The sequence below is a fragment of the Rhodospirillales bacterium genome, assembly GCA_016699855.1.
GTDB lineage: Bacteria > Pseudomonadota > Alphaproteobacteria > Reyranellales > Reyranellaceae.
The window spans coordinates 3,325,021-3,780,648 of sequence record CP064988.1; the positions used below are offsets into that span (position 1 = coordinate 3,325,021).

At 71.4% G+C, this 455,628-nt stretch carries 413 protein-coding genes, 2 tRNA genes, 1 other RNA gene, 21 pseudogenes and 2 riboswitches (2 of these 439 cut by a window edge); of the genes and pseudogenes, 227 read left to right on the forward strand and 210 right to left on the reverse strand.

Translation table 11 applies throughout. The features are described from left to right. Positions 1–1,615 carry the 5' portion of a thiamine pyrophosphate-binding protein gene (locus tag IPK81_15630; GenBank protein QQS11031.1) on the reverse strand. The gene continues 65 nt to the left of window position 1, outside the view, so the window shows 1,615 of its 1,680 coding nt (coding positions 1–1,615); the start codon lies at positions 1,613–1,615; the stop codon falls past the left edge of the window. A gap of 26 nt (positions 1,616–1,641) precedes the next feature. Beyond that, entirely contained in the window at positions 1,642–2,805 is a 1,164-nt protein-coding gene (locus IPK81_15635; GenBank protein ID QQS11032.1) for an acyl-CoA dehydrogenase family protein, read from the reverse strand. A 168-nt stretch (positions 2,806–2,973) separates the two neighbouring features. Here IPK81_15635 and IPK81_15640 point away from each other — a divergent pair. Then, positions 2,974–4,669: pseudogene (locus IPK81_15640) on the forward strand (amidohydrolase family protein). A 255-nt stretch (positions 4,670–4,924) separates the two neighbouring features. Here the strand turns inward: IPK81_15640 and IPK81_15645 are convergent. Further along, positions 4,925–6,019, reverse strand: coding sequence for an alpha-hydroxy-acid oxidizing protein (locus IPK81_15645; protein ID QQS11033.1), 1,095 nt, complete (start codon positions 6,017–6,019; stop codon positions 4,925–4,927). 152 nt (positions 6,020–6,171) lie between these two features. On the opposite strand from IPK81_15645, the gene IPK81_15650 reads away from it, so the two are divergent. The 3 genes from IPK81_15650 to IPK81_15660 all read left to right on the forward strand — a co-directional run bounded on the left by IPK81_15650 (position 6,172) and on the right by IPK81_15660 (position 9,060). Further along, positions 6,172–7,200 carry an NADP-dependent oxidoreductase gene (locus IPK81_15650; protein ID QQS11034.1) on the forward strand — a complete coding sequence of 343 codons (1,029 nt, stop codon included), beginning with the start codon at positions 6,172–6,174 and terminating at the stop codon, positions 7,198–7,200. Between the two features lie 175 nt (positions 7,201–7,375). Next, on the forward strand, positions 7,376–8,224 hold the full coding sequence (locus IPK81_15655) for an SMP-30/gluconolactonase/LRE family protein (protein QQS11035.1): 849 nt from the start codon (positions 7,376–7,378) through the stop codon (positions 8,222–8,224). 26 nt (positions 8,225–8,250) lie between these two features. After that, the gene (locus IPK81_15660) at positions 8,251–9,060 is read left to right on the forward strand and encodes an SDR family oxidoreductase (protein ID QQS15140.1); all 810 of its coding nucleotides are present in this window, start codon (positions 8,251–8,253) and stop codon (positions 9,058–9,060) included. Positions 9,061–9,077: 17 nt separating this feature from the next. Here IPK81_15660 and IPK81_15665 read toward each other — a convergent pair whose 3' ends face one another. Together IPK81_15665 and IPK81_15670 are read right to left on the reverse strand one after the other, a co-directional pair. Beyond that, a complete protein-coding gene (locus IPK81_15665; GenBank protein ID QQS15141.1) occupies positions 9,078–10,436 on the reverse strand; it encodes a CoA transferase in 1,359 nt (452 codons plus the stop codon). Between the two features lie 46 nt (positions 10,437–10,482). Further along, positions 10,483–11,979, reverse strand: coding sequence for an ABC transporter substrate-binding protein (locus IPK81_15670; protein QQS15142.1), 1,497 nt, complete (start codon positions 11,977–11,979; stop codon positions 10,483–10,485). Between the two features lie 337 nt (positions 11,980–12,316). On the opposite strand from IPK81_15670, the gene IPK81_15675 reads away from it, so the two are divergent. After that, on the forward strand, positions 12,317–12,955 hold the full coding sequence (locus IPK81_15675; protein ID QQS11036.1) for a YihA family ribosome biogenesis GTP-binding protein: 639 nt from the start codon (positions 12,317–12,319) through the stop codon (positions 12,953–12,955). Positions 12,956–13,151: 196 nt separating this feature from the next. Here the strand turns inward: IPK81_15675 and IPK81_15680 are convergent, their stop codons facing one another. Together IPK81_15680 and IPK81_15685 are read right to left on the reverse strand one after the other, a co-directional pair. After that, entirely contained in the window at positions 13,152–14,228 is a 1,077-nt protein-coding gene (locus IPK81_15680; protein QQS11037.1) for an ABC transporter ATP-binding protein, read from the reverse strand. A 31-nt stretch (positions 14,229–14,259) separates the two neighbouring features. Beyond that, entirely contained in the window at positions 14,260–15,663 is a 1,404-nt protein-coding gene (locus IPK81_15685) for a hydrolase (GenBank protein ID QQS11038.1), read from the reverse strand. Positions 15,664–15,720: 57 nt separating this feature from the next. Between IPK81_15685 and IPK81_15690 the strand changes: the two genes are divergently transcribed. Beyond that, the gene (locus IPK81_15690) at positions 15,721–16,251 is read left to right on the forward strand and encodes a methylated-DNA--[protein]-cysteine S-methyltransferase (GenBank protein ID QQS11039.1); all 531 of its coding nucleotides are present in this window, start codon (positions 15,721–15,723) and stop codon (positions 16,249–16,251) included. Between the two features lie 49 nt (positions 16,252–16,300). Next, positions 16,301–17,159, forward strand: a pseudogene (locus IPK81_15695) (N-acyl homoserine lactonase family protein). Between the two features lie 52 nt (positions 17,160–17,211). Here the strand turns inward: IPK81_15695 and pcp are convergent. Both pcp and IPK81_15705 read right to left on the reverse strand, forming a co-directional pair. Continuing rightward, positions 17,212–17,862: a pyroglutamyl-peptidase I gene (pcp, locus tag IPK81_15700; protein ID QQS11040.1), complete on the reverse strand. Its 651-nt coding sequence runs from the start codon at positions 17,860–17,862 to the stop codon at positions 17,212–17,214. After that, complete coding sequence (locus tag IPK81_15705; protein ID QQS11041.1) at positions 17,859–19,151, reverse strand: FAD-dependent oxidoreductase; 1,293 nt, start codon at positions 19,149–19,151, stop codon at positions 17,859–17,861. The genes pcp and IPK81_15705 overlap by 4 nt, the downstream gene beginning before the upstream one ends. A gap of 92 nt (positions 19,152–19,243) precedes the next feature. On the opposite strand from IPK81_15705, the gene IPK81_15710 reads away from it, so the two are divergent. Further along, positions 19,244–19,981 (forward strand): SDR family oxidoreductase, encoded by a 738-nt coding sequence (locus IPK81_15710; GenBank protein ID QQS11042.1) that lies wholly within the window; start codon positions 19,244–19,246, stop codon positions 19,979–19,981. Between the two features lie 22 nt (positions 19,982–20,003). Here the strand turns inward: IPK81_15710 and IPK81_15715 are convergent, their stop codons facing one another. Then, positions 20,004–21,614: an MBL fold metallo-hydrolase gene (locus tag IPK81_15715; GenBank protein ID QQS15143.1), complete on the reverse strand. Its 1,611-nt coding sequence runs from the start codon at positions 21,612–21,614 to the stop codon at positions 20,004–20,006. 82 nt (positions 21,615–21,696) lie between these two features. On the opposite strand from IPK81_15715, the gene IPK81_15720 reads away from it, so the two are divergent. The 3 genes from IPK81_15720 (at position 21,697) to IPK81_15730 (ending at position 24,116) form a co-directional block, all read left to right on the forward strand. Then, positions 21,697–22,764 carry an ATP-dependent 6-phosphofructokinase gene (locus IPK81_15720; GenBank protein QQS11043.1) on the forward strand — a complete coding sequence of 356 codons (1,068 nt, stop codon included), beginning with the start codon at positions 21,697–21,699 and terminating at the stop codon, positions 22,762–22,764. 96 nt (positions 22,765–22,860) lie between these two features. Continuing rightward, complete coding sequence (locus IPK81_15725) at positions 22,861–23,316, forward strand: hypothetical protein (protein QQS11044.1); 456 nt, start codon at positions 22,861–22,863, stop codon at positions 23,314–23,316. Continuing rightward, a complete protein-coding gene (locus tag IPK81_15730; protein ID QQS11045.1) occupies positions 23,313–24,116 on the forward strand; it encodes a DUF2145 domain-containing protein in 804 nt (267 codons plus the stop codon). The genes IPK81_15725 and IPK81_15730 overlap by 4 nt, the downstream gene beginning before the upstream one ends. Positions 24,117–24,126: 10 nt before the next feature. Here IPK81_15730 and IPK81_15735 read toward each other — a convergent pair whose 3' ends face one another. Next, positions 24,127–25,164 (reverse strand): asparaginase, encoded by a 1,038-nt coding sequence (locus tag IPK81_15735; protein ID QQS11046.1) that lies wholly within the window; start codon positions 25,162–25,164, stop codon positions 24,127–24,129. A gap of 84 nt (positions 25,165–25,248) precedes the next feature. Beyond that, complete coding sequence (locus IPK81_15740) at positions 25,249–25,728, reverse strand: MmcB family DNA repair protein (protein QQS11047.1); 480 nt, start codon at positions 25,726–25,728, stop codon at positions 25,249–25,251. 577 nt (positions 25,729–26,305) lie between these two features. On the opposite strand from IPK81_15740, the gene IPK81_15745 reads away from it, so the two are divergent. Beyond that, positions 26,306–26,527, forward strand: a complete 222-nt coding sequence (locus IPK81_15745) for a hypothetical protein (GenBank protein QQS11048.1) — start codon at positions 26,306–26,308, stop codon at positions 26,525–26,527. A gap of 67 nt (positions 26,528–26,594) precedes the next feature. Here the strand turns inward: IPK81_15745 and IPK81_15750 are convergent, their stop codons facing one another. After that, a complete protein-coding gene (locus tag IPK81_15750; protein QQS11049.1) occupies positions 26,595–27,215 on the reverse strand; it encodes a helix-turn-helix transcriptional regulator in 621 nt (206 codons plus the stop codon). A gap of 299 nt (positions 27,216–27,514) precedes the next feature. On the opposite strand from IPK81_15750, the gene IPK81_15755 reads away from it, so the two are divergent. Together IPK81_15755 and IPK81_15760 are read left to right on the forward strand one after the other, a co-directional pair. Then, positions 27,515–27,880: a hypothetical protein gene (locus IPK81_15755; GenBank protein ID QQS11050.1), complete on the forward strand. Its 366-nt coding sequence runs from the start codon at positions 27,515–27,517 to the stop codon at positions 27,878–27,880. Beyond that, positions 27,877–28,449, forward strand: a complete 573-nt coding sequence (locus IPK81_15760) for a hypothetical protein (protein QQS11051.1) — start codon at positions 27,877–27,879, stop codon at positions 28,447–28,449. The genes IPK81_15755 and IPK81_15760 overlap by 4 nt, the downstream gene beginning before the upstream one ends. Positions 28,450–28,462: 13 nt before the next feature. Here IPK81_15760 and IPK81_15765 read toward each other — a convergent pair whose 3' ends face one another. Both IPK81_15765 and IPK81_15770 read right to left on the reverse strand, forming a co-directional pair. Next, on the reverse strand, positions 28,463–29,695 hold the full coding sequence (locus IPK81_15765; GenBank protein ID QQS11052.1) for a sel1 repeat family protein: 1,233 nt from the start codon (positions 29,693–29,695) through the stop codon (positions 28,463–28,465). Then, positions 29,692–30,255 (reverse strand): sel1 repeat family protein, encoded by a 564-nt coding sequence (locus IPK81_15770; protein QQS11053.1) that lies wholly within the window; start codon positions 30,253–30,255, stop codon positions 29,692–29,694. The genes IPK81_15765 and IPK81_15770 overlap by 4 nt, the downstream gene beginning before the upstream one ends. Positions 30,256–30,559: 304 nt before the next feature. Here IPK81_15770 and IPK81_15775 point away from each other — a divergent pair, with 304 nt between their 5' ends. The 3 genes from IPK81_15775 to IPK81_15785 all read left to right on the forward strand — a co-directional run bounded on the left by IPK81_15775 (position 30,560) and on the right by IPK81_15785 (position 33,376). After that, the gene (locus IPK81_15775; GenBank protein ID QQS11054.1) at positions 30,560–31,156 is read left to right on the forward strand and encodes a hypothetical protein; all 597 of its coding nucleotides are present in this window, start codon (positions 30,560–30,562) and stop codon (positions 31,154–31,156) included. Between the two features lie 64 nt (positions 31,157–31,220). Next, positions 31,221–32,624, forward strand: a complete 1,404-nt coding sequence (locus tag IPK81_15780) for a terminase (GenBank protein ID QQS11055.1) — start codon at positions 31,221–31,223, stop codon at positions 32,622–32,624. Positions 32,625–32,695: 71 nt separating this feature from the next. Further along, on the forward strand, positions 32,696–33,376 hold the full coding sequence (locus tag IPK81_15785; protein QQS11056.1) for a cytochrome b/b6 domain-containing protein: 681 nt from the start codon (positions 32,696–32,698) through the stop codon (positions 33,374–33,376). A 78-nt stretch (positions 33,377–33,454) separates the two neighbouring features. On the opposite strand, the gene IPK81_15790 is transcribed toward IPK81_15785, so the two are convergent. Further along, the gene (locus IPK81_15790; protein ID QQS11057.1) at positions 33,455–33,901 is read right to left on the reverse strand and encodes a cytochrome c; all 447 of its coding nucleotides are present in this window, start codon (positions 33,899–33,901) and stop codon (positions 33,455–33,457) included. Between the two features lie 449 nt (positions 33,902–34,350). On the opposite strand from IPK81_15790, the gene IPK81_15795 reads away from it, so the two are divergent. From IPK81_15795 to IPK81_15870, 16 genes are all read left to right on the forward strand, one after another. After that, entirely contained in the window at positions 34,351–36,246 is a 1,896-nt protein-coding gene (locus IPK81_15795; GenBank protein ID QQS11058.1) for a hypothetical protein, read from the forward strand. 33 nt (positions 36,247–36,279) lie between these two features. Then, positions 36,280–36,468 (forward strand): hypothetical protein, encoded by a 189-nt coding sequence (locus IPK81_15800; GenBank protein ID QQS11059.1) that lies wholly within the window; start codon positions 36,280–36,282, stop codon positions 36,466–36,468. Beyond that, the gene (locus IPK81_15805) at positions 36,465–38,243 is read left to right on the forward strand and encodes a head-tail connector protein (protein QQS11060.1); all 1,779 of its coding nucleotides are present in this window, start codon (positions 36,465–36,467) and stop codon (positions 38,241–38,243) included. Before IPK81_15800 ends, IPK81_15805 begins: the two co-directional genes overlap by 4 nt. Beyond that, a complete protein-coding gene (locus IPK81_15810; GenBank protein ID QQS11061.1) occupies positions 38,240–38,521 on the forward strand; it encodes a hypothetical protein in 282 nt (93 codons plus the stop codon). Before IPK81_15805 ends, IPK81_15810 begins: the two co-directional genes overlap by 4 nt. A gap of 90 nt (positions 38,522–38,611) precedes the next feature. Continuing rightward, positions 38,612–39,466, forward strand: a complete 855-nt coding sequence (locus tag IPK81_15815; protein QQS11062.1) for a hypothetical protein — start codon at positions 38,612–38,614, stop codon at positions 39,464–39,466. Between the two features lie 27 nt (positions 39,467–39,493). Further along, entirely contained in the window at positions 39,494–40,075 is a 582-nt protein-coding gene (locus IPK81_15820) for a hypothetical protein (GenBank protein QQS11063.1), read from the forward strand. 9 nt (positions 40,076–40,084) lie between these two features. Then, positions 40,085–40,483: a hypothetical protein gene (locus IPK81_15825; protein QQS11064.1), complete on the forward strand. Its 399-nt coding sequence runs from the start codon at positions 40,085–40,087 to the stop codon at positions 40,481–40,483. A gap of 204 nt (positions 40,484–40,687) precedes the next feature. Then, a complete protein-coding gene (locus IPK81_15830) occupies positions 40,688–41,554 on the forward strand; it encodes a hypothetical protein (protein ID QQS11065.1) in 867 nt (288 codons plus the stop codon). Between the two features lie 16 nt (positions 41,555–41,570). Beyond that, positions 41,571–42,002, forward strand: a complete 432-nt coding sequence (locus IPK81_15835; protein ID QQS11066.1) for a hypothetical protein — start codon at positions 41,571–41,573, stop codon at positions 42,000–42,002. 126 nt (positions 42,003–42,128) lie between these two features. Then, positions 42,129–42,683 (forward strand): hypothetical protein, encoded by a 555-nt coding sequence (locus tag IPK81_15840; GenBank protein ID QQS11067.1) that lies wholly within the window; start codon positions 42,129–42,131, stop codon positions 42,681–42,683. A gap of 34 nt (positions 42,684–42,717) precedes the next feature. Beyond that, a complete protein-coding gene (locus IPK81_15845) occupies positions 42,718–45,108 on the forward strand; it encodes a hypothetical protein (GenBank protein QQS11068.1) in 2,391 nt (796 codons plus the stop codon). A gap of 49 nt (positions 45,109–45,157) precedes the next feature. Next, a complete protein-coding gene (locus IPK81_15850; protein QQS11069.1) occupies positions 45,158–45,448 on the forward strand; it encodes a hypothetical protein in 291 nt (96 codons plus the stop codon). 10 nt (positions 45,449–45,458) lie between these two features. Further along, on the forward strand, positions 45,459–46,316 hold the full coding sequence (locus IPK81_15855) for a hypothetical protein (protein QQS11070.1): 858 nt from the start codon (positions 45,459–45,461) through the stop codon (positions 46,314–46,316). A gap of 22 nt (positions 46,317–46,338) precedes the next feature. After that, positions 46,339–46,611, forward strand: a complete 273-nt coding sequence (locus IPK81_15860; protein ID QQS11071.1) for a hypothetical protein — start codon at positions 46,339–46,341, stop codon at positions 46,609–46,611. 33 nt (positions 46,612–46,644) lie between these two features. Continuing rightward, positions 46,645–47,100: a hypothetical protein gene (locus IPK81_15865; protein ID QQS11072.1), complete on the forward strand. Its 456-nt coding sequence runs from the start codon at positions 46,645–46,647 to the stop codon at positions 47,098–47,100. A gap of 1 nt (position 47,101) precedes the next feature. Continuing rightward, positions 47,102–47,566 (forward strand): lysozyme, encoded by a 465-nt coding sequence (locus IPK81_15870; GenBank protein QQS11073.1) that lies wholly within the window; start codon positions 47,102–47,104, stop codon positions 47,564–47,566. A gap of 10 nt (positions 47,567–47,576) precedes the next feature. On the opposite strand, the gene IPK81_15875 is transcribed toward IPK81_15870, so the two are convergent. Next, the gene (locus IPK81_15875) at positions 47,577–48,689 is read right to left on the reverse strand and encodes a GNAT family N-acetyltransferase (protein QQS11074.1); all 1,113 of its coding nucleotides are present in this window, start codon (positions 48,687–48,689) and stop codon (positions 47,577–47,579) included. A gap of 242 nt (positions 48,690–48,931) precedes the next feature. Here IPK81_15875 and IPK81_15880 point away from each other — a divergent pair. From IPK81_15880 to IPK81_15895, 4 genes and pseudogenes are all read left to right on the forward strand, one after another. Continuing rightward, a pseudogene (locus IPK81_15880) lies at positions 48,932–49,774 on the forward strand (MoxR family ATPase). A 75-nt stretch (positions 49,775–49,849) separates the two neighbouring features. Further along, a pseudogene (locus IPK81_15885) lies at positions 49,850–51,033 on the forward strand (VWA domain-containing protein). Between the two features lie 111 nt (positions 51,034–51,144). Continuing rightward, complete coding sequence (locus tag IPK81_15890) at positions 51,145–51,606, forward strand: DUF559 domain-containing protein (GenBank protein ID QQS11075.1); 462 nt, start codon at positions 51,145–51,147, stop codon at positions 51,604–51,606. Positions 51,607–51,792: 186 nt separating this feature from the next. Further along, positions 51,793–52,744: pseudogene (locus IPK81_15895) on the forward strand (transposase). A 168-nt stretch (positions 52,745–52,912) separates the two neighbouring features. Here IPK81_15895 and IPK81_15900 read toward each other — a convergent pair. The 7 genes from IPK81_15900 to IPK81_15930 form a co-directional block, all read right to left on the reverse strand. Beyond that, positions 52,913–53,716 carry an aspartate dehydrogenase gene (locus IPK81_15900; GenBank protein ID QQS15144.1) on the reverse strand — a complete coding sequence of 268 codons (804 nt, stop codon included), beginning with the start codon at positions 53,714–53,716 and terminating at the stop codon, positions 52,913–52,915. Between the two features lie 25 nt (positions 53,717–53,741). Then, positions 53,742–54,905, reverse strand: a complete 1,164-nt coding sequence (locus IPK81_15905) for an acyl-CoA/acyl-ACP dehydrogenase (protein ID QQS11076.1) — start codon at positions 54,903–54,905, stop codon at positions 53,742–53,744. A gap of 122 nt (positions 54,906–55,027) precedes the next feature. Next, positions 55,028–55,954, reverse strand: a complete 927-nt coding sequence (locus IPK81_15910; GenBank protein QQS11077.1) for an NAD(P)-dependent oxidoreductase — start codon at positions 55,952–55,954, stop codon at positions 55,028–55,030. Positions 55,955–55,982: 28 nt separating this feature from the next. Then, positions 55,983–56,309, reverse strand: a complete 327-nt coding sequence (locus tag IPK81_15915; protein ID QQS11078.1) for a carboxymuconolactone decarboxylase family protein — start codon at positions 56,307–56,309, stop codon at positions 55,983–55,985. An 83-nt stretch (positions 56,310–56,392) separates the two neighbouring features. Continuing rightward, positions 56,393–57,259 carry an isocitrate lyase/PEP mutase family protein gene (locus tag IPK81_15920; protein ID QQS11079.1) on the reverse strand — a complete coding sequence of 289 codons (867 nt, stop codon included), beginning with the start codon at positions 57,257–57,259 and terminating at the stop codon, positions 56,393–56,395. Between the two features lie 40 nt (positions 57,260–57,299). Then, the gene (locus tag IPK81_15925) at positions 57,300–59,414 is read right to left on the reverse strand and encodes an enoyl-CoA hydratase/isomerase family protein (GenBank protein QQS11080.1); all 2,115 of its coding nucleotides are present in this window, start codon (positions 59,412–59,414) and stop codon (positions 57,300–57,302) included. A gap of 27 nt (positions 59,415–59,441) precedes the next feature. Continuing rightward, positions 59,442–60,461 (reverse strand): D-2-hydroxyacid dehydrogenase, encoded by a 1,020-nt coding sequence (locus tag IPK81_15930; protein ID QQS11081.1) that lies wholly within the window; start codon positions 60,459–60,461, stop codon positions 59,442–59,444. Between the two features lie 501 nt (positions 60,462–60,962). Between IPK81_15930 and IPK81_15935 the strand changes: the two genes are divergently transcribed. Further along, positions 60,963–62,327 carry a GMC family oxidoreductase N-terminal domain-containing protein gene (locus IPK81_15935; protein QQS11082.1) on the forward strand — a complete coding sequence of 455 codons (1,365 nt, stop codon included), beginning with the start codon at positions 60,963–60,965 and terminating at the stop codon, positions 62,325–62,327. 77 nt (positions 62,328–62,404) lie between these two features. Further along, positions 62,405–64,168 (forward strand): NAD(P)/FAD-dependent oxidoreductase, encoded by a 1,764-nt coding sequence (locus IPK81_15940; GenBank protein QQS11083.1) that lies wholly within the window; start codon positions 62,405–62,407, stop codon positions 64,166–64,168. Between the two features lie 18 nt (positions 64,169–64,186). On the opposite strand, the gene IPK81_15945 is transcribed toward IPK81_15940, so the two are convergent. The 3 genes from IPK81_15945 to IPK81_15955 form a co-directional block, all read right to left on the reverse strand. Continuing rightward, positions 64,187–65,296, reverse strand: a complete 1,110-nt coding sequence (locus tag IPK81_15945; GenBank protein ID QQS15145.1) for a phospholipase — start codon at positions 65,294–65,296, stop codon at positions 64,187–64,189. A gap of 127 nt (positions 65,297–65,423) precedes the next feature. Next, the gene (locus IPK81_15950; protein ID QQS15146.1) at positions 65,424–65,873 is read right to left on the reverse strand and encodes a nuclear transport factor 2 family protein; all 450 of its coding nucleotides are present in this window, start codon (positions 65,871–65,873) and stop codon (positions 65,424–65,426) included. A gap of 106 nt (positions 65,874–65,979) precedes the next feature. Further along, a complete protein-coding gene (locus IPK81_15955; protein QQS11084.1) occupies positions 65,980–67,131 on the reverse strand; it encodes an MFS transporter in 1,152 nt (383 codons plus the stop codon). Between the two features lie 225 nt (positions 67,132–67,356). Between IPK81_15955 and IPK81_15960 the strand changes: the two genes are divergently transcribed. Next, a complete protein-coding gene (locus IPK81_15960; GenBank protein ID QQS11085.1) occupies positions 67,357–68,424 on the forward strand; it encodes an amidohydrolase in 1,068 nt (355 codons plus the stop codon). Between the two features lie 13 nt (positions 68,425–68,437). On the opposite strand, the gene IPK81_15965 is transcribed toward IPK81_15960, so the two are convergent. Next, positions 68,438–69,076, reverse strand: a complete 639-nt coding sequence (locus tag IPK81_15965) for a nitroreductase family protein (GenBank protein ID QQS11086.1) — start codon at positions 69,074–69,076, stop codon at positions 68,438–68,440. 104 nt (positions 69,077–69,180) lie between these two features. Here IPK81_15965 and IPK81_15970 point away from each other — a divergent pair, with 104 nt between their 5' ends. Continuing rightward, on the forward strand, positions 69,181–71,661 hold the full coding sequence (locus IPK81_15970) for an amidohydrolase family protein (GenBank protein ID QQS11087.1): 2,481 nt from the start codon (positions 69,181–69,183) through the stop codon (positions 71,659–71,661). A gap of 10 nt (positions 71,662–71,671) precedes the next feature. On the opposite strand, the gene IPK81_15975 is transcribed toward IPK81_15970, so the two are convergent. The 4 genes from IPK81_15975 to IPK81_15990 all read right to left on the reverse strand — a co-directional run bounded on the left by IPK81_15975 (position 71,672) and on the right by IPK81_15990 (position 75,911). Then, positions 71,672–72,742 (reverse strand): LLM class flavin-dependent oxidoreductase, encoded by a 1,071-nt coding sequence (locus tag IPK81_15975; protein ID QQS11088.1) that lies wholly within the window; start codon positions 72,740–72,742, stop codon positions 71,672–71,674. 89 nt (positions 72,743–72,831) lie between these two features. Further along, complete coding sequence (locus IPK81_15980) at positions 72,832–73,974, reverse strand: acyl-CoA dehydrogenase family protein (protein ID QQS11089.1); 1,143 nt, start codon at positions 73,972–73,974, stop codon at positions 72,832–72,834. Between the two features lie 38 nt (positions 73,975–74,012). Further along, positions 74,013–74,432 carry a cupin domain-containing protein gene (locus tag IPK81_15985; protein QQS11090.1) on the reverse strand — a complete coding sequence of 140 codons (420 nt, stop codon included), beginning with the start codon at positions 74,430–74,432 and terminating at the stop codon, positions 74,013–74,015. 141 nt (positions 74,433–74,573) lie between these two features. Then, entirely contained in the window at positions 74,574–75,911 is a 1,338-nt protein-coding gene (locus IPK81_15990) for an extracellular solute-binding protein (protein ID QQS11091.1), read from the reverse strand. Between the two features lie 247 nt (positions 75,912–76,158). Between IPK81_15990 and IPK81_15995 the strand changes: the two are divergent. Next, positions 76,159–77,830: pseudogene (locus IPK81_15995) on the forward strand (amidohydrolase family protein). A gap of 51 nt (positions 77,831–77,881) precedes the next feature. Beyond that, entirely contained in the window at positions 77,882–79,594 is a 1,713-nt protein-coding gene (locus IPK81_16000) for a thiamine pyrophosphate-binding protein (GenBank protein ID QQS11092.1), read from the forward strand. 75 nt (positions 79,595–79,669) lie between these two features. Here the strand turns inward: IPK81_16000 and IPK81_16005 are convergent, their stop codons facing one another. From IPK81_16005 to IPK81_16020, 4 genes are all read right to left on the reverse strand, one after another. After that, positions 79,670–80,002, reverse strand: coding sequence for an H-NS histone family protein (locus IPK81_16005; GenBank protein QQS11093.1), 333 nt, complete (start codon positions 80,000–80,002; stop codon positions 79,670–79,672). 127 nt (positions 80,003–80,129) lie between these two features. Further along, on the reverse strand, positions 80,130–80,729 hold the full coding sequence (locus tag IPK81_16010) for an alkylhydroperoxidase domain protein (protein ID QQS11094.1): 600 nt from the start codon (positions 80,727–80,729) through the stop codon (positions 80,130–80,132). A 7-nt stretch (positions 80,730–80,736) separates the two neighbouring features. Further along, positions 80,737–81,342, reverse strand: coding sequence for a CMD domain protein (locus IPK81_16015; GenBank protein QQS11095.1), 606 nt, complete (start codon positions 81,340–81,342; stop codon positions 80,737–80,739). A gap of 19 nt (positions 81,343–81,361) precedes the next feature. After that, positions 81,362–82,396 (reverse strand): putative FMN-dependent luciferase-like monooxygenase, encoded by a 1,035-nt coding sequence (locus IPK81_16020; protein ID QQS11096.1) that lies wholly within the window; start codon positions 82,394–82,396, stop codon positions 81,362–81,364. Between the two features lie 349 nt (positions 82,397–82,745). On the opposite strand from IPK81_16020, the gene IPK81_16025 reads away from it, so the two are divergent. The 3 genes from IPK81_16025 (at position 82,746) to IPK81_16035 (ending at position 84,480) form a co-directional block, all read left to right on the forward strand. Continuing rightward, a complete protein-coding gene (locus IPK81_16025; GenBank protein QQS11097.1) occupies positions 82,746–83,195 on the forward strand; it encodes an SgcJ/EcaC family oxidoreductase in 450 nt (149 codons plus the stop codon). Between the two features lie 225 nt (positions 83,196–83,420). Then, positions 83,421–84,056, forward strand: coding sequence for a heme-binding protein (locus IPK81_16030; GenBank protein ID QQS11098.1), 636 nt, complete (start codon positions 83,421–83,423; stop codon positions 84,054–84,056). Positions 84,057–84,189: 133 nt separating this feature from the next. After that, positions 84,190–84,480 carry a cytochrome c gene (locus IPK81_16035; GenBank protein ID QQS11099.1) on the forward strand — a complete coding sequence of 97 codons (291 nt, stop codon included), beginning with the start codon at positions 84,190–84,192 and terminating at the stop codon, positions 84,478–84,480. A gap of 649 nt (positions 84,481–85,129) precedes the next feature. On the opposite strand, the gene IPK81_16040 is transcribed toward IPK81_16035, so the two are convergent. The 5 genes from IPK81_16040 to IPK81_16060 all read right to left on the reverse strand — a co-directional run bounded on the left by IPK81_16040 (position 85,130) and on the right by IPK81_16060 (position 89,973). Beyond that, a complete protein-coding gene (locus tag IPK81_16040) occupies positions 85,130–85,612 on the reverse strand; it encodes a transposase (GenBank protein QQS11100.1) in 483 nt (160 codons plus the stop codon). A gap of 105 nt (positions 85,613–85,717) precedes the next feature. Next, the gene (locus IPK81_16045; protein QQS11101.1) at positions 85,718–86,596 is read right to left on the reverse strand and encodes a hypothetical protein; all 879 of its coding nucleotides are present in this window, start codon (positions 86,594–86,596) and stop codon (positions 85,718–85,720) included. Positions 86,597–87,059: 463 nt separating this feature from the next. After that, positions 87,060–88,013, reverse strand: coding sequence for a nitronate monooxygenase (locus tag IPK81_16050; protein ID QQS11102.1), 954 nt, complete (start codon positions 88,011–88,013; stop codon positions 87,060–87,062). 20 nt (positions 88,014–88,033) lie between these two features. Further along, the gene (locus IPK81_16055) at positions 88,034–89,062 is read right to left on the reverse strand and encodes a methyltransferase domain-containing protein (protein QQS11103.1); all 1,029 of its coding nucleotides are present in this window, start codon (positions 89,060–89,062) and stop codon (positions 88,034–88,036) included. A 131-nt stretch (positions 89,063–89,193) separates the two neighbouring features. After that, positions 89,194–89,973 (reverse strand): DUF169 domain-containing protein, encoded by a 780-nt coding sequence (locus IPK81_16060; GenBank protein ID QQS11104.1) that lies wholly within the window; start codon positions 89,971–89,973, stop codon positions 89,194–89,196. A gap of 220 nt (positions 89,974–90,193) precedes the next feature. Between IPK81_16060 and IPK81_16065 the strand changes: the two genes are divergently transcribed. The 3 genes from IPK81_16065 (at position 90,194) to IPK81_16075 (ending at position 92,780) form a co-directional block, all read left to right on the forward strand. Beyond that, positions 90,194–90,697, forward strand: a complete 504-nt coding sequence (locus tag IPK81_16065; protein ID QQS11105.1) for a hypothetical protein — start codon at positions 90,194–90,196, stop codon at positions 90,695–90,697. A 14-nt stretch (positions 90,698–90,711) separates the two neighbouring features. Continuing rightward, complete coding sequence (locus tag IPK81_16070; protein ID QQS11106.1) at positions 90,712–91,479, forward strand: enoyl-CoA hydratase/isomerase family protein; 768 nt, start codon at positions 90,712–90,714, stop codon at positions 91,477–91,479. Between the two features lie 290 nt (positions 91,480–91,769). After that, on the forward strand, positions 91,770–92,780 hold the full coding sequence (locus tag IPK81_16075) for a hypothetical protein (protein QQS11107.1): 1,011 nt from the start codon (positions 91,770–91,772) through the stop codon (positions 92,778–92,780). Between the two features lie 57 nt (positions 92,781–92,837). On the opposite strand, the gene IPK81_16080 is transcribed toward IPK81_16075, so the two are convergent. The 8 genes and pseudogenes from IPK81_16080 to IPK81_16115 all read right to left on the reverse strand — a co-directional run bounded on the left by IPK81_16080 (position 92,838) and on the right by IPK81_16115 (position 100,870). Beyond that, a complete protein-coding gene (locus IPK81_16080) occupies positions 92,838–93,212 on the reverse strand; it encodes an H-NS histone family protein (GenBank protein ID QQS11108.1) in 375 nt (124 codons plus the stop codon). A 143-nt stretch (positions 93,213–93,355) separates the two neighbouring features. Then, complete coding sequence (locus IPK81_16085) at positions 93,356–94,441, reverse strand: NADH:flavin oxidoreductase/NADH oxidase (protein QQS11109.1); 1,086 nt, start codon at positions 94,439–94,441, stop codon at positions 93,356–93,358. Beyond that, positions 94,438–95,184, reverse strand: a complete 747-nt coding sequence (locus tag IPK81_16090; GenBank protein ID QQS11110.1) for a TetR/AcrR family transcriptional regulator — start codon at positions 95,182–95,184, stop codon at positions 94,438–94,440. Before IPK81_16090 ends, IPK81_16085 begins: the two co-directional genes overlap by 4 nt. Continuing rightward, positions 95,184–96,823 (reverse strand): annotated as a pseudogene (locus IPK81_16095) (acyl--CoA ligase). The gene IPK81_16090 and the pseudogene IPK81_16095 overlap by 1 nt, the downstream one beginning before the upstream one ends. A gap of 399 nt (positions 96,824–97,222) precedes the next feature. Beyond that, positions 97,223–97,900 (reverse strand): EthD domain-containing protein, encoded by a 678-nt coding sequence (locus tag IPK81_16100; GenBank protein QQS11111.1) that lies wholly within the window; start codon positions 97,898–97,900, stop codon positions 97,223–97,225. 72 nt (positions 97,901–97,972) lie between these two features. After that, entirely contained in the window at positions 97,973–98,971 is a 999-nt protein-coding gene (gene dctP, locus IPK81_16105; protein QQS11112.1) for a TRAP transporter substrate-binding protein DctP, read from the reverse strand. A gap of 25 nt (positions 98,972–98,996) precedes the next feature. After that, the gene (locus IPK81_16110; protein QQS15147.1) at positions 98,997–100,250 is read right to left on the reverse strand and encodes a TRAP transporter large permease; all 1,254 of its coding nucleotides are present in this window, start codon (positions 100,248–100,250) and stop codon (positions 98,997–98,999) included. A gap of 101 nt (positions 100,251–100,351) precedes the next feature. Then, on the reverse strand, positions 100,352–100,870 hold the full coding sequence (locus IPK81_16115) for a TRAP transporter small permease subunit (GenBank protein ID QQS11113.1): 519 nt from the start codon (positions 100,868–100,870) through the stop codon (positions 100,352–100,354). A 92-nt stretch (positions 100,871–100,962) separates the two neighbouring features. Here IPK81_16115 and IPK81_16120 point away from each other — a divergent pair. From IPK81_16120 to IPK81_16160, 9 genes and pseudogenes are all read left to right on the forward strand, one after another. Then, positions 100,963–101,359 (forward strand): annotated as a pseudogene (locus IPK81_16120) (ADP-ribosylglycohydrolase family protein). A gap of 445 nt (positions 101,360–101,804) precedes the next feature. After that, entirely contained in the window at positions 101,805–102,662 is an 858-nt protein-coding gene (locus IPK81_16125) for an enoyl-CoA hydratase/isomerase family protein (protein QQS11114.1), read from the forward strand. Between the two features lie 232 nt (positions 102,663–102,894). Further along, positions 102,895–103,197: a cytochrome c gene (locus tag IPK81_16130; protein QQS11115.1), complete on the forward strand. Its 303-nt coding sequence runs from the start codon at positions 102,895–102,897 to the stop codon at positions 103,195–103,197. 212 nt (positions 103,198–103,409) lie between these two features. Further along, a complete protein-coding gene (locus tag IPK81_16135) occupies positions 103,410–105,080 on the forward strand; it encodes an amidohydrolase family protein (protein ID QQS11116.1) in 1,671 nt (556 codons plus the stop codon). A 213-nt stretch (positions 105,081–105,293) separates the two neighbouring features. Continuing rightward, entirely contained in the window at positions 105,294–106,319 is a 1,026-nt protein-coding gene (locus tag IPK81_16140; protein ID QQS11117.1) for a TRAP transporter substrate-binding protein, read from the forward strand. Between the two features lie 16 nt (positions 106,320–106,335). Continuing rightward, entirely contained in the window at positions 106,336–106,845 is a 510-nt protein-coding gene (locus IPK81_16145) for a TRAP transporter small permease (protein ID QQS11118.1), read from the forward strand. 2 nt (positions 106,846–106,847) lie between these two features. Next, a complete protein-coding gene (locus IPK81_16150; protein QQS11119.1) occupies positions 106,848–108,140 on the forward strand; it encodes a TRAP transporter large permease in 1,293 nt (430 codons plus the stop codon). A gap of 50 nt (positions 108,141–108,190) precedes the next feature. Beyond that, positions 108,191–109,771: an AMP-binding protein gene (locus IPK81_16155; protein ID QQS15148.1), complete on the forward strand. Its 1,581-nt coding sequence runs from the start codon at positions 108,191–108,193 to the stop codon at positions 109,769–109,771. 150 nt (positions 109,772–109,921) lie between these two features. Continuing rightward, positions 109,922–110,713: an enoyl-CoA hydratase/isomerase family protein gene (locus IPK81_16160; protein ID QQS11120.1), complete on the forward strand. Its 792-nt coding sequence runs from the start codon at positions 109,922–109,924 to the stop codon at positions 110,711–110,713. A gap of 491 nt (positions 110,714–111,204) precedes the next feature. On the opposite strand, the gene IPK81_16165 is transcribed toward IPK81_16160, so the two are convergent. Next, positions 111,205–111,294, reverse strand: a tRNA-Ser gene (locus IPK81_16165). Positions 111,295–111,419: 125 nt separating this feature from the next. Here IPK81_16165 and IPK81_16170 point away from each other — a divergent pair. Next, a complete protein-coding gene (locus IPK81_16170) occupies positions 111,420–111,752 on the forward strand; it encodes a hypothetical protein (GenBank protein ID QQS11121.1) in 333 nt (110 codons plus the stop codon). Between the two features lie 7 nt (positions 111,753–111,759). Here the strand turns inward: IPK81_16170 and lepA are convergent, their stop codons facing one another. The 5 genes from lepA to rpmI all read right to left on the reverse strand — a co-directional run bounded on the left by lepA (position 111,760) and on the right by rpmI (position 117,937). Further along, positions 111,760–113,559 (reverse strand): elongation factor 4, encoded by a 1,800-nt coding sequence (lepA, locus tag IPK81_16175; GenBank protein ID QQS11122.1) that lies wholly within the window; start codon positions 113,557–113,559, stop codon positions 111,760–111,762. Positions 113,560–113,745: 186 nt separating this feature from the next. Further along, complete coding sequence (locus IPK81_16180) at positions 113,746–116,148, reverse strand: phenylalanine--tRNA ligase subunit beta (GenBank protein ID QQS11123.1); 2,403 nt, start codon at positions 116,146–116,148, stop codon at positions 113,746–113,748. Beyond that, entirely contained in the window at positions 116,145–117,245 is a 1,101-nt protein-coding gene (gene pheS, locus IPK81_16185; GenBank protein ID QQS11124.1) for a phenylalanine--tRNA ligase subunit alpha, read from the reverse strand. Before pheS ends, IPK81_16180 begins: the two co-directional genes overlap by 4 nt. A 116-nt stretch (positions 117,246–117,361) precedes the next feature. Beyond that, positions 117,362–117,718 (reverse strand): 50S ribosomal protein L20, encoded by a 357-nt coding sequence (rplT, locus tag IPK81_16190; protein QQS11125.1) that lies wholly within the window; start codon positions 117,716–117,718, stop codon positions 117,362–117,364. Between the two features lie 15 nt (positions 117,719–117,733). After that, on the reverse strand, positions 117,734–117,937 hold the full coding sequence (gene rpmI / locus IPK81_16195; protein QQS11126.1) for a 50S ribosomal protein L35: 204 nt from the start codon (positions 117,935–117,937) through the stop codon (positions 117,734–117,736). Positions 117,938–118,201: 264 nt separating this feature from the next. Here rpmI and IPK81_16200 point away from each other — a divergent pair, with 264 nt between their 5' ends. After that, the gene (locus tag IPK81_16200) at positions 118,202–118,972 is read left to right on the forward strand and encodes a glucose 1-dehydrogenase (GenBank protein QQS11127.1); all 771 of its coding nucleotides are present in this window, start codon (positions 118,202–118,204) and stop codon (positions 118,970–118,972) included. Positions 118,973–118,988: 16 nt separating this feature from the next. Here IPK81_16200 and IPK81_16205 read toward each other — a convergent pair whose 3' ends face one another. Continuing rightward, positions 118,989–119,981, reverse strand: coding sequence for a proline racemase family protein (locus tag IPK81_16205; protein ID QQS15149.1), 993 nt, complete (start codon positions 119,979–119,981; stop codon positions 118,989–118,991). Between the two features lie 32 nt (positions 119,982–120,013). After that, the gene (locus IPK81_16210; GenBank protein ID QQS11128.1) at positions 120,014–121,180 is read right to left on the reverse strand and encodes an acyl-CoA dehydrogenase family protein; all 1,167 of its coding nucleotides are present in this window, start codon (positions 121,178–121,180) and stop codon (positions 120,014–120,016) included. Positions 121,181–121,289: 109 nt separating this feature from the next. On the opposite strand from IPK81_16210, the gene IPK81_16215 reads away from it, so the two are divergent. From IPK81_16215 to IPK81_16230, 4 genes are read left to right on the forward strand one after another with little or no spacing between them, the layout of a single operon-like run. Then, positions 121,290–122,123 carry a prolyl oligopeptidase family serine peptidase gene (locus IPK81_16215; protein ID QQS11129.1) on the forward strand — a complete coding sequence of 278 codons (834 nt, stop codon included), beginning with the start codon at positions 121,290–121,292 and terminating at the stop codon, positions 122,121–122,123. 51 nt (positions 122,124–122,174) lie between these two features. After that, a complete protein-coding gene (locus IPK81_16220) occupies positions 122,175–122,888 on the forward strand; it encodes an acylneuraminate cytidylyltransferase family protein (protein QQS11130.1) in 714 nt (237 codons plus the stop codon). 58 nt (positions 122,889–122,946) lie between these two features. Beyond that, positions 122,947–124,515, forward strand: coding sequence for a Gfo/Idh/MocA family oxidoreductase (locus IPK81_16225; GenBank protein ID QQS11131.1), 1,569 nt, complete (start codon positions 122,947–122,949; stop codon positions 124,513–124,515). Positions 124,516–124,543: 28 nt separating this feature from the next. Next, positions 124,544–125,674, forward strand: coding sequence for a DegT/DnrJ/EryC1/StrS family aminotransferase (locus IPK81_16230; GenBank protein ID QQS11132.1), 1,131 nt, complete (start codon positions 124,544–124,546; stop codon positions 125,672–125,674). A gap of 10 nt (positions 125,675–125,684) precedes the next feature. Here IPK81_16230 and IPK81_16235 read toward each other — a convergent pair whose 3' ends face one another. Then, complete coding sequence (locus IPK81_16235; protein ID QQS11133.1) at positions 125,685–128,042, reverse strand: hypothetical protein; 2,358 nt, start codon at positions 128,040–128,042, stop codon at positions 125,685–125,687. Positions 128,043–128,247: 205 nt separating this feature from the next. After that, positions 128,248–128,970: a hypothetical protein gene (locus tag IPK81_16240; protein QQS11134.1), complete on the reverse strand. Its 723-nt coding sequence runs from the start codon at positions 128,968–128,970 to the stop codon at positions 128,248–128,250. A 146-nt stretch (positions 128,971–129,116) separates the two neighbouring features. On the opposite strand from IPK81_16240, the gene IPK81_16245 reads away from it, so the two are divergent. The 8 genes from IPK81_16245 (at position 129,117) to IPK81_16280 (ending at position 136,856) form a co-directional block, all read left to right on the forward strand. Continuing rightward, positions 129,117–130,247: a glycosyltransferase family 4 protein gene (locus tag IPK81_16245; protein QQS11135.1), complete on the forward strand. Its 1,131-nt coding sequence runs from the start codon at positions 129,117–129,119 to the stop codon at positions 130,245–130,247. 103 nt (positions 130,248–130,350) lie between these two features. Beyond that, positions 130,351–131,322 (forward strand): hypothetical protein, encoded by a 972-nt coding sequence (locus IPK81_16250; protein QQS11136.1) that lies wholly within the window; start codon positions 130,351–130,353, stop codon positions 131,320–131,322. 25 nt (positions 131,323–131,347) lie between these two features. Next, positions 131,348–132,826, forward strand: coding sequence for an oligosaccharide flippase family protein (locus IPK81_16255; protein ID QQS11137.1), 1,479 nt, complete (start codon positions 131,348–131,350; stop codon positions 132,824–132,826). Further along, on the forward strand, positions 132,823–133,443 hold the full coding sequence (hisH, locus tag IPK81_16260) for an imidazole glycerol phosphate synthase subunit HisH (GenBank protein ID QQS11138.1): 621 nt from the start codon (positions 132,823–132,825) through the stop codon (positions 133,441–133,443). Before IPK81_16255 ends, hisH begins: the two co-directional genes overlap by 4 nt. Position 133,444: 1 nt before the next feature. Continuing rightward, entirely contained in the window at positions 133,445–134,209 is a 765-nt protein-coding gene (gene hisF, locus IPK81_16265) for an imidazole glycerol phosphate synthase subunit HisF (GenBank protein ID QQS11139.1), read from the forward strand. Positions 134,210–134,372: 163 nt separating this feature from the next. Continuing rightward, entirely contained in the window at positions 134,373–135,464 is a 1,092-nt protein-coding gene (locus IPK81_16270) for an N-acetyl sugar amidotransferase (protein QQS11140.1), read from the forward strand. Positions 135,465–135,474: 10 nt separating this feature from the next. Beyond that, the gene (locus IPK81_16275; GenBank protein QQS11141.1) at positions 135,475–136,185 is read left to right on the forward strand and encodes a hypothetical protein; all 711 of its coding nucleotides are present in this window, start codon (positions 135,475–135,477) and stop codon (positions 136,183–136,185) included. Continuing rightward, a complete protein-coding gene (locus tag IPK81_16280; protein QQS11142.1) occupies positions 136,182–136,856 on the forward strand; it encodes an O-antigen ligase family protein in 675 nt (224 codons plus the stop codon). Before IPK81_16275 ends, IPK81_16280 begins: the two co-directional genes overlap by 4 nt. Positions 136,857–136,882: 26 nt before the next feature. Here IPK81_16280 and IPK81_16285 read toward each other — a convergent pair whose 3' ends face one another. The 8 genes from IPK81_16285 to IPK81_16320 form a co-directional block, all read right to left on the reverse strand. After that, a complete protein-coding gene (locus IPK81_16285; protein ID QQS11143.1) occupies positions 136,883–137,851 on the reverse strand; it encodes a glycosyltransferase family 2 protein in 969 nt (322 codons plus the stop codon). A gap of 3 nt (positions 137,852–137,854) precedes the next feature. Then, entirely contained in the window at positions 137,855–138,826 is a 972-nt protein-coding gene (locus IPK81_16290; GenBank protein ID QQS11144.1) for a glyoxylate/hydroxypyruvate reductase A, read from the reverse strand. Further along, positions 138,826–140,484: an ABC transporter ATP-binding protein gene (locus IPK81_16295; GenBank protein QQS11145.1), complete on the reverse strand. Its 1,659-nt coding sequence runs from the start codon at positions 140,482–140,484 to the stop codon at positions 138,826–138,828. Before IPK81_16295 ends, IPK81_16290 begins: the two co-directional genes overlap by 1 nt. Next, on the reverse strand, positions 140,484–141,509 hold the full coding sequence (locus tag IPK81_16300) for an ABC transporter permease (GenBank protein ID QQS11146.1): 1,026 nt from the start codon (positions 141,507–141,509) through the stop codon (positions 140,484–140,486). Before IPK81_16300 ends, IPK81_16295 begins: the two co-directional genes overlap by 1 nt. Further along, complete coding sequence (yejB, locus tag IPK81_16305) at positions 141,509–142,618, reverse strand: microcin C ABC transporter permease YejB (GenBank protein ID QQS11147.1); 1,110 nt, start codon at positions 142,616–142,618, stop codon at positions 141,509–141,511. Before yejB ends, IPK81_16300 begins: the two co-directional genes overlap by 1 nt. 16 nt (positions 142,619–142,634) lie before the next feature. After that, complete coding sequence (locus tag IPK81_16310) at positions 142,635–144,494, reverse strand: ABC transporter substrate-binding protein (GenBank protein ID QQS11148.1); 1,860 nt, start codon at positions 144,492–144,494, stop codon at positions 142,635–142,637. 91 nt (positions 144,495–144,585) lie between these two features. After that, the gene (gene hisN / locus IPK81_16315) at positions 144,586–145,407 is read right to left on the reverse strand and encodes a histidinol-phosphatase (protein ID QQS11149.1); all 822 of its coding nucleotides are present in this window, start codon (positions 145,405–145,407) and stop codon (positions 144,586–144,588) included. An 87-nt stretch (positions 145,408–145,494) separates the two neighbouring features. Next, positions 145,495–146,013 (reverse strand): c-type cytochrome, encoded by a 519-nt coding sequence (locus tag IPK81_16320; GenBank protein ID QQS11150.1) that lies wholly within the window; start codon positions 146,011–146,013, stop codon positions 145,495–145,497. Between the two features lie 177 nt (positions 146,014–146,190). Between IPK81_16320 and IPK81_16325 the strand changes: the two genes are divergently transcribed. The 5 genes from IPK81_16325 to IPK81_16345 all read left to right on the forward strand — a co-directional run bounded on the left by IPK81_16325 (position 146,191) and on the right by IPK81_16345 (position 152,955). Then, positions 146,191–146,949, forward strand: a complete 759-nt coding sequence (locus IPK81_16325; protein ID QQS11151.1) for a 3-deoxy-manno-octulosonate cytidylyltransferase — start codon at positions 146,191–146,193, stop codon at positions 146,947–146,949. An 80-nt stretch (positions 146,950–147,029) separates the two neighbouring features. After that, positions 147,030–147,932 (forward strand): prephenate dehydratase, encoded by a 903-nt coding sequence (locus IPK81_16330; protein QQS11152.1) that lies wholly within the window; start codon positions 147,030–147,032, stop codon positions 147,930–147,932. 279 nt (positions 147,933–148,211) lie between these two features. Continuing rightward, positions 148,212–149,393: an efflux RND transporter periplasmic adaptor subunit gene (locus tag IPK81_16335; protein QQS15150.1), complete on the forward strand. Its 1,182-nt coding sequence runs from the start codon at positions 148,212–148,214 to the stop codon at positions 149,391–149,393. A gap of 20 nt (positions 149,394–149,413) precedes the next feature. Continuing rightward, a complete protein-coding gene (locus IPK81_16340) occupies positions 149,414–152,593 on the forward strand; it encodes a multidrug efflux RND transporter permease subunit (GenBank protein ID QQS11153.1) in 3,180 nt (1,059 codons plus the stop codon). Positions 152,594–152,694: 101 nt separating this feature from the next. Beyond that, on the forward strand, positions 152,695–152,955 hold the full coding sequence (locus tag IPK81_16345) for a hypothetical protein (protein QQS11154.1): 261 nt from the start codon (positions 152,695–152,697) through the stop codon (positions 152,953–152,955). Positions 152,956–152,972: 17 nt separating this feature from the next. On the opposite strand, the gene IPK81_16350 is transcribed toward IPK81_16345, so the two are convergent. Next, positions 152,973–154,157, reverse strand: a complete 1,185-nt coding sequence (locus tag IPK81_16350) for an NADH:flavin oxidoreductase/NADH oxidase (protein ID QQS11155.1) — start codon at positions 154,155–154,157, stop codon at positions 152,973–152,975. A gap of 24 nt (positions 154,158–154,181) precedes the next feature. Further along, complete coding sequence (gene nudC, locus IPK81_16355; GenBank protein QQS11156.1) at positions 154,182–155,105, reverse strand: NAD(+) diphosphatase; 924 nt, start codon at positions 155,103–155,105, stop codon at positions 154,182–154,184. Positions 155,106–155,268: 163 nt separating this feature from the next. On the opposite strand from nudC, the gene IPK81_16360 reads away from it, so the two are divergent. Then, on the forward strand, positions 155,269–157,251 hold the full coding sequence (locus IPK81_16360; GenBank protein ID QQS11157.1) for a S9 family peptidase: 1,983 nt from the start codon (positions 155,269–155,271) through the stop codon (positions 157,249–157,251). A 33-nt stretch (positions 157,252–157,284) separates the two neighbouring features. On the opposite strand, the gene recR is transcribed toward IPK81_16360, so the two are convergent. The 5 genes and pseudogenes from recR to cobA all read right to left on the reverse strand — a co-directional run bounded on the left by recR (position 157,285) and on the right by cobA (position 161,771). Further along, a complete protein-coding gene (gene recR / locus IPK81_16365; protein QQS11158.1) occupies positions 157,285–157,881 on the reverse strand; it encodes a recombination protein RecR in 597 nt (198 codons plus the stop codon). 25 nt (positions 157,882–157,906) lie between these two features. After that, positions 157,907–158,234, reverse strand: a pseudogene (locus tag IPK81_16370) (YbaB/EbfC family nucleoid-associated protein). Positions 158,235–158,245: 11 nt separating this feature from the next. Then, positions 158,246–160,138, reverse strand: coding sequence for a DNA polymerase III subunit gamma/tau (locus tag IPK81_16375; GenBank protein QQS11159.1), 1,893 nt, complete (start codon positions 160,136–160,138; stop codon positions 158,246–158,248). An 87-nt stretch (positions 160,139–160,225) separates the two neighbouring features. After that, positions 160,226–160,323, reverse strand: an RNA gene (ffs, locus tag IPK81_16380) — signal recognition particle sRNA small type. Between the two features lie 64 nt (positions 160,324–160,387). Continuing rightward, positions 160,388–161,771, reverse strand: a pseudogene (cobA, locus tag IPK81_16385) (uroporphyrinogen-III C-methyltransferase). Between the two features lie 356 nt (positions 161,772–162,127). Between cobA and ntrB the strand changes: the two are divergent. The 6 genes and pseudogenes from ntrB to IPK81_16415 all read left to right on the forward strand — a co-directional run bounded on the left by ntrB (position 162,128) and on the right by IPK81_16415 (position 170,761). After that, the gene (gene ntrB, locus IPK81_16390; GenBank protein ID QQS11160.1) at positions 162,128–163,039 is read left to right on the forward strand and encodes a nitrate ABC transporter permease; all 912 of its coding nucleotides are present in this window, start codon (positions 162,128–162,130) and stop codon (positions 163,037–163,039) included. Between the two features lie 16 nt (positions 163,040–163,055). Next, positions 163,056–163,859 (forward strand): ABC transporter ATP-binding protein, encoded by an 804-nt coding sequence (locus IPK81_16395; GenBank protein ID QQS11161.1) that lies wholly within the window; start codon positions 163,056–163,058, stop codon positions 163,857–163,859. A 16-nt stretch (positions 163,860–163,875) separates the two neighbouring features. Next, a pseudogene (locus tag IPK81_16400) lies at positions 163,876–166,313 on the forward strand (NAD(P)/FAD-dependent oxidoreductase). Between the two features lie 25 nt (positions 166,314–166,338). Beyond that, positions 166,339–166,662, forward strand: a complete 324-nt coding sequence (gene nirD, locus IPK81_16405) for a nitrite reductase small subunit NirD (GenBank protein ID QQS11162.1) — start codon at positions 166,339–166,341, stop codon at positions 166,660–166,662. Positions 166,663–166,673: 11 nt separating this feature from the next. After that, positions 166,674–169,349, forward strand: coding sequence for a nitrate reductase (locus tag IPK81_16410; protein QQS11163.1), 2,676 nt, complete (start codon positions 166,674–166,676; stop codon positions 169,347–169,349). Between the two features lie 98 nt (positions 169,350–169,447). Then, positions 169,448–170,761, forward strand: coding sequence for an ABC transporter substrate-binding protein (locus IPK81_16415; GenBank protein ID QQS11164.1), 1,314 nt, complete (start codon positions 169,448–169,450; stop codon positions 170,759–170,761). Positions 170,762–170,798: 37 nt separating this feature from the next. On the opposite strand, the gene IPK81_16420 is transcribed toward IPK81_16415, so the two are convergent. The 4 genes from IPK81_16420 to IPK81_16435 all read right to left on the reverse strand — a co-directional run bounded on the left by IPK81_16420 (position 170,799) and on the right by IPK81_16435 (position 173,954). Continuing rightward, entirely contained in the window at positions 170,799–171,575 is a 777-nt protein-coding gene (locus tag IPK81_16420) for a hypothetical protein (protein QQS11165.1), read from the reverse strand. Between the two features lie 415 nt (positions 171,576–171,990). Then, entirely contained in the window at positions 171,991–172,209 is a 219-nt protein-coding gene (locus IPK81_16425) for a hypothetical protein (protein QQS15151.1), read from the reverse strand. Positions 172,210–172,230: 21 nt separating this feature from the next. Beyond that, complete coding sequence (locus tag IPK81_16430; protein QQS11166.1) at positions 172,231–172,512, reverse strand: hypothetical protein; 282 nt, start codon at positions 172,510–172,512, stop codon at positions 172,231–172,233. A gap of 2 nt (positions 172,513–172,514) precedes the next feature. Beyond that, positions 172,515–173,954 carry a thioredoxin gene (locus IPK81_16435; protein ID QQS11167.1) on the reverse strand — a complete coding sequence of 480 codons (1,440 nt, stop codon included), beginning with the start codon at positions 173,952–173,954 and terminating at the stop codon, positions 172,515–172,517. 130 nt (positions 173,955–174,084) lie between these two features. On the opposite strand from IPK81_16435, the gene IPK81_16440 reads away from it, so the two are divergent. The 5 genes from IPK81_16440 (at position 174,085) to IPK81_16460 (ending at position 178,719) form a co-directional block, all read left to right on the forward strand. After that, positions 174,085–175,317: an MFS transporter gene (locus IPK81_16440; protein QQS11168.1), complete on the forward strand. Its 1,233-nt coding sequence runs from the start codon at positions 174,085–174,087 to the stop codon at positions 175,315–175,317. A gap of 78 nt (positions 175,318–175,395) precedes the next feature. Then, positions 175,396–175,992 (forward strand): DUF4126 domain-containing protein, encoded by a 597-nt coding sequence (locus tag IPK81_16445; GenBank protein ID QQS11169.1) that lies wholly within the window; start codon positions 175,396–175,398, stop codon positions 175,990–175,992. Between the two features lie 278 nt (positions 175,993–176,270). Continuing rightward, positions 176,271–176,948 (forward strand): pyrimidine 5'-nucleotidase, encoded by a 678-nt coding sequence (locus IPK81_16450; protein QQS11170.1) that lies wholly within the window; start codon positions 176,271–176,273, stop codon positions 176,946–176,948. A 264-nt stretch (positions 176,949–177,212) separates the two neighbouring features. After that, the gene (panE, locus tag IPK81_16455) at positions 177,213–178,148 is read left to right on the forward strand and encodes a 2-dehydropantoate 2-reductase (protein QQS11171.1); all 936 of its coding nucleotides are present in this window, start codon (positions 177,213–177,215) and stop codon (positions 178,146–178,148) included. A 109-nt stretch (positions 178,149–178,257) separates the two neighbouring features. Next, on the forward strand, positions 178,258–178,719 hold the full coding sequence (locus tag IPK81_16460; protein ID QQS11172.1) for a hypothetical protein: 462 nt from the start codon (positions 178,258–178,260) through the stop codon (positions 178,717–178,719). A gap of 390 nt (positions 178,720–179,109) precedes the next feature. On the opposite strand, the gene IPK81_16465 is transcribed toward IPK81_16460, so the two are convergent. Beyond that, positions 179,110–179,781 (reverse strand): dienelactone hydrolase family protein, encoded by a 672-nt coding sequence (locus IPK81_16465; protein QQS11173.1) that lies wholly within the window; start codon positions 179,779–179,781, stop codon positions 179,110–179,112. 155 nt (positions 179,782–179,936) lie between these two features. Here IPK81_16465 and IPK81_16470 point away from each other — a divergent pair, with 155 nt between their 5' ends. Beyond that, positions 179,937–180,569 (forward strand): FMN-binding negative transcriptional regulator, encoded by a 633-nt coding sequence (locus tag IPK81_16470; protein ID QQS11174.1) that lies wholly within the window; start codon positions 179,937–179,939, stop codon positions 180,567–180,569. A 218-nt stretch (positions 180,570–180,787) separates the two neighbouring features. Here the strand turns inward: IPK81_16470 and IPK81_16475 are convergent, their stop codons facing one another. After that, complete coding sequence (locus IPK81_16475) at positions 180,788–181,246, reverse strand: GNAT family N-acetyltransferase (protein ID QQS11175.1); 459 nt, start codon at positions 181,244–181,246, stop codon at positions 180,788–180,790. 175 nt (positions 181,247–181,421) lie between these two features. Beyond that, positions 181,422–182,378: a hydrogen peroxide-inducible genes activator gene (locus tag IPK81_16480; protein QQS11176.1), complete on the reverse strand. Its 957-nt coding sequence runs from the start codon at positions 182,376–182,378 to the stop codon at positions 181,422–181,424. A 305-nt stretch (positions 182,379–182,683) separates the two neighbouring features. Here IPK81_16480 and katG point away from each other — a divergent pair. After that, positions 182,684–184,893: pseudogene (gene katG / locus IPK81_16485) on the forward strand (catalase/peroxidase HPI). 332 nt (positions 184,894–185,225) lie between these two features. On the opposite strand, the gene ychF reads toward katG, so the two are convergent. The 11 genes and pseudogenes from ychF to IPK81_16540 all read right to left on the reverse strand — a co-directional run bounded on the left by ychF (position 185,226) and on the right by IPK81_16540 (position 195,573). Beyond that, positions 185,226–186,323, reverse strand: coding sequence for a redox-regulated ATPase YchF (ychF, locus tag IPK81_16490; GenBank protein ID QQS11177.1), 1,098 nt, complete (start codon positions 186,321–186,323; stop codon positions 185,226–185,228). Between the two features lie 2 nt (positions 186,324–186,325). Then, complete coding sequence (locus IPK81_16495) at positions 186,326–186,994, reverse strand: aminoacyl-tRNA hydrolase (protein QQS11178.1); 669 nt, start codon at positions 186,992–186,994, stop codon at positions 186,326–186,328. Between the two features lie 68 nt (positions 186,995–187,062). Further along, positions 187,063–187,719, reverse strand: a pseudogene (locus IPK81_16500) (50S ribosomal protein L25/general stress protein Ctc). 218 nt (positions 187,720–187,937) lie between these two features. Then, a complete protein-coding gene (locus tag IPK81_16505) occupies positions 187,938–188,870 on the reverse strand; it encodes a ribose-phosphate pyrophosphokinase (protein ID QQS11179.1) in 933 nt (310 codons plus the stop codon). 189 nt (positions 188,871–189,059) lie between these two features. Continuing rightward, positions 189,060–190,094 carry a hypothetical protein gene (locus tag IPK81_16510; protein ID QQS11180.1) on the reverse strand — a complete coding sequence of 345 codons (1,035 nt, stop codon included), beginning with the start codon at positions 190,092–190,094 and terminating at the stop codon, positions 189,060–189,062. A 66-nt stretch (positions 190,095–190,160) separates the two neighbouring features. Beyond that, complete coding sequence (pgeF, locus tag IPK81_16515) at positions 190,161–190,934, reverse strand: peptidoglycan editing factor PgeF (GenBank protein QQS11181.1); 774 nt, start codon at positions 190,932–190,934, stop codon at positions 190,161–190,163. After that, on the reverse strand, positions 190,931–192,064 hold the full coding sequence (locus IPK81_16520) for an SAM-dependent methyltransferase (GenBank protein ID QQS11182.1): 1,134 nt from the start codon (positions 192,062–192,064) through the stop codon (positions 190,931–190,933). Before IPK81_16520 ends, pgeF begins: the two co-directional genes overlap by 4 nt. Beyond that, positions 192,061–192,882 (reverse strand): prolipoprotein diacylglyceryl transferase, encoded by an 822-nt coding sequence (locus tag IPK81_16525; protein QQS11183.1) that lies wholly within the window; start codon positions 192,880–192,882, stop codon positions 192,061–192,063. Before IPK81_16525 ends, IPK81_16520 begins: the two co-directional genes overlap by 4 nt. A 43-nt stretch (positions 192,883–192,925) precedes the next feature. After that, a pseudogene (gene rfaD / locus IPK81_16530) lies at positions 192,926–193,917 on the reverse strand (ADP-glyceromanno-heptose 6-epimerase). A gap of 46 nt (positions 193,918–193,963) precedes the next feature. Further along, on the reverse strand, positions 193,964–195,070 hold the full coding sequence (locus IPK81_16535; GenBank protein QQS11184.1) for a hypothetical protein: 1,107 nt from the start codon (positions 195,068–195,070) through the stop codon (positions 193,964–193,966). Positions 195,071–195,153: 83 nt separating this feature from the next. Then, positions 195,154–195,573: a hypothetical protein gene (locus IPK81_16540; GenBank protein QQS11185.1), complete on the reverse strand. Its 420-nt coding sequence runs from the start codon at positions 195,571–195,573 to the stop codon at positions 195,154–195,156. A gap of 28 nt (positions 195,574–195,601) precedes the next feature. On the opposite strand from IPK81_16540, the gene IPK81_16545 reads away from it, so the two are divergent. Beyond that, positions 195,602–195,859, forward strand: a complete 258-nt coding sequence (locus IPK81_16545; GenBank protein QQS11186.1) for an accessory factor UbiK family protein — start codon at positions 195,602–195,604, stop codon at positions 195,857–195,859. A gap of 285 nt (positions 195,860–196,144) precedes the next feature. Next, positions 196,145–196,651 (forward strand): YbjN domain-containing protein, encoded by a 507-nt coding sequence (locus IPK81_16550; protein QQS11187.1) that lies wholly within the window; start codon positions 196,145–196,147, stop codon positions 196,649–196,651. A gap of 14 nt (positions 196,652–196,665) precedes the next feature. Here IPK81_16550 and IPK81_16555 read toward each other — a convergent pair whose 3' ends face one another. The 3 genes from IPK81_16555 to IPK81_16565 all read right to left on the reverse strand — a co-directional run bounded on the left by IPK81_16555 (position 196,666) and on the right by IPK81_16565 (position 200,538). Further along, positions 196,666–199,113: a GcvT family protein gene (locus IPK81_16555; protein QQS11188.1), complete on the reverse strand. Its 2,448-nt coding sequence runs from the start codon at positions 199,111–199,113 to the stop codon at positions 196,666–196,668. A gap of 13 nt (positions 199,114–199,126) precedes the next feature. Continuing rightward, the gene (locus IPK81_16560; GenBank protein QQS11189.1) at positions 199,127–200,275 is read right to left on the reverse strand and encodes a beta-lactamase family protein; all 1,149 of its coding nucleotides are present in this window, start codon (positions 200,273–200,275) and stop codon (positions 199,127–199,129) included. A 74-nt stretch (positions 200,276–200,349) separates the two neighbouring features. Continuing rightward, positions 200,350–200,538, reverse strand: a complete 189-nt coding sequence (locus IPK81_16565; protein QQS11190.1) for a hypothetical protein — start codon at positions 200,536–200,538, stop codon at positions 200,350–200,352. A gap of 321 nt (positions 200,539–200,859) precedes the next feature. Between IPK81_16565 and IPK81_16570 the strand changes: the two are divergent. The 4 genes and pseudogenes from IPK81_16570 to IPK81_16585 all read left to right on the forward strand — a co-directional run bounded on the left by IPK81_16570 (position 200,860) and on the right by IPK81_16585 (position 206,090). Continuing rightward, positions 200,860–202,965: pseudogene (locus IPK81_16570) on the forward strand (hydantoinase/oxoprolinase family protein). Between the two features lies 1 nt (position 202,966). Next, the gene (locus IPK81_16575; protein QQS11191.1) at positions 202,967–204,631 is read left to right on the forward strand and encodes a hydantoinase B/oxoprolinase family protein; all 1,665 of its coding nucleotides are present in this window, start codon (positions 202,967–202,969) and stop codon (positions 204,629–204,631) included. 123 nt (positions 204,632–204,754) lie between these two features. After that, positions 204,755–205,624 carry a hypothetical protein gene (locus IPK81_16580; protein QQS11192.1) on the forward strand — a complete coding sequence of 290 codons (870 nt, stop codon included), beginning with the start codon at positions 204,755–204,757 and terminating at the stop codon, positions 205,622–205,624. 73 nt (positions 205,625–205,697) lie between these two features. Beyond that, entirely contained in the window at positions 205,698–206,090 is a 393-nt protein-coding gene (locus tag IPK81_16585; GenBank protein QQS11193.1) for a hypothetical protein, read from the forward strand. A gap of 13 nt (positions 206,091–206,103) precedes the next feature. On the opposite strand, the gene IPK81_16590 is transcribed toward IPK81_16585, so the two are convergent. From IPK81_16590 to IPK81_16605, 4 genes are all read right to left on the reverse strand, one after another. Continuing rightward, positions 206,104–207,549 carry a 4-hydroxyphenylacetate 3-hydroxylase gene (locus IPK81_16590; GenBank protein QQS11194.1) on the reverse strand — a complete coding sequence of 482 codons (1,446 nt, stop codon included), beginning with the start codon at positions 207,547–207,549 and terminating at the stop codon, positions 206,104–206,106. A 6-nt stretch (positions 207,550–207,555) separates the two neighbouring features. After that, positions 207,556–209,274 carry an amidohydrolase family protein gene (locus tag IPK81_16595; GenBank protein ID QQS11195.1) on the reverse strand — a complete coding sequence of 573 codons (1,719 nt, stop codon included), beginning with the start codon at positions 209,272–209,274 and terminating at the stop codon, positions 207,556–207,558. Between the two features lie 191 nt (positions 209,275–209,465). After that, complete coding sequence (infA, locus tag IPK81_16600) at positions 209,466–209,741, reverse strand: translation initiation factor IF-1 (protein QQS11196.1); 276 nt, start codon at positions 209,739–209,741, stop codon at positions 209,466–209,468. 84 nt (positions 209,742–209,825) lie between these two features. After that, a complete protein-coding gene (locus IPK81_16605; protein QQS11197.1) occupies positions 209,826–210,029 on the reverse strand; it encodes a cold-shock protein in 204 nt (67 codons plus the stop codon). A gap of 292 nt (positions 210,030–210,321) precedes the next feature. Here IPK81_16605 and IPK81_16610 point away from each other — a divergent pair, with 292 nt between their 5' ends. From IPK81_16610 to IPK81_16630, 5 genes are all read left to right on the forward strand, one after another. After that, positions 210,322–211,413: an LLM class flavin-dependent oxidoreductase gene (locus IPK81_16610; protein QQS11198.1), complete on the forward strand. Its 1,092-nt coding sequence runs from the start codon at positions 210,322–210,324 to the stop codon at positions 211,411–211,413. 7 nt (positions 211,414–211,420) lie between these two features. Beyond that, positions 211,421–212,026, forward strand: a complete 606-nt coding sequence (locus IPK81_16615) for a glutathione S-transferase family protein (GenBank protein QQS11199.1) — start codon at positions 211,421–211,423, stop codon at positions 212,024–212,026. Positions 212,027–212,375: 349 nt separating this feature from the next. Next, on the forward strand, positions 212,376–213,710 hold the full coding sequence (locus IPK81_16620; protein QQS11200.1) for an LLM class flavin-dependent oxidoreductase: 1,335 nt from the start codon (positions 212,376–212,378) through the stop codon (positions 213,708–213,710). A gap of 200 nt (positions 213,711–213,910) precedes the next feature. Continuing rightward, positions 213,911–214,654, forward strand: a complete 744-nt coding sequence (locus IPK81_16625) for a transposase (GenBank protein QQS11201.1) — start codon at positions 213,911–213,913, stop codon at positions 214,652–214,654. Continuing rightward, positions 214,567–215,046: a transposase gene (locus IPK81_16630; GenBank protein QQS11202.1), complete on the forward strand. Its 480-nt coding sequence runs from the start codon at positions 214,567–214,569 to the stop codon at positions 215,044–215,046. Before IPK81_16625 ends, IPK81_16630 begins: the two co-directional genes overlap by 88 nt. A gap of 161 nt (positions 215,047–215,207) precedes the next feature. On the opposite strand, the gene IPK81_16635 is transcribed toward IPK81_16630, so the two are convergent. Beyond that, a complete protein-coding gene (locus tag IPK81_16635) occupies positions 215,208–216,806 on the reverse strand; it encodes a peptide ABC transporter substrate-binding protein (GenBank protein ID QQS11203.1) in 1,599 nt (532 codons plus the stop codon). A 620-nt stretch (positions 216,807–217,426) separates the two neighbouring features. Between IPK81_16635 and IPK81_16640 the strand changes: the two genes are divergently transcribed. Next, positions 217,427–218,047: a glutathione S-transferase C-terminal domain-containing protein gene (locus IPK81_16640; protein QQS11204.1), complete on the forward strand. Its 621-nt coding sequence runs from the start codon at positions 217,427–217,429 to the stop codon at positions 218,045–218,047. A gap of 356 nt (positions 218,048–218,403) precedes the next feature. On the opposite strand, the gene IPK81_16645 is transcribed toward IPK81_16640, so the two are convergent. Next, positions 218,404–219,213 carry an enoyl-CoA hydratase/isomerase family protein gene (locus IPK81_16645; GenBank protein ID QQS11205.1) on the reverse strand — a complete coding sequence of 270 codons (810 nt, stop codon included), beginning with the start codon at positions 219,211–219,213 and terminating at the stop codon, positions 218,404–218,406. Between the two features lie 133 nt (positions 219,214–219,346). Between IPK81_16645 and IPK81_16650 the strand changes: the two genes are divergently transcribed. The 4 genes from IPK81_16650 to IPK81_16665 all read left to right on the forward strand — a co-directional run bounded on the left by IPK81_16650 (position 219,347) and on the right by IPK81_16665 (position 222,198). Beyond that, complete coding sequence (locus IPK81_16650) at positions 219,347–220,159, forward strand: pyrroline-5-carboxylate reductase (protein QQS11206.1); 813 nt, start codon at positions 219,347–219,349, stop codon at positions 220,157–220,159. A 142-nt stretch (positions 220,160–220,301) separates the two neighbouring features. Next, entirely contained in the window at positions 220,302–221,015 is a 714-nt protein-coding gene (locus IPK81_16655; GenBank protein QQS11207.1) for a TetR/AcrR family transcriptional regulator, read from the forward strand. Between the two features lie 200 nt (positions 221,016–221,215). Next, a complete protein-coding gene (locus IPK81_16660) occupies positions 221,216–221,650 on the forward strand; it encodes a phasin family protein (GenBank protein ID QQS11208.1) in 435 nt (144 codons plus the stop codon). Positions 221,651–221,835: 185 nt separating this feature from the next. Next, positions 221,836–222,198, forward strand: coding sequence for a tRNA-binding protein (locus IPK81_16665; protein QQS11209.1), 363 nt, complete (start codon positions 221,836–221,838; stop codon positions 222,196–222,198). Between the two features lie 72 nt (positions 222,199–222,270). Here the strand turns inward: IPK81_16665 and IPK81_16670 are convergent, their stop codons facing one another. The 4 genes and pseudogenes from IPK81_16670 to IPK81_16685 all read right to left on the reverse strand — a co-directional run bounded on the left by IPK81_16670 (position 222,271) and on the right by IPK81_16685 (position 226,177). Further along, positions 222,271–222,750 carry a peroxiredoxin gene (locus tag IPK81_16670; GenBank protein ID QQS11210.1) on the reverse strand — a complete coding sequence of 160 codons (480 nt, stop codon included), beginning with the start codon at positions 222,748–222,750 and terminating at the stop codon, positions 222,271–222,273. 140 nt (positions 222,751–222,890) lie between these two features. Further along, positions 222,891–223,373: pseudogene (locus IPK81_16675) on the reverse strand (peroxiredoxin). Between the two features lie 112 nt (positions 223,374–223,485). Then, positions 223,486–223,983, reverse strand: a complete 498-nt coding sequence (locus IPK81_16680) for a peptide deformylase (GenBank protein ID QQS15152.1) — start codon at positions 223,981–223,983, stop codon at positions 223,486–223,488. A gap of 28 nt (positions 223,984–224,011) precedes the next feature. Beyond that, positions 224,012–226,177: a thioredoxin family protein gene (locus IPK81_16685; protein ID QQS11211.1), complete on the reverse strand. Its 2,166-nt coding sequence runs from the start codon at positions 226,175–226,177 to the stop codon at positions 224,012–224,014. Between the two features lie 162 nt (positions 226,178–226,339). On the opposite strand from IPK81_16685, the gene IPK81_16690 reads away from it, so the two are divergent. The 3 genes from IPK81_16690 to IPK81_16700 all read left to right on the forward strand — a co-directional run bounded on the left by IPK81_16690 (position 226,340) and on the right by IPK81_16700 (position 228,979). Beyond that, positions 226,340–226,936 carry a YqgE/AlgH family protein gene (locus IPK81_16690; protein QQS11212.1) on the forward strand — a complete coding sequence of 199 codons (597 nt, stop codon included), beginning with the start codon at positions 226,340–226,342 and terminating at the stop codon, positions 226,934–226,936. 317 nt (positions 226,937–227,253) lie between these two features. Continuing rightward, positions 227,254–227,988 carry a PhoH family protein gene (locus IPK81_16695; protein ID QQS11213.1) on the forward strand — a complete coding sequence of 245 codons (735 nt, stop codon included), beginning with the start codon at positions 227,254–227,256 and terminating at the stop codon, positions 227,986–227,988. A 58-nt stretch (positions 227,989–228,046) separates the two neighbouring features. After that, the gene (locus IPK81_16700; protein QQS11214.1) at positions 228,047–228,979 is read left to right on the forward strand and encodes an amidohydrolase family protein; all 933 of its coding nucleotides are present in this window, start codon (positions 228,047–228,049) and stop codon (positions 228,977–228,979) included. A gap of 7 nt (positions 228,980–228,986) precedes the next feature. Here IPK81_16700 and IPK81_16705 read toward each other — a convergent pair whose 3' ends face one another. Further along, complete coding sequence (locus IPK81_16705) at positions 228,987–229,988, reverse strand: DUF3500 domain-containing protein (protein ID QQS11215.1); 1,002 nt, start codon at positions 229,986–229,988, stop codon at positions 228,987–228,989. A gap of 27 nt (positions 229,989–230,015) precedes the next feature. Here IPK81_16705 and IPK81_16710 point away from each other — a divergent pair, with 27 nt between their 5' ends. Further along, positions 230,016–230,159, forward strand: coding sequence for a hypothetical protein (locus IPK81_16710; protein ID QQS11216.1), 144 nt, complete (start codon positions 230,016–230,018; stop codon positions 230,157–230,159). Here IPK81_16710 and IPK81_16715 read toward each other — a convergent pair. Next, positions 230,140–230,781: a redoxin domain-containing protein gene (locus IPK81_16715; GenBank protein QQS11217.1), complete on the reverse strand. Its 642-nt coding sequence runs from the start codon at positions 230,779–230,781 to the stop codon at positions 230,140–230,142. The two genes, IPK81_16710 and IPK81_16715, sit on opposite strands and share 20 nt — an antisense overlap. 28 nt (positions 230,782–230,809) lie before the next feature. Next, complete coding sequence (locus tag IPK81_16720; GenBank protein QQS11218.1) at positions 230,810–231,637, reverse strand: hypothetical protein; 828 nt, start codon at positions 231,635–231,637, stop codon at positions 230,810–230,812. A gap of 543 nt (positions 231,638–232,180) precedes the next feature. Here IPK81_16720 and uvrC point away from each other — a divergent pair. The 4 genes from uvrC to IPK81_16740 are packed head-to-tail and all read left to right on the forward strand — an operon-like array spanning position 232,181 to position 235,558. After that, positions 232,181–234,127, forward strand: a complete 1,947-nt coding sequence (gene uvrC / locus IPK81_16725; protein ID QQS15153.1) for an excinuclease ABC subunit UvrC — start codon at positions 232,181–232,183, stop codon at positions 234,125–234,127. A 45-nt stretch (positions 234,128–234,172) separates the two neighbouring features. Further along, positions 234,173–234,787: a CDP-diacylglycerol--glycerol-3-phosphate 3-phosphatidyltransferase gene (gene pgsA, locus IPK81_16730; GenBank protein QQS11219.1), complete on the forward strand. Its 615-nt coding sequence runs from the start codon at positions 234,173–234,175 to the stop codon at positions 234,785–234,787. A 26-nt stretch (positions 234,788–234,813) separates the two neighbouring features. After that, a complete protein-coding gene (gene moaD / locus IPK81_16735; GenBank protein QQS11220.1) occupies positions 234,814–235,065 on the forward strand; it encodes a molybdopterin converting factor subunit 1 in 252 nt (83 codons plus the stop codon). 22 nt (positions 235,066–235,087) lie between these two features. After that, the gene (locus IPK81_16740; protein QQS11221.1) at positions 235,088–235,558 is read left to right on the forward strand and encodes a molybdenum cofactor biosynthesis protein MoaE; all 471 of its coding nucleotides are present in this window, start codon (positions 235,088–235,090) and stop codon (positions 235,556–235,558) included. Positions 235,559–235,587: 29 nt separating this feature from the next. On the opposite strand, the gene IPK81_16745 is transcribed toward IPK81_16740, so the two are convergent. The 17 genes from IPK81_16745 to IPK81_16825 all read right to left on the reverse strand — a co-directional run bounded on the left by IPK81_16745 (position 235,588) and on the right by IPK81_16825 (position 254,995). Then, positions 235,588–235,962 (reverse strand): nuclear transport factor 2 family protein, encoded by a 375-nt coding sequence (locus IPK81_16745; protein QQS11222.1) that lies wholly within the window; start codon positions 235,960–235,962, stop codon positions 235,588–235,590. Further along, a complete protein-coding gene (locus tag IPK81_16750; protein QQS11223.1) occupies positions 235,959–236,891 on the reverse strand; it encodes a branched-chain amino acid aminotransferase in 933 nt (310 codons plus the stop codon). Before IPK81_16750 ends, IPK81_16745 begins: the two co-directional genes overlap by 4 nt. Before the next feature lie 108 nt (positions 236,892–236,999). Beyond that, positions 237,000–239,228 (reverse strand): N,N-dimethylformamidase large subunit, encoded by a 2,229-nt coding sequence (locus IPK81_16755; GenBank protein ID QQS11224.1) that lies wholly within the window; start codon positions 239,226–239,228, stop codon positions 237,000–237,002. 89 nt (positions 239,229–239,317) lie between these two features. Beyond that, a complete protein-coding gene (gene trxA, locus IPK81_16760; GenBank protein ID QQS11225.1) occupies positions 239,318–239,638 on the reverse strand; it encodes a thioredoxin TrxA in 321 nt (106 codons plus the stop codon). Between the two features lie 73 nt (positions 239,639–239,711). After that, complete coding sequence (addA, locus tag IPK81_16765) at positions 239,712–243,245, reverse strand: double-strand break repair helicase AddA (protein QQS11226.1); 3,534 nt, start codon at positions 243,243–243,245, stop codon at positions 239,712–239,714. After that, on the reverse strand, positions 243,242–246,259 hold the full coding sequence (addB, locus tag IPK81_16770) for a double-strand break repair protein AddB (GenBank protein QQS11227.1): 3,018 nt from the start codon (positions 246,257–246,259) through the stop codon (positions 243,242–243,244). The genes addA and addB overlap by 4 nt, the downstream gene beginning before the upstream one ends. A 5-nt stretch (positions 246,260–246,264) precedes the next feature. Further along, positions 246,265–247,011: a nucleotidyltransferase family protein gene (locus IPK81_16775; GenBank protein ID QQS11228.1), complete on the reverse strand. Its 747-nt coding sequence runs from the start codon at positions 247,009–247,011 to the stop codon at positions 246,265–246,267. Beyond that, the gene (locus IPK81_16780; GenBank protein QQS11229.1) at positions 247,008–248,024 is read right to left on the reverse strand and encodes a phosphotransferase; all 1,017 of its coding nucleotides are present in this window, start codon (positions 248,022–248,024) and stop codon (positions 247,008–247,010) included. Before IPK81_16780 ends, IPK81_16775 begins: the two co-directional genes overlap by 4 nt. Beyond that, the gene (gene tsaE, locus IPK81_16785) at positions 248,017–248,514 is read right to left on the reverse strand and encodes a tRNA (adenosine(37)-N6)-threonylcarbamoyltransferase complex ATPase subunit type 1 TsaE (protein ID QQS11230.1); all 498 of its coding nucleotides are present in this window, start codon (positions 248,512–248,514) and stop codon (positions 248,017–248,019) included. Before tsaE ends, IPK81_16780 begins: the two co-directional genes overlap by 8 nt. A gap of 105 nt (positions 248,515–248,619) precedes the next feature. Further along, positions 248,620–250,023, reverse strand: coding sequence for an adenosylhomocysteinase (locus tag IPK81_16790; protein QQS11231.1), 1,404 nt, complete (start codon positions 250,021–250,023; stop codon positions 248,620–248,622). A 212-nt stretch (positions 250,024–250,235) separates the two neighbouring features. Next, positions 250,236–250,799 carry a RidA family protein gene (locus IPK81_16795; GenBank protein QQS15154.1) on the reverse strand — a complete coding sequence of 188 codons (564 nt, stop codon included), beginning with the start codon at positions 250,797–250,799 and terminating at the stop codon, positions 250,236–250,238. Positions 250,800–250,906: 107 nt separating this feature from the next. Then, a complete protein-coding gene (locus IPK81_16800) occupies positions 250,907–251,557 on the reverse strand; it encodes a phosphoribosylanthranilate isomerase (protein QQS11232.1) in 651 nt (216 codons plus the stop codon). A gap of 7 nt (positions 251,558–251,564) precedes the next feature. Further along, complete coding sequence (gene pyrF, locus IPK81_16805; GenBank protein ID QQS11233.1) at positions 251,565–252,332, reverse strand: orotidine-5'-phosphate decarboxylase; 768 nt, start codon at positions 252,330–252,332, stop codon at positions 251,565–251,567. 62 nt (positions 252,333–252,394) lie between these two features. Beyond that, entirely contained in the window at positions 252,395–252,808 is a 414-nt protein-coding gene (locus IPK81_16810; GenBank protein QQS11234.1) for a hypothetical protein, read from the reverse strand. Next, positions 252,805–254,034: a CCA tRNA nucleotidyltransferase gene (locus IPK81_16815; protein ID QQS11235.1), complete on the reverse strand. Its 1,230-nt coding sequence runs from the start codon at positions 254,032–254,034 to the stop codon at positions 252,805–252,807. The genes IPK81_16810 and IPK81_16815 overlap by 4 nt, the downstream gene beginning before the upstream one ends. A gap of 96 nt (positions 254,035–254,130) precedes the next feature. Beyond that, positions 254,131–254,358, reverse strand: a complete 228-nt coding sequence (locus IPK81_16820) for a hypothetical protein (protein ID QQS11236.1) — start codon at positions 254,356–254,358, stop codon at positions 254,131–254,133. A 10-nt stretch (positions 254,359–254,368) separates the two neighbouring features. Then, complete coding sequence (locus IPK81_16825; GenBank protein QQS15155.1) at positions 254,369–254,995, reverse strand: CoA pyrophosphatase; 627 nt, start codon at positions 254,993–254,995, stop codon at positions 254,369–254,371. A gap of 83 nt (positions 254,996–255,078) precedes the next feature. Here IPK81_16825 and IPK81_16830 point away from each other — a divergent pair, with 83 nt between their 5' ends. The 5 genes from IPK81_16830 (at position 255,079) to IPK81_16850 (ending at position 262,769) form a co-directional block, all read left to right on the forward strand. Continuing rightward, complete coding sequence (locus tag IPK81_16830; GenBank protein QQS11237.1) at positions 255,079–256,167, forward strand: MoxR family ATPase; 1,089 nt, start codon at positions 255,079–255,081, stop codon at positions 256,165–256,167. Between the two features lie 69 nt (positions 256,168–256,236). Then, complete coding sequence (locus IPK81_16835) at positions 256,237–257,130, forward strand: DUF58 domain-containing protein (GenBank protein QQS11238.1); 894 nt, start codon at positions 256,237–256,239, stop codon at positions 257,128–257,130. A 151-nt stretch (positions 257,131–257,281) separates the two neighbouring features. Further along, complete coding sequence (locus IPK81_16840) at positions 257,282–260,098, forward strand: DUF4159 domain-containing protein (GenBank protein ID QQS11239.1); 2,817 nt, start codon at positions 257,282–257,284, stop codon at positions 260,096–260,098. Next, positions 260,095–262,212, forward strand: a complete 2,118-nt coding sequence (locus IPK81_16845; protein QQS11240.1) for a hypothetical protein — start codon at positions 260,095–260,097, stop codon at positions 262,210–262,212. Before IPK81_16840 ends, IPK81_16845 begins: the two co-directional genes overlap by 4 nt. A gap of 68 nt (positions 262,213–262,280) precedes the next feature. Beyond that, the gene (locus IPK81_16850; GenBank protein ID QQS11241.1) at positions 262,281–262,769 is read left to right on the forward strand and encodes a nuclear transport factor 2 family protein; all 489 of its coding nucleotides are present in this window, start codon (positions 262,281–262,283) and stop codon (positions 262,767–262,769) included. Positions 262,770–262,787: 18 nt separating this feature from the next. Here IPK81_16850 and IPK81_16855 read toward each other — a convergent pair whose 3' ends face one another. Beyond that, positions 262,788–263,159: a helix-turn-helix transcriptional regulator gene (locus tag IPK81_16855; protein QQS11242.1), complete on the reverse strand. Its 372-nt coding sequence runs from the start codon at positions 263,157–263,159 to the stop codon at positions 262,788–262,790. 131 nt (positions 263,160–263,290) lie between these two features. On the opposite strand from IPK81_16855, the gene IPK81_16860 reads away from it, so the two are divergent. Continuing rightward, on the forward strand, positions 263,291–263,842 hold the full coding sequence (locus IPK81_16860) for a carboxymuconolactone decarboxylase family protein (protein ID QQS11243.1): 552 nt from the start codon (positions 263,291–263,293) through the stop codon (positions 263,840–263,842). A gap of 65 nt (positions 263,843–263,907) precedes the next feature. Then, a complete protein-coding gene (locus IPK81_16865) occupies positions 263,908–264,549 on the forward strand; it encodes an alpha/beta hydrolase (protein QQS11244.1) in 642 nt (213 codons plus the stop codon). A gap of 109 nt (positions 264,550–264,658) precedes the next feature. Here IPK81_16865 and IPK81_16870 read toward each other — a convergent pair whose 3' ends face one another. Next, positions 264,659–265,549, reverse strand: coding sequence for a branched-chain amino acid aminotransferase (locus IPK81_16870; protein ID QQS11245.1), 891 nt, complete (start codon positions 265,547–265,549; stop codon positions 264,659–264,661). A gap of 184 nt (positions 265,550–265,733) precedes the next feature. Here IPK81_16870 and IPK81_16875 point away from each other — a divergent pair, with 184 nt between their 5' ends. From IPK81_16875 to IPK81_16885, 3 genes are all read left to right on the forward strand, one after another. After that, positions 265,734–266,234 (forward strand): MarR family transcriptional regulator, encoded by a 501-nt coding sequence (locus IPK81_16875; GenBank protein QQS11246.1) that lies wholly within the window; start codon positions 265,734–265,736, stop codon positions 266,232–266,234. Positions 266,235–266,244: 10 nt separating this feature from the next. Next, positions 266,245–266,940, forward strand: coding sequence for a response regulator (locus tag IPK81_16880; protein QQS11247.1), 696 nt, complete (start codon positions 266,245–266,247; stop codon positions 266,938–266,940). 74 nt (positions 266,941–267,014) lie between these two features. Then, positions 267,015–268,343 carry a HAMP domain-containing protein gene (locus IPK81_16885; GenBank protein QQS15156.1) on the forward strand — a complete coding sequence of 443 codons (1,329 nt, stop codon included), beginning with the start codon at positions 267,015–267,017 and terminating at the stop codon, positions 268,341–268,343. A gap of 9 nt (positions 268,344–268,352) precedes the next feature. Here IPK81_16885 and rnhA read toward each other — a convergent pair whose 3' ends face one another. The 3 genes from rnhA to ispH are packed head-to-tail and all read right to left on the reverse strand — an operon-like array spanning position 268,353 to position 270,743. Continuing rightward, positions 268,353–268,823 carry a ribonuclease HI gene (gene rnhA / locus IPK81_16890; GenBank protein QQS11248.1) on the reverse strand — a complete coding sequence of 157 codons (471 nt, stop codon included), beginning with the start codon at positions 268,821–268,823 and terminating at the stop codon, positions 268,353–268,355. Beyond that, entirely contained in the window at positions 268,820–269,779 is a 960-nt protein-coding gene (locus IPK81_16895; protein ID QQS11249.1) for a homoserine kinase, read from the reverse strand. Before IPK81_16895 ends, rnhA begins: the two co-directional genes overlap by 4 nt. A gap of 7 nt (positions 269,780–269,786) precedes the next feature. Beyond that, the gene (gene ispH / locus IPK81_16900) at positions 269,787–270,743 is read right to left on the reverse strand and encodes a 4-hydroxy-3-methylbut-2-enyl diphosphate reductase (GenBank protein QQS11250.1); all 957 of its coding nucleotides are present in this window, start codon (positions 270,741–270,743) and stop codon (positions 269,787–269,789) included. Between the two features lie 100 nt (positions 270,744–270,843). Here ispH and IPK81_16905 point away from each other — a divergent pair, with 100 nt between their 5' ends. Both IPK81_16905 and IPK81_16910 read left to right on the forward strand, forming a co-directional pair. Next, entirely contained in the window at positions 270,844–271,083 is a 240-nt protein-coding gene (locus IPK81_16905; GenBank protein ID QQS11251.1) for a CDGSH iron-sulfur domain-containing protein, read from the forward strand. Between the two features lie 61 nt (positions 271,084–271,144). Further along, positions 271,145–271,798, forward strand: a complete 654-nt coding sequence (locus IPK81_16910) for a hypothetical protein (GenBank protein QQS11252.1) — start codon at positions 271,145–271,147, stop codon at positions 271,796–271,798. Here IPK81_16910 and IPK81_16915 read toward each other — a convergent pair. The 3 genes from IPK81_16915 to IPK81_16925 form a co-directional block, all read right to left on the reverse strand. Next, positions 271,708–272,286, reverse strand: coding sequence for a TetR/AcrR family transcriptional regulator (locus tag IPK81_16915; GenBank protein QQS11253.1), 579 nt, complete (start codon positions 272,284–272,286; stop codon positions 271,708–271,710). The two genes, IPK81_16910 and IPK81_16915, sit on opposite strands and share 91 nt — an antisense overlap. Positions 272,287–272,507: 221 nt before the next feature. Next, positions 272,508–272,780 (reverse strand): hypothetical protein, encoded by a 273-nt coding sequence (locus IPK81_16920; GenBank protein ID QQS11254.1) that lies wholly within the window; start codon positions 272,778–272,780, stop codon positions 272,508–272,510. A 33-nt stretch (positions 272,781–272,813) separates the two neighbouring features. Then, positions 272,814–273,557, reverse strand: coding sequence for a PspA/IM30 family protein (locus IPK81_16925; protein ID QQS11255.1), 744 nt, complete (start codon positions 273,555–273,557; stop codon positions 272,814–272,816). A 182-nt stretch (positions 273,558–273,739) separates the two neighbouring features. Continuing rightward, positions 273,740–273,836: riboswitch (glycine riboswitch) on the forward strand. Position 273,837: 1 nt separating this feature from the next. Further along, positions 273,838–273,941, forward strand: a riboswitch (glycine riboswitch). A gap of 54 nt (positions 273,942–273,995) precedes the next feature. On the opposite strand from IPK81_16925, the gene gcvT reads away from it, so the two are divergent. The 5 genes from gcvT to IPK81_16950 all read left to right on the forward strand — a co-directional run bounded on the left by gcvT (position 273,996) and on the right by IPK81_16950 (position 279,745). Continuing rightward, positions 273,996–275,129, forward strand: coding sequence for a glycine cleavage system aminomethyltransferase GcvT (gcvT, locus tag IPK81_16930; protein ID QQS11256.1), 1,134 nt, complete (start codon positions 273,996–273,998; stop codon positions 275,127–275,129). Positions 275,130–275,165: 36 nt separating this feature from the next. Then, on the forward strand, positions 275,166–275,543 hold the full coding sequence (gcvH, locus tag IPK81_16935; GenBank protein ID QQS11257.1) for a glycine cleavage system protein GcvH: 378 nt from the start codon (positions 275,166–275,168) through the stop codon (positions 275,541–275,543). A 28-nt stretch (positions 275,544–275,571) separates the two neighbouring features. Then, positions 275,572–276,918 (forward strand): aminomethyl-transferring glycine dehydrogenase subunit GcvPA, encoded by a 1,347-nt coding sequence (gene gcvPA, locus IPK81_16940; GenBank protein ID QQS11258.1) that lies wholly within the window; start codon positions 275,572–275,574, stop codon positions 276,916–276,918. Beyond that, complete coding sequence (gcvPB, locus tag IPK81_16945) at positions 276,918–278,507, forward strand: aminomethyl-transferring glycine dehydrogenase subunit GcvPB (GenBank protein QQS11259.1); 1,590 nt, start codon at positions 276,918–276,920, stop codon at positions 278,505–278,507. Before gcvPA ends, gcvPB begins: the two co-directional genes overlap by 1 nt. A 77-nt stretch (positions 278,508–278,584) precedes the next feature. Beyond that, complete coding sequence (locus tag IPK81_16950; GenBank protein QQS11260.1) at positions 278,585–279,745, forward strand: 2OG-Fe(II) oxygenase; 1,161 nt, start codon at positions 278,585–278,587, stop codon at positions 279,743–279,745. A 143-nt stretch (positions 279,746–279,888) separates the two neighbouring features. Here IPK81_16950 and IPK81_16955 read toward each other — a convergent pair whose 3' ends face one another. From IPK81_16955 to IPK81_16985, 7 genes are all read right to left on the reverse strand, one after another. Beyond that, a complete protein-coding gene (locus IPK81_16955; protein QQS11261.1) occupies positions 279,889–280,434 on the reverse strand; it encodes a paraquat-inducible protein A in 546 nt (181 codons plus the stop codon). A gap of 57 nt (positions 280,435–280,491) precedes the next feature. Continuing rightward, the gene (locus IPK81_16960) at positions 280,492–281,031 is read right to left on the reverse strand and encodes a F0F1 ATP synthase subunit B (GenBank protein ID QQS11262.1); all 540 of its coding nucleotides are present in this window, start codon (positions 281,029–281,031) and stop codon (positions 280,492–280,494) included. A gap of 1 nt (position 281,032) precedes the next feature. Then, the gene (locus IPK81_16965) at positions 281,033–281,524 is read right to left on the reverse strand and encodes a F0F1 ATP synthase subunit B' (GenBank protein QQS11263.1); all 492 of its coding nucleotides are present in this window, start codon (positions 281,522–281,524) and stop codon (positions 281,033–281,035) included. 69 nt (positions 281,525–281,593) lie between these two features. After that, positions 281,594–281,818 carry a F0F1 ATP synthase subunit C gene (locus IPK81_16970; protein QQS11264.1) on the reverse strand — a complete coding sequence of 75 codons (225 nt, stop codon included), beginning with the start codon at positions 281,816–281,818 and terminating at the stop codon, positions 281,594–281,596. 84 nt (positions 281,819–281,902) lie between these two features. Continuing rightward, positions 281,903–282,634, reverse strand: a complete 732-nt coding sequence (locus tag IPK81_16975) for a F0F1 ATP synthase subunit A (GenBank protein ID QQS11265.1) — start codon at positions 282,632–282,634, stop codon at positions 281,903–281,905. A 31-nt stretch (positions 282,635–282,665) separates the two neighbouring features. After that, complete coding sequence (locus IPK81_16980; protein QQS11266.1) at positions 282,666–282,998, reverse strand: AtpZ/AtpI family protein; 333 nt, start codon at positions 282,996–282,998, stop codon at positions 282,666–282,668. 264 nt (positions 282,999–283,262) lie between these two features. Further along, complete coding sequence (locus IPK81_16985) at positions 283,263–284,525, reverse strand: aspartate aminotransferase family protein (GenBank protein QQS11267.1); 1,263 nt, start codon at positions 284,523–284,525, stop codon at positions 283,263–283,265. Positions 284,526–284,662: 137 nt separating this feature from the next. On the opposite strand from IPK81_16985, the gene IPK81_16990 reads away from it, so the two are divergent. The 3 genes from IPK81_16990 to IPK81_17000 all read left to right on the forward strand — a co-directional run bounded on the left by IPK81_16990 (position 284,663) and on the right by IPK81_17000 (position 287,705). Further along, a complete protein-coding gene (locus IPK81_16990) occupies positions 284,663–285,709 on the forward strand; it encodes a TRAP transporter substrate-binding protein (GenBank protein ID QQS11268.1) in 1,047 nt (348 codons plus the stop codon). Between the two features lie 97 nt (positions 285,710–285,806). After that, positions 285,807–286,412: a TRAP transporter small permease gene (locus IPK81_16995; GenBank protein QQS11269.1), complete on the forward strand. Its 606-nt coding sequence runs from the start codon at positions 285,807–285,809 to the stop codon at positions 286,410–286,412. A 3-nt stretch (positions 286,413–286,415) separates the two neighbouring features. Further along, entirely contained in the window at positions 286,416–287,705 is a 1,290-nt protein-coding gene (locus IPK81_17000; GenBank protein ID QQS11270.1) for a TRAP transporter large permease, read from the forward strand. Here IPK81_17000 and IPK81_17005 read toward each other — a convergent pair. Next, on the reverse strand, positions 287,692–291,645 hold the full coding sequence (locus IPK81_17005) for an AAA family ATPase (protein ID QQS15157.1): 3,954 nt from the start codon (positions 291,643–291,645) through the stop codon (positions 287,692–287,694). The genes IPK81_17000 and IPK81_17005 overlap by 14 nt on opposite strands. A 52-nt stretch (positions 291,646–291,697) precedes the next feature. Further along, on the reverse strand, positions 291,698–292,381 hold the full coding sequence (locus tag IPK81_17010) for a DsbA family protein (GenBank protein ID QQS11271.1): 684 nt from the start codon (positions 292,379–292,381) through the stop codon (positions 291,698–291,700). 363 nt (positions 292,382–292,744) lie between these two features. Between IPK81_17010 and IPK81_17015 the strand changes: the two genes are divergently transcribed. Both IPK81_17015 and IPK81_17020 read left to right on the forward strand, forming a co-directional pair. Continuing rightward, a complete protein-coding gene (locus IPK81_17015) occupies positions 292,745–293,512 on the forward strand; it encodes an ATP-binding cassette domain-containing protein (GenBank protein QQS11272.1) in 768 nt (255 codons plus the stop codon). 1,678 nt (positions 293,513–295,190) lie between these two features. Continuing rightward, the gene (locus IPK81_17020; GenBank protein ID QQS11273.1) at positions 295,191–295,658 is read left to right on the forward strand and encodes a hypothetical protein; all 468 of its coding nucleotides are present in this window, start codon (positions 295,191–295,193) and stop codon (positions 295,656–295,658) included. A 143-nt stretch (positions 295,659–295,801) separates the two neighbouring features. Here the strand turns inward: IPK81_17020 and IPK81_17025 are convergent, their stop codons facing one another. The 3 genes and pseudogenes from IPK81_17025 to IPK81_17035 all read right to left on the reverse strand — a co-directional run bounded on the left by IPK81_17025 (position 295,802) and on the right by IPK81_17035 (position 298,776). Next, the gene (locus IPK81_17025; GenBank protein QQS11274.1) at positions 295,802–296,155 is read right to left on the reverse strand and encodes a hypothetical protein; all 354 of its coding nucleotides are present in this window, start codon (positions 296,153–296,155) and stop codon (positions 295,802–295,804) included. A gap of 377 nt (positions 296,156–296,532) precedes the next feature. After that, positions 296,533–297,624, reverse strand: a complete 1,092-nt coding sequence (gene mutY / locus IPK81_17030) for an A/G-specific adenine glycosylase (protein QQS11275.1) — start codon at positions 297,622–297,624, stop codon at positions 296,533–296,535. Positions 297,625–297,826: 202 nt separating this feature from the next. Further along, positions 297,827–298,776 (reverse strand): annotated as a pseudogene (locus IPK81_17035) (IS110 family transposase). Positions 298,777–299,284: 508 nt separating this feature from the next. On the opposite strand from IPK81_17035, the gene IPK81_17040 reads away from it, so the two are divergent. Both IPK81_17040 and IPK81_17045 read left to right on the forward strand, forming a co-directional pair. Next, on the forward strand, positions 299,285–299,893 hold the full coding sequence (locus IPK81_17040; protein QQS11276.1) for a DUF721 domain-containing protein: 609 nt from the start codon (positions 299,285–299,287) through the stop codon (positions 299,891–299,893). Positions 299,894–300,043: 150 nt separating this feature from the next. Continuing rightward, positions 300,044–300,475, forward strand: a complete 432-nt coding sequence (locus tag IPK81_17045; protein QQS11277.1) for a hypothetical protein — start codon at positions 300,044–300,046, stop codon at positions 300,473–300,475. A gap of 233 nt (positions 300,476–300,708) precedes the next feature. Here IPK81_17045 and IPK81_17050 read toward each other — a convergent pair whose 3' ends face one another. The 4 genes from IPK81_17050 to IPK81_17065 all read right to left on the reverse strand — a co-directional run bounded on the left by IPK81_17050 (position 300,709) and on the right by IPK81_17065 (position 303,356). Beyond that, positions 300,709–301,332 carry a GNAT family N-acetyltransferase gene (locus IPK81_17050; GenBank protein ID QQS11278.1) on the reverse strand — a complete coding sequence of 208 codons (624 nt, stop codon included), beginning with the start codon at positions 301,330–301,332 and terminating at the stop codon, positions 300,709–300,711. A 5-nt stretch (positions 301,333–301,337) separates the two neighbouring features. After that, entirely contained in the window at positions 301,338–301,469 is a 132-nt protein-coding gene (locus IPK81_17055; protein QQS11279.1) for an entericidin, EcnA/B family, read from the reverse strand. A 26-nt stretch (positions 301,470–301,495) separates the two neighbouring features. Continuing rightward, positions 301,496–302,593 carry a site-specific DNA-methyltransferase gene (locus IPK81_17060; protein QQS11280.1) on the reverse strand — a complete coding sequence of 366 codons (1,098 nt, stop codon included), beginning with the start codon at positions 302,591–302,593 and terminating at the stop codon, positions 301,496–301,498. Positions 302,594–302,738: 145 nt separating this feature from the next. After that, positions 302,739–303,356, reverse strand: coding sequence for a ribonuclease HII (locus IPK81_17065; protein QQS11281.1), 618 nt, complete (start codon positions 303,354–303,356; stop codon positions 302,739–302,741). 33 nt (positions 303,357–303,389) lie between these two features. Here IPK81_17065 and IPK81_17070 point away from each other — a divergent pair, with 33 nt between their 5' ends. Together IPK81_17070 and IPK81_17075 are read left to right on the forward strand one after the other, a co-directional pair. After that, positions 303,390–303,974 (forward strand): nucleotidyltransferase family protein, encoded by a 585-nt coding sequence (locus IPK81_17070; protein QQS11282.1) that lies wholly within the window; start codon positions 303,390–303,392, stop codon positions 303,972–303,974. A 145-nt stretch (positions 303,975–304,119) separates the two neighbouring features. Continuing rightward, positions 304,120–305,307 (forward strand): multidrug effflux MFS transporter, encoded by a 1,188-nt coding sequence (locus IPK81_17075; GenBank protein ID QQS11283.1) that lies wholly within the window; start codon positions 304,120–304,122, stop codon positions 305,305–305,307. 4 nt (positions 305,308–305,311) lie between these two features. Here IPK81_17075 and IPK81_17080 read toward each other — a convergent pair whose 3' ends face one another. Further along, positions 305,312–306,142: an LLM class flavin-dependent oxidoreductase gene (locus tag IPK81_17080; GenBank protein QQS11284.1), complete on the reverse strand. Its 831-nt coding sequence runs from the start codon at positions 306,140–306,142 to the stop codon at positions 305,312–305,314. A gap of 165 nt (positions 306,143–306,307) precedes the next feature. Between IPK81_17080 and IPK81_17085 the strand changes: the two genes are divergently transcribed. From IPK81_17085 to IPK81_17095, 3 genes and pseudogenes are all read left to right on the forward strand, one after another. After that, positions 306,308–307,375, forward strand: coding sequence for an LLM class flavin-dependent oxidoreductase (locus IPK81_17085; protein QQS11285.1), 1,068 nt, complete (start codon positions 306,308–306,310; stop codon positions 307,373–307,375). 50 nt (positions 307,376–307,425) lie between these two features. Further along, positions 307,426–308,312 (forward strand): annotated as a pseudogene (locus IPK81_17090) (LLM class F420-dependent oxidoreductase). A 34-nt stretch (positions 308,313–308,346) separates the two neighbouring features. Beyond that, the gene (locus tag IPK81_17095) at positions 308,347–309,390 is read left to right on the forward strand and encodes a TIGR03617 family F420-dependent LLM class oxidoreductase (protein ID QQS11286.1); all 1,044 of its coding nucleotides are present in this window, start codon (positions 308,347–308,349) and stop codon (positions 309,388–309,390) included. A 234-nt stretch (positions 309,391–309,624) separates the two neighbouring features. Here IPK81_17095 and IPK81_17100 read toward each other — a convergent pair whose 3' ends face one another. Beyond that, entirely contained in the window at positions 309,625–310,827 is a 1,203-nt protein-coding gene (locus IPK81_17100; GenBank protein QQS11287.1) for a PA0069 family radical SAM protein, read from the reverse strand. Between the two features lie 45 nt (positions 310,828–310,872). Next, complete coding sequence (locus tag IPK81_17105; protein ID QQS11288.1) at positions 310,873–311,937, reverse strand: aminoglycoside phosphotransferase family protein; 1,065 nt, start codon at positions 311,935–311,937, stop codon at positions 310,873–310,875. Between the two features lie 257 nt (positions 311,938–312,194). Here IPK81_17105 and IPK81_17110 point away from each other — a divergent pair, with 257 nt between their 5' ends. Next, positions 312,195–313,334 carry a transposase gene (locus tag IPK81_17110; protein QQS11289.1) on the forward strand — a complete coding sequence of 380 codons (1,140 nt, stop codon included), beginning with the start codon at positions 312,195–312,197 and terminating at the stop codon, positions 313,332–313,334. Between the two features lie 170 nt (positions 313,335–313,504). On the opposite strand, the gene moaB is transcribed toward IPK81_17110, so the two are convergent. The 4 genes from moaB to IPK81_17130 are packed head-to-tail and all read right to left on the reverse strand — an operon-like array spanning position 313,505 to position 316,851. Further along, positions 313,505–314,062: a molybdenum cofactor biosynthesis protein B gene (gene moaB, locus IPK81_17115; GenBank protein ID QQS11290.1), complete on the reverse strand. Its 558-nt coding sequence runs from the start codon at positions 314,060–314,062 to the stop codon at positions 313,505–313,507. Positions 314,063–314,111: 49 nt separating this feature from the next. After that, positions 314,112–315,470, reverse strand: a complete 1,359-nt coding sequence (locus IPK81_17120; GenBank protein ID QQS11291.1) for an adenylosuccinate lyase family protein — start codon at positions 315,468–315,470, stop codon at positions 314,112–314,114. A 29-nt stretch (positions 315,471–315,499) separates the two neighbouring features. Next, on the reverse strand, positions 315,500–316,237 hold the full coding sequence (locus IPK81_17125) for an enoyl-CoA hydratase/isomerase family protein (GenBank protein QQS11292.1): 738 nt from the start codon (positions 316,235–316,237) through the stop codon (positions 315,500–315,502). After that, positions 316,234–316,851, reverse strand: coding sequence for a cysteine dioxygenase (locus IPK81_17130; GenBank protein QQS11293.1), 618 nt, complete (start codon positions 316,849–316,851; stop codon positions 316,234–316,236). The genes IPK81_17125 and IPK81_17130 overlap by 4 nt, the downstream gene beginning before the upstream one ends. 175 nt (positions 316,852–317,026) lie before the next feature. Here IPK81_17130 and IPK81_17135 point away from each other — a divergent pair, with 175 nt between their 5' ends. Next, positions 317,027–318,325 carry a UbiH/UbiF/VisC/COQ6 family ubiquinone biosynthesis hydroxylase gene (locus tag IPK81_17135; protein ID QQS11294.1) on the forward strand — a complete coding sequence of 433 codons (1,299 nt, stop codon included), beginning with the start codon at positions 317,027–317,029 and terminating at the stop codon, positions 318,323–318,325. 222 nt (positions 318,326–318,547) lie between these two features. Here the strand turns inward: IPK81_17135 and IPK81_17140 are convergent, their stop codons facing one another. Beyond that, positions 318,548–319,054 (reverse strand): OsmC family protein, encoded by a 507-nt coding sequence (locus tag IPK81_17140; GenBank protein QQS11295.1) that lies wholly within the window; start codon positions 319,052–319,054, stop codon positions 318,548–318,550. A 31-nt stretch (positions 319,055–319,085) separates the two neighbouring features. Continuing rightward, a complete protein-coding gene (locus tag IPK81_17145) occupies positions 319,086–319,862 on the reverse strand; it encodes an ABC transporter ATP-binding protein (protein QQS11296.1) in 777 nt (258 codons plus the stop codon). Between the two features lie 399 nt (positions 319,863–320,261). Here IPK81_17145 and IPK81_17150 point away from each other — a divergent pair, with 399 nt between their 5' ends. The 4 genes from IPK81_17150 (at position 320,262) to IPK81_17165 (ending at position 323,053) form a co-directional block, all read left to right on the forward strand. Beyond that, positions 320,262–321,377, forward strand: a complete 1,116-nt coding sequence (locus tag IPK81_17150; protein QQS11297.1) for a YeeE/YedE family protein — start codon at positions 320,262–320,264, stop codon at positions 321,375–321,377. 89 nt (positions 321,378–321,466) lie between these two features. Beyond that, positions 321,467–322,465: an alpha/beta hydrolase gene (locus tag IPK81_17155; protein QQS11298.1), complete on the forward strand. Its 999-nt coding sequence runs from the start codon at positions 321,467–321,469 to the stop codon at positions 322,463–322,465. 89 nt (positions 322,466–322,554) lie between these two features. Continuing rightward, positions 322,555–322,719, forward strand: a complete 165-nt coding sequence (locus tag IPK81_17160) for a hypothetical protein (protein ID QQS11299.1) — start codon at positions 322,555–322,557, stop codon at positions 322,717–322,719. Between the two features lie 16 nt (positions 322,720–322,735). Next, a complete protein-coding gene (locus IPK81_17165) occupies positions 322,736–323,053 on the forward strand; it encodes a hypothetical protein (protein QQS11300.1) in 318 nt (105 codons plus the stop codon). A gap of 30 nt (positions 323,054–323,083) precedes the next feature. Here IPK81_17165 and msrB read toward each other — a convergent pair whose 3' ends face one another. Beyond that, the gene (msrB, locus tag IPK81_17170) at positions 323,084–323,497 is read right to left on the reverse strand and encodes a peptide-methionine (R)-S-oxide reductase MsrB (GenBank protein QQS11301.1); all 414 of its coding nucleotides are present in this window, start codon (positions 323,495–323,497) and stop codon (positions 323,084–323,086) included. Positions 323,498–323,612: 115 nt separating this feature from the next. Between msrB and IPK81_17175 the strand changes: the two genes are divergently transcribed. Both IPK81_17175 and IPK81_17180 read left to right on the forward strand, forming a co-directional pair. After that, entirely contained in the window at positions 323,613–324,704 is a 1,092-nt protein-coding gene (locus IPK81_17175; protein ID QQS11302.1) for a lysine-2,3-aminomutase-like protein, read from the forward strand. Further along, positions 324,701–325,846 carry a porin gene (locus IPK81_17180; GenBank protein ID QQS11303.1) on the forward strand — a complete coding sequence of 382 codons (1,146 nt, stop codon included), beginning with the start codon at positions 324,701–324,703 and terminating at the stop codon, positions 325,844–325,846. The genes IPK81_17175 and IPK81_17180 overlap by 4 nt, the downstream gene beginning before the upstream one ends. A 7-nt stretch (positions 325,847–325,853) precedes the next feature. Here IPK81_17180 and IPK81_17185 read toward each other — a convergent pair whose 3' ends face one another. From IPK81_17185 to IPK81_17200, 4 genes are all read right to left on the reverse strand, one after another. Continuing rightward, on the reverse strand, positions 325,854–326,003 hold the full coding sequence (locus tag IPK81_17185; GenBank protein ID QQS15158.1) for an Rdx family protein: 150 nt from the start codon (positions 326,001–326,003) through the stop codon (positions 325,854–325,856). A gap of 120 nt (positions 326,004–326,123) precedes the next feature. Beyond that, the gene (locus IPK81_17190) at positions 326,124–327,650 is read right to left on the reverse strand and encodes a tripartite tricarboxylate transporter permease (GenBank protein QQS11304.1); all 1,527 of its coding nucleotides are present in this window, start codon (positions 327,648–327,650) and stop codon (positions 326,124–326,126) included. Between the two features lie 12 nt (positions 327,651–327,662). Further along, positions 327,663–328,211: a tripartite tricarboxylate transporter TctB family protein gene (locus IPK81_17195; protein ID QQS11305.1), complete on the reverse strand. Its 549-nt coding sequence runs from the start codon at positions 328,209–328,211 to the stop codon at positions 327,663–327,665. A 74-nt stretch (positions 328,212–328,285) separates the two neighbouring features. Beyond that, positions 328,286–329,293, reverse strand: coding sequence for a tripartite tricarboxylate transporter substrate binding protein (locus IPK81_17200; protein ID QQS11306.1), 1,008 nt, complete (start codon positions 329,291–329,293; stop codon positions 328,286–328,288). 66 nt (positions 329,294–329,359) lie between these two features. Between IPK81_17200 and IPK81_17205 the strand changes: the two genes are divergently transcribed. Genes IPK81_17205 through IPK81_17240 form a run of 8 tightly spaced genes read left to right on the forward strand, consistent with a single transcriptional unit; the run spans position 329,360 to position 337,163 of the window. Next, a complete protein-coding gene (locus tag IPK81_17205; protein QQS11307.1) occupies positions 329,360–330,433 on the forward strand; it encodes a Gfo/Idh/MocA family oxidoreductase in 1,074 nt (357 codons plus the stop codon). Next, positions 330,430–331,260 carry a sugar phosphate isomerase/epimerase gene (locus tag IPK81_17210; GenBank protein QQS11308.1) on the forward strand — a complete coding sequence of 277 codons (831 nt, stop codon included), beginning with the start codon at positions 330,430–330,432 and terminating at the stop codon, positions 331,258–331,260. The genes IPK81_17205 and IPK81_17210 overlap by 4 nt, the downstream gene beginning before the upstream one ends. Positions 331,261–331,285: 25 nt before the next feature. Beyond that, positions 331,286–332,755, forward strand: a complete 1,470-nt coding sequence (locus IPK81_17215; protein ID QQS11309.1) for a mandelate racemase — start codon at positions 331,286–331,288, stop codon at positions 332,753–332,755. A 56-nt stretch (positions 332,756–332,811) separates the two neighbouring features. Continuing rightward, entirely contained in the window at positions 332,812–333,789 is a 978-nt protein-coding gene (locus IPK81_17220; protein ID QQS15159.1) for an NAD(P)-dependent oxidoreductase, read from the forward strand. Next, a complete protein-coding gene (locus tag IPK81_17225) occupies positions 333,776–334,642 on the forward strand; it encodes a GNAT family N-acetyltransferase (protein QQS11310.1) in 867 nt (288 codons plus the stop codon). Before IPK81_17220 ends, IPK81_17225 begins: the two co-directional genes overlap by 14 nt. Positions 334,643–334,682: 40 nt before the next feature. Next, complete coding sequence (locus IPK81_17230) at positions 334,683–335,660, forward strand: aldo/keto reductase (GenBank protein ID QQS11311.1); 978 nt, start codon at positions 334,683–334,685, stop codon at positions 335,658–335,660. A gap of 34 nt (positions 335,661–335,694) precedes the next feature. Further along, the gene (locus tag IPK81_17235) at positions 335,695–336,669 is read left to right on the forward strand and encodes an aldo/keto reductase (protein ID QQS11312.1); all 975 of its coding nucleotides are present in this window, start codon (positions 335,695–335,697) and stop codon (positions 336,667–336,669) included. 2 nt (positions 336,670–336,671) lie between these two features. Then, positions 336,672–337,163 carry a gamma-glutamylcyclotransferase gene (locus IPK81_17240; protein ID QQS11313.1) on the forward strand — a complete coding sequence of 164 codons (492 nt, stop codon included), beginning with the start codon at positions 336,672–336,674 and terminating at the stop codon, positions 337,161–337,163. Between the two features lie 10 nt (positions 337,164–337,173). Here the strand turns inward: IPK81_17240 and IPK81_17245 are convergent, their stop codons facing one another. From IPK81_17245 to IPK81_17275, 7 genes are all read right to left on the reverse strand, one after another. Beyond that, a complete protein-coding gene (locus IPK81_17245; protein QQS11314.1) occupies positions 337,174–338,013 on the reverse strand; it encodes a sugar phosphate isomerase/epimerase in 840 nt (279 codons plus the stop codon). A 121-nt stretch (positions 338,014–338,134) separates the two neighbouring features. Continuing rightward, on the reverse strand, positions 338,135–339,295 hold the full coding sequence (locus tag IPK81_17250; GenBank protein QQS11315.1) for a dihydrodipicolinate synthase family protein: 1,161 nt from the start codon (positions 339,293–339,295) through the stop codon (positions 338,135–338,137). After that, positions 339,193–340,188: an NAD(P)-dependent oxidoreductase gene (locus IPK81_17255; protein QQS11316.1), complete on the reverse strand. Its 996-nt coding sequence runs from the start codon at positions 340,186–340,188 to the stop codon at positions 339,193–339,195. Before IPK81_17255 ends, IPK81_17250 begins: the two co-directional genes overlap by 103 nt. 31 nt (positions 340,189–340,219) lie before the next feature. After that, positions 340,220–341,182 carry a tripartite tricarboxylate transporter substrate binding protein gene (locus tag IPK81_17260; protein QQS11317.1) on the reverse strand — a complete coding sequence of 321 codons (963 nt, stop codon included), beginning with the start codon at positions 341,180–341,182 and terminating at the stop codon, positions 340,220–340,222. Between the two features lie 21 nt (positions 341,183–341,203). After that, entirely contained in the window at positions 341,204–342,355 is a 1,152-nt protein-coding gene (locus IPK81_17265) for a Gfo/Idh/MocA family oxidoreductase (GenBank protein QQS11318.1), read from the reverse strand. A 39-nt stretch (positions 342,356–342,394) separates the two neighbouring features. After that, positions 342,395–343,468 (reverse strand): dihydrodipicolinate synthase family protein, encoded by a 1,074-nt coding sequence (locus tag IPK81_17270; GenBank protein ID QQS11319.1) that lies wholly within the window; start codon positions 343,466–343,468, stop codon positions 342,395–342,397. Between the two features lie 189 nt (positions 343,469–343,657). Continuing rightward, the gene (locus IPK81_17275) at positions 343,658–344,335 is read right to left on the reverse strand and encodes a hypothetical protein (protein ID QQS11320.1); all 678 of its coding nucleotides are present in this window, start codon (positions 344,333–344,335) and stop codon (positions 343,658–343,660) included. Positions 344,336–344,625: 290 nt separating this feature from the next. Between IPK81_17275 and IPK81_17280 the strand changes: the two genes are divergently transcribed. From IPK81_17280 to IPK81_17325, 10 genes and pseudogenes are all read left to right on the forward strand, one after another. Next, positions 344,626–344,702: transfer RNA gene (locus tag IPK81_17280), tRNA-Arg, on the forward strand. 728 nt (positions 344,703–345,430) lie between these two features. After that, complete coding sequence (locus IPK81_17285; protein QQS11321.1) at positions 345,431–345,994, forward strand: pentapeptide repeat-containing protein; 564 nt, start codon at positions 345,431–345,433, stop codon at positions 345,992–345,994. Between the two features lie 486 nt (positions 345,995–346,480). Next, positions 346,481–347,440 (forward strand): hypothetical protein, encoded by a 960-nt coding sequence (locus IPK81_17290; protein ID QQS11322.1) that lies wholly within the window; start codon positions 346,481–346,483, stop codon positions 347,438–347,440. Positions 347,441–347,496: 56 nt separating this feature from the next. Further along, entirely contained in the window at positions 347,497–348,828 is a 1,332-nt protein-coding gene (locus tag IPK81_17295; protein ID QQS11323.1) for a hypothetical protein, read from the forward strand. A 4-nt stretch (positions 348,829–348,832) separates the two neighbouring features. Beyond that, the gene (locus IPK81_17300; protein ID QQS11324.1) at positions 348,833–349,111 is read left to right on the forward strand and encodes a hypothetical protein; all 279 of its coding nucleotides are present in this window, start codon (positions 348,833–348,835) and stop codon (positions 349,109–349,111) included. A 48-nt stretch (positions 349,112–349,159) separates the two neighbouring features. Further along, the gene (locus IPK81_17305; protein ID QQS11325.1) at positions 349,160–349,351 is read left to right on the forward strand and encodes a hypothetical protein; all 192 of its coding nucleotides are present in this window, start codon (positions 349,160–349,162) and stop codon (positions 349,349–349,351) included. A gap of 3 nt (positions 349,352–349,354) precedes the next feature. After that, positions 349,355–349,642, forward strand: a complete 288-nt coding sequence (locus IPK81_17310) for a hypothetical protein (protein ID QQS11326.1) — start codon at positions 349,355–349,357, stop codon at positions 349,640–349,642. Between the two features lie 250 nt (positions 349,643–349,892). Further along, positions 349,893–350,375 carry a hypothetical protein gene (locus IPK81_17315; protein ID QQS11327.1) on the forward strand — a complete coding sequence of 161 codons (483 nt, stop codon included), beginning with the start codon at positions 349,893–349,895 and terminating at the stop codon, positions 350,373–350,375. 59 nt (positions 350,376–350,434) lie between these two features. Beyond that, positions 350,435–351,199: an SDR family oxidoreductase gene (locus tag IPK81_17320; protein ID QQS11328.1), complete on the forward strand. Its 765-nt coding sequence runs from the start codon at positions 350,435–350,437 to the stop codon at positions 351,197–351,199. Between the two features lie 250 nt (positions 351,200–351,449). Continuing rightward, positions 351,450–352,394, forward strand: a pseudogene (locus IPK81_17325) (IS630 family transposase). Between the two features lie 32 nt (positions 352,395–352,426). Here IPK81_17325 and IPK81_17330 read toward each other — a convergent pair. The 3 genes from IPK81_17330 to IPK81_17340 form a co-directional block, all read right to left on the reverse strand. After that, on the reverse strand, positions 352,427–352,909 hold the full coding sequence (locus tag IPK81_17330) for a hypothetical protein (protein QQS11329.1): 483 nt from the start codon (positions 352,907–352,909) through the stop codon (positions 352,427–352,429). Between the two features lie 227 nt (positions 352,910–353,136). Then, positions 353,137–353,661 (reverse strand): TetR/AcrR family transcriptional regulator, encoded by a 525-nt coding sequence (locus tag IPK81_17335; GenBank protein ID QQS11330.1) that lies wholly within the window; start codon positions 353,659–353,661, stop codon positions 353,137–353,139. A 233-nt stretch (positions 353,662–353,894) separates the two neighbouring features. Continuing rightward, entirely contained in the window at positions 353,895–354,536 is a 642-nt protein-coding gene (locus IPK81_17340; GenBank protein ID QQS11331.1) for a TetR/AcrR family transcriptional regulator, read from the reverse strand. Positions 354,537–354,822: 286 nt separating this feature from the next. On the opposite strand from IPK81_17340, the gene IPK81_17345 reads away from it, so the two are divergent. From IPK81_17345 to IPK81_17365, 5 genes are all read left to right on the forward strand, one after another. Beyond that, entirely contained in the window at positions 354,823–355,470 is a 648-nt protein-coding gene (locus IPK81_17345; protein QQS11332.1) for an HAD-IA family hydrolase, read from the forward strand. Between the two features lie 23 nt (positions 355,471–355,493). After that, positions 355,494–357,041: a methylmalonyl-CoA carboxyltransferase gene (locus tag IPK81_17350; protein QQS11333.1), complete on the forward strand. Its 1,548-nt coding sequence runs from the start codon at positions 355,494–355,496 to the stop codon at positions 357,039–357,041. A 7-nt stretch (positions 357,042–357,048) separates the two neighbouring features. After that, the gene (locus IPK81_17355; protein ID QQS11334.1) at positions 357,049–357,639 is read left to right on the forward strand and encodes a RecX family transcriptional regulator; all 591 of its coding nucleotides are present in this window, start codon (positions 357,049–357,051) and stop codon (positions 357,637–357,639) included. A 1,566-nt stretch (positions 357,640–359,205) separates the two neighbouring features. Further along, on the forward strand, positions 359,206–359,703 hold the full coding sequence (locus IPK81_17360) for a hypothetical protein (protein ID QQS11335.1): 498 nt from the start codon (positions 359,206–359,208) through the stop codon (positions 359,701–359,703). Positions 359,704–359,713: 10 nt separating this feature from the next. Continuing rightward, complete coding sequence (locus IPK81_17365; GenBank protein ID QQS11336.1) at positions 359,714–361,366, forward strand: adenylate/guanylate cyclase domain-containing protein; 1,653 nt, start codon at positions 359,714–359,716, stop codon at positions 361,364–361,366. A gap of 135 nt (positions 361,367–361,501) precedes the next feature. Here IPK81_17365 and IPK81_17370 read toward each other — a convergent pair whose 3' ends face one another. Beyond that, entirely contained in the window at positions 361,502–361,828 is a 327-nt protein-coding gene (locus IPK81_17370; protein ID QQS11337.1) for a hypothetical protein, read from the reverse strand. Between the two features lie 22 nt (positions 361,829–361,850). Beyond that, positions 361,851–362,144 (reverse strand): hypothetical protein, encoded by a 294-nt coding sequence (locus tag IPK81_17375; GenBank protein ID QQS11338.1) that lies wholly within the window; start codon positions 362,142–362,144, stop codon positions 361,851–361,853. Positions 362,145–362,384: 240 nt separating this feature from the next. Between IPK81_17375 and arsC the strand changes: the two genes are divergently transcribed. The 5 genes from arsC (at position 362,385) to IPK81_17400 (ending at position 367,343) form a co-directional block, all read left to right on the forward strand. Then, on the forward strand, positions 362,385–362,756 hold the full coding sequence (gene arsC, locus IPK81_17380; protein QQS11339.1) for an arsenate reductase (glutaredoxin): 372 nt from the start codon (positions 362,385–362,387) through the stop codon (positions 362,754–362,756). Between the two features lie 99 nt (positions 362,757–362,855). After that, positions 362,856–364,520, forward strand: coding sequence for an adenylate/guanylate cyclase domain-containing protein (locus IPK81_17385; GenBank protein ID QQS11340.1), 1,665 nt, complete (start codon positions 362,856–362,858; stop codon positions 364,518–364,520). A 364-nt stretch (positions 364,521–364,884) separates the two neighbouring features. Further along, positions 364,885–365,316, forward strand: a complete 432-nt coding sequence (locus IPK81_17390; protein ID QQS11341.1) for a hypothetical protein — start codon at positions 364,885–364,887, stop codon at positions 365,314–365,316. 22 nt (positions 365,317–365,338) lie between these two features. Next, complete coding sequence (locus IPK81_17395; protein ID QQS11342.1) at positions 365,339–365,485, forward strand: hypothetical protein; 147 nt, start codon at positions 365,339–365,341, stop codon at positions 365,483–365,485. A 22-nt stretch (positions 365,486–365,507) separates the two neighbouring features. Next, the gene (locus IPK81_17400; GenBank protein QQS11343.1) at positions 365,508–367,343 is read left to right on the forward strand and encodes a carbamoyltransferase; all 1,836 of its coding nucleotides are present in this window, start codon (positions 365,508–365,510) and stop codon (positions 367,341–367,343) included. Between the two features lie 10 nt (positions 367,344–367,353). Here IPK81_17400 and IPK81_17405 read toward each other — a convergent pair whose 3' ends face one another. Next, positions 367,354–367,731, reverse strand: a complete 378-nt coding sequence (locus IPK81_17405; protein QQS11344.1) for a hypothetical protein — start codon at positions 367,729–367,731, stop codon at positions 367,354–367,356. 81 nt (positions 367,732–367,812) lie between these two features. Between IPK81_17405 and IPK81_17410 the strand changes: the two genes are divergently transcribed. The 4 genes from IPK81_17410 (at position 367,813) to chrA (ending at position 372,460) form a co-directional block, all read left to right on the forward strand. Beyond that, entirely contained in the window at positions 367,813–368,799 is a 987-nt protein-coding gene (locus tag IPK81_17410) for an NADPH:quinone oxidoreductase family protein (GenBank protein ID QQS11345.1), read from the forward strand. After that, entirely contained in the window at positions 368,796–369,758 is a 963-nt protein-coding gene (locus IPK81_17415; protein QQS11346.1) for a nitronate monooxygenase, read from the forward strand. The genes IPK81_17410 and IPK81_17415 overlap by 4 nt, the downstream gene beginning before the upstream one ends. A 402-nt stretch (positions 369,759–370,160) precedes the next feature. Next, a complete protein-coding gene (locus tag IPK81_17420; protein ID QQS11347.1) occupies positions 370,161–371,021 on the forward strand; it encodes a chromate resistance protein in 861 nt (286 codons plus the stop codon). Continuing rightward, a complete protein-coding gene (gene chrA / locus IPK81_17425; protein QQS11348.1) occupies positions 371,018–372,460 on the forward strand; it encodes a chromate efflux transporter in 1,443 nt (480 codons plus the stop codon). The genes IPK81_17420 and chrA overlap by 4 nt, the downstream gene beginning before the upstream one ends. A gap of 174 nt (positions 372,461–372,634) precedes the next feature. Here the strand turns inward: chrA and IPK81_17430 are convergent, their stop codons facing one another. Beyond that, positions 372,635–373,090, reverse strand: coding sequence for a hypothetical protein (locus tag IPK81_17430; GenBank protein QQS11349.1), 456 nt, complete (start codon positions 373,088–373,090; stop codon positions 372,635–372,637). A gap of 453 nt (positions 373,091–373,543) precedes the next feature. On the opposite strand from IPK81_17430, the gene IPK81_17435 reads away from it, so the two are divergent. Next, a complete protein-coding gene (locus tag IPK81_17435; GenBank protein ID QQS11350.1) occupies positions 373,544–374,116 on the forward strand; it encodes a damage-inducible protein DinB in 573 nt (190 codons plus the stop codon). A 92-nt stretch (positions 374,117–374,208) separates the two neighbouring features. On the opposite strand, the gene IPK81_17440 is transcribed toward IPK81_17435, so the two are convergent. Beyond that, on the reverse strand, positions 374,209–374,535 hold the full coding sequence (locus IPK81_17440) for a hypothetical protein (GenBank protein QQS11351.1): 327 nt from the start codon (positions 374,533–374,535) through the stop codon (positions 374,209–374,211). 413 nt (positions 374,536–374,948) lie between these two features. On the opposite strand from IPK81_17440, the gene IPK81_17445 reads away from it, so the two are divergent. Continuing rightward, the gene (locus tag IPK81_17445; GenBank protein ID QQS11352.1) at positions 374,949–375,707 is read left to right on the forward strand and encodes a glucose 1-dehydrogenase; all 759 of its coding nucleotides are present in this window, start codon (positions 374,949–374,951) and stop codon (positions 375,705–375,707) included. Positions 375,708–375,777: 70 nt separating this feature from the next. On the opposite strand, the gene IPK81_17450 is transcribed toward IPK81_17445, so the two are convergent. Further along, positions 375,778–378,081 (reverse strand): molybdopterin guanine dinucleotide-containing S/N-oxide reductase, encoded by a 2,304-nt coding sequence (locus IPK81_17450; GenBank protein ID QQS11353.1) that lies wholly within the window; start codon positions 378,079–378,081, stop codon positions 375,778–375,780. 120 nt (positions 378,082–378,201) lie between these two features. Here IPK81_17450 and IPK81_17455 point away from each other — a divergent pair, with 120 nt between their 5' ends. Continuing rightward, the gene (locus IPK81_17455) at positions 378,202–378,702 is read left to right on the forward strand and encodes a YaiI/YqxD family protein (protein QQS11354.1); all 501 of its coding nucleotides are present in this window, start codon (positions 378,202–378,204) and stop codon (positions 378,700–378,702) included. Continuing rightward, complete coding sequence (gene arfB, locus IPK81_17460) at positions 378,699–379,127, forward strand: aminoacyl-tRNA hydrolase (protein ID QQS11355.1); 429 nt, start codon at positions 378,699–378,701, stop codon at positions 379,125–379,127. Before IPK81_17455 ends, arfB begins: the two co-directional genes overlap by 4 nt. 162 nt (positions 379,128–379,289) lie before the next feature. Here the strand turns inward: arfB and IPK81_17465 are convergent, their stop codons facing one another. The 5 genes from IPK81_17465 to IPK81_17485 all read right to left on the reverse strand — a co-directional run bounded on the left by IPK81_17465 (position 379,290) and on the right by IPK81_17485 (position 383,820). Beyond that, positions 379,290–380,096, reverse strand: a complete 807-nt coding sequence (locus IPK81_17465; GenBank protein QQS11356.1) for an SDR family oxidoreductase — start codon at positions 380,094–380,096, stop codon at positions 379,290–379,292. A 27-nt stretch (positions 380,097–380,123) separates the two neighbouring features. After that, entirely contained in the window at positions 380,124–380,675 is a 552-nt protein-coding gene (locus IPK81_17470) for a carboxymuconolactone decarboxylase family protein (protein ID QQS11357.1), read from the reverse strand. A 17-nt stretch (positions 380,676–380,692) separates the two neighbouring features. Beyond that, positions 380,693–381,577, reverse strand: a complete 885-nt coding sequence (locus IPK81_17475; protein ID QQS15160.1) for a DMT family transporter — start codon at positions 381,575–381,577, stop codon at positions 380,693–380,695. A gap of 130 nt (positions 381,578–381,707) precedes the next feature. After that, entirely contained in the window at positions 381,708–382,817 is a 1,110-nt protein-coding gene (locus IPK81_17480; GenBank protein ID QQS11358.1) for a mandelate racemase, read from the reverse strand. A gap of 22 nt (positions 382,818–382,839) precedes the next feature. Next, a complete protein-coding gene (locus IPK81_17485) occupies positions 382,840–383,820 on the reverse strand; it encodes a tripartite tricarboxylate transporter substrate binding protein (protein ID QQS11359.1) in 981 nt (326 codons plus the stop codon). A gap of 174 nt (positions 383,821–383,994) precedes the next feature. On the opposite strand from IPK81_17485, the gene IPK81_17490 reads away from it, so the two are divergent. From IPK81_17490 to IPK81_17510, 5 genes are all read left to right on the forward strand, one after another. Continuing rightward, entirely contained in the window at positions 383,995–385,134 is a 1,140-nt protein-coding gene (locus IPK81_17490; protein QQS11360.1) for a mandelate racemase/muconate lactonizing enzyme family protein, read from the forward strand. Positions 385,135–385,155: 21 nt separating this feature from the next. Continuing rightward, entirely contained in the window at positions 385,156–386,325 is a 1,170-nt protein-coding gene (locus IPK81_17495) for a mandelate racemase/muconate lactonizing enzyme family protein (protein ID QQS11361.1), read from the forward strand. Between the two features lie 22 nt (positions 386,326–386,347). After that, positions 386,348–386,743 (forward strand): VOC family protein, encoded by a 396-nt coding sequence (locus tag IPK81_17500; protein QQS11362.1) that lies wholly within the window; start codon positions 386,348–386,350, stop codon positions 386,741–386,743. Between the two features lie 103 nt (positions 386,744–386,846). After that, on the forward strand, positions 386,847–387,812 hold the full coding sequence (locus IPK81_17505) for a tripartite tricarboxylate transporter substrate binding protein (GenBank protein ID QQS11363.1): 966 nt from the start codon (positions 386,847–386,849) through the stop codon (positions 387,810–387,812). A gap of 28 nt (positions 387,813–387,840) precedes the next feature. Then, on the forward strand, positions 387,841–388,656 hold the full coding sequence (locus IPK81_17510; GenBank protein QQS11364.1) for an enoyl-CoA hydratase: 816 nt from the start codon (positions 387,841–387,843) through the stop codon (positions 388,654–388,656). Between the two features lie 183 nt (positions 388,657–388,839). On the opposite strand, the gene IPK81_17515 is transcribed toward IPK81_17510, so the two are convergent. Further along, on the reverse strand, positions 388,840–390,036 hold the full coding sequence (locus IPK81_17515; protein ID QQS11365.1) for an acyl-CoA dehydrogenase family protein: 1,197 nt from the start codon (positions 390,034–390,036) through the stop codon (positions 388,840–388,842). A gap of 244 nt (positions 390,037–390,280) precedes the next feature. On the opposite strand from IPK81_17515, the gene IPK81_17520 reads away from it, so the two are divergent. From IPK81_17520 to IPK81_17535, 4 genes are all read left to right on the forward strand, one after another. Beyond that, positions 390,281–391,477, forward strand: coding sequence for an LLM class flavin-dependent oxidoreductase (locus IPK81_17520; GenBank protein QQS11366.1), 1,197 nt, complete (start codon positions 390,281–390,283; stop codon positions 391,475–391,477). Positions 391,478–391,515: 38 nt separating this feature from the next. After that, positions 391,516–392,691: a thiolase domain-containing protein gene (locus IPK81_17525; GenBank protein ID QQS11367.1), complete on the forward strand. Its 1,176-nt coding sequence runs from the start codon at positions 391,516–391,518 to the stop codon at positions 392,689–392,691. 5 nt (positions 392,692–392,696) lie between these two features. Continuing rightward, on the forward strand, positions 392,697–393,089 hold the full coding sequence (locus IPK81_17530) for a Zn-ribbon domain-containing OB-fold protein (GenBank protein ID QQS11368.1): 393 nt from the start codon (positions 392,697–392,699) through the stop codon (positions 393,087–393,089). 135 nt (positions 393,090–393,224) lie between these two features. Then, the gene (locus IPK81_17535) at positions 393,225–394,823 is read left to right on the forward strand and encodes a hypothetical protein (protein ID QQS11369.1); all 1,599 of its coding nucleotides are present in this window, start codon (positions 393,225–393,227) and stop codon (positions 394,821–394,823) included. 19 nt (positions 394,824–394,842) lie between these two features. Here IPK81_17535 and IPK81_17540 read toward each other — a convergent pair whose 3' ends face one another. From IPK81_17540 to IPK81_17550, 3 genes are read right to left on the reverse strand one after another with little or no spacing between them, the layout of a single operon-like run. Then, positions 394,843–395,973, reverse strand: a complete 1,131-nt coding sequence (locus IPK81_17540) for an LLM class flavin-dependent oxidoreductase (protein ID QQS11370.1) — start codon at positions 395,971–395,973, stop codon at positions 394,843–394,845. Between the two features lie 34 nt (positions 395,974–396,007). Then, positions 396,008–397,162 carry an NADH:flavin oxidoreductase/NADH oxidase gene (locus tag IPK81_17545; GenBank protein QQS11371.1) on the reverse strand — a complete coding sequence of 385 codons (1,155 nt, stop codon included), beginning with the start codon at positions 397,160–397,162 and terminating at the stop codon, positions 396,008–396,010. 25 nt (positions 397,163–397,187) lie between these two features. Then, complete coding sequence (locus IPK81_17550) at positions 397,188–397,973, reverse strand: enoyl-CoA hydratase/isomerase family protein (protein ID QQS11372.1); 786 nt, start codon at positions 397,971–397,973, stop codon at positions 397,188–397,190. A 123-nt stretch (positions 397,974–398,096) separates the two neighbouring features. Between IPK81_17550 and gndA the strand changes: the two genes are divergently transcribed. Together gndA and IPK81_17560 are read left to right on the forward strand one after the other, a co-directional pair. Further along, a complete protein-coding gene (gene gndA, locus IPK81_17555; GenBank protein QQS11373.1) occupies positions 398,097–399,521 on the forward strand; it encodes an NADP-dependent phosphogluconate dehydrogenase in 1,425 nt (474 codons plus the stop codon). Further along, positions 399,518–400,024 carry a gluconokinase gene (locus tag IPK81_17560; protein QQS15161.1) on the forward strand — a complete coding sequence of 169 codons (507 nt, stop codon included), beginning with the start codon at positions 399,518–399,520 and terminating at the stop codon, positions 400,022–400,024. The genes gndA and IPK81_17560 overlap by 4 nt, the downstream gene beginning before the upstream one ends. A gap of 176 nt (positions 400,025–400,200) precedes the next feature. Here IPK81_17560 and IPK81_17565 read toward each other — a convergent pair whose 3' ends face one another. The 5 genes from IPK81_17565 to IPK81_17585 all read right to left on the reverse strand — a co-directional run bounded on the left by IPK81_17565 (position 400,201) and on the right by IPK81_17585 (position 404,924). Continuing rightward, positions 400,201–400,770: an NUDIX hydrolase gene (locus IPK81_17565; GenBank protein ID QQS11374.1), complete on the reverse strand. Its 570-nt coding sequence runs from the start codon at positions 400,768–400,770 to the stop codon at positions 400,201–400,203. A 67-nt stretch (positions 400,771–400,837) separates the two neighbouring features. Next, entirely contained in the window at positions 400,838–402,037 is a 1,200-nt protein-coding gene (locus IPK81_17570; protein QQS11375.1) for a phosphoglycerate kinase, read from the reverse strand. A gap of 79 nt (positions 402,038–402,116) precedes the next feature. Then, entirely contained in the window at positions 402,117–402,404 is a 288-nt protein-coding gene (locus IPK81_17575) for a sulfurtransferase TusA family protein (GenBank protein ID QQS11376.1), read from the reverse strand. Continuing rightward, positions 402,401–403,681 carry an ArgE/DapE family deacylase gene (locus IPK81_17580; GenBank protein ID QQS11377.1) on the reverse strand — a complete coding sequence of 427 codons (1,281 nt, stop codon included), beginning with the start codon at positions 403,679–403,681 and terminating at the stop codon, positions 402,401–402,403. The genes IPK81_17575 and IPK81_17580 overlap by 4 nt, the downstream gene beginning before the upstream one ends. Positions 403,682–403,793: 112 nt before the next feature. Beyond that, positions 403,794–404,924: a TAXI family TRAP transporter solute-binding subunit gene (locus IPK81_17585; GenBank protein QQS11378.1), complete on the reverse strand. Its 1,131-nt coding sequence runs from the start codon at positions 404,922–404,924 to the stop codon at positions 403,794–403,796. 134 nt (positions 404,925–405,058) lie between these two features. Between IPK81_17585 and IPK81_17590 the strand changes: the two are divergent. From IPK81_17590 to IPK81_17600, 3 genes and pseudogenes are all read left to right on the forward strand, one after another. Next, positions 405,059–406,989, forward strand: a pseudogene (locus IPK81_17590) (TRAP transporter fused permease subunit). Between the two features lie 341 nt (positions 406,990–407,330). Continuing rightward, positions 407,331–408,971 carry an amidohydrolase gene (locus tag IPK81_17595; GenBank protein ID QQS11379.1) on the forward strand — a complete coding sequence of 547 codons (1,641 nt, stop codon included), beginning with the start codon at positions 407,331–407,333 and terminating at the stop codon, positions 408,969–408,971. A 30-nt stretch (positions 408,972–409,001) separates the two neighbouring features. Further along, positions 409,002–409,928 carry a GTP-binding protein gene (locus IPK81_17600; protein ID QQS11380.1) on the forward strand — a complete coding sequence of 309 codons (927 nt, stop codon included), beginning with the start codon at positions 409,002–409,004 and terminating at the stop codon, positions 409,926–409,928. A 195-nt stretch (positions 409,929–410,123) separates the two neighbouring features. Here the strand turns inward: IPK81_17600 and IPK81_17605 are convergent, their stop codons facing one another. From IPK81_17605 to IPK81_17615, 3 genes are all read right to left on the reverse strand, one after another. Then, a complete protein-coding gene (locus IPK81_17605; GenBank protein ID QQS11381.1) occupies positions 410,124–411,209 on the reverse strand; it encodes a M14 family metallopeptidase in 1,086 nt (361 codons plus the stop codon). A gap of 121 nt (positions 411,210–411,330) precedes the next feature. Next, positions 411,331–411,966, reverse strand: coding sequence for a hypothetical protein (locus tag IPK81_17610; protein QQS11382.1), 636 nt, complete (start codon positions 411,964–411,966; stop codon positions 411,331–411,333). Positions 411,967–412,043: 77 nt separating this feature from the next. After that, positions 412,044–413,630 carry an ABC transporter substrate-binding protein gene (locus IPK81_17615; protein ID QQS11383.1) on the reverse strand — a complete coding sequence of 529 codons (1,587 nt, stop codon included), beginning with the start codon at positions 413,628–413,630 and terminating at the stop codon, positions 412,044–412,046. 219 nt (positions 413,631–413,849) lie between these two features. Here IPK81_17615 and IPK81_17620 point away from each other — a divergent pair, with 219 nt between their 5' ends. After that, entirely contained in the window at positions 413,850–416,723 is a 2,874-nt protein-coding gene (locus IPK81_17620) for a hypothetical protein (protein ID QQS11384.1), read from the forward strand. An 11-nt stretch (positions 416,724–416,734) separates the two neighbouring features. Here IPK81_17620 and IPK81_17625 read toward each other — a convergent pair whose 3' ends face one another. After that, positions 416,735–418,276, reverse strand: coding sequence for an AMP-binding protein (locus tag IPK81_17625; protein ID QQS11385.1), 1,542 nt, complete (start codon positions 418,274–418,276; stop codon positions 416,735–416,737). 119 nt (positions 418,277–418,395) lie between these two features. Here IPK81_17625 and IPK81_17630 point away from each other — a divergent pair, with 119 nt between their 5' ends. The 3 genes from IPK81_17630 (at position 418,396) to IPK81_17640 (ending at position 421,744) form a co-directional block, all read left to right on the forward strand. Next, entirely contained in the window at positions 418,396–419,286 is an 891-nt protein-coding gene (locus tag IPK81_17630) for an AEC family transporter (protein ID QQS11386.1), read from the forward strand. A 119-nt stretch (positions 419,287–419,405) separates the two neighbouring features. Further along, entirely contained in the window at positions 419,406–421,259 is a 1,854-nt protein-coding gene (locus IPK81_17635; GenBank protein QQS11387.1) for a CoA transferase, read from the forward strand. A gap of 134 nt (positions 421,260–421,393) precedes the next feature. Beyond that, positions 421,394–421,744 (forward strand): hypothetical protein, encoded by a 351-nt coding sequence (locus IPK81_17640; GenBank protein QQS11388.1) that lies wholly within the window; start codon positions 421,394–421,396, stop codon positions 421,742–421,744. Positions 421,745–421,849: 105 nt separating this feature from the next. On the opposite strand, the gene IPK81_17645 is transcribed toward IPK81_17640, so the two are convergent. Together IPK81_17645 and IPK81_17650 are read right to left on the reverse strand one after the other, a co-directional pair. After that, positions 421,850–423,634, reverse strand: coding sequence for a stimulus-sensing domain-containing protein (locus IPK81_17645; GenBank protein QQS11389.1), 1,785 nt, complete (start codon positions 423,632–423,634; stop codon positions 421,850–421,852). After that, a complete protein-coding gene (locus IPK81_17650) occupies positions 423,600–424,358 on the reverse strand; it encodes a response regulator transcription factor (protein QQS11390.1) in 759 nt (252 codons plus the stop codon). Before IPK81_17650 ends, IPK81_17645 begins: the two co-directional genes overlap by 35 nt. Before the next feature lie 64 nt (positions 424,359–424,422). Between IPK81_17650 and IPK81_17655 the strand changes: the two genes are divergently transcribed. After that, positions 424,423–425,169: a HugZ family protein gene (locus tag IPK81_17655; GenBank protein ID QQS11391.1), complete on the forward strand. Its 747-nt coding sequence runs from the start codon at positions 424,423–424,425 to the stop codon at positions 425,167–425,169. A gap of 245 nt (positions 425,170–425,414) precedes the next feature. Beyond that, entirely contained in the window at positions 425,415–427,052 is a 1,638-nt protein-coding gene (locus tag IPK81_17660; protein ID QQS11392.1) for a phosphoenolpyruvate carboxykinase, read from the forward strand. Between the two features lie 69 nt (positions 427,053–427,121). Here IPK81_17660 and IPK81_17665 read toward each other — a convergent pair whose 3' ends face one another. Next, positions 427,122–428,291, reverse strand: coding sequence for an MFS transporter (locus IPK81_17665; GenBank protein ID QQS11393.1), 1,170 nt, complete (start codon positions 428,289–428,291; stop codon positions 427,122–427,124). Positions 428,292–428,510: 219 nt separating this feature from the next. On the opposite strand from IPK81_17665, the pseudogene IPK81_17670 reads away from it, so the two are divergent. Together IPK81_17670 and IPK81_17675 are read left to right on the forward strand one after the other, a co-directional pair. Next, a pseudogene (locus IPK81_17670) lies at positions 428,511–429,748 on the forward strand (PLP-dependent aminotransferase family protein). Positions 429,749–429,781: 33 nt separating this feature from the next. Further along, the gene (locus IPK81_17675) at positions 429,782–430,750 is read left to right on the forward strand and encodes a hypothetical protein (GenBank protein ID QQS11394.1); all 969 of its coding nucleotides are present in this window, start codon (positions 429,782–429,784) and stop codon (positions 430,748–430,750) included. Here the strand turns inward: IPK81_17675 and IPK81_17680 are convergent. Beyond that, complete coding sequence (locus IPK81_17680; GenBank protein QQS11395.1) at positions 430,713–431,996, reverse strand: class I SAM-dependent methyltransferase; 1,284 nt, start codon at positions 431,994–431,996, stop codon at positions 430,713–430,715. The genes IPK81_17675 and IPK81_17680 overlap by 38 nt on opposite strands. A 108-nt stretch (positions 431,997–432,104) precedes the next feature. Between IPK81_17680 and IPK81_17685 the strand changes: the two genes are divergently transcribed. From IPK81_17685 to rlmN, 3 genes are read left to right on the forward strand one after another with little or no spacing between them, the layout of a single operon-like run. Beyond that, positions 432,105–432,692, forward strand: coding sequence for an RNA methyltransferase (locus IPK81_17685; protein QQS11396.1), 588 nt, complete (start codon positions 432,105–432,107; stop codon positions 432,690–432,692). A gap of 59 nt (positions 432,693–432,751) precedes the next feature. After that, a complete protein-coding gene (locus tag IPK81_17690) occupies positions 432,752–433,363 on the forward strand; it encodes a hypothetical protein (protein QQS11397.1) in 612 nt (203 codons plus the stop codon). A gap of 50 nt (positions 433,364–433,413) precedes the next feature. Beyond that, positions 433,414–434,592: a 23S rRNA (adenine(2503)-C(2))-methyltransferase RlmN gene (rlmN, locus tag IPK81_17695; GenBank protein ID QQS11398.1), complete on the forward strand. Its 1,179-nt coding sequence runs from the start codon at positions 433,414–433,416 to the stop codon at positions 434,590–434,592. Between the two features lie 182 nt (positions 434,593–434,774). Here rlmN and IPK81_17700 read toward each other — a convergent pair whose 3' ends face one another. From IPK81_17700 to IPK81_17715, 4 genes are all read right to left on the reverse strand, one after another. Then, positions 434,775–436,208 carry an NAD-dependent succinate-semialdehyde dehydrogenase gene (locus IPK81_17700; protein ID QQS11399.1) on the reverse strand — a complete coding sequence of 478 codons (1,434 nt, stop codon included), beginning with the start codon at positions 436,206–436,208 and terminating at the stop codon, positions 434,775–434,777. A gap of 146 nt (positions 436,209–436,354) precedes the next feature. After that, on the reverse strand, positions 436,355–436,705 hold the full coding sequence (locus IPK81_17705) for a hypothetical protein (GenBank protein ID QQS11400.1): 351 nt from the start codon (positions 436,703–436,705) through the stop codon (positions 436,355–436,357). Between the two features lie 44 nt (positions 436,706–436,749). Beyond that, on the reverse strand, positions 436,750–437,190 hold the full coding sequence (locus tag IPK81_17710) for a DedA family protein (GenBank protein ID QQS11401.1): 441 nt from the start codon (positions 437,188–437,190) through the stop codon (positions 436,750–436,752). Beyond that, complete coding sequence (locus tag IPK81_17715; GenBank protein ID QQS11402.1) at positions 437,187–438,227, reverse strand: class I SAM-dependent methyltransferase; 1,041 nt, start codon at positions 438,225–438,227, stop codon at positions 437,187–437,189. The genes IPK81_17710 and IPK81_17715 overlap by 4 nt, the downstream gene beginning before the upstream one ends. A 233-nt stretch (positions 438,228–438,460) precedes the next feature. Here IPK81_17715 and IPK81_17720 point away from each other — a divergent pair, with 233 nt between their 5' ends. Continuing rightward, the gene (locus tag IPK81_17720; protein ID QQS11403.1) at positions 438,461–439,723 is read left to right on the forward strand and encodes an argininosuccinate synthase; all 1,263 of its coding nucleotides are present in this window, start codon (positions 438,461–438,463) and stop codon (positions 439,721–439,723) included. Between the two features lie 31 nt (positions 439,724–439,754). After that, the gene (locus IPK81_17725) at positions 439,755–440,396 is read left to right on the forward strand and encodes a rhomboid family intramembrane serine protease (GenBank protein QQS11404.1); all 642 of its coding nucleotides are present in this window, start codon (positions 439,755–439,757) and stop codon (positions 440,394–440,396) included. Between the two features lie 10 nt (positions 440,397–440,406). On the opposite strand, the gene IPK81_17730 is transcribed toward IPK81_17725, so the two are convergent. Both IPK81_17730 and IPK81_17735 read right to left on the reverse strand, forming a co-directional pair. Then, positions 440,407–441,102 carry a hypothetical protein gene (locus IPK81_17730; protein ID QQS11405.1) on the reverse strand — a complete coding sequence of 232 codons (696 nt, stop codon included), beginning with the start codon at positions 441,100–441,102 and terminating at the stop codon, positions 440,407–440,409. A 28-nt stretch (positions 441,103–441,130) separates the two neighbouring features. Beyond that, positions 441,131–442,009: a hypothetical protein gene (locus IPK81_17735; GenBank protein ID QQS11406.1), complete on the reverse strand. Its 879-nt coding sequence runs from the start codon at positions 442,007–442,009 to the stop codon at positions 441,131–441,133. Between the two features lie 129 nt (positions 442,010–442,138). Here IPK81_17735 and IPK81_17740 point away from each other — a divergent pair, with 129 nt between their 5' ends. From IPK81_17740 to IPK81_17760, 5 genes are all read left to right on the forward strand, one after another. After that, on the forward strand, positions 442,139–443,002 hold the full coding sequence (locus IPK81_17740; protein ID QQS11407.1) for a TauD/TfdA family dioxygenase: 864 nt from the start codon (positions 442,139–442,141) through the stop codon (positions 443,000–443,002). A 50-nt stretch (positions 443,003–443,052) separates the two neighbouring features. Further along, positions 443,053–444,147, forward strand: coding sequence for an FAD-dependent oxidoreductase (locus IPK81_17745; protein ID QQS15162.1), 1,095 nt, complete (start codon positions 443,053–443,055; stop codon positions 444,145–444,147). A gap of 40 nt (positions 444,148–444,187) precedes the next feature. Then, the gene (locus IPK81_17750; GenBank protein QQS11408.1) at positions 444,188–444,649 is read left to right on the forward strand and encodes a hypothetical protein; all 462 of its coding nucleotides are present in this window, start codon (positions 444,188–444,190) and stop codon (positions 444,647–444,649) included. An 88-nt stretch (positions 444,650–444,737) separates the two neighbouring features. Next, a complete protein-coding gene (gene grxC, locus IPK81_17755) occupies positions 444,738–444,998 on the forward strand; it encodes a glutaredoxin 3 (protein ID QQS11409.1) in 261 nt (86 codons plus the stop codon). Between the two features lie 44 nt (positions 444,999–445,042). Further along, positions 445,043–445,900: a carbon-nitrogen hydrolase family protein gene (locus IPK81_17760; GenBank protein ID QQS11410.1), complete on the forward strand. Its 858-nt coding sequence runs from the start codon at positions 445,043–445,045 to the stop codon at positions 445,898–445,900. An 8-nt stretch (positions 445,901–445,908) separates the two neighbouring features. On the opposite strand, the gene IPK81_17765 is transcribed toward IPK81_17760, so the two are convergent. After that, a complete protein-coding gene (locus IPK81_17765) occupies positions 445,909–446,691 on the reverse strand; it encodes a dienelactone hydrolase family protein (GenBank protein ID QQS11411.1) in 783 nt (260 codons plus the stop codon). 34 nt (positions 446,692–446,725) lie between these two features. On the opposite strand from IPK81_17765, the gene IPK81_17770 reads away from it, so the two are divergent. From IPK81_17770 to IPK81_17785, 4 genes are all read left to right on the forward strand, one after another. Then, positions 446,726–447,829: an esterase-like activity of phytase family protein gene (locus IPK81_17770; protein QQS11412.1), complete on the forward strand. Its 1,104-nt coding sequence runs from the start codon at positions 446,726–446,728 to the stop codon at positions 447,827–447,829. A gap of 78 nt (positions 447,830–447,907) precedes the next feature. Beyond that, complete coding sequence (locus tag IPK81_17775) at positions 447,908–449,926, forward strand: fused MFS/spermidine synthase (protein QQS11413.1); 2,019 nt, start codon at positions 447,908–447,910, stop codon at positions 449,924–449,926. A gap of 53 nt (positions 449,927–449,979) precedes the next feature. Continuing rightward, positions 449,980–450,426, forward strand: a complete 447-nt coding sequence (locus IPK81_17780; protein ID QQS11414.1) for a hypothetical protein — start codon at positions 449,980–449,982, stop codon at positions 450,424–450,426. Beyond that, positions 450,426–450,779 carry a hypothetical protein gene (locus IPK81_17785; protein QQS11415.1) on the forward strand — a complete coding sequence of 118 codons (354 nt, stop codon included), beginning with the start codon at positions 450,426–450,428 and terminating at the stop codon, positions 450,777–450,779. The genes IPK81_17780 and IPK81_17785 overlap by 1 nt, the downstream gene beginning before the upstream one ends. Before the next feature lie 9 nt (positions 450,780–450,788). On the opposite strand, the gene IPK81_17790 is transcribed toward IPK81_17785, so the two are convergent. Both IPK81_17790 and IPK81_17795 read right to left on the reverse strand, forming a co-directional pair. Beyond that, complete coding sequence (locus IPK81_17790; GenBank protein ID QQS11416.1) at positions 450,789–452,486, reverse strand: thiamine pyrophosphate-binding protein; 1,698 nt, start codon at positions 452,484–452,486, stop codon at positions 450,789–450,791. 74 nt (positions 452,487–452,560) lie between these two features. Continuing rightward, the gene (locus tag IPK81_17795) at positions 452,561–452,875 is read right to left on the reverse strand and encodes an NIPSNAP family protein (GenBank protein QQS11417.1); all 315 of its coding nucleotides are present in this window, start codon (positions 452,873–452,875) and stop codon (positions 452,561–452,563) included. 336 nt (positions 452,876–453,211) lie between these two features. Here IPK81_17795 and IPK81_17800 point away from each other — a divergent pair, with 336 nt between their 5' ends. The 3 genes from IPK81_17800 to IPK81_17810 all read left to right on the forward strand — a co-directional run. Continuing rightward, positions 453,212–453,955 carry an RNA-binding protein gene (locus IPK81_17800; protein ID QQS11418.1) on the forward strand — a complete coding sequence of 248 codons (744 nt, stop codon included), beginning with the start codon at positions 453,212–453,214 and terminating at the stop codon, positions 453,953–453,955. A 170-nt stretch (positions 453,956–454,125) separates the two neighbouring features. Further along, a complete protein-coding gene (locus tag IPK81_17805; protein QQS11419.1) occupies positions 454,126–455,346 on the forward strand; it encodes a threonine synthase in 1,221 nt (406 codons plus the stop codon). Positions 455,347–455,456: 110 nt separating this feature from the next. Continuing rightward, on the forward strand, positions 455,457–455,628 hold the beginning of the coding sequence (locus IPK81_17810; GenBank protein QQS11420.1) for a DUF1194 domain-containing protein. Its footprint extends 554 nt past the window's final position; 172 of the gene's 726 nt are visible here — the first part of the coding sequence; the start codon lies at positions 455,457–455,459; its stop codon lies off the right edge, out of view.

Sequence of the window (455,628 nt, forward strand, 5' to 3'; positions counted from 1 at the left end):
CGAACGCGGCGTCGAACTCCTTGGCGTTCGTCGCGCGCACCGCCGACACGCCCAGCGCGCCGGCCAGCGCCGTGAAGTCGATGGCGGGGTCGCGGAAATCCATGCCGATCGGCTTGTCGTTGCCGTGGAACGCCTTCAGCCGGTCCTTGAGGATCTGGTAGCCGCCGTTGTTGCAGATCAGGAACACGACCGGCAGCTTGTAGTGCGCCGCGCTCCAGATGGCCTGCACGCTGTACATCGAGCTGCCGTCGCCGATCACCGCCACGACGCGCCGCTCCGGCCGCGCCATCTGCACGCCGACGGCCGCCGCGATGCCCCAGCCGATGCCGCCGCTGACGTTGCCGAAATACGCGTAGCGGTCGCGCAGCGGATAGTGCGCCAGCAGCGAATTGGCGCTGGTCAGGCCCTCGTCGACCACGATGCCGTCGGCCGGCAGACGCTCGGACAGGCGCATCATCACCCATTCCGGCGCCATCGGGCTCTCGCCGGCGCGGGCGGCCACGGCGGCGCGGCGCGCCGCGCGCTTGGCCGACCAGTTGCTCGACGCCAGCGCCGCCACGGCCGCCTTCGCCGCCTCGGCGCGCGCCGCGCCGCCGATCCGCGTCAACGCCGGGATCAACGCCTTCAACGTCTCCTTCACGTCGGCGCGGACGGCGATCTCGGCGGGGTAGTTCTTGCCCATCTCCCAGTCGCGCTGGCCGATCTGCACGATCTTCATGCCGGCCGGCACCGGCTCGACCGTGCTCCACACCGACATCTGCAGCACGTCCGAGCCGACGCAGACCAGCAGGTCGTAGGGCGCCAGAGTGTCGCGCACCTGCGTCTGGTTGCGGTTCAGCGCGCCCATGAAGCAGGGATGCTCCGACGGGAAATGCGCGCCGTGCGCCACGGTCTGCTGGTAGACCGCCGCGCCCAGCGTCTCGGCCAGTTCGGCCGCCTCGGCGAAGGCGTCGCTGCTCACGATCTCCGGTCCGGCGAGGATAACCGGCCGCTTCGCCGCCAGCAGGCGCCGCGCCAGCCGCTCGACCGCGTCGTCCGACGGCCGCGTCGCGGTGTCGACGCGCGTCGACTCGCCGAGGTCGATGGCGGCCTCGGCGTTGAGGATGTCGCCGGGCAGCGAGATGAACACCGGCCCGGTGGGATGCGTGGTCGCGATCTTGGCGGCGCGGCGGAGCGTGCGCGGCAGGTCCTCGATGCGCGCGATCTCCGTCGCCCATTTCACGACGGGCTGCGCGATCGGGACCAGCGGCGCGTAGAGCAGCGGCTCGGTCAGGCCGTGGCCCTGCTCCTGCTGTCCGGCGGTCACGATCATCGGCGTGCCGCTCATCTGCGCGGTGTAGATCGCGCCGATGGCGTTGCCGAGGCCCGGCGCGACGTGGACGTTGCACGACACCAGCTTGCCCGAGGCGCGCGAGAAGCCGTCGGCCATGCCGATGACGACCGATTCCTGGAGGCCCAGCACGTAGCCGAGGTCGGGATGCTCGCTGAGCGCGTGCATCACCGGCAGCTCCGTCGTGCCGGGATTGCCGAACAGCTTCGTCACGCCCTCGTCCTTGAGGATCGAGAGGAAGGCGCTGCGCCCGGTGATCGAGTTCTTGCCGCCGCCGTCGGCCATGATGTCGTCCTCCCGTTGGATCGCCGCTACGCCGCCGGCTTGCCGAGCAGGTTGTCGGAGATGATGCGTTTCTGGATCTCCGAGGTGCCCTCGAAGATCTTGGTCAGCCGCGCGTCGCGCCAGTAGCGCTCGACGGCGTGCAGCTTGGTGTAGCCGGCGCCGCCGAAGATCTGCAGCGCGTCGCTGGTGACGCGCTCCGCCATCTCGCTGGCGAACAGCTTCACCATCGACGCCTCCTTGTCGCAGCGCCGCTTGCTGTCGATCTCGTCGCACACGAAGTACATCAGCTGGCGCGCCGCCTCGATGTCGGTCGCCATCTTCGCCAGCCGGAAACGGGTGTACTGGAACTCGCCGATCGGCTGGCCGAACTGCACGCGCTCCTTGGCGTAGCGGGTGGCGTCCTCGAGCCCGCCGCGCGCCAGCCCGATGGCGCGCGCCGCGGTGTGGGCGCGGGCGCGCTCCAGGCCGGCGGAGAGGTAGTAGAATCCGCGGCCCTCCTCGCCGACCAGGCAGTCCGCCGGTATGCGGCAGTCGTCGAACGCCAGCTCCCAGGTCTTCCAGCCGAAATAGCCGATCTTCGGGATCGGGCCGCCCTTCACGCCGGCGGGAAGCTGGCCCCGGGGCTTCTCGATCATGAAGCAGCTGATGCCCTGGTGCCGCTTCTTCGGATCCGTGGGCTGCGAGGTGCGGGCCGCCAGCGCGATGTAGTCGGCGCCGTCGGCGAAGGTGCACCAGTATTTGTTGCCGTTGATGACCCAGGAATCGCCGTCCCGGGTAGCGCGGCAGGCGATGCCGCCGAGGTCGGAGCCGACACCGGGCTCCGACAGCGAACCGGCGCCGAGGAACTCGCCGCGGGCGGCCCGCGGCAGATACTTGCGCTTCTGCGCCTCGTCCATGCCGCGCGCCGCCGACAGCCCGTTGCCGCGCGCGATCAGCGACGCCACGCTCATCCAGGCGCGCGACAGCTCCTCGGTGATCAGGCAGTACTCGAACACGCCCAGCCCCATGCCGCCGTACTCCTCGGGGATGAGGATGCCGAAATAGCCCATCTCCGCGAGCTTATCGCGCAGCGACATGGGGATGTCGCCCTCGACCGGATCGAGCTTGTTGGCGAGCGGCAGCACCTCGTTCAGCGCGAACTCGCGCGCCGTCTCCTGGATCATCCGCCGTTCTTCCGTCATGTACGACATCTCGCCGCCGTCCCTCCGCGTCCCCGGTCCGGCGGCGACGTTAGCCGATTCCGGCGCGTCGTGGGCGCTCCGCGCCGGCCTGAACGGCTGCCATGCGAAAATTCGGCCGGGTCAGCGCGGGCCGGCCGGGCTATGGATGCGTCGACCCACCCGTCTGGAGGCCACGCCATGCACGATCTCGTCATCCGCGGAGGGGACCGTCGTCGACGGCTCGGGCGCCGCGCCGCGCGGGGCCGACGTGGCGGTCGATGGCGGCCGGATCGCGGCGGTCGGCGCGATAGCCGGCCGCGGCACGCGCGAGATCGACGCCAAGGGCCTGCTGGTGACGCCCGGCGTCGTCGACATCCACACGCACTACGACGGCCAGGCGACCTGGGATCCCTACCTGACGCCGTCCTCGTGGCACGGCGTCACCACCGCGGTGTTCGGCAATTGCGGCGTCGGCTTCGCGCCGGTGCGCCCCGGCGCGGCGCCCTACCTCATCAATCTGATGGAGGGCGTCGAGGACATCCCCGGCACGGTGCTGGCCGAGGGCGTGCCGTTCAACTGGGAGAGCTTCCCGCAATACATGGACGCGCTGGCCGCGATGCCGCGCGCCGTCGACGTCGGCGCGCAGGTGCCGCACGCGGCGCTGCGCTTCTACGTGATGGGCGAGCGCGGCGCCGACCATGCGTCGGTGCCGACGGAGGCCGAGCTCGAGCGCATGGGCGCGCTGCTCGAGGAGTCGCTGACGGCGGGCGCGCTGGGCTTCACCACCTCGCGCACCACCAAGCACCGCGCGCGCGACGGGCGGCTGATCCCGAGCCTGACGGCGCGCGAGCCCGAGCTGTTCGCGATGGCGCGCGCGATGAAGCGCGCCGGCCGCGGCGTGCTCGAGGTCAATTCCGACTTCGGGCCGGGCGAGTTCGAGGTGCTGCGCGCCGCGGCGGAGATCGCCGGCCGGCCGCTGTCGTGCCTGCTGGTGCAGGTCTCCAACGCGCCGGGTCTGTGGCGCGAGACGCTCGACCAGATCCGCGCCGCGCGCGCCGCCGGCCTCGACGCCAACGCCCAGGTCGGCTGCCGGCCGATCGGCGTGCTGCTGGGCCTCGACACCACGGTCAATCCGTTCTCGGCCCATCCCGTGTGGGCGTCGCTGCGCAAGCTGTCGGCGGCGGAGCGCCACCGCGCGCTGGCGACCGACGCCGACCTGCGGGCGCGGCTGCTGGCGCCGGCGCCGGAGGGCACGGCGTCGATCTTCGCCGCCGATCTGACCAACGCCTTCCCGTTGACGGCCGGCGGCATGGACTACGAGCCCGATCCGGCCGGCAACATCGCCGCGCTCGCCGCGAAACGCGGCATGGAGCCGCGCGCGCTGGCGCTGGAGCTGATGATGGCGGGCGAGGGCAGCGGCCTGTTGCTGCACCCGTTCGAAAACTACTGCGGCGGCGATCTCGAGGTCGTGCGCACGATGCTGACGGACGACGCCACCGTGCTGGGCGTGGCCGATGGCGGCGCCCATGTCGGCGTCATCTCCGACGCCAGCGCGCCGACCTTCCTGCTGACGCACTGGGCGCGCGACCGCAAGCGCGGGCCGAAGCTGCCGCTGGAGTTCCTGGTGCGCAAGCAGACCCGCGACACGGCGCTGGCCTACGGCATGAAGTACCGCGGCCTGCTGGCGCCCGGTCTGAAGGCCGACATCAACGTGATCGACTTCGACCGCCTGCGCATGCTGGCGCCGACCATCGCCTACGACCTGCCGACCGGCGGCAAGCGGCTGGTGCAGAAGGCCGAGGGCTACCGCCACGTGTTCGTCTCCGGCGTCGAGACGCTGCGCGACGACGCCCACACCGGCGCGCTGCCGGGCCGGCTGGTGCGGTCGGCGTAGATATGATCCCTCTCCCGCTTCGCGGGAGAGGGCGGGGCCCATCGTGAAGCGATGGGAGGGTGAGGGGCCAAGGACGTGGTCGGCTGTGGCGAAGACGCGCCACCGGCGTCGGGCGCGCCATCAATCGGGGACCGCGCGCTTAGCCCCTCACCCCGGCCCTCTCCCGCAAGCGGGAGAGGGAGAAAAAAGCCGAAATCGGTAGCGTGACTCCGTCAGCCCGCGAGCGGGAGAGGGAGATCACGCAAGTCGCTCCCCTCAATACCCCTGGTCGTCGAGGTTCAGCAGCGGGAAGGCGCTGTGGACGCGGGGGTCGGCGACGTCGGGCGCGCCCTTGTGCAGGAAGGAGTGGTCGAGGTCGGAGAGCTTCGGCGCGCCGAGCAGGCCGAGCGCGCTCTTGATCTCGTCCTCGAGGATCTCCAGCAGGCGCACGACGCCGTCCTCGCCCGCGGCCGCCAGCGCGTAGCAGAACAGCCGGCCGATCGCGACCGCGTCGGCGCCCATGGCGATGGCCTTGACCACGTCGGTGCCGCGGCTGATGCCGCCGTCGACCACCACCTTGGCGTGGCCGCCGACCGCCTCGAGGACCTCCGGCAGGACGTCCATCGAACCGCGGCCGTGGTCGAGCTGGCGGCCGCCGTGGTTGGAGACGTAGACCACGTCGACGCCGTGTTCGATCGCGATCCTGGCGTCCTCGGCGGTGGCGATGCCCTTGAGGATCAGCGGCACTTTGTGCGTCTTCTTGAAATGCGCGACGTTCTTCCAGCTCAGCCCCGCCTGGAACTCGGTGCCGGTGAGGTTCGACCGCCACGATTTGTTGAAGCGCTTCGCGATGTCGCGCTCGCGCCGGCTGTAGACCGCCGTGTCGACGGTGATGCAGAACGCGTCGTAGCCGGAATCGACGGCGCGCTTCACGCGGTCGTCGATCCAGGAATCGTCGCCGCGCACGTAGAGCTGGAAGATCTTGAAGCCGCCGGCGGCCTTGCCGACGGTCTCGATGCCCAGCGTCGACACCGAGCTGACCAGCATCGGCACGCCGAAGCGTTCGGCGGCGCGCGCCACCGTCGAGCCGCCGCCGGGCTCGAACGACTCCAGCGAGCCGATCGGCGCCAGCATCACCGGCAGGCGCAGCCGCTTGCCGAGGAACGTCGACGAGGCGTCGATGTCGGAGACGTCGCGCAGCACGCGGGGCCGCAGCGCGATGGCGTCGAGCGCGCGGCGGTTGCGCCGCATCGTCGTCTCGGTCTCGGTGGCGCCGACGAGGTAGTCCCAGATGTAGGCGTTGAGCTTGAGCTTCGCCTCCTTCACGAACTCGTGCAGCGTCTGGTATTCCTGTTCCAATCCGGTCGACATCGGGATCTCCTCGCGGGGCGCCGCAACCTAGCAATCCCCGGCCGGCGGCACAAAGCGCCGGACGCCCGGCGGCCATGCGATGGCCGCGCCGCCGGACCGCTGGCGGCGCGGCGGCGACGCGCTATGGTGCCGGCGAAACCGGAGGTCGCGCCATGATTCCCAAGACACACCGCCGCGTCACGCTGCTGCGCCGCCCGCCGGGCGAGCCGGCCGAATCGGATTTCCGCGTCGAGGAGGTCCAGACGCCGGAGCCCGGCCCGCGCGAGGTGCTGGTGCGCGTGGTCTACCTGTCGCTCGATCCCTACCAGCGCGGCCGCATGCGCGACGCGGCGTCCTACGCCGCCGCCGTCGGCATCGGCGAGGTGATGACCGGCGGCACGGTCGGCGAGGTGGTGGCGTCGAAGCATCCCGACTTCAAGGTCGGCGACATCGTCGAGGACCGGCTGGGGTGGCAGGAATACGCCATCGGCGGCGGCCCGGCGCTGCGCAAGGTCGATCCCTCCATCGCGCCGATCTCGACCGCCAACGGCGTCCTGGGGATGCCGGGGATGACGGCGTATTTCGGCCTGCTCGACGTCGGCCGGCCGAAGCCGGGCGAGACCGTGGTGGTGTCGGCGGCGTCGGGCGCCGTGGGACAGGCGGTCGGCCAGATCGCGAAGATCATGGGCTGCCGCGCGGTCGGCATCGCCGGCGGCAAGGCGAAGTGCGACTTCGTCGTGAACGAGCTCGGCTTCGATTCCTGCGTCGACTACAAGGCCGGCGGCGATCTCGACGCCGCCGTGAAGGCGGCCTGCCCGGACGGCGTCGACGTGTATTTCGACAACGTCGGCGGCGTGGTGTCGGACGCGGTCCTGCGGCAGCTCAATTTCTTCGCCCGCGTGTCCCTGTGCGGCTCGATCTCGCAGTACAACGCCGTGACGCCGGAGCTGGGGCCGCGGCTGATGGGCACGTTCGTCGGCAAGCGCGTGTCGATGCGCGGCTTCATCGTCACCGATTTCGCCGGCCAGTACGCGCCGGCCATGCGCCAGATGGGCGAATGGGTGCGCTCGGGCCGGCTGAAATACCGCGAGGACATCGTCGACGGCATCGACAAGGCGCCGCGCGCCTTCATCGGCCTGCTGCGCGGCGAGAATTTCGGCAAGATGCTGGTGCGGCTGGGGCCGGAGCCCGCGAAGCGGTAGGGCGCCCGAAGAGAAGACCCCTCATCCGGCGCTCCGCGCCACCTTCTCCCCCGAAGACGGGGGAGAAGGGATGATTTGGGTCGTCCCTCTCCCCCGTCTTCGGGGGAGAAGGTGCCCGACGGGCGGACGAGGGGCCTGCGGTTACAGGCGCGATGAATGCGATGGAGGGACGGCGATGGCGGCGAAACTCGAGACGGTCATGGACGGGCTCACCTTCGCGGAAGGGCCGCGCTGGCATGACGGCCGGCTGTGGTTCTCCGATTTCTATTCGCACCGCGTGATCGCGGTCGAGGCGGGCGGCAAGTCCGAGACCATCGTCGAGGTGCCGCAGCGGCCGTCGGGGCTGGGATGGACTCCCGCCGGCGACCTGCTGATCGTCTCCATGCTCGACCGCGCGCTGTTGCGCTTCGCAGGCGGCAGGCTCTCGCCCTACGCCGACCTGTCGGCGCTGGCGACCGGGCCGTGCAACGACATGGTGGTCGACGCCAAGGGCCGCTGTTATGTCGGCAATTTCGGCTTCGACCGCCACAAGGGCGAGGCGCAGCGCACGACATGTCTGGCGCGGGTCGATCCCGACGGCACGGTGAGCCGCGCCGCCGACGACCTGATGTTCCCCAACGGCACGGTGATCACGCCGGACGGCCGCACCATGGTGGTCGCCGAGACCTTCGGCAGCAAGCTCACCGCGTTCGACGTCGCGGCCGACGGCACGCTGTCGAACCGCCGGCTGTTCGCCGATCTGCCGGGGATCTTCCCCGACGGCATCTGCCTCGACGCCGAGGGCGGCGTGTGGGTGACCGACGCGCGCGGGCCGGACACGGTGCGGGTGTTCGACGGCGGGCGCATCGCCGAGCGCATCCCGGCCGGCGAAGGGCGGCACGCTTTCGCCTGCATGCTGGGCGGCGCCGATCGGCGCACGCTCTATCTCTGCACCAACGTCGCCAGCGGCCCGGCCGTGGCCGAGAAGCGCGCCGGGCGGATCGACGCGGTGCGCGTCGACGTGCCCGGCGCCGGCCTGCCATAGGAGGCGCCGCGATGGCCGCCGACACGATGAAGGAAGGCGACTCCGGCCTGGCCGGCAAGGTCGCGATCGTCACCGGCGGCGGCGCCGCCGGCGACGGCATCGGCAACGGCCGCGCCGCCGCGATCCTGCTGGCGCGCGCCGGCGTGAAGGTGATGGTGGTCGACCGCGACGTGGCGCTGGCGCAGCGCACCGTCGACATGATCGCGGCCGAAGGCGGCACCGCCACGGCGTCGGCGGTCGACGTCACCGACGAGGCGCAGTGCGCCGCGATGGTCGAGGAGGCGGTGCACCGCCACGGCCGGCTGGACTTCCTCGACAACAACGTCGGAATCGGCAGCCGCGGCACGGTGGTCGAGGAGAAGCCGGAGATCTGGCGCCGCGTCATGCAGGTCAACGTCGAGACCATGTACCTCGTCGCCAAATACGCGATCCCGGCGATGGTCGGCACGGCCGGCGGCGGCGCCATCGTCAACGTATCGTCGATCTCGGCGCTGCGGCCGCGCGGACTGACGGCCTACACCACGTCGAAGGCCGCCGTGATCGGCCTGACGAAGGCGATGGCGGTCGACCACGGCCCGCAGGGGATCCGCGTCAACTGCGTCGCGCCGGGGCCGGTCTACACGCCGATGGTCTACGCGCCGGGCATGACCGAGGAGGCGCGCGCCCAGCGCCGCCGCGCCTCGGTGCTGGCGCGCGAGGGCACCGGCTGGGACATCGGCCACGCCGTGCGCTTCCTGATGAGCGACCACGCCCGCTACATCACCGGCCAGACGCTGGTGGTCGACGGCGGCGCGACGCTGGTCGGCCCGTCGCGCTCGCCCAACGACGAGCACTGACGGACTCTCCGCGCGCCTCAGCTCCACGCCGCCGGCGAGGAGCCCAGCGGCTCGGCCGGGCGGGCGTGGAACGGCGGCGTCTCGGACAGGCCGATCACCGGCTTGAGGTGGCGCAGCCGGCCGAACGGGCCGACGCTCTCCATGCACAGGCGGTCGATCTCGTCGGCCGGCAGATCGGCCGGCGCGCCCGCCGCGTCGATCCGTTCCATGCCCGCCAGCCACTGCGCGACCTGCACCAGCGACACTCGCACCAGCCACGAGCCGCCCTCGGTGGCGCGCCGCGCCAGCGCCAGCGCGATGCCCAGCGCGGCGAGATAGCCCGCGATGTAGTCGTTGGCCTGCACCGGCAGATTGCGCGGCGTCGCCAGCGAACTGCCGCCGACCGCCAGGCCGGTGACGTTCTGCACGATCGAGTCGAAGCCGCGGCGGTCCGACCACGGCCCGGCATGCGAATAGGCGCACAGGCTGAGGCAGACGATGCCCGGCCGCAGCGCCGCCAGCGCCTCGGGCGAGAAGCCGCGCCGCGCCAGCGCGCCGGGCCGGTAGCCCTGGCTGAACACGTCGGCGTCGGCGGCCAGCGCCTTGAGCCGGTCGACGTCGGAGGCGTCGCGCAGGTCGAGCCAGGCGCAGCGCTTGCCGTGGCCGGTGTCCATCAGGATCTCGGTCTGGTAGGGCAGATGCGGCGCGGCGATGTGCAGCACGTCGGCGCCGTTCTCGGCCAGTACGCGGCCCGCCGTCGGACCCGCCAGCACGCGCGTCAGGTCGAGCACGCGGATTCCCGACAGCGGACGCGCGCCCGCCGGCAGCGGCCGGGGCGGCGCGTCGCCGATCCTCACGATGTCGAACAGCGGCAGGCCGGCCACGGCGCGGCTGTGGGGATGCGCCCGCCATTCCTCCGGCGTGCGCGTCATGCCGCCGACCATGCCGGCCGCCGCGATCGCGTCCTCGATGTCCTGGACGTCCCATTTCGCCACGGCGGCGGCCAGCGCGGCGCGGTCGTCGGCCGCCGCGCCCGCGACCCGCAGCGCGCCGGCACGGTGGTGCGGATGGTTGGTGTGCAGGAACATGTGGCGGCCGTCGCGCGTCGGATAGTGGCCGCTGAGCGGATCCCAGCTCACCGGCTTCTCGCCGTCGCGCGTCACGTAGACGTTGCTGCGCAGCGACGCCGCCGCCGCGCGGACGTCGATGGCGACCGCCTGGCCGCGGCCGGCGCGCAGGCGCCAGAGATCGGACATCGCCAGCCCGATCGCGCCCAGCGCGGCGGCGCCGGCGGCACCGACGCGGTAGGGCGTGGGGAACACCGGATCGGCGCCGGCGAAGGCCACGGAATCGTCGGCCCGCGGCGGCCGGCCGCCGGCCGCGAGCACGGCGTTCATGAGGTGTCGCGTCATGGCGTCCCGGACTCCGAGCGACCCGTCCACCCTAGAGCTTCCAGGACACGCCGCTCATGTCGATCGAGGGCGTGGGCGAGTTCTCCCACATGCCGACCAGGTTCTTGTTCCACACGCCGACCTTGCCGAGCTGGTAGAGGAAGCCGTTGACGGCGTCGTCGGCGATGATCTTCTGCGCCTTCTTGACCAGCTCGGCGCGTTTGGCCGGATCGGCCTCCTTGATGACCGCCGCCCAGTTGTCCTTGAACGCCTTGGAATCGTAGCCCCAGTAGTATCCGTCGCGCGCGTAGCGGTCGAGGTCGTTGGCCTCGGTGTGCGCGACGATGGTGAGGTCGTAGTTGCGCTCCTTGAACACCTCCGCCAGCCATTGCGGCCACTGGAGCTGGGTGATCTTCAGCTTGATGCCGATCTTGCCGAGCTGGCTGACGACGATCTCGCCGGAGCGCTGCGCGTAGCCGACCGGCGGCAGCTTCAAGGTCGCCTCGAAGCCGTTGGGATGGCCGGCGTCGGCCAGCAATTTCTTTCCCTTCGCGATGTCGAACGGATAGGTCTTCGTCAGGTCGACATAGGCCCGGTCGTGCGGCGGGAAGTGGCTGCCGATCGGCAGGGCGAAGCCGTTCTCGCCGGCGATCAGGTCATCGCGGTTGAGGGCGTGGGCGATCGCCTGGCGCACGCGCAGATCGTCGAACGGCTTGCGCCCGTTGTTGGTGGCGAGGATCGTCTCGCCCTGGGTCGAGCCGATCACCACGGCGAAGCGCGGATCGGCCTTGATCTGGCCGACCTGCTCGGGCGACTGGAAGCCGGGGAAGGTGTCGACGTCGCCGGCCTTGAGCGCGTTGAGCTGCGCGGCGGCGTCCTTGATGAACTTGAACACCAGCTTGATGAGCTTGATCGACGCCGGGTCGCGGTAGGTCGGCGATTTGAAGAGGGTGACGGAGTCGCCCTCCTTGCGCTCCTTGAACATGAACGGGCCGGTGCCGACCGGCTTGACGCCGTTGGTCGCGGCGCTCTTGCGGCCCATGATCGAGGCGTCGCCGATACCGACATTATAGAGCAGGAACGCGTCCGGCCCCTTGAGCGTCAGCTTCACGGTCGTGGGATCGACCACGTCGACCGATTTGATCGTCGTGTAGAGCGATTTTCCGGGCGCCGTCGCGTCGGGCGCCGAAAGGCGGTCGAGCGTGAACTTCACGTCGTCGGCGGTGCACGGCTCGCCGTCGTGGTACTTCACCTCCGCGCGCAGCTTGAACACGTACTCGGTGCCGTCGGCCGACACCGTCCAGCTCTCCGCCAGACCCGGCACGATGCTGCCGTCGCGCGCGATGCGGGTGAGGCTCTCGTAGATGTTCTGGTAGGTGATCTCGCGCACCGCGGCGGCGGCGTTGAGATTGGGATCGAGCACCGGCGGCTCGAGCGACATGCCGATCACGACCATGCCGTCCTTCGCGCGGGCCGGCACCTGCGCCAGCGCCGGGATCGAGGCGGCCAGCAACGAGGCGGCGCCGGCGCCGCCGAGAAGGCCGGTCATCTGGCGGCGGGTGAAATCGGTCATGCGATCCTCCTGTCGGATCCGGGCCGTATGGGGGCCGGGCGGGTCGCGCGGACCTTATCAAGCCGGCCGCGGCGGGCCAATGGACGGCGAATCGCCATGTCGCCCGTGTGGTCGGCATGCTACAGCGCGGCTCGTCCATCCGGCGCGGCGAGCGCGACGGAAGGGCCCCCATCCGGCGCTCCGCGCCACCTTGCTCCCCGGAAGGCGATGTCGCTTTCTTCCCTTCTCCTCCGTCTTCGGGGGAGTAGGTGCCCGAAGGGCGGATGAGGGGCCTTCCGCCGACCGCGCCACCATCTTGAAGCGGCCCACCGCCATGACCGACGACACTCAATTCACCGACGAGGCCATCGAGGCCGGGCGGCGGCTGTTCGCGGGGCGCTGCGATTTCATCGCCGGCGCGGCCTCGATAGAATCGCTGCCGCCGATCGGCGCGCCGGAGGTGGCGTTCGCCGGCCGCTCCAACGTCGGCAAGTCGAGCCTGGTCAACGCGCTCACCGGGCGCACGACGCTGGCGCGGGTGTCGTCCAAGCCCGGCCACACGCGGCAGCTCAACTTCTTCGATCTCGACGGCCGGCTCGCGCTGGTCGATCTACCGGGCTACGGCTTCGCGCAGGTGTCGAAGAGCCTGAAGGCCGGCTGGCAGGATCTCGCCGCCGCCTATCTGCGCGGCCGCCCGACCCTGGCGCGCGTCTGCCTGCTGATCGATTCGCGCCACGGCGTGAAGGAGAGCGACCGCGAGACCATGCGCAACCTCGACAAGGCGGCGGTGGTCTACCAGCTGATCCTGACCAAGATCGACGAGGTGCCGCCGTCGAAGGTCGGCGCCGCGCTCGACGCCGCGCGCGCCGTCGCCGCCAAGCACACCGCCGCCCATCCCGAGCCGCTGGCCACCAGCAGCGAGACCAAGGCCGGCATCCCCGAGCTGCGCGCCACGCTGGCGGCGCTGGTGTGAGGGAGCGGGAAGCACTTCGCTCCGCGCCCTATGCCCGTCGCGTCGCCCATTTCGTCATCCCGAGCGCAGCGAGGGATCTTTCAGCGGCGGAAAGATCCCTCGCTGCGTTCGCGACGACGGGATCCGACGACATGCGTGCGACCCCTCACCCCAACCCTCTCCCGCACGGCGGGAGAGGGGGCATGAAGGTCGCGGCTCAATCGGCGACGACGGCGATCTGCTTCGGGTCGATCACCAGCGTCACGGCGGCGTCGATATCGACGGCCTCGTGCGGCGGCGCGCTGACACGCAGCATCGCGGCGTCGGAGGCGCCGGCGGGCGCGACCTGGTAGTCCCACGAATCGCCGAGATAGGCGCGCTTGCGGACCACGCCGGCGATGCCGATTCCGATGAGATCGCCGCCGTCGACGCGGGCGCGCAACCCGATGGCGTGCGGCCGGATCGAGACCGCCACCTTGCCGGCGGCCGGCGCGCCGGGCACGGCGGCGGCGGGGATCGAGAAGCCGTCGAAGCGCAGCACGCCGCCGTCGGCGACGCCCTCCAGCAGATTGGTGCGGCCGATGAAGCCGGCGGTGAAACGTGTGCGCGGCCGCAGGTAGAGCGATTGCGGCGTGTCGATCTGCTCGATGCGGCCGTGGTTCATGACCACGATGCGGTCCGACGTCACCATCGCCTCGGCCTGGTCGTGGGTGACGTAGACCGAGGTTACCTTGAACTCGTCGTGCAGGCGGCGGATCTCGAACCGCATCTCCTCGCGCAGCGTGGCGTCGAGGTTGCTGAGCGGCTCGTCGAGCAGCAGCACCTGCGGCTCGACCACGATGGCGCGCGCCAGCGCCACGCGCTGCTGCTGGCCGCCGGAGAGCTCGGCGGGGTAGCGGTCCTTCAGCGCCCCCAGCCGCACGACGTCGAGGATGCGCGCGACCCTGTCCTCGATCTCGGCGCGGCCGAGCTTGCGCAGCTTCAGCCCGAACGCGACGTTCTCCGCCACCGTCATGTTCGGCCAGATGGCGTAGCTTTGGAAGATCATCGACATGCCGCGCTTCTCCGGCGGCACGACGCTGGCGGGCGACGACACGACGAGGCCGCCCATCTCGATGCGGCCCTCGGTCGGCGGCACGAAGCCGGCGAGCATGCGCAGGGTCGTGGTCTTGCCGCAGCCCGACGGGCCCAGCAGCGAGACGAACTCGCCGTCGCCGAGATCGAGGTCGACGGCGTCGACCGCGGCGACGGCGCCGAAGCGCTTGGTCAGGCCGCGCAGGGAGAGCTTCGCCATGGTGACTGTTTCCGCGCGGGTCGGACCGCGCTCAGTTGTGGAACTCGGCGACGACGATGCGGTTGTCCTTCACCGGCCAGGTCCGCGTCGCGATCGTCTCGATGTTGAACACCGCCACCACCGTGCGCGGCGGCGCCGGCTCGAACGTCAGCCGGCCGGTCGAGGTGCCGGGCACGCCCTCGTTGATCCCCGGCGGCACCTTGCCGTCGAGCGAGAACTTGTCGCGGCCGTGCCCGAAATAGCCGCGCGGCCGGCTCATCACGACGACGGCGCCGGCCTTCTCCTCGTCCTTGGCGTAGAGCGCCGGGCGCAGGTGGATGACGTCGCTCGAGCGCAGGAATGGCGAGCGGTAGATGTGCGTGACCGGGCTGCCCGACACGGCGACCACGAACTCCAGGCACCAGTCCTTGCGCGCCCGGAACGGCCCCCACAGCCCGTCGGCGCCGGTGGCCTTGCGATGCGCCGGCGCCGCCGTGCGCCGCGCGCCGGTGCGCGGGTCGACCTCCCAGATCTCGACGGTCGCGTCCCGCACCGGCAGGTTGGTGTAGACGCCGCCCTCGGCGACGCCGGTGACCTTGCCGTTCAGCACCGGCTCGGGCTCCGGCGCGATGAAGGTCGCCGCCGCCGGACGGCCGACGATGAACTCGTACATCCTCTGGAAGGCGAGCTTGTCGAAAGCCACCTCGCGGTGGTCGAGGCCGGGCAGCACGACGTTGGTGGCGCCCTTCAATTCCGGCGCGTCGTACGAGATCCCCGTCGGCTTGCCCGGCATGCCGAGGAACTGGCCGTCCGGCTGGGCCCATTTGTCGAGCTTGTCGCTGCGCAACGTCAGGAAGGCGACGCCGGGGACGGTCTCGACCGGGCCGGCGTTGAGCTGGCGCAGGAACGGCGCCGCGCCGTTGAACTCGCTGCCCTTGAGCACGGTGTCGGAGACGACCACGCCGTGGTTCGTCGCGCCGCACAGCACCGCGTGCGAGACGGAGTCGGCGCCGCCGTTCCTGAGGAAGGCGCGGATCGGGTTGCCGCCGCGCGAGCTGCCGACCAGCGCCGCCTTGCGCCGCCGCGTGTCGGCGAGGACCCGCTTGACGAAGGCCGCCAGCTCGTCGCGCTGGTCCGTGGTCGAGGAGCGGAACGGCTGCGGCCGGGAATCGTCGGTGCGCGCGGTGGGGTAGGGGAAGTCGATGGCGTGCAGCAGGTTGCGCGGATAGCCGTTCGACTCGAAGCGCCACATCGTGGTGTGCCACAGCGCGGCCGTGTCCATGTTGCCGTGGACGAACACGATCGGCGGCAGTCCGGCGGTGCCCGGCGCCGCGCGCGGCCGCTGCTGGCCCTGGCCGCTCTGGGCGCCCGCGTCCGCCGCGGCCGCGACGCCGCCCAGGCCGCCGATCAACGCCGCGCGCCGGCCGATTCGCGAAGGACCGTCCTGCCGAGCCATGAATCTCCCCTTCGCGGCATGTTGGCAAATCGCGGCCGTCGGGGCTAGCCTCGCGGCATGGAACAAATCGCGGCATCCCCGCGCTTCCGGCCGCCGCCGGCGCCCGACGCCATCGGCGCGCGGGCGCCGGGCTGGATCGACACGCCGGTCGGCCGCCTCCAGGTCGACGTGGCCGGCGAGGTCGTGACGTCGATCCGCTGGGTCGAGGCGGGGATCGGTGGAAACGCCGCGCCGGGGGAATCGCCGGTGCTGCGCGCCGCGCTGGCGCAGCTCGACGCGTATTTCGTCGGCCGCCTGCGGGATTTCGACCTGCCGCTGGCGCCCGCCGGCTCGCCGTTCGAGCACGCCGTGTGGGATCTGATGTGCGCGATCCCGTGGGGCCGGACGATGACCTACGGCGAGATGGCCGACGCGCTGGGCGGCACGGCGCGCGCCGTCGGCGGCGCCTGCGGCTCCAATCCGATCCCCGTCGTCATCCCCTGCCACCGCGTGCTCGGCGCCGGCGACCGCATGACGGGGTACTCCGGCCGCGGCGGCGTCGAGACCAAGCGGCGGCTGCTGATGCTCGAGGGCGCGCTGCTGATCTGACCCCGGCGCGGTCCGCGGCATGTTGGCAAGCGCCGCCGCATCGCGCAGCATGGCCGCGCTCCATCGCCAACGACAACACTGGAAACGCCCGATGCCGAACCTTCCGACCTACGAAGTCCACGCCTGCAAGTACGGCCATCTGCCGCGCAAGGGCCACGAGGTGCAGATCATGGCCGATCCGCACGACGCCGATCATCCCATGGACTATTTCGTCTGGGTGGCGATCCCGCTGGGCGAGGACGGCAGGCGGCTGGTCGGCGGCAAGCCGATCGTGATCGACACCGGCTTCAGCGAGGAGGTCGGCGGCAAGCGCGGCCGCAAGATGATGCGCAGCCCGGCGGTCACGCTGCGCGACCTCGGGGTCGACGCCGCCACCGTCGAGGACGTGATCATCACCCATCTGCACTACGACCATGTCGGCGGCTGGGCGCTGTTCCCGAAGGCGCGCTACCATCTGCAGGACATGGAGATGCGGTTCGCCACCGGCCGGCACATGACCAAGAAGCCGTTCCGCCACGCCTACGAGGTCGAGGAAGTCGTGGCGATGGTGCGCGCGCTGTACGGCGACCGCGTCGTGTTCCACGACGGCGACGACGAGATCGCGCCCGGCCTCAGCGTCCACCACATCGGCGGCCACACCGCCGGCATCCAGTCCGTGCGCATCTGGACGCGCGGCGGCTGGCTCGTGCTGGCGTCGGACGCGGCGCACTACTACTGGGGGGCTGGAGGAGGACAAGCTGTTCGCGATCGTGTTCAACGTCGCCGACATGCTGGCGGGCTACGACCGGCTGAAGAAGCTGGCCGACGGCCGCCTCGAGATGGTCGTGCCCGGCCACGACGCCCGCGTCATGGACCGCTACCCGCCGTCGTCGGAGGCGCTCAAGGGCTGGTCGGTGCGGCTGGACTAGGAGGGCGGCGCATTTTTCACCCTCCCCCGCCGCGCGGTGGAGAGGGACCCGCTCAATGCGTCGCGCCGGCCTGCAGGGCGATGTCGCCCTCGACGTCGAGCGCGGTCTCGATCGCGACGCGGATGCCGGCCAGCAGCGTCTCCACCGACATGCTGGCGGCGCCGGGATGGCGCGCGGCCTGCTCCGGCAGGTAGGGGATGTGGATGAAGCCGGTCCGCCGCAGCCCGGGCCGCGTCGTCGCCGCGAGATGGCGCGCGACGTAGAAGGCGTGGTTGCACACGAAGGTGCCGGCGGTGTTGGAGACGCCGGCGGGGATGCCGGCGGCGCGCAGCCGCGCCACCGTGGCCTTGATCGGCAGGGTCGAGAAATACGCCGGCGGCCCGCCGGCGACGACCGGGACGTCGACCGGCTGGCGCGCGTGGTTGTCGGGGATGCGCGCGTCGACGACGTTGATGGCGACGCGCTCGACCGACATCTCGACGCGGCCGCCGGCCTGGCCGACGCAGATCGCGATCTCAGGCGCCAGCTCGCCGATGTGGCGGTCCAGCGCCGGCAGCACGGCGTCGAAGGCGCAGGGCAGCAGCCGCGCCGCCACGACATGGCCGTCGCAGCGCCAGCCGTCGAGGCGGCGCGCCACCTCCCACGACGGATTGACCGTCTCGCGGTCGAACGGCTCGAAGCCGGTGACCAGGATCGTCGTCATCGCGCCGCCTCCCTGAGCGCTTCCCATGTCGCGCGCTTCACCCGCGGCCGGCCCTCGGCGGCGCCGGCCGCGGTCTCGGCTGCGTCGATGCGGCGCCATCCCGCGGCGTCGACCACGGCGACCGCGCGCGAGGCGAGCAGCGCGTCGAGGCCGTCCGGTCCGGCTTTCGCCGCCGCCGGCGCGGCGGAGAGATCGGCCGCGATCCGTTCCGCCACGGCCAGCGAATCGGCGCGGTTGGTCGGGATCACGCCCGACGGTCCGCGCTTGGCCCAGCCGACCGTGTAGACGCCGTCCAGGCCGCGCACGCGGCCGTCGTCCTGCGCCAGCCGGCCGCGCTCCAGCGGCAGGCCGGCCGGCGCGGCGATATCGTAGCCGATGCAGGTGACGACGAGATCGGCCGGCGCGCGGCGCCGGCGCGCGGGATCGCGCGCGTCGGCGAACTCGACCGCGCGCACGCGGCCGTCGACGCCGTGCAGCGCGACGGGCATGTCGTGGAAATGGAACGTCAGCCGCCGCGGCCGGTCGTCGGTCGCGAAGCCGCGCAGGATCTCGAGGTTCTTGCGCTTGCGCATCCGCTCCGGCGCCGGGTCGGACTCCGGCGCGTCGATTCCACCGAGCGCGTCGGCGGCGACCACGGGCGTCCAATCGCGCAACCGCCCCAGCTCCGCCAGCTCGTTGTTCGTGAAACTGGACTCGGCGGGACCGCGGCGGCCGTGGATGCCGATATCGCGTAGCGCGGCCGCGGCGATGGCGGCGGCGGCGGTCGGCGCGATGTCGGATTTCGCCATCTCGTCGGCGGTCTTCGCCAGCACGCGGGCGACGTCGATGGCGACGTTGCCGTTGCCGATCACGGCCACCGACCGCGCGTCCGCCAGCGGCGGCGCGAGCGCGGCGAAGTCGGGATGGCCGTTGAACCACGCGGTGAACGCGGCCGAGCCGAACACGCCCGCGAGGTCCTCGCCGGGGATCCCGAGCCGGCGGTCGCGGTGGCAGCCGATGGCGATGACCACGGCGTCGTAGAGGTCGCGCAGCTCGTCGAGCGACACGTCGCGCCCCAGCTCGACGCCGCCGAGGAAGCGGATCGAGGGCTTCGTCAGCAGCCGGTCGAACTGCCGGGCCACGCCCTTGGTGCCCTGGTGGTCGGGCGCGACCCCGAAGCGCACCAGACCGAACGGTGTCGGCAGCCGGTCGACGACGTCGACGCGGCATTCCGGCAGGGCGCGCGTCAGGCCGTCGACCGCGTAGAATCCGGAAGGGCCGGCGCCGACCACGACGATGGAGGGGCTCATGCCCCGACCATAGCGGGCGGCCCGGACGCGCGGAAGCGGCGCGACCGGCCGGTGGCGTGCTAGGGTCGTGTGGACCCATACGGAGGCCTGACATGCCGTTGCGCGGGAAGATCGTCCTCGTCACCAACGTCACGCGCTTCGCCGGCCGCGCCGCCACGCGGATGGCGCAGGCGCAAGGCGCCTCGGTCGTCGTCACCGACGAGTCCTTCGCCGAGGCCAAGGCGCGCAAGGCGTGGCAGGCGGAGTTCGCCGGCTCGACGGCGCTGGCCGAGAGCGAGCCCGGCCCGGTCGCCGCCGCCGTCATGGCGCGCCACGGCCGGATCGACGCGCTGGTGAACAACGACGCTTGGCCGGCGCAGCGCGCGCCGCTGGTCGAGGCCCGGCTCGACGACTACCGCGCCGCGTTCGAGACCATGGCGGTGCGGCCGTTCGCGCTGACGCAGTCGGTCGTGCCGCACATGCGCGCCGGCGGCCGCGGCGGCAAGGTGCTGTTCGTGTCGTCGGCCGCGCCTTTGCGCGGCATCGCCAACTATTCGATGTACGTCTCGGCGCGCGCCGCCACCAACGGGCTGGTGTCGTCGCTGGCCAAGGAGCTGGGACGCGACGGCATCACCGTCAACGCTCTGGGCTCGAACTACGTCGAGAATCCCGACTACTTCCCGCCGGCGCTGCTGGCCGACAAGGCGGCGATGTCGAAGATGACGGCCCAGATCCCGCTCGGCCGGCTCGGCCGGCCGGAGGAGATCGCGGCCACGATCTGCTTCCTGATCTCCGACGGGGCCGGGTTCATCACGGGCCACGTGCTGCCGCACGCCGGCGGCTGGGCTTAGAGCGTTCGCCGCTGGCGCGGCGTCACCGCGGCTCGACGGAGTCCAGCGCGCGGCGCACGTCGCGCAGGATCTTGCGGCGGGAGCGGTCGTCGGCGGCGCGGTCGAGCCGGTGCTCGAGGTCGAGCAGGATCTCGGCGAAATCGCTCTGCCAGTCCCGGCCGCGCGTCGCGGCCTCGACCTGCGGCGCGTCGAGCCGGCAGCCGCCGTCGATCATCGCCGCGCGCCAGACGCCGTCGCGCTTCTCCAAGGCGTAGCAGGAGTCGAGCCGCGGCTGGACCACGCGGTCGGCCGCGAACCCGGCGGCCTGGAGGGCCGACGACAGCCCGTCGCGCGCCGCCGGCTCGCCATGCGTCAGGAACAGCGCACCTAAGGTCGGCAAGGTCGGGCGGATCCAGTTCACGAGATCGTCGCGGTCGCCGTGGCCCGAATAGTCGCCGATGGCGCGCACGCGGGCGCGGACCTCGACCGTCTCGCCGTGGATGCGCACCGTCGGCGCGCCGTCGCGGATCAGGCGGCCGAGCGTGCCGGCGGCCTGGTAGCCGATGAACAGCACGGTCGATTGCGGCCGCCAGAGGTGGTCCTTGAGGTGGTACTTGATGCGCCCGGCCTCGCACATGCCGGAGCCGGCGACGATGATCGCGCCCGACTTGACCCGTCCGATCGCCTTGCTCTCGTCGGGGGTGCGCGTGACAGAGACGTTGGCGGCGCCGAACGGGTCGCCGGCGCTGTCGAGATCGAGCTCGCGCTGGTGTTTGCGGAACACCTCCGTGGCGCGGTGCGCCAGCGGCGAGTCGAGGAACACCGGCGCGTGCGGCAGGCGTCCGCGGCGCATCAGCGTCAGCAGGTCGTGAAGCAGCTCCTGCGTGCGCTCGACCGCGAAGGCGGGGATCAACACGTTGCCGCCGGCGGCCAGCGCGTCGGTGATCTCGCCGCGCAGCCGGTCGCGGCGCTGCTCCTCGTCGCGCCGTTCGCGGACGCGGTCGCCATAGGTCGACTCCAGCACGGCGAAGTCGGCCGGCGCCGGCGGGACGGGATCGCGCTGCAGGGTCTGGCCGGGCGGCCCGATGTCGCCGGAGAACGTCAGGCGCAGCGGCCCGTCCGGCGTGTCGATGGTCGTCTCGACGAAGGCGGCGCCGAGGATGTGGCCGGCGCGCCGGAACACCGCCGTCACGCCGGGCAGGGGCGAGAAGGCCTCGTCGAACGGCGTCGGCGCGAAGCGCTCGACCGCCGCCTCGGCGTCGGCCCGCGTGTAGATCGGCTCGACACGGCCGCTGCCACGGCGGTCGCGACGGCGGTTCAGACGTTCGACCTCGGCCTCCTGGATGGCGCCGGAATCGGGCAGCATCCAGCGCGACAGGTCGCAGGTGCCGGGCGTCGCGTAGGCGCGGCGGCGGAAGCCCGCGACCACCAGCTTGGGGAACAGGCCGGTGTGGTCGAGATGGGCATGCGTCAGCAGCACCGCCGCGACGCGCGACGGCGACACCGGCGGCTCGCGGTAGTTCAGCTCCTGCAGCGTCTTGGACCCCTGGAACAGGCCGCAATCGACCACGATCTCGCCTTCGGGCGTCGTCAAGCGCATGCACGAGCCCGTGACCGTGCCGGCGGCGCCGAAGAACTGCAACGTGATGGCCATGGCGTGTTTCGCTCCCTCGTCGCCGCCATGGTAGGTGTGGGGACGCGCGCGCTCCAGCGCCGCGTCGAAGGAGTACCGCGGCATGGGCAAGCGCATCGGCCTTCTGACCAGCGGCGGCGACTGCGCCGGGCTCAACGCCGTGATCCGCGCCGTCGTGCGGCGCGCGCACCACGGCTACGACTGGAACGTCGTCGGCATCCACAAGGGCACGCACGGGCTGCTGGCGCGCCCGGTGGAGGTCGAGGAGCTGCGGCCGGAGGACGACGACGCGGCGTTGCTGCGGCTCGGCGGCACGATCCTCGGCACCACCAACCGCGGCGATCCGTTCGCGTTCCCGATGCCGGACGGTTCCGTCAAGGACCGGTCGGCCGAGATCATCGAGGGTTTCCGCGCGCTCGACCTCGACGCGCTGATCGGCGTCGGCGGCGACGGCAGCCTCGCGATCCTCTCGAGGCTGGCGGCCCAGGGCGGCATCCCGTTCGTCGGCATCCCGAAGACCATCGACAACGACGTCGCGCGCACGGAGCGCGCGGTGGGGTTCACGACGGCGGTGGCGACGGCGACCGAGGCGCTGGACCGGCTGCAGCCGACGGCGGCGAGCCACGACCGGGTGATGGTGCTCGAGTTGATGGGCCGCGACGCGGGCCATATCGCGATCGCGGCCGGCATCGCCGGCGGCGCCGACGTGGTGCTGATCCCCGAGATCGCCTGGACGCTGGAGACCGTCGGCCGGCACGTGAAGGACATGCGCGTCGCGGGGCGCAATTTCGCGCTGGTGGTCGTCGCCGAGGCGGCGCGGCCGGCCGGAGTCGACGCCGCCGCGGTCAAGGCGGCCGGCGGCATCGGCCATTGGCTGGCGGACCGGCTCGACGACCTGACCGGCGCCGAGACGCGCGTCACCGTGCTGGGCCACGTCCAGCGCGGCGGCACGCCGACGGCCGAGGACCGGCTGCTCGGCTCGGCGCTCGGCGTCCACGCGGTCGACCTCGTGGCGCAGGGCCGGACCGGCCGCATGGTGGCGTGGTGGAACCGCGACGTGATCGACGTACCGCTCGAGGAGGTCGTGGCGGTACCACATGTCGTCGACCCGCTCGGCCCACTGGTGCGCACCGCGCGCGGTCTGGACATCTGCCTCGGGGATGCCGGCTAGGTCCGCGGCGTATCTTCGGCAACGGCGGAATCGGCCTCTTGACTCTGAGTGTTCGCTCATCTAAAAATGAGTGGACATTCACGAAAGGAGGGGCCGATGGTGTTACCGCATTTCCGCGTCGCGGCGTTCGGCTCCGTGATCTGCGGCATGATCGCCGGCCCCGACTCGATGCGCGCCCAGAGCGTCGCGGCCCTGTCGGCCATCGGCTTCCCCATCGTGTTCGGCTCGGCCATCGACGTCTCCGACCTGCGCTCGCGACGGGGCGGCGCGGTGCGCGGCGCTGGCCGCGACGCCGCCGCCACGCTCAGCATGGTCGGCGCCTGGTCGGTCTCGGCGGTGTCGGCGGACGGCGCGGCGGCGGTGATCTCGTTGGTGGACGGCGGCGGCACGCTGCGGGCCGACGTCCGCCTGCCGGCGCGGGTCGTGCGCACCGCCAAGCTGCGCATCGGCGACAGCCTGCGCACCGTGGCGGCGGAATCCGGAATCGTGCTGCACAAGAACGGCGACGTCGTGGCCTTCGTGGCGCGCGACGAGTTCGGCCGCGCCGCGTGACGACGCGCGGGCTCCGCATCGGCCTGATCCTGGCGGCGCTCGCGGCGCCGTGGATGGCGCCGCCGGCGGCTCGGGCCGGGGAACCGGCCTGCGACCCGTCGGCCGGCCAGCGCGTCGATAAAGTCGTCGCCGCGTCGGCGGCCGCGCGGCGCCTCGAGCGCGCGTTGGAGGCCTCCGGCGCCGAGATCGCGATCATCGCCCGGGTCGGCTCCGACCTGCGCCGGCACGGCATCGTGTGGACGCACGCGGGCATCGCGTGGCGCGACGATCCGGCGGCGCGCTGGCAGGTGACGCATCTGCTGAACGACTGCGCCGGACGGTACTCGCGCCTGTACCGCCAGGGTCTGGTGAACTTCTTCCTCGACGATCCGCTGGTCTACGACGCGCTGGTGCTGGTGCCGGGGCCGGCGACGCGGACGGCGCTGGCGGCGCGGCTGCGATCGGGCGTGGCGCTCACGCTGCATCAGCCGCTCTACAGCGCCATGTCGTACCCGTTCGCGACGAGCTACCAGAACTCCAACCAGTTCGTGCTGGAGAACCTCGCGCTGGCCCAGATCGGCGACATCGGCGGCGGACGCGAGGCGGCGATCGCGCGGCTGCGCGCCACCGGATACGCGCCGCACGTCGTGCGCTTGACCGGTTTCGAGCGCATCGGCGCCGGCATGAAGGCCAACGTCCGTTTCGACGACCATCCGCGCGACGCCGACCAGGCCAACCGCTATTCCGTCGTCACCGTCGCGTCGGTCGAGGCGTGGCTGGCGGCGACCGGCGATCTGGCGCGCCGCGCCGAGGTGCGCTAGCGCCGCCGCGTCATTCGCAGGCGTCCAGCGCCGCCGCCATCGCGGCGCGGTCGCAGCCGGCGCGCAGCAGTAGATCGAGCAGCAGGCGCGTCTTCAACGGATGCAGGCGGCCGGCGTACATCAGCCCGCCGGCGCGCAACGCCATCTCGGAGCCCGGCCCCTCGTAGGTGCGGCGCAGCAGCGGGCCGCCGCCGGCGCGCGGCGCCACGGCGACCGGCAGGCGCGCGGCCAGCGCGAACAGGCGGTCCAGCAACGGATCGGGCACGTGGCCGCCGCCCATGGCGCCGAGCACGAGCCCGCCATGGCCCAGCGCGTCGTCGGCGCGCGCCATGGCGTCGAGCAGGCCGCCGGCCTCGCCGAGCCCGAGCCATAGCAGCGCGACCGGCGGCGTGCCGGCCTCGGCCAGGCGCGCCGGCGGGATCGACCCGATGACGGCGCGGACGGCGTCCTTCCAGGCGCGCACCGGGCGCGTCAGCGGCACGACGCGGTCCTCGACGATGGTCGCCACCGGGCCGGTCGCGGCGCTGCGGAAGGCGTCGATCCGGCTGGTCTCGGTCTTGGCGACGTCGAAGGCGGCGTGGGCGTGGTCGAGCATCACCGCCAGCACGCCGACCTCGCGCTGCCGCGCCCACGGGGCCGCCGCGACGCGCGCCGCCGCCACGAGGTTGCCCGGCCCGTCGGCCGAGGCCAGCGACGGATTGCGCATCGCCGCCGTGACGATCACCGGTATGTCGATGTCGAGCAGCGCGTCGAGCAGGAACGCCGTCTCCTCCAGGGTGTCGGTCCCCTGGGTGACCACGACGCCGTCGGCGCCGGTCGCGGCGGCGTCGCGGATGCGCGCGGCCAGCGCGTGCACCATGTCGATCGTGATGCTGTAGCTGCCGACGCGGGCGACGGTCTCCGCCCGGATAGTGGCGATGCCGCCCAGCGCCGGCGCCATGGCGACGAGGTCGTCGGCGCCGAGGCCATGGGTCATGCCGCCGGACGCGCCGGGGCGCGTGGCGATCGTGCCGCCGAGGGCGAGCAGCTGGAGGACGGGCTTGGGCATCGGCGCGGGTTCTCCGGATCGGGCTCGCAGCGCCGTCGCATGATCTCCGGGCGCCGGCAAGGGCCGCGCCCTGACCGGCCGCTTTCAGAGCGCCGCGAGTCCCTGCGGGTCGACCAGCCGTTGCAGGCGCTCGGCGCCGAGCCGGGCGCAGCGGATCAGCAGCGCCTTGCGGCGCGCCGCGCCCAGCCGCGTCGTCGCGGGATCGCGCGGATCGTGCCGGACGATCTCGCCGCCGAACGCGTCGGCGACGATCACGCCGACGTCGGTCGGCAGGATGTCGAGCGGAAAGTCGGCCGCGACCGCGAAGTAGAACCGGTCGCACCACGCCAGGTAGTCGCGCCATTTCTGGTCGACGCGGAAATCCTCGATCGAGGATTTCACCTCGACGATGGCGACGTCGCCGTCCACCGCCGTCGCCAGGATGTCGGCGCGGCGGCCGTCGGCCAGCGGAACCTCAACCAAGGGTGCGGCGTTACGTGCGCGCCAGAGACGGCAGGCGCCGCGGCTCACCGCCGTCGTGACATCCGGACGCGTGGGCGCGGAAGCCTGAGGGACGTCTGTCATCGCGTTCCAGGGTGTGCGGCAGTCGCGCGCTCGCCAGTGGCGGCAGTGCGTGCTATCCACGGAAGTATTGTTGAAAGTAGTAACGCTACAAGTAATTCGATGCGGGGGGCGATTCAATGCGTGGCACTTCCAACAGTCGCGACACAACGGCTTGTGCGCCTCGGTCCGACGCGACCTCGGGCCGGCGTCGCGCCTTGGCGAGGCTTGGCCTCGCGGCCGCCGCCGCTTATTCGGCGCCGACATTGATAAAGCTCGATCGTCGGGCGTACGCCGCGGCGACGCCGTGCCCGCCGCCAGGCACGAACGTTGTGCGTCCCGCGAGCTGCCCGAAGATGTAGGGCGGCTGGATCGATCCAACTCGGCGGACGTCAGCGAGAAGGACGGGCGTTCCGGATCGCGCGGAATCTTCGATGGCCTCACCAGCGCTGCGTAAGCGCGGCTTCCGTGCGCACGCCCACGGCATGTCCAACAGCGATGCCGATCCACCAGCATCGACCGGGCTCCGCTAGCCAATAATGAGGTCATGTGGTAGTGTTAGGATAATTGGCGCAAGTGATTTCGCATGGAGTTTGGTGTGATGCGTAACCCTTCCGACGCCGGTGACAAAGCCCTGACGCCGGCATCGCGCGACGCCGCCGTCGGCCGCCGTCGCGCGCTCGCGAAGCTCGGCCTCGCGGCCGGCGCCGCCTACGCCGCGCCGACGCTGATCAAGCTCGACCGCCGCGCCTACGCCGCGGCGACGCCGTGCCCGCCGCCGGGCTGGCCGGGGCCGCGTCCGCCGAGCTGTCCGCACAAATAGGCGCCCCGGCGCCTCCCGCGATCCGCCGGATCGCGCCTGCACGGCCCGCCATGGCGGGCCGTTTTCGTCAGCGCCGTTTGATCCAACGCACCGGACTGGCCCAGTCGAGCCGCACGTTCACGAGCGGCGCGGCGTTGTACGACACCAGCGTGTACTGTCCGCGGCCGCCGCCCATCTCGACCCGCTTCACCAGCGTCGGACCGTTGGCGACCTTCACGACGCAGTCGCGGCCGAGACAGGTGCCGAGCTCGACGCCATGCGCCTGCGGATCGCGGCCGTAGAACAGCGTGTCGCCGTCGCCATAGACCGGCAGCATGCTCTCGCCACGGACATAGACGGCGACGGTGCCCAGCGAATCGCCCGGCGGCGCGTCGACCATGTCGAGGCCGGAACCGACGGGATGGTCGTCGATCGGGAAGATCTCGGCGCCGGCGCCGACGTAGCCCACTACCGGCACCAGGCTGCGGGAGGCGCTGCCGGGGCTGTAGCGGAACTCCGCGACCGACATGCCGGCGAGCTCCGACAGCGCCTCGAGCGTCTGCGGATCGGGCTCGAACGCGCCTTTCTCCCAGCGATGCACGGTCGGCTGGGTGACGCCGAGCCGGGTCGCGAATTCCTGTTGGGTCAAGCCGTGCTGCTTGCGCAGTGTCTTGACCCGTTGACCGAGATCCCAATACGGCTCCCGCATCGCCATTCCTATCGGGTTGTCTTATAGAGAATATATACTGAATATTAATGTTAACGAGTCAAGCGGTTATTGGCATCCGTGTTTGTTATTACGTGATTTCAGCGGCAAGGATCGGCTGTCGTCAGGGGCGGCTGTTCTTGATATGCCTTATATGCATTGACAATAAAACCTCCATGCGTATATTTTCTTTGGTCAGCGGATACTTCAAGGAGGCGGCAGTGGGGTTCATCGATCAAGCTGCGGTGGCGCATGGCGTCCCGGGAGCCAATCCGGGCGGCCCAGCCGGATTTTCCGCCGAGATGCCGTTGGCGCTGGCCGGCGCCGACGTGCCGACCACCCGCGAGATCGCCGCTTGGCTGGACCGCCTCGCGCCCGGCCAATCCCTGTGCTGGTACCGCGGCTACCTGCCGACCGACCGCATCGGACGCGACGAGGCGGTCGAGGCGGGCCACGGCGCGCCGGCCCGCTGGCGCGCCGACCGCGGCCGCGCGGTGTCGCGACTGGCGAATTTCATGTGGCGGCAGGCCAATCCGCCGGCGCCGGAGGCCGACGAGCGCCGCCGCCGCCGTCCGGCCCCGCCCGCTGGATTGGGGTTTCTCTGGCAACGGCGGCTCGCCGACATGCACTACGAGTACTGGTTCACCCGCGCGGGGACCGGCCGATGACGCGGCCGGGACGCGCGGCGCGCGTGGCGGCGCGGTCGCCGGCCGGCGACACGGGAACGGCGGAGCGCCGCCGCCACGACGCGGTGGTCGACGAGCGCGTGCCGGAGGAAGGCCGGGGCGTGGTGCGCGCCCGGGTGCAGCGCGCCCATCCGCTCGACCGCTACCTCGGGCGCGGCGAGATCGACCAGAGGCAGCACGACGCCGGCATGGCGCTGGCGTATCTCGCGGAGCGCGCCTGCTTCGGCGCCCGGGTGACGCAGCGCTACGCGCCCCGGATCGCGTCGACGTCCGGCGCGGGCTGGCGCGAGACCACGCCGGGCGGCGCGGCGTTGTCGGCGCGCGCGGAGCTGCGCCGCCGCCTCGCCTTGGTCGGTCCGATCGGCGCCGACATCCTGTGGCATGTGTGCGTCGTCGGCGACGCCGCCGGCTCGTGGGGCGGACAAACCGTGCGGCGCGCGGGCGACGGCATGGTGCTGCTGCGGGCGGCGCTCGAGACGATCGCGGAGATCGACCGTCCGCCCGACCGCGCGGCGCGACCGCGCGCCTGGCAGGCGGCGCTCGCGGCCTGACCGCGGCGCGGCGTCACGGCGTCGTGGTCGCGGGCGGCTTGAGCGGTGGCGGCGGATCGTCGGGTCGCGCCGGCGCGCGCTCGGGTTTGGCGCGGAACGCGCCGGCCTGGGCCTCGGCCTTGCGCGCGTCGGCCGCCGCGAGCGACGACGTGGTGCGCACGCGGACCTTCATCGCGTTGCTGTGGCCCTGCTTCTCGGCCAGCAGCAGCCACTTGTAGCCGTCGACCGGGTCCTTCTTGCCGCCGATCCCGCCGCTGCGCCAGATGCCGAGCGTGTACTGCGCGTCGGCGTCGCCCTGGTCGGCGGCGCGGATGTACCAGCGTTCGGCGACCGCGAAATCGCGCTCCGGACCGGCGCCGGCGAAGTACGCGTTGGCGAGCTTGAACTGCGCCGATGCCAGACCGGCCTCGGCCGCGATGGTGTACCAGCCGACCGCGGCCTGGGCCGCGGCGCGCGCGCCACGTCCGGTCGCCTCGGCCGCGGCGAGATCGCCCAGCGCCAATGCGCCCTCGGGAAAGCCGTTGTCGGCGGCGTGCTTCAGCCACATCCGCGCCGCGCCGAGATCGCGCTTCGCGCCGCGCCCGGCCGCCAGCAGCGCGCCCAGCCGCAGCGCCGCCGGCAGATGGCCACGCTCGGCCGCCGCGCGGTAGGCTTTGACGATCTCGGCGGCGCGGGCGTCGGCGCGCGGCCCCGTCTCGATCGACCGGCCGAACGCGTAGGCGCCGTAGGGATCGCCGTCCTTGGCGGCGCGCTCGTACCACTTCGCCGCCTCGGCCGGATCCTTGGGCACGCCGCGGCCGGTGGCGTGGAGGAAGCCGAGGTTGTACGCGGCGCGCGCGATGCCGCCCTCGGCCGCCTCCTCGAACAGCTTCGCCGCCCGCGCCTCGTCGCGCGGCACGCCCTTTCCGGCGGCGTATTGCAGCGCCAGCAGGTGGCGTGCGCGCGGATTGCCGGACTCCGCGCCCCGCTTGAGCAGGCCGATCGCCTCCCGCAGGCCTGACGCGTCGCCGCGGTCGAGCAGCGCCGCCGCGAGCCACGCCGCCGCCTCCGCGTCGCCCGCCGCCAGCGGCCGCAGCGACGCCTCCGCCGCGGCGGTGTCGCCACGCTCGACCGACGCGATGCCCGAGCGCAGCGCCACGGCGTCGTCGCTCTCGGCGCGGCCCGGCGTCGGCGTGAACGTCGACGATATCGACGCGAAGGCCAGCGCCGCGGCGACGCCGGCGATACGGCGCGCGCGCCGGCTCATGACCGCGGCTTGAACTCGTCGGCCGCGCGCTTGGCGCGCGCGAGCTGGTCGTCGGTCATGCTCTCGGACATCCGCGACATCGGCGCGACCACGGTCTTCAGGCCCTCGCGCGACGCCAGCACCATCCACTTGTAGGCCTCGACCAGATCGGTCGCGCCTCCCATGCCGGATCCCAGCGCCACGCCGTAGATCTCCATCGCCGGCGGGAAGCAGCGCTCGGCGGCGTCCTTGAGCAGCGCCAGCGCCTTGGCGGGGTCGTGCTTCTTGGATTTCTCGTTGCCGTAGACGAAACCACCGAGCAGGGTCTGGGCGCGGCGGTCCTTGCGCGCGACCAGCGGCGCGAGCAGCGTCTCGGCGCGGTCCCAGTCCTGCTTCCCGATCGCCCCCAGCGCGTCCTTCAGTTCCGGCGTCGAGTCCATGCGGGGTTCGGTCGCCTTGCAATGGACAGTGTAGGCTGGCGCAGCCTGCGCCCAGGCCGCGGGATGCGCCGCGACGGCGCCGACGAGGACGGCCGCGGCGGCGATCGCGCGGAGTCCGGAATTCGCGGTGCTGGCGGTCATCGTCCCATCTCTTCGCATCGGCGCGGCGCGGCGCGGATGCGCGCGGGCGGGGCCGGTCGGTGGTCGTGGTATTTCCGCAACATGGCGGAAGAGCGGCGTCGTTTCAATCGCTTGCGCCAGGTCGGCGCGACGGCGCGCGATCTCGCGGCGTGGGTCCGGCTGTAGTAGCTTCCGTGCGTCAGGCTGGCGTGGCGCGCCCGGCGTTCCGTCATCCAATTTCCCCCCTTTCTCGAGCGGCCCGGCGTGTTCGGACGGCGCGTGGCGCCGCCCGCGCGCCCGACGCCGCGACCGGAGCCGTCCGCCGATGAGGAAACCGCCGTCCGCGGCCACCAAGGGGCCCGGCAAGCCGCCGCGTCGGTCGGCCATCCAGCTGCGGCGCTTACGTTACACGACGACGCTGGGGCGGGAGATCTGCCGCCGCGTCGCGGAGGGCGTCGACGTGCGCGCGCTCGCCGGCGCGCCCGGCATGCCGCCATGGCCGACGATCCTGAAGTGGATCGAGACGGTGGACGAGTTCAGGACCGCGTGGCTGAACGCCCGCGCCGGTCACGCCGAGCTGTTGATCGACGAGGCGCTGGCGCTGGCGCGTGGCGTCAAGAGCGCGACCCTGCCGGAGACGAAGGTAAAGCTCGCCGAGCTGCACTGGCAGGTCGCGACGCGGCGCGCCGCGGCGGCGGCCTTCGCCGGCCGCGGCGCAGAGGACGGCGATCCGGCCACGGCGGCCGAGAAGGCGGCGCGCGTGCGCCGCGCGCTGACGCGCCTCGACGCCCCGGCCTTGGCGCGCATCACGGAGGATCGACATGGCCACACGTCCGCATCGCGCCTCGCCGGCGGCTCCGGTGCGCGGGGCGGCGCCGTCGAAGCGGTCGACCGGGACGACGAAGGCGACGACGCCGTCTGATGCCGCGGAGCCCGCGCGGACCGCGCCGCCGCGCGCCGCGATCGCGGAGTCTTTGTCCGAGCGCATGGCGGCGTTCCGCGACGATCCGTCGGGCTTCGTGAGGTTCGCGTTCGACTGGGGCGTCGGCGATCTCGCCGACATGGCGGGACCGGACCGCTGGCAGGCGGCGGTGCTGGACGCCATCGGCGCGTCGCTGGCGCGCGGCGAGGCGCCGCGGATCGCGGTGTCGTCGGGCCACGGCGTCGGCAAGACGGCGCTGGTCGCCTGGATCGTCCTGTGGTTCCTGGCGACGCGCGCCGATCCGCAGGTCGTCGTCACCGCCAACACCACGCGCCAGCTCGCGACCAAGACGTGGCGCGAGCTGGCGAAGTGGCGCCGCCTGTGCCTGGTCGGCGCCGATTTCGCGATGACCGCCGACCGGCTGGCGCGGCGCGGCGCCGAGCGCACGTGGTTCGCCGCGGCGGTGCCGTGGAGCCGGGAGCGGCCGGAGGCGTTCGCCGGCACCCACGAGCGCCATGTGCTGGTGGTCTACGACGAGGCCAGCGCGATCGACGACGCGGTGTGGGAGGTCACCGAGGGCGCGATGACGACGCCGGGCGCGATGTGGATGGTGTTCGGCAACCCGACGCGCGTCGAGGGACGCTTCGCCGACTGCTTCGGCCGCCAGGCGCATCGCTGGCGCACCTTCAGGGTCGACGCGCGCGACGCCGTGCGCGCCGATTCCGACCAGATCGGCCGGTGGATCGCCGATTACGGCGAGGACAGCGACTTCGTCAGGGTGCGCGTGCGCGGCGAGTTCCCGCGCGTGTCGGCCGAGCGCTTCGTCGGCGCCGATCTGCTGGCGCTGGCGCGGACGCGCGCGGTGCGCGACGGCCGTCCCGGCGCCGCCGTGCTCGGCGTCGACGTGGCGCGCTTCGGCGACGACGACTCCGTGGCCCTGCTGCGGATCGGGGGCGTGGTGGCGCGCGTCCAGCGCTGGCGTCGCCTCGACACGATGCAGCTCGCCGCGAGCGTCGCCGAGCTGATCCTGGCGTGGCGGCCGCGCCAGGTGTTCGTCGACGGCGTCGGCGTGGGTGGTGGCGTGGTCGACCGGTTGCGCCAGCTCGGCCACCGCGTGGTCGATGTCGGCGCCGGCGGACGCGCCGCCGACGAGCGCCGCTTCGCCAATCTGCGGGCCGAGATGTGGAGCCGGATGCGCGACTGGTTGCAGGAGGGTGGCGTGCTGCCGGCCGCCGACGAGGCGCTGGCGCGCGAGATCGGCGCGCCGGGCTACGCCTTCGACGCCCGCGGCCGGCTGCGCATCGAGTCGAAGGACGACCTGCGCGCCCGCGGCGAGGGCTCGCCCGACGCCGCCGACGCGCTGGCGCTGACCTTCGCCTATCCGGTCCGCGACCACGGCGTCGGCGACGATCCCTACCTGTTCCCGCGCCAGACCCGCACCGACAGCGCCTACCGCATCCTGCCGTGAGCGCCGCGAAGCCGGTTGCCCGCGGACGGCGGCGGCCGCAAACTGGCGTCGAGCGCCAACAGGAGCCGTGAATGCCCGACGACAAGACGCCGCGCACGATCCGCGTGTGGGATCTGCCGACGCGGCTGTTCCACTGGACGCTCGTCCTGCTGCTGATCTTCCAGGTCGTGACCGGCAAGATGGCGGGCGAATGGCTGCGTTGGCACTTCTGGGCCGGCTACGCGATCCTCACGCTGCTGATCTTCCGGATCGTCTGGGGGATCATCGGCAGCACGACGGCGCGGTTCTCGGATTTCGTGCGCGGACCGATGGCGGGCGTCGCGCACCTCAAGGAGCTGCTCGGGCCGCACGCGCCCAAGGACGTCGGCCACAATCCCGTCGGCGGCTGGATGGTGGTGGCGCTGATCCTGGCGCTGTTCGTGCAGGCCGGCAGCGGGCTTTTCACCACCGACGACATCCTGGTCGACGGTCCGCTGGTGGCCAAGGCGAGCGAGGGCTGGGTCAAGGCCATGACCTCGCTGCACAAGCTCTGGATCAACCTGCTGTTCCTGATGGTGGCGCTGCACGTGGCCGCGGCGCTGGTCTACCTCGTCGTCAAGAAGCAGAACCTGATCGCGGCGATGATCACCGGCCGCAAGCCGTGGCCGTTCGCCGACACGCCGAAGCTGCGCTTCGTCGGATCGGGCGTCGCGCTGTCGTGCCTGGTCGCGGCGGCGGCGCTAGTCTATCTCGCGCTTCGCGTGGCCGGATAGCGGCCAAAGAAAACGGCCGGTCGAACGCCGACCGGCCGTGATCCGGAGGTCGCGCCCGCCGCGCGGCGGGCGTCGCGCCTATTTCGCGCGGAACTTCTCGTGGCAGCCGCCGCAGCTCTTGCCGACCGCGCCGAAGGCCGCGCCGACCTTCTCCATGTCGCCGGTGCCGGCCGCGGCCTGCAGCGCGTCGATGGCGTCGGACTCCGCCTTGACCGCCGCCGTGAAGCCGGCCTTGTCGGTCCAGATGTTCGGCAGCGCCTTGGTCTCGCCCTTGTCCGACCCGGCCGGGTAGAGGCCGGCGTGGGCGGCGCTCAGCTCCTTGAGCTTCGCCGCCGCCGGGACGACCGCGGAGGCGGGTCCCTTGGCGTCGATCGCGCCCTTGATCGCCTTCATCTGGCCGCCCGCCTGCTTGCGGTTGTCCTTGCGCGCCGCGATCGGGTCGGTCGCCTGGGCGATGGCGACACCGCCCACGAGCGCGCCGGCGAGCGCCAATCCGATGGCGCCGACGATCAGCCCCTTGCGCATGTTCTCGTTCCTCTCAGAAAATGTGGACGGACTGCTGATCCGCTTCGCGCCGTCGTCCGCCTGATCCGACGCCTAGGCGACATACAACACCGATTCGAGGTCGATGTGGCTATCACGAAGTCGTGAACACAGTCAAAAAATCCAATGTTTCCAAGTCGTAACTGGGTTTCATATGGCCGCGTACGGAATGCCCCTATGGACGGAGCGGTCAGGCTCCGCTGTCGGCGAAAGGCGGTTGGTTTTCCGGCGGGTTGCTGGATAGCGTAGTGATTACCGATAGTTGACGAATATATATAAGATTCTCCCGAATATAGCTGATCGAGTCGAACTGGAGTAGGCTGTTTTCATTAAGCTGGCGATCCGTGGATGGACGCCGCTTCCGATCCGACACCAACGACATTCCGCATCAACCAGCACCGCGCCGGACCCCGGGGCGGCGGAGTCCACGCATGCCCGTGTCGTCCGCGCCGCAAGGATTCGACATCGATCTCTGGCCGGCGCCGGACGCGGGGGGCGACCCCGACGGCGCGTCGCTGATCGATCCGCCGCGCATGCCCGCGCGGCCGGGCGGCGCCGACGCGTTGCCGGCCGAGGCCCGCGCCGTGTTCGACCGCGTCCGGGCGCGCGAGGACGACCACTTCGTGTCGTCGCAGACGCACGACGCCCGGCTGGCGTGGCGCGAGGCGTTCGAGGCGGGCATCGAACCGCGGGACGCCGCCGAGGCGCGGCGCGACGACGGCCTCGCACGCGGGCTGACGACGCGGATCGACGCCGACATCGCGCGGCGTCTGGAGGAGGCGCCGTCGCCGGAGGCGCGCCGCCGTCTCGACGAGGCGCTGCGGACGGCGCGGCGCGCGACCTTGGCCGAGGCGGTGCGCGTCGAGCACGGCGCGCGGGTCGCCGACCTGCGGGGATCGCTCGACGCCCGGCTCGCGGCCATCGCCGCGCGCGCCGTCGAGGCGCCCGACGGGATCGATGGTGGAATCGCGGAGGCGCGCGCGCTGCTCGAGGCCAACCCGCTGCTGGTGCCGGCGCGCGAGCGCGACCGGGCGATCGCGCGGTTCGAGCGCGAGACGACCGAGGGCGCGGTCGCGCGGCTGGTCGATGTCGATCCGGCGGGCGCCGCGCGTCTGCTCGAACAGCCGGCGTGGCGCCGGCGCGTCGGCGACGCGCACGGCGATCTCGTCGAGCGCGCGCGCGCCGCCAGCGCCACCCGCGCCGCGATCGAGGCGGCCGGCGTGGAGGGCGCGATCGAAGCGGACGCCGCCGCCGCGCGTGAGGGGCGGGATTCGGCGCGCTTCGACGTCGATGGCTGGATCGCGGAGGCGCGGCGTGCCGGCGACGCCGACGAACTCGGACGACGCATCCGCGCCGGTGAGCGCCACCGGCGCGTCGTCGCCGCCGCGGATGGCGCGCGCCGGCGCTTCGAGGTCGAGCGCTGGTCGTCGACGGCGAACGTCGCGATGGACGAAGTCGATGACCGCGCCGCCGACGCGTCCGTCGACCCGATGTCGGCGGAGGACGCCGACCACCATCTCGCGATCCTGCGCCGCGGGCGCGCGCGGCGCCTGCGCGACGATCCGGCCGGCGAGGCCTTCGGCCATCCCGCGCTGCGCGCGTCGCTGGCGCGGCTGGGCACGCCGGGGCACGACGGCGCCGCCGCCGGGCTGATCGCGCGGGGCCTGGCGCTCCAGGCGGAGATGGGCGTCGCCGAGGATCGCCGGCGCCTGCTGCCTGTGGCGACACGCGGCGGAATCGTCGCGGCGATCGAGGAACGTGGAGACGACGCGTTGGCGCGCCTGGTCGAGCTCTGTCCGTCGCCGCACCGCGCGCGTCTGACGGCCGAGCTGGTCGAGACGGGGCTGCGGCCGCGCTTCGCGCTGATGGCGGCGCTGCGCGCCTCGCCGGTGACGGCGGCGGCCGCGGCGCGGCTCGCGGCGGCGCACCGTCTCGCGCTCGACGACACCGCGCCGGGCGTGGAGGCGCGCGGCGCGGCGGCGGAGTCGGCGGCCGAGGCGCTGTTCGCGCGCTCGACGCTCGGCGTCGTCCTGCACGAGGGCGCCGCGCGGCGCGGCCGGGCGACGCCGCCTTTCGACCGCGCCTACGAGGACCTCGAGGCGGCGGCGACGCGGATCGCCCGCGCGCTGACGCCGCGCCACGGGCGCGCCGCCGCGCGCATCGCCGTCGACGCCTTGTGCGCCGCCTACGAGGCGGGCGCCGCGAATCCGGGCGCGCGCGACCGGCTCGACGCGTTCCTGCGCCATCTCGGCGTCGTCGAACGCACGGCGCGGCGGGACGCGTTGCGCGCCCTGTCGCGCGACGAAGGCGCGTCCGCTTCCAACTGACACTGGCTTCCCTCGGTCGCGGAGGATGACCCGATGGCTTTCGTGATGCCCAAACCGCCGAAGGTCCGGCAGGCGCCGTCGCGCGACGATCCGCGTGTCGAGGAGGAGCGGCGCCGGCGCCGGCTCCAGGCGGCGGCGGTCGGCCGCGACGCGCTGATCCTGTCCGGATCCGGCGCCTCGGCGCCGCCGCCGGTGGCCGCCAAGCGGCTGCTCGGCGAATGAGCGCGCGGGCCATGATGGCGCGATCCGACGGCCCCGGCGCGGCGCCGGCATCGCGCCCGGTCGCCGGTGGCGACGACGGCGTGTCGACGCCGGCCGAGGGCGCGGTCCTGGCGGCGGCGATCCTGCGTCGCTGCGACCAGTTGTTCGCGGCGCGCCAGCCCTGGGAGACGCACTGGGCGCAGGTCGCGGACCACGTGCTGCCGCGGCGGGCCGAGATCGGCGGCCCGCCAGTCGTCGGGGACATGCGCGGGCGCCAGCTGCTGGACTCCACGGGCATCCACGCCAACGAGCTGCTGGCGGCGGCGCTGCACGGCATGTTGACGAATCCGGCGACGCGCTGGTTCCAGCTCGACATCGCCGGGATCGACGACGACGCGCTGGCCGACGCGGCGCGCGGGTGGCTGGCGGCCGCCGGCGACTCGCTGGCCGAGGCGCTGGAGGAGAGCAACTTCGCGACCCAGGCGCACGAGCTCTATCTGGATCTCGGTTGCTTCGGCACGGGCTGCCTCTACCTCGACGAGACCGGGGGACGGCTGCGCTTCGCCACCAGGTCCCTGGCGGAGATCGCCGTCGCCGAGGACGCGTTCGGCGCGATCGACACCGTGATGCGCCGCTTCCCGTTCACCGCGCGCCAGGCGGTCCAGGCCTTCGGCGCCGCCGCTCTGGGCGCGAAGCTGCGCGAGGCGGCCGCGCGCGAGCCCGACCGTCCGTTCTCGTTCATCCACGCGGTGTTCCCCTCGGCCGACGACGTCGACGGCGCGCCGGGCGGCGAGGGCGCCGCGGCGTCCCGCGCGCGCTACGTCTCGGTCTACGTCTGCGCCGAGGATCGCCGCGTGGTGTCCCGCGGCGCGTACCATGAGTTTCCGTACATGGTGCCGCGCTGGAGCAAGGGGACCGGCGAGGTCTACGGCCGCTCGCCCGCGATGTCGGCGCTGGCCGACATGAAGGCGCTCAACGAGATGTGCCGCACGTCGCTGCTGTCGGCGCAGAAGGCGGTCGATCCGCCGATCATGCTGCCCGACGACGGTTTCGTCGGAAAGATCGCGACGTCGCCGGGGAGCATCAATTTCTACCGCGCCGGCGCGCAGGACCGCATCCAGCCGCTGCCCTTCGCCGGCGACGTGCGCCTCGGCCTCGAGATGGAGGAGCGGCGGCGGCAGTTCATCCGCGCCGCGTTCTTCGTCGACCAGCTGCGGCTGGCCGAGGGACCGCAGATGACGGCGACGGAGGTGCTCCAGAGGACGGAGGAGAAGCTGCGGCTAATGGGGCCGGTGCTCGGACGCCTGCAGAGCGAGCTGTTGCGCCCGCTGATCGCGCGCGCCTTCGCGATCCTGGCGCGGCTCGGCCGGATCGCGCCGCCACCGGCGGCGCTGCGTAAGGCGGTCGGCGGACGGCTGCGCGTCGACTACACCTCGCCGATCGCGCGCGCCCAGCGCGCCGACGAGACCCAGGCGATCGGGCGGGTGACGCAGATGGCGCAGCCCTTCATGGCCGCCGACCCGTCGCTGCTCGACCTGATCGACGCGGAGAAGCTGATCCGCCACGTCGCCGCGCGCGAGGGATTGCCGCGCGGCCTGCTGCGCGACGAGCGGCAGCTCGCCGGCCTGCGACGCCGCCGCGCCGAGGAGATGACGGAGGCCGGCGCCGCCCTGTCCGGGGCCACGCGGCCCGGCGGCGCCCCTGTGGAGGCGCCGGTAGGCGATCCGTTGCTCGCGATGCTGCGTGGCGGCGCAAGCGCGGCGCCGGTCGGCCCGGCGCGTGGCGGTGCGTCGTGACGACACCGGAGGTTTCCGGCGACGCCGGACGGGGTCCCGGGATCGGCGACGAACGCGAACGCCGCCGCCTCTACGCCGCCGTGTTCGACTCGCCGGATGGCGTGCGGGTGCTCGACGATCTCGGGCGCGCCTGCTTCGCCGCCGCGCCGACCTACGTGCGCGGTGACGCCGTCGAGAGCGCGCGCCGCGAGGGCATGCGCGCGGTGTGGCTGCGGATCGGCGGGATTCTCGATCCGCGTCCACGCGGTTCCGACGCGCCGTCCGACGCCGGACGCTAGCCCGCGACCACGAAATTCCCGAGTGAACACGAGTGCGGCCCGCCGCGACCGCGCGAGCCCATCCGATCGCGTCCGACCAAGGAGTGCCCGATGGAATCCGGATATCCGTACCCGCGCGACCCGTCGCCTGAGGACACGCTCGTGCGTGGCGTCGACGACATCGACCGCCCGGTCGAGACGGCCGCGCCCGCGCCGGCGGTGGACTGGCGCGACGCGCTGCCGCTGGAACTGCGCGACGATCCCACCCTGCGCGACGTGCGCGACGTCGCCGGCCTCGCGAAAGGCTACATCCACGCGCAGCGACTCGTCGGCGCCGACCGGATCCCGGTGCCCGGTCGCAACGCCGATCCCGAGGCGTGGGCGATGGTGTTCGACCGGCTGGGCCGGCCGCGCTCGCCCGACGGCTACAGCCTGGAGCGCCCGGCCGAAATGGAGCTGCCGTACGACGAGGGACTGGAGTCCGCGTTCCGCGAACGGGCGCACGCGCTCGGATTGCTGCCGGAGCAGGCCGCCGGGCTCTACGCGTGGTGGCTCGACCTGAACCGCGACGACGTGGCGCAGCAGCGGCGGATGGTCGAGTCGCGGCGCGACGGCGCGCGGGAGGCGCTGCGCGCGGAATGGGCGCACCGCTTCGACGACCGCCTGCGGCGCGCCAACGACGCGCTGCGCCGCTTCGCCGACGACGAACTGCGCGAGCGTGTCGCCGAGGGGCTGGGCGACGATCCCGCCTTCATCCGGTTCTGCGCGCGGATCGGCGACCTGGTCGGCGAGCACCGTCTCGAGGGGCCCGGCGCCGGCGCCGGATTCTCGTCGGCGGTCGACGCCAAGCGGCGCATCGCCGAGGTCTTCGCGGACCGCGGCCATCCCTATTTCCAGCGCGACGATCCGCGCCACGCGCACGCCGTGGAGGAGGTCCGCCGGCTGTTCGAATCGGCCTACGGCTGAAGCGTCGCGAAAGGGAGGGACGATCAGATGATCCTGTCGACGACCGCGGCGGCGAGCCGCCTCCGGATCCGGCCGTTCGATGCCGGCGACGTCGAGCGCATCGAGCCGCGCGCGGCGGCGCGGCGCGAGCTGCTGGCGCTGGGCGACACCGCGGCGCGGGCCGCGATGTGCGCGGAGGCCGGCCCGGCCTTCACCGGCTTCTGCGGCGACCGGCTGGTGTTCTGCGCCGGCGCCATCGAGCTGTGGCCGGGCGTGGCCGAGGGCTGGGCGCTGGTGTCGCCGTTGGTCGAGCGCCGGCGCGTGGCGTTCCACCGCGCGATCCTCGGGTTGCTGGCGCGGCACCAGCCGGCGTGGCGCTGCCACCGGCTGCAGGCGACCGTGCGGCAGGGCGAAGCCGCCGCGGCGCGCTGGCTGTCGCGGCTGGGCTTCGTCTACGAGGGCCGCATGGCGGGCTATGGGCCCGACGGCGCCGACCATCTGCGGTTCGCGCGCATCCTGCCGATGGCGCCGTCGGCCTCGGATGCGCCGCTCCGCGCGCCCGACGCCGGTCCGTGGACCTACGACGCCACGACGCGGCGCGCGGTCGAAGCCGAACTGCTCGCGGCGTAGGGGCTGGAAATGTCCTGGGCGCTTCCCGTCGCCGCTGCCATCAGCGCCGTCGGCTCGTTCACGCAATCCATGTCGCAGGCCTCGGCCGCGTCGGCCGCCGCCCGCCAGGCGCGGCAGGACGCGGCGCTGGCCGAGGCGGCGCAGCGCCGTAAATCGGCCAAGCTGCTCGGCACCGCGCGCACGCGCTTCCTCGCGTCGGGCGTGACGCTCGACGGCTCGCCGCAGGACGCGCTCGACGACATCGCGCAGGACGCCGAGCTCGACGCGCTGACCCTGCGCTACCGCGGCGAGGTCCAGGCCGAGCGCCTCGAGGCCGAGGCGCGGATGCGCCGCTTCGGCGGTGGCACCGCGCTGGCCGCCGACACGCTGCGCGTGGGCCACAGCCTGTGGGGGCCGCGACCCCGATAGGCCGCGCCATCGTTCCGGCCGGGCAGCCGCGACGCGCTCGCGGTCCGGCGGTCCTCCGGACGCGCGGGCGTCCGGTTCCACCCACGGGCCCGCCACCGCGGCGGCCGGACCAGCCGCCCCGCCGCCCGCGGGAGAACGGCCCGGCGTCGCGCGCGGACAACCCGCATCCATCGCGCGGCGCGACCGGCGCCGCGAGGAGGTCCCATGTCCATCCAGATCAGCGAAGCGTTCATCCAGCAGTACAGCCACAACGTCACGCTCGTGGCGCAGCAGAAGGGCTCGCGCCTGCGCGAGGCGGTGCGCGAGGAGCGCCACGTCGGCAAGGCGGTGTTCTACGACCGCATCGGCCGCACCGCCGCGATCCGCCGCACCTCGCGCCACGGCGACACGCCGCGCATCGACGTGCCGCACTCGCGCCGCCGCGTCACCCTGGTCGACTACGACTGGGCCGACCTGATCGACAACGTCGACCGCGTGCGGCTGTCGATCGACCCGGCGTCGCACTACGTCACCGCCGCGGCGTGGGCGATGGGCCGCGCCATGGACGACGAGATCGTCGCGGCGGCCACCGGCGTGGCGCAGGCCGGCGAGAACGGCCAGACCGACGTGCCGTTCCCGGCGTCGCAGGTCGTGCCGGCCAGCGCGACGGGCCTCACGGTCGCCAAGCTGTTGGCGGCCAAGGAGCTGTTCGACGCCGCCGACATCGACCCCGACGAGCCGCGCTTCATCGCCTGCACCGCCAAGCAGATCGCCAACCTGCTGTCGGAGGACGAGGTCGCGAGCGCCGACTACAACTCGGTCAAGGCGCTGGTCCAGGGCGAGGTCGACACGTTCCTCGGCTTCCGCTTCATCCGCACGCAGCGTCTGCCGCTGAGCGGCGGCGGCGCGCGGCGCTGCATGGCGTGGACGCGCGACGGGCTGCTGCTGTCGGTCGGCGCCGAGCCGGTCGCCAAGATGACCGAGCGGCCGGACAAGAACTACGCGACGCAGGTCTACTTCTCCATGTCCGTCGGCGCCGCCCGGATGGAGGAGGAGCGCGTCGTCGAGATCCAGTGCGTCGAAGCGGCCTGAGCGCGGAGGAGAGACCATGACCACGACCAATTCCCTCGAGCACGCCAACACCCTGGCCAAGCCGCCGGTCTTCAACCCGCCGGGCGTCTGGTACAGCCGCGTGCGCTGCTTCCAGGCGACGGTGACGCTGGCGTCGCAGGCGGTCGGCGACGACATCGTGCTGTTCCTGCTGCCGGCCGGCTTCCGCCCGGCCTACGGCGTCGTCGCCTCGGGCGTCTCGGTCGCCGGCAGCAAGCTGTCGATCGGCACGTCGGACGAGGCCGGCAAGTACCGCGCGCTGGCCGACGGTCCGGCGGCCGACGTGCCGCAGCTGTTCGGCATCGTGGCCGCCACGCGCGATCCGCTGGCCGCGTCGGAGACCGTGCGGCTGAAGGTCGAGACCGGCGGCGCGGCGCTGCCGGCGTCCGGTTCGCTCGTCGTGCGCCTGTTCGGAACGGGCGCCGACTGAGCCGGCGTCCGGCCGTCCCACCCTCGCGGCCGGGCGCCCGCGGCGCGTCGTCGATCCCGCTCCCCGGCGGGCGGCGGCGCGCCGCCCTTTTTTCTTGTCCATCGATTCCGTGCGCGCGAGGCGTCCATGACGACGACCGTCGATCTGTGCAACGCGGCGCTGGCCAAGATCGGCGCGCCGCCGATCGCGACGCTCGACGACGAGTCCGAGCCGGCGCGGCTGTGCAAGCGGCGGATCGACGCCGTGCGCGACGCCGTCCTGCGCGCGCACCCGTGGAACTGCGCCACGGCGCGGGCGCGGCTGACGGCCGATCTCGCGGCGCCGCCGTTCGGCTTCGCGCACAAGTTCCTGCCGCCGGCGGACTGCCTGCGCGTCGCCGCCGTCGAGGGCGGCGTGGCGTTCCGCGTCGAAGGCGGACGGATCCTGGCCGACGCGGAGTCGCTCGACGTCGTCTACGTGCGCCGCCCCGCCGATCCGGCGGTGTTCGACGCGCTGCTGCGCGAGACGATCGCGGCGCGGTTGGCGGCCGAGCTGGCGTATCCGCTGGTGAACTCCTCGGCGCTCGCGGAGTCGCTGTGGCGGCTCTACGAGCTGCGGCTGCGCGAGGCGCGCGGCATCGACGCGCAGGAGGACGGCGAGCCCGTCGCGCCGGCCAGCTCGTGGATCGCGGCGCGCGCGTGATGGCCCGACGGATCGATCGACGGAGGGACGCGCCATGACCCGCGCCGCCTTGCTGCAACCCTCGTTCACGGCCGGCGAGCTGAGCCCGCGGCTGGCAGGCCGGGTGGATCTCGCCCAGTACAAGAGCGGCCTGGCGGTGTGCGAGAACATGATCGTGCTGCCGCACGGCGCCGTCACGCGGCGGCCGGGCACGCGCTTCGTGGCCTTGGCCAAGGACCAGACGGCGCCGGCGCGGCTGGTGCCGTTCGTGCATTCGGTCGACCAGTCCTACGTGCTGGAGATCGCCGCCGGCGCCGTCCGCTTCCTGTCGGACGGCGTCGACGGTCCCGGCGCGCTGCGCGTGCCAGCGCTGCCGGCGGGCGTCGCGGCCGGCCCGTTGACCGGCTGGACCGACGCCTCGGACGCCGGCGCGACGGCGGTGGCGGGCGCCGCGCCGTCGAGCCTCGACCTGACGGCCGGCGCCACGGCGCGCGCCCGCGCCCGCCGGCTGATCACGGGGTTGTCCGGCCCCGACCGCGCGCTGCGCGTCGAGGTGGCCGGCGGGCCGGTGTCGATCCGCGTCGGCACGGCGGCCGGCGGCGCCGAGCTGGTCGCGGAGCGCGCGCTGGACACCGGCTGGCACAGCGTGGCCTTCGCGGTGGCGGCCGGCGGCTCCGACGTGTGGCTCGAGATCGCGGTACCCGAGGCCGGCGGCGCGCGCCATGTCGGCTCGATCGCGCTGCTGTCGGACGTCGATCTGGAGCTGCCGCTGCCCTACGGGTCGGCGGCCGCGCGCGAACTCGACCACGCGCAGTCCGGCGACGTGCTGATCCTGACGCACGCCGACCACGCGCCGCGGCGGCTGGCGCGCTACGGCCATCTGTCGTGGTCGTCGACCGCGCTGGCGGTCTCCGACGGGCCGTTCACGACCGAGAACCTCGATCCCGCCAACCAGCTCTACGTCTGGAACCTGACCGGCGACGATGTGCAGCTCACGTCGTCCAAGGACGTCTTCGCGGCCGCGGACGTGGGCCGCCAGGTGCGGCTCAAGCAGGGCGCGCGCTGGGGCTGGGCGCGGATCGTCACCTATGTGGGCCCGCGCGAGGTCCGCATCGCGATCCCCGCGCCGCTGCACACCTATGGCGGCACGGCGGCGTGGCGGCTGGGCGCGTGGGGCGGTTCGCGCGGCTGGCCGCGCTGCGTCGCGTTCCACCAGCAGCGCCTGTTCTTCGCCGCGACGCGGGCCCAGCCGCAGACGGTGTGGGCGTCGAAGGCGGGCGAGTACGACGTGTTCTCGCCCACGGTCGCGATCGACGGCGCGTCGGGCGACCACGAGACCACCGACGAGTGCGGGCTGTCCTACACGCTGGCGGCCGACCAGGTGAACGGCATCCTGTGGCTGGCGCCGCTGCGCGACCTGATGATCGGCACCGCCGGCGGCGAGTTCCGGCTGGCGGCGGGCGAGGACCGCGGGCTGACGCCGCTCAACGCGCTGGTGCGCGCCGAGACGGTGCACGGCTCGGCGGCGCCGCGGCCGGTGCGCTGCGGCTCGGCCGTGCTGTTCGTGCAGCGCGCCGGACGCAAGCTGCGCGAGCTTGGCTTCGACGCCGCCGCCGACGGCTTCCGCGCGCCCGACGCGACGCTGCTGGCCGAGCATGTCGGCGCCGGCGGCATCGTCGATCTGGCGTGGCAGCAGGAGCCCGACGGGCTGATGTGGGCGTGCACGGGCGCCGGCGGACTGATCGCCATGACCTACGACCGCTCGCAGCAGATCGTCGCCTGGCACCGCCATCCCACCGATGGCGCGGTCGAGTCGCTGGCCTGCGTGCCGGGAGCGCGCGAACTGGGCGCCGACCGGCTGTGGTTGATCGTGAACCGGCCGGTCGGCGCCACGGCGCACCGCTTCATCGAGGTGATGGAGCGCTGCGACATCGACGCGCCGATGACGGCGCTGCGGGTCGATTGCGGCCTGTCGCGCCACGGCGCGCCGGTGACGACCGTCTCGGGCCTCGACCATCTCGCCGGGCGCGTCGTGACCGGCGTCGCCGACGGCGTCCCGGTGCCGCCGCGCGCGGTGTCCGGCGGCGGCGCGGTGACGCTCGACGCGCCGGCGGTCGACGTGTCGCTCGGCCTGCCGTTCGTCTCGGCCATCGAGACCTTGCGGCCGGAGGCCGGCGCCGAGGATGGCACCGCGCAGGGCAAGGCCAAGCGCGCCCACAAGGCGCTGCTGCGGCTGCGCGCCAGCGCCGGCGGCCATGCCGGCGTGCCCGGCGGTCCGCTCGATCCGCTGGTCTACCGCGCGGCGACGCCGTGGAGCGGCGACCTCGCCATCGATCTACCGGCGGGCCTCGGCCACGACGGCCGGGTGCGGATCGAGCAGCGCCAGCCGCTGCCGTTCACGCTGCTGGCGCTGTCGACCCGCCTGGTCGTCCACGACGGCGGCTGACGCGCCGCCCCGATCTTCCGACCCATCCGACGAAGCCAAGGAGACATCGATGCCGATCGCCTACGCGCGCGCGGAGATCGCCGCCGCCGACCAGTTCACCGCGCCGGTGCGCCTGCACGGGCTGTTCAACCTCTCCATCGAGCGGCCCGGCGCGGCGTGGACCGCCACCGTGACGGTGCAGCGCAGCTTCGACGGCGGCGCCACCTGGAACGACGTCGAGGCGTTCGGCGCGCCGGCCCAGCGGCTGGGCTACGAGCCGGAGGACGGCGTGCTGTACCGCGCCGGCTGCAAGGCCGGCGAGTTCACGTCGGGCGTGGTGCCGGTGCGGCTGAGCCGGTGAGGGCGGGGCGATGACCAACCTGTATCCCGTCTTCCTCCGGTTCGGCGCCGCGCCGGCCGGCCACCGGCCCGAGGCCGAGGCGTTGTTCGCGCGCCGCCAGTCGCTGGGCGTCGCGACCGACTCGGCGCGCCGCGCGCTCGACGCCGCCCTGATCGACACGCTGGCGTCGGCCGGCGTGTGGGCGAAGCTGCGCTTCTTCCTGATGTTCGCGGCGCCCGGCGTCGCGTCGGCGCTGATCGACTGGACCGTCAACCACCACGATCCCGAGTCGCAGGGCGCGCCGGCCTTCGAGGCCGACCGCGGACTGTCGTTCATGGCGGTCGGCGACCGGCTGCTGTCGCCCTACAACCCGGCGCTCGACGCGGCGGTGTCGGTCGGCGACATCGCGGCCGGGGTGTACGCGCGGACGGATGGGGAGGCGACCGGCTACTGGGATCTGTCAGCGTACGACGATCGCGTACCGTCGGCTCTTACCATCTCCGTGAAGTACAATTCCGACGCAACGGGCCGAGGAATCGTCGCGTCGAACTCGGAGCAGAATTGGGCGTTCGGGGCGGCCGGCGACGGAAGCGTTCGCGGCTCAAGCATCGTAAGCGCGCTTGGTGGAACGAGAGCGGCCTATCGGAATGGTGCAGCGGCTTACGCCGCTGCGGTTGTCAGTGCGGCGGCCAAGCCCGATTGCGGTGTGGGAATCGGCGACGGCAGGTTGGTGAATAGCGCCGGCACGCTAGGCTGGAACGGCGCGCCATGCCGCCGTCAGCTCGCCTACGCCTTCGTGTCGCGCGGCTTGTCGGGCGTGGAAGCCGCGTCGCTGCACGCCGCCTGCGAGACCTATCTCGACGCGCTGGGCGCCGGCGTCGCGGCCTGACCGGCGCCCCATGGAGGTTCCGATGAACACGTCCCCCGAGAGGCCGGGCGACGGCGGCGTCGACGCGCGCCTGCTCGAGGACGCCGCCGAGATCGGCGCGCGTCGCGCGCTGGCGGCGGTCGGTCTGCACGACGCCGACGCGTCGAAGGACGTCCACGAGCTGCGCGCGCTGCTGGCGGATTGGCGCAGCGTGAAGACCGGCGTGCTGGCGGCGCTGGGCAAGGCCTTCGCCATGGCGATCCTCGGCGCGCTGGCCGTGGCCGTCGGCTGGAAGTGGATCCCGCGGGCCGATTGAGGCCTCCCGTCACCGTGGAAGGAGCGTCGCGATATGATCACGCTGTTCGGTGCGCTGCTGGGCTTCCTGGCGCCGTTGCTGCCGGAGGTCTTCAAGCTGCTGACCGCGCGCGCCGACCGGGCGCACGAGGTCGCGATGGCCCGGATGCAGATGGACCTGGTGATGGCGGGGCACCACACCCGCATGGCCGAGATCGGCGCGATGGCCGACATGGCCGGCGACCAGACGGCGTTCGCGGCCTCGCTGCGGCGTAGCGGCGTGCGCTGGATCGACGGCGCCAACGGGCTGGTGCGGCCGGCGCTGACCTTCTGCTTCTTCGTGCTCTACGCCGCCGTGAAGGCGGCGCAGTTCGCCACGATCGCCGAGACCGCCGGGATGGCGGCGACGGTGATGGAGCTGTGGGGCGACGAGGACCGCGCCATCTGGGCGGCCATCGTCTGCTTCTGGTTCGGCCAGCGCTCGTTCAACCGCTCGATGGGGCGGGCGTGAGATGCGGCCGGCCGGCGTCGCCTATCCGCTCGGCGCGCGCGGACTGGCCCTGGTCAAGGCGTTCGAGGGGCTGCGCCTGACCGCCTACCGCTGCCCGGCCGGCGTCTGGACGGTCGGCTACGGCTCGACCGGCCCGCATGTCGCGCCGGGAACGACGGTGACCGCGCCCGAGGCCGAGGCGCTGCTGCTGCTCGACCTCCAGCGCTTCCAATCCGCCGTGGCGCGGCTCGTCCGCGTGCCGCTGACCGAGGGCCAGTACGACGCGTTGGTGTCGTTCACGTTCAACCTCGGCGAGGGCGCGCTCCAGGCGAGCACGCTGCGCGCGATGTTGAACAGGGGCGAGTACGTTGCGGCCGCCGACCAGTTCGGGCGCTGGGTGCTTGCTGGGGGCGTCAAGCTACCCGGTCTCGTCCGCCGGCGGGCGGCAGAGCGCGCCTTGTTTTGTACGGACGACGCTCATCGGTAGTTCAGAGTGTCTAGCCGCCAGAACCTTCGGTAAACGCCCGCGAGATGTACCAGTCGCGTACTGGCGGCACTTGCCTGCGGCCGCCTACCGACGAAAGAAGCATTGCAATCATCGGATTGCCCTGGCGCACCGTAATCCATCCCAAGCGCCTAGCGGCAGATTTCAGCGCTCGGTCAAAGGCGTGATCAGTGACGCCCGCCCAGCCACGGATCGCTGACGAACCGTTGGCCCTCGCCCTGGTCATGACTTCCTTCAATAGCGAAGTGATAATCTGGGATGCCGTGATCGGTGAATCCTCAGCGTCAGCGACAAACGCATCAAGAAGGGCCGTGACGCCCTCGGCAGTTGGGCCAACGCACACGTATCCCACAGGAACATCGCCGGCGTACGCGGCAACGAACTCCGATTGAACGAACGGATTTCGGAAGAAACGCCACTCCAAGTATTCTCTTGATCGGTGAATGGTTGTGCCGCCCCAGCGTGCAATAAATCGATGGCTCAAGGCGTCCGCCCAATCCGGCGCGCGCTCCTCCGTTCGCAGGCTGATCCGGGTTGGCGGCCGATAGCTTGATTCAGCAATGCGCGAGGCTGTGGCCATTCCAAGTGACGCAATACGCTCCGCGACTGATCGGACGCGCCCGGCGGCCGGTTGCGGCCGAAGCCTCATTGCAGCCGCGGCATCAAGTGCGCAAATGACCTGTGCCGTGGTTGTCGGGACTTGAAACCCGAGTCTCTCGAATGCAGTGCGCGCTGGCGTGAAGCCCCATATGGCGCCGATATCGTGGTCGCGTGCGTACGCTAGCAATGGCTCATAGAGGCGACCGAATAGATCCTTCCCACGCATCGACGGCGCTACAAGCGTTTCCTCGGACTTTGCAGTGGGCCGGACGCCCAGGGCGTCGAGGAAGTCGATCACAATGAGAGCCTGCGTCCCGACGACCTCGCCGTCCAGCTCGGCGATCGCGAACGGCAAGTTGCCCGTTGGACCCTGCGCACGACCAAATTCCCAAGTCCATTGGTCCAATGTGCGGCGCGTCCCGTACGCTGCGTTGTAGAAGGCGTTGCAGCGAGGACCGTCTGCGATGGTTGCTAGGCGAATCGCAATGTTGTCGCTTGGCTGCATGCCAACGCGCTCCGATATGACGGCGTTCGCTGTTTGATCGATAGCCTGTTGGCGCATCATGCCCGAATTTGATCGCCGTAGGCCAATCTGAACCCTCACGGGGTTCGTGTCCGCTTGCAGGATCCCTCCGTCGTCTTCCATTGTTCCGCATGGCGGCTATGTCTTCCGGGGGCGCGCTTGATCGGGCCCGGTCCGGCCCGTAGTTTCGGGCGTTGCACTGGATTCGAGGGCCCGAGGAAGAGATGAAGTTCACCGGAACGGAAAACTACGTCGCCAGCGACGATCTGCGCGTGGCCGTCAACGCCGCGATCGCCCTGCAGCGGCCGCTGCTCATCAAGGGCGAGCCGGGCACCGGCAAGACCGTCCTCGCGCACGAGGTCGCCAAGGCGCTGGGCGCGCCGCTGATCGAGTGGCACATCAAGTCGACCACCAAGGCGCAGCAGGGCCTCTACGAGTACGACGCCGTCACCCGCCTGCGCGACAGCCAGCTCGGCGACGAGCGGGTCAACGACATCGCCAACTACATCAAGCGCGGCAAGCTCTGGGACGCCTTCACCGCCGGCCGCCCCGGTGCTGCTGATCGACGAGATCGACAAGGCCGACATCGAGTTCCCCAACGACCTGCTGCAGGAACTCGACCGCATGGAGTTCTTCGTCTACGAGACCGGCGAGACCATCAAGGCGCACCAGCGCCCGATCGTGATGATCACCTCGAACAACGAGAAGGAGCTGCCGGACGCCTTCCTGCGCCGCTGCTTCTTCCACTACATCCGCTTCCCCGACCGGGAGACGATGCGGAGATCATCGACGTCCACTACCCCGACATCCAGCGCAACCTCGTGCGCGAGGCGATGACCGTCTTCTACGACATCCGCGAGGTGCCCGGCCTCAAGAAGAAGCCGTCGACCTCCGAGCTGCTCGACTGGCTGAAGCTGCTGATGGTCGAGGACATCCCGCCGGACGCGCTGCGCAGCAAGGACTCCTCGAAGCTGATCCCGCCGCTGCACGGCGCCCTGCTCAAGAACGAGCAGGACGTCCACCTGTTCGAGCGCCTCGCCTTCATGGCGCGCCGCGAGAAGAACTGAGTATCCCTCCCCCTCAGGCGCCCGGTAAGCCGAGTGGGGAGGGGGCGAAGCGACGCGCGGGCCGAGGAGCCAGCCATGTTCGTGAACTTCTTCCTCGAGCTGAAGCAGGCCAAGGTGCCGGTCTCCATCAAGGAGTACCTGTTCCTGATGGAGGCGATGGACAAGCGCATCGCCGACTACAGCGTCGACGACTTCTACTACCTGAGCCGCTCGATCCTGGTGAAGGACGAGCGCAACATCGACAAGTTCGACAAGGTGTTCGGCCACGTCTTCAAGGGCCTCGAGCCGGCGCCCGGCGAGGCCGCGCCGGCCGAGATCCCCGAGGAGTGGCTGCGCAAGCTGGCCGAGAAGCTGCTGACCGACGAGGAGAAGGCGCAGATCGAGGCGCTGGGCGGCTGGGAGAAGCTGATGGAGACGCTGAAGAAGCGTCTCGAGGAGCAGAAGAAGCGCCACCAGGGCGGCAGCAAGTGGATCGGCACCGCCGGCACCTCGCCGTTCGGCGCCTACGGCTTCAACCCCGAGGGCGTGCGCATCGGCCAGGACAAGAACCGCGAGGGCCGCGCCGTCAAGGTGTGGGACAAGCGCGAGTACAAGAACCTCGACGACTCCGTCGAGCTGGGCACGCGCAACATCAAGATCGCGCTGCGCCGGCTGCGCAAGTTCACCCGCGAGGGCGCCGAGACCGAGTTCGACCTCGCCGACACGATCCGCCGCACCGCGCGCAACGCCGGCTTCCTCGACATCGTCATGGTCCCGGAGCGGCGCAACAAGATCAAGCTGCTGGTGCTGTTCGACATCGGCGGCTCGATGGACTGGCACATCAAGCTGGCTGCGAGGAGCTGTTCTCGGCGGCGCGGACCGAGTTCAAGCACCTCGAGTTCTTCTACTTCCACAACTGCCTGTACGAGAAGGTGTGGAAGGACAACCGGCGCCGGCACACGGACTTCATCCCGACCCAGCAGCTGATGCACACCTACGCCTCGGACTACAAGGTGGTCTTCGTCGGCGACGGCTCGATGAGCCCGTACGAGATCGCCTACCCCGGCGGCAGCGTCGAGCACTGGAACGAGGAGGCCGGCCAGGTCTGGATGCAGCGCATGACCGACCTGTACGGCGCCGCGGTGTGGCTCAACCCGGTGCCCGAGCGGCACTGGCAGTACACGCCCTCGATCCAGCTGCTGAAGCAGCTCATGAGCGACCGCATGTACCCGCTGACGCTCGACGGCATCGACAAGGCCATGCGCGAGCTGAACCGGTAGCGCCTTCCTTCCCCCGCGCGCGGCCGCCCCGCGCACGATCCGTTCCTTCTCCCGCTCGCGGGAGAAGGCGCCCCGAAGGGGCGGATGAGGGGCCAAGGACGGGATCCCTCCATGGACGACCAGCGCCGCCCCGCCGCTCCGGTGCCCGCCCGCGCGCTGCGGCGATCTCGCGAGCTCCGCCGCGACACGACCGACGCCGAGCGCGCGATGTGGCGCGCGCTGCGCGGCCGGCGCTTCGAAGGCGCCAGGTTCACGCGGCGATACGCGGTCGGCCCGTACATCGTCGATTTCACCTGCCGGCGCGCGTCGCTGGTCGTCGAGATCGACGGCGTTCAGCACGCGGAGGACGGCGCCGCCACGGCCGACGCGGCGCGCACGGCGTATCTCGAACGGAACGGCCACCGCGTGCCGCGGTTCTGGAACGCCGACGTGCTGGCGAATCTGGACGGGGTGCCGACTGTGCTCGGCTCGGCGCGGCGCTACGCGATGCTGGCGAGACGCCGCGTCCTTAGCCCCTCACCCTCCCATCGCTACGCGATGGGCCCCTTGCGTAAGCGCGAGCGGTTAGGATGAGGGCGTTCCGCGAGGAATGCCCAGGGCCGGGTGGCCACCCGGCCCTGGGCGGTTCGACCGTCGGATCGTTGGTCCCGGGAATCGTGACGGATCGCGAGGGAGCCGGATCGCGGACGAACCACTTCATCGAGGCCCGGATGGTTGCCCGAACAACCTCGGTTCGCACGCAAGGCAGGGACGACGAAGATGGCCGAACATAGCACGCCTGTCGCCGGCATCGACACCGGCAAGACTGGCTCGACATCGCGCTGTGGCCGGACGGCGCCACATGGCGGGGTGCCCAACACCGCCGAGGGCCACCGCGCGCTGCGCGAACGGCTGGCCGGCCTCGGCGTCCGGCGCGCCGGCATCGAGGCGTCGGGCGGCTACGAGAGGGCGGTGGCGGCGGCGCTGCGCGGAGCCGGCGTCGAGGTCGCCGTCCTGCAGCCCGGCCAGGTCCGCGCCTTCGCCGCCTACAAGCTGCGCCGGGCCAAGAACGACCGGATCGACGCCGCCCTGATCGCCGGGTGCGCCGCCGGTCTCGCCGGCGTGCGCGCCGCGCCCGATCCGAGGATGGCGCCCCTCGCCGGAGCATCTTCTCTTCATCGAGCAGATCGAGGACGACCTGCGCCAGACCCGCTGCCGCCTCGAGCGCTTCGCCGCCCGGCGCCTGCGCGCCGGCCTCGAGCGCGACGTCCAGCGCCTCGAGCGCCGCCGCGACGCCGAGCTGGCGCTGCTGCTCAAGACCGTCCGCGCCGAGGCCGACCTCGCCCGCCGCCTCGACCTCGTCGCCAGCGTCGACGGCGTCGGCATCCGCACCGCGCTGACCCTGGTCGTGCTCATGCCCGAGCTCGGCGCGCTGTCGCGCGAGCAGGCCGCCGCGCTCGCCGGCCTCGCCCCGTTCGACCGCGACTCCGGCACCCTGCGCGGCGAGCGACACATCGCCGGCGGACGCGGCCGCGTGCGCAAGGCCCTGTTCAACGCCGCCCTGCCGGCCGCCTTCAGGTGGAACGACAACCTCGTGCCGGTCTACAAGACGCTCGTCGCCAAGGGCAAACCTCACAAGAAGGCCCTCGTCGCCTGCGCCCGCAAGCTCGTCATCTTCGTCAACGCCGTCCTCGCCAGAGGCACCCCGTGGACCAAGCAGATCCCGGTTTGATTAATGGTTGCTCCCTCCCCCGCGTGGCGGGAGAGGGGTATGTCGCATCTCATGCTCCCTCTCACGCCACACGGGCGACGGGGCATGAAACGCGGGACGCCTTCATGCTCCCTCTCCCGCCGGGCGGGAGAGGGCTGGAGTGAGGGGCTTCGCGGGAGCGGCGGGAATTCAGGTGCCGACGCGGAGCGGGGAGGTCATGCCGCGCAGGCAGGCGATGACGCTGAGCGCGGTGATGCGGCCGGTCTTGGGGTTCTCGGCGCTGGGCACATTCTCGATGCGCAGGGTGAGGCGGGCGCTGTCGGCCTCGACCTCGATGACGTGGATGTTGCGGTCGACGGCGGGGTCGGCCCAGATCTCCAGCGACGTGCGGTCGGGACCGATGCCGGCCAGACCCAGCGCGGCGGCGACGTTGACGTTGGCGGGGAAGCCCCTGGCGCCCTCGCTCGCCGTGCCGGTGAAGACGCGCGTCGCCTGCTTCAGACCAACCAGCGAAATGCCGCGCTCGACCAGGTAGGGGGCGCCCTCGAGTCCGTCCGGCGGCTTCCGCGTGATCATCGTGACACGGTCGATGCGGCCCTCGGCGGCGGCGCGCACGGCGTCGAGCCCCAGCAGCGCGCCGGTCGGCACGATGATCCGCCCGCCGGTCGCCTTGGCGCGCTCGACCAGATCGAGGTTGCGCAGCAGGGCGCCGGCGTTGACGCTCATCAGGATCCTGCCGGCGTCGACGGTGGCACGCGCCAGCGCCGCGAACGCCGCCGAGGGCGCGCAGTCGACGACGATGTCGGCACGCGCCGGCAGGTCGGCGGCCGACGCGACGACTTCCGGGCGCGTCGCGAGGCGGGCGGCCTGCGCCGCCGTCTTCGCCGCGTCGCGGCCGGCGACGGCGGCCAGCGCCAGCCCGTCGATCCCGGCGTCGAGCGCCGTGGCGACCTTCCAGCCGATGGCGCCGAGGCCGGCGACTGCGACGCGCAGGGGCGGCCGCGCGGTCACGGCCGGCTCAACGCGCCGCGCCGAGGACGCGGCGCGCGATGACCATGCGGTGCACCTCCGACGGGCCCTCGTAGACGCGCATCGTGCGCAGCTTCTGCGCCATGAGGTGCAGCGGCAGCTCCTTGGTCACGCCCATGGCGCCGAACGACTGCATGGCGTGGTCGACGACCTCCGTCGCCATCTCGGTGGCGAAGACCTTGATCATCGACGCCTCGGTGCGCACGTCGCGGCCGTCGTCCTGCTTGGCGGCGGCGTCCATCACCATCAGGCGGCAGGCGTGGATCTTCATGGCGGCGTCGGCGATCCACCACTGGATCGCCTGCCGGTCGGCCAGCTTGGCGCCGAAGGTCGTGCGCTGCTTGACGTGGGAGCACATCATGTCGAGCGCGCGCCGCGCCATGCCGACGCACCACGCGCCCATCTGCAGGCGCCGCACGGTGAGGCGCAGCTGCATCGGCGCGAAGCCGTCGCCGACGCGGCCCAGCACCTGGCCGGCGTCGACCTTGCAGTCCTCGAACACCACCTCGTAGGTGCGCTGGCCGCCCAGCATCGGGATCTCGCGGGCGACGATGAAGCCGGGCGTGTCCTTCTCGACGATGAAGGCGGTGATGCCGCCGTGGCGGTTCTCCGTGCCCGTGCGCGCCATGACGATGGTGAAGTCGGCCGACGGCACGCGGCTGATCCAGATCTTGCGGCCGTTGATGACCCAGGTCGAGCCCTCCTGGACCGCGCGCGTGGTCATCCCGGCGGGATCGCCGCCGGCGCCCGGCTCGGAGATCGCGATGGCGGATTTCGCCACCCCCGCGGCGTAGGGCTCGAGGTACTTCTTGCGCTGCACCGGGTCGGCCACCGCCAGCAGCATGTGCATGTTGGGCGAGTCCGGCGGGAAGGTGAACGGCACCACGGTGCGGCCGATCTCCTCGTTGACCGCCATCAGCGCCACGGCCGGCAGGTTGGCGCCGCCCAGCTCCTCCGGCGCGTCCAGCGCCCACAGGCCGAGCGCGCGGCACTTCGCCAGCAGCGGCGCCTCCTCGGCGTCGGTCAGCGAGATCTTCTGGCCGGCGATGTCGCGGGCCAGCACGGCGGCCTCCAGCGGCATCAGCTCGTTGTCGACGAATTTGGCGACGGTGTCCCGCAGCATGCGGAACTCCTCGGACAGCTCGACGGTCATCGTCCCTCCCGCGCGCCCGGCCGGCGGGCGGGTTCCCCCGCGGCGCGTTCGACATCGTCACTACCGCGCGGCCGGCGGGGTGAACAGGGCGCCTCCGCGCAACGCCGGGCCGCGGCGCCGTCCTAGCCGCGCTCGACGGCGGCCTTGAGCTTCGCGGCGTCGACCTTGATGCGCACGCCGGCGCGCTCCTGCTGCAGCACCATGGCGCAGCGCGAATCGCGGTCGGCCCAGCCGCGGTTCATCGCCTCCGTCATCTCCTCCAGCGCCAGGTTCGACAGCCGCATCGGCACGCCGAGTTCGCGGCCGAGCTGGGTCGCCAGCGAGACGTCCTTGTGCGCCAGCCGCAATGCGAAGGCCGGCGGCTCGTAGACGTCGGGCAGGAACTGGTCGATCAGCCCGTCGAAGGTGCGGCGGCGGCCCAGCGCGCCCTGGCGCACCGCCTCGAACAGCGCCAGCGGCTCGACGCCACCCTTGACGCCCATGGTGAAGACCTCGGCCAGCGCCGTCTGCAGCGCGTAGCCGGCGCAGTTGTGCGCCAGCTTCGCCACCGAGCCGGCGCCGATCGGCCCGACGTAGCGCGCCTGGTCGCCGATCGCGTCGAGCAACGCCTTGTGGCGGTCGTAGACCGCCTCGTCGCCGCCGACCCAGAGCGATAGCTTGCCGCTGGCCGCGCCCCTGGGCCCGCCGCTGACGGGCGCGTCGAGCAGATGCGCGCCGCGCTCGAGGAACAGCGCGTGCAGCTTGCGCACGGTGGCCGGCGCGTTGGTGGTGAGGTCGAAGAGCGCGTTGCCGGCGCGCACGCCCGCCAGCAACCCGTCGTCGCCCGTCGACACCGCCTCGACCTCCTTCGGCCCCGGCAGGGAGGCGAATACCACGTCGGCCGCCTCGGCGACCGCCCGTGGCGTCGCCGCCCAGACCGCGCCCTTGGCGATCAGCGCGCCGGCCGCCTGGCGCGTCAGGTCGTGGACCACCAGCTCGTGGCCGGCCTTCTGGAGGTTGGCGGCCATGCCCGCGCCCATGGTCCCGAGGCCGATGAATCCCACCCGCATGTCGCTCTCCTTCGCGCGGCGCCGCCGCCTACGGATTCTGCTCGAAGACTTCCTTGGCGACGCGCGCGGCCGTCATCGCCGTCGGCCATCCGGAGTAGAACGCGAGGTGCGTGATCAGCTCGACCAGCTCCTCCTTCTTCACGCCGTTGGCCAGCGCGCGCTGGAGGTGGCCGCGCAGCTGGTCGGTGCGGCACAGCGCCACCAGGGTCGCCACGACGATCAGGCTGCGGTCGCGCTTGCTGAGGCCGGGGCGCTCCCAGATGTCGCCGAACACGACCTTCTCTGTGAGGTCGATCAGCTTCGGGAACGTGTCGCGGACGGCCTCGCGGGCGGCGTTGGACGGTTGCTGGGCCACTGTCTTCCTCCTCGCGCGGCGGATCCGGGTGCCGCCGTCGTGTCGATGCTATCCCGATTCTCGCCGTGCCGCGCGCGCCGCCCCTAGGCCGGCTTCTCCGTCGTGCGGCGCTCGATCTCGATCAGCTTCGCCAGATCGATGCTCTCGTGCTGCTCCTTCTGAAGCCGGCCCCAGTCCTCCACCGGCCGCGACCGGATCGCGAATCCATCGGCCAGCTCGGCGTAGGTCCGTTTCATGGCCTCGTAGGCGGCCAGCAGCGGCGTCGCCGGGTCGATCAGCAGCCGGAAGCCGTGCTGGTGGAGCTCCGCCGGCGTCATGTCGAGCGAGGCCAGGCCGCCCGGCCGCAGGATGTTGACCAGCGGCGGCTCCAGCCGCTCGCCGACGTAGCGCACGACCTCCTGCGTGTAGGGGATCAGCAGAAGCGAATCGGCGCCGGCGGCGCGGTAGGCCTCGCAGCGCCGGATCGCGTCGTCGACGTTGGACGAGCGGATGGCGATGGTCCGGGCGATGATGTGCGTGTCGGGATTGCGCCGCGCGCGTACCGCCTCCTTGATCTTCTCGACCATGAACTCCATCGGCACCATGTGGTCGATGCCGATGTGGTGGTGCGCCCGCTTCGGCAGGATCTGGTCCTCGATCTCGATCGCGGCGAAGCCGGCGGCCTCGGTCATGCCCATGGTGCGGTGCATGTGCATGGGATCGCCCCAGCCGGCGGCGGCGTCGAAGATCAGCGGCAGGCTCGACACCGTGCGGATCTCGAGCGCCGTCTGCGCCATCTCCGTGAGCGTGAGGTTGGCCTCGAGGTGGACCTTGAGGTAGCCGGTGGCGCCGCCGCCGAGGTAGAGCGCCTTGAATCCGGCTTTCTCCGCCATCCGGGCCATCATCGGATCGAGCACCAGCGGCGCCAGCACTGGCGCCGGGCCGCGCATCATCTCCGTCAGGTTCGCCATCGTTCCGGTCCCTCGTCGGTGTGAGCGTCGCCGTCCGCGGTCAGCGCATCGACGGCGCCTTGGCGTCGCGCAACGCGCCACCGCTCTCGGCGATCTCGCGAAGCAGCGCCGAGGGACGCCAGCGGCCGCCGTAGCGCTGGTGCCACGCCGCCACCTGGTTGTAGATCTCGCGCGCGCCGACGCCGTCCGCCCAGAACATCAGGCCACCGCGGTAGCGCGGGAAGCCGAAGCCGTTGAGCCACATCACGTCGATGTCGCTGGCGCGCAACGCCTTGCCCTCCTCGATGATCTTGCACGCCTCGTTGACCGACGAGAACAGCAGGCGGTGCAGGATCTCCTCGTCCGTGAAGGCGCGGCGCTGGACGCCCAGCGCCCCGGTGACCTCCTTGATGATCCGGTGGGTCTCCGGATCGACGCGCGGCGTGCGGTCGCCTTTCTCGTAGCGGTACCAGCCGGCGCCGGTCTTCTGTCCCTTGCGGCCCAGTTCGACCAGACGGTCGGCGATTGGAAGGCCGCGGTAGGCCGGATCGGCGGCGGCGCGGCGCTTGCGCGTCTGGTAGCTGACGTCGAGGCCGGACATGTCGTTGACCGCGAACGGGCCGACAGGATAGCCGAAATCGACCATCACCTTGTCGACCTGCTCCGGCAGGGCGCCTTCCTCGACCATCCAGCCCTGTTCCTGGTTGAAGGTGACGCGGCTGCGATTGGCGGCGAAGCCGTCGCAGTTCCCCGCCCAGGCGCTGACCTTGCCGATGGCGCGGCCGAGCTTCATCGCCGCGGCCATGGTCGCGGGCGCGGTCCTCGAACCTTCGACCACCTCCAGCAGCCGCATCACGTTGGCGGGCACGAAGAAATGCGCGCCCGCTACGGCCTCCGGCCGCGAGGTGACGGAGGCGATCTCGTCGATGTCCAGCGCCGAGGTGTTGGTCAGCATCAGCGCGCCGGGCTTCATCACCGCGTCGAGCTTCGCGAACACCTCCTTTTTGACCGGCATCTGCTCGAACACCGCCTCGATCACGACGTCGCATCCCGCGATGTCGGCGTAGCCGGTGACCGGCTCGATCAGCGCCAGCCGCCGGTCCATCTCCGCCTGGGCGAGGCTGCCGCGCGCGACGCTGGTGGCGTAGTTGGCGCGGATGCGGTCCATGCCGCGTTCCAGCACCTCCGCCGACGCGTCCAGCAGCTTAACCGGCAGACCATGGTCGGCGAAGCTCATGGCGATGCCGCCGCCCATCGTGCCGGCGCCGACCACCGCCGCCGCGCGCAGGTCGGGTGCGCGGGCGGCGTCCGAAAGACCGGGGATGCGGGCGACCTCGCGCTCGGCGAAGAAGGCGTAACGCAACGCCTTCGCCTCGTCGGCGTTCTCCAGCTCGTCGAACAGCCGTCGTTCGGTGCGGATGCCCTCTTCGAACGGCTGGGCGCACGCGGCCTCGACGGCGGCGATGCAGTTGAACGGCGCCTTCTGGTTGCTGGCCTTGCGCGCGATCGACTTGCGCATCGCCTCGAACATCCCTGGATCGGCCTTGGCCTCCGCCAGCCTGTCGTCGAGGTCGCGGACTCGGCGCAGCGGGCGCTTGTCGGCCACTGAACGCGCGAAAGCGATGGCCTCGGCGCGCAGATCCTCGCCGTCGACCACGGCGTCGATTATCCCCAGCTTCAACGCCTCCGGCGCCGGCACGTGGCGGCCGGACACGATCAGCTCCATCGCCGCCTTCGGGCCGACCAGCCGCGGCAACCGTTGCGTGCCGCCGCCACCGGGCAGGATGCCGATCAGCACCTCCGGTAGACCGACCTTCGCCGTCGGCGTGGCGATCCGGTAGTGGCACGCCAGCGCGTTCTCCAAGCCGCCGCCCAGCGCGAAGCCGTGGATCGCGGCGACCACCGGCTTGGCGCTGCCGTCGAGGGCGTCGTAGGTGCGGCGCGCCATCGGCGGCCGCGGCTTGCCGAAGCGGCGGATATCGGCGCCGGCGATGAAGCTGCGCCCGGCGCCGATCAGCACGAGCGCCTTCACCGCGGGATCGTTCTGCGCGGCGTCGACGGCGGCGACGATTCCCTCGGCCACGCCCGGCCCCAGCGCGTTGACCGGCGGGTAGTCGACGGTGACGACGCCGACGCCGTTCTCGACGTCGAATCTCACGACCTGCGCTTCCGTCATCCTTTTCCTCCCGAGCCGCGGCGTCCGTCACGCCAGATCGTCGATGTCGTTCCGCAACGCCTGGCCCGCGCGCCATCGCGCGAGATTGTCGAGGAAGATATCGAAGATCGCCTCGTTCTGTCCCAGCGAGTGGCTGGCGGTGTGCGGCGAGACGATCACGTTGGGCATGTCCCAGAGCGGTGACGCGGGGTCCAGCGGCTCGCGCTCGAAGACGTCGAGATAGGCACCGGCGAGCTTTCCGGACGCCAGCGCGGCGACGATGTCCCGTTCCACCGCCACTTCGCCGCGCGCGACGTTCACCAGGCAGGCGCCGTCGCGCATCGCCGCGAACGTGCGGGCGTCGGCGATTCCGCGGGTGAGCGGCGACAGGGGGCAGCTCAGGATCAGCCAGTCGGCGCCCGGCAGGGACTCGCGCAAACGCTCGTAGGTGATCGTCGCGTCGCAAGGCGGCACCGGAGCCGCGACGCGGCGGACGCCGACAACCGTCATGCCGAGGACCTTCAGCAGCGTCGCGACGTTGCGGCCGATCGGACCCAGCCCGACGACCACGGCGCGCTGTCCCGCGAGATCACGCGGCGCGTTGGCGCCGAGGCGCTGCTCCCAGGCGTGCCGGCGCTGGGCGTCGGCCAGCGCCGGGAAGCGGCGGTTGAGCGCGATCACCGCGCCGAGGACACTGTGCGCGACCGTCACCGCCGTGGCGCCCGACCCCGTTGTGATCTTGACGCCACGCGCGCGCATGTCGCCGTAGATCGCCCGGTCTGCGCCGGCGGCGTGGATCTGGAACCATCTCAATCGAGGTGAACGGCGTACGACGTCGATGAAGGCGGCGAGCTCGGGCGTATGCGCGTCCTTGGTCGACCGGCCCGTGACCTCGCGGGTGATGAAGGCGATGTCGGCGTCGCAGGGACCGGCATCGGCCGCCGCGGCCTCGGCGGTCACGAACGCAAGTTCGGGCGCGGCCTCGGCGATGCGCGCGCCCCATGTCCGCAGCGCGTGCGCGGACAGCAGCAGCTGCAGCTTGTGTGGCGGCGGAGTCGGATCGCTCATGGGCGTGTGGCGGACGCGGGATGCTCGATGCCGGTGGCGCGTGCCTGCGATGCGTCGTCCACCGCGGTCGACCCGCAGCCTTCCATGCGTCCGGCGCGAATGCTAGCGTTTTTGGACGGTGGCCGCGCGGCGCGGGACGCCGTGGAGGGATGCGGTTTTGTCATACGACTACATCATCGTCGGCGGCGGCTCGGCCGGCTCCGTGATGGCCAACCGGCTGTCGGCGCGCGGCGCGAACAAAGTGCTGGTGTGCGAGGCCGGGCAGGACACGCCGCCGGGCGCGGAGCCGCCGGAGATTCTCGACAGCTACTCCGGGACCGCCTACATCGACCCGCGCTTCCACTGGACCGACCTGAAGGTCACCACGCAGGTGGTCTCGCACAACAATCCGCACGAGGTCCGTCCGCCGCTGCGCAAATACGTGCAGGCGCGCGTCCTGGGCGGCGGTTCGTCGATCAACGGCCAGATGGCGAACCGCGGCGCGCCCACCGACTACGCCGAATGGGAGGCGCGCGGCGCCGCGGCTGGAACTGGGACGGCGTGCTGCCGTACTTCAAGAAGATCGAACGCGACGAGGATTTCGACGGGCCGTACCACGGCAAGGACGGCCACATCCCGGTGCGCCGCATCTTCCAGGACAAGTGGACCGGCCACGCGCGCGCCGTCGCCAAGGCGTGCGAGGAGGCGGGCTATCCCTACCTCCCGGACCAGAACGGCGAGTTCGTGGACGGCCATTTCCCGATCACGATCTCGAACAGCGGGGAGCGGCGCGTGTCGGCGGCGATGGGCTACCTCAACGCCGACGTGCGCAAGCGGCCCAACCTGACGATCTCGACCGACACGCAGGTGGCGGCGCTGCTGTTCGAGGGCACGGCGTGCGTCGGCGTGCGCGCCATCGTCGCCGGCAAGGAGGTCGAGTTCCGCGGGCGCGAGATCATCCTCTCGTGCGGCGCGATCCATAGTCCGGCGCATCTCATGCGCGCGGGCATCGGCCCGGTCGGCCAACTGCACGACCTCGGTATTCCCGTCGTGGCGGCGCTGCCCGGCGTCGGCCAGCGGCTGATGGACCATCCGTCGATCGCCCTTGCGTCCTTCCTGCGGCCCGACGCGCGCGTCGAGAACGCGGTGACGCGGCGCCACCTGCTTGTCGGGCTGCGGTATTCCTCGGGCATGGAGGGGATTCCGAAGGGCGACATGTTCGTCGCCATGGTCGGCAAATCGGCGTGGCACGCCATCGGCGAGCAGATCGCCTCGTTCCTGATCTTCATCAACAAGACCTATTCCGAGACCGGCCAGGTGAAGCTGGCCTCGCGCGATTGGCGCGCCGAGCCGGTGGTCGAGTTCAACCTCCTGTCGGACAAGCGCGACCTCGATCGGCTGATGTCGGGCTTCCGCAAGATGGCGGCGCTACAGGAGAGCGCGCCGATGCGCGCGGTGGCCAGCGATCCGTTCCCCGCCAGCTACGGCGACCGTGTGAAGCAGGTCGGCGCCATCACGTTGAAGAACAAGGTGCTCACCGCCGTCGGCGCGAAGCTGCTCGACGGTCCGGCGGCGCTGCGCCGTCACATCATCGAGAAGTACGTGCTCGACGGCTTCTCCTACGAGCAGGTGATGAACGACGACGACGCGCTGGAGTCGTTCGTGAAGAAGGCCGCCGTGGGCGTCTGGCACGCCTCCTGCACCTGCCGGATGGGACGCGCCGACGATCCGATGGCGGTCACGGACAATTCCGGGCGCGTGCGCGGCGTGCAGGGGTTGCGGGTGGTCGACGCCTCGCTGTTCCCCGTCGTGCCCTGCGCCAACACCAACTTCCCGACGTTCATGACGGCGGAGAAGATCGCCGACGCGGTCCTCGCCGGTCATTGATGCGCCGCGGACTTCCGCAGGCGCCTGAAGGCCTCTAACCTCCGCTGCGTTTCGCCAGACAATCGGGAAATCCGACGATGAACGCTCCCGCCGATCTCGCCGTCGCCGCGCGCCAGACCGCCGTCGACTGGCTCGCCACCTTCGAGCGTGCGCTCGCCGCCGGCGACGCGGCTGCGCTCGCTGCGATGTTCGCGGGCGAGGCGCACTGGCGCGACGTGCTCGCGTTCACGTGGCGGCTCCAGACGACGAGCGGCGGCGGCGCGATCGCGGCCGCGTTGCTTCCGACACTCGGGAGCGTCAAGCCGGCGGGGTTCCACCTTCCCGAGGGTCGTTCGTCACCGCGCCGCGTGCGTCGTGCGGGCATCGATTGCGTCGAGGTGGTGTTCGCCTTCACGACCGCCAGCGGGCAGGCCAACGGCGCGTTGCGGCTGGTGCGCGACGCCGGCGCCGGCCCGTGGCGCGCCTGGGTGCTGCTCACGACGCTGGAGACGCTGCACGGCCATCCCGATCCGAGATGGCACGCGATGGGCGACGCCGACGCGCTGCCGCGCGATTTCGGTGGCGAGACATGGCTCGACCGGCGCCGCCGCGCGCGCGCCTACGACGACCGCGATCCAACGGTGCTGGTGGTGGGTGGCGGACAGGCCGGCCTCGCGATCGCCGCGCGGCTCGGGCATCTCGGTGTCGACACGCTGATCGTCGAGCGCAATCAGCGCATCGGCGACAACTGGCGCCGGCGCTACCGCTCGTTGACGTTGCACAACGAGACGCATGTCAACCACATGCCGTACATGCCGTTCCCGCCGACCTGGCCGGTGTTCATTCCCAAGGACAAGCTGGCGAACTGGCTCGAATCGTACGCCGAGAACCTCGAGCTGAACTGCTGGACCGGGACGGAGCTGGTGCGCGGGTCCTACGACGCGACCGCCGGACGATGGGGTATCACGCTGCGCCGCGACGGGGTGGAGCGCGCGATGCGGCCCCGGCATATCGTGTTCGCCACAGGCGTCAGCGCGACGCCGGTGTGGCCGCATGTGCCGGGCCTCGATGCTTTCGCGGGCAGGGTGGTCCATTCCGGCGACTACACCGACGGCGCGGAATGGAAGGGCCGCAAGACGATCGTGCTGGGCACCGGCACCAGCGGCCACGACGTCGCGCAGGACCTCCAAGCCGCCGGCGCCGACGTGACAATCGTGCAGCGCAGCCCGACCTACGTCGTGAGCCTGCGCGAGGCGCAGAAGGTCTACTCGATGTATTCGGAGGGCCTGCCGTTCGAGGATTGCGATCTGCTGGCGGCGGCGACGCCCTACGACGTGCTGAAGCGTTCCTACCAGTTGTCGACCGCCGAGATGCGCGCCAACGACGCGCCGCTGCTGGCCGGGCTGGAACGGCGTGGGTTCAAACTGACATACGGCGAGGACGATACCGGCTTCCAGATGATGTATCTGCGCCGCGGCGGCGGGTACTACTTCAACGTCGGCTGCTCCGGGTTGATCGCCGACGGCAAGGTACGTCTGTTGCAGTACGACTCCATCGACCGCTTCGAACGCGGCGGCGCGCGGTTGAAGGATGGCACGGAGCTGCCGGCCGAACTGCTCGTGGTCGCCACCGGCTACGAGAACCAGCAGGAGATGGCGCGGCGCCATCTCGGCGAGGATGTCGCCGAGCGCATCGGTCCGGTGTGGGGCTTCGACGACGGCGGCGAGCTGCGCAACATGTGGCGGCGCACGGCGCAGCCGGGACTGTGGTTCACCGCCGGCAGCCTGGCGCAGTGCCGCATCTACTCGCGCTACCTCGCGCTGCAGATCAAGGCGGTCGAGGATGGACTCCTGCCGGCCTGACCGGCGCGTCGCGTGTTCCTACGCGCCTGCGGTCGCGAGGAACCAGTCCAAAATCCCGGCGTTGGCGTCGCGCGGGTAGGTGTGGGCGAGATCCTCGATCTCGCGGTGGACGACGAGGGCGCCCTCCCCCTCCAAGGCATCACGCGCGTCGCGGGCCATCTCCGCTGGGAACATCCAGTCGCGCGCGCCGTGGACGATGTGGATCGGCAGGCCGCGCACGCGGCCGGCGTCGGCGAACGCCGTCAGCATCGGATGGAAGCTGGCCGCCACCGGCGCCAGATGCGTGAAGCGGCATCCCGCGCGCAGGCCGAGGACGTAGGTGAACGTGCCGCCGTCGCTCATGCCCGTCAGAAGCGCCCGCTTCGAGTCGATGTTCCAGTGGCCGGCGACGTGGTCGACCATGCGGTCGATGTTGGGGCCGTCTACTTCCGGCTCCATCAGGGACCAGGTCGAACCGATCGCGGTCGGGGCGAGGACGACGAGGCCGCGCGAGCGCGCCTCGCGCACCCAGCTCCAGAGGAACGCTCCGCCGTTGCCGCTGCCGCCATGCATCGCGACGACCAGCGGCCAGGCGCGCGCGGCGTCGTAGTATTCCGGCACGTAGAGCGAGAACACGCCGCGCGCGCCGGCGGGGCCACCGAGATGCACCACGCCGACCTCGTCGCGCGTCGCGTCGGCGGCGGCGAGCCGGTCCGCCAGCGCGGAGTCGCTACGCGCTGCGGGCTCGAGGAAGAAATGGCTGACGGGTTTCAGATGCGCCGACATCGGATAGAGCGCCTCGGCGGCGCGGGCGTAGGCCCGCAACGCCCGGTACGCGGCCGGAAGCGGCTGCGGCGAGTCGCCGGCCGCGCGGAGGCCCGCGACCCCGTCTGCCACGGCCTCGGCGGCGTTCTCGAGACATTCGCGCACCGGACCGAGGCGTTCCGGCCACGCCAACGATCGCGACGTCGCGAGGGCTGCGGCGAGGCCGTCGTCGCGGCCGGCTAACGCATCGACCAGCCGCGACAGCGTGTCTGGCGCGAGATGGCGTGCCGCGAATTCCAGCGCGTGCAGCGCGCGCAACGTCGCCGGCACCAGCCGGGCGATCGCGTCCACAGCCGATTTGTTGTCCGTGCTCAAAGCGGCCATCCCCTCGAAGGCGGCGGACGCCATGAGAACGCCGCACGGGCGGCGGCGCAACCCCGGTGCCGCGTCCGCACGACGGAGTCACGCGCCACGGCCACCGACGGCGCGGCGCCTCGTGTCGCGTGGTGCGCTAGATACGGTAGGCCTGCCGCGCGAGAAGCTTCCAGTCCGCGCCCTGCTTCTGCCAGACCATCAGGATGCCGATCTTGATCGCGGTGGTCTTGCCGTCGCTCAGCGTCTCGCCCGTGAGCACGTGGCGCGCGATGGCGTTGTTGCCCACGACCTTGACGGTGGCGTCCGATAGCGTGATGAAATTCCACGTCGTCTTGCCGCTGGTCGAGGCGGCGATGAACTCGGCTTTGGTCTCGAGCCGCCCGGCGGAATGGCCGTAGCTCATCTGATCGGCGCACAGCGCTTCGAACTTCGCCTTGTCGGCCTTCAGCATCGCGTTCCGGAACGCCTCGACGGCGGCGGCGACCGCGGCGTCGTCACCGGCCTGCGCCAGCGCCGCGCGTCCGGAGCCCGTGGCGATCACGGCCAGCGCGCCCGCGCCGGCGAGTGTCAGATGACGTCGGATCATGTTCATCGGCGTTTTCCTTCCCTGCGTCGATCTGCGTCGACGCCGGAGCCTAAACCCGTTCGATAGGAACGGAAAACCGTCGTTTCGGCGTTCCGTCCGTCCGCGCTCACGCGGCCCGACGCCGGACGAGGCCATGGACGCCGACCGCGAGGACCGGCAGCGCGCCGATCAGGAAGCCGACGCGGTAGCCGCCGGTCAACGCCAGCGCCGCGCTGAAGATCAGCGGCAGGAGGAGCGAGCCGGCGTCGCCGAAGGCCAGAACGACGCCGGTTGTGGCGCCGATGCGTCCGCTGGGCGACAGGCGGGCGACCTCGGCCAGCAGCACTCCGTGCCAACTCACCGCGGTGGCGCTGAACACGGCGGCGACCACGATGATCAGCCAGGTCGGCCATCCCTGGTCGAGCGCCGCCGTGAGCGCCGCCGCGCCGGACATCGTCAATCCCAGCGCCGAGAGCAGCGTATGCGGCCGCACGAAGCGCGAGGCCACCCAGCCCCAGCCGATGCGGGCCGGCACGGCGACGGCGATGGCGATCGCGAAGGCGAGGCCGGCCGTCGCGAGGTCGCGGCTGAGACCCTGGACGAGGTAGAGGACGAAGAAGCCGGTGAAGAGCGCCTGGAGCCCGACGAACGCGAACATGGTGAAGCACAACAGGCGGAGCGCCGGCACCTGGATCACCGAGCGGATGTTGCTGCGCATGTCGGCCGGCGACAGCGACTGCGCTGGGTTCCGGTCGGTATCGAAGCCGGCGCGCAGCGGCTGCAGCGCCAGCGCGGTCGCCACGCAGATCGCGGCGATGCACAGCATCGCGGCCTGCCAGCCGACCGCGTCGACCAGCGCCGGCGCCGTGACGCCGGCCAGCATCAGGCCGGCGGGCACCCCGGTCTGCTTCAGCGAGAAGATCAGCGGCGCAAGCCGCGGCGGCGAGAAGCGACCGAGGAGATGGGAACTGGACGGCGTCGACACCGCCTGGCCGAGACCGGCCGCGAACGCGCCCGGCACGAACGCCACCAGCGCGCCGGTGGCGCTCACCGCCAGGCCACCGCCGAGGAACAGCATGCCGATCTGGGTCATCCGCAGCGCGCCGTAGCGCAGGATGAATCCGCCGCAGCCGAGCGTCGACAGGAAGGCCGACGCCGACGACAGGCTCAGGAACACGCCGACCAGCGCGGGGCTGATACCCAGGTCGGCGACGATGGCGGGCGCGATGAGGGGGACGACCGACCGTCCAAGGGTCGCGAATGTCTGTTGGGCGAGCATCGCGGCGAGCGCGATCTGAAGCTGCGAAATCGGTCCGCTCCCTGGGGCGCCATCGGATTCCGGCCCGCGGTCGACGACCGCCGGCGCATGACGCGCGCCACGCGACGGTACGGCGGAAGGGACGGTCGCCGCAACGCCGGCGCGGGTGGGGTCTGCCTTGCCGGATGTCCGTGGCGGGTGTTCAGTGGCGCGCGTTACGCGACCATGACCCGATAGAGGATCGACATGCACGCCACGGGCGACCATTTCCACGGCCATCCTGCCGGCGTCGCGTTCATCGGTTGCGGACCCGCCGCTGAGCCGGGCGCGCCCGCGCCTTCACCGAGGCATCGCCGCCGCGAGGTCGTCGTCGGCGGCCGGCGCGTGAGGACGGTGGACATCCACGCCCACTGCGCCGTGCCGGAGGCGATGGCGCTGATGGGCCTGCGGGTGGCGCCGCACGCGCTGCTGATGTCCGACACGGCGGACCGCCTGCGGTCGATGGACGAGCAGGGCATCGACGTCGAGGCGCTCAGCATCAACCCCTACTGGTACGGCGCGGACCGCGATGTCGGCGCGGCGTTGATCGCGCTGCAGAACGACAAACTCGCGGAGATCTGCTCCCTCGAGCCGGAACGGTTCACGGCCTTCGCGAGCGTGGCGCTGCAGCATCCCGACCTCGCGGTCGAGCAACTTGAGCACGCCGTCCGGAAGCTCGGCCTACGCGGCGTGGCGGTCGGCGGCAGCGTCGAGGGCGAGGAACTGGCGTCGCCGCGGTTCCATCCGTTCTGGGCGAAGGCGGAGGCGCTCGGCGCGCTGGTGTTCATCCATCCGCAGGGCACAAGGGAGCTCGAGCCGAGCGGCCGGCTCGGCGGCAACGGCCTGCTGACCAACACGATCGGCAATCCACTGGAGACCACGATCGCGCTGTCGCATCTGATTTTCGAGGGCACGCTCGACCGATATCCGGCGTTGAAGATCTGTGCCGCCCACGGCGGCGGGTATCTCCCGTCCTACGCGGCGCGCTCCGACGCCGTGTGTTCGACTTTTCCCGATCGCGTCGGGCCGACGCCGATGAAGAAGCCGACGGAGTACCTCAAGCAGCTCTACTTCGATTCCATCGTCTTCACGCCGGAGGCGCTGCGCCATCTCATCGCCGAGACCGGGGCGGGCCAGATCGTGATGGGCACGGACTATCCGTTCCCGTGGACGAGCACGTCGGTCGACCACATCCTCGCCACGCCGGGATTGAGCGACGCCGAGCGCGCCGCCATTCTCGGCGGCACGGCGGCGAGGTTGCTCGGGATCGAGTAGGCGACCGGTCCCGCTATCCGGCCCGGTACGGCTGTCCCCAACGCTCCGAGAACACGACCTCCGACAGTTCGCCGCGGCCCACGGGCCCGAACTTCCCCATGGGATAGCCGATCGGCAGGATGGCGTAGGAGTGCACGCCTTCCGGCAGGCCGAGCGCCGCCTCGGCCTCCTTCTCGAAGAGCAGATGGCGCGTGGTCAGGGTCGAGCCGAGGCCGAGCGCTCTGGCCGCCAGCAGCATGTTCTGCACCGCCGGATAGATCGAGGCGCCCGCCATCCGGTTCGGCGTCGGGCCGTCCTCGAGGCAGGCGACGATCCACACCGGCGCCTCGTGGAAGTGCTCGGTCAGATATTCGACCGCGTGGTGCTGGCGCTGGAACCGCTCCTTGGTCACGCCCGGCGGCGTCGGGCTGCTGGCGTAGCGCGGTCCGATCACCTCGTCGAAGGCGCGCTTGTAGAACACTTGCACCGCCTTCTTGACCGCCGGATCCTTGATCACAAGAAAGCGCCATTTCTGCGCGTTGCCGCCGTTGGCGGCGGAGATGCCGGCCTCGAGGATCTTGACGATCAACTCCTCCGGCACCGGGTCCGGACGCAGCCGGCGCATGGCGCGCGTCGTGCGCATGATCTCGAACACATCGTTGTCGTCCGGCATGGCGTTCCCTTCCTTTGGCCCGTCCGCTGCGGGCGCGGGCCGTAGTCTGGGGCCGGGCGCGGAAACGCGCTAGCCTGCGCCGCCGGGTGAGGGAGGAAGCCGCTATGAAGATCGTCGACGCGCAGGTCCACATGTGGGCCGCGGGTCCGCCCAGCGGCCATCACCGGCAGGTCCCTCGTTTCACCGCCGACGAGCTTCTGGCGGAGATGGCCGCGGCCGGCGTCGACGCGGCGCTGATCCATCCGCACCTGCCGTGGGACCCCGGCGCCAACGAGCTGGCCTGCGCGGCCGCGCTGGAGCGGCCGCACCGCTTCGCGGTGCTCGGTCAGCTCGCGCTGGAACGGCCGGAGAGCCGCGCGTTGATCGACACATGGCGTGATCGGCCGGGCATGCTGGGCCTGCGGTTCTCGCTAACCCGCCCGGAGGAGGAGCGCTGGCATGTCGACGGCACGATGGATTGGCTGTGGCCGGCGGCGGAGCGCGCCGGGCTGCCGGTCGCGACGATGGCATGGCGGTTCCTGCCGACGCTCGCCTCGATCGCCGAGCGCCATCCGGCGCTGCGGCTGATCATCGACCATTGCGGGCTGGTGCGCGCCGCCAAGGGGGAGGCGGCTTTCGCAAAACCTCGACCAGCTTCTCGCCGTGGCGCGGCTGCCCAACGTCGCGCTGAAGGCCACCGGCGCGCCCGGCTATTCGACCGCGGCCTACCCGTTCCGCGACATCCACGACGGGCTGCGCCGGATCTACGACGCGTTCGGCCCCGACCGGTTCTTCTGGGGCACGGACCTGACGCGGATGCCGTGCACCTACCGGGAGTGCGTGACGATGTTCACCGAGGAGTTGTCGTGGCTGCGCGGCGCCGAACTCGCGAAGGTGATGGGCGCGGGCCTGTGCGATTGGATCGGCTGGCGCGGTCCGTTCGAGGCTACCGCGGACGACGCCCGATGATGGCGGCGCGTCTGGCCGTGGTATGGCGTTGGTTCGACGCCACGGTCCTCGATCTCGGCCGCCAGTTCCGGTTGTCGTACCTGCCGCCGCTGATGGTCTACCTCGCGGCCGGCGTGTCGGGCCTCACGGCCATCGTCGGGACGTTCTTCGTCAAGGAGCGCCTCGACCTCTCGGCGGCGACGCTGGCCAGCCTCGCGTTCTGGGCCGGCATCCCGTGGGCGCTCAAGATGCCGCTGGGCCACCTCGTCGATCTGATCTGGCGGTGGAAGGCGGCTCTGGTGTACCTCGGCGCCGCGCTGATCGCGCTCAGCCTCGGGATCATGTACGGGCTCGTCGTCGATCCCGACCGCATGGCGGCGATGGCGCGGCTGGAGGCGTGGTACGTCGCGAGCGTGCTGCTGGCGCCGGTGGGCTACGCGCTGCAGGACGTCGTCGCCGACGCGATGACCGTCGAGGCGGTGCCGTCGGTCGACGGGGCGGGCGAGCCGCTGCCCGACGCCGACGTCAAGGCGATGCACACGACGATGCAGACGCTGGGCCGCGTGGCGATCATCTCGGGGCTGGCGCTGGTCGCGGTGTTGAACATCGGCATGTTCGCCGGCGTCGAGCGGATGACCCCGGACGAGAAGCTGGCGACATACGCGCGCATCTACCTGATGGCGCTGGCGATCCCGGCGATCTCGGTGCTCGGCGTCGTCCTCGCTTCCGCGATGCGCGCACGGCGCGCCGCGGGGCTGCGCGCGGCCGGGACGCCGGCGGCGCGGATCGCGGAGCTCCTCGACGCGGGCGGTGGGGAGACGCGGCCGAACTGGTGGATTCTCGGCGGCGGCGCGGGATTCGCCATCTTCACGCTGACGGTGGGGCTGGCGTCGGTGCCGTTCGACCAGGAGATCATCTTCGCCGGCTCCATGGCCATCGTGCTGTTTCTGATGGCCCGTCTGGTGCGCGAGCTGCCGGAGGAGGCGCGTGGGCCGCTGGTCGGCACCGCCATCATCGTGTTCGTGTTCCGCGCCACGCCGCTGCCGGGGCCGGGCGTGGAATGGTGGCAGATCGACGTGCTCGGCTTCGACCAGCGTTTCCTCTCGGTCCTGAGTCTCATCACCTCGGGACTGGCGCTCGCCGGCATGGTGGCGCTGCGGCCGCTGATGGCGCGCGAATCGATCGCGCGCGTCGTCGTCATGCTGACCGTGGCGTCGGCGGTCCTGATGCTGCCGTTGATCGGCCTCTACCACGGACTGCACCACTGGACGTCTCGCCTCACCGGCGGCGTGGTCGACGCGCATTTCATCGCCGTGCTGAACACCGCGCTGGGATCGCCGCTCGCCCAGGTCGCGATGATCCCGATGCTGGCGTGGATCGCGCGCAACGCGCCGGCGCACCTCAAGGCGACGTTCTTCGCGGTGATGGCCTCGTTCACGAACCTCGCGCTGTCGGCGTCCGGACTGGGCACGCGCTACCTCAACGAGATCTTCACGGTCACGCGCGAGATCCGCGACCGCGCCAGCGGCGCGGTGACGGTCGCGGCCGACTACGCTCAGCTCGGCCACCTGCTCGTCGCCGTGCTGGCGCTGACCGTCGCGCTGCCGCTGCTCGCCGTCGCCGTCGTGCAGGCTTCCCGGCTGCGCACCACGCAGTGAGAGGGCGCCCCTACGCCGCGCGGGCGTGGGGCAGCACCTCCTTCTCGAACAGCGCGCGGCCGAACGCGGCGTCCTCGGCGTCGGCGCCGCGCGTGGAGCCGCTTGTCGCGATCTTGTCGAGCCCGAGCGCCGCCAGCTCGCGCAATCTCGCCACGCAATGGTCGGGCGGCCCGGCGATGGCGAACCGGTCGACGAAGGCGTCGGTCAAGGTGCCGGCCTGCCGCGAGTCGCCCCGCGTATGGGCGCGCATGTCGTAGGATTCGCGCAGCGTCTTGAGGACCTCGCGGTCCTTGTCGGCCAGCGGGCCGCTGGCGCGGCCGTGCATGACCGAGAACCGCGCGAAGGTCGTCAGCCCGCCGCGGACGAGGCCGCGCGCCCGGGCGACGTCGGTGTGGCAGCCGCAATTGACATAGGCGCCGAAGGCGATGGCGTCGGGATCGAGACCGGCCTCCCTGCGCGTCCGGCGCGCCAGATCGATGCCCCACGCGACGCGCTCGACGTCGGCGCCGAGGGTGAACATGATCCGGTCGGCGTGCAGCGCCGACAACGCGATCACCTTCGGGCCGCTGGCGGCGACCTCGACGGGGACCTTCGGGCCTTCCGCGATCCAGCCGATGCGGCTGGCGGGCGGCGCGGCGGCCAGCTCCAGCTCCGACATCGGCGGCGCGAACTCCAGCGGGATATCGATCTCGTCGAACGGCACGGAGCCGCCGGCGAGGTAGATCTGCAGGTGGCGGAGATAGCGTTCGAACTGCGCCAGCCGCGCCGGCGCGCGGCCGAGATGCGCCAGCGCCGAGTCGCCGCGGCCGATGCCCATCACGGCGCGGCCGTTCGACACGCGGTTCACCGAGGTTATGGAGTTCGCCGTGACGGCCGCGTGGCGGGTTACGGAGTTGGTGACGCCGGTGCCCAGTCCGAGCGTCGTCGTGACCGTCGCGGCCAGCGCCAGCGAGATGTACGGATCGCCCGAGAGGTTCTGGGAGTCGACGACCAGCAGGCCGTCCCAGCCCGCCTCCTCGGCCTGCCGCGCGATGCGCGTCGCGCCGCGTCCCGACGCCACGTTCGTCGTCCACAACTGCATCGGACCGTTCCTCCCGCTGGCGCGCCCCGCCGTTCCGGGAGGTTGTGTGGCACCGGCCGCCGCCGGAATCAATCGCGGGCCCGGCGGTCCTAGAGGTCGAGGTCGTCGAGATGGCGCGAGATGACGATGCGCTGCACCTCCGAGGTGCCCTCGTAGATCTGGTAGACGCGGACGTCGCGGTAGATCTTCTCGACCGGATAGTCGTTGAGGAAGCCGTAGCCGCCGTGGATCTGGATCGCCTTCGAGGCGACGCGCTCCGCCATCTCCGAGGCGAACAGCTTGGCCATCGACGCCTCGCGCGCGCAGGGCTGGCCGCGATCCTTGAGCCCGGCGGCGTGCAGGTAGAGCTGGCGCGCCGCCTCGATCTGCGTCGCCATGTCGGCCAGCATGAAGGCGACGGCCTGGTGCTCGACGATGGGCTTGCCGAAGGTCACCCGCCCGCTGGCGTAGGCACGGGCCGCTCTCAACGCCGCGCGCGCCCCGCCCGTGGCCTGCGCCGCCACGCCGATGCGGCCCGCCGACAGATTGGCCAGCGCGATGCCGAGACCGCGGCCGGGCTCGCCGAGCACGTCGCTGGCCGGCACGCGCATGTCGTCGAACGCGATCTGGCAGGTGTCGTTGGTGCGATGGCCGAGCTTGCGCTCCTTGCGCAGCACGCGGTAGCCGGGATTGGCGGTCGGCGTGATGAATGTCGTGATGCCGCGCTTGCCGGCGTCCGGATCGGTGACGGCCACGATCATCGCCAGATCGGCGGTGGACCCGGCGGTGATGAATGATTTGTGTCCGGCCAGCACGTAGTCGCTACCGTCGCGCCGCGCCCTCGTGCGGATGGCCGCCGCGTCCGAACCGGTGTGCGGCTCGGTCAGATGGATGCAGCCGACCCATTCGCCCGACGTCAGCCGCGTCAGGTACTCCGATTTCTGCCGTTCGGTGCCGTATTCCTGCAGCGCCGCGGCGACCGGCGAGTTGTTGGCGGCCATCATGTTGGAAAGACCGCCGTCGGCGGCGGAAATCTCCTCGATCGCCAGCGCGTAGGCGGTGAAATCGGCTCCGGCGCCACCCCATTTCGGATCGATAGTCACGCCCATCAGGCCGGCCTCGGCCATCTTGCGCAGCACCGACCGCGGCGCGCCGTCGCCGCGGTCCCATTCCGCGGCGAAAGGCGCGATCTCGCGGGCCGCGAAGGCGCGCGCCGCGTCGCGTATCTGCCGTTGCTCGTCGGTCAGACGCATGCGCGGACGGCGGCTGCGGCCCGCCTACACGATATGCGCTACGACGCTTTGCCCGGCGGTTCGCAGGGGATCGTGCCCATCTGCGCCGGGACGGAGACCTCGAGGATCTCCAGATCGTCCGACGTGGCCGTCTCGTTGTGCCGCATGCCGCCGGGGATCAGCAGCGACTCGCCGGCGTTCATGCGGATCTTGCGGCCATCCTCGAACTCGAGGTCGACCCAGCCCTTCAGCGCGTAGACGAACTGCGCGTCGCACACGTGGTAGTGCCAGCCCGTGGGCCGGGTCATGCCGACCGAGGCCGACATGATCTGCGCCCGCATCAGGCCCTGGGTGGCGTCCGCGACGAGGAGGTCGCGATACTGGAAGAACTCGCGGCGGCCCGGCACCAGCGGCGCGGTGTCCGCCGTCGCATGCGCGAGCTTCGTCGCGGTCTTGTCGGGGGCGATCGGGCTGTCCATGGCGTGTTCCTCCGTTCGACGGCGGCAGCGACGGCTCCGCACCGCGCATCCAACTGGGACATTCAGCCCCATCCCGCGCGTTTGCAAGACCAGACCGCGCCGCCGCCGGGCCTCCACCGGCGGCGGCGGATCGCCGCGAGCCTAGCGCGAGAAGCCCTCGATCTCCTTGGCCGCCCAGTCGAGGGTGGCTTCCATCGCCTCGCCCTTGAAGTGACGCACGACCATCTGCGTCTGGATCGCCTGGACGTAGATTCCCTCGCCGATCTTGTGCGGCGCCGGCGCGCCGGCGATCGACAGGATCTGGTGGTCGTAGGGATTGGGATAGTGGTAGAGCGTGCCCTTCGGCGGGCCCTCGTCGGCCCAGGTCTCGAGCGTCGTGAGTTTGGAAAACGACGGGATGTCGTAGCCACCGCTGGCGGTGACCAGCTTCTCGACGGACGCTGGCCGCGAGAGGTAGGTGATCGCGCTCTTGGCGGCCGCCTGGTTCTTGCTGAAATTCCACACGCCCCAGAAATAAGGCACGAACGGCGCGTAGCGGCCCCTGGGTCCCGCGGCGAAGCCGTGGCTCCAGAGCTGCTCCGCGATCTTCGGCGCGTCGCGCTTCGCCACCGCCCAGGCGCTCGGCGGGTTCATGATCAGCGCGCCCTTGCCGGACACCAGCCACTTGTTGTTCGAGGCGTCGTCCCACGACGGCGCGTCGGGCGGCAGGAACGCCATCAACCGCTTGTAGTAGTCGAGCGCCTGGCGGACCGCGTCGCTCTTGACCGTGATGTCGCCCTTGGCGTTCACGAGCTGCGCGCCGAAGCCGTGGAAGATGGCGCCGGCGGTGTCGACGTTGTCGGCCGTCGTGCCGACGCCGATGCCGAAGGCGTGGCCTCCCTTGCTGCAGGCCTCCGCGGCCTTCAGGAACGTGTCGAACGTCCACGCGTCGGCCTTCGGAGGCGCGCCGGCGGGGTACATCGCCTTCACGTCGATGCCCGCGAGATCCTTCATCAGGTCTATGCGCGAGCACGGCCCCTTGATCTGGCTGCCGATGGTCGCCGGCACCGCGAGCCACTTGCCGCCGACTTTTCCGAGATACTCGACGGTGGCGTTGACGGCGCCGTTCTCCTTGATCAACGGCTCCATCACGTCGTTCATCGGCACGAGCTGGTTGGCGTACCGTCCCGGCAGCCATGTCGAGAACGCGAAGACGTCGTGTCCGGACTTCGCCTGCGACTCCGCGGCGCCGGTCAACAGCAGCTTGTTGCCCTGCGACGTGATGTAGTCGATCGAGACCTCGACCTTCTCCTTTTCTCCCCATTCCCTGATCAGCGCCTCGCTGGCCTTGTTCGCGCCGGGGACCCAGTGGTCCCACATCGCGAAGGACAGCTTGCCGGCGGCGTGCGCGCCGCGCGTGAACGGCGCGGCGAGCACGGCGCCCGACAACGCGGCCGAGCCGCTGGCGAAACGACGTCGTCCAATCGACTTCCTGGTCATTGATGCCTCCCTGTGGCCGCCCGGCGTCCGGGTGGATCGCGGGGCTATCGCCCGCGTCGAGGCGGGACGGCGGTCCTCGACGGGACCTTGCCGTCGACGCTAGGCCGATGGTCGCGGCCGGGCAACGCGGATTCCGTGAGCGAGCGAACGCACGGAATCCGCCGGCTGGTGGCTGTCCGGCGAGATTCGCATTCGTCCGTTCGGGGCCGAAGGGAGTACGGTCGGCCGTGTCCCGCGGGAGGAAACGATGAGCTACGACCTCGTGATCAAGAACGGCACCATCGTCGACGGCACCGGCGCGGCGCGCTACCGGGCCGATGTCGCGATCGCCGGCGGCAGGGTCGCCGAGATCGGCAAGGTGACGGACGGCGCCAAACGCGTCGTCGACGCCGACGGTCTGGTGGTGGCGCCGGGCTTCGTCGACCCGCACACCCACTACGACGCGCAGATCTGCTGGGACGGCGCGGTCACGCCCTCGTCCTGGCACGGCGTGACCAGTGTCGTGATGGGAAATTGCGGCGTCGGCATCGCGCCCTGCAAGCCGGAGACGCGCGAGATCGCGATGAAGGACCTCGTCAACGTCGAAGGCATCCCGTTCGACGTGCTGAACAAGGGCATCACCTGGGACTGGGAGACGTTTCCGCAGTTCATGGACGCGGCCGGCCCGGCGGCCGTCGTTGAACCTCGCCTTCATCGCGCCGCTCACGCCGTTCCGCCACTACGTCATGGGCGAGGCGTCGATGGAGCGGGCGGCGACGCCCGAGGAGACGGCGGGGATCGCGACGCTGATCGGCGAGGCGGTCGACGCCGGCGCGCTGGGTTTCTCCAGCACGACGCTGAACCAGCACATGGGCTTCGAAGGCAAGCCGCTGGCCTGCCGCAACGCCAGCCGCGAGGAGTTGAAGGCCTACGCCAACCAGCTCAAGTCGCGCGGCAAGGGCGCGATCGAGATCGCGCTCACCCGTCAGGTCGGCGTTCTCGAGGAGGACCAGTGCGAGATGCTGGACTTCCTGCTGACGGAGAGCGGGCGGCCGGTGACGTTCATCGCCCTGTTCGACCGCGACGACATCCCCGAGGCGGTGCGCGACACGCTGCGCCGGGCGGCGCCGATGATCGCCAAAGGCGCGCGGCCGCAGACCTCGCCGCTGCCGCTGACGCGCGAGGTCGACATGAAGAACCCCTTCGCCTTCGCCGCGTTCCCGGCGTGGAAGCGGGTTTTCGCCGACATGTCCGCGGAGGCGCACAGGCGCGTCTACGCCGATCCGGCGTTCCGCGCGGAGTTCCGCGACAACTTGCGGAATCCGACCGGCTTCAGCAACTGGGGCCGGATCGGAGTCCACGCCGTCAAGAACCCGGCGCTGCGATCGATGGAGGGTAGATCGGTCGCCGCGATCGCGCTGGAGCAGGGCAAGGACGGTGTCGACGCGTTCCTCGACCTCGTGCTCGCCGACGATCTCGAATGCGAGCTCACCATGGCGTCGTGGAACACGCGCGAGGACCGCATGCGCGAGCTGCTCAACGACAAGTCGATCCTTATGGCGCTGGGCGACGGCGGCGCGCATGTCGACATGCTGTGCGACGCCGGCTACCCGACCTACCTTCTGGGCACGTGGGTGCGCGAGAAGGAGGCGATCACGCTGGAGGAGGGCGTGCGAAAGCTGACCTCCGATCCGGCCGATCTGTTCGGACTGAAGGACCGCGGTCGACTCGTCGAGGGCGCGCCGGCCGACGTGGCGATCTTCGATCCGGCGAGCATCGGTTCGAGCAACCACGGCGAGCGGCGCTACGACCTTCCCGGCGGCGCCAAGCGCATCGTGATGCCGTCGCGCGGCGTCGAGTACACGGTCGTGAATGGCGCCGTCACGTGGGAGCGGGGCCGCCTCACGGAAGCGAAGGCCGGTAAGGTGCTGCGGGGATAGACGCGCGCGCCGGCGCTGGCGCGCGCCGGCCGCGATACGGGAGGATTGATCATGACCGGCGAAACCATGCGCGAAGGCGGCATACGGCGCATACCGACGCACCAGGCTCTTGCCGAGGACATCAAGGCGCTCGGCGTCGAGCAGGTGTTCGGCCTGATGAGCGACGACACCGCCGTGTTCGTCACCGGGCTCGACAGCTCGGGCGTGCGCTTCTACGGCGCCCGGCACGAGAACAACGCCATCGCCATGGCGGAGGGATACGCCTTCGCCACCGGCAAGCTCGGCATCGCGGTGATCGGCCGCGGCCCCGCCACCGCCAACGGCATGCACGCCGCCACCTACGCCAACCGCACCGGGTCGCGCGTGCTGATCATCTACGGCGAGGCCGCCGCGCCGGGCGCCGCCGCCAACGCGCCGGGCCCGGACTACAAGGCGTTCAACGCCCTGGGCGTGCTCGGCGCCGCCGGCATCCGCACGTTCACCGCCAGCGGCCCCGCCGCCGCGCGCGGCGCGCTCGCTGACGCGGCCGCGACGGCGATGCGGGGAGAACTCGCCGCGCTGCTGCTACCGGTCAACGTGCAGCTCGCCGACATCGAGATCGCCGCGGGCGTGCCGCCATCGACGCCGCGCTCGGCGCCCGCGCGACCGGTGGCGCCGCGACCGCAGGCGGTCGAGGCCGCCGCCGACCTGCTGCGCCGTAGCCGCAAGCCGCTGATCATCGCCGGCCAGGGCGCGCATTGGGCCGGCGCGAAGCCGGCCATCGAGGCGCTGGCCGAGCGGACCGGCGCGCTGCTCGTCACCACGGCGCGCGCCAAGGACATGTTCCGCGGCAATCCCGCCGATCTCGGCGTCATCGGCTCGTTCTCGCATTCCGCCGCCCGGGGCCTGATCGACCAGGCCGACTGCGTGCTGGCGTTCGGCGCCAGCCTCAACATCCTCACCATGAGCTTCGGCAACGCGCTGCCGGACGCGCCGCTGATCCAGGTCGACGCGCGGCGCGGCAACATCGGCCGCTGGCAGCCCGCCGACGTGGCCGTGGTCGGCGACGCGCGCCTCGCCGCGGAAGCGCTGCTGGTGGCGCTGCCGGAAGGGTCGAACGCGGAGCGGCCGTTCCGCTCGGAGGAGACGCGCCGGTTCCTCGCCGGCTTCGATCTCGCCAAGGACTTCCAGCCAGCGAACACCGCCCGCACGGTCGATCCGCGCGCGCTGGGCGCGGCGCTCGACCGGCTGCTGCCGCCGCGGCGCAACCTGGTCTACGACGCCGGAAACTTCCTCGGGATCGTGCCCTATCTCTCGGTGCCGGGACCGCAGCATTTCAAGTTCACCAGCGATTTCGCCTCGATCGGCATGGGCTTCGGCACCGCGCTCGGCGTCGCCTGCGGCCGTCCCGACGAGACGACCATCCTGGTGATCGGCGATGGCGGCTTCCTGATGACGATGGGCGAGCTGGAGACGGTGGTGCGCGAGGACCTGCCGCTCGTCATCGTGCTGATGAACGATTGCGCCTATGGCGCCGAATTGCATTTCCTCAAGATGCGCGGTCTGCCGGTGGCGAAGTCGGTGTTCCCCGACGTCGACTACGCGCCGGTCGCCGAAGCGTTCGGCTTCCGGGCCGCGACCGTGCGCACGCTCGAGGAACTGGAGAAACTGGCGCCGCTGCTGGCCAAGCCGGACGGGCCGATGTTCCTCGACTGCAAACTGAACGCCGCGATCGCCGCGCCGTTCATGAGCGAGGTCCATGAGCACGAGACGCGGCGGCGCTAGGCCGCCGGCGGCGCGTCCGGGCGGCGGCGCGGCGGCGGATGCCGCTGCCGCGCCGCTATCTGGTGCGGACCGCCCCTAGATCGCCAGGTCTTCGAGCTTCTTGCCGCTCTTGAGGGCGGCAACGACCCACCTCGGCTTGCTGCCGCGTCCCGCCCAGGTCTCGCTCTTGTCGGCGGGGTTACGGTACTTTGGCTTCACCGTCCGCGTTTTCGCGCCCTTAGCGCCCTTCGACGCCGCCGGACGGCCTTTCATCGCCGCCGTCACATCGGCCATCGTCAGCTTGTATTTGCGCACGACGGCTTTCAGTTGCTTGACGCCGGGCTTTTCGGCCTTCTTGAGCTTGTCCGCCCGGGCCTGGAGGGCGCGGATCTTGGCTTCGATGGTTTTGAGCGAGGCGGCGCGGGGCATATCTTCTCTTCCGGAAAGGTGGTCGACCGCCCGGTAAAGTCGCCGGGCGCCCTTTGGTCCTAAGTCGAATCGGCTCCCGAGACAAGGTGCGAAATGGTGCGGTCCGGCGCGAACGCCTGATCCGGCGTCAGGGCGCGGCCGGCTCGCCCAGCGACAGCATCAGCCGGTTGGCCCAGTTGAAGAACGAGGCGGCGTTGATCACGTCGACGATCGCGGCGTCGTCGAGGCCTGCCTGCCGCAGCGCGTCGACATGCGACGGCGCGAACGCGACAGGTGTCGAGGTGAGGGCCACCGAGGCCGCGACGATGGCGTTCCAGCGCGCGTCGAGATCGGCGCCGACACCCTCGGCCAGCAGCCTCTCGACCTCCGGCACGCGCTTGGAGTAGGTCGCGGCGAAACGCGCGTGCACCGAGGCGCAGTAGATGCAGCCGTTGTGGCGCGAGGCCGCGGTGGCGGCGAGCTCCCGCTCGGCGCGCGGCAGGCCGGCCTCCGGGTTGTAGAAGATGTCCTTATCGGCGCGCGTGCGGGCCTCGAGCGCGTCGGGGTCGCGGGCCAGCAGACGGAAATACGGCGACTTGGCGCGCGCGGCGTCCACCAGGCTGGCGTGGTGGCGCGGCGTCAATTCGGCCTCGGTCAACGGCTCGATCCACGGCAGCCAGTCGAGCTGGTCGCGGGTGAAGACGACGGGCTCCGTGTGCGGCGGCGGCGTCAGCGTCCTGTCGGTCATGTCGGCCTCACGCGGAAAGCATGGGAGCGAGCGTCCTCAGGCCGGCGACGACGCGGATCTGGAACGCCAGGAAGGAGACGAGCTGCGACAGCGTCACGATATCCGTCGTCGACCACCCGGCGTCGAGCAGCGACTGCAGCGACGCCGCCGCGGCGTCGCGCGGATGGAATACCAGCATGTGGACGTGCTCGAACGCGGCGGTGAGGCGCGCGCCGAGCGCGTCGGCCGTGTCGCCGGCGACCTTGTAGACGGGGCCGGCCGCGTCCTCGACGCTGAGCGGACCCTCTGGATAGTGGCCGTAGGGCCCGGTGGCCGATCCGGCGGCGACGGCCGCGGCGACGGCTGATCGCAACGTCGGCGGCGCGCCGGAGGCCGCGAGCCTCGTCCCGTAGAAATCGCTGGTCTCCGGGCGGCCATGGAGGCCGGCGACGAAGGCGGCCACCGCGAAGCGCTCCTGCGCCGTGACGCCGCCGGACGACGCGGGTTCCATCAGCGCGAGATAGCTCAGCTGCGCGTTCCTGCGCGCCTCGGCTCGCAGGGCGCGGATCGTGTCGAGGCGCGAACCCGGCGCGATGCCGGCCAGCGCGTCGATCACGTCGGAAGTCGTCGCCATCGTGCCGTCCCTCCTTGGATCATGCGACCTTGCGGACGCCGGCCGCGTCGTCGCGCGTCCAGCCCAGCGCCGGAGCCACCTTGTCCGCCATCAGCTCGATCGAACGCAGGATATGGGGATGGGGCGGGTCGATGGAATGGACCTGCATGGTGAGATCCGTGGCGCGTTCGAGCGTGCTGTCGGCGAGCAATGATCCGACCACCTCCGAGGGCGTCCCCATATGGACGTCGAAGGACTTGACCAGGTCCTCGAGCGAACCTCTGGCTACCGGCATGCCTGCCTCGGCGTGCTTGTCGACGAGGCTCATGAGGCCGGCCTTGGCGAACCGGACGGCGTCCTCGCGGTCGTCGGTGGCGAACACCGTGCGCGACGCGAGGATGCGCGGCGTTACGCCTCCGGGCAGCGCCGCGAGATACGCGTCGATCATCGGGTTCTGGATGTCGGCCAGCGTGGCGTCGGGCCGGTCCAGCGGCCGCGGCTGGGTGCGCGAGAGCATCAGGCCGTCGCCCGCCAGGCCGGCGCGCCGCGCGCCCTCGACCGTGAAGGTCGCCTGCCAGATGCGGCCGACGAGAGTCGGGGCCGGGGGATACAGCCGGTCGCCGCCCGGCAGCGCGCCACCCGACCAGGCTGTGCGCAGGACGTCGAGGTGCTCGGAGAAGAGGCGGTGGCGTTCGCCGCTGGCCAGACCGAACGCGGCGAACGCCGTCATGTTGCCGCCCGGCCCGACGCCGACCTCAAGGCGGTGGCCGCACATCAGGTCGAGGACGGCGGCGTCCTCGGCGACGCGGATCGGCAGTTCGAGCGGCAGCGTCACGATGCCCGTGCCGAGGCGGATGCGCGAGGTGTGCGCCGCGAGGTGGGCCAGGAAGACGAACGGCGCCGGCAGGCCGCCCTCGGCCTCATGGAAGTGATGCTGGGCGATCCACGCCGAGTCGAAGCCGCTGCGCTCGGCCTGCGCGACCTGCTCGGTCACGAGGCGGTAGCGTCCGGCGGCGTCGGTCTTGTCGAGCAGACGGGAGAAGAACCCCAGGCGCTTCGGCGTGGTCTTTGTCATGTCGGACCCACCCTCGCGCGGAGACCGGCGCCACGCAAGGGCTGGTGCGGTCCGGCACGATCGCCACCCGGCTGCTGGTGGAGCTGTGCATGGAGCCGCCAGCGGCGGTCGAGGCGGTCCGCGCCGCGCGCCCCGGCGCGATCGACCGGCACGTGAACGACGAGCGGCGGGTCGCGGACGCTCGGCTCGATTGTCTGCTCATTGGCGTCGAACGGGGCGGACGCCTCCTGATCCTCCGACCGAGTTGTCGAGAGCTTGCCGGTCCAGATGATCTCGTCCCACTCTTCCCTCCTCCCGGATACACCTCGTGTCCGGTGCGGCAGGAGTTTCGTGACAGGAGGACCTGATCTTGCGGAGATCGGATTGGACTATCTCGATCGCTCTTCTTGTTCTCGCGCCTGCCATCGCGGCGGCGGGGCCGGCGGAGGACGCGGGCGCCGTCATCGACCGTTGGGCGGCGGCGTACAGCGCCAACGACCGCGAGGCGTTGGTCGCCCTCTACACGCCGGACGCGATCCTGCTGGGCACGACCAGTCCGGTGGTGTCGAAGGGCACCGAGGACATCCGGAAGTACTTCGAGGCACTTCCCGGCAGCGGCCGCAAGAACGCGATCGGCGAGCGCGATCTCGTCGTCCTCGGACCGGACGTCGTGCTCGGCACGGGGTTCTACACGTTCGCGCGGCGCGAGCAGAACGACGAGCCGCGGCCCTCGCGCTTCACCATGGTCGTGGTGAAGCGCGACGGCCAGTGGCGGATCGCGCACCACCATTCCTCGCCGCGCGCCGCCAAGCGGCAGTGAGCGCCGCTGGCGCCAACCCACTCCTGCCGCCGCCATCGCGGCCGCGGACGATCGCCAGCGCCTTGGGGTCGAAGTCGATCGGCGCGCTCGCCGGCGGCCGATCGACGTTCTGGACAGTGGCGACGGCCGTGGGGCGGACGCCTCCTGATTTTCTGCCCGCGACAGGGAACGGGGAGGTGGCCACCGCGTTCACTAGGATCGGGGCGCACCAACGGACGCGAGAGAATGTGGCAGGCGATTTCGTACTACGGCGTGCTCGCGCTCGAGTCGGTGTTCGGCGTCTTCGGCGTCCGGCTCAACGAGGAGCCGCGCTACGAGGTGATCGATCGTCTCGGGGATCAGGTCGAGATACGGCGCTACGGGCCGCGCCTCGCGGCCGAGGTCGAGTCGCCCTCCACCGGCGAGGCGGGACGCGGCGAAGCGTTCCGGCTGTTGTTCGCATACATCGCGGGCGCCAACCGCGCGGCAGGGTCGGGAAGCGACCGGATCGCCATGACCGTGCCGGTCGAGGTGCGCGACCGGGAACGGGTGGCGACGGCCGTACCGGTCCAGACCTCGCGGGCGGACGGGCGCGTGCGGATGAGGTTCTTCCTGCCGGCGAAGCTCAGCCGCGAGAACGCGCCGACGCCCGTCGACGGCCGGGTGCGACTCGTCACGATGCCCGCCGCGACGATCGCGATCCTGAGATACTCCGGATCGGGGATCGACCGGGCGCGGCGCGAGGCCGAGCTGACGGCGGCGCTCGCCCCATCGCCGTGGCGGCCGTCGGACGAGCCCTCCACGCTCAACTACGACGCCCCCTTCACGCTGCCTTTCCTGCGGCGCAACGAGGCCGCGGTCGCGGTCGAGAAGGCGCCCTGACCGCGACGGCGACAGGCGTGGTCCCTCCGGCGCCGCGCGCCCGGAAGACCCGCGCTCTCCCGCTCCCCCGGGCGACGACCGGTGATCGACAACCTACGCTTGGCAATGGATGGTGAGACAGATGCGAAGATCAATGGCGGTGGTGGTGGCCTTGGCGCCGCTGGCGTTACCGGCGGCCGCGCAGGATTCCCCGGTCGGAAGCCGTCTGGCCGCGCGCTGGTGCGTGGCATGCCACGTCGTCGAACCCAACCAGCGCAAGGCTACCGACAACGCGCCCACCTTCTGGGAAATCGCCGCCCGGTCGGGCACGACCGCGGAATCGCTCGATCGATACCTTTCCAGAGGGCACACGCTGATGCCCGACTTCTCGCTCAGCTCCCAGGAGCGCGACGCGCTGGTCGCCTACATCCTCAGCTTGCGCTGATATCGGCGAGCCACCGCGGAACGTCACCCGCGCAAGGCTGGTGTCGGCGCGACGCCGACGTGAACGCAGACGTCGAGGCTCCCCGCGCTGTTCGACGACGCCACGGCCGATCTCTCGGCGATGACCATCGGAATGCGCGCGGCTCGCGGCGATCGCGCGCCCTCGCGGGCACGCCAGACACGCGATTCCGCCATGTTCGGTCGATCCCGGCGCGGCACGACGGTTCCGGTTCCGCAGGCCGTGCGTCGCGTACCGACACTGCCCATTCGGGGCCCGGATAGAAGGCCGGAAACAGCGCGCGATACGGCCCGTCACGGAGGCCATTCCGTGGCGCCCGGTGTCGCGTCCACGCGCGGAAAAGCGCGCCATGGCGGGCATTTGCCACTGCGCGGATAGGTAGATAAAATATATCGCAATGCAATGGCGGTGGGTGCAGTCCACGGCGAACCATTCTCCACGGTCAATTCCCTGCTATCAGGGTAATTAACAGGGAATCGGCCCGGATCGGACCACCGCCGGCCTCCACGGGCGTTCGAACGCGCCGGAATATCAGCGCGTTACCGGGCAATTCCCTACGTCAGCGAACAGGGAATTTCCGGTGGCGGAACAGGGAAGCGCCCAAGCGGAGCAGGGAGTCCGCGAAGCGGCCTCAGCCGTCGACCAGCACGTCGATCTCCGCGAGCGCCGCCGCGAGCCGGTCCCGCGCCGCGAGCAGCCTCAGCCCGGCGACGATCCGGCCGCGTCCGGCCATCGCGAGGACGGTGTCCAGCACCTCGTCCGAGCGCGCGACCAGGGCGATCAGATGTTCGCCGCTCGGACCGTTGGTCCCGGCCAGCCAGTTCTTGACGGTGCGCTCGCTCGTGGGCCTGTCGCGGAACACAGGCGCTGGTTGCGTCGTGGACGCACGGTGCGAGATTGGCGGACGCGCCGTGCGGTCTGCCGTGGTGTAGTCCCCGCGCCAGGCGGCCAGCGCCGCCCGGGCATGCGCCAGCGAGGTGAGCGGCGTCTCGTCGAGCGGTTCGTCGCGCGGGCGCCCGCTGAACGATTCGATGAAGGCGTTCCGCCGCGGTTTGCCGGGCGCGGTGTGGCGCCAGTCGACGCCGCGCTCCTGCGACCAACGCAGGATCGCCATGCTGGTCGGCTCGGTGCCGTTGTCCGACACGCAGCCCAATGGCCTGCCAAGCCGGCCGCCGAGCCCGTCCGCGATGGTCCGATCGCGGGGGCGAAGCCGGCCTGGTCAGCGATCCGGTCTGGTCAGCGATAGTGTCCCGATCGCCGACCCTTGGCCGCGGGCCGGGGTTTCGTCGTCGACCGGGCCGTTCGCGCCGGCTCCTCCATGAGCGCCCGCATCTCGCCGCCCCGGGTCCGCCACCATTCGTGCAGGATCGACACGTCCCATCCGATGCAGAAGTGGCGGACGCCCATATCGATATAGGCCGCCGCGCGGGCAGGATCCGACAGCTCTACGCGCGGGTGCAGACCCTTGCGGAGCGCGGTCTCGATCGTCAGGCGCTCCGCCGCGACCACATCGGGATGCGCGAACTGGCCGGCGCGGCCGATGCTCATCGCGTAGTCGGCCGGCCCGAACTGGACCATGTCGAGGCCCTTCGACCGACAGGATGGCGTCGATATCCTCGACGCACTCGCGCTTCTCGACCATGATCGCGACGACCACGTCGTCCAACGCTTTCACGTACGCCGGCGATCCGGCTTCGCGGATCGTTCCGACGTCGCGGCGCATGCCGACCCCCAGCCTTCCCAGTCCGGTCGGCGTCTCCGCCCGGGTCGCGCGCACGCACGCGACGGCGTCGTCGACCGTGCGCACGTCGGCGAACAGCAGGCTCTGGAACCCGGAGCCGATCGCGCGCATGGCCTGGTGTGTCCATTGCGTCTGCTCGAGCTTCATCATGCCGCAGAGACCGGCGACCTCCAGCGCGCGGCCGAGATTGTCGAGGTCGTGGAGGTCGAAGGGGGCGTACTCGGCGGTGAATTCGACGTAGTCGTAGCCGCCGGCCTGGCCGATCAGTTCGATGAGCGTCGGCCAGGCGGACAGGATGTGGGTTCCGAGCGTCCCAAGGCCTGCGTCGAGGCGTTCGCGCAAGAGGTTGTGGCGCATTCTGGATACTCCATCGCGCGTCGGGCCCCGCGCGCGACGTCTGCGCATTGTGGCGTCGCTCCGCGCCGGGCGGCAAGAGGAGCGCCCACATGTCGGCCTTGGGCCGCGGTACCCGCCGGGCCTGGGTGGCCCCGCCGGCCCGTCGGGGTCCGCACGCTAGGGCATCGAGGGCCTGGACGACGCCAGCCACAGCCGCTCGCGATCGGCGCAAGCCATGGTCGTCCCGAGTCCGTTGGCTCCAACTAGTGGCATCACCGTTCCGGGAGCCGCCGACGCCACGACCGACCCGAGGGACGCGGCCCGCGCCAGGCACTCCCCTGAAGCCAGTGTCCGCTCCGGGTCGTTGGCGTCGTTTCGATCTTCCGGTCGTCACCCCGGGTCCACTTCGAGGACCGGATTTCGGCTCGTGCTCCGCTCGATCGCTTCGTGCCGCTTCGAACACCCATGCCGATGGTCGTGGAGATCAGGCTCTCGCCACCGCCGGCATCCGCTCCGCGAGCCGCGCGGCGTCGGCAAGCATGCCGTCGATGAGCTCCCGGACCGGCACGACGTCGGATATCATCCCGGCGATCTGGCCGGCGGCGGATTGGCGACGGTCCCCATTGGCCTCCACGTAGCGTGACCCGCGCACGCGGCGCTTGAGCTCCGTCAGCTCGACACCGTCCGCATGTCGAGAGAGCGCTTCCTCGTAGGCGGCGATCTCGGGCGTCTTGATGCAGCGCACCGTGGCGCCGGTCATCGCGCGGGTGACGATGGTGTCGGTCTCCCGCATCGAGAGGAGCCGCGCGCGGCCCCATTCGTTCAGGCCCGATTCGGTCGTCGCCATGAAGCGGGTGCCCATCTGGACGCCCACGGCGCCGAGCGCGAACGCGCCGAGGAACCCGCGCGCGTCGCCGATGCCGCCGGCGGCCACAACCGGGATCCTCACCGCGTCGACGACCTGCGGCACGAGCGGAAGCGTGGAGATCGTGCCGACGTGGCCGCCGGCCTCCGATCCGGAGGCCACGACGGCGTCGACGCCCTCGCCCTCCATGCGCCGCGCATGCTCCACGGTCGGGATCACGGAGACGACCCTGATCCCCGCCGTCTTGAGCCGGCGCACGATGTCCTCGCCGGGATCGGCGCGTCCCGTGGTGACCACGGGAACGCCGAGCTCGATGCACGTCGCCGCGCACCGTTCGGTGATGCCGCGGCCCATGGGCATGATGTTGACCCCGAACGGCCTCGTCGTTCGCGCGCGCACGCCGGCGATATCCGCCCTGAGCTTCTGGTCGGTGCCGCCGAACGTGGGCAGCACGCCGAGGCCGCCGGCCTCGCTCACGGCCGCCACGAGGTCGACGCCGCCGCCGCCCTGCATGGCGCCCTGCAGGATCGGATACCGGATGCCCAGCAGATCGCAGATGACGGTGTGGAACATGGGAGGCGCTCCGTCGTTCGTCATTTCGCCTTGGTGCCGGTGACGCGGCCGAGCGAACCGGGGATGAAGTCGTGCAAGCCCACGTCCGCGAAGCCGGCCGCGCGGAAGTAGCCGATCACATCCGCCTCGGAATGCGCGAGGCCGAGCGAATCGCCTACGGCCTGACCCAGGCCCCAGTAGGCCGGCCCCCAAGGCCCGGTGCGCTCGTCGTTGGTCATCTCGCCGACGAGGTGCATCTGCCCGCCGGGCAAAAGGGCGTCGTGGGCCTTCTTGACGACGCTCGCTATCATCTCCCGGCTGTACATGGGCAGATTGGAAGCCATGATCGCCACGTCGCAGTCGGTCGGGAACGGATCGCGCGTGAAGTCGCACGGCTGGGCCTCGACGCGGTCGGCGACGCCGTTCTCGGCTATGAACCCGCGCGCCACCTCGCAGACCACGGGCAGGTCGAGCACGACGGCGCGGATGGCGGCGTGCTCCTTCGCGGCGGCGATGCAATAGGCCCCGGAGCCGCCGCCGATGTCCATGACGCGCCGGCGGCCGCGGAGGTCGACCTGGTGGACGAAGCGGCGGCCCGCGCCCATGCCGATCGAGTAGGTCGCGTCGTGGTAGCGGCGGGCGTCGGCGACGGTGAAGGTCTCGATCGAGCCCATCACCTTCAGATCCTTGACGCGGATGTGCTCGCCCAGCCGTCCCCATTCGTTCCACTGCGGCTTGGTGAACGTTATCCAGGGGCCCATGTAGCCGCGCTTGCCTTCCACGAGGAAGCGCTCGACATCCGGGGCGTTCTTGTGACGGCCCTTCGCGTTCTCGAGGAGTCCGGCCGCGCACAGCATCACCATCAGCCGCTCGGCGTTGGTCGGGTGGATGTCGACGGCCTGCGCGACCTCCTGATAGGTCCGGGCTCCCTCGCTGATCGCCGTGAAAACGCCGACCTCGACCGCCGCCATGAGAGCGGCGGACTGGCCGTAGGACTGGGCGACGTTCTGCAGCCGCACGGTGGTGACGTTCATGCCGTCCGCCTGTGGTCTCTCGTCCCGCTTCGTCATGGCGTTCTCCTGGATCATCGTATCGAGCGGCGCGAAGTCGTTCCACGAGGAGGAACGTCGCGTCGACGTGGGAGCGGAAACGCCTCGGCCCGGTGGACCGTCCCGTAACGACGGCCTCCCGACCTTCGACGTCAGGCGTTGGCGCCGCGTTCCGGATAGCTGACGCCCATGCCGGCCCGCACGTCCTGCTGGATGCCGTATTGGGGGAACGGGTAGCGGAAGCCATTCTTGGCCAGCGCTTCCATGCCGGCGATCGCCTGGGCGAGCTGATCCGGCGGCAGGGCCATCAGCATCTCGTCGTCGAGCACCCCGCCGTAGCGGCGCTCGGCGAAGCAGGGGATCGACAAACTGGCCTCGCGCGTCTTGAGCGCCCGGCCCCAGGAATCGGCGCAGGCCGATTCGCCGACGACGCCCCAGTCGAACTTCCTGTAGCCCGACCACTGCATGCCGTTGATGAAGTACATCATCGCGCCGGGGGTGGCGTAGAACAGCGCGATGTCCGGCGGATCGAGCCGACCGCTGGCCAGCGGCGAGACGACCATGGCCTGATAGGTGCCGTCGGCGACGCAGTTCATCGCCGATTGGTGCGCGTTGGCGTCCTGCGGCGTCTTGTACCAGACGCCAACCATCTGTTGGCCGGACCTCCACTTGTCGTCCTTGGCGTTGCCGAGGCCGATCACCGCCCGGCACTGGGCGCCCACCAGGTTGTCCGCGGTGACGCCGACGGTCCAGCCAAGCCGAGCGGCCTGCGCCACGACCTGGTCGAACGCGTGGACGGCCTTGGGCCGGCGGATGCGCGGAATCGCCTCCATGTCCTCGGCTCGTTCGAACAGTTTCATGGCGAAAGGCGGCGTGCGCAGTTTCAATAGGCGCTCAAGATCGGCGGCGGTCCTCGTCCAGTCGGCGCTCATCTCGTTGTCCCTCCGGTGGGTGCTTTCCGACGCTGCGCGTCGCGGCATCATGCCAGCGCAGCCAAGCCACCCGCGCCCGGGCGGCGCAGGGCAGATCTGCGCGTCGATCATCCACCTCGGCGAGATTCGGCGCGAATCAGGAATTGAATTCCCGCTTCGCCTGCCATTGTATGGGCGGACAAGCCCGCAGGAGGCGCGGCGACCCGGGTGGAGGATGCGAATGGCCTATACTCTGGAGCGGCTGAGCGCCGATATCCGCGAGGCGCTGGAGGCCGATTCGGGCCCGGATGGCAAGCGGGCGGTCTGCGCCTTGGTTTCGAAGGCGCTGCGCGACGAGGAATTCATCGCCAAGCATCTGACCACCGAGCAGTGCCGCCCGCGCAAGGTGCTGTACGAGGATCCGACGCTCGGCTTCTGCGTCTGCGGCCACGTGTACGAGAGTCCGGCGCATGGCGCGCCGCACGATCATGGCTCCAGCTGGGCGATCTACGGACTTGCCGTCGGCGATACGGAGATGACCGACTGGCGCATCGTCAAGCGAGGCGAGGGTGACGCCCCGACGCTCGTCGAGCCCGTCAGAACCTATGTCATGAAGCCGGGCGACAGCCATTTCTACGACGTGGGGGCCGTCCACTCGCCGAAGCGCGACGGCCTCACCAGATTGGTGCGCATCGAAGGCGCCAACCTCGACCGCGTCCAGCGCTCGAACATCAAGGCGGCTTGAGGGAGGGATACGCCATGAAGCTCGACTATGTGACCATCGAGAAGCGCGGCGGCATCGCCATCGTGCGCTTCGACCGCAAGGCCAATCTCAACGCCTTCGACGAGAAGCTGGTGGTCGAGCTGACACAGGCGGCGCGCGGCTTCCACGACGACCTGGAGACCCATGCCGTGGTGCTCGCCGGGGCGCCCAACGCCTTCTCCGCCGGCTTCGACCTCAAGGCGACCGACGGCTGGACGAGCGAGACCGACGACCTGAAGCGGCGGCAGCGCGCCTATGGCGGCGTGCGCCTATGCAAGGCGTGGGAAGCCATGCCTCAGATCACCATCGCCGCCATGGAACGTTTGGCGGTCGGCGCCGGCGTCGCCATCGCGCTTGCCTGCGACTGGCGCGTGCTCGGCAAAAGCGCCTACCTCTACGTGCCGGAGGTGAAGATCGGCCTCAATCTGCAATGGGGCGCGCTACCGCGGCTGATCAGTCTGGTCGGACCGGCACGCGCCAAGCGCATCTGCATCCTTTGCGAGAGGATGCCGGCGGCCAAGGCGCTCGAATGGGGACTGGTCGAGGAACTGGCCGAGGACGGGGGGACCATCGACCGGGCGTTGGAACTGGCCGAGGTGGTGCTCTCGATGCCGGCGCCGACGGTGCGCATGGTCAAGGAGGCGGTCAACGCCACCGCCGGCGCGCTGCACGCCGCGACAGCCTTCGCCGACGCCGACCAGAGCCAGCTCACCGCGACGTTTCGCCAGGCCCGATCGGCGCGGGACACGTTCCGCAAATCCTAGGGCCATGACCCATTGGTCAGAGCCGGAAATCGCGACCGCTTCCGGGATCTCGTCGCCTATCCCGTCCTCCCGTCGCCAAGGGGGTTCGTCCCGCGTGGATAGTCGTGGTCGTGGATGGAGTCGGGAGGCGCCGCGCACCGCCTCTCCGGACCGGCCTTTGCGGCCGCCGTGACCGTGGCCGTGGCGCTGGGACCGGTGCCGACCTAGTCTCGGGGTCGAGAGTTTTCCCGTTCCGGGACGATGTGCCGCGCCGGCGCTCGAAAGGATTTGGCGAGATGAGGCGATCCAGATTGCCGCGCGACCGTGGTCACCGGGATGCCCGGATCCGGGGTCTGGTCAGCGTCAACGGCTTCGACCTCGATCTCGCCGTCGACGGAAAATCCGTGGAGGCCGCCTGCTGCAACGCGTCCGGCTGGGTCGCGGGAACGATGAACGACGCCGACGGCTCCGCCCGCGGCTTCCTCTGGCGGAATGGCGTCTGGCATCCATTCGACGCCACGCTGCCCGGGCAGCCGCCGGAGCGCGCGTCCACATCCGTGTACTGGATCAATGCCGCCGGTCAGCTTGTCGGCCGGTTGACGGACGTCGAAGGAAGCGGCCCGGGCTTCCTGTGCACGCCCGGTTCGCCCGAGCGCCCGGGGGAGGGGACCTCCGTCGAACTCGCCGTGGATGGCGCGGCGGACGCCATCCCTCAATGCGTGAACGCGGCGGGAGTGGTGGTCGGCTACGCGGAGGTCGCGACGAAGGATGGCGAAGCGGTCCGGGCGTTCGCGTGGCATGGAACCACGCCGGTTCCGATCACGCCCGCGCCGGGATCGTCGGCGACCCTGGCGATCGCCATCAACAACGCGGGCGTGGTCATCGGATACTACAACGACGACGCGTCGGGCCGTGTCGTGGGGTTCCTCTGGCGGGCGGGCGAGACCGTGATATTGGATGTCGCGGGCGCCACGCATACCTACCCATCCGGCATCAACGACGCCGGACAGGTCGTCGGCCATAGCTGCGGCGCGGACGGAGCGCGGGCCTTCCTCTACGACGGATCGTTCCGATCGATCCATCCTTCCCTCGTCGGAGTGGAATGCCACGCGACCGCCATCAACGACGCGGGCGATGTCGTGGGCGACTATAGGGATGGCGACCGGTGGATCGGCTTCGTATGCCGCGCCGGAGGCTTGACGCCCATCGCGCGGCCGGGCTCCGCCATGACCATTCCCTACATGATCGGCGCCGGCGGCATGGTCGTGGGCTACTCGACCGTCCCCGGTGGGCGGGCCGCGCTTCCACGGTCCGCGCGATAGGGGATCAATGCGCGGTCCGCGGCGGCTCCCGCGCTCCTTGGCGCGGTCGCGCGCCGGCTAGATCGCCAGATCCTCCAGCTTCCGGCCGCCCTTGAGCGCGGCCACGACCCATCTCGGCCTGCTGCCGCGCCCCGCCCAGGTCTGGCTCTTGTCGGCGGGGTTGCGGTACTTCGGCTTCACTTTCCGACCCTTGACCTTACTTGCGCCCCTGATCGCGGCGGGACGCCCCGCCATCGCCGCCGTCACGTCGGCCATCGTCAGCTTGTATTTGCGCACGACGGCTTTCAGTTGCTTGACGCCGGGCTTTTCCGCCTTCTTGAGCTTGTCCGCCCTGACCTGAAGGGCGCGGATCTTGGCTTCGATGGTTTTGAGCGAGGCGGGCCGGGGCATGCTGCTGATACCTTTGTCGTGGTCGGGCGTGCGCAAAAGCAATCTGGCGCGCCGTGGTCCTATGTGAAATAGCCCCTGAGGACAAGGTGCGAAGTAAACATTCCCTTCCGAGAAGCCCGCCAGTGCCATGAGAAAGCCAATGGCGGCGTGCCCGGTCACGGAAAGACTCGGGGCTTCCCGTGTTGTCACCATGCTGTCCTGCCGCGGCTCCGGGCTACCGCGCGGGCGTACTGGATAGGCCACTCCGGGTCCCCATCGAGTTCCTCCTTTGCCTTCGCCGCCCAGTTCGGGTCGCGCAGAAGCGCGCGACCCAGGAACACCAAGTCGGCCGAACCGGAGGCGATGATGGCCTCCGCCTGCGATGGCTCCGTGATCAAGCCTACAGCCCCTGTCGAGATGTCCGCCTTGCGTCGAATCTCCATCGCGAAGGGCACTTGGTAGCCTGGGGCGACGTCCGCAGCCTCGCGCGGAACGACCGCGCCACTGGAGCAATCGACGAGGTCGATCCCGACCTCCTTGAGCCATAGCGCGATCTGGACGGACTGCCCGAGATCGAGGCCGCCTTCGACCCAGTCGATGACGGACAACCGGATGAACACGGGCAGATGCTCCGGCCATTCTTCCCGCAGCGCGCGCGCGACCATGAGCGGGAACCGCGCCCGGTTCTCGAGTGTACCGCCGTATTGGTCGCGGCGGTTGTTGCTCAGCGGCGACAGGAACGAGTGCAGGAGGTAGCCATGGGCGAAATGGCCTTCGACGATCTGAAAGCCCGCTCGTAGCGCCCGCCGCGTGGCGGCGCGAAACGCGTCGACGGTGCGCAGAATGGCGGACTCATCCATCTCCCGGGGCGCTTGCCAGCCTTCGTCGAACGCCATCGCGCTGGGGCCGAGAAGCGGCCATTCGCGATCTCGATCGAGCGGTCCGTTGCCCTCCCATGGCCTGAAGCGCGCACCCTTGCGCCCGCCGTGAGCCAACTGGATGCCGGCGACCGCGCCGTGCCCGCGTATGAAGTCGACCACCTCCCGCAGACCCGCGACGTGGTCGTCCGACCATATCCCGAGATCCTGCGGCGATAGCCGACCCTCCGGCGTCACGGCGGTCGCTTCGGTCATCACCGCCGCCACTCCACCTAGGGCGCGGGCGCCGAGATGGACGAGATGCCACGGCTGAGCGGCGCCATCGACCGCCGAGTACTGGCACATCGGCGACATCACGACGCGATTGCGCAGCGTCAGGGAACGAAGCGCGAGGGGCGAAAAGAGCGCGCTCATTGCGCGGCCTTCCGCGTGCGACGAGGACCAGGACACTCGCGGGCCGCGACGACGGTGGCGACCGATTCGCCACGACCGAGCGTCCGCAACCGCCGCCAGCCGGCCTTGGTCAGCAGCGCATGCAGGAAAAGGTCGAGACCCTCCTTGATGTACCCCTCGAGCGTGGTGATACGCTTGAAATGCCAGGCTTTCAGGGCCCAGCCATGGGCGAGGAGGACGATACGGTAGGTGACCAGGTCGAGGTTCACGGCGCGGAAATAGCCGGCCCGGATGCACCCGTCCAGACAGTCGGAGATCATCTTGTTGGTACTGAGCTCCAGCTGCATTAGCACCTTCTGGCGACCGCGCGACAGGGATTTGGTCTCGCGGTAGGCGAGCGCGGTGGCGCCGACGTTCCTTCCGACAGCCCTGCAATACGTCTCCACGGCCGCGCAGAACCGGTCCAGCGGATCGGTCTTGCCGGCGATCGCTTCGGGGATCTCGCGCGCGTAGTTCTCAAGCAGCGAGACGATCACCAGGAAGAGAACGTCCTCCTTCTCTCTGACATATGTGTAGACCAAGCCGGGGCTGAAGCCCGCCACCTCGGCGATGTCCTTGATCGTCGTACGATGAAACCCGTTGGCGCCGAAGCATTGCGCCGCCGCCGCCACGAGCTGCGAACGTCGGCGCTCTATCAGTCCGGCGTCGTCGGTCTGGCTTTCGATCTTGACCCGGCTCGACGCGCGGATCGCCGATGTGCGCATCAGGTTCCGGCCCCCCTGAGTTCGTCTCGCAGCTCCCGCTTCAGAATCTTGCCCGAACCGTTGCGGGGAAGCGGCTGATCCAGGATCGTGAACGACTCCGGCGTCTTGTAGTCCGCCAGGCTGGCGGCGCAGAACGACCGGAGATCCTCGGCCGTGACCTCCCGCGTCGCGCGGCTGACGTACGCGTGCACGCGCTCCCCCAGCACGGGACAGGGGACGGCCACGACCGCGCACTCAAGCACGCCCGGGTGCCCGGCCAGGACGTTCTCCACCTCGGCGCTGTATACCTTGTAGCCGCCTCGATTGATCATGTCCTTTTTCCGATCCACCAGGTGAAGATAGCCGTCGGCGTCGACGTAGCCGAGGTCGCCGGAATGCCAGTAGCCGGCGGTGAACGAGATCGCCGTCGCGGCCGGATCGCGCCAATAGCCCGGCACCACCATCGGGCCCCCGATCCAGAACTCGCCGATCTCCCCCGATGGAACCTCGCGGCCCAACTCGTCGACCACGATCACGTCGGCGCATTGGACGGGACGACCGACCGTCTCGCGCCGTGCCAGCCCCTGATCGAACGGCGTGAGGCTGGTCGGGGAACTCGTCTCGGTGGCGCCGTAGCCGTTCATGAGGGTCAGACCCGGCAATCGTTCGCCCAGCGCCAGGATCGCCGATTCGGGCATCGGCGCGCCGCCATAGCTGCCGAGCCGCCACGACGACAGGTCGCCGCGGCCAAAGTCTGGGGCGAGCAGGAGCAAATTGTACATCGCCGGCACCAGGACCGTGTGCGTCATGCGCTCCCGGACCGCGAGGTCGAGGAATCCCCGGGAGCTGAACGACGACAACATGAGCGTCGTTCCACCCACATTGATCATCGACAGGATGATGGCGACGAGCCCGGTGACGTGGGTCGCAGGGACGGCAAGCAGCGACCGCTCGCCGCGTCCCAACCTGTGCGCCAGCTCGAAGTGCCGCACGGAGTGCCAGACGTTGAGATGCGTCAACATCGCCCCCTTCGGCCGGCCCGTGGTACCCGAAGTGTAGAGAAGGAAGGCTGTGTCCTCTTCGCCGGCGCACAGGCGCGCCATGTCCAACGGCTCGCCCAGCGGCAGGTTCTCGAACCGCAGATCGCCGCCGGCGGTGCCGCAATCGATCACGTGCCGCAGACTGGACACGCCCTCGACGGCCGCCGTCGCGCCGTGGGCCTCGGCGTCCCGCACCAGTAGGAGGCCTGGGAATGCTCGAGCACGTAACGCAGCTCCTCGGCGGCCAGGCGAGTGCCGACCGGCACCGCGATGGCGCCGATGCGCAGTGCCGCCAACATCGCCACTACGAACTCGGCCCGATTGCCAAGCGTGAGCGCTATGCGGTCACCACGCCCGACGCCGAGGCGGACGAATCCCGACGCGGCGCGCTCGACCCACGCGCCGAGCTCGCGGTAGGTCAGTCGAATGGCGCCCGCCACCACAGCCTCACCGTCGGCGTGCGACGAGACGCCGCGTTCCAAAAGCGCGAACAGATCGGGCGTTCGATCGGCGAAGCAGCGGACGACGCGGTCACCGAAATGCGCCTCATGGCGAATCGCCGGCCCGGTGCCATCTCCCAGGCCGCGACGACCCGCTTGGTCTCGATGGTCGGCGTTCATTGGATGCTCGATCCGTCGTCAAATTGGACAATCGCGCCGATGACAAACCGCGCGCCGGGAGCGACGAGGAAGGTCAAGGCGGCCTCAAGGTCCCCGACCCGCCATCGGGCCACCGGGGCGGTGACGGCTCGATCATCCGGGGCGGCGCCTCGCTCGACGGATCCCGGGCAGCTGTTGGGGTCCAGAAGTGGCCAGGACGGAGCGCGGACACGTCGATGCGATGGTGAGCCCGCTGGCGCCGCCGACGGGCCATAGCCTTGGTGGTGTAGATGACGGTGCCCTTGCGCGGCGATCGCCATTTCGGTCATCGACGCATTCCCTTCGCCCGTCGCGAAGCGATGATACTCCGGCGTAAAGCTCGATTGCTGGTCATCCAACGTCCCATCTGGTCGATGAACTTCACGGGAACCCGCGCTGGAAGATCGTGACCTCTCGCACGGCGAGCGCCACGAGCACCTCATTAGGATCGCCACGACAAACAAGGCTCATGAGCGGCTCCTCGGAGAGACAGCGGGCGCGCGCTTCCGGCGAGTCGAACCAGACCTCCCATATCCGGCCGTACTCGACCGCGGCGCGACCCAGGCCGAGCGCGCTCGCGGACGCCGTGTCGAGGTCGTTGCGGACGAGCTTGCGAATGCATCCCGGGAGGGGGCCAACCATGGCGTGATCTTCCGGCGCGCGGGGCGTTCCCGAACGACAGGCGATGATCGCTTTCGCGGCTCCTTCGCCCGCCACGACGACGGTCTCCTCCGCGAGCACGGAAACAGTGCGCGACATGTCGAACAAACGCTCCTCGTCGGGGCGCACGTTCGCGTAGTCGGGGTGCTGGAAGAAGCCTTGACGATAGTCGGTCCGCGGCACCTGGAATGTCACCGTGACGCCGGTGAACGGCGGGTCGTCGTCGCCCAGAAGATCCCCCTCGACATGGTTCTGATCGTAGCGATACGCGAACCTCTGGAATCCCGTCTGCGCGGCGGCGAGCGGACCGTGCACCTCTAGATAGTGGCGCGAGAATATCTCGCGCGTCAGCGCTGGATGGCGTCGCAGCATGGAGAAGCGTTTGATGACGGAAGCCATAGCCTTCCCCCCGGCGGGGATTCGCGCCGGGCGTCCTCGAGGGGCCGCCTGGCGATCCATGACAAGCGGCGCTCAGCGCTTCCTGTCGGCGAACTCCTTCTTACCCTTCTGGATCTCCTGGAACAGTTCCTGCGCCTTGGGGCCCAGCGTCTTCACATGCTCGAGCAAGTTGGGTTCGACCAGCGCCTGCCACTTGGCCCGCTCGGCGTCGCTCAGACGGGCGACCTTGCCGCCCTTGGCCACGAACGCGTCCAGCTTCTGCTTCTCGTCGGCGAACCAGCGATCGCGCACGCCGTCCGCGGCCGGGAGGCCGGCGACGATGGATTTCCGGTCGGCCTCCGGCAACGCATCCCAAGCGGCCTTGTTCACGAAGTAGAGCCAGGGATGGTGGAGATGCTGTGTCATGACGAAGTTGGGCGCGGACTGGGCGCCGGGCGTCGTCGCGTAGAAGGGGCAGGGGAGGTCGGCGGCCACCACCAGGTTCTGCTCGAGTCCAGGCCAGAGTTCGCTGATGGGCAAGGACACGCCGTTGACGCCCAATGACTGCCAGAAGACCTTGGAAGCCACGGCTGGAGAGACCCTGACCTTGGCGCCCTTCAGGCTTCCCGGCTCCGCGCACGCCATCTTGCAGAAGACGCCGTTGTATCCGGCCTCGTGGATGGCGAGCAGCTCAAGCCCCTTCTCCGCGAAGAACTTGCGCATGACCGGCAGCGCGAACTTGTCGAGCACGTAGCGCCGCTCGGCGTCCGAGGACCACACGTACGGCAGGCTCACGACCGTCGCGTCGGGCACCGCCACACCGGCGCCGAACGCCGACGTCGCTCCCATTTGCAGCCGGCCGCGCGCGACCTGCTGGACCATCTCCTGTTCGTTGCCCACGAACTGGCGCTCGACGGTGACCCTCCCGCCGGTCGACTTGCCGATCGTCGCCAGCAGTTCGTCGTCGAGCGTGGCCCCGAAGGTCGGTGGCTGCATCAGGGTGCCGAGCTTCCATTGCTGTTGGCCATGGACCGGTCCGGCGAGGCCGAGGGCCAGAAGGGCTAGAGACCAGGCCTTGAGATGGTTTCGCATGTTTGTTTCCTCCTCTACGCGTTGGTTACTTTCCGACCAGGTAAAGTGTGAGCGGCGGCCACGCGCAGACGATCGCGAGCCAGCCGAGCATGATGAGCACGAAGGGCACCACTGCCTTGCAGATGAAAGCGAAGCTCTCGCGAAAGGCCGCCATGGCCACGATCAAGTTGAGCCCAACCGGCGGGGTGAGGTAGCCGATCTCGAGATTGGCGGTCATGATCACGCCGAGATGCACTGGATCGAATCCAGCCCCCTTGCCGATGGGCGCGATCAAGGGCCCGAAGATCAGGATCGCCGACCCGACATCCATCAGGCATCCGACGACCAGCAGCAGCAGGTTGATGCCGACCATCACCGCCACCGGGCTGCTGACGTTGCTCTGCACGAGTTGCACCCAGCTCTTGGCGATGCCCTCGTAGTCGAGGATCGTGTTCAGGCTGTTCGCGATCGCGATCAAGGGTAGCAGCGTGCCGAGCATCTTGACGGTCTCGACGAGCACGGCCCGGTAGTCGGGGAGTTTGAGCTCACGGTGGACGAAGACCTCGACGAGCAGGGCGTAGGCGAGCGATACCGCGGCAGACTCGGTCGGCGAGAAGTACCCAGAGTAGATGCCTCCCAGGAGGATGACCGGCAGCAGCATGGCGAATATGCCGGCTCTCATCGAGACCGCGACAAGGCGCAACCGCAGCGGCTCGGTCGCCTGTTGGCGGTTGACGGCCCAGGAATAGACCGCGAACAGCGCGGTCAGCAGCAGACCCGGCCCGATCCCGCCGATGAAGAGGTGCGTGACGGAGGTCTCGGTCGCAAGTCCGTACAGGATCATCGGAATGGATGGCGGGATCATGATGCCCAGCGTGCCGGCGGAGCAGATCAGGCCGATCGCGAACGATCTGTCGTATCCCGCCTTCAGCAGTCCCGGATACATGATCGTGCCGATCGCCAGCATGGTCACGATCGACGAACCCGAGATCGCGGCGAAGATCGCGCAGGCGAGGACGGCGGAGATCGCCAGTCCGCCGGGAATGGGCGAGGTCAGAGCGACCATCACGTCGATCAGCCGTTGCGCGATCGAACCGCGCGTCATCAACGCACCGGCAAGCACGAACATGGGGACAGCCAGCAGGACTTCCCGATCCACCGTGAACCACATGTCCTGCACGAGGTACTCGACGGAGCTGCTCTTCGCGAAATACTGGTGCGTGAAGGCGGTGGCGGCGGCGAGGATCAGCACGACCGGCTGGCGGAGGAACAACAGACCCAGCACCAGGACGCCGAAGATCGCGACCCGTGGCGAGAGGACCCCGAAAACGCCGCACGCCGCGACGCCCAGCAGCAGCGCGGCCGGGACCGCCGTCCGACCGGCGTTCGCGCTCGCGGGCGTCATTGCGGCTCCGCCTCGCGCGGACGCAGCGCTGGATAGGCCGCGAAGCAGAGATATCTTAGCGACGAGGCGTAGAAGATGTAGGGCAGAACGAGCTGGACCGGCCAGAGCTCGGCGTAGAAAAGAAGATCCACCTCGCCCAACCGCATGCTGCTCTGCACATACTTCACGGCGAACCAGCCGAGCATCGCGCACAACGCCGCCGAGACGACATCGCCGAGGCGGCTCATCGCGGGATGCCAGGTGGTCGGGAATAGATTGTCGACGGCGGAGACTCGTAGATGGCCACCGGCGTGGACGACCACGGCGAACCCCAGCAGCCCGGCGATGGCGTTGCAGTAGACCGCCAGTTTCTGAGCGCCGAAGATGCCCTGGCCGAAGGCCTCCCGGGCGACCACATCGATGAATAACGCACTGGCGACTAGGAGAAGCGCCATGCACGTTACGAACAGTTCGACCCGGACGAGCCATGTCAACGCGGCCGCGACGCCCCGCTGTCCCGTGCGATCGGATTGCATGCGCGCAACCCCTCCCCGTAGCCCCGCCAACGGTCTTCTGCGCCGTTCGACCGCACGCTACACGATTTCATCGTTGATTGAATGGCCATTCAATGCGCCACTCGTCGGACCGCCGTCAGGCGAGAGTGGCGGTCCGCGCCGTACGGCCCGGCGCGATCAAGTCGAAGGCGCAGGAAAGCCATGTACTGGCTGCGAAGCCGGTCGGGAGGCCGAAGCCGGTGCCGCACCGGGCGAAAGCCACGCCTCCTCCGTCCGCGCCACCGGCCGCCACGTCGGAGGACCGGGCGCTGGGCTGCCTGCTGGGCCTGGCGGTGGGCGCCGCGCTCGGCACGACGCTGGAGTTCAAACCCCCGCGATACCTACGAGCACGTCACCGACATGGTCGGCGGCGGCCCGTTCCGGCTGAAGGCGGGGGAGTGGACCGACGACACCAGCATAGCGCTGTGCCTGACCGACAGCCTGCTGAAGCGGTTCCGGCGCCTCGTCTGATGCCCACGAAAGGAGATCAAGGATGCCGCAAGCGAGTCCTGGAATGGCAGGCCGCGCATCCGACGTTCACCTGGATCGCTTGGAGTATCGTCTGGGCGGTCGTTTTGGCGTGGCTGCTTTATCCGCGGACGGCCGGCGGGGTTTGATCGCCGGAAGTGAAGCGCCCGTGTCGCATCGGCGACTCCGGCCCCGCCGCACAGGGCCGATAGCCCGATCCGTATCTTGTCCCTGGCTGAACGCCGCTCGCTCGTGCGGCGCCCGGCGTCCCGGGGCCGGCGCGGCTTCGATCCGCATCGGCTGCGATGGCCTGGTCCCAGAGCGGACTGGTCGTCGCGACGGCTGCCCAGCTCCCGGGGCCGTGGCGTTCGCGGCGGCAGGCATCCCTGCTAAAGAGGATCGCCAAGTGTCTCGGACATGCCGCCAGCGGGAGCGGAGGGGAAGCGCCATGGCCTACGAATACGAACTCCTGGATGTCGCGGTATCCGGCAGGATCGCGACCATCACGATCAGCAACCCGCCGGTCAACGTCATCACGCTCGCCCTGCTGGCGGAGCTGGAGGCGCTCTCGCACGAGTTGAAGGCGGACCCCGACCTCACGGTCGTCGTCTTCCGCAGCGCCGATCCGGATTTCTTCCTGGCGCATTTCGACGTGGCCGCGATCTTGAAGCGCCCGACCGACACGCCGGCCCGCCGCGATACCCAGATCAAGCCCTATCACGCCATGTGCGAGCGCTATCGCACGATGGACAAGGTGGTGATCGCCCAGATCGAAGGCCGGGTCGGCGGCGGCGGCAGCGAGCTGGTGGCCTCGTTCGACATGCGCTTCGGGGTGCGCGGCAGGACCAAGATCAACCAGATGGAGGTCCCGCTCGGCATTCTGCCCGGCGGCACCGGCACGCAGCGGCTGCCTCGGCTGATTGGACGCGGGCGGGCGATGGAATTGATCCTGGCGGGCGACGACCTGGACGCGGAAACCGCGGAGCGGTGGGGTTATCTGAACCGCGTCTACGAGGAGAAGGAGATCGGCCCGGCGGTCGAGAGGCTTGCTCGCCGGATCGCGTCTTTCCCTCCGGAGGCCGTGCGCTTCGCGAAGCAAAGCGTCAATCAGTCGGAGCGCCCTCTGCTCGATGGGCTGTTCGAGGAGGCCTACCTGTTCGACCAGACCCTGCGCACCGCGGGCGCCAAGGCCAATATGCGACGGTTCCTGGAGATCGGGGGACAGACGCGCGAGGGCGAGCTGCGTATGGGCGAGCTCTGCGCCGAGCTCGGCGCAAGTGACGAAGGGGCGACGGGGCGGGGATAAGGCCGTCCAGCTAGCCGGTCGCCGCCGCGGGTATATCCACGTCGCGCGCCTCGGCGCGCGGTGCTGGAGCGGGTGGCTAGGCGGTGATGCCGACGGCGCGACGATTGACGCCGCATTCCCGGCCTTCGGATGCGGATCCGGTGGCGGCATTGGCTGGCGACCGTCCTCGTTCATGTCCGCCGGCGACGACCGGCGATCGAAGGGCTACGATTGGCGACGGATGGTGAGGCGGATGCGAAGAACGATGGCGGTGGTGGTGGCCGTGGCGCTGCTGGCATTACCGGCGGCCGCGCAGGATGCGCCGGCCGGACGCCGTCTGGCGGCGCGCTGGTGCGCGGCGTGCCATGTCGTCGAACCCAGCCAGGGCAAGGCCACCGACAACGCGCCGACCTTCTGGGAGATCGCCGCCCGGCCGGGCACGACGGCGGAGTCGCTCGATCGTCACCTTTCGAGAGGACATACGCTCATGCCCGACTTCTCGCTGGACTCCCAGGAGCGCGGCGCGCTGGTTGCCTACATCCTCAGTCTGCGCTGATATCGGCGAACCACGGAAGAGCGTCGCCTGGGCGCAGCGCGAGCGGCTCGACGCCGATCGTGACCTGCGGGGAACCCGGCAAGGTCGCGCCGTGCGGTCTCACTCGATATCGGGATACTGATACTCCGCCATCGGACATCCGACGCCATTGCTTGAGTTTCGCTGTCGTTCCTACACTGCGCCAGAGCTGGAGGGCGACGGCGATGCATGACGTGATTTTCCGCGACGCGCTGATCATGGATGGCGTCGGCGCCGAGCCGTACCACGCGGATCTCGCCGTGGACGGCGACCGGATCGCAGCCATCGGCACCGATCTGGGATGGGCGCGCCAGACCGTCGACGCGGACGGCCTCGCGCTGATGCCCGGCATCATCGACGGCCATACGCACTACGACGCCCAGGTGACGTGGGACCCGTTCGTCGACCCCTCTCCGGCGCTCGGTGTGACGAGCGTGGTGATGGGCAACTGCGGATTCACCATCGCCCCGTGCCGGCCGGAAGACCGCGATCTCACCATGCGGAATCTCACGCATGTCGAGGGGATGTCGCTCGACGCGCTGCGGGCGGGCATCGATTGGGGGTTCGAGACGTTTCCGGAATACCTCGCCATGCTCGAAGCGAGAGGCGTCGGACCCAACGTGGCGGCGTTCGTCGGCCACTCGTCCGTGCGGACCTACGTCCTACGGGACGAAGCTTCGCGCCGCGCGGCGACGGACGCCGAGATAGAGGAGATGGCGGCGATCGTCCGGGCGGCGATGCGGGCCGGCGCGGTCGGATTCTCATCGACCACGAACGAACCGCACAACGGCGAGAACGGTGTCCCCATGCCGTCGCGGCTGGCGGACAGACGCGAAATGGAGGCCCTCACCGGCGCGATGGGCGAGGGTGGACGTGGCGTGTTCATGACGACCAAGGGCGCGTGCACCTCGATCTCCGAACTGGAGGCGCTGGCGGCGCGCTGCGGGCGTCCCGCGCTCGTCTCCGGCTTCCTGCACAACCCTGCCAACCCAAACCGGGCGCAGGGCTTCCTCGACGAGATCGCGGCGGCGCGCGCGCGCGGCGTCCGCATGTGGGGCGAGGTCTCCTGCTGCCCGCTCACCATGGATTTCACCATGAGGAGCGCCTACATCTTCGAGGGCCTGCCGGCCTGGAAGCCGGCGATGGAAGCGAAGGGCGCCGCCCTCAGCCGCGTCTATGCCGATGCGGCCTTCCGCGAGTCGGTCAAGCGCGACCTGGTCAAGTTCCGCGGTCTACGGGCCTTCAACAGCGAATGGCACAAGCTGCACATCGTAGAGACGGCGCTGCGGGAGAATGCGACCCTTGAGGGCCGCTCGATCGAGGAACTGGCGGCGATGAAGGACGCCCCCCATCCTCTCGACGCGCTTCTGGACCTGGCGCTGCAGGAGAACCTCGACACGCTTTTCACGGCCGTGCTCCTGAACTCCGACGAGCGGTCGGTGGCGCCGCTCGTCAACGATCCCGACAACTACGTCACGCTGTCGGATGCCGGCGCGCACCTGACCTTCCTTTGCGACGCGGGATTCGGCCTGCACCTCCTGGGTCGCTGGAGCCGCGAACTCAAGGTGATGAGCATGGCGGAGGCCGTCCGCAAACTGACCACCCAGCCGGCCGCGATCTTCGGCATTCATGATCGTGGCCGCCTGGCGCCCGGGCTCGCCGCCGACCTGTTCCTGTTCGACCCCGCCACCGTCGGACGCGGTCCCAAGAGCCGCCGCCGCGATCTGCCCGGCGGCGGGGCGCGTCTGGTGACCCCGGGCATCGGCGTGCACGGGGTCTGGGTCAACGGGCGCCGGCTCGTCGACGCGCACGGCGGCGTCTCGACGGCGGAGCGGCCCGGCCGCGTATTGCGAGATTTCGCCTGAATGAGGCGGCCGCGCGCGCCTGCGGCACGTTCGACGGCCCGGGATCATCGTGGCGACCGACACATGGGTAGTATCGCCATATCACATGGCCGGGCGAATTGCCCCGCGCCGCTATCCAGACTATCGGTGAACGACGGTTCATCCGGCGTTCGCCAGGCGATCGGTGTCCGAGCCCGGCCGGCCGAAATAAGAACGCGTGGAGGAGGAAACACAATGTTTCGTGCGATCGCTCTCGCCTTGGTCGGTCTGACCCTCTTCGCGATGACGCCTGCGCGCGCGCAGACGACCATCCTGACCGTGAGCACGTGGGTGCCTCCGGGACATCCGATCAACACGATCATGCTGCCGGCGTGGTTCAAACAGGTCGAGGAAGCCACCCAGGGCCGCGTGAAGTTCCGCGTGCTGCCCAAGGTCGCGGGCGCCGTCGGCGGGCAGATCGACGCGATCCGCGACGGCCTCGCGGACATCGGCTATACGCCGCACGGCTACAATCCCGGCCGTTTCGTTCTGCAGGAGCTCGCCGAGCTGCCGCTGCTCGGCGAGACGTCGCTCGAGAGCAGCATCGCCTACTGGCGCATCTTTCAGAAGCATCTGGCGAAGTTCAACGAGCACGAGGGCGTCACGGTCCTGAGCGTGATGGTGAGCGAGGGCCGCCTGCACAACGCCCGGCGCGAGATCACCTCGGTCCGCGACCTCAACGGCCTCAAGATCCGGGTCGCCGGCGGCAACACGGTCGAGACCGCCAAGCTTCTCGGGATCGTGCCCGTGCAGAAGCCGATCAACGAGATCTTCGAGATGCTGACGTCCGGGATCGTCGACGGCGCGATGATGCCGATGGTGACCGTTCAGAGCTTCGGCCTGCTCGACAAGCTCACGCATACGCTCGTGGTGCCGGGCGCGCTCTACAACTCCAGCTACTCGCTCTTCGCCAATCCCGCGAAATTCTCGAAGCTTTCGCCCGAGGATCAGGAGGCCATCCGGAAGGTGTCTGGCGAGAACTTCGCGCGCATCTGGGGCGCGACGGCCCGCGACGGCGACGCCAAGGCCGAGGCCGAGGCCAGGCGGCTCGGCAACAAGGTGACCAACATAAGCCCGGCGTTCGAGGCGGAGCTGCGCAAGGCGCTGGAGCCGATCGACCGGTTGTGGATAGATCGCGCGAAGGCCAAGGGGATGGCCGACGCGGAGGAGATCCTGAAGGAGTTCCGCGCCGAGGCCAGGCAGGCCTCCGCCGTCCGCTGACGTCGGCGCCGCCGCGGTGTCCGAGCTACCCACCGACGCCGAGGTCGAACGACGCGTCGGGATGACCCGGGTCGAGCGGGTGGTATCCCGCGCCTCCCTTACGGTGGCTGGCGCCTCTCTGGTCTTGATGTCGTTGCTGACGGTCGCCGATGTCGTCGGGCGCGCATTCGGCCGGCCGGTCGCCGCCGCCACGGAATTGACCGAGATCCTGATGGTCGTCACCATCTTCTGCGCGTTGCCCGTGGTCACGCGGCGCCACGAGCATATCTCGATCGAGATACTCGACGCCGTGATGCCGGGAACGGCGCGGCGCCTGGCCGCCATCGGAGCGGGGATCCTTGGCGCCGTCTGCCTCGTCGCGGCGGCGTGGCGCGTCTGGGAGCTGGCGAAGCGCGCCCAGAAGGGCGGCGACTTCACGGCCTACCTGCAGATCCCGCTCGCGCCGATCATCGCTTTCATCGCGTTGCTCTGCCTGGTGCTCGCGGGCGCGTTCCTGATGACCGCTTTGCGCCCCCCGAGGCATTGACGATGACCGCCACGCTCATCGCCTTCGCCGCCCTCTTCACTCTGATATTCCTGCGCGTGCCGATCGGGCTGGCGCTCGGCCTGGTCGGTTTCCTCGGCTACGCGACCATCGTCGACCTGGGACCGGCGTCGTCGCTGGTCGCCCAGACGATCCGCGACGCCGGCCATTCCTACACCCTGTCCGTCATCCCGATGTTCGTGTTGATGGGCAACCTGGTCGCCCGCTCCGGCCTCGCCGACGACCTCTACGCCGCGGCGAACGCGTTCATCGGCCACCGCAAGGGCGGTTTGGCGATGGCGACAGTTCTCGCCTGCGGCGGCTTCGCGTCGGTATCGGGGTCGTCGGTCGCCACGGCCGCGACGATGTCCAAGGTGTCGTACCCGGCGATGCGGCGGTTCGGCTACAGCGACCGCCTCGCCACCGGCGCGATCGCCGCCGGCGGGACGCTCGGAATCCTCATTCCGCCCAGCGTCATCATGGTGATCTACGGCGTGATGACGGAAACCCATATCGGCAAACTGTTCGCCGCCGGTCTGCTCCCCGGTCTGGTCGGCATCGCCGGCTACATCGCGGCGGTCCGTTGGACGGTATGGCGCGACCCCGCTTCCGGTCCGGCCGGGCCGCGCACGCCGTGGGGCCAGCGCTGGGGCGTGCTCCGCGGCGTCGTCGGCGTGCTGGCGCTGTTCCTCATCGTCATGGGCGGCATCTATGGTGGCATCTTCACGCCGACCGAGGCGTCGGGGATCGGCGCGTTCGGCGCCGCGGTGTTCGCCGCGTTCCGCGGGCGGCTCTGGGGCGTCGCCTACGAAGTCCTGTCGGAGACCGCGCGCACGACCGCCATGATCTTCTTCGTCCTGATGGGCGCGCTGATCTTCGCGGAATTCGTCAGCTTCGCCGGGATGCCGGAGGCCCTGGTCGAGATCATCCGTTTCGCGGATCTGCCGCCGCTGGCCGTCATCTTCGTGATGATGGCGATCTACCTCGTCCTGGGCTGCGTGCTCGACTCGCTCGCCATGATCCTGCTGACGGTTCCGCTCTTCTTTCCGATCGTCATAGCCCTGGGATACGATCCGGTCTGGTTCGGCATCCTGATCGTGGTCGTGGTCGAGATCGGTCTGATAACGCCGCCGATCGGCATGAACGTCTTCGTGCTCAACTCCATGCTCCCCGACGTGCCGGTGACGTCAATCTTCCGCGGTATCGTGCCGTTCCTGGGCGCCGACATCGTGCGGTTGGCGATCCTGGTCGCGCTGCCCGGCATCAGCCTGTTCCTGCCGAAGCTCTTCTTCGGATAGGAGAACGGGTGCCCTCCACACCGTGCGAGACCAGAATGACCGACCCCCGGATGCCGCCGCGCGAGGCCGTCGTCACGCGCGATCTGATCGACGAGAACGCCCGGCGCATCCCGGACAAGGTCTTTGTCCGGTTCGAGGACGGCTCGAGCTGGACATACGCCGGTCTGAGGGAGCGCGTCGTCCAGGTGGCGACCGGTTTCCAGGCGCTCGGCGTCGAGCAGGGCGACTTCGTCCTCTCGTGGCTCGCCAACGGGCCGCACGCGTTGGCCGTCTGGTTCGGACTCAACTACATCGGCGCCATCTACGTGCCCGTGAACACCGCCTACCGCGGCTCCCTGCTGCGGCACGTCATCGCCGATTCACGCGCCCGGCTGATGGTCGCCGACGCCCGCCTGGCCCCGCGCCTCGCCGAGATCGACGTCGCCGGCGTGCGACAGGTGATCTGTATCGGCGCGGAAGCGCCCGCCATCGACGGAATCGAGGTGTTGGGGGAGAGCGTGCTCGCGCCCATGCGCGGCGAGCTCGCCGCCCCCGAGCGGCCGATCCAGCCATGGGACACCCAGGCCGTCATCTACACCTCGGGAACCACAGGACCATCCAAGGGCGTGCTGTCGTCATACCTGCACATCCACAGCACGGGACGCGCCTATCCGATCGGTCCGGAGGACCGAACCCTGGTGAACATCCCGCTGTTCCACGCCAGCGGCACGGGCGCCGTCTATCGGATGCTCATGCACGGCGGGTCGATCGCGATGGTCGAGGCCTTCAACACGTACACGTTCTGGGACACGGTCCGCGCCACGGGCGCGACCACGCTGACGCTTCTCGGCGCCATGACGCCGTTTTTGATGAAGGAGCCGCCCGGCGACCGCGACCGGGACCACACCCTGCGCAAGGTGACGATGGTCCCCCTTGGCGACGATTCAGCCGCGTTCACCGAACGTTTCGGCGTCGACGTCTACACGGCCTTCAACATGACGGAGACGTCGTGCCCGATCTTCTCGGACCGGAACCCGCGGAAGCGGGGGACGTGCGGCAGGCCGCGGGCCGGCGTCGAGGTCCGGATCGTCGACGGGAACGACTGCGAGGTGCCGGTCGGCGCGATCGGCGAGCTGATGATCCGGACCGAAATGCCCTGGGCGATGAACCACGGCTACCACAACAATCCCGAAGCCACCGCGCGCGCGTGGCGTAACGGCTGGTTTCACAGCGGCGACGCGTTCCGCCGCGACGCCGATGGCGACTACTTCTTCGTCGATAGGATGAAGGACGCCATCCGGCGCCGTGGCGAGAACATCTCCTCGTTCGAGGTCGAGGCCGAGATCTGCGCCCATCCCGACGTGCGCGAGGCGGCGGTCGTCGCGGCCGCCAGCGAGTTCAACGAGGACGAGGTGCTCGCGATCGTGGCGCCGGTCGAGGGGCGTACGCTCGACCCGGTTGCCCTGATCGACTTCCTGGCGGGACGCCTGCCGCACTTCATGGTCCCGCGCTATCTGCGCATCGTCCCCGAGCTGCCGAAGACGCCGACGCACAAGGTGCAGAAGCACCTCCTGCGCGGCGACGGCGTGACGGAGGACACCTGGGATCGCGAGAAGGCGGGCATCGTCTTCAAGCGGCAGGCTCTGCGGTAGGCGGCCCCTGGCGGACTACCGGACCAAGGATGCGGAAATGGCCGATGACACGGGACTAGCCGCTGGGCCCACCCCGGCAGCCCGGTCGTTGTCCGCTCGGGTACGCACGCCTGGTCAACCCACGCGACTGGTCCACTATTGGAGAACTCCATGACCTACGAGACCATCAAGCTCTCCCTCGACGCCCGCGGTGTCGCGACTCTCACCTTGGCGCGTCCCGAGCTGCACAACGCCATGAACGGCGTGATGTGGCGCGAGATGCTCGACGCTGCGCGCGCGCTGGAAGCGAACGCCGACGCGCGGGTCGTCGTCCTGACGGGCGAAGGTCAGAGTTTCTGCGCCGGCGGCGATCTGGGCTACCAGCAGGCGCAGGGCGACGCGGGCCTCGACCAACGGCTCGACGAGGCCAGGCGATTCTCCGCGTTGCTGCACGCCCTCGATTCGCTATCCAAACCCCTTGTCGGCCGCATCAACGGCGCCGCGTACGCCGGCGGCTTCTCGCTCATCTCCGTGACCGACGTCGCCATCGGCGTCGATACCGCGAACTTCGCCATCACCGAGGCGCGGCTTGGCCTGGTGCCCGCCATCATGCTGCCTTTCGTGGTGCGCCGCCTCGGCGTCGTGAACGCCCGGCGGCTGTTCCTGACCGCGCGCCGCTTCACCGCCAAGGAGGCGGTGTCCTACGGCCTCCTGCACGACGCCGTCGCGCCGGGCGCCTTGGACGCCGCCGTGGAGGACGAAGTCGCGCATGTGCTCCGATGCGGACCCGCCGCCGTGCGAACGATCAAGCAGCTGATCGCCCAGGCCGACCGGCACGGTGTCGCCGTGCCGGACGAGTTCACCATCGGCAAGGTCGCGGAGATGTGGAGCTCGCCCGAGGGCGCGGAGGGAATCCTCAGCTTCTTCGAGAAGCGCAGACCCGCGTGGAGCGCGCGCGTCTGATCGGCGGGCCGTCTCGCGGGGAGCTTTCGATGCCGCTACACCTTCGTACCCAGAACACGGCCCCATTCATCCCTTCGGCGTGCATCCTCGGGTTTCAGTCGGGCCCGCAGAGCGGCGGCGACCCTCTTGAGGAAATCCGGATGGGCCGAAAGCGGGTGGAGGCGCGGCCACGGGTACCGGTCGAGCTCCCTCAGCGCGCCGCTCCAAGTCGTGGGCGATTTCCGGTCGATGGGATCGATCCGGGACTCGGCTCACGCCGGTTTGGTCGGACCGGCGGCGGCGCGACTCGTCGGCCTCCGGGTCGCCAGGCGGAGCCGCATACCGACACTGCCCACTCAGGGGCCGGATAAAAGGCCGGAAACAGCGCCGGATAGGGCCCGTCACGGAGGCCGTTCCGCGGCGCCCGGTGTCGCTTCCGCGCGCGCAAAAGCCCGTCGTGGCGGGCATTTAGCCACTGCTCGGATAGGTAGATAAAACCTATCGCAATGCAATGGCGGAGAGGGCGGGATTCGAACCCGCGGTGGCTGTTACACCACGCACGCTTTCCAAGCGTGTGCCTTAAACCACTCGGCCACCTCTCCCGGAGGCGGCGCAAACTATACCGGCGGCGATGGTTTGCCAACGCCGCGGTTGGCGCCGCCGGCCGGCCGCTTCCCCTCGCCGCGGGTGGTCGTTACGATGCGCGCAGGGGAAGAGGACGGACCGAATGGCGATCCTGCGCGCGCTGGGCTGGCTGCTGGTCGTGCTGACGGCCGCCGCCGGCGTCGCCGACCTCACGGACAACGTAGAGACCGGCGAGCGCTCGCTGAGCGTCGTCGGCCAGCTCTGGGCCCGGATGCACGCGCCGAGCCTCAACCTCGTCCAGGCGGTCACCGAGCGCTACATCCATCCGTCGGTCTGGCAGTATCTGGCGCGGCCCGTCCTGCTGACGCCCGCGGTGCCGCTGTTCGGCGGCCTCGCGGCGGTCTGTCTGGCGGTCGGCTACTTCTTCCGCCGCGATCCGGAGGGCGGACGCCGCCGGCGCCGGCGCCGGCGCTGAGCGCCGGTCAGCTTCCCGTCTTGAGCGCGGCGAGGAAGGCCGACTGCGGGATCTCGACGTTGCCGATCTGCCGCATCCGCTTCTTTCCCTTCTTCTGCTTCTCGAGAAGCTTCTTCTTGCGCGAGATGTCGCCGCCGTAGCACTTGGCGAGCACGTCCTTGCGCATGGCGCTGATCGTCTCGCGCGCGATCACGCGGCCGCCGATCGCGGCCTGGATCGCGATCTTGAAGAGCTGCTTGGGGATCAGGTCCTTGAGCCGCTCGCACAGCGCGCGGCCGCGCGCCTCGGCGTGGGTGCGGTGGACGATGATCGACAGCGCGTCGACCACCTCGCCGTTGACCAGGATCGCGACTTTGACCAGCTCGCCCTCCTCGTAGCCGGCGATGTCGTAGTCGAAGCTGGCGTAGCCGCGGGTCACCGATTTCAGCCGGTCGTAGAAGTCGAACACGACCTCGTTGAGCGGCAGGCGGTAGACCACCATGGCGCGGGTGCCGGCGTAGGTCAGGTCGACCTGCGTGCCGCGGCGCTCCTGGCACAGCGACAGCACGGGGCCGAGATACTCGTCGGGCACGATGATCGTCGCCTTGATCCACGGCTCCTGGATCGAGGCGATCTTGACCGGATCGGGGTAGTCCGTCGGGTTGTGCAGCTCGATCGCCGACCCGTCGTTCATCTTGATGCGGTAGACGACCGACGGCGCCGTGGTGATCAGGTCGAGGTCGAACTCGCGCTCCAGCCGCTCCTGCACGATCTCCAGGTGCAGCAGGCCGAGGAAACCGCAGCGGAAGCCGAAGCCCAGCGCGGCGCTGCTCTCGGGCTCGAAGTGGAAGCTGGAATCGTTGAGGCGCAGCTTGGCCAGCGAGTCGCGCAGGTTCTCGTACTCGCCGGCGTCGGTCGGGAACAGGCCGCAGAACACCACCGGCACCGACGGTTTGAACCCGGCCAGCGGCTCGGCGGCGGGACGCCTGTCCTCGGTGATCGTGTCGCCGACCTTGCAGTCGGAGATCGTCTTGATGCCGGCGATGATGAAACCGACGTCGCCCGGCCCGAGCTCGCCTGCGTCGAACGGCTTCGGCGTGAAGTAGCCGACCTTGTCGATGTCGTGGGCGGCGCCGTTCGACATCATGCGGATCTTCATGCCCTTGCGCAGCACGCCGTCCTTGACGCGCACGAGCGTGACGACGCCAAGGTAGGAATCGTACCAGCTGTCGACCAGCAGCGCCTTGAGCGGCGCGTCGCGCTCGCCGGTCGGCGGCGGCAGGCGCGCGACCAGCGCCTCCAGGACGTCGTCGATGCCGAGGCCGGTCTTGGCCGAGATCAGTACCGCGTCCGAGGCGTCGATGCCGATGACGTCCTCGATCTCCTGGCGCACACGCTCGGGCTCGGCCGCCGGCAGGTCGATCTTGTTGAGGACGGGGATCAGCTCGTGCCCGGCGTCGATCGCCTGGTAGGCGTTGGCCAAGGTCTGCGCCTCGACGCCCTGGCTGGCGTCGACCACCAGCAGCGAGCCCTCGCAGGCCGCCAGCGAGCGGCTCACCTCGTAGGCGAAGTCGACATGGCCGGGCGTGTCCATCAGGTTCAGGACGTAGGTCTGGCCGTCCTTCGCCTTGTAGTTCAGCCGCACGGTCTGCGCCTTGATGGTGATGCCGCGCTCGCGCTCGATGTCCATGCTGTCGAGCAGCTGGTCGTGGAATTCGCGCGCCTCGATGCCGCCGCAGCGCTGGATCAGCCGGTCCGCGAGCGTCGACTTGCCGTGGTCGATATGCGCCACGATCGAGAAATTGCGGATCTTCGAGAGGTCGGTCATTCGACAGTTGGCGTCCGGGTTGGCGCGGGGCGGTGCCGGTAGATAGAGGCACGGACCGCGTCGCGCAATGCGCGCCGCGGCGAGCCGCCCGAATTTATCCTAAGTCATTGGAACATAACGCGAAAGTCGGTTGGCGCGACGGCGGTCCCGGTGCCGGCCAAAGGCGACGACCGGGCGCCGACATGGTCAGCCGCGTAGCGTTCCACCCGTCTGCTTCGCGATCTGCGCCACGACCTTGGCGCAGATCGCCTCGATCTCGGCGTCGGTCAGGGTCTTCTCGACCGGCTGGATGACGACCGACAGGGCCACCGACTTGCGGCCGTCGGCGACGCCTTTGCCGGCGTAGACGTCGAACACCTGCGCCGCCGTGATCATCGCCCGGTCGGCGGCGCGCGCGGCGCGCGCAAGGTTCTCCGACGCGACGCCGGCGTCGACGACGAAGGCGAAATCGCGTTCGACCGGCTGGAACGGCGATAGCTTCAAGGCCGGTCGCGTCTTCGTCGCCTTGGCCCGCACCGGAGGCGCCGCGTCGAGGAACACCTCGAACGCCGCCGCCGGGCCGCGCAGGTCGAGCCGCGCGAGGACGTCGGGGTGGACCTCGCCGAAGTACGCGAGCGGCCGGTCGCCCAGCACCAGCGCGCCGGAGCGGCCGGGATGGTACCAGCCCGGCGCCTTGGTCTGGGTGACGAGGTTGTCGACCGGCGCGCCGATCGCCGCGAGCGCCGCCAGCGCGTCGGCCTTGACGTCGAAGGCGTCGACGCCACGCTCGGCGCCGGACCAGTGGCGCGGCGCGCCCCGGCCGTAGCGCACGCCGGCCGCGACCCATCGCTGGCCGGTCGGCGTGGCGTCCTTGTACTGGGGGCCGACCTCGAACAACGCCGGATCGCGCAGGCCGCGCGCGTCGTTGCGGCCGCAGGCCTGCAGCAGGTTGGGCAGGATCGACGGACGCATGACGGCGAGGTCGGAGGCGATCGGGTTCAACAGCTTCAGGTCGGGCCCGACGCCACCGAACGCGCCGGCCAGCGCCTCGTCCATGAACGACCAGCTCATCGCCTCCGTCAGTCCGCGCGCCGCCAGCGCGCGCCGCGCGAAGGGCACGCGCCGCTGCTCGGTCGTGCGCACCGGCCGCGACACCGAGGAGTCGCGCGGCATCGAGACGGCATCGAGGCCGTCATAGCCGTGGACGCGTACGATTTCCTCGACCAGATCGGCCTCGCCGACGATGTCCGGCCGCCATGACGGCACCGCCACCGTCCACGGTCCGCCGCCGCCGCCCACGGTGAACCCCAGCTTCGCGAGGATGTCCTTCTGCGCCGCCGCGGGCACATCGATGCCGGCGAGCGTGCGGACGCGGTCGGGGCGAAGCGTGTACTCGCGCTGCCACGCGGGCATCGCGCCGCTCGACACCAGCTCGCTGGCTTCGCCGCCGCAGAGCTGGAGGATCAGGCGCGCGGCCACCTCGGCGCCCCACCACACCGAGTCGGGATCGATGCCGCGCTCGAAGCGGTAGCGGGCGTCGGAGTTGATGCCGAGCCGGCGGCCGGTGGCGGCCACGGAGATCGGATCGAAATAGGCGACCTCGAGGAACACCTCCGTGGTCGCCTCGGAGACGCCGGTCTCCTCGCCGCCCATGACGCCGCCGATGCCGTGCACGGCCTTCGCATCGGCGATCACGGCGATGGACCCGTCGAGTTCGTAGGTCCGCCCGTCGAGCGCCACGATCGATTCGCCCGCCCGCGCGCGGCGCATGACGAGATCGCCCGCCAGCTTGCCGGCGTCGAACACGTGCAGCGGCCGCCCGAGGTCGAACGTGGCGAGGTTGGTGATGTCGACCAGCGCCGAGATCGGCCGCAGGCCGATGTCGCGCAGCCGCTTCTGCAGCCAGGCCGGGCTGGGGCCGTTGCGCACGCCGCGGAAATGGCGGCCGACCACGATCGGGCAGCTCTTGAGCGCCGCTTCGCCGCCGTCGTGCGTCCATCGGATCGGGCTGGCGTAGGTGCCGGGCACCTTCGCGAAATCCGGCGCCTTGCGGCGGCCGACGCCGGCCGCCTCGAGATCGCGCGCCACGCCGAGCACGCCCAGCGCGTCGCCACGGTTTGGCGTCACCTTGATCTCGAACACGGGGTCGTCGAGCCCGAGGACCGACGCCGCGGGCAAACCGATCGGGGTGTCGGCCGGTAGGTCGATGATGCCGTCGTGCGAGTCGCTGAGCTGGAGTTCGCGCTCCGAGCACAGCATGCCGTCGCTGGCCTCGCCCCGGATCTTGCCCGGCTTGAGATCGAGCCCGGTGCCGGGGATATGCGTGCCCGGCGGCGCGAACACGCCCTTCATGCCCGTGCGCGCGTTGGGCGCGCCGCACACGACCTGGACGATCCCCTTGCCGGTGTCGACCTTGCAGACGCGCAGCTTGTCGGCGTTGGGATGCTGGATCGCCTCGACCACGTGGGCGGTGATGAAGCCGTCGAGCTTCGCCGCGCGGTCGTCGACGCCTTCGACCTCGAGGCCGAGCATGGTCAGGCGCTGGCGCAGCTCGTCGACCGTCGCGCCGGTCTCGAGGTGCTCGCGCAACCAGGACAGCGTGAACTTCATCGGCTGAGCCCTCCCGTCAGACTCGGGACGTCGAGCGCCGAGAAGCCGTAGTGGCGCAGCCAGCGCAGATCCGAATCGTAGAAGGTTCGCAGATCCGGGATCCCGTACTTCAGCATCGCCACGCGCTCGATGCCCATGCCGAAGGCGAAGCCCTGGTAGATATCGGGGTCGATGCCGCAGTTGCGCAGCACGTTGGGGTGCACCATGCCGCTGCCGAGGATCTCGAGCCACGAATCGCCCGCGCCGATGCGCAGCTCGCCGCCTTTCCAGGAGCATCCGATGTCGACCTCGGCCGACGGCTCTGTGAACGGGAAGTAGGACGGCCGGAAGCGGATCGGCACGTCGTCGACCTCGAAGAACGCGCGGCAGAAATCGCGCAGGCAGCCCTTGAGATGGCCCATGTGCGTGGCGCGGTCGATCACCAGCCCCTCGACCTGGTGGAACATCGGCGTGTGGGTCTGGTCGCTGTCGACGCGGAAGGTGCGGCCCGGCACGATGACGCGCAGCGATTTGCCCTCGGCCAGCGATTTCTGCACGCCCTTGTCGAGCATGGTGCGGGCCTGGACGGGCGAGGTGTGCGTGCGGAGCACGGTCGGCGTGCCGTCGGCGCGCGGCGGCAGGTAGAACGTGTCCTGCATCTGGCGCGCGGGATGGTCCGGCGGGATGTTGAGCGCCGTGAAATTGTGCCAGTCGTCCTCGATGTCCGGGCCCTCGGCCCACACGAAGCCCATCTCGCCGAAGATCGCGCAGATCTCGTCGATGGTCTGGCCGATCGGGTGCAGCGAGCCCGCGCGTTCCGGTCGGGCCGGCAGGCTGACGTCGATGCGTTCGGCCTCTAGGCGGGCGGTCAAGGCCGCGCCGTCGAGCGTGGTCTTGCGCGCTGCCAGCGCCGACTCGATCTCGTCGCGCAGCGCGTTGATGGTGGCGCCGAACGATTTGCGCTGGTCCGGCGGCAGGGCGCCCAGGGTCTTCATCTGGCCGGTGACGCGCCCGCTCTTGCCCAGCGCGGCGACGCGCACCGCGTCGAGCGCGCGTGGGTCCGCGGCGGCCGCGATCGCCGCCAGCGTCTCGTCCCGGATGACCGACAACTCGTCCATCACCGTCCCTCCCGGCGCCGCAAGTGGCGTCGTCGCATGCGAAAAAGGGAGCGCGGTGGCCCGCGCTCCCCTCGATCGATATGCACGTCCGCCGGCGTCTCCGCCGGACGGCCGGACTACTTCAGAGCGGCGCGGGCCTGGTCGACCAACGCCTTGAACGACGCCGTGTCCTGCGCGGCGATGTCGGCCATGACCTTGCGGTCGACCTCGATGCCGGCCTTGGCGACGCCGTTCATGAACTGCGAATAGGTCAGGCCGTGCTCGCGCACGGCGGCGTTGATGCGCTGGATCCAGAGCGCGCGGAAATTCCGCTTTTTGACGCGCCGGTCGCGGTACGCGTATTGAAGGCCCTTCTCGACCTTCTCGATGGCGGTCCGGAACGTGTTCTTGGCGCGGCCCCGGTAGCCCTTGGCGAGCTTGAGGACCTTCTTGTGACGGGCGTGCGCGGTGACGCCCCGTTTGACGCGGGCCATGGCTTTCGCTCTCCGTCAGCGGGCGTTGGGCAGAAAGAAACGCTTGATCTTCACCTCGTCACCGTGGGAGGCGATCACCGTGCCGGTGGCCTGCCGCAGGAAGCGGTTGCCGCGTTTGCTCATGCCGTGACGTTTGCCGGCGACGGGAAGCTTCACCTTACCCGTGGCCGTGAGCCGGAAGCGCTTCTTGGCGCCGCTCTTGGTCTTCAGTTTGGGCATTTTCATCCTCGTATCAAAGTCTTGGCGCCTGTGAAGGCGCCGCCGACGAACCGTCGGCGGGATGTCTCGGGACCGCCATGGCATGCCCTGTACGCCAGGCCGCCCGAAAGGACGCGGGGTTATACAGAGCGGTTCCGGCGGAGGCAAGCGAGCGACGCCGTCCGGCGCTGGATTCGCCGCCGTCACGAGGATACGACGGAAGCGTATTGCGGCGCTGCCGGCCTGCGGCCGCGTGCGCGGTGGAATGTGTCAACGGAGGGCGTGATGACGCAAGGATATGTCGCGTTGGTGACCGGCGCGGGTTCCGGCATCGGGCGTGCGACGGCGCTGCGCTTCCTCGCCGCCGGCGCCTCCGTCGTGGCGACCGATCTCAACGCCGTCGGGCTGGCCGAGACCGCGCGTCAGGTCGATTCGCCCGCCCGGATGCGGACGCTGGTACAGGACGTCACCGCCGACGACGCGCCGCGCCAGGCGGTCGATCTCGCGGTGGCCGAGTTCGGGGGGCTCGATTGGGTCGTGACGAACGCCGGGATCGGCGGCGCCAAGCCGATGCATGAGACCGAGGACGCCGATTTCGACCGGTTCATGAACGTCAATGTGCGCAGCGTGTTCCGCTACGCCCGCGAATCGCTGCGGATCCTGAAGCCCGGCCGCGGCAGCATCGTCCATGTCGCCTCGATCTACGGCATCCTCGGGTATCCGGGATCGTCGTCCTACTCGGCGAGCAAAGCCGCCGTGATCGGCATCACGCACCAGATGGCGGCCGACTACGGGCCGCTGGGCATCCGCGTCAACGCCGTCGCGCCGGGGGTGATCGAGACGGGGATGACGCGGGACCGGGTGCGCGACAGTCCGCGCTTCAAGGCCCTGATGATCGACACCACGCCCTATACCCGGACCGGCCAGCCGGAGGACATCGCCAACGCGATCAACTTCCTATGCTCGGACCAGGCCGAGTTCATCAACGGCCACGTGCTGACGGTGGACGGCGGCTGGAGCGTCACCAACCACATCGCCGGCGCGCCACCCGCATGAGCGCTCGCGGGCGGCGCTATTCCAGCGAGAAGCCCCATTTGAGCGGATCGTCGGCCTCGAAGCGGAACACGCTCTCGCCCGTGTAGTAGGCCTCGCCGGCCACCTCCACGACGACGGCGCGATGGCGTCCCGCCTTGGTGTCGCGCAGCACGCGGCCCTCGAAGCGGGCGCCGGTGACGCTCTCGTAGACGCAGACGTCGCCGACCGCGCTCTGGCGGCGCGCCACCTGCACCGCGAGACGGGCCGTGACGCCGCTGCCGGTGGGGCTGCGGTCGACCTGCCGTCCCGCGAACACGCAGACGTTGCGGCTGGGACCGGGCCAGCCGCCCGGTCCCAGCGCGCCGACGCCGCCATCGGTCAGGATGGCGCCATAGATGAACGCGAGCGCGGCGTCGTCGGGGTGTTCCAGGCGGATGTTGGCGCGCGCCGCCTCGGCGATCTCCTCGCCGGCGTCGACGAGATGGCGCAGCGGCGACGTGCGCACGTCCAGCCCGATCGTCCCGACGTCGGCGATGGCGTAGAACGCTCCGCCGTAGCCGATGTCGACGGTCAGGGGACCCCAGGTGCGGGTCGGCACGATGGCGTCGAGCGCGAAGGCGAAGGCCGGCACGCTCTCGAACCGGGCGCGCCCGGCGCGGCCGTCGCGGACCTCGACATGCGCGGTGACCAGCCCGCAGGGGCATTGCAGGCGCACGACCGTCACCGGCTCGACGGGCGCCACGCGGCCGGTGTCGACGGCCCAGCGCGCGAGCGCGAGCGTGGCGTGGCCGCACATCGTGCTGTAGCCGTCGTTGTGCGTGAACAGCACGGCGAGATCCGCTTCCGGATCGTCGGGCTCGACGAGGATGGCGCCGTACATGCCGGCGTGGCCGCGCGGCTCCAGCATCAGCGCCTTGCGAAGGTGGTCGTGGCTCTCCCGTACCTCGCGCCGCTTGCCCATCAGGGTGGGGCTCGCGAGGGTCGGCCAGCCTTCGACGACGATGCGCGTAGGCTCGCCGCCGGTGTGCATGTCGATCGTGCGCAGGACGGTGGCGGCGCCCATCAGACGCCGAACCGCGCCATCAGCACCTGGCCGAGGCGTTCGTTCTGGATCTCGGTCGAGCCGTCGGTGTAGCAGGCGATCTTGGCGCAGGAGAGGTGGCGCATCAGCGGATAGTCGGCGCGCAGGCCGTTGGCGCCCATCGCCTGCACGCAGGCAGCGATGTGGGCGACCGTCCTGTCGCCGGCGAACTTCTTGGCGTGCGCCGCCGCCTCCTGGGCGTCGGCGCCGGCATCGATCAGCCGCGCCGCCCGGTAGGTCAGCAGCCGCATCGCCTCCAAGTCGTTGAGCGCGTCGACCATCGACCAGCGCTGGCCCTGGAAATCCATCACCTTGCCGCCGAACAGCGGCCGCCCGGCGCCATACTTCACGGCGGTCGCGATCGAGGCCTCGAGCATGCCGCAGCACATCGCCGCGACATAGGTGCGCGCGCCGTTGATCCCCGCGAGCGCCATCTTGAACGCCTGGCCGGGTGGGGCGATCAACGCGTCTTCCGGCGCGACGTAGCCCTCTAGGCGGAAGCCGCCGGCGCCGATGGCGTGTCCGCCATGCAGCTCGAAAGCCGGTTCGCGGACGAAACCCGGCCGGTCGGCCTCGACAACGAAGCAGGCGATGCCGCGGTGGCCGAGCGACGGGTCCGTCTGCGCGTAGATCTGGCTCATGCCGCAATTGGCGGCGTTGGTGATCCACGCCTTGGCGCCGTCGATCCGCCAGCCGCCGTCGACGCGGCGCGCCGAGGTCCGGATCGACGCGAAATCGCTGCCGACCCAGGGTTCGGTGAGGCCGGCGCAGCCGATGACCTCGCCGGTCAGCATGCGCGGCAGCAGGCGCGCGACGATCGACGGCTGCCCGTCGCGCGCGAACCGGGTCAGCGCGTTGTGGTGGTTGATCAACGAGAACGCGAAACCCATGTCGTGGCGCGAGATCTCCTCGACCGCGCGCATCTTGCAGGAGAACGGCAGCCCCTGGCCGCCATGGCGCGGATCGAGCTCAAGCGTGTGCAGGCCCGCGGCGCAGGCGGCGCGCAGCGTCTCGACCGGCTGTCTGCGCTCGTACTCCCAGCTCTTGGCGTTGGGCGCCACGTGCGCCGCGGCGAACGTCGCCGCGCGGGCGATGGCGTCGCGCGCGGAGGCGGACAGCGTGGAGTCGAACTCGGCGGTGAGGGTCATGCCGCAACGCTAGCAACCTGCACCGCCATGGCGCAACATCGGCGCGGGCTGTTTGGAGCGTCGTATAGTCGTGGTCTCACTTGGACGTCGCAGAACGCTGATCGGCGCGATGGCGTGGCCGGCGGTGGCGGCCTATGCGCGGGGTGACGGACCTCAGGACGCCGAGCGCGGGGAGCTGCGCGAACAGCGCTGGCATATTCCGACCACCGACGGCTCGGGACGCTCGATGCGGGCGACCGTGTTCAGACCGCCCGGCGGGGCGCCCGCTCCGCTGGTCGTCGTCAACCACGGCTCGCGGGTCTCGGGCAACGCGACGATGCCCGTGCCGCGCTTCTCGGCGGCCGCGGGCTGGTTCGTGCGCCGCGGCTGCGTCGTGGTGGTTCCGTTGCGGCGCGGCTACGGCGAGACCGGCGGGCGCTGGAACGAGTCGTACGGGCATTGCGAAAACGCCGATTTCCACCGCGCCGGGCTCGAAGCCGCGCGCGACATCGAGGCGGCGGTCGCCTACATGCGCGCCCAGCCTTTCGTGCGGACGCCGGGGACCATCGTCGTGGGCCAGTCCGCCGGCGGCTGGGGGTCGCTGGCGGTCGCCAGCCGCAATCCAGCGGACATCCCGGCGATCGTCAATTTCGCCGGTGGACGTGGCGGACGCCGAGGCGACGTCGCAAATGTGAACTGCTCGCCCGACAAGCTGGTCGCCGGCGCGGCCGCGTACGGACGGACCGCCCGCGTGCCGACCCTGTGGATATACACCGTCAACGACACGTACTTCGATCCGGGGCTGAGCCGGCGTATGGCCGATGCGTACCGCGCCGCCGGCGGGAACGTCGACTACCGGCTTTTGCCGGCGTTCGGCAGGGACGGGCACTCGTTGTTCGGGGCCGCGGATGGCGTGCCGGTCTGGTCTGCCCACCTCGGACCGTTTCTGGATCGTTTCCGTTGAGCGGTTTTTCAGGCAGAAGGTGCCTGCGGTGGGGCGGATCCGGAGCGGCTGATGGCGTGGGAGGGCTTGACGGTGCTGGCGGTCGTCCCCGCGCGGGGCGGCAGCAAGGGCGTGCCACGCAAGAACATCGCGGAGGTCGGCGGCCAGTCGCTGATCGCCCGCGCCGCGCGCGTCGTGAAGGCGCTGCCGTGGATCGACCACGCCGTGATCTCGACCGACGATCCGGATTTCGTGGAGGAGGCGCGCCGCCACGGCCTCGACGCGCCGTTCCTCCGTCCGGCGGCGCTCGCGACGGACGAATCGACGGCGCAGGACGCATGGGCGCACGCTTGGCTCGAGGCCGAGCGCCACTACGGCATGCGGTTCGGGGCGTCGGTGTATCTGCAGCCGACCAGTCCGTTCCGGACGCCCGCCGACGTCGAGGCGACGATGCGGGCCATGGTCGAGGGCGGCCGGGCGGCGGCGTGCACCGTGGCGCGGGTGCCCGGCCACTTCACGCCCCAGAAGATCCTGCGGCGCGACGATGCCGGCGTCTTGTCGTTCAACGCGCCGGACGGCGCCGCCCACAAGAACCGCCAGACGATACCGGCGTACTGGTACCGCACGGGCTACTGCTACGCCGCGCGGCGGCGCACGCTGGTCGACAATCGGCACATCGTCGAGGAGGACTGCGTCGGCGTGCCGACCGAGGGGGCGATCGTCAATATCGACGATCCGTTCGAGCTCGACGTCGCGCGCTGGTTGGCCGGACGCGACGGGCTGTGACGGCGATGTCTCGACCGATCTCGGTGGACGACGGCCGCGGCCGCGCCGACCACGGCCGATGCGGGGGGCGCGCATGCTGGCGTTGATCGGCTGCGGCTACTGGGGCAGGAACCTCGCCCGCGTCGCCCATGGAATGGGCGCGCTGAGCGTGATCTGCGACAAGGGCAATCCCCAGGCCGAGGCGCTGGCGCGCGGCTTCGGAGTCGATTTCACCGACGACATCGCGGCGTTGTGGCGCGACGACCGCGTCAAGGCCGTGTTGATCGCGTCGCCGGCCGAGACCCACGCCGAGATCGCGACGGCCGCGTTGCGCGCAGGTCGCGACGCCTTCGTGGAGAAGCCGCTGGCGCTGTCCGTCGCCGACGCGACGGCGGTCGCCGAGCTCGCGGAGGCAGGCGGTCGCGTCCTGATGGTCGGACATCTGCTGCGCTACCACCCCGTGTTCCAGCGCCTGCTCCAGGTGGTGCGCGCGGGCGATCTCGGCCGGCTGCGCTACGTCTATTCCAACCGTCTGAACATCGGGAAGGTGCGGGTCGAGGAGAACGTGCTGTGGAGCTTCGCGCCGCACGACCTCTCGATGATCCTGGCGCTGGCCGGCGAACGGCCGGACTCGGTGAGCTGCGTCGGCAAGCGCGACCTGCATCCGAACGTCGCCGACCACACAATGACCCAGCTCGCCTTTCCCGACGGCCTGCGGGCGCACGTGTTCGTCTCGTGGCTGCATCCGTTCAAGGAGCAGAAGCTGGTCGTGGTCGGCGAGACCGGGATGCTGGTGTTCGACGACACCGAGGCTTGGGAGCGCAAGCTGATGCGCTATCGCCACGGCGTCGACTGGAAGGACGGCCGGCCGGAGGCGCGCAAGGCCGAGGGCGAGCCCGTGCCGGTCGACCACGCCGAGCCGCTCGCGGCGGAGATCGCGCATTTCCTCGGCCGCGTCGCGGACCGCGGCCGGCCGCTGACCGACGGGCGCGAGGGCATCGCGGTGCTCGAGACGCTGGACGCGGCCCAGCGCTCGATGGATTCGGGAGGCGTCGCTGTGAACTTGTCGCCTGAACGGACGGCCGCGGCCGCCACCTACTACGCGCATCCGACCGCGGTGGTCGACGCAGGCGCCGAGATCGGGCCGGGGACGAAGATCTGGCACTACAGCCACGTGCTTTCCGGAAGCCGCATCGGCGCGCGCGTGGTCGTCGGGCAGAACGGCATGATCGGCCCCGACGTGACGATCGGCGACGGCTGCAAGCTCCAGAACAACGTCTCCGTCTACAAGGGCGTGACCCTCGAGGCCGACGTGTTCTGCGGGCCGAGCATGGTGTTCACCAACGTGCTGACGCCGCGCGCCCATATCGAGCGCAAGGACGAGTTTGCGCCGACCCTGGTGCGCCGCGGCGCCACGCTGGGCGCCAACTGCGTCGTGGTCTGCGGCGTCACGATCGGGGAGTATGCCATGGTCGGCGCCGGCGCCGTGGTCACGCGCGACGTGCCGGCCTACGCGCTGGTGGTCGGCAATCCGGCGCGGTTCATCGGCTGGGTCGGCGCCGCCGGCGAGCGGCTGGGCGACGATCTGGTTTGCCCGCGCACCGGCGCGCGCTACAAGCTCGTCGACGGCGCGCTGGCGCCGGCCTGATCGCGCCGCATCCGCCGGGACGGAGCCCATGGACGCCATTCCCTTCGTCGACCTGAAGACGCAGTACGCGCGGCTGAAGGCCGACATCGACGCGCGCATCCACAAGGTGCTCGACCACGGCCAGTACATCAACGGGCCGGAGGTCGCGGAGTTCGAGCGGAAATGCGCCGACCACGTCGGCGCGCGCCACTGCGTCGGCGTGTCGAGCGGCACCGACGCGCTGTTGATCGCCTTGATGGCCCGCGGCGTCGGCCCGGGGGACGCGGTGTTCCTGCCGGGATTCACCTACACCGCGACCGCCGAGGTCGTCCTGCTGATCGGCGCGACGCCGGTGTTCGTCGACGTCGATCCCGATACGTTCAATCTCGATCCGGCCGATCTCGACCGGCAAATTGCGGCGACGGCGCGTGCGGGCGCGCTGAAGCCGCGCATGGTCGTGGTGGTGGATCTGTTCGGTCTGCCCGGTGCCTACGCCGCGATCGAGGCGGTGGCGGGCGGGCACGGCGTCGAGGTGCTGGCGGACGCCGCCCAGAGCATGGGCGGCGCGGTCGGCGGGAGGCGTGTCGGCACCCTCGCGCCGATGACGGCGACCAGCTTCTTTCCGGCCAAGCCGCTGGGCTGCTATGGCGACGGCGGCGCGATCTTCACCGACGACGACGCCACGGCGGAGATCCTGCGGTCGATCCGCGCGCACGGGCAGGGGAGATCGAAGTACGATGTCGCGCGGGTCGGCGTGAACGGCCGCCTCGACACGATCCAGGCGGCGGTCCTCATCCCGAAGCTCGCGCTGCTCGACGAGGAGCGCGCGGCGCGCGAGCGGCTTTCGCGGCGCTACGACCGGCGGCTCGGCAACCATGTGAAGGTGCCGGCGCGTCCCGACGGGTGCGTCTACGCGTGGGCGCAGTACACCATCCAGATCGACGACCGCGACCGGGTGCAGGCGGCGCTGAAGGAAGCCGGCATCCCGACGATGGTCTACTACCCCCGCCCGATGCATCTGCAGAGCGCCTATCTGCGCCACGGCGGCGGCGAAGGCTCCCTGCCAACCAGCGAGGCGCTGTGCGGCCGTGTGCTGAGTCTGCCGATGCATCCCTACATGGACGACGAGACCGCCGACCGGATCTGCGACACGTTGATCGCCGCGCTCGGCGCCGCGTAGCCGTCACCGGTCACTCGGCGATAGCGATCCCGCGCGTCGCCGTCGTGCCGGCGACGAGGTCGGTGACCTTCACGGTCCAGCGTCCAGCCGGCTCGTTGAACGCAGGCGTGAATCGGAAGCGGGCGCGGCCCGCGTCCGCCGACCGCGTCGTCGAGAAGCGGCTCCATGCGTTGCGGCGGCCCGAGGGATCGGTCACCTCGATCTCGATCGGCAGGTCGGCCTCGATCGTGGCGCCATCGGCGTCGCGGACCACGATCACCACGTCCACGGCCGTTCCGCGACGCCCGGCGCCCGGCGTGTCGAGGCCGACGCCGCCGATCGGCCGCGGCAGAGCGAACAGCAACGCGCCCTGCGCCGCGGCGAGTTCGAGACCGACCGCGCCCCAGCCGGCCGACTCCGGAGCGACCACGAGACGCCGCCGCGCCAGGGCATCGTAGACCGCCGTCCGGTCATCGAGACGAAGCGATACGCGCGTCCGCAGCGGCAGGCCGCGCTCCAGATGCAGGCGGTGGGCGCCGAAACGCGGCCCGAAATCGCGATGGTCGTTGACGACGACGTGGATCATGGCGCGGCCGGCGGCGAGGCTCTCCACCAGCGCTCGGGGCGTGTCGGCCTCGGCCTGCTTCACGGATCGGTCGAACAGCGGCGCGAGCCGCGTCGCCTGCGCGGCGTCGATCCGCCGGGCCGCGTCGGCGCCAAGGCGCTCGGACACGGGAAGCGCGCCGTCGACCTGGACCTCGTGGTCGAACGTCATCGCCGTGACGATGGTACCCGGCGCCGGCGCGGGGAACGGGGCGTTCGCGATCAACCGCGCGCCGCGGGCCACCGCCGCCGCCAGCGCCTCACGGGACACGGCCGGCAGGGCCGCCGCCCGCGGCAACACGATGACGTCGTATCGGGCCAGGCGGCCCTCGGCGACGTCCTCGTCCAGCAGCACGTCGAACGGCACGTGGTTCATCGCCAGCAGAGCGGCGTAGGGCAGGGTCTGCTCGGCGTCGTAACCGACGACGCGTCCCATCGATGCCGCGCCGAACCACTCCGCCGTCGCCGAGGCGTAGACCGCCACGCGTGCCGGCGCCGGTCGCGCGGCGCGAATCGCCGGCCCGTATGGCCGCACCAGGCGCGTCAGCACCTCGCCAAGCGCCGCGAACGTCTCCGGCGCGTACTTCGGGCTCGCCTGCGCCGGATCGGACACCGGGCGCGAATCGGTCGCGTAGAAGCCCATCGCGTCCGGCCGCTGCGCGAACACCAGCCACGCGGCCTGCGTCGCGTAGTCCGGTCCGGCGATGAAGAACGGGTCGCCGCCGTCCTTGTCCCGCGAAAGGTCGGCGCGGCTGCCGGTCGTCGGCGCGACCATGCGCGCGTACTTGAGCAAGGTGATGGTCTGCTGGACCTCGAGACCCGTGCCCCGGGCCAACGCCTGGAGATATCGGACGTAGTACAGCCGCTTGATGTCGGGATAGCCGTAGGTCCAGGTCGCGATCCGGTCGAGTCCGACGCCCGTCCGGACGGCGGCGAGGCGCCACGGCTCCGACCAGACGGCGACGTCCGGCCGCGCCGCGCGCAGGACGCCGGCCATCCCGGCGTTCACGCCCGCGACGCCGCCGTTGCCGCCGTACCAGAAGCGCGCGAACCGGGCGCGCGGCGCGTCGTCCGGAACGGCGCCGTCGACGACCTCGCGCGGACCGACCGGACGCCATACGAAATCGCCGATGATCAGCCGCCGGACGATGGCGCTGGAGATGTCGATCCTCGCGGCCTCGGCGGCGGCGCGCAGGGCCGGCCCGTCGTGGAAGCGTGGCTCGATCTCCTCGTTGACGAGCACGTGGCGCAAGCCGGGGTGGTCGCCGGCGATCGATAGCGCCGCGCGCGCGACGTCCAGAGCGTGCGCCCGCACAGCCGGATCGTAGACGTCCAGCGACGCGCCGCCTCGCCATCGCGGCGCGAGTGTCGGGCTCAGATACAGGCCGAGTTCGTGATCCCGTCGGACGGCGGCGTCGAGGCGCGACCGGATCCCGGTCCGTCGTTCCGTCGCTGGCGCGTCGGTGATCGCATCGAGGAAGCTGCCGGTGACGCCCATCGCGTCCCATGCGTCGTCGTCGCGGGCGTCGAGCTGGCCCCACCACCGGACGGGAAACCGGTCGGCATCCCGGGGCGCGCCGATCTCTACGTCGAGCATGGCCGTCGGCGACATTTCGCCGCCCCGCAGCGCGGTCAGCGCGAGGACGTAGCTGCCGCCGGCGATGGCCTCGGCGTCGACCACGACCGACGCGCGGCCGTCGACGACCTCCGCCTCGCCGCGCACGACGCCGCCCCAGTCGTAGGTGACCCGCCCGGCGCCCGTGGCCTCGACGTCGATGCGGACCACGCCGTGCCGCGGGAAGACGGTGGCCTGGGAAATCGGGCGCGGCGGATCGAGCGCGATGGCGGATCCGCAGGACGACGCGACGGCAAGGAACGCCGCTATCGCCCCCGCCGTCGCCATCCGGGCTACGCGACCGGCGGAAGTGCCGTGAGAGAGCCGTCCGATCGCGCCCATCCATCGCCTCGATCGACGCCGCCCGCGCCGGCGGTCAGACGCGGAACCGCGCCTCGTCGTCTCGCCTCAAGCGTCCGAAAAGGGACGGGAAGTTGCGCGCCATGTAGTTCGACAGCTCGCTGGCGCGCCGCGCCTCGAGCTCGGACCACACGGCGTCGGCGTCGGCCACGCCGCACCACCATTCGGGATGCGTGAGAAGCTGGATCGGCGTCCGGCGCTCGGCGAACAAGGCCTCCAGCCTGGGCCAGAAGCCGGGATCGCGCCGCGAGTCCGAAGCGTAGCCCGACGGGTCGAACAGACCGGGCTGGTAGCCGCTGACGAACGAATCGAAACGCCGCCCCAGCACGTCCGGCGACGGCCGGTGGAAGCTGACAACGCGGTCGATCGGCGTCACGCAGCGGCCGAACCAGTCCAGAGTCGCGGCGATGTCGCCCTCGCCGGCGCCGTGGGTCGTCTGATCGATGTGCAGGCCGACGCAGTGGCCCTGCGCCCGCAGCGCCCGGATGGCGTCGCGCGTGGACGCCGCCAGACCGTTGTAGGTGTCGGCGTCGAGCTGGAAGAAGTAGCTGGCGCGCGCGCCGGCGGCGGCCTCGATCCCGCCGAGGACCACGGCCATGCGCGGCGACATGTCGACGTCGTGCCGCAGGAACAGCGTCGGCGCGTCCGCCGCCGGCCCTTCGTCGAGTCGCGCGAACGCGTATCCGGCGCGCAGCGCCGCCGCGATGACGCGACGGTAGCCTTCGGGGCTGAATTCCATGGGCGTCGCCATTTCCCGGTGCCGTGTCGCTTTCAATAGCGACGCGGGAATCGCAAGTAAAGGCGCGCCCCCGGCCGCGCGATGGCGGGCGCGCCTACGTTCCTGTATCGTGCGCCCGGGCGCGGCGATCGTGGTGGCTTCGGACAATGGCGCGTGTGATCCACGTCTCCTCGGCGCACCACCTGCTCGATACGCGGATATTCTACCGGATGGCGCGCTCGCTGGCGGCCGACGGCCACGAGGTGACCGTCGCCGCCGCGGCGCCTCCGGACTCCACGGTGCCGCCGTCGTTGGACGGCGTCCGCCTGATCGCCCTGCCGCCGCGTGCCGGCCGCATGGCGCGGTTTCTGCGCCGCCCCTTCGACATCCTCCGCGCGATCCGCGCGGACCGCTACGATCTGGTCCATTTCCACGACCCGGACCTGCTGCCGTGGATGCTGGCGTTGCGCCTGTCCGGGCGGCGGATCGTCTACGACGCGCACGAGGCCTACCGCGACAATATCGCCGGCAAGACGTGGATTCCGGCGCCCCTCCGCTGGCTGGCGCGGGCCGGCGTCGTGGCGCTGGAAGGGCTGGCGGCGCGATGGCTGGACGGCGTCGTCGCGGCCAGCCAGCCGATCCTCGACAAGATCGCGCCGCGCCGCGGCGCCGTCGTGCGCAACTTCATGTCGAAGGACCTGGCGTTGGAGATCGGCGCGCCGCCGATCGCGGAACGGGCGCCCGCCATCTGCTATTTCGGCAGCGTCACGGCGGACCGCGCCGCCGTCGAGATGGTGGAGGCGTTCGTCCTGGTCCGCGCCGCCCGCCCGGATTGCCGCGTCGTCGTAGGCGGCCGGATCGCCGAGGATGTCGACGCCGCCCGCCTGCGGGAACGCATGGCCGCCGCCGGGGTCGAGTACGTCAGCTTCCTGCAGCAGCGCGAGATGCTCGATGCGATCTCGGCCTGCCGCCTCGGCCTGTGCCTCTACAAGCCGACACCGGCCTATCTCGAGGGCGAGTATCCGACCAAGCTGCTGGACTACATCTGCGTCGGCACGCCGACGGTGACCGGCGCGGGGCTGCCGAACGCGGTGGCGCTGGTCGAGCGCCTGCGCTGCGGCGCCGTCGCCGACCAGGAGTCGCCGGCCGATATCGCGAGGGTCGTCCTCGACCTGCTCGACGACACCGCGCGCCTGCAGACGATGAGCGACGCCGGCCGGCGCGCCTTCCTCGACGAGCTCAACTGGGACCACGCGCGGGCGAATCTACGGCGCCTCTACGACGCGATATTGCGCTGACGCCGCCGCATTGCGCTGACGCGGGCGCGCCGGGTCGCCGGCCGGGCGTGGATGGGATAGGATCGCCGCGACCCGGACGCGCGGTCGAGGAGGCGGTCTCCAGATGCGGGACAAGGATGGTCGGATCTCGGTGGCGGTGACGGCCGGTGGGGTCGTCGATCTGCTCGGCGCCGACGTGCGCTGGACGCGCGGCGACCTGGCGAGGCCGCTGAGCACCGTCGAGTCGCTGAGGTCCGCCGGACCGGGTGCCCTGACGTTCTGCCGCCGCGCGGGCGAGGGCTTGGCTGCGGATCTGCACGCCTCGCGGGCCGCGGCGATCATCGTGCCGGACGATCCGTCGGCGCGGATCGACGTGGCGGCGGTGGTGATCGCCGTCGACAACCCCCGCCTCTCGTTCATCCGGATTCTGACCCGGCTCTTCCCGCGGACGGCGCCGCGCGGTGTGCATCCGACGGCGATCGTCGATCCGTCGGCGCGGGTCGACGCCACGGCTTTCGTCGGCGCGCACAGTGTCATCGGGCCGAACTGCGCTGTCGGCGCGCGCACGACCATCCATCCCAACGTCACGCTCTACGAGGGCGTCCGTATCGGCGCCGACGTGGTCGTCGATTCGGGCACCGTGATCGGCGCCGACGGCTTCGGCTTCGAGCGCAACGCCGACGGCGCGCTCGAGAATTTCCCGCATTTCGGCGGCGTGGTCGTCGAGGACGGCGCCAATATCGGCGCCAACGTCTGCATCGACCGCGGCACGCTCGACGACACCGTCGTCGGACGCGGCGCGCGGATCGACAATCTGGCGCATATCAGCCACAACGTCCGCCTCGGCGCCCATAGCGTCGTGCTGGCGATGTGCATCATCTGTGGCGGCGTGCGGATCGGCGACTACGCGTGGGTGAGCCCGGCGGCGTCGGTCCGCAACCAGCTCTCGGTCGGCGAATGGGCGACGGTCGGCATGGGCGCGGCGGTCGTGAAGCCGGTCGCGGCGCGCGAGACCGTGGTCGGCAATCCGGCGCGGCCGCAGGCCGAGTTCCAGCGGATGCAGGACGCGCTGGTCCGCCTGACGACGACCGGCTGATCGCCGGACCGCGCATGGAACCGCGATGAGCACCGATTCCGGCGACCCGCGCGGCGCCGTGGACCTCCGGCGCGTCGCCGGCGGCGCCGCGACGCTCGCCGTCTCGAGCGCCGTCGCCCAGGGCATCGGACTCCTGTCCATGCTGGCGCTGGCGCGGCTGTACGATCCGGCGGCGTTCGGCGCCTGGGCGGCGTTCATGGCGGCGGCGTCGCTGGTCGGCGTGCTCGGCGGCCTGCGCTACGACATCGCCGTGGTCGTCGAACGCGACGACGACGACAGCGCGCGCCTGGTCGCGGTCACCCTGTTGGTCGCACTCGCCGGGGCGCTGGTGACCGCTGCGGCGGCCGGCGCGCTGATCCTCTGGGGCGGCGGCGCGATGTCGGCGCTGCCGCGCGGCGCCGTCTACGGATTGCCCGCCGTCGTTTTGGCGTCGGCCGCGATCCAGACCGCCGCCGCGTGGCGGTTGCGCCAGCGCCGCTTCGCCTACGTGGCGGCCAGCCGGCTCGGTCTGGCGGCGCTGCTCGGCGCGTTCCAGATCGGCCTCGCCGGTACGGGCGCGGGCGGCGACGGCCTGATCATCGGCACCGTGTTCGCGCATGTCGTCGCCGCGGTCGCTTTCGGCTACCCCTTGCTCGCGCCGTTGCGCCGCGCCGCGTCCACCTCGGGCGTCCGCGATCTGCGCGCCGTCGCGGCGCGCCACGCCGCCATGCCCGGCCTGTCGGCGCCGAACTCGTTTATCGGCCAGATCTTCGCGCAGGGTTCGACCGTGCTCCTGGTCGCGTCGACCCCGGCGGCCTTCGTCGGCGGGCTCAATCTGGCCTGGCGGCTGACCTACGCGCCGCTGGTCACCGTGGCGCAATCGGTCGGGCAGGCGCTGTTTCCGGAACTGGCCGCCGCCGGCTCGGACCTGCGGCCGCTGCGCGCCACCGTGCTCGCGATACTGCGCGGCGTCGCGCTCGTTCTCGCGCCGGGCGTCGGCGTTCTCGTCGCCTTCGGCCCGGCGATCTTCGCCGCCCCGCTGGGCGAGCCGTGGCGGGAGGCCGGCCGCTACGCCGGCCCGGTCTCGGTCGCCGCGCTGCTGATGGCACTGACGACCGTGGTGGAGCGCGCCTTCGACGTCGCGGGCCGCCAGCGGACCCAGCTGCGCTTGAACCTGGCGTGCAACGTCGCGGCCCTCCTCGCGCTGGTGGCCGGGCTTGGCCTTGCCGGGGACGGCGCCGGGGTCGCGCTGGCGTGGTCGGTGGCGATGGCGCTGCAGGCGGTGACCTGGCTGCTGGCGACCGGGATCGTCGTCGGGTTCGGCGCCTGGGCGGCGTCACGCGTGGCCGTCGAGGCCACGCTCGCTGCGTTGCTCGTGCCCGCCGTCGCCTGGGCCGCGCGCGGGATCGTCGACCCGCTCGCCGCGGTGGCGATGGCGCTCGCGGTCTACGGCGCCGGCCTCCTGTGGTACGCGCGCGCGTCCGGGCTGCTGGGCCGGGCCGCGCGCCGGGAGGCGCCGGGATGACCGTCGGCATCGTCGACTACGGGATCGGTAACGTCGGTTCGATCCGCAACATGCTGCGCAAGGCCGGAATCGCCGCCGCGTTGGTCGCCTCGCCGGAGGAGATTGCGGCCGCCGACCGGCTGATCCTGCCGGGGATCGGCGCGTTCGACGACGTGATGCGCGCGTTCGACGCGTCGGGGCTGCGTCCGGCGGTGGAGGCGCGCGCGCGGGGAGACGGCCGGCCGCTGCTTGGCGTCTGCGTCGGCATGCAGATGCTGATGGAGGGCAGCGACGAGGGCGACGCGCCGGGGCTGGGCTGGCTCAAGGGTCGCGCGCGCTCGTTGCGGACGCGCCTGGAGGGCACCGGCCTGCGCGTGCCGCATATGGGATGGAACACGATCGATCCTTCGGGCGCGTCGCCGCTGCTCGCGCGCCACGAGCCGCGTTGGAAGTTCTATTTCGCCCACGCTTACGCCGTGGAGTGCGACGACCCCGCCGACATCGTGGCGACGACGACCCATGGCGTCGCCTTCGCCTCGATCGTCGGCCGCGGCAATATCCACGGCGTGCAGTTCCATCCCGAGAAGAGCCGCGAATTCGGCCTCGCGCTGCTGCGCGGCTTCGCGGAGGCGGCCTGACATGCTGCGCGCGCGCGTGCTGCCATGCCTGCTGCTGCGCCGCGGCCAGCTCGTGAAGGGCGTCAAGTTCGCCGACCACCGCTACATCGGCGACCCGATCAACGCCGTGCGCATCTTCAACGACCGGCCGATCGACGAGCTGGCGCTGTTCGACATCGAGGCGACGCGCTCGGGGGCCGGGCCCGATTTCGACCGGTTGACCGACATCGTCTCCGAATGCTTCGTGCCGATCTGCTACGGCGGCGGCGTCTCGACGGTGGAACAGGCGCGCCGCCTGCTGCGGATCGGCGTCGAGAAGGTCTGCCTCAACAGCGCGGCGCTCGACGATCCATCGACCGTCGGCCGCATCGCCGACGCCATCGGCTCGCAGTCCGTCGTGGTCTCGATCGACGTCCGGCGCGATTTCCTGCGGCGCGGCCGGGTCTGGTCGCACGCCGGCCGCAAGCCCCGGACCATCGACCCAGCGACGTTCGCGCGCGAGATGCAAGCCGCCGGCGCGGGAGAACTCGTGGTCGGCGCCGTCGACCGCGACGGCACCATGTCAGGCGTCGACCTTGAGCTGACGGCGGCCGTGGCCGGCGCGGTCGACATCCCCGTCATCGCGATGGGCGGCGCGGGCGGTCCCGCGGATCTGCGCGCGGCGATCCGCGAGGGCGGCGCCTCGGCTGTCGCCGCCGGCGCGATGTTCGTGTTCCAGGGGCGCCACCGCGCGGTGCTGATCAACTTTCCGACCCAGGACGAGCTCGACGCCATCGTCGCGCCGTGACCGCCGGCGGCGCCGGCTTGACGCCCTCCTGCGCCGTCGCTAGTCCAAAGGCCGCGCCGCGTCCCGTCCGGCGCGCCACGGAGCCTTCCAAGGACCATGCCGGCGACCAGCGCCTTCCGATCCGAGTTGAGCCGTCCCGGCTACCGGATGCGCGCGCTGCGTGATGGACACGTCGGACCCGGACATCACGTTCGACTCCGACGGCGTCTGCAACCATTGCCGCGCGATGGAGGCGGCGATGGCCGCGCGGGCGGCCGGCGCGGCGACCCGCGAGGCGGACCGCGCGCGGCTCGTGGAGCTGATGAAGGCCGAGGGCCGCGGCCGCGACTACGACTGCGTGATCGGCGTCAGCGGCGGCGTCGACAGCACGCACGTCGCGTGGCTGGCGCGGCGGGAGTTCGGCCTGCGGCCGCTGGCTGTGCATTTCGACAACGGCTGGAACGACGAGCTCGCGGTCCACAACATCGAACGGATCGTCAAGGCGCTCGACATCGACCTCCACACGCACGTGGTCGACTGGGAGGAGTTCCGGGACCTCCAGCTGTCGTTCTTCAAGTCGCACACGTCGAACCTCGAGATGCCGACGGACCACGCCATCCTGGCGCTGCTGATGGACGTGGCGGCGGCGCGCGGCGTGCGGTTCATCCTCACCGGCAGCAACACCGCCACCGAGGGAATCATGCCGGCGGCGTGGCTGCACAGCAACAAGGACCTCCGGTTCCTCGAGGCCGTGCACGCCCGGTTCGGCTCGGTGCCGCTGCGCACCTATCCGCGGCTGGGCGCCGCGAAGTTCGCGCGGCGCGCGCTGCTGCGCCGGATCAAGGCGATACCGATCCTCGACTACGTCGAGTACGACAAGCCCGCCGCGATGGCGCTGGCGGAGCGCGAGCTGGGCTGGCGGCCCTACCGCTTCAAGCACGGGGAGTCCGTGTTCACGCGCTTCTTCCAGTGCCATATCCTGCCGCACAAGTTCGGCTTCGATAAGCGCAAGCCGCATTTCTCCTCGCTGATCGCGTCTGGCCAGATGACGCGGGACGCCGCGTTGGCGGCACTGAACGAACCGCTCTACCGGCCGGAGGCGCTGGAGGAGGAGACCGAGTACGTGCGCAAGAAGCTGGGCATGACGCGGGCCGAGTTCGACGCGTACATGGCCGCCCCGCCGCGGTCGTCGCTGGAGTATCCCAACGGTCTGGCCCTGCACGCCGCGGCGCGCCGGGTGATGGGGTCTCTCGGCGGCGTCGCGCGGCGTTTCTGAGGCGCGCGCGATGGTCGCCGCGGAGGAGCCGGCCACCAACGGCGGACGCATCCTCGCGTGGTCGTTCGTCGCGCTGGCCCTGATCCTCGAGCTCAACGCCGTCCTGAAGGGCACCCTGCAGGCGGCCGGCCTGAACTTCGACTTCGTGCTCGTCGCCGCGGCCGGACTCGGCGCGCTCGGCGTGGTGGCGGCGCTTGCGCGCCCCTCGACGCTCGGCGGGCTGCGCGTCGTCGCGCCGCCGCTCGCCGCCTTCGTCGCCTACATGGCGCTGAGCGCGACATGGAGCGACGGCTATTTCGTCGAGCTGCCGGACGCGTTCGTGCGGGTGTTCGGGCCGCAGATCGGCTTTCCGGTGTTCAAGATCCTCGACTTCACCGCCGGGTGCGTCGTGCCGCTTGTCGGGGCCGCGGTGGTCACGGCGGCCGCGCCGCGCGCCGGCGCCTACCTGTTCCTCGCCTACGGCGCGATCGTGGTGGCGCTGCTGCCCTACCTCGTCGGCCACGTGGTCGCGACGGAGGAGGTCATCACCGAGACCGGCGTCGCGATCGGCGTCGTGCAGGGCGTGTCGTACATCCAGTTCGGGCTCTACGTCGGCAAGATGATCGTCGCCGCGATGGTCGCGGTGCTGACGCTGCGCCTCGGCCCGGTGCTCGCGGCGCCAGCCCGCTGCTCGCGGCGGGCGGGTACTATCTCATCCTCGTCACGGGATCGACCCAGGTGACCGTCGGAGTCGCCATCGTGGCCGTCGCGATCGTGGCGGTGTGGACGCTGCGGCTGCGCGCCTCGGGCCGGCACTTCGCGTTCCTGACGATGGCGACGGCGTTCGCGCTGGCCGGCGTCGCGCTGGTCACCGTGTCCCTCCTGGAGGCCGCGCTCGGCTTCGACGATCTGCGCGCCATCGAGCGGCTGCTCGGCAAGCTCGAGGAGGGCGTGTATTTCGCCGGCACCAGCGGCCGGCAGGAGCTGCACGCCGCGGCGATCGACGGCTGGTCGCGCTCGCCGGTCTTCGGCATCGGCATCGGCGGATACCCCTCCCTGCTCACGAACCTGCCCCGCGACTATCCGCACAACATCGTCCTCGAGATCCTGTGCGAGCTCGGCGTCGTCGGCTTGGCGCTGTTCCTGTGGGGTGTCCGCGCCGTCTGGGGCCACTTCCGGACGGCGCTGCGGTTGCGGACCTTCGCGGCCGACATCGCCGTGTTCACAAGCGTGCTCTACGCGTTGAGCGCGCTCGCCTCCGGTTCGCTCAACGACCACCGGATCCTGTTCCTGCATGTGGGCGTCGTCATCGGGCTGTCCTACGCGGCGGGTCGCGCCGCCGAGCAAGCCGAGACGGCGGCGCCCGCGGCGCCTTCACCGGCGCCGCCGCCGGTCGCCGCCGGCGGCGCCTGATTCCCGCGGAAGCCGGCGTCGGCCCGTCAGAGGCGCGGCCGCGCGCGCCTCGGCGCCGTGTCTTGGCCGCGCGTACGCCAGTAGGCGGCGATGCCGGCGAAAGTGCCGGCGACGACCTCGCGGAAGCCATAGAGCGCCCAGGGATCGCGGCGCAGGGCGTACACGATCGCCGCGGCGAGCCCCGGCGCCATCCGGCTGCCCCAGAGAAGCTGGTAGGCGATGATGGCCCAGGATCGGCGGCGCGGAAGATACTCGACGTAGCCCAGCGTGGCGTTGTGCACGAGGTCGCGCAGCGCGCCCTTGTCGATCTGGTCGCGCTGGTCCGAGTCCGGCCGGATCGATGGATAGTGGTCGACGAGAATCGCGGGATCGTAGACCAGTTTCCAGCCCGCGGCGCGGATCGCGCCACCGAACAGGTATTCGTTGGCTACCTGCGCTCCGGATCCGCGCAGGCGCCGGTCGAATCGCAGCGCGCCGATCGCCGACCGGCGGAACGCCATGCACACGCCCTTCAGCGCCTCGACCTCGCGCGCCGGGCCCGTGCCGCAGTTGTGGTTCCCGTATGTCCGGCCGTACCACGTGCTCACTCCGACGCGCGTCTGCGGCGGCCAGTCGTCGGCGCGCGCGCCCTGGAAGATGCGGTCGCGCCCGCCGACGCCACCGGTGCGAGCGTCGTCCGCGAACGCCGCGGCCAGACGCTCCAGCCAGTCCGGGTGTGGAGCCGCGTCGTCGTCGGTCATGGCGACGATGTCGCCGACCGCGTTCTCCAGTCCGACGTTCAGCGCCGCGACGACGCCCGGCTCGCCCACGACATGGACCCTCAACGCGAGCCCCGCGGGATCGTAGCCGGCGAGCAGGTCGGCCGTCGCGGCGTCGGTGTCGCGCCGGACCACGTTGACGCGTGCCGCGGGCAGGGTCTGCGCCTTCAGAGCCGCCAGGCAACGCCGCAGATCGTCGGGCCGCTTGTAGGTCGGGACGACGACCGTGATGTCCATGTCTCAGTAGCCGGCGGCGCGGTCGACGACGTTGACCAGCGGCAGACCGGCGCGCAGCCGGCGCACGTTGTCGGCGACGCTGGCCGCCGCCGTCCGGGGATTGGTCGGGCCCGCGATATGCGGCGTGATCTCGATCCTCGGATGCGACCAGAACGGATGCGCCTGCGGCAGCGGTTCGACATGGAACACGTCGAGCGCCGCGCCGGCGAGATGGCCGGAATCGAGCGCCGCGACCAGGTCGGCGTCGACGACGTGGCCGCCCCGCGCCATGTTGATCAGGAACGCGCCCCGCGGCAGCGCGGCGAAGGCGCGCGCGTCGAGCAGGCCGGCGGTCGCCGGCGTCATGGGCAGGACGTCCACGAGGATGTCCGAGCGGCGCAGGAACGCGTCGAATCCGTCTTGGCCGTGGAAGGTCTCGACGCCGGAGATCGACTTCGCCGTCCGGCTCCACCCCGCCGTCGGGAAGCCGAGGGCGGCGAATTTCCGCGCCGTGTCCGCGCCGATCTCGCCGAGCCCCATGACGCCGACCCGGCGGGTCGCGGTGTCGGTGAAGGGGATCTCGGTCCACTCGCCGCGGCGGCGCTGGGCGGCGTAGGCCTCCATGCCGCGATGGTGCCGCAGCGCCCAGTAGATCGCGTACTCCGCCATCTGTCCGACCAGGCCGGGATCGATGATGCGCACGATCGGGATCCCGGGCGGGAGGTCGGGGTCGATCAGCAGGTGGTCGACCCCCATCCCCGTCGACACGATCAGGCGCAGGTTCGGGAACGTCGCCAGCGCCCCGAGGGGCGGCTTCCAGGCCAGAGCGATCCCGACCTCGGCCGGATCGCCGACATCGCCCCAGCCGCGCATGTCGACGTCCTCGCCGAGCGCCTCCGACAGGCGCGTCCGCCAGCCCTCGCGGTCGCCGCCGCCCTGCGCGGCGGTGAGGTGGCAGAACGCGCCCGGCGTCCCGGTGTCGGCGCGCGGCGGCATCACATCGCCACGGCGCCGTCGTCGGCGCCGATCGGTTCGAGGTCGAATGCGGCCGCCATCAGGGCCTTCGTGTAGGGCGTCTCGGGCGCGTCGAACACGCGCGCCGAAGGTCCGCGTTCGACCACGACACCGTCCTTCATGACGAGGATCTCGTTGGCCAGCGCCCGCACGACCTTGAGGTCGTGGCTGATGAAGAGATAGGCGAGGCCGTGCCGCGACTGGAGATCGCGCAGCAGGTCGACGATCTGCGCCTGGACGCTCATGTCGAGCGCCGAGGTCGGCTCGTCGAGCACCACGAAGCGCGGCTTCAGGACCATGGCGCGGGCGATGGCGATGCGCTGGCGCTGGCCGCCGGAGAACTCGTGCGGATAGCGGTCGCGCATCGAGGGATCGAGCCCGACCTCGCCGAGCACGTCGTCGACGATCCGCCGCCGTTCGACCGGATCCCTGGCGATGCCGTGCACGTCGAGGCCCTCGCCGACGATCTGGTCGACCGACATGCGCGGACTGAGCGAGCCGTAGGGATCCTGGAAGACGATCTGCATCTCCTTGCGCAGCGGCCGCAGTTCGCGCGCCGACAGCGCGCGCAGATCGCGGTCCTGGAAGCGGATGCCGCCCTCGCTGCGTTCCAGCCGCAGCAACGCCAGTCCCAGCGTCGTCTTGCCGGAGCCGCTCTCGCCGACGACGCCGACGGTGTGGCCGCGGCGCAGCTCGATCGACACGCCGTCGACCGCCTTGATGTGCCCGACCGTGCGGCGGAGCACCCCGCGCTTGATCGGAAAATGCACCTTCACGTCGGACGCCGACAGCACGACCGGCGCGGCGGCGTCGCGCGCCGCCGGGCGGCCCCTCGGCTCGGCCGACAGAAGGTGCTTTGTGTAGGTGTGCGACGGGGAGTCGAAGACCTCGTCGACCGGCCCCTGCTCGACGATGGCGCCCTTGCTCATGACGCAGACCCGGTCGGCCATCTTGCGCACGATGCCGAGGTCGTGGGTGATGAACAGCAGCCCCATGCCGAACCGCTTCTGCAGCGTCTTCAGCAGGGTCAGGATCTGCGCCTGGATGGTGACGTCGAGCGCCGTGGTGGGCTCGTCGGCGATCAGCAGGTCGGGCTCGTTCGCCAGCGCCATGGCGATCATCACGCGCTGGCGCTGGCCGCCGGAGAGCTGGTGCGGAAAGGCGTCGAGGCGCTTCTCGGCGCCCGGGATGCCGACCTGGCGCAGCAGCTCCAGCGTCCGGCGGCGCGCGGCGTCGCGGGTCAGGCCCTTGTGCAGCAGCAAGGCCTCGCTGACCTGCCGCTCGATCGAGTGCAGCGGGTTCAGCGACGTCATCGGCTCCTGGAAGATCATCGCGATGCGGTTGCCGCGCACCGTCCGCAGCGTCGCCTCGCCGGCGCCGAGCAGTTCCTCGCCCCTGAACCGGACGCTGCCGGAGGGATGCCGCGCCATCGGGTAGGGCAGAAGCTGGAGCACCGACAGCGCCGTGACCGACTTGCCGGATCCCGACTCGCCCACCAGAGCCACCGTCTCGCCGCGGTCGACAGTGAACGACGCGCCGCGCACGGCGTGGACGGCGTCGGCGCCGGCGCCGAAATCGACCGACAGATTCTCGACCGCGAGCAGCGGTCCGTCGGCGGCGGGCGGGGCGGCTGATGTCATCAGGCGACGATCTTGCGGGGGTCGAAGGCGTCACGCACGGCTTCGCCGATGAATACCAGCAAACTCAGCGTGATGGCGATGACGAAAAACCCCGTGAACGCCAGCCACGGCGCGGTCAGGTTGTTCTTGCCCTGCAGCAGCAGCTCGCCGAGCGACGCCGAGCCCGGCGGCAGGCCGAAACCCAGGAAGTCGAGCGACGTCAGGGTCGTCACCGAGCCGGCGAGCATGAACGGCAGGAAGGTCACCGAGGAGACCATGGCGTTGGGCAGGATGTGGCGGAACATGAGCTTCGTGTCGGACACGCCCAAGGCCCGGGCCGCCCTGACGTAGTCGAAGTTCCGCCCCCGGAGGAACTCCGCCCGCACGACGCCCACCAGGCCCATCCAGCCGAACAGCAGCATGATCCCCAGAAGGCTCCAGAACCCCGGCTCGATGAAGCTGGCGAGGATGATCAGCAGGTAGAGCGTCGGCATGCTCGACCAGATCTCCATGAAGCGCTGGAACAGCAGGTCGGTCCAACCGCCGAAGAACCCCTGGACGGCGCCGGCGGCGATCCCGACGATCGAGCCGAGGACGGTCAGCAGCAGGCCGAACAGGACGGAGACGCGGAAGCCGTAGACCAGCCGCGCCACGACGTCGCGCGCCTGGTCGTCGGTGCCGAGCCAGTTGCGCGCCGACGGCGGCGCCAGCACCGCCCGGCCCTCGCCCTTGATGACCGTGTCGAAGCGGTATGGGACGGGCGCCCACAGGATCCAGCCCTTCGCCTCGATGAGCCTCGCGACCTCCGGATCCTTGTAGTCCGCCTCGGTCGCGAACTCGCCGCCGAACGCGGTCTCGGGATACGCCTTGAGCACCGGCGCGTAGAACGCGCCGTCGAACCGCATCAGCAGCGGCTTGTCGTTGGCGATCAGCTCGGCGAACAGCGTCAGCGCGAAGACCGCGCCGAACAGGACCAGCGACACGAACCCCCGCCGGTTGGCGCGGAAGTTGCGGAGGCGGCGCCGGGTGAGGGGCGACAGCGCCATCAACCGCCCCGCGACTCGAAGTCGATGCGCGGGTCGACGGCCACGTACATCAGGTCGCCGACGATCCCCATCAGCAGCCCCATCAGGCCGAACACCCACAGCGTGCCGAACATGATGGGATAGTCGCGGTTGATCGCCGCCTCGAAGCCGAGCAGGCCGAGACCGTCGAGCGAGAAGATCACCTCGATCAGCAGCGAGCTGGTGAAGAAGATCGAGGTGAAGGCGGCCGGGAAGCCGGCGATCACCAGCATCATGGCGTTGCGGAAGACGTGCCCGTAGAGCACGCGGCGCTCGCCCAGGCCCTTGGCGCGGGCCGTCTGGACGTACTGCTTGCCGATCTCGTCGATGAACGAGTTCTTGGTCAGCAGCGTCAGCGACGCGAAGCCCCCGATCACCATCGCCAGGATCGGCAGGGTCATGTGCCAGAAGTAGTCGGCCACCTTGCCCAGCGCCGAGAGCTGGTCCCAGTCGTCCGATGTCAGGCCGCGCAGGGGGAATATCTTCCAGTAGCTGCCGCCCGCGAACAGCACGACCAGCAGCAGCGCGAACAGGAATCCCGGTATGGCGTCGCCGATGATGATCACCGCCGAGGTGCCGACGTCGAAGCGCGAGCCGTCGCGCACCGCCTTGGCGATCCCCAGCGGGATCGACACCATGTAGACGAGCAGCGTCGTCCACAGGCCGAGCGAGATCGAGATCGGGATCTTCTGCAGCACGAGGTCGACGACCCGGGCGTTGCGGAAGAAGCTCTCGCCCATGTCGAAGACGAGGTAGTTCCCCATCATCAGCAGGAACCGCTCGTGCACCGGCTTGTCGAAGCCGTACTGCCGCTTCACACGCTCGACCAGCTCAGGCGGCAGCCCGCGGGAGCCGCGCGTCTGCGCGGCGCCCTCGCCCGGCGTGGCGGGTCCGGCGCCGCCGGAGGGTCCGGTCTCGGAGCCGCCGCCGGACAGCCGCGACGTGGCCTCGCCGGCCTTGCCCTGGATGCGCGCCAGCGCCTGGTCCAGCGGTCCGCCGGGCACCGCCTGGATGATGAAGAAGTTGAGCGTCATGATGCCGAGCAGCGTCGGCACGATCAGCAGCAGGCGGCGTAGCAGGTACGCGGTCAAAGGCGTGGGTTCCGCGTCAGTTCTTGCGTTCGCCGGTCCGGCCGCGCAGCGCCCGGTCGCGCTCGGCGTCGAACCACCACGCGTCGAACGCGACCGGCAGGTATTTGGCCGTCTTCTCCGGCCGGCCGAAGCGGTCCCAGTAGGCGATCCAGCTGCGTCCGAGGTGCCAGGCCGGCACGACGTAGTGGCCCCACAGCAGCACCCGGTCGAGCGCGCGGCAGCGCGTGATCAGCGTGGCGCGGTCGGGGGCGGCGATGATCAGCTCGACCAGCTTGTCGACCGCGGCGCTCCTGATGCCGATCGAGTTGCCGCTGCCGTTGCGGTCGGCGGCGGCGGTCGTCCACATGTCGCGCTGCTCGTTGCCGGGCGACGACGACTGGCCGAACCCGGTCGAGCTCATGTCGAAATCGAAATCGTCGTCGCGGCGCTTGTACTGCGCGGTGTCGACGGTGCGCACGCGCATCTCGACGCCGATGCGCTCGAGGTTCTGCTTGTAGGGCAGCACGATGCGCTCGAACACCGCGTCGTTGAGCAGCATCTCGAACGACAACGCCTTGCCGCTGGCGGCGTTCACCATCCTGCCGTCCTTGACCTCGTATCCCGCCTCCTTCAGCAGCGCGGTCGCGCGCCGGGCGAGGTCGCGGACGTTGCCGGAGCCGTCCGTGACGGGCAGCTTGAACTCCCGCGTCAACGCCTCCTCGGGGATCTGGCCGCGCAGCGGCTCGAGGATCTCCAGCTCCTCCTTCGACGGCAGACCCTTCGCGCCCAGCTCCGAGTTGCTGAAGTAGCTGGTGTTGCGGGTGTAGAGCCCGTGGAACAGGTTCTTGTTCGACCATTCGAAGTCGAACATCGTGGCGATCGCCTCGCGGACGCGCCGGTCCTTGAACATGTCGCGCCGGGTGTTGAACGCGAAGCACTGCATGCCGGCGGGCAGCTCGTGCTTGATGTCGTCGCGCTTCACCGCCCCGGAGCGGACCGCGGGGAAGTCGTACGCCGTCGCCCAGTTGCGCGCGGTGTTCTCCGCCCGGAAGTCGATGTCGCCCGCCTTGAACGCCTCGAAGATCACGCTGCCGTCGCGGTAGTAGTCGTAGCGCAGGACGTCGAAGTTGTGGCGGCCGCGGTTGATCCAGAGGTCGCGGGCCCACCAGTCGGCGACGCGCCGGTAGGCGATGTGGCGGCCCGGCTCGAACGAGTCGACGCGGTAGGGACCGCTGCCGAGCGGGATCTCGAGGGTCGTCTTGTCGAACTCCCGCGTCGCCCACCAGTGCCTGGGCAGCACCGCCAGCTGGCCGACGATGACGGGCAGCTCGCGGTTGTTGGCGTCGCGGAAGGTGAACTTCACCTTCCGTTCGCCGACGATCTCGGCCTTGAGGACGTCCTGGTAGTAGAACGCGTAGGAGGGCGACCCTTTGGTCTTCAGGATGTCGAGGGAGAACACCACGTCCTCGGGCGTGATCGGCTTGCCGTCGTGCCAGCGCGCCTCTGGCCGCAGCGTGAACGTCGCCCACGACCGGTCCGCCGGCGTCTCGATCGACTCCGCCAGCGAGCCGTACTCGGTGGACGCCTCGTCGCCGACCCCCTGCAGCAGAGTCTGGTAGATCTGGGACAGGCCGGCGGCGGGGACGCCCTTCACGATGAACGGGTTGAGCGAATCGAACGTGCCCCTGACGCCCAGCCGCGCCGTGCCGCCCTTGGGCGCGTCGGGGTTGACGTAGGCCAGATGCTTGACGTCGGGCGGCAGCGCCGGGTCGCCGTGGATCGCGATGCCGTGCGACGTCGTCGCGCCGCCGGCCTGCGCGCGCGCCGCGCCCGGGGCGGCGGCGGCGCCGGCGAGCCCGGCGAGGACGGTGCGGCGGCGGACTCGCGTGGCGTTCATGCGGACTCTCCAGAATTGCCGGTCGAAGCTAGGGCTTCGGACGCGCCAATCCAAGGGGCGTGGCGATCACCTCCGCGGGATCGGCGCGGCGTCAACCCAGACCCCGGCCGCGCGTCTTCGCGCCGCCGCCACGCGCGTTCAGGATGGCCATCGCCTCGGCGTGGGCGCGCCGGTCGCCGGCCGCCAGGACGGTGCCGTCGGAATGGCGGTCGAGCGGCCGGCCGCGCCAGTCCGTGATCAGTCCGCCGGCGCCCTCGACGACGGGCACCAGGGCGCAGAAATCATGGAGCTTCAGCGTGGCCTCGACGACCAGGTCGCAGAAGCCGGACGCGAGCAGGCCGTAGCCGTAGCAGTCGCCGCCCCAGCGGAACAGTTTCACGCCATCCGCCAGCGCGCGGTGAGGCCCTTCCAGGTCGCCGGGAAACATGATCGGCGCCGTCGAGTACATGTAGGCCTTGGCCAGCGCGTCGCACGTCCGCGTCGAGATCGGCGCGCCGTTGAACGTGGTGCGTTCGCCGGAGACGCCGGTCCACCGCTCGCCGAGGATCGGCTGGTCGATGACGCCGACGACCGGGACGCCGCCGCGCAACAGGCTGATCAGCGTGCCGAACACCGGCATGCCGGTGATGAACGCCTTGGTGCCGTCGATCGGATCGAGCACCCACGCCCATTCCGCATCCATGCGCTCGCTTCCGTGCTCCTCGCCCCAGACGCCGTGGTCGGGAACCTCGGCGGCGAGGATGGCGCGCATCGCCGTCTCCGCCTCGCGGTCGGCGATGGTCACCGGCGAGGCGTCGCCTTTGTCGTCGACACCGACCGGCGTGCGGAAATAGCGCCGCACGATCGGCCGCGCGGCGTCGGCCAGCCGGTGCGCGAGGTCGACATAGGAGGCCGGGACGGTGGCGTCGGGCATGCGGTTCCCGTCTGGGGCGCTCGGTTGAAACAAAAACGGGATGGCCTGGGCCATCCCGTCGAATCCACCGCCGCGGGGCGTAGGCGCCTACTTGAGCGACTGGAGGTACTTGATGATGTCGGCGCGCTCCTCGGCCTTGCCGACGCCCGCGAACGCCATCTTCGTGCCCTTGATGTAACCGGCCGGCTTGATCAGGAACTCGTTGATGTCCTCGACGCCCCACTCGCCGCCCTTGGCGACGAGGGTCGAGGAGTAGTCGAAACCTGGCTTGCCACCCTTCTTGCCGCCGACCACGCCGAACAGGTTGGGGCCGACCTTCTTCGGTCCGCCGTTCTCGACGGTGTGGCAGGTCTCGCACTTGGTCTTGAACGCCTTCTGTCCGGCTTCGACCTTGGCGCTGGCCAGCAGCGGTTCGATCGGGTCGGGTTTAGCGGGCGCCGCCTCGGGCTTGCCGCCGGCCGCCGGCTTGTCCTCCGGCACGGCGATGTGCGGCTTGTCCGGCATGTGCGGATGCACCAGCGCGTTCGACACCTTGCCGATGATCATCGCGCCGAGGCAGGCGGCGAGCACGCCGCCGGCGATCTTGTTGAACTCGAACGAATCCATGGACTCCATCCGCTCGCGGCGAGGTCTCGGGCCGGCCCCGCGGACACGCGGCACCGACGACGGCAAGGCGTCTACCATAATCCCGACGCCGGAAGTAGTATCGATTCGCCGACCGGGAAAGCGGCGCGGCATGTCGTCGCAACGAGCCCCTAACTCCCTATAATATCAAGCGAATCCATGACCTTCGACAAGGGCGCGGGGCCGCGCCATCCGATCGTTTTGATCCCCGCCCGGATGGCCTCGATCCGCCTGCCGGAAAAGCCGCTCGCCGACATCCACGGCGCGCCGATGATCGTCCATGTCTGGCGCCGCGCGATGGAGGCCGACATCGGCCCCGTGGTCGTCGCCGCCGCCGAGCCGGAGATCGTCGCGGCGGTCGAGTCCGCCGGCGGCCGGGCGGTGCTGACCGACCCCGGCCACCCGTCGGGGTCCGACCGCATCCACGAGGCGTTGATGCGCCTCGATCCCGACGGCCGCCACGACGCCGTCGTCAACGTGCAGGGCGACCTGCCGACCATCGACCCCGCGGTCGTGCGCGCGGCGCTGGAACCGCTGGCCGATGGTGGCGTCGACATCGCCACGCTGGTCTGCGAGATCCGCACCGAGCAGGAGCGGTCCGCGCCGCAGGTGGTCAAGGCGGTGGTCGGGTTCCGGGACGGCGACGTCATCGGCCGGGCGCTGTATTTCAGCCGCACGCAGGTGCCGACCGGCGACGGGCCGCTCTACCATCACATCGGCCTCTACGCCTACCGCCGGGCGGCGCTGGAGCGGTTCGTCACGCTTCCGCCGGGAGTCCTCGAGCGGCGGGAGAAGCTCGAGCAGCTGCGCGCCCTCGAGGCGGGCATGCGGATCGACGCGCGCCTCGTCGACACCGCGCCGCTGGGCGTCGACACGCCGGACGATCTCGCGGAGGCGCGCCGCCGGCTGGCGCCCTGAGGGCGCGCCCGGCGTCTGGCATCGGCGGCGAATACAAGCTACAGCCCTGCCTCCGACAGCCCATCGCAGGAACATCCGTCATGGCCGCGCGCCGCATCTCGACCCCGCCGACCAAGCCGAGCGCCGTCATCGCCTTCCAGGGTGAGTTCGGCGCCAACTCCGACATGGCGTGCCGGGCGGCGTTTCCGTACATGACGACGCTGCCGTGCCCGACCTTCGAGGCGGCGATGGACGCCGTGCGCAAGGGCAAGGCCGAGCTGGCGATGATCCCGGTCGAGAACTCGATCGCCGGCCGCGTCGCGGATCTGCACAGCCTGCTGCCGCACACCAGGCTGCATATCGTCGCGGAGCACTTCCAGCGCGTCGAGCATTGCCTGGTCGCGACCGACGGGGCGTCTCTGAAGACGATCCGCAGCGCGCGCAGCCACGTTCAGGCGCTGGCGCAGTGCCGAAGCTTCCTCAAGAAGCACCGGATCGCGCCGGTGGCGCACGCCGACACCGCCGGCGCCGCCAAGGAGATCGCCGGCCTCGGCGACCCGTCGGTCGCCGCCATCGCCTCGTCGCTGGCGGCGCGCATCTACGGACTGCGAATCCTCGCGCGCAACATCGAGGACGCCGACCACAACACCACGCGCATGCTGGTGTTCGCGCGCGAGGCGGCGACCACCGACTGGGCGGCGGTGCCTTGCCTCACGGCCTTCCTGTTCCGGGTCAAGAGCCGGCCGGCCGCGCTCTACAAGGCGCTGGGCGGCTTCGCCACCAACGGCGTGAACATCACGAAGCTGGAGAGCTACTTGTCGGGCGCCGCGTTCGAGCAGGCGCTGTTCTATGCCGAGGTCGAAGGCCACGCCCAACGGCGCGGACTGCAACTCGCGTTCGAGGAATTGTCGTTCTTCTCCGACGAGTTCAAGCTTCTCGGCACCTTCCCGGCGCATCCCTTCCGACGCAAGGGCTGGAGCGCGCCCACGCGCGCCGGGACCTGACCGCGCGGGCCCGACGCGGAGTGGTCGCTCGTTCATGCGGGGCCGCGCGCCTCTCTGGATTCCATCGGCGCCGATCACCATCTTCCGATGTCGGCTGGACCGGCCGCCAGAGCCCGGCCGCCGGCGTCGCCCGCGATGGCGATGAGAAATCCTCGCGCGCCGGGGGCGCCGGAGGGACTGGATAGGGGTGTCGGCGCGGCCACCACGCTGTTGGGGGACGACATGGACGACGTTCGCCTGTTGGGTCGGCGCGTGGCGCGGACGGGGATGGCGGGGCTCATGCTTGCCGCCGCCATCGCGACGGCGGGCTGCGAACGCAAGCGGCAGGGGCCGCCCGCCGGGCAGCCGCCATCGGTCACGGTGGCGAAGGCCGTCGTCAAAGAGATCGTCGAGATGGACGAGTACACCGGCCGCTTCGAGCCGGTAGGCGCCGTCGAGATCCGCGCCCGCGTCGGCGGCTTCCTGGAGTCCGTGAGCTTCCGCGACGGCGCGCTGGTCAAGGAAGGCGACCCGCTCTTCGTGATCGACCGGCGCCCCTACAAGGCGGCGCTCGACCAGGCCGAAGCGGCCCTGACCGCCGCCCAGACGCGGTTCGACCTCTCCAAGCTCGAGCAGGAGCGGGCCGAGCGCCTGGTCCGCAGCGGCGCCGGCACCGAGCAGGCGATGGATCAGCGGCGCCAGCAATTCCTCGCCGCCCAGGCCGATCTCAACGGCGCCAAGGCGGCGCTCGAGCAGTCGCGCCTCAACTACGAGTTCACCGAGATCCGCGCGCCGATCTCGGGCCGCATCTCGCGCAAGCTCGTCACCGAGGGCAACCTGGTCGCCGCCAACGCGACGGTGCTGACGACGATCGTCACGGCCGATCCGATCCATTTCTACTTCGACATCGACGAACGGTCGTTCCTCGCCTACCAGCGGCTGGCGCGCGGCGGTGCCGCGAGCGGCTCCGGCGCCGGTCTGCCCGTCATGGTGATGCTGACGGACGAGCGCGAGTTCACCCACCGCGGCGCGCTCGACTTCACCGACAACCGGCTCGACACCGCGACCGGCACGATGCGCCTGCGCGCCTCGCTTCCGAACCCTGAGCTGCTCCTGACCCCCGGGCTCTTCGGCCGCGTCGCCGTGCCGGGAAGTCCACGGTACCGGGGCGTCCTGGTGCCCGACGAGGCGATCCTCGCCGACCTCGACCGCCGCTTCGTCTACGTGGTCGCGGACGATGGCGCCACGCGGCGGCAGCCCGTCCGCCTCGGGTCGCGCACCGACGGCTACCGCGTCGTGCGGGAGGGGCTGACCGGCGACGAGACGATCGTGATCAACGGCCTGCAGCGCGTGCAGCTCGGCGGCGGGCGGGTCACGCCGCAGCCGGTCGATCTGCCGTCGGTCTGGAAAGGCCTCATGGCGCTGCCGCAGCCGGCGGCCGCGCAACCCGCCGGCGCCGCGCCGGCGGGCGCGAAGAAGTAGGCGGGACGCGGGAACCGGCCATGAGATTCGGCCATTTCTTCGTCGACCGCCCGATCTTCGCGACGGTGGTCTCGATCCTGATCGTGATCGCCGGCGTCCTCGCCTACGGGCGCCTGCCGGTGACCGAGTATCCGGAGATCGCGCCGCCGACCATCTCGGTGACGACGACGTATCCCGGCGCCAACGCCGAGACCGTCGCGCGCACCGTGGCGACGCCGATCGAGCAGGAGATCAACGGCGTCGAGGGCATGCTGTACATGTCGTCGTACGCGACCAACGACGGCGTGATGTCGCTCAGCGTCGTGTTCCGGCCGGGCACCAACCTCGACATCGCGCAGGTCCAGGTGCAGAACCGGGTCGCGGTCGCCGAGCCGCGCCTGCCCGAGGAGGTGCGCCGACAGGGCGTCACGACGCGCAAGCGCGCCACCGATTTCCTGCTCGTGGTGCATCTGCTGTCGCCGGACAAGACCTACGACGAGCTCTACATCGCCAACTACATGCAGCTGCGCATCCGCGAGCAGCTCCTGAGGCTCGACGGCGTCGGCGACATCATCGTCTTCGGCGGCAGCGAGTACGCGATCCGCGTCTGGCTCGATCCGGCGCGGATGGCGGCCTATTCGCTCACCTCCGGCGACATCGTCGCGGCGCTGCGGGCGCAGAACGTCCAGGTCTCGGGCGGCCGCCTCGGGCAGCAGCCGGCGCCCAGCGACACCGCCCTGCAGGCGATCGTCACCACGCAGGGACGGTTCCAGGACGTCCGCCAGTTCCGGAGCGTGATCGTCAAATCGGGCCAGGACGGCCGGCTGGTGCGGCTCGACGACGTCGCGCGCGTCGAGCTCGGCGCCCGCGACTACTCCAGCCGCAGCTACCTCAACGGCCAGGTGGCGGTGGCGCTGGGCGTGTTCCAGCGGCCCGGCACCAACGCTCTGGCGACCGCCGACCAGGTGAAGGCGCGCATGGCGCAGCTCAGCCGCGAGTTCCCGCCCGGCCTGAAGTTCGACATCATCTACAATCCCACCGAGTTCATCGCCCAGTCGGTCGACGCGGTCTACACCACGCTGGTCGAGGCGATCCTGCTGGTCGCGCTGGTCGTGCTGGTGTTCCTGCAGAACTGGCGCGCCGCGCTGATCCCCATCCTCGCCATCCCGGTGTCGCTGATCGGCACGGCGGCGGTGATGCTGGCGTTCGGCTTCACGCTCAACGTGCTGACGCTGTTCGGGCTGGTGCTGGCGATCGGAATCGTCGTCGACGACGCCATCGTCGTGGTCGAGAACATCGAGCGCAAGATCGCCGAGGGCATGACGCCGCGCGACGCGGCGCACGTCACCATGGACGAGGTCGGCACGGCGGTGATCGCCATCGCGGTCGTGCTGTCGGCCGTGTTCATTCCGACCGCGTTCATCCCGGGCATCACCGGCCAGTTCTTCCGCCAGTTCGCGCTCACCATCGCCACCGCGACGCTGATCTCGGCGTTCAATTCGCTGACGCTGTCGCCGGCGCTGGGCGCGATCCTGCTGCGGGCGCACGGCGCGCACGCGCCGGCCGGCGGCGGATTCGCGCCGCTACGCTACGCGCGCCGGGCTGCGGCGGCGTTCAACACCGGCTTCGACCGCGGCAGCGCCGCCTACGCGCGCGGCGTCGGCCAGATCCTGCGCCGGCGCCTGCTGGCGCTCGGGGGCTACGCCCTGCTCGTGGCGGCGACCGTCTGGGTCGTCGGAAAGGTGCCGCCGGGGTTCATCCCGCCGCTCGACCGCGGCTACGCCCTCGTGATCGTGCAGCTTCCGGACGGCGCCACGCTCGACCGCACCGACGCGGTGGTGAAGAAGGCGGAGCGGCTGGTGAAGGACGTCCCCGGCGTCGGCAACGTGGTGGCGATCCCCGGCTTCAGCGGCGCGACGTTCACCAACGCGGCCAACGCCGCCGTCATCTTCACGCCGTTCAAGCCGTTCGAGGAGCGCCTGCCGAAGGGGCAGACCGCCTCCCGCATCATCGCCGAGATGATCCAGCGCCTGCAGGGCATCGAGGAGGCGTTCGTGCTCGCCGTGCCGCCGCCGGCGGTGCCGGGAATCGGCACCAGCGGCGGCTTCACGATGCAGCTCCAGAACCGCGCCGGCGACGATCTCGACGCGCTGCTGGCGTCGGCCTACCAGATGATGGGCCGCGCACGTCGGGATCCGGCCCTGACCAGCGTCTTCACGACGTTCTCCACGTCGTCGCCGCAGGTCTATCTCAACATCGACCGCGTCAAGGCGCAGATGCTGAACGTGCCGCTATCGAGCGTGTTCGAGGCGCTGCAGGTCAATCTCGGATCGGCCTACATCAACGACTTCAACGCCTTCGGCCGCATCTTCCAGGTGCGCGCCCAGGCCGACGCGCGCTTCCGCCTCGAGCGTGGCGACATCCTGCGGCTGAAGGTGCGCTCGGCCACCGGCGAGCTGGTGCCGCTGGGCACGCTGGTCGACGTCGTCGACGCCGCCGGTCCGGACCTGATCCAGCGCTACAACATGTACGTCTCGATACCCTTGCAGGGCGCGACGCCGCCGGGCGTCTCGACGGGGCAGTCGCTCGACGCGATGGAGAGGCTGGCGGCCGCCACGCTGCAGCCCGGCCAGAGCTTCGAGTGGACCGGGCTCGCGCTGCAGGAGCGCGCCACCGGCAACACCGCCGTCTACGTGTTCCTGATCGCGGTGCTATTCGTGTTCCTCGCCCTGGCGGCGCAGTACGAGAGCTGGACGCTGCCGCTGGCGATCATGCTGATCGTGCCCATGAGCGTGCTCTTCGCGCTGCTCGGCGTGTGGGCCGCGGGCATCGACAACAACGTGCTGGTGCAGATCGGCCTGGTGGTGTTGATCGGTCTGGCGGCCAAGAACGCGATCCTCATCGTCGAGTTCGCGCGCCAGCTCGAGATCCAGGGCAAGGATCCGGCCGCCGCCGTGATCGAGGCCTGCCAACTGCGCCTGCGTCCCATCCTGATGACGGCGCTCGCCTTCATCCTCGGCGTGCTGCCGCTGGTCACCGCCTCGGGCGCCGGCGCCGAGATGCGCCGTGCGCTGGGCACGGCGGTGTTCGCCGGCATGATCGGCGTCACGTTGATCGGCCTGTTCCTGACGCCCGTCTTCTACGTCGCGATCAGGCTGCTGACCGACCGTCTGCGCGGCCGCGCGCCGGCGAACCCCGCGGCGCCCGCGACGACCGACTAACCGCCGCCACCGCGGGCGGATTTCCCGCGGGCCCGTTGCGCCCTCCAGTCCCGTGCGACGCGGGCGGCGAGCGGAACGCCGGCCGGGAACGGGGTCTCACGATGCGGATGTTCGCGCGCTTCGCGCCGGCCGTGGCCATGTCGCTGGCCGCCGGCGCGCGGCCGCAGAACGGCCGCGGCGCCGTCGTCCGGGCCAACGGCGACCGTTACCAGGGCCAGTGGTTCGACGATCGCGCGCACGGCCAGGGCGTGAACTGGTCGGCGAGCGGCCAGGTGCATACCGGCCACTGGGAGAACGGCTGTTTCCGCGACGGCGACCGCTGGTCGACCGCCGGTTCCAGCCGGTGGGAATGCGGCTTCTGAGCGCGCCTCGCCGGGGATCACTCCGCGGCTTTGGCCAGCTCCTGCGGCTTGAACGGCAGGATCGACGCGGCGCGGTGGTACGGCGTCGGCAGCGGCGGCGTCTGGACGCCCAGCGCGCGGGCGGCGTTCCAGCCCCAGCGTGGATCGACCATGAACGAGCGCGCGTGCGCGGTGCAGTCGGCCTGGCCCGACGCCACGATGCGCTCGGCCTGGTCCGGCTCCGTGATGATGCCGACCGCCCAGGTCTTGATACCGGCCTCCTTGCGGACGCGCGCCGAGAACTCGACGTGGTAGCCGGGGCCGACCGCGATCTTGGCGTTCGGCACCGTGCCGCCCGACGAGACGTCGACGAAGTCGCAGCCCAGCGCCTTGAGCTGGCGCGCCGTCTCGATCGTGTCCTCGATGGCGAGACCGCCCTCCATCCAGTCGATCGCCGACAGCCGGATGCCCATCGCGCGCTCGCGCGGCCACACGCGGCGGCAGGCCTCGAACACCTCCAGCGGGAACCGGCGGCGCCTTTCCATCGTGCCGCCGTAGGAATCGCCGCGCGTGTTGGTCAGCGGCGATAGGAACTGGTGCAGCAGGTAGCCGTGCGCGCCATGCAGCTCGAGCACGTCGAAGCCGAGCCGCGCCGCGCGCTCGGTCGCGGCCACGAACTCGGCCTTCACGCGCCGCAGTCCGGTCTCGTCGAGCGCGACCGGCGTGTGCCATTTCGCGGTCGGCGCCTGGGTCGGCGCGCCGCCCTGGAAGCCGACGCCGGGGCCGGTCGCGTCGAACGGGATCGCCGACGCCGACACGGTGGTCCACGGCAGGTCCGGCGCGTCGGCCGCCGTCAGCGGGCCGCCGCCGCGCCACGGGCGCTGGGCCGAGGCCTTGCGGCCGGCGTGCGCGATCTGGATGCCGAGCCGGGTCGTCGGCATCCAGCCACGGCACCAGTCGACCACGCGCTTCAGCGCCGTCTCGTTCGCGTCGTCGTATAGACCCAGGCAGCCGGCGGTGATGCGCCCCTCGGCCGAGACGTGCGTGGCCTCGACGCACAACAGCCCGGCGCCGCTCGCCGCGAGCTGGGCGTAGTGCGCGAGGTGCCAGTCGATCGCCGACCCGTCGACCGCGGAGTACTGGCACATCGGCGACACGACGATGCGGTTGGGCAGCGTGACGCCGCCGCCGAGATCGAGCGGGCTGAACAGGACGGAGGCCATGCGGGGTTCCTCGGACGGGAGGGTTCAGACGACCGGCGGCGGGCCGGCCTCGTGGCCGAGCCATTCCTCGATCAGCCGGCGGGCGATCGAATCCTTGCGCGGCATGAAGAACGAGCCGTCCTTCGGCAGGTTCTCCGGCCGCAGCTCCTCGCGGCTCAGCCAGCGCGCGCTCTCAAGCTCGGATTCGTTGACGTCGAACTCCAGCGACTCGGCCTCGGCGTGGAAGCCGATCATCACGGAGGCGGGGAACGGCCACGGCTGCGACGACCGGTAGCGCACGTCGCGCACCTTGACCTTGACCTCCTCGTAGACCTCGCGCGCGACGGCGTCCTCGAAGCTCTCGCCCGGCTCGACGAAGCCCGCGAGCGTCGAGTGCATGCCGCGCGGGAAGTGCTTGCCGCGCCCCAGCAGGCATTTGTCGCCATGGTGCACCAGCATGATGACGGCGGGATCGGTGCGCGGGAAATGCTGCGCCTTGCACGCCTCGTTGACGCAGGTGCGCTCGTGGCCGGCCTTGCCGACTTTCGTCTCGCCGCCGCAGACGCCGCAGAACTTGTGCCGGCGGTGCCAGTACGTCATGGCCCGGGCGTAGGCGAGGATCGAGCCCTCGCGCGCGAACAGCAGCGGACCGACCTGGCGCAGGTCGACGAACTCGCCGAGCCCCTCCTGCGGCATGTCGAAGCCGGTGACGTCGAGCGCGAAATAGGTCTCGTCCTCGACATGGCCGAGGAACACCGTCTGCGCGCCGCCGCGGATCAGCGCCCGCGCCATCATGCCCTGCAGGAACACGGGCCGCGGCTGGCCCTGCTTGTCGACCAGGTTGCGCTCGTTGTCGACCGGCACGAACCGGGTCCTCGAACCGACCAGCAGGTCCTCGATGTGGTCGTCGTCCTCGCGCCTCAGCGAGGCGCGGTCGATCTCGGCGCTTGAATAGGGATTGCGGCGCATGGCCCGTCCGTTCGTCGGTGTTCGGCGTCGGGGCGGGACAATGGCATCGCGACCGGCGGGCGGCAACCGGCGGCGGGCGGCGGCGGAGGCGCGCGCGGCGCATGGCGGGCGGCGGCGATCCGCGCTACGAAACCGCCTCGGTCAGCTCCGGAGACACGCCCCGATGCGTTGGAGTCGCGCGTTCATCGCCACCGTCGCCGGTGCCTGCGCGATCGTCGCGGCCGCCGCCGACCTCGCCGCCCAGACCCATCCCGCGCTGCGCGACGCCAAGCTGCCGCCGCTGGTGCCGTTGTCGCTGTTCGCCGGCGCCGACGAGGATTCGCGCTCCGGCTTCCGCCTCTCGCCCGACGGCAGGTACCTGGCGTGGTCCGAGCGGGTCGGCGGACGCCGGCAGATCCACGTCCGGCCGACGGCCGGCGGCGACGCGCTGGTCGTGCGCACGTCCGTGCCGGTGTCGCAGTTCGCGTGGCTGCCGGACAGCCGGCGCCTCGCCTACGCGCTCGATTCCGGCGGCAACGAGAACACCCAGATCTGGACCGTCGACGCGCAGAGTCCGTCGGCGCCGCCGCGCAATCTGACGCCGTGGCCGGGCACGCGCAGCGGGCTGCTGTCCTTCCCGCGCGACGGCGACGACTTCTTCATCTACAGCAATACGCGCGACCGGCGCGTGTTCGACGTCTACCGCGTCCCGCCGGGCCCCGACGCGACGCCGGTGATGCACGAGCTGAACACGGGAACGGTCGACCGCTGGTTCTTCGACCGCGCCGGGCGGCTGGCGGCGCGCACGACGCGGGCCGGGACCGACGGCCGCCGCGTGTTCGAGCGCTGTCCCGGCGGGTCCGCGACCTGCGCGCGCGCCTTCGACCTCGACTGGGACGAGCAGTTGACCGTGCTCGACATCGCGGCGGGCGAGAACGAGGTCTGGGCCCTGTCGAACCGCGGCCGCGACAAGACCGCGCTCGTCCGCCTCGGCCTGGCCGACGGCGCCGAGAAGGTGGTGCTGGCCGATCCGGCGGTCGATGTCGGCGGCGTGGTCTACGACCAGATCCGCCGCGCGCCGCTGCTGGCGTTCAGCTGGCCCGGCCATCAGACCGTGCACGCGCCCGGTGGCGAGGCGGCCGCCGATCTCGCGGCGCTGCGCGGCGGTCCCCAGGACGTGCTCGCGGTCCTGAGCCACGACCGCGCGATGCGGTGGTTCGTGGTCTCGCTGCAGTCGGCGGGCTCGGCGACGCGCACGCTGCTGTTCGACCGCGAGGCGCGCCAGCGCACGCTCCTGCACGCCGGCGCCTTCGACGCCTACCGCGAGTCGATCTCGCCGGTGCGGCCGGTCGAGTACCGGGCGCGTGACGGGCTGCCGATCCGCGGCTACCTGACGCTGCCGGCCGGCGCGCCGGCGCGCGGTCTGCCGGCCGTCATGCTGGTGCACGGCGGCCCGTGGGCGCGCGACACCGGCACGCTGGGCGCGTGGCCGCAGATGCTCGCGAACCGCGGCTACGCCGTGCTGCAGGTCAACTACCGTGGATCGTCGGGCTACGGCCGCGCCTTCATGGCCTCCGGCATCGGCGAGCTCGGCGCCAAGACGCAGGACGACATCGACGACGGCGCGCGGTGGCTGGTCGAGCAGGGGATCGCCGACCGCGGCAAGATCGCGATCATCGGCGCCAGCTACGGCGGCTTCTCGACCTTCGTCGGCATGACGCGCACGCCGACGCTCTACGCCGCCGGCGTCGCCTCTGTCGGGATCACCGATCTGCCGGCCTTCATCGATCTGGTGCCGCCGTACTGGGACCGCAGCCGCTGGAACCGGTTCCTCGGCCCGTCCAACACGCCGGAGGGCCGCGCCGCGCTGTGGGCGCGCTCGCCTCTGGCGCACGTCGACAAGCTCGAACGGCCGCTGCTGATCATGCACGGCGCCAACGATCCGCGCGTGCGGCGCGACCAGAGCGAGCGGTTCTTCGGCGCCGCCCGGGCGCTGGGCAAGCCGGTCGAGTTCCATCTGTTCGAGAACGAGGGCCACGGACTGTCGCGCCCGGAGAACCGCATGGTCGCGTTCGGCCGCACCGAGTTGTTCCTCGCCCGCCATCTCGGCGGCCGGGCCACCCCCGCGCCGCGCCCGGCGACCGAAGCCGCCGGCGCGACGAAGTGAGCGGCCGGAGACGCCGACGGCGGCCCGCGGCTTTCAGACCGCGCGCCGCGCTTTGAGCGCCGCCGCCAGCGTGCCCTCGTCGAGATAGTCGATCTCGCCGCCCACCGGCAGTCCGTGCGCCAGCCGCGACACCTTCATGCCGGCGACGCCCGACAGCCGGTCGGCGATGTAGTGGCCGGTGGTCTGGCCGTCGACGGTGGCGTTGGTGGCGAGGATGACCTCTCGGATCGCGCCGTCGCGGGCGCGCGCCACGAGGGCGGAGATGCTGAGGTCCTCGGGTCCGATGCCGTCGAGCGCCGACAAGGTGCCGCCCAGCACGTGGTAGCGGCCGTTGAACACGCGTCCGCGCTCCATCGCCCAGAGATCGGCGACGTCCTCGACGACGCACAGGGTCGCGCCGTCGCGCCGCGGATCGGCGCAGATGGCGCAGGGGTCGACCGTGTCGAGGTTGCCGCAGGTCGAGCAGGCGCGGATCGCGTCGGCCGCCTGCGTCAGCGCCTGCGCCAGCGGTCGCATCAATTGCTCGCGCCGCTTCAGCAGGTGCAGCACCGCGCGCCGCGCCGAGCGTGGTCCCAGCCCCGGCAGCTTGGCGAGGAGCTGGATGGCGCGCTCGATCTCGGGGCCGTTCACGGCCGCTACCCGGCGTCGCCGGGCTTCAAAGCTTCATGCCGGGCGGCAGCTGCATGCCGCCGGTGAGCGCGCGCATGCGCTCCTGCGTCAGGGCGTCGACCTTGCCCCGGGCGTCGTTGATCGCCGCGACCAGCAGATCCTCGAGCACCCTTGTCGGCCGGCGTCATCAGCGAGCCGTCGATCTCGACGCGGCGCGCCTCGCCCTTGCCGTTGAGCGTCGCCTTGACCAGCCCGGCGCCGGACTGGCCGACGACCTCGGCGGCCGCGAGCTGCTCCTGCAGCTCGCCGATCTGGCGCTGCATGTCCTGGGCCTGCTTCATCAGGGCCCCGAAATCCTTCAATCCGCCGAACATGGTCATGCGCCTCAGAAATCGCTCTCGGGGACGTCGTCGAAAGCGTCGGTGGGATAGTCGTCCTCGGCCGCGGGCGCATCGCCCGGGCCGTCGACCGCCGCCGGGCCGCCCGACGCGACCGGCGCGTCGGGGTCGATCCGGCCGCGCACGGTCACGGTCGCGCCGGGGAACGCCGCCAGCGCGGCGCGGACCAGCGGATGCTCGAGCGCCTCCTGGTGGAGCGCCTTGCTGGCGACATCGGCGCGGTCGGCCAGTGTCGCCTCGCCGGCCTCGCGCGACACGGTGACCATCCAGCGCCGGCCGGTCCAATCCGAAAGCGCCGCGGCGACCTTCGCGGCGAGATCGGGCGGCGCGTCGCCGGTCGGCCGGAACTCGAGGCGGCCGGGTTCGCACGCCACGGGATGCGCGTCGTGGCGCAGGTGGCGCGCGAGGCGGGCCTCGCGCCGGACGTCGAACAGCGCCACGACCTCGGCGAAGGTCCGCGGGTCGGGTCTTGCCGGGACGGCCGGCGCCGGTTCCACCAGCGGCGCGGCGGGCGCGACGCGCGGCGCGGCGGTCGCGATGGCGGGATTGGACACGGCGAGACGCGCCACCGGCGCGGGCGGGGCGGATTGCGGCTGCCGCGCGGCGGGTTGCGCGGCCGCCATGACCGCCGGCGCGCCGGCCGCCGCGGTGGCGCCGCCGCCGCCGCCGCCGGGCGGACGCGGCGCCGCCGCGCCCGCCGGAACCGCGCCACCGTCGGCCAGCGCCCTCAGAGCCTCGCCCGGCGTCGGCTGGTCGGCGGCGTAGCACAGGCGGATCAGCGCCATCTCGGCGGCGCGGATCGGCGACGGCGCGGCCTGCGTCTCCTGCAGGCCCTTGAGCAGCATCTGCCAGGCGCGCGTCAGATGCGACATCGCGAGCCGCTTGGCCATGTCGGCGCCGCGCGTGCGCTCGAGCTCGGGCGCCGCCGCGGCGGCGTCGGGCACGATCTTCGCGCGCGTCAGCCAGTGGGTCAGCTCGAGCAGATCCTCCAGCACGATCGCCGGATCGGCGCCCGAATCGTAGAGGTCGCCGAGCAGCGCGAGCGCGCCGGGCGTGTCGCCCTTCATGGTCCGGTCGAGCAGGTCGAAGACGTGCCCGCGGTCGGCCAGCCCCAGCATGTCGCGGACCTGGGCCACGTCGACGACGCCGCCGCCATGGGCGATCGCCTGGTCGAGCAGGCTGAGCCCGTCGCGCACCGAGCCGTCGGCGGCGCGCGCGATCATTCGCAGCGCCTCGGGCGCGATCTCGACCTTCTCGGCCTCGCACACGCGCGCGAAATGCGCCGTCAGCGGCTCGACCGGCACGCGCCGCAGGTCGAAGCGCTGGCAGCGCGACAGCACCGTGACCGGCACCTTGCGGATCTCGGTGGTCGCGAACAGGAATTTCACGTGCGGCGGCGGTTCCTCGAGCGTCTTCAGCAGGCCGTTGAAGGCCTGCTTCGACAGCATGTGGACCTCGTCGATGATGTAGACCTTGTAGCGCGCCGACACCGGCCGGTAGCGCGTGCCGTCGATGATCTCGCGGATGTCGTCGATGCCGGTTCGGCTGGCGGCGTCCATCTCCTGGACGTCGACGTGGCGGTCCTCGGCGATCGCGACGCAGCTCTCGCACACGCCGCAGGGGTCCATCGTCAGCCCGCCCTTGCCGTCGGGCCCGACGCAGTTCAGCGCCTTGGCGATGATGCGGGCGGTGGTCGTCTTGCCGACCCCGCGCACGCCCGTCAGCATGAAGGCGTGCGCCAGGCGGCCGGCCTCCAGCGCGTTGCGCAGCGTGCGCACCATCGCCTCCTGGCCGATCAGCGTCGAGAAATCGGTCGGTCGGTATTTGCGCGCCAGAACGCGGTACGGCGAGCCGTCGGCGGAGTCGGACGCGTTGACCATGGCGACAGGCGCCTCGTGCGAGCGTCGGCGCCGGGCGCCGGGCGGGCGCTCCGCCTCGTCGGCCGGAGCGGTGAGTACCGGAGAACCGGGTGGGAGACCGGACACGACCCGCAGCGAATTCGTTACGGCTGCTTCCTTCCGGATCTGACCGGGTTGGCGAAGACTACGTCCGCGCCGGCCTCCCGAGGGCCTTATATCAGGACTCGCCCCCGATTCGGCAAGGCGGAAGAATCGGCCCGGAAACGGCGCTCACGCGGCGGCGTGGGCGGGGTAGGGCGCGCGTTCGCGCGGCCGGCGGTCGGGCGCGCGGGCGGCCGGCTGGTCCACGATGTCGACCGCGATCGACACGACCGAGCCGATCAGGATCATCGCCGGACGCGACGGGTCGAGGCTGGCGATCCGGCCGGCGATGTCGCCCAGCGTGCCGAACAGGGTCTTCTGGGTCGACCGCGTGCCGTCGACCACCACCGCGACGGGGGTGCCCGGATCGAGCCCGCGGCCGATCAGCCGCGCCGTCAGCTGGCGCACGGTCGCCAGGCCCATGTAGACGCACAGCGTCTGCTCGCGCGCCGCCAGCGGCGCCCAGTCGAGATCGAGCGTGCCGTCCTTCAGGTGGCCGGCGACGAAGGTGCAGGTGCGGGCGTGGTCGCGGTGCGTCAGCGGCACGCCGATCGCCGCGGCGCAGCCGGCGGCGGCGGTGATGCCGGGCGTCACGTCGTAGGACACGCGCGCGGCGCGCAGGCCCTCGACCTCCTCGCCGCCGCGGCCGAACACGAACGGATCGCCGCCCTTCAGGCGCACAACGCGCCGGCCGCGGCGCGCCTGCTCGACCAGCGTGGCGATGATCTCCTGCTGCGGCACGCAATGGTCGGCGCGGCGCTTGCCGACGTAGACGCGCTCGGCGTCGGCGCGGGCGAGCGCGAGGATCTCGGCGCTCACCAGGCGGTCGTAGACGATCACGTCGGCGGCGCGGATCAGGCGTTGCGCGCGCAGCGTCAGAAGTTCCGGATCGCCCGGCCCGGCGCCGACCAGATGGACATGGCCGGCGGGCGGTCCCGCCGACGCCGCGCCGTCCAGCAGGTCGCGGGCGTGGCGCTCGGCCGCCGGGCCGTCGCCGGCCAGCGCCGCCTCGCCCACCGGGCCTTCGAAGAAGCGCTCCCAGAAGCGCGCCCGGGCGGCGGGATGGGTCAGCCGCGCCTTGACGCGGGCGCGCCACGACTCGCCCAGCGACGCCAGCGCGGCGACCGCCGGCGGCACGACCGACTCGATGCGCGCCCGCAGCAGGCGCGCCAGGGTCGGCGCCGCGCCCGACGTGCCGATGGCGATCGTCACGGGATCGCGGTCGACGATGGCCGGCCACGTCACCGAACAGAAAAGCCGGACGGTCGACGGCGTTGACCGGCACGCCGGCCGCGACGCAGGCGTCGAAGACCATGGCGGCGATCCGCTCCGGGACCTCCGCGACCACGACCAGCGCGACGCCGACGATATCGAGCGGATCGAACGCCGCGCGGCGCGCCACCGTGGCGCCGACCGATTCGAGCACCGCGGCCTTCCGCCGCGCCGCGTCGCCCTCGCCGATGACGAGGCAGCGCCGATCGCGCAGATCGTGGAACAACGGCAGGGTACGCATGGTCATCGGCCTCTCGGACCGTCGCGGCGCGGGACACGGCGTCGCCGACGGATCGCGTTTCGCGGTGCAAGCGCTATGCCATGGGGTCGCCGCGGCTCGATGCGCGCGGTCGGCGCGCTCCTGTCCGTGCCTGCCTGCGGATTGACCGTCCGGCGGTCGATTTGCGCGCAGTTGCGGAATCGCCGCCGCCGATGGCCTCGGGGCGCGGCGTGAATTGCGGCGGGAACGCCGCCAATGCGGGCAGGACGCTGAATCGACAGGCGGAATCGCGGCCCTCCGGCGTTGGCATGTGCGTTGCAGCATCGCCGGGTGAACGCGGCGCGCGTCGACGCGCGCCGCGAATGAAAGGTAGATGAATGCGTTCCGCCGCCCGCCTCCAGGTCGCTCGCCCCGCCGCGCCCCAGGCGGCCGCCGTCGCCGCGCCCGCCAGCGTGATCCCGATCGCCGCGCGTTCGCGCGAGCCGCTCGCCCGCCGCGCGCTCGGCGTGCTGCGCGACGCCGCCACGTCGGTCGTTCCACCGGCGATCATGCTCGCGCTGCTGCTGTTGATCTGGCAGCTCGCGTTCGACCGCCCCGGCGCGACGCTGCCGGCGCCGTCGGTGGTGTGGACGCAGGCGCGCGACCTGATCCTCGATCCCTTCTTCGTCGCCGGGCCCCAGGACATCGGCCTCGGCCTGCGCGTGCTGACGTCCCTGCAGCGCGTCGCCGTGGGCTTCGGCCTGGCGGCGGTCGCGGGCGTGATCCTCGGCGGCATCGTCGGCCAGTCGATGTGGGCGACGCGGGCGCTCGATCCGATCTTCCAGGTTCTGCGCACCGTGCCGCCGCTGGCGTGGCTGCCGATCTCGCTGGCGGCGTTCCGCGACAGCAACCCGTCGGCGATCTTCGTGATCTTCATCACCGCGATCTGGCCGGTGATCATCAACACCGCGGTGGGCGTGCGCAACATCCCGCAGGACTACCGCAACGTGGCCCGCGTGCTGCGGCTCAACACCTTCGAGTTCTTCTTCAAGATCATGATGCCGGCGGCGGCGCCCTACATCTTCACCGGCCTGCGCATCGGCATCGGCCTGTCGTGGCTGGCGATCGTCGCGGCGGAGATGCTGACCGGCGGCGTCGGCATCGGCTTCTTCATCTGGGACGCGTGGAACAGCTCGCGGCTGCCCGACATCGTCGTGGCCCTGGTCTACATCGGCGTCGTCGGCTTCGCGCTCGACCGCCTGATCGCCGTGGTCGCCGGCTTCGTGTCGCGCGGCACCAGCGCCAGCTGAGCGGGAGCGCCACGCCATGAACCCGAAGCCCTACCTCAAGTTCGAGCAGATCGGCATCTCGTTCCCGCGCGGGGCCGCCCGCAACGAGGTCCTGCGCGACGTCAACCTGACCATCGCCGCGGGCGAGTACGTCTCGATCATCGGCCACTCCGGCTGCGGCAAGTCGACCCTGCTCAACATCGTGGGCGGCCTGCTGACCTCGACGGTCGGCGAGGTCTTCCTCGAGGGCGAGGTGGTCGACAAGCCCGGTCCGGACCGCGCCATCGTGTTCCAGAACCACTCGCTGCTGCCGTGGCTGACGGTCTACGGCAACGTGCGGATGGCCGTCGACAAGGTGTTCGGGCGCGAGCGCACCGCCGCCCAGCGGCACGACTGGGTCATGCACAACCTCGAGCTGGTCCAGATGGCGGCGCACCGCGACAAGCGCCCGCACGAGATCTCCGGCGGCATGAAGCAGCGCGTCGGCATCGCCCGCGCGCTCGCCATGGAGCCCAAGGTGCTGCTGATGGACGAGCCGTTCGGCGCGCTCGACGCGCTGACCCGCGCCCACCTCCAGGACTCGGTGATGGAGATCCACGCCAAGCTCGGCAACACCGCGCTGATGATCACGCACGACGTCGACGAGGCGGTGCTGCTGTCCGACCGGATCGTGATGATGACCAACGGCCCGTCGGCGACGATCGGCGAGATCCTGTCGGTCGACCTGCCGCGGCCGAGGCGGCGGCTGGAGCTGGCGACCGATCCGGAATACGCCCGCTGCCGGGCGTCGGTGATGGAGTTCCTCTACGCGCGGCACAAGCTGCCGTCGCGCGCGGCCTGAGCGGGAGCGCCGCGCCATGCGCGAACGTCTCGTCGTCGTCGGCAACGGCATGGCCGGCATGCGCGCGGTCGAGGAGCTGCTGGCGCGCGCGCCGGACCGCTACGCCATCACGGTCTTCGGCGCCGAGCCGCACGTCAACTACAACCGGATCATGCTGTCGCCGCTGCTGGCCGGCGAGAAGACGTTCGACGAGATCGTCATCAACGACCGCGCCTGGTACGACGACAACGGCATCGAGCTGGTCGCCGGCGACCGCGTCGTCGAGATCCGGCGCTACGCGCGCGAGGTGGTGTCCGCCTCGGGACGCGTCACGCCCTACGACCAGCTGATCCTGGCCACGGGCTCCGATCCGTTCATCATCCCCGTCCCGGGCCGCGATCTGCCGGGCGTCGTGACCTTCCGCGACGTCGCCGACGTCGAGGCCATGCTGGCGGCCGCGAAGTCGAAGCGTCGCGCCGTCGTCATCGGCGGCGGCCTGCTCGGCCTCGAGGCGGCCAACGGCCTGCTCGCCAACGGCATGGAGGTGACCGTCGTCCACCTCATGCCGACGTTGATGGAGCGCCAGCTCGACGAGACCGCCGGTCTGCTGCTGCAGCGCGAGCTGGAGCGCCGCGGCCTGCGCGTGGTCACGCGCGCCAACACCGAGGCGATCACCGGCAACGGCGCGGTCGAGGCGGTGCGTCTGGCCGACGGCGAGGAGATTCCGGCCGACCTGGTCGTGATGGCCGTCGGCATCCGGCCCGGCGACGGCGCTGGCGCGCGACGGCGGCGTCGAGACCAAGCGCGGCGTGGTGGTCGACGACGGCATGCGCACCTCCGACCCGCACATCCTCGCGGTCGGCGAGTGCGTCGAGCACCGCGGACAGATCTACGGCCTGGTGGCGCCGCTGTTCGACATGGCCAAGGTCTGCGCCGCGCGCCTCGCGGGCGACGAGGCGGCGGCCTACGAGGGCTCGGTGACGTCGACCAAGCTCAAGGTCACGGGCATCGACGTGTTCTCCGCCGGCGACTTCCAGGGCGGCGACGGCAAGGAGGACATCGTCTTCCGCGACGCCGCGCGCGGCGTCTACAAGCGCGTCGTCCTCAAGGACGACCGCATCCTCGGCGCCGTCCTCTACGGCGACACCCAGGACGGCGCCTGGTACTTCCAGATGCTGAAGGACCTCGCCGACGTCTCGGAGATGCGCGACGGGCTGATCTTCGGACCCGGCTTCACCGGCGGGAGGGCGCGCTGGACCCTACTGGCCGCCGTCGCGGCGCTGCCGGACAAGGCCGAGATCTGCGGCTGCAACGGCGTCTGCAAGGGGAAGATCGTCGCGGCGATCCGGGACAAGGGCCACGCCACGGTCGAGGCGGTGCGCGCCCACACCAAGGCCTCGTCGTCCTGCGGCTCGTGCACCGGCCTGGTCGAGCAACTGCTGTCGATCGAGCTCGGCGATTCGTTCGAGACGGTGAAGCGCAAGCCGATGTGCGGCTGCGTCGAGCACACCCACGACGACGTGCGCCGCCTGATCCTCGCCAAGGGCCTGAAGACCATCCCGCAGTCGATGCAGGCGCTGGAGTGGCGCACGGCCGACGGCTGCGCCGAGCTGCCGGCCGGCGTTGAACTACTACCTGCTGTGCGCGTGGCCGGCCGAGTACGTCGACGATTCGCAGGCGCGCTTCGTCAACGAGCGCATGCACGCCAACATCCAGAAGGACGGCACCTACTCGGTCATCCCGCGCATGTGGGGCGGGATGACCACCGCCGCCGAGCTCCGCGCCATCGCCGACGTGGTCGACAAGTACGCGATCCCGGCCGTGAAGGTGACCGGCGGCCAGCGTCTCGATCTGCTCGGCGTCAAGCGCGAGCAGCTGCCCGAGGTGTGGCGCGATCTCAACGCCGCCGGCATGGTCTCCGGCCACGCCTACGGCAAGGCGCTGCGCACGGTGAAGACCTGCGTCGGCTCGGAGTGGTGCCGGTTCGGCACGCAGGATTCGACCGGCATGGGCATCGCGCTGGAGCGCATGAGCTGGGGCTCGTGGACGCCGCACAAGTTCAAGATGGCGGTGTCGGGCTGCCCGCGGAACTGCGCCGAGGCGACGATCAAGGATTTCGGCGTCGTCGCCACCGACCAGGGCTGGGACCTGCACGTCGGCGGCAACGGCGGCATCAAGGTCCGCGTCACCGATCTGCTGTGCAAGGTCACGACCGACGCCGAGGTGATGGAGTATTGCGGCGCCTTCATGCAGCTCTACCGCGAGGAGGCGCGCTACCTCGAGCGCACCGCGCCGTGGATCGAGCGGGTCGGCCTGGCGCACGTGCGCGAGCGCGTGGTCGACGACGCGGAGAACCGGGCCGCCCTCCACAAGCGCTTCCTCGCGGCGCAGGAGCCGGCGCAGGACGACCCGTGGGCGGCGCGCGCCGCCGGCGCCGAGGCCGGCCAGTTCGCCACGATGGCCACCGTCGACTGACCGGCGGCGACGAGGAGGAGTTCCCATGGACCAGACCGTACGCTGGCAGATCGTCGGCAAGCTCGAGGACATCCCGCGCCAGGGCGCGCGGGTCGTGCGCACGCGGCGCGGCGACGTCGCGGTGTTCCGCACGCTGGGCGACGAGGTGTTCGCGCTCGACGACCGCTGCCCCCACAAGGGCGGCCCCCTGTCGCAGGGCATCGTGCACGGCACCAAGGTCGCCTGCCCGCTGCACAACTGGGTGATCGACCTCGCCTCGGGCCAGGCCACCGGCCCCGACGAGGGTTGCGCCCGCAGTATCCCGGTGTCGGTCGGCGCCGACGGCATCGTCGTGCTCGGCATCGGCTGACGGCGGCGGCGATGCCCGACGGCGCCCCGGCCGCGATCCGCACGACCTGTCCGTATTGCGGCGTGGGTTGCGGCGTGATCGCGACGCCGGACGGCGCCGGCGGATTGAGCGCGGCGGGCGATCCCGATCATCCCGCCAACCGCGGCCGTCTGTGCTCCAAAGGCTCGGCGCTGGCCGAGACGTTCGGCCTGGAAGGCCGCCTGCTCGCGCCGGAGATCGACGACCGCCCGGTCGGCTGGGACGCCGCCCTCGACCACGTCGCGGACCGGTTCTCGGAGATCGTCCGCGGGCACGGTCCCGACGCCGTCGGCTTCTACGTGTCGGGCCAGCTGCTGACCGAGGACTACTATGTCGCCAACAAGCTGCTGAAGGGTTTCATCGGCTCGCGCCATCTCGACACCAACTCGCGGCTGTGCATGGCCTCGTCGGTCGCCGGCCACCGTCGCGCCTTCGGCGCCGACGTGGTGCCGGGCAACTACGAGGACCTCGAGCTCGCCGACCTGGTCGTGCTCGTCGGATCGAATCTCGCATGGTGCCATCCCGTGCTGTTCCAGCGGCTGGTGGCGGCTAAGGCGGCGCGGCCGGAGATGCGCGTGGTCGTGGTCGACCCGCGGCGGACGGCGACCTGCGACATCGCCGATCTGCATCTGGCGATCGACGCCGGCGGCGACGTGCCGTTGTTCGCGGGCCTGCTGGTAGATATTGAGCGCGAGGGACTCGCGGCGCGGAGTTGGCTCGACGCGCACGCCACCGGCGCCGCCGAGACGCTGGCCGCCGCGCGCGCCGCGACGCCGGACGCCGCCGCCGTGGCGGCCGCGACCGGGCTGCCGCGCCACGCCGTCGAGCGCTTCTACGCCTGGTTCGTCGCGACGGAGCGCGTGGTCACCGTCTACTCGCAGGGTGTCAACCAGTCGACCAGCGGCGTCGACAAGGTCAACGCGATCGTCAACGCGCATCTGCTGACGGGCCGGATCGGCCGCCCGGGCATGGGGCCGTTCTCGGTCACCGGCCAGCCCAACGCCATGGGCGGCCGCGAGGTCGGCGCGCTGGCCAACATGCTGGCCGCGCACATGACCTACGACGATCCGGCCGACGTCGACCGGGTACGCCGCTTCTGGGACGCGCCGCGCATCGCGTCGTTGGCCGGCCACAAGGCGGTCGATTTCTTCCGCGCCGTCGAGCGCGGCGAGATCCGCGCGGTGTGGGTCATGGCGACCAATCCGGCCGTCAGCCTGCCCGACGCGTCGCGGGTGGTGCGTGCGCTACGGGCCTGCGAGTTCGTGGTCGTCAGCGACTTCGTGCGCGACACCGACACCGCGCGGCTGGCGCATGTCCGCCTGCCGGCGGCGGCGTGGGGCGAGAAGAGCGGCACCGTGACCAACTCGGAGCGCCGGATTTCGCGCCAGCGCGCCGCGGTCGCGGCGCCGGGCGAGGCGCGGCCGGACTGGTGGATCGTGTCTCAGGTGGCGCGGCGCATGGGCTTCGAGGCGGCCTTCGCCTACCGGCGGCCGGCCGACATCTTCCGCGAGCACGCCGCCTTGTCGGCGTTCGAGAACGACGGCGCGCGGGCCTTCGACCTCGGCGCGCTGGCCGCGCTCGACGACGAGGGCTACGACGCGCTGTCGCCGACCCAGTGGCCGTTCCCGGCCGGCGCGGCGGCGCCGACGGAGCGGCTGTTCGGCGCCGGCGGATTCCTCGGCCCCGGTGGCCGCGCCCGCCTCGTGCCGACGCCGCCCCGGCCGCGCGCCAACGCCACGGACCGCGACTATCCGCTGACCCTCAACACCGGCCGCTACCGCGACCAGTGGCACACCATGACGCGCACCGGGCGCGCGCCGCGTCTGGCCACGCATCTGCCGGAACCGCTGCTTGAGGTGCATCCGCGCGACGCCGAGGCCGACGGTCTTGTCGATGGCGGCTTCGCGCGCGTCGAGAGCCGGTGGGGCGAGGCCACGCTGCGGGTGCGCGTCACCGACGCGCAGCGCCGCGGCGCGTGCTTCGCGCCGATGCACTGGACGGCGGCGCTGGCCGCGACCGGCCGCGTCAACGAGATCGTCAATCCCGACGTCGATCCGCTCTCGGGCCAGCCGGAGCTGAAGGCGACGCCGGTGCGCCTGTCGCCGGTGGCGATGGGTTGGCACGGCGTCGTCGTGGCGCGCGAGCGCCTGTCGCTCGACGGCTTCGCGTACTGGGTCGAAGTGCGCGGCGATGGCCATTGGCGCTACGAGCTCGCCGGTCCGGAACCCGCCGTCGAGGTCTGGCCGCGGGTCGCGGCCCTGGCCGGCGACGCCGCGCGGTTCGACTGGCTGGAATACCTCGACAACGCCGCCGGCCGGTTCCGCGCCGCCGCCATCGCCGCCGAGCGCGTCGCTTTCGCGGCCTACGCCGCCGGGGACGCGCGCGCCCTGCCGACCCGGGAGTGGGTCTCGGACCTGTGCGCGCGCGACGCGCTCACGCCGCGGGAGCGCCATGCGCTGCTGGCGGGACGAGATCCCGGCCGGTCGATCGATCCCGGACCGATCGTCTGCAGCTGCTTCTCGGTCGGGCGCACGGCGATCGCCGGCGCCATCGCGGGCGGCTGCCGCTCGGCCGCCGCCGTCGGCGAGCGGGTCAAGGCGGGCAGGAACTGCGGCTCGTGCCTGCCGGAGATCCGGGCGCTGATCGCGGCGGCGACACGCGCGGCCTGAACCGGCTCGATGTCTGGATCGACCTCGATGGCACGCGCATTGCTGAGTGCGTAGGCGGAAGTCCCAAAGGGCGTGGCGCGACCGGAACAGGAGAGATCATGTCAGGCGGCAACAAGAATTCGACGATCGGCCCGTTCACCCGTCGTGGCGCGTTGCGCGCGGCGTCGGCGGTCGCGACCGTCGCGGCGGCCCGCATGGCGTTTCCCGGCGGCGCGTTCGCGCAGGCGGCCGGCCCGGAGGTCGACAAGGTCACGCTGGGCTTCATCGCGCTGACCGACGCCGCGCCGCTGATCGTGGCCCAGGAGAAGGGGATTTTCGCCAAGCACGGCATCAAGAACGCCAACATCGCCAAGCAGGCGTCGTGGGGCGCGACCCGCGACAATCTGGTGCTGGGCGGCGAGAAGGGCGGCATCGACGGCGCCCATATCCTGACACCGATGCCGTACCTGATCTCGCTGGGCACGGTCACGTCGAGCAACGTGCCGGTGCCGATGCACATCCTGGCGCGGTTGAACACCGACTCGCAGGCGATCTCGGTCGCCAAGGACCTCATGCCGGCGGGCGCAAAGGTCGATTCGGCGCCGCTGAAGGAAGTGTTCGCCAAACGCCGCGCCGAGGGCAAGGAGGTCAAGTGCGCCATGACCTTCCGCGGCGGCACCCACGACGTGTGGATCCGCTACTGGCTGGCGGCCGGCGGCATCGATCCCGACAAGGACGTCTCGACCATCGTCGTGCCGCCGCCGCAGATGGTGGCCAACATGAAGGTCGGCAACATGGACGCCTTCTGCGTCGGCGAGCCGTGGAACGAGCAGCTCGTCAACCAGGGCATCGGCTACACGGCGTGCACGACCGGCGAGATCTGGAAGCACCATCCCGAGAAGAGCCTCGGCGTGCGCGCCGACTGGGTGGCGAAGAACCCCAAGGCCGCGCTCGCCGTGACCACGGCCACGATCGAGGCCCAGATCTGGTGCGACAAGATGGAGAACAAGGAGGAGATGTGCCAGATCCTCTCCAAGCGCCAGTGGTTCAACGTGCCCGTGCCGGACATCTACGGCCGCATCAATGGCGATGTTAACTACGGCGACGGCCGCAAGGTCGTCGGCTCGCAGCTCCTGATGAAATTCTTCCGCGACCACTCGTCGTACCCGTTCCAGAGCCACGAGCTGTGGTTCCTGACCGAGAACCAGCGCTGGGGGAATTTGCCGTCGACGCTCGACACCAAGGACATCATCGCCAAGGTCAACCGCGAGGACATCTGGCGCGCCGCCGCCAAGATCGCCGGCGTGGCTCCCGAGGCTATGCCCGCCGGCGTGTCGCGCGGCAAGGAGACGTTCTTCGACGGCAAGGTGTTCGACCCCGAGGATCCCAAGGCCTATCTCGCCAGCCTCGCCATCAAGAAGGCGGCGGCTTAACCGCGGGGCGCGGCGCCGGCCTCCGGCGCCGCCACGCTCAGAACAACACCGTGCCCCGGCCGTAGGCTATGGTTTTGTACGACTTCGCGTCGCCGCCGATGCGGGTCGCGAAGCCGGCGGCGATCTGGAAGTTCTCGCCGATCCCCTTCACGACCATGACGTCGAACGGCACGAACCAGCTGTTGGTGCGTTCGTTGTAGGTGATCGCGTTCTCGTCCCAGAAGGTGACGCTCCACTTGTCCGGCAGGCGCAGCGTGACGGTCGGGAACAGGTCCCACGACCGGGCGGTGACGACGCCCGCGCGCGTCGGCGAAAAGCCGTGGAAATGGCGCGCCATCGGCGCGATGGTCAGGCCCTCGGCGATCCCCGGAATGGTCAGCGCCATGCCGACCTGGGGAGCCACCTGCCATTGCGCCGAGCCGAACGGCGGCTTGCCGCCCGTGGGGTAGACCAGCCGCACGCCGGCGGAGAACGTCAGGCCTGGCAGCACCTGCGGCGTGGTCACCGAGGCCTGGGTAAGCACGTCGCCGACATGCGCCGAGAAATCGCCGCCGGGATTGCCGACGCCGCGTTTGTCGGTGTCCAGCAACGGTAGATCGCCGCGCAGCGCCGCCTTCCAGCCGCCCGGCAGCTGGAAGCTCCGCTGCGCCCGGATCGTCAGCTTGTTCAGATGCGAGTCGGTGGCGTCGTCGTTGCGTTGCCCGAACATCCAGACGTCGATGCGGGTGTCCGGTGGGCGCGGCGTCTGCGCCGACGCGGCGGCGGGCGCGACCGCCAACGCTGCCAGGATCCCCGGTACGGCGCCCAACGACATCCGGCCCCGTCGCCTTCGTCCCCGAACGCCCATCATCCATCCTCCACGCCACGCCGGGCGCGACCGGCGCCCACGACCTTCGTCGCCCAAGCAGTATAGCGCATCCGCGCCCGTCTGTCGGCGCGGGGGGGGGGGAAGGGCGCCGGCGCGGCCGCGTCGACGGCGCGACGGCCGCGCATGGCGGCTCCGGTTTTTCCGGAGGATGACGGGCACCCCGTCTCCCCCGCACGACGACATCGTGCGGGGAAGCGGGTCACGCCGTCCTATAGGACGGCCTGCCGCGCCTCGCGGCGACTCATACGGCGCCACGTGTTGCGGGCCGGGTAGGGCCGCTTACAGGAAGGGTATCAGGGCGTCCGATCCGCCCCTCGCCGCCGTGGCGGACGGAGGGGCGGGCGCCCGCGACGCGACGACGCTAGTTCGTCGTCATCCGCTTGACGATCTCCTCGAAGGCGTCGTCGGCGATCTTGCGGATCTCGTCGTCGGTGCGGTCCTGGATGGGATGCGGCACCCAGACGAGGGTCGGTTCGTAGCCGAGCGTGGCGCTCTGCGCGGCGGCGGCTTCGACGAAGGCTTCCGTGGCGACGCCTAGGGCGGGGATGCCGCGGCTCTCAAGATCGGAAATGTCGTGCAGACTGCACGTTGTGCAAGAGCCTCAATCGGCCAGGCCCTCGACGACGATCTTCACCTCCTCGGCGATCTTCTGGCGCAGCTCCAGCGGCGCCAGACGGCTCGGCGTCGCCTTGGCGTAGCGCTTCACGGTGAAGCCGCGCTCCGTCAGGCGGTGGTCGAGGCGGTCGAGGAAGATGTTGCCGCGGGCCTTGGCGATGTCGAGCAGCCCGATCGTGACGCCGTCGAGCGACGGCGGCCGCGCCGGCTTCTGCCGGCCCACGACCTGGAGCTCGCCCGTGGGGTCGAGCAGGGTTCTGGTGTCCATGGTCAGTCTCGCACCTCCTTGGTGACGGGGACGCTGTTGATCTCGGCGCCGGGCGCCCACCCGGCGAGGATACCGGAGAACAGGCCGGCCGTCCCGCCGGCGTGCACGACGTTCAATCCGTCGGGGCGGAACTTGCGCACGATCTTGCCGGCGAGCTTCTCCGGCACGCCGACGGCGCAGCCGTCGACGCCACGCATGACCGTCTCGGCCGGCACCTGCGTCAGGCGGTGCACCTCGTCCTTGAATCGCTTCTTGGTCCAGCCGGCCTGGCGGAACAGGCGCTGGTGCTCCGGCGACATCACGATGAACGCGTCCGGGCCGGGGAACGATTTGGGATGGGCGACGGCGCGCAGGCAGGCGGCGAAGCTGGCGGACAGCGATTCCGGCGTGCGCGAATTCTGGTCGACCACGCCCTGCACGCCGTAGCCGGCGAACAGCGTCACCGCCGACTTCCCGGGCGCGACGCCGCGCTCGACCGACAGCGGCTCCCACGACATGCCTTCCTCGTCCTCGGCGAAGCACATCCCGACCTTGCCGGGATTGCCCAGCGTGGCGCGGTCGACGCCGCCGGGCCGGCCGCCGCCGATGTTGCGGATCGCGAGCTGCAAGGCGCGGCCGATGGTGTTGTTGGCGCGGTTGCCCTGGCCGAGCGCGTTGACGCCGGAGTTCATGCCGAGCGCGCGCCGCGCCGGGCCGTTCACGATCGCGATCGGTCCGATGAACATGGTCGTGGCGATGACGCCGTGGAGGCAGAAGGCGTCGTCGAGCGCGGCTTCCACCGCCGCCAGCAGCACCGGCATGTACTCCGGCTTGCAACCGGCCATCACCGCGTTGACGGCGACCTTCTCCACCGTGCAGGCGGCGTAGTCCGGCGGCATCGCGCCCAGCACCTCGCCGGGATCGCGCTTCGTGCCCTGCAGCATGCGGTAGACGCGCACCGGGGTCGGCGGCACGACCGGCAGCCCGTCGCTCCAGCCGCGCTCGAAGCAGGCCTCGCTGTCGTCCTCGTAGCCGCCGATCTCGACCGGCCGGGATTTGAACGACACCGCGCCGAAGCGGATCGCCAGTTCGTCGGCCATGCCGGGATCGACCGTCTTGGAGCCGCAGCCCGGCCGCTCCGCCGGCAGCCCGGCGCCCAGCCCGTCGATCCCCGTCAGCGCCGCCCATTCGCCGCGGTGCCAGCCCACCGCCCGCGCCGTCTCGCGGCCGCCCGCCAGCCGGATCAGGGTCGGCACGGTCTCGATGTCGAGGCGCCACGAGCGCTCGAGCGAGGTGTCGTCGAGGACGCCGGGCACGCCCTCCGGGAAGGTGGGGTCGTCCTGTGTGAGCACGGTCAGCCGCTCGGAGCCGCCGACCAGCGCTCGCAGGACGGGCGTGATCAGCTCGCAGGTCGGGCAGTCGCGTTTGACGACGACGGCGAGGCCGTCGGGCAGGCTGGTCATCTCGGCGTTCCCCGGTTGGTTGACACGACGCTACGCCAGCGCGGGGCCGCCGCCAATCCTCCGGATCGGGACGCCGCCATGACGCTGGCCGCCCCTGCCGTCCCATGTTACCCGGGCACCTGAACCCGACATGGCCGCCCCCGACACCCCGCCGTCAGCCGCGTCGCCCGCGCCCGCGACGCCGGCGGCGGGCCGGCGCACCCTGACGGTGTGCGGCGCCGCGCACGCCCTGCACGACGGCTACACCGACCTGCTCAACGTCCTGTTCCCGCTGCTGCAGGCGCAGTTCGGCCTCGGCTACGCCGCCATCGGCGGTCTGCGCGCCACCTATTCGACGGCCATGGCGGCCGGGCAGATCCCGTCGGGCCTCGCCGCCGAGCGGTTCGGTGGCCACCTCGTGCTGGCGCTGGGCACGGCGCTGGCGGCCATCGGCTACCTCGTCGCCGGCCACGGTGGCGGTCTGGCCGGGGTGGCGCTGGGCATCCTGCTGTCCGGCCTCGGCTCGAGCGCCCAGCATCCCGTCGGCTCCAGCCTCGTGGCCGGCGCTTACGCCGGAACGCGCTCCCGGGCCGCGCTGGGCGCCTACAATTTCACCGGCGATCTCGGGAAGATGCTGATCCCCGCCGGTTTCGCGGCGATGGCCACGCTGCTGCCGTGGCGCACCTCGCTGATGATCGTCGGCGGTCTCGGCCTCGCGCTGGCGGTGCTCCTGCCGCTGGCCTTGGCGCATGAACGCCGCGCCATGGCCGTGTCGCGCGTGGCGCCGGCCACGTCGGAGCCCGACGCGCCCGCCGGCCGGCTGTTCACCGGCCCGTTCAATCTGCTGCTGACCATGCAGATCGTCGATTCGCTGACCCGTGCCGGGTTCCTGACCTTCCTGCCGTTCCTGCTGCAATCCAAGGGCGCCAACCTGCCGACCATCGGCCTGGCGCTGAGCCTGCTGTTCGCCGGCGGCGCGGCGGGCAAGCTGGCCTGCGGCTGGCTGGGGGACCGCTGGGGCGTGCTGCCGACGGTGTTCGCCACCGAGTTCCTGACCGCCGCCGGCATCGTGGCGCTGATCCCGCTGCCGCTCGACGCGGCCCTGGTCCTGCTGCCGTTGGTCGGCGTCGCGCTCAACGGCACGTCCTCGGTGCTCTACGGCACGGTGCCGGAGTTCGTGGCCCCGGAGCGCCGCACGCGGGCGTTCAGCGTGTTCTACACCGGCGGCTCGGTCGCCGGCGCCACCGGCCCGATCCTCTACGGCGCGCTGGGCGACGGCATCGGCCTGACGCCGATGCTGATGGCCGTCGCCGCCGTCGCCCTGCTGTCGCTGCCGTTGGCCTCGGCGCTGCGCCCGGCGTTGCGGGCGGTGCCGGCGCGCTGACGCCGCCCTCGTTTCGCCCGGTCTCCATCCCTATATTGCGCCACGTCGCGGCCCCGTGGCCGCCGGGAGGTCCCCTCGATGGAGTCGCTCTCCACCCTCGCGTTGACGCTCGGCGCCGGCTGGGCCAGCGGGCTGAACCTCTACGCCGCCGTCCTGACGCTGGGGGTCGCCGGGCTGACCGGCGCCGTCGCGCTGCCGCCGGATCTACACGCCCTGCAATCGCCGTGGGTGATCGGCGTCGCGGCGCTGATGTACGCGATCAACTTCTTCGCCGACAAGATTCCGGCCGTCGATTCGCTCAACGACTTCGTGCACACCTTCCTGCGCATCCCCGCCGGCGCGGTGCTGGCGGCGGGCGCGGTCGGCCACGCCGATCCCGTGATGATGGTGGTCGCCGGCCTGGTCGGGGGCACGCTGGCGGCCGGCACGCACGCCACCAAGACCGGCACGCGCATCGTCGCCAACGCCTCGCCCGAGCCGTTCAGCAACATCGCGCTGTCCTTCGCCGAGGACATCGCGGTGTTCGGCGGGTTGTGGCTGGCGCTCAAGCACGCCGCGATCTTCCTCGGCCTGCTCGCGGTCGTGATCGTGATCATGCTCTGGTTGCTGCCGAAGATGGTCCGCCTTGTGTTCGGCCTGTTCCGCCGCGTGACGGGACGCGCGAAGGCGGCGTGAATTTCCCTCTCCGCCGCGCAGCGGGGGAGAGGGAAGGGGCCCGCGCGAAGCGCGGGAAGGGTGAGGTGGTGGTTGTATCGACGGTGATGTCGATTGCACGATCACCGAGCGTTGATATCGAACGCCGCAAACGGCGCAATGACCACCTCACCCTCCCCCATGCTTCGCATGGGTCCCTTCCCTCTCCCCCGCTGCGCGGCGGAGAGGGCTTCTGACGAGCGATGCACCCGCCCCGCCATCGCCTCGACAACTCTGCTTGCGGCGGCTACACGGGCGGCATGGCGACGACCCCTCCGGAGCGGCCCGAGACGTGGCTGTTCGACCTCGACAACACGCTGTATCCAGCGCGCTGCGATCTCTTCGCGCAGACCGACCGGCGGATCGGCGAGTTCATCTCGCGGCTGCTCGACGTGCATGTCGACGAGGCCAAGAAGGTCCAGAAGGAATACTGGAAGACCTACGGCACCTCGCTGCGCGGGCTGATGACGAAGCACAAGGTCGACGCGCCGGCGTATCTCGACTACGTCCACGACATCGACTACGCGCCGGTGCCCGAGAGCCCCGAGCTCGACGACGCGCTGACGCGGCTCGAGGGCCGTAAGATCGTGTTCACCAACGGCACCGTGAAGCACGCCGAGCGCGTGCTGGAGCGGCTCGGCGTCGGCCATCATTTCGAGGGTATCTACGACATCGTCGCCGCCGACTACGTGCCCAAGCCGGAGATGGTGGTCTACAAGGACGTCTGCGCCCGCTACGGCGTCGATCCGGCGCGCGCCGCCATGCTCGACGACATCGCGGTCAATCTGCGGCCGGCCGCCGAACTGGGCATGCGCACGGTGTGGATCCGCACGCCGGAGAGCACGCAGCGCGCCGCCGGCGTCCCGCTCGACCACATCCACCACCAGACCGACGACCTCGTCGACTGGCTGCGCGGCTGGTTGGACGGGCGGGGGTAGAAATTGCCCTCTCCGCCGCGCAGCGGGGGAGAGGGAGGGGACCCATCGCGTCGGCGATGGGGAGGGTGAGGTGGTGTTCGTGCGAGAGTTGATATCGGCTCTGGAAACGTCTTGAGACACCCTGAGCCGACACCGCCTGGTCCGACGACCCACCTCACCCTCCCCATGCTTCGCATGGGTCCCCTCTCTCTCCCCCCGCTCGCGCGGGCGGAGAGGGCCTAATTCCGCGATCGATCCATCCACCAATCAATCCATCGAGCACCCATGAAACTCCTCATCCTCGGCGCCGGCGCGGTCGGCGGGTATTTCGGCGGCAGGCTCCAGCAGGGGGGCGCCGACGTGACGTTCCTGGTGCGCGAGGCGCGCGCGGCGGCGCTGGCGCGCGACGGGCTCAGGATCAAGAGCACGAAGGGCGACGCCACGCTCAAGGTCGAGGCGGTGACCGATGGCGGGCGGGGCGGGCCCTACGACCTCGTGCTGCTGACCTGCAAGGCCTACGACCTCGACGCCGCGATCGAGGCCATCGCGCCGGCGGTCGGCGCCCACACCGCGATCCTGCCGACCCTCAACGGCATGCGCCATCTCGACGTGCTCGACGCCCGCTTCGGCGCGCCCAGGGTGCTGGGCGGCGTCGCCCGCATCGGCACGACCATGGCGGCCGACGGCACCATCGTGCACACCAGCCCGTTCGCGGCGCTGAGCTACGGCGAGCGCGCCGCCACCGGCGCGCCCCGCGCCGCGCTGGTGGCGCTGGAGGCGGCGCGGAAGGCGGCCGGCTTCGACGGCGGCCTCAACGCCGACATCGTCCAGGACATGTGGGACAAGTGGCTGATGCTCGGCACCCTGGCGTCGATGACCTGCGCCATGCGCGGGCCGGTCGGCGACATCCTCGCCGCCACCGACGGCGAGGCGCTGATCCGCGAGACCATCGAGGAGTGCCGCCGCGTCGCATCGGCCGCCGGCCACGAGCCGTCGGCCAAGGCGCTCAAGATCGTCGAGGGCATCCTGCTGGTGAAGGGATCGCTGTTCGCCGCCTCGCTGCTGCACGACCTCGAGAAGGGCGGCCGCGTCGAGGCCGACCACATCGTCGGCGACCTGCTGGCCCGCGCCCGCGCCGCCGGCATCGCCACGCCGAACCTGCGCTTCGCCTACGCCCATCTCCAGACCTACGAGCACCGCCGCGCCCGGCTGGCCAACTGAGCGCCAGCGCTGGCCATGAAATAAATAAGCGAAGGCTCGCCCAGTTCGGGAATTTTCCGCCGCCCCGGCGGTTGATGCTGCGTGGACAGCGTCGACGGGGAGACGGGAAATGGCGTTCAAACGGACATTCGGGGGACCGACCGAGGGGATGGTCGGCCTGTACGATCTCCACAACCAGGTCGGACAGGTGCCCGGCAAGGGCGCGGCGGCGAACAACGGCCGGTCCGATCTGATCGTGGTCCAGTACCTCCTGATCGGCGCCTACCGCGGCGGGGTCGCGCCGCTTGGAGCGCCGATGACCGCCGATGGCGCGTTCGGCCGCCAGACGCATTACTGGCTGCTGTACTTCCGCGGCGACTGCGAGCAGGCGCTGGGCGCCAAGCTCGTCGATCCGCCGGGGGTGGTCCTCCCGTTCGGCAACGCCGTCAGCCGGAGCAGCATGATCTTCCAGCTGAACAAGCGGTTCCGGGCCGCCAACCCCGGCGTCGGCTCGGGCCTCGGCTTCGACGGCACGGATCCGAAGATGCCGCTGAACATCAAGAAGGTGTTCGCCGACATCGGCGAGTTCTGACGGGCGCCGCGCGCGTCGTCGGGGCGCGTTCGAGCCATAGCGCTACAGGACGCGGTGCCCCGCTTACAAGCGCCGGTGCGCGTCCATTCCGCGACCACCGATAGCTGGCGCGGTATGCGGTCCAAGTGTCGCGGTACGCGGTCTCGCCCGGAAAGGCACGGCGTCCTACGGGACACCCACCGCGTCCTGGCCACGAAAAGCAAACGAGTAGAGAGCGACCATGGCACGACGATTGCCCGCCTAGGGGTCCCATCATCGGAGCGCCCGCTCCATTCGACGAGTCTATGGTTCGGACACGGTTATGGTATTTCCGCGGAACTACCATAACCGGCTCGGCCCACACTCGCTCGATCCCTGCCCGTCGTCAGCGGCGACGGCGCGCGATTCGCGCTACCCCAGATGCTTCGCGAAGAACTCCAGCGTCCGGCCGTACGCCGTCTTGGCGGCCGCCGCGTCGAAGCTGCCGCGCTCGTCGCAGTGGAAGCCGTGGTCGGCGGCGTAGTCGTAGATCGTCACCCCGGGATGCAGCGACCGCAGCTCGTTGACGTGCGTCATCGGGATGTGCGCGTCCTTGTCGCCGAAATGCAGCATGGTCGGGCATTTCGGCGTTTCGGCGCGGGCGCCGTGGATGCCGCCGCCGTAGTAGCCGACGGCGCAGTAGACGCCGAGCTTGCAGGCCGACAGCCAGGTCACCGTGCCGCCCCAGCAGAAGCCGGTGATCCCGACCTTCTTCGCGCCCTTGGCCTTGAGGGCCGCGATCGCCGCCTCGACGTCGGCCAGCGGTTTCTCCATGCCCAGCCCCATCACGTGGCCGCGGCCCTCGGCGATGGTCTCCGCCGTGTAGCCCAGCTCGATGCCGGGCTTGATGCGGTCGAAGAAGGCCGGCGCCAGCGCCACGTAGCCGTCGGCGGCCAGCCGGTCGGTCACGGCGCGGATGTGGTGGTTGACGCCGAAGATCTCCATCACGACGACGACGTATCCCTTCGGCGCGCCGGTCGGCGTCGCCAGATAGGCGCCGATCTCGACGCCGTCCTTGCTCTTGAGCTTGATCATCTCGCCCATGGTTTCCTCCGGTGAATTGGACGCGGCAGAATAGGGCGGATCGCGACGGCCGGACAATTATCTTGTCCCGGTGGGCCGCGTTGCCGTTGCGGCGGCGGCGCGGCGGTCCCAGATAGCCGCCCCGCGCGGGGACGCGCGGAACGAGGGAGTCGACGATGTACGTGCCGGCGATGTTCAGCCTGACCGACGCCGAGGCGATCCGGGCGCTGATGCGCGCGCGTCCCTTCGCCACCGTGATCTCGACCGGCGCCGATGGCGCGGCGATGATCTCGCATGTGCCGCTGATCCACGAGGAGGACGGCAGCGCCGACGGGATCCTGATCGGCCATCTGGCGCGCGCCAATCCGCACCAGCGTCTTTTCGACGGCAAGCCGGTCGTGGCGGTGTTCCACGGCGCCAACGCCTACATCTCGCCGACCTGGTACGAGTCCGCCGACATGGTGCCGACCTGGAACTACCAGGCGGTCCACGCCCACGGCGTGCCGGTGCCGGTGGCCGACGACCATGCGGCGTTGGAGATCGTCGCGAAGCTGTCGGCGTACTTCGAGGCCGGGCTGCCGAAGCCGTGGACCATCGACAAGATGGCGCCGGGCAAGGCGCTGGCGATGATGAAGGGCATCACCGCCTTCACGATGAAGGTGACGCGCTTTGAGGGGAAGTCGAAGCTCGGCCAGAACCGCACGCCCGCCGACCAGCGCGGCGCGGGCGAGGCGCTGCTGGCGCGGCCCGGCGCCGACGACCGCGCCATCGGCGCCCTGATGCGCGACGCCGCCGCCGCGCGCTCGTAGGGCGCGCCGCTCCGGCGCGCCGTCGGCCGCCCGACGGGCGGGGCGCGAGCTGTCGCGCGCTTTCAGCGCGCGGCCGGCCACCCATCCACTTGTCATCCCGAGCGCCGCGAGGGATCCAGGCGCGGTTCCCTGGATCCCTCGCGGCGCTCGGGATGACAGTGGGGTCGTTCGCGCGGCGCTGAAACCAAGCGAGCGCCGCCAAGCGGGGCCGGGTATGGCTACGCCAGGCGCTTGCGCATGAAGACGGTGGTGCCGATCGCGGCCGTCGTCCGCCGGTGCTCCGCGTAGCCGCGCTTGGCGTAGAACGCCACGTTCGCGGCGAAGGCGGCGTTGGTGTAGAGCCGCAACTCGTCGAAGCCGAGCGTCCGGGCGAGTTCGTCGGCGTGCGCCAGCAGGCGTTCACCGAGACCCTTGCCCTGCTGGTCGGGCCGCACCGCGACGTTCTCGATCAGTAGGTGGTCGGCCTCGGGGATCGTCTCGATCAGCGCCAGCAATTCGCCGCCGGACTCCAGCAGGTCGACGAGGTGCGCCGCGACGGCGTGGTCGTAGTCCGCCGCCATCGGCAGCGGCTCGCGGCCGATCAGCGGCACCCATTTGGCGTAGGCCGCGCGGGTCAGCGCCCGCACCGCGGCGGCGTCGGCGGGCGTCGCCCGTCTGATGGTCGTGTCTCCGGTCATGGTGGAGTCCAATCGCTGCGATGGTTCCGAAAATGAAAAGGCCGCGCACCCGGCGCGGCCCGACGAACGACGCTGGGCGCGCGTCATCGTCCTCGCGCCATCCGGCGGGGAAGGCGGCGTCGGCGTCGGTTCGCGGTCGGGACATTGACGGGCATCGGGCCCCCGGTGGCGGCGTTCATCGCGCCGTCCGACGATGGGATTTTTCCGCCGCGCGCGCAACGGTATCCTGCTGGACGCCGGCGACGTCGCGCACCGCCTCGCCGAGCAGGCGGAAATGCGGCGCCCGTGGCGACGTGGCGCGCCACGCCAGCCCGATGCGGCGCGACGCCTCGCGGTCCTCCAGCGGCCGCGTCTCGACCCGCATGCCGCGCAACGCGCCGGCCGCCACCGCCATCGCCGGCAGCAAGGTCACGCCCAGCCCGGAATCGACCATCTGGATGAGGGTCGAGAGGCTGGTGGCCTCGACCGCGCGCGCCGTCTCGCGGGCGTCGAGCCGGCACACCGACAGCGCGTGGTCGCGCAGGCAGTGGCCCTCCGTCAGCAGCAGCACCGTCTCGGCGCGCAGCGCCGCCAACCCCACCGCCGCGCGCGCCAGCAGCGGATGCCCGCGCGGCGCGGCGAACACGAAGCGGTCCTCGAAGCAGTCGAACGCGGCCAGACGCGGCAGGTCGTAGGGCAGGGCGATCAGCGCCACGTCGATCGCGGCGGCGTCGAGCTGCGCCACCAGGGTCGCGGTGCGCTCCTCGACCAGGAACGGCCGCAGCTTCGGGAAGCGCCGCCGCAGGCGCGGCAGCAGGCGCGGCAGCAGGTAGGGCGCCACCGTCGGGATCACGCCGACGCGCAACGCGCCGGCCAGCGGCTCGGCCTCGTCGCGCGCCAGCTCGACCAGCTCCTCCGAGTCGGCCAGCAGGCGCCGGGCGCGCTCCAGCACGCGCTCCCCGGCCGGCGTGAAGGCGGGGCCGCCGCGGCGGCGCTCGATCAGGGTCGCGCCGAGGGTCGCCTCGAGCTCCTTGATGCCGGCGCTGAGCGTCGACTGGGTCACGGCGCAGCGCGCCGCGGCGCGGCCGAAGCCGCCGGTGTCGGCGATGGCGACGAGGTAGCGGAGCTGGCGCGGGCTTGGCAGGTCGATCATCGAATTAATCGATCATAAACATGATATCAATCAATTAGTACGCTGATGTCCGGACGTCTACATCGTCGGGGGCGCTTGAGGCGCATCGACCACCTGGAAAGGATCTCCCATGCCGACCGTCGGCGGCGCCTCCCGGCCTTCGACCGCGCGGCGGCGCTCGACGCGGCGGCCTGACATCCGCCCGCGCGCTCCCCATATCGTCAATGGGCGGCGCGCGGGTATCGAGGCCGGAGGGCCCTTCGGGGAATCCTCGGCCATCGACCGCGGACCCTGTTCAACCACCCCAACTGCGATCGGAGAGAGCTATGAGCGGAAGTGACGCCGGCAACGCCGGCAAATGTCCAGTGGTCCACGGCGCCCGTCCCGGCGCGATGTCCGGGCGGCGGTCGAACCGCGACTGGTGGCCGGACCAGCTGAACCTCGCGGTCCTGCACCAGCACTCCGCGAAGTCCGATCCGATGGGCGCGGCGTTCGACTACGCCGAGGCGTTCAAGAAGCTCGACCTCGAGGCCCTGCGCAAGGACCTCCACGCGCTGATGACGGACTCGCAGGAATGGTGGCCGGCCGACTACGGCCACTACGGCCCGCTCTTCATCCGCATGGCGTGGCACAGCGCCGGCACCTACCGCACGAGCGACGGCCGCGGCGGCGCGGCGCGGGCCAGCAGCGTTTCGCGCCGCTCAACAGCTGGCCGGACAACGCGAACCTCGACAAGGCGCGCCGCCTGCTGTGGCCGATCAAGCAGAAGTACGGCGACGCGATCTCGTGGGCCGACCTGATGATCCTGGCCGGCAACGTCGCGCTGGAGTCGATGGGCTTCAAGACCTTCGGCTTCGGCGGCGGGCGCGTCGACGTGTGGGAGCCGGAAGAGGACATCTACTGGGGCGCCGAGCGCACCTGGCTCGGCGACAAGCGCTACAGCGGCGACCGCCAGCTCGACGATCCGCTGGCCGCCGTCCAGATGGGCCTGATCTACGTGAACCCGCAGGGGCCGAACGGCGTGCCGAGCGCGGTCGCGGCGGGACGCGACATCCGCGAGACCTTCGCGCGGATGGCGATGAACGACGAGGAGACCGTCGCGCTGGTCGCCGGCGGCCACACCTTCGGCAAATGCCACGGCGCCGGCCCCGAGTCGCATGTCGGCCGCGAGCCCGAGGGCGCGCCGCTCGAGGCGCAGGGCCTCGGCTGGCTCAGCTCCTTCGGCACGGGCAAGGGCGCGCACACGATCACCAGCGGCATCGAGGGCGCGTGGACCCCGACGCCGATCAAATGGGACAACAGCTACTTCGACACGCTGTTCGGCTACGACTGGGATCTCGTGAAGAGCCCGGCCGGCGCCTGGCAGTGGGTGCCGACCAATCCGGCGGCGGCGACCACGGTGCCGGACGCGCACGACCCGTCGAAGCGGCACGCGCCGATCATGACGACGGCCGACCTCGCGCTGCGGATGGATCCGATCTACGAGCCGATCTCGCGCCGCTTCCACAAGAACCCCGACCAGTTCGCGGACGCCTTCGCGCGCGCCTGGTACAAGCTGACGCACCGCGACATGGGCCCGCGTTCGCGCTATCTCGGCCCGCTCGTGCCGGCCGAGGAGCTGCTGTGGCAGGACCCTCTGCCGGAGGCCACGCATCTGCCGATCGACGCGCGCGACGTCGCGGCGCTGAAGGAGGCGATCCTCGCCTCCGGGCTCTCCATCTCAGACCTGGTCTCGACCGCGTGGGCGTCGGCGTCGACGTTCCGCGGCTCCGACAAGCGCGGCGGAGCGAACGGCGCGCGCCTGCGCCTGGCGCCGCAGAAGGACTGGGAGGTCAACCAGCCCGCCCGTCTATCGTCCGTGATCGAGAAGCTCGAGGCGGTCCAGAAGGCGTTCAACGACGCGCAGGGCGGCGGCAAGGCCGTCTCCCTCGCCGACCTGATCGTGCTCGGCGGCTGCGCGGCCGTCGAGCGCGCCGCGAAGGCCGCCGGACACGACGTGGCGGTCCCGTTCACGCCGGGACGCGTGGACGCTTGGCAGGAGCAGACGGACGTCGAATCCTTCGCCGCGCTCGAACCGGTCGCCGACGGGTTCCGTAACTACGTCAAGGCGGGCCCGCGCGCGCCGGCGGAGGCGCTGCTGGTCGACCGCGCGCAGCTGCTGACGCTGACCGCGCCCGAGATGACGGTCCTGGTCGGCGGACTGCGGGCGCTGGACGCGAACGCCGGACGGTCGAAGCACGGCGTCCTCACGACGCGGCCGGAGGTCCTCACCAACGACTTCTTCGTGAACCTGCTCGACATGGGCACGGTGTGGTCGGCGGCTGCGGACGCCGACGGCGTGTTCGAAGGACGCGACCGCGCCAGCGGCGCGTTGAAGTGGACCGGCACCCGCGTCGATCTCGTCTTCGGGTCGAACTCGCAGCTGCGGGCGCTGGCCGAGGTCTACGCCTGCGACGGCGCCGGCGCGAAGTTCGCGCGCGACTTCGTGGCCGCGTGGACCAAGGTGATGGATCTCGACCGCTTCGACCTGGCCTGACCGGGACGGGCGCGGCCTTTGTACTGTCGCCTACGGCCGGAGCCGAGAAGGCACGCGGGCCCGAAAAAGTCGGTGGGTGCCCGTCCACGGTCTTCGGCCTGTCTTCCCTTCTCCCCCGTCATCGGGGGAGAAGGTGGCGCGTGGCGCCGGATGAGGGGCGCGGCGCCGCCGCCAAGTACGATCGTCGTCGTGGGGCACGGACACTCCGGCCGACGGTGAGGGCGAAGGCCCCTCATCCCCGCCGCGGCGTACCTTCCGGCACCTTTTCCCCGATGACGGGGAAGACCGGGAAGAACGCAGCCTATGCGATGGCGCTCGGCATGAAGCCGGCGTCAGACGTTGAAGCGGAAGTGGTAGATGTCGCCGTCGTGGGTGACGTATTCCTTGCCTTCGAGCCGCAGCTTGCCGGCGTCGCGCGCGCCCGACTCGCCGTTGAACGCGACGTAGTCGTCGTAGGCGATGGTCTCGGCGCGGATGAAGCCCTTCTCGAAATCCGTGTGGATGGCGCCGGCGGCCTGCGGCGCCTTCGAGCCGCGGCGCACCGTCCAGGCGTGCGCCTCCTTCGGCCCGACCGTGAAGAACGTCACCAGATCGAGCAGCTCGTAGCCGGCGGCGATGACCCGGTTCAGGCCGGTGTCCTTGAGCCCGAGCGAGGCGAGGTACTCGGCCTGGTCCCCGGCCGGCAGCTGCGCCACCTCGGCCTCGATCGCCGCCGAGATCACGACGTGCGGCGATCCGACCGACTTCGCGTACTCGGCCGCGCGCGCGCTGATGGCGTTGCCGGTCGCCGCCGAGGCCTCGTCGACGTTGAGCACGAACATCTGCGGCTTGGCGGTCAGCAGCTGCATGCGGCGCACGACGGCGCGCTCCTCGTTCGACACCTCGACGGTGCGCGCCGGCCGTCCGTCGCGCAGCGCCGCCACGACGCGCTCCATGATGGCGGCCTCGGCGGCCGCCTCCTTGTCGCCGATCTTGGCCTTCTTCTGCAGGTTGGGCAGGCGCTTCTCGAGGCTGTCGAGGTCGGCCAGCATCAGCTCGGTCTCGATGATCTCGGCGTCGCGCACGGGATCGATGGTGCCGGCGACGTGGGTGATGTCGCCGTCCTCGAAGCAGCGCAGCACCTGGGCGACGGCGTCGACCTCGCGGATGTTGCCGAGGAACTGGTTGCCCAGGCCCTCGCCCTTGCTGGCGCCTTTCACCAGTCCGGCGATGTCGACGAACTCCAGCTGCGTCGGGACGATCTTGGCCGAGCCGGCGATCGCGCTCAGCTTGTCGAGCCGCGGATCGGGCACCGCCACCCGCCCGACGTTGGGCTCGATGGTGCAGAACGGATAGTTCGCCGCCTGCGCCGCCTGGGTGGCGGTCAGCGCGTTGAACAGCGTCGACTTGCCGACGTTGGGCAGGCCGACGATGCCGCAATTGAAACCCATGATCAGTCCTTCTTGGCCGGTCCGGCCGTCGGAATCGCGGTCGTCGTCGGGTCGGCCGCCGCCTTCGGCTCCTTCGCCGGCCTCGGCGCCGGCGGGTGCACGAGGAACGCGACCCGGCTCATGAACTTCTCGTCGTCGACCACGGCGCCGGTGGCCAGCAGCGGCGCCTCCGAGGCGATCGCGTCCAGCGCCTTCGGCAGCCAGCCCTCGCGCTCGGCCTTGGCGAAATCCTGCAGCACGTAGCCCAGCACCAGGTCCTTGTGGCCGGGATGGCCGATGCCGACGCGCACCCGGCGGTAGTCGCGGCCGAGATGGGCGTCGATGTCGCGCAGCCCGTTATGGCCGCCGGCGCCGCCGCCGGTCTTCACGCGGATGCGGCCCGGCGCCAGGTCGAGCTCGTCGTGGACCACCACGATGTCCTTCAGCTCGATCTTGAGGAACCGCGCCGCCTCGCCGACCGATTGGCCGGACAGGTTCATGTAGGTCTGCGGCTTGAGCGCGAGCGCCTTCTCGCCGCCGAGCGTGCCCTCGGCGGTCTCGCCCTGGAAGCGCTTGCGCCACGTCGAGAAGCCATGGCGGCGGACGATCGCGTCCACCGCCATGAAGCCGATGTTGTGACGCTGCGCGGCGTGTTTGGGCCCGGGATTCCCGAGCCCGACCAGCAGCAGCATGGCGTCGGGGCGGCGCGCGCCGCCCTACTTCTTGCCGGCCGGGGCCTTGGCGGCGGCCGGAGCTGCCGCGCCTTGCCACCGGCCGCCGGGGCGGCGGCAGCGGCGCCCGCCGCCGGAGCCGCCGCCGCCGCCGCCGGGGCGGCCTCGGCCTCGCGGCCGACGGTCGGCGGCGCGATCGAGGCCACGGTGGCGTCGGACTCGCGGCTCAGGACCTTGACGCCTTCCGGCAGCTTCAGGGTCGAGCGGTGCACCGTGTCGCCGATCTCGAGGCCGGTCAGGTCGACCTCGAAGAACTCCGGGATCATGTCCGCCCGGGTCCGCACGGTGATGGAGTGCAGGATGATGTTGAGGATGCCGCCGCGCTTGATGCCGGGCGACGCCGTCTCGTTGCGGAAGTGCACCGGCACGTCGACCGTGATGATCGAGTTGGCGCCGATCCGCAGGAAGTCGAAATGCAGCGGCTTGTCGGTCACCGGATCGAGCTGCACGTCGCGCGGCAGCACGTCGAGCTTGGTGCCCTCGACGTCGATCTCGATGCGGTGGTTGTAGAAGCCCTCGCGGCCGATGCGCCGCAACAGCTGCTTGGGCTCGACCGAGATCGGCAGGGGAGGCTGCTTGTCGCCGTAGATCACGGCCGGAATCAGGCCGTCGCGACGCGCGGCCCGGGCGCCCCCTTTACCGGCCCGGTCCCGCTTCTTCGCGGTGATGGTGGTGGTCTCGGACATCGTCCGCTTCTCCTCTAGGCGCCCGCGGGCGCCGTCGCCACGGACCGGGGATATCCCGGCCCGCTCCGTCCCGGACCGGCCTCCAGGGGTGCCGCGCCCACGAACGTGCGCGCCGCCGGACGGAAGCCCGGCGGCGGCGGGGTGGTTCAACACGATTCGGGGACGGGCGTCAATGGTGGGTGGGAGGCGCGGCCGGGACGCGCGCCCTTCCACGTTTGTCAGTCGAACAGGCTCGACACCGAGCTTTCGTCGCTGATCCGGCGGATCGCCTCGGCCATCAGCGGGGCGATCGAGAGCTGGCGGATGTTCTGGGAGCCGCGCACCGCCTCGGTCGCCTGGATGCTGTCGGTGATCACCATCTCGGTGATCGGCGAGGCCGCGACGCGGGCGACCGCGCCGCCCGACAGCACGCCGTGGGTGACGTAGGCCGAGACGCCGGTGGCGCCGGCGCTCTTGAGCGCCACGGCGGCGTTGCACAGCGTGCCGGCCGAATCGACGATGTCGTCGACCAGGATGCAGTGGCGGCCCTCGACCTCGCCGATGACGTTCATCACCTCCGACACGCCGGCCCGCTCGCGGCGCTTGTCGATGATGGCCAGATCGACGTCGAGGCGCTTGGCCAGCGCGCGGGCGCGCACCACGCCGCCGACATCGGGCGACACCATCATGAGGTTGGCGCCCTTGTAGCGTTTGGCCATGTCGTCGGTGAAGATCGGGCCGGCGAAGAGGTTGTCGAGCGGGATGTCGAAGAAGCCCTGGATCTGGCCGGCGTGCAGATCCATCGTCAGCACCCGGTCGGCGCCGGCCTGGACGATCAGGTTGGCCACCAGCTTGGCCGAGATCGGCGTGCGCGGGCCCGATTTGCGGTCCTGCCGGGCGTAGCCGTAGTAGGGCATGACGGCCGTGATCCGCCGCGCCGAGCTGCGGCGCAGCGCGTCGACGATGATCAGCAGTTCCATCAGGTTGTCGTTGGTCGGGAACGACGTCGATTGCAGGACGAACATGTCCTCGCCGCGCACGTTCTCGAGGATCTCGGCGAAGACCTCCATGTCGGCGAAGCGTCGGACGTTGGCCTTGACCAGCGGCAGCCCCAGCGCGGTGGCGATCGCCTCGGCCAGCGGCCGGTTGCTGTTGCCGGTCAGAATCTTCATGCCGCAGCCCCCGAACGCTTCGCGTCCACCCGGTCAACACCTTGAAATATCGACCGTTTTCGCTACGCCCCGACCGTAGCGCGGCGGAACATAGCCACCTTCGCGGAGGGGCGCAACACAAGCGCCGACATCATCAACAGATGGAAGCGGGGGCGTCGCGCCGCCGCGGCCCCGGGCCCATCGCGGCGGTCACCGGGCGCGGTTGAGGAGCGTCACGACGCCCTCCGACGCGGCCAGCGCGATGATCGGGGCCAACTCGCCCCAATGCCCCGTCAGGCTGCCGGCGCGCACGTTGTTCGATTGCGCGAGGTCGCCGACCTCGGCGCCGTCGCCGCGCTTGAGGACCCAGCGGATCGTCAGCCGCTGGCGGCCCTCGACCGCGGCGCCGAGTTCGACCGTGCCCTGGAGCTGGAAGCCGCCGGGCTCGTTCTGGTCGACCAGCACGATCTGGCTTTCGCCCAGAGCCCGGCGCATCGCCGAGGTGAGCGCGCGGTTGCCCTCGTCGCCCGCGCCGGTGACCGCCATGACGCGCACGCGCGGCGCCGACACGGCGGCGGCCGACACCGGCCCGCCGCCGGGCGCGGCTGACGCCGCTGGCGACACCGTCGGCTTCAGCGACGCCGGCGTCACGCCGGGCGGCTCGGGCGGCGCAGCGGGCTCGGCCGGCAGGTGCGGCGTCGCCTCGGCCAGCACCGAGAGCGGCGCGAAGCGCGGATCGGCGCGGCCCTGCAGGCGGGCGATGCGGAACGCGGCCTGCTGCGCGATGCGCGAGACCAGCCGGTCGTCGCCGTCGTACCACTCCCGCGGCGTGCCGATCACCGACTGCTCGATCGTCGCTGGCGCCTTGCCGGCCGGGTCGCGGATCGTCCACAGGATGTCGATGCGGACGTCGCCCGCGAGATCGCCGGTGCGCACCGTCGAGTCGACGCGCCGCGCCGCCGGCGCCGTCGCGGTGTCGTCGCCGCGGATCGGCAGGGCGACGATGCCGTAATCGCGCAGCGCCACGGCGACGGCGGCCGCCATCTTGGCGGCCAAGTCCGGCCGCGGGCCGACCGGCGGCGGAAACACCAGCTCGACGGGCTCGCGGCCGCTCCCGGGCGGCGGCAATTGACGGGCGCGGCGCTCCGGATCGGAGGCGGATTTCGGCGTGCCGCCGCATGCCGCGAGGACGGCCGCCGCCAGGATCGCCGCGAGCGCCGCGCGCGCGGCGCTAGAGCAGCGCACAGGTCGCCACCATGCCGAGGAGGCACATCGCGCCGAGCATGACGAGGTAGGGCATGGCGCCGCGCCTCAGTCGACCAGAGCGATCGCCGACAACCCGCGGCCGTACTCGCGTTCGCCGTTCAGCGTGTTGCGCCGGTAGCTGAAGAACTGGCGGTCGTTCGCCAGCGTGTCGTGGCCGCTGTCCTCGGCGACCGCGACGCCGAGCAGACGCAGGCGGCGCAGCAGGTAGCCGGGCAGGTCGAACATGGAATGGCCGGCGCGCGCCGCCGGCGCGAAGAAGCCGGCGTTGCCGGAATCCTGCGCCAGGAACGGCGCCGGGAACTCGGGACCGACCTCGTAGGAGTCGCGCGCGATGCACGGACCGATGGCGGCGTGCACGCGGTCGCGCCGCGCGCCCAGCGCCTCCATCGCCGCCACCGTCGCCTCGACCACGCCGCCCAGCGCGCCGCGCCAGCCGGCGTGCGCGGCGCCGATCACGCGCGCGCCGGGATCGGCCAGCAGGACCGGCGCGCAATCGGCCGACAGCGCGCCCAGGGCGATTCCCGGCACCGTCGTCACCATGCCGTCGGCCTGCGGCGCGCCGGGTGAACGCCACAGATTGGCGCCGTCGACATGGATGATCCGCGCGGAGTGGATCTGGTGCAGCGTCAGGAGGCGGTCGGCGGCGAGGCCGAGGCGGCCGGCGGCGCGGGCGCGGTTCTCGGCCACGTTGGCGGGCGCGTCGGCCGATCCGTAACCGCAGTTCAAGGACGCGAAGATGCCGTCGCTGACCCCGCCCTCGCGCGTGAAGAAGGCGTGGCGCACGTGCGGCACGCGGGACAGGGCTTGCGAGGCGATCACGGTTCCGTCCCGTCCGGCGTGGAGGAGTGGCGGTGCGCGCCGGCCGCGAAACCCGGCGACGGCGGGGTCGCGGGATCGCGCAGCGCCAGCGCGCGGAACAGCGTGCCCATTTGGTCCGGCGCGATCAAGCGCCGCGCCGCGGCGTCGATGCCGGCGGCCTGCGCGGGGCTCGCATGGCGCTTCAGCGCTGCGGCGCGGGTGGCGATCCCCAGCGCCTCGAGGAAGTCGCCCTGTCCTGCCGGCCCGTCCACGACAGCGCCGGCGGCGCGCGCGGCGGCGGCGACCGCGGCGAAGTCGACATGGGTGGTCAGGTCGGCCTCGCCGATCGAGTCGAAGACGTCGATCTTCGCGTGCCGGCGCAGCGCCTGCAGGGTGTCGCCATGGGTGCCGCAATCGTAGCCGTAGTCGACGATCAGCGCCGCGCCGCGGCGGCGCGCGACGCGTCCCGCGACGGCGGCCGCGAGCGCGCGCGCCGCCGTCGAGATCTCGACCACCGATCCGGGGCGCGCGTCGGCGGCGATATCGGCCGGCACCAGCGGCGCCAGCGGCGAGGGGCCGGGCGCCAGCGCGAAGACGAAGCGGCCGTCCGACGCCAGACCGACCATGCGCTCGGCCCAGCCGAACGGCGCGCGCACGAGCTGGCGCGTCGGCAGGGCGTCGAGGAACTCGTTGGCGACCAGCAGCAGCGGCGCGTCGTCCGGCGCGTCGTCGAAGCGCTCGTGCCAGACCGGCCGATGGCGCTCCAGCGCCGCGCGCTGCGACTCGCGCAGCGTCGCGTCGATCTCGACGAAGTGGAGGCTGAGCGCGTCGTGGAAGCCGGCGACGCCGCGTGTCGCGCGCAACGCGTCGGCCATCAGCGTGCCGCGGCCGGGGCCGAGCTCGACCAGCCGCACCGGCGCCGGGCGGTCCATGGCGATCCAGCGCTCGGCCAGCCAGGCGCCGACCAGTTCGCCGAACATCTGGCTGATCTCCGGCGCCGTGGTGAAATCGCCGTCGGCGCCGACCGCGCGGGCACGGCGGTAGTAACCGAGGGTCGGATGCGCCAGCGCCTCGGCCATGAACGCCGCGACGGTGACGGGCCCGGTGGTGGCGATGCGCCGGCGCAGCGCATCCGCCAGCCTGGTCGTCATGCGCCGGTCGCGACCGGCGCCCCGCGGCGCGCGCGCGCGATCAGCCACAGGCCGGCCGCCAGCAACGGCAGCGACAGCACCATGCCCATGGTGAGCCAGCCGCCGGCCAGGTAGCCGAGATGGGCGTCCGGCTCGCGCCACAGCTCGCCGGTGATGCGGGCCAGCGCGTAGCCGGCGAAGAACACGCCGCAGATGAACCCGGGCCGTCGGCGCAGGCCGAGGACGCGCCACGCGACGACGACGACGGCGAACAGCAGCGCGCCTTCGAGCGCGGCCTGGTAGAGCTGGCTGGGGTGGCGCGGCGCGAGCAGCGGATCGCGCGGGAATACCATCGCCCATTCCACGTCGGTCCGGCGGCCCCAGAGCTCGCCGTTGATGAAATTGGCCAGCCGCCCGAGGCCGAGGCCGATCGGCGCCACGATTCCGAGCACATCGGCGAAGCGGAAGCGGTCGATGCCGTGGCGTCCAGTGTACCAGAGGCCGGCCGCGACCACGCCCAGCAGGCCGCCGTGGAACGACATGCCGCCTTCCCACACCGCCAGCGCCTTGAGCGGGTTCGCGAGGTAGAAGCCGGGCTTGTAGAACAGCACGTAGCCCAGCCGTCCGCCGAGGATGACGCCGATCGCGGCGTAGAATAGGAAATCGTCGACGTGCGCCGGCGTCATCACTTTGGGCGGTGCCGCCACGACGCGCCGCGCCAGCCGCCACGCGAGCACCAGACCGAGGATGTAGGCCAGCGCGTACCAGCGGATCGCGAACGGCCCGACCTCGAACAGGACGGGGTCGATCTCGGGGAAGGGGATGACTAGCGGAAGCATCGGCGCGGTGTACAAGGCGGGCGCGCGGCTGTCACCCGCGCGGCTACAGGTGCGGGTCGCCCGTGGCGAGGAACCCGCGCACGTAGCGCGCGACGCCGTCCTCCAGCGGCGTGAAGGGCCGCGTGTAGCCCGCCGCCCGCAGCCGCTCGATCCGCGCCTCGGTGAAGTACTGGTAGCGGTCGCGGATCGCCGCCGGCGTGTCGACCCAGTCGATCGCCACCGGGCGGTCCATGGCGGCGAAGACGGCGCGCGCGAGATCGAGGAAGCTGCGAGCGCGGCCGGTGCCGATGTTGAACAGGCCGGCGACGCGCGGCTGGCCACCGAGCCAGAGCGTCGCCGCGACGCAGTCGTCTATATGGACGAAGTCGCGCAGCTGGCCGCCGTCGGCGTAGGCCGGGTTATGCGAGCGGAACAGCGTCGCGCGGCCGGTGTCGCGGATGCGTTCGAACAGCGTCACCGCCACGCTGCGCTGGCCGCCTTTGTGGTGTTCGTTCGGGCCGTAGACGTTGAAGAATTTCAGACCGGCCCAGGACGGCGGCGCCGGCGCGCCGGCCGCGACCAGGCGCAGGACCTCGAGATCGAAGCGGTGCTTGCTGCGGCCGTAGGGGTTCAGCGGCTCGAGGCGGCGCAGGGACTGGCCGTCGAAGGAATCGTCGAAGCCGTGCGCGCCGTCGCCGTAGGTCGCCGCCGACGAGGCGTAGACGTAGGGGACGCCGCGCGCCGCGCAGAACCGCCACAGCGACAGCGGCAGCGCGACGTTGACGCGCTCCAGCAGCGCCTCGTCGGTCTCGGTCGTGCTGCTGATCGCGCCGAGATGGTAGATCGCCGACACGTGTGCCGTCCGTCGCGCTCGAGGAAGTCCTCGAACGCCTCCGGCGGCACGATGGCCGCGATGTTGCCCCGCTTGGCGATGTTGAGCCGCTTGGCGTCGTGGTCGAGCCGGTCGACGACCACGACCTTCGGCGCGCCGGCGCGCTCCAGCCCGGCGACCAGGCACGACCCGATGAACCCGGCGCCGCCGGTGACGACGATCATGCCGCGCTTATAGGCGCCGCCGAGTCGCGGCGGCAAGGCGGAGCGGTCACGTCCCGCGCCGGTCGGCGAGGCGGCGGAAGGTGAGCTCCTTGAACACCTCCCTGTCGTCCTGGTCGGCGCCGATGTTGAACGGCACGTGGTCCGGCGGCGTCCAGACCGTGCCGTCGGGAAGCTCGACCGGGAGCCTGACGCCGGCGCCGCGGCAGGGGCTGTCCGGCAGCAGCTCGAAATGTCCGTTCAGCGGGTCGGCGAACATCGGCGCGCCGTGGACGCCGTCGAGCCGGTGGTAGCCGCAATGGCGGAGCTCGGCGGGCCACGCCTCGTGCTGCACAAGGTCGTTGGTGAAGGCGATGTCGAGCTTGCGCCACTCCTTGGTGAAGAACGGCGCGGCGCCGGTGCCGCGCGGCTCCTTGTGCTTGCCGAACGGCTTTCCGGTGCCGCAGGCGGACGGTTTCTCGCCGGGGAGGTATTGGCAGAACGCGATCGCGTTGTTGTGGTGGCGCAGGCGCGCGAGCGCGCCGTCCTTGAAAAGGTGGCTGCGCAGGCACCAGCTGTTGTTGAAGACGTGGATCGGACCGTCGTAGCGGCCGATGTCGTCCTCGTGGGCGAGCAGTTTGAACACGGCGCCGGAAAGGTCCGGCTCGGCGCCCGGCGCCGAGCGGAACCAGCCGGTGTTGGCGAAGATGTAGAAGTGGCCGGCGCGGAACAGCTCCAGCGAGAACCATTTGTGGCAGTCGACGAACGCGTTGTGGTGGATCCACCAGTTGCGCGCGCGGCTCTCGGGCTCGATCGGGTTGTCGCGGACGTTGGAGAAGGTGCAGTCGTGGACGTGGACGTCGCACGCGCGGTCGCCGGAGAGGTCCTCGTTGAAGAAATGGATGCCGTTGAACGCGTGCTCGACGGCGCAGCCGTCGAACTCGACGTCGCCGGGTATGTCGTAGCCGTTGAAGAACGAGCCGTCGTAGAGTCGGTAGCCGCCCGTGCCGGGGCCGACGCCGTGGACCTGCGCCCAGCGCACCTTGTTCCACAGGTCGTTCCGGGTCACGTCCTGGAGCCAGTGGCATCGCCGGAATCGCAGGCGGCGCGTGCCTTCGGCCGCGGGCCGCGCCTCGCGTCCGATGGCGTAGAACGCGTAGCTCGACCCCCGCGTCATGACGCGGTCGAACAGGATGTCGCGGCACTGGTCGAGATGGACCGCCGTCGGCCAGCAGTTCTCGAAGTGCAGGTCGCGGATCTCTACGTGCTCGCAGTCGCGTAGCCGCAGCGTTGCCTCGCCTGCCAGCGTGTAGACGCCGGGGTATTTTCGGCGCGGATCAGTTTGTCCGATTCGGCCTCGACCCGGCCGCGGAAGGTCTCGAACGCGGTCCCGCCGTCGAAGCGGGAACCGCCTGCGCTGTCGATGCCGAAGCCGCTTTCGGCGGCGCCTGCGAGCGTGATCGGCGCGTCCGCCTTTCCACGCAGCCCGTGGATCTCGCCGGCGCCGTACCGTCCCGGCGCCAAGCGGACGGTCATGCCCGGCGCGGCGCCCTGGACGACCGAGACCCAGTTCTCCGGATTGGCCTCGACGACCGGCATGCGCGCTCCGATGGAAATACCCGCGGAATCGACGGGAACATTGCGCGGATCGCGACGGATGGGCAAGTTGGCCCCGCCCATTCCCAGACGTCCGCCGGGAGCGACGACCATGCAGACCCGAAACCCCATCCTCGACGACATCGCCAAGGTCGCGACCGGCGCCGCCAGCGCCTTCGGCGGGCTGCGCGGTGAAGTCGAGCAGCGCGTGCGCGACCAGCTCGCGCGCGTCCTCGACGGCATGGAGTTGCCCAACCGCGAGGAGTTCGAGGTGGTCAAGGCGATGGCGGTCAAGGCGCGTGAGGAGAACGAGGAGCTGCGGGCCCGGATCGCGGCGCTCGAGGCGCGCCTGGACGGCGCCCAGCGCTGAATCGTGGCGACGCGATTCGCAGACCGGAATTCGGCCGGCCATCCTGATTCTTTTCTGTCGCTGGACGCGAAAAAGCCCTTACCCACAAGGTGAAACCGTCGAATCCACATCGCGGATTCTTGCGCCCGGATTCGCGGCGTGGCAGGCTAGATCAAGTGGATCCCACCCGGTGATCCACAAAATACGGGGCAACAATCCGTCCTTGATGGACCCTCTTCGACGGTCAGGTCGTCACCACAAGACGGCCGGCGGTCGCCATCGGGATTCCGGGGGAGTACGCGTCGCATGGCGCTGTCGCAGCGGGAAAGAACCCGGTCGAAGGCGGTCAATCCGCTCGAACTGATCGAACGGGTCGTGCAGGCCAACGACTGGCCGTTCGACCGGACCAGCGATCGCGAGATCGCGGCCGAGGTGGCGGGCAGGTGGTGCGACTACCGCCTGTTCTTCGCGTGGCGCGACGACGTGCACGCGCTGCACTTCACCTGCGCCTTCGACGTGCGCATCCCGCCGGAGCGGCACCGCGAGGTGCACGCGCTGCTGGCGATGGTGAACGAGAAGCTGTGGCTGGGGCACTTCGACCTGTGGTCGGAGGAGAACCTGCCGATGTTCCGGCACTCCATCCCGCTGCGCGGCACGGCCGGGCTGTCGCCGGAGCAGCTCGAGGATCTCGTCGAGATCGCGATCGGCGAGTGCGAGCGGTTCTACCCCGCGTTCCAATACGTGGTGTGGGCCGGCAAGACCCCGGGCGAGGCGCTCGCCGCCTCGATCCTCGAGACCGTCGGCCGCGCCTAGGCGGCATCCGTCGGTCAGCCGCGCACGGCCTTCGTGGTGTCGAGCGGCGGCTTGAGCGAGACGCGGCAGGGGTGGCGCTCGCACGCGATCTCGATCTCCCAGTTTCCGGCCGCCAGCCAGGCGGTGTCGACCCCCTCGGCGCGCGTGACGTGGCCGAGGCCGACGCCGCGGCCGACCGTGTGGCCGAACATGCCCGACGAGGTGATGCCGACGCGCTCGCCGTCGCGCCACAGCGGCTCGTCGTGCAGCGGCAGCGGCGCGGGATCGTCGAGCACGACCGACACGAGGCGGCGCGGCGCGGGTTTGCCGCGCCGGGACAGCAACGCCTCGCGGCCGATGAAACCGCCGGGCTTGCCGTAGGCGACGGCGAAGCCGAGGCCGGCCTCGATCGGAGTCGTGTCCTCGGAGATGTCGTGGCCGAAATGGCGGTAGCCCGCCTCCAGTCGCAGCGAGTTCATCGCGTGGTAGCCGGCGAGCCTGAGCCCGTGCGCCTCGCCCGTCTCCAGCACCGCGTCGAACACGCCGGCGGCGAACTCGGTGGGCACGTAGAGCTCCCAGCCCAGCGCGCCGACATAGGTCAGGCGCGAGGCGCGTACGCGGGCGTGGGCGAGGTCGATCTCGCGCGAACCCATGAACGGGAACGCGGCGTTCGAGAAATCCTCGTCGGGGCACATCAGCGCCATGAGCGCGCGCGAATTCGGTCCCATGACGCCGAGCACGGCGTATCCCGACGTCACGTCGGTGACGGCGCAGCGCGCCTCGCGCTGGATGTTGCGCCGCAGCCAGGTCAGATCGCGCGTCTGGCACGCGGCCGAGGTGACGACCAGGAACGCCTCGGCGGCGAGGCGCGTGACCGTGACGTCGGCCTCGATGCCGCCGCGCGGATTGAGCCACTGCGTGTAGACCACGCGCCCCGGCGGCACCGCGACGTCGTTGGCGCAGATGCGGTTGAGGGCGGCCTCGGCGTCCGGTCCCTGCACGAGGAACTTCCCGAACGAGGTCTGGTCGAACAGCGCCACCGCCTCGCGCGCGGCGCGGTGCTCGGCGCCGGAGTGGTCGTGCCAGTTTTGGCGGCCGTAGCTGTACTCGTACTCCGGTGACGCGTCGGGTGGCGCGAACCAGTTGGCGCGCTCCCAGCCCGCCGTCTCGCCGAAGCAGGCGCCCAGCACCGCCAGCCGGTCGTTGAGCGGCGAGCGCCGGACGCCGCGGGCGGTCTCGACCTGGCGGTGCGGCCAGTGCATGGCGTAGAGCAGCCCGAGCGTCTCGGTCGTGCGGTCGCGCAGATAGGCGCGGTTGCGCTGGAACGGCATGACGCGGCGGATGTCGACGTCCCACAGGTCCATCGGCGGATGGCCGTGCACGATCCAGTCCGCCAGCACCTTCCCCGCGCCGCCCGAGGACTGGATGCCGATGGAGTTGAACCCTGAGGCGACGAAGAAGCCCGGCAGCTCAGGCGCCTCGCCCAGCAGGTAGCGGTCGTCCGGCGTGAAGCTCTCCGGGCCGTTGAAGAAGGTGCGGATGCCGGCCTCGCCGAACCGCGGTACGCGGTGCGCCGCCTTCTCGAGCTGCGGCGCGATGTGGTCCATGTCGACGGGCAGCGTGCCGAACGCGAAATCGGCCGGCGCCGCGCGGTGGTCCCACGGCCGCGCCACCGGCTCGAACCAGCCGACCAGCAGCTTGCCGGCGTCCTCCTTGAAATAGTTGGCGCCGTCGGGATCGCGCAGCACCGGCGTGTCCGGCGACAGGCCGGCGATCGGCTCGGTGACGACGTAGAAATGCTCGGCCGCGTGCAGCGGCACCGCGACGCCGGCCATGCCGCCGATCTCGTGGCCCCACAACCCGGCGCAGTTCACCACGATCTCCGCCGCGACGTCGCCCGCCGTGGTGCGCACGCCCGCCGCGCGGCCGTTCCGGACGACGATGTTCGTCACCGCGACGCCCTCGACGATGCGGGCGCCGCCATCGCGCGCGCCGCGCGCCAGCGCCATCGCGGTGTCGACGGGATTGGTCTGTCCGTCCTTGGGGATGAACAGGCCGCCGACGACATCGTCGACGTTGAGCAACGGCCATTTGGCGCGCGCCTCGGCCGGCGTCAGCAGATGCGCTTCGAGGCCGAAGTGCCGCGCCATCGAAGCGCCGCGGCGCAGCTCCTCCCAGCGGCCCGCCGTCGCCGCGACCGCCAGAGAGCCGCGCTGCTTGAAGCCGGTGGCGACGCCGGTCTCGGCCTCCAGACCGGCGAACAATTCGGCGGTGTACTTCGCCAGCCGCGTGAGATTGTGGGTGGCGCGGAGCTGGCCGACCAGTCCGGCGGCGTGCCACGTCGTGCCGCTGGTCAGCTTCTGCCGCTCCAGAAGCAGCACGTCGCGCCAGCCGCGCTTGGTCAGATGATACGCGACGCTCAGCCCGGCGATGCCGCCGCCGACGATGACGACGCGGGCCTGCGACGGCAGGGAGGGGTCCACGGGCGGCGCTCCGTCACAGCGACTTGTAGATCGCCGTCTCGAAGTCGCGGAACACCCGCATCGTGCGCGGATCGAAGAACGGCAGCACCTGCGTGGCGAACACGCCGGTGACGCGCCTGGTCGGATCGACCCAGAAGAACAGATTGCCCAGCCCGGCCCAGGACAGGCTGCCCGGCGCGCGGCCCTGCGGCGTGGTCCCGGTGTTGATCAGGAACGTCAGGCCCCATTTCTGCTTCATGCCCGGCCAGAAATCGGCGAGCGCGGAGCGTTCCGGAACGAAGCTCTGGAGCGGCACGACGTCGATATCGCCGATGCTGTTGCGCGCCATCTCGGCCATCGTCTCCGGCCGGACCAGCGGCGCGCCGCCGGCCAGCAGGGCGCGGGTGAAGGCGAGGTAGTCGGGCACCGTGCCGAACAGTCCGCCGCCGCCGCCGAAGAACTCGCCGCGGTCGGGCCGGTCGAGGACCATCGGACGCAGACCGCCATCGGCCTCGCGCTGGTGCACCGTGGCGCGCCGCGCGCGCTGGTCGTCGGACTGGATGAAGGCGGTGTCCTTCATGCCCAGAGGCGCGAAGATATGGCGCTTGAAATAGGTCTCGAGGTCCTCGCCGCTGGCGGCCTCGACGGCGCGGCCGGCCCAGTCGATCGAGATGCTGTACTCCCACGCCGTACCGGGATCGAACGTCAGCGGCATGTTCATCGACGACAGCTTGCCGGAGGACAGGCCGGGGATGCCGGTGACCTCCTGGTAGCGCTTGATGTCGGCGTTCCACGTCTCGTAGCCGAAGCCGGCGGTATGGGTCAGAAGCTGCCGCAGCGTGATCGCGCCCTTGGCCGGCCGCAGCCGCGGCTGGCCGGCGGCGTCGAAGCCCTCGAGCACTTTCGGCGCCGCGAGATCGGGCAGCAGCTCCGCGATCGGGGCGTCGAGCGACAGCTTGCCCTGTTCGACCAGCTGCATCGCCGCGGCGCCGGTGATCGCCTTGGTCATCGAGAACAGCCGCAGCGTCGTGTCGAAGCCCATCGCCTCGGGCTTGTCGAGCGCGCGCTTGCCGAAAGCGCCCTGGTAGACGATCCCCGAATCGGTGGCCGCCATCGCCACCACCCCGGGAACCTCGCCCGACGCGACGGCCGCGCTCAGAAGGTCGTCGATCGCGCGCGTCATGCCGCTTCCCCCATCGTGGTTCCGGCAGAGCCTACGTCACGATGACGCAAATGCCGATAGGGTCCGTCGCGGCGTCACACCGCGCTTCGCGGGTGGTTCTGGAGGCGGATCTTCTCGATCGGCTCGAACTGCGTCTCCAGCAAGTCGATGCGCTCCTCGATCTCGTCGAGGATCTCGCGCACGAGATGGCGCGAGACGTAGTCCGACGCCGCCTCGCGGGCGGCGCTGGCGCCGATCAGATCGTCGCGCCCGGGGCCCTCCATCGAGAGGTCGGCGCCCAGCCCTCCGGCGTGGCCTCGCGCACGGTTCTCGCGCAGGGCGTCGCAGATGCGGATGTAGTGGGGACGCGCCCGTTCTCCGACCTTCCGCCGTCGCGCCGCACTCTCCGAAATCTGTGGCGGCGGTGCGGCGCTTCGGAAATTGCGAAGCATTCGCAAGTGCAACAATGCGAATGCTTTCCTTGACCGCCCCGCATTTGGCGGGAGGGCGCAGGGCGGCCGAGCCCGGGAATCGGTTTGTTTTTCACCGACCCGGCGCCCAGTATGAACCGGCGTTCAAAGCATCCACAGGCGCGGGGCGGCTTCATGCGGGTCGGGGTGGAAGTCGGCGGCACGTTCACGGACCTGGTCGCGGTCAGCGGTGGCCGGGTGGTCGTGACCAAGGTGCCGAGCACGCCGCGCAGCCCCGATATTGGCGCCTTGGACGCGCTGCGCGCCTCCGGCCTTGATCTGGCCGCCATCGCCGACCTCGGCCACGGCTCCACGGTCGCGACCAACGCCGTGTTGGAGCGGAAGGGCGCCAAGATCGCCTTCGTCACCACGGCCGGCTTCCGCGACCTGCTGTTCCTGCAACGTCACGACCGGCGCAATATCTACGATCTCGCCTACCGCAAGCCCGAGCCGCCGGTGCGGCGGCGGGACTGCTTCGAGGCGCCGGAGCGGGTGCGCGGCGACGGCGGGGGTGGAGACCCCGCTGGACGAGGCCGACGTGCGCGCTGTCCTGCTGCCGGCGCTGGCGGCGGGCGGTTACCGCGCCGTGGCGGTCTGCCTGCTCAACGCGTACGCCAATCCCGCGCACGAGAAGCGTCTCGCCGAACTGATCCGCGCCGCGCTGCCCGACACGCTGGTGACGTGCTCGCACGAGGTCGCGCGCGAGTTCCGCGAGTTCGAGCGTGCCTCGACGACGGTGCTGTCGGCCTATGTCCAGCCGGTGATCGACGGCTATCTCGACCGGTTCGAGCGGACCCTGGCGCGCGACGGCTTCGCCGGCCGCTTCACGGTGATGCAGTCCAACGGCGGCCGGCTGCCGGCGTCGGCGATGCGGCGCGGCGCCATCACCGCGCTCTACTCCGGTCCGGCCGCCGGCGTGGTCGGCGCCACGCGCCAGGTCGGCGCTCCGGCTTCCGCGATCTCGTGACGTTCGACATGGGCGGCACCAGCACCGACGTCTGCCTGGTCGAGAGCGGGCGGCCGTCGCTGGCCTCGGAGACGGAGATCGACGGCCTGCCGATCCGCACGCCGGTGCTCGACATCGTGTCGGTGGGCGCCGGCGGCGGCAGCATCGCGTGGATCGACGACGGCGGTATGCTGCGCGTCGGACCGCGCAGCGCCGGCGCCGATCCCGGTCCCGCCTGCTACGGCAAGGGCGGCGTCGAGCCGACCACGACCGATGCGCAGATCGTCGTCGGTACGATCCGTCCGGGCTCCTTCCTCGGCGGCCGCATGACCTTGGACGCCGCCGCCGCGCGCGCCGCGTTCGAGCCGATGGCGGCGCATTTCGGCATGTCGGTCGAGGAGGCCGCCGCCAGCGCGCTGCGGCTGGCCGACGCCAACATCGTGCGCGCCATCCAGCTCGTCTCGACCGAGCGCGGCCGCGATCCGCGCGACTACGTGCTGGTGCCGTTCGGCGGCGCCGGGCCGCTGCACGCCGCCAAGGTCGCGGACGACCTCGGCATCCGCACCATCGTCGTGCCGCCCAACGCCGGCGTGATCTCGGCCTACGGGCTGGTGGCGTCGGACTACACCAAGTTCGACACGGTCACGCGCAAGATGGCGCTCGACGAGCGCGCCGCCGGCGCGGCGACGGCGCTGTTCGCGGAGATGCGGGCGCGGCTGGCGGCGCAGTTCGTCGACATGAATCTGGCCGGCGACCTGGTCTACACGCACACCTTGGAGATGCGTTTCGTCGGCCAGGCCTTCGAGGTGCCGGTCGAGGTGCCCGCCGACCGCGCGGCGGCGATCGACGGGGCGTGGCTGCGCGCCGCCTTCGCCGAGGCGCACCACCGCATGTTCATGCACGGCGCCGGGCTCGAGCGCGCCGTCGAGATCGTGGCGCTGCGGGTCGGCGCGACGCTGCCGATCGGCGCGCCGCCGCCGCTGGAACGCGACCGCCTGCCGCCGCGCGACGCCGAGAACGCCCGCGTGTTCGAGGGCGGACGCTGGATCGATTGCGCGCGGCACGCCGCCGAGGCGCTGGCGGCGGGCGCGGTCATCGCCGGCCCGGCGGTGGTCGAGGGATACACCGCCACCACCTACGTCCCGCCGGGCTGGACCGCCACGGTCGACGCGCAGGACAACATGGTGGTGGTGAAGGAAGATGTCATCCCGAGCGCAGCGAGGGATCCAGGCGCGGTCCCTGGATCCCTCGCTGCGTTCGGGATGACAGGCGTGCCATTGCGGAGAGGAAGCTGACATGGCCTTGAATCCGATCGACTACGCGGTGGTGAGCCAGGCGCTGGTGGCGGCGGCGCGCGAGATGGGCGCCAAGCTGATCCGCTCGGCCTACTCGACGATCCTGCGCGAGGCGCGCGACGGCTCGGCGGGCCTGATGGACCGCGACGGCAACACCGTGGCGCAGGCCGAGCTGATCCCGATGCAGCTCGGGCCGATCGGCATGACCTTGCGCGCCTGCCTCAAGCGCCATCCCGTCGAGACGCTCCGGGAAGGCGACTTCCTGATCAACAACGACCCGTTCGAGGGCGGCCAGCACATCCCCGACGTGTTCATCTTCACGCCGATCTTCGTCGACGGGCAGGTCGTGGGCTTCGGCGCCAGCGTCGCGCACCACCTCGACCTCGGCGGCGGCGCGCCCGGCCTCAACATCCACGCCTCCGACGTCTACCAGGAAGGGCTGCGCATCCCGCCGTCGCGCTACAGCTTCGACGCGGACTGGAACGGCGGCTCTTTCGAGCGCCTCGTCACCGCCAACGTGCGCGTGCCCGATCTGACGATCGGCGACTTCAACGCGCAGTTCGCCGCCAACCACATCGGCGCCGCCCGCGTGAGGGAGCTGTGCGCGCGCTACGGCGCCGACCTCGTGATGGAGGTGATGCGCGAGATGCAGGACTACGCCGAGCGCCGCGTGCGCGCCGCCATCGCGCAGGCGCCGAAGGGCGTGTTCCACGGCGAGGACGCGGTCGACGACGACGGGCTGAGCGACGAGAAGCTGACGGTCAAGGTCAAGGTCACGATCTCCGACGACGGCGTCGAGGTCGATTTCGAGGGCACCTGCGCGCAGGTCAAACGCAACCTCAACTGCCCGTACTCCTCGACCCTCAGCGCCGTGCTGTCCTGCGTGAAGTCGGTGCTGACCAGCCCGGACATCCCCTACAACGAGGGCATGGCGCGGCCGATCACCGTCAAGGTGCCCTACGGCAGCCTGATGAATCCGAAACCGCCGGCGCCCGTGCGCGCGCGCATGGTGCCCGCCTTCCGCGCCTTCAACGCGACGATGAAGGCGCTGGCCCAGGCGCTGCCGGACCGCGTCATCGCCTGCGGCTTCGACACCACCACGGCGTTCTGCCTCTCGCGGCTGGGCGAGAAGGGCTACAGCGTTTACTTGGAGATCTTCGGCGGCGGCTACGGTGGCTCCAAGGACCTCGACGGCTGCGACGCGGTCGACGGCCCGCTCAGCAACTGCTCCAACGCGCCGATCGAGTCGCTCGACCTCGACTACGATTTCTTCCGCGTCGCCGGCTACGGGCTGGCGCCGGACTCCTTCGGCATGGGCGCCCGCCGCGGCGGCGCCGGCTTCTTCCGCCGCTACGAGATCCTGCGCGAGGACGTCCAGCTCGCCATCTACTCCGACCGCTTCCGGCTGGCGCCCGAGGGATTGTTCGGCGGCGAGCCGGCCGAGCGCGGCTGGTGCCGCGTGATCCGCGCCGACGGCGCGATCCAGGAGCTGCGCTCCAAGGCCGCCGTCGACCTGCGCAAGGGCGACGCGGTGGAGGTGTTCGTCGGCGGCGGCGCCGGCTACGGCCGCGTCGCCGAGCGCCCGGACTCGCTGATCGACCGCGACCTCGCCGATGGCATCCTCACCCGAGATCCGCGCGCGGCGCGCAAGCTGGCGGCGGAGTAGCCGTCGGCCTCAGTGCCCGACCGCTGGCGGTTCGCGCGCCAGGTGTTCGCTGGCGCGGCGCGGCTGCGCGCAATCGCGCGACTTCCGGCGCGATCCACGGTATCAACCCGCCCGATGAGCTGGGTGGCCTATCCGATCGGCGCGTTCTACGTGTTCGCGGGCGTCGTGGTGCTGCGCGCTATGGCGGCGGACCGCTTCATGGACGCCGCGCTGGCGGCGCTCGACGCGGCCCCGCCGTCGCCGGTCGAGCGGACGCGGTGGGTCTGGCTGGTCCTCGGCGCGGGTCTGACGCTGGCGGGCGGGCTGGCGCTTTTCCTGCGCTCGGCGTCGGCGCCGGCGTTGTTCCTCGCCGGTTCGCTCTCGCAGATCGCCTATCTCGTGTGGGCGGCGCGGGCCCTGCCGCCGGAGAGCGACGCGGAGGCGGCGGGCCGCCGGGGCACGCGTCGGGCGGCGCTGCTGTACGTCGCCGCGACGGTCGCGGTGATCGGACTCGCCGCCGCCGATGGGCTCAGATCCTGGCCCGACGGACCGCTCGCCTGGGCGCTCGACATCGCGCCGCCGGGGCTGGCGCTCGTCGGCGGCCCGGCGTGGGCGTGGTGGCGCGGCCGTCCGTCGCCTGGCGGGTGCGCGAAGCCTGCATGCGAACCGGCTGCGGAAGCGCCGGCGTTCGTCGCCGCCGCCGACGGCGCATGGCGGCTGGCGCCGTCGTGGATGTGCGGCCCGCTCCGGGACGTGGCCAGCGGCGACACTCTCGATATCGACGCGCTCGATCTGCCCGCCGATCTACGCGCGGCGCTGGCCGCGTGGGACGCGCGCTTCCAGGCGACGTACCATCCGGACGACCCGCCGGCTGGCGGCTTCGCCGACATCGACGCGGCGCGCGCCTGGGTCGCGGAGGGGCGCGGCCTGGTCGACCGGCTGTCCGCCGCCGCCGGCCGGCGCGTGGTGGACGCCCTGCCGGAACCGGGGGCGATCATCGCCGGCCGTCGATAGAGCCCGTTCACTTCCGGCCCCGGCTGACCGATACTCCCGCGCCCGCGTGATCGTTGGGGCGGGGGAGGGCGAGATGGCGGTGTTCCTGTCGCACAAGGACCGGGCGGAACTCGTCCAGATCCTCAAGCTGGTCAATCCGCTGACCGCGACCGCGTACGGTCCGGCGCTGGATACCTGGCTCGGCTACGCGTTGATCGCCGGCGAGGGCAAGTCGATCGACGCCCTTGTCGGGATACTGCGCACCATCAATCCGATGACCGTCGCGGCCTACGGGCCGGCTCTCGATGCCTGGGCGGCGCTGGCGAAGATCCTGCCGATGGCCGGCGCGCGCGTGGCGTTGACGCAGGTCCTGAGGACGATCAATCCGATGACCGCGTCCGCCTATGGGCCGGCGCTCGACCGGTGGGCCGAGCTCTGGGAGCGCCGGCGGACGCCGTCGCGGCCGACCGGACCGCTGGTCGCCTGACGACGTCGGCGGCTCACCCGTCCAGTTCCTCCTTCAGGAACCGGTCGACCAGCCGGTCGGCGCGGGCGCGGTCGCCCAGCGTGTGGGCGCGCTGCAGGTTGCGCGGGCTCGACGCCAGGTAGAAGCGCTCGTACTGCTCGTTGCGGCTGGCCAGCGGCCCGCCGGCGAAATCCCATCCCAGCCGGAAGACGCGCGCCCGCGTCTCGGCGTCGAGACCCTTGGCGCCGGGAATGTAGCGGTCGATCAGCGGCCGCAGCGCCGGATCGGCGAACTGCGCCGCCGTCGGCGCCGCGAACACGTTGTGCGATCCGATCTGGCGGATGATCTCGTTGACGCGCGGGAACCACAGCGGCAGCGTCGCGCGCAGCGCGTGCAGCGGCGCCAGCTTGCAGAACCACACGCCGTCGCCGTAGTCGAAGGCGCCGGCCTCGGCCGCGACGATCGCCGAGCGCGTGAACTCGGCGTAGGTCTGGATCTCGCCCAGCATGGCGTGCGTCGCCGGGTCGGCGGCGTTGATCGCCTCGGCCATGCGCGCCGCCAGCCCCCACGCGAACTCCAGCTTGGTCTGCGCCCGGATCATGGTCTGCTGCATGATGTTGGGCATCCAGCTGCGCATCATCACGCTGTTGTAGACGGCGCGGTTGGCGTCGATGAAGACGCGCTCGCGCGGCACCTCGACGTCGTCGAAGATGACGAACGCGTCCTGCTCGTCGAAGCGGCTGGACAGCGGATGGTCGAAACGGTTCCGCGAGCCGGCGACGCTGTCGCGGCAGATGAACTTCATGCCCGGCGCCGACATCGGCACGCAGAACGACAACGCGTAGTCGTCGGCGCCCTCCGGCAGCGGCGAGGCGGGATAGACCGCCATCTCGTCGGCGAACGGCGCCAGGGTGGCGAGCACGCGCGCGCCGCGCACGACGATGCCGTGCGCGGTCTCGCCGACCTTGCGCAGCGCCACCTCGTTGCCGGCGAAGGGCGCGTCGCCCGTCGCCTTGTCGACGGTGGGATGCACGATGGTGTGCGTCAGCGACCAGTCCTCGCGGCGCAGCCGCTTCTGGTACGCGACCAGATTGGCGGCGCCGGCCTCGTTGCCGAAATTCGCCCACTCCGCCGCGCGGCCGGCGAAGCCCGCGAACGTCACGTTCATGTAGTCGGGCGTGCGGCCCATCAGGCCGACGGAGTACTCCGCCACCGCCTCCAGCGCGACGTGGCGGCGCGCCAGATCCTCGCGCGAACGCGGGATCATGTGGCTGGCGGCGATCGCCTCGCCGGTCTCCGGATCGGGGACGAGCAGCGCGTCGGCGCGCTGGTGGTGCAGATCGAACACCTCGGCCAGCGCGCGGGCGGCGCCGCCGAGCTGGGGATGGTCGGCGACGTCGGCGACCCGGCCGTCGCCCAGCCAGATCTCGCGCGCGCCTTTCAGTCCGGCGAGGAACTGCGCGCCGGTGCGGGCGGGCATGGCGCCTCAGACCGCGCGCTGCGCGCCGCGCACGAGGCGGCCCGGCATCGCGCCGGTGCGCTCGCCGTCGCGGAACACGATCTCGCCCGACACCACGGTGGCGGTGAAGCCCTCGGCGCGCTGCATCAGGCGGCGGCCGCCGGTCGGCAGGTCGTAGGCGACCTCGGGCGAGCGCAGCGACAGGCGGTCGAAATCCACCACGTTGATGTCGGCCTTGTAGCCGGGCGCCAGAACGCCGCGGTCGTTGAGGCCGACGGCGGCCGCCGTCTCGCGCGCCTGCGACGACACGACGGCCTCGATCGACATCCGCTCGCCGCGGCGGTCGCGCGCCCAGTGGGTCAGCATGTAGGTCGGCGCGCTGGCGTCGCAGATGATGCCGACATGGGCGCCGCCGTCGCCGAGGCCGGGCAGCGTGTCGCGGTGGCGCAGCATCTCCAGCGCGACGTCGAGGTTGCCGTCGGCGTAGTTGAGGAACGGCACGTAGAGCAGGCCGCGCCCGTCGCGCTCGAGCAGCGCGTCGTAGGCGACCTCCTGCGGCGCGCGGCCGGTGCGCTGCGCGATGCTGGCGAGGCTGCTGGTGGCGGGCGGCTCGTAGTCCGGCGGATCGCCCATCAGGAAGATGCGGTCGTAGTTGGCGATCCGCTCCAGCACGTCGCGGTGGTCGATCGGCTTCTCCGACAGGATCGCCGCCCGGACCTCGGGCTTGCGCAGCTCGGCCACCCGCTGCGCCAGCGGCAGGTGGGCGATCCTGCGGTAGGTCGGATGGGTGAAGAACGGGTTGCGCGACAGCTCGAGGCCCAGCGTCAGGCCGACCGCGCGCGGGCAGACCTGCGCCTTGATCGGCAGGCCGTCGTTCGACGCGCGCTCGATCAGGTCCAGCGTCTTGCGCCAGCGGTTGGGCGCGCGGTCGTTCTGCGCCAGCGAGATCGACAGCGGCCGGCCCGACGCCTCGACGATCCGCCGCAGCATGGCGAACTCGGAATCGACGTCGCGCAGGTCGGACACGATCTGCAGCACGCCGGTGCCGGCGTCCTTGAGCCCGAGCGCGATGTCGGTCAGCTCCGACTCCTCCGCCGTCAGGGTCGGGATGTGGCGGCCGTCGCTGGCGCGGTGGTTGATGGTGCGCGAGGTGCCGAAGCCCAGCGCGCCGGCGCGCATCGCCTCGGTCGCCAGCCGGCGCATCTCGGTGCGGTCCGCCGCCGTCGCCGGCTCGCGGTCGACGCCGCGCTGGCCCATGACGTAGACGCGGAGCGCGGCGTGCGGCAGCTGTGCGGCCACGTCGATGTCGTAGCGGCGCGACCCCAGCGCGTCGAGGTAGTCGCCGAAGCTCTCCCAGTTCCACGGCAGGCCGGCGACCAGCACGGGCTCGGGGATGTCCTCGACACCCTCCATCAGCTTGATCAGCAGGTCGTGGTCGGTCCTGCGAACCGGCGCGAAGCCGACGCCGCAATTGCCCATCAGCACCGTGGTCACGCCGAGCTCGGAGGAGGGCGTGACCTGGCCGCTCCACGTCACCTGGCCGTCGTAGTGGGTGTGGATGTCGACGAAGCCCGGCATCACCATCCGGCCCTTGGCGTCGATCTCCTCGGCGCCGCGCGCCGCGAGGTTCGGCGCGACCGCCACGATCCGGCCGTCGGCGATGGCGATATCGGCCTCGAACGGCTTGGCGCCGGTGCCGTCCACGACGGTGCCGTTGCGGATGACGAGGCTTGGATCGGCCGCCATGGTCGCTTCTCCCTGGGTCGCGTCTGATTGGGCGGGAGTGTAGCGCCGGCCCGGGCGGTTGCCGACCCGTCGTTTTCGCGCGGCTCCTCTGTCGCGTGGACGCGCGGAAACGCCGGCGCGCGGGGCGGCCGGTCGGAAGCGCTTTGGTCGGGGGAAGGGCGGCGGTGGGCGCCGCCGTCAGGCCGCGGGCGTCAGCGGCGCACGAAGTTGCGGCGGCGCGGCGGTCCGCCGGCCATGCCGGGACGCTCGTCCTTGTGGCGGAAGATGACGCGGCCCTTGCCCAGGTCGTACGGCGTCATCTCGACGGTGACGCGGTCGCCGGCCAAGGCGCGGATGCGGTTCTTCTTCATGCGCCCGGACGTGTAGGCGATGATCTCGTGGCCCGATTCGAGGTTGACGCGGAAACGCCCGTCCGGCAGCAGCTCGGCCACCGTACCCTGCATTTCGATCAGCTCTTCCTTGGCCATGTGGCGCTATCTCTCGCTCTACGTGCGTGGTCGGGGGAGTGACGGGTCCCCGGCGGCTGCCGGGAACCCGACCCAGGTCGGTGGTTAGCCGGCCTGCAGGTTGACGGCCGCCGGCTTGCCGCGGTCCATCGAGACCTCGAACGTCACGACCTGGCCCTCGTTCAGCGAACGGAGACCGGCGCGCTCGACGGCCGAAATGTGCACGAACACATCCTTAGAGCCGTCCTCCGGCTGGATGAATCCGAAACCCTTGGTCGGGTTGAACCACTTGACGGTGCCCTTCGGCATGGTCGCTCCTTGGAAGTAAGTACGACGCACATGGTGCGCAAAAAGGCGCCGGGCGGGGATCGCGCGGCGCACACCATTCGAATTTTTGGTAGGTCCAGAGCGGGCCGCCTCGCACGAGGCGACGACGGCCTAGGCGGGCCAAAGTCGGATGCTTCGCGGGAAGAAACACTATCGGGCCGCGAAGATCAAGGCCCAATCGCGCCGCCGGCGGGGTGCCCAGCCGGCCGGCGGCGGCCGTTGACGGCGCCCCCGCGCGGCCCCAGCGTCGGCGCCGGACAGGATGGAGGGACCCATGCCCGTGCGGGTGATCGGCATGATCGGGGTGACGCCCCCGGCCGGCGAGGACACCGTCCACGTCATCAAGGGCGGCATTTCGGCACCCTACCTGCGGGATTTCGCCCGCGCCCACGACGCCGCCGGCTTCGATCTGGCGCTGGTCGGCTACACGGCATCCTCGGCCGAGGGCTTCCTGGTCGCGCAGCACGCCGCCGCGCACACCGAACGGCTGGGGTTCCTGATCGCCCACCGTCCCGGCTTCGTGGCGCCGACCCTGGCGGCGCGCAAGATCGCGACCTTCGACCACCTCGCGGGCGGCCGGGTGGCGATCCACATCATCGCCGGCGCCAGCGAGCCGGAGCAGTGGGGCGACGGCGATTTCGCGCCCAAGGAGGAGCGATACCGCCGCGCCGCCGAGTACATCGAGGTCATGAAGCTGGCGTGGACCGCGCCGCGAAGGTTCGACTTCGAGGGCGAATTCTACCGGGTCAAGGGCGCGCGCTCGGACGTCCGCCCGCTCCAGACGCCCCATCCACCGCTGTTCTTCGGCGGCTCCTCGGACGGCGCCCTGGCGATGGGATCGCGGCATTGCGACGTGTTCGCGATGTTCGGCGAGCCGCTGGCCGCGACCCGCGCCCGCATCGCCGCGTTCCGCGCCATGGCGGCGGCGCACGGCCGCGTGCCGGGCTTCAACATGTCGTTCCGCCCGATCGTCGCCGACACCGAGGACGCGGCGTGGGCGCGGGCGCGGCGCATCCTCGAGGGCGTGCGCCGCCAGGCCGACGCCGCTGGCTTCGGCGCCACCAAGGACAAGCCGCTCGACCACTCCGCCCGCCGCCTGCTCGATTTCGCGGCCGAGGGCGAGGTGCACGACGCGCGGCTGTGGATGCCGATCGCCGAGGCCACCGGCGCGGTCGGCAACACCTCCTGCCTCGTCGGCACGGCCGAGCAGGTCGCCGACGCGCTGCTGGAATACTACAAGCTCGGCGTCCACTCGTTCCTGATCCGCGGCTTCGATCCGTTCAACGACACCGTCGAATTCGGCCGCGAGCTGATCCCGCGCCTGCGCGCGGGCGCCGCCGCGCTGGACCGCGCCCAGGCGGCGTGACGCCGCGATGCTGCTGATCGGCGTCGACCGCTCGCCCTACACGCGGCGCGTGGCGATCACGCTGAACGTCTACGGCATGGCCTACGAGCGGCGCGCCGCGTCGGGGTTCGGCGACCGGGAGGAGGTGCGCGCCGCCAATCCGCTGGGCCGCATCCCGGCGCTGGTGCTCGATGGCGGCGAGACGCTGGTCGACAGCGCCGCGATCATCGACCATCTGGACGAGGCGCACGGCCGCGACCGCGCGCTGACGCCGGCGGCGGGCGCCGACCGGCGCGCCGTGCTGCGGGTCGCGGCGCTGATGATGGGCTGTTGCGACAAGGCGCTCCAGGCGGCCTACGAACGCAACCACCGCCCGCCCGAGAAGGTCCACCCGCCATGGATCGACGACTGCGCGGCGCAGGCCGCGAACGCACTCGCGGCCGTCGACGCGATGGTCGAGCCGGGCGCGCCGTACCTGCTGCTGGGCCGCCTCACCCAGGCCGACGTGACGGCGTTCGTCGCCGAGCGCATCGCCCGCGGTGTCGGCATCGACACCGACGCCTGCGCGCCACGCCTGCGCGCGCACGCGCGGCGCCTGGTGGAGTTGCCGGCGTTCAAGGCGACGGAGCCCTGATGCCGCTGGCCGGTCTGCGGGCGGCGCTGACCCCTCATCCACCCTTCGGGCACCTTCTCCCCCGATGACGGGGGAGACGGAAAAATGAGAAGTCGAGCTCGCTTCCTTCTTCTCCCATGCGGCGGAGAACGGAAGAACGATACGCTCGGAGATGTAATTCCCTTCTCCCCCGCCTTGCGGGGGAGAAGGTGGCGCGGAGCGCCGGATGAGGGGTCTTCGCCAGATCCGGTTCCGGCTGTCGACATGCGGCCCGCGCTCACGCGCCTCGCAATGAAACTCGCTTTGAAATCGATGCCCGGCCGGCTTTAGTGCGGCGCGCGATCCCATCCCCCGTTGCGATAGCGGCCCCATGACCAAAATGCTCCGTCTCGGCGCCTTCATGCGTCCCGTCAGCATCCACACCGCGGCGTGGCGCTATCCCGGCGCCTATCCCGACGCTAATTTCAACTGGCCGCACCTCAAGCGCTTCGCCCAGACCTTGGAGCGCGGCAAGTTCGACGCCTTCTTCATGGCCGACCATCTGGCCGTGCTGAACATGCCGGTCGAGGCGCTGAAGCGCAGCGCCACGGTGACGTCGATCGATCCGCCGACCCTGCTGCCGGCGCTGGCGGCGGTGACCGAGCGTCTCGGCCTGATCGCCACCGGCTCGACCACCTTCGAGCAGCCCTACCATCTGGCCCGCCGCTTCGCCTCGCTGGACCACCTCAGCGGCGGCCGCGCCGCGTGGAACATCGTCACCACCTCGAACCCCGACGCGGCGTTGAATTTCGGGCTCGACGACCACATGGAGCACGACGAGCGCTACCGCCGCGCGCGCGAGTTCTACGACGTCGTCACCGGGCTGTGGGACAGCTGGGCCGACGACGCCTTCATCCGCGATGTCGAGGCCGGCATCTATTTCGATCCCGCCAAGATGCGGGTGCTGAACCACAAGGGGAAATACTACTCCGTGCGCGGGCCGCTCAACGTGGCGCGGCCGGTGCAGGGATGGCCGGTGATCGTGCAGGCCGGCGCCTCGGAGGCCGGCAAGCAGCTCGCCGCCGAGACCGCCGAGGTGGTGTTCGCCGGCATCGGCGGCCTGGCCGACGGCAAGCGCCTGTTCGCCGACATCAAGGGCCGCATGGCGGCCGTCGGCCGCGACCGCGATTCGCTAAAGATCCTGCCCGGCGCCTTCGTGGTGGTCGGCGACACGGTCGAGGAGGCCCGCGCCAAGCGCGCCCATCTCGACAGCCTCGTGCACTACGACAGCGCCATCGCCTCGCTGTCGATCGCGCTGGGCCACGACGCGTCGAAGTTCGATCCCGACGGGCCGCTGCCGGAGATCCCCGAGACCAACGCCAGCCAGAGCGGCCGCGAGCGCGCTATCGCGCTGGCCAAGCGCGACGGACTCACGGTGCGCCAGCTCGCCCAGCGCCTCGGCGGCTTCGCCGGCCTGTCCTTCGTCGGCACGCCCGCGACCATCGCCGACCAGATGGAGGAGTGGCTGCATGAGGAGGGCAGCGACGGCTTCAACGTGATGTTCCCGTACCTCCCGGCGGGGCTCGACGATTTCGTCGACCGCGTCGTGCCCGAGCTGCAGCGCCGCGGCCTCTTCCGCCGCGAGTACGAGGGCAGGACCCTGCGCGAGAACCTCGGCCTCGCCCGTCCGCCCAACCGCTTCTTCGAGAAGGCGGCGCCAGCCTAGGCGGCGCCCTCTCGCCTGGCCTCTCCCCCGATCGAGGAGAGGAATAGCAAGCCGGAGAAGAGAGGCGGAAGCCGCACCTACGCTCACGTTCCTCTCCCCCTGTCTGGATCGGGGTGATGGTTCACAGAAAAGTCCGGGCGGATGGGTAACAGTGGGGGCATGCGATGGAGGTGTGCATGCCGTGGTCGGAGACGAGCGCGATGGAGAGCAGGGAACGTCTGGTGAGGGACTGGCTGAGGGGCGACGCGACGGTGAGCGAGCTCGGTCGGCGGCACGGTGTGAGCCGGCGGACGGTGTACGCGACGCTGGCGCGGTACGACGCGGAGGGCGTGGCGGGTCTGAAGGAGCGTTCGCACGCGGCGCGCCACCATCCGAACGCGATGGGCGAGGCGGTGGAGCGGCGGCTGGTGGAGCTGCGCGGGGAGCGTCCGACGTGGGGACCGAAGAAGCTGCTGGCGTGGCTGTCGGCGCGCGAGCCGGAGGTCCGGTGGCCCGGGCGGAGCGCGGCGGCGGCGGCGTTGTCGCGGCACGGTCTGACGGCGAAGCGGCGGACGGAGCGGAGCTGGCGTCCGCAGGGCGACGATCTGGGGACGGGCGAGCGTCCGAACGACGTGTGGTGCGTGGACTTCAAGGGCTGGTGGCGGACGCGCGACGCGCGGCGGCTGGATCCGCTGAGCCTGAGCGACCACCGCAGCCGCTACGTGCTGCGGCTGGTGGCGGTGGAGCGCTGCGACTTCGCGACGGTGCGGACGGTGCTGTCGGGGGCGTTCCGCGAGCACGGGCTGCCGCTGTCGCTGCGCTCGGACAACGGGCCGCCGTTCGCGGGCCGCGGATGGGCGGGATCGGGCGCCTGGCGGTGTGGCTGGTGCGGGCCGGGGTCCGGCCGGAGCGGATCGCGCCGGGCCGGCCGCAGCAGAACGGCCGGCACGAGCGGCTGCATCTGACGGTGCAGCAGGACACGGTGCTGCCGGTGGCGCGGGACCGGCGCGAGCAGCAGCGCCGGTTCGCGGCGTTCACGCGGATGTTCAACGAGGAGCGGCCGCACGAGGCGCTGGACATGGCGACGCCGTCGAAGGTGTGGAGCCGGAGCCCGCGTCCGTGGGACGGCGAGCTGCGCGCGCCGGAGTATCCGGCCGGATGGGAGGCGCGGGCGGTCAGGAGCAACGGCGAGGTTCGCTGGGGCGGGAGATGGTGTTCTGAGCGAGACGCTGGCCGGCGAGACGGTCGGCTTCGAGCCGACCGCGCGCGACGGCGTGTGGGTGGTGCGCTATGGTCCGATGCGTCTGGCGGCGATCGACGCCAAAGGAAAAGTGAGCCGCCTGCGCCGGGGGGTTAACCCCCCGGCGCAGGCGCGGCCCGGCCCTCCAGCCGGGTGATGTGTTACCCATCCGCCCGGACGCTTCTGTTACCCATCCGCCAGTTCGCACACCCCATCGGGGGAGAGGTCAGGTGAGGGGAGCTCGCGACGGCGCGCGTCAGGCTCCCGCGTCGAGGCCGCTACTGGTCGAGCCAGACGTCCTCGAAGCGGAAGCCGTTGTAGAGGCTGTTGACCATCGGGACGTAGCCCTTCACGCGCGGATGCCAGCACGAGCCGGAGCGGTTCCACATGATGATCGGCCGCGCCGCGTCTTCGAGCAGGCGCCGGTCGATGTCCCACACCATCTTGCGCCGCTTCTCCGGGTCGAGCTCGGACGACTGCCGCACGAAGGCCTCCTGGAGCTCGCGGTTGCAGTAGTTGGTGTAGTTGCGCTCCGAGCCGCAGGCGTAGTGCTCGAAGAAGGTCTGGTCGGGGTCGTCGACGCCGTTGCCGGTGGTGTTGAGGCCGACCGAGTAGTCCTTGCGCGCCACCTTGGTGAACCACGCCGCCGTGTCGACCAGGTCGAGCTCGGCGTCGAAATACACCTCCTTGAGCTGGTCGGCGAAGATCACGGCCGGGTCGCGGTAGAGCAGGTGGTTGCGGGTCGAGACCTTGATCTTCAGGCGCTTGTCGGGACCGTAGCCGAGCGACCGCATGATCGCGCGGCCCTCCTCGCGGTTCTTGGCGACGTCGGGGCCGTAGCCCTTCACCTGCTCGAACATCGCCTGCGGCATCCCCCAGTTGCCGTCCGGCGTCGGCTGCATGACGCCGCCGATGATGGCGTCGCCCTGGTTCAGGATCTCGACGAAGGCCTTGCGGTCGATGCTGAGCATCATGGCGCGGCGCAGGCGCTCGTCGTCGAACGGCGGCGATTCGCGGTTCACGATCAGGTTCGTGGAGTTGTTCATCGACGCCGTCGAGCACACGGCGGCCGGCGACTGGCTGCGGACGTCCTTGAGCAGCGGGATGGTGACGGCGTAGGGCGCCGTGATGTCGAAGCGGTTCGACACGAAGCCGAGGATCGCGGTCGAGCGGTTGGGGACGATGGAGTACTCGATGGCGTCGAGGTGCGGCTTGCCCTTCTTGAAGTAGTCGGGATTGCGGACCAGCTTGATGTGCTCGTTCTGCTTGAACTCGACGAACTTGAACGGCCCCGTCCCGACGGGCTTGGTCCGCATGTCGGCCGGCGTGGCGTGGCAGGGGTAGACCGGCGAGTAGCCGGACGCGAGCAGGATGATGAAGGACGGCTGCGGCCGCTTGAGGTGGAACGTCACCGCCAGCTCGCCGTCGACCACGACCTTGTCGAGGTTCTCGTACCAGGTCTTGCGCGGGTTCTTGCGCAGCTTGGCGGCGCCCTCGCCGCGCACCAGGTCCCAGGTGCATTTCACGTCGGCGGCGGTGAACGGCTTGCCGTCGTGCCACTTCACGCCGGCCCGCAGCTTGAACGCGAGCTGCGACTTGTCGGCGTTCCAAGCCCACGACTCGGCGAGGTCCGGGCGCACCGTGTCCTCGCTGTTGCGCGCCACCTGCTGGTCGAACAGCACGAGGTTGTTGTAGACCGGCATGAACGGCACGACCGTCGAGTTGGTGGCCTCCTCGTGGATCGAGCCGCTCGGCGCGTTGTCGTGGAAGTACATCCGCAACGTGCCGCCGCTCTTCTGCGCCGAGGCAGCGCCGCCGAGGCACGCCGCCGCCAGCGCCGCGCCGATCGCGGCCGTCGTGACTAGCCAGTTCCGCATGGTCGTCGCTCCCCTCGGATCGCGCCGGGCCCGGCGGGCCGGCGTTCTGGTGGTTGGTTCCACGCGCGGCATCCTACGCGCTGCCGCGCGGCGCGAGCAAAGCGGCCGGCGCGCGGCTGACCGGCGGCGCGCTCATGCCGCGCGCCGCGTTCGCAGTTGCGAAGGACGCGGCCGCGCGACTTCCCGTCGGTGTGACGTTCGCATCCGCGAAGGGACGAAGGATCGGCCGCGCGGCGCATGGGCATCGACCGCCGCCGGTCACCCGACGCGGAGTCAAGACACGCGCGCCCATTCCGGCGCCGGTTCTCGCGACGAAGACGCAATGAGCGTCCCGGTGGTACCGGCGCACCGTCCCGGGCGCACCGGGTGACGCGCTTGTGAGACGGGTACATAGCGCCCGCAGCCCGGTTCGGGAGCGGCCGATCCCGGACGGCCGACCGCGCTTGCTGGACGCCGACGCGGTCTTACAAGCCGGCGCCGCGATGACGCCAAAGCCTCGCGGATTCGTGCTTACAAGCCGCCTATGGCGTCTTCCAGCGCCGGTCGATCCGTGGTCAAGTCCGCGCGATTCGGGCGCCGGCCGCGAGGCGGCGTCGACGAAGATCACGGAGGAATTGGTCATGAAGCTCTATTTCGCCCCGGGCGCCTGCTCGATCGGAATCCACGTGCTGCTCGAGGAGATCGGCAAGCCGTTCGAGCGCCACAAGATGAATTTCATGGAGCGCGAACAGTACGGCGAGCCGTTCGTGCAGAAGAATCCCAAGTCGAAGGTGCCCACCTTGGAGCGCGACGACGGCTCGGTGCTGACCGAGTTCCCGGCCATCGCGACCTACCTGGCGCTCAGCAACCCCGACAAGAAGCTGCTGCCGGCGGACGCCGACGGCATGGCCAAGGCGCTGGAGGTGATGGACTACTGCGTCGCCACCATCCACATGCAGGGCTTCTCGCGCATGTTCCGCCCGGAGAACTACGCGCCGAGCAAGACCGACCACGACGCCGTCAAGGCGCGCGGCAAGGAGATCTTCGAGAAGGGCCTCGCCCTGCTGGACTCGAAGATGGCCGGCAAGGACTACGTGCTGGGCAGCCAGTTCTCGGTCGCCGACGCGGCGCTGTTCTACATCGAGTTCTGGGCCGGCCGCGTGAAGATCCCGCTGCCCGCCAACCTGCAGGCGCATTTCGACCGCATGAAGGCCCGGCCCGCCGTGCAGCGCACCTTCGCCGCCGAGGGCCTGCCGGCGTAGCCACCGTCCAGCGGCCGCCTCCCGTCGCGCGACGGGAGGCGGTAGCGCGCGCGGGCGCCGTCACCTCGAGCGCGTGTCGACATGGCGGCGCTTTCCGGACCACGAGACCTGTCATCCCGAGCGCGATCCACGCGACTGTCGACGGCTCCGCCGGGACTCCTGCATTGTCATCCTGAGCGAAGCGCCGAAGGCGCGCAGTCGAAGGATCATGTCGCGGCGTCCGCCGCGGAAAGGTCCTTCGACCACGGCGCTGCGCGCCTCCGCTCAGGACGACCGGCGGAGGTTCGTGCGGGACGGACCAGGAAGCTGCGCCCCGCGCCGATGCGAGGCGGCGTCCCGGGGGGGGGCGTCCGCCCCTACTTGAAGCGCGCGTCGCGCCAGGCGAGCGCGGCCTTGACGCCCTGCTCGTCGCGGATGCGGGCGAACTCGCGTTTCTCGGGGCTCGAGCCGGCGTTGAGCAGCACGTCCATGTCGAGCGCGGCGGCCAGCCCGCCGCCCAGCCCCATCGCCTCGTACTGCGCGTTGATCGCCTTCTTGGTCAGGCGCACGGAGCGCTCCGACGCTGTCGCCATGGTGCGGGCGATCGCCCTGCCCTTGGCGAAGGCGGCGTCGGCAGGCACGACGTGGTTGACGATGCCCATGCGCAGCGCGTCGGCGGCGTCGATCCGGTCGTCGCCGGTCAGCAGCAGCTCCTTGGCCTGCTTCGGCCCGGTGATCCACGGCAGCAGCATCGCCACGATGCCGGTGCCGAAGCGCACCTCCGGCTCGCCGAAGCGCGTGCCCTCGGCCGCGATCGTCACGTCGCAGGCCAGCATCAGCTCGAAGGCGCCGGCGAGGCAGAAGCCGTGCGCCACCGCGATGGTCGGCTTCGGGCTGCGCCAGAACTGCATGATGAAGTCGAACTGCAGCCTCATCTGCCGCTCCCAGTCGGCGACGTCGTCCATCTTGCGGCCGGCGGCGGCCTTGAGGTCGAAGCCGGCCGAGAAGGCGCGGCCGGCGCCGCGCACGACGATGGCGCGCACCGAGTCGTCGCCGTTGAGGTCGGCGACGGCGGCGAGCGTCGACGTCATCAGCTCGTTGTTGAAGGCGTTGAGCACCTGCGGCCGGTCGAAGGTCAGCACGGCGACGGCGCCGTCGCGCTCGACGGTGATATGGGCGTAGGTCATCGGCGGTTTCCCCGGGGCGTGGATTCGTTCGCGATGCCGGAGTCCTGCCCGATGGCGGCGCCGCTGTCGATTCGCGGCGCGCCGGCCGCGGCGGTGCTATAAGCGCGCGATGGATCGAGGGACGGAGAGCGCGATGGCCGGACGGGGCGGGCTGCTGCTGGTGGGTTGCGGCAAGATGGGCGGCGCGATGCTGGAGGGCTGGCTCGAGCAGGGGCTGGCGCCGGCCGATCTCGCGGTGATCGAACCCAACGAGGCCGGCCGGCCGAAGGTCGCCGGCGCGCTGCTGGTCGGCGCGGTCGGCGACGTGCCCGCCGGCTTCACGCCGGACGTCGTCGTGCTGGCGGTCAAGCCGCAGATCATGGCCGAGGTTCTGCCGGGCCTGCGCCGCTTCGTCGGGCCGGCGACGACTTTCCTGTCGATCGCCGCCGGCAAGCCGGTCGCGTTCTTCCGCGCCGGACTCGGCGAGGGCGCGCGGATCGTGCGCGCCATGCCGAACACGCCGGCGGCGGTGCGCCGCGGCGTGACGGTCTGCGTCGCCGGACCGGGGGTCGACGACGCCGCCAAGGCGCGCTGCGGCGCTTTGCTGTCGGCCGTCGGCGAGGTGCTGTGGACCGGCGACGAGGGCGTGATGGACGCCGTCACCGCCGTCTCGGGCAGCGGCCCGGCCTACGTGTTCCATCTGGTCGAGGCGATGGCGGCCGCCGGTGTGAAAGCGGGTCTGCCGGCCGACATGGCGATGAGCCTGGCGCGCGCCACGGTGTCGGGATCGGGCGAATTGCTGCGGCGTTCGCCGGAACCGGCGGCGCAGTTGCGCGTCAACGTCACCAGCCCCGGCGGCACGACGGCGGCGGCGCTGGCGGTGCTGATGGCGGCCGACGGCATGCAGCCGCTGTTCGACCGCGCGATCGACGCCGCGACGCGGCGCGGCCGCGAACTGGCGGGCTGATTGGATCGACGGGCGACGGGCGACGGGCGACGGCCTGGCGGGCGACGGTGCGACGGGCGACGGCCTGACGGACGACCGTCCGATAGGCGGCCGGACCGTCGGCGCGGCGGTTGGAATTGATGGAGCGGGGAGGGCACGGACCATGAGCGACGCGGCCGACACGGCGTCGGGACTGTGCGCGCCCCCGCCGACGGGCCCCGATATCGCCGGCCGCGGGCTGGACGCGTTCCTGCGCCTATTGCCGGCGCGCGGCTGGCGCGCCGCCGGTTTGCGCGAGGTGGCGCGGGACACGCTGGGCGACGATGGCGCTCCGGTGCCGTTCGGCGCCTTCTACCGGGTGTATCCGTCCAAAGTGGCGCTGGTCGCCGCGTTCCTCGCCCGGATCGACGACGCGGTGCTGGCGGGATCGGCGCCGTCGCTCGATCCCGACGAGACCGTCCGCGACAGGTTGTTCGACATCATGATGCGCCGCTACGACGCGCTCGCCCCCTACCGGGACGCGGTCGCCGCCTTGGTGGACGGCCTCGCGCGCGATCCGCTGACCGCGCTGGCGCTCGTCCGGCCCTTGTCCCGATCAATGGCCATCGTCCTGGAAGACGCCGGCGTCTCCTCCGAAGGCGGCCTAGGTGCGCTGCGTCAAAAAGCGCTAGCTGCTTTGCACCTCTCGCTTTTGCGGACGTGGCTGAACGACGACAGCGCCGATCTGGCGAAGACCATGGCGGCGCTGGACAAGGGTCTGAAGCGACTTGGTCGCTGGGCCGATGTCATTGAATCGACACGTAAAAGAGCGATATTCCGACGCCGGGAACGACCAGCGAAGGACGCCCCGGCCGCCGCCGGGGACGCACCGGTCTAGGTTCGTCCGCCCGTGGCGTCGTCTCGCGACGTTACGTCATCGCAGGCCCAGTCTATGTTGCGATGCAACATGACCTTGACATGCTGCATCGCACAAACTATCTTCCTCAATGTTGCGACGCACCATTCCGGTGGCGCCGCGAGATCCGTAGCTTCGGACGCCCCATCTCCTGATGCGGCGCCGCCCTCAGGAGAGAGACCATGAACACCCAGGCCTTCAAGTTCCCGTTCGCCGACGTCGATTTCACCAAGGCGATGGGCGAGTTCAAGATGCCCGCGTTCAACGTCGAGGCGCTCGTCGAGACGCAGCGCAAGAACGTCGCCGCCATCACCGCCGCCAACCAGACCGCGTTCGAGGCCGTCAAGACCGTCGCGCAGCGCCAGGCCGACATGATCAAGCTGGCCACCGAGGAGTTCTCGAAGGCCGCCAGCGAAGTGATGTCCGCCGCCTCGTTCGAGGAGAAGGCCGTCAAGCAGGCGGAGATCGCCAAGAAGACCTACGAGACCGCGATCGCCAACGTCCGCGAGATCGCCGACATGATCGCCAAGGGCAACACCGAGACCCTCGAGCAGATCAACAAGCGCGTCGCCGACGCCCTCGACGAGGTGAAGTCGCTGATCGCGAAGAAGCAGTAACGACCGGCCGGCCGGCGTCGCGCCGGCCATGCCGCGAATTCGATCTCCGCGCGGGTCTCTTCCCCGACCCCTCTGATCCGCCGGACATCGACCAGGGCCGCTCTCTTCCCCGGAGGGCGGCCTTTTTCGCGTCTTGGCGGCGGCGCGCGCGTCGATAGGATGCGCCGCGCCGCAGGGAGGACAGCATGCCGGACGAAGCGGGCGCGCCGCGCGCCACCATCGCGTGGGACGATTTCGAGCGGGTCGACATCCGCGTCGGCACCATCGTCGAGGCGCGGCCGTTCGAGGGCGCGCGCAAGCCGGCGATCCAGCTCGTGGTCGATTTCGGTCCGGCGATCGGCCGCCGCAAAAGCTCGGCGCAGCTCACGACGCACTACGCGCCGGAGTCTCTGGTCGGCCGCCAGGTCGCGGCGGTGGTGAATTTCCCGCCGCGCCAGATCGGCAAGTTCATGTCGCAGGTGCTGTGCCTCGGCTTCCCCGACGCCGACGGCGCGGTGGTGCTGGTGTCGCCGGACAAATCCGTGCCCGACGGCGGCAAGCTGTTCTGACGCGCGCCGACGAAAAAGGGCGGCGCCCCGCGGCGCCGCCCTTCGACCGTGTGCGCCACGCGGCGCCGGTGGCTAGAGCGCCTTGAGGATCGCCTCGGCGCTCGACACGTCGTAGGCGCCCGGCGCCTCGACGTTCAGCGTCTTGATGACGCCGTTGTCGACCACCATGGCGTAGCGCTGCGAGCGCTTGCCCATGCCGAACTTCGAGCCGTCCATCACCAGGCCCATCTTCTCGGCGAAGTCGCCGTTGCCGTCGGCCAGCATCATCACCTTGTCGTCGGCCTTCTGGTCCTTGCCCCACGCGTCCATCACGAACGCGTCGTTGACGGACACGCAGGCCACGGCGTCGACGCCCTTGGCCTTCAGCGCCGCGTGGTTCACCACGAAGCTCGGCACATGCTTGGCCGAGCAGGTCGGCGTGAAGGCGCCGGGCACGGCGAACAGCACGACCTTCTTGCCGGCGAAGAACTCGTCGGTCGACACCGGCTTGATGCCGTCGGCGCCCTTGTGCATCAGGGTCGCGCTGGGAATCTTGTCTCCTGCCTTGGCCATCGTTCTCGCTCCTTCGGTTGGACGCCACGCCGCCGGCCGGATCCGGCCGATGGGCGGGTTTTCGCACGTCGACCGCGCCGCGGCGACGAAAAAGGCGGGGTCCCGCGACCCCGCCCGTTGCGCCGCCGTTGCCGGCGCGATCACAATGCCTTGAGCACCGCCTCCGCGGTCGACGCCTCGAACGCGCCGGGCTTCTCGACGAACAGGCCGGTGACGACCCCGTCGTCGACGATCATGGCGTAGCGCTGCGAGCGCCGGCCGAGGCCGTTCTTCGACGCGTCGAGCACCAGCCCCATGGCCTCGGTGAACTCGCCGTTGCCGTCGCCCAGCATCATCACCTTCTCGCCGGTGCCCTGGTCCTTCGCCCACGCGCCCATGACGAACGCGTCGTTGACGGAGATGCAGGCGATGGCGCTGACGCCCTTCGCTTTGATCGCGTCGTGATTGGCCAGAAAACCTGGCACATGCTTGGCGCTTCAAGTGGGTGTGAAGGCACCCGGAAGCGCGAAAGCCACGACCTTCTTCCCCGGCGCGAACAGCTCTTCGGTCGTGATCGCCTTCGGCCCTTCCGGGCCTAGATACCGAAGCGTCGCGGACGGGACCTTGTCGCCCACTTTCACCATGGTTGAGGTCCACTCCTGAGAACGAAACGCCCGCGCCGCGCCCCGGATGGACGCGGTCGCGGACGTGACGGAACGTAGTGACGGGGTCGGGGTTTGTCCATGGGCGGGGGGGCTACCTACCGCGCTCCACCTTGGAAAACCTCGCCGTCAACCGGTCGCGCTTCAATCGCGACAGGCGCTGGAGCCAGAAGGTGCCGTCGAGCTGGTCGATCTCGTGCTGCAGGCAGACGGCCAGCAATCCGCCGGCCTCGATCGTCAGTGGCGCGCCGTCGAGATCCTGGTAGGCGACGCGCACCCTGGCCGGGCGTTCGACCTCGGCGGCGATCCCGGGCATCGATACGCTGCCCTCGTCGTGGCGTGCCGTCTCGGCCGACGCCCATTCGACCCGCGGGTTGACCAGGAAGCGCGCGCCGTCGGTATCGCCGAGGTCGATGACGACAAGCCGTTTCAGGATTCCGACATGCGGCGCGGTGATGCCGATGCCGGGCGCGGCGCGCATCGTCTCCAGCAGTTCGCGCGCGAACGCGCGCAGCGCGTCGTCGAAAACGGCGACGGGTTCGGCGACCCGCCGCAGGACCGGGTCGGGGAAGCGCGCGATCTTGAGCGTCATGCGCGCGAGCATAGCGGGCCGCCGCGCGTCAGCGCTTCGCGGCCTTGTCGAGCGCGGCCAGCACGGCGTCGCTGGTCAGCAGCTCGGGCAGCGCGACGCCGTCCGGCGCGCCGGGGCCGTAGACGATGTTGAAGGGGATGCCGTAGCGGCCGTTGGCGGCGAGATACTTGGCGATCGGATCGCTTGGCCGCGTCCAGTCGACCTTCAGCGACACCGCCTTCGCGGCGCGCAGGCGCTCGACCACGGCGTCGGCGTTGAGCACGAGCTTCTTGTTGACCTGGCAGGTGACGCACCAGTCGGCGGTGACGTCGACCAGCACGATCTTGCCGCCGTCGCGCGCGGCGGCGATCTGGGCGGCGATGTCGCGCGTCGGGTCGACCCGAACCCAGCGGCCGTCGCCGGCGGCCGCGACCGGGCGCGACGCCACCGTGAGGACGCCCGGCGCGACGATGGCGAGCAGCGCCGCGACGATCGCGGCCGGCGCCGCCCAGCGCCCGATGCGGCCGCGCCACAGGATCAGGCCGCACATCGCCGCGCTGAGCGCCGCGGCGGCGAGGAAGCCCGGCTCGCCGGCGGCGCCGATCAGAACCCACAGCAGCCAGACCGCGGTGCCCGCCAGCGCCAGCGCCAGCACGATCTTCAGCCGCGCCATCCAGCGGCCGGGCTTGGGCAGGCGCGTCGCGAGACCGGGGAAGGCCGCGAGCAGCAGGTAGGGCGCGGCGAGACCGACGCCGAGCGCGAGGAACACCGCGACGATCTCCACGGCGCCGCGCGACAGCGCGAAGCCCAGCGCGGTGCCGACGAACGGCGCCGAGCACGGCGTCGCCAGCAGGGTGGCGAACGCGCCGGAGACGAAATGGCCGGCGAGCTCCGAGCGCGAGGCGCGGCCCTCGGTCGCGACCGCGGCGCCGGCCAGCCACGACGGCAGCGGGATCTCGAACGCGCCGGCGAGGTTCAGCGCGAACAGCAGGACCACCACCGTCATGAACGCGATGAACACGGGCTGTTGGAACTGGATGCCCCAGCCGACGGCGAGACCGGCGTGCTTCACCGCGATGGCGGCGCCGGCCAGCAGCAGGAACGACGCGACCACGCCAGCGGCCGAGGCGAGGAAGCCGGCGCGGACGCGGCCCGGCGCGTCGCCGCCATGGCCGATGGCGCCGACCACTTTCAGCGACAGCACCGGCAGCACGCAGGGCATTAGATTCAGGATCAAGCCGCCGAGCACCGCCACCAGCAGGATCGACCACAGGCCGCCGTCGGCCGCGGCGCTGCCGCCCGGAGCGCGGCGCGCGCCGTCGGGCGCGCCGGCGGCGCTGGCGCGCACCACGCCTTCGACGCCGCGGCCGTCGTCAACCAACGTGAGGGTCAGGTCGTCGGCGGCCAACGCCCGCGCCGTGAGCTTGTCGCCGACCAGGGTCGCGGTGATCGTCGCGCGCCGGCCGTCCTCCTCGAGGCGCACGTCCGGCTCCTCGGCGACGACGATCGACGGATGCTCGACGAACAGGTCGGGTCGGCGTAGCGGCACGGCCGAGCGGACGACGACGCTCAGCGACACGGCCTGCTCGCCGACCTTGCCGCCGGGCTTGTCGATCTCCGTCAGGACCGGCGCCTCGAAGGTCAGCGTCTCCGGCCCGGCCGCCGCCGGCATCGCCGCCAACGCCGCGCCGATCAGCGGCGCCTCCGCGCTGGGCGCGCCGGCGCCGGCGGGCAGCGTCAGTTTCAGCTCGGCGGTGTAGGGGATGCAGACGTCGTCGCAGGTGAGGTAGTCGACCTTGGCGCGGATCGACAGCGGCTTGCCCGGTTCGAGCACCGTCGCCTGGATCGGCAGCGTGACCGCGCTTTTGTAGCCGATGTTCGAGAGGTCGGAGACTTTGAAGCGGGTCGGCGCCGGCCACAGGAACGCGGTCTTGCCGAGATTGGTCGAGCCGCTCCACTCGATGGTCGGCGGGAACCCCGCGTCGCCGGGCGACCGCCAGTAGATCTTCCAGCCGGGCTTGAGGCGGAACTGGAGGCCCAGCGTGACCGTCCGCGAATCGCCGATGGCGTCGACGGCCGAGATCAGCCGCAGTTCGGTCTGCTCGGTCCTCGCCCAGTCCGAGCCGGCGGCACGCGCCGGTCCGGCGCCGGCGGCCAGCGTCGCGAACACCGCCGCCACGCCGGCGACCAGTACCGAGAATCCACGCCGAACCATGCGACCCATCCGATGCGGCGCTACGCGCGGCGCCCGGTGTTGATATGCCCCGGATCGGCCTCGCCGCCCATCACAACCCTGTGTCGGAGGCCGCCGCCGGTGGGCGCGCGCCGCGACCGTCCGCGTGTTGCGCGCCGCGCCGGATGGGAGTAGCGGAGTCGCATGGCTAAGCGCAAACCGGTCGACGATCGCTACATCGAGGGCCAGATGCTGGTGGCGACGCCGGCCATGGCGGACGAGCGCTTCCGCCATTCCGTGATCTACATGTGCCGCCACAACGACGAGGGCGCGCTCGGCATCGTCGTCAACCGCGCGCTGGTCGAGCCGACGCCGGCCGAGCTGTTCGAGGAGCTCGGGCTGGGCGCCCCGGTGGCGCCGGAACCCACCCATGTCGTCTGGGGCGGACCGGTCGAGGTCAGCCACGGACTGGTGCTGCACAGCGCCGAATACCGGCGCGAGGAGACCTTGATGGTCGGCCACGAGCGGTTCGGCCTGACCGCCTCGCTGGAGATCCTGCGCGACATGGCGCGCGGCGCCGGACCGGCCACGACGCTGTTGGCGCTGGGCCATAGCGGCTGGGGGCCGGGCCAGCTCGACCGCGAATTGCAGGACAACGCGTGGCTGGTGGTGCCGGCCGAGGACGAGGCGATCCTGTTCGACGGCGACTACGACGGAAAGTGGACCCGGGCGCTCGGCAAGCTGGGCGACCGGCTGGGCGCCGATCCCGGTCTGTTCTCCTCGACCGCCGGCCGGGCGTGAAAAGGGCCGCGCCGGCCGCATTAACGTCGCATCCCACCCCTAGATGAAGATTTCATGATGCACCGCAAAATAGGGTGACATCCCGCGATCCGCGTCGTAGCTTATCCACATAACGAAGGAGGCAGACATCCTTCCGTGGATCCCGGCTCTTTTCGGATCCTCCGGTCCCGGCGAACCTACCGCCGAACCCGGGCCATCGCCTGCAACCTTCGTTTCCCACGGCCGAACCCGTCCGACGCCTCCGCCACCAGCGGGGGCGTTTTTCGTTCGGGCGCGGCCGGTCCTGCGTGTCCCCAGCGTCACCGGTGGAGTGCTCCATGGCCAAGCGCGTCGCGCGTCGTACCCGTGCCGAGTCGGTCGAGTCCGGACGGGTCCATAGCCTTTTCTTCGATACGCCCCGACTTGTCGCGGCCGAGGAGCGCGATCAAAGCTACGTCCGCAAAGTCCGCCCGCGCAGCGACAACCAGCGCCTGCTGATGGAGGCCATCGACGCCCAGCCGCTCACCCTCGCCCTCGGACCGGCCGGCACCGGCAAGACCTATCTCGCGATCAGCGCCGCCGTCGAGGCGCTGGAGAGCCGCCGCATCGCCCGCATCCTGCTCAGCAGGCCGGCGGTCGAGGCCGGCGAGAACCTCGGCTACCTGCCGGGCGATCTGCGCGACAAGCTGGATCCCTATCTGCGGCCGCTCTACGACGCGCTCAACGACCGGCTCGGCGCCAAGCGCCTGCGCACCTATCTCGACGACGGCACGATCGAGATCGCGCCGGTCGCCTTCATGCGCGGCCGCACGCTCAACAACTGCTTCGTTTTGATCGACGAGGCGCAGAACTGCACCTACGGCCAGCTCAAGATGCTGCTGACGCGGCTGGGCTGGCACTCGACCATGGTGCTGACCGGCGATCCCGACCAGACCGACCTGCTGCCCGAGCTGTCGGGATTGATCCAGATCGCGGCCAAGCTCGAGGCGGTCGACGAGGTCGCCGTCGTGCGCCTGACGCAGGACGACGTCGTGCGCCATCCGCTGGTCGGCCGCATGCTCGGCGTGCTGTAGTCCGCCGCGCGCCCGGCCGCGGCACCTCCGCGGCCGGGTCGACGCGGAGCCTTCGACGATGCGCACCATCCACGGGCGGTGGAACGACGATCCCGGCGCGGTGACGCTGATCGACGCCCACCACCATCTCTGGGATCTCGGCCGCAACCACTATCCGTGGCTGCGCGACCGGCCGGAGCCGCATTTCTTCCTCGGCGACTACTCGGCGCTGAAACGCGACTACATGCCGGCCGACTACCGTCGCGACGCCGCCGGCCACAACGTGCTGGCGACGGTGCATTGCGAGGCGGAGTGGGACCGCGACGACCAGGTTGGCGAGACGCGCTGGCTCGACGGCCTCGCGGAGTCCGACGGCATGCCGGCGGCGATCGTGGCGCACGCCTGGTTCCACACCGAGAACGCCGCCGAGGTGATCGCGCGGCAGGCCTCGTTCGAGCGGGTGCGCGGCATCCGCTCGAAGCCGGTCACGACGCCGGCGCCCGGCCGCGCGTCCTCCGAGGTCGCGGGCACGATGCGCGATCCGGCGTGGTTGAAGGGCTTCGCGCTGCTGGAGACGCACGGGCTGTCGTGGGATCTGCGCGTGCCGTCCTGGCACCTCGACGAGGCGGCCGAGGTGGCCGCCATGTTCCCGCGCACGCCGATCGTGCTCAACCACACCGGATTCCCGTGGGACCGCAGCGAGGAAGGACTCGCGGCGTGGCGGCGGGCGATGGAACGCATCGCGCGCGAACCCAACGTGCGCCTCAAGGTCTCGGAATTCGGTCTCAAGGACCAGGCCTGGGACTACGGATCGAACCGGCGCATCGTGCGCGACGCGATCTCGATCTTCGGAATCGGACGCTGCATGTTCGCGACCAATTTTCCGGTGGCTGGGCTGCGGGTCGGCTACGACGTCCTCGTGCGCGCCGTGAGCCGGATGCTCGACGACCGCACCGACGACGAACGCGCCGCGTTCTTCCACCGCAACGCCGCGGCGTTCTACCGGCTGTGAGCGCGGCTCAGCGGTGGCCTTTGCGGTAGTGCTCGGCCAGCGCGTCGCGGCCGAAATCGCCGCCGAGGTCGCGCCACGCCGAATGCACGTGGTTGGCGTCGTTCTGCGTGTTGTCGAGCTCGAGCAGCGTCGCCGGCCCGTGGAGCCGGAAGTAGAACGGCCGGCCGTCCGCCATCGGGCCGGCCCACGCGAAGCGCAACGCGCTCCATTCCGTCTCGCGCAGGCGTTTGAGGCGGGCGGCGGCGAGATCGGGCGCCACGGCGTCGAGGAAGCCGCGGGCGATCGCCACGGCGAGGTCGCGTTGGCCGTCGCCGAGCCGCGACAGCGCCACGCCGCGCGGCGCGCCTAGATCGCTCTCGCGGCCGGGGCCGGCGACGATGTCGCCGAGGCTGCGTTCGCCGATCACCGCCTCGCGCCGCGCCGCCTCGTCGAGCGATCGCAGCAGCGCTTTGCCGGAATCCTCGACCGCGCCCATCAGCCGGAAGCCGTCCGCCGTCCGCGCCGGGTTGGCGCCCCAGAATGCGGGCGTCACAGCGATCCGGTCGGGCGCGACGATCGTGAAGTGCAGCGACAGGTGGTGGCCTTCGAAGCGCCACGCCCAGGGCGGCGTCGCAGGATCGCCGTGAATGGCCAGCGCGTAGTTGTCGGGATCGCGCCACGCGCCCTCGCGTTCGCGCAGGATGCCCTCCAGTCGTCGGACGCCCTCGACGCGGCGCACGCCGGTGTCGCCGAGCCCGGCCTCCAGCAGCGTCGCGGCGGCGGCGCGCGCCGGCGCGCCCATCTCGCGCAGCGTCAGGCCGGCGCGACGGCGCGGAACGTAGTGCCAGTCCTCGCGTTCCGGCGCGGCGAAGGCGAGGGACACCGCGCGGCGGCCGCGTTCATCGACGGCGGCGAGCAAGGCGCGCGCGGCGCCGGCCATGCGCTCGGCGATGCGCGCCTCGCCGCGGCCCGGCGCGAGTCCGACCAGCAGGCCGCCCGACGCGCCGAGCAGCGCGCGGCGCGAGGCCACGCGCGGTGGCGGATGCGCGCCCGGCCCGTGGCCATGCGCGTGGTCGTGATCGTGCCGGTGCCCGTGATGGTGCCCATGATCGCCGTCGCGATCATGGTCGTGCGGCCCATGGGCGCCATCGTGCGGCACGGCGCGGCGCCGTCCGCCGCGCTTAGCTCGACTTGTATTTGACCGTACAGCCGTAGGCCGGGGTAACAGCGTTGGCGATCGGCTTGCCGGCCGCCAGCTCCGCCAGCGCGTTCTTCAGGTAGGGCACCGCGCGCGGGATGTCGTCGACGTTGGTCGAGCGGATGCTGTCGATGCCGCCCATGTAGACCAGCGTGCCCTTGGGATCGATCAGGTACATGTGCGGCGTGACGCGCGCGTCGTAGGCGCGGCCGACGATCCCGTCGGGGTCGAGCAGCACCCCCGACGGCGCGGCCGACCGCTTGCGGGTCAGCTCGTTGGCCTGCGGCGCGGTGACGTAGCCCTGCGAATTGGGCATCGAGGAGACCACGGTCAGCCAGACGACGCCCTGCGCCGTCGCCGCCTTCTGCAACGCCTGCATGTTGCCGGAGCCGTAGTGCTTCACGACGTAGGGGCAGTCGTGGTTGGTCCATTCCAGCACCACGGTCTTGCCGGCGAACTCCGCGAGGCTGCGGCTCTTGCCATTGCTGTCGACGGCCGTGAACGCCGGCGCCGGCGCACCGATCTTCGGGGCCGCGAAGGCCAGTCCCGGCACCAGGGACGACGCGGCGGCGCCGGCGCCGGCGATCAGCGCGGCGCGGCGGGGAAGGATGGACGGACGCGTCATGCGGGTCTCCTGTGGTGGCAAGTCGTGGTCATTCCGCCGGCGGCGCGGCGCGCGCCGTCAGCTCGATCCAGGTCGCGGCGAGTCCTCCGCCGGCGCGGACATCGACGCGAAGGAGCCCCTCGATCGCGCGCGGCGGCGTCCTGCGCGGATCGAGCGGCTTGAGCGCCAGCGCGAGCGTGTCGGAGTCGACGGTCATCTTCTGCGGCGCCGAATGGTCGATCGACGCGCCATCGTACGGGAAGAAATACGCCGACTCGATCCGCGCTCCGGCTGGCGTCCGCCATGGCGCGCTGACGCGCCACGCGCCGGGCGCGCCGGCGAGGACGCCGTCGCCGCGCGCCGGCGTGGCGGCGGTGGTCGACGGCGCGGCGGGCGGCGCGGCGCCGGCGGGCGCCACCAGCGAGAATTTCCCCGACTCCGGCACGCAGACCTCGGCGCAGGCCAGCCAGGTCGCCTCGGCCTCGATCCGCGTCGGCGCGCCGTCGCGGGGAACGGACACCACCGTCGTGAACACGGCCTCGCCGTGGTGTCCGTAGCTGACGACCCCGGATGCCTCGATCATTTCCGGCAGCGGCCAGATCGTCGGGCCGGTCGAGGAACGCTCGCCGATCGCGAGACGCACCGCGACGGCCTCGCCGGCATCCCCGGGATTGCGCCAGTAGGTGTGCCAGCCCGGCTTCAGCCGCAGCCGCAGCCCGACGGCGATGCTATCCGTCCCGTCCGCCGGCAGCGCGACCAGGGTCGCTGTCGTGCGCTCGGTCGTTACATCAGGCGACTCCGGCCACGCGCCCGCCGGCGCGGCCGCCAAACCGAGCAGCGCGGGCAACATCAGCAGGATCACGCGCGAGCGTCGCATTCGAAGGATCCCGTTGGCGTCGCACGGCCTCGACCGTGGGACAGGGTGTCGTATGCTCTGCGCCGCGGCGGGCGGGGTCAATTCACGGCGCTGCGAGGCGCCGGACGGGCGCCGGTGGGTGTGCGACCACCCCGCGATCTGTACACAGCGTTGTCCTAAGCGGCGAACGCTCACCTAGTATTCGCGGCATCGACTCCGGTGCCACGGACATCGGCCGCTGACTGGATATTCTTTATTTAGAATCAGCCGCTTAGAGGCGCGGCGCGAAATTGTACGGTGTTTCTGTGGAGAAGTGCGTCAATGGGTAAGAATGCGCTGTTCGCGGCGTCCCCATTCCATCTTCCACAGGGATATCCACATTTCGCTAACCGCCTCAATTGAGAGCGCGCGCGAGGCCCGTCCGCGGATGCCGGCGCGCGAATTCGCTAAGGTGCGTCGACCATGACCGCCGACCCCGATCCGAACCCGCCGCCGCCGGCCGCGCCATCCGAGCCGCCTCCAGCGGAGGACACGGTCGTGGCGTCCGGTGACGCGGCGCCGGCGATGGCCGACGATGCCGTCGACGACGCCGCGCCCCCGGAAGGATCGCTGGCGGCCGGCATCGCCGTGATCGCGGCGCACGTGAAAACGCTACCGCGGAAACCCGGTGTCTACCGCATGATCGACCGCAAGGGCGACGTGCTCTACGTCGGCAAGGCGCGCTCGCTGCGTCAGCGGGTCGCGAGCTACACCCAGCCGACGCGGCTGGTGACGCGGCTGATGCGCATGGTGGCCGCGACCACGACGATGGAGTTCGTGGTCACCGACAGCGAGGCCGAGGCCCTGCTGCTCGAGAACAACCTGATCAAGCGGTTCATGCCGCGCTTCAACGTCCTGCTGCGCGACGACAAATCGTTCCCCTACATCGTGATCCGCCGCGACCATCCGTGGGCGCAGCTCGCCAAGCACCGCGGCGCGCGCAACGCCACCGACGAGTATTTCGGGCCGTTCGCCTCGGCCGGCGCCGTCAACCGCACGCTCTACACGCTGCAGCGCGCGTTCCCGCTGCGCTCGTGCTCGGACTCGATCTTCGCCAACCGCACGCGGCCGTGCCTGCAGTTCCAGATCAAGCGCTGCGTGGCGCCCTGCGTCGGCCGCGTCGCGCCGGCGGAGTACGAGACGATCGTCGACGACGTACGCGGCTTCCTCGGCGGCCGCAGCCGCCAGGTGCAGGAGCAGATGTCGGCGCGGATGGAGGCGGCGAGCGCCGAGCTCGAGTTCGAGCGCGCCGCGGTGTTCCGCGACCGCGTGCGCGCGCTGACGGCGATCCAGTCGCACCAGTCGATCGAGATCGCCGGCATCGACGAGGCCGACGTGTTCGCCGCGCACGGCGAGGGCGGCCAGATCTGCGTGCAGGTGTTCTTCGTGCGCGGCGGCAACAACCTCGGCAACAAGGCCTATTTCCCGTCGCACGCCCGCGATCTACCGGTGGGCGAGGTGCTGTCGTCGTTCATCGGCCAGTTCTACAGCGCCCGCCCGGCGCCGCGCGAGATACTGGTCAGCGACGAGCTGCCCGAGACCGGGCTTCTGGCGGCGGCGCTGTCGCTCGGCGCCGACGGCCGCCGCGTCGACATCCTCCGTCCGCAACGCGGCGCGCGCCGCGACCTGATGGACCACGCCGTCGCCAACGCGCGCGAGGCGCTGGGCCGGCGGCTGGCCGAGAGCTCGACGCACCGCAAGCTGCTCGACGGCGTGGCGCGCGTGTTCGGTCTCGACGCCGCGCCGGAGCGCATCGAGGTCTACGACAACAGCCACATCCAGGGCAGCGACGCGGTCGGCGCGATGATCGTCGCCGGCCCCGACGGGTTCATGAAAAACGCCTACCGCAAGTTCAACATCCGCACCGCCGCCAAGCCCGGCGCCGCGCCGCCGGACGCCGCCGCCGACGGCGCGCCGGACGAGACCATCTCCGCCGGCGACGACTACGGCATGATGCGCGAGGTGCTGACGCGCCGCTTCCAGCGGGCGCTGAAGGAGGATCCCGACGGCGACAAGGGCCAGTGGCCCGATCTCGTCGTGATCGACGGCGGCCTCGGCCAGCTCCACGCCGCGCAGGAGGTGTTCGCCGATCTCGGCGTCGACGACGTGGCGCTGGTGTCGATCGCCAAGGGACCGGACCGCGACGCCGGCCGCGAGCGCTTCTTCCTGCCGGGCCGCGCGCCGTTCTCGCTCGAGCCGCGCGACCCCGTGCTGTACTTCCTGCAGCGTCTACGCGACGAGGCGCACCGCTTCGCCATCGGCACGCACCGCGCGCGGCGCACGGCCGGACTCACCTCGTCGCGTCTGGACGACGTGCCCGGCGTCGGCGCGTCGCGCAAACGCGCGCTGCTCAACCATTTCGGCTCGGCGCGCGCCGTCGCCACGGCGACGCTGGAGGATCTGCGCGCGGTGCCCGGCGTGTCGGTGACGATGGCGAAAAAAGTCTATGACCACTTCCGGGCCGGCGGGTAGACTCGCCGCGAAGGCGGCCGCCCCGGCCGCCGCGCGTGCCGGTCGATGCTGTTCAGCCTGCCCAATCTGCTCACGCTCGCCCGCGTCGCCGCGATCCCGCTCGTCGTCGCGTGCTTCTGGCTCGACAAGGGCTGGGCGCAGTGGACGGCGGCGGGGTTGTTCGCCGCCGCCAGCGTCACCGACTACCTCGACGGCTGGCTGGCGCGGCGCTGGCAGCAGGTGTCGCGGCTGGGACGCTTCCTCGATCCGATCGCCGACAAGCTGCTGGTCGCCTCGGTGCTGCTGATGCTCTGCGCCAAGGGTCCGGTGCGGGAATTGCACGTCATCGCGGCCCTGATCATCCTGTGCCGCGAGATCCTGGTCTCCGGTCTGCGCGAATTCCTCGCCGAGCTGCGGGTGGGCGTGCCGGTGAGCCGGGCCGCGAAGTGGAAGACCGCGATCCAGATGCTGGCGCTGGCGGTGCTGCTGGTCGGCGACGCGGCGCCGGCGCTGCCGGTGCTGGAGACCGGCCTGGCGCTGCTGTGGGCGGCCGCGCTGTTGACGTTGTGGACCGGCTACGACTATCTGCGGGCCGGGCTCGCCCACATGATCGAGGATCCGGCGGCGGTGCCGCCACCGCGGCCGGTGGGCAAGCCGGAGCGGCCGGCCGGGACACCGTGAACGGCGCGCCCGCGGGAGTGCGCGGATTGAAAGTGAAGTACTTCGCCTGGCTGAAGCAGAAGACCGGCGTCGCCGAGGAGGATGTCGCGCCGCCCGAGAGCGTGCGCACCATCCAGGACCTCGTCGACTGGCTGTCGGCGCGCAGTCCGCGCCACGCCGAGGCGTTCTCCGAGGCCAATGTGTTCGGCGCCGCGCTCGACCAGAAGGTCGCGCGGCTGGAGGAGCCGCTGGGCGGCGCGCGCGAAGTGGCGTTCTTCCCGCCGTTCACCGGCGGCTGACGGCGCGGGGGAGCGGGCGCGCATGGCGGTCCGGGTCCAGCTCGACGATTTCGACATCGGCGCGGAGATCGCGGCGCTGACGCGCGGCAATCCACGCATCGGCGCGGTCGTCACCTTCACCGGCCTGGTGCGCGACCTGCACGTGCGCGAGGGCTTCCACCGCGACCGCGTCGCGGCGATGACGCTGGAGCACTGGCCGGGCGTGACCGAGGCGGCGCTGGCCGACATCGAGGCCGAGGCGAACCGGCGGTGGCCGCTGGACGCGACGTTGATCGTCCACCGCCACGGGCGCCTGGAGCCCGGCGACCGCATCGTGCTCGTCGTCGCGGCCTCGCCGCACCGCGAGGCGGCGTTCGAGGCCTGCCAGTTCCTGATGGACTGGCTCAAGACCAAGGCGCCGTTCTGGAAGCTCGAGGAGACCCCCGCCGGCGAGACCTGGGTCGATTCCCAGCACGCCGACGACGCCGCGGCGCGCAAGTGGGAGAAGGGCTAGGCAGCCGGATCGAGCGCCGGCGGCGGTCGTCAGAGATGGTAGACGCGGCAGGCGGTCATCCGCCCGCCATCCCACTCCATCATCTCCAGGACCCGCGTCGGCGCCGGATCGACGGCCGTGGTCCGGACGTACTCGACGGCGCAGCCGCGGGAATCCTCGACCACGCGCGTGACCTCGAAGCGCAGCCGTCCGACCCGGGCGAAGGCGCGACGCGCGTATTCTTCGATCTCCACCCGGCCGCGCAGGATCATGCGCCCCAGCTCCGGCATCGAGACGGCGACCTTGGCGCTCTCGTGCGTGCCGTCGGTGGCGTAGAGCGCGGCGACGACGGCGGGATCACCGCCGTGCCACGCCTCCAGCCACCGCCGCGCGCGCGGCGGCAGCACGCCCGCGCCGCCACTCACGCGGCGCGGTCCAGCGCCGGCGCCATGAGATGCGCCGACTCGCCGAAGCCCTCGCAATCGTCGCGCGCCACCAGCGCCGCGAAATCGTCGATCAGGCCGGTCGTCAGCGCGCCCACCGTGTAGGCGCGTCCGTCGAGCTCGCGCACCGGCGCGATCTCCGCCGCCGTGCCGGTCAGGAACATCTCGCTGGCCTCAGCCAGATCGGCGGGCCACACCTCGCGCTCCTCGACCGCGACGCCGCGCGCGCGGGCGAGACCCATGACCGCGCGCCGCGTGATGCCATCGAGGAAGTTGTCGGGCCGCGGCGTCACGAGGACGCCGTCGATCACCAGGAACACATTGGCGCCGGTGGCCTCGGCCACGCGGCCCTTCCAGTCGAGCATCAGCGCGTCGTCGAACCCGGCCGTGATCGCGCGGTCCTTCTCGAGCGTGCAGATGACGTAGAGGCCGCCGCATTTGGCGTCGCCCGGCGCGCTCTCCGCCGACGGCCGCCGGTGGCGCGCCATGGTCAGCCGCAGGCCGCGCAGCCGCGCGTCGCCGTCGAAATAGTGCGGCCACGTCCACGGCGCGATGGCCAGCCGCGCCGTGGTGCCCAGCGCCGAGACGCCGAGCACCTCCGAGCCGCGCCACGCCACGGGCCGCACGTAGCCCTCGGTCAGCCCGTTGGCGGCGACGACGGCGCGGGTGGCGGCATCGATCTCCTCGCGCGACCACGGGATCTCGAAATCGACGCGGCGGGCGGAGCGGATCAGCCGGGCGCTGTGGGCGGCCAGCCGGAAGACGCGGCCGCCATAGACGCGTTCGCCCTCGAACACCGAGGAGCCGTAGTGCAGCCCGTGGCTGAGCACGTGCAGGCGCGCATCGCGCCATGGCGTCAGCATTCCATCGAGCCAGATCCAGCCCTCGCGATTCTCCATTGTCTCGATCATGGCGTTCGCCCTCGTCGAATTGGCAGATTGTTGTGATCGGAGAGTCTCGATCACAACATTCATGCTCTATAGGGCAATATATCTGACTATGTCAATAGTGCTGACTCTTTATGGTCGAGCGCCTTCCGGCCATTTGAGATCGAGGGCGCCGAAGCGGTTCAGCACGTTGAACAACAGGCGCGACACGCCGTTGTCGTAGCCGTTGTGCGAGAGGCTGCCGCAGAAGGTGATCGACCCGGTCGAGAACACGGCGCCACCATTGGGTGTGTCGAAATAAGTCATGTCGGCGCGGATCAGGTCCTTCGCCGGCTCGCCGCTGGTGGTGGCGTAGATGCCCAGCAGATCCTCCGGCACCGGCACGAAATGCGTCTGGTGCGCCTCCGACGAGGCGATGACGATCGCGTTGGCCGGTGTGCCCAGCAGCGTATCGGCGCGGTCCAGTTCGAATCCGGCCGCGCCGCCGCCGCTGAGGCCGAAATCGCCGATGCGCTCGCCCTCGACACCTTCGAGGATCCACGCCACCCGCGGATCGGCGGCGGCGGGGCGCCGCCGGTAGTACGAACCCTCGAACATGCCCTGCGAGGAGAAGCCGACGCCGGCGAGCGCCTGTGGCGGCCGGCCGGCGTGGCGCCACAGGCCGCCGAGCGCGCCGTCGAACGCGTGGTGGTGCTCGCCGGGCTGGGCCGCCCAGGTGCGGATCGCCGGGCCGACGCGGCGGATCTCCAGCCGCCCCGGCAGCTTCGGCGAGCGCGCCACGCGCCAGTAGAAGCCGTTGCCGCCGAGATAGGCCATGCGCCCGCCGCCGCCGAGATAGGCATGGATGGCGTCGAGCGTGCGTTCGGTGTGGTACTCGGGGTGGCTGCCGGTCACCAGCGCGGCGTAGGGCTTCAAGATGTCGACGCCGAGATCGTCGAGGTCCTCGTCGGTCACCACGTCGTAGGCGATGCCGTGCGCCTCCATCCAGTCGAGCAGATGCGTGTCGGCGACGTAGTGGCGCAGGCCCGAGCCCTTGGCGTCGTTGAAGGTCAGGTAGCGCGGCCGCATGTTCAGCGCCGGCCGCAGGCGCGACGCGTAGCAGACGCCGCCCCGGTCGCCGTGCATGTTGTAGGTCGAGCGGCCGTATTGCGGATACTCGTCCGGATTCCACGGCGAGGCGCCCCACGCCGCCATGCGTCCACGCAGCGCGTCGTCGAGATTTCCGCGCATGTGGTTGGTGTAGACTTGGTGCGTGAAGGTCGACGCCAGATAGGCGATCCGCGCCCCGGGCCTGCCCAGCGGCGCGCGCACGTAGAACGGCACGATGTCCTCGAGCGCGCCACAGCGCAGGCGCATGCCGTAGGCGCCGCTGCGCAGACCGCCGGGAATCTCGAAGGTGAAATCGGTGTCCCAGCCGCAATCGTCGAGATCGTCGTCGTGGAAATGGATCGCGGCGTAGTCGCGCGGCGCGTCGGTCCAGCGGTGCGCGCGGCCGTTCCACGTCGAACCGGTCATGGCGCGCGCCGGCAGGTTGACCAGCGCGCCGTTGAGATGGTTCGGGCCGACATCCTCGATGTCGATCCCGTCGATACCGCGCGAGAGATCCCACGCCGCCAGCGTGCCCGCCGGCGGGCGCGACGGATCGAGCGTCAGCGACGCGGGCGCGTCGTGCGCGCCGGCGAGGACCATCGGATCCTCGATCTTGCCGTTGAAATGCGAGTCGGCCGGCGCGGCCTGCCGCGCGGCGATGAACACCGGCCGCCGCGCGTCGTGCGCGAGCGTCCTGTCGAGCGGACTCCACGCCCCGCCCGAATCGTCGACGTCGAAGCCCGGCGTCAGCGGCGCCTGTCCAACGCGCGCCGCGCGCCCGTCGGGATCGATCGTCAGCCACACGCGGTACCAGCGCCGCGCCCGCAGCGGCTTGCCGGTGACGATCCGCAGGGTCGGCGCGCCGATGCGGCCGATCTCGGCGGCGACGCCGTGGGATGTCGCGAACAGCGAGAAGCCGGTGCCGGAATCGGCGTCCCAGCGCGAGACCACGCACTGGTCGGCCTTGTCGGGGAGGGTCGGCCAGATCAGCGCCGTCACGGTGACCGCGCCGAGCGGCGACAGCGCCGTCGCGCCGGGGATCGCGGCGTAGGAGCCGAGATGCGTGGGCTGCGCGCGCGAGGTGAATTCGCTGTCGAAGACCGCCGCCAGCTCCTCGATCTTCACCCCGGGTCCCGCGGGGTTGGGATCGGCCTGCCGCACCCGCACCAGCGTCGCGCGGTACGGCGCCGGCCCGTCGCTCGAGATCTTGAAGGCGATGCGATCGCCCGGCGCGCCCGAGACGCGATCCGTGTATCCCGTCAAAGGCACCATGGCTCACCCTCTGGAAGCGGCGCGGTCCTGAAACGCGAAACGCGCGCCGACGGCAGCCGGCGCGCGTTTCGGATCGATTGTCGCGGCGGTCAGACGACCGAGTTCAACCACTGCGCGAGCTGCTGCTTCGGCGCGGCGCCGATCTTGGTGGCGGCGACCTGGCCGTTCTTGAACACCAGCAGGGTCGGGATCGATCGCACGCCGTATTTCGACGGCGCCATCGGGTTCTCGTCGATGTTGACCTTGGCCACCTTGATGCGGCCGTTCATCTCGCCGGCGATCTCCTCCAGCGCCGGGGCGATGGCGCGGCAGGGGCCGCACCACTCCGCCCAGAAATCGACCAGGACCGGCGTGTCCGATTTGAGAACCTCGTCCTCGAACGAGCCGTCCGTGGCTTTTACCGTCGACATGAATGATCTCCACTCTCCGGGAGGGGAATCCGGAACACCCTAGGCCAAAACTTAGGAACGGGGGGCGGCAGCGTCAAGGCAGCGCGGCGGCGAGGGATTCTGTGCTCAAGGGCATCAACCGGGGCCCGTCGGTCCACAGCAGGAAGCAACGCACGCGCCGGCCGGGGTAGATGCGCGCCACGATGTCGCGGTAGAGCGCCATCTGCCGGCGGTAGACCATCGGTACATCGGCGGCGTCGGCCGGCGGCGGGCGGTTGGTCTTGTAGTCGACGATCAGCACCTCGCCGGCGGTCACCGCCAAGCGGTCGATCTGGCCGCTCACGGCGTAGCTACCGGCCCGCAGCCTGACGGTGCCGACCACGGGCGTCTCGGCGCGCGAATCGGGGGCGAACAGCGCGGCATGGGCGGGATCGTCCATGACGGCCATCGTCTCGGCCAGCCACGCGGCGCGCTCGCTCTCCGGGGTGTCGATGGCGATCGACATCAGCAGCCGCGCGCCGGCGGCGGCGCGGCGTTCCGGCGCGACATCGGGCAGAAGCTGCAGCAGACGGTGGATCGCAAGCCCGCGGCGGAAGCGGCGGCGATGGTCCGGCAGGAACGGCCCCAGTGGCGGCGGCTCGAACGCCGGCGCGTTCGGGTCGCCGCGCCCGTCCTCGGCGAACGGCCGCGACGGCGCCAACGGCAGCGGCGGATCAGGTTCCGGCGCCGGCGGACGCGCCGCCCAGGACGGCAGCGGCGACACCACCGGCAACGGCAGCGCGGTCTGCGTCATCGGCGGCGCCAGATCGCCGCTCGCCAGGCGCCACCCGTCGCCCTTCCAGCCGTCGCGCGGTCCCAGCGTCGCGCTGAAGTCGAACGCCTGCTTGCGCGGCAGCGCGCGCGCGTCCGGGCCGCGCGGCGGCGCGTCGGGCCGGTCGGCGGCGCGCGTGAAGGCCGCGGAGACCAGCTCATGCCAGCAGCCGGCGTCCGGATCGCGCTCGCCGGCCCAGCCGGCGATGTAGAGCCGGTCCGCGGCGCGCGTCATGGCGACGTAGAGCAGTCGGTTCTGCTCCTCGCCCTCCCGCCGCTTGGCCTCCTGCGCCAACGCTTCCGCCGCGTCCGTGGAGTCGCCCTTGCGCGGCGCCCATACCAGCGTGCCGCCGTCGTTGGACCACAGCAGGCGGTTGGTCGGACGCGGCACGCGGCAGGTGTCGGGCAGGTAGACGATCGGCGCCTGCAAGCCTTTCGACGCGTGCACGGTGAGGATGCGCAGCTCGCGGCGGCGGTTGGCGTCCAGGTCGCGCTTGATCTCGCTGCCGCCGGTCTCGATCCAGCGCAGGAAGCCCTGAAGCGACGGCGTCTCCTCGCGCTGGTAGCGCAGCGCCATCGACAGGAACTCGTCGAGCGGATCGCCGGCCTCGCGTCCCAGCCGCTCCAGCAGCCGCACGCGGCCGCGCTCGCGGCCGAGGATCTCGGCGAAGAACTCGAAGGGCGGCGTGAAGTCGGCGCGCGCCAGCCACGCCGACAGCGTCCCGAACGCCGGCATGAACCGCTCGTCGCCGGCTTCCGCCTTGGTGCGCAGCGCCGCCCACAGACGCCCGGGCCGGTCGTGCGCCAGCGCGAACAGCGCCTCCTCGTCGAGGCCGATCAGGGGCGATTTCAGCAGGCAGGCGAGATTGAGATCGTCCTGCGGCAGCAGCGCGAAGCGGCCCAGCGCCAGCGCGTCCTCGACGGCGAGCTCGTCGGTCAAGGTGACGCGGTCGACGCCGGCGACGGCGATGTCGACGCGCTTCAGCTCGCGCACCAGCGCGTTGACGAAGGCGTTGCGCCGGCGCACGAGCACCATCATGTGGCCGGGATGGATCGCCTCGCCGCTGTCCGCCAGCCGTTCGCCGCGGTCGATCAATCCGCGCGCATGGGCGGCGATCGCCTTCGCCAGACGCTCGTCCGGCGGCGCCAGCGAGTCCTCGCGGCGCAGCGGCTCGTCGTCGCCGTCGACCGCCTCTACCGGCCGCACAACGGGCCAGAGCTCGACCACGCCGGGCTGGCCGCCCCGCGTCGTCTTGTGGGTGATCGGCGCGTCGGACGACGACACGCCCTGCGCGGCGGCGCCCTCGCCGAAGACCAGATCGACGGCGTCCAGGATGGCGCCGACCGAACGGAAGGAATCGATCAGCTCGACGTTCTCGAAGCGGCCGCCGGCGCCGGTCGCCTGCGCGTCGAAGCGGTGGCGCATCTCCGCGAGCTTGGCCGGATCGGCGCGCTGGAAGCCGAAGATCGACTGCTTGGCGTCGCCGACGGCGAACACCGAGCGCGGCCGCTCGACCGCGCCGCCGCCGCTGAAGAACTCGTCGGTCAACCGCGCGACGACGTCCCACTGGTCGGGGTTGGTGTCCTGCGCCTCGTCGACCAGCACGTGGTCGAGGCCGCCGTCGAGTTTATAGAGCACCCACGGCGCCACGCCGGGCCGGGTCAGCAGGTCGCGCGCGTGCAGAACGAGGTCCTCGTAGTCCAACGCCGCGTGCGCGCTCTTGAGTTTCTCGTAACGCGTCAGGATGTCGCCGCCCAGCCGCAGCAGCCCGCCGGTCAGCTCGACCAGCGCGGCGGCGCGCGCCCGCGCGAAGGCGCGCGCGACCCGCAGCGCCTCGGCCGTCATGTCCTCGACGATGCCCGGCGCCGCCTTCGCGGTCTTCTGTGTCGCCAGCGTCTTGCGGACTCCGCCGTCCTTGGTGAGGAAGACCGAACCGTAGTCGTCGATCGTCGCGGCGCGCCGGACCGGCGTGGACAGCCAGGCCGCCATCGCCGCCGATTTCTCGATATCGGTCTTCGACCCCGTCGCCAGCGCCGTCGTGGCGCGGCGCAGCGCGGGCCCGTCGAACGCCGCGTCTTCGCACGCGGCGGCGATCACGTCGTCGGCCGTGGCGCCATCCTCCGGCGCGCCGAGCCAGCCGCGCAGCCGCGCCAGATAGGCGTCCAGCGTCGCGGCGTCGCCCGCCAGCCGGCGTAGCCGGCCGCGCTCGCGCAGCAGCGCGTCCATGATCGCGACGTACTCCGAATCCGACACGCGCCGTCCGACCGCGCGCAACGACACGGCCAGAGGATCGTCGTCGGACGCGACGGCGAGATCGGAGAGCTGCGCGTCCCTCGCCTTCGTCAGCAGCTCGGTCGCGCGTCCCTCCTCGAGAATGGCGAAGTTGGGCGCCACGCCGGCCTCGAGCGGAAACCGCTGCAGCAGCGCCTGGCAGAAGGAGTGGATCGTCTGGATGGCGATGCCGCCGGGCGCGTCGAGGACGCGCGCGAACAGGCGCCGCGCGGTGACGAGATCGCCGGCTCCCGGCTCGCGTCCGACCAGGCCGGCGACCTCGTCGGCGAGTTTGTCCGCCGGCGCCAGCGCCCAGCGGCCGAGCAGCGCAGAGAGCCGGTTGCGCATCTCGGCGGCGGCGGCCTTGGTGAAGGTCAGGCAGAGGATGCGCTGCGGCGCCACGCCGCCCAGCAGCAGCCGCACGATCCGGTCGGTCAGCACCTTGGTCTTGCCGGTGCCGGCGTTGGCCTCGACCCAGACCGACGCGTCGGGATCGACCGCGCGGCGCTGGCGGATGTTGGCGTCGAGGTGTTGCGGGGCGGTCATGACGGGTCGCCGCCGCCGGATTCGCCGTCGCCGCCGGACGACCATTCGAGGACGCGTTCGAGATGCTCGTAGTCGTTGAAGCGCGGCCCGAACGCCGGCCACGGCAGCGCGTCGTAGGGAACGGCGGGATCGTCGAAGCGCGCGACCATGGCCGCGAGCATCGCCAAGGTCTGGTCGCGCAAACTCTCGGCGTCGTCGATCGCGACGATCCTGCCGCCCGTGTCCTGGCCGTTGAGGCGCCAGTAGGACAGCGCCACGGCCGCCGGCGCCGCGCCGCCGGCCTTGAAGCCGCCGCCCGTCGCGATCGCCGCCTCGAGCGGCAGCTGCGGCGCGTACAGCGCCTCCAGCTCCCTCTTGGAAGGCGTGGCGCCGGTCTTGTAGTCGATGATCTCCCAGCTTCCGTCGGCCAGGCGGTCGATGCGGTCGGCGCGCGCCGTCACGGCGAACGGACCGCCGGCGGTCCGCAGCGTCAGCGTGCCCGCGATCTCGTGCGCCAGCGGCCGGGCGCCGCCGCCGCGCCGCGCCCGCTCGGTCTCCACGATCCACGCCGCCATGCGCTCGAAGCGCGACCACCAGAAGGCGCGTTCGGCCGGCGCCCGCAGCAGGTCGCGCAGCTCCTGCTTGCCGATGTCGATCATCCGTTCGACCGCGTCCGACGGCAGCGTGTCGGGGAACGCCGTCAGGAACCGCTCGATGGTCGCGTGCAGCGCGCTGCCGCGCTCGGCCGCGCCCGGCGTCGCCTCGATGTCGTCGAGCCGGTCGAGGCGAAGGATCTTGCGGGCGTAGAGGCCGTAGGGATCGCGACGCCACTGCTCGATCGACGACACCGACAGCTCGCGCGGCCGCGCGGCGAGGGGCGGCCTGGGCGCGGGGCGCTTCCATGGCGCGTAGACCTGCGGCGCGTCGAGCGCGTCGGCCCACACCGCGCGTCCGCGGCCGCGCGCGACGTAGTCCGGCGTCGCATCGCGGGGATCCTCGCCGCGCAGCGACAGCGCGTCGAGCCGCGCCAGCCAGCGGCTCGCCACGGTGGGCGCGCCGCCGACCCGGTCGGCGCGCGTCAGCAGCACTTCGGATGCCGCGAAGGCCTGCGCGAAATCGTGTGCCGCCAGGCCGACGCGGCGCTCCGGCCGCGGCAGGCCGAGCTTGTCGCGCATCGGCCGGTTGAGCCACGGGCCGGTGTCGACGGCCGGCGGCCACACGCCCTCGTTCAGCCCGCCGAGCACCAGTAGATCGGCGCGCTGCAGGCGCGCCTCCAAGGGGCCGAGGATCGCCAGCCGCGGATGGCCGCCGTGGCGCGGGCGCACGACGATGCCGTCGAGCAACTGGTCGAGCAGCGCGGGAATCTCCGCCAACGTGACATCCGGCAACTCACCCAAGGCGTCGCGCCACGCCACCACGGCGTTCGCCAGCGCCTCGCCGGCGTCGCCGCGCCAGAGCCGCTCGGCGCCGGTCTCGGTGTCGGTCGCGGCCAGCGCCTCCGCGGCGCGCGCCAACGCGTCGAGGCGCGCGGTCGCGGCGATGGCTTCGGCCGGACGATTGCGGACCGCCGCGAGCGCGGTCCGCAGACGCGCGATCAGATCGCGCAGCGCGGCGCGGTCGGCCGGGCGTTTCGCGGTCTCCGCCTCGGCGATGGCGGCGATCGCGTCGAGGCCGGGGTCGGGCTTCGGTCCGCGTAGCGCCAGCCGGTCGAGACGGCGGACCGCGGCGAGCGCCCGGCCACGTGGCAGCTTGAGCGCCGCGAGGGGATGCTTCAGGACCGCCAGCAGGTCGAGCGGCGCGAAATCGCCGGCGGCCAGCCGCGCGACCAGCCGCAGGAACGCGCCCGGCGGCGACTCCGCCAGCGGCGCGCCCGCCGAATCGTCGATGCGGATGTCCCAGCGGCGCAGCTCGACCGCGACGCGCCGCGCGAGGTCGCGGTCGGGCGTGACTAGCGCGGCGGTGCGGCCGGGCCGCTCGAGCGCCTCGCGCGGCGCCATGGCGACGACCACCGCCTCCTGCTGCGACGTGGCGCAGTCCACGCGCGTGACGTGCGGCAGGGATTCCGGATCGAGCTGCGCGCCGGCGCTCCAGCCCTCCGTGGTCTCGGCCGGGCGCATCACCGCCGACAGCGCGCGGCGGCGCGCGTCGTCGACGCGCTCGCCGGACGTCCACGCGCCGACCGCGCGGCGGTCGACCTCCAACGCCGCCAGCAGCTCGCGTAGCGCGAACTGCGGATGCGTCGGGTCGAGCCGGCTCCAGCTCTCGTCGTCGAGTTCCTGGTCCAGGCCCGGCAGCACCACGGCGCCGCGCGGCAGCCCGGCCACGACCGCCAGCAGCTCGCGCGTCGCCGGTTGCGTGCCGGTCGAACCGGCGGCGACGACGGGAAACGCCGGCGGCTCGGCGCGCCAACGCGCGGCCTGCGCGCGCAACAACCGGTTGCGGCGGTCGACCGCGTCGATGGCGCCGCGCTCCGCCAGCTTGGCGGGCCAGTTCTCGCCGACGATCTTGAGGAACGTCAGCGTCCGCTGCCAATGCGACGCGAAGCCCTCGTCGACCACCGTCGCCAGGCGTTCGAATCCGACGCCCTCGATGGTGAGCTCGTCGAGCAGCCGCGCCAGCTCGCGGGCCAGCCGCAGCGCCTGCGCGCTCGACGGCGCGACGCGCGCGTCCGACGTCGCGCCGTAGCCGGCGACCAGTCGCGTCAGGAACGCCTCGCGCTCGAGCGGCGCGATGGCCGGCGGGATGTCGAACGCGGCGTCGGATTCCTCGCCCAGCGGCGTCGCCGCGACGGCCAGATCGTCCTCGTCGACGTCGCCGACCGGCGTCAGCCGCGGCAGCAGCAGCGGCGCGCCCCTGGTCTCGCGCAGGAACGCCTCGCGCAGCGAGCGGGCCGCGCGCCGCGTCGGCAGCAACACGCGCACCGACGCGAAGAGCAGTGGATCGCCGCCGTAGGCCGCCAGCAGGCCGCGCGCGAGCGCGTCGACGAACGGCTGGTCGGCGGCGATGGTGAGCACGCCGCGCGGCGCGTCGGCCACGTCGCTCACTCCATCGACCGGGTGGAGCGTCCGCCGCGGCCGAGGAACGCCTCCGCCTCGGCCAGCGCGTCCGGCGTGCCGACGTGGAAATACTCGCCGTCGTGGCGCAGGCCGAACAGGCGGCCGCGCGCCTCGGCCTCGTTCCACAGGCGGAGCTGCGAGAACGGCCCCTCCGGCGCGCCGGCGTAGAGCCCGCGGTGGCACACGGTCACGCCGGCGAACACGAACGGCGCCACGCCCGTCCGGCCGCGCCAGCGCGCCCGGCTGTCGGGGCCGAGATGGTAGTCGCCCATGGCGGCCGGTTCGTAGCCGCGGGTGGCGACGGCGGGATGCAGCAGCAGCAGCGCGTCCATCTCCGCCGGATCCCACTGCGCCGCCAGCCGGCCGAGCATCGGCGTGGCGCCGTCGAGCCACAACGCGTCGCTGTTGACGGTGAAGAAGGGTTCGTCGCCGAACGCGGGCAGCGCCTTCGCCACTCCGCCGCCGGTGTCGAGCAGCATCTCCTCCGGCGACAAGGTGATCGCGGGTCGGGCCCGGCCGGCGAGTTGCGCCGCCACCATCCCGCCGAGATAGTGGGTGTTGACGACGGCGCGTTCGACCCCCGACGCGGCCAGCGAATCGAGGGCGCGGTCGAGCAACGTCCGGCCGGCGACCTCGATCAAGGGCTTCGGCCGGGAGTCGGTCAGCGGCCGCATGCGCTCGCCGCGGCCCGCGGCCAGCACCATCGCCTGCCGGATCGTCCGCCCCGTCATGCCCGCACCACGCGCGCGTCGGGCGGAAGATGCGCGGCGATCCAGCGGCGCAGCGGCGCGCAGGCCTCGTGCTCCAGCGCGCGGTCGAGCAGACGCCACACCCGCGGCAGGTGCGGCAGGTAGACCGGCTTCCCGTCGCGCCGCAGCAGCCGCACGAACAGGCCGACGACGCGGGCGTGGCGCTGGGCGGCGAGGATCGCGAACGCGGCGCGGAAGGCGGCGCGGTCGGCCACTCCGGCGGCGGCCTCGTATCTGGCCAGCATGTCGTCGCGCAGCGCCGGCGCGATGTCGCGCCGCGCGTCCTCGATCAGCGACATCAGGTCGTAGGCGGCGTGGCCGCGCTGCGCGTCCTGGAAATCGAGCAGGCCGCACGCGCGCACCCCCGGCCGGCCGGGCAGCCACAGCAGGTTGTCCATGTGGAAGTCGCGCAGCAGCAGCGTCTCGGCGTGGGCGGGCATGGCGGCCAGCGTATCGCGCCACGCCGCGCGGTACGAGGCCAGTTCGTCGGCGCGCGCCTCGCGGCCGGCGGCGGCGGGCAGGTACCATTCCGGCAGCAGCATCGCCGCCTCGACCAGCGCGTCGCCGGCGTAGGCCGTGAGATCCGGCAGCAGCGCCGTGTCGCCGCGTCCGTGCAGCGCCGCCAGGGCGTCGACCGCCAGCGCGTAGAGTCCGCGCTCGTCGCCGCCGGTGCCGGCAGCCAGTCCACGCGCCAGCACCCGCGCGTAGGTGTCGTCGCCGAGATCCTCCAGCAGCAGGAAGCCCGCCGCGTCGTCGACGGCGTGGATCTCCGGCGCGCTGAATCCCAGCGCGCTCAGGTGGCGGCCGATCCGCGTGAACGGCCGCACGTCCTCCTCCGGCGGCGGCGCGTCCATCACCACGCGTGTGCCGTCGCCCCGGCGCAGGCGGAAGTACTTGCGGAACGAGGCGTCGCCCGCGAGGAGCGACTCGGTGGCGTCGCCCCAGCCGGAATCGACGACGAAGGCGCGGCGGCGCGCGGCGCGGTCGTCAACCACGGGCCATCTCGGCGGCCAGTCGTGCGACGCGGTCCGACCAGGACGGACCGCCGGCCAGCGTGGCGCGGCGCGCGCCGTCGCGGTCGTCGACCGTCAGCGCGATGTCGAGGCGATCCGCCGGCAGCAGGCCGCCGGCGCGCTCCGGCCACTCCACCAGGCAGGCGCCGTCGGCCAGCGCCTCCTCGAATCCCAGCTCGCGCAACTCGTCCGGCGCGTCGAGGCGATAGAGGTCGAAATGCGTCACCGGTCCGAGGTGCGTGTCGTAGGTCTCGACCAGCGTGAAGGTCGGGCTCGGCACGATCAGCTCCGGATCGCCGGCGGCGGCGCGCAGGATCGCGCGCGCCAGCTCGGTCTTGCCGGCGCCCAGATCGCCGCGCAGCGCCACCACGTCGCGCGCGCGCAACAGCGCCGCCAACGCCGCGCCCAGCCGGCGGGTCGCGGCGAGATCGGGGAGCGCGATGTCGCGCGGCGTTTCGCTGGCGTCGCCCACGTCCGACACCTACCACGCGCGCGAGTCCGGCCGGAAGGCGCGGGATCTGTGGAAACGACGAAGGCCGCCTCGCGGCGGCCTTCGGGGCGGTGGCGGACGGGGTGCCTAGTAGCGGTAGGCGTCGCCCTTGAACGGGCCCTGCTGCGGCACGCCGATGTAGTCGGCCTGCGGCTTCGACAGCTTGGTCAGGGTGGCGCCGATCTTCTCGAGATGCAGCGCCGCCACCTTCTCGTCGAGGTGCTTCGGCAGCGTGTAGACCTTCTTCTCGTACTTGCCCGGATTGGTCCACAGCTCGATCTGCGCCAGCGTCTGGTTGCTGAACGACGACGACATCACGAAGCTGGGATGACCCGTCGCGTTGCCGAGGTTCACCAGCCGGCCCTCGGACAGCAGGATGATGCGCTTGCCGTCGGGGAACTCGATCTCGTCGACCTGCGGCTTGACGTTGTGCCACTTGTAGTTCTTCAGGCTCGCGACCTGGATCTCGCTGTCGAAGTGGCCGATGTTGCAGACGATGGCGCGGTGCTTCATGGCGCGCATGTGGTCTAGCGTGATGACGTCGAGGTTGCCGGTCGCGGTCACGAAGATGTCGGCGCGCGGGGCGGCGTCCTCCATGGTCACGACCTCGTAGCCCTCCATCGCCGCCTGCAGCGCGCAGATCGGGTCGACCTCCGACACCATCACGCGGCAGCCGGCCTGGCGCAGCGAGGCGGCCGATCCCTTGCCGACGTCGCCGAAGCCCGCGACCATCGCCACCTTGCCCGACATCATCACGTCGGTGCCGCGGCGGATGCCGTCGACCAGCGACTCGCGGCAGCCGTAGAGGTTGTCGAACTTCGACTTGGTCACCGAGTCGTTGACGTTGATCGCCGGCCACAGCAGGCGGCCGTCCTTCTCCATCTGGTAGAGGCGGTGCACGCCCGTCGTCGTCTCCTCGCTGAGGCCGCGGATGCTCTTGCCCAGCGACGCGTACCAGCCGGGGCGCTCCTTGTTCGTCTTCCGGATGCAGGCGTAGAGGACCTCCTCCTCCTCGTTGGTCGGCTTCGACACCAGCTTCGGCTCCTTCTCGGCGCGCATGCCGAGATGGACCAGCAGGGTGGCGTCGCCGCCGTCGTCGAGGATCATGTTCGGCGCGCCGCCGTCGTGCCACTCGAAGATGCGGTGCGTGTAGTCCCAGTACTCCTGCAGCGACTCGCCCTTGATCGCGAACACCGGCGTGCCGGCCTTGGCGATGGCGGCGGCGGCGTGGTCCTGCGTCGAGTAGATGTTGCACGAGGCCCACCGCACGTCGGCGCCCAGCGCCTTGAGCGTCTCGATCAGCACCCCGGTCTGGATCGTCATGTGCAGCGAGCCGGCGATGCGCGCGCCCTTCAGCGGCTTCTTGCGCCCGTACTCCTTGCGGATCGCCATCAGGCCGGGCATCTCCGTCTCGGCCATGTCCAGTTCCTTGCGGCCCCAGTCGGCGAGTCCGATGTCCTTGACGACGTAGTCCTTGCTGTCCTTGGCCATGGAAGGCTCCTGTCGGGCGGGGGCGCGGATGCGGACGCCCTATACCAGCGGCGCGACTCCCCGACAATCGATCCCGGATAAAGACATGTACATGTCCGCATGCCGGCACGCGACGGCGGGGCGCGTCGCCCGCGCCGAGGTCATGCCAGAACGCGATCCATGGGAATCGCGCGGGGCGGCGGCCGCCGCCGTCCGCGCGTCCGAAGCCGGCGTCAGCGCTTTTTCTTCTTCGCGGCCTTCTTCACCGCTTTTTTCGCGACCTTCTTCTTGGCCGCCGGCGCCTTGCGGGCGGGCGCCTTACGAGCCGCGGCCTTGCGCGCCGGCGCGGCCCGCGTGGCGGCGGGCGCGGCGCCCGCGACCTCGACGATCACCTCGATCTCGACGGGAATGCCGTTCGGCAACGAACCCATGCCGACCGCCGAGCGGGCGTGACGGCCGCGGTCGCCGAACACCTCGACGAACAGGTCGGAGCAGCCGTTGATCACCTTGGGTTGCTCGGTGAACTCGGGGTCGCAGTTGACCATGCCGAGCACCTTGACGACGCGGGACACGCGGTCGAGGTCGCCCAGTTCGGCCTTCATCACCGAGATCAGGTTGAGGCCGGTGGCGCGGGCGTGCCACTTCGCCTCCTGCACCGTCATGTCGACGCCGACCTTGCCGCTGACCGCGCCGGGCCCCTTGCCCGAGAGGTAGAGCAGATTGCCGGTGCGCACGGCGTTGACGTAGTTGGCCACCGGCGAACTGACCGGGGGCAGCTTGATCCCCAGGTCCTTCATGCGTTTCTCGGTCTTCACGGATCGCCTCCCTGCGTTGTCCGGGAAGGCGAGCCTACGCCGATTTCGGACCGAGTCGAATCAGGCATTCCGGCCCGGGAGGCCGCGCCTCAGAGCGCCGCGACGGCGGCCAGGAAGCGGCGGATCAGCTCGGGGGACTTGACGCCTCGGCTGGACTCCACGCCGGACGAGACGTCGACCACCTTGGCGCCGGTGGCGCGCACGGCGGCGGCCACGTTGTCCGCCGTCAGCCCGCCCGACAGCATCCACGGCACCGGCACCTCGACGCCGTCGAGCAGGCGCCAGTCGAACGGCAGGCCGTTGCCGCCGGGCAGGGCCGAGGAATCGCCCGAGGGCGGGGCGGCGTCGAACAGCAGACGGTCGGCGACCGGGGCGTAGACGTCGATGGCGTGGCGGACGTCGTCGCGCGTCGCCACGCGGACGGCCTTCATGACCGGCAACTCGAAGGATTCCCTGATCTCGCGCACCCGCGCCGCCGTCTCGATTCCGTGCAGCTGCAGCATGTCCAGCGCGCCGCCCTCGGTCCACTCGCCCAGCAGCCGGTCGTCGGGGTCGACGAACAATCCGACCCGCAGCAGATGCGCCGGCACCTCGGCGGCCAGCGCCTCGGCCTCGTGGAAGGCGAGATGGCGCGGCGAGGGCGGGTAGGCGACGAAGCCGACGTAGCGCGCCCGCCCGGCGACGGCGGCGGCGATGGTCTCGGCGGTCCTCAGGCCGCATATCTTGGCGAGCACGGTCATGGCGGCCTCAGCCGCCGGCCTGGGCGAGGATCTTGCCGCCGAGATCGGCCTCGTAGGCGATGTCGAGCGCCGCCTGACGCGGGTCGGCGGCCTCCGAGATCGGCCGGCCGACCACCAGCGCCGTGGCGCCGGCGCGCATGGCGTCGCGCGGCGTCATCACCCGCTTCTGGTCGCCGACGGCGGCGCCGGATGGCCGGATGCCCGGCGTCACCAGCTCGAAATCCGGCCCGCACACCGCGCGCAGCGGGGCGATCTCGCGCGGCGAGCAGATCACGCCGTCGAGCCCGCTGTCCCGCGCCAGAAGCGCCAGCCGCTTGACCTGGTCGGCCGACCGGTCGGCGACGCCGGTGGCGGCGAGGTCGGAATCGTCCAGCGAGGTCAGCACCGTGACGCCCAGCAGGCGGGTGCGGACGACGCCCAGCCGCGCCGCCGCGTCGGCCGCCTCGGCGACGGCGGCCTTGAGCATGGCCGGACCGCCGGCGGCGTGGATGGTGATGTAGGTCGGCGCCAGCTCGGCCACCGCGCGGATGCCGCCGGCGACGGTGTTGGGGATGTCGTGCAGCTTGAGATCGAGGAAGAAACCGACGCCGGTGAGCCGCACCGGCTCGGGGAAGGCGTAGCGGATGCCCGGCGCGCCGTGGGCGAGGAAGAACTCAAGCCCCAGCTTGATTCCGCCCACGGCCGGCGCGCCGTCGGTCAGGCGGCGGATGAGCTTGGCGGCGCGCGTCAGGTCGGTGGTGTCGACGGCGGCGTAGATCGGATTGGCGTTCCCCATGGCGCGCGCAACCTAGTGCAATTCATCCGGCGATGGAATCACGCGATGCGGTGGGAAGCCGCTCAGTCCGCCGTCTTCCGCCGGTTCGCCAGCATCGCGAAGGCGTAGGGCAGGACGGCCTGCGCCAGCGGCAGCAACGGCCATGGCGACCCGTAGGCGACGCCGTAGCGGTCCAGCGTCGCGTCGAGGCTCTCGCCGTAGGTCAGCCGGCCCAGCAGGGCGTCGAACAACGCCGTCGATATCGACCACATGGCGCCCGCCAGCAGCGCGGCGCCGCGCCAGGCCGGCCCGGTGGTCCGCCGCGCGTGGATCGCCGCCATCAGCGCGACGTAGGGGATCGGCAGCAGCGTCTTGTACCACAGCGCCAGACGCACCCCGATCCTGTCGGCGATCAGCGTGTCGCCGATGGTGTGGTTGAGGAACAGCAGCACGGCCGTGGCGATCCACAGCGCGGCGGCGAGGCCGGGACGGATCACGCGTGGTCTCCGGCCGCGATCCGCCGCCGCAGCTCCGCGAGGCACGCCTCGCGGCCGGCGGCGAAGTCGCCCGCGACCCACCACGCCTCCAGCGCCGAGATCAGCGCGCCGACCTTCGGGCCCGCCTTCATGCCGGCCGCCAGAGCGTCGGCGCCGCCCACCGGCAGTTCCGGGGCGTCCCATGTCGACGCGAGGTCGCGGGCGCGGGCCCAACGCGCCGGATCGGCGGCGGCGTCGAAACGCATCAGACGATCAAGATACAGGACCCTGGCCAGCTCGTGGATCTGGCGCCGGATCGCGGGATCGTCGCGCACGTCGAGCGCCGGCGTCGGCGCCAGCATCACCTCGAGCCGCAGCGCCTCCTGCGTCGACAAGCGCAGGCGCTTACCGAACGCGGTCGCGTCGCTGGCCGGCGCCAGCAGCGCCGCCAGCCGGCGCAGCCCGTCGACATCGACGGCGCGCGTCTCATTGGCGACGACGAGGTCCAGCAGCGCGGTGCCGGCGTATTCCGGAATCCAGTGCGCGAACAGGCCGATCCCGGCCATCGCCGCGACCGTCGGCGCCGGATCGGGCGCTTCCAGCAGGCGCAGCGTCTCCTTGCGCACGCGCTCGGCCGAGAGATCGCGCAGGCGCGCGGCGGCCGCCGCGCAGGCCGCGAGCCCCGCCGCGTCGAACGGGGGACGACCGAACCACGCGTGGAAGCGGAAGAAGCGCAGGATTCGCAGGACGTCCTCGTCGATCCGGGTGGCGGCGTCGCCGACGAAGCGCACCCGGCCGGCGGCGAGATCGTCGCGGCCGCCGAAGAAATCCCAGAGCCCGCCATCGCGGTCGCACGACATCGCGTTGATGGTGAAATCGCGGCGCGCGGCGTCGGCGCGCCAGTCGTCGGTGAAGGCGACGCGGGCGTGGCGGCCGAAGGTCTCGACGTCGCGTCGAAGCGTCGTGATCTCGAACGGCTTGCCCGCGACCACGGCGGTGACGGTGCCGTGCTTGATGCCGGTCGGCACGACCTTGATGGCGGCCGCGCGCAGCGCCTTCATCACCGCCTCGGGTTCGCGGTCGACGGCGATGTCGATGTCGCCGACCGCGCGGCCGGCCAGCGCGTCGCGCACGCAGCCGCCGACGAAGCGCGCGGCGATGCCCGCCGCCGCCAGCGCGTCGAGCGTCGCCCGGGCGTCGGGCGCGGTCATCCAAGGCTGGACGGGGAGGGTGGCGTGGGGTTGCATGGCTCGCGGGCGGGTCCGGACGCCGCCTCCCTATCACGTTGATGCCGGCCGGCAAGTTGCCGCGGCGACGCGGGCTGGCTCCGCCTCGCCGGCGTCTCAGCCCAGAAGGCCGCCCTTCCGGTCGGCCACGAAGTGCAGCCACACGAAGCCGGCGATCGCCAGGGTCAGACCGAGGATCAGCAGATTGGTCCACGGCAGGTCCTGCCACGGCGGCAGCGTGCCCTTGAGCTTGCGCTCGCGTTTGATCGCAACCGCCCATGCCCACAAAAAGAATAGGGTCGCGGGCCCGAGCAGGACCACGACGAAGATCAGCGCGACGCGCATGGCGTTTTCCTCAGTCCGGCCGATCCGACAGGATGCGCCAGAGGTTCTTCAGCATACCGGCGGTCGCGCCCCAGACGTAGCGCTCGCCGTAGGGCATCGCGTAGAAACGCCGCTCGCGGCCCTGGAAATTGCGGGAATGGATGTGGTGGTTGGCGGGGTCGAGGAAGAACGACAGCGGCACCTCGAAGACGTCGGCGACCTCGCGCGGATCGGGCCGCAGGTCGAACCGCGGCGCCACCAGACCCACGATCGGGGTGATGATATAGCCCGATCCGGTGACGTAGTTGTCGATCGGCGAGATCACGTCGACAAGATCGCGGGGGACGCCGACCTCCTCCTCGGTCTCGCGCAGGGCCGTGGTGATGGCGTCCTCGTCGTCGTGGCGGCGGCCGCCGGGGAAGGCGATCTGGCCGGCGTGGCTGGGCATATCCGCCGTGCGCTGGGTGAGCAGCACGGTCAGACCCTCGTCCCGGTCGACCAGCGGCACCAGGACCGAGGCGTGGCGCAGCACCTCGGGGATCACGTCGCCGTTGTTGAGGGCGAAATCGCTCCCGACATAGGGCGGCGGCACCAGACGACCGGCGGCGATGGCGTCCGTCCGGGCCTGGAGGCGTCCGCGGACCTCCTCGCGCGTCATCGTCATGTCTTCGCCCGATTCATCCCGTCCGATGCCCTGTCCGCCCGCGCAAACGTCATTTGATGGACGGCGCGCGGTTTGCAATGGTGTTTCCATCGCGCCCGTGTCGCCGACCCGGGCCGCCCGGCGTCAACCAGGAGTCCCGAGTGCCGCCCGATCTGCCGCCCCCTCTGTTCGGACAGGCGCCCGCCGATCCGGAAGCCGTCCTGCGCGACATCGAGGCGCTCGGTGGAAAACTCACCGCCGTGCGCGATGGTGTCGGCCAGGTCATTTATGGCCAACGCGAGGTGATCGATCAAACGCTTATCGCCCTGCTGTCGGGTGGGCATCTGCTGCTGGTCGGCCTGCCGGGCCTCGCCAAGACCAAGCTGGTCGACACGCTCGGCACCGTGCTGGGGCTGGACGCCAAGCGCATCCAGTTCACGCCCGACCTGATGCCGGCCGACATCCTGGGCTCCGAGGTGCTGGAGGAGGAGGCCGGCGGCCGGCGCTCGTTCCGGTTCATCCCCGGCCCGGTCTTCGCCCAGCTCCTGATGGCCGACGAGATCAACCGCGCCAGCCCGCGCACCCAGTCGGCGCTGCTGCAGTCGATGCAGGAGTACCACGTGTCGGTCGGCGGCAAGCGCCACGACCTGCCGCGGCCGTTCCACGTGCTGGCGACCCAGAACCCGCTCGAGCAGGAGGGCACCTATCCGCTGCCCGAGGCGCAGCTCGACCGGTTCCTGCTGCAGGTCGACGTCGGCTATCCCGACGAGGCCGCCGAGCGCGAGATGATGATCGTCACCACCGGCGCGACGCAGCCGATGCCGCGCCGCGTGCTGACGGCCGAGGACCTGATGGCGGCGCAGGCGTTGATCCGCCGCGTGCCGATCGGCGAGAAGGTGGTCGACGCGATCCTGCGCCTGGTGCGCGCCGGCCGTCCGGAGAGCACCGACATCGAGGCGGTCAAGAAGCACGTCGCGTGGGGCCCCGGCCCGCGCGCCAGCCAGGCGTTGATGCTGGCGGCGCGCGCGCGCGCCGTGCTGCAGGGCCGCCTCGCGCCGTCGGTCGACGACATCGTCGCGCTGGCCGGGCCGGTGCTGCGCCACCGCATGGCGACGAATTTCGCCGCCCGCGCCGAGGGCGTCGACGTCAACGCCATCGTCACGACGCTCTGCGCCAAGCTGGCCTGAGGCCGCGCCGATGACGCGCCGCGCCGCCGCGCCGCTCCACGACTCCCCGCACGGGCTGGAAAACGCCTGATGGCCTTGGCCCCGCTCGCCGCGACGCCGCTCAACGACGCCGCGCGCCTCGCCTCCGGACTGCCGGCGCTGCTGGTGGCGGCGCAGCGCGTCGCCTCGACGGTGATGCAGGGCGTTCACGGACGGCGCCGCGTCGGGCAGGGCGACGCGTTCTGGCAGTTCCGCCAGTACCGGCAGGGAGATTCGATCAACCGCATCGACTGGCGGCAATCGGCCAAGAGCCCCGCCGTCTACGTGCGAGAGACCGAGTGGGAGGCCGCCGCCAGCGTGTGGCTGTGGCGCGACGGCTCGCCGTCGATGGAGTTCACGTCGGACAAATCCTTGCCGCTCAAGAAGCTGCGCGCCGAGGTGCTGCTGCTGGCGCTGTCGACGCTGCTGGTCGACGCCGGCGAGCGCGTGGCGCTGCTCGGCGGCGAGCGGCCGGTCTCCGGCCGCGGCGTGCCGCGCCGGCTGGCGGCGTCGCTGGCCGACAACGCGTTCCTGCGGCCCCTCGACAGCCTGCCGCCCGCGCTGTCGCTGCCCTCCTACGGTCATCTCGTGCTGATCGGCGACCTGCTCGATCCGCTGGAGTCGATCGAGCGGCTGGTGCGCCACTACGCCGGCCTCGGCGTGCGCGGGCACCTGCTTCAGGTGCTCGACCCGGCCGAGGAGGATCTGCCCTACGACGGCCACGTGAAGTTCGACGGCTTCGAGAGCGAGGGCGACCACACCATCCGCCGCGTCGAGGCCGTGCGCGACGCCTACCGAGCGCGTCTGGAGGCGCAGAAGGAAGGTCTGCGCCGTCTGGTGTCGTCCGTTGGTTGGACCTGGCGCGCCCACCGCACAGACCGGCCGCCGGAGACAGCGCTGCTGTCGTTGTTCGTCGCCATGGCCGATGGCGGGAGGCGGCCGTGACGTCCGCGCCACCGCTGTTTTCACCGCCGCCAAGGTCCTTCGCCGCGCCTTTGATGACAGATCGCGAAGCCGTGCGTCGTGCCCGTCGTCATGAGCGCGGCGAACGAGGTCGCCCGTCAGTCATGCGCGCCGCCGCCCGCGGAGCCGCGTCATGCTGAGCCTGGGCGCGTTGGCGTTCGCGACGCCGTGGATGCTGTCGCTGCTGGTGGCGCTGCCGGTCATCTACTGGCTGCTGCGCCTGCTGCCGCCGGCGCCGAAATACGTGCGCTTCCCGGCCATCCGGCTGCTGCTCGGCCTCGAGCCGCCGGAGCGCACGCCGGTGCGCATCCCGCTGTGGCTGTTGCTGCTGCGCCTGCTGCTGGTGACCTTGCTGATTCTCGCGCTGGCGCGGCCGCTGCTCAACCCCTCGGCCGAGCTGGCGGGCAAGGGGCCGCTGGTGCTGTTCGTCGACGACGGCTGGTCGGCGGCGCCGAACTGGGCGACCGCGCAGCGGCACGCCGAGCGCCTGACGGAGCGCGCCGAGCGCGGCAACCGGCCGGTCATCGTGGTGCCGACGGCGCCGGCGGCGCTCGACGAGGCGCAGGGCAGGCGCGGGCTGATGCGGCCGGAGGAGGCGCGCGCGGCGCTGCGGGCGATGAAGCCGAAGCCATGGCCGACCGACCGCGCGCTGGCCGCCGCCGAGCTCGCCAAGCTCGGCCTGCCGACGCCGATGCACGTCGTCTGGCTGAGCGACGGGCTGACCGACAAGACCGCGCGCGACACCGCCGACAAGCTGCTGGCCATGGGGTCGCTCGAGGTGCTGCGGCCGGAGGCGACGCGGGTGCCGATGGCGCTGCTGCCGCCCGAGCCGGGCGTGCGCGAGCTGAAGGTCAAGGCGCTGCGTCCCAGCGGCGACGGGCCGCGCCGCATCGCCGTGCAGGGTTCCGACGACCGCGGCGCCATCGTCGCGCGCGCCTTCCTCGATTTCGGGCCGACCTCGACCGAGGCCGTCGCGACCATCGACGCGCCGACCGAGCTGCGTAACCGCATCGCGCGCCTGGACATCGAGGGGCAGTCCGGCGCCGGGTCGGTGGCGCTGCTCGACGAGCGCTTCCGCCGCCGCCCCGTCGGCATCATCGGCGAGCGCCAGGTCGCGAGCGGGCAGCCGCTGCTGCAGGAGGTGTTCTTCCTCGAGCGCGCGCTGGAGCCGTACGCCGCCGTCACGACCGGCGACCGGACCACCGTGCTCGGCCAGCGCATGGCGATCCTGCTGATCCCCGACGGCGCCTCGCCCGGCCCCGAGGACCGCGCCGCCATCAACACGTGGATCGAGGGCGGCGGCGTGGCGATCCGCTTCGCCGGCCCGCGCGTCGCCGCCGCCGAGGACGATCTCGTGCCGGTCAAGCTGCGGCTGGGCGACCGCGCGCTGGGCGGCGCCATGAGCTGGGGCCAGCCCGCGACGCTGGCCGAGTTCCCCGCCACCAGCCCGTTCGCGGGGCTGCGCGTGCCGGCCGACGTGCGCATCAACCAGCAGGTGCTGGCCGAGCCGGGACCGGATGTCGCCGACAAGACCTGGGCGCGGCTGGCCGACGGCACGCCGCTGGTGACCGGCGAGAAGCGTGGCCAGGGCTGGCTGGTGCTGATCCACACCACCGCCAACACCGGCTGGAGCAACCTCGCGCTGTCGGGCCTGTTCGTGGAGATGCTCCAGCGCATGGTGGCGTTGAGCCGCGGCGTCTCCGGCGACGGCGCCGCCGCGCGCGAGCTCAAGCCGTGGCGCACGCTGGACGGCTTCGGCAAGCTCGGCGCGCCGCCGCTCGGCGCTCAGCCGCTGGGGCTGGACGCGGCGCGCGGATTCGCGCCCAAGCCGACGACGCCGCCGGGACTGTACGGTGACGACTCGGCGCAGACCGCGTTCAATCTCGGCAACCGCGTCGAGCCGCCGGCGCCGCTGACCGATCTGCCGTCCGGCGTCGCGACCGACAGGCTGTCGGAGGAAGGCGAGACCGACCTGACCAAGTGGTTCCTCGTGGCCGCGCTGCTGCTGCTGCTGGCCGATTTCCTGATCGCGCTGTGGCTGCGCGGATTCCTGCCGCTGCCCGGCGGGCGCCGCCGCGCCACCGCGACCGCCGCCCTCGCGCTGCTGCTCGCCGCCGCGACGATGGTCGCGCCGGCCGACGCCGGCGCGCAGCAACCGCCGCCGGCGCGTCCGCCGGCGTCGCGTCCGCCCGCCGCCAAGCCGCCGGCGCCACCACCGCCGGCCGCCGTGGTGTCACCGGAGGAGGTGATCCTGCGGGCGACGACCCAGACGCGGCTGGCCTACATCGTCACCGGCAATGCCGAGATCGACGACATCAGCCGCGCCGGCCTCGAGGGGCTGGGCGAGATCCTGCGCGCCCGCACCTCGGTCGAGCCGGGCGAACCGGCCGCCGTCGACGTCGAGAAGGACGATCTGCGGCTCTATCCTTTCATCTACTGGCCGGTGACGTCGGAGCAGCAGACGCCCTCGACGCAGGCGTCGTCCAACATCGACCGCTACATGAAGTCCGGCGGCATCCTGTTCTTCGACACGCGCGACCAGCACATCACGATGGGCCGGGGCGGCGTCAGCGCCGACCTCAAGCGCCTGCTGCGCGCCGTCGACGTGCCGCCGCTGGTGGTGATGCCGTCCGAGCACGTGCTGACGCGCGCGTTCTACCTGCTGTCCGACACGCCCGGCCGCTGGACCGGCGGCCGCATCTGGATCGAGGCCGGCAACGGCCGCGTCAACGACGGCGTCGCCGCCGTGGTGGTCGGCGCCAACGACTTCGCCGGCGCCTGGGCGATGGAGGGCACCGGCCGCGGCATGTTCCCGGTCGCGCCCGGCGGCGAGAACCAGCGCGAGCTGGCGTTCCGCTTCGGCGTCAACCTCGTGATGTACGCGCTGACCGGCAACTACAAGGACGACCAGGTCCACCTCAACGACATCATGCAGAGGCTGCGGCGATGAGCTCCACCGCCGCCTCCGTCGCCTTCGATCCGCTGCTGCCGTGGCCGCTGCTGCTGGCCTTCGCGCTGGCGGCGCTGGGCATCGCGGTGGCCGGCGCGCTCAAGCGCGCCAAGGGCCTGGTGTGGCGCCTCGCCGCCGTGGCGACGGTGCTGGCGGCGCTGTCGAACCCCTCGCTGGTCGAGGAGGAGCGCAAGGGCATCGACGATGTCGCGGTCATCGTGGTCGACGACAGCGACAGCCAGTCGATCGGCGACCGCCGCGCCCAGATCGCCGCCGCCCGCGAGAATCTGCGCAAGCGCTTCGCGGCGCTGCCGGGCCTCGAGATCCGCGAGGCCGTGCTGCCGCCGTCGAGCCTCAAGCTCGGCGCCGAGGGGCTGGGCGGCACGCGCCTGATCGAGGCGCTGCGCGGCGCGCTCAGCGACGTGCCGCGCGAGCGGCTGGCGGGCATCGTGCTGCTGACCGACGGCCAGGTCCACGACGTGCCCGCGACCTTGCCGCCGGAGCTGGCGACGGCGCCGGTGCACGTGCTGCTCAGCGGCCGCCGGAACGAGGCCGACCGGCTGCTGGTGGTCGAGCAGGCGCCGAAATTCGGCGTCGTCGGCCGCACCGTCACCGCCAAGTTCCGGGTCGAGGACTCGGCGCCCGACGCGCGCTCGCCGGCCGCCGTCACGATCACCGTCGGCGGCGAGCCGCCGATGCGCATGAACGCGCCGATCGGCCGCTCGGTGACGGTCGAGATCACCGTCGCCAATCCCGGCGCCAACGTGGTCCAGATCGAGGTCGCGCCGGGCACGCGCGAGCTGACCCTGGAGAACAACCGCGCGCTGTTCGTCGTCAACGGCGTGCGCGACCGGCTGCGCGTGCTGCTGGTGTCGGGCGAGCCCTATCCCGGCGAGCGGGCGTGGCGCAATCTGCTGCGCGGCGATCCCGCCGTCGACTTCGTGCACTTCACCATCCTGCGCACGCCGTCGAAGGACGATTTCACGCCGACGCGCGAGCTGTCGCTGATCCAGTTCCCGATGAAGGAGCTGTTCGACGTCAAGCTGCGCGAGTTCGACCTGATCGTGTTCGACCGCTACGAGACCGGCAACATCATCACGCGGGAGTATTTCCGCAACATCGCCAACTACGTGAAGGGCGGCGGCGCGCTGCTGGTGTCGGTCGGCCCGGTCTACGCCACGCCGCGCTCGCTGCACCGCACGCCGCTGGGCGAGATCCTGCCGGCGGCGCCGGCCGGCGAGGTGTTCGAGGGCGCCTTCCGTCCGGCCATGACCAAGATCGGCGACCGCCATCCCGTGACCGCCGATCTGCCGGGCGCCGGCCGGCCCGCCCCGTTCGACAAGCCCGACGCGATCCGCGAGGACGCCAGCTGGGGCCGCTGGTACCGCCAGATCCCGGCGCGCGCCGAGCGCGGCGCGACCCTGCTGGCCGGCGCCGAGCAGCGGCCGCTGATCGTGCTCGACCGCGTCGGCGAGGGCCGCGTGGCGCAGATCCTGTCCGATCATCTGTGGCTGTGGAACCGCGGCGTCGAGGGCGGCGGGCCGCAGGCCGAGCTGGTGCGCCGCGTCGCGCACTGGCTGATGAAGGAGCCCGACCTGGAGGAGGAGGCGCTGCGCGCCACCGCCACTGGCGGCCGCATCGAGATCCGCCGTCAGACCCTGGCCGACAATTTCCCCGCCGTGGCGATGACGGCGCCGGACGGCTCGCAGCGCACGATCGTGTTGACGCAGATCGCGCCGGGCCGCGCCATCGCCAACGTCGTGGTCGACAAGCCCGGCCTCTACCGCTTCGACGACGGCACGCTCAAGGCGGTGGCCGCCGTCGGCAATCCCGATCCGCTGGAGTTCTCCGACGTGCGCGCCACGGCGGCCAAGCTCAAGCCGCTGGCCGACGCCTCGGGCGGCGGCGTGCAATGGCTGATCGAGACGCCCGATCCGGATGTCCGCCGCGTGCCGTCGCACCGCGCCGCCTTCGGCGACGGCTGGATCGGACTGCGCCGCAACGACAGCTTCACCGTCACCGGCGTAAACCGCTATCCGCTGCTGCCGGGCATCGCGGTGGCGCTGCTGTTCCTGATCGCCGCCGGCCTGGCGTGGTTCCGCGAGGGCAAATAGCCGCTCGTCGCGGGCGGCGGGGCCCGCGGCATGATCGCGGCCCGACCCACCCCGCGCCGAGGTCCGCTATGAACGTCCATCCGCTCCGCGTCGCCGTCGCCTTCGCCGCCGCGCTGTCGCTGGCCGCCCCCGTCCCCGCCGCGCTCGCGCATCCGCAGCCGATCCCCAAGACCGCCGACGAGGCCGCTGTCGAGAAGGAGGTGCTGGCGTTCCGGGGCGGCGTGCTCGACGCCATCAAGGTCAAAGACGTGGCCAGGCTGAAGGCCGCCTACGACGAGCACTACACGCACACCCACGGCTCCGGGAAGGTCGACGGCCGCGACGCGCGCATCGTCGCGCTGCTGGCCGGCGAGCCGGTGATCGAGACGGCGCCGCCCAGCGAGATGGTGGTGCGGGTGTTCGGCCGCGACACCGCCATCGTCACCGGCCGCAGTCCGGTGCTGAACAAGGCCGAGAACCGCGACTACGATTTCCGCTGGGTCGTCGTCTACGTGCGCGGCAAGGACGGCTGGCGCGCCGCCGTCAGCCAGGCGACCCGGCTGCCGCTGACGAAGTAGCGGGCGAGCCCCCGCGGGTCAGCCTGTCGCCGCCTTCAACCGTCTCGCCCACCGCTCCGCCCATTCGTGCAGCGGTTCCAGATGGCGGAGCAGGGCGCGGCCGTCGGCGGTGAGCCGGTAGCCATCGTCGGCGGTCTCGACCAGGCCGGCGTCGCGCAGCTCGGCCAGCCGCGCGTTCAGCGTCGACGGGCTGATCCCGCCGCACGCCGCGCGCAGCGCCCGGAACGTCAGCGCCGCGCCGCGCAGCTCCCACACGATCCGCTGCGTCCAGCGGCGCCCAAGCAGGTCGAGCAGCGCCATGATCGGCCGGCCGGTGGTCGAACCGCGCACGCGGCCGCCGGGCAGCGGCGTCGGGCGCTTGGCGCGGGCGCGGGGCGGGGCGGCGGGCATGGCCGCAGCGTAGCCCGGCGGCCGCCGCGGCGCCACGCGGCCATACGCTACGAAATTGGTAGCAAAGCGCCGTGCGGCGGCGTATGACGCCTCCATCGCTACGATAATCGTAGCATCGGACGGAGAACCACATGGCCAGCCCCCGGATCGCGCCGCTGGAGGCGCCCTACGCCGCGGAAATCCAGGCGGCGTTCGACGCCATCATGCCGACGGGCGTGCCGCCGCTGGCGCTGTTCCGCACGCTGGTGCGGTCGGCCCGGGTGTGGGGCAAGTTCCGCGCCGGCTCGCTGCTCGACAAGGGGCCTTTGACCCTGCGCCAGCGCGAGATCGTCGTCGACCGCGTGTGCGCGCGCTGCGGCAACGTCTACGAATGGGGCGTGCACGTCGCGTTCTTCGGCGGACGGGCCGGACTGACGGCGGCGCAGAACCACGCCGTCGTCCATCTCGGCGCCGACGCGGGATGCTGGTCCGACGACGAGCGCCTGCTGATACGCCTCGCCGACGAGTTGCACGACACGGCGTCGATCTCGGACGCGCTGTGGACGGCGTCGCGCGCGACGTTCACCGACGAGCAGATGCTGGAATTGATCGCGCTCTGCGGCTTCTACCGGACGGTCTCGTATTTCTGCAATGGACTGCGGCTGCCGCCGGAACCCTACGCGCCGCCCTTCCCGGCGCCCTGACGGCCGGTTCCGGCCGCGACGATCCTATGCTCCAATCCCGTCGGCAGGACGGTGCGGAGGCCGGTATGGCGCGTCTCATGGTCTGGTTCGTCATCGCGGCGCTGGTTGCGTCGCTCTCCGCGCCATCGCACGCCGAGCAGGTCGTCGAGCTGCCCGGCGGCCGCGCGCTGCTCAACCGTCCCGCCGGCGCCGCGTCTGTCGGGCTGGTCCTGCTCACCGGCGGCGACGGGCAGATCGGAATCGGCCCCGGCGGCCGCGTCCAGCGCGGCGGCAACTGGATCGTGCGCACGCGCGGCGCCTACGCCGCCTCGGGCGTCGCCAGCCTGCTGATCGATGGCGACGTCGATGTCGGCGCGGCGATCGCCCATATGCGCGCCGTCGCCCCGCGAGTCATGGTGGTCGCGATGAGCCGGGGCGCGCTCAAGGTCGCGCCGGCGCTGGCCCATCGTCCCGACGGGGTCGTGTTCGCGTCGGCCATGCTGACCGACGCGCGGGTGGCGATCGGCGACGCCGCGCGGCTGCCGCCGACGCTGGTCGTGCACCACCAACTCGACACCTGCCGGGTCACCGCGGCGGGCAGCGTGACGCCGTTCCTGGCCTGGGCCGGGAGCCGCGCGCGCGTGGTGTGGATCGACGGCGGCACGTCGCAGGGCGACGTCTGCCAGCGCGCGCCCATCACGGCTTCGTCGGCCGCGAGGACGCCGTAGTCGCCGCGATCGTCAGTTCGCGCGCGACGGCCGCTGATCTTCGGCCCCCGACGCGGGAAACGGGCGGCCCGCGGGCCGCCCGTCTTCGTCTAGGTCGACGAGGTCAGGGCTACTCGGCCGCCTGCTTCTTCGGCTGCACGGCGGTCTCGAAATCCGCAATCAGCGTGCGGCACACCTCGCCCGGCGTGAATTTGTACGGGCCGATCTCGCCGATCGGCGTCACCTCGGCGGCGGTGCCGGTGAGGAACGCCTCGGTCGCGTTCGCCAGCTCCTCCGGGAAGATCGCGCGTTCCACGACCTTGAGCTGGCGCGCCTTGGCCAGCCCGATCACGAACTGGCGGGTGATGCCGTCGAGGAAGCAGTCCGGCTTCGGCGTGTGCAGCTCGCCGTTCATGACGAAGAACACGTTGGCGCCGGTCGCCTCCGCGACCTGGCCGCGGTAGTCGAGCATCAGCGCGTCGTCGTAGCCATGCTGCTCGGCCTTGTGCTTGCTCATGGTGCAGATCATGTACAGGCCGGCGGCCTTGGACTGGGTCGGCGCGGTATCCGGCGCCGGCCGGCGCCACTCCGCCATCGCCAGACGGATGCCCTTCATGCGGGCCTCCATCGTGTAGTAGGAGGGCCACACCCAGGTCGCGATGGCGAGATGGATGCGGTTCTGCTGCGCCGAGACGCCCATCATCTCGCTGCCGCGCCACGCCACGGGGCGCACGTAGCCGTCGACGATGCCGTTGGCCTTCACCACCTGCCGGCAGGCCTCGTCGATCTGGTCGGCCGAGTAGGGGATGGTGAAGCCGAGGATCTCGCCGGAGCGGATCAGCCGCTGGGTGTGCTCCCGCAGCTTGAAGATCTCGCCGCCATAGACCCGCTCGCCCTCGAACACGCAGCTGGCGTAGTGCAGGCCGTGCGTCAGCACGTGCACCTTGGCGTCGCGCCACGGCACCAGCGCGCCGTTCGACCAGATGGTGCCGTCGCGGTCATCGAAGGTGAGGACGGACATGGCGGGATCTTTCGAAATTGGAACAATATGTCCCTCGCGGACGGTGCGGGCGTAACATCCTCGCCGGGCGGGAGTCAATTGCAGGACAGCGTGGGGTAAACTTCCCGATCCGGGACTTTCCCGGATCGGTCGCTTCCCCTAGGATGCGCCGCACCTCGTTCCGCCGCGACAATCCGGATTCCCCATGGCCGACGCCCGTCCTCTCGCCGCGATCCCGCACGCCGCCAGCGAGGAACAGCTCCGCCGCAGCATCGAGCTGATGTTCTTCGCCTACCGCGATTTCACCGGCGAGGCCGACGCGATGCTGCAGGACGCCGGCTTCGGCCGCGCCCACCACCGCGCGATCTATTTCATCGGCCGCCATCCGCGCATCACCGTCGGCGGATTGCTGCGCATCCTCAAGATCACCAAGCAGTCGTTGTCGCGGGTGCTGCGCGAACTCATCGACGGCGGCTACGTCGACCAGGAGACCGGCGCCCGCGACCGCCGCCAGCGGCTGCTGTCGCTGACCGCGTCCGGCGCGGCGCTGGAGAAGGAGCTGACGCAGCGTCAGCAGACCCGCTTCGCGCGCGCCTTCGGCGAGGCCGGCGCGCCGGCGATGGACGGCTTCCACCGCGTGCTGCTGGGCATGATCGATCCGGAGGAGCGGCCGGACATCGAGCGCCGCCTGACGCAGGCGCGCTGAGGGACGCGCCATGGACAAGGCGCACATCCTCGTGGTCGACGACGACCAGCGGCTGCGCGAGCTGCTGCGGGGCTTCCTGTCGCGCAACGGCCACCGCGTGACGGCGGCGGCCGACGCCGCCGAGGCGCGCGAGCGGCTGTCGTCGATGGATTTCGACCTCGTGGTGCTCGACGTCATGATGCCGGGCGAGAGCGGGCTGGACCTGACCGCCTCGCTGCGCGCCGCCGGCAAGGCGGTGCCGATCCTGATGCTGACCGCGATGGGCGAGGCGCCGGACCGCATCGCAGGCCTGGAGCGCGGCGTCGACGACTACCTGCCCAAGCCGTTCGAGCCGCGCGAGCTGCTGCTGCGCGTCGCCAGCATCCTGCGCCGCGCCGCCGCGCCGCCGCCGGCGGCGCCGCCGGCGCAGGTGGACGCGGTCACGATGGGTCCGCTGCGCTTCGACGTGCGCACCGGCGAGCTGGCGGCCGGCGCCCGGCGCGTGCGGCTCACCGACGCCGAGCGCTCGCTGCTGCGCGTGTTCGCGCTGAACCTCGGGCAGGACATGACGCGCGACGCGCTGGCGCGGCTGGTCGGCGGCGCCGTCAACGGCCGCACCATCGACGTCCAGGTCACGCGGCTGCGGCGCAAGATCGAGCCGGATCCGAAGTTCCCGCGCTACCTCCAGACCGTGCGCGGCACGGGCTACCGGCTGGCGGCGTCGTGACCGCGCCCGACTCCCCGCTCCCCGGGGCGGCGCCGCGCGGCGCCGCGGCGCGGTGGTCCGCGCGCGCCTGGTTCCTGGCGCGCCGCGCCGGCCGCAAGCTCGCGAAGCTGGCGCCGCGCACGCTGTTCGTGCGCGCGACGCTGGCGATCGTCGTGCCGACCATCCTGCTCCAGCTCATCGCGACCTACGTGTTCTACGAGCAGGTCTGGGACAACGTCACGGGCCGCCTGTCGCGCGCCGTGGTCGGCGACGTGAAGCTGGTCATGGCGCTGCACGCCGAGTTCCCCGGCGAGGAGAACTTCGCGTGGATCGCGCAGCGCGCCCGCGCCGACATGCGGCTCAACGTCGAGTTCAAGCCGGGCGAGAAGCTGCCGGAGCGCCTGCGCCCCCGGTTCTACAGCATCCTCGAGCGCGAGCTGGTCAACGCGATCGAGGCCGACCTCAAGGCGCCGTACTTCCTCGACACCTCGTCGTCGGACCGGCGCGTGCTGATCGCCGCCCAGTCGGCCGACGGCGTGATCGAGGTGCTGGTGCCGATGAGCCGGCTCTACACCACGTCGAGCTGGGCGTTCGTGCTGGCGAATCTCGGCGCGGCGCTGGTCCTGTTCGGCGTCGCGACGTGGTTCGTGCGCCGCGAGCTGACGCCGATCCGCCGGCTGGGCAAGGTCGCCGACGCGCTCGGCAAAGGCCGCGACGTCGCCGACTTCAAGCCCGAGGGATCGCAGGAGGCGCGCCAGGCCGCGACCGCGTTCCTCACCATGCGCGAGCGGCTGCGGCGCCAGATCCAGCAGCGCACGGAGATGCTGGCGGGCGTCAGCCACGACCTGCGCACGCCGCTGACGCGCATGAAGCTCGGGCTGGCGATGCTCGACGACGGGCCGGAGAAGCGCGAGCTCGAGGCCGACGTGCTCGACATGGAGCGCATGATCGAGGGCTACCTGTCCTTCGCGCGCGGCGAGGGGGACGAGGAGCCGGTGCCGACCGACCTGGCGCCGCTGCTCGACGAGGTCGCGGCCGGCGGCCGGCGCGACGGCGGCGCCATCGTCGTCGCCTACGACGGCGACCTGTCGATGCCGCTGCGGCCGATGGCGATGAAGCGCTGCCTGGCCAACCTCGTCGCCAACGCCGCGCGCCACGGCCGGCGCGTCGAACTGAGCGCGCGGCGGCGCAAGACGGCGATCGAGGTGACGGTCGACGACGACGGCCCCGGGATACCGGCCGACAAGCGCGAGGACGCGTTCCGCCCGTTCTTCCGGCTCGACGCGTCGCGCAACGCAAGCACCGGCGGCGTCGGCCTCGGCCTCACCATCGCGCGCGACGTCGTGCGCGGCCACGGCGGCGAGCTGCATCTCGAGGAGTCGCCGCTGGGCGGCCTGCGGGCCCGCCTGCGCCTGCCGGTGTGAGCGCGGCGGTCAGACCGGCCCGGCGGCCCGCAGCGTGGCGATGGCGTCGCGCGCCAGCCGGTCGGCGCGCTCGTTCTCGGGATGGCCGGCGTGTCCCTTCACCCACAGCCATTCGACCTTGTGCGGCGCCATCGCGACGGTGAGACGGCGCCACAGATCCTCGTTCTTGACCGGCTTGCGGTCGGCCGTCTTCCAGCCGTTGCGCCGCCAGCCGTGGATCCACTTGGTGATGCCGTCGCGCACGTAGACGCTGTCGGTCGTCAGCCGCACGGCGCAGGGGCGCCTCAGCGCCTCCAGCGCCGCGATCGCCGCCATCATCTCCATGCGGTTGTTGGTGGTGGCCTTCTCGGCCCCGGACAACTCGCGCTCGCTCGCGCCGGCGCGCAGGATCGCGCCCCAGCCGCCGGGCCCCGGATTGCCGCTGCACGCGCCGTCGGTGAAGATCTCGACCGCGGCGGCGCCGTCGCCGACCGCCGTCATACGCCGTAGTCCGCGACGCCGGCGACCGAGCGGTGGAACCGCAGCCGCGCGAGGTATTCCAGCGGATCCTTGCGCTTGACCATCGCGCCCGCCGGCGTGTGCAGCCAGTCGTAGAGCCGCGTCAGCAGGAACCGCAGCGCCGCGCCGCGCGCCAGCGTCGGCAGCGCCGCCGCCTCGGCCGGCGTCAGCGGCCGCACGCGCTGGTAGCCGCCGATCAACGCGCGCGCCTTGGTCACGTTGAAGCTGCGGTCGGCCTCGAAGCACCACGCGTTGAGCGCGATGGCGAGGTCGTAGGCGAGGAGGTCGTCGCAGGCGAAGTAGAAATCGATGATGCCGCTCAGCGCGCCGTCGAGGAAGAAAACGTTGTCCTGGAACATGTCGGCGTGGATCACGCCGGCCGGCAGTCCGCGCGGCCAGCCGCGCTCGAAGCCGTCCAGCTCGGCGTCCAGCTCGTCGGCGAGGCCGGGCATGACCTCGTGGGCGCGCGCGCGGGCGCCGTCGAACAACGGCCGCCAGCCGGACACCGACAGGGCGTTCGGCCGGCGCAGCGGGAACCCCTCGCCGGCGACGTGCAGCCGCGCCATCGCCTCGCCGACCGGACCGCAATGCGCGACCTCGATGCGGCGCGGCCACAGGCCGGGCAGGAAGGTGGTGACCGCCGCCGGCCGTCCGGCCAGCTCGCGCAGCGCCACGCCGTCGCGGCCGTGCACCGGCGTCGGGCAGGGGATGCCGCGGGCCGCGAGATGGTCCATCAGGCCGAGGAAGAACGGCAGGTCGCGCGGATCCACGCGCTTCTCGTACAGCGTCAGCATGTACGGGCCGCGGGTGGTCGTCAGGAGGTAGTTGGTGTTCTCGACGCCCTCGGCGATCCCCTTGCAAGACGTCGCCGCGCCGATGTCGTAGGCGGCGAGGAACGCGTCGAGCTGGTCGTCGTCGACCTCGGTGTAGACCGCCATGCCGCGCTCACGCCACCAGCGCGCGTGGCAGCTTGAAGACGGTGTCCTCCTCGGTGACGCGCGCCTCCTCGATCGTCACCTCGTAGCGCCCGCGGCAGGCGGCGATCAGCTCGTCGACCAGCGATTCCGGCGCCGAGGCGCCGGCGGTGACGCCCAGCCGCGACACGCCGGCGAGCCAGGCCCAGTCGATCTCCGACGCGCGGCGCAGCAGCGTCGCGCGCGGGCAGCCGTAGTTGCGCGCCACCTCGACCAGCCGCATCGAGTTCGACGAGTTGGGCGCGCCGATCACGACCAGCGCCTCGCACCGCGGCGCGATCGCCTTGACCGCCGCCTGGCGGTTGGTGGTGGCGTAGCAGATGTCCTCGACCTTCGGTCCCTGGATCGCGGGAAACCGGCGGCGCAGGACCGCGACGATCTGGACGGTGTCGTCGACCGACAGCGTCGTCTGGGTCGCGAAGGCCAGGTTGGCGGGATCGGGCACCTCGACGGTCTCGGCCTGCCCCGCGTCCTCGACCAGGATGACGGCGCCCTCCGGCAGCTGGCCCATCGTGCCGATCACCTCGGGGTGGCCGCGGTGGCCGATCAGGACCACCGTGCGCCCGGCGGCGTGGTGGCGCTCCGATTCGCGGTGCACCTTCGAGACCAGCGGACAGGTGGCGTCGACGTAGAGCAGGTTCCGCCGGCCGGCCTCGGCCGGCACCGACTTCGGCACGCCGTGGGCGCTGAACACCACCGGCCGGTCGTCGGGCACCTCGTCGAGTTCGTCGACGAAGATGGCGCCCTTGGCCTCGAGGCTCTCGACCACGAACCGGTTGTGGACGATCTCGTGGCGCACGTAGACGGGCCGGCCGAAGCGTTCCAGCGCGCGCTCGACGATCTGGATCGCGCGGTCGACGCCGGCGCAGAAGCCGCGCGGGCCGGCGAGCAGGATCGTGAGCGGCGGTTTGACGATGGTGGGCTGCATCCGGACTTCGCTTGTGCCGCGGGCGTCCGATGCCTAGAATCGAGCCGTCGTCGCGACGCGCCGCACACTAGCAATTCTCCATACCGCGAGGAAGCGATCCATGAGCGAACCGGTCATCGCCGCCAAGGCACCCAACAAGGTCGTGCTCGAGGCCGGCAAGGATTACTGGTGGTGCACCTGCGGCAAGAGCGCCAAGCAGCCGTTCTGCGACGGCGCCCACAAGGGCGGCGCGTTCGCGCCGATGAAGTTCACCGCCGAGAAGTCCGGCGACCACTGGCTTTGCGCCTGCAAGCACACCGCCAAGAAGCCGTTTTGCGACGGCACGCACAAGGGCCTGTGATCGCGTCCGCCGCCGCGTCGGCGCCGTGGATCGGCGGCGCGCGGCGCTTGAGGAAAGATCGATGAAGTTGAAACTCGCGCTCCCCGCCGTGGCCCTGTCGGCCGGCCTCGCGGCCTGCGGCGGGCCGTCCGCCGAGGAGCGCGCCGTCGCCCGCACCGCCTGTCCGGAGGCGCTGCGCGTCCAGGACGCGACCACCTTGACGCGATTCCGGGCCGGACCGGGCCGCGATCCGACCGATATCGTGTTCACCGCCGAGCTGGGCAAGACGCAGATCGCCTGCGACCCCGGCGCCAACCGCGTCGACATCGACCTGAAACTCGAGGTCATCGTCGTCGAGGGCCCTGCGGCCGCGCGCGCGCGGCAGGCCAGCGTCGGCTACTTCGTCCGCGTCTTGAATCCGGCGGGCCGCGTCGTCCAAGGCCGAAATTTCACCTCGGACTTCAAGTTCGCCGGCGCGCGCGCGCGGCAGGGCTCGTCCGAGGAGATCACGCTGCGGATTCCGCTCGCCGCCGGCGAGGCCGGGGAGCCCTACTCGATCGCCGTCGGACTGCTGCCGACGCCGGAGGAGCTCGAGTTCAACCGAAGCGGCGGCGCCGCGGCGCCAGGGCGCCGGCCACGAGGTCGTCAGGCGCTCGGCTTGGCGTTGAGCACGGCCCACGCGGCGTCGACGAACGTCGGCGCGTGGTCCGACAGCTGGCCGGTGATGCGGCCGTAGACCTTGAACGTCGCCGCCTGCAGCACGACGCCGACCACGCTCGCGGTCAGCGCGTTGATGTCGCGCTTGGGGATCTCGCCGGCGACCAGCGCCTGGGCGATCACGTCGCGCACCACGTCGACCGGGTTGGGAAGATCCTCGGACAGGCTGGCGAGGAAGTGGTGCTGCGTCAGCAGATGGTACGCGAAGGTCGTCCAGTCGCGGTCGGCCCACTCGCAATAGCACCGCACGATCGCCTCGGTCTTCAGACGCAGCCGCTTGTGCTGGCGGTGCGCCTCCATCAGCGCCTCGGCCAACGCCACGTGGTGGCGCATGAACAATTCGAGGGCGAGTGCGTCCTTGCTCGGGAAATATCGGTAGATCGTGCCTTCGGCGACGGACGCGGCCATCGCGATCTCGCGCGTCGTCGTCTCTGCGACGCCGCGGGCCATGAACAGCGTCAGCGCGGCGCGCTCGACGCGCTTTTTGGTGTCGTCTGCCTTCCCCATGGCAATATTATTATCGCCGCGTGACGGATATTGGAAGGGGGCATCACGGAGGGCGCGAGAAAAGTGGCGCGCTTTTCCGCGTCGGAACGCGGGCGACGGCGTGAAAATGCCCGTTCTTACGGATATTTCGCGCATCGATTGTGCGGATTCCGGTGTCCCGGCGGTCGCGCCGGACGCTGGGCGGGCCCAGCGTCCGGCGCTGCCGGAAACGGGGAGGATGATCACGCCCCCGGCGCCCGCAGATCGTACTGCTTCAGCAGCTGCTCGGTCTTCGCCTCGTCGATCTTGTTGATCAGCTTCCGGCCCTCGTGGCGGTCGCGCAGCGTCTTGGCGAGCGTGAAGCTGGAGCCGACCAGGAAGAACGTGCCCATCAGGAAGTAGGCGCGCATCCAGAGATCGACGGACATGTTGAAGATGCCCAGCAGCATCAGGCCGGTCGCGAACGCGAAGGACGTGAAGCTGTAGAGCGTCCAGGCGGCTGAATCGCTATGCATGGTGGTCTCCGTTGGTCTGGTGGATTGTGGTGGTCACGCCGGCCGTGGCGGCGCGCCGGCGCCGCCCATGCCGGCGCGCAGGCGCGCCAGCACGGATTCGGCGGTGTTCCTCGCCGGCTCGGCGATACCGGCGAGTCGCAGCTTGTCCAACAACGCCGTGCCGTCGGACTCCTCGCGCAGACGGCGCGCGGCGGCGAGACGGTCGGCCTGGTCGGTCTGGAGCTCCTTCACGCGCGACAGCGTCTCCTCGGCGGCGGCGAGCGCCGACTGCGCGCCCAAGGTGCGGCGGGCGACCAGACCTTCAGCCCGTTGCAAGGCGCCGCGCGAGCGGGCCGCCGCCAGTTCGCGGCGCAGCTCGCCGATACGCGCGTCGGCCTTGCCGATATCGAGGCGCAGGCGGTTGATCTCGCGGCCGCCGGCGTCCACCGACGCCCGCAGGCGGTCGCGGTCGGCCTCGGACTCGGCGACCGCCTCGGCGATCTGGAGCGCCAACGCCTCGTCGGCGCGCTCCAGCGCCTTGCGGGCGTAGGCCTCATGGTCGGCGACGCGCTTCTCGGCGGCGTCCAGCGCGCGGCGGTCCTGGATCTCGCGGGCCATCAGGCCGGTGAGTTCGCGGGTGGCGTCGCGGACGCCGTCGGCGGCGTCGCGGATTTCCTGTTCGAGGATCGTCAGGGCGTGCGAGTCGATCAACGCCTGCTCGGCGTCATGCGCCCGTGCTCGGAAAAGTGTGAGTAATTTGTAAAACATGGCGTTCCTTTCTATGAAGTGGACATTCACTAAATAGTATTTGCTCAGTTTTACTTCAAGAAAAAAGATGAGCGTATGGTCATTTTTATCAAAGCACGCCCCGAGGAAGCCGACCCCGATCGATTCGCGGCTCTTTTCCCCGGCTTTCTCGGCTGCCGCGACGTCTCGCCGGTTGCCCAGCGTTAGGGCCTCCCATACGGTGGGCGCACCAGATGATCCCCGTGGGAGAGAGCGGACCGGTACGCCGGAGCCGCCGCCGAAGGAGCAACCGCCCCGGAAACTCTCAGGCAAACGGGCCGCGGGGGGATGGCACTCTGGAAAGCGATCGGGCCGGCTGACGCCGGCCGCGGTCCACCGACGAGGTAAGCCGGCGTTCGCGCGCCGGCCAATCTTTCAGGTCACCGGGACAGAGGGGGCAGGCACGGTGCCGTTTCGGCGCCGCGCAGGCTCGACTCGATCAGGTGCCCGTTGACCGACGCCGTTTCGACCCAGACCGCCCCGCTCCAGCGCACGCCGCTGTACGACCTCCACCGGGAACTCGGCGCCAAGCTGGTGCCGTTCGCGGGCTACGAGATGCCCGTGCAGTATCCGATGGGCATCCTCGGCGAGCACAATCACGCGCGCGCCGCCGCCGGCCTGTTCGACGTCTCGCATATGGGCCAGATCCGGCTGACGGCGAAGCCCGGCCACGACCTCGCGGCGACGCTCGAGACGCTGGTGCCGGCCGATATCCGCGGCCTCCAGCCCGGCCAGCAGCGCTACACCCAGTTCACCGACGCCAACGGCGGCATCCTCGACGACCTGATGGTCACGAGCACCGGCGACCATCTGCTGCTGGTGGTCAACGCCGCTTGCAAGGACGCCGATCTGGCGCATATCCGGGCCTGTCTCTCCGACCGGGTCGAGATCGAGCCGATGTTCGCGCGCGGCCTGCTCGCCGTGCAGGGACCGAAGGCGGTCGACGCGGTGGCGCGGCTGGCGCCGGCGGTGGCGGCGATGACGTTCATGACCGGTGCGTTCGTGCGCATCGACGGCGCCGAATGCTACGTCACGCGCTCGGGCTACACCGGCGAGGACGGTTTCGAGATCTCGACGCCGCGCGATGCCTGCGCCGCCATCGCCCGCCGCCTGCTCGACCAGCCCGAAGTCAAGCCGATCGGGCTGGGCGCGCGCGACTCGTTGCGCCTCGAGGCCGGTCTCTGCCTCTACGGCCACGATATCGACACCACCACCACGCCGGTCGAGGCCGGCCTGGTGTGGAGCATCCGCAAGGACCGGCGCGCCGAGGGCGGATGGCCGGGCGCCACGACGATCCTCCAGCAGATCGCCGACGGTCCGGCCCGGCGCCGCGTCGGCCTCGTGCCGGAGGGCCGCACCATCGCCCGCGAGGGCGCCGAGATCGTCGACGGCGCGGGCGCCGTGGTCGGCAAGGTCACCAGCGGCGGCTTCTCGCCGACACGCGAGGGGCCGGTCGCCATGGGCTACGTGGCGCGCGCCCACGCCGCCGCCGGCACGAAGCTTGCGCTGATGGTGCGCGGCAAGCCGGTGCCGTGCGCGGTCGCGCCGATGCCGTTCGTCAAACACCGCTATTTCCGCGGCTAGCGCCGCCGTCGACAGGCACGAGGGAGAGACCGGATCATGGCCACCATCAAGTTCACCGACGAGCACGAGTGGATCAGCGTCGACGGCGGCGTCGCCACCGTCGGCATCACCGACTACGCCCAGCAGCAGCTCGGCGACGTCGTGTTCGTCGAGGTGCCGGAGGCGGGGCGCTCGGTCGAGAAGGGCGAGGCCGTCGCCGTCGTCGAATCGGTGAAGGCCGCCAGCGACATCTACGCGCCGGCCACCGGCGAGGTGGTGGAGGCCAACGCGGCGCTGGCCAGCGCGCCGGGCGACGTCAACGAGGACGCCATGGGCAAGGGCTGGTTCTTCCGCCTCAAGCTCGCGAATCCGTCCGAGCTCGACGGCCTGATGGACCAGGCCGCCTACGACGCCTTCGTCGCGTCGCTCGCCTAGACCGCCGCCGAGACCGGGAGCTCCGCCGATGCGCTACCTTCCCCTGACAGACGCCGACCGGCGCGAGATGCTCGCCGCCGTCGGCGCGCGCTCGGTCGACGAGCTGTTCCGCGACGTGCCGGCGGCGGCGATCCTGCCCGGACCGATCGCCGAGCTGCCGCCGCACCAGGGCGAGCTCGAGGTCGAACGCGCGTTCCAGGCCTACGCCGCGATGAACCTGTCGCCGGCGTCGCATCCCTCGTTCCTCGGCGCCGGCGCCTACCGCCACCACGTGCCGTCGGCGGTCGATCATCTGATCCAGCGCGGCGAATTCCTGACCTCGTACACGCCGTACCAGCCGGAGATCACGCAGGGCACGCTGCAGTACCTGTTCGAGTTCCAGACCCAGGTGACGATGCTGACCGGCATGGAGGTGGCCAACGCCTCGATGTACGACGGCAGCACCGGCACGGCGGAGGCCGTGCTGATGGCCAACCGCGTGACGCGGCGCTCGAAGGCGATCCTCTCCGGCGGCCTGCATCCGCACTACCGCGCCGTGGTCGAGACGACGGCGAAGTGGCAGGGTTTCACGGCGGCGGCGCAGCCGGCCGATCCGCGCGCCGTCGAGGACCTGGCGCGCCTCGTCGACCGCGAGACCTCGTGCGTGGTGGTGCAGAACCCCAGCTTCTTCGGCCAGGTGCGCGATCTGGCGCCGCTGGCGAAGGCCTGCCAGGCGGCGGGCGCGCTGCTGATCGTGGTCGTCACCGAGGTCGTGTCGCTTGGCGCGCTGACGCCGCCGGGCGAGATGGGCGCCGACATCGTGGTGTGCGAAGGCCAGTCGCTGGGCGTCGGGCTCCAGTTCGGCGGCCCCTATGTCGGGCTGTTCGCGACCAAGGAGAAGCATCTCCGGCAGATGCCCGGCCGGTTGGTGGGCGAGACGGTCGACGCCGACGGCAAGCGCGGCTTCGTGCTGACGCTCAGCACCCGCGAGCAGCACATCCGGCGCGAGAAGGCGACGTCGAACATCTGCACGAACTCCGGCCTGATGGCGCTGGCCTTCACGATCCACCTGACCTTGCTGGGCGAGGCGGGTCTGCGCCGCCTGGCGGAGCTGAACCACGCCAAGGCGGTCGAGCTGGCCGACCGGATCGCGGCGCTGCCCGGCGTCGAGGTGCTCAACGACACGTTCTTCAACGAGTTCACCGTGCGCCTGCCGAAGCCGGCCGCCGGAGTCGTCGAGGCGCTGGCGCGCAAGGGGATCCTCGCGGGCGTGCCGGTGTCGCGCCTGATCCCCGACGATCCCGCCGTCGGCGACCTGCTGCTGGTCGCCGTCACCGAGACCGCCACCGAGCTCGGCATGGGCCCGCTGATCGCCGGACTGAAGGAGACGCTGTGATGGTCCAGTCGCTCGACCGCTCCCAGGGCCGCGCCGGCGCGATGCCGTCCTCCGCCCCGGCCACCGCGACCTACACCGGCAACCGCGCGCTGCAGCTCGAGGAGAAGCTGATCTTCGAGATGGGCCAGGCCGGACGCTGCGGCGTCGACCTGCCGGAGCCGCCGAAGGTCGCCGACCGCCTCGGCGGGCTGCGTCGCAAGGGCGCCATCGGCCTGCCGGGCCTGTCCGAGCCGCAGGTGGTGCAGCACTACACGCGTCTGTCGCAGAAGAACTACGCCATCGACATGGGCGTCTATCCGCTGGGCTCGTGCACGATGAAGCACAACCCGAGGCTCAACGAGAAGATCGCGCGGCTGCCGGGCATCGGCGACATCCATCCGTTGCAGCCGATGTCCACCGTGCAGGGCGCGCTGGCGCTGATCGACGAGCTGGCGCGCTGGCTCAAGACGCTGACCGGCATGCCCGCCGTCGCGATGTCGCCGGCCGCCGGCGCGCATGGCGAGATGTGCGGCATGATGGCGATCGCCGCGGCGCTGGCGGCGCGCGGCGAGGCGCACCGCAAGACCGTGCTGGTGCCGGAATCGGCGCACGGCACCAACCCGGCGACCGCCGCCGCGCTGGGCTTCGCCGTCAAGCCTATCCCGGCGACCGGGGACGGCCGCGTCGATGTCGCGGCGCTCAAGGCCGCGCTCGGTCCCGACGTGGCCGCGATCATGCTGACGAACCCCAACACCTGCGGCCTGTTCGAGCGCGACATCCGCGTCGTCGCCGACGCGGTGCACGCCGCCGGGGCGTATTTCTACTGCGACGGCGCCAACTACAACGCCATCGTCGGCCGCGTGCGGCCGGGCGACCTCGGCATCGACTGCATGCACATCAACCTGCACAAGACGTTCTCGACGCCGCACGGCGGCGGCGGCCCGGGCTCGGGCCCGGTCGTGCTGTCGGAGCGCCTCGCGGCCTACGCGCCGCGTCCATGGGTGGTGCGCGACGCCGCGGGCTGGCGGCTGGTCGAGGAGGGCGACGCCACCGACGGCGCGCCGTTCGGCCGGCTCAAGGCGTTCCACGGCCAGATGGGCATGTTCACCCGCGCGCTTGCCTATATCATGAGCCACGGCGCCGACGGGCTGCGGCAGGTGGCCGAGGACGCCGTGCTCAACGCCAACTATGTGATGGCGCGGCTGCGGACCGAGATGACGCCGGCGTTCGAGGGCCCGTGCATGCACGAGTGCCTGTTCGACGATTCCTTCCTCAAGGACAGCGGCGTCAGCACGCTCGATTTCGCCAAGGCGATGATCGACGAGGGCTACCACCCGATGACGATGTACTTCCCGCTGGTCGTGCACGGCGCCCTGCTGATCGAGCCGACCGAGACGCAGAGCAAGGAGGAGATCGACCTGTTCTGCGACGCGCTGCTCGACCTGGCGCGGCGCGCCAAGGCCGGCGATTCCGTCGAGGCGTTCAAGGCGGCGCCGCTGCACGCGCCGCGCCGCCGGCTCGACGAAACGCTGGCGGCGCGCAAGCCGATCCTGCGCTGGAAACCGACCAACGCCGCGCCCGGCGCGCCGGCCCGCCAGGCGGCGGAGTGACGGCCGCGCCGGGCCCGCGGGTCCGGCGCGCGCGAACTCTGCTATGATGCCGGCGCGTCGTTCGGAGGCTCCACGCCGTGGTCAAGAAGCCGGGATTCGGTGAACCGGCGCCGGGGTTCACGGCGCCGACCCCGGTCAATCCCAAGTTCCATTTCGACACCGCCGCCGGCCGCAACATCGTGCTGGCGTTCCTCGGCCATCCGCTGACCGACGACGCCGCGCGCCTCGTCGCCGAGGTGCGCGCCGAGCGCGCCGCGTTCGACGACGAGACGCTGGCGCTGTTCTACGTGCTGTCGGATCCGGCCGACGCCGCGCGGCTCGGCGTCGCGCACGAGGTGCCCGGCCTGCGCTATTTCATGGACTACGACCGCGCCGTCGCGGCGGCCTATGGCCGTTGCGATCCCGCCGTCGGCCCCGGCGCGCCGGTCGAGGGCGGCCTGGTGGTGATGGACCGCGGGCTGCGCGTGCTGCAGTCGCTGCCGCTCGGCGGCGACCGCCCGCCGTTGTCGCGGCTGGTCCAGGGTCTGCGGCGCCTGACCGACTGGCAGGCGGCCGACGCCAGCGTCGGCCACGCGCCGGTGCTCGTGGTCGAGCGCGTCTTCGAGCCGGCGTTCTGCCGGCGCCTGATCGACTACTACGCCGCCCGTGGCGGCGACGATTCCGGCTTCATGCGCGAGACGGAGGGCATCACCGTCGGCGTCGTCGACCACGGCTTCAAACGCCGCCGCGACCGGCAGATCGACGACGACCGCCTGGTCAAGGAGGCGATCCGCCGGATCACCGGGCGGCTTCTGCCGTCGATCCGCCGCGCCTTCCAGTTCGAGGCCACGCGCATCGAGCGCCACATCGTCGCCTGCTACGACGCCATCGAGGGCGGGTTCTTCCGTCCGCACCGAGACAACACGACCAAGGGCACGGCGCACCGCCGCTTCGCCGTCACGCTCAACCTCAACGCCGAGGAGTACGAGGGCGGCGATCTGCGTCTACCGGAGTTCGGGCCGCGCACCTACCGCGCCCCGACCGGCGGCGCCGTGGTGTTCTCGTGCTCGCTGTTGCACGAAGCGCGGCCGGTGACGCGCGGCACGCGCTACGCCTATCTGCCGTTCCTCTACACCGATGCCGACGCCGAGCTGCGCGAGCGCAACAAGGCGTTCCTCGACGCCCGCAGCGGCGGCCGCGCCGGGCTGCCGGCGCAAACGCCCGACGACACGATGGGCGGCGGCGCGTCGGAAGGGTAGGGCGCGGTCCGGTCTAACCGGATCGTCGCGCCTCTCCGTCATGTCGAGCGCGGCGAGAAATTCTGGGACGGCGGAGGGATCCCTCGCTGCGCTCGGGATGAAGGGGCATGGCGATCACATGCGTCATCCCCGATGGACGCGCTCTACCCGCCCTCGACGGCGCGGCGGCGGCGTTCGATCAGGGCGCCCAGCGCCATGGCGAGGATCGTCGACAGCGCGAACAGGTAGATGCCGGCCTCCGGCCGCAGCCTGACCATGAACCCGCCCTGCAGCGAGGCGACGACCACGGCGACCACCAGCACGTCGAGCATCGACCATTTGCCGATCGCGCCGGCGACGTGGTGGGCGCGGTCGCCGGCTCGCGGCGCGAACCACAGCCAGGCGGCGAGGCCGAGCTTGGCGATCGGGAACGCCACCGAGAACACCGCCACCACGACCGCCAGCGGCAGCGAGCCGCCGGCCACGAGATCGGCGATGCCCGAGAGCACGGAGTGGGTGGTGTCGAACAGCCTCAAGCGCGTCACGCGCACCGCCGGCGCCAGCAGACCGGCGCCCAGCGCCAGCGCCGCCGCCGCCCACAGCACGACGAGCAGGACGGTGTCGCGCGGGAAGCGCTCGGCCAGCGAGCCGTTCACCGGCGCGGACCCGATGTGGCGGACGACGGCGAAGCCATCATCGGCCGCGGCCATGAAAAAAGCCCCGAGCCGGCGGCGCGGGGCTTCGTTCCGGCCGGCATCGAGCCGACCTCAGTGGAGGCGCTTCGGCAGCTCGGCGATGGCCTGGTCGACAAGCTCGGCGCCATGGCCGGCGGCGAGGCGCTCGCGCAGCAGAGCGCCGGTGGCGCCGATCGCGGCCGTCACGGCGGCGTTGCGCACGTCGGCCGTGGCCTGGGCCTCGGCCTGGGCGATGCGGTCCAGCGCCAGCTTCTCGCTGCGCTTGATCGAGGCCTCGAGATCGGCCTGCGCGCGCACCTTCATGCGCTCTGCCTCGGCGCGGGCCTGGGCGACGATGCCCTCGGCCTCCTTGACCGCGTCGCGGCGCTTGGCCTCGTACTCGGTCAGCATGGCCTGCGCCTCGGCGCGGAGCTTCTCGGCCTCCTCGATCTGTCGGCGGATCGTCTCGCCGCGCTTGTCGAGCGCCGCGCCGATCGCGGCGCGCGCCTTCCAGACGACGAGTCCGACGAAGATGACGAACGCGACCGCGACCCAGAACTCGGGCGTCGCGTAGATCGGGCCGTGGTGGCCCGGCGCGCCCTTGGGGTCGGCGGCGTAGGCTGTGCCGAACATCTCAGGCGCCTCTCTTCAGCGCGGCGTCGACCGCGGCGTCGACCTTGACGGCGTCGGCCGGCGCGCCGACCAGGCGCGTGAACGCCGAGCGGGCGACCTCGGCGGCCATCGACCGCACGTTGGCCATGGCGGCGGCGCGGGCGTCGGCGATCCGCCGCTCGGCGCCCGCCAGCTCGCCGGCGATGCGCTGCGAGACCTCGTGCTGGCGCTTCGCGGCCTCGGCGTCGGCGGCGTCGGCCGTCTTGCGGGCCAGCGCCTGGGCCTCGCCGCGCGCGTCGGCCAGCGCCTTCTCGTAGAGGGCGATGACCGACTTGGTCTCCTCCTTCGCCTTCAGCGCCGCGTCCAGGTCGCCCTGGATCTTGTCCTCGCGCCGCTTCAGCGTCTCGCCGATCGCCGGCAGCGCCAGCTTCGACATCAGCAGGTAGAAGACGACGAACGTCACCGCCAGCCAGAACAGCTGCGTGGCGAAGAAGGCCGTATCGAGTTGCGGCATGGCCCGTCCCCCGGTCGACGCGGCGCGGCGGCGCCCGGAGGCGCCGTCCGCCGCCGCGCGGCGTCGGTGCTAGCCGAACAGGATCAGGAACGAGATCAGCAGCGCGAACAGCGCCACCGCCTCGGTCAGCGCGAAGCCGAGCATGCCGAGGCCGAACACGTTGTCGCGGGCCGCCGGGTTGCGGCCGACCGCGCCGACGAGCGAGGCGAAGATGTTGCCGATGCCGACGCCGACGCCGGCGAGGGCGATAACGGCGATACCGGCGCCGATCATCTTTGCGCTAGCGAGATCCATGGTCCGTTTCCTTTCTCGAAAACCTGGTCGGTGGATGGCCGCGACGGCGCCCGACCGAGGCGCCGCCCGATGGAGGGACGCGCGTCAGTGGTGGAGGTGCAGCGCGTCGTTGAGGTAGATGCAGGTCAGCACGGTGAAGACGTAGGCCTGCAGGAAGCACACGAGGATCTCGAAGCCGGTCAGCACGACGTTGAGCGCCAGCGGGGCCCAGCCGCCGAGCACGCCGAGGCTGATCACGAAGCCCGCGAACACCTTCAGCATGGTGTGGCCGGCCATCATGTTGGCGAACAGCCGGATCGCGAGGCTCACCGGCCGCGTCAGGTACGACAGGATCTCGATCGGCACCATCAGCAGCAGCATCACCGCCGGCACGCCCTTGGGCACGAAGAACGACAGGAAGTGGACGCCGTGCTTGACGAAGCCGAGGATCGTCACGCCGAGGAACACCACGAACGCCAGCCCGAAGGTGACGATGATGTGGCTGGTGAAGGTGAAGCTGTAGGGCACCATGCCGAGCAGGTTGCCCGTCAGGATGAACATGAACAGCGCGAACACGAACGGGAAGAACGCCTTGCCGGCGTGGCCGGCCTGGTCGGTCAGCATCTTCGAGACGAATTCGTAGGACATCTCGGCCATGGACTGCCATCGGCCGGGCACCAGCGCGCGGCGGCTCATGCCGCCGACAAGGAACACGGTCGCGACGACGACCGCGATGGTCATCCACAGCGCCGAGTTCGTGAAGGAGATGTCGACCCCACCGAGCTTCGGAAGCTTGATCAGCGGTTCGATCTTGAACTGCTCGAGCGGACCTGCCACGCCATCCCCCAACCTGTCGTCGTCGCGGCCTTCAGGCCCCGCCGCCCCGGTCGCTCCGGCCCATCGAGGCCGTCACCCGGTAGACGTTGTACACCCCGGTGGCGGCGCCGAGAAAAAAGAACACCACCATCAGCCATGGCTTCGTCCCGAGCCACAGGTCCAGCCCGTATCCGACGCCGACACCGACCGCGAGCGCCGCGACCAGCTCCGTGCCGATCCGCACGGCGATGCCCAGCCCGCTCGCGGGCACGGCGCCGCCGCCGGCCGATCGATCCGTGCGCGACTCCGGCTTGTGGGCCGCCCGCGCCGCGGTGACCCGCGCGTCGAGCTCCTCAAGCGGCGTCGGCTTGCGCTCATCGGCCATATCGGTGGCGTCCGAACCACGATGCCCGACCTCACGACGACCCCTCGCGAAAGCGACGGGCGGGCGCGAAATCGCGCGGAAACTAGGGAATGGTCCGGGGGGTGTCAAGCGGCATTTCCACGCGGCTAAAGCGTTGAGAATGCCGATGGATCGGCCATTTCTTCGACTTTCGAGGGGCGCGCGGGGGGGCTGGCGCCGGCCCGTCGGCGACCCGGCCGGAGCGCGCGCGAAGGCGCCTCCCGAGGGGGCGCCGGCCGGTGGCGTTCAGTAGGTCGAGCCGGCTTCGCCGCCGCGCGCGCCGGCCGCCCGGACCTCGTCCACCGACGCCCGAAGGTCGCGCAGATAGGCGTCGGCGGCCTTCGCGTGGGCCGGATTCAGATGCATGTGGATGCCCGCCGGCTCCATCTGGCGGCCGATGAACCAGCCCCGGGCGTTCATGGCGTCGCTGACGGCGCCGATGTCGAGCGCCGGGTCGGCGGCGCGGGTCACGAAGATGCCGAGCTCGTTCGGCTCCAGGGTCGACAGCCCCGGGATCGCGTTGACGCCGTCCACCAGCTTGCGCTTGGTGTCCATGATCAGCCGGGCGCAGCGCAGATAGCCCTCGTCGCCGAGGTGGTGCAGCACCGCCCAGGCCGCCGCCACGGCGCCGCCGGGCCGCGTGCCCTGCATGGTGTAGGCGACGTAGGGGCCCCGCTCCCATTCGCGGAAGTCGAACGTCTGGTGCTTCATCTTCAGTTCCGCCGAGCGCAGCAGCATCAGCGACGCGCCCTTGGGCGCCATTCCGTGCTTGTGCAGATCGGCCGAGATGCTGGTGACGCCCGGCACGCTGAAATCCCAGTCCGGAACCGCGTGCCCCAGCCGCTTGACCCACGGTGACAGGAAGCCGCCGACGCAGGCGTCGACATGCATCCAGAGATCGCGCTCCAGCGCGACCGCCGCAAGCTCGCGGATCGGATCGAACACGCCGAACGGATAGCAGGGCGCCGATCCGACGATGCCGATGGTCTTCGAGTCGATCCGCCCGCGGATGGCGGCGACGTCGGCCTTGAAATCGTTGCGCGTCGTCGGCACGCGGCGCACCTCGACGCCGAGCGCGTGGCCGGCGCGGGTGAAGGCGGGATGCGCGGTGCGCGGCACCACGAAGTTGGGCTCGTGGATCCCCTTCTCGGCGCGCGCCCAGTCGCGCGCCGTCTGGACGGCGAGGAAGATGCTCTCGGAGCCGCCGGAGGTGAAGGTGCCGGCGGCGCCCTCCGGCGCGTTCATCAGCTTGAGGCCGAACGAGACGACGTCGTCCTCCAGCTTCGCGAGGCTGGCGAACGCCTTCTTGCCGAGGTTGTTCTCGGTCCAGAACGCCTGGTAGGCCTTGGTCTGCACCTCGTGCAGCGCCTCGTCGAGATAGTAGTAGTAGACCGCCATCCGGCCGTCGCGCCACGAGTAGTCGCCGGCCTTGGCGGCCTCGAGCATCGGGGCGATCTCGGCCCAGCCCAGGCCTTTGAGCGGGATGTCCATCGCGGCCTCCTGATTCATGGTCGCGGCGACGCTAGTGGCGCGCGCGCCCCGCGGTCAACCCGCCGGCGCCGACGCCGGCGCTTGCGCGCGGGGCCGAATCGGTCAAACTCCGGACGCCTCGAGATAGAAGGCTACGACCACAAGGGGAGACGGATATGCGGAGACTAGGCGTTCTCGCCGCCGCCGCGGCGTTCGCGCTGGCGGGCGCGGCATCGGCGCAGACGGTCGACAAGAAGCAGTTCAACGTCGTCGGCACGTGGGGTTTCCTCACCAATTGGCAGCAGCTCGAGGGTCCGTTCTGGAAGGACCATCTTCCGAAGGCCTCCGGCGGCAACATCACGGCCAACGCCAAGTCGCTGACCGAGGTGAACCTCAATGGCAACGAGATGCTGCGCCTGCTGAAGCAGGGCGTGTTCGACTTCGTCGCGGCGCTGCCGATCTACGTCGACGACGGCGCCGCGGTGGTCGAGGCGGTCGACATCGCCGGCGTCGCCAAGGACTTCCCGATGGCGCGCAAGATCACCGAGGCCTGGCTGCCGGAGATGCAGAAGGTCATGGCGGAGAAGCACGGCGCCACGATCCTCGCGATGTTCCCGTTCCCGCAGCAGGTGTTCTACTGCCGCGGCGAGGTGAAGGGCATCGCCGACCTCAAGGGCAAGAAGGTCCGCGTCCAGGGCACCTCGCAGGGCGATTTCGTCACCGCCGTCGGCGGCTCGCCCGTCACGATCGCGTTCGGCGAGGTCGTGCCGGCGCTCGAGAAGGGCGTCGCCGACTGCGGCATCACCGGCACCATGCCGGGCTACAAGGCCAAGTGGCACGAGGTCACGCAGAGCATGTTCGTGCTGCCGGTCGGCTACACGATCGGCTTCTGGGCGGTCAGCAACAACACTTGGAGCAAGCTCTCCAAGCCGACCCAGGACTTCCTGCGCAAGGAGTTCGCCGACCTCGAGGCGCGGTCGTGGAAGGCGATCGAGGCCGAGAACGACGAGGGCATCGCCTGCAACACCGGCGGGACCTGCTCTGCAGGACCGGCCGCCAAGATGAAGCTGGTCAAGCCGTCGGACGCCGACGTCGCGGCGCGCGAGAAGGCGCTCAACGAGGTCGTGCTGGCGCGCTGGGCCAAGCGCTGCGGCGACGCCTGCGCCGCCCGCTGGAACGAGCTCGTCGGCAAGCCGTACGGCCTCGCCGCCAAGGCGAACTGATCCCGGACCCGGACGCCCCGCGCGCGGCGCGGGGCGTCCGGACGTCGGCGCCGGCCGACACGGGCGCCGGATGGGCAATCGCGCGGAGCTGGAAGCCATGGAGAAGGTGTGGAGCGCGACGGCCGCGGTCGCGCGCGCCGCGGCGTGGGCCGGCGGCGCGATGCTGCTCGCGGCGGCGGCGATCGTCTCGACCGAGGTGGTGCTGCGCAAGATCCTGACGGTCACGTTCACGGGCTCCGACGAGCTCGCGTCGTACCTGTTCGCGGTCGGCACGAGCTGGGCGCTGGCGCATGTGCTGGTCACGCGCGGCCACGTCCGCATCGACGCCCTCTATCTGCGGTTCGGACCCCGCGCGCGCGCGGCGCTCGACCTCGTGTCGCTGCTGGCGCTGGCGCTGTTCGTCGCGTTCCTCACCGAGCGCGCATGGAACCTGGCGTTCACCAGCCTGTTCGAGTGGATACGACCGAACACGTCGCTGCGCGTGCCGCTGGCGATCCCGCAGCTGGCATGGCTCGCGGGCTTCCTGTTCTTCCTGTTCACGCTCGCCGTCGCGATCCTGCGGGTGTTCGCCGGGCTGGCGCGCGGCGACCTCGGCGCGGTCGCCGCGATCGCCGGCGCCTCGAGCCAGGACGAGGAGATCGAGAGCGAGCTGCGCGGCCTGGGCATCGCGCCGCCGGCCGCCGGCGACGGCGGGAGGAAGTAGCCGATGCTAGCGACCGCGCTGCTGACCCTGATCGTCCTGCTCGCGCTCAGCGTGCCCATCGCCGCGACGCTGGGCGTCCTCGGCCTGGTGATGGAGCGCTTCTACGCCTCGATGCCGCTGCGCCTCGCGATGGGCGAGATCGTGTGGACGGCGAGCGTCGAGTACATCCTCATCGCCATCCCGCTGTTCGTCATGCTGGGCGAGATCCTGCTGCGGGCCGGCATCGCGACCCGCGTCTACGCCGCCATCGCGCAGTGGCTGTCGTGGCTGCCGGGCGGGCTGATGCACGCCAACATCGGCTCCTGCGCGCTGTTCGCCGCCACGTCGGGCTCCAGCGTCGCCACCGCGGCGACGATCGGCACCGTCGCGATCCCCGAGATCCGCAAGCGCGGCTACGACGAGCCGTTGTTCCTCGGCACGCTGGCCGCCGGTGGCACGCTCGGCATCCTCATTCCGCCGTCGATCAACTTCATCCTCTATGGATTGCTGACCAACACCTCCGTGCCGCGGCTGTACCTCGCCGGCATGATCCCGGGGATGCTGCTCGCGGGCCTCTTCATGGCGGTGGTCCTCGTCTACTGCGCCTTCGACCGCCGCCGCGGCGGCGTGCCGATCGAGACCAGCTGGGGCGCGCGCCTGCGCACGCTGCCCGACCTGATCCCGCCGTTCCTGATCTTCCTCGTGGTGGTCGGATCGATCTACGCCGGCGTCGCGACGCCCACCGAGGCGGCGTCGCTCGGCGTCATCGCCGCGCTGATGCTGGCCGCGTGGGAGCGCAGGCTGACCTGGGCGATGCTGCGCGCGGTGTTCGAGGGCACCATGCGCACGACCGCGATGATCATGCTGATCATCGTGGCGGCGCAGTTCCTGAACTTCGTGCTGGCCGCCATCGGCGTCACCGACGGCGTGGCGGAGTGGGTGACGAATCTCGGGCTCGGCGCGCTCGGCACGATGCTGCTGATCGTCGTCTTCTACCTCGTGCTGGGATGCTTCATGGAGACGATCTCCATGATGATCCTGACGACGCCGCTGGTCGCGCCGATCGTGTTCAAGCTCGGCTACGATCCGATCTGGTGGGGCGTCGTGCTGACGGTGCTGATCGAGGCGGCGCTGATCACGCCGCCGGTCGGCCTCAACCTCTACGTCGTGCAGGGCATGCGCGAGCGCGGCGCCATCGGCGACGTGATCAAAGGCGCGCTGCCGTTCGTCGCCGCCATGCTGGCCCTGATCGCCGCGCTGCTCGCCGTCCCCGGCTTGGCGCTATGGTTGCCGACGCTGATCATGGGGAAGTGACGGGCGTCCACCAAGCGCTGTTCGGGAAGGTGGCCGCCGCGCGCCGATGGCGCGACGTGGACCCTATGCCGCCACCGCCGTCTCCAGGACGCGCTCCGCCCGCTCCAGATCGACCGACACCAGAGTCGATACGCCGCGCTCCATCATGGTGACGCCGTAGAGCCGGTCCATCTTGGCCATGGTCACGCGGTGGTGGGTGATGATCAGGAAGCGGGTGTCGGCGCGGCCGGCGATGTCGCGCACCAGCTCGCAGTAGCGCTCGACGTTGGCGTCGTCGAGCGGCGCGTCGACCTCGTCCAGCACGCAGATCGGCGCCGGGTTGGTCATGAACACCGCGAACAGCAGCGCCAGCGCCGTGAGCGCCTGCTCGCCGCCCGACAGCAGCGACATCACCTGCAGCTTCTTGCCCGGCGGCGAGGCCACGATCTCCAGCCCGGCCTCGAGCGGATCCTCGGATTCCGTCAGCCGCAGCTCGGCGCGGCCGCCGCCGAACAGCTGCGTGAACAGCGTCTGGAAGTGCTTGTTGACGTTCTCGAAGGCGGCGAGGAAGCGCTCGCGGCCCTCGCGGTTGAGGCTGCCGATGCCCTGCCGCAGGCGGCCGATGGCGGCCGTCAGGTCGTCGCGCTCGCCGGTCATGGCGACGATCTGCTGGTCGAGCTCGTTGGCCTCCTCCTCGGCGCGGAGGTTCACCGCGCCCATGCCGTCGCGCTCGGCGACGAGGCGTTCGAGGCGGCGTTCGGCCTGCTCGATCTCCGGCAGCTCGTCCAGGGAGTCGACCTCGGCCGCTTGCAGGACGGCGTCCGGCGCCACGCGCAGGCGCTCGGCGATGCGCTCGACCACGGCGGCGCGGTCGCGGCCGGCCTGTTCGGACAGCCCCTCGCGGCGCACCCGGTTCTCGCGCGCGGCGGCCAGCTCGGCCTCCATCTGGCGCACCGCCTTGTCGGCGGCCGCCAGCCGGCTCTCGCCCTCGGCCAGCCGGTCGGCGGCGGCCGAACGGCCGGTCTCGGCGGCGGCGATCTCGACCGCCAGCCCGTCGCGCTGCTCCTGCAGGCGCGCCGGCCGGGCGTCGAGCTCGGCGAGCTGGGCCTCGACGGCGCTCCGGCGCGCGTCGAGGGCGGCGATCTGGCGCTCGGCGTCCTCCAGCCGGGTCCGCCAGCCGGCGCCGTCGACGCCGATCTGCTCCAGCCGGCGGGCGCGGAACTCCGCGTCGCGGGCCAGCGAATCGCAGGCCGACTGGCGCTCGACCAGATCGGCGCGCAGCTCGGCCAGCCGGGCGCGCAGCGCGGCGGCGGCGGCGCGGTCGGCCGACGGATCGGCGATCCACGAGCGGCGCGCCTCGCGGAACGTGCGCTGCGTCTCGGCGTCGGCGATCTCCGCCGCCAGCCGGGCGGCGGCGTCGTCCAGCGCCGCCAGCCGCGAGGTCAGCGCCGCGTGCTGGCGCGCCACCTCGGCGGCCCGGTCGCGGGCGCGGGCGAAATCGCCGTCGCGCTCGGCCACGAGGCGGCGGGCGGCGGCCTCGGCGTCGCGCGTCGCGGCGCGCGCGGCCTCGTCCTCGGCGCGGGCGCGGGCGACGGTGTCGCGCTCCTCGGCCCGGGCGCGCTCGACGACCAGGCGCTCGGCGGCGCGGGCGCGCTCGACGCTCTCGCGCTCGGCGGCGCGGGCGGAGGCGACCAGCGCCGCGCCGGACTCGACGGCGCGCGCGACCACCAGCTTCTCGGCGCCGCTGGCGGCCTCGACGGCGGCACGCGCCGCCAGATGGCGCGTCTCGATGGCGGCGAGCTCGGCCTGGGCGGCGTCGAGCTGGCCGCGCAGCTCGGCGAGCTTGTTGCGCTGGCTCAACCGCGTCGCGGCGGCGGTCGGCGCGCCGGCCTTCACGGTGAAACCGTCCCAGCGCCACACCGCGCCGTCGCGGGTGACGATCTGCTGCCCCGGCCGCAGCCCCTCGTGCAGGCGCGCGCCGGTCTCCTCGTCGGCCACGATGCCGACGAAGGCCAGCCGCCGCGCCAGCTCGGCCGGCGCCTTCACGTACGCGGCCAGCGGCTCGACGCCGTCCGGCAGCGCCGGGATCTCCGCCAGCGGCGGCAGGGTCTGCCAGTAGAGCGGCGCGCCCCGGTCGTAGCTGGCCTCCAGCTCGTCGCCGAACGCCGCGCCCAGCGCCTTCTCGTAGCCGGCCTCGACGGCCAGCGCGTCGATCAGCGGCGGCCACAGGCTGTCGGCGGCGGCGCGCAGCGCGGCGGCGATGCCGCTCTCCTCGGCCTTCAACCGCGTGACACGGCCGGACGCCTTCTGGACAAGGGTCGGCGATTTTGGCGGCCACGTTCTCCGCCGCCAGCCGCTCGGCGGCGCGCGCCCGCTCGGTCTCCTGCCGGTCGGTCTCGGCCCGCGCCATCGCCGCGCGGACGGCCTCGGCGGCCTCGGCCTGGGCGGCGCGGACCGCCTCGGCGGCCTCGCTCTGGACGGCGCGCGCGGTCTCGGCGGCCTGCGTCTGGGCGGCGCGGGCGCTCTCGATCGCGGTCCGCTCGGCGGCGCGGGCGGCCTCGACCGAGGCGTTGGCCTCGTCGCGGGCGCGGTCCAGCGCGGCGCGCGCGTCGACGGCCGCGGCTTCGACCCCGGCCAGATCGGGCAGCGCCGAAAGCTGGGAGCCGATGTCGCGGCGTTGCGTCTCGGCCTCGTCGCGGCGCGCCACCAGCCGGATCAGCCGGCCGTTCAGCTCGGCGATCTCGCGCTGGACGCTGGCGAGCAGCGCCTCGTCGTCGGCGATCTGCCGCGTCAGACGGTCGAGCTCGGCCTCGGCGGCGTGGCTGGCGTCGCGCGCCGCGTCGCGCGCGGCCAGCGCCGCGGCGTGGCGCTCGTCGTGGCCGGCGCCGTCGGCCTCGAGCCGCGCGCGCTCCGCCTCCAGCTCGGCCAGCGCCGCGCCGGCGTCGCCGCGCCGGCCGCCCTCGCGGGTGGCGTCGGCCTCGATCTGCGCCAGCCGCGCGCGGCCGTCGTCGCGCGCCGCCTCGACGCGGGTCAGCCTCCTCGCCCAGGGTCTCGTGCGCGACGCGCAGCCGCTGCAGCTTGCCGCCGCCTCGGCCTCGGCCATGCGCAGCGCCGGCAGTCCCGACGCCGCGTCGCTCTGCGCCGTCGTGGCGATGCCGACCAGCCGCGTCAGATCGACCACGGCGGCCTCGGCCTCCCTCAACCGCTCGCCGGCCTCGGCCATCTCGCGGTCGGCCGCCGCCAGCCGCAGCGCCAGGACAGCCGCCTCGGCGCGGCGGATGTGGTCGCTCAGATTGCGGTAGCGGGTGGCCTGGCGGGCCTGGCGCTTGAGCTGCTTGTGCTGCTCCTCCAGCGCCGCCAGCACGTCCTGCACGCGCAGCAGGTTGGCCTCGGCGGCGCGCAGGCGCAGCTCGGCCTCGTGGCGGCGCGCGTACAGGCCGGTGATGCCGGCGGCCTCGTCGATCACCGAGCGGCGGTCGGTCGGCTTGGCGTTGATGATGGCGCCGATGCGGCCCTGGCTGACCAGCGCCGTCGAGCGCGCGCCCGAGGCGGCGTCGGCGAACATGGTCTGCACGTCGCGGGCGCGGCTCTCGCGGCCGTTGACCTTGTAGAGCGAGCCGTGGCCGCGCTCGATGCGCCGGACCACGTCGATCTCGTCGCCGTCGTTGAACGCCGCCGGCGCCGTGCGCGTGTGGTTGTCCAGCCGCAGCGTCACCTCGGCGATGTTGCGCGCCGGCCGCTGGCCGGTGCCGCCGAAGATCACGTCCTCCATCTCCGAGCCGCGCATCTGCTTGGCCGAGGTCTCGCCCATGACCCATTTCAGGGCCTCGACCAGGTTCGACTTGCCGCAGCCGTTGGGCCCGACGATGCCGGTCAGGCCGGGCTCGATCGCCAGCTCCGTCGGATCGACGAACGATTTGAAGCCGGACAGGCGGAGCTTGTTGAACTGCACGGCTACCACTCGCTGGTTGGAGGAACCCGCCGGCCGCCGCTGGGGACGGCCGGCCGGAACGCTACTTGATGAGTTTCGACAGGATCTCGTCGAGCTCGGCCATCGTGCGGCCGCCGGTCAGACGCTGGCCGTTGACGAACAGCGTCGGCGTCGAGTTGACGCCCAGCTTGTCGCCGCCTTGGCGCTCCAGCAGGATCGCGTCGAGCACCTTCTGGTCGGCGAGGCAGGTCTTGGCCGCGTCCTCCGGCAGGCCGGCGATGCGCAGCGACTTCACCAGCTCGGCGATCGGATCCTTGGCGGCGGCCCACTGCGCCTGGCCGCGGAAGATCATGTCGACGATCGCGAAATAGCGCTCGTTGCCGACGCATTCCGCGAGCTGGGCGGCGCGCGCCGCGACCTCGTCGAGCGGGAAGTCGCGGTACACGAAGCGCACCTTGCCGGTGTCGACGTATTTCTTCTTCAGCTCCGGCAGCACCGTGGTGTGGAACGACGCGCAATGGCCGCAGGTCATCGAGGCGTACTCGACGATCGTGACGGCGGCGTCGGCCGGCCCCATGGCGTGGTCGGTGGCCGTGATCTGGAGCTCCGGCGGCAGGGCGGCGGGCGCCGCCGGCGCGGCCGTGCCGGCGCCTGGCGCGGGGGCGCTCTGGGCCGACGGCGAGCCGGGCTTGGTGGCGAGATAGACGCCGCCGACGACCGCCGCGATGGCGACCGCGCCGGCGATGACGATGGAGATATTGCGCATGGCGCTCCCTTCAACCCCCACATCTTGGGAGTTCGGCCTGTGGACAGTCAATCGACGCGGACAGGATTCGACCCGTTCGTGATCCGTTCGCCCGCCGCGTCGGCCGCGCGGACGCGGCCTGTGGGCGGATGGATCGCGGCGAGGACACGCCGCGACCCTACCGCGGCGATAACGGTCGGCGAAGATGCCGTTTTTGTGTTCGATGGCGCGTGGGGCCGGGTGGGCCGTCGCGGCGCGCCGTCGCCGCGATGGCGGCGCGGAAGGTGGCGGCTTGTGGGACGGGGTAGGCCGCTTGCAAGCGGCCCATGCGGTCCACCGCCGCCGATGGTCGCGGAACACGGCCAACCCGTCTCATAAGACGGCATGACGCGCCTGCGTGGACGGCGACACCGTCTCCCCCGGACGAACCATCCGTCTTCGCCGAAAAAACCGGAGCCACCACGCGCCGCGTTGGCCCGCGTCTTGCGCGGGGCGATTCCCGCCGCCCCGTCCAACGGCACGAGCCAGATGCACCCTTTGGGGTCAGGCCTGCAAAACGGCAAATTTGGCCGCCGCGCTTGCCGGCCCGACGGGCCGTCGATAGCGTTCGCCGATCCACGGCCGGGGAGGCCGCCTGTGTTCCACGCGCCCGCCGCCGCGTCGCCGCCCGCCGGTCTAGACCCCGCGCTGATCGACCCGGCGTGGCTGCGGCGGCAGGTCGGGGTGGTGCCGCGGGAGTCGGTGCTGTTCAACCGATCCGTCCGGGACAACATCGCGCTGGCGGACCGCACGGTGTCGATGGACCGGATCGTGAAGGCGGCGACCATGGCCGGGGCGCACGAGTTCATCCTTCAGATGCCGGAGGGCTACGACACGCAGATCGAGGAGCGGGGGATGAACCTCTCCGGCGGCCAGAGGCAGCGGATCGCCATCGCGCGGGCGCTGTTGATGGACCCACGCATCCTGATCTTCGACGAGGCTACGAGCGCGCTGGACGCGGAGACGGAGGCGGTCGTGCAGGACAACATGGCGGAGATAGTCAAGGGGCGGACGGTGATCATAGTTGCGCACCGGAAGTCCGCGCTAAAGAATTGCTCAATCACTATAGATATCTCACATGGTCAAGCGCACGTCCGAAGACGCGGCCTCTAGAAATAGCCTACCTTCATCTGACATTGCCACCACCAAAGTGTGAGCCCATGTCATACGACGAAATACTCGCGAGGTATCGACTTAGCTACAAAATAATTATTATTGCGCCGATCATATTTTGGGTAAGCGCTTACATAGGCTTATCCATATATTTCTACCTATTTAATTTCGCGTCTAGCCGCGTTCATATTCTCGATCCAACAGCACAGGTTTTCAAATGCTTTTATTACATGTGGCTGGGCTTTGGCGCACTTTGGAGCGTAGCTAACTTGATTTTGTGGAATTCACATAGCTGGCTCTACCGTGACTTTTGCCTGGAGCGCTTCCGAGCGATACGCCCGTCTCGCTGGGCTACAGTAGTGGGCTATCCGGTATTGCTCTTCGGAGTAGGTGCGCTTGAGCCGGATTTCCGAATCTACTGGCAGCTGTCTTTTCATGGATTTATTTATGTGTTTGCTATGATCTTTGTAAGTGCACACACTGCGTACTACTTTCACGTAGCTATAGTAGCTTTGCTCTTTCCTAAACAACCTGCCAGCTAGCGTTGTTTAGCCGCAATATAAGCTTAGGAGGGCGCGATGTGGGTGAAGGTCAAAAGTACCACAACGGTAGCGCTCGACCGAGACCAGTTTCGTCGGTCACTTAATATTGCGGCTTTCAATCCCTTCGCGAATTCGACAATTGTGAGGGGGTCAGGCCTGCAAAACGGCAAATTTTCCGGCCGACCTCCCGATGAGCAGCCGATTTGCAGGATTGACCCCAACACAATCACGCGATGTCGAAGCGAGTTGTTGAGGGACAGGTAGCAGCGGTGCGTGGCATGGGGAAAAGAACCGCGGCTCTCGTCGCCCTGGCAGCCATTTGGAGCTATCGGCTGGTGCTCTCCGCCGCGTTCGGCTTCGTACTTCTAGCCGGAGCAGTTCTCGCGAGCGTTTCCATCCGTAGCTCGCTGAGCAACGGGTCTCCTGAGGAGTCCCCAGGCGAGGCGTTCTGCAATCTCGCTTCGTGGGTGAGAGCACCCAATAGTTTTGGCGTTCAACAACGGATCGCTCGTGCGATAAGATCAGAGGGTGCAAGCGGCTCGCGGAGCTACGATTTTTCAGGGCTATCGAAGGAGTGGTCCCATATCTGCCTGACGTCGGTCGACAGTGGCGAATTGACTTTCTCGGAGCCGGCGAGACCGCACGTTCCACCCTTTGAGTTGAAGCGTGATGTTTGCTGGGGGTGGTCGGCGGCGTTTCTGACCGTATTGGCGATCAATCAGGAAGGCCGTGCCGTACCTGTGAAGTGGCGGTTGGGCGGCTTTGATGTGGGCACGCCTATCCAGACGGACTACTCCGCGCTCCCCAGGTCATCGGGGTCGTTCCGGCAGTGCGCGCCAGTGGCGCAAGCCAAAGCTTCGTGCGTCACATTCCCATCAAGTAAGGAAGGTGGATGCTTCCTGCTTTTCCCTCTGTAGCGGTAACGGGGTCAAACGTAGCGGGGTCAGGCCTGCAAAGCGGCAAGGTTTCCGGTCGATCTCTCGGTGAAAATGCCGTTTTGCAGGCCTGACCCCAGACGCTTCAGGCCTGACCCCAGACGCTGACGCCGTGGCACTTCCGGCATCGTCCGTCCGTGCCTATCATCGGCCACCACATGCGCACGGTGACACGCGCCGCCATTTCCGGGAGAGCCCACGATGACGACCAAACCCACCTACCTCGGCCTGCTCAACGCGATCAGCGTCGCCGAGACCAAGGCGGCGCGCTACTTCGACGCTTGGGTCGCGCTGACCGACGATCCCGAGGTGCGCGCCGTCGTCAAGCTGGTGGCGGTGCGCGAGGCCGAGCACGGGCTGGCGTTCGAGAAGCGCGTCGTCGAGCTGGGCTACACGCTGATCGACCGGCCCGATCCCAAGGCCGACGCCAAGCTGGCCTACGTCTCGAATCCCAAGATCGGCGACCTCGACCGGCTGGAGTATCTCGGCTACGGCGCGCCGCGCGAGGACGATCCGTTCGGCGACTTCATGAAGGACCGCACCATCGACATCGAGACCGGCGCGCTGATGGGCCGCTACATCGCCGAGGAGCGCGACACCATCCGCCGCCTCTGCGCGCTGGCGCAGTCGCTGAAGGCGCGCAAGGGCAAGCGGAAGAAGGCGGCTTAGGCTGGAGGGGAAGCGCACGCGGGCGGCGTCGCGCATCCTGTCATCCCGAGCGTAGCGAGGGATCCAGGGACCGAGCCTAGATCCCTCGCTACGCTCGGGATGACAGAGGAGGGCGGCGCCGCGCCGCGGTCACGTCGTTCGCCTCAATCGCCGTCGTCGTCGTCCAGCTCGGCGTGGAAGCGGTGCAGGAACAGGTGCACCCAGGGCGAGGCGATGACGCCACACACGCCCACGAACAGCAGGCCGCTGAACAGCGCGTAGCCCGCGGCGAACAGTTTGCCGCCGGTCGTCGACAACTGGTCGACCGGCCCCATGCCGCCGAGGATCATGGCGGCGTTGAGCAGGGCGTCGATCCACGGCAGACCGGCGATCAGATGGTAGCCAAGAACGCCGATGCCCAGCGCGGCGCCGAGCGCGCCGAAGCCGAGCACGAGCGCGCGCCGCATGCGCGCCGCCCAGACGACGGGATCGTGGCCGCGTTGCGCTTGCGTCGCCATGGTCGAATCTCCTTTGTTGTCAGGACCGCCGCCGACGGCGTCGCGGCCGAGTTCACTCCACGATTGCGATGCGACGCGGCCCCCTCACCTAACCTCTCCCCCGGTGGGGGCGAGGAACATGAGCGTCTTCCTCCTTTCCGCCAACGGGTTTGTCTCCCTCTCCGCCGCGTAGCGGGGAGAGGGAAGGGCCCATGCGAAGCATGGGAAGGGTGAGGTGGTCGTCGTATCGGTGGCCACATCGATCGATGAAGTGAACTGCGCCGATATCGAGTGTCGGTGACGCCACCGCCACCCACCTCACCCTTCCCGCGCTACGCGCGGGCCCCTTCCCTCTCCCCCCGCAAGCGGGCGGAGAGGGAGAAAGCGCCCACGCTCCGCTACTGCCGTGTCTCAAGGCGCTGCCCGGCGCGGCCGTGGGCGATGGCTTTTTTCATCAGGGTGGGCAGCGCCATCGCGGCGAGCCGGTCGGGCGGGCACCAGATCAAATCGCCGGCCGCGGCCGTCATCCGTGTCGTCGGCGCGTGCGCGGCGGCGATGGTCAGCTCGAGCGTGAAATGCGTGAAGACGTGGCGCACCGTCCCCGGCAGCACGCGCCACTTCGCGCGCAGCGGCGCCTCGGCCAGCGCGGCGTCGGCGTCGAACGCCCCCTCGCGCCACGGGCCGGTGGGGATCTCCATCATGCCGCAGAGCAATCCCTTGGCCGGACGCTGGCGCAACGCGATGGCGCCGTCCCTGGCGGTCAGCAGGAACGCCATGCCGCGCCGCGTCGGCCGCGCCGCCTTGGCGCGGCGCCCGGGCAGCGCGTCGACCAGGCCGAGCCTCCGCGCGGCGCAGATGTCGACCAGCGGGCACACCACGCAGCGCGGCGCGCGGGGCACGCACACCGTGGCGCCGAGATCCATCAGCGCCTGCGCGTAGTCGCCGGCGCGTCGCGCGGGCACCAGCGCGGCGGCCAGCGCCGTCAGCGCCGGCTTGGCGTCGGGCAGCGGCGTCTCCAGCGCGTGCAGTCGCGCCATGACGCGCTCGACGTTGCCGTCGACGGCGTTGGCCGGCCGGTCGAAGGCGATCGCGGCGATGGCGGCTGATGTGTAGGGGCCGATGCCGGGCAGGGCGCGCAACGCGTCGTCGTCGTCGGGGAAGAGTCCGGCGTGGCGGTCGACCACGGCGCGGGCGCCGGCGTGCAGGTTGCGCGCGCGGGCGTAGTAGCCCAGCCCCTGCCAGGCGTGCAGCACGTCGTCGAGGGCCGCGGCGGCGAGATCGCCGACCGTCGGCCACCTGCGCGTGAATTCAGCGAAGTAGGGGCCGACTGTCGCCACGGTCGTCTGCTGCAGCATGATCTCGCTGAGCCAGACGCGGTACGGCTCGGTGCGCCCTCCGGCCGGCGCGCGCCACGGCAGCGCGCGGCGGTGCCGGTCGTACCACGCCAGCACGCGGGCCGCATGATCGGCGGCATCCGGGCGCGCGCGCACGCGCGGCCGCGAACGCGGCGCCGGCCGCCGCCACGCGGGCGTCGTCGGTGGTCGTCCTGCGCGCCATCGCGGCAGTGTAGTCGGTCTTGACCATCCGCCTAAATCCCTCTCCGCCCGCTTGCGGCCTATCGGATTCACACATCCAAGATAGCGGCCGAACGCCCTCTCCGCCGCGCAGCGGGGGAGAGGGAGCAACCATTAATCAAACCGGGATCTGCTTGGTCCACGGGGTGCCTCTGGCGAGGACGGCGTTGACGAAGATGACGAGCTTGCGGGCGCAGGCGACGAGGGCCTTCTTGTGAGGTTTGCCCTTGGCGACGAGCGTCTTGTAGACCGGCACGAGGTTGTCGTTCCACCTGAAGGCGGCCGGCAGGGCGGCGTTGAACAGGGCCTTGCGCACGCGGCCGCGTCCGCCGGCGATGTGTCGCTCGCCGCGCAGGGTGCCGGAGTCGCGGTCGAACGGGGCGAGGCCGGCGAGCGCGGCGGCCTGCTCGCGCGACAGCGCGCCGAGCTCGGGCATGAGCACGACCAGGGTCAGCGCGGTGCGGATGCCGACGCCGTCGACGCTGGCGACGAGGTCGAGGCGGCGGGCGAGGTCGGCCTCGGCGCGGACGGTCTTGAGCAGCAGCGCCAGCTCGGCGTCGCGGCGGCGCTCGAGGCGCTGGACGTCGCGCTCGAGGCCGGCGCGCAGGCGCCGGGCGGCGAAGCGCTCGAGGCGGCAGCGGGTCTGGCGCAGGTCGTCCTCGATCTGCTCGATGAAGAGAAGATGCTCGGCGAGGGGCGCCATCCTCGGATCGGGCGCGGCGCGCACGCCGGCGAGACCGGCGGCGCACCCGGCGATCAGGGCGGCGTCGATCCGGTCGTTCTTGGCCCGGCGCAGCTTGCAGGCGGCGAAGGCGCGGACCGCCGGGCTGCAGGACGGCGACCTCGACGCCGGCTCCGCGCAGCGCCGCCGCCACCGCCCTCTCGTAGCCGCCCGACGCCTCGATGCCGGCGCGCCGGACGCCGAGGCCGGCCAGCCGTTCGCGCAGCGCGCGGTGGCCCTCGGCGGTGTTGGGCACCCGCCATGTGGCGCCGTCCGGCCACAGCGCGATGTCGAGCCAAGGTCTTGCCGGTGTCGATGCCGGCGACAGGCGTGCTATGTTCGGCCATCTTCGTCGTCCCTGCCTTGCGTGCGAACCAGGTTGTTCGGGCAACCATCCGGGCCTCGATGAAGTGGTTCGTCCGCGATCCGGCTCCCTCGCGATCCGTCACGATTCCCGGGACCAACGATCCGACGGTCGAACCGCCCAGGGCCGGGTGGCCACCCGGCCCTGGGCATTCCTCGCGGAACGCCCTCATCCTAACCGCTCGCGCTTACGCAAGGGGACCCGCCGCTTCAGCGGCGGGGAGGGTGAGGTGGTCGTGGGATCAGTGCCGACGTCGATCGGAGAAGCGACGTGCATCGATATCGGCCGCAGGCGACGCCACCACCACCCACCTCACCGCCGCCGTATCGGCGCATCGCCGATACGGCGTACCCGCGCTGCGCGCGGGCCCCTTCCCTCTCCCCCCGCAAGCGGGCGGAGAGGGAGAAAACGTCGGTGCGCCAAGGCTTTCCTGCCTTCCAATGCGACAGTCGAGAAGTGTGAATCCGCTAGCCCACAAGCGGAGAGGAAGAATGAACGCCGCCCGCCGTTCCACCGCCGGCCTCCGCCGGCGTATGATCGGGCGCATGACCGAGGATCGTCCCGATCTCGAGATCCGCCGCCGCGGCGGCTTCAAGGCGGTGGGCGCGCACGTGCCGAAGCTGACGGGCGCGCTGGCGGCGCGGCGCGGCACGACCATCGCGCGGCTGGCGGCGGAGTGGTCGCTGATCGTCGGGCCGGAGGTGGCGCGCCACTGCGCGCCGGAGAAGCTGACGGGCGCCGCGCGCCCGCCGTCGGCCGGCGGCGCGAAAACTGACGCGAGACTGACGAGGCCGGCGCGGCCGGAACGCGGCGCGACGCTGCGGCTGCGCGTGGCCGGGTCGATGGCGCTGGAGCTGCAGTACATGGCGCCGCGCCTGATCGAGCGCATCAACACGCATCTGGGCTACGCCGCGGTCGAGAGCCTGCGCATCACGCAGGGTCCGTTGCCGATGGCGCGGGCGTCGGCGCCGCCGGCGCCGCCGCCGCCGCTCGATCCGGCGCGAAGCGCATCCCTGCGCGCCGGCGTGGCGCCGATCGGCGACGACCGGCTGCGCGCGGCGCTCGAGCGGCTGGGCCGCGCCGTCCTCGCGCGCCGTTGATCCGACGGCGGTGCCACGTCGGAAATTGTCATCGCCGCGGTTTCGCGCTACCTTCCATCATCTGCGGCCGGCTGCGCGCCGGCGCGTGGAACGGGACGCCGCGGGACGATATTTCAGGCGATGCGGCCGCCGAAGTTCTGGGGGATTGATATGGGGACGAAACTCGGATTTCTCACGCTCGCGGCGGGCGCCGCCCTCGCGATCTCCGCCGCCGCGCCGGCCCAGGCCCAGTCGACGGCGCCGACCCACCCCTACGGCTGCGCCTGCCTCAACAACAACATCGGCGTGCCGATCAACTTCCGCTACCGCTGGGGCGAGGGCGAGTGGAAGACCACGAACCTGCCGACCGGCATGCGCTCGTGGATGTGCTACACCTATCCGCCGGGCACGTCGGTGTCGCCGCAGCTGGTGTTCCAGCTCGACGTCGACATGACCAGCGGCCAGGCGTGGACCACGTACACCATCACGCGCATGCAGTCGCCGCAGCAGAACTGCAACTCGATCCCGGCCGGCGCGCAGTACGACGTGCGCTACCGTCCCGGCAGCAACAACGCGCTGATCCACGTCACCAAGCGGCAATAGCCGCGCGTCGGCGACCAGCCCTCATCCATCGATGCAGCGCGGCGGACGACGCCGCGCTGTTTCTTTGCCGGCGCGGCGGATGGCGCGGGTACGCGTCGCCCGGACGCGCGGCGCGTGCGCCCGGACGCGCGGCGATCAGACGGGCCAGACTGTCATCCCGAGCGCGGCGAGGGATCCTTCCGTCGCCGCCAAGATCCCTCGCCGCGCTCGGAATGACGGTGGAAGCGGCGGGATCAGCGCTTCCGTCGCTTCGGCGTTGCGCGCTTCGACATCGCGCGCTTCGACGTCGCCCGCCTCGGTTTCGCGCGCGGCTCGAGCAGGCGGTCGAGGGCGGGGCCGAACAGGGCGTGCGCCACGACCGGTTCGGAGAACGCGCCGAGGCTCTTGTAGAACGCCAGCGCGCGCTTATTGCCGGGCTTGGCCGTCCACCAGAAATAGACGCGCTTAGCGCGTTTGACCTCGGCCGCGACCGTCGCCATCAGCAGGCGGCCGACGCCGCGGCGGCGCGCCCGCGGCGCGACGTAGAGATCGCTGAGGAACAATCCGGGCGCGGCGTTGGGCGTGTCCCACGAGCGGTGCGTCATGGCGAAGCCGACGGCCGCGCCATCGCGCGTCGCCAGCCACACCGTCCATTCCGGCCGGCGCCCGAAGCCATGGCGGCGCGCCACCGCGGCGGTGAACAGATCGGTCGGCTCGCCCTCGTGGGCGTTGAGCGCGCGCGCCAGCGCCACGAGATCGTCGATGTCGGCCACCGTCGCGCGCCGCACCACCACCGGCGCGGCAGCGTCGACCGGCGCGGCGGCGTCGACCGCCCTCGCCTTCGGCCGGGCCCCGGCCCGCGCGGAGCCGCGCGGCATCGGCGCTAGAAGACGGTCTTGCCGACCCAGGCGGCGGTGTTGGAGATGTCCTGGCCGATGCCCTGCACCGTGCCGCAGGCGGCCAGCGTCAGCGCGCCGAGCACCGGCAGGATGCGCGAGAGGGTAGAGCGGATCATGGCGGTCGCTCCCTTGTGGTCCATGGCTATTGCAGGCGCGCCCGCATCTGCTGGCGCAGGTGGTCGATCGGCAGGAACTTGCCGTCGAATTCGTGGTGCCAGAACGTCCAGCCGTTGCACGACGGCGCGCCCTGCACGGCGGCGCCGACCTGGTGGATCGAGCCGCGCAGATCGCCGCCGGGGCCGGTCGTGCTCAACGTGCCGTCGGCCTTGACGCGGGCGTAGTGGCGGCCGGTGGGGTCGGCCAGGGTCGAGCCCGGCGTCAGCAGGCCGGTCTCGATCAACGCGCCGAACGGGATGCGCGGCTCGCTGCGCTTGGCCGGCTTGGGCGCCACGTCCTCGGGCGACAGCGGCCGGACGGCGGCGATGCGCTTGCGCGCCACCTCGGCGTAGCCCTCGTCGCGCTCCAGCCCGATGTAGCGGCGGCCCAGCCGCTTGGCGACGGCGCCGGTGGTGCCGCTGCCGAAGAACGGGTCGAGCACGACGTCGCCGGGGTTGCTGGCGGCCATCAGGCAGCGGAACAGCAGCGCCTCGGGCTTCTGCGTCGGATGCGCCTTGCGGCCGTCGCGGTCCTTGATGCGCTCGTGGCCGGTGCAGATCGGCAGCGTCCAGTCGCTGCGCATCTGGATGCCCTCGTTGAGCTCCTTCATCGCCTCGTAGTTGAACGTGTACTGCTTGCGGCGGCGGTCGCGCGCCGCCCAGATCAGCGTCTCGTGCGCGTTGGTGAAGCGCTTGCCGCGGAAATTCGGCATCGGGTTGGTCTTGCGCCAGACGATGTCGTTCAGCAGCCAGAAGCCGAGGTCCTGCAGCGCCGATCCCATGCGGAACACGTTGTGGTAGCTGCCGATCACCCACATCGTGCCTTCGGGTTTCAACACCCGGCGCGCCGCCGCCATCCAGGCCCGCGTGAAGCCGTCGTAGCTGGCGAAATCGTCGAACCGGTCCCAGTCGTCGTCGACCGCGTCGACCTTGCTGTTGTCGGGGCGGTGCAGGTCGCCGCCGAGCTGCAGATTGTAGGGTGGATCGGCGAACACCATGTCGACCGAGCCGGCCGGCAGCGAATTCATGATCTCGATGCAGTCGCCGACCAGAATCCGGTCGGTCGCGCCGTCGCGCTTTGCCATGCGGCCCTGTCCTCGTGTTTACGCTACGCCACGCCTGGGGGATGGGGCGGTGATCCAGTCCGTGACTATGCCGGAATCCGGATTAATTTTCAATAGATTCAATATGTTGAAGTATTATCTTTAAGTAAAACATTAAGAAAGTCGTTTAATTTCCGTGAGTTGAGTCCATCGCCAGGGGCGAGAAACTGAGGCGGTGGTGCGGGGTCGCGCCCAGCCGCTGGAGCGCCTCGAGATGCTCCGGCGCCGGATAGCCGGCGTTCTTGATCCAGCGGTAGCCGGGGTAGCGCGAGTCCAGCAGCCGCATGATGCGGTCGCGCGTCACCTTGGCGACGATCGACGCGGCGGCGATCGAGAAGCTCTTCGAATCGCCCTTCACGATGGTCTCGACGCGGCACGGCAGGGTCGGCGGCCGGTTGCCGTCGACCAGCGCGACGTCGGGCGGCGCGGGCAGCGCCGCCACCGCGCGGGCCATGGCGCGCAGCGTCGCGCGCAGCACGTTGACGCGGTCGATCTCGCGGGCGCTGGCGGCGCCGATGCCGATGGCGACCGCGTCGCTTTCGCCCAGCGCGAGGAACGCCAGATGCCGCCGCCTGGGCGTCAGCTTCTTGGAGTCGTCGAGCAGCGCCAGCAGGTCGCGTCCGGCGCGGACGCGGTCGATGACCACGGCGGCGGCCACGACCGGGCCGGCCAGGGGACCGCGGCCGGCCTCGTCGACTCCGGCGACCAGGCCGGCGTGGCGCGATTCGAACTGGAAGCTGGGCATGCGGCTCCGGCGGCGCGTGGTATCGTCGTCACCATGCCGTCCCCGACGCGAAATGGGAATCCGGACGTCGCGCGCGTCGCGGCGCTGATCGCGGCCGATGCCGAGATCATGGCGCGGCTGCGCGCCGTGCGCGCGCTCGCCCTGCCCGACGGCTGGATCGGCGCCGGCTTCATCCGCGACCGCATCTGGGACCGGCTCGCGGGGTTGGAACCGCGTCCGTCGCTCGATGTCGACGTGGTCTATTTCGACGCCGTCGATCCCGAGGGCGCGCGCGAGGCGGCGCACGAGGCGCGGCTGGACGCGGAGTCGCCCGGCGTCGACTGGCAGGTGCGCAACCAGGCGCGCATGCACCGCCGCAACCGCGACGCGCCCTACCGCGACACCGCCGACGCCATGGCGCACTGGCTGGAGACGCCGACGGCGATCGCCGCGCGCCTCGACGGCTCGGACGTCGTCGAGATCCTGGCGCCGTGCGGGGTCGGCGACCTGCTGGGACTGGTCTGCCGCCCCACCGCCGCCGGCCGCGCCAAACCCGGCGAGTACCGCGACCGCGTGGTCGCCAAGCGCTGGCGCGAGCGGTTTCCCGCCGCGCGGATCGTCGATCCGGACGGGATGTAGGACCGGCGGCGGCGCATGGCGCCCCGGCGCCCGACGCGGGCGGCGCGCCGCGCGATCCGTGCTATGTGCTCGCGCCGAAAACGCCGGCGCCAGCGGGACGGGCGCGTCGTCGCCAGCCGTCCTCCTTCCCCAGCGAGCGTCGTGGATGCGTAGCGCGAGACCGCCGATCTGGCTGCTGATGAGCGCGACCGTCACGTCGCAGCTCGCGCTGACGATCTTCCTGCCGTCGCTGCCGACCCTGGCGCGCGAGTTCGGCGTGTCCTACGGCACGGCGCAGCTCACGCTCTCGGCCTACCTGTTCGCTTTCGCCTTCGCGCAGCTCGCGGTCGGACCGATGTCGGACCGCATCGGGCGGCGGCCGGTGCTGCTGGGCAGCCTCGTGGTCTTCACCGCCGCCAGCGCGCTGTGCGCCATCGCCACCAGCATCGAGACGTTGATCGCAGCGCGCCTGCTGCAGGCCTGCGGTGCCTGCGGCGGCGTCGTGCTGGGCCGCGCCGTGGTGCGCGACAGCCGTACCGCGCAGGAGGCGCCGCGCTCGATGGGCTACATGGCGTCGGCCATGGCGCTGTCGCCGGCGCTGTCGCCGCTGCTCGGCGGTCAGTTGCTGGTGTGGTTCGGATGGCGCAGCAATTTCTGGCTGACGGCGGCCACCGGCCTCGTCGTGCTGGTTCTCGTCTATATGATCCTCGGCGAGACGGCGCCCAAGGCCCGGCCGGGTGGTGGCGGTCCGCGCGACTACGTCGAGGGCTTCCGCGTGGCGCTGCGCGACCGTCGTTTCGTCGGCCTGTTGATCGCCGCGACCTGCGCCTCGTCGGGCTTCAACATCTTTTTCTCCGGCGGCCCGATCCTGCTGATCCAGGTGATGGGCGTCGCGGCCGAACTGTTCGGCTGGTTCACCCTGGCCTGGGCCGGTCATTTCGTGGTCGGCACATTCGTGTCGAACCGCCTGCAGGGCCGCGTGAAAAGCCTCAACCTGATCGCCGGCGGCCAGCTCATGCTGACGCTCGGCGCCGTCGGGCTGATGGTCACGGCGCTGCTAGGATACGTCACACCTCTGGCCCTGATCGTGCCTCTGGTCGTGATGGGGCTGGGCAACGGGCTGAACATGCCCAACGCCATGGCCAACGCGCTGGCCGTCGTGCCCGCCAACCGCGTCGGCGCCGCCTCGGCGCTGATGGGCTTCGTGCAGATGATGGCGGCGGCGGGACTGACCCTGCTGATGGGCTACGTCTCGCACGAGAGCCAGTTCAACATCGGCCTCGGTATCGCGCTGACCGGTCTGGTCGGCCTGGTCGGCTGGCTGATCCTCGTACGTCCGCCGCGTCCGGCCTGAGGCGTCAGTCCAGCAGGCCGCGGACCTCCTCGAGCTGGTCCGGCGCGCCGAACGGCAGGATCAGCAGCGCGTCGTCGACGCCCATGTCCTCGAGGCGGCGCAACCGGTCGCGCGCCTCCGCCTTGCCGCAGACCAGCGTGATCTTGGAGCGCGCGATCAGCGGATGGTCGTCCGGCGCCGGGCGCAGGTCGGTGAAGATGTTGGCCAGCACCACGCGCTTGCCGCCGGCGGCGCGGTACATGCCGATCCCGATCGGCAGGTCGTCCCACGCCGAGTAGATGCCGGACGCGATCCAGCCGTGGCAGTGGCGCGCCGCCAGATCGATCCACCGCGCGCTGCGCCACGCGCCGAGCAGCACGGGCGGGCCGCCCTCGGTGCCGGGCCACACCGTCAGCGCCGGGCCGTGGACCGGCTCGCCCGCCCACACGCGGCGCATGACGGCGAGATACTCCGGCAGCATCTTGAAGCGCTTGTCGTAGTCGACCTGCACGGCGTCGAAATCGTGCTTGGTCGACCCGCTGCCGACGCCGAAGCGGAAGCGGCCGCCCGACAGCAGGTTCAGCGTCTGCGCGCGGTGGGCGTGCTCGACGGGATGGCGCAGCGGCACCTGCGCGACGCAGGTGCCCAGCTCGATGCGGCTGGTCACGCCGCACAGCGCCGCCAGCACCGCCAGCGGATCGACCGAGGCGTGGCCGCGGGCGAAGGAGTCCGTGATCCAGAGTCCTTCGAAGCCCAGCCGCTCGGCGCGGGTTCCGAACTCGACGACGCGGTCGATGATGGCGCGCGGGCCGGTGGCCTGCGCGGCGGTGGGGATCGTGACGATGCCGAGCTTCATGCGGACTCCCGGGAGATGGCGGCGGCGATTGTGCGGCGCCTCGGCGCGCGCGGCCAGCGCCGAGACGCCTCCGCCCAGCGGAACAACCGGGGACTGGCGGCGCTTCTACCGGGCCGCCGGACGGGCTAGGCTCGTCCGCGGTCGCGGAAACGGCGGGGGAGCTCGATGCGGTTCGGTTGGCTCACGCTGTCGTTGTCGCCGTCGCCCGACGAGGATGCCGTCCGCATCGACCAGCAGATCGAGCAGGCCTGCCTCGCCGAGGCGCTGGGCTTCAGCGACGTCTGGCTGACCGAGCACTATTTCACCGGCGAGAGCGTCTACAACGACGCGCTGCTGTTCGCCGCCGCGCTGGCGATGCGCACCGAGCGCGTGCGGATCGGATTCGCGGTCGTGCAGATGCCGTTCCACCATCCCGTGCGGCTGGCCACGCAGCTGGCGCTGCTCGACAACCTCAGCAAGGGCCGCATCGACGTCGGCATCGGCAAGGGCACCGTCTACAACGAGTACGAGTTCGTCGGCCACGGCCTGCGCAGCGGCGACAGCCGCGCCCGCATGGAGGAGGCCGTCGACATCCTCCAACGGGCGTGGCGCGAGGCGCCGCTGGACTACGCGGGGAAGTACTACCGGGTGCACGTGCCCGAGATCCGGCCGCGGCCGGTGCAGCTTCCCGGCCCGCCGTTGTGGCGCAGCGTGATCTCGCCGTCCTCGTTCGAGGAATGCGGCCGGCTCGGCGTGCCGATCCTGACCTCGCGCCTGCCGGTGGCGCGCATCCGCGAACGTTGGGCGACCTACGAGGCCGGCCTCGTGGCCGGCGGCCACGACGCCGCGGCGCGGACGCGGCTGCTGGAGGCCAGCGCCCTGTGGCGTAACGTCTACGTGGCGGAGTCCGACGCCCAGGCCGAGGACGAGCTGTCGGCGCTGCTGCTGGAGACGCGCGCCCACATGATGCACGTGCGCCACGCCCACAACCCCGCCGATTTCACCATCGATCCGGCCACGCTCAACCCGTGGACCGATCCGTCGGTCGCCGATTCCGAGGCGCTGCCCTTCGTGTTGGCGACCGGCTCGATCTTCGGATCGCCGTCGCGCGTGCGCGAGCAGGTCGCCGAGCTGCGCGACGTCGGCGTGCGCCATCTGCTGTGCCAGACCGGCTTCGGCGCCATGTCCCACGATCTCAACGTCGCGTCGATGCGGCGCTTCGGCGAGCAGGTGATGCCGGCGTTCCGGCCGTAGACCCGCGCGCCAAGGCGGTGCGCGCAAATCAACAACTGGAGGGACGCCCGATGAAATTCGCGCTGCACTTCGCCAACAACACGTTTCCCGATCCGGAGGGCGCCAAGCGGATCGCCCGTCTGGCCGAGGCCGCCGGCTTCGACTCGATCTTCACCGTCGAGCACGTGGTGTGGCCGACGAACTACACCTCGACCTATCCCTACGCGGCGACCGGCCGGCTGCCGGGCGGTCCGTCGAGCAAGCTGCCCGATCCGCTGATCTGGATGGCGTTCGTCGCCGCCGTGACGACGAAGCTGCGCTTCATGAGCGCGGTGCTGATCCTGCCGCAGCGCAATCCGCTGGTGCTGGCCAAGGAGGTCGCGACGCTCGACCATCTCAGCGGCGGCCGCATCGAGCTGGGTATCGGCGTCGGCTGGCTCAAGGAGGAGTTCGAGGCCGTCGGCGTGCCGTTCGCGCGCGCCGCGGCAAGCGCGCCGACGAGTACGTGGCGGCGATGCGCGCGCTGTGGGCGAAGGACGACGCCAGCTTCAAGGGCGAGTTCGTCGACTTCACCGGCATGAGCTCGAACCCCAAGCCGGTGCGCGGCGCCGTGCCGATCATCGTCGGCGGCCACTCCGAGGCGGCGGCCAAGCGCGCCGGGCGGCTGGGCGACGGGTTCTTCCCGTCGATCGGCACCCAGGTCGACGTCATGCCGCTGCTCGATCTCGCCTGGCGCACCGCCGAGGAGGCCGGCCGCGACCGGAACTCGGTCGAGATGATCACGGGCTGCCCCGGCGCGCTGCCGAAATCCGGGCAGGATCCGCGCGCCGCCATCGAGGAGCGCATCGCCCGCGGCGTCGGCCGCGTGGCGCTGCCGATCTCCGCCTTCATGCCCGACCTCGAGGACAGCCTCGGCCGCTTCGGCGACACCCTCATCCGCCAATACGCGAACGCCTGACGCGCCCCGCGCGCCCGACCGGAGTGACCGAAACATGCGCATCCTGACGACGTTGCCGCAGCGCGATCTGCGGCTGGTGGCCGACGCGGCGAAGGCGGCCGAGGCGGCGGGGTTCGACGGCGTCGTGACGCTGGAGAACCGGCACGAGCCGTTCCTGTCGCTGGGTGTCGCGGCCGCGGCGACGGAGCGGCTGTCGCTGGCCACCGGCGTGGCGATCGCCTTCGCGCGCACGCCGATGGCGACGGCCGCGGTGTCGTGGGACCTGCAGGTCGCCTCGCGCGGCCGCTTCGTGCTCGGCATCGGCCCCCAGGTGCGCGCCCACAACGAGAACCGCTTCTCGGTGCGGTGGTCGCCGCCGGTGCCGCGGCTGCGCGAGTACGTCAAGACGATGCGCGCGATCTGGCGCACCTGGGAGACCGGCGCCAAGCCGGATTTCGTGGGCGAGCACTACCGCTTCACCCTGATGACGCCGAATTTCGTGCCCGAATCGCTGCACCTTCCGCCGGTGCCCGTGACCCTGGCCGCCGTCGGGCCGCTCAGCCTGCGGCTGGCCGGCGAGGTCGGCGACGGCGTGCGGCTGCATTCCTTCTGCACGCGGCGCTACCAGGAGGAGATGGTGATGCCGCGTCTGGCGGAGGGCTGGGCCAAGAGCGGCCGCCGGCGCGAGACCTTCGAGATCCACGGCGGTGGCTTCATCGCCACCGGAGCGGACGAGAAGGCGGTCGCCGAGAAGGTCGAGTGGGTGCGCATGCGGGTCGCGTTCTACGGTTCGACGCCAGCCTACTGGCCGGTGTTCGACGTCCACGGGCTGGGCGATCTCGGGCGCAAGCTCAACGCGATGTCCAAGAAGGGCGAGTGGGACGCGATGACGCGCGAGATCTCCGACGACGTCGTGCGCCTGTTCGCCGCCGTCGGCACCCACCGCGAGATCGCGGGCGCGATAGCCGAGCGTTTCGCCGGCAGCGACTCCGTGTCGGCCAGCGCCACCGCCGAGCAGGGCTCCGACCTGCCGCCCGACGTGATCCAGGACATCCAGCGCCTCAAGACGGACTTCACCGGCTACGCGACGAAGTGGTGAGGGCGTCGTCGTTCGATCCGGATTCGCTTCGTGTCGCTGGACCCGCGTGACGGAAACGAAGCCCCTCATCCCCGCCGCGGCTGCCGCGGCGTACCTTCGGGCACCTCCTCCCCCGAAGACGGGGGAGGAGGGAGGATGAAGTGGCGGGCGACGTATTTCCCTTCTCCCCCGTCTTCGGGGGAGAAGGTGGCGCGCAGCGTCGGATGAGGGGTCATGCGCGGTGCCGCCGCGCCGTCAGAACAATTTCATCTGCCGCGTGTCGCCGCCGGGCCGGGCGGAGTCCGGCACCTTGAACAGCGTCGTGTCCAGCCGGTAGCGGAACTTGTTCATCTCGTATTTGCGGGTCGCGAGCTGGAAGCGCTGGCGCAGCAGGGCGGCGTAGTCGCCGGTGCCGGTCATGCGCTGGCTCCAGTCGGAATCGTAGAGCTTGCCGCCGCGCGTCTGCTTGACCAGCGACAGCACGCGCTCCTTGCGGTCGGGGTAGTGCTCGGCCAGCCATTCGTCGAACAGCGGCCCGATCTCCAGCGGCAGGCGCAGCACGGTGTAGCCGGCGCGCGTCGCGCCCGCCGCCGCCGCGGCGTCGAGGATCGCCTCCATCTCGTGGTCGTTGAGCGCCGGGATCATCGGCGCGGCCATCACGCCGGTGGGCACGCCGGCGTCGGCCAGCGTCCGGATCGCCGCCAGCCGCCGCGCCGGCGTGGACGCGCGCGGCTCCATGACGTTGGCGAGATGGCGGTCGAGCGTCGTCACCGACACGAACACCTCCGCGAGGTTGCGCCTCGCCATGTCGCCGAGGATGTCGGCGTCGCGCGTGATCAGGTGGTTCTTGGTGACGATGCCGACGGGATGGTTGAATTCCGAGAGCACCTCGAGGATCGAGCGCGTGATCTTGAGCTCGCGCTCGACCGGTTGGTAGGGATCGGTGTTGGTGCCCATCGCCATGACGTCGCAGCGGTAGGCCTTCTTCGACAGCTCCTGCCGCAGCAGCGCCGCGGCGTCGGGCTTGAACAGCAGCTTGGTCTCGAAATCGAGGCCGGGCGACAGGCCGAGATAGGCATGGCTGGGGCGCGCGAAGCAGTAGACGCAGCCGTGCTCGCAGCCGCGGTAGGGATTGATCGAGCGGTCGAACGGCACGTCCGGCGAGGTGTTGCGGGCGATGATCGTGCGGCTGGCGTCGCGCGTCAGCGTGGTCGCCAGACGCGGCGGGTCGACGTCTTCGGGATGCGCCGCGGCGCGCACCGGATCGCGGTCGTCGGCCGAGCCCCAGCCGTCGTCGACCGTCACGGTGCGCTGCGCGAAGAAGCGGTTGGCCGGATTGCCGATGGCGCCGCGGCCCTTGCGCGCGCGTGGCGTCACGACGCGTTCGGGGTCCGCCGGCGAGGGGTCGAAACCTTCGATATCCGGCCCGCTTCCCCTGTCGGGATCGGGCGAAATCATCCCCAAAGGCTACCGCGAAGAGGGGAACATAACAAGAACAAAGAATCAAAAAGCGAGTGGGTCCAGTCCCATCCATTCCGCGCGGATCCGCCAGATCGTCCCGCGCGCGAAGCAATCGTCGATGCGGGCGTCGATATGCGCCTTCATGCGCGGATCGAGGCCCGCGTCGCTCCACTGCGCCGGATTGGCGGGATCGCGCGGCCCGCGCGTCTCCACGCGCCAGCGGCAGAAGAACATCGTCGTGCGCAGCCAGGTCAGCCGCCGCATCGGCATCAGCCACGGCCGCAGCGCCTCGGCCCGCCGCGTTCCGATGCGGTCGAGATAGCGCGCGTAGAACGCCGCGACATCGGCGCGCGACGTCCGCGGGACGCCGATGTCGGGATGCCAGTCGACCGAGCTGGGCAAGGTGCAATGCGCGAGGTCGATGGCGGGCGAGCCGACATGCACCTTCTCGAGATCGACGAACCACGCCTTGCCCGCGACGTCGATCAGGAAGTTGCCGGGATGCGTGTCGGCCAGCGCGACGCCACGCGGCTGCTTCCGTTTGGCGAAGGCCAGCGACATGCCGCGCATCAGCCGCAGCTCGTCGGCGATCTCCGCGCGCGCGCCCTGGGTCGGCACGGCGGCGTCGAGATAGAGCGCGGCGTTGCGCTCGACCATCTCCAGGGTCGCGAGGAACGGGTTGGCGTGCACGGGGATCGGGCCGCCGGCGGCCGGCAGGGGGGCGGCGTGGATCGCGGCCAAGGTGTCGGCGAGGTTCGGCAGCTCGTCGGGGATGCGTGGCGCGCGGCCGTCGATCGCCTCGACGACCAGCGCGCCGCCGGGCAGCGCGTCCGAAGGTGGCACGACGTCGAGCAGCGCCGGCGTCAGGCGCAGCGGCGCGAGGTGGCGGAACGCCGCCGCCTGCGCGTCCAGCCGCGCCGCCGCCGTCGGATCGCCGGGATGGGCGTAGGCGATGCGCGCCAGCGCCGGCTTGCCGCCGATCGAGACGCCGAGACGCGCGTGGCCATGCGCCGTGCCGGTCGCCGGCAGCGGCGCGATGCCGTCGCGCGTCAGTCCGGCCAGCGCCGGCCGCGCGCGCAGCGCGGCGAGCAGGGCGTCGATGTTCATGGCCGCCGCGTCTGGCGGTTCGCCGCCCGCGGGGAGCCGCCTCGCGTGCTCGGACGAAGCCCCTCCCGCTGGAAAGGCGCCGCGCCGTTCCAGCGTTCCGTCCTTCGGGCGCCTTCTTCCCCGATGACGGGGGAGAACGGATGGGTGCGTCTTCCCTTCTCCCCCTGACGAGGGGGAGAAGTGTCTGGATCGGGGTGATGGTTCACAGAAAAGTCCGGGCGGATGGGTAACAGTGGGGGCATGCGATGGAGGTGTGCATGCCGTGGTCGGAGACGAGCGCGATGGAGAGCAGGGAACGTCTGGTGAGGGACTGGCTGAGGGGCGACGCGACGGTGAGCGAGCTCGGTCGGCGGCACGGTGTGAGCCGGCGGACGGTGTACGCGACGCTGGCGCGGTACGACGCGGAGGGCGTGGCGGGTCTGAAGGAGCGTTCGCACGCGGCGCGCCACCATCCGAACGCGATGGGCGAGGGCGGTGGAGCGGCGGCTGGTGGAGCTGCGCGGGGAGCGTCCGACGTGGGGACCGAAGAAGCTGCTGGCGTGGCTGTCGGCGCGCGAGCCGGAGGTCCGGTGGCCCGGGCGGAGCGCGGCGGCGGCGGCGTTGTCGCGGCACGGTCTGACGGCGAAGCGGCGGACGGAGCGGAGCTGGCGTCCGCAGGGCGACGATCTGGGGACGGGCGAGCGTCCGAACGACGTGTGGTGCGTGGACTTCAAGGGCTGGTGGCGGACGCGCGACGCGCGGCGGCTGGATCCGCTGAGCCTGAGCGACCACCGCAGCCGCTACGTGCTGCGGCTGGTGGCGGTGGAGCGCTGCGACTTCGCGACGGTGCGGACGGTGCTGTCGGGGGCGTTCCGCGAGCACGGGCTGCCGCTGTCGCTGCGCTCGGACAACGGGCCGCCGTTCGCGGGCGCGGGATGGGCGGGATCGGGCGCCTGGCGGTGTGGCTGGTGCGGGCCGGGGTCCGGCCGGAGCGGATCGCGCCGGGCCGGCCGCAGCAGAACGGCCGGCACGAGCGGCTGCATCTGACGGTGCAGCAGGACACGGTGCTGCCGGTGGCGCGGGACCGGCGCGAGCAGCAGCGCCGGTTCGCGGCGTTCACGCGGATGTTCAACGAGGAGCGGCCGCACGAGGCGCTGGACATGGCGACGCCGTCGAAGGTGTGGAGCCCGAGCCCGCGTCCGTGGGACGGCGAGCTGCGCGCGCCGGAGTATCCGGCCGGATGGGAGGCGCGGGCGGTCAGGAGCAACGGCGAGGTTCGCTGGGGCGGGGAGATGGTGTTCCTGAGCGAGACGCTGGCCGGCGAGACGGTCGGCTTCGAGCCGACCGCGCGCGACGGCGTGTGGGTGGTGCGCTATGGTCCGATGCGTCTGGCGGCGATCGACGCCAAAGGAAAGTGAGCCGCCTGCGCCGGGGTTAACCCCCGGCGCAGGCGCGGCCCGGCCCTCCAGCCGGGTGATGTGTTACCCATCCGCCCGGACGCTTCTGTTACCCATCCGCCAGTTCGCACAGAAGGTGCCCCGAAGGGGCGGATGAGGGACTTCGTTCCGGTCACGCGATGTCCGCCCGCTCAGCCGCTGCGCGGCGCCTTGCCTTCGTTGAGGCGCGGCATCAGCTCGGCGAAGTTGCAGGGGCGGAAGCGGATGTCGAGCTGCCATCTCAGGATCTCGTCCCAGCCGTCGCGGCAGGCGCCGGTCGAGCCGGGCAGGGCGAAGATGTAGGTGCCGTCGGCGACGCCGGCCGTGGCGCGGCTCTGCATCGTCGAGGTGCCGATCTTCTGGAAGCTGACCCAGCGGAAGGTCTCGCCGAAGCCCTCGATCTTCTTCTCGAACAGCCCTTCCAACGCCTCCGGCGTGACGTCGCGCCCGGTGACGCCGGTACCGCCCGTGGTGATCACGACCTCGACGCGCGGATCGGCGATCCAGCCGCGCACCTTGGCGCGGATCAGTTCGACGTCGTCGGTGACGATGGCGCGGTCGAGCAGATGGTGGCCGGCCGCCTGGAGCCGCTCGACCAGCGTATCGCCGCTCTTGTCGGTCTCCAGCGTGCGGGTGTCCGACACGGTCAGCACGGCGATGTTGACGGGCTTGAACGGCTTGGTCTGGTCGATGCGGTCGGCGGGATTCATGGCGGGGCTCCTGCGGGCAGCCGCCTTATAGCGCGGCCGCGCCCGCCGGTCAGGCCAGCGTGGCGGCCAACGCGCGCGCCCTCGCGGCGCCCTCGCGCGCCATCTCGGCGCACAGGCCGGCGTAGGCGGTGGGATCGAGCATCGCCTCGATGGCGGCGCGGTCGAGATGCGCCGTGACCCGTGGATCGGCCGCCAGCAGGTCGACGAACGACCGGTTCTCGACGAACGCCGTCTGGGCGGCGTCGTACACCACGTCGTGCGCCTCCTGCCGGCCGATGGCCTTGCCCAGATCGAGCATCACGGCCTCGGCCATGATCAGCCCGCCGCCGAGGTCGAGGTTGCGGCGCATGCGGGCGGCGTCGACGCGCAGCCCGGACATGATCGCCACCAGCCGCGCGAGGACGTCGCCCGATGTGACGCAGGCGCGTTCCGCCGCCTCGCGGATCATCAGGCTGGTGGCGCGGTCGGCCTCGTGCTCGGTCTGCATCGACTCCAGCGCCAAGGTGGCGATGGATTTCAGCGACGCGGCCCCGGCGATCATGTCCTGGCACAGGAACGGGTTGCGCTTCTGCGGCATGGTCGAGCTGCCGACCGTGCCCGCCGGCACCGGCTCCTCGACCTCGCCGAACTCCGTCTTCATCAGCGTGTAGACCTCGCGGCCGATCTTGCCGCAGGTGGCGCCGAGCATCGACAGCAGCAGCACGTGCTCGGCCATGTGGTCGCCGATGCTGCGCGCCGGCACCGGCATCGAGGCCATGCCCAGCGCGGCGGCCAGCGCGTCCTGCGTCCTCGGCCCGAGCGCGCCGAGCGCCGCGTGCGTGCCGGCGGCGCCGCCGAGCATGGCGACGAACACCCGGGGCTCGGCCTGCCGCAGGCGTTCGACATGGCGCGCCAGTTCGTCGATCCAGACGGCGACCTTGAAGCCGAAGGTCGCGGGCACGGCGTGCTGGCCGTGGGTGCGGCCGGGCAGCACGTCGTCGGCGGTGCGCTCCGCCAGACCGGCCATCGCGGTCAGCGACGCGCCGATCAGCCGCAGCAGGACCGCGTGCGCGCGGCGCAGCACCAGCAGATCGCCGGTCTGCACGATGTTCTGCGTCGTGGCGCCCCAATGCACCCAGCGCCCGGCCTCCTCGCCCGCGACACGCGACAGCTCCCACACCAGCGGCACCAGCGTGTGGCTGGTGCGCTTGGTCGCCTCGTCGATGCGGGCGCGGTCGAGCAGCTCCAGCTTCGCGACCTCGGTGATGCGGCGCGCGGCTTCCGGCGGCACGATGCCCAGACCCGCCTGCGCGACGGCCAGCGCCGCCTCGACGTCGAGCCACGCCTGCCAGCGCGATTCGACGCGGTATAGCGCGCGGATGCCGGGTTCCTCGACGCGCGCGGCGGTCGAGCTGGAATTGTCGGCCACGATCGATCTCCCGCGAGTGGGTCGCCGGCTCAGGATCTACGCGGCAGAGTCCGCGCCCGGTACGCGACGATCCGTTCCTTGAGCCCGGGCCGCGACGCCGATCGCACGAGCGCGGCCATGTCCGCGTCGGCGCCGTCGCGGCGGGTGACGCGGTGGATCGCGGCCACGGTGGCGGCGTCCAGCCGGCGCGCGGCCTGCGCCTTGGCGACGATCTCGGCCTCGACGCCGTCGGCCGGCACGTTCTCGGTCGCGAGGCCGAGGCGCACCGCCTCGTCGAACGAGACGACGCGGCCGGCGCGCAGGATGTCGCGGGCGGCGTCGGCGCCGACGCGCGCCGCCAGCCGGCCGGTGCCCAGCAGGATGCCGAAGCCGGCGCCGGGGAAGGTGTAGGTGCTGCCGTCGACCGCCACGCGCCGGTCGCAGGCCGCGAAGATGTCGGCGCCGGCGCCGGTCACGCGGCCGGTGCCGATGGACATGGTCACGTAGGGCGCGTCGTGCAGCGTCTGCAGCATCGTCTCGATGCGGACCATGCGCAGCAGCAGGTCGCCGTCCGACAGCGCGTCGAGGTCGCCGAGGTCGAAGCCGGTGCAGAGGTGCTTGCCGGCGCCACCCACCACCAGAAGGCGCGTACCGTCGCCCGCCGCGCGCTCCAGCGCGGCGATCACGGTCTCGACCAGTTCCGGCGACAGCGCGTTGCCCTTGTCGGCGCGGTCCAGGGTCAGCCGCGTGACGTCGCCGTCGCGCGCCACCCGCAGCGGACCGCTCACGATGCGGGCTCCAGCGACCGGTCCCAGATGTTGGGCAGCGGCGTCGGGCTGAAGCCGGAGACGAACTCCAGCGCCTCGCCGCGCGCGAGGTCGAATTTGTGGCGCCGGACCGCGCCGATGTTGCCGCCGTAGACGTGGATGCTGATCGACGGGCGGTCGATCAGCGCGTTGCTCACCTGGTGGATGTCGCTGCCGCGCGGCGTCACCCTGCCGACGTCGCCCGGCGCGAGCGCCACGCGCGTCGTCGGCACGAGGCAGCCGGTCGCGGGATCGCGCTCGTAGCGCTGGTCGACCTCCGAACCGCGCAGCATGCCGATCAGGCCCCACATCAGATGGTCGTGCACCGGCGTCATCGCGGCCGGCCCCCACACGAAGCTCACGACCGAGAAGCGCTCCTGCGGGTCGCAGAACAGCAGATGCTGGTTGTAGCCGTCCGGCCGGGCCGCGGCGCAGGCCTCCGGCAGCCAGTCGTCGTGCGCGACGAGATCCGCCAGCAGGCGTCCGCCGACGTCGAGGATGGCGTCCTCGTCCTGGTCCTGCCTGGCGCCGCCGACCAGCGAGGTCATGTCGGCCAGGAAGCGCCGGAGGCGCGCGTGGTTGGGCGTCGTATCCATCAAGGGGCTCCGCGCCTGCCGGTGTCCATCCCGTTCCATTTCGCGGCGATCCTGCCGCATCGCGCGCGTCGCGTGAAGCGGCGCGACGCGGTGATCCACCGGTTCCCTCGGCCGCGACGTTCGGCGTCGCGCCGTCGTCTTGCCGCGATCCCGCCGCGGGCCTATGTCGGTCGCCATGGACGCGCCCGCCAACGCCCCCGATCCGCTCCGCGTCGACGTCGCCATCGTCGGCGCCGGCCTGATCGGCGCGTCGCTCGGCATCGCGCTGGCCGGCGCCGGCGTCCGCGTCGCGCTGGTCGACCGCCTCGCGCCCTCGACCCAGGTCGCGCCGGCGTTCGACGGCCGCACCATCGCCGTCGCGCACGGCGCGCGGCTGGCGCTCGACGCCATCGGCGTGTGGCGGTATCTGGCCGACCACGCCGGGCCCATCCTCGACATCCGCATCTCCGACGGGCGGCTCGATCCGGAGGGCGGGCCGGCACCGGTGTCGACGCTGCATCTGCATTTCGACCACCGCCGCGCCGCCGTCGAGGGCGAGACGCCGTCGCCGATGGGGCACATCGTCGAGAACCGCCACATCCGCGCCGCGCTGTTCCGGCGTCTGGCCGAGCTCGACCGCGCGACCCTGATGGCGCCGGCTGAGATCGCGGGCGTCGACCGGACGGAGGACGCGGCCACCGTGGCGCTGGCGGACGGCCGCGTGGTCGTGGCGTCTCTGGTCGTCTCGGCCGAGGGCCGCGGCGGCGGCCTGCGCGAGGCCGCCGGCATCGGCGCGGCCGGCGCGGGCTACGGCCAGACCGCCATCGTCGTGACCGCCGAACACGAGCTGCCGCACGGTTACGTGGCGCAGGAGAAATTCCTGCCCGGCGGGCCGTTCGCGATCCTGCCGATGACCGACGATCCGGCGACCGGCGCGCACCGCTCCTCGATCGTGTGGACCGAGGATTCGGCCGTCGCGCAGGCGCTCTCGCGCCTCGACGAGCCGGCGTTCCAGCGCGAGTTCGCGCGCCGCTTCGGCGCGCATCTCGGGGCCGTGAAGGCGGTCGGGCCGCGCTTCTCCTATCCGCTGTCGGTGATGCTCGCCGACCGCGTCGTCGACACGCGCCTCGCGCTGGTCGGCGACGCCGCGCACGGCATGCATCCGATCGCCGGTCAGGGCTGGAACCTGGGACTGCGCGACGTCGCGGCGCTGGCCGAGGTCCTCGTGGACGCGCGGCGGCTCGGCCTCGACATCGGACACGGCTCGGTGCTGGCCGACTACGCGCGCTGGCGCTCGTTCGACAACGCCACCTTGCTGGCCGGCACCGACGCCCTGACGCGCCTGTTCTCCAACGACATCGCGCCGGTGCGGCTGGCGCGCGACCTCGGGCTCGCGGCGGTCGACCGGTTGCCGCCGCTGAAGCGCTTCTTCATGCGCCACGCGATGGGTCTGGTCGGCGACCTGCCGCGCCTCGTGCGCGGCCAGGCGCTGTAGCGACCGACGCGACGTCTTCCCGCGCGCGCTTTCGTGGCCCAAAGCGCGGCGCCGCGGCCGGAGCGCAATGCCATAGCGCGGCCACCACCTGTCATCCCGAGCGCCGCGAGGGATCTAGACGCCGCCCTTAGATCCCTTTCCGCGCTCGGGATGACAGGTGGCCGGACGACGGAACGGTCGCGGTGAGAGCGGTCCCCGCCTACGCGCTCCGGACCACCGCGCTCAGGCCGCCGGCGTCAGCGCCAGCGGCGGCGGGTTCTTGAGCGTCTGGTAGATCACGCAGTAGCGCTCCGTGAGCTTGTACAGCGTCGCCAGCTGCTCGGCGCTGGCGTCGGTGTCGAGGTCGAAGCTCAGCCGGATGTCGCGGAAGCCGACGGGGGCGTCCTTGGCGACGCCCAGCGTGCCGCGGAAATCGAGATCGCCTTCGGCCCGCACCACGCCCTTGCGGATCGGGATGCCCAGCGCCGTCGACACCGCCTTGAGCGTGACGCCGGCGCAGGCCACCAGCGCCTCCAGCAGCATGTCGCCGGAGCACGCCTGCAGCCCGTCGCCGCCGGTCGCCGGATGCAGGCCGGCCTCGACGATGGCGCGGCCGGTGTCGACCTTGCAGGCGACGCCGTCGGAATCGAGGTCGCCGGCGGCCTTCAAGGTCACGACGGCGGCGCCCGGCGTCTGGCGGTACTTCTCCTTGATCGGCGCCTGCGTCGCGCGCAGCTCGTCGGCATTCATGGCGGTCTCCGTGGATCTGGATCGCGCCACGCTAGCCGGCGTGGCGCGCCGAGTCCAAGGCGTCGTTGGCGGGCGCGCGCACCGCCAGCGCGTAGCGCAGCTCGTCGAGGATCTCCTCGGCGACGACGATGAACGCCGGATCGGCGCGGTCGCGCGGCCGCGGCAGGTCGACCCCGACGACGCGGCTGACGCCGCCGCCGCCCAGCAGCACGACGACGCGGTCGGCCAGCGCGGCGGCCTCGTCGACGTCGTCGGTGGCGACCACCATCGTCGGCTCGCGCCACGCCCACAGGCGCAGCAGGTCGTTCTGCAGATCGACGCGCGAGCGGCCCCGGTGGCCCGCCGACGGCGCGTCGAGCAGCACGACGCGCGGCGCGGCCACCATGACCCGGGCCATGGCGACGCGGCGGGCGATGGCGGGCGGCAGCTGCGACGGCAGGGCGTGCGGCACGGTCTCCAGCCCGACGCGCGCCAGCGCCTCGAGCGCCAGCGCCCGGCGCTTGGCGCGCGGCAGTCCCGGCAGGCCGAGCTCGACGTTCGACACGACGTCCAGTGCCGGCATCAGCGCGGCCTCGGGAAACACCGCGCCGATCTCCGGCGTCAGCCCGTCGATGCGCCGCCCCGCGAGCGTCGCCGTGCCGCGCGTCGGGCGGTCCATGCCGGCCAACAGGCGCAACAGCGCCGCCTTGCCGAAGGCGTCGCCGCCGATCACCGCGACGATCTCGCCGTCGCCGATCGAGAGGGTCAGGCCAAGCAGCGCGTGGTGGCCTTGGGCGTCGATCTTGCCGAGGTTCTCGAGGGAGAGCATGGCGGGCTCCTTCATGGCGCGACGGAGGGGGCGGCCGTCACGGAGCGCATTACGCCGACCCGGTTACACGCTCATGTCCGCCACGGCCCGGCATACCCCGAGCCTCGTCCTTAACGTGGCGACAATGCGGCCCACGTCGATCGTCGAGGCGGCTAGTCGACGGAATGTGAATTTATCGATTAATGTCATTTATAAATGCTGAATAGAATTTCTTAACGATAATCGTAGATAAGCTAAATCGAGCTTGTTTTATCTATGGTTAGACGGAAATGAATGGCGCTCAACAAGATCGTCGACGACGAGTTTTCATAAATACCTTTTTTATAAGTAGATAATAAATTTCGCGTTCGACATATCGTGAAATAAATCTATGGTGGTCGCGCTCCCACGGAGACGGTCATGAGCGACATAGAACCTCGCACGCTATTGCTTGCCGGCGGCCTGCTGATCGGCGTCCTTTTCGGCGTGGTCGCGCGCTGGTCTGCGTTCTGCGTCCGGGGCGCGGTCGAGGACGCCCTGACCACGCCGGACGCGCCGCGCCTGCGCGGCTATCTGCTGGCCGTCGTCGTGGCGCTGGTCGGTGTCCAGGCGCTGATCGCGTTCGCCGGCCTCGACCTCTCCAAGACCATCTACCTGTCCACCGCGCTGCCGCTGGGCGGCCTCGTGATCGGCGGCCTCGCGTTCGGCGTCGGCATGGTGCTGGCCGGCGGCTGCGGCGCCCGCCTGCTGGTGCTCGCGGCCGGCGGCAATCTCCGGTCGGTCGTGACGCTGATCGTGCTCGGCCTGACGGCCTACGCGACGCTGCGCGGCGTGCTGGCGCCGGCGCGTCAGGCGCTGGCCTCGGCGACCAGCGTCGACTTCGCGGGCGCCGGGCTCGCGGCGCCCACGCTGGCGGCGGTCGCCGCCCGCGCCTGGGGCGCGACGCCGCTGATCGGCCAGATCCTGGTCGGGCTCGCGATCTCGATCCCGATCCTCGCCTACGTGGCGCGCCGGCGCGTCGCCGCCCGCCATCTGGTCGGTGGCGCCCTCGTCGGGCTTCTGGTGCCGGCGGCCTTCGCGCTGACCGGAATCGTCGCGGTCGACGAGTTCAACCCCGTGCCGCCCGACGGCCTCACGGTCACCGGCCCGCTGGCGCAGACGCTGGTCTACGGCCTGACCTACACCGGCGCGGCGATGGATTTCGGCATCGCCTGGGCGCTGGGCATCCCGCTCGGCGCCGGCGCTCTCGCCGCGGCGCGCGGCGAGCTCAAGCTCGAAGGCTTCGACGGCGCGCGCCACACGCTGCGCTACCTCGCCGGCGGCGCGTTGATGGGCGTGGGCGGCGTGCTGTCGCTGGGCTGCACCGTCGGCCAGGGCCTGACCGGCGTGTCGACCTTGTCGATCGGCTCGCTGATCGCCATCGCCGCGATCGTCGCCGGCGCGGCGGCCGCGCTGAAGTGGCGGGCGCTGACGGCGTCACCCCGGCCGGCGGCGACCGCCGGGCGCGCGCCGGCGAACGTCGTCGCCAGCTTCTAGCCGCGCCGGCCATAACGCTTGCGGCGCGGGGCCGCGCGCTCCGATACTGACGGCGACAGCGTCCGCCATGGACGCGCGCCGGAGCGCCGATGACCGAAGCCGCCGATCCCCTGCTGATCTCGCCCGTGCCGGGCGTCGCGCTCAAGCGCGCCACGGCCAACGGCCTGACCATGCGCTACGCCGAGGCCGGCAGCGGCCCGCTGGTGCTGTTCTGCCACGGCTGGCCGGAGAGCTGGTATTCGTGGCGGCACCAGATCGTGGCGCTCGCCGCCGCCGGCTTCCGCTGCGTGGCCCCCGACATGCGCGGCTACGGCGGCACCGACGCGCCCGACGAGATCGAGCGCTACACGCTGCTCCACATGGCCGGCGACATGGTCGAGCTGGGCAAGCAGCTCGGCGAGAGCCAGGCGGTGATCGTCGGCCACGACTGGGGCGCGCCGGTGGCGTGGAATGCCGCGATGCTGCGGCCGGACGTGTTCCGCGCCGTGGTCGGCATGAGCGTGCCCTACGCGCCGCCGGGCCATGTCGATTTCCTCGATTCGCTCGACAAGGCCGGCATCAAGACGTTCTACATCCAGTACTTCCAGAAGCCCGGCGTGGCCGAGGCCGAGCTCGAGCGCGACATCCGCGCGACGCTTCGCATGCTGAATTTCACCGCCAGCGGCGACAACAAGGAGCGCGGCAAGGGCTTCGCGGTGCTGCCTCCGGGCGGCGGCCTGCTGAGCAACTGCGCCGATCCCGCGACCCTGCCGGCGTGGTTGAGCGAGGCCGACCTCGACTACTACACCGGCGAGTTCACGCGCACGGGCTTCCGCGGCGGGCTCAACTGGTACCGCAACATGACCCGCGGCTGGCGCCTGTTCGGCCCGTGGCGCGGCCAGCCGATCCACCAGCCCTCCATGTTCATCGCCGGAAGCCGCGACGGTGTCCTCCACTTCCCGGCGTCGCAGGCGCAGATCGAGGCGTTCCCCCGGACGCTGCCGGGCATCCGCGGCAGCCACATCGTCGAGGGCGCCGGACATTGGATCCAGCGCGAGCGCGCCGACACGGTGAACGGGCTGCTGATCGAGTTCCTGCGCGGGCTGTGAGACCGGCCCCTCCGGTCGTGGAGTCGAAAGGGCTTTGCAACCACCGCGACCGGAGTCAGACTGAACACCTTGTCGTCGTGGAGGCCGCGATGTCCGATCTTCTCCGTGTTCCCGGTTTCCTGGCCGGATTGGCCATGGTCGCCGGTTTGCTGGCCGCACCCGTGGCGTCGGCCCAGCAATGCGACCGTCCGCCGCCGCCGGAGAAGCCGACGACCGCGGTGCCGGCCGAACCCGGCGATCCCCGCACCACCTGACCGGACGGAGACGACCATGTCCGCACGTGCGCACCTGATCGCAGCGCTGGCCGCTGTCGCCGCTTTGTCCGCCGGCGTGCCCGCCCGGGCGCAGTGCGAGGAGGACATGCGTCCGCCCGAGCGGGAGAAGCCGGTCACCTCGATGTTCGACCAGGGCGCGCCGGTGCTTCTGGCCCAGTCCGGCTCCGGCCGTGGCGGCAAGCGCGATCCGCTGGACATCTCGGCGAAGGGGTCGGGCGACCCGCTGGACATCTCGGCCAAGGGCTCGCGTGATCCGCTCGACATCTCGACCCGTCCCGGCCGGACGGTGCGCGGCAGCAACAAGGGCCTGTGACGTCGGCGCGCGCGCCGGCGCCGTCCGCCGTCAGCCCTTGGGCGTGAACTTCATCGCCACGCCGTTCATGCAGTAGCGCTGGCCGGTCGGCGGCGGGCCGTCGTCGAAGACGTGCCCGAGATGGCCGCCGCAATTGGCGCAGTGGATCTCCGTCCGGGTCATGAACCAGCTGCGGTCGACCGTCCTGCCGACGGCGCCGTCCTTGGGATCCCAGAAGCTCGGCCAGCCCGTGCCGCTGTCGTACTTGTGGGCGCTGTCGAACAACGGGTGGCCGCAGCCGGCGCAGACGAACGCGCCCTCGCGGTATTCCTTGTCGAGCGGGCTGGTGCCGGCGCGTTCCGTGGCGTGCTTGCGCAACACCTTGTACTGCTCCGGCGTGAGCTCCTTCTGCCATTCGGCGTCGGGTTTCTGAACGGGATAGGTCTCGTCCTTCACGGCGGCCATGTCGCGTCTCCTGTCGTCCGGTCGAAACATGGCGTCTCGACGGCCGCGAGGGAAGGCCCGGGCGTTCACGACCGCGACAGTGGCGCAGGCGATGCCCGCGGGCTATGGACGGGGCATGTCCGCCGGAACCGCTCCCAAGGCCACGTCACGCCGCCGCGATCCGACCGCGCGCGACCTCGACGCGCTGGTCGCGGCCGGGGCGCTGCCGCCGGACGCGCTCGCGGGCGCCGCCGGAACGGCGCTGCGGCGCGTCGCGGACGAATTCGCCATCGCGGTGACGCCGGAGATGCTGGCCCTGATCGCGGGTGGACCGGAGACCGATCCGATCGCGCGCCAGTTCGTGCCGATGGCGGCCGAGGCGGTGACGCTGCCGGAGGAACTGGCCGATCCGATCGGCGATCTCGCGCATGAGCCGGTCAAGGGGATCGTCCACCGCTACCCCGACCGCGTGCTGCTGAAGCCGCTGCACGCCTGCCCGGTGTACTGCCGGTTCTGCTTCCGGCGCGAGCAGGTCGGGCCCGGCGGCGCCGCGCTCGACGATTCCGGCCTCGACGCGGCGCTCGACTACATCCGGGCGCGCCCGGCGGTGTGGGAGGTGGTCGTCACCGGCGGCGATCCGTTCATGCTGGCGCCGCGGCGCGTTTCGCGCATCGTCGCGGCGCTGGACGCCATCCCGCATGTCGCCGTCGTCCGCTTCCACACGCGCGTGCCGGTGGTCGATCCCGGCCGCGTCGACGCCGCGCTGCTGGACGCGCTCGCCGCGCGCCGCGTCGCGGTCTATGTCGGAATCCACACCAACCATGTCCGCGAGCTGACGCCGGCGGCGCGGGGTGCGGTCGCGCTGATGGCCGACCGCGGCCTGCCGCTGCTGTCGCAGACCGTGCTGCTCAAAGGCGTCAACGACACCGCCGAGTCGCTCGAGGCGCTGTTCCGCGCGCTGGTCGCCTGCCGGGTGCGGCCGTACTACCTGCACCATCCCGATCTGGCGCGCGGCACCTCGCATTTCCGCGTCACGATCGAGGAGGGCCGCGCGCTGATGCGGGCCCTGCGCGGGCGCCTCTCCGGCCTGTGCCTGCCGACCTACGTGCTCGACATCCCCGGCGGCGCCGGCAAGAGCCCGATCGGGCCGGAATACCTGTCGCGGACGTCCGACGGGCTGGAGGTCGAGGATTTCAGCGGCCGTCGCCACCGCTATCCGCCGGCATGACGCGGATCGTCCGCGCACTCGCGACGTTCTGTGCCGTGGCGATGCCGGTGTTTGCGGCTACCGCCGCCGACCCGATCCGTCTGGAGGTCGGCGGCTACTACGCCGGCGTGGCGGCCGTGCAGTCGAAGATGCGCGACCGCTCGCAGCCGGTCTCGACGCGGTTGCGTCCGACCGGGATCACCTACGAGGGCGAGCTTCATTTCCGGGGCGTGGCCAAACTCGACAACGGCTGGGAGGTCGGTGTCCGGATCGAGCTCGAAGCGTGGTCGCAGCCGGCCGGCGGCGATCAGCTCGACGAGGAGTTTATCTTCGTCCGCACGTCCCACGGCGAGGTGCAGTTCGGCGCCACGGACGGCGCGGCCTACAAGCTGCACGTCTCCTTGCCGACGGCGGCGCCGATGCACGGCGTCGACGATCCGTTCATGCTCGCCATCCGCCAGCCCGCGCGCAACCTGGCGGTCCTCGGCGGTTCGTTGGCCGGCTCCGACGCGCCCAACGCCGGCGACTCGACCAAGATCACGTACCTCTCGCCGACGTGGCGCGGCATCGGCGTCGGCATCAGCTACACGCCGTCCTACAGCCCGTCCGCCGGACCGGGCGCGTGCGGTTTCCGCGGCGGCGGCGGCGCGGCCGGCGTCTGTCCGCGCAACGGCGGCCAGTGGGTCAACGGCGTCGAGGCCGCCATGCGCTACGCCGGCGTGATCGGCGCGGTCGATTTCTCCGCCAGCGTCGGCGGCCTGCGGGCGCGCTTCGACGGCGGTCCGTCCGGCGTCGCGGGCACGACCCAGAAGCGGATCGGCGCCGGCGTGAATCTCGGCTGGCGCGGGGTCACGCTCGGCGCCGCCATCATGGCCGACAACCAGGGCCTGCGCGGCGACTACGATCTGCTGCAATGGGGCGTCGCGGCCACCTACCGCGACGGACGCTGGGTCTACGGCGTCGGCTTCACCCGCGTCTCGGCCGGCACCGGCGCGCCGGGCCGTCCCGACCGCGCCGTCCTGCTCGACGTCAGCGCGGCCTACGAGTTGGGGCCCGGAATCGTGCTGTTCGGCGGCCTCCAGCTCACGCGCTCGACCAGCGCCAATCCCGCGAACGAGGGCAAGGGCGGCGCGCTCTACGCCGGCTCCCGGCTGACCTTCTGATCCCGCGCTACAGGCCGACGGTCGCGTCGATCTCCTCGTCGGTGGGAAAGCGGCCGGTGTCGTGGCGCGAGAACGCCAGCCGGCCGTCGACGACGATGTCGAACTGCCCGCTGCGCCCCGGCGCGATCTCGACGTCGCCGACGCCGCGCGCGTTCAGCCTGGCCCTCGCCCGGAGGGCCTGCGGTCTGTAGCCTCAACCGCCGCAGTACTCGATGCGCACCTTCATGATGGCCTCCCGCCTCGCCAGCACCATCATGCGCCCATCCGCCGCCGCCGCCTACGCCGATCCGCGGGCGCCGCGGCGGAACAGCCCGCGCAGGGCGCCGCGGATGGCGGACTGGGCCGCCGGAACCGACCACAGGATCGAGAAGATCGTCAGCGCCGCCAGCACGCCGCTGATCGGCCGCGTGAAGAACGGCCCGAGGGAGCCGTCGGACAGCACCAGCGCACGCGTCAGATTGCTCTCCAGAAGCTCGCCCAGCACCAGCCCGAGGATCATCGGCGCCATCGGGAATTTGAGTTCGCGCAGGATGAATCCGACCAGGCCGAAGAACAGCATGACGTAGATGTCGAACACCCGGCTGGTGATCGAGAACGCGCCCACGGTGCAGAGCACGAACACGATCGGCATCAGCCGCTCGCGCGGCACCAGCAGGATCCACAGCAGCGGCCGCACCAGCGTCAGGCCGAAGAACAGCTTGCTCATGTCGGCGATCACGAGCATGGCGACGATCTGGTAGAAGAACTCCGGCGTCGTCACCATCAGCATCGGGCCGGGGTTGATGTCGTGGATCAACATCGCCGCCATCAGCGCCGCCGCCGGCGCGGAGCCCGGCACCGCCAAGGTCAGCACCGGGATGATGGCGCCCGGCACGCAGGCGCTCTCGCCGGTCTCCGCCGCCATCAGCCCCTCGACCGATCCCTTGCCGAACTTGTCGCGCTCGGCGCTCGAGCGACGGGCGGCGGCGTAGGACGACCAGGCCGCGGTATCCTCGCCAAGCCCCGGCAGGATGCCGATGAACGTGCCGATCGCGCCCGAGCGCAGGATGGTGCGCCAGTACTTGAACACGTCGGAGAGGCGCGGGATCACCGAGTCGATGGCGCTGTTGACCGCCTTGGCGGCCGGCGCGCGCATCGCCTGCAGCACCTCGGCGACGCCGAACGCGCCGACCAGCGCCGGCAGCAGGCCGATCCCGCCCGCCAGATCGGTCATGCCGAAGGCGAAGCGCTGGTGGTTGTAGTGCGGCTCCTGGCCGATCGTGGCGATCCACAGCCCGAGGAAGCCGGCGATATAGCCCTTCAGCGCGTCGCCGCCCGACAGCGTGCCGGCGATCACGATGCCGAACACGGCGATCCAGAAGAACTCGTAGCTCTGGAAGGTCAGCGCCAGCTCGGCCAGCACCGGCGTCAGCGTCGCCACGCACAGCACCCCGAACAGCGTGCCCAGCCACGAGCCGCTGGTCGAGATGCCCATGGCGCGTCCGGCCAGGCCTTGCCGCGCCAGCGGATAGCCGTCGAGCGTCGAGCAGGCCGAGGCCGGCGTGCCGGGGATGTTGAGCAGGATGGCGCTGCGGCTGCCGCCGTAGATGGCGCCGACATAGATGCAGACCAGCACCAGGATCGCCTGCTGATGCGGCATGGTGAAGGTCAGTGTCGTCATCAGCGCGACGCCCATCGTGGCCGTCAGGCCGGGCAGGGCGCCGATCACGATGCCCAGCAGCGTCGCCCACAGCACGTTGAAGATCACCCAGGGCGACAGGAACATCCCGAAGGCGCCGCCGAACTGCGCGAGGCTGTCGAGCATCGGTCCGGTCCCCTACGGCAGCCGCACGAGAAAGACCTTCTCGAACACCACGGTCACGAAGAGCCCGGTGCCGGCGCCCAGCGCCGCCGCGATCGCCAGCCGCCGGACGCGCTCGGCGGCCGTGGCGCCGGCGCGCCATTCGAACAAGGTGGTGAACGCGAACACGAAGACGGACGCGGCCAGCCAGAACGGCAGCCGGCCGACCAGCCCGGCCGCGAAGGCGACGCACAGCGCCGCGGCGCCGAACATGCGCGCGTCGCTGTAGCCCTCGCGCTTGGACGCGGCGCCGGTCCCCGTCCCCGCCGGCGCGGCCCTGGCGCGAGACCAGGCGCGCGCCGCCAGCCACAGGCTGAGCAGCACGACGACGCAGCCATGCAGCCCCGGCACTAGTCCCGGCGCGGTGTAGATCTCGCCCTTCTGCTCGCGGAACGTCGGCATCTGGATGGACATCCAGACGATGGAGACGCCGATCGCGAAGAACACCGCCGCGGTCCACATGTCGTAGCGCGGCGGCAGCGGCTCCTCGCTGGGCAGGACGGACGGCGGCGGAAGATCGGACATGGAGCCGCTGGAAACGGGTCGATGGACCGCCGCCGTCCGCGTCGCGCGGCCGGCGGCGTCCGGGGAGGTCGCGGCTAGAGGCGCGGAATGCCCAGCGTGTCCGGCGACACCTTGGCCTTGCCGCCGTCGAAGTAGAGCCACGCGGTCTGGCGAACCATCTTGAACGCCTCGGCCTCGGCCTCGGCGCCGTAGAGCGGCGCGAACAGCGCGCTGCGCGAGGCGGCGTATTTCTGCAGCGCCGCCGACTTCGAGATCTTGTCCTTCCAGACGGCCTCCATCGCCTTCACGACGTTGTCGGGCGCGCCCTTGGGGATCCAGATGCCGAAATAGTTCAGCGGCGCCGGCATCTTCGGCAGCCATTTCGCGGTCGGCTGGAGCTCCCCGAAGCCCTCGAGGACGACCGGCTTCTCGGCCAGCACCGCCAGCGGGATCAGCCGCTTGGCCTTGATGTGCTCGGACATCTCGACCAGCAGCTGCGACACGGCCTGGGTCTCGCCGGCGACCGTGGCGGTGACCGCAGGCGCGCCGCCGTTGTAGGTGACGTGCTTGTACTTGATCCCCGACGCGGCCTTCATCGACTCCATGAAATTGTGCCCGGCCGACGACAGGCCGGCGGTCGCCACCGGCACCGAGTCGCCCTTCTCCTTCAGGATCGCCATGAACTGGGCGAAATCCTTGAACGGCGCGCTGGGATGGGCGGCGACCGCCGTGACGTTGGCGACCGCGAAGAACAGGTGCCAGTTCTTGAGCTCGCTATCGAGCATGCCCAGCACCTTGTAGGTGCCGACGTCGGCGGCGGCGCCGGCCGCCCAGGTGTAGCCGTCTTTGGCCGCCTCCATCGCGTTCTTGGTGCCGACCGATCCGGAGGCGCCGGGCTGGTTGACGACGACGAACTTCTGGCCGAACGCCTGCTCGAGCTCGACCGCGACGATGCGCGCCATCTGGTCGGTCGAACCGCCGGCCGCCCACGGCACGACGATGGTCACCGGCCGGTCCGGCTTCCAGGCGGGCGCCTGCGCCGACGCGGCGGCGGCGAACAGTCCCAAAGTCGCGCCGATCGCGGCGCCGAGAACGCGCTTCATCCTTGCCCCCGTTTTCCCCAATGACCGGAGCGCTTCCCCGATCCGACTCCGCTAGAGTGTCGGGCGATGTCCACCTCCGTCAAGGCCGATACGGCCACCGGTCCCGCGTTGCTCGTCGGCTACGGCGCGTTCGGCGCCGTGCACGCGCGCGCCTGGGCGTCGCTCGGACGCGAGGGCGCGCTGGTGATCGCCGATTCCGACGCGGCCGCGCGCGAGGCGGCGCGGCGCGCGCACCCGGCGGCGCGCGTCGTGGCCGACTGGCGCGTGGCGCTCGCCGATGTCGCGATGGTCGACATCGCCGCGCCGAGCGACGCCCACGCCGCGATCGCGCTGGCGGCGCTCGACGCGGGCCGCGACGTGTTCATCGAGAAGCCGATGGCCGAGACCGCGGCCGACGCGGAGGCCGTCGCGCGCCGCGCCGCGGCGTCGGGCCGGATCGTGCAGGTCGGCTACGTGCTACGCGTCCATCCCGTCGCCGCGCGCCTGCGCGACGTGGTGCGCCGCGGCGGCGTCGGAGCGCCGGTGTGGATCGCCGCCGAGTTCGTCAGCCTCAAACGGCCGCGGCGCGATTGCGGCGTCGTGCGCAACGACGCCATCCATTTTCTCGACCTGATCCGCTGGCTCGTCGGCCGCCCGCCGGACGACGTCTCGGCCACGCTGGTCGAGCGCCTCGGCCGCGGCTTCGAGGACATCGCGACCATCACCATGCGCTGGGAGGGCGGCCCGGTGGCGCGGCTCGACGCGTCGTGCCTGCTGCCGGGCGACCGCGTCGATCCGTTCGTGGCCGGCGGCTTCTCGCGCAAGCGCATCGCCGTCACCGGCGACGCGGGCGAGGCGGTCGCGGATTTCATGGACGACACGCTGGGCGTGCGGCCCTGCCGGATGGCGCGCGGCGCCGACGGCTGGTGGACGCCGGAATACGGCACCGCGACGGTCGATCCGCCGGCGCCGCTGTCGCCGGTCGGCGGCGTCGCCGGCGAGCTGCGCCTGTTCATCGACGCGGTGGCGAGCCGCGCCGCGCCAGACGCCGACGCGGCGTCGGGCGTCGACATGGCGCGCGTGATCGATGCCATCTTCGCGTCGGCGCGCGAGGGGCGTAGGGTGCCCGTCGCGGCGGCGGGAGGATCATGGCGACGATGAGGCTTTCACTGTGCAACGAGGTGGTCCGCGAGCTCGATTTCGCGCGGCAATGCGCGCTGGCGGCGGCGCTGGGCTACCAGGGTCTGGAGATCGCGCCGTTCACGCTGGGCGACGACGCCTGGCGCATGCCGGCCGCGCGCCGCGCGGCGCTGCGCCGCGCCATGGCGGATTCCGGGATCGCGTGCAGCGGTCTGCACTGGCTGCTGGTCGCGCCGGCAGGGCTGTCCATCACCTCGGCGGATCCCGACGTGTGGAACCGCACGGTCGACATCATGCGCCGGCTGGTCGAGCTCTGCGCCGACCTCGGCGGGACGTACATGGTGCATGGATCGCCGGCCCAGCGCCGCGTCGGCGACACGTCCGATCCCGCCGCCGCGCGGGCGCGCGGCGAAGCGGCGTGGGTGGCGGTCGCGGCCGACTGCGCGGCCGCCGGCGTCACGTACTGCATCGAGCCGTTGAGCGCGCCGGAGACCGATTTCGTGAACACGCTGGCGGAGGCCGCCGGCATCGTGCGCCGGATCGACCATCCGCGAATCCGCACGATGATCGACACGCTGGCGGCGTCGAACATGGAGGCGGAGCCGGTCGCCGACGCGATCCGCCGCTGGATGCCGTCGGGATTGCTGGCGCACGTCCAGCTCAACGACCGCAACCGCCGCGGGCCGGGGCAGGGCGACGACCGCTTCGCGCCGGTTCTGCGGGCGCTGCGCGACACCGGCTACGACGGCTGGATCGCGATGGAGCCGTTCGAGTACGCGCCCGACGGTCCGACCTGCGCGGCGGCGAGCGTGGCCTATGTGCGCGGTCTGCTGGAGGCCCTGTCGTGAGCCGCCGCGCCGCCGGGAGGGATCGATGACCGACGCGCCGACCCTGAAACTCGAATCGGTCGAGCGTTTCGAGCGCGACGTGACGCTGCGCCTGCCGTTCCGGTTCGGCGTGATCACCGTCACGCGCTCCACCCAGGCCGTGATCCGGGCGACGATATCGCTGCCCGACGGCCGCCGTTCGACCGGCGTCGCCGCGGAGTCGCTGGGCGCCAAATGGTTCGACAAGAATCCCGCCTACAGCGACGCGCAGAACCTCGACCAGCTGCGACAGGCGCTGGACGTGGCGATCGGGCTCTACAGGGCGCGCGGCTGGAGCACGGCGTTCGGCCTCTACGCCGGCACCTACCGCGAGCAGCTCGCCCGCGGCGCGGCGCTCGACCTCGTGCCGCTGGTCGCGTCGTATGGTCCGGCGCTGCTCGACCGCGCGATCCTCGACGCGCTCGGCCGCGCGCTCGGCCTGTCGTTCGACGCCATGATCCGCGCCAACGTGCCCGGCATCACCGTCACGGACCTCACGCCCGACCTCGCGGGTTGGGATGTGCCGCGCTTCCTCGACGCGCTGCGGCCCGGCGACGCGATCGCGGTGCGCCACACCGTCGGTCTGGTCGATCCGATCGTCGCCGCCGACCAGAAGCCGGACGAGCGCGTCGGCGACGGGCTGCCGGAGACGCTGGAGGAGGTGGTGCGCCACTACGGCGGACGCCACTACAAGCTGAAGGTGCAGGGCGACGTCGCCGCCGACATCGACCGCCTCTCGCGCATCGCCGCCGTGCTGGACCGCGACGCCGGCGCCTATGTCGCCACCCTGGACGGCAACGAGCAATACGACTCCGTCGACGGCGTCGCGGAGCTGTGGCGGCGCATGAGGGAGACGCCGGCGCTGCGCCGCCTCGTCGACGCCATCCTGTTCATCGAGCAGCCGATCAAGCGCGCCGTGGCGCTGTCGCGGCCGGTCGACGCGCTGGCCCGCGAGCGGCCTCTGATCGTCGACGAGTCGGACGGCGAGCTGGACACGTTCCCGGCGGCGCGCGCGCTGGGCTACGCCGGCGTCAGCAGCAAGAACTGCAAGGGCTTCTACAAGTCGATCCTCAACGCCGCGCGGGTGGCGAAGCTCAACGCCGAGGCCGGCGCGGCGCGCTTCTTCATGTCGGCCGAGGACCTCACGACGCTGGCCGGCGTCAGCGTGCAGCAGGATCTGGCGCTGGTGTCGCTGCTGGGCATGACCCATGTCGAGCGCAACGGCCACCACTTCATCGACGGCATGTCGTTCGCGCCGGCGGCGGAGCAGCGTTCCTTCGCGGCGGCCCATCCGGACCTCTACGACATGTCCGGCGGCGTCGCGCGGCTGCGCATCGAGGGCGGCGGGCTGCGCCTGGGCTCGCTGCGCTGTCCCGGTTTCGCGGTCGCCGGCGAGACCGACTTCGCGGCCCTGCGCGCCATGGCGCCGGCGCCGTCCGGGCGCATCGCGCCGGCCAACCCCGGAGGCAAGCCGTGACAGACGGACCCGACCTGCCGCGGCGCTTCGCCGACGTCGCCGCGCTCGAGGATTTCATGACCGCGCCGTCGCCGGCGCTGGTCCGCGACCTCGCGACGGCGCCCGGCGACATCATGGTGCTGGGCGTCGGCGGCAAGATGGGTCCGACCCTGGCGCGCATGGCCAAGCGGGCCGCGCCGGACCGCCGCGTGATCGGCGTCGCGCGCTTCTCCGAGGCGGGCCTGCGCGGGTCGCTGACGGCCGTCGGCGTCGAGACGCTGGCCTGCGACCTGCTCGACCGCGCCGCGCTGGCGCGCCTGCCGAAGGCGCCGAACATCGTGTTCATGGCCGGCCGCAAGTTCGGCGCCAGCGACGACGAGCCGCTGACCTGGGCGATGAACGCGCTGGTGCCGGCCTACGTGGCGGAGACCTTCCCGGCGTCGCGGATCGTCGCGTTCTCGACGGGTTGCGTCTATCCGTTCGTCGACGTCGCCGGCGGCGGCGCGACCGAGGACGTGCCGCCAGTGCCTCCGGCCGGCTCCTACGCCAATTCCTGCGTCGGCCGCGAGCGGCTGTTCGAGTACCACTCCGCGCGGCTGGGCACGCCCGGCCGGCTGTTCCGGCTGAACTACGCCATCGACATGCGCTACGGCGTGCTGCACGACGTCGCCCGCAAGGTGCGCGACGGCGCGGCGATCGACCTGACGATGGGCCACGTGAACGTGATCTGGCAGGGCGACGCCAACGAGGTGGCGCTGCGCTGCCTCGCGCATTGCACCACGCCGACCTCGCCGATCAACGTCACCGGGCCGGAGACGATCTCAGTGCGCTGGCTGGCCGGCGAGTTCGGCCGCCTGCTGGGCCGCGCGCCGGTGTTCGCCGGGACCGAGGCGGCGACGGGTTGGATCAACGACGCCGCGCGGATGTGCGCGGCGTTCGGCCGGCCGCGCGTGCCGCTGGCGACCATGATCGAGTGGACGGCCGACTGGCTGTCGCGCGACCAGCCGACGTTGAACAAGCCCACGCACTACGAGGCGCGCGATGGACGCTACTGACGGCGCGCCGCGCGAACGGCGCATCGCGCCGGACGATTCGGAGGCCGTGTCGGCGCTGTCGGTCGAGGCGGGTTGGAACCAGAACGTCGCGGACTGGCGCTTCATGCTCGAGCACGGTGCCGCGTTCGGCGCGCTCGACGCCGCGGATCGCTGGATCGGCAGCGCGCTGGCGCTGCCGTTGGGTCCGCGGCTGTCGTGGATCGGCATGGTGCTGGTGACGCGGGCGCGGCGGCGCGACGGGCTGGGCACGCTTCTGCTGCGGCGCTGCGTCGAGCACGTCTCGGCGTCCGGCGCGGTGGCCGGTCTCGACGCCACCGACCTCGGGCGGCCGCTCTATCTCACGATGGGCTTCCACGACCTCTACCGCCTGTCGCGCTGGCGCGTCGACCGCGTGCCGCCGGCGCCGCCGTCGCCGCCCGGCGTCGAGCTGCGGCCGATGAGGTCGGCGGATCTCGACACCGTGGCCGCGTTCGACGCGCCGCGCAGCGCCATGGAGCGCGGCTACATGCTGCGCCATCTCCGCGGCCGCCGTCCCGCTCTCGCCTGGGTCGCGCGCCGCGGCGGCGCCGTCGTCGGCTACGTCACGGGCCGCGGAGGCCTCGGCCCGAGCTCGGTCGGCCCCGTGGTGGCCGACGGCGAGGATATCGCCATCGCGCTGATGGCCAAGGCGATGTCGGCGGCGTCGGGGCCGTTCCTGCTCGATTCGCCGGACGCCCATGCCGGCGTCGCGGCGTGGCTGCGCAGCGCCGGCAACACCGCGCCGCGCTACTACATCCGCATGACCGCAGGCGACGTCGCCGGGCTGGACGATCCGCGTCACGTCTTCGCGCTCGCCGGCCCGGAACTGGGCTAGGATCGGCGGGGACACGCGGACCGCCGGGGGAGTCGACGCCGTGAGATATGGACCACTGGGCCGTTCGGGCCTCATCGTCAGCCGCGTCTGCCTCGGCGGCAACGGCTGGGGCGCCAAGGACCGCCGCGCCTGGGGCAAGTTCGACCTCGACGAGGCGCGCGGGTTCTTCCGCCGCGCGCTCGACCTCGGTTTCAACTTCTTCGACACCGCCGACGCCTACAACGCCGGCCGCAGCGAGGAGATCCTCGGCGAGACGCTGGTCAAGATGGCGCCGCGCGACGACCTCGTGATCTCGACCAAGGTCGGCATCCGCATGAGCCCCGGCCACAACGATTTCGGCGGCGGGCGCAAGCACCTGATGTCGGCCGTCGACGCCCAGCTCAAGCGGCTCGGCACGGATTACATCGACGTCTACCAGATCCACCGGCTCGATCCGCACACGCCGATGGAGGAGCTGATGTACTCGCTCGACCAGCTCGTGAGGTCGGGCAAGGTCCGCTACATCGGCGGCTCGACCATGCCGGCGTTCCGCTTCGCGCAGATGGTCGCCATCGCCGACAAGCGCGGCTGGGCGCGGCCGGTGGCGATGCAGAACCTGTTCAACCTCGTGCAGCGCGAGGAGGAGCGCGAGATGAACACGCTCTGCGCCGAGGAGGGCGTCGGGTTGATCCCGTACTCGCCGCTGGCCCGCGGCTTCCTCGCCGGCAACCGCGCCCGCCAGGGCGGCGGCGAGACCGAGCGCGCCAACAACGACGCGTTGGTGAAGCCCGGCATGTACCGCGACTGCGACTGGGAGATCGTCGAGCGCCTCAAGGGCATCGCCGCGCGGCGCGGCTGCGCGCCGGCGCAGGTGGCGTTCCTGTGGCTGCTCGGCAAATCCTACATGGCGGCGCCGATCATGGGCGTGACGCGGCCGGAGCAGCTCGACGGCGCCGCGCAGGCGACCGAGCTGGCGCCGCTGTCGGCCGAGGAGAACCGGTCGCTCGAGGAGCCGTATCTCTGGCGCGCGCCGGAATAGCGGCGACGGGCGCCTGACGAGGGGAATTGAACGGATGCGGTATGTCGCGTTGGGCGCCACGGGGCTGAAGGTCTCGGTCGCCGGGCTGGGCTGCGGCGGCAACAGCCGCCTCGGGCAGGGGGCCGGCAAGAGCGTCGCGGAGTCGGTGGCGCTGGTGCGCGCCGCGCTCGATCTCGGGGTCAACTTCCTCGACACCGCCGAGGCCTACGGGACCGAGGACATCGTCGGCGAGGCGCTCGCCGGCGTGCCGCGCGGCTCGGTCGTGGTCTCGACCAAGAGCCGGCTGAAGCGCGGCGACACGCTGCTCGACGGCGCCGGCATCGTCCGCAGCCTCGACGCCTCGCTGCGGCGCCTGCGTCTGGACCATGTCGACGTGTTCCATCTCCACGCCGTGGCGCCGGCGCTCTACGCGCACGCCCGCGACGAACTCGGGCCGGTGCTGGCGCGCGAGAAGGAGAAGGGCAAGATCCGCCATATCGGCATCACCGAGACCGGCCCCAACGACCCCGGCCAGGAGATGATGGCGCGCGCCACCGCCGAGCCGCCGTGGGAGGTGGTGATGCTGGCCTACTCGATGATGAACCAGAACGCCGCCCGCGCGATCCTGCCGACCGCCCTCGAGCGCGGCGTCGGCACGCTGCTGATGTTCGTCGTGCGCAATATCTTCAGCCGCCCCGAGGCGCTGCGGCGGACGATGGCGGAGCTGGCCGCCGCCGGCAGCGTGCCGGCGGCGATGGCCGCGAGCGCCGAGCCGCTGTCGTTCCTGATCCACGAGGGCGGCGCCCGCAGCCTGACCGACGCCGCCTACCGCTTCGTGCGCCACACGCCGGGCGTCGACGTCGTGCTGTTCGGCACCGGCGACGCCGGCCATCTGCGCGCCAACGTCGACTCGATCCTCGCGCCGCCGCTGCCGGAGGCGGATGTCGCGAGACTGCGCGAGTTGTTCGGCGCGCTGAAGGGCGTCGGCCTCGACATGCCCGATCCCGCGCCGGCGAAGGCCAAGCCGTAGACGTGCCGGACGCCATGGACGACGCCACGGTCTGGTACTTCGGCTACGGCTCCAACATGGACCGCGAGCGCATGCGCGCGCGCTGCGACGCGGAAGGCTGCGCGATCCTCGAGCGCGTCGCGGGCGATCTGCGCGGCTGGCGCCTGACCTTCGACAAGCGCCGGCGCGCGCCGGCCGGCTCGGCCGCCGCCAACGTCGTGCCCGATCCGTCCGCCGTCGTGGAGGGCGCGTTGTACCGGCTGCCGCCGCGCGGCCTCGACCTCCTCGACGTCCACGAGGGCGTGTCGAGCGGCCAGTACCGTCGCGTCGCGGTCGACGTCTCGCGCCGCGACACCGGCGCCGTCGTGCGGGCGACGATGTACGAGGCGTCGCCAGGCGCGCGCGGCGAGGGGTTGCGGCCGGAGCGCTGGTACCTCGGCCATCTGCTGGCCGGGCGCGATCTGTTGACCGCGGACTACGTGGCGCGGCTCGAGTCGACGCCGACCTTCGATTGACGCCGGCTGTTCAGCAGACCGACGCGTAGCGTTCGCGGCAGGTCCGCAGCGTCTCCTCGGGGTCGCGCTTCCACCAGTCCTGCGCCGAGAAGATCTCGACCTCGACCGCGCTATCGTAGCCGGCGGCCTCGACCCAGCCGCGGATCCTCGGGATGTCGATGATCCCGTCGCCCATCATGCCGCGGTCGAGCAGCAGGTCGCGGGTCGGCACCAGCCAGTCGCAGACATGGAAGGCGTACAGACGTTCTCCGCGTCCGGCGCGCGCGATCTGCGCCTCCAGCTCGGGATCCCACCACACGTGGTAGACGTCGACCGCCACGCCGATGCCGGCGCCCAGCGCGTCGCACAAATCGTTGGCGTGGCGCAGCGTGTTCACGCAGGCGCGGTCGGCGGCGTACATCGGGTGCAGCGGCTCGATCGCCAGCCGCATGCCCAGCGGCCGCGCGTAGTCCAGCAGCTCCGCGATGCCGTCGCGCACCTGCCGGCGGGCGCCGGCGATGTCCTTCGATCCGGCCGGCAGGCCGCCGACCACAAGGACCAGGCACGCCGCGCCCAGCTCCAGCGCCTCGTCGACGGCGCGGCGGTTGTCGTCGCGCGCCGCGGCGCGGCCGGCGGCGTCGGCCGCCGGAAACATGCCGCCCCGGCAATGGCCGCTGACCGACATGCCGTGCGCGCGCAGCAGGCGCGCGGTCTCCTTCAGGCCCGCGGCCGCGACCTGGTCGCGCCACGGCGCGATCGCGCGGATGCCCTGCCGCGCGCAGCCCTCGATGATCTGCGGCAGCGTCCAGCGCTCGCGCACGGTGGCGGTGTTGATCGACAGCAGCTCCGGCCGTTTCGCGAGGTCGCGCATGGGTTCCGTCATTCCGAGCGAAGCGAGGAATCTTTCCGTCGTTCTATTCCAGCACGCCGTGGGAAACGATCCCTCGCTGCGCTCGGGACGACGGCCGAGGGCGTGGGTGCGGGCCGGCCGGTCAATTGACGACGCCGTGCGTGGCGAGCACGCGGCGCATGCGCGCCACCGCCTCGTCGGGATCGCGCAGCAGGCCGGCGGCGTCGGCCAGCCGGAACACGTCGGAGAGGTGCAGCAGGGAGCGCGCGCTCTGCTGGCCGCCCACCATGACGAAGTGCTCCTGCAGGCCGGTGAGGTAGGCCATGAACACCACGCCCGTCTTGTAGAAGCGGGTGGGCGCGCGGAAGATGTGGCGCGACAGCGGCACGGTCGGCGCGAGGATGTCGTGGAACGTGTTCGAGTCGCCGCGCGCCAGCGCCCCCAGCGCCGCCGACGCCGCCGGCGCGATGGCGTCGAAGATGCCCAGCAGCGCGTCGGAATGGCCCTCGCCGTCGCCGGCGATCAGCTCGGCGTAGTTGAAGTCGTCGCCGGTGTACATGCGCACGCCCGCCGGCAGGCGCCGGCGCATGGCGATCTCCTTGTCCTTGTCGAGCAGCGAGATCTTGATGCCGTCGACCTTGCCGGCGTTGGCGGCGATGATCGCGAGGCAGACGTCCATCGCCTTCCAGTGGTCGGCGTGGCCCCAGTAGCCCTCGAGCGCCGGGTCGAACATCTCGCCCAGCCAGTGGATCAGCACCGGCGCGCGCACCTGCCGCAGCACGCGGTCGTAGACGCGGGCGTAGTCGTCGGGCGAGCGGGCGCAGGCCGCCAGCGCCCGCGACGCCATCAGGATGATCTCGCCGCCGGCCGATTCGACGGCCTCGCACTGCTCCTCGTAGGCGCGGATGACGTCGTCGACGGTGGTCGACGGCGACGGTGCGAGATGGTCGGTGCCGGCGCCGGAGCGGATCAGCCCGCCCTCCGCCCTGGCCAGCGCGGTGCTGCGGCGGATCAGCTCCAGGCTGGTCGGCCAGTCCAGCCCCATGCCGCGCTGCGCGGTGTCCATCGCCTCGGCCACGCCCAGCCCGAGCGACCAGACGTGGCGGCGGAATTTCAGCGTCGTCTCCCAGTCGATCGCCGGCGTCAGCCATGGATCGACGTCGGCCAGCGGATCGGCGACGACGTGCGCCGCCGAGAACGCTACCCGCGTGAACGGCCGGTCGGCTTTCGGGAACGCGCGGGGCGCTTGCGTCGCGAACGCTTCGAGGCGGCCTTGCGCCGTCGGGAGGTGGATGGTGGGCACGGGTCCGGCTCCGTCGCGGAGGATGGCTTGCGTCCGCGGATGATGCGGATGATGGCGGCGTTGTCCAGATCGCCGTCGCCGGCCGCGATGGCGGCGTCGAGCAGGGCGGCGTGGCCGCGCTCCAGCGTCAGCTCGAGCCCCGCGCCGGCGGCGGCGTCGAGGATCAGGGCCACGTCCTTGCGGTGCTGCGCGATGCGCGAGACGGGCGTGAACGCGCCGGTGAGCATGCGGGGACCGGCGACGTCGACGGCGCGGGAGTAGGCGGGCGAGCGGCGCAGCAGATCGAGGAACGTGGCGCCGCCGAGCCCCAGCGCCTCGGCGAAGGCGAGGCCCTCGGCCAAGGCCGCGCGGTTGAGCCCGAGCACGAGGTTGGTGGCGAGCTTGGCGCGGGCGCCGGCGCCGGCCGCGCCGACGCGGACGTGCCGCGGCGCCAGCGCCGCGACCACGGACCGCGCGACGCTCCACGCGTGGTCGCCGGCGCCCGCCATCGCCAGCGCCTCGCCGGCGGCGATCTGCTGGCTCGAGCCCGAGAGCGGCATGTCGACGAACGAGATCGCCGCGGCCTCGAGGCGGCGGCCGACGGATTCCGCGGTGGCGGCGTCCGAGGTGACGCAGCTCAGCACGAGGCGCGGGCGTCGCCGCGCGCGCAGCAGCGCGTCGGCCACGCGCACGAGCTGCGGGCCGTCGAACACCGCCACGAGCACCGTTCCGCAGCCGTCCGCGACCGCCGCGGCGTCGCTCCGGATCTCGACGCCGGCCGCGCGCGCGACGCCGGTCGCGACCGGCGACGGGTCGAAGCCCGTGACGCGCCAGCCCATCCGGCGCGCCCGCTCGGCGAAGGCGCGGCCAACCAGTCCGAGGCCGATGATGCCGAGGCTCCGTCCCGCGTCCATGGCGCTTCCTTCGCGTCGCACCGCCCGCGCGTCACTCCGCCTTGATGCCGGCGTCGCGCACGACCACGCCGATCTCCCGGCTCTCGGTCTTGAGGAACGCGGCGAACGAGGCGGGATCGCCGCTCTGCGGCTCGAAGCCCTGCGCTACCAGCCGATCCTTCAACTCGCCCGCGTTGAGGATCGCGCCGACCTCCTTGTTGAGCCGCGCGACGATCGCCGGCGGCGTGCGGGCCGGCGCCCACAGCCCGTACCACGAGTGGAACTCGAAGCCGGCGACGCCCGACTCAGCCACCGTCGGCACGTCCGGCAGCGCCGCGACGCGCCGGCCCGACGTCACCGCCAGCGCCCGGATTTTGCCCGACTTCACGTGCGGCATGGCGCCCAGCGCCGGCTCGACGAAGCCCTGGATCTGGCCGCCGATCAGGTCCTGGTAGGCCGGTCCGGACCCCTTGTAGGCGACGACGAACAGCTTGATGTCGGCGCGGCGCATCAGCAGCTCGGTGGCGATGTGGCCGGCGGCGCCGACGCTGCCGATGGCGAAGTTGAGCTTGCCCGGGCTGGCCTTGGCCAACGCCACGAGTTCGGCGAAATTCTTCGCCGGCAGCTCCGGCGTCACGCACACGATCAGCGCGCCCTTGGCCAGCAGCGCGACCGGCGCGAAATCGGTCTCGGCGTCGTAGGGCGTCTTGATCAGATGCTGGTTGATGATGAGGTTGCCGGCGTTGAGCAGCAGCGTGTGGCCGTCCGGCGCGGCCTTGGCGACGGCGTCCGATCCGACCACGCTGTTGGCGCCGGCCTTGTTCTCGACCAGCACGTTTTGGCCCAGCGCGGTCGTCAGCCGGTGCGCGACCTGCCGCGCCAGCGTGTCGACGGGGCCGCCCGGCGGGAACGGCACCACGATGCGCACCGGCCGCGACGGATAGTCGGCCTGCGCGCGCGCCGCCGGCGCGAACGCCACGGCGCCGGCGGCGGCGGCGAACGTCCTGCGCTTCATCGCATCCTCCCCTTCGCGCCGTCAGATCGCGATCGCCGGCACGTCGATCCAGCGGCGTTCCTTCCAGCTCGCCATCGCCAGCTCGGCGAGCTGCACGCCCTTGGCGCCCTCGAGCAGCGTCCACTTGAACGGCGCGTCCTCGCAGACGTGGCGGATGAACATCTCCCACTCGGTCTTGAAGCCGTTGTCGAACGCGGTGTTGTCGGGCACCTCCTGCCAGCCGTCGAAGAAGTCGATGCCCTGCTTGACGTCGGGGTTCCACACCGGCCGGGGCGTGTTGACGCGCGCCTGGCTGCGGCAGCTCTGCAGGCCCGCGACCGCCGAGCCCAGCGTGCCGTCGACGTGGAAGGTCACGAGGTCGTCGCGGCGCACGCGCGTGCACCAGCTGCTGTTGATGTGGCAGACGATCCCGCCCTCGAGCTGGAACGTGGCGTAGCAGGCGTCGTCGGAATCGGCGTCGTAGCGCGCGCCCCTCTCGTCCCAGCGCTCCGGGATGTGGGTGGCGCCGAGGCAGCTCACGGACCGCACCTCGCCGAACAGGTTGTCCATGACGTAGCGCCAGTGGCAGACCATATCGAGGATGATGCCGCCGCCCTCGGCCTTCTTGTAGTTCCACGACGGGCGCTGCGCCGCCTGCCAGTCGCCCTCGAACACCCAGTAGCCGAACTCGCCGCGCACCGAGAGGATGCGGCCGAAGAAGCCGGAGTCGCGCAGCATCTTGAGCTTCAGCAGGCCCGGCAGGAACAGCTTGTCCTGCACCACGCCGTGCTTGATCCCGGCGGCCGTGGCCTTGCGCGCCACCGCCAGCGCGTCGGCCAGCGTCTCGGCCACCGGCTTCTCGCAGTAGATATGCTTGCCGGCGTCGATGGCGCGGCCGACCAGCCCGGCGCGCAGCTGCGTCGTGGCGGCGTCGAAGAACACCTCGTCGTTCCGGTCGGCCAGCGCCTTGTCGAGGTCGGTGGTCCAGCGCGCCACGCCATGGGCCTTGGCCAGCGCCTCGACGCGCGCGGCGTCGCGCCCGACCAGGATCGGGTCGGGCATCACGCGGTCGCCGTTGGCCAGCGCCACGCCGCCCTGGGCGCGGATCGCGACGATCGAGCGCACGAGATGCTGGTTGGTGCCCATGCGTCCGGTGACGCCGTTCATGATGATGCCGAGGCGCCTGGTGGCCATGGGGACTCCGTAAGGGGTGGGATCGTTCCGGGCCGGCGCTCAGGCGCGCCAGCGGTCGAGATTGGCGGCGACGAAGGCGTCGTCGGTGAGCTCGGGATAGGTGGCGTAGAGGCGGTCGATCTCCGCGCCCTGGCCGGGGCTCAGCGCCTCGGCCGGATCGAGGCAGTGGATCGTGCGCATCAGCCCCTGGCGCCGCAGGATCTCGTGGCAGCCGGGGATGCAGCCGGCGAAGCCGTTGGCGACGTCGAACACGACGGCGTTGCAATCCGTGACCTGCGAATCCAGCGCCAGCATGTCCGCCGCGATGGCGCCGCCCGCCACCGCCGCCTGCGTCCGCGCCAGCAGGTCGACCGCCGCCTTGGTCCAGACGCTCCAGTGGCCGAGCAGGCCGCCCTTGAAACGCAGCGTCGTCTCGCGGCCGCCGGCGCGCACGCGGATCGGCGTCAGCAGGTCGGCGACGATGTGGTCGTCGTTGCCGGTGTAGAGCGTGACGCGGTCCTCGGCGCCGGCTTGCGCGACGCCGAACGCCACGTCGAGCGTCTTGTAGCGGTCGAACGGCGCGACCTTGATCGCCACCACGTTCTCGATCGCCGCGAAACGCCGCCAGAAGCCGCGCGACAGCGGGATGCCGCCGACCGCCGCCTGGAGGTAGAAGCCGATCACCGGCATCTCCGCGGCGACGGCGGCGCAATGCGCCACAAGCTCGTCCTCGGACGCGCCCTTCAGGGCGCCGAGCCCGAGCAGGACCGCGTGGTAGCCCAGCCCGCGCGCCAGCCGCGCCTCGTCGACCGCTTGAGCCGTGCGGCCGATCGCGCCGGCGATCATCACCAGCGGCCGGTCGGTCCAGCCGCGCGCCGTCTCGGCGGCGAGCGCCAGCACCGGACGGTACAGACCGACCTCGCGGATCGCGAACTGGGTGGCGTGCACGCCGACCGCGAGACCACCGGCGCCGGCGTCGATGTAGTAGCGCGACAGCGCCCGCTGCGATTCAAGGTCGAACTGGCGGTCGGCGTCGAGCGCCAGCGGATGGGCGGGGAACGCCGCGCCGCGCCGCAGGATGTCGAGCACCGGCGCCGGCAGGTCGGTCCATCTCAATCCGCTGGTCGTGGCCATCGCGCTCCCCTCGTCGGCCGGCAAGGTGGCGCGGCGCCGCGCGCGCTGTCAACGCGCGGCCGCACCCCATCGTCCCTTCTCCCCCCGATGAGGTACGGACCGGGGAGAAGGGACGACGCGGCGAACCTGCCCGCTACGCGGCTGGCGGGAACGCTGACGTGGAAATGGCTTGGTGGTTCGTCGGCGCCGTCAGCGGCGCATCGGCCGCGGCGCGCCGCCCGGCGCCGGCCCGCCGGTCAGCCGGCCGACGTTGACGCCGTAGTTGAGGCCCGCGAGCTTGGCGCGTTCGGCGGCGATGAAGCCGTTCTGGCGCGCGATCTCGCCGTTCAGATCTGCGATCAGCCGGTCGATCTGCGCCATGTCGCGGTTGGTGTCGCCTTCGATGGCGCGCAGCTGGCGGTGGTCCTCGTCGACCGCGCCGCCGACGTTGTAGGTCGAGCGCACGGTGTCGAGCAGATGGCCGGCGACCGACGCCTGCGTCGTGACCTGCGTCGCCAGCGAGTTGAGCTGGCCGAGATCGGCGGTGATGCGGTCGAGATGGGCCTGGGCGGAGTTCCACAGCGCCACCAGCTCCGGATTGGCCGGCGTGGTGCCGACCTGGAGCCGCGAGATGATCATGCCGACATCGGCGTTGTAGGCCCGCGCCGAGGCGCCGGAACTGCCGCGCAGCGCCTGGAGCTGCCCGTTCTGGGCGTTGACGGCGCCGCTCAACGCCTGCTGGTCGGACCGGAGCTGCATGACGCGGCCGGAGACCGTCGCGCCGCCGGTCGCCGTCGCGCGGCCGCCGGTCGGCTGACCCGCCTCGACGCACGCCGTCATCGACAGCGCCGCCAGCACGAGGAGGGCGCGGGAACTCCTGATCGGCATGATTCTCACGTGGTGTCGATCCCGTGGCACTTCTTCGCGCGCGAGCGAAACGATCCGGAAAACCGAGGCCGAACCCACCCGTTGCGCCGACCCCGAACGGCTGGCGCGACACTAATCGAAGGCCTTCCATTCGACAAGCGCACAAACCCCGGCCGGATGGGGACGATACGCGCCGCGGCGCGTATGTCGCATGCCCCGCGCGACGCCGGCCGGACGGGATTCGCTTGCCATGCGCTTCCGGTTCAAGTAGCACACCGTCCGCGTCGGCGTGCCGACGCGTCTTGGAAAACGCGCCCGTAGCTCAACTGGATAGAGCATCTGACTACGAATCAGAAGGCTGGAGGTTCGACTCCTTCCGGGCGCGCCATTTCCCTCAAGAAAATACATTCAATATCAACGCGGTAGGGGCGTTAGTCGCCGATTTCCGCGCGCGTTCGGAATGATCGGCCGCCGTGTTGCCGCCGCCAGCGGGCACGGTGTGAGCGCGGCGCGCGACCTCGGTACCGAGAGGCGTCCGACCTGAGGCGCGCTGCGAGCGCGTTGCTCCATTGCCTGCAGCGTGTTCGCCGAGGGCCACACGCGCTCGTACGTGCATACTTGTTCCGTGATTCCGCGCGCGCGTGGTGCTGCGGTTTTGCGAGGCGAGCGTTGGGGCCTGAAGGTAGCGACGCCGGTCCCGCCATGCGGCCAAGAGCGCCAGCGCGTCATCCGGCGCCGACCGCTGTGACGTCAGCGCCACGTCCACCGGTGCGTGACGCCATATCTCAGCGTCGCCGGGCGTCGTGACCAGCACGGGTGTGGCCTCGGCGTGGATCGGCGAGACGACGGCCTTCGGCTCGCCCATTAGGAACGAAACAGCGGATGCCGCCCTCGACCTGCGTGGCCCAAATCCGCCCCGTAGTGCCGTCCGTAAGGAAAACGTCGCCCCACGCGAGGATCGGCCCTTGATGGCGCGGCCGGTGCAGATGCGGCGGATGCGGGCGTAGACCCGCGCCTTGACCATGCCGCGCCGCGGCTGCCAACATTCGCGCGCCGGTCAGGCGTCCTCGCCGCTGCCCGGCCCAGGCATGTCTCTGACGCACCGGAAAGCCCGCCATGAAGCGAAGCCTCCTCGTCGGCGCCACCACCGGCGCCTTGCTTGCCTGCGCGCCGCTGTTCGCCCATGCTAAGTGCGACGACCCGCCCGCGCCGAACGTGGACTGGGCCGGATGCGGCAAGCGGAGCGCCGATCTGCGGGGCGCCAATCTGCAGGGCGCCAGTCTACAGGGCACCGATTTGCTGCAAGCCAAGCTGCAGGGCGCCAGGCTGCAGGGCGCCAAGCTGCAGGGCGCGACTCTGCGGGAGGCTGATCTGCGCGGCGCCGATCTGCGGGAGGCCGATCTGCGGGGCGCCGATCTGCGGAGCGCCCTTCTGCCGGCGGCCGATCTGCGGGGCGCCAATCTGCAGCGCGTCGATCTGCGGGGGGAGGCCGATCTGTCGGGCGCCAATCTGGCGGGCGCCGATCTGAGGGACGCGAATCTGCAGAGCGCCAGCCTGTCGGGCGCCAATCTGCAGGGCGCCAATCTGGAGAGCGCCAATCTGAAGTTCGCCAATCTGCAGGGCGCCTTTTGGGTCGACGGGCGGATTTGTGCCCATCCTTCGTTCGGCGTCTGCAAATAGGCGCGACGGCTGGCGTGCCCCCGACGCGGCGCGCCGATCCTCGCGTCGGTCGGGTCGATCTGTGCCTGCGACAGGAACGCAAGGCTCGCGTAGCCGTGGCGTGAATCGGCGCGATGACGGCGTTCGGCGCGCACGTCAGGAACGAGAACAGCTGATGCCCGCCCTCGACCGGCGCGGCGGATGCTGGAGCGACTGGCGCTCGACCAGCTGTCCCGAAAGAGCCTCCCAGGCCGGCGCCGATCGCTGGCATCGCAGCCTGGTGACATGGCGAAAGTACGCCTTCTTATTCCCTAGTCTCTACCCGGATCCCATGCCAACATTATTGCACGCCAGTGAAATGCAGTTCCCAAACGTCCACTCTCGGATTGCCGAACGATTTTCCCGGCGGGGTGCGAAGCTGAGCAAGGGCGGGCCGTCGACGGCCAAAGGCGCTCGGTCGATCTTCGGGCGGTGATGCCGCCGAGACAATCACTCCGGGAGAGATTGATGGGAGTTTTTGACGAATTCGAACAAGACGCGGAACTGGCTAACGTGAACGACGACGCTGCGGCGGCGGATAGGGCCAACGGCGTGAAGCAGGCCCCGAACGCCGGCGCCAAGTACGAAGTGAACATCGGCGGTCCGGTTCTTACGTGGATCACGCGCCACATAAACAAGGATGGTGTGGACTGGCGCGGGCTTCGCGTCGATAGCCGCACTGTTATCGACTACTACAAGAACAAGTGGAAGAATCCAAAGCCCGGTAGGGTTGGGCGCCAGATGGGAATGGCAACGGCCGGTCTCACGATGGAGAGGGAGGATTTGAAAGATTGGGCTAGGAACGGGCTGATCTGGGTTTTATCCCAAGAGGGTCGGCTCTATTCTCACATCCCCAAGATCGACAGGTTCCATCACAGCAGCTTCACAAGCGGCGCTGCGGTGAAATCCGCCGGAATGTGGATCGTGGACAATGGGGTTGTTCGGGAGATCACTCCACTCAGCGGACACTATAGGCCCTCACTCGGGCAATTCATGAATGGCGTTGTCGCGCTGAAGCGAGCCGTTCGAGCGGGGCGGCCAAGGCTTATGCTCTCCTCTAACAACGATGGCGGGAGGATGATGCCGCTCGACTACAATCGTTGGACAAGCATGAGTTGGAAGGAATTGTTTGATTCCTACAAGAGCCATCCACATGAGGTGCGGCCGCAGCCAGATCGCAATCAGGCGGGCGCGGCCGCTGGTCGGTATCAAGGGGGTGTAGCCGATGGCGGCGGCATGTTTTACGCGCAATATGGCGCGGCCCCGGGTTATGGCGCGGCCCAGAACTATCGCGCGGCCCCGGTCAATAGCGCGCCTCCGGCCTATAGGGTGCCCCCGATTTATATGGATCGCTCAACTATCTACAGCGTGGCTCCGGGCCATGGGCCGGTCCAGTATTCGACCGCCCCCATCTTGGCAAACCTATAGATTGTCGTCCTTCGGCGCGCCACGGCCCGCCCGAGGAGCCGACGATCCGGGAGCCGATGCCCGACGGCTTCAGCTCGGACACCTGGCTGGACCTGGCGGCGCCGGCGGGCACGCGGCCGGCGATCATCGCGCGGCTCCACGCGGTGCCGAAAGATGCCGCCGCCGACCGCGTGGTCCGCGCGAAGCTGGGCGGCGACTGCCCGGAAGTCGTGTTCAACACGCCGGCCGAATTCAAGGCTATTCTGCCGGGTGAGACCGACAGATGCGGGATCCTCGTCAATGAGCCCGGCATCAAGGTGGAGCGGAGGGTCCAGACAATGGCGGCGGCGCTTTCACCCCGCATCCACGAAGTGCCCGACGACCTGCTCGCCGCGATCGACTGGTGCTACGAGCAGGGCTGGACGGACGGCCTGCCGGTCGTGCCGCCGGCGGTCGATCGCGTGAAGGCGGTGCTGGCCGCCGATTCGCGGCCGGCGGAGACCGTGATCTGCCGCCATCCCGCCACCGGGCTCGACCTGTCTCTGCACGCCGCCGCGGTCAACGCCGTGATGGCGGGATGTCTGCCCGGGCATTTCCCGGTGCTGGTCGCCGCCTTCGAGGCGATGGACCTGGAGGGCTTCAATTTCCACGGCTCGACCGCCAGCACGGGCGGCTCGGCGCCGTTGCTGATCGTCAGCGGCCCCTATGCCGACGCCATCGGCATGAATGGCGACGTCAACCTGTTCGGCCCCGGCAATCGCGCCAACGCCACGATCGGCCGGGCCGTGAGGCTGATCCTGCGCAACGTGTTCCAGATGCTGCCGGGCATCTCCGACAAGTCGACGCAGGGCAATCCCGGCAAGTACAGCCTGTGCATCGCCGAGCGCGCGCGCGGCAATCCATGGCCGCCGCTGTGCGAGGCGCAGGGTTACGCCAAGGGCGTGTCGAGCGTGACCTGTTACGCGGCCGGCGGCTTCTGCAATGTCGAGAACCATGGCGGCAACACGCCCGAACAGGTTTTGGGCTCGGTCGCCGACGCCATGGCCAATTACGGCTGTATCACGCTCGGCCAGAGCGTGGTGATCCTGGCGCCGGAGCACATGCAGATCCTGGGTGCGGCCGGCTGGTCGCGCGAGCGCGCGCAGGAATTCCTGTTCGGCGCCGCGAAGCGTCCGGTGGACGGCATGAGGAGCGTCGGCAAGTACCGCGATCGCGAATACGACGCTCAGCACGGCGCCGGCGCGCACGGGCTCGCCGAAGCGGGCTTCGTGCATCGCGGGCTGAGTCCGCGGGACATCCTGATCACGATGGGCGGCGGAGATGCCGGCGGACATTCCTGCTTCCTCCCCTCTTGGAGCCGCGGCCGCGGCTCGATCATGCAGCACAAACCCATCACCGTGAGGAGCTAGGACCATGCAGCTCTATTCGCCGATGTCGACCACGCCCAGGCGCCGGGCGGTGCGCGCGCCCGCGCTCGCGAAGATCGACGGCATGCGTATCGGCATCCTCGAGAACGGCAAGCTCAACGCCGAGGAAATGCTGAACGAGGTCGCGGCCCTGTTCGTGGAGCGCCACGGGTGCGCCGTGCGCACGCTGGCCTCGAAGAGGAACGCCAGCGCGCCGGCGCCGGGCAGCACGCTGACCTCATTGGCGCAGGAGGTGGATTTCCTCCTCACCGGCCTGGGCGATTGAGGGTCCTGCTCGACGTGCAGTCTGCACGACGGAATCACTTTCGAGCAGTTGGGCAAGCGCGCGGTGGTGCTATGCACCACGCCGTTCGAGGTCACGGCGCGCAACATCGCGCGCGTGCTCGGCCTGCCCGACTATCCCTTCCTCACGGTGCAGCACCCGGTCGGCAGCTGCACGCTGCCGGAACTCAAGCAGCGCGCCGAGGTCGCCTACCAGCAGGCGCTGCCGATCCTGCTGGCGTAGATCATGCTGACGCCTAGGTCCTTCGAGAACCTCGAGGAAGCGCCGGCCGAACTCGGCGCCGCCCTGGAGGCGCTGTGGTGGCTCCGCCACGGCAACTGGGACCAGGCGCACAAATGCGTACAGGCGCACGAGGGTGATGCCGATTGCGACTGGGTGCATGCCCATCTACACCGCCAGGAAGGCGACCTCTCCAACGCCGGCTACTGGTACCGCCGCGCCGGCAGGGCGATTCCCGATGTCGCGCTCGAGGAAGAGTGGCGGCGGATCGCGACGGCGATGCTGTCGAAGTGACTACCTTCATCATCATCGACACCTGCCGACCGCACGGACGTGGCGCCGCCGCCGTCGGGTCCGACGGCCCGGTCGCGGATCGTGGTGCAGTCGATCAGCGGCACGTCCGCCGGTTGGCGAACGCCGCGGCAAGTGACGATGAGAAGACCCGAAACATCAACGCGCGTTGATGAATAGGTTGATATTCTGATAAATTAGACTATAATAATACGATAGTTGATTGATTTAGCTTAATATATTTGAGGTCACGATGTCTTCGACCCCGCAGGACAGCGACAATATCGGCCAGCTTGGCCGTCTGGCGCTCGCCATCTACATGTCGCTGGTCGTCGCGGCGCCGAGCATCCTGGCGGTCGGCGGACTGCCCGACCCGCTGCAGTACGTCTACAATTTCCGCCTCGTGCTGGTGGTCGCGGTGCTTCTGGTCATCGTCAGCCGCGCGCCGACCACCGAGCTGGCGATCGCGCGCAGCCTCGCGGTCGCGGGCGCCCTGTTGATGGTGTTTCCGACCCTGTTCGCGTTCGGCGGCTTCATCGGAATGGAGCCCGGCGACTGGCTGACCGGCCTCGGCGGTCCCGTGTTCGCCTTGCAGCGCAACGCCATTCTCGTCTACGACCTCGCGATCGGGATTTCGGCCCTGGCGCTTTCGTTGTTCGTCCATCGCCGTCAGCTGGCGAAGCGGGCGCGGGCGCAGACCGGCGCCACGCACATCGGCGCCTCGCAGACGGCGTAGAGCGCGCGGGCGCCGTCCGCGCCGGCATCCGGGGCGGCGTCTTGGAGGCGGGGGGTACTGTGCCGGCGCTCGACATCACCAGGGTCTGTCTCGTCACCGGCGCGTCGTCCGGTATCGGCGCTGCCACCGCGCGCGCGCTGGCGGGACCGGGGATCGGCGTCGCCGTCCACGCGCGGCGCAATCTCGAAGGCGCCGCGCGCGTGGCGGCGGCGGTCGAGAGCGCCGGCGGCGTCGCGCTGGTCGTCGAGGGCGATCTCGCCGAGCCGTCGACGGCGTCGCGTTTGATCGAGGCGGTGACGGCGCGCTTCGGCCGTCTCGACGTGCTGGTCAGCAACGCCGGCTTCGCCGACCGCCGCCCGATCGGCGAGCTCGACCGGCCGGGCTACGACGCCTCGATGGCGGCGATGCAGAACGCGTTCTTCGATCTGCTGCTGGCGGCCCGGCCGTGGCTGGAGAAGGCGGTCGACGGCCGCGTCGTCGCGGTGTCGTCGTTCGTGGCGCACGCCATGGGCCGCGGCCTGCCGGTGTTCCCCGCGACGGCGGCGGCCAAGGCCGGCATCGAGGCGATGGCCAAGGCGTTCGCCGTGCAGATGGCGCCGCACGGGGTCACCGTGAACTGCGTCGCGCCGGGTTTCGTCGAGAAGGATCCCGGCGCCCACACCGCGTTGACGCCGGGCCGCAAGGCCGAGCTGGAGCGCGCCGTGCCGGCCGGACGCTTCGCCCGCCAGGACGAGATCGCCGCTGCGATCGCCTTCCTGTGCGCGCCGTCCGCCGCCTACATCACCGGCCAGGTCCTCGGCGTCGACGGCGGCGTCACGCTGTAGCGCGCGTCGCTTCGAAGCGGCGGCGCGGGGCCGGCGTCGCACGCTTCGCGCCGCGGCACAGGCTCGGCTGTCGCGCATCTCGATGCCGCGCGCCATCGTGGCGCCGGCCCCGCCGTCGTCCCGAGCGTAGCGAGGGATGACGGTGCGGCTCTACGCCGCCCTAGAGCGAATTCCCTGAAACGCGAGTCGCGGGGGATTCTCAAGGCGAGGTGGAGATGATTCGATTCCTCGACGGATGTCGGAGGGGTCGATGGGCAAGGCGTACAGTCAGGATCTGCGGGAACGGGTGGTCGCCGCGTTGGAGGCCGGGCTGTCGACGGGTGAGGCGGCGGTCCGGTTCTCGATCGGGAAGGCGACGGCGGGCGCGTGGGGCCGGCTGAAGCGCGCGCAGGGCGACGTGCGGCCGGCCAGGCAGGGCAAGCCGAAGGGTTCGGTGCTGGACGCGCACGCGGACTTCATCCTGGGGTCGCTGGAGGAGAAGCCCGACACGACGCTCGACGAGATGGTCGAGCGGCTCGCGGCGGAGCGCGGGTTGAGGGTGGTGCGGACGGCGGTCTGGAAGTTCCTCGACCGCCGCGGCCAGACGTATAAAAAAGACCGCGCACGCCAGCGAGCGGGAGCGTCCGGACGTGAAGGAGGCCCGGCGGGCGTGGCTGGAAGGCCAGCCCGGCCTCGCCGCCGCGAAGCTGGTGTTCATCGACGAGAGCGGGCTGTCGACCAAGATGGCGCGCCTGCGCGGCTGGGCGCCCAGAGGCCGGCGCTGCCGCGCCGCCATCCCCACGGACACTGGAAGACCGTGACCTTCGTCGGCGGGCTGACGCTGGCCGGCTTCCTCGCCCCGATGGTCCTCGACGGGCCGATGGACGGCGACGCCTTCCGGACATGGTGCGAGCGGATGCTGGCCCCGGCCCTGCGCCCGGGCGACATCGTCGTGATGGACAACCTCGCCGCCCACAAGGTCTCCGGCGTCAGGCAGGCCATCGAGGCCAGCGGCGCGACGCCGCTCTACCTGCCGCCCTACTCCCCGGATCTCAACCCCATCGAGAACGCCTTCGCCAAGCTCAAGGCGCACGTCCGCAAGCTCGCGGCCAGGACCATCGACACCCTCGAGGCCGCCACCGCGGACGCTCTACGGAGCTTCAAGCCGCAGGACTGTCAAAACTTCTTCGCCCATGCAGGCTACGGCTGCGATTAACGGAATCTGCTCTAGCGCGCGCTTGAACCGCCTCAGCGCGGCTTCTGGCCGCGCTGGTAGGCGGCGATCGCGTCCTTGAGCATGCGGTGCTCGCGGCAGCCGAAGACGCAGAGCTGGTCCAGCCGCGCGAGGTGCTGCTGCGCGCTCGCGATGTCGTCGAGCATCAGATAGGCCTCGCCGATGTACTCGTGCGCGCCGAGATGCTTGGGATCGAGCGCCAGCGCCTGCTGGTAGGAGGCGAGCGAGCCGCGCGCGTCGCCGGATTTGCGCGTCGCGTAGCCGAGCAGGTTGAACGCCTCGGGGTTGCGCGCGTCGACCGTGGTCGCCTTGCGCAGCAGCGGGATGGCGCCGGCGAAATCGCCGCGGTTGACGGCGGCCTTGCCGGCGTCGAAGTCCGGATTGCGCGGCCGGCTGGGCGCCGGCGCCGTCTCGGTCGAGCCGGCCGCGTACGCGGGCGGCGCCGCGGCGGCGGCGAGCAGGGCGGCGAGCAGACCGGTCGCGACGAGCGGGCGCATGCGGTTCCTCCAGGAGCGTGGACAACGCCGCAGCTTCGCACATCGCCCCGGCCGGAGTCCGCCGGAACGCGTCCCGCCGCATCACGAACGCGCGACTCTTCGCGGACGCGCCGCGCCGTGCGCGATCGTCGAGCGAACCGGTTCGCGAGGCCTCGTGCGACAGCCCTGCGATGACGGGGGAAGAAGACGAGGAGACGTCGAAGGTCGCGTGGACGCGCCGCCGCCGATCAGGCGCCGCGCGCGAGATGGTCGATCAGCGCCGCGAGCAGACGACGCATGGCGGCGGCCGACGTCTCCACGTCCATGCCGTAGTGGACCCGCAGATTGACCCACATGTGCCAGTCGGAGATCGCCAGCATCGTGTCGACCGTCTGCCGCCGCTCGGCGTCCGACAGCGCCGCGAGCTCGGGACGGAACACGTCCTCGGTGCGGCGGCGGGCCAGCTCGCGCCCGGCCATGAACTCGGCGACCAGCCGCGGCGAGCGCGACTCGTTGATCGCCATGGAGCGGCGGAACGGCAGCAGCTCCTCGTTGACGCGCACCCGCACGCTCAGGAGCAGCTCCAGCCGCTGGTCGAGCGACAGGCCCGGCGGGACCGGCTTGGCGAGCGGCAGCAGGTCCTGCACCACCTTCTGGGCGACGGCGGCGAACAGGGCCTCGGTGTCGTCGAAATGCTGGAAGATCGAGCGGGTCGAGACACCGGCGAGCTTCGCGATGTCGACGACCCGGGGGGTGGGGGTGCCTTCGCGCACCAGCGCGATGGTGGCGCCGATGATTCGCGCGCGTGCGCTCGGCCCGCAGGACGCGGCCGTCGACCTTGACGCTCATGATGCCTGGAATATGCCCGTCCATCGCTACCTCCCACAGCGGCGGCGGGCGCGATTCACGCGCGTCCACCACCACTTAAACGACTATATAGCGACCCGGCACGTCCGACTTCGCACGCTGGTTCGAGATCGTTCGTCAACGCAGCGTAAAGCGGCTGTTATTTCGTCCTCGCCTGCAGGATCAGCGCGGTGACGGTGCGGCGCCACACGGCCTCCGCCTCGTCGACCGCGAGGCGCTGGAAATGACGCAGCGCGATCCAGTTCTCCCAGTCCATCGCCGCCTGCAGCGCGTCCAGGGTCTGCTCCCGGACGGTCGCGTCGAGCGCGTCGAGTTCCGGCTTGAACACCAGCGCGGTGCGCTGGCGCGCCAGGACGCGGAGCGCGCGGCCGCGTTCGGGCGCCGGCGCGACGCCGCCGGCCATCCCGAAGGCGGCGACGCGCAGCGGCATGGCGCGCTCGAAGGCGCCGGCGCGCATCGCCACCAGCCGCGCGACGCGCTCCGCCAAAGGACCCTCCTCGGCGCGCGCCGGCGGCAATGTGCCGTGCAGCTCGGCGATGGCCTCGTCGAGCACGGTGGCGAACAGCGTCTCCACGTCCTGGAAATGCTGGAACACCGAGCGCACCGACACGCCGGCGCGGACCGCGATCTCGGCCACCTTGGGCAGGCGGCCGGTCTCGGCCATCAGCGCGCGGCAGCCCGCGACGACCTTGGCGCGCGTCGACTCGGCGCGGAGGTTGCGTCCATCGACGCGGACCGGCGACGCCATCGGGGCGTCGGCGGCGTAGGCGAGCGAACTCATCTTCCTGTTCCTCAAATCGAAAACGCCGTCGCCAAGCGTCGAACGGACGCTTGGAGGGCGGTTGAACCGTCCGGACCGTACTCCGGTCCGGCTGTTGATGGGAATCCACCTGCGTCCGCTTCCGCGTCCCCGCGCGAGGTCCGTTTCGGGACGACGCGCGAGACGGACGCTATTGACGGCGTGCCGCAGGCTTCGATGGGCGCTCGTCTAGGGGCGGTTTGTGGTACGAATTGGGCAGCGCCCCTGCGAATTGGGCGTCCGCGCATGGCGATCACGGGTGGCAGGTATGTCGGGTATCGAGGCGGTGTTGTGGGATTTCGGGGGCGTCATCCTGTCGAGTCCGTTCGATGCGTTCCAACGCTACGAGTGCGAGGCGGGGCTGCCGGTCGATTTCATCCGCAGGTTGAACGCCACCAATCCCGATTCGAACGCCTGGGCGCGCATGGAGCGCAACGAAATTACAACCGACGCGTTCGCGACCCTCTTCGAGGCCGAGGCCGCCGCCGCCGGGCACCGGCTTGAAGGCCACCGCGTGCTGTCGGTTTTGAGCGGCGAGATCCGTCCGGAGATGGTCGAGGCGCTGCGGCGCGTGAAGGCGCGGCACCGCGTCGCATGCATCACCAACAACGTCAAAAGCGGCCAGGGGCCGGGCATGGCGCGCGATCCCGAGCGGGCGCGGCGCATCGGCGAGATCATGACGTTGTTCGAGCATGTCGTGGAATCGAGCGCGCTGGGCATGCGCAAGCCCGATCCGCGCATCTACACCCACACCTGCGACCTGCTCGGCGTCGCTCCCGAGCGCTGCGTCTATCTCGACGATCTCGGCATCAATTTGAAGCCGGCCAAGGCGCTGGGCATGCGCACGATCAAGGTCGGCGAGCCGGGCGCCGCGATCGCCGAGCTGGAAGCGATCCTGGGCATGGCGCTGCGCTGACGGCGGGACGTGGAGGACGGGCGATGACGTGGCAGGCGGAGATCGACGAACTGCGGCGCCGCGAGGCGCTGGGTCGGCGCATGGGCGGGCCCGACAAGGTCAAACGCCAGCACGACGGCGGCAAGCTGACGGTGCGCGAGCGCATCGACCGGCTGCTCGATCCCGGCTCGTTCCACGAGATCGGCGCGCTGGGCGGCAAGGCCGAGTACGACGCCTCGGGCGCGCTGCTCGATTTCCAGCCCTCGAACTTCGTGTGCGGCCGCGGCCGCATCGACGGCCGCGCGGTGGCGGTCGGCGGCGACGATTTCACGGTGCGCGGCGGCGCCGCCGACGCCTCGATCCATGAGAAGCAGGTGATCGCCGAGCGCATGGCCGGCGACCTCGGCATCCCGATCGTGCGCCTCGTCGACGGCACCGGCGGCGGCGGCTCGGTGAAGTCCTACGAGACGATGGGGCGCACCTACGTGCCGCGCAATCCCGGCTGGGAGGAGGTCGTCTCCAACCTCTCGCGCGTGCCCGTCGTGGCGCTCGGACTCGGCTCGGTGGCCGGATTGGGCGCGGCGCGGCTGGTCACCAGCCACTACTCGCTGATGGTGAAGGGCACCTCGCAGATGTTCGCCGCCGGCCCGCCGGTCGTGGCGCGGCTGGGCGAGCCGGTGACCAAGGAGGAGCTGGGCGGCACCGACATCCATTGCCGCAACGGCTCGGTCGACGACGAGGTCGAAAGCGAGGACGAGGCGTTCGCGCGCACGCGGCGGTTCCTCTCGTACCTGCCGTCGTCGGTCGATGGTTTGCCGCCGCGCGGCCCCGTCACCGACGATCCCGGGCGCCGCGATCCCAAGCTGCTGGACATCGTGCCGCGCGACCGCCGCAAGGTCTACCAGATGCGCCGGATCATCGGCGCCTGCGTCGACACCGACAGCTTCATGGAGATCGGCAAATTGTACGGCCGCTCCATGATCACCGGCCTGGCGCGCATCGACGGCTGGCCGGTGGCGGTGTTGGGCGGCGATCCGTTCTTCTACGCCGCCGGCTGGACCGCCGACACCGCGCACAAGGTCACGCGCTTCGTCGATCTGGCGGAGACGTTCCATCTGCCGGTGGTGCATTTCGTCGACTGCCCCGGCTTCGTCATCGGCGTCGCCGCCGAGACCGCCGCCACGATCCGCCACGGCGCCCGCGCCATGGCCGCGATCTACCAGGCCACCGGGCCGTGGTGCTCGATCCTGATCCGCAAGGCGTTCGGCGTCGCCGGCGCGGCGCACCAGAATTTCGGCCACTACAATTTCCGCTACGCCTGGCCGTCGGGCGACTGGGGCTCGCTGCCGGTCGAGGGCGGCATCGAGGCGGCGTACAAGGCCGACCTCGCGGCGTCCGACGATCCCGAGGCGCTGATGAAGGACATCCTCGAGCGGCTCAACCGGGTGCGTTCGCCGTTCCGCACCGCCGAGACCTTCGGCGTCGAGGAGATCATCGACCCGCGCGACACGCGTCCGCTGCTGTGCGAGTTCGCCAACCTCGCCGCGCCGATGCGCAAGCCCGGCCCGCGCGCCTTCGGCTACCGGCCCTGACCGCCGCATGGTGGATCGTCCGGAGCCCGTCCGCGGCGAGCCGCGCCGGCCCTTCGCCAAGCCGATCACGGTGAGGCGGCTGGAGAACGTCGCCGCCGCCTATGTCGACCGCTATGCGAGTACCTCGGCGCGGCTGCGCGACGTGCTGACGCGCCGCGTGCGCAACGCGCGGCGGCTGGAGGCGCCGGTGGTCGAGGGCGTCGAGGACGTGATCGAGGCGATCGTGGCGAAATACGTCGCCGCCGGCATCCTCGACGACGCCCGCTTCGCGCGTCAGAAGGCCGCCTCGCTGCGCCGCCGCGGCACGTCGACCCGCCGCGTGCGCGAGAAGCTGGCGCATGCCGGCGTGCCGCGCGACGACATCGACGGGGCGATGGCGGCGGTGCGCGAGGAGGCCGGCGACGCGGACGGCGCGGGCGAACTCACCGCCGCCATCGAACTCGCGCGGCGGCGTCGCCTCGGTCCGTTCTCCGATCCCGCCACCCGCGCCGAGCGCCGCGACAAGCATCTCGCCGCCATGGGCCGCGCCGGCTTCCCCCTCGCCATCGCCCGCCGCGTCGTCGACGCCACCGACATCGATGCGTTGCGGGACGAGTAGGGGCTTCGCGGGCGGAGGGGTTAGGGACTTCACGGGCGGAAGGGTAGCGACGCCGCCGTTCTCTCCCTCTCCGCCGCGTAGCGGGGGAGAGGGAAGGGGCCCATCGCGAAGCGATGGGAAGGGTGAGGTGGTCGCGATGAAATCATCGGTGTTCGATACGGATGCTCGATGCTCCTTCAGCGTCTTCGCGCCCGATACGACGACCACCTCATCCTCCCGCCGGGCGGGGGCCCCCCCCGCGCGGCGGGGGGGGGGGGGGGGGGGGGGGGGGGCGGGGGGGGGGGTGGAGGTGGGGGGGGGGGGCGGGGGGGAGGTGGGGGGGGGGGGGGGGGGGCGGGGGGGAGGAGGGGGGGGTGGGGAGGGGAGGGGGGGGGGGGGGGGGGGGGGGGGGGGGGGGGGGGGGGGGGGGGGGGGGGGGGGGGGGGGGGGGGGGGGGACGCGGGGGGGGGGGGGGGGGGGGGGGGGGGGGGGGGCGGGGGGGGGGGGGGGGGGCGGCGCGCCCCCCCGCGCGGCGGGCGGGGGGGGGGGGGGGGGGGGGGGGGGGGGGGGGGGGGGGGGGGGCGGGGGGGGGGGGGGGGGGGCCGGGGGGGGGGGGGGGGGGGGGGGGGGGGGGGGGGGCGGGGCGCGGGGGGGGGGGGGGGGGGGGGGGGGGGGGGGGGGGGGGGGGGGGGGGGGGGGGGGGGGGGGGGGGGGGGGGGGGGGGGGGGGGGGGGGCCGGGGGCGGGGGGGGGGCGGGCGGGGGGGGGGGGACGGGGGGCGGGGGGGGGGGGGGGGGGGGTGGGGGGGGGGGGGGGGGGGCGGCGGGGGGGGGGGCCGGGGGGTGGCCGGGGGGGGGGGGGCGGGGGGGGCGGGGGGGGGGGGGGGGGGGGGCCGCGGGGGGGGCCGCGGGCGGGGGCGGCCGGGGGGCGCCGGGCGCCCGGGGCGGGCGCCGGGGGGGGGGGCGGGGGGGGGGGGGGGGGCCGCGGGGGGGGGGGGCGGGGGGCGGGGGGGGGGGGGGGGGGGGGGGGGGGGGGGGGGGGGGGGGGGGGGTCCGGGGCGGGGGGGGGGGGGGGGGGGGGGGGGGGGGCGCGGGGGCGGGGGGGGGGGGGGGGGGGGGGGGGGGGGGGGGGGGGGGGGGGGGGGGGGGGGGGGGGGGGGGGGGGGGGGGGGGCGGGGGCGGGGGGGGGGGGGGCCGGGGGGGGGGGCGGGGGGGGGCGGGGGGATGGGGGCGGGGGGGGGGGCGGGGGGGGGGGGGCGGGGGGATCGGGGGGGGGGGGGGCCGGCGGCGGGGGCGGGGGGGGGGGATGCCGGGGGGGGGGGGGGGGGGGGGGGGGGGGGGGGGGGGGGCGGGGGGGGGGGGGGGGGGGGGGGCGCCCGCGGGGGGGGGGGGGGGGGGGGGGGGGGGGGGCCGGGGGGCCGCCCGCGCCGGGGGGGGGGGGGGCGGGGCGGGGGCGGGGCCGCCCGGGGGCCGCCGCGGGGGAGGGTCCATCCGCCCGGACGCTTCTGTTACCCATCCGCCAGTTCGCACAAGGGCATATCGGCGGATCGCTGGTACAATGCGGCCGTGCTGGCAGGGAGTGGATCGCGATGATCGGGACGATGCGCGGATGGATCATGGCGTCGGCGACGGCGCTCGCCTTCGGCGCGCCGCTCGGCGCCACCGCCCAGACCGCGCCGCCGCCCGCGACGCGTCCCGCGGCGCAGATGGCGGCCGAGGCGGCCATCAAATGGGGCCTGATCGGCACCTGGGCGCCGTCCTGCGAGCGGCCGCCGGGCGACCGCAACGTCTATGTCCGCTACGTCGCCCGCGACGACGGCCGCGTCGTGATGGAACGCGATCTCGGCGCCCCCGCCCGCAACGACACGACGGAGGTGCTCGCCGCCGTCATCGGCAAGGACGGAAACATCGAGGTCGTCATCGACCTGCGCGCCTTCGCGATGGTCCGCGTCTACGCGCTGGCGAAGGACGGCGACAAGCGCCTGCGCGCGCTATGGAACCGCCAGATCGGCGGCGACCACACGATCCGCGACGGCCGCTTCACGGCCAACGGCGCCGAGGTCCCGTGGCAATACCGCTGCGGCTGAGGCGCGCGCGATGACCGCGCGGATCCGCCTGTGGTCGGGCGTCGTCCTGTTCGTCTACGCCGCGAGCCATCTGATCAACCACGCGCTGCTGCTGGGCTCGGTCGGCCTCGCCAACGAGGGTCTCGTCGTCTTCACGGCGGTGTGGCGCGGGCTGCCGGGAACCGTGGTCCTCTACGGCGCCTTCGCCGCGCATTTCGCGCTGGCCCTGTGGTCGGTGTTCCGCCGCCGCCGGCTGCGCATGCCCGTCATCGAGTGGATCCAGCTCGCGCTCGGCGTCTCCATCCTGCCGGTGGGCATGGCGCATTTCGTCGCCACCCGCGGCGCGGCGGAACTCCACGACGTCAACACCACCTACGTCTGGGTGCTGCTCAGCGCGCTGAGCTGGACCGGCCTCGTCCAGCTTTTCGCGCTGGTCCTCATCGTCTGGATCCACGGCTGCGTCGGCCTGCATCGCATCGGCCGACTGAAGCCATGGTACGGGCCGGCGTCGCCCTGGCTGCTGGCCGCCGCCGTCGCGCTGCCGACCCTGGCGCTGGCCGGCGCCGGCGTCGGCCTGCGCGAGGTCGCGGCCATGGTCGCCGATCCGGAGATCGCGCGCCGCCTGCCGGGCGATCTGCGTGTCGGCCCCGGACTCGCGGAGAAGATCTACGCGCTCTCCGACGCGCTCAAGCTCGCCGCCCTCTCGCTGCTGACCGCGACCCTGGCCGCGCGTCCGCTGCGCGACCTGTGGAACCGCCGCAACGGCGTGGTCCGCGTGTCCTACGATTCGCGCGTCGCCTCGGCGCCGGCCGGCCCGACCTTGCTGGAGATCAGCCGCTCCGCCGGCATCCCGCACGCCTCCGTCTGCGGCGGCCGCGGCCGCTGCTCGACCTGCCGCGCGCGCATCGCCGGACCCGACATCGCCCGTCTCGCGCCGCCCGACGCGGCCGAGGCGAAGGTGTTGGCGCGCGTCGGCGCCGGCGATGGCGTCCGCCTCGCCTGCCAGGTGCGCCCGCCACCGGGCGAGTACCTGGTGACGCCGCTGGTCGCGCCGACCGCGGGGCCGGCCGAGGCGTGGCGGCGGCCCTCGGCGCAGGGCCGCGAGCGCGTCGTGGCCGTGCTGTTCGCCGATATCCGCGGCTTCACGACGCTGGCGGAGGGACGGCTGCCCTACGACGTGGTGTTCGTCATCAACCGCTACTTCCGGGCGATGGGCGCGGCGGTCGAGGCGGCCGGCGGCCATGTCGACAAATTCGTCGGCGACGGCGTGATGGCGCTGTTCGGGCTCGACGGCGAGCCGCCGGACGCGGCGCGGCGCGCGCTCGACGCCGCGCGGCGCATGTCGCTGGCGCTGATCGAGCTCAACCGCGCGCTGCGCGTCGACCTCGACATCGAGCTGCGCATCGGCATCGGCATCCACGCGGGCAACGCGATCGTCGGCGAGATGGGCTACGGCCGTGCCTCCTCGGTGACGGCGATCGGCGACATGGTCAACACCGCCAGCCGGCTGGAGGCGATGACCAAGGAGCTGGCCTGCGAGCTGGTGGTGTCGCAGAGCGTCGTCGAGCTGGCCGGCGCGTCGCTGGACGGCGCCCTCAGGCACGAGATCGACGTCCGCGGCCGCCGCGGCCGCCTCGAGATCCACGCCCTCGCCAGCGCCTCTACCCTCGCCGCGCCGGCGTGATCTTCTCCCTCTCCGCCGCGCAGCGGGGGGGAGAGGGAAGGGGCCCATGCGAAGCATGGGAAGGGTGAGGTGGTGTCCGCGCGGGTCGCGGTGAACGATGCCGCGGCAAGGAAATGCGATCCGGCCCTAGGCGCATCATTCTGACAAGAAACGGGGCGCGAGGCGCTCGCCATTGCGTCCAAAGCGTGTGATCGATTCCACGATTTGTGTCATCGCATCGTCATTGAAAAGATAGCTACGCTCACCGAGCTTCATACCGCGTCGCCACTGCGACTCGCTCGCCGAAAGTGGAATGCCAACGGCGCTGAATATCGAGTTAAGCACGCAGGATACTTCGAAGGACTCGAGTTCTTTCTGTCCCATATAGATAAAGATGCCGTTTCCGTAGGATTTTGGTGGAGCATGGTATTGAAGCGCGACGGCGACACATCCATCGGAACGATGGACGACATGCGGTTGCACTGAAAGGTGACTTCGTCCTCTTTCAAAGAGCTGTATGTGTGCCGCTACGTCGGTCTGTACGACGGGGTTCGCGTAGAAGCATATTCAGTGGAAAAACGGCGAGAACCAAATGCCATCGCCAATAGGTCGCGTCCAAGCGTGAAATGCGCGGATCGAGCGAGGGCAGCTCACTTGCCGACTGCGCGATCGCTGGCGAGGCGACGGTGCCAAGCGACAAGAAAAGACCGGTGAGGATGAGGGTTCCGCCTGCAAAATGGAAAAGTCCGCAGATCGCGGCGCCAAGAGAAATGCCGTACCGACGGCTCAAACCTGTCATGTCGTCGCTCTCTACCATCCGGGCGGTCAGCGTGATCTCGTCTACCGGCCACCGCAGGGTCCGCCAATATGATGTTGTCTTGGATGGCCCTGACGGACAACACTGATTCTCTCGTCGTCCGCGCTGCCGTCTCATGAGTACGCCTTACTCCCGGCCGCAATGGCGTCGTTCAGCGCCGATGATGGACCAACCGCCGTCGCCAATGCGGCGCCCGGCGATGCGGCACGAAGGAGACAACCAATGGCACCGCGCGCTACCGGCAAGGTCGTGATCTGGCACAACCCGCGCTGCGGCAAGTCGCGCGACACGCTGGCGCTGCTGCGCGCCCACGGCGTCGAGCCGGAGATCCGCGAGTATCTCAAGGCGCCGCCGAGCCGGGCCGAGGTCGAGGCGTTGCTCGACGCGCTGGGCGGCGAACCCCGGGCGCTGGTGCGCCCCGAGGAGCCGCCGTTCAAGGAGAGCGGCCTCAAGCCCGCGGCGCTCACGCGCAAGGACGTCGTCGGCCTGATCGCGGCGCATCCCATCACCTTGCAGCGGCCGGTGGTCGTGGTCGGCAAGCGCGCCGCCATCGGCCGTCCGCCCGAGGCCGTGCTGCCGCTGGTCGGCAAGTGACGACCGACAGGCCGGGAATATACCCGTCGCCGCGGTGTTGATCCCGAGGGAGACGCGGTCGATCCTGCGGCCACGTCCTGGGAGTCCGGATTCGATGGAATGATCGCCCGCCTGCGCCTGATCTCCGGCCTGACGCTGTTCGTCTTCGTGACGATGCATCTGCTGAACCACGCGCTGGGCTTGTTCTCGATCGCCACCGCCGACGCCGGCCTCGCGCTGTTCGCCGCGGTGTGGCGCGGCCCGGTCGGCAGTGGCGTGCTGGCGCTGGCGATCACCGTCCATTTCTGCCTCGTGCTGTGGGCGGTGTTCCGCCGCCGGCGCCTGCGCTTGACAGTCGCGGAGTGGACCCAGCTCGCGCTCGGCCTGACCATCCTGCCGCTGGGCATGGACCATTTCGTGCAGACCCGGGGCGCCCACCACATCGACGGCGTGCTGACGGCGTATTTCTGGGTGCTGTGGCCGATGGCGATGGAGCCGTGGGTCGCGGCGCGGCAGTTCGCGCTGATCCTCGTGGTCTGGATCCATGGCTGCGTCGGCCTGCGCTTCTGGCTGCGCCTCAAGCCGTGGTACGCGCCGGTGGCGCCGTGGCTGTTCGGCTTGGCGCTGGTGCTGCCGACCCTGGCCATCGCCGGCGTCGCCTCGGCGCTGCGCGAGGCGGCCGAGCTGCTGGAGACGACGCCCGATCTTCTGGCCGTCGCCGCCGGGCTCAACGCGCCGGACAAGGACGCGGTGCTGCGCCTCTACGCGCTGGCCGACACGCTGCGCTACGTCGTCGCCGGGGTGATCGTCGCGGTGCTGCTGGCGCGGCCGCTGCGCGACCTGTGGGAACGCCGCCACGGCGTGGTGCGGCTGGAGTATCCCGGCGGGCGCGTCGTGGCCCTGCCGGCCGGTCCCAGCGTGCTGGAGATGAGCCGCGTCGGCGGCGTGCCGCATGCGTCGGTCTGCGGCGGCCGCGGCCGCTGCTCGACCTGCCGCGTGCGCATCAGCGGGCCCGCCGCCGCCAGCCTGCCGGCGGCCGGGGCCGAGGAGGTGCGCGTGCTGGAGCGCATCGGCGCGCCGCTGGGCGTGCGCCTGGCGTGCCAGACGCGGCCGCGCGGCGGCACCTACGGGGTCACGCCGCTGCTGCCGCCGGCGGTCGGGCCGCGCGGCGGGCTGGGCGGCCACCGGCTGGCGCTGGGCAGCGAGCGCGTCGTCGCCGTGATGTTCGTCGATCTGCGCGGCTTCACGGCGATGTCCGAGAAGCGGCTGCCGTTCGACGTGGTGTTCATCCTCAACCGCTATTTCCGGTCGATGGGCGAGGCCATCCAGAACGCCGGCGGGCACATCGACAAGTTCATCGGCGACGGCATCATGGCGGTGTTCGGGCTCGACACCGACGCCGGGCCGGCGGCGCGCCAGGCGCTCGACGCCGCCCGCCGCATGTCCGACGCGCTGGCCGGCCTCAACGCCTCGCTGACCGGCGAGCTGGCGGAGCCGCTGCGCATCGGCATCGGACTGCACGCCGGCCCGGCCATCGTCGGCGAGATGGGCCACGGCCGCACCGTGACCCTGACGGCCATCGGCGACACCGTGAACACCGCCAGCCGGCTGGAGAGCATGACCAAGGAGCTGGGCTGCGTGCTTGTCGTGTCGCAGGAGCTGGTCGAGTTGTCGGAGATGGACCTGCGCGACTGGCCCCGCCGCGAGATCGAGATCCGCGGCCGCACCACCCCCATGGCCGTCCGCCTCGTCGGCGACCCGGGGCGGTTGGCGGTGAGGGCGTAGCGGGGCGGCTGGCGGCGCCCGGTTGTAGGTCGTCCCGCCCGGAATTCCCTCTCCGCCGCGCAGCGGGGGAGAGGGCGGGGCCCGCGCCGAAGGCGTGGGAGGGTGAGGTGGTGGCTGTATCGCCACGAGCGCGGCGAGGAGATGTCGAGGTCTCGATGTCGAACGTCATCGACGTTGCGGGCACCACCTCACCCTTCCCGTCGCTTGCGCGACGGGCCCCTTCCCTCTCCCCCGCTGCGCGGCGGAGAGGGAGAAGACGTTGGACCGCCCAGACGCGGCAGCCATTGACTTAACCCACTGATTCAGCGATCTAACAGCCGCTTCGAAAGTTTCATCCAGCAACCTTCGCAGGTGCGAGATCGGCATGGCGGGCGGCGGCACGCACGAGAGCTATGATCGGCCCGAGGACCACGGCGGCGGCTCCGACCGCGCGTTCGGGCTGGTCTTCATGGCGGTCTGCGCCGTCGTGGCGGGCTGGTCGTGGTGGCACGCCGGCACGTGGTGGCCCTACGCCGGCGGACTGGCGGCGGCGTTCGGGGTCCTGGCGCTGGCCGCCCCGGCCGCGCTCGGGCCGCTGAACAAGGCGTGGACGAAATTCGGGATGCTGATCGGCAGGGTGATGAATCCCATCATCCTCGGCATCATGTTCTACGGCGTGATGACGCCGATCGGGCTGTTCATGCGCTGGCGCGGGGCCGACCTGCTGCGGCTCAAGCGCGACCCGGCGGCGGCGAGCTACTGGATCGCGCGCGAACCGCCGGGCCCGCCGCCCGAGACGATGCGCAACCAGTACTGACGGGCTGAAAGGGACTCCCGCGATGTGGCTGATCCGCGAACTCTGGGCCTTCATGCGCGTGCGCAAGAAGTACTGGCTGATGCCGATCGTGGTGGTGATGGTGCTGCTCGGCGGCCTGCTGGCGCTGACGCAGACCGCGATCGGCCCGTTCATCTACACGATCTTCTAGCCAGCGGACGGGACGGCGGCGCGTGCGCATCCTCGGGGTCTCCGCCCTCTACCACGACAGCGCCGCGGCGCTGGTGGTCGACGGCGCGATCGTGGCGGCGGCGCAGGAGGAGCGCTTCACGCGCAAGAAGCACGATTCGCGCTTCCCCCGGCACGCCATCGACTACTGCCTCGCCGAGGCCGGCATCGCCTTCAAGGACGTCGACTACGTCGCGTTCTACGACAAGCCGTTCCTGAAGTTCGAGCGCCTGCTGGAGACCTACCTCGCCTTCGCGCCGCGCGGCTTCACCTCGTTCCGCATGGCCATCCCGGTGTGGCTCAAGGAGAAGCTGTTCCAGAAGTCGATGCTGCGGGACGAGTTCCGCAAGTGGGAGCCGGACTTCGACTGGGAGACGCGGCTGCTGTTCGGCGAGCACCACCAGAGCCACGCCGCCAGCGCGTTCTTCCCCTCGCCGTTCGAGAAGGCGGCCGTGCTGACCATGGACGGCGTCGGCGAATGGGCCACCACCTCGCTGGCGATGGGCGAGGGGTCGGAGCTCAACATGCTGCGGGAGATCCACTTCCCGCACTCGCTCGGGCTGCTCTACTCCGCCTTCACCTACTACACCGGCTTCAAGGTGAACTCCGGCGAGTACAAGGTGATGGGGCTGGCGCCCTACGGCGAGCCGCGCTTCAAGGACGCGATCCTCGACAAGCTGGTCGACCTCAAGCCCGACGGCAGCTTCCGGCTCGATCTCTCGTACTTCGACTACTGCACCGGCCTGCGCATGACGAACGAGAAGTTCGACGCGCTGTTCGGCGGCCCGCCGCGCAAGGCCGAGCAGCTTCTCACGCAGCGCGAGATGGACCTCGCCGCCTCGGTGCAGGCCGTGACCGAGGAGGTCGTGCTGCGGCTGGCGCGCTCGATCGCCAAGGAGACCGGCGCGCGCGACCTGTGCCTGGCCGGCGGCGTGGCGCTGAACTGCGTCGCCAACGGCAAGATCCACAAGGACGGCGCCTTCGACCGCATCTGGGTGCAGCCGGCGGCCGGCGACGCCGGCGGCGCGGTCGGCGCGGCGCTGGCCGCCTACCACGGCTACTGCCGCCAGCCGCGCGCGCTGAACGGCAAGATGGACGGCATGGCCGGCTCCTATCTGGGGCCGGTGTTCGGCGACGCCGAGGCGGCGGAACGGCTGCGCAAGGCCGGCGCCAAGGTCCACGTGCTGTCCTACGACGAGATGATCGAGCGCGCGGCGCAGGCGCTGGCGGATGAAAAGGCGCTGGGCTGGATGCAGGGCCGCATGGAGTTCGGGCCGCGCGCGCTGGGCGGCCGCTCGATCCTCGGCGACGCGCGCTCGCCCACGATGCAGAAGACGCTGAACCTCAAGGTCAAGTACCGCGAGTCGTTCCGCCCGTTCGCGCCGGCGGTGCTGCGCGAGGACGTGGCGAAGTATTTCGACTACGACGCCGACAGCCCCTACATGCTGATGGTCGCGCCCGTCGAGGAGTCGCGCCGCCGCGCCATGACGGCCGAGGAGAGCGCGCTGTTCGGAATCGACAAGCTCAACGTGCCGCGCTCCGACATCCCCGCCGTCACGCACGTCGACTACTCCGCGCGCATCCAGACGGTGCACGCCGAGACCAACAAGCCCTACCACGACCTGATCTCGCGCTTCCGCGACAAGACGGGATGCTCGGTGATCGTCAACACCAGCTTCAACGTCCGCGGCGAGCCGATCGTGTGCACGCCGGAGGACGCGTTCCGCTGCTTCATGGGCAGCGAGATCGAGGTGCTGGTGGTCGGCAACTGCCTGCTGCTCAAGGAGGAGCAGGACCCGGCGCTGAAGCTCGACTACAAGGACGCCTTCGACCTCGACTGAGCGCGGCGCGTCAGCGCGCGGCCCTCAGGTTGCGGCGGATGACGGCGACGACGATGATCGTCACGGCGGCGACCGAGACGATCGCCGGCGCGATCTCGAACAGCGTCACCGCGATCCCCAGCGTCAGCGCGATCGAGCTCGCCAGCCACGGCTCGCGCCGCCCGAACGCCGCCACCGAGATGCAGACGGCGATCATGCCGGCGATGCGCAGCGTCATCTCGATCTCGTTCCGCGCGCCTTCCTCGACCGGTCCGACCAGCCAGTCGCTGGCGATCCACAGGACCGCCGCGGTCAGCGCGACCACGATCCCGGCCGGGGCGACGTGCCACGACGGCGCGGCGGCCGGCGCCCGCGCGCCCTTGCGTCCGGAACGCCGCCGTTTCGCCATGCGTGCCCTCCCGCCGCCGGCGCCTCGACGGACGCCGGAACCGCCGCTACCGTCCCACGAAACAACGGGATCGGTAAATCCATGCGCGCCGTCGTCTGCGAGACTCTGGGCGATCCGTCCGTGCTGCGGCTGGTCGAGATGCCGGTGCCCGAACCGAAGGCGGGCGAGGCGCTGATCAGGATCGGCGCCGCCGCGCTGAACTTCCCCGACGTGCTGATGGTGGCCGGCGGCTACCAGCACAAGCCGGCGCTGCCCTTCATCCCCGGCATGGAGGCGGCCGGCGAGATCGTCGCCGTGGGCGCGGACTTCGCCGGCTGGTCGGTGGGCGACCGCGTCGTGATCGGCAAGCGGCCGGGCTGCTTCGCCGAGTACGCCACGGTGACGGCGGCGCAGATCTCGATGCGGGCGCCGGAGGGCTGGTCGTGGGCCGAGGCCGCCTCGTTCCGGGTCGGCGCCACCACCGCCTACAACGCGCTGGTCCACCGCGCCCGCCTGCGCGAGGGCGAGACCCTGCTGGTGCACGGCGCCACCGGCGGCGTCGGCATGGCGGCGGTGCAGCTCGGCAAGCATCTCGGCGCGCGGGTGATCGCCACCGGCGGCGACGACGGCAAGCTCGCCGTCGTGCGCGCCCAGGGGGCCGACGCGGTGGTCAACTACCGCGACCGCGATTTCGTCGCCGAGGTCAAGGCGCTGACCGGCGGCAAGGGCGTCGACGCGGTGTTCGATCCCGTGGGCGGCGAGCTGCTCGAGCGGTCGCTGCGCTGCTGCGCCTTCGGCGCGCGGCTGCTGATCGTGGGCTTCACGTCCGGTTCGCCGTCCACGCTCAAGAGCAACCACGTGCTGATCAAATGCCTGTCGGTGCTGGGCGTGCGCGCCGGCGAGCATTCGCGGCACGACCGCTCGATGGCCGCCGACTACGCCCGCGAGTTCCCCAAGTTCGCCGCCGCCGGCGTGATGCGGCCGCACATATCGCACCGATTTCCGCTGGAGCGCGCCGCCGACGGCCTGCGCGCCATCAGCGAACGCAAGGTCGTGGGCAAGGCCGTTGTGGAGATGATGGGATCATGAGCGCGTTTCCGATGACGATCGCCGGCCTCAAGGACGGGCTGGCGCTGCCGGTGTTCTGCGCGCCGATGTTCCTGATCTCCGGCCCCGACCTGGTGGTCGCCGCCTGCCGCGCCGGCATCGTCGGCGGCTTTCCGCTCGCCAACCGCCGCACCATCCCCGAGCTCGAGGCGTGGTTCGTCGACATCGTGGCGCGGCTCGACGCCGCCCGCGCCGGGAACCCCGCCGTGCCGGTGGCGCCGTGGGCCGCCAACATCAACAGCCATTCCAGCAACCCGCGCTTCGAGGCCGATCTCGAGCTGATCGTGCGCCACAAGGCGCCGGTGGTGATCACGGCGCTGGGCTCGCCCAAGCGCGTGGTCGAGCCGGTGCACGCCTATGGCGGGCTGGTGATCGCCGACGTCAACAGCGTGGCGCTGGCGCGCAAGGCCGCGGAATGCGGCGTCGACGGGCTGGCGCTGGTCGCGTCGGGCTCCGGCGGCCACACCGGCTCGGTATCGCCCTTCGCCTTCACCCGCGCGGTGCGGCGCTGGTGGGACGGCGCCATCGTGCTGGGCGGCGCCATCGGCGACGCCGTCGGCATCCGCGCCGCCGAGGCGTTGGGCGCCGATTTCGCCTACATGGGCACGCGTTTCATCCCGACGCCGGAGAGCCTCGCCGAGCCGGCGCACAAGCGCATGATCATCGACGGCACGATGTCGGACCTCGTCATCACCAACGCCTTCACCGGCGCCACCGCGAGCTGGCTCAAGCCCAGCATCGCCGCCGCCGGCTACGATCCCGACACGCTGAAGCCGCGCGACGAGGGCTACCGCTACCGCGGCCTGCTGGGCGACGAGCCCAAGCCGTGGAAGGGCATCCACAGCGCCGGGCAAGGCATCGACCTGATCGACCGCGAGGACAGCGTCGCCGATATCGTCGCGGCGTTGAAGGCCGACTACGACGCCCTCGCGCGACGGTAGGACGCGTATGCGGTGCACCTTCGCTCCCTCTCCGCCGTGTAGCGGGGGAGAGGGAAGGGGCCCGCGCGTAGCGCGGGAAGGGTGAGGTGGTGTCGATGGCGTAGGAGATGCTGAAGCGGAGATCGCTTCCGCGGCCACCGAACACCCGCCTCTTCGCGACGACCACCTCACCCTCCCCATGCTTCGCATGGGTCCCCTCCTTCTCCCCCGCTGCGCGGCGGAGAGGGCGATGACACCGCGCCCGTTCTCCCGCGCGCGGGTGATGTGCTTCGGCGCCGCCGCGCGTCCCGCCGCTTGACAGACCGCCGCCGCCTCGGCGAGATGACGGCATGGGGATCGCGATCTCCCCATGAGGCGGCATGCCAAAGCATCGCGTCCACACAACACGAGGACGCACCGACCATGCCCGCACCCGCCACCATCTCCATCGACAAGCTCTCCCGCCTGATCGGCCGGCCCGACTGCCCGGCGATCGTCGACGTGCGCACCGACGAGGATTTCGCCACCGATCCGCGGCTGATCCCCGGCGCCGTCCGCCGCCCGTGGGCCGACGCCGCCGGCTGGGCGCCGGAATTCGCCGGCCGCGCCGCCGTCGTCGTCTGCCAGAAGGGCCTCAAGCTCAGCCAGGGCGCGGCCGCGTGGCTGCGCCACGCCGGTTCGCCCGCCGAGTCTCTGGAAGGCGGCGCGCTGGCCTGGACGGCCGCGTCGCTCCCGACCGTGTCGGTGGCGCGCCTGCCGCCGCGCGACGCGAAAGGCCGCACCGTATGGGTGACCCGCGCGCGGCCCAAGATCGACCGTCTGGCCTGCCCATGGCTGATCCGCCGCTTCGTCGATCCGGCGGCGGTGTTCCTGTTCGTGGCGCCGTCGGAGGTCCCGGCGGTGGCGGAGCGCTTCGCGGCCACGCCGTTCGACATCGAGGGCGATGGCGTGCTGTGGAGCCACCGCGGCGAGAAATGCACCTTCGACGTCATGCTGGAGGAATTCGGCCTGCGCACGCCGGCGCTCGACCGGCTGGCGCTGATCGTGCGCGGCGCCGACACCGCGCGCCTCGACTTGGCGCCGGAATCGGCCGGCCTGCTGGCGGTGTCGCTGGGCCTGTCGCGCATGTACGCCGACGATCTCCAGCAGCTCGAGGCCGCCATGGGCCTCTACGACGCCTTCTACCGCTGGTGCCGCGACGCGGTCGACGAACAGCACAACTGGCCGCCGGTGCCGCTGACGAAGATCGCCGGCAAGACCAGACGCGCCGGAGCCGGCGCGTGAGCGACAGCCCGGTCGCGGCCGCCACCCCCTCCGCGGCGGCCACGCCCGCGGCGGCGGTCGATCCATCGACCGCCGCGATCGACCACGGCGTGACTTTCGGCGAGGCGCTGCGCGTCTGGGCGCGGGTGGCGCTGCTGTCGTTCGGCGGCCCGGCCGGACAGATCGCCGTCATGCACCGCATCGTGGTCGACGAGAAGAAGTGGATCGGCGAGCAGCGTTTCCTGCACGCGCTGTCCTACTGCACCCTGCTGCCCGGACCCGAGGCGCAGCAGCTCGCCACCTATATCGGCTGGCTGATGCACCGCACCGCCGGCGGCCTGGTCGCCGGCGGGTTGTTCGTGCTGCCGGGGATCGTGGCGATCATGGCCCTGTCCTGGGCCTACGTGCTGCTGGGCGACGTCGCCGCCGTCCAGGGCCTGTTCTTCGGCCTCAAGGCCGCCGTGCTGGCGATCGTGTTGCAGGCCGTGCTGCGCGTCGGCGGCCGGGCGCTGCGCAATCGCGTGATGATCGGGCTCGCCGTCGCGGCCTTCGTCGCGCTGTTCCTGTTCTCGGTGCCGTTTCCGGTCGTCGTGGTCGCCGCCGGCCTGATCGGCTTCCTTGGCGCGCGCGCCGGCTCGAGCCTGTTCGCGGCCGGTGGCGGCCATGGCGGCGGCGCCAAGAACGCGGTCGCCGACGCCGACAGCCTGCTGGGCGCGCGCGTGCCCGACCACGCCCGCCCGGACGGACGGCGCTCGATCCGCGTCGCGCTGGTCTGGCTGGCGCTGTGGCTGATCCCGGTCGCGGCCATCCTGCTCGCGGTCGGGCCAAGCAACGTGTTCGGCCGCATCGCCATCTTCTTCTCGCAGATGGCCGTGGTGACCTTCGGCGGCGCCTACGCGGTGCTGGCCTATGTCGCGCAGGCCGCCGTCGAGACCTATGGCTGGCTCAAGCCCGGCGAGATGCTGGATGGACTCGGCATGGCCGAGACCACGCCCGGCCCGCTGATCATGGTGCTGCAGTTCGTCGGCTTCATGGGCGCGTTCCGCGATCCCGGCGCGATGTCGCCGCTGCTCGCGGGCACGCTCGGCGGATTGCTGGCGACATGGGTCACCTTCGCGCCGTGCTTCCTCTGGATCTTCGCCGGCGCGCCCTATGTCGAGGCGGTGCGCGGCAACAAGGCGTTGTCGGGCGCGCTGGCCGCGATCACCGCGGCCGTGGTCGGGGTGATCGCCAATCTCGCGGTGTGGTTCGCGCTCAACACGCTGTTCGCGCGCCTCGACACGCTGCGCTGGGGACCGCTGACGCTGGACGTCCCGGCGTTGGCCAGCGTCAACTGGGCGGCGCTGGGGTTGACCACCGTCGCGATGATCCTCGCCTTCGGCGTCAAGCTCGGCATGACCTGGGTGCTTGCGGTCTGCGCCGCCGCCGGCGTCGCGCTACGCTTGGCGGGCGTGGTGTAGAGAGAGGGGACGAGCCCCGCTGACAGTTCGACTCCTTCTGTCATCCCGAGCGCAGCGAGGGATCCAGGGGACCGCACCTGGATCCCTCGCTGCGCTCGGGATGACAGGAGAGCGCCGGACGACAGCGTGATTGAAAGCGGGCGCGGGACTTCGTCGGCCCCGATCAATCCCCGATCAAGCCGGCGGCGTCGGCTTCGCGACCACGGCGGCCTTCGCCGGCGCCGGCTTCGCGGCCTTGGCGGGGCCCGCCGCCTTCACCGGTCCAGCGGCTTTCGCGGGCGCGGCGACGCGCTTCGCCGGCGCCACGGCGGCGCTTTTCGACGGCGCGACCGACGCCGAACGCGTGGCGGTGGGCTTCGCGGCGACCTTGGCCGTCGCCGGACGCGCGGTCGTGGCCGGCGCGCGCGTCGCGGTCCGCGTCGCGGTGAATTTGCGCGGCTGCGCCGACGCGGTCGAGGTCGCGGCCTCCGGCGGAACGCTGGCGATGGTGACCGGCGCGGCGGGCGCCGGCGCCGGGCGCTCGATCGCCGCCGGCGCGCGGGCGGTGTCGACCATGCCGGCGGGCGGGACCGGCGCTTCACCCGGTGCCATCACGAAAAGAGTCGAGAAGACGGCGGCGCCGAAATTCATGCTGCGTCTCCGGGGGCGGGAGATGGCGGGACGACGGCTGCCGCGTCGGCGCGGCGCCGTCTGGTGGTTGGCCGGCAGTATCGAACCCGCCGGCCGCCCTGACAAGCCTCGCGTCCCGCGACGCTTTGGCGCCAATTCGCGCGCGACCGCGGCGATCGACGCCAGTCGTCCGCGGCGCGATGGTCGGATAGATTCCCGCGGCTCGCGTCACCCGACCCGGAGAACCTCCCATGCCCGCGACTTTGCGATCCGCCAGCATCGGGCGCCGCGCAGTCGTCACTTCGGGGTCAGGCCTGCAAAACGGCAGATTTTTCGGCCGCGCGTCGATGAAAAATGCCGTTTTGCAGGCCTGACCCCAAACCCGCGCGACCGCGGCGATCGACGCCAGTCGTCCGCGGCGCGATGGTCGGATAGATTCCCGCGGCTCGCGTCACCGGACCCGGAGAACCTCCCATGCCCGCGACTTTGGTCGGCGCCTTCCGCGCCATGGCCTACAACAACGCGTGGGCCAACCACCGTCTGCTCGCGGCGTGCGCCGGGCTGACGCAGGCCGCGTTCGAGGCGCCGCGCACGGGCTTCTTCCCGTCGATCAAGGCGACGCTCAACCACATCCTGATCATCGACCGGTTCTACGTCGACGCGCTCGAGGGCGGCACGCTCGGGCCGAAGGCGTGGGCCGACCAGCTTCCCTGCGCCACGGTCGCCGATCTCCAGCGCGAGCAATCCGCCGTCGACCGCCGCCTGATCGCGTTCTGCGACGCGCTGACCGACGCGGCGCTGGACGGCGAGGCCCGCGTCAGCCGCGGTGATGCCGGATTCCAGATCGAACGCCGCGACCGCCTGTTGATGCACGTCTTCCAGCACCAGACCCACCACCGCGGCCAGGCGCACGCCATGCTGTCGGCCACCGACGTCAAGCCGCCGCAGCTCGACGAGTTCTTCGCCGCCGGCGAGGCGCCCCTGCGCGCCGCCGAGTTCGCGGCCCTGGGCTGGACCGAGGCGACGGTGTGGGGCGAAGAGCGCTGATGAAGGCGCGCCTTTTCCGGCTCCCTCCCCCTCAGGCGCCTTACCAGGCGCCTGAGGGGGAGGGGGCATGAATAGACGCGCGCCGCCATTCCTTACCGCGTGATCAGCGACATCATCACCGCGTTGACGCCGACGATCTGGCGCAGGCACGCGCCGACATGGTCGGCGGTCATCTGGTCGAGGCCGCCGACCTGCATGTCGATCGCCAGCTCGCGACCGTCGCGGCCTTCCATCGCGGCGTGGACGCGGTAGGGCAGCAGGCCGCGCTTGGCGATGAACTCCAGCGCGCGCGGCAGCACCGAGGGATCGGGCTCGGCGGCCAGCGCGTAGCAATGGAACACCTCGCCGGTGGCCGGCTCGGCGCGGGGGTGGCGGGGCTGGGTGCTAGCGCGCGCTTGGCGCGGGGCGAAGGCGGACATGGTCGACGGACTCCCGGTGGAAACTTGAACGAACAGCGACGTCCCGGACCTCGATGAGGGCCGGGTGGCTAATTCGTCCAATGCCGGTGGGGCGTCGAAACATGGGTAATAAAATGACCCGGCGGCGGGGAGGGGTCAAGCGGACACCGGTTGGACACCACAATTCCGCTCTGCGCATCGGAATCCGCGCTTTTGTATATTGTATACAAAATACAATATACAAACCGCGAATCGGGCCGGTGGCGGACGTCCCGGAATCGTTCCGATGCCTGTGGCATATGGATTCACATTGTCCGGAACGGCGCGGCGCGGACGCCGCATTTCGCGCCCCGCCGTGACGCGGATCCGGCGTTCCGGCGCGCCCGGAAAACCCCTAGCCTGCGCCGCGGACGACCCAAAATTGGAGGCAGCGGATGGCCGGGCGTGTCGATGGAAAAGTGGTGCTGGTGACCGGCGCGGGCTCGGGGATCGGGCGCGCGACGGCGCGGCTGCTGGCGGCGGAGGGCGCCACGGTCGTGGTCACCGACATCGACGCCGCCGGCGGCCAGGAGACGGTCCAGCAGATCGGCGGCCGCGCCCGCTTCATGGCGCACGACGCCACCAGCGAGGCGGACTGGAAGCGCGTCGTCGCCGACACCGTGGCGGCGTTCGGCGGGCTGCACGGGCTGGTCAACAACGCCGGCATCAGCGGGCCGATCCCCAGCCGCTTCGAGACCGAGGAGCTGTCGCTGTGGAAGCGCATCCTCGCGGTCAACGTCGAGGGCGTGTTCCTCGGCTGCAAGCACGGCGTGCCGGCGATCCGCGCCTCGGGCGGCGGCTCGGTGGTGAACCTGTCGTCGCTGGCGGCGCTGCTGGGCACGCCCGACCTCGCGGCCTACGGCGCCAGCAAGGGCGCGGTGCGGCAGTTCACCAAGACCGTGGCGATCGACTGCGCCCGCAAGGGCTACAAGGTGCGCTGCAACTCCGTGCATCCCGGCATCATCATGACGCCGATGGGCGAGAGCCTGTTGTCGACCGAGCAGGCGCGCGAGCGCGCCGTGCGCAGCATCCCGCTGAGGGTGTTCGGCGCGCCGGAGGACATCGGCTACGGCATCCTCTACCTGATCTCCGACGAGTCGCGCTTCGTCACCGGCTCGGAGCTGGTGATCGACGGCGGCATGAACGCGATCTGACGCGCGCCGCGCGACGCGTGGCGCGCGAGACGGCGACGCGACCGGCGTCCGTCGTCGCCGCGCGCCGCCGCTACTCCGCGGCGAAGCGCGGCAGGGTGTGCGCGGTGACCGCCGGCGCGGCGCCGTCATGGCGCTCGATCTCGACCAGGCAGGTCTGCGCGACGCTGCCCTGCGAGAGCTTCGACGCGCCGATGTCGAGCGTCAGCGCGTTGGGGTTGCCGTGCTTCTCCAGCGGCCGGTTGGCGCCGCCGCGCTCGGGATCGAACCACGCGCCGGTCGACAACCGCGCCACGCCCTGGCGGATGCGCTCGCTGACGGCGGCCGAGGCGAGGCAGGCGCCGCGCTCGTTGAACACGCGCACCAGATCGCCATGGGCGATGCCGCGGGCGCGCGCGTCGACGGCGCTGATCGTGACCGGCTGGCGGCCGTTGACCTTGGTGGCGGCGCTGTGCGGGCTGTGGTCGAGCTGGCTGTGCAGCTTGTCCGAGGGCTGGTCCGAGATCAGGTGCAGCGGGAATTTTCCGGCGTGCGCCGCGCCCAGCCATTCGCGCGGCTCCATCCACACGGGATGGCCGGGGCAGTCGTCGTAGCCGAACGAGGCGATGCGCTCCGAGAAGATCTCGATGCGGCCCGACGGCGTCTTGAGTGGATGCGCGGCGGGATCGGCGCGGAAATCCTTGAACATGACCGGCGGCTCGGTCGGATCCGCCGCGGTGGCGATTCCCGCCGTCCAGAAATCGTCGAACGACGGCAGCGCGACGCCGGCCTTGGCGGCGCGCGCGCGGCTCTCGCCGTAGAGCCGCTCCAGCCAGCCCATCGTGTCGAGCCCCTCGGTGTAGGCGGCCTCGACGCCGAGACGCCGCGCGATGCCGGCGTAGATCGCGTAGTCGTCGCGCGCCTCGCCCGGCGGCGTGCGCGCCGCCTTCATCGCGATCACGTGCCGCTCGCGTGTCGCCGAGCCGATGTCGTCGCGCTCCAGCGACATCGTCGCCGGCAGCACGATGTCGGCCATCTTCGCGGCCGGCGTCCAGAACTGCTCGTTGAACACGATCGTCTCGGGCTTGCGCCACGCCCGGCGCAGGCGGTTGAGGTCCTGGTGGTGGTGGAATGGATTGCCGCCCGCCCACATCACGAGGCGGATGTCGGGATACGTATGGCGCGCGCCGTTGTAGTCGAACGTCGCGCCGGGGTTCAGCAGCATGTCGGCGATGCGCGCGACCGGGATGAACGCCTTCACCGCGTTGTCGCCCTGCGGCAGCGTCGGCCCGGGGAAGCGCGCGTTCGGGCTGCCCATCAGGTTGACGGCGCCGTAGCCCAGCCCGAAGCCGCCGCCGGGCAGGCCGATCTGCCCGAGCATGCAGGCCAGCGCCACCAGCGACCAGAACGGCTGCTCGCCGTGGTGCGAGCGCTGCAGCGACCACGCGATGTTGAGCATCGTGCGCGTGCCCGCCATCTCGCGCGCCAGCGACGCGATGCGCTCCGCCGGCACGCCGCAGATCGCCTCGGCCCAGCGCGGATCCTTGGCCACGCCGTCGACCGCGCCGGTGAGATACGGCGTGAAGCGGTCGAAGCCGACGCAGCAGCGGTCGAGGAAGCCGCGGTCGTGCAGCCTCTCGTCGTGGACCACGTAGGCCATCGCCAGCAGCATGGCGGTGTCGGTGTTCGGCCGGATCGCGATCCACTCGTCCTCGCCGCCGGTGTCGAGGTCGTCGGCGGTGGGCGTGACGTTGACGAAGCGCGCGCCGGCGGCGCGCAGCCGGCGCAGGCCGTCGCGCACGCGGTGCTCCGACGGGCCGCCCGCGTTGACCTGCGCGTTCTTGCGCGGCACGCCGCCGAACGTGACGAACAGCTTCGTGTTCGCGGCCAGCACGTCCCAGCTGGTGTGGATCGCGAACAGCTCCTCCATCGAGGCGACGATGTGCGGCATGAGCACGCGCGCGGCGCCGAGGCTGTAGGAATCGACGTGGCGCACGTAGCCGCCGCAGGCGTTGAGGAAGCGGTGGATCTGGCTCTGGGCGTGGTGGAAGCGGCCGGCGCTCGACCAGCCGTAGGAGCCGCCGAAGATCGCGGCGTTGCCGTGCTTGGAGCGTACGCGCTCGATCTCGGCGGCGACCAGCGCCTCGGCGCGGTCCCAGCCCACCTCGACGAACGGCTCCTCGCCGCGCTTGTCGGTCGCCGCGCCCGGCCCGTGCCGCAGCCAGCTCTCGCGCACCGCCGGCCGCAGCACGCGCAGCCGGCCGACCGCGGGATCGAGCATGTGCAGACCGATCGGCGAGGGATCGGGATCGCCGGCGAACGGCTTCAGCGCACGCGCCTGGCCGTCGCGCATCTCGACCTCGTAGACGCCCCAGTGGGTCGAAGTCAGCACAGTCATGGACGCTCCCGCCGCGTGGCCGCGGCGCAACCTCGGGCCGAGCCCGCCGCGAGTCAAGGAGCGCGGCCCGCGATGCGTCCGGATTGGCCGTTGGCGGCGGAATCGACTAGACTCCGCGCCATGTCAGCGACGCCGGCCATCACGATCTACATCGACGGCGACGCCTGCCCGGTGAAGGCCGAGACCTACCGCGTGGCGGCGCGCCACGGCGTCAAGACCATCCTGGTCGCCAACGCGTTCATGATGGTGCCGCCGAGCCCGTTGATCGAGCGCGTCGTCGTCAGCGACGGCTTCGACGCGGCCGACGACTGGATCGCCGGGCGCGCCGGCGCCCTCGACATCGTCGTCACCGCCGACATCCCGCTGGCCGACCGCTGCATCAAGGCCGGCGCCACCGTCATCGGCAACACCGGCAAGCCGTTCACACCGGATTCGATCGGCGCGGCGCTGGCGATGCGCGAACTGATGCAGGACCTGCGCGCGATGGGCGAGGTGTCCGGCGGGCCGAAGCCGATGGCCGCCGCCGACCGCTCGCGCTTCCTCTCGGCGCTCGACGCCGCCATCGTGCGGCTGCGCAAGCGTCCGCCGCCGCGGTTGGCGGCGGCCGGAGTCCGTCCGTGATCCGGATCAACCGGCGCGTCGCGCTCGACGAGGGCGAGATCGAGGAGAGTTTCGTGCGCGCCTCGGGCCCCGGCGGGCAGAACGTCAACAAGGTCTCGACGGCGGTGGAGCTGCGCTTCGACGTCCGCAATTCGCCGTCGCTGCCGGACGACGTGCGCGCGCGTCTCGAGCGGCTGGCCGGGCGCCGGCTGACGCGCGACGGCGTGCTTGTCATCAAGGCGCAGGACCACCGCACCCAGACCATGAACCGCGCCGCGGCGCTGGCGCGCCTGGTCGGGCTGGTGGAGGAGGCGGCCGTGGTGCCGGTGGCGCGCCGCGCCACCCGGCCGACGCACGGCTCGAAGCTGCGCCGGCTCGAATCGAAGGCCAAGCGGGCGACCGTGAAGGGCCTGCGCGGCGGCCGTCCGTCGGCCGACCACGACTGACCGCCCGGCGATGGACAGTCGAAATTCGTGGAGCGGCGTCTTGTTCCCTCTCCCCCGCTGCGCGGCGGAGAGGGCATTCGACCGCGATCCTGGATGCGCGTTCGATGGCCCGTCGCGCGGCGGCGCCCGCCGATCGCGCGCCGGATCAGGCCGCGCGCGGCGTCACTCCCGGACGAGGTTGAGCAGCGCGCCGCCGTCGACGGCGAGCGCCACGCCGGTGATGAAATTGGCCTCGTCGGAGGCGAGGAACAGCGCGGCGTTGGCGACGTCCCAGCCGGTGCCCATCTTGGCGCGCAGCGGCACGCGCGAATCGCGTTCGGCGGCGACCTCGGCGCGGCTGCGGTTGGTCTTGCGGGCGCGCGTGTCGACCGCCATCGGCGTGTCCATCAAGCCGGGCAGGATGCAGTTGGCGCGCACGCCGAACTCGGCGTTCTGGATGGCCAGCTGCTCGGTGTAGGCGATCATCGCGGCCTTCGACGCCTTGTAGGCGACGTAGGGATAGTTCGATCCCGACGCGACCGACGAGATCTGGATGATCACGCCCGATTTCTGCGCGCGCATGATCGGCAGCGCGTGCTTGCAGGCCATCACCGCGCCGCGCAGGTTGATGGCGTTGACGCGGTCGAACGCCTCCTCGGTGATCTCCAGCGGCCCGGCGTCGCCGCCGGCGATCGAGACGCCGACGTTGTAGTGCAGGATGTCGATCCGGCCCCAGCGGCGCACCGCCTCGTCGATCGCGGCCTTCAGCGTCGCCTCGCGCGTGACGTCGGCCTCGAAGGCGACGCAGTCGCCGCCCTCCTTGCGCGCCAGCCCGGCGGTCTCCTCGGCCGACGCCAGGTCGCGGTCGACCGCCAGCGTGGCGGCGCCCTCCTGCGCGAAGCGCAGCACCGTGGCGCGCCCGTTGCCGATGCCGGAGCCGGGGCTCTGCCCGGCGCCGATGACGACGGCGATCTTGCCCTTGAGCCGCATGTCTTCCTCCCTCGCGCGCGGTGGCGCTCAATCCTTCGGCAGCGGAAACTTCTCCAGATATTTCATGTACTCGGGCTCGACGTCGACCCGCATCGTCGCCAGCACCCGCACGACGCCGTTGTAGAAAGCGATGGCGATGGTGAGATCGAGCAGCAGGTCGTTGGGCAGCGCCGCCTTGAGCTCGGCGAAGGTCGCGTCGCTCATCGCCAGGCCGGTGGTCATCTCCCGCGCGGCGCGAAGCACCGCCTTGTCGAGCGCCGGCAGGCTGGTCGGCCGGCCCTCGGTCTCGTCGATCATCGCCTGGATGTCGGAATCGGTGACGCCGAAATCGTAGCCGATCTTGATGTGGTGCGAATACTCGTAGGGCGAGCGCGCGAGGTAGCCGACCTGCAGGATCGCCAGCTCGCGCAGCCGGCCGTCGAGCTTGCTGCCGAAGCGGATGAACTTGCCCAGCGTGCCGAAGGCGCGGGCCGCGTCGGGGCTGTGCGAGAGGATGCGGTAGAGCGCGATGTCGCGCGCCAGTAGCTCCTTGTCCTCGGCCTTGAGGTCGTCCTTCGTGAGATAGGGCAGGCGGGCCATCGTCTCTCTCCTTCGTCTCAGGAAGCCGGCGCCGGACGCCGGCGCGATTCGCGGCGCGCGATCCAGATCGTCGCCGCGCAGATCACGCTGCCGCCGGTCAACGTCCACACCGTCGGCACGTTCGAGAACACGACGAAGCCGAGCAGCGACGCCCACAGCAGGTCGAGGAAGCGCACGGACTGCACGGCGCCGACATCGGCGATGTGGTAGCAGCGCGTCAGGCAGTAGTGCGCCGTCGAGCCGATGACGCCGCAGGTCGCCAGCAGGCCCCATTCGACCGGCGTCGGCCATCGCCATACGACGGCGAATACCGGGCCGGCGGCCGACCAGTCGACGCTCCAGATCGCGAAGGGGATCGTGAACACGCCCAGCATGATGCCCAGCCAGAAGACGATGGCGTCCGGCCGCTCGTACTTCGTGAGCGCTTTCGAGACGAGGAACGACACCGCCATGAGCGGCGAGCTCAGCAGCAGCCAGAACGCGTAGGTGTTCCCGAGATCGCTGTGCCGCAGGCCCGGCCACAGCACGATCAGCACGCCGCCGAACGCGCCCAGCGTGGCCGCCCAGCGCGCCAGGTACATGCGCTCGCCGAGGAACAGCGCGGCGCCGATCATCATGAAGATCGGGCCGGTGAAGCCGATCGCCGAGGTCTCGGCCAGCGTGACGTGCGGCAGCACCGTGAACCAGATCAGCGAGCCGCCGGTGTGGAACACGCCGCGCAGCGCGTGCAGACCCGGCCGCCTCGGCCGGTAGGCCTCCCAGCCGGCGCGGATCGCCAGCGGCAGCAGGATGCAGGAGCCGACGAGGTAGCGCAGGCAGACCACCTCCGGCGGATGCCGGCGGTGGGTCAGGAATTTCTGGATGGTGTTGAGGAACGCGAACAGCACGCCGCTGGCGATCATCCAAAAGATCGCGCGCGCCACCGGGCTCATGCCGTCGAACCGAGCGACGGCGCGGCTGCGCACGGCGGCGGCCCCGCCGGCCATCGACGCCGGCAGGCTCACGCCGCCACCCGCGGAGCGGCGCGCGGCGTCACGACAGGACCGCGACCTTCTTGCGCTCGATCAGGGCGAAATCGATCTCGGCGCCCAGGCCGGGTCCGTCGGGGACCTCGACCATGCCGTCGCGGCCGACGACGATATCCTTCGCCAGTCCGTATTTCTGCGCCCCGTCGGGCAGCAGCACCTCGAAGAACTCGGTGTTCCGGATCGAGGCGATGACGTGCAGGTTGGCGACGTTGTTGAGCGAGTTGCCGCCGTGGTGGAGCTCGTAGTTCATGCGGAAGGCCTCGGCGAGATGCGCGGTCTTCACCAGGGTGGTGATGCCGCCCTTCACCGCCACGTCGCCGCGCAGGAAGTCGGTCGCCTGCAGCATGATCCACGGCGCGTAGCCGTCGTAGCCCGTGACGGGATACTCCGTCGCCATCACCGGGATCGACAGCTTCTGCTTGAGCTTGACGTAGTTGTAGATGTCCTGGTCGGCGAGCGGATCCTCGTACCAGTAGAAGCCCAGCGCCTCGGCGGCCTTGCCGACGCGGACGGCGGCCGGGAAGTCGTAGCTCCAGGTCGAGTCGAGCATGATGGTGTAGTCGTCGCCGACGGCGTTGCGCACGGCCTCGCAGACCTTGATGTCCTCGCGCCAGCGCGTCGGCGGATGGATCTTGTAGGCGGCCCAGCCGGCGTCGCGGAACCGCACCGCCTCCTCGGCGTAGGCCTCGGGCGAGGGCAGCACGGCCGAGCTGGCGTAGGCCGGGAAGCGGGTGCGGTAGGTGCCGAGCAGCCGGTGGATCGGCTGGCCGTAGACCTTGCCGGCGAGGTCCCACAGCGCCACGTCGACGGCGCCGATGTTGCGCACGCCGGCCGAGCGCTGGCGCCGCCAGATGTCCTGGTTGAGCCGCTCGCGCTCCAGCGGATCGCGGCCCATCAGCACCGGCTTGAGGTGCGTGATCAGGCCCTTGGCGTCGACGCTGCCGGGGTTCATCGCCGAGCCGAGGAAGGCGTGGCCCTCGACGCCGGCGTCGGTGAGGATCCTCAACAGCCCGAGATCGCTCCTGCCGGAGAAGCGGCCCGTGTGGGCGCCGTAGGTCGTCGCGGGGATGTCGTCCCACGCGAACAGCGTCAGCGTGACGTCGGTGATCTTCATGGCGGGGCTCCCGGTGGCGGCGCTATTGCGGCGTGAGGCCGAGCTCGCGCACGGACTGGATCAGCAGCGGTCCCATCTCGCGCGAGAATTTCTCGAACTCGCGCCAGTCCTTGGCCGGCTCCTCGACGCCGAACTGGTCGTTGAGCTGGCGGATGCGCGGCGTGGCTCCGGCCTCGACCATCAGCGCCGACAGCCGCTCGACGATGGGACGCGGCGTCGCCGCCGGCAGCAGGCAGCCGACCACGCCCTCCAGCAGGAAGTAGGGGTGGGTGGCGCCCTGCTCGTGGAACGTGCCGACGTCCGGCAGCTTCGACGCCATGCGCTTCATCGTCGGCACGGCGATCGGCCGGATCTTGCCCTGGCGCCAGCCGGCCGAGGCCGCCTGGAAAGTGCCCATGCCGGCCTGGATCTGGCCGGCCCACAGATCGGGCCACATCGCGCCCTCGCCGCGGTAGTGGACCGGCTCCATGTTGAGACCGTAGACCTCGTTGAGCTTCACGCACACGACGTGGGCCAGCGAACCCGCGGCGTAGGTGCCGTAGCTGACCTTGCGGCCCTTGGCCCAGGCGACGAACTCCTGGAGGTTCTTCGCCGGGATGTCGGCGTGGATGTAGAGCGGCAGATGGCCGGCCGGCATCATCGCCACGGGCGCGAAGTCGCGCGCCGTGTCGTAGGGCAGCGACTTGAACGTCACCTGGTTCTGGAACAGCGCCGTGGAGTTGGTGAACAGCAGCGTGTATCCGTCCGGCGCCGACTTGGCGACGAACTCGCAGGCGAGGATCGAGGCGGCGCCGGTCTTGTTCTCGACCGTGAAGGGCTGGCCCAGCTTCTCGGCGCAGTATTCGCCGTAGGCGCGCGCGAAGGCGTCGGTCGAGCCGCCCGGCGGATAGCCGCAGACGATCTTCACCGGCTTGGCCGGCCACGCCTGTGCGCGGGCCGCGCCGGTGGCCGCCAGCGCCATCGCGCCGCCGAGGACGCCGCGTCGCGCGATTTGGCCTGTCATCGTGTTCCTCCCGTTCGTCCGCTTCCTTTGGCGCGAGGCTAGTGCGGCGGAGCGAACCGCCGCAAGGCGCCGCCGCGCGTGGCGGCACGCCGCCGACGCATGGCGGCGCCGCCGGCTTGCCGGCGTTTCGCGCGGCGTGCGAAGGTCGGCGGCCGCGCGGGAGGCGGCGCGACGATGAAGATAACCGACGTCACCTGCCACATCCTCCAGAGCAAGGTCGAGAAGCCCTTCGTGTCGGCGCGCGGCTGGGTCTACGGCACCCGCGCCTCGTGCGTGGTCGAGATCTCGACCGACGAGGGCGTCACCGGCTGGGGCGAGTGCTACGGGCCCGCCGCCGTCGCCAAGGCGGTGATCGAGACGCAGTACCGCGCCCGCGTGGTCGGCCGCGACCCGTTCGACACCGAGGCGATCTGGGAGGACCTCTACAACCGGATCAAGGACTACGGCACGACGGGGATGACGATCTCCGCGATCTCCGGCATCGACATCGCGCTGTGGGACATCTGCGGCCGCGCCGTCGGCAAACCGGTGCACAAGCTGATCGGCGGCGCCTACCGGACCGAGGTCGTGCCCTACGCCACCGGGCTCTATTTCATCGACATGGACCGCCTCGTCGAGGAGGCCGTCGAGGAGGCGCTGGAGTTCAAGGCCGACGGATTCCGCGCCATCAAGATGAAGATCGGGCTGGGCGACCTGAAGCTCGACGCCGCCCGCGTCGGCGCGGTGCGCCGGGCGATCGGCCCCGACGTCAAGCTGGCGGTCGACGCCAACCACTGCTTCTCGGTGCCCAACGCGATCAAGCTCGGCCGCATGCTGGAGGAGCACGACATCCTGTGGTTCGAGGAGCCGATCAGCCCCGAGGACCACGACGGCTACGTCGAGGTGACGCGGGCGCTCGACATGGCGGTGGCCGGCGGCGAGAACGACTTCACGCGCTGGGGCTTCCGCGACGTGATCGCGCGCAAGGCGATGGACATCGTGCAGCCCGACCTGTGCGCCGCCGGCGGCTTCTCGGAGTGCCGCAAGATCGCCGCCCTGGCCTCCGCCTTCGGGGTCGAGTGCGTGCCCCACGCCTGGGGCTCGGCGATCGGCCTGGCGGCAACGGTGCAGTTCCTCGCCGCGCTGCCCGACCAGCCGCCGGCGTTCCGGCCGATGCCGCCGATGCTGGAGTTCGAGCAGACGCCCAATCCGCTGCGCGACCATCTCGCGACGGTGCCGATCGAGCAGAGGGGCGGCGTCGTGAAGGTGCCCGACGGGCCCGGCCTCGGCATCGAGATCGACCGCGCCGTGCTGGCGAAATACAAGGTCGCCTGAGCGCGCCGGGAGGGCCACGCCATGCGGATCAAGCGCGTAGACGGCACCTGGGTGCACGTGCCGATCCCCGCCGCCGGACAGCACGTCAGCAATTTCGGGCTCGTGTCGTCGTTCGACTCGGTGATCGTGCGGGTCGAGACCGATGGCGGGCTGGTCGGCTGGGGCGAGGCCAAGGCCGGCGTCGGCTCGGCGGCGTCGTGCGCGGGCCTCGCCGCCATCGTGAACCACGATCTGGCGCCGCTGCTGGTCGGGCAGGATCCGCGCGACATCTCGCGGCTGTGGGACGTCATGTACAACGCGCCGCGCGACGGCCACGCCATCGCCCGCGGCCACGGCATGCCGCAGCTGGGCCGCCGCGGCATCACCCTGTCGGCGATCGGCGGCGTCGACATCGCGCTGTGGGACATCCTCGGCAAGTCGCTCGACGCGCCGGTGTGGCGCCTGCTGGGCGGCCGCCGCGCCGAACGCATGCCGGCCTACGCCTCGGGCGGCTGGGCCGACGCCGACAACATCGGCGCCCAGCTCAAGGGCTACATCGCCAAGGGCGGCTTCGGCGCGGTGAAGATGCGCGTGGGCGTGATGGACGGCACGCCGGCGCGGTCGGCGGCGCGGGTGCGGGCGGCGCGCGCCGCGCTCGGCCCGGATGTCGGGCTGGCCTGCGACGCGCACGGCACCTTCACCGTAGCCGAGGCCAAGGCCTTCGCCCGCATGGTCGAGGACTGCGACCTGATGTGGTTCGAGGAGCCGGTGTCGGGCGACGACAAGGCCGGCATGGCCGAGGTCCGGCGTTCCTCGTCGGTGCCCATCAGCGCCGGCGAGAGCGAGTTCACGCGCCACGATTTCCGCGAGCTCGTGGAACTGCGCGCCGCCGACATCCTGCAGCCCGACCTCGCCATCGCCGGCGGCATCACCGAGGGCGTGCGCATCTCCGGCATCGCGTCGGCGTTCAACCTGCGGCTGGCGCCGCATCTGTGGTCGGGCGCGCCGGGCTTCGCCGCCGGGCTGGCGCTGGCCGCGACCTCGTCGGCCGGCTTCATCCTGGAGTACTCGCTGGGAAGCAATCCGATGCTGCAGGAACTGGCGCGCGAGGCGTTCCCGGTGGTCGACGGCATGGTCGAGGTGCCCGACCGGCCCGGCCTCGGGATCACGGTCGACGAGGCCTTCGTGCGCCGCCACGCGCGCGCGGCGTGACACCGGACAGGGGAGGGTGGCGATGACGGACAAGGCCGCGGACCCGCCGATGCTCACGGGCGCCGCGGCGGTGTTCGTCGTGCGCGACATCGCCGCCGCCCGCGACCACTACCGCGACGCGCTCGGCTTCGACATCACGTTCGAGTGGGGCGCGCCGCTGCGCTACGTCTGCCTGTGCCGCGACGAGGTGCAGCTGCATCTGCTGTCGGCGGCGGGGACGAGGCAGTCGCCTGGCCAGGGCGGCCTCTGCGTCTTCGTGCGCGACGTCGACGCCGTGCACGCCGGGCTCGCCGCCCGCGGCGCCCGCGTCGTCAAGCCGCCGGCGACCTACGACTACGGCATGCGCGACTTCGACGTGCTGGATCCCGACGGCAACCGCATCACCTTCGGGATGGCGGCCGCGCCCGCGGCGGGCTGAGCGTCCGGCGGGCCGATCGGCTATCGACGCCGGCCGCGGCTTGGCGCAATCTGCGCGCCGAAGGCCCGGGCACACGGGCTTCACACCGTTTCGGGAGGACACGATGCTCGATCGCAGGACGCTCATGGGAACCACGCTCGGCGCCGCCATCGCCGGGCCGGCCGCCGCGCAGACGCTGAAGCAGGACGCCCGCATCTTCTGCGGCTTCCCGCCGGGCGGCACCGCCGACCTGCTATGCCGGCTGCTGGCGGACGCCTCGGCCTCGCTGGTCGGCCAGAAGGTGATCGTCGAGACCAAGACCGGCGCCAGCGGCTTCATCGCCAACGAGACGGTCGCGAAGGCGGCCCCCGACGGCCACACGGTGCTGCTGGCGGCTATGGCGGCGTTCTGCGTTTCGCCGGTGATGCCCGGCCAGAAGCTGCCGATCGACGTCGACAAGGACCTCGTGCCGATCTGCAACATCGCGGGCGTCTACAACCAGCTCGTGGTCGGCAAGCACGTCACGCTGCGCACGGTGCCGGAGATCATCGACTACGCCAAGAAGAACCCCGGCAAGCTGAGCTACGCCTCGGCCGGCAACGGCACGTCGCAGCACCTCGCCGGCGAGCTGTTCAAGAAGATGGCCGGCGTCGACATCCTGCACGTGCCCTACCGCGGCGGCGCGCCGGCGGTGCAGGACATGGTCGCGGGCAACGTCCACATGATGTTCGGCAACATGCCGGAGTTCCTGGGCCAGCTTCAGGGCAAGAACCTGATCCCCGTCGCGTTCGGCGCGCCGCGCCCGTCGCCGCTCTATCCCGACCTGCCGACCATCTCCAAGACGCTGCCCGGCTACGAGGTGGTGAACTGGTTCGGCGTGTTCGGCCCGGCCGGCCTGTCGCCCGAGATGGTCGCGTTCTGGAACAAGGCGCTGACGGCGGCGGTGGCCAAGCCGGATATGCAGAAGCGCTTCGTCGAGAGCGGCATGGAGACGCTGACCGGTCCGACGGCGGAGCTGAAGGCGGCGATCGTCAAGGACCGCGCCAAATGGGCCGAGGTCATCAAATCGGCCGGCATGCGCGCGGACTGACCGCGCGGCCGGCGTAGGAGGGAACGACGTGAGCGAGGAACATCTCCAGGTCTCGATCGCCGACGGCGTCGCCGTCATGACGATGAACCGGCCCGACGTGCTCAACGCGCTGTCGCCGTCGATGATGGGCGCGATGGTCGAGACCGTGACGCGCTGCGCCGACGACGATTCCGTCGGCTGCATCGTGCTGACCGGCGCCGGCCGTGGCTTCTGTTCCGGCGGCGACGTGCGCGCGATGGCGACGCGCACCTCGGGCGACGCGTCGGCCGATCCGCGCGGCGCCACGCTGGAGGCCAAGGTCGAGAGCCTGCGACGGCGCATGGAGACCTCGCGCCTGCTGCACGAATCGCCCAAGCCGACCATCGCGATGATCAACGGCCCGGCCGCCGGCGCCGGCCTCAGCCTGGCGCTGGCCTGCGACATGCGCTTCATGGCGTCGGGCGCGCGGCTGTCGACGGCGTTCGCCAACGTTGGCTACTCCGGCGATTTCGGCGGCAGCTACTTCCTCAGCCATCTCGTCGGCACCGCCAAGGCGCGCGAGCTCTACTTCCTCGCCGACCGCATCGACTCGGCCGAGGCGCTGCGGCTGGGCATCGTCAACCGCGTGCACGCCGACGCCGAGCTGCGCGAGGAGACGATGGCGGTCGCCAAGCGCATCGCCAACGGCCCCAAGGTCGCCTACCGCTACATGAAGCGCAATTTCAACGCCGCCGAGCACGGCTCGCTGCGGGAGTGCTTCGACACCGAGGCGTTCGGCCACACCCGCACCGGCGAGACCGAGGACCACAAGGAGGCGTCCCGCGCCTTCGTCGAGAAGCGGACGCCTGTGTTCAAGGGGCGGTGACTAGGATCGCGCGGGCCACCGCTGCCCTCGATTCGCGTCGGTCATTCCGACACGTTTTGTCATCCCTGGCGCGGCGAGGGATCCAGGCGCCGCCCTTGGATCCCTCGCCGCGCTCGGGATGACGGTAGATGGGTCGGTCCTAAGCGGTCCGTGGGCGCGCCGGCATCCGCATTGCCCACGCGCTCACAACCCCAGCACCATCTTCGCCATGATGTTCTTCTGGATCTCGGTCGAGCCGCCGTAGATCGAGGCCTTGCGCCAGTTGTGGTAGGTCGGCGCGGCGGTGGCGGCGTATTCCGGCCCGATCGGCGGCTCGTTCCAGCCCTCGACCATCGCCTTCTGGATGAACGGCACCGAGTAGTAGCCGACCGCCTCCGACACCAGCTCGGTGATCGCCTGCTGCACGTCGACGCCCTTGACCTTCAGGATCGAGGCGTCGGCGCCGTGGCCGCCGCCGTCGCGCTCGCGCGCCAGCACCTCGAGCTCGAAATGCTCGACCGCGGTCAGCTCCAGCTCGACCTGCGCGATGCGCTCGGCGAAGCTGCGCTCCTCGATCAGCGGCCGTTCGCCCGTGGTCTCCAGCCGCGCGATCTCCTTGAGGCGGCGGATCTGGTTCTTGGAGCGGCCGATGGCGGCGATGCCGGCGCGCTCATGGCCGAGCAGGAACTTGGCGCAGGTCCAGCCCTTGTTCTCGGCCCCGACGAGGTTCTCCACCGGCACGCGCGCGTCGGTCAGGAACACCGAGTTCACGTCGCTGGTGCCGTCGAGCGTACGGATCGGTTGGACCTCGACCCCGGGCTGGCGCATGTCGATCAGCAGGAACGAAATGCCGTCCTGCGGCTTGGCCGCCGGATCGGTGCGCGCCAGGCAGAACATCAGGTTGGCGCAGTGCGCGAAGCTGGTCCAGGTCTTCTGGCCGTTGACGAGGTAGTGGTCGCCCTGGCGCTCGGCGCGCGTGCGCAGGCTCGCGAGGTCCGAGCCCGAGCCCGGCTCGGAATAGCCCTGGCACCACCAATCCTCGCCCGAGAGGATTCGCGGCAGGTAGCGCGCCTTCTGCGCCTCGGTGCCGAAGGTGTAGATCACCGGCCCGACCATCTGGATGCCGAACGGCATGATCCGGGGCGTGTCGGCGTAGGCCAGCTCCTCCTGGAAGATGTAGCGCTGCGTCGTGCTCCAGCCGGTGCCGCCGTGCTCGACCGGCCACGCCGGCGCGATCCAGCCGCGCTTGAACAGGATGCGGTGGAGCGTCAGGTAGTCCTCGCGCTCGAGCTGGAGATTGCGGCGCACCTTCTCGGTGAGCTGGCGCGGCAGGTTCTCGCGCAGGAAGGTCCGGACCTCGTCGCGGAACCGCAATTCCTCGGTGGTAAAGCTCAGGCGCATGGCCGCCTCCGTCGATGGCGCGCCCGGTCGCGCCGGGCCGCCGGCAAGATAGTGGAAGCGCCGCTTGGCGGCGACCCGCCGCGATCCGCCCGCTTTCGTTAGGCGAACGGCGGAACCGCCAGCGCATGGCCGGCGGCGGTCCGGCGCATGGGCCGGTCTATGGCCAAAGCCGGCGGCGGCGGGCTAACGTCCCGGCCGCTTCGCGAGACGATTTGGCGCGCCGACGGCCGCCGGGGGATTCGACATGGCCCACAAGGGATTGATCTTCGGCATCTTCCTCGCGCCGTTCCACCGCGTCGGCGACAACCCGACCCTGGCGATCGGCCGCGACATGGAGCTGATCCAGTGGCTGGACCATCTCGGCTATGACGAGGCCTGGGTGGGCGAGCACCACTCCGCCGGCTGGGAGCTGATCGCCTCGCCCGAGCTGATCATCGCCGCCGTCGCCGAGCGCACGAAGAACATCCGCCTCGGCTCCGGCGTGACCAGCCTGCCGTACCACCACCCGTTGATGGTCGCGAACCGCTTCGTGCAGCTCGACCACATGACGCGCGGCCGCGCCATGCTGGGATGCGGCCCGGGCGCGCTGGTGTCCGACGCCTACATGCTGGGCATCGAGCCGTCCGACCAGCGCCGCCGCATGGACGAATCGCTGGAGGCGATCACGCGGCTGCTGCGCTGCGAGGAGCCGGTCACGATGAAGACGGACTGGTTCGAGATGCGCGAGGCGCGCCTGCATCTGGCGCCCTACACGCATCCGCGCTTCAACATCGCGGTCGCCAGCACGCTGACGCCGGCGGGCATGCAGGCCGCGGGCAAGTACGGGCTGGGCGTGCTGTCGCTCGGCGCCGGCATCCCCGGCGGGCCCGACGCGCTGGCGGGCCAGTGGAAGATCGCCGAGGCCGAGGCCGCGAAGCACGGCCGCACGATGGACCGCAAGGACTGGCGCCTTGTCATCAACATGCACACCGCCGAGGACGACGAGCTGGCGCTGCGCGAGGTGCACGCCGGCGAGCGCATCGAGACCGTGACCTATTTCGAGGACACGCTGGGCCGCCCGCCGGGCCGCTCCGACGATCCGCTGCGCGAGGGCGTGGCGATGGGCACGACCCTGGTCGGCTCGCCCGACACGGTGGCGCGCGGAATCGAGAAGCTGATCGAGACCAGCAAGGGCGGCATCGGCGGCGTGATGTTCCGCGCCCACGAATGGGCCGACCGCGAGCAGACCATGCGCAGCTTCGAGCTGTTCGCGCGCTGGGTGATGCCGCGCTTCCAGGGCTCGCTCGACACCGTCGTCAACTCGCGCGAGTGGGCGAAGTCGAACCGCAGGACGATCTTCGGGCCCAACGTGGCGGCGATCCAGAAGGCGTACACCGACGCCGGCCGCGACGTGCCGGAGGAATTCCGCACGCGCCTCGCCGGCGCGCGCGACAAGGCCTGACCGGCCGCCCGCCAACGACACAGGGAGAAGACCGCGCCATGAGCATCAAGGGCAAGGCGTACATCGCGGGGATCTACGAGCATCCCACGCGGCTGGCGACCGACAAGTCGCTGGCCATGATCCACGCGGAGGTCGCCAAGGGCGCGCTGGAGGACGCGGGGCTGTCGAAGGACGACGTCGACGCCTATTTCTGCGCGGGCGACGCGCCGGGTCTCGGGCCGATGTCGATGGCCGACTACATGGGCCTGAAGCGGCTCAAGCACATCGACTCGACCGACGTCGGCGGCTCGTCCTACGTGCTCCATGTCGGCCACGCCGCCGAGGCGATCGCGCTGGGCAAGTGCAAGGTGGCGCTGATCACGCTGGCCGGCCGGCCGCGCGCCGAGGGCATGGCGACCGGCACCGTGCCGCGCAGCCGCGGCGGCACGCCGACGCCGGACGAGCCGTTCGAGTTCCCCTACGGCCCGACAGTGGTGAACATGTACGGCATGGCCGCGATGCGGCACATGCACGAGTACGGCACCACCAGCGAGCAGCTCGCCTGGATCAAGGTCGCCGCCTCGCACCACGCGCAGCACAACGAGCACGCCCTGCTGCGCGACGTCGTGACGGTCGAGCAGGTCGTCAACTCGCCGATCATCTCCGACCCGCTGCACCGCATGGATTGCTGCGTCATCACCGACGGCGGCGGCGCGATCCTCGTGGTCGCGCCGGAGATCGCCAAAAGCCTCAAACGGCCGAAGGTCAAGCTGATCGGCGCCGCCGAGACGACCAAGAACCAGATGGGCGGCGACGTCGATCTGACCTACTCCGGCGCGCGCGCGACCGGGCCGGCGTCGTTCGCCGAGGCCGGCGTGAAGCCCGGCGACATCAAGTACGCCTCGATCTACGACAGCTTCACCATCACGGTGCTGATGCAGCTCGAGGATCTCGGCTTCTGCGAGAAGGGCAAGGGCGGCGCCTTCGTGTCCGACGGCAACCTGATCTCGGGCGTCGGCAAGCTGCCGTTCAACACCGACGGCGGCGGGTTGTGCAGCAACCACCCCGGAAACCGCGGCGGCCTGACCAAGGTGCTGGAGGCGGTGCGCCAGGTGCGCGGCGAGGCGCATCCCAAGGTGCAGGTCAAGAACTGCGATCTCGCGCTCGCGCACGGCACCGGCGGATCGCTCGGCAGCCGCCACGGCAGCGCCACCGTCATCCTCGAGAGGGAGTAGGGACCATGGCCGAGAAGGAACGCAAGCTCCCCGCGCCCGTCGCCAGCCAGGAGACCGAGGCGTACTGGAACGCCGCCAGCGAGGGCAAGCTGCTGGTGAAGAAATGCGCGGCGTGCGGGAAGACGCACCACTATCCGCGCACGCTCTGCCCGCACTGCTTCAGCGACCGCACGGAGTGGACGACGGCGTCGGGCAAGGGCGTGATCTACTCCTACAGCGTCATGCGCCGCGCGCCGGTGCCCTACGCGCTGGCCTACGTCACGCTGGCCGAGGGCACGACGATGATGACCAACATCGTCGACTGCGATTTCGACAAGCTGAAGATCGGCCAGAGCGTGAAGGTCGTGTTCAAGCCGACCGAGGGCGGCCCGGCGCTGCCCTGCTTCACGCCGGCCTGACGGCGTCGATCCGGACCGGACAACGGCGGGACCTCCAAGGGTCCCGCCGTTTGCGTAGGTGGGAAATGGAGCGTGGACGGTACCCACATGTGGCGCTAGGATATTCGCACTGATGTGACAAATGGAGCCGCCGTCATGGCCGGTATGTCGCAGTTCCTGGTCCACGTCGATTTCGGCGCCGTGCGCGGCGACGTCGTTCTTGAGAAGGACGCGCAGGACTGGAAGGTCGTCTACGCCGGCCTCGACGACCGCAGGACGTGGACCCAGGGCAAGCTCGGATTCTGGGAATGGGACACCGGGCGCGACGCCTGCCTGCTGTTCGACGACCGCGCGAAGCGCAGCCCGGGCATCGGCGGCACGATCGCGACGTCGGTCGGACTGTCGGCCGGCAACAGCCCATACATCGCCGTCGGCCTGTTCGGCTTCAATCCGAAGGCCGCGACGTTCGGGTATTCCGGCGTGGCGGCGTGGGGTTCCGACTACGGCCGCGGCCTCGAGGGCGGCGCGCTGCGCGGCACGTGGGAGATCGTCGCCAAGCCCGAGGACATGGCGTTCGTCCGCGCCGAGCTCGAGAATCTGCACGCCGAGATCGAGCGCGAGTACCGGAACGCCGCGCTCGACGCCATCGGCATCGTTGATCCTACCCCGATCAGCGACCTGCTCGGGGCGGGCATGGCGATCGCGGCCGCCGACTACGTCGGCGCGTCGCTCAGCCTCGTCTCCGTCCTGCCGTATCTCGGCGATCTCGTCGGCAAGACGGCGAAGGCGACGCGGCTGGCGTTGAAGCTGAAGAACCTCTACCTCCGCCTGCGCCGGGTCATGAACATCCTGCAGGTGCTCGAGGAGCGCGCTGCCCGCGCCCGCAAGGCGGCACGCGCGGCGATGGAGCGGGCGGAGCGGTTGCGCGAAAAGGCGGTGCGCGAGGCGAGGGCCGCCCGCGCGCGCGCGGCGACGGCGTTCCGCGAGGCGATCAAGCGCAAATACGCGCATGTCGCGGCCAAGGCCGGCTGGAGCACCGAGGATCTGGCGCGGGCCTGCCACTGGTGCAAATTCACCGAGCCGCCGAAGATCGTCGTCGCGCGCAAACGCGGCAAGCTCGCCCTGAAGTACGAGGGCAAGGCGGGCTACGCGCCGAAGCCGATGGACGTGAAGCTCAAGAGCTCGAAGCGCCCGCCGAACGAGGGCCTCGTCGTCATGCCGACCGAGGCCGACCTCGCCGACATCGCCCGGCGCGAGGGTCCCGAGTCGGTGGCGAAGATGCGCAAGAACATCAAGGAGCTGCAGGAGAAGGGCTACACCTTCGACGCCAGCGGCGCGCTGCTCGATCCGCAGAAGCGCAAGATCTACTCCGACGTCGACTACATGGGCATCTACAACGTGCCCGCCGGGCGCCAGGCCTCGGCGTGGGGCGGAACGCTGATCGACAACGACGATCCGTTCTTCATCGACTGGATCAACAACCTGTTCCACGGCAAGGCCAAAGCCAAGCAGCACGGCAACCAGGACCGGCTGGACGTAAGTCTGTTCAGCAAGGACAAGCCGCGCGTCGCCGACGATTTCGCCAAGGACGTCAACACCTCGCCCGGCCGCCTGCCCGACGCCGACGAGCTGGTCGATCCCGAGGGCTTCCTCCTCATCGGACCCGACGGCATACCACGGACGTGCAGCTGGGCCGAGGTCAAGGATTGGTACCGGCGGTACGGGATTCCCGATCCCTACGCCGGGCACCACTAGGACGGCGCCCAGGCGTTCCTCAGTCCGCGAATTTCGGCATCACCTTCGTCGCCATCAGCTCCAGCGACTGCAGGATGTGGTCGCGGTCGTGGATGCCCTGCGGGATCAGAAGGACGCATTCGTCGAGCGGGATGCGCTTGGACACCTCGTCGAGACGTCGCGCGATGGTGTCGGGCGAGCCGACCAGCAGCTCGGGCACGCCCTGGCCGAACGGCGTCGCCCAGTTCTCCCAGAACCACATCATGTCCTTCAGCCACTCCTGGGCCTGCGCGTCGGTCGGCGCGCAGATGAACAACCCGCCCCACGCCGCCTGGTGGCCGTGCGGCACGGAGACGCCGTGCTTCTCCGCCTCCTGCGTGTAGGCCGAGCAGAGATGCGAGAAGAAATCGAGGTTGTCGGTCAGCACGATCGGCCGCCCGCCGTAGCGCGCCCAGAACGTCGCCGTGCGCAGCGAGGCGGCGAACCCGCCGTACAGCGGCGGATGCGGCGTCTGCAAGGGACGCGGCGCGATGCCGATCTCGTTGATCGACATGTCGGCCCCGACGCCTTTTCCGTAGGTGGTGTAGACGCCGTGCGGATGCGGATTGACCAGCCCCTCGGGCGGGAAGTTCCAGTATTTGCCGCGGTGGCTGAACGTCTCGCTGCGCAGCGCCTTGACCACCACGTCGACGAACTCGCCGAAATACTCGCGGTTGGCGGCGTCGGCCGGCGAGTCCTTGTTCCACGGACCGACCGCGTTGAGGTCGTCGCGGATCTTGAAGTTCTCGACCCACCGCGCCTGGTAGCCGCGCACCAGCCCGACGCCGAAGCGGCCGCCGAGCATGTGGTCCATCGTGGCGATGTCCTCGGCCACCCGCAGCGGGTTGTGCGTGGTCGACACGAAGCCGCAGGTGATCACGCGCAGCCGCTTGGTGTGGCGGCCGATCCACATGGCCATCAGCCGCGGATCGTTGGAGATCTCGAAGCCCTCGAGCTGGAGATGGTGCTCGGGATGGCCGAAGCCGAAATAGCCGGACTCGTCGGCGAAGCGGGCGTACTCCGCGATCTCCGCGAGCATGCGCTGGTACAGCGCCGGCTTCTGGCCGGCCATGCCGGCCTCCAGCTCGGCCCGCCGGCCGATCGTGCAGTACATGAACAGGCTGAATTTCATGGCGCGCTCCCCGCGGCGTCGTCGCCGGCCGTCGTCATTCCGCCGCCTTGGCGGCGGGCAAGGTCAGGGTCTTCGAACGCTTCTCCAGCCACCAGCCGATCTCCGGCGGCCACATCGCGAATTCAGGGTCGCAGCCCAGCGCCTGCGCGGCGTGCAGCGCCCAGAACGGATCGTGCAGCGCCTGGCGGCCGATGGCGACCAGATCCGCGTCGCCGGCCTGGAGGATCGCCTCGGCCTGCGGCCCGTCGAGGATCAGCCCCACCGCCATCGACGCCACGCCGGCGCGACGGCGCACCGCCGACGCGAACGGCACCTGGAAGCCCGGCCCGCGCGGAATCGGCGCCGCCGTCGCCGCGCCGGTGATGCCGCCCGACGAGCAGTCGACCACGTCGACGCCGCGCGCCTTCAGCTCTCCGGCCAGCGCCACGGTGTCGTCGAGGTCCCAGCCATCGGCGCCGTCGAGCGCCGAGACGCGGAAGAACAGCGGCTTGCCGGCCGGCCACGCCGCGCGCACCGCCCGCGCGATCTCCAACGCGAAACGCATGCGGCCGGCGCGGTCGCCGCCATAGGCGTCGGTGCGGGTGTTGCTGATCGGCGACAGGAAACTGGCGATCAGGTAGCCGTGCGCGCCGTGGATCTCGCAGACGTCGAAGCCGGCCCGGTCGGCGCGCTTGGCGGTCGTAGCGAACGCCTCGACCAGCCCGGCGATCTCCGCCGTCGAGAGCATGCGTGGCGCCGGCCAGCCCGGACCCATGGGGTCGGTGGTCGGCCCGGCCGTCTCCCACGGCGGGAAACCCTTGGCGGCGTCGGCGTCGCCCAGCGCTCCGTTGCCGTCCATGGCGCGCTGCGCGGAGCCCTTGCGGCCGGCATGGGCGATCTGGATCGCGGCCAGCGAACCCTGCCGGTGGATGAAGTCGACGACCGGTTTGAACGCCGCCACCTGCGCGTCGTTCCACAGCCCGAGATCGTGGTGGGTGACGCGGCCGCGCGGCTCGACCGCGGTGTTCTCGCAGAACACGGTGCCGGCGCGGCCGCGCGCGAAGGCGCCGAGATGCACGAGGTGGAAATCGTTCGCCAGCCCGTCGACCGCGCCGTACTGCACCATCGGCGAGATCACGACGCGGTTCGGCAGGACGACGCCGCGGATCGCCAGCGGCGTGAACAGCAGCGGACGGGGCCCAGTCGCCATCGGCGTCTCCGGCGGCGGCGCGCGGTCAGCGGCCGGTGAACACGGGCTTGCGCTTGGCCTCGAACGCCGCCAGCCCCTCGCGCATGTCGTGCGAATGGGCGTGCAGCGCGATCATCGCGGCCTCGTTGCGCAGCGCCACGTCGCGCGGCTGCTCCAGCCCGTCGTCGACCAGCGCCTTCATGCGCGCCAGCACGAGCGGGCTCTTGTCCGCCATCTTCGCGACCAGCGCGTCGGCCGCGGCGGCGAGTCCGCCGTCGGGCGCGACCTCGTTCACCAGTCCCCATTGCGCCAGGGTCGCGGCCGGCAGGAACTCGGCGGTGTAGAGCATCTGCTTGGCGCGGGTCGGGCCGATCTTGCGCGGCAGCCGCACCGAGCCGCCGCCGCCGGGCAGCAGGCCGAAATTGGCGTGCGCGTCGCCGAACTTCGCCGACGCCGCGGCCACCACGAGGTCGCAGGTCAGCACGATCTCCAGCCCGCCGGCCAGCGCCAGCCCGTTGACGGCCGCGATCACCGGCCGCCGGAAGCCCTCGATGCGGTTCAGCAGCGCCAGGAAATCGTCGATGAAGCCGCCGATGCCGGTGGCGTCGGCGTCGGTCGAGCTGCGCAGGTATTTCAGATCCGCGCCGGCGCAGAAGGCGCGGCCCGTGCCGGTGATCACGACGGCGCGCACCTCTGGATCGCGCTCGGCCGCGTCGAGCGCGCGGTCGAGGCCGGCGATCACGCCGGGGCTGATGGCGTTGAGCGCGTCGGGACGGTTCAACGTCGCCCACAGACCGGCGCCGCGGCGTTCGAACAGGACCTCGTCGGCCATCGCAATCTCCTCCGCGTCGCGGCGCGACGCCGGCCGATCCTAGACGGCGGATCGGGGCGGGGGCAAACCGCCGGCGCCGGCCTTTCGCCTTGACGCGCCGCGCCGCCGGTCTATGACGCCGGTATGACCACACGCACCTTCGGCTTGATCGGCCTCGGCGTCATGGGCGCCAACCTCGCGCTCAACCTCGCGGACCACGGCGTCACGCTGGTGTGCCACGACCCCGCGGTCGGCGCCGGCGGCAAGCTGGTGGCCGAGCTCGGCGACCGCGGCCGGTTGGTCGACGGCGCCGCCGCGATGGCCGCCGCGCTGCCGTCGCCGCGGATCGTGTTCCTGATGGTGCCGGCCGGCGCCGCCACCGACGCCGCGCTCGACGGACTGCTGCCGCATCTCGCGGCCGGCGACACGGTGATCGACGGCGGCAACGCCTTCTACAAGGACACCGCGCGGCGCCAGAACGCCTGCGCCGCCAGAGGCGTGCGCTTCCTCGGCTTCGGCGTGTCGGGCGGCGCCGAGGGCGCCCGCCGCGGCCCCGCGATCATGGCGGGCGGCGACGCCGCCGCGGTCGCCGAGGTGGCGCCGGTGTTCTCCGCCATCGCCGCCCGCGCGCCCGACGGATCGCCGTGCTTCGCGCGCGTCGGCGACGGCGCCGCCGGCCATTTCGTGAAGACCGTGCACAACGGCATCGAATACGCGCACATGCAGCTGATCTCGGAGGCGTGGCATCTGCTGCGCCGCACCGTCGGGCTGCCGCACGCCGACGTGCGCGCCATCTTCGCGCGCTGGGCGGCCGGGCCGTTGTCGTCGTTCCTGATGGACTGCGCCGTGCGTGTGCTCGACACCACCGACGGCGGCGCGCCGCTGATCGAGCGCATCGTCGACACCGCCGAGCAGAAGGGCACGGGACAGTGGACCGCCAACGCCGCGCTGGAGTACGGCGTCGCCGCGCCGACCCTGGCCGAGGCGGTGCACGCCCGCTGCCTGTCGGCGCTGAAGGAGGAGCGGGTCGCGGCCGAGGCGGCGCTGGGCCGCCCGACCATCGCCTTCGCCGGCGACACCGCGTCGCTGGTCGTGGCGCTGCAGAGCGCGCTGGAGGCGGCCAACATCACGGTGCTTGCGCAGGGCTTCGCGCTGCTGCGCGCCGCCGATTCGGAGCACCATTGGGGCGTCGATCCCGCCGTGGTCGCCGGCGTCTGGCGCGGCGGCTGCATCATCCGCTCGACTTTGCTGGAGCCGATCGCGGCGGCGTTCCGCGCCGATCCGGAACTGCCGAACCTGCTGCGCGACCCCGCGCTGTGGCGGCGCGTCGCGGCCGCCGACGCGGCGTGGCGGCAGGTCGTGGTCACGGCGGTCGCGCACGGCGCGCCGGTGCCGGGCTTCGCCTCGGCGCTGTCCTACGCCGACGCCTACCGGACGGGCCGGCTGTGGGCCGACATGATCGCGGCCCAGCGCGACGTGTTCGGCCAGCACGGCTTCGCGCGCTCCGACGCGGCCGGCCGCCACCACGCCGACTGGGCGCCGCTCGATCTCGCGCCGCGCGCCGGCTGAGCGCGATGCCCGTCGTCGTCGTCATGGGCGTGTCGGGCTGCGGCAAGACGACGGTCGGTCCGCTGCTGGCCGAGGCGCTGGGCGGCACGTATGTCGAGGGCGACTCGTTCCATCCCGCCGCCAACGTCGCGAAGATGAGCCGCGGCGAGCCGCTCGACGACGACGACCGGCGTCCGTGGCTGGAGGCGATGGCGGCGGCGATCGCGGACTGGTCGCGCGCCGGCCGCGACGTGGTGTTGTCCTGCTCCGCGTTGAAGCGGCGCTACCGCGACATCCTGCGGACCGGCGCCGCCGACCTGCGCTTCGCCTATCTCGCCGGCGACCGCGCCACGATCGCCATGCGGCTGGCGGCGCGGCGCGGCCATTTCATGCCGCCGACCCTGCTCGACAGCCAGTTCGCGGCGCTGGAACCGCCCGGTCCGGACGAGGCGCTGGTCGTGCCGGTCGACAGATCGCCGGCCGAGATCGCGGCGGTGATCGCGGCGCGCCTGCGCGGCGGCTGAGCGCTACGCGGTCGCCTCGTCTTCGATCATGCCGTCGCGCCGGCCATGCCGCCATCCCGCTCGCACTGTCACTCGACCCCGCTGTCATCGCGAGCGAAGCGAGGGATGACAGTGGAGGCGATGCGACGACGTTGCTATGGGCCCGGCGCGGACGGCGCGCGGGATGATAGCGCCGCTCAGCGCGGCGCGGCGCCGGGGTAGTCGACGGGGGTCGAGTAGGGCGCGAACACCGTCAGCGCGCGCGAGGCGTGCCAGTCGCGCAGCGCCCAGGTCACGGTCGGGAACGCCAGCTCGTTCCACGGAATCTCCTCCCAGCGGAACAGCCCGACCTCGGTGCTCTCCTCGCCGGGCGCGACGTCGGGAGACAGGAGGCGGGCGCGGTACATGATCTGCACCTGGCCTATGCGCGGGATGGAGTACATCGCCAGCAGCGCGTCGATCTCGATGCGCGCGCAGGCCTCCTCCATCGCCTCGCGCGCCGCGCCCTGCTCGGTCGACTCCTTCATCTCCATGAAGCCGGCGGGCAGCGTCCAGTAGCCCTTGCGCGGATGGATCGCGCGCTTGGCGAGGAGGATGCGGTCCTCCCACAGCGCCACCGACCCGACCACGATCTTGGGGTTCTCGAAGGCGATGTAGCCGCAATCGTCGCAGATCAGGCGCTCGTGGGTGTCGCCGTCGGGCACGCGGCGCCGGAAATTGGCGTCCGGCGCCCACGGGAATCTCTGCCTGTCCGGCGTGTCGGCCATCGCGGTCGTCCTCCGGGGCCGACGATACGTGTCCGGCCCGGCGCCGTCGAGGCCGCGCGCGCCGCCGCTACGCGGCGCGGATCAGGGCGGCGACGCCGGGCAGCTCCTTGCCCTCGAGCCATTCGAGGAACGCGCCGCCGGCGGTCGAGACGTAGCTGAAGCGCTGGTCGACGCCGGCGTGCGCCAGCGCCGCCACGGTGTCGCCGCCGCCCGCGACCGACAGCAGCTTGCCGACGGCGGTCAGCTCCGCGGCCGCGCGCGCGACGGCGACGGTGCCGGCGTCGAACGGCGGGATCTCGAACGCGCCCAGCGGGCCGTTCCACACCAGCGTGGCGCACTCCGCCAGCGCCGCGTTCAGCGCGGCGATCGACGCCGGCCCGATGTCGAGGATCATCTGGTCGACAGGGACGGCGCGGATGTCGACGATCCGGCTGGCGGCGCCGGCCTTGAACTCGGCGGCGACGGCGGCGTCGACCGGCAGCAGCACGCGGCACTTCGCGGCCTCGGCCTTGGCGAGGATGTCGCGCGCGGTGGCCGCGAGGTCCTTCTCGCACAGCGACCTGCCGACCTCGACGCCCTGCGCGAACAGGAAGGTGTTGGCCATGCCGCCGCCGATGATCAGGCGGTCGACCTTGGCGACGAGGTTGCCCAGCAGCTCCAGCTTGCTCGAGACCTTGGCGCCGCCGACCAGCGCGGCCACGGGGCGCTTCGGCGTGCCCAGCGCCTTCTCCAGCGCCAACAGCTCGGCCTGCATCAACCGGCCGGCCACCGCCGGCAGGCGGTGCGCGATGCCCTCGGTCGAGGCATGGGCGCGATGCGCGCAGGAGAAAGCGTCGTTGACGTAGAGGTCGCCCAGGGTCGAGAGCTGGTCGACGAACGCCGCCTCGTTCTTCTCCTCGGCCTTGTGGAAGCGCAAATTCTCCAGCAGCACGACATCGCCCGGCTTCAGCGCGGCGACCGCGTTGCGCGCCGGCTCGCCGACGCAGTCCGTCGCGAACGCGACCGGCCGCTTCAGCGCCTCCGCGAGCGGCGCCACCAGCGCGGCCAGTGACATCTCCGGCACGGGTTTGCCGCCGGGGCGTCCGAAGTGGCTGATCACCACGACCCTGGCGCCGCGCTCCGCCAGCTCGGCGATGGTCGGCGCGACGCGCGCGATGCGGGTGGCGTCGGTGACCCGGCCATCCTCCATCGGCACGTTGAGATCGACGCGCACCAGCACGCGCTTGCCCGCCACGTCGGCGCCGTCGAGGGTGTTGAACTTGGTCATCTGTGTTCCGTCGGAAATCCACCGACGCCCGCTCTAGCGGCGCGCCGACCGGGGCGCAAGTGCGTCGCGACCGGCCACCTCACTCCGCCTTCTTGCGGATGGTGAACACGTAGGCGGCGCCGTCGCGCGTCGACGACACCAGTCCGTGGCCGGTCTGCCGGCAGTAGGACGGGAAATCGGCCTCGGCCGCGGGATCGGTGGCGATCACGCGCAGCGTGTCGCCGCCATTCAGCCCGCGCAGCGCGCGGTTGGCGCGCAGCACCGGCATCGGGCACAGCAGGCCGGAGGCGTCGAGCGTCGCCGTCGCATCGCCGCCGGCCGCGTTGCCGGCCGCCGCCGCCTTGGTCCGCTCATCGTCGCCGCTCATGCCTTCTCCAGCCCGCACCAGTCGGCGATGAACAGCGCCGTGGCCTGGCAGATCTTGCGCACCGATTCGAGGTTCACACGCTCGTCGAAGCCGTGGATGTCGTCGGAGTCCGGCCCGTAGACCAGCGCCGGCATGCCGGCGTAGAGGCCGAAGAAGCGGTTGTCGGCGGTGCCGGTCGAGGTGCGGTCCTCCAGCTTCGTCCCGAACACCGCGCGATGCGCGCCGTCCAGCACCGACATGACGTGCTCGTGGTTCTTGAGCACGAACGGCTCGGCCTGGAAACCCTCCCAGGTGACGGTCGGCGGCGCGTTGGCGAGGAACGGATCGGCCCGCGCGGCCTCGCGCACGCAGGCCTCGATCTCCGACCGCGCGCGCTCCAGGGTCATCGACGGCAGCACGCCGGCGCGCATGTCGAACTCGCACCACGCCGGCACCGAGCTGGCCCAGTCGCCGCCGGCGATCTTGCCGACGTTGAAATTGACGGGGTGGTGGTGGTCGTGGAAATGCGCGTCGTCGGTCTTGCGCGCGTTCCACGCGGCCTCGAGTCCGCGCAGCGCCTTGATCAGCCCGAACGCCGCCTCGATCGCGTTCGATCCGGCGTCGGCCTTGTAGACGTGCACGGGATGGCCGGTGACGCGCACCGTGAACCACATCACGCCGACCTGGGCGCTGGTGACCACGCCGCCCGACGGCTCGGGGATCAGCGCCGCGTCGGCGCGGTAGCCGCGCTGCAGGCAGGCCAGCGCGCCGTTGCCGGTGCACTCCTCCTCGACCACGGACTGCATGTAGACGTCGCCCGCCGGGCGCCAGCCCAGCCGCCGCAGCGCGATCAGCGCGAAATGGTTCAGCACGAGCCCGGCCTTCATGTCGCCCGAGCCGCGGCCGTAGAGCCAGCCGTCCTTGATCCGCGGCTCGAACGGCGGCGCCGTCCACATCTCGTGCGGTCCCTCCGGCACCACGTCGATGTGGCCGTTGAGGATCAGCGAGCGGCCCTTGGGATTGTTCGGCCGCCACGCGCCGACCACGTTCCAGGCGTCGTCGTAGTCCTGGTGCTTGGGCGAGAAGCCGGGCAGGTGGCGGATGTCGTCGAGCCGGATGCGCCAGCGGTCGACCGACAGCGCCTCCTCCTTGAACAGCCGCGCCATCATGTCCTGCGCCGGCGCCTCGCGGTACCGCGTCGAGGGGATCTTGACGAGGTCGGCCAGCACCGCCGTCTGGTGGGCGAAGGTCGCGTCGACCGCGTCCATGATCTTGGTCGTCGTCTCGGTGTCGGGCATGCGCCGCGTCGCCTCCTGCGGTGAATGCGCCACACTAGAGTGTATTCGACGCGCTTGGGAACGCCGGCGCGGCGGCGACCGCCGCCGGCCGGTCGTCGGGGCCGCAGCCGGGTCAGGCGTCGGTCGGCGGCAAGCCCATGGTCTTGACCCGGTACTCCTCCCAGTGCTTCACCCACGCCTCGTCGCCCTGGCCCTTAAAGGTCTTGCGCGCCGCGTCCCACCCGGCCTGCACCTTCTTGAGGCGCGCGAGCCGCTGGTCCTGCCAGGCCTGGTGCTCGGCGGTCCAGATGCCCTTCTCCTTGAGGTAGCGTATGGCGCCGTCGTGCCACGGCGCGTCGGCGGGCGGTTTGCCGGCGATCTTCGGCGCCCAGTTGGCGGCGCTTCCGGTGATCCCGCGGATCAGGTCCATCGAGTCGTCGACGACCTTGACGATCGAGTAGACCTCGTCGGCGTTCGTGTTCGAGTAGGTCGCGATGATCGGGTAGCGGTATCCGACGAGGTCGACCGCCTTGTCCTTGGGGATGCCGGCGCCGACCGTCTCGCGGTAGGGCTCGAAGAAATCCGCGACCTTGCGGATCCGGTCCCATCCCGCCTTGTCCGACGGCGGGAAGGGCGGATAGACGAGTCCGCGCGGGCTGGCCTCGATCTCGCGCATGTTCGCCGACGTCGTCACGCTCGAGAACGAGTCGAGCTGGTTGTTGATGACCGCCGTCTTCATCGCGTTGTAGCTGCCGAACCACACGACCTGCACGTCCGCGCGCGTCAGGCCGGCGAACGCGAGGTAGGCGTCCGTCTTGACGTTGACCGACGGGTTCCCCTTCACGTACCCGATGCGCTTGCCCTTCAGGTCCTTCACCTCTTTGACGCCGATGTCGGCGGCCGTCGCCATGGCGTTGCTGGCCGGGCGGGCGAGGACGACGCGGACGTCCTGGGGTCCCCACGCCGGCACCGCGAAATCGAAGGTGCCCTCCGCCGCGAAGTAAAGCTCGTTGGCGAGGAAGCCGTAGTTGGCCTTGCCCTGCTTCAGCGGCAGCAGCCGCCCGATCGAGGTCCCCGAGGGCACGATGCGCACGCGCATCTGCTGCTTCTTCATGATGGCGTCGGCGATACCCGACGCCTCGGCGTAGCCCGACGACCCCAGGTCGTAGGCCGTCCAGATCGAGGTCTCCGGCAGTTTGGCCTGGGCGGCCCCGCCCAGCATCATCGCGGCCGATCCGGCCAGCGCGTCGCGTCGCTTGATCATTGGCGTCACTCCCGTTTCGTTGGTTGGTTGATGGTTGGACGGGAGATTGGCAAGCGCGCGCCCGCGCGTCAAACTGCGCGGCAATGAAGGAACGGGCGTCCATCGACGGACCCGGCCGGGGAGGATCCTCTCTAATGACCGCGAATGTTGAGGCCGGCGCCATCGAGCTCGCGCCGGAGGACGGCGGGCGCGACCGGCTGGCCGGATTCGCCTACTGGCTTGCGCTCGTCGTGGGCGGCGCCGGCGTCGTCCTGACGATCAACCAGACTTTCAATCTGCATCTGCTCGGCGGGCCGATCATCGACACCTCGTTCTACTACGTCCTGCTCGGCATCTTCCTGTCCCTCGCCTTCCTCGCCTATCCCGCCCGCCGGGTCGACCGCGACGCGATCCCCTGGTACGACTGGGCTCTGTTCGCCGCCGCCATCGCCACCACCGGGTACCTCGCGTGGCACGGCGGGCGCATCGTGGCCGAGGGCTGGGACCTGGCCGCGCCGCCGACCGCCGTCGCGGTCGCCGGCGTCGTCTGCGCCCTTGCGCTCGAGGGCGTGCGTCGCGCGGGCGGCATGGTGCTGTTCGCGCTCTGCGCCCTGTTCGCGTTCTATCCCATGTTCGCCCACCTGATGCCGGGCTTCCTCTGGGGTCCGGGCAGCGGGTTCGCCGAGACGTTGAGCGCGCACGCGATGGGCGTCGAGAGTGTGATCGGCGTCCCCCTGCGCACGGTCGCGTCGCTGCTCGTCGGCTTCCTGATCTTCGGCTCGGCGCTGGTCGTCACCGGCGGCGGGGAGTTCTTCATGGCGCTCGCGATCGCGCTGATGGGCCGGACGCGCGGCGGCCCGGCCAAGGTCGCGGTGCTGTCGAGCGGCTTCTTCGGGTCCCTGTCGGGCAGCGTGATCTCGAACGTGGTGACGACAGGGCAGATCACCATCCCGACGATGAAGCGCGTCGGCTATCCGCCGCACTACGCCGGCGCGGTCGAGGCCTGCGCCTCCACCGGCGGCGCGCTGATGCCGCCGGTCATGGGCGCCGTCGCGTTCATCATGGCCGAGTTCCTGAACGTGTCCTACGGCACGGTGATGGTCGCCGCCGTGGTCCCAGCGCTGCTCTACTACGGCGCGCTCCTGCTGCAGGCCGACCACTACGCTGCGCGCAACGGATTGAGGGGCCAACCGGCGGAGGAGATTCCGAGGCTGCTGCCCGTGATCAAGGAAGGCTGGCACTTCCTCTTCAGCCTTGGCCTGCTGACCTACCTGCTGCTGGTGATGAAGCGGGAGGCGCTCGCGCCGTACATCGCGACGGTCGTCCTCGTGGGCACGACCATGCTGTTCGGCCGCAAGCGCTTCGGCCTGGCGGGGTTGCGCGACCTCGCCATCGACACGACGCGTAACGTCGTCAACATCGTCGCCATCCTCGCGGGCGTCGGCTTCATCGTCGGCGCGCTGTCGTACACCGGAGTCGGCGGCGCCTTCTCGCGCGAACTGCTCCAGTTCGCTGGCGGGAACGTCCACCTGCTGCTGGTGCTCGGCGCCCTGACGAGCTTCATCCTCGGGATGGGCATGACGTCGAGCGCCTGCTACATCTTCCTCGCGGTGACGCTCGGTCCGGCCCTCATCGAGGGGGGCTGAACCCCATCGCCGCCCACCTGTTCATCCTCTACTGGGGGCTCATCAGCTTCATCACCCCGCCGGTCGCGCTCGCGGCCATCGCCGCCGCCAGCATCGCGAAATCCGATCCCTGGCGCACCGGCATCTGGGCCATGCGCCTCGGCCTGGTGAACTTCGTGCTGCCGTTCCTGTTCGTGCTGAACCCGACGCTCATTCTGATCGGCTCGCCGATGGACATACTGCACGACGTCGCGAGCGCCTGCTTCGCCATCTGGTTGCTCGCCGCCGGACTCGAGGGCTGGCTCTACGGCGTCGGCCGCATCGGCTGGGCGTCGCGCGCGCCGTTGATCGCCGCGGCGCTGGGTCTGCTGACGCCGGGGGCCGTCACCGATCTGATCGGCGCGGGCATCGCCGCCGCCGTCTACGCCGGCAACCTCCTGGCGCGCCGCCGCGCCGCGTAGGCCGCGGGTTTCTCCGCCCGCCGGAGGCCGACTGCGTTCGACCACCACGCGACGTGCGCCGGTAGGCGAGCCGCACGCCGAAGCCCGCCGCGCGCGACGTGAACCAGCTTCGGCTTTCACGGTTGAGCCGCGCGACCCCGACCAGAGGCGGCGGCCGCCGTCCGTGCAAGCTCTCGGTCCCCGCCTGTAGGCGGGACACCCTGTCAAGCCGCGGCATTCTCGCCTCGGGAAATATTCACCGCGCGCGAAGCCGTCCACGCGCCCACCGCGGCTCTGGCCGCCGTCGCCACGGACCGATAGCTTGGCCGCGGTCCCGCCCCTCCGCCCCGCACGAGTGCCCGATGTCCCCGACCACGATCTTCCGTGCCCGCCGCATCCTGACGATGAATCCCGCGCGGCCGGAGGCGACGCACGTCGCGGTGCGCGACGGCCGCATCCTCGGCGCCGGCGCGCTGGAGGAGCTGGCGGGGTGGGGGCCGCACACGCTCGACCTGCGCTTCGCCGGCATGACGCTGATGCCGGGCCTGGTCGAAGGCCACAGCCACGCCAGCGAGGGCACGTTCTGGCGCTACGCCTATCTCGGCCGCTTCGACCGCATGGATCCGGACGGCCGGGTGTGGCCGGGCGCCGACTCGATCGACGCGGTGGTGGCGCGGCTGTCGGAGGTCGACGCCGCGATGGCCGACGCGGCGGCGCCTCTGTCGGGCTGGGGCCTCGATCCGATCTACTACGGCGACCGCCGCGTGGCGCGCGCCGATCTCGACCGCGTCTCGACCACGCGGCCGATCGGCGTGCTGCACGCCAGCGGCCACATCCTCAACGTCAACACCCGCGCGCTGGAGCTGGCCGGCATGCTGCGGCCCGGCGTCAACCATCCCGGCGTGCCGCTGGGCGGCGACGGGCTGCCGACGGGCGAGCTGAAGGGGCCGGACGCGATGACGCCGGTCGGCGGCTTCGTCGGGTTCGACCGCGAGGCGCTGGCCGACGACGAGCCCGGCCTGCGCCGCTTCGCGCGGCTGTGCGTGCGCAAGGGCGTCACGACGGCCACCGATCTCGCCAATTTGTTGCCGGACGAGGCCGTCGAGATGATGCGCCGCGTCACCGGCGAGGCGGGCTTCCCTGTGCGCATCGTCTCGCTGCGGCGCTTCCAGGCGATCGCGCCGGCGGCGCTGGTCGAGCGCGCCGTGGCGTTGCGCGCGATGTCGACCGACCGGCTGCGGCTGGGCGCGGTGAAGGCCTTCGCCGACGGCTCGATCCAGGGATTCTCGGCCCGGCTGCGCTGGCCCGGCTACTTCAACGGCGCGCCCAACGGGTTGTGGTACACGCCTCCGGAGACGCTGCGCGAGCTCTACGGGCTGGCGCTGGCCGCCGACGTGCTGGTGCACACCCACACCAACGGCGACGAGGCCACCGAGATGGCGCTGGACTGCCTCGAGGCGGCGCTGAAGGGCGCGCCGGCGCGCGACCACCGTTTCACGCTGCAGCACTGCCAGATGGCCGACGCGGCGCAGTTCCGCCGCATGCGGGCGCTGGGGATGTGCGTGAACCTGTTTCCCAACCACCATTTCTACTGGGGCGACCAGCACTACGCCACGACCCTCGGGCCGGAGCGGGCCGAGCGCATGAACGCCTGCGCCACGGCGCTGGCGACCGGCGTGCCGATGGCGATCCACTCCGACGCGCCGGTGACGCCGCTGGGGCCGCTGTTCACGGCGTGGTGCGCCGTCAACCGGCTGACCGCCAGCGGCCGCACGCTGGGCGCCCATGAGCGCATCGGGGTCGCCGACGCGCTGCGCACGATCACCCTGGGCGCCGCGTACACGTTGCGGCTCGACGGCGAGGTCGGTTCGATCGAGGCCGGCAAGCGCGCCGATTTCGCGGTGCTGGAGGACGATCCGCTGGAGATCGGCGCCGAGCGCCTGAAGGACGTGCGCGTATGGGGCACGGTGCAGGGCGGCCGCGTGTTTCCGGCGGACGGCTGACATGGCGTGCGCGCCGGCGCGGGGCATGTCGTGAGCGCCGCGCTGCCCGTCACGGTGATCGGCGGCTATCTCGGCGCCGGCAAGACGACCTTGGTCAACCACCTGCTGCGCCACGCCGGCGGGCGTCGCATCGCCGTCATGGTCAACGATTTCGGCGCGCTTGCGGTCGACGCCGATCTGATCGAGGCCGAACGCGGCGACGTGCTGGACATCGCCGGCGGTTGCGTCTGCTGTTCCTACGGCAGCGATCTGATGGCGGCGCTGATGGAGCTGCCGCGGCGGCGGCCCGATCTCGACCACGTCGCGCTGGAGGCGAGCGGCGTGGCGCTGCCCGGCGCCATCGCCAGCGCCGTGCGCTTGCTGCCGGCCTACGCGCTGGACGGCGTCGTGGTCGTGGCCGACGCCGAGACGGTGCGCGCGCGGGCCGCGGACCGCTACATCGGCGACACGATCGACCGGCAGCTCGCCGCCGCCGATCTGGTGATGCTGAACAAGACCGACCTCGTGGCGCCGGATGCCGCCGCCGCGACCGCGCGCTGGATCGAGACGCGGGCGCCGGGCGGCCGGGTGGTCGCCACGCGGCGCTCGGCGGCGCCGGTCGAGGTCGTGCTCGGCGCGCGGACCGGCGCGCCGCCGCCGGTCGCGCCGGGGATGACGCCGGGCGGCGTCGACGCCGCGTCGCTCTACGATTCGTTCACCTTGCGGCCCGAGGCGTCGCTCGACCTCGCGCGGCTCGGCGCGGCGCTGACGCGCGCCGAGACCGGATTGCTGCGGGCCAAGGGTTGGCTGCGCGACGGCGCAGGCGCGCTGCGCGGGTTCCAGCTCGTCGGCGCGCGGTGGGAGGTCGCCGACGCGCCGGCGACGGCGCGCGCGCCCGGGTTGGTGTTCATCGGCCTGCGCGCGCATCTCGACCGCGACGCCGTCACGCGCGCGATCGACGCGGCGCGGGTCGGGTAGCGGTCGTCAGGATTCGATGGAAGCGCTCCCTCGGCGCGGCATCTTTGTCATCCCGAGCGCGGCGAGGGATCCAGGCGCCGGTCGTGGATCCCTCGCCGCGCTCGGGATGACAGTGGTGTCGGTCCGGCGCCGTTCGAGGTCGCCGCGTCAGCCCGCGCCTCTTGGTTGCGTCCTAGGTCCGCGCCCCGGGCCGGCCTAGATCGACGCCAGCCCCGCCAGAGCGGCGCGCTGGATCTGCTGGGCGCGCGGGTAGCAACGGTCGCGCCAGTTGTCGCGGTCGGGATAGAACGCGTCGCGCAGCTGACGCTGGATGCGGCGGCCGGCCTCGGTGTCCGGGTCGCCGTGCGTGTGCAGCCAGTTGTCGGCCAGCAGCGCGGTCTGAACCTCGGCGGCCGGCAGCGTGCCGACCTCGATCGCTGCGGCCACGACCGTCGCCTCGGGCAGCCAGCGCGTGAAGGCCATGCGGAGATTGCCCTCGATCACCGGCGACTCGCTCTCGCCCGCCTCGGGCGAGGTCACGGCCTCGCCGAACCAGCGCCGCGCCAGCGCCAGCGGCTCCGAGCCCGTGGGATGGCGGCAGATGATCTCGGAATGCCCGTAGGGGCCCAGGCCGGTGTGGAAGTCGATGACGCAGACATGGGTGGCGCCGTCGAGGTAGCGGGACACGATCTCGCCCATGGTGCGGTTCGACCAGCACGGGGCGGTGCCGCCGTAGAACAGGCCGTGCGGATGGGTGTGCTGGCCGGCGCTGACGGCGGCCGACAGCGCCCGCGCGCCATGCGCGGCGGCGTAGTCGGCCAGGCGCGTCGCGATGGCGCGCGTCGTGCCGGCGTTCCATTCGCGCGGCTCCAGCCACGTGGCCACGTCGAGATAGCCTCGGTTCACCGGCAGCGGCCGGTCGAAATCGAGGAAGTTGCGGTTGATGTCGATGTTGTCCTCGTTGACGCGGCGCATCCACGAGAAGCCGTAGGGGTTGGTGGCGTGCACGGCGAGCACGGCGGTGCCCGCCGGTAGCGCGCGCGGCCCGCCCTCGCGCAGCCAGCCGACCTGGCAGGCCGAGCCGTAGAAGCCCTCGACGCCGTGCGTGCCCGAGCATGTCACCAGCACGCGCGTGGCGTCGGCGGGGCCGATCCACGCCGTGTCGGTGGCCAGCGCCTCGCCGTTGACGCCCTTGAGCGGATGCGGCCAGCCCGCGACCTCCACGCCGGCGTCGGCGCAGGCGGCGCGGAACTTGGCGCGCGCGGCGGCGTAGTCGGCGGCGAAATGGTCGAGAGGCGCCATGCTGGTCTCCTTCCGGCCGGTGGGCGCGTCCGGCGTCGCCTTCCGTCGGAACGAAGCGGCGCCGCGCGCGGAAGACGACCCTTCCATCGCGCGCCACGGCTGTCCACGGGATTTGCCGGCGTCAGCGGCGGCGGTACCGCCAGACGCCCATCGGCGGCAGGTTGCGCCATTCGCGGACGACGAACTCCGCTTCGAGGCCCGCCGCATCCACGATCGCGGGATCCAGCGGCGAGCGGGCGCCGTAAGTGTACTGCGTCACGGCGCCGCCGGGCGGCATCAGCTCGAACGCCGACTCGTAGTAGCGCCGCGCCGCGTCGGCCGCGACCACGCGCATCGGCAGGCCGCTGAGCACGGCGCGCGCGCCGCGCACGCCCGCGGCCGCGAGCGTGCCGCGCAGGTCGATGGCGTCGCCGGTGACGATGCGCAGGCCGGGGATGCGCTCGGCGAGGAAATCGCACATCGCCGGATCGCGCTCGATCACCACCAGCCCGTCGAGCGGGCATCCCTGCCGAAGCAGCGCCTCGGTGATCGGCCCGGTGCCGGCGCCGGTCTCGACCACCGGGCCGCCGCCCCGGGCCGTCTCCAGCACCGCGCGGGCGATCCGGTCGGCGGTCCACACGCTGCTGCGGAACGGTCCGCCGACGGCGGTCGGCGCCCGCCACCAGCCGCGCGCGAACGCCCACCGGTCGCCGCGCGCCGGTGGACCGCCGGACAGGATCGCCGTGCGCGTGGTGGTGGTCGGTCCGGTCGTTGGCATGGAGTGTCGCCGCGTCGGTCGTGGTCCGCCGCCAAGCTAAGCGCGGCGGGCGGGGGGGCGTCAACCGGCGGGCGTCGCTAGCTCGCGGGCGCCACGCGCCACGCGAAGGTCAGGCCGTCGGCGCGCGCGGCGTAGGTCAGGCCGCGCTTCATGGCCCACAGCCGCGGCTCGAAATACAAGGGCAGCACCGCGAAATCCGCGATCGCCAGCCGCGACGCCTCCTCCAGCGCCGCGCGCCGGCGGTCGGGATCGACGGCGCGCAGCGCCTCGGCCAGCGCCGCGTCGACCGCCGGGTTCGAGTAGCGGCCGCGGTTATTGTCCCCGGCGCCGCGTTCCGGGCTGGGCGTCGCCACCAGCGCGCGCAAGGCGTCGCCCATGTCGCCGGACGCCGTGTTGCGGACGGCCAGATACGCGCTGTACCGGTGGTCGTCCCGGTTCTTGAGGAAGGCCGACGGCGCGCTGGCCTCCACCTGCGTCTTGATGCCGACCGCCGACCACCGCGCCGCGACCGCGGCCGCGACGCGCGTATCCTGCGCGAAGGCGCCGTTCGGCGCGCCGAGCGTCAACGAGAAGCCGGCGGGGTAGCCGGCCTCGGCCAGCAGCGCGCGGGCGCGCGCCGGATCGGATTTCGCCGGCGCCGCGCCACGCCGGGCGCCGAACATCGGGAATGGCAGGAAATCGCCCGCGGCCCACCCTATTCCGCCGAGCGCGTCGGCGACCAGCGCGTCGCGGTCGATCGCCAGCGACAGCGCCTCGCGTACGCGGCGGTCCTTCAGCGGATTGCGCCCGCCGGCGTCGGGGATGCCCGGCGTCGGCTCGGCGAAGTGGTCGAGATGGACATGGACGGCGCGGGTCGAGGGCGCGCGCGCCAAGGCGAGCCGCTGATCGCCCGAGAGACGCGGCAGATCGGCGGCCGTCGGCGCCTCGATGATGTCGACGTCGCCCGACTCGAGGGCCGCGACGCGCGTCGTGGCGTTGGGCAGGACGTGGAAATCGACGCGCGTCCACGCCGGCGCGGCCCCCCAGTAGGCGTCGTGCCGGGTCAGCGCGAGCTCCTTGCCGCGGGCCCACGCGGCGAAGCGGAACGGGCCCGTACCCACCAACCCCTCGCCGCGGTTCAACTCGTCGGTGGTGCGGCCCTCCGGCGCCGGACCGGACGCGGCCTGGCGCGAGACGACGCGGATCGCGGCGAGATTGGCCGGCAGGGTCGGCAGCGGAACGCTGGTGCGGATCCGGATGGTGGCGTCGTCGACCGCGTCGACGCCGGCGACCTGCCGGAGCAGCGGCGCGAACGGCGCCGCGCTGTTGGGCACGCGCGCGGCGCGCGCCAGCGAGAAGACGACGTCGGCGGCGGTCAGGTCGGAGCCATCGTGAAACCTCACGCCTGCGCGTAGCTTGAACTCCCACGTCGTGTCGTCGACCGCGCGCCACGATACCGCCAGCGCCGGCGCGAGGTTGAGCGCCTCGTCGCGCGCCACCAGCGCCTCGAACATGTGGGCCGCGATCTGGACGTCGGCGGGGACGTTCTGGAAATGCGGATCGAGAGCGCCGGGCTCCGCCGCCAGGCCGACGCGCAGTTCGCGCGCGGAGCCGCGCGCGCCCGCGGCGAGGAACGCGCCGCCGAGCGTGGCGAGGGCGGCGGCGCGTCTGGCGATCTTCCTCAATGCCGATACTTTCCGACTTCCGGCGCCCGCGCGGCGATCACGCGCGGACGGTCGCCGCGACACTAGTGCGCATGCCCGCTTCGCCGCAAGGCTGGCGGAGGCCGGTCCGGTGTGGTCCGGCTCACGTTGTGGTGGCGGTTCACCGGCCATACTCTCGCCATCTGTGGCGGTCGATCCCGGCCGCCGCACCCGGTTCCCGTCCATCCGACGAGGGATGCCATGTCCGCGACGCCACCTGATCCGCCGTCCGCCGCCGCGCCGCGCCTTCTCGACCACGTCGCCGGCGGATGGTGGGCTGTCCGCGACGTCGGCCGCGTCATGGGCGCCACGCGCGCCTCGCTGCTGTCGGTGGCGATCGGCGGCGGGTTGATCGCGCTCACCGACCAGGCGCGCGACATCGTGATCGCCAGCGCCGCCGGCACCGGCGGCTTCTGGGACAAGGTCGGATTCGTCGTCGTCACGCTGTTCTGGGCCGTCTCCGCCTGGTACTGGGCGCGGATCACGCTCAGTTTGAAATTCGCGCTCCCGGCGGTGAGCTATCCGGCGCCGTCCGGCCGCGCGATTAAGGCCGTGCGCGCGGGCGGGACGGACACCCTCGCGCGCAAATGGGCGTTCCGCGTCGCCGTCGCCGCGTCGCTCGTCGCGCTCGTCGCCGCCATGTACTTCGGCCGCTGTCTCGGATGGTCGCTCCTCGTCCTCGCGACGTTGTGCCCAGGGGCGTTGTGGTACGGCCTCGGCGCGCGCGCGGACCGCCCCGAGGCGTGGCGCGACTGGTGGAGCGACAACGTGCCCCGTCTGCTCGGAACCGCGGCGATCGGGTCGCTCGCGGCGGCGTTCTGGCAGGCGCGGGAGGTCTACGAGGTCGCCGACGATCCCGCCGCCGGCGCCTTCGTGATCTGGACCTTCGCGTATTTCGCGCTGGCGGTCGGCTTCCACGGATTCACCGCCAACCGCGCGGCTCTCATGGCCGCCATCGCCGGGATCGGCGCGGCGAAGAAGGTTCCCGAGAGGTTGCGGCGCGATCTGGCCGTCGATGGCGCCGGCGCCGCCCGCCGTCTCTACGACCACCCTGGCGAGATCGAGAGCCGCCTCGCGCGCGTATTCCTCGGCGGCAGCCTCCTGCTGTCGCCGGTCATGTTCGGATTGTTCGCGTGGGCGCCGGTCGGCACGGCGGCGGCGTTCGGCGACGCGGTGCGCGCGGTTCTGTTCGGCCTGGCCATCCTCGTCGCCGCCGTGAACGCCCTGGCGCTCGCGTCGGCGCGGTACCGCTTCCCCGTCCTCGGCGCGCTGATCGTCTGGATGGCGGCGGGCACGATCGTGTTCGGCGACAATCACGACGTCCGGCTCGTGCGCGACGACAAGGGCGTCGCGCCGCCGGCGCCCGTCCGGGCGACGCTGGGCGAGGCCTACGAGGCGTGGTGGAACGCCAACGCGAGGATCACGACGCCGCTCTGGTCGTCGCCGGCGGCGGGCGAGCGGGCGGCGAGGTCCGTCTCGGCGCCGCCGCTCGTCGTGGTGGCGACCGCCGGCGGCGCCAGCCGCGCCGCGTTCTGGACCAGCCAGGTGCTCGGCGAGATCGCGGCCCGCGAGGACCATTTCGCCGAGCGCCTGTTCCTAATCAGCGGCGTCTCGGGTGGATCACTGGGCGCCGCCACCTTCCGCTCGTTCGTCGAGGCCGAGCGCCGGCGTGGCACCGCGGGGCCGCGTATGGAGGGCGCCGCCGTGCGGTCGGCGGCGTTCCTGCGGAACGATTTCCTGACCCCGGCGATGGCGGTCGGGCTGTACGTCGACCTGCCGCTGCACGTCGCGCCGTTCCTCGGCAGGTGGTGGCTACCGGCCGATCGCGCCGCCGCCTTGGAACGGGCTTGGGAGGAACACGCGGGCGGGCGCGTCGATCACGCCGGCGCCAAGGGCTTCGCGTGGTCCGGCGGGTTCCTCGCCGCGTTCGGCGCCCGGGACCGGCCGTGGCCGATCCTCGCGTTGAACGGAACGTCGGTCGAGAAGGGCAAGCGGATCATCGCGTCGAACGTCGATTTCGCGCGCAGCGGCATGGCGGGCGACGTCAGCCGCTACGACGTCTTCGCGACCCTCGGCGCCGACGTCCCGATCAGCACGGCAGCGACGATGAGCGCGCGCTTTCCGATCATCTCGCCGACCGGCGGCTTGCGCGACCGCGGGGGAGTCGTGCGCATGCGCGTGACCGACGGCGGGCTGTTCGAGAATTTCGGGGCGGCGACGGCGGACGACGTGCTGCGCTACCTGGTGGAGCGGCGCGCGGACGCGCAGGCAGCGACCCGCGCCGCCGTGCCGATCGCCATCCTGATCAGCAGCGACCCGTCGCTCGATCCGCTCGACGCGACCACCAACACGGGCGTCTGGAACGGACGCCTGCCGCCCGCCGACTGCGCGCCAGCCGACGGCATCGTGCCGGCGCCGACGCCGCATGTCGGCAACGGCTGGCCCGAGTGTCCGTTCGAACCGCGCGGCGCGGCGGCGATCGGTCTCGATCCGCTCCTCGCCCTGTACGGCGGCCGCGTCGCGCGCGGGGAGCTGGCGGCGACGGCGCTCCAGCAGCGCGTCGTCGAGAACGTGCGTTCGATGCGGGACCGGCTGACCGCCCGCGTCCTGGCCGAGGCCGGCAAGGACATCGGCGCCATCGACCCGGACAGGACCGCCGAGACTCTGAGATCCCTCAAGGACGCGCGGTGGATCGTCGAGCGCGATCTCAAGCGGCGTCTCGGCACGCACGACCACGTCGACTTCTTCCATTTCCGCCAGTGCCGTCTCGACCGGAAGAAGGGGCCGACGATGAGCTGGCACGATTCCGAGGCCGCGTGGGGCGCGATGGAGTCGATGCTGGGGATCGACCCGGCCAAGGGCGACCCGTGCGGCAATGGTGCGGAGCTGTTCCGCCTCTGCGTCAGGCTCGCCCGGCTCACGGGCGCCGCCGCCGACGACAAGGAGGCGACGCTGTCGTGCGAACGCCGGGAGCCGCCGCGCCGGGCATGGACGAAGCCGGACGCGTGGGGATGCCGCGAGGTCGGCGAGGGCGGCGACCGCCGCTGGTACTGCGGCGTCGGCGCGGCGCGCTGACGACCGCGCGCCTAGCTTCCCGCCACGCGCCGGGTGTGGCCGGCCCAGAACGGCTCGCGCAGCTCCTTGCGCCTGATCTTGCCGACCGGCGTCTTGGGCAGCGCCTCGGCGCGCACCACGACCTTGCCGGGGCGCTTGTAGTTGCCCAGTTTGGTGGCGCAGAGCTCGATCAGCTCGGCCTCGGTGACCGTGGCGCCGGGCTTCACGGTGCAGACGGCGCACGGCGTCTCGCCCCAGCGCTCGTGGGGAATGCCGAACACCGCCACCTCGACCACGTCGGGATGGTCGCTCAGCGCGTTCTCGAGCTCGGCGGGGTAGATGTTGAAGCCGCCGGAGATGATCATGTCGCCGGCCCGGTCGACCATGTAGACGTAGCCGTTGGCGTCGATGTAGCCGACGTCGCCGGTCTTCACCCAGCCGTCGACGATGCGCTCGGCGGTCGCCTTCGGGTCGTTCCAGAAGCCGCTCATCTGGCCGTCGCACTTGCCGACGATCTCGCCGATCTCGCCGCGCGGCAGCGGCTTGTCGTCCTCGCCCCAGATCTCCAGCCGGGCGTAGGGCAGTGGCATGCCGCAGGCGCGCAGCGGCGTCGAGCCCTCGACGTCCTTCGCGAACCACTGCCTCGGCCCCATCATCGCGATCGGCAACACCTCGGTCTGGCCGTAGCCTTGGTACATCGCGTGGCCGAAGTGCTTGAACGCGGTCAGCGCCGTCTCGTCGGCGATCGGCGCGGCGGCGACGCACATGCATTTCATGCCCGAGAAGTCGCGCTTCTCGATCCCCGGCACGCGGTTGATGGCGTTGAGCATGGTCGGCACCATGAACATGTACGCGATGCGCTCCTTCTCGAAGATCTCGACCACGGCGGCGGGATCGAATCGGTCGAGCATGACGTTGCGGCCGCCGCCCAGCCAGATCGGCAGGAAGAAGTAGCCCGAGCCGTGGCTGATCGGACCGATATGCAGGCAGGCATCGCCGGGCTCGACCGGCGGATAGGCGTAGAACCAGTCGCGCGCCGTCGCCAGCCAGCCGCGGTGCGTGATGGCGACGCCCTTGCTCTTTCCCGTCGTGCCGCCGGTGTGGCGCAGGATGTAGTAGTCGTCGGGGGCGATCGGGACGTCGGGCTCGACGTCGGAATGCCGCGCCAACCAGGCCTCGTAACCGGCGTCGCGCACGAGGACATGCTCCAGCTCGGGAAGCTGCGCGCGCAGGCCCTCGATCTCCGGCAGGTACTTCTCGTCGACCAGCAGCGCGCGGCAGCCGGTGTGGCCGATCATGTGGACGTGGCTCTCCGGCGCGTTGCGCGGATAGAGCGGCACGCGGACGATGTTGGCGATGCCGGCGCCGAGGAAGAAATCGCTCGACTCCAGCCGGTTGTCCTCGAGCACCGCGACCCGGTCCTGCGGCCTCAGACCCAGCGCCAGCAGGGCGTTGGCCATGCGCGCGCCGCGCTCCCACGCCTGCGCGAAGGTCAGGCTGCGGTCGCCGAACCGCACGGCCTCGCGGTCGGCGTGATACTCGGCGGCGCGGCGCATCTGCGTGCGGACGTCCATGGTTCGATCCTCCCGGGCGTTGCGATTCTCCCCATCGTGCCACCACCGCGGCGGCGAATAAAGGCGGTGGCGTCGAACGGCGTTGACGCGGGCGGCGCCCGCGGGCCTTGTGGGCGGCCGTGACGTTCGATCTGCTCGCCCGCATCTTCACCATCGTCGCGCCGGTGCTTCTGGTCACCGGCGTCGGCTTCCTGTGGGGCCGGCTGCGCCGGCCGTTCGACGCCGCCGTCGCCACGGCCCTGGTCTCCGGCATCGCCGCGCCCTGCCTGATCTTCTCGACGCTCACGCGGCTGGACGTGTCGGGCTCGGCGCTGGGCCGGATCGCGCTGGCGACGGTCTGTTGCTACGCCGCCATGGGCGCGCTCGGGCTCGTGGCGCTGCGGCTGGCGAAGCTGCCGGCGCATTCCTACCTGCCGGCGCTGATGTTCCCCAACGGCGGCAATGTCGGGTTGCCGCTGTGCTTCCTCGCGTTCGGCGCCGAGGGGCTGGCGCTGGGCATCGCATGGTTCGCGGTCGGTGGATTGGGGCAGTTCACCGTCGGCGTCAACATCGCCGCCGGCAGCTTCGCGCCGCGCAGCCTGCTGCGGCAGCCCATCATCTACGCGCTGGCCGCGGCGCTGGCGTTCATCCTGACGGGCACGCGGCCGCCGGAGTGGATCGGGCGCACGACGGAGATCCTCGGCGGCATGCTGATCCCGCTAATGCTGCTGTCGCTGGGCGTGTCGCTGGCGACGTTGACCATCGCGCGCCCGGGCCGGGCGTTCGCGCTCTCGGTGCTGCGGCTGGCCGGTGGCTTCGCCGTCGGCGTCCTCATCTGCTGGGCGTTCGGGCTGACGGGCGCGGAGCGCGGCGTGATCCTGATCCAGTCCTCGATGCCGGTGGCGATCTTCAACTACCTGTTCGCGCTGCAGTACAAGCGCGAGCCGGCCGACGTCGCGAGCATGATCGTCATCACGACCGTGGCGTCGTTCGTGACGCTGCCGTTCCTGCTGGCGTACGTGCTTGGATAGACCGCTCGACCCATGCCGGGAGCGCAACGATACCATGCGCCGCCGCCGCGCGCGGTCGCGCCGGCCGCGCCGGCGCGCTACGGTCGCGCCGCCAACGCTGGACGCCACGGGAGAGACGCATGCCGCCGCTCGAGGGAATAAAGGTCGTCGAACTGGCGCAGAACCTGGCCGGGCCGTTCTGCGCCGAGATCCTGTCGCATCTCGGCGCCGAGGTGATCAAGGTCGAGAAGCCGGGCATCGGCGACGACGCGCGCAACTGGGGCAAGGCGTTGTCGGGCGGCGCGGGAGCCTCGTTCAACGCCATCAACCTCAACAAGAAATCGGTCGTGCTCGACCTCAAGGATCCGGCGGCGCGGGCGAAGCTGCTGCCGGTGATCGACGCCGCCGACGTGGTCGTGCAGAACATGCTGCCGGGCGCGCTGGAGAAGCTCGGTCTCGGCGCCAAGCACCTGATGGCGCGCAATCCCAGGCTGATCTACTGCTCGGTCAGCGCCTACGGCAACGCCGGCCCGAAGCGCAACGAGCCCGGCTACGAGCCGATCGTGCAGGCGTTCTCGGCGATGTCGATGATGTCGGGCTGGCCGGGCGGGCCGCCGATCCGCATGGGCACGCAGGTGCTCGACCACGGCAGCGCGATGTGGGCGGCGATCGGCATCCTGTCGGCGGTGATCGAGCGCGCCAGGACCGGCAGGGGCAAGCTGGTCGAGACCTCGCTGTTCGAGACGGCGACGGCGTGGTGGATGAACCCCTACTCCAACTACGCCGCGACCGGCGACGTGCCGGAGCGCCATCCCTCCGGCAGCAACGGCGTCGTGATCTTCAGCGGCTTCGACACCGCCGACGGGCCCATCGTGATCGCCGCCGGCAGCGACCGGCTGTTCCACAAGCTCGCGGACGCGCTGGGCAAGCCGGAGTGGAAGACCGAACCGGGCTACGCCGACAACCGCGGCCGCGTCGAGCGCAAGGACACGCTGCTGGCCGAGTGCCAGGCGGTCCTCAAGACCAAGCCGCGGGCGCATTGGCTCGAGGTCATCACCGCCGCCGGCGTGCCGTGCACGCCGATCAACACGCTGCCGGAGATGCTGGCCGAGCCGCAGACCGCGGCGATGGGCATGCTGCAATCCGTGCCCGAGCTGGACGCCGACGTGAAGCTGATCGGCCTCCCGCTTCAGTTCGACGGCGAACGGCCGAAGTTCCGTCGCCGCGCACCGAAGCTGGGCGAGCACACCGCCGAGGTGCTGGGGCGAGGGCTGACGCGCGGGCGTCGTCAGGACGCCGGCCGCGCCGCCAGCCAGGCGCGGATCTCCTTGGTGAGTTCGGCCAACCGTTCGTCCGCCATCGCGAAACCGCCCTTGCGATGCCGTTCGACGTCGTCGACGGCCGTCAGCGCCGCCTCGGCCGGCCCGCGTTCTCCGGTCGCCTTGGCGAGCAGCCACAACGTCTGGGCCAGCATCGCCTGCGCGTTGACCCAGTTGCGGTCGCCCTCGCGGCCCGCGCGTTTGGCCTGCGCGGCGCGGTACTCGTCGACGCAGCGGCGCAGCGTCGCCGCCGCCGCGGGCTCCTGTCCGTCGACGACGCCCATCAGGCGGGCGGAGGCGAGGTTGATCATCGCCGCCGCCTCGTTCTCGTCGTCGCCCAAGGCGCGCAGCGCGGCCGCCGCGGCCTCGAAATCGTCCAGCGTGCCGGTGTCGGGGGGCCCGCCGGCGCGCGCCGCACGCAGCATGCCGAGCGTGGCGCGAGTCGAGCGGGCGTTGGCCACCATGCGCGCCAGCTCCGGCTCGCCGTCGGCGTCGGGCCAGGCCACCGCCTCGTCGAGCAACGCCCGCGCCTCCTCGACCTTGGCGTCGTCGTCGTCGTGGCTGGCGCGGTTGATCAGCGCCTCCGCGAACCTGACCCGCGAGCGGACCCTCGTGACGGCGTCGTCGCGGCCCTCGCAAGCCGGCAGCGCCTCGCGCCAGATGGTCAGGGCGTAGTCGATGGCGTCGCCGTTCTCGTCGATCTCGCCGAGGTCGAGAAGGCCGTCGGCGAATAGCCGCAGCGCGTCCGCCGCCGTGCCGGCCTCGTCGTCGTGCGCCGGGCCGCGCGCCGCCATCGCCTCGCGGATCTCATGGTAGAATTGAAGCCCGACCCGCATCTCCTTCGCGGCGCGGCGGTCGCGGCCGACCGCGATGAACGCCTCGCCGACATAGCGACGCATGGTGGTGTGGGCGGCGGGATCCTCCGGCGGATCCGGCCGCTCGTCGAGAGAGCCGGCGACGCGACCGCCCACCTTCGCGAGGCGCTCGTAGAGCGCGATGTCGCCGGATTGACGGGCCGTCAGCGCGGCGGACATGAACGCGATCGCGCCCAGCGCGTCGGGCACCTCCTGTGCCGGCATCCGGCCGATGGCGTCCAGCGCGGCGGGACTGTCGAACCGCTGGATCGCGTCGATGGCGCTTTCGATAAGCGCCTCCAATAAGTCGGACATCATCAATCTCCATCGCACCGGGCCGGATCCGGTATGGAGATGAATACTATTAGGAGCGGATAAGATTATAAAGACACTTTATACGAGTATTCCAGCTCAGGCCGCCGGCAGGGCGATGGTGAACCGGGCGCCCAGCACCCGGCCGTCGGCGTCGCGGCGGTTGCCGGCGGCGATCGACCCGCCATAGGCGTCGACGATCTGGCGGCAGATCGACAGGCCGAGGCCGGAGTGCTTGCCGAACTGCTCCGCCGAGGGCCGCTCGGAGTAGAAGCGCTTGAAGATCGATTCGAGGTTGGCGTCGGGGATGCCTGGGCCCTGGTCGTCGATGGTGACGACGATGCGCTCGCGCTCGCGCATGGCGCCGATGGTGATCGTGGCGCCGGCGGGGCTGAACGACAGCGCGTTGTCGACGACGTTGCGGAACACCTGGCCGTAGCGGCCGTCGTGGCCGATGGCCGTGAACGGTCCGCCGCCCAGCAGATCCAGCGCCACCCGCACGCCGGCCTTGGCGGCCGAGGTGGCGTTGTAGCCCTCGGTCATCGATGTCAGCAGGCCGCCGATGTCGACGGCGTGGATCTCGCCGCGCATCAGCTCGGCGTCGAGGCGCGAGGAGTCGGAGATGTCGCTGATCAGGCGGTTCAGCCGGTGCACGTCGTCGAGCACGATCGCCATCAGCCGGCCGCGCTTCTCGGGATCGTCGATCCGCGCCGCGACCTCGACCGCCGACCGCAGCGAGGTCAGCGGGTTCTTCAGCTCGTGGGCGACGTCGGCGGCGAACATCTCGATCGCCTCGATCCGCCGCCACAGCGCGTCGGTCATGGCGCGCAGCGCGTCGGCCAGCTCGCCGATCTCGTCGTTGCGCGCGCCCACGTCGGGCATGCGCGGCGCCCCGTCGCGGGCGTGGCCGATCTGGTCGGCGGCGCGGGCCAGCCGCTGGATCGGCCGCGCGATGGTGCTGGCGAGGAACAGCGACAGCAGGATCGTGGCCGCCAGCGCGATCGCCGACAGCCGGAACATGTCGAGCCGCACCGGCGCACGCGCGGCGATGGCGCGGTCGTCGTGCGTCAGCATCAGCGCGCCCAGCACCTGCTTGTAGCGCTGGATCGGGACGGCCGCCGACAGCACGAGCCGGCCCTCCGCGGTCCGCCGGACGGTGCGCGTGTTGACGCCGCGTAGCGCCTGCTCGACCCACGGGTAGTCGCGGGCGACGGGGTCGGGCAGGTCGACGTACTCGCCGTCGGAGCGCGCCACCCGCAGCCGCGCGTCGATCCAGTCGTTGGCGCGGGTGAACCAGGTGCGGGCCGGCGGCTCGGCGTCGGGCGGCGGCAGCGCCGTCGAGGTGATGCGGCTGCGGTCGCGCAGCACCCGGGTGTCGCCCAGCATCTCGCCGGTCTCGGCGAACAGCCGGCCGCGGATGCCGATCGGGTTGGTCAGGCGCAGCATGAGCTGGTTGGCCTGCTCGCGCTCGACGCGGTTGATGGTGGTCTCGCTGCCGCGCACCGCGCCCTCGCCGAGGCCGGTGGCGACGATCTCGCCGTGCACGGTGAGCGCCGCCAGCTCGGCCTCGATCAGCGCGTCCTCGTAGTCGCCGAGAAACACCACGCCGGCCGCCAGGAAGGCGATCGGCAGCATGTTCATCAGCAGGATGCGCCGCGTCAGCGGCGAGAAGCGGCGGTCGCGCCGGCGTCGGCGCAGCAGCGACGACGGCGCGTCGGGTGGCGGTTCCGGCTCCGGCGCGCGGGGACGCCGCGCCGGGAACAGCCAGCCGGTCCGCCACCGCCGCCACCACGAGCGCGTCGCGGTGGAGGATGTGGCCGGATCGGGCGGATCTCCGTCCGGCGGGCGTCTACTGCCCGTCCCGGTACCGGTATCCGATGCCATAGAGGGTTTCGATGTGCTCGAACGTGTCGTCGGTGTCGCGGAACTTCTTGCGCAGCCGCTTGATGTGGCTGTCGATCGTGCGGTCGTCGACGTAGATCGTCTCGCCGTAGGCGGCGTCCATCAGCTGGTCGCGGTTCTTGACGTGGCCCGGCCGCTCGGCCAGCGATTTCAGCAGCAGGAACTCGGTCACCGTCAGGTTGACCTGCTTGCCCTTCCACACGCAGAGGTGGCGCGACGGATCCATCGTCAGGTCGCCGCGCACGATGCGCTCGCCGGCCTCCTTGGCCTCGCCCGGCGCGGCCTTGTCGGTCCGGCGCACGATGGCGCGGATGCGCTCCAGCAGCAGGCGCTGGGAGAACGGCTTCTTGATGTAGTCGTCGGCGCCCATGCGCAGGCCGAGCACCTCGTCGATCTCCTCGTCCTTCGACGTCAGGAAGATCACCGGCAGGGCCTGGGTCTTGCGCAGGCGGTTGAGCAGCTCCATGCCGTCCATGCGCGGCATCTTGATGTCGAAGATCGCGAGGTCGGGCGGGTTGGCGTTGAGGCCCTCGAGGGCGGCCGCGCCGTCGTTGTAGGTCTTGACCGTGAAGCCCTCGGCTTCGAGCAGCATCGACACCGAGGTGAGGATATTGCGGTCGTCGTCGACCAGGGCGATCGTCTTCTTCACCGGAAATCTCCCGTGCGCCGGCGGAACCGGCCAATGCGCGTCCTTTGAGCATACCATGCGCGGCCGGGGAAGGGGCGCCGGCCGCCTTGAACTACGCCCGCCGGCCGGGCAGGTTGCCGTCATGACGGAAACCGCTCACGCCACCGCGTTGCGCCAGGCGCGGACCCTGATGCGCTCGCGCGACCGCGCGACGCTGGCCACCGCGCTGCCCGGCGACGCGGCGGGCTGGCCCTACGCGTCGCTGGTGCTCGTGGCGGTCGACCACGATCTGGCGCCGATCCTGCTGATCAGCCGCCTGGCCGAGCACACCAGGGCCATCCTGGCGGACGGGCGCGTGTCGCTGCTGTTCGACGGCACCGCCGGGCTGGACCAGCCGCTGACCGGCCCGCGGTTGACGGTGCTGGGAACGGCCGTCCAGGACGACTCGCCGCGGCCTAGGGCGCGTTTCCTGGCGCGCCATCCCGACGCCGCGCTCTACGCGGGTTTCGGCGATTTCGCGATCTACCGCGTGGCGGTGGCGCGGGCCCATCTGGTCAACGGCTTCGGCCGGATCGACTGGATCGACGGCGCCGCGCTCCTGCCCGACACCGCCGGTGTCGCGGCGTTGATCGAGCGCGAAGCGGACATCGTCGGCCATATGTACGAGGACCACGCCGACGCGGTCGATCTCTACGCCAACCGTCTGCTGGGGCGTCCGGGCGCGGGGTGGCGCCTGACCGGAATCGACGCCGACGGCTGCGACCTGCGCCGCGCCGGCGAGGTCGCCCGGCTCGACTTTCCCGAGCCGGTCCACGACGCCGAGGCGGCGCGCCGGGCGCTGGTCGCGCTCGTGAAAAAGGCGCGCGAGGCGAGGTCCGCCGCCGCTTAGCGTCGCGTCGACGCCTAAATCCTCTGGGCGCATACCGGGCCGCCGCGCTGCCTGTGGATGCCCGGCCGGCCGTTCGCTGGGCGGAATCGCCATCCCTAGAATTGCCGCGTTCGCGGCCGAAAAGCCCCCAGCCGGCGGTTGCCGGCTACCGGGGCCGCCACTATGTTGCGGCCGCTTTACGTCTGGGGATGGGAACGTCGCGCCCCGCGCCGACGGTCGACCTGTAATATCAGGAGTACTGGATCGTGCACCAAACGGGACCGGTCATCAGCAAACACGGCCTCGACATTCTGGGGTCGAAAGGCTCCGGCAACGTCTCGTATGGATTGGGCAACCTCGGGAGCGTGCACTGGAACCTGTCGGTTCCGGCGCTCTACGAGCACGCGATCCGGCGCGGCGAGGGCGTGCTGGGCAAGGGCGGCGCGCTCTGCGTGCTGACGGGCGTGCATACCGGCCGCTCGCCCAACGACAAGTTCTTCGTGCGCGAGCCGTCGAGCGAGAGGCACATCGACTGGGGCAAGACCAACCGGGCGATCGAGCCGGCCAAGTTCGAGGGCCTGCTGGCCCGCATGCTGGCCTACGCGCAGCGCCGCGAGCTGTTCGTGCGCGAGTGCTACGCCGGCGCCGATCCCGCGCACCGAATCGGCGTGCGCGTCATCACCGAGAACGCCTGGCACAACCTGTTCGCGATGAACATGTTCCTGCGGCCGCCGGTCGAGGACCTCGCGGAGTTCCTTCCCGACTTCACGATCCTGCACCTGCCGTATTTCCAGGCCATTCCCGAGATCGACGGCACCCGCTCGGACTGCGCGGTGGTGTGCGATTTCGGCCGCCGGCTGGTGACCATCTGCGGCACTTGGTACGCCGGCGAGATCAAGAAGTCGGTGTTCACGATCCTGAACTACCTGCTGCCCGAGAAGAACGTCCTGCCGATGCATTGCTCGGCGAACATCGGGCCCGCCGGCGACGTCGCGATCTTCTTCGGGCTGTCGGGGACGGGCAAGACGACGCTGTCGGCCGACGCCTCGCGCACGCTCATCGGCGACGACGAGCACGGCTGGGGCGACCGCACGGTCTTCAACTTCGAGGGCGGCTGCTACGCCAAGGTGATCAAGCTCAGCCGCGAGGCCGAGCCGGAGATCTACGCCACGACCGGCCGCTTCGGCACCGTGCTCGAGAACGTCGTGGTCGATCCGCACACCGGCGCGCTCGACCTCGACAGCGCGAGGTACGCCGAGAACACGCGCGCCTGCTATCCGCTGGACTTCATCCCCAACGCCAGCGCCACGGGCATCGGCGGGACGCCCGACAACATCGTGATGCTGACGGCCGACGCGTTCGGCGTGCTGCCGCCGATCAGCCGCCTGTCGCCCGAGCAGGCGATGTACCACTTCCTCAGCGGCTACACCGCGCGCGTGGCCGGCACCGAGAAGGGCGTGAAGGAGCCGCAGGCGACGTTCTCGACCTGCTTCGGGGCGCCGTTCATGGCGCGCCATCCGACCGTCTACGCCAAGATGCTCGGCGAGAAGATGGCGAAGCAGAACGTGAAGTGCTGGCTGGTCAACACCGGGTGGTCCGGCGGCGGTTTCGGCGTCGGCGAGCGGATGTCGATCCGCCACACGCGGTCGATGGTGCGCGCCGCGCTCGACGGGCGTCTCGCCCAGGTCGCGACGAGCGCGGATCCGAATTTCGGCGTCCACGTGCCGCAGACCTGCCCGGACGTGCCGTCCGACGTGCTCGATCCGAAGAGCAGCTGGCGGAACAAGACCGCCTACGACACCGCCGCCCGCGACGTGGCGCAGCGGTTCGAGTCGAACTTCAAACAGTTCGAGCCGTCGGTCGACGACAAGGTCAAGAAGGCCGCGATCCGCGCCGCCGCCTGACCGGCGATCGACACACCGCGCGAAGGGCCCGCGTCGCCGACGCGGGCCCTTTTTCGCGCCGGCGCCGGTTCAGCGCGACGGGCGCGGCAGGCGCGAGGCGACGAGGATTCCCAGAAGGTTGCCGGCGCCGGCCACGATGATCGCGGCGCGGTAGCCGCCGGTGAGGTCGAACAGGTAGCCGGCCAGCACCGGCAAGGTGACCGCCGCCAGGCACCATCCGGCGTAGAGGTTGCCGGCGACGCGCCCGTAGGCCTCCTTGGGCCAGTAGACGGTGATGGCGCCGGCGGTCGATCCGGAGATGAAGCCGTAGCCCATGCCGATCATCGCCAGCGCGGGGATCGACAGGATCGAGCCTGGCCACAGCGTCAGGATCACGGTGCCGCTCAACGCGAAGGCCTGGGCGCCGGCCATCACGTAGGGCGGCGGGAAGCGGTCGATCAGCCATCCGCCGGTCAGGCGCGCCGCGGCGATCGCGCCGGTGATCGCGGTCGTGCCGACCAGCGCCACCGTCGCCGCGCCGCCATACGCGCGGATGATTCCGGCGGCCTGGCTCATGACGGTGAGGCCAGCCGCCGCCGCCAGCAGGAAGACCAGCCACATGTGCCAGAACACGAAGCGCTGCAGCGCGCTGTCGCGGGTCGTCGCGACACCGGCCGCCGGCCGCCGAGGCGCGACGCCGACGCGCGCGATCAGCGCGGCGGTGGCGAGGCCGGTCACCGCCATCGTCGCGGCCAGGCCACCCAGCGTCGCGCGCAGGCCGAAGCGTTCCAGCGCCCAGCCGAACACCGGCGCCGCGATCATCGCGCCGATAGGGTACAGGCTGACGATGTAGCCGTTGACGAGTCCGGGGCGCCGCCACTGCAGCAGGTTCACGACCTGCTGCACGAGGATGTAGGACACGCCGCCGCCGAGGCCGAACATCAGGCCGTAGCCCAGCGCCAGCTCGACGAACCCCCGCGCGACGGCCGCCAACGCGATGCCGCCGGCAGCCGCGGCCGCGCAGGCGGCGACCAGCGCCGGCACCGGCGCGCGGCCGAAAAGGCGCGGCGCGCCCATCATGCCGGCGGTGAAGGCGATGGTGGCCAGCGCGAAGACGATCGACAGCTCGGCGCGCGTCAGCCCCAGCTCGCGCTCCATCGGCGCGAGGAACACGCTGTAGGCGTAAAGCGACCCCAGCGGCAGGTTGAGCATCGTCGCGGCGGCGAGCGCCGACCGGGGACGTCGCGGAGCTTCGGGCATGCGTCGGGGTGGCCGCCGGGAGAGGGACGCGCACCCTAACATGCCGCCGGCGCGGCGCTCCCGGCCGTCGTGCGGGTCAGCGTTGCGCGCGGTCGGCGCCAGTGGCGCTCGGCGGCGTTGCGACCGGTACGGGCGCGTGCGAAACGGGGGCGACGCGCCGTGCAGGCGCCAAAGCTCGACCGGCGGCCGCGCCGCGCGGGACGAACCGGAGGAAACGCCATGACCGCTGCGACGTTCGACTACGGCCCGGTGTTGCGCAAGGATCTGCCGCCGGCGCGGCGCGTTGGAACGGGTTTCCGAAGTTCAATTTCATCGGCGGCCACAACGATCCCAAGAGCACGCCGGTCGACGGCCTGCTCGAGGCGGCGACGACGGTGCTCAGGCGCGAGGGCGTGAACCTCGCGACCTACGGGCTGGCCAGCGGCCCGCAGGGATACCGCGGCCTGCGCGAGTTCCTCGCCGCCAAGATGAAGCGCCACGCCGGCATCGTGTGCGACGCGGACGAGATCCTCGTCACCTCCGGCTCGATGCAGGGCATCGACCTCGTGTGCCAGGCCTTCGTCGCGCCGGGCGATTCGATCATCGTCGAGCAGGCGACCTACGGCGGCGCGCTGACGCGCATGCGCCGCGGCGGCGGCAAGCCGGTCGGCATCCCCCTCGACGACGGCGGGATGCGTATGGACCTGCTCGCCAACGCGCTGGAGGAGATGAAGCGCAAGGGCGCGCCGCCGAAGTTCATCTACACCATCCCGACGATCCAGAATCCGACGTCGTCGGTGATGTCCGCCGACCGCCGGCGCGAGATGGTGCGACTGTCGGAGGCCTACGGCGTGCCGATCGTCGAGGACGAGTGCTACTCCGACCTGATCTTCGAGGGCGACCGGCCCGACGCGATCTACGCGATGAGCGGCACCGGCGGCGTCATCCATATCGGCTCGTTCTCGAAGTCGATCGCGCCGGCGCTGCGCGTCGGCTACGTCGTCGCCAAGTGGGAGATCCTCAGCCGTCTGCTGGCCTGCAAACAGGACGCCGGCTCCGGCGCGCTCGAGCAGATGGTGCTGGCGGAGTACTGCAAGACGCATTTCTTCGACCACGTCGACAGGCTCAACGCGGCGCTGCGCGTGAAGCGCGACGCGCTGGTGGAGGCGCTGGGCGAGCATTTCGGCACCTCGGCCGAGTTCGAGCCGCCGCGTGGCGGCATCTACCTCTGGATCAAGCTGCCGAAGGAGGTCGACACCACGCGTCTGACGCAGGTCGCGGCGCAGGCCGGGGTCGCCATCAATCCCGGGGTCGAGTGGTCGACCGACGCCGACTACGGCCGGGTGCGGCTGCGCATCTGCTTCGCCCATCCCACGGTCGAGACGATCCGCGAGGGCGTGGCCAAGCTGGCGGAGATCTGCGGCCGCGAGTTCGGCGTGCCGACGCGCATCGCCAACGTCGACCGCGCCGCCGGCTGATCCGGGCGGCGTCCGGCGGATCGGCCGCGGCCGGTGCCGCGCATCTACGTCGTCGCCATCGGCTCGGCCGGGCTCTGGGCGGTCTACGCCGTCATGACGCGCCATGTCGTCGCCGGCGCGGGGCTCGATCCGTGGGCCTACGCGCTGGTGCAGCTGCTGGCCGGCGGCGTCGTGATCCTGTGGTTCGGGCGCTCGGCGCCGGGCGGCTGGGCCAGCCTGTTCGCGCCGTGGATGCTGGGTTACGGCGTGCTTCGCGTCGCGGTGGCGGGATCGACCGCCGCCGGCATGGCCTATCTTCTGGCGGCGCAAAGCTCGCTGCTCGGCACCACGGCGGTGACGATCGGCGCGGCGATGGCGCTGCTGCTGTTCCGGGCCGCGCCCTCTGTGGAGGAGCGCCGCTGGCTGCTGGTGCTGGTCGTGGCGCAGACCCTGCTGATCGGGTTCCTGATCGCCGAGGGCGCCGGCATGGGCGTGGTCTGGTGCATGACGTCCGAGCTATGCGCCGTCGCCAGCGCGCTGGCGGTCGAGCGCAACCCGCGCAACCGCGCCGACAGCCCTGCCGCGCGCCACCGGTTCACGGCGGAGACGCTGATCGTCACCTCGGTGGTGCTGATCCTGGCGTGGAGCGCGGCGGGCGCCGTCGGCTGGACCAGCTCGCCATGGGCGCCACGCGGCCGGGCGTTCGGCGATCCCGAGCTGTGGGCCTGGGGAATCGCCGCCGGGCTGTTCTTCCGCGGTCCCGGCCAATGGCTCAGCTTGTACTCGGTGCGCCACATCGGCGCGCAGGGCTACCTGATCAGCCTGCTGTGCCTGCCGCTGCTCACCCTGGCGTTCGAGCTCGCGTGCGGCGCCGTCGGTCTGACGCCGAAACCGTCGCCGACGTGGATCGAATGGACGGTCGTCGCGCTGATCGCGGCCGCCGCGACCGGCATGATGCGGGCGCGTCTGGCGGCGGCGCGCGCCGTCAGCGTCCGGGCCGGAAGCGCAGCAGCAGGTGGTTGATGCCGTTGAGGATCGTGTAAAGCTGCTCGAACTGTTGCTGGAACTCGTCCCACACCGGCAGGCCGCCTCTAGCGCCCATCGCCGTGTAGATCTCCGCGATCGTCTTGCGGCCGTCGATATGGGCGACGATCGGGCCCGCCAGCGGCGGCGTCTGGGCGCGCCACGGGAATCCATCGAGGTTGGCGACCAGCGGCGTGCCGGGCCGCAGGCCCTGCGACAAGGTCTGCGCGTCCATCTCGCGCAGCACGGGGATGGCCGAGGTGTCCTCCGGCCGCGCCACCGTGTCGTAGCCGGCCTTGGTGGCGTAGAAGACATGCGTGCGGTGGTTACCGGCGAGACGCTCGGCGAAGGCGGCGCGTTCCGGCATCGTCAGGGCGCCGAGCTGGCGGGCGATCACCGGATCGCTCATGTAGGTCGTGGGCTCGTAGCGCAGCGGTTCCATGAAGGCGACCAGCCGCAGGCCGGAGCGCTTCACCATCTCGAAGATCATCGGCACCGTGTAGGCGCGGTCGCGGCTGTGCAGCAGGAGGTCGTAGAGGGCCGCGTCGTTGCCGGAGAGATGGTCGTTGAGAAAGGTGTTGCGGCGGAAAAGGTTGGTCGGCGGCAGGAAGCGGATCAGGCGCTTCGCGGTGGCGACGCGCTCGGTCGGATCGGTGTCGTCCGGCGCCAGCGTCCGCAGCATCTCCTGCATCGGATAGACGCCGCTGCGGCCATATTCGCCGTAGAGCATGACGCCGACGCCGCCTTCCGGGGCCAGCGCCGCCGACAGCGCGTCCAGCCCCGCCTGCGGATCGGCGAGATGGTGCAGCACGCCGGTGCAGTCGATGTAGTCGAACCCGCCCAGCCCCAGCGCCGGCAGCTCGAGCAGCGAGCCGGTGACGAAGCGCACGTTGCGCAGGCCGCGCGCCTCGACGCGGGCCTCGGCGACGGCGCGCGAGGCGGTCGAGATGTCGAGGTAGACGACCTCCGCCGGGCACTTCCAGTCCTGGAGCTGCTGGGCCAGCATCACGCACGAATCGCCGGTGCCGCCACCGGCGATCAACGCGCGGAACGGCTGGCGCCAGTCGCGCCGTCCGGCGTAGAGATAGTGGTCGATCTCGAGCCGGTGGCTGGGCGTGCCGACGACCAGCCGGCGGGCCTCGTCGGCGGGGTCGCGCGGCGGGTAGGGGAGCGCCTCGTACTGCGCGCGCACCGCCGCGTCGGCCGGATCGACGGCGGACGGGACGGTGGGGCCGGGCTCGCTCATGGGGGCTTCAGTCTCGCGAATCGACACCGGACGACCGGTCGCGCACGCCATGGGCATGGTGCGCGCGAGCCGACCACTACCATATCTTGTGCCCCAAAGTGACAGGCGATGAAAGGCTATTTCGGTATCGGGGTCGACGGCGTGACCAAGGCGATGAACGTGGGCACGCTGATGCGCACGGCGCACGCCTTCGGCGCCGGCTTCGTGTTCACGGTCAACGCCCAGTACCGGGTCCGGCCGGGCACAGGCACGGACACCTCCGACACGCCCAGTTCGGTGCCGACCTGGCATTTCCCTGACGCGCAGGCGTTGCGTCTGCCGGCCGGCTGCCGGCTGGTCGGCGTCGAGATCACGGACGCCGCCGTCGATCTGCCGAGCTTCCGCCATCCCCGTATGGCCGCCTATGTGCTCGGCGGCGAGCGCGAAGGGCTGAGCCCGGCGGTGCAGGCGCTGTGCGACCATATTGTGCGGATCCCCACGCGGTTCTCCGTCAATCTCGGCGTCGCCGGCGCGATCGTCATGTACGACCGGCTGCTGACCCTGGGACGCTTCGCGGAGCGGCCGGTCGGCTCCACCGGACCGGTGGTGCCGCTGGAGATTCCGGCGTTTGGCGAACCGCTATGGAAGCGTAAGGCGGCGCGCCGTGCGGCCAAGGCCGCGCTCGCTGCCGCGGCGTCGGGCGGCGCGCGCGAATGAGCCGCGCACGGCGCCCCGCCGGCATTGGACGCGCCGCCGCCCGCCTGTATGATTCCGTGATGCGAACGTGCAATCCACTCCTCAGCCGTCGCGTCCGGGCGACGGCGCGGCTGGCGTCCGGCGTGGCGCTGGCGCTGGTGTCGGCGTCCGCCGCCGCCCAGACGCCGCCCGCCGCGGGCGCGCCTCCCGTGACGCCGCCGCCGGCGGCCGCGGCCGGGGAGGAGCCGCGCAAGCTCTACGCGTACATGGACTGGCAGACGCTGGCGTCCGGCACGGGCCCGGGCGTCGTCTGCTACGTCACCCATCTGCCGACGGCGGTGCAGAGCGCCAACCGGCGCGACGGCCGCCCCATGATCGTCGTCGCGCATCGTCCGGCGAAAGGCGCGTTCGATGTCGTCACCTATTTCGCCGGCTACCGGCTGAAGGCCGCCAGCGATGTCGAGCTCGATTTCGGCGTGGTCAAGTACCGGCTGTTCGCCGACGACGAGCGTGACGCGGCGTGGGCAGGCGCCCCCGACCTCGACGCCCGCATCGTCGAGACGCTGAAGGCCGGCATGACCGTGGCCGCGCGCGGTGTCGACGAGCAGGGCGGCGAGATCGTGGACACGTTCTCGCTGCAGGGCTTCACCGCGGCCCATAACCGCGCCGGCCAGGAGTGCAAGGCCCGCTGAGGCGGCCGCCGTCGGTTGCGCCCGGCCTTCCGGGCGACTATCTGTCCGCCATGTCCGGTCCGACCCCGCGCGCGCCCGTCCCGCATGTCGACGAGCCGCTCCAGATCCTCGAGCCCCTGCGACGCAACGACACGCGTCGCAACCTCGTCGGGCTGAGCCGCGACGAGCTCAAGGCACTGCTGGCCGAGAACGGGCTGGAGCCGTTCCGCGCCGCCCAGATCTGGCACTGGGTCTATTGGCACGGCGCGCGCGACTTCGCCGCCATGAGCACCATCGCGCGGCGGACGCGCGAGCGGCTGGAGGAGTTGTTCGTCATCGACCGCCCGTCGGTCGCCAGCGAGCAGCGCTCCAGCGACGGCACCCGCAAGTGGCTGCTGCGGCTGGCCGACGGCAACGAGGTCGAGACCGTCAACATCCCCGAGGAGGACCGCGGCTCGGTCTGCGTGTCGAGCCAGGTCGGCTGCACCCTGACCTGCACCTTCTGCCACACCGGCACGCAGCCGCTGGTGCGGAACCTCTCGGCCGGCGAGATCGTCGGCCAGTTCATGGTGGCGCGCGACAGCTACGCCGAGTGGCCGACGCCGACCGAGACCACGCGCATGCTCAGCAACATCGTGATGATGGGCATGGGCGAGCCGCTGTACAATTTCGACAATGTCGCCAAGGCGCTGCGCATCGCCATGGACGACCAGGGCATCGCCCTGTCTCGCCGCCGTATCACCCTGTCGACCTCGGGCATCGTGCCGGCGATGCCGCGCGTCGCCGAGGAGCTCGACGTCAATCTCGCGGTGTCGCTGCACGCCGTGACCGACGCGGTGCGCGACACGCTGGTGCCGGTCAATCGCAAATGGCCGATCGCCGAGCTGCTGGCGGCCTGCCGCGCGTTCCCGAGCGCGCGGAACAGCCGGCGCATCACCTTCGAGTACGTGATGCTCAAAGGCGTCAACGATTCCGACGCCGACGCGCGCGAGCTGGTGCGGCTGCTGACGCCGATCCACGCCAAGGTGAATTTGATCCCGTTCAACGGCTGGCCGGGCGCGCCCTACGAGTGCAGCTCGAACAACCGCATCCACCGCTTCGCCGAGATCGTCAACGCCGGCGGCATCAGCGCGCCGGTGCGCACGCCCAGGGGCCGCGACATCCTCGCCGCCTGCGGCCAGCTCAAGAGCGCCAGCGAGCGCGACCGCCGCGTCAAGGTCCGCGACGTCGAGGCGCGCGCGGGGATCTAGCGTGGAGTCCGGACGACTGGATGGTCCTCACCGGCCGATCCCATCCCTGTCGTCATCCCGAACGCAGCGAGGGATGACGAAGCGACCTCCGTGGATCGAAGAGCGTCAGCCGAGGAGGACCGCCGGCACGAAAAAGGGCGCGGCGATCGCCCGCCGCGCCCTGCGTCCATCGTCGGTAGGGATCAGACGCCGACCTGGGTGATGAACTTCGTGTTCAGGTAGGCCTCGATCGCCTCGCTGCCGCCCTCGGAGCCGTAGCCGGAATCCTTGACGCCGCCGAACGGCACCTCGGGAAGCGCCAGGCCGTGGTGGTTGATCGACACCATGCCGCTCTCGAACGCCGAGCCGATGGCGGCCGCCGTCTTGGCCGACCTGGTGTAGGCGTAGGCCGCGAGGCCCCACGGCAGGCGGTTGGCCTCGGCGACCACGGCGTCGAAATCCTTGAACGGCGCGATCGGCGCCACCGGGCCGAACGGCTCCTCGTTCATGATGCGCGCCGTCATCGGCACGTCGGTGAGCACGGTGGGCTCGTAGAAGTAGCCCTTGTTGCCCATGCGCTTGCCGCCGGTGCGCACCTTGGCGCCCTTGGCGACGGCGTCGCCGACGAAGGCGTCCATCGCCTGCAGGCGGCGGTCATTGGCCAACGGGCCCATGCGCGTCGCCGGATCCATGCCGTCGCCGACCTTGGTCGCCTTGGCGGCCTCGGTGAAGCCGTCGACGAAGCGCTCGTAATGCTTCTCGTGGACCAGGAAGCGGGTCGGCGAGACGCACACCTGGCCGCCGTTGCGGTACTTGTTGGCGCTCAGCAGCTTGATCGCGGCCTCGACGTCGGCGTCCTCGAACACGATCGCCGGCGCGTGGCCGCCCAGCTCCATGGTGCAGCGCTTCATGTGCAGGCCCGCGAGCATCGCGAGGTGCTTGCCGACGGGGGTCGAGCCGGTGAACGTCACCTTCTTGATGACGGGGTGCGGGATCAGGTACTCGCTGATCTCCGACGGCACGCCGTAGACCAGGTTGATGACCCCCGCCGGCACGCCCGCGTCCATGAACGCCTGCAGCAGCGCGGCGCACGCCGCCGGGGTCTCCTCCGGTCCCTTGACGATGATCGAGCATCCGGCGGCCAGCGCCGCCGACGTCTTGCGCACGACCTGGTTGATCGGGAAGTTCCACGGCGTGAAGGCGGCGACCGGGCCGACCGGCTCCTTGACGACGAGCTGGTAGACGCCCTCGGCGCGGGCCGGCACGACGCGGCCGTAGGCGCGGCGCGCCTCCTCGGCGAACCAGTCGATGATGTCGGCGCCGGCCAGCGTCTCGCCCTTGGCCTCGATCAGCGGCTTGCCCTGCTCGGCGGTCATGATCGGGCCGATCACGTCGGCGCGGCTGCGCAGGATGTCGGCGGCCTTGCGCATGATCTTGTAGCGGTCGAACGGCGAGACCTTGCGCCAGACCTTGAAGCCCTTGTCGGCGGCCTCCAGCGCGCGGTCGAGGTCGGCCTTCTCGGCGTGCGCCACCTGGCCGATGACCTCCTCGGTCGCCGGGTTGAGCACGGGGATCGATCGTCCGCCGGCGCCCTTGCTCCACGCGCCGTCGATCAGCAGGTCGGTGTTGGGATACATGGTCTCGTTCTCCGGTTGGCGGCCGCGCCGTGTCGTGGCGGGCCGGGAAGCGACGGCAACCTAGCGCGTCCGAGGCGGCGATTGAACCGGCGGACGGTGGGGTAATTGGGTCGATTGTCCCCGTGGTGGCGATCGCGCGGCGGGGGCTACTCGATCGGCACGAAGATCGAGTGGCGGAACTTGCCGTCGACGGCCTGCGAGCAATGGCCCTTGCCGTGCGTGTCCTCGACGAGGAACACCTCGCCGGCGCCGATGACGCGGCTCTCGCCGTCGCCGGCCGTCACCTTCACCGCGCCGTCGAGGTTGATGATGTACTGGCGCCGCGGCGCCGGATGCCAGTCGTAGTCGTAGCTGCCGGGGGTGGCGCGGAACATGATTCCGGTGGCCGGGAACCGCTTCGACATCTTGCCGCCGGGACCTTCCGTCTCCCACTGGACCTCGATGTCGCGGAAATGCGACTCGCCCTTGTCGTCGACGTAGAGATTGTGGATGCGCATCGTTTCCTCGCCCGTTGTTCCGGCGCAGCGTAGCGCGCCGGCTTTCACGGCGCGAGCGCGAGGATTCCGGCCGCGACCACCGCGTAGCGCGCGGCCTTGCCGACGAGCACGAGCGCGATGAAGACGGCCGGCGGCACGCGGGCGATACCGGCGGCCACCGTCAGCGGATCGCCGACCACCGGCACCCATGACAACAGCAGCGACCAGGTGCCGAAGCGCCGGAACCGCGCCGCCGCCGCGTCGAGCGTCGCGGCGTCGACCGGAAACCAGCGGCGGTCGCGGAACCGCAGCAGCCAGCGCCCCAGGGCGTAGTTGACGATCGCGCCGAGCGTGTTGCCGGCGGTCGCGACCGCGAGAAACGCGGTGGCGTCTGCGGGACGGGCGGCCAGCGCCCCGGCGAGCACGACCTCCGAGGAGAACGGCACGATCGTCGCCGCCAGCAGGCTGGCGCCGAACAGGCCCGCATACGCCGCCCAGTCGATCAAGCGGCGGCCGGCTTGTCGAAAACCATCACGCGCGAGAGGAACGCGATCTCGGTCGCGGCCGGAACCAGGCCGGCGGCGGTGAACGGCGCGTCGGGATCGGACGCCGCCCAGTCCGCGAAATAGGGCTCGTGGAAGTGATGGGGGAAGAGGTCGAGCAGGCCCTTCCAGTCCGGCCGGTCGCGCTCGACGATCGAGTCGACCACGATCAGCCGGCCGCCGGGCGTGAGAACGCGCGCCATCTCGGCGGCGACGCGCGTCCGCACCTTGCGCGGCAGTTCGTGGAACAGGAACGAGGAGGTGACGATGTCGAGCGCGCCGTCGGCGAAGGGCAGGGCCTCGGCGGCGCCCTCGATCCATTTCAGCCGCGCCGACGCGCCCCGCGTGCGCCGGGCATAGTCGAGATAGGGCCGGCTGAGATCGAGCCCGGCGACGCGGATTCCGGGGAACGCGGCGTGGATGAAGCCGGGCAGGCGGCCGGTGCCGGTCGCCACGTCGAGCAGCCGGACGCGGCGCTGGTCGCGGCGCGCCAGCCACGACGCGAGCGGGTTGAGCGCGCGCCGGCGCATGACGTCGGCCGCGCCGGTGAACAACGTCTCGACCTGGGTGTCGTAGAGCCGGGCCGACTCGTCGGTCAGCCAGCCGCCGGACTGGAAATGGAAGTTCTGCCTGTAGTAGCGCGGCAGATGGTCGTGGGCGGCGTCGGCAAACGGCTCGTCGTTGATCCGCGCGTGGCGGCGGGCGTCGACCTTCGGGAGGTCGCGGAAATACGACCGGGTCCTGCCGATCAGCGCCGCCGGATCGGCGTCGAGGATCGGCGGCGGCGGGAACAGGCCGGCCTCCACGTCGCGCCACTCGCGCGCGAACAGCGCCCGCATCTCGGCCATCAGCGCCGGCCGCTTCGGCATGGCGCCGACCGCGAATCCGGGCTTCGGCAGCGGCTTGAGGCGGCGCAGGCCGGCGACGTAGTGGGCCATGTACCAGCCGACGCGCGCGGTCTGCGTGGCGGCGTAGGCGGCGCGGTCGAAGGCGGTCGGCATGCGCGGGCTCCGGGCGCGTCCGTCGGGCGCGCGCGTCCAGTATACAGCGCCGCCCGGGGATGGTTGGCGTGCGTCGCGCGGTCGCGGGCGTTGGATCGCCGGCGGCGGGGCATTGCCGCTTGCCGGCAGGGGTGCGCCGCCTATACTCCGGCCGCCTCGCCGGACCGGCGCTTCCGCGGTCCGGCGCCGACCGTCTCCGGCGCCCTCGGCGGCGCCGCCGTTTCGAGGATTCCATGTCCGCGCCCGTCCAGTACGCCGGTCCCCACAAGCGGGGCGACATCAAGAAGGTCGTGCTCGCCTATTCCGGCGGCCTCGACACCTCCGTCATCCTGAAGTGGCTGCAGACGGCCTACGGCTGCGAGGTCGTGACCTTCACCGCCGATCTCGGACAGGGAGAGGAACTCGGGCCGGCGCGCGACAAGGCGCTGCTTCTTGGCATCAAGCCCGAGAACATCCACATCGACGACCTGCGCGAGGAGTTCACGCGCGACTTCGTGTTCCCGATGTTCCGCGCCAACGCGCTTTACGAGGGCCAGTACCTGCTGGGAACGTCGATCGCGCGGCCGTTGATCGCCAAGCGCCAGATCGACATCGCGCGCGCCTGTGGCGCCGACGCCGTCTGCCACGGCGCCACCGGCAAGGGCAACGACCAGGTGCGCTTCGAGCTGACCTACTACGCGCTGCAGCCGGACATCAAGGTGATCGCGCCGTGGCGCGAATGGGAGCTTTCGTCGCGGACGAAGCTGCTGGAGTTCGCGGAGGCGCACCAGATCCCGATCGCCAAGGACAAGCGCGGCGAGGCGCCGTTCTCGGTCGACGCAAATCTCCTGCACTCGTCGTCCGAGGGAAAGATCCTCGAAGACCCCTGGGAGGAGGCGGCGGAGATCGTCTATCAGCGCACGATCTCGCCCGAGGCCGCGCCCGACAAGGCGACCTACATCACCATCGATTTCGAGCGCGGCGACGCGGTGGCGATCGACGGCGTGGCGATGTCGCCGGCGACGCTGCTGACGCGGCTCAACGAGCTCGGCAAGGCCAACGGCATCGGCCGCCTCGACCTCGTCGAGAACCGGTTCGTCGGCATGAAGAGCCGCGGCATCTACGAGACGCCGGGCGGCACCATCCTGCACGCCGCCCACCGCGGCATCGAGTCGATCACGCTCGACCGCGGCGCGGCGCACCTCAAGGACGACCTGATGCCGCGCTACGCCGAGCTGGTGTACTATGGCTTCTGGTACAGCCCGGAGCGCGAGATGCTGCAGGCGCTGATCGACCGCAGCCAGGACAACGTCACCGGCACGGTCCGCCTCAAGCTCTACAAGGGCAACACCACGGTGGTCGGCCGCAAGTCGCCGCACTCGCTGTACTCGATGCAGCACGTGACCTTCGAGGACGACCAGGGCGCCTACAACCAGCGCGACGCGGAGGGCTTCATCAAGCTCAACGCGCTGCGTCTGCGGCTGCGCGGAATCGGCCAGGGCGGACCGAAGGTCTGACGCGCCGGCGGCGCATCGGTGGAGGGCGGCGGTGTCGTTGAACCAGCATGACGGCCCGCCCGCCGGCGACGACCGCGCCATCAACCTGCCGCCGTGGACTCTGCGGTTGATCGTCCTGCTGCTGGCGATCCACGCCGGCCGGCTGCTCCTGCCGGTCGTCGACGACGACTGGCTGATCGCGACCTTCTCGATCGTGCCGGCGCGCTACCTCGGCGACATGCCGGCGGACTTCCTCGATCTCGCGGCCGGGCCGCTCGGACACATGTTCCTGCACGCCGACTGGATGCATGTCGGCATGAACGTGGCGACCCTGGCGGCGTTCGGGGCGCCGGTCGAGCGCTTCCTCGGCGGGCCGCGCTACCTCGGCTTCTACGTCGTCACCGGACTCATCGGCGCGGCCCTGCACGTCGCGGTCACGCCGGCGTCGCAGGTGCCGATGATCGGCGCGTCGGGGGCGATCAGCGGATTGTTCGGCGGGTTGCTGCTGATCATGTACGTGTCGGGCCGCATGCGCTCGATCGTGCCGTTCACGCTGGTCTGGCTGGCGATGCAGGTCGGGCTGGGATACTACGCGACGACGCCCGGTGGCGACGGCATCGCATGGGCGGCGCATATCGGCGGCTTCGCCGCGGGGATGGCGCTGATCCGTCCGTTCGCGGGCTGGCGCTGGTAGCGCGGGAGCCTCATAGCGGCAGGGCGCTGAGGCCGATGAACCATCGGTGCCCGAACAGCAGCGCGAAATAGACCGCGAGCGCGACGGCGATCCGCCACGTTCCGATCCTCGACCAGTCCAGGCGGGCGCGGCCCGAGAGCATCGCCGCGAACGGCACGTTCGAGGTGTGCGCCATGAACCTTCCGTAGAGGTCGGGGAACGCCGCCCGTTTGCGCGCGTCGATTCCAGCCATGCCGCCGAAGGCGAGTATCGCGATGCCGGCGGTGAGGATGATCGTCGCCTGGTCGCCGTTGGCGACCATGTGGCCGAGCGCCCAGAGGCCGAAGCCCCACAACCCGGGATGCCGCGCGACGGCGTGGATCCCGAGGCCGGATCCATAGGACATCGCCACCTTCTCGGCGCCGACCACGCCGGGGCTGGGCGTCGCCATGCCGATGACGAGGAACATCGTCGCGACTACCATGACCGCGAGCAGCAGATGGCGCGCCCATGGCGGATCGCCCCAGACCGCGACATGCGGCGCTGTCTTATGGGCCCAGATCATCCAGCCGAGGCCGACGGCGGCGACCAGTGAATAGAGGCCGCGGAAGCCGCCGGCGCCCAGCGCGCGCGTCAGCGGCGCTCGCACGACGTGCGACAACAGGAAGTGGCCGCCGACGAACAGCGTCGTCGACAGCAGCATCGCGGTGATCGAATGGCTCAGCATCGGGTGGAGGTCGGGCGCCGCGCGGTGGTCACGCCGCCGGCTTGAGGCGGCGCGCGAAGACGATGCCGATGGCGGCGAGCAGGAGTCCGCCGCCGACGAGGCCGAGCGCGATGTAGCCGCCGTTGCGGCCGAAGAAATCGGCGTTGGGATCGCGCGGCGGCCGGACGCGCGGCCGGGCGGGATCGCGGTCGGGGACGGGCGCGCGGCGCGCCTCGAAGCGGCGCGATCTGCCGCCGTTGGCGGCGACCAGCCTGTCGACGTGCTCGTGGGCGTCGCGCAGCATCCACTCGGCCTCGGAGCCATCCTCGCGCGGCGAGTACACCTGCACGGAAACCCCGGCCGCGCCGATCATGGTGGTCCCGGTGACGTTCATCAACCTGACCTGGCTGCCCGCGAAACGGGCCGCCGTGGCGCGGATGACGTAGACCGCGCGGGCGTCGCGCTCGGCGACGGCGATGGTCGCGAAACTGGATTCGGTCGCGGCCGCCGGGAAGGCGTCGCGGGCGCGCCGCAGCGCCTCGTCGCGGCCGACCGGATTGCCGCCGGCCACGTCGCGCAGGAATTTCGCACGGTCGGCCTCGACGAGCTTGTTCTGCCCCAGCCACGTGAACTGCACCAGTTCCGGCGGCGCGCCGGCCGAACCCGCGCGCCACTCCTTCAGCTCGTCGCAGGGCGACATCCGGCGCAGGACTTTGTCCGCCATGAAAAGCCGCTCGAGCGCCGAGATCAGCGCGCGGTCGCGCGGCTGGTCGGCCTCGAGGTCGCAATAGCCGAACGGCGCGGGAATCGTCGCCGTCGCGCCGTCGAGGTCGACCTTGAGCGGGCCGGCGGTGCGCTCCTGGGCCGTCGCGCCGGCGGCGGCCAGCGCGACGGCGAGCGCGGGCAGGAGCTTCGCGAAGCGAATCATGTCCGCATCCTACAGCCTCCGCGGCCGCCACTCCACCACCGCGTCGGCCGCTCGCCGGCCTGCCGGCGGGTGCGATATACAGGTCCGGCGCCGCCACGCGGGGCGGCCGCGCGGTAGGGGGAGTAGATCATGGCCATCAATGTCATGCCGTTGACCGGCGCCGGCGGCGCCCGCGTCGCGGGCGTCGACCTCGCGGCGCTGGACGACGCGGCCTTCGCGGACGTCGAGCGCGCCTGGTACGCGCATTCCTTCCTCGTGTTCGGCGGCCAGCGGCTGACCGACGACGACCTCCTCGCCTTCAGCCGCCGGCTGGGCGAACTCGATCCGCCGCCCAACCAGGAGAACGGGCGGATGAGCCCGCCGGGCTATCCCGACGTCTACGTCGTCTCGAACCTGCTCGACGCCGCCGGACGGCCGATCGGCGCGCTCGGCGCCGGCGAGGCCGTCTGGCACACCGACATGAGCTATCTCGACCTGCCGCCCGACGCCTCGATGCTCTACGCGCTCGAGGTCCCGCCGGCCGGCGGCAACACCTGGTTCTGCGCGCTGCCGGCGGCTTGGGCGGCGATGCCGGAGGCGCTGAAGGCGCGCATCCGCGGCCGCCGCATCAAGCACGACGGCACCTACAACTCCGGTGGCTATCTGCGCCAGGGCGTGACCCCGACCGACGATCCGCACGCCGCGCCCGGCGCCTGGCATCCCGCCGTCTGCGCGCATCCGGTCAGCGGCGTCGCCACGCTCTATCTCGGGCGTCGACGCAACGCCTACGTCGAGGGTCTCGCGCCGGCCGAGTCCGACGCGCTGCTCGACGAGGTGTGGGCGTTCGCGACCCGACGGGAGTTCACCTACGAGCACCGCTGGTCGGTCGGCGACCTGGTGTTGTGGGACAACCGCAGCACGCTGCACCGCCGCGACCCGTTCGACGCTGGCGCGCGGCGGCTGATGCACCGCACGCAGATCAAGGGCAGGTGGAAGCCGCGCGCGGCCGCCTGACGACCGCCGGGTGGATTGGCCGCCGCGCCGTTCCGACCTATCCTGCCGGCATGCACGTCATCGTCGTCGGCGCCGGCATCTCCGGCCTCTCGACCGCCTGGGCCTTGGCCAAGGGCGGCCACCGCGTCACGCTGATCGAGCGCGACGCGATCCCCAATCCGCTGGGCGCGTCCGGCGACCAGCACCGGATCATCCGCCGCGCCTACACCATGGCCGGCTACACGCGGCGCATGACCGAGGGCTTCGCGGCGTGGGATGAGCTGTGGGCCGATCTCGGGCGCGAGCACGTCGCCCGCGTCGGATTCATGGGGATATCGCTGGAGGAGGGCGACCGCGCGGACGAGTACCGCGAGGGCCTGGCGCGCGACGGCTTCCCGTTCACGCTGTACCCGCGCGACGAGGCCATCCGCCGCTATCCGTTCCTCAATCCGGAACGCGTCCGCAACGCGTTCGTCTCGCCCGAGGGCGGCGTGCTGCTGTGCCTGCCGATCGCCGCCGGCATGCTGGCGTGGCTGCGCGGGAAAGGCGTCGAGGTGCGCGACCACGCGGTCGTCGAACGGGTCGACACGGCGGCGGCGCGCGTCACGCTGGCGGGCGGCGCGACCCTCACGGCCGACGCCGTCGTGGTGACCGCCGGCGCCTGGGCGACGGCGTTGCTGCCGGAGATGGCGCGGCCGCTCGCCAGCCGCCGCACCTACGTCGTCTACCTCGATCCGCCGGCCGATCTGCGCGAGGCGTGGAGCCGGGCGCCGTCGATCCCCGGCATCGGCGCGGATGTCGAGGGCTACGTGCTGCCGCCGGTCGCCGGAACCGACTTGAAGTTCGGTGCCGGCCGCACCCGCCTGCCGTGGACGCCGGGCGAGCCGGTCGACCTCGCCGCCGACGCCGGGGCGGAGCTGCGGGATGTCTTCGGGCCGGCCTTCGCGCGCATCGGCGACTACGCCGTCAAAGGCGTGCGCGCCTGCGTCTACACTTTCACCGAGGACGACCGGTTCTACGCCGCGCGGTCGGGCGCGACGTGGCTGGTGTCGGCCTGTTCGGGCCATGGGTACAAGTTCGGCGCCGCCGTCGGCCGGCGGGTCGCGGCCGCCGTCGCCGGGGGTGACGAGGCGTCGCTGGTGGAATGGCTGGCCGCGCGGGATTGACCGGCGTCCGGTGGTGGTTCGACAGCGAAGAGGATCGACGATGCGCCTGCCCCTCGCCGTCACCCTGGCCGTGGTCGTCGCCGCGTTGTCCCCCGCGACCGCGTCGCGCGCGCAGACGCCGGGCTGGATCGCCGATCCGCGCACCGGCTGCCGGGTCTGGAATCCGGCGCCGGCGCCCGACGAATCGATCGACTGGAGCGGTGGCTGCGACGGTGGGCTCGCCGGCGGGCGCGGCGTGCTGCAATGGACGCTGAAAGGCCAGCCGACCGACCGCTACGAGGGCGAGATGCGCGCCGGCAGGTACGAGGGCCGGGGCGCCATGAGGTTCGTCGACGGCGGCCGCTACGACGGCGACTGGCGCGACGGCCGCGCGCACGGCGTCGGTACGCATGTCGGCGCCGATGGCGGCACCGCCTCCGGACGGTGGACCGACGGCTGCTTCGACGACGGGGCGCGGCAGGCCTGGGTCGAGACCACCAAGGAGCGCTGCGGGTTCAAGTGACTCCGCGCGCGGCGTCGCGGCCGCGCTGGTCAACAGGCGTCCACGACAATATAGTCGCGGCGAATCCGCACCTGCTCCGGGGCGTTCCATGGCCAAGATCGAGATCTTCACCTCGCCGTTCTGCGGCTACTGCGCGCGCGCCAAGGCGCTGCTCGACGACAAGGGCGCCGTCTACGACGAGCGCGACGTGATGATGGACGACAAGAACCGGGCGGAGATGCGCCAGCGCACCAACCGGACGTCGGTGCCGCAGATATTCATCGACGGCAAGCACGTCGGCGGCAGCGACGATCTGCACGCTCTCGACGCCGCCGGCAAGCTCGATCCGATGCTGGCGGGCGCGGCCTGAGCCGCGCCGCCGACCCTTATCGCCAGCCGCCGCGGGAGCCGGGCATGTCCACGAAGTTCACGGTCGGCCTGATCCAGGTGAACGCCACCAACGAGCTGGCGCCGAACATCGCCTTCATCGAGGAGCAGACGCGGCGCGCGCGCGACGCCGGCGCGGATTTCGTGATGACGCCGGAGAACTCGACGCTGATCGGCGCCAACCGGGCCGACACGCTGGCCAAGGCCGCGCCCGAGGAATCGCATCCCGGCCTGGCGTCGGCGCGGGCGGTCTCGCGCGAGTGCGGCGTGTGGTTCCTGGTCGGTTCGATCCACGTCAGGATCGAGGCCGAGCGCAACGCCAACCGGTCCTATCTGATCGATCCGTCCGGCGCCGTCGTCGCCAGCTACGACAAGATCCACATGTTCGACGTGCAGCTCGCGGGCGGCGAGTCCTACCGCGAATCGTCGACGTTCCGTCCGGGCGAGCGCGCCGTCGTCGCCGACACGCCGTGGGGCCGGCTCGGCATGACGATCTGCTACGATCTGCGCTTTCCCTACCTCTACCGCGACCTCGCGCACGCCGGCGCGACGATGCTGTCGATCCCCTCGTCGTTCACGGTGCCCACCGGGCGGGCGCACTGGCACGCGCTGATGCGCGCGCGCGCCATCGAGACCGGCTGCTACGTGTTCGCGCCGGCCCAGGTCGGCAGCCACGCCGGCAACCGCAAGACCTACGGCCATTCGGTCGTCGTCGCGCCGTGGGGCGAGGTGCTGGCCGACGCCGGCGGCGACGCGCCGGGCTTCGTGACGGCGGAGATCGACATGGCCAAAGTCGCCGAGGCGCGCGCCGCCGTACCGTCGCTGACGCACGACCGCGTCTACGCCAAGCCGGCGCCGCCGGCGACCGCCCGCGCCGCCGAGTAGGGGGCGCGTCAGGGGAGGCCGTAGGCCTCCTTGAACGTCGCGACCGTGCGGATCCAGGCGAGATCCATGAAGGTGCGCTCGAAATGCTTCGAGCGCGGGTTCGCGAACGCGCCGGCGGCTGGATAGCGGAAGAACTTGAAGTCGCGCTGGACGCGCCTCAACCGGATCTCGAGGTCGATGCGCATCGACGTCGTCGCCCAGCCGTCGCGGTCGCCGAAATGGCCGATGATCCTGCCGTCGACGCGGTGCAGCCGTTCCGCCGGCGCGTCGACGCGGCCGTAGAAGATCGCGGTGGCGGTCACGCTGGCGCCATCGCTCGCCAGCATCGCGATCTCCGCGCCGTGGCCGAAGCCGACGCTGCCCAGCCGCTGGTCGCAGAACTTTCGCGAGCGCGCCCAGTCGAACCAGAGGGTCACGCCGTCGACCGCCATCGCCGGGTCGATGGCGCGCGCCAGCTCGGCGGCCGCCTCGTCGCTGTCGGCGGTCCTGCCGCCGAGAAGGTCGACAACGACCGCCGCGAGCCCGTCGGACGCCAACGACGCGGCGAGCCGGTCGAGGTCGTCGGTGGCGCCGAAAGCGTCGTGCACCAGCAGGATCGCCGGCGCCGGCACCTTCGCCGGTAGATGCAGGCGGCCGTGCAGCACGCGGTTTCCGGCCAGCGTCACCGACACGCGCTCCGGCGGCTTCGCCACCGGCGCCGGCGCGGATTGGCCGAGCGCGAGTGACGGCGCCGCGAGCGCTCCGAATCCGGTGAGCGCGAAGCGGCGGCCGAGCGTGGACGTGCGTCGCATATCCACATCCTAACGGGTGTACGATGGCCACCTCATGGCACAAACGGCCCGCAAAGTGAACACGTCGGCCCTCCGGCGGCGCCGAGCTCCGGGCGCGCCATCGCTTTTTCGCCTCCTCCGTGTCGGTCTCACGCTGCTGGCCGTCGCCGCTTGCGCACCTGGTGGCGACCGCGCGCGGCGCGACGACGAGTCCGCGCCGGCGCTGCGCGCGCGGGCGCTGGTCGCGAACATCGAGTCGCCCGGCGCGACGCGCGTCGGCGCCTTGGTCTGGCGCGGCGGGATCGCGCTGACGGCCGACGATCCGCGGTTCGGCGGCTGGTCCGATCTCTGGGTCTCGGATGACGGCCGCTCGCTGCGCTCGGTGTCCGACGAAGGCGTCTGGCTCGCGGCGTCGCTCGACTACGACGCCGCCGGGCGTCTCGCCCGCGCGTCGAACGCGCGGCTCGGGCGTCTCAAGGACGTCGACGGCCGGCCGCTGCGGGGCAAGGCGGACGCCGACGCCGAGGGCCTCGCCATCCTCGCCGACGGCGCCGCGCTGGTCGCGTTCGAGCGCCGGCACCGCCTGCTGCGCTTCGAACCGCGGGTGGGATCGGTTGACGGCGGACTTGCGGGCGTTCCGCGCGTGGTGGCGACGCCGCCGGAACTGGCCGCGGCGCCGCGCAACGGCGGCGTCGAGGCGATGGCCGCGCTGCCTGACGGTGGCTTGCTGCTGATCACCGAGGAGATGGTCGGCCGCGACGGCGCCATGGTCGGCTGGCTCGGCGCGCCGGCGACCGGGGGCTGGCGGTGGATGCGGTTCCACTATCCCGTGCGCGGCGGATTCCGGCCGACCGGTGCCGCCGCGCTTCCCGACGGAGGCATCGTCGTCGTCGAGCGGTCGTTCGACCCGCTGCGGGGTTGGCGCGTGCGCCTGGCCCGGGTCGCCGCGGTCGCGCTGGCCGCCGCCGCGGCCGGCGACACCCTTGTGGCGATCGAGGAGATCGGGCGCCTGGAGACGCCTTGGGTGGTCGAGAACATCGAGGGCGTGGCGGCGCGGCGCGGTCCGCGCGGCGAGACGCTGCTGTGGCTGCTCTCGGACGACAATTTCAATCCGCTGCAACGCACGGTGCTGCTGCATTTCGAACTGGCTCCGCGCTGACGCCGCCGCGCCGGCGCCGGCAGGCGACGACGCGCGCGGCCGGTGATATATCGTGACCGGCAAGCTGGAGGGAGTTGGATGGCGCTGGCGGCGGTGGCGGTGTTTCTCGGCGCCTTCCTGTTGTTCCTGGTGCAGCCGCTGATCGGCCGCATCGTCGTGCCGTGGTTCGGCGGCGGCGCGCCGGTGTGGACCGCGAGCCTGGTGTTCTTCCAGGTCGCGCTGCTGGCCGGCTACGCCTACGCCGCCTTCGTCGGCCGCCGCCTCTCGCCGCGGGCGCAGGCCGTCGCCCATGTCGCGCTGGTGGCCGCGAGCCTGCTCGCGCTGCCGCTCACGCCCGATCCCGGCTGGAAGCCGGACGAGGGCGCGTCGCCGGTGCCGCGGCTTCTGGCGCTGATGGCTCTGAGCGTCGGCGGCCCCTACATGCTGCTGGCCGCCGGCGGACCGCTGCTGCAGGCGTGGCTGGCGCGCGCGGGACATACGCCGTGGCGGTTGTTCGCGCTGTCGAACCTCGCCTCGCTGGCGGCGCTCGTCGCCTATCCCTTCGTCGTCGAACCGTGGCTCACCATCACGACGCAACGTTGGTTGTGGTCCGGCGGCTACGCCCTCTACGCCGCGCTGATCGCCGCGCTGGCGTGGCGCATGTCGACCGTGCCGGCCGCCGCCGAGGCGCCGGCCGCCGCCGAGCCGACGGCGGCGCCTGAGGAACCGGTGGAGCGGGGTGGTCCGGCGCTGTGGATCCTTCTGGCGGCTGTACCGTCGGCGCTGCTGCTGGCGGTGACCGAGTACCTGACGCGCGACGTGGCGCCGATGCCGTTGCTGTGGATCCCGCCGCTGGCCTTGTACCTCGCGACGTTCGTCATCTGGTTCGACGGCAACCTGCCGTACCACCGCCCGTCATGGCTCGCGGCGGCGGCGCTGGCGGTCGTGGCGATGGCGATGGCGATGACGACGCCGGCGCTGGCGTTCAAATTGGTGCCGAACCTGCTGGTGTTCGGCGTCGGGTTGTTCCTCGTGACGCTGTTCTGCCACGGCGAGCTGGTGGCGGTGCGGCCGGCCCCGTCGCGGCTCGGCGGCTACTACCTTTGCATCGCCGTCGGCGGTGCGATCGGCGGCGTGGCCGTCGGTCTGGCGTTCCCCGTGATTCTGTCCAACACCTACGACCTCGAGATCGCGCTCGGCGCGGCGGGCGTCGTGGTCGCCGTGCGCGCCGCCGCGCTGTGGCCGCGCTGGCTCGCGCTGGGCGGCTACGCCGCCGGCGTCGCGGCGCTCGCCATGGCGGGCTGGGCCGGCTGGTACCGCTACGACGCGTCGCGGACCGAGGTGTCGGTGACGCGCAATTTCTACGGCACGCTGCACGTCATGGAGGGCAACAAGGGGGAGCGCGAGCACTACGTCCAGCTGGCGCACGGCGGCATCGTGCACGGATTCCAGATGATGGCGCCGGACCGCCGGCGCACGGCGGTCGGCTACTACCGCTCGACCTCCGGCGTCGGCCTCGCGCTGCGCGCCCTGCCGGACGGCCCGCGCAAGGTCGGCATCGTCGGCCTCGGCACCGGCGGCATCGCCGCGCACAGCCGCGCCGGCGACGTCTACCGCTTCTACGACATCGATCCCGGCGTCGTGGCGGTGGCGCGCAAGCACTTCACCTACCTCTCGGACTCGCCGGCGCGGATCGACATCGTGCTGGGCGACGCGCGGCTGCGGCTGGAGCGCGAGGCGCCTCAGGCGTACGATCTGCTGGCCGTCGACGCCTTCACCGGCGACGCCATTCCGCTGCATCTCCTGACCCTCGAGGCGATCGACGTCTACCTGCGGCACGTCAAGCCGGACGGCGTCCTGGCGATCCACGTCAGCAACAAGTTCCTGCGGCTACCGCCGGTGCTGGAGATCGCCGCCCGCGCGCGCGGGCTGCGCATCGTGCTGTCGCGCGACACCGACGACCAGAACGCCGTCGTCAGCGACTGGGTCCTCATGGCGCGCGATGGCGCGCCGCTCGGCTCCGAGGCGCTGAAGCGGTCGCTCGTGGAGATCGACGCCCGGCCGGAATGGCGGCCGTGGACCGACGATTACGTCGATCTGCTGCGCGCGCTGAAATAAGCCACGCCGGGCACTGGCGCGTCCGGGGTCGGGCGCCCTATGTATCGCCGATGATGCCGCCGCGATTCGCCGTCACGCCCCTGATCGTCGAGGGGATGCGGGTGACCCTCGCCAACCTGCGCCTGGCGCTCGATCTCGCGCTGGTGCCGACCCTCGTCAGCGTCGCCATCACCTTCGTCGGTCGCGCGCTGGCCGGCGAGCGGCTGGAGATGGTGGAGGCGCTCGCGATCCGCACCGTCGATGTCGTTCCGTCGGCGATGTTCGCCATCGCCTGGTACCGCTTCGTCCTGCTCGGCCCTGCGGCGGCCGCGCCGGGCGCCTCGCTGGGGCGGCGGGAACGCGGCTACCTCTTCCAGCTCGTCGCCATCGCGGCGATCCCGATCGCGCTCGAGGCCATTTTCCTCGCGATCGCGCCGTGGCCGCTGCCCCGGGACGCCGAATCCATGCCGCCGGGCATGGGGCGGCCGCGGCGCTCGGTCTCGGCGCCACGGTCACCCTGATGATCGCGGTGCGCCTGAGCTTCGGGCTCGTGGCGCCGGCGCTCGACTTGGCGTGGGCGCCTCGCCTGGCGTGGCGCTACGGCGCCGGCAACGGATGGGCGATCCTCGGCGCGCTGATCCTGACCCTGCTCGGCCTGGGCATGGGCAAGACGCTCGTCAACGGCGTGGTCGAGCGGCTCGCGACGGCGGTGTTCGACGCGCCGTTGAGCCTCGGGCCGCTGCTGGTCGTCGAGCTGGTCCAGGAGACCGTCGCTTACCTGACATGGGCGCCGGCGCTGGCGCTTCAGGCCTTCATCTTCCGCGACCTGACCGGCTTCAAGCCCGGCCACCCCCTGCGCCAGCCGCCGGTCTGATCGCGGCGGTCAACGCGTCGCGGCGTCGGCCTCGAGCTTCGACAGCGTGACGCGCGACGTGATCTGCTCCAGCGACGTCTTCACGTGGATGATCGAGGCGGTGTTCGACGCCAGGCAGCGCTCGAACGCCGGCGCGAACTCCGCCGTCCGCACGACCGTCTCGCCGTGGCCGCCGAAGGCGCGCGCGTAGGCGGCGAAATCCGGATTGCGCAGCTCGACGCCGTGGGCGCGGCCGTGGCCGTACTCGCGCGCCTGGTGCATGCGGATCGTGCCGTACTGGCCGTTGTCGACCACGACCACCACCAGATTGGCGCCGAACTGCAGCGCGGTGGCGAACTCCTGGCCGTTCATCAGGAAGCAGCCGTCGCCGGCGAAAGCGACCACCAGGCGGCGCGGCTCGACGATCTTGGCGGCGACCGCAGCCGGCACGCCGTAGCCCATCGCGCCGCTGGTCGGCGCGAGCTGGGTGCGCAGGCCGCGGTACTGGAAGTGCCGGTGGACCCAGCCGGCGTAGTTGCCGGCGCCGTTGGCGACGAGCGCGTCGTCGGGCAGTCGGGCGTTGAGCCACGCGACGATCTCGCCGAGGTCGACGTCGCCCGCCGATCCCGTCGGCTTGATGGTGGCGAGATACTCGGCGTGGGCACGCGGCACGTCGTCGGCCCAGCGCGGCGCGGCGACGGGCGCCATGGCGCGCGCGGCTGCGGCGAAGTTCGCCATGCCGCTGTTGATCATCAATTCGGCCTCGTAGACGCGGCCCAGCTCGTCGGCGCCGCCGTGGACGTGGACCAGAGGCTGCCTCGGCACCGGGATGTCGAACAGCGAGTAGCCGGCGCTGGTGATCTCGCCCAGCCGCGGACCGACCGCGAGCACCAGGTCGGACTCGCGGATGCGTCTCGTGAGCGCAGGGTCGGAGCCCAGGCCGATGTTGCCGATGTAGTTGGGATGGCGATTGTCGATCAGGTCGGCGTTGCGGAACGCCGTCGTCACCGGCAGACGGTTGGCTTCGGCGAAGGCGCGGATGTCGTCGCACGCGGCCTTCGTCCAGCCGCCGCCGCCGAGCATCATCACGGGGCGCTCGGCGCGCTCCAGCATGGCGCGCAGCCGCGCCATGTCGGCCGGCGCCGGCGCCGCGCGCACGGTGGTGAACGGCCGCGCGTCGGCGACCTCGACCTCGTCGGTCAGCATGTCCTCGGGCAGCGCCAGCAGCACGGGACCGGGGCGTCCGGACATCGCGCGGTGGAACGCCTGGCTGACCAGCTCGGGGATGCGGCGCGCGTCCTCGATCTGCGCCGTCCACTTGGTCAGCGGCCCGAACATGCGGCGGTAGTCGATCTCCTGGAACGCCTCGCGCTCCTCCTGCTCGCGCGCCACCTGGCCGACCAGCACCACCATCGGCGTGCTGTCCTGGAAGGCGGTGTGGACGCCGATGCTGGCGTTGGTGGCCCCGGGGCCGCGCGTGACGAAGCAGATTCCCGGCTTGCCGGTGAGCTTGCCGTAGGCGTCGGCCATGTTCGCGGCGCCGCCTTCCTGGCGGCAGGTCACGAACTTGATCGCGTTGCGCGAATCGTAGAGCGCGTTCAGCGCCGCGAGATAGCTCTCGCCGGGCACGCCGAAGATGTGGTCGACGCCGTGGATACGCAGCTGGTCGACCAGCACCTGGCCGCCGGTGCGCTTCACCAGGGTGGACGTCGTCGAAGATGCGGACATGCCGATCGCTCCCGCGCGCCAGCGCGCCTGCTCGAACCGTGTCTGGGGGACCGCGGCGCGGGCGCCGCCGGGCGTCACTTCGCCGTCATGAACGGCGCCGGCACCACGAGCTTGTTGTTCATGGTCTTGAAGATGCCGGCGGTCTTCGCGAGGTACGCCTGCCATGCCGGATCGGCCTGCATCGCGGCGCGCCTGCGGGCGCGGTCGGCGACGTCCTCGTAGGCCCAGATATGGACGATCTCGTTGACGTTGCCGACCTCGGTGGTGAACCACGCGAACGGCTTGCCGCGATGCCGCGTCTGCACCGGATAGCCCTCGTTCTGGTAGAGGGCGAGGAAGTCCTTGAGTTTGCCGGGGTGCAACTCGTAGGTGCGGTGGTCGAAAATCATCCATGCCCCCAAAGGGTTAGCCGCGTCGCGGGCGCGTCGCCATCACGTCGCATCGTGCCCCGGCACGCTCGCGCCCGCAAGCGCATGCCAGTGGTGCGCTTCTTCGGCACGGGCCTGTGGACATTCCGCCTCGCGGCCCCCATACTTACAGCGACCGCTCGGGTATCGGAATGTCAGGTTCCTTTCCCGCCGGTAGTGTAGTCGGATGCGAGCGCGGACGTCTTTCGCACGAGATCAGGGTCAGACGCGTAGTCACGTTCCAGGCCGTCAGACGGCACTGGCTTCCACCGCCGCAGCCGAGGTTTTTCCCCCACCAGTCAATAGAGTCTAGCAGGAATGAGCCGTAAACTTTTCGTGGGCAATCTGCCCTACAACTGCACGAACGAAGATCTGAACGCGCATTTCTCGCCGTACGGCGAGGTCGCTTCCGCCAAGATCATCATGGATCGCGAATCCGGGCGTAGCCGCGGTTTCGCGTTCGTCGAAATGGCCACCGACGAAGCCGGTCTCGCCGCAATGAAGGCGCTGGACGGTTCGCAGTTCGGTGGCCGCGCGCTGGCGGTGCGCGAGGCGGTCGAGCGGCAAGCCGGCGGCGGCGGCGGTGGCGGCGGTTTCAACCGCGGCCCGCGTTCGTTTGGCGGCGGCGGTGATGGCGGCGGTGGTGGTGGTTATCGCGGCGGCGGCGGTGGCGGTGGATACCGCGGCGGCGGCGGCGGCGGCGGTTGCGGCCGGGCGCCGCGCAGCCCATATGGACGCGGTGACGGCGGCGGCGGCGGCGGCGGTGGCGGCGGCTATGGCGGCGGCGGCGGTGGTTACGGCGGCGGCGGTGGCGGTTTCGACCGCGGCGGCGGCGGTGGCTTCGACCGCGGTGGCGGTGGCGGCGGCGGCTATCGTGGCGGCGGCGGCGCTCCCGGCGGCGGCGGCGGCGGCTATGGTCGCCCGCCGGGCGGTGGTTTCGATCGTGGCGGCCCGCCTCCGGGCGGCGGTTTCGATTCGGGTGTCGGCGAACCACGGCGGCGCAGCGGTCCGCCGGACCGCGACCGGCGGCGCGAACACGACGACGACGGCGACGACCAGTAGACCTCCGGTCAGCCCGGAACGTTCCGAGGAACCCCGGCCATCGCGCCGGGGTTTTTCTTTGCCGGCGCCGGCCGTCCGGGCGACGGTCGCGCGCTTCCGTCGCCGGGGCGCCCCGGCTAGTGTCGTGCCGCGCCGGCGTGTCGCCGTCCGCAGCATCCGAGGACGCGCCGATGACCGCGCAGTTTCCGTATTTCGTGACGACGCTGGAATGCGGAATGACCGGCGCGCCGCTGCCGACCGGCGTGCTGCACAACCTCTCGCCGGCCGGCTATCCCATCGTCGTGCGCTACGACCTCGCGGGCGTGAAGGCCGCCGTGACCAAGGATGCGCTGCGCGACCGGCCGCAGGACATGTGGCGATTCCGCGAGCTGCTGCCGGTCCGACGGAGCGAGAACGTCGTGACGCTGGGCGAGGTCTGGACGCCGTTGGTGCCGCTGCCGGCGCTGGCGCGCAAACTCGGTGGCGGCGAGATTCTGGTGAAGGACGAGGGCCGGCTGCCGACGGGGTCGTTCAAGACGCGCGGGCTGGCGATGGCGGTCAGCATGGCGAAGGAGCTCGGCGTGCGGAAGATCGCGATGCCGACGAACGGCAACGCCGGCGCCGCGCTCGCCGCCTACGCCACGCGCGCCGGCATCGAGAGCATCGTGCTCTGCCCCGACGACACGCCGGTCATCAACATGGCCGAGACCGAGCTGCAGGGCGCGCGGCTCTACCGGGTGAACGGTCTGATCAACGACTGCGGCAAGATCGTCGGCGCCGGCAAGGCGGCCGGCGGCTGGTTCGATTTCTCGACCCTGAAGGAGCCCTACCGGATCGAGGGCAAGAAGACGATGGGGCTCGAGCTGGCGGAGCAGCTCGGCTGGGACGTGCCCGACGTGATCCTGTATCCCACAGGCGGCGGCACAGGCCTGATCGGCATGTGGAAGGCGTTCAACGAGCTGGAGGCGATGGGCTGGATCAAGCGCAAACCTCGCATGGTCGCCGTCCAGGCCACCGGTTGCATGCCGATCGTCAAGGCCTACGAGAGCAACGCGCGGCACGCCGAGCTGTTCGTGAACGCGCGCACGGTGGCGGCCGGCATCCGCGTGCCGGTGGCGATCGGCGACTTCCTGATCCTCGACGCGGTGCGCGATTCCGGCGGCTTCGCGATCGCCGTGGACGACGGGGCGATCGAGGCGGCCCGGGTCGAGGTCGGAAAGACGGAGGGCCTGCTGCTCTGTCCCGAGGGCGCCGCCACATACGCGGCCTACGTCAAGGCTCTGGGCGACGGCCGCATCCGTCGCGACGAGCGGGCGATGCTCTTCAACTGCGCCATCGGCCTGAAATACGCCATGCCCGAGCCGACGGCGCGGCTCGACAAGGACGGACCGATCGACTACGCGCGGCTGTAGCGCGTGCCGCGGCACCGCGGCGCCAAATCTCTTTTCAACGCCGTCGAACAGGCGGACGATGCCCCGTCGGCCGGCTCCAGGGAATCCAGCCGGCTCCCGGGGAGGCGCGCATGCGGCGTCGTGATCTGCTCGTCGGCACCGCCGCGACCGCGGTCGCGCCGGGCGTCGCCGTGGCCGACGAGGCGGTCGAGGTCGACATGCGCCTCGTCCTCGCGGTCGATGTCTCGCGCAGCGTCGACGCCGACGAGTACGCGCTGCAGAAGGACGGCTACGCCCGCGCTT

Coding starts and splice junctions, on each gene's coding strand:
- IPK81_16540 (QQS11185.1), bottom strand. CDS start 195,573: ATGGGCGGGGCCAACTTGCCCATCCGTCGCGATCCGCGCAATGTTCCC.
- gcvPA (QQS11258.1), top strand. CDS start 275,572: ATGCGCTACCTTCCCCTGACAGACGCCGACCGGCGCGAGATGCTCGCC.
- IPK81_15925 (QQS11080.1), bottom strand. CDS start 59,414: ATGACGGAAGCGCAGGTCGTGAGATTCGACGTCGAGAACGGCGTCGGC.
- IPK81_16895 (QQS11249.1), bottom strand. CDS start 269,779: ATGGCGGTCTACACCGAGGTCGACGACGACCAGCTCGACGCGTTCCTC.
- IPK81_16255 (QQS11137.1), top strand. CDS start 131,348: ATGAGCACCGATTCCGGCGACCCGCGCGGCGCCGTGGACCTCCGGCGC.
- IPK81_17470 (QQS11357.1), bottom strand. CDS start 380,675: ATGGCCCGCCTGCCCTATCTCACGAAGGACGACCTCAAGGCCGAGGAC.
- IPK81_16525 (QQS11183.1), bottom strand. CDS start 192,882: ATGCTTCCGCTAGTCATCCCCTTCCCCGAGATCGACCCCGTCCTGTTC.
- IPK81_16445 (QQS11169.1), top strand. CDS start 175,396: ATGGAGTCGCTCTCCACCCTCGCGTTGACGCTCGGCGCCGGCTGGGCC.
- IPK81_17165 (QQS11300.1), top strand. CDS start 322,736: ATGTCCGCACGTGCGCACCTGATCGCAGCGCTGGCCGCTGTCGCCGCT.
- IPK81_15655 (QQS11035.1), top strand. CDS start 7,376: ATGGCGGCGAAACTCGAGACGGTCATGGACGGGCTCACCTTCGCGGAA.
- IPK81_15750 (QQS11049.1), bottom strand. CDS start 27,215: ATGCGGGAGCCGTATTGGGATCTCGGTCAACGGGTCAAGACACTGCGC.
- IPK81_17195 (QQS11305.1), bottom strand. CDS start 328,211: ATGTCCGATCTTCCGCCGCCGTCCGTCCTGCCCAGCGAGGAGCCGCTG.
- IPK81_15680 (QQS11037.1), bottom strand. CDS start 14,228: ATGGCGAAGCTCTCCCTGCGCGGCCTGACCAAGCGCTTCGGCGCCGTC.
- IPK81_16820 (QQS11236.1), bottom strand. CDS start 254,358: ATGCGCGTCGCGCTGATCTTCGTCGTGGTCCTGCTCGGGCCCGCGACC.
- IPK81_16065 (QQS11105.1), top strand. CDS start 90,194: ATGGCCTATACTCTGGAGCGGCTGAGCGCCGATATCCGCGAGGCGCTG.
- IPK81_16335 (QQS15150.1), top strand. CDS start 148,212: ATGCTTGCCGCCGCCATCGCGACGGCGGGCTGCGAACGCAAGCGGCAG.
- IPK81_16775 (QQS11228.1), bottom strand. CDS start 247,011: ATGACGGGGCGGACGATCCGGCAGGCGATGGTGCTGGCCGCGGGCCGC.
- IPK81_16660 (QQS11208.1), top strand. CDS start 221,216: ATGAACACCCAGGCCTTCAAGTTCCCGTTCGCCGACGTCGATTTCACC.
- rlmN (QQS11398.1), top strand. CDS start 433,414: ATGTCCGGTCCGACCCCGCGCGCGCCCGTCCCGCATGTCGACGAGCCG.
- grxC (QQS11409.1), top strand. CDS start 444,738: ATGGCCAAGATCGAGATCTTCACCTCGCCGTTCTGCGGCTACTGCGCG.
- IPK81_16005 (QQS11093.1), bottom strand. CDS start 80,002: ATGCCCCGCGCCGCCTCGCTCAAAACCATCGAAGCCAAGATCCGCGCC.
- IPK81_16045 (QQS11101.1), bottom strand. CDS start 86,596: ATGCGCCACAACCTCTTGCGCGAACGCCTCGACGCAGGCCTTGGGACG.
- IPK81_16840 (QQS11239.1), top strand. CDS start 257,282: ATGCTGAGCCTGGGCGCGTTGGCGTTCGCGACGCCGTGGATGCTGTCG.
- IPK81_16750 (QQS11223.1), bottom strand. CDS start 236,891: ATGATCGAGACAATGGAGAATCGCGAGGGCTGGATCTGGCTCGATGGA.
- IPK81_16010 (QQS11094.1), bottom strand. CDS start 80,729: ATGACCGACAGGACGCTGACGCCGCCGCCGCACACGGAGCCCGTCGTC.
- IPK81_16475 (QQS11175.1), bottom strand. CDS start 181,246: ATGACCGGAGACACGACCATCAGACGGGCGACGCCCGCCGACGCCGCC.
- IPK81_16915 (QQS11253.1), bottom strand. CDS start 272,286: ATGGGGAAGGCAGACGACACCAAAAAGCGCGTCGAGCGCGCCGCGCTG.
- IPK81_15905 (QQS11076.1), bottom strand. CDS start 54,905: ATGACCGTCGAGCTGTCCGAGGAGTTCCGCATGCTGCGGGACACCGTC.
- IPK81_17140 (QQS11295.1), bottom strand. CDS start 319,054: ATGAATGCCGACGAGCTGCGCGCGACGCAGGCGCCGATCAAGGAGAAG.
- IPK81_17225 (QQS11310.1), top strand. CDS start 333,776: ATGGACGCTACTGACGGCGCGCCGCGCGAACGGCGCATCGCGCCGGAC.
- IPK81_17620 (QQS11384.1), top strand. CDS start 413,850: ATGTCCGCGACGCCACCTGATCCGCCGTCCGCCGCCGCGCCGCGCCTT.
- IPK81_15670 (QQS15142.1), bottom strand. CDS start 11,979: ATGACCGGCCTTCTCGGCGGCGCCGGCGCCGCCTCGTTGCTGGCCGCC.
- IPK81_16825 (QQS15155.1), bottom strand. CDS start 254,995: ATGACGCGCGAGGAGGTCCGCGGACGCCTCCAGGCCCGGACGGACGCC.
- IPK81_16000 (QQS11092.1), top strand. CDS start 77,882: ATGACCGGCGAAACCATGCGCGAAGGCGGCATACGGCGCATACCGACG.
- IPK81_16495 (QQS11178.1), bottom strand. CDS start 186,994: ATGCTGCTGCTGGTCGGGCTCGGGAATCCCGGGCCCAAACACGCCGCG.
- IPK81_15815 (QQS11062.1), top strand. CDS start 38,612: ATGGAATCCGGATATCCGTACCCGCGCGACCCGTCGCCTGAGGACACG.
- ispH (QQS11250.1), bottom strand. CDS start 270,743: ATGCAGCCCACCATCGTCAAACCGCCGCTCACGATCCTGCTCGCCGGC.
- IPK81_17300 (QQS11324.1), top strand. CDS start 348,833: ATGCAGCTCTATTCGCCGATGTCGACCACGCCCAGGCGCCGGGCGGTG.
- IPK81_15755 (QQS11050.1), top strand. CDS start 27,515: ATGCCGTTGGCGCTGGCCGGCGCCGACGTGCCGACCACCCGCGAGATC.
- msrB (QQS11301.1), bottom strand. CDS start 323,497: ATGGCCGCCGTGAAGGACGAGACCTATCCCGTTCAGAAACCCGACGCC.
- IPK81_17275 (QQS11320.1), bottom strand. CDS start 344,335: ATGCCGATCAGGAGTTCCCGCGCCCTCCTCGTGCTGGCGGCGCTGTCG.
- IPK81_17085 (QQS11285.1), top strand. CDS start 306,308: ATGCGGTTCGGTTGGCTCACGCTGTCGTTGTCGCCGTCGCCCGACGAG.
- IPK81_17295 (QQS11323.1), top strand. CDS start 347,497: ATGCCCGACGGCTTCAGCTCGGACACCTGGCTGGACCTGGCGGCGCCG.
- infA (QQS11196.1), bottom strand. CDS start 209,741: ATGGCCAAGGAAGAGCTGATCGAAATGCAGGGTACGGTGGCCGAGCTG.
- lepA (QQS11122.1), bottom strand. CDS start 113,559: ATGACCGACCTCTCGAAGATCCGCAATTTCTCGATCGTGGCGCATATC.
- IPK81_16880 (QQS11247.1), top strand. CDS start 266,245: ATGGACAAGGCGCACATCCTCGTGGTCGACGACGACCAGCGGCTGCGC.
- IPK81_16325 (QQS11151.1), top strand. CDS start 146,191: ATGACCTTCGACAAGGGCGCGGGGCCGCGCCATCCGATCGTTTTGATC.
- IPK81_15740 (QQS11047.1), bottom strand. CDS start 25,728: ATGACAGACGTCCCTCAGGCTTCCGCGCCCACGCGTCCGGATGTCACG.
- hisH (QQS11138.1), top strand. CDS start 132,823: ATGACCGTCGGCATCGTCGACTACGGGATCGGTAACGTCGGTTCGATC.
- IPK81_17075 (QQS11283.1), top strand. CDS start 304,120: ATGCGTAGCGCGAGACCGCCGATCTGGCTGCTGATGAGCGCGACCGTC.
- IPK81_16995 (QQS11269.1), top strand. CDS start 285,807: ATGGAGAAGGTGTGGAGCGCGACGGCCGCGGTCGCGCGCGCCGCGGCG.
- IPK81_15780 (QQS11055.1), top strand. CDS start 31,221: ATGGCGGCGTTCCGCGACGATCCGTCGGGCTTCGTGAGGTTCGCGTTC.
- IPK81_15860 (QQS11071.1), top strand. CDS start 46,339: ATGAACACGTCCCCCGAGAGGCCGGGCGACGGCGGCGTCGACGCGCGC.
- IPK81_16285 (QQS11143.1), bottom strand. CDS start 137,851: ATGGACATCACGGTCGTCGTCCCGACCTACAAGCGGCCCGACGATCTG.
- IPK81_16290 (QQS11144.1), bottom strand. CDS start 138,826: ATGCCGCCGCGCGCCGACACCGGGACGCCGGGCGCGTTCTGCCACCTC.
- IPK81_15690 (QQS11039.1), top strand. CDS start 15,721: ATGGAACAAATCGCGGCATCCCCGCGCTTCCGGCCGCCGCCGGCGCCC.
- IPK81_16030 (QQS11098.1), top strand. CDS start 83,421: ATGTGGCAGGCGATTTCGTACTACGGCGTGCTCGCGCTCGAGTCGGTG.
- IPK81_17100 (QQS11287.1), bottom strand. CDS start 310,827: ATGATTTCGCCCGATCCCGACAGGGGAAGCGGGCCGGATATCGAAGGT.
- IPK81_16115 (QQS11113.1), bottom strand. CDS start 100,870: ATGCAATCCGATCGCACGGGACAGCGGGGCGTCGCGGCCGCGTTGACA.
- IPK81_17315 (QQS11327.1), top strand. CDS start 349,893: ATGTCTTCGACCCCGCAGGACAGCGACAATATCGGCCAGCTTGGCCGT.
- IPK81_17700 (QQS11399.1), bottom strand. CDS start 436,208: ATGTATCCCAACACCGACCTGCTGATCGACGGCGCGTGGAGCAAGGGC.
- IPK81_17705 (QQS11400.1), bottom strand. CDS start 436,705: ATGCGCATCCACAATCTCTACGTCGACGACAAGGGCGAGTCGCATTTC.
- IPK81_17625 (QQS11385.1), bottom strand. CDS start 418,276: ATGGACGTCCGCACGCAGATGCGCCGCGCCGCCGAGTATCACGCCGAC.
- IPK81_16720 (QQS11218.1), bottom strand. CDS start 231,637: ATGCGACGCTCGCGCGTGATCCTGCTGATGTTGCCCGCGCTGCTCGGT.
- IPK81_15830 (QQS11065.1), top strand. CDS start 40,688: ATGTCCATCCAGATCAGCGAAGCGTTCATCCAGCAGTACAGCCACAAC.
- IPK81_16830 (QQS11237.1), top strand. CDS start 255,079: ATGGTGTTTCCATCGCGCCCGTGTCGCCGACCCGGGCCGCCCGGCGTC.
- IPK81_17285 (QQS11321.1), top strand. CDS start 345,431: ATGAAGCGAAGCCTCCTCGTCGGCGCCACCACCGGCGCCTTGCTTGCC.
- IPK81_16150 (QQS11119.1), top strand. CDS start 106,848: ATGACCGCCACGCTCATCGCCTTCGCCGCCCTCTTCACTCTGATATTC.
- IPK81_15660 (QQS15140.1), top strand. CDS start 8,251: ATGAAGGAAGGCGACTCCGGCCTGGCCGGCAAGGTCGCGATCGTCACC.
- IPK81_15795 (QQS11058.1), top strand. CDS start 34,351: ATGCCCGTGTCGTCCGCGCCGCAAGGATTCGACATCGATCTCTGGCCG.
- gcvH (QQS11257.1), top strand. CDS start 275,166: ATGGCCACCATCAAGTTCACCGACGAGCACGAGTGGATCAGCGTCGAC.
- IPK81_16320 (QQS11150.1), bottom strand. CDS start 146,013: ATGGATTCGTTCGAGTTCAACAAGATCGCCGGCGGCGTGCTCGCCGCC.
- IPK81_17235 (QQS11312.1), top strand. CDS start 335,695: ATGCGGTATGTCGCGTTGGGCGCCACGGGGCTGAAGGTCTCGGTCGCC.
- IPK81_16800 (QQS11232.1), bottom strand. CDS start 251,557: ATGACCGTGCTCGCCAAGATATGCGGCCTGAGGACCGCCGAGACCATC.
- IPK81_15910 (QQS11077.1), bottom strand. CDS start 55,954: ATGCGGGTGGGATTCATCGGCCTCGGGACCATGGGCGCGGGCATGGCC.
- IPK81_16565 (QQS11190.1), bottom strand. CDS start 200,538: ATGGAGGGCCCCGGGCGCGACGATCTGATCGGCGCCAGCGCCGCCCGC.
- IPK81_17155 (QQS11298.1), top strand. CDS start 321,467: ATGACCGAAGCCGCCGATCCCCTGCTGATCTCGCCCGTGCCGGGCGTC.
- IPK81_17190 (QQS11304.1), bottom strand. CDS start 327,650: ATGCTCGACAGCCTCGCGCAGTTCGGCGGCGCCTTCGGGATGTTCCTG.
- IPK81_17095 (QQS11286.1), top strand. CDS start 308,347: ATGCGCATCCTGACGACGTTGCCGCAGCGCGATCTGCGGCTGGTGGCC.
- IPK81_15805 (QQS11060.1), top strand. CDS start 36,465: ATGAGCGCGCGGGCCATGATGGCGCGATCCGACGGCCCCGGCGCGGCG.
- IPK81_16200 (QQS11127.1), top strand. CDS start 118,202: ATGACGCAAGGATATGTCGCGTTGGTGACCGGCGCGGGTTCCGGCATC.
- IPK81_16430 (QQS11166.1), bottom strand. CDS start 172,512: ATGGACACCAGAACCCTGCTCGACCCCACGGGCGAGCTCCAGGTCGTG.
- IPK81_15760 (QQS11051.1), top strand. CDS start 27,877: ATGACGCGGCCGGGACGCGCGGCGCGCGTGGCGGCGCGGTCGCCGGCC.
- IPK81_15635 (QQS11032.1), bottom strand. CDS start 2,805: ATGTCGTACATGACGGAAGAACGGCGGATGATCCAGGAGACGGCGCGC.
- IPK81_16965 (QQS11263.1), bottom strand. CDS start 281,524: ATGCCGCAACTCGATACGGCCTTCTTCGCCACGCAGCTGTTCTGGCTG.
- IPK81_17480 (QQS11358.1), bottom strand. CDS start 382,817: ATGAAGATCACCGACGTCACGCTGACGCTGTTCGCGTGGGACGACATC.
- IPK81_17175 (QQS11302.1), top strand. CDS start 323,613: ATGTCCGCCGGAACCGCTCCCAAGGCCACGTCACGCCGCCGCGATCCG.
- IPK81_15715 (QQS15143.1), bottom strand. CDS start 21,614: ATGGCCATCACGTTGCAGTTCTTCGGCGCCGCCGGCACGGTCACGGGC.
- IPK81_17455 (QQS11354.1), top strand. CDS start 378,202: ATGTCAGCGACGCCGGCCATCACGATCTACATCGACGGCGACGCCTGC.
- IPK81_16850 (QQS11241.1), top strand. CDS start 262,281: ATGAACGTCCATCCGCTCCGCGTCGCCGTCGCCTTCGCCGCCGCGCTG.
- IPK81_17010 (QQS11271.1), bottom strand. CDS start 292,381: ATGCGCAATATCTCCATCGTCATCGCCGGCGCGGTCGCCATCGCGGCG.
- IPK81_15770 (QQS11053.1), bottom strand. CDS start 30,255: ATGACCGCCAGCACCGCGAATTCCGGACTCCGCGCGATCGCCGCCGCG.
- IPK81_16300 (QQS11146.1), bottom strand. CDS start 141,509: ATGGCGCTGTCGCCCCTCACCCGGCGCCGCCTCCGCAACTTCCGCGCC.
- IPK81_16350 (QQS11155.1), bottom strand. CDS start 154,157: ATGGCCTCCGTCCTGTTCAGCCCGCTCGATCTCGGCGGCGGCGTCACG.
- IPK81_15845 (QQS11068.1), top strand. CDS start 42,718: ATGACCCGCGCCGCCTTGCTGCAACCCTCGTTCACGGCCGGCGAGCTG.
- IPK81_17765 (QQS11411.1), bottom strand. CDS start 446,691: ATGCGACGCACGTCCACGCTCGGCCGCCGCTTCGCGCTCACCGGATTC.
- IPK81_16035 (QQS11099.1), top strand. CDS start 84,190: ATGGCGGTGGTGGTGGCCTTGGCGCCGCTGGCGTTACCGGCGGCCGCG.
- IPK81_16220 (QQS11130.1), top strand. CDS start 122,175: ATGGCGTGGGAGGGCTTGACGGTGCTGGCGGTCGTCCCCGCGCGGGGC.
- IPK81_15665 (QQS15141.1), bottom strand. CDS start 10,436: ATGAACGCCGTGCTCGCGGCCGGCGGCCGGCCGCCGCGGGCCGACGAT.
- IPK81_17750 (QQS11408.1), top strand. CDS start 444,188: ATGCGCCTGCCCCTCGCCGTCACCCTGGCCGTGGTCGTCGCCGCGTTG.
- dctP (QQS11112.1), bottom strand. CDS start 98,971: ATGCGAAACCATCTCAAGGCCTGGTCTCTAGCCCTTCTGGCCCTCGGC.
- IPK81_16960 (QQS11262.1), bottom strand. CDS start 281,031: ATGTTCGGCACAGCCTACGCCGCCGACCCCAAGGGCGCGCCGGGCCAC.
- IPK81_16085 (QQS11109.1), bottom strand. CDS start 94,441: ATGAGCGCGCTCTTTTCGCCCCTCGCGCTTCGTTCCCTGACGCTGCGC.
- IPK81_15955 (QQS11084.1), bottom strand. CDS start 67,131: ATGCTCGCCCAACAGACATTCGCGACCCTTGGACGGTCGGTCGTCCCC.
- IPK81_17210 (QQS11308.1), top strand. CDS start 330,430: ATGAGGCTTTCACTGTGCAACGAGGTGGTCCGCGAGCTCGATTTCGCG.
- gcvPB (QQS11259.1), top strand. CDS start 276,918: ATGGTCCAGTCGCTCGACCGCTCCCAGGGCCGCGCCGGCGCGATGCCG.
- IPK81_16715 (QQS11217.1), bottom strand. CDS start 230,781: ATGACGCGTCCGTCCATCCTTCCCCGCCGCGCCGCGCTGATCGCCGGC.
- IPK81_17440 (QQS11351.1), bottom strand. CDS start 374,535: ATGTCCGCCTTCGCCCCGCGCCAAGCGCGCGCTAGCACCCAGCCCCGC.
- IPK81_16685 (QQS11211.1), bottom strand. CDS start 226,177: ATGGTTCGGCGTGGATTCTCGGTACTGGTCGCCGGCGTGGCGGCGGTG.
- IPK81_15765 (QQS11052.1), bottom strand. CDS start 29,695: ATGAGCCGGCGCGCGCGCCGTATCGCCGGCGTCGCCGCGGCGCTGGCC.
- IPK81_15865 (QQS11072.1), top strand. CDS start 46,645: ATGATCACGCTGTTCGGTGCGCTGCTGGGCTTCCTGGCGCCGTTGCTG.
- IPK81_17740 (QQS11407.1), top strand. CDS start 442,139: ATGGCCATCAATGTCATGCCGTTGACCGGCGCCGGCGGCGCCCGCGTC.
- IPK81_16225 (QQS11131.1), top strand. CDS start 122,947: ATGCGGGGGGCGCGCATGCTGGCGTTGATCGGCTGCGGCTACTGGGGC.
- IPK81_17180 (QQS11303.1), top strand. CDS start 324,701: ATGACGCGGATCGTCCGCGCACTCGCGACGTTCTGTGCCGTGGCGATG.
- pheS (QQS11124.1), bottom strand. CDS start 117,245: ATGGACGAGTTGTCGGTCATCCGGGACGAGACGCTGGCGGCGATCGCG.
- IPK81_17385 (QQS11340.1), top strand. CDS start 362,856: ATGATCGCCCGCCTGCGCCTGATCTCCGGCCTGACGCTGTTCGTCTTC.
- IPK81_16560 (QQS11189.1), bottom strand. CDS start 200,275: ATGACGCGCGCGATCGACGACCTTCTGAGCGCGGCCGTCGCGTCGGGC.
- IPK81_17640 (QQS11388.1), top strand. CDS start 421,394: ATGGTAGAATTGAAGCCCGACCCGCATCTCCTTCGCGGCGCGGCGGTC.
- rnhA (QQS11248.1), bottom strand. CDS start 268,823: ATGACGGCGGTCGGCGACGGCGCCGCCGCGGTCGAGATCTTCACCGAC.
- IPK81_15890 (QQS11075.1), top strand. CDS start 51,145: ATGGACGACCAGCGCCGCCCCGCCGCTCCGGTGCCCGCCCGCGCGCTG.
- IPK81_16655 (QQS11207.1), top strand. CDS start 220,302: ATGAGCGACGCGGCCGACACGGCGTCGGGACTGTGCGCGCCCCCGCCG.
- IPK81_17585 (QQS11378.1), bottom strand. CDS start 404,924: ATGATCAAGCGACGCGACGCGCTGGCCGGATCGGCCGCGATGATGCTG.
- IPK81_17415 (QQS11346.1), top strand. CDS start 368,796: ATGAGCGCGTTTCCGATGACGATCGCCGGCCTCAAGGACGGGCTGGCG.
- IPK81_15870 (QQS11073.1), top strand. CDS start 47,102: ATGCGGCCGGCCGGCGTCGCCTATCCGCTCGGCGCGCGCGGACTGGCC.
- IPK81_16910 (QQS11252.1), top strand. CDS start 271,145: ATGAAGTTGAAACTCGCGCTCCCCGCCGTGGCCCTGTCGGCCGGCCTC.
- IPK81_16980 (QQS11266.1), bottom strand. CDS start 282,998: ATGGCCGATGAGCGCAAGCCGACGCCGCTTGAGGAGCTCGACGCGCGG.
- IPK81_17310 (QQS11326.1), top strand. CDS start 349,355: ATGCTGACGCCTAGGTCCTTCGAGAACCTCGAGGAAGCGCCGGCCGAA.
- IPK81_17065 (QQS11281.1), bottom strand. CDS start 303,356: ATGCCCAGCTTCCAGTTCGAATCGCGCCACGCCGGCCTGGTCGCCGGA.
- IPK81_17260 (QQS11317.1), bottom strand. CDS start 341,182: ATGAAGCGCAGGACGTTCGCCGCCGCCGCCGGCGCCGTGGCGTTCGCG.
- IPK81_16665 (QQS11209.1), top strand. CDS start 221,836: ATGCCGGACGAAGCGGGCGCGCCGCGCGCCACCATCGCGTGGGACGAT.
- IPK81_16695 (QQS11213.1), top strand. CDS start 227,254: ATGGCCAAGCGCGTCGCGCGTCGTACCCGTGCCGAGTCGGTCGAGTCC.
- IPK81_17540 (QQS11370.1), bottom strand. CDS start 395,973: ATGAAATTCAGCCTGTTCATGTACTGCACGATCGGCCGGCGGGCCGAG.
- IPK81_17000 (QQS11270.1), top strand. CDS start 286,416: ATGCTAGCGACCGCGCTGCTGACCCTGATCGTCCTGCTCGCGCTCAGC.
- IPK81_15990 (QQS11091.1), bottom strand. CDS start 75,911: ATGACCAGGAAGTCGATTGGACGACGTCGTTTCGCCAGCGGCTCGGCC.
- IPK81_17495 (QQS11361.1), top strand. CDS start 385,156: ATGCGGATCAAGCGCGTAGACGGCACCTGGGTGCACGTGCCGATCCCC.
- IPK81_17720 (QQS11403.1), top strand. CDS start 438,461: ATGTCCGCGCCCGTCCAGTACGCCGGTCCCCACAAGCGGGGCGACATC.
- IPK81_17080 (QQS11284.1), bottom strand. CDS start 306,142: ATGAAGCTCGGCATCGTCACGATCCCCACCGCCGCGCAGGCCACCGGC.
- IPK81_17390 (QQS11341.1), top strand. CDS start 364,885: ATGGCGGGCGGCGGCACGCACGAGAGCTATGATCGGCCCGAGGACCAC.
- IPK81_16155 (QQS15148.1), top strand. CDS start 108,191: ATGCCGCCGCGCGAGGCCGTCGTCACGCGCGATCTGATCGACGAGAAC.
- IPK81_16520 (QQS11182.1), bottom strand. CDS start 192,064: ATGACGACCAGGCTGGCGGATGCGCTGCGCCGGCGCATCGCCACCACC.
- IPK81_16550 (QQS11187.1), top strand. CDS start 196,145: ATGGCGCTGTCGCAGCGGGAAAGAACCCGGTCGAAGGCGGTCAATCCG.
- arsC (QQS11339.1), top strand. CDS start 362,385: ATGGCACCGCGCGCTACCGGCAAGGTCGTGATCTGGCACAACCCGCGC.
- IPK81_16595 (QQS11195.1), bottom strand. CDS start 209,274: ATGGCGGCCGATCCAAGCCTCGTCATCCGCAACGGCACCGTCGTGGAC.
- IPK81_16410 (QQS11163.1), top strand. CDS start 166,674: ATGCCCGACGGCGCCCCGGCCGCGATCCGCACGACCTGTCCGTATTGC.
- IPK81_17445 (QQS11352.1), top strand. CDS start 374,949: ATGGCCGGGCGTGTCGATGGAAAAGTGGTGCTGGTGACCGGCGCGGGC.
- IPK81_16700 (QQS11214.1), top strand. CDS start 228,047: ATGCGCACCATCCACGGGCGGTGGAACGACGATCCCGGCGCGGTGACG.
- IPK81_15800 (QQS11059.1), top strand. CDS start 36,280: ATGGCTTTCGTGATGCCCAAACCGCCGAAGGTCCGGCAGGCGCCGTCG.
- IPK81_16090 (QQS11110.1), bottom strand. CDS start 95,184: ATGCGCACATCGGCGATCCGCGCGTCGAGCCGGGTCAAGATCGAAAGC.
- IPK81_16210 (QQS11128.1), bottom strand. CDS start 121,180: ATGACCCTCACCGCCGAGTTCGACTCCACGCTGTCCGCCTCCGCGCGC.
- IPK81_16575 (QQS11191.1), top strand. CDS start 202,967: ATGGCCTTGAATCCGATCGACTACGCGGTGGTGAGCCAGGCGCTGGTG.
- IPK81_17795 (QQS11417.1), bottom strand. CDS start 452,875: ATGATTTTCGACCACCGCACCTACGAGTTGCACCCCGGCAAACTCAAG.
- IPK81_17570 (QQS11375.1), bottom strand. CDS start 402,037: ATGACCAAGTTCAACACCCTCGACGGCGCCGACGTGGCGGGCAAGCGC.
- IPK81_16275 (QQS11141.1), top strand. CDS start 135,475: ATGGTCGCCGCGGAGGAGCCGGCCACCAACGGCGGACGCATCCTCGCG.
- IPK81_17430 (QQS11349.1), bottom strand. CDS start 373,090: ATGAATTTCGGCGCCGCCGTCTTCTCGACTCTTTTCGTGATGGCACCG.
- IPK81_15710 (QQS11042.1), top strand. CDS start 19,244: ATGCCGTTGCGCGGGAAGATCGTCCTCGTCACCAACGTCACGCGCTTC.
- IPK81_16205 (QQS15149.1), bottom strand. CDS start 119,981: ATGCACACCGGCGGCGAGCCTACGCGCATCGTCGTCGAAGGCTGGCCG.
- IPK81_16480 (QQS11176.1), bottom strand. CDS start 182,378: ATGATCGACCTGCCAAGCCCGCGCCAGCTCCGCTACCTCGTCGCCATC.
- IPK81_16905 (QQS11251.1), top strand. CDS start 270,844: ATGAGCGAACCGGTCATCGCCGCCAAGGCACCCAACAAGGTCGTGCTC.
- IPK81_15820 (QQS11063.1), top strand. CDS start 39,494: ATGATCCTGTCGACGACCGCGGCGGCGAGCCGCCTCCGGATCCGGCCG.
- IPK81_16620 (QQS11200.1), top strand. CDS start 212,376: ATGACCAAAATGCTCCGTCTCGGCGCCTTCATGCGTCCCGTCAGCATC.
- IPK81_15985 (QQS11090.1), bottom strand. CDS start 74,432: ATGGACAGCCCGATCGCCCCCGACAAGACCGCGACGAAGCTCGCGCAT.
- moaB (QQS11290.1), bottom strand. CDS start 314,062: ATGAATCCCGCCGACCGCATCGACCAGACCAAGCCGTTCAAGCCCGTC.
- IPK81_17680 (QQS11395.1), bottom strand. CDS start 431,996: ATGAGCGAGCCCGGCCCCACCGTCCCGTCCGCCGTCGATCCGGCCGAC.
- IPK81_17205 (QQS11307.1), top strand. CDS start 329,360: ATGTCCACCTCCGTCAAGGCCGATACGGCCACCGGTCCCGCGTTGCTC.
- ntrB (QQS11160.1), top strand. CDS start 162,128: ATGCGTTCCGCCGCCCGCCTCCAGGTCGCTCGCCCCGCCGCGCCCCAG.
- IPK81_17735 (QQS11406.1), bottom strand. CDS start 442,009: ATGATTCGCTTCGCGAAGCTCCTGCCCGCGCTCGCCGTCGCGCTGGCC.
- IPK81_16650 (QQS11206.1), top strand. CDS start 219,347: ATGGCCGGACGGGGCGGGCTGCTGCTGGTGGGTTGCGGCAAGATGGGC.
- IPK81_17500 (QQS11362.1), top strand. CDS start 386,348: ATGACGGACAAGGCCGCGGACCCGCCGATGCTCACGGGCGCCGCGGCG.
- IPK81_15825 (QQS11064.1), top strand. CDS start 40,085: ATGTCCTGGGCGCTTCCCGTCGCCGCTGCCATCAGCGCCGTCGGCTCG.
- IPK81_16920 (QQS11254.1), bottom strand. CDS start 272,780: ATGCATAGCGATTCAGCCGCCTGGACGCTCTACAGCTTCACGTCCTTC.
- IPK81_17145 (QQS11296.1), bottom strand. CDS start 319,862: ATGCTCTCCCTCGAGAACCTCGGCAAGATCGACGCCCAAGGCCACCAC.
- IPK81_16465 (QQS11173.1), bottom strand. CDS start 179,781: ATGGGCGAGATGATCAAGCTCAAGAGCAAGGACGGCGTCGAGATCGGC.
- IPK81_17465 (QQS11356.1), bottom strand. CDS start 380,096: ATGCGGCTCAAGGGCAAGATCGCCGTCGTCATCGGCGCCGGGCAGAGC.
- IPK81_16140 (QQS11117.1), top strand. CDS start 105,294: ATGTTTCGTGCGATCGCTCTCGCCTTGGTCGGTCTGACCCTCTTCGCG.
- IPK81_16970 (QQS11264.1), bottom strand. CDS start 281,818: ATGGATCTCGCTAGCGCAAAGATGATCGGCGCCGGTATCGCCGTTATC.
- IPK81_15775 (QQS11054.1), top strand. CDS start 30,560: ATGAGGAAACCGCCGTCCGCGGCCACCAAGGGGCCCGGCAAGCCGCCG.
- pgsA (QQS11219.1), top strand. CDS start 234,173: ATGCTGTTCAGCCTGCCCAATCTGCTCACGCTCGCCCGCGTCGCCGCG.
- IPK81_17730 (QQS11405.1), bottom strand. CDS start 441,102: ATGCTGAGCCATTCGATCACCGCGATGCTGCTGTCGACGACGCTGTTC.
- IPK81_17055 (QQS11279.1), bottom strand. CDS start 301,469: ATGATCCGCTCTACCCTCTCGCGCATCCTGCCGGTGCTCGGCGCGCTG.
- IPK81_16545 (QQS11186.1), top strand. CDS start 195,602: ATGCAGACCCGAAACCCCATCCTCGACGACATCGCCAAGGTCGCGACC.
- IPK81_15720 (QQS11043.1), top strand. CDS start 21,697: ATGGGCAAGCGCATCGGCCTTCTGACCAGCGGCGGCGACTGCGCCGGG.
- IPK81_15965 (QQS11086.1), bottom strand. CDS start 69,076: ATGCCGGACGACAACGATGTGTTCGAGATCATGCGCACGACGCGCGCC.
- pcp (QQS11040.1), bottom strand. CDS start 17,862: ATGACGACGATCCTGGTCACCGGCTTCGAGCCGTTCGACCGCGAGACG.
- IPK81_17265 (QQS11318.1), bottom strand. CDS start 342,355: ATGGCCACCAGGCGCCTCGGCATCATCATGAACGGCGTCACCGGACGC.
- IPK81_17040 (QQS11276.1), top strand. CDS start 299,285: ATGAACGCCGCCCGCCGTTCCACCGCCGGCCTCCGCCGGCGTATGATC.
- IPK81_16375 (QQS11159.1), bottom strand. CDS start 160,138: ATGGTCAACGCGTCCGACTCCGCCGACGGCTCGCCGTACCGCGTTCTG.
- IPK81_17135 (QQS11294.1), top strand. CDS start 317,027: ATGGACGCGCCCGCCAACGCCCCCGATCCGCTCCGCGTCGACGTCGCC.
- IPK81_15950 (QQS15146.1), bottom strand. CDS start 65,873: ATGATCCGACGTCATCTGACACTCGCCGGCGCGGGCGCGCTGGCCGTG.
- hisN (QQS11149.1), bottom strand. CDS start 145,407: ATGCCCGACGCCACCGTCCCGGCCTCCTATGTCGACCTCGCGCACCGG.
- IPK81_15855 (QQS11070.1), top strand. CDS start 45,459: ATGACCAACCTGTATCCCGTCTTCCTCCGGTTCGGCGCCGCGCCGGCC.
- IPK81_17780 (QQS11414.1), top strand. CDS start 449,980: ATGCCGCCGCGATTCGCCGTCACGCCCCTGATCGTCGAGGGGATGCGG.
- IPK81_17545 (QQS11371.1), bottom strand. CDS start 397,162: ATGGCGACTGGGCCCCGTCCGCTGCTGTTCACGCCGCTGGCGATCCGC.
- IPK81_16625 (QQS11201.1), top strand. CDS start 213,911: ATGGAGAGCAGGGAACGTCTGGTGAGGGACTGGCTGAGGGGCGACGCG.
- IPK81_16755 (QQS11224.1), bottom strand. CDS start 239,228: ATGGTGCCTTTGACGGGATACACGGATCGCGTCTCGGGCGCGCCGGGC.
- trxA (QQS11225.1), bottom strand. CDS start 239,638: ATGTCGACGGTAAAAGCCACGGACGGCTCGTTCGAGGACGAGGTTCTC.
- IPK81_17435 (QQS11350.1), top strand. CDS start 373,544: ATGCCCGCGACTTTGGTCGGCGCCTTCCGCGCCATGGCCTACAACAAC.
- hisF (QQS11139.1), top strand. CDS start 133,445: ATGCTGCGCGCGCGCGTGCTGCCATGCCTGCTGCTGCGCCGCGGCCAG.
- IPK81_15875 (QQS11074.1), bottom strand. CDS start 48,689: ATGCAGCCAAGCGACAACATTGCGATTCGCCTAGCAACCATCGCAGAC.
- IPK81_17450 (QQS11353.1), bottom strand. CDS start 378,081: ATGACTGTGCTGACTTCGACCCACTGGGGCGTCTACGAGGTCGAGATG.
- pyrF (QQS11233.1), bottom strand. CDS start 252,332: ATGGGGAACGCCAATCCGATCTACGCCGCCGTCGACACCACCGACCTG.
- IPK81_16070 (QQS11106.1), top strand. CDS start 90,712: ATGAAGCTCGACTATGTGACCATCGAGAAGCGCGGCGGCATCGCCATC.
- IPK81_16160 (QQS11120.1), top strand. CDS start 109,922: ATGACCTACGAGACCATCAAGCTCTCCCTCGACGCCCGCGGTGTCGCG.
- IPK81_16985 (QQS11267.1), bottom strand. CDS start 284,525: ATGAATCAGGAGGCCGCGATGGACATCCCGCTCAAAGGCCTGGGCTGG.
- IPK81_16450 (QQS11170.1), top strand. CDS start 176,271: ATGGCGACGACCCCTCCGGAGCGGCCCGAGACGTGGCTGTTCGACCTC.
- IPK81_17490 (QQS11360.1), top strand. CDS start 383,995: ATGAAGATAACCGACGTCACCTGCCACATCCTCCAGAGCAAGGTCGAG.
- IPK81_16635 (QQS11203.1), bottom strand. CDS start 216,806: ATGCGGAACTGGCTAGTCACGACGGCCGCGATCGGCGCGGCGCTGGCG.
- panE (QQS11171.1), top strand. CDS start 177,213: ATGAAACTCCTCATCCTCGGCGCCGGCGCGGTCGGCGGGTATTTCGGC.
- IPK81_16310 (QQS11148.1), bottom strand. CDS start 144,494: ATGAACGCCACGCGAGTCCGCCGCCGCACCGTCCTCGCCGGGCTCGCC.
- IPK81_16415 (QQS11164.1), top strand. CDS start 169,448: ATGTCAGGCGGCAACAAGAATTCGACGATCGGCCCGTTCACCCGTCGT.
- IPK81_16740 (QQS11221.1), top strand. CDS start 235,088: ATGGCGGTCCGGGTCCAGCTCGACGATTTCGACATCGGCGCGGAGATC.
- IPK81_17530 (QQS11368.1), top strand. CDS start 392,697: ATGGCCGAGAAGGAACGCAAGCTCCCCGCGCCCGTCGCCAGCCAGGAG.
- IPK81_17150 (QQS11297.1), top strand. CDS start 320,262: ATGAGCGACATAGAACCTCGCACGCTATTGCTTGCCGGCGGCCTGCTG.
- IPK81_16050 (QQS11102.1), bottom strand. CDS start 88,013: ATGTTCCACACCGTCATCTGCGATCTGCTGGGCATCCGGTATCCGATC.
- IPK81_17515 (QQS11365.1), bottom strand. CDS start 390,036: ATGCGCCTGAGCTTTACCACCGAGGAATTGCGGTTCCGCGACGAGGTC.
- IPK81_17410 (QQS11345.1), top strand. CDS start 367,813: ATGCGCGCCGTCGTCTGCGAGACTCTGGGCGATCCGTCCGTGCTGCGG.
- IPK81_17745 (QQS15162.1), top strand. CDS start 443,053: ATGCACGTCATCGTCGTCGGCGCCGGCATCTCCGGCCTCTCGACCGCC.
- IPK81_15980 (QQS11089.1), bottom strand. CDS start 73,974: ATGCGTCTGACCGACGAGCAACGGCAGATACGCGACGCGGCGCGCGCC.
- IPK81_17160 (QQS11299.1), top strand. CDS start 322,555: ATGTCCGATCTTCTCCGTGTTCCCGGTTTCCTGGCCGGATTGGCCATG.
- IPK81_16585 (QQS11193.1), top strand. CDS start 205,698: ATGGCGGTGTTCCTGTCGCACAAGGACCGGGCGGAACTCGTCCAGATC.
- IPK81_17520 (QQS11366.1), top strand. CDS start 390,281: ATGGCCCACAAGGGATTGATCTTCGGCATCTTCCTCGCGCCGTTCCAC.
- IPK81_17360 (QQS11335.1), top strand. CDS start 359,206: ATGATCGGGACGATGCGCGGATGGATCATGGCGTCGGCGACGGCGCTC.
- IPK81_16230 (QQS11132.1), top strand. CDS start 124,544: ATGGACGCCATTCCCTTCGTCGACCTGAAGACGCAGTACGCGCGGCTG.
- IPK81_16040 (QQS11100.1), bottom strand. CDS start 85,612: ATGGCGATCCTGCGTTGGTCGCAGGAGCGCGGCGTCGACTGGCGCCAC.
- IPK81_17420 (QQS11347.1), top strand. CDS start 370,161: ATGCCCGCACCCGCCACCATCTCCATCGACAAGCTCTCCCGCCTGATC.
- IPK81_16640 (QQS11204.1), top strand. CDS start 217,427: ATGAAGCTCTATTTCGCCCCGGGCGCCTGCTCGATCGGAATCCACGTG.
- IPK81_16360 (QQS11157.1), top strand. CDS start 155,269: ATGCGTTGGAGTCGCGCGTTCATCGCCACCGTCGCCGGTGCCTGCGCG.
- IPK81_16020 (QQS11096.1), bottom strand. CDS start 82,396: ATGACAAAGACCACGCCGAAGCGCCTGGGGTTCTTCTCCCGTCTGCTC.
- IPK81_15840 (QQS11067.1), top strand. CDS start 42,129: ATGACGACGACCGTCGATCTGTGCAACGCGGCGCTGGCCAAGATCGGC.
- IPK81_15725 (QQS11044.1), top strand. CDS start 22,861: ATGGTGTTACCGCATTTCCGCGTCGCGGCGTTCGGCTCCGTGATCTGC.
- IPK81_16860 (QQS11243.1), top strand. CDS start 263,291: ATGGCCAGCCCCCGGATCGCGCCGCTGGAGGCGCCCTACGCCGCGGAA.
- IPK81_17355 (QQS11334.1), top strand. CDS start 357,049: ATGGTGGATCGTCCGGAGCCCGTCCGCGGCGAGCCGCGCCGGCCCTTC.
- IPK81_16605 (QQS11197.1), bottom strand. CDS start 210,029: ATGCCGAAGGGCACCGTCAAGTGGTTCAACCCGACCAAGGGTTTCGGA.
- IPK81_17785 (QQS11415.1), top strand. CDS start 450,426: ATGATCGCGGTGCGCCTGAGCTTCGGGCTCGTGGCGCCGGCGCTCGAC.
- IPK81_15970 (QQS11087.1), top strand. CDS start 69,181: ATGAAGATCGTCGACGCGCAGGTCCACATGTGGGCCGCGGGTCCGCCC.
- IPK81_16240 (QQS11134.1), bottom strand. CDS start 128,970: ATGGAATTCAGCCCCGAAGGCTACCGTCGCGTCATCGCGGCGGCGCTG.
- IPK81_16670 (QQS11210.1), bottom strand. CDS start 222,750: ATGGCCAAGGCAGGAGACAAGATTCCCAGCGCGACCCTGATGCACAAG.
- IPK81_17605 (QQS11381.1), bottom strand. CDS start 411,209: ATGGCGCCTCTCGACCATTTCGCCGCCGACTACGCCGCCGCGCGCGCC.
- IPK81_17565 (QQS11374.1), bottom strand. CDS start 400,770: ATGGCCGACACGCCGGACAGGCAGAGATTCCCGTGGGCGCCGGACGCC.
- IPK81_15645 (QQS11033.1), bottom strand. CDS start 6,019: ATGTCGACCGGATTGGAACAGGAATACCAGACGCTGCACGAGTTCGTG.
- IPK81_16610 (QQS11198.1), top strand. CDS start 210,322: ATGCCCGTGCGGGTGATCGGCATGATCGGGGTGACGCCCCCGGCCGGC.
- IPK81_17020 (QQS11273.1), top strand. CDS start 295,191: ATGACGACCAAACCCACCTACCTCGGCCTGCTCAACGCGATCAGCGTC.
- IPK81_15930 (QQS11081.1), bottom strand. CDS start 60,461: ATGAGCGATCCGACTCCGCCGCCACACAAGCTGCAGCTGCTGCTGTCC.
- IPK81_16870 (QQS11245.1), bottom strand. CDS start 265,549: ATGTCCGTCCTCACCTTCGATGACCGCGACGGCACCATCTGGTCGAAC.
- IPK81_17050 (QQS11278.1), bottom strand. CDS start 301,332: ATGCCGCGCGGCTCCGCGCGGGCCGGGGCCCGGCCGAAGGCGAGGGCG.
- IPK81_15675 (QQS11036.1), top strand. CDS start 12,317: ATGACCGACGACACTCAATTCACCGACGAGGCCATCGAGGCCGGGCGG.
- IPK81_16680 (QQS15152.1), bottom strand. CDS start 223,983: ATGACGCTCAAGATCGCGCGCTTCCCCGACCCGGTCCTGCGGCGGGTC.
- IPK81_16170 (QQS11121.1), top strand. CDS start 111,420: ATGGCGATCCTGCGCGCGCTGGGCTGGCTGCTGGTCGTGCTGACGGCC.
- IPK81_16440 (QQS11168.1), top strand. CDS start 174,085: ATGGCCGCCCCCGACACCCCGCCGTCAGCCGCGTCGCCCGCGCCCGCG.
- IPK81_16015 (QQS11095.1), bottom strand. CDS start 81,342: ATGGCGACGACTTCCGACGTGATCGACGCGCTGGCCGGCATCGCGCCG.
- IPK81_17105 (QQS11288.1), bottom strand. CDS start 311,937: ATGAACATCGACGCCCTGCTCGCCGCGCTGCGCGCGCGGCCGGCGCTG.
- IPK81_17200 (QQS11306.1), bottom strand. CDS start 329,293: ATGAAGCGCGTTCTCGGCGCCGCGATCGGCGCGACTTTGGGACTGTTC.
- IPK81_17350 (QQS11333.1), top strand. CDS start 355,494: ATGACGTGGCAGGCGGAGATCGACGAACTGCGGCGCCGCGAGGCGCTG.
- IPK81_17270 (QQS11319.1), bottom strand. CDS start 343,468: ATGGCCACGACCAGCGGATTGAGATGGACCGACCTGCCGGCGCCGGTG.
- IPK81_16100 (QQS11111.1), bottom strand. CDS start 97,900: ATGGCTTCCGTCATCAAACGCTTCTCCATGCTGCGACGCCATCCAGCG.
- IPK81_16795 (QQS15154.1), bottom strand. CDS start 250,799: ATGAAGGACCTGGGGATCAAGCTGCCCCCGGTCAGTTCGCCGGTGGCC.
- IPK81_17475 (QQS15160.1), bottom strand. CDS start 381,577: ATGATCGCCAGCGGCGTGCTGTTCGCGTTCCTCAACACCATCCAGAAA.
- IPK81_16835 (QQS11238.1), top strand. CDS start 256,237: ATGGCCTTGGCCCCGCTCGCCGCGACGCCGCTCAACGACGCCGCGCGC.
- IPK81_15835 (QQS11066.1), top strand. CDS start 41,571: ATGACCACGACCAATTCCCTCGAGCACGCCAACACCCTGGCCAAGCCG.
- IPK81_16990 (QQS11268.1), top strand. CDS start 284,663: ATGCGGAGACTAGGCGTTCTCGCCGCCGCCGCGGCGTTCGCGCTGGCG.
- IPK81_16815 (QQS11235.1), bottom strand. CDS start 254,034: ATGCAACCCCACGCCACCCTCCCCGTCCAGCCTTGGATGACCGCGCCC.
- IPK81_16435 (QQS11167.1), bottom strand. CDS start 173,954: ATGACCAGCCTGCCCGACGGCCTCGCCGTCGTCGTCAAACGCGACTGC.
- IPK81_17665 (QQS11393.1), bottom strand. CDS start 428,291: ATGCCCGAAGCTCCGCGACGTCCCCGGTCGGCGCTCGCCGCCGCGACG.
- IPK81_16470 (QQS11174.1), top strand. CDS start 179,937: ATGTACGTGCCGGCGATGTTCAGCCTGACCGACGCCGAGGCGATCCGG.
- IPK81_17245 (QQS11314.1), bottom strand. CDS start 338,013: ATGCGCGACCTCGCGAAACGGCCGGAGCTGCTGTCGATCAACACCGCC.
- addA (QQS11226.1), bottom strand. CDS start 243,245: ATGACCGCCCCGCAACACCTCGACGCCAACATCCGCCAGCGCCGCGCG.
- IPK81_16955 (QQS11261.1), bottom strand. CDS start 280,434: ATGGCCGCGGCCGATGATGGCTTCGCCGTCGTCCGCCACATCGGGTCC.
- IPK81_17650 (QQS11390.1), bottom strand. CDS start 424,358: ATGGTATGCTCAAAGGACGCGCATTGGCCGGTTCCGCCGGCGCACGGG.
- IPK81_15790 (QQS11057.1), bottom strand. CDS start 33,901: ATGCGCAAGGGGCTGATCGTCGGCGCCATCGGATTGGCGCTCGCCGGC.
- IPK81_16420 (QQS11165.1), bottom strand. CDS start 171,575: ATGTCGTTGGGCGCCGTACCGGGGATCCTGGCAGCGTTGGCGGTCGCG.
- IPK81_17220 (QQS15159.1), top strand. CDS start 332,812: ATGACCGCGCCGTCGCCGGCGCTGGTCCGCGACCTCGCGACGGCGCCC.
- IPK81_17345 (QQS11332.1), top strand. CDS start 354,823: ATGTCGGGTATCGAGGCGGTGTTGTGGGATTTCGGGGGCGTCATCCTG.
- IPK81_17610 (QQS11382.1), bottom strand. CDS start 411,966: ATGCCAACGACCGGACCGACCACCACCACGCGCACGGCGATCCTGTCC.
- IPK81_17060 (QQS11280.1), bottom strand. CDS start 302,593: ATGGCAAAGCGCGACGGCGCGACCGACCGGATTCTGGTCGGCGACTGC.
- uvrC (QQS15153.1), top strand. CDS start 232,181: ATGGCCGACGATGCCGTCGACGACGCCGCGCCCCCGGAAGGATCGCTG.
- nirD (QQS11162.1), top strand. CDS start 166,339: ATGGACCAGACCGTACGCTGGCAGATCGTCGGCAAGCTCGAGGACATC.
- IPK81_15705 (QQS11041.1), bottom strand. CDS start 19,151: ATGAGCCCCTCCATCGTCGTGGTCGGCGCCGGCCCTTCCGGATTCTAC.
- IPK81_16845 (QQS11240.1), top strand. CDS start 260,095: ATGAGCTCCACCGCCGCCTCCGTCGCCTTCGATCCGCTGCTGCCGTGG.
- IPK81_16060 (QQS11104.1), bottom strand. CDS start 89,973: ATGAGCGCCGACTGGACGAGGACCGCCGCCGATCTTGAGCGCCTATTG.
- IPK81_17775 (QQS11413.1), top strand. CDS start 447,908: ATGGCGCTGGCGGCGGTGGCGGTGTTTCTCGGCGCCTTCCTGTTGTTC.
- IPK81_17255 (QQS11316.1), bottom strand. CDS start 340,188: ATGGACGCGGGACGGAGCCTCGGCATCATCGGCCTCGGACTGGTTGGC.
- IPK81_15945 (QQS15145.1), bottom strand. CDS start 65,296: ATGGCCGCTTTGAGCACGGACAACAAATCGGCTGTGGACGCGATCGCC.
- IPK81_15935 (QQS11082.1), top strand. CDS start 60,963: ATGGGAGGCGCGCGGCGCCGCGGCTGGAACTGGGACGGCGTGCTGCCG.
- IPK81_16130 (QQS11115.1), top strand. CDS start 102,895: ATGCGAAGAACGATGGCGGTGGTGGTGGCCGTGGCGCTGCTGGCATTA.
- IPK81_17685 (QQS11396.1), top strand. CDS start 432,105: ATGAAAGGCTATTTCGGTATCGGGGTCGACGGCGTGACCAAGGCGATG.
- IPK81_16395 (QQS11161.1), top strand. CDS start 163,056: ATGAACCCGAAGCCCTACCTCAAGTTCGAGCAGATCGGCATCTCGTTC.
- IPK81_15735 (QQS11046.1), bottom strand. CDS start 25,164: ATGCCCAAGCCCGTCCTCCAGCTGCTCGCCCTCGGCGGCACGATCGCC.
- IPK81_17070 (QQS11282.1), top strand. CDS start 303,390: ATGCCGTCCCCGACGCGAAATGGGAATCCGGACGTCGCGCGCGTCGCG.
- IPK81_16505 (QQS11179.1), bottom strand. CDS start 188,870: ATGAAGATTCTGACCGGCAACAGCAACCGGCCGCTGGCCGAGGCGATC.
- IPK81_16460 (QQS11172.1), top strand. CDS start 178,258: ATGGCGTTCAAACGGACATTCGGGGGACCGACCGAGGGGATGGTCGGC.
- IPK81_17525 (QQS11367.1), top strand. CDS start 391,516: ATGAGCATCAAGGGCAAGGCGTACATCGCGGGGATCTACGAGCATCCC.
- IPK81_15975 (QQS11088.1), bottom strand. CDS start 72,742: ATGCAGTTGTGGACGACGAACGTGGCGTCGGGACGCGGCGCGACGCGC.
- IPK81_17025 (QQS11274.1), bottom strand. CDS start 296,155: ATGGCGACGCAAGCGCAACGCGGCCACGATCCCGTCGTCTGGGCGGCG.
- IPK81_16180 (QQS11123.1), bottom strand. CDS start 116,148: ATGAAGTTCACGCTGTCCTGGTTGCGCGAGCACCTCGAGACCGGCGCG.
- IPK81_17760 (QQS11410.1), top strand. CDS start 445,043: ATGTCCACGAAGTTCACGGTCGGCCTGATCCAGGTGAACGCCACCAAC.
- IPK81_17015 (QQS11272.1), top strand. CDS start 292,745: ATGACGCGCCTGCGTGGACGGCGACACCGTCTCCCCCGGACGAACCAT.
- IPK81_17715 (QQS11402.1), bottom strand. CDS start 438,227: ATGCCGACCGCCTTCGACCGCGCCGCCTACGCCGCCACGCAGACCGCG.
- IPK81_15850 (QQS11069.1), top strand. CDS start 45,158: ATGCCGATCGCCTACGCGCGCGCGGAGATCGCCGCCGCCGACCAGTTC.
- IPK81_17550 (QQS11372.1), bottom strand. CDS start 397,973: ATGGCCGACGAGGTCCTGTTCGAACGCCGCGGCGCCGGTCTGTGGGCG.
- IPK81_17330 (QQS11329.1), bottom strand. CDS start 352,909: ATGCGCCCGCTCGTCGCGACCGGTCTGCTCGCCGCCCTGCTCGCCGCC.
- IPK81_16645 (QQS11205.1), bottom strand. CDS start 219,213: ATGACCTACGCCCATATCACCGTCGAGCGCGACGGCGCCGTCGCCGTG.
- IPK81_17805 (QQS11419.1), top strand. CDS start 454,126: ATGACCGCGCAGTTTCCGTATTTCGTGACGACGCTGGAATGCGGAATG.
- IPK81_17790 (QQS11416.1), bottom strand. CDS start 452,486: ATGTCCGCATCTTCGACGACGTCCACCCTGGTGAAGCGCACCGGCGGC.
- IPK81_15785 (QQS11056.1), top strand. CDS start 32,696: ATGCCCGACGACAAGACGCCGCGCACGATCCGCGTGTGGGATCTGCCG.
- IPK81_17535 (QQS11369.1), top strand. CDS start 393,225: ATGGCCGGTATGTCGCAGTTCCTGGTCCACGTCGATTTCGGCGCCGTG.
- IPK81_16590 (QQS11194.1), bottom strand. CDS start 207,549: ATGCCCGCCCGCACCGGCGCGCAGTTCCTCGCCGGACTGAAAGGCGCG.
- IPK81_17045 (QQS11277.1), top strand. CDS start 300,044: ATGGGGACGAAACTCGGATTTCTCACGCTCGCGGCGGGCGCCGCCCTC.
- IPK81_15920 (QQS11079.1), bottom strand. CDS start 57,259: ATGGCGAACCTGACGGAGATGATGCGCGGCCCGGCGCCAGTGCTGGCG.
- IPK81_17655 (QQS11391.1), top strand. CDS start 424,423: ATGACGGAAACCGCTCACGCCACCGCGTTGCGCCAGGCGCGGACCCTG.
- IPK81_17580 (QQS11377.1), bottom strand. CDS start 403,681: ATGCCCGACACCGAGACGACGACCAAGATCATGGACGCGGTCGACGCG.
- IPK81_16125 (QQS11114.1), top strand. CDS start 101,805: ATGGCCTACGAATACGAACTCCTGGATGTCGCGGTATCCGGCAGGATC.
- IPK81_17575 (QQS11376.1), bottom strand. CDS start 402,404: ATGAGCGGCGACGATGAGCGGACCAAGGCGGCGGCGGCCGGCAACGCG.
- IPK81_16295 (QQS11145.1), bottom strand. CDS start 140,484: ATGACATCAGCCGCCCCGCCCGCCGCCGACGGACCGCTGCTCGCGGTC.
- IPK81_16270 (QQS11140.1), top strand. CDS start 134,373: ATGGACACGTCGGACCCGGACATCACGTTCGACTCCGACGGCGTCTGC.
- IPK81_17340 (QQS11331.1), bottom strand. CDS start 354,536: ATGAGTTCGCTCGCCTACGCCGCCGACGCCCCGATGGCGTCGCCGGTC.
- IPK81_16340 (QQS11153.1), top strand. CDS start 149,414: ATGAGATTCGGCCATTTCTTCGTCGACCGCCCGATCTTCGCGACGGTG.
- IPK81_17290 (QQS11322.1), top strand. CDS start 346,481: ATGGGAGTTTTTGACGAATTCGAACAAGACGCGGAACTGGCTAACGTG.
- IPK81_17375 (QQS11338.1), bottom strand. CDS start 362,144: ATGACAGGTTTGAGCCGTCGGTACGGCATTTCTCTTGGCGCCGCGATC.
- IPK81_16790 (QQS11231.1), bottom strand. CDS start 250,023: ATGGCCAAGGACAGCAAGGACTACGTCGTCAAGGACATCGGACTCGCC.
- IPK81_16245 (QQS11135.1), top strand. CDS start 129,117: ATGGCGCGTGTGATCCACGTCTCCTCGGCGCACCACCTGCTCGATACG.
- rplT (QQS11125.1), bottom strand. CDS start 117,718: ATGGCCCGCGTCAAACGGGGCGTCACCGCGCACGCCCGTCACAAGAAG.
- IPK81_17800 (QQS11418.1), top strand. CDS start 453,212: ATGAGCCGTAAACTTTTCGTGGGCAATCTGCCCTACAACTGCACGAAC.
- IPK81_16690 (QQS11212.1), top strand. CDS start 226,340: ATGGCTAAGCGCAAACCGGTCGACGATCGCTACATCGAGGGCCAGATG.
- IPK81_16855 (QQS11242.1), bottom strand. CDS start 263,159: ATGCCCGCCGCCCCGCCCCGCGCCCGCGCCAAGCGCCCGACGCCGCTG.
- IPK81_17595 (QQS11379.1), top strand. CDS start 407,331: ATGTCCCCGACCACGATCTTCCGTGCCCGCCGCATCCTGACGATGAAT.
- IPK81_15940 (QQS11083.1), top strand. CDS start 62,405: ATGAACGCTCCCGCCGATCTCGCCGTCGCCGCGCGCCAGACCGCCGTC.
- IPK81_17690 (QQS11397.1), top strand. CDS start 432,752: ATGCGAACGTGCAATCCACTCCTCAGCCGTCGCGTCCGGGCGACGGCG.
- IPK81_17645 (QQS11389.1), bottom strand. CDS start 423,634: ATGGCATCGGATACCGGTACCGGGACGGGCAGTAGACGCCCGCCGGAC.
- IPK81_17770 (QQS11412.1), top strand. CDS start 446,726: ATGGCACAAACGGCCCGCAAAGTGAACACGTCGGCCCTCCGGCGGCGC.
- IPK81_17395 (QQS11342.1), top strand. CDS start 365,339: ATGTGGCTGATCCGCGAACTCTGGGCCTTCATGCGCGTGCGCAAGAAG.
- rpmI (QQS11126.1), bottom strand. CDS start 117,937: ATGCCCAAACTGAAGACCAAGAGCGGCGCCAAGAAGCGCTTCCGGCTC.
- IPK81_15960 (QQS11085.1), top strand. CDS start 67,357: ATGCACGCCACGGGCGACCATTTCCACGGCCATCCTGCCGGCGTCGCG.
- IPK81_17485 (QQS11359.1), bottom strand. CDS start 383,820: ATGACAGGCCAAATCGCGCGACGCGGCGTCCTCGGCGGCGCGATGGCG.
- IPK81_17405 (QQS11344.1), bottom strand. CDS start 367,731: ATGGCGAAACGGCGGCGTTCCGGACGCAAGGGCGCGCGGGCGCCGGCC.
- IPK81_15745 (QQS11048.1), top strand. CDS start 26,306: ATGCGTAACCCTTCCGACGCCGGTGACAAAGCCCTGACGCCGGCATCG.
- IPK81_15650 (QQS11034.1), top strand. CDS start 6,172: ATGATTCCCAAGACACACCGCCGCGTCACGCTGCTGCGCCGCCCGCCG.
- IPK81_16535 (QQS11184.1), bottom strand. CDS start 195,070: ATGACGCGGGGGTCGAGCTACGCGTTCTACGCCATCGGACGCGAGGCG.
- IPK81_17505 (QQS11363.1), top strand. CDS start 386,847: ATGCTCGATCGCAGGACGCTCATGGGAACCACGCTCGGCGCCGCCATC.
- IPK81_17130 (QQS11293.1), bottom strand. CDS start 316,851: ATGGATACGACGCCCAACCACGCGCGCCTCCGGCGCTTCCTGGCCGAC.
- IPK81_15685 (QQS11038.1), bottom strand. CDS start 15,663: ATGGCTCGGCAGGACGGTCCTTCGCGAATCGGCCGGCGCGCGGCGTTG.
- IPK81_17215 (QQS11309.1), top strand. CDS start 331,286: ATGACCGACGCGCCGACCCTGAAACTCGAATCGGTCGAGCGTTTCGAG.
- ychF (QQS11177.1), bottom strand. CDS start 186,323: ATGGGTTTCAATTGCGGCATCGTCGGCCTGCCCAACGTCGGCAAGTCG.
- IPK81_17365 (QQS11336.1), top strand. CDS start 359,714: ATGACCGCGCGGATCCGCCTGTGGTCGGGCGTCGTCCTGTTCGTCTAC.
- IPK81_16055 (QQS11103.1), bottom strand. CDS start 89,062: ATGACGAAGCGGGACGAGAGACCACAGGCGGACGGCATGAACGTCACC.
- IPK81_16330 (QQS11152.1), top strand. CDS start 147,030: ATGGCCGCGCGCCGCATCTCGACCCCGCCGACCAAGCCGAGCGCCGTC.
- IPK81_16615 (QQS11199.1), top strand. CDS start 211,421: ATGCTGCTGATCGGCGTCGACCGCTCGCCCTACACGCGGCGCGTGGCG.
- IPK81_16875 (QQS11246.1), top strand. CDS start 265,734: ATGGCCGACGCCCGTCCTCTCGCCGCGATCCCGCACGCCGCCAGCGAG.
- IPK81_16865 (QQS11244.1), top strand. CDS start 263,908: ATGGCGCGTCTCATGGTCTGGTTCGTCATCGCGGCGCTGGTTGCGTCG.
- IPK81_16215 (QQS11129.1), top strand. CDS start 121,290: ATGGCGTGGCCGGCGGTGGCGGCCTATGCGCGGGGTGACGGACCTCAG.
- IPK81_17635 (QQS11387.1), top strand. CDS start 419,406: ATGCCGCCGCTCGAGGGAATAAAGGTCGTCGAACTGGCGCAGAACCTG.
- gndA (QQS11373.1), top strand. CDS start 398,097: ATGACCACACGCACCTTCGGCTTGATCGGCCTCGGCGTCATGGGCGCC.
- IPK81_17110 (QQS11289.1), top strand. CDS start 312,195: ATGCCGTGGTCGGAGACGAGCGCGATGGAGAGCAGGGAACGTCTGGTG.
- IPK81_16250 (QQS11136.1), top strand. CDS start 130,351: ATGCGGGACAAGGATGGTCGGATCTCGGTGGCGGTGACGGCCGGTGGG.
- nudC (QQS11156.1), bottom strand. CDS start 155,105: ATGCGCCGCAATCCCTATTCAAGCGCCGAGATCGACCGCGCCTCGCTG.
- IPK81_16345 (QQS11154.1), top strand. CDS start 152,695: ATGCGGATGTTCGCGCGCTTCGCGCCGGCCGTGGCCATGTCGCTGGCC.